The following is a 457,262-nucleotide window of genomic DNA, read 5'->3' on the forward strand; positions in this document are numbered from 1 at the left end:
TCAGTGCGCTCGACCCGCTGATCCGCGCCGAAATGCAGGACCAGTTGCTGGAGCTGCAAAAGACCCTGCACAAGACCATCGTCTTCATCACCCACGACCTTGACGAAGCGGTGCGCATCGGCAACCGCATTGCCATCCTCAAGGACGGCCGCTTGATCCAGGTAGGCACGCCGAAAGAAATCCTCTACCAGCCTGCGGACGAATACGTCGATCGTTTCGTGCAGCGTCGCGTAGCTTCGCTATAAGGACCCGCGTGTATGTCGTTTGCCGAAAAGATCATCATCGCCGACACGCCCGTTCGCTGGCAGGACGTGGTGGCTGTGGCCCGGCATGGCGCGAAGCTTGAGCTGGCCCCATCGGCCTGGGCGCGGATCGAGAACGCCCAGGCGATTGTCCAGCGCATCGTTTCCAGCGGTGACCGCGCCTATGGCGTCAACACCGGCCTTGGCGCCTTGTGCAATGTCTCGTTGCAGGACGAACAGCTCAGCCAGCTGTCGCACAACACCTTGCTCAGCCATGCCTGCGGCGTGGGTACCGCGCTGTCGGACGAGCAGACCCGGGCGATCATGTGCGCGGCGATCATCAACTTCTGCCAGGGCCGTTCCGGCCTTCAGCGCAAGGTGGTCGAGGCGCTGCTGACCTTGCTCAACCAGCACATCACCCCGCAGGTGCCGAAACAGGGGTCGGTGGGGTACCTGACCCACATGGCTCATATCAGCATCAGTTTGCTGGGCGTCGGCCAGGTCAGCTATCGCGGCCAGATCGTGCCGGCGCAGCAAGCCTTGGCCAAGGTCGGCCTGGCGCCGATCAAACTGGGGGCCAAGGATGGCCTATGCCTGGTCAACGGTACCCCTTGCATGACCGGCCTTAGCTGCCTGTCCTTGGACGATGCCACTCGGCTGAGCCAATGGGCGGATGTTATTGGCGCCATGAGTTTCGAGGCCCTGCGCGGCCAGCTCGATGCCTTCGACCCTGAAATCATTGCGCTAAAACCGCACCCTGGCATGCAGCGCGTGGGCAGCAACTTGCGGCGCCTGCTCGAGGGCAGCGAAATCATTGCCAGCAGCCATGGCATCCGCACCCAGGACGCCTTGAGCATTCGCTCGATCCCGCAGGTGCATGGCGCCGCGCGCGATCAACTGGAACACGCGGCGCGGCAGATCGAGACCGAACTCAACTCCACCACCGACAACCCGATGTTGCTGGGTACACCCGAGTCGTACCGGGTGGTTTCCCAGGCCAATCCGCACGGCCAGTCCGTGGCCATGGCGGCCGACCTGCTGGCGATTGCGGTGGCCGAGATCGGGGCGATTGCCGAGCGCCGTCTCGACCGCCTGATCAACCCGTTGGTCAGCGGTTTGCCGGCCTTCCTGGTCAGTCAGCCGGGGGTGAACTCGGGCATGATGATCGTCCAGTACGTGGCCGCTTCACTGTGTGCCGAAAACCGTCAGTTGGCTCAACCGGCCGTCATCGACAACTACGTTACCTCCGGTCTGCAGGAGGATCACCTGAGCATGGGCACCAATGCTGGGCTGAAGCTGCACCGCGCCCTGGAGAACTGCACGCAGATCCTCGCCATCGAGTACCTGTTGGCGGCCCAGGCCTTCGAGTTCCTCAAGGAGCAGCGCTTTGGCGCCGGTACCAGCATTGCCTGGCGGTTGTTGCGCGAGCGGGTCCCGGCCTATGCCCAGGACCGTTGGCTGGCACCGGATATCGCCAGCAGTGCATCGATCCTGAAAGATCCCGGCCTGCTTGGCGTTGCCTTCCCCGAGCTGCTATGAGCGATGGAGGCAGCAGGAGCGGCGCTCAGAAGGCTGGTATGTAATTGAGGGCCTTATCGCCGGGCTCTCAATGCATCTTGTCATTTGCAATGGCTTAGGGCAGGGTCGATGCCAAGGACAACTCTGCCAAAGGAGCCACACCATGTCGAAGATATATCCCGGTATCGATCCCGAGGGGCTGGTCGAGTATTCGGTGGTCTACACAGACCGCTCGCTCAACCACATGTCCCAGTCGTTTCAGGGTGTGATGAAGAACATTTCAACCACCCTGAAACAGGTCTACAACGCCCAGGCGGTTGCGGTGGTCCCGGGCAGTGGCACGTTCGGCATGGAAGCGGTAGCCCGGCAGTTTGCCACCGGGCAGCAATGCCTGGTGCTGCGCAACGGCTGGTTCAGTTATCGCTGGAGCCAGATCCTTGAAATGGGCAATATCCCGGCGGCCACAACGGTGCTCAAAGCCCGGCCAGTTGAGGCGGGGCGCCAGGCTGCCTACGCCCCGGCCCCTCTGGAAGAAGTGTTGGCGGCCATTGAGTCGCAGAAACCGCAGATTGTCTTCGCCCCCCACGTTGAAACGTCATCAGGGATCATCCTGCCCGATGAATACCTGCGGGCCGTGGGCGACGCCGTGCATGCGGTGGGTGGCCTGTTCGTGCTGGACTGCATCGCCTCAGGCGCGATTTGGGTTGATATGGACAAATGTGCAGTCGACCTGCTGATCAGCGCACCACAGAAAGGCTGGAGCGCCTCACCTTGCTGCGCCCTGGTGATGCTCAGCGCGTTGGCCCTCGAGCGCATCGAGTCGACGCAAAGCACCAGCTTCGCCTGCGACTTGAAGAAGTGGCTGCAGATCATGCAGGCCTATGAGCAGGGAGGCCATGCCTACCATGCGACCATGCCCAGCGATGCCCTGGCGCGATTCAACGAAGTGATGAAAGAGACGCAGGCCTACGGTTTCGACAAGGTCTGCGACGAACAACAGGCCCTGGGTGATAGGGTGCGCGCAATGATGACCCGCAAAGGCATCAAGAGTGTGGCCGCAGCAGGCTTTCAGGCCCCTGGCGTGGTGGTGAGCTATACCGATGATGCCGATATCAAGAGTGGCAAGAAGTTTGCCAGCCAAGGCCTGCAGATAGCCGCCGGCGTACCGTTGCAATGCGACGAGCCGGCCGACTTCCAGACCTTCCGCATCGGGCTGTTCGGGCTCGACAAGCTGCACAATCTCGAGCGCACGGTCAGCACCCTTGAGCAGGCGCTGGACGAGGTGATGGTTAAGTAAGCGCACGGTTGGAGAGCCTGCCATGACAGCTGAGGATGCGAGGTCGCGATTCGAAGCCAAGCTTCTTCGTCCGGCAAAGCCCGGTGATGGCAGGTCGTGGGCGTTCGTGGTGCTTCCGAGGGACGCGAGTGAACGGCTTCCTAGGCGGGGAAGGGCGACTGTTGACGGGACGATCAATGGGCATCCTTTTCGGGCAACCCTTGAACCCGATGGGCAGCTGAGCCATTGGTTGAAGGTCGGTAGCGAGTTACTTGATGCGGCAGGTGTGGCTGTTGGAGATATTGTTACCCTCGAACTGATCCCGGTGAAGAAGGAGCCCGAGCCGGATATCCCAGAAGATTTCGAGAAGGCCCTGGCAACCACACCTGAGGCTCAAAGGGTTTGGAACACTACGACGACCCTCGCGCGGGTGGACTGGATCCACTGGATTACTTCAGCGAAGCAACTCAAGACGCGTGAAAAGCGAATTGGGGATGCCTGCGAGATGCTTGCGGCCGGTAAGAGGGCGGTTTGCTGTTTCGACTCGTCTGGTTACTACAGCAAAGCATTTCGGGCGCCTGAGGCGGAAAATTGACCTGTGATGCAGCTCGGGAATATCCAGGGGCGCAACCAGCCCTTTGATGCCTTATATGTGCTGTGAGTCGGACTTTCCCTCTTCTCTGTAGTCCATTTCCGAAACATACTCCCACCGCCTTCCAGCCATTGCAGCAGCCCCATCAGCCATCTAGTCTCGCCAAGTCGCCGCAAATTAGACGACACGGTTTTGACAGACCGTCCCCTGATATACGGATCATGCGCAACGCTCTATGGCGGCTGTGCGTGGGGCACTTCGGTGCGCCGAGTTCCGATATCCTCGGTCTGTCAACCCACGTACCGCTGCCACCCATTTGTTTGACAGCAGAGATGTGGTAGCTCCAGTCAGATATCGGAGCTTTATCATGTTAAAGATCGTCCCCGATCCACCGCTACACGACAAATACACCACCCACACCCTCGAAGACCTTTTGGTCCAGATCTCCGAATACCTCGTCTGCGCCCTGACCGTCCTGCTGCACGCCAAACCCCCAGGCCAGGTTTTGACCCTCGCCGCCATGCACGAAATCGACAGCGCCCGCACCCTGGTGGAAGTGGCGTTGAGCCGCGTGCAATCCCGGCACTGACCTGGGCTCTCACTTGATGTTCACCGATCAGGCCCCGAGCAGTTCGCGGGGCCGCAGGAGGAAAGGTATGGATAAGGAATTGCAAACCCCAAGCATCAGGAAGCTCGCCACCACTGGCGTCGGGCATTTCGGCGAGGCTGGAGAGGAGGGCGGTCAAGACCCGCTGTTCCGTGTTGTTGCTGGCCATTCGATGGACCATGCGGTTGAACAGGCAACCGTGCTGATGTGTGCAGTGCACAAGATCAGTGATCTGGCCTTGGCGGAGACGGATCATCTGCCTACGTTGCTGACTGCCATGCATTACCTCAGCGGCATGGCCAAGGCGCTGACCCAGGATGTGAATCATGGGTTGATGGTGGGACGGAGGGTTGAATAGGCATGATCTGGCCGCTCTGGTTGGCGCATGCCTGGGGAGCGGCCTTGTGTAGCATGGGCTACAAAGGGAATGCCTGTGCTTGGCCTGCATGAGAACCTGGCATTGCCTGCCCCCAACATCTCCCTGAACTATCGTTCGTAGGTCTCACCACCGGTACTGATCTTGTATATGGTTTCCGAATAAGGCAGGCGCGCAATGATGGTAGTAGCATTCACTACTCCAGCCATGGCCGCCCCCCTGCAAAGCAGACTTACGTAACCTTGGATTCGAACGCACATGGCATCAGCACTATCAATGAAATTCGTCTTGTTGAGGCGGAGCATGATGACTGTTCTGCCTTCCGGTACCGCGCCAATTGGCGGTACGGCGAATATCGTAATCTGGGTGTATACGACCAAACACAGCAAAGCCATACCCGCAGCGATTAGAGCCTTCTTCATGAGTGAGAGTCCTGTCTCGGATTCAGTCTATGCGCTTAACGATGCCGAACCGGCCTTCTTTAAAGTCGCTGGCACGGAGTACATTGGGGGCAGCTTGGTCGCAGCCGTAGGTCGAGTAGCTCACAGGTGGGTTACCAAATCGGTCCGAGCTACGGTCCGCGCAACCTGAAAATGAGGCAACGATGTACAACGGCTTGGTAATTGCCTCATTGGGGACTTGGAGCCCCATAGAGAATCTGATACTCGCCTTGTGAGCGAAGTCATTCGCGTCGTCGTGGTAATTACCCAGAAACGTCGCATGGCTACTCCAGCTGACGAATTCAAAACCCATGACGCCGAGTCGTTTGAGTTGTAAGCGTCCGGCGAACCCACCTTCCGAACTCCAGCATTAAGGGCGATGGTGTCCGCGTATTTTTAAGCGGACGCGATCGTAAGCGTCCGGCTAACTCACATTGCATGAATCAGGCAGGCCCCCATTGATGCGGTAGCAGTTGCCCGATCTCACTGGCCCGCTGTGTCGGTAGCCGCGTCAGCACATCTTTGAGATAGGCATATGGGTCATGCCCGTTCATGCGCGCCGACTGGATCAAACTCATGATTGCCGCCGCGCGTTTGCCGCTGCGCAGCGACCCAGCAAACAACCAGTTCGAGCGACCGAGTGCCCATGGCCGTATCTGGTTCTCTACCTGGTTGTTGTCGATGGGCACAGCCCCATCGTCCAGGTAGCGCGTCAGCGCTCCCCAGCGTTTCAGGCTGTAATCGAGGGCTTTGGCCGTGGCTGATCCGTTGGGTACCTGGTCGCGCTGAGCCAACATCCAGTCATGCAGTGTCTTGATGATCGGTACCGCCATTTCTTGACGTATTCGCCAGCGATCTTCGTCGCTCATGTCCCGTGCTTGGCGCTCGATCTCGTACAAACCGCTGATTGAGTGCAGAGCCTGTTCAGCCAGCTGACTTTTGTTCGCTACGTGCAGGTCGAAAAACTTGCGGCGGGCGTGGGCCATGCAGCCGATTTCAGTGATGCCTTGCTCAAATCCAGCCTTGTAGCCAGCGAAGTCATCGCAGACCAGCTTGCCGTTCCAGTCGCCCAGGAAATTGCGCGCATGTTCGCCAGCACGGCTTGGGCTGAAGTCGTAAACCACCGCGTTGAACGCCGAAAACGGCGTCGTGCTGTAAGCCCAGACATAGGCCCGGTGGGTTTTCTTCTCGCCTGGCGCAAACATTTGAACCGGTGTTTCGTCGGCGTGAATCACGCCCTGGTTCAGCACAGCTTCACGCAACGCATCGACCAGCGGCTGGAGTCGCACGCCGGTTTGTCCAACCCACTGCGCCAAGGTCGAGCGAGCAATCGCCAGCCCGGCACGGCCAAAAATCTTCTCCTGCCGATACAGCGGCAAGTGATCGGCAAACTTGGCCACCATCACGTGGGCCAGCAGGCCTGCGGTCGGAATACCTTTGTCGATAACCTGCGCCGGCACCGGCGCCTGGATCAGGGTTTCGCACTGACGGCAGGCCCATTTGCCCCGCACATGTTGCTCGACGGTAAACACGCCCGGCGTGTAATCCAGCTTCTCGCTGACATCTTCACCGATGCGTTGGAGCTGACAGCCACAGGCGCACTGAGTGTTTTCGGGTTCGTGACGAATCACGGTGCGTGGAAACTGCGGCGGCAAGGGCGCACGTTTCGGGGATTGCCGTGGTTCGGCCTGTGGCGCAGCTGGGAGAAGCTGTTTCAGCTCGGCCTCGATAGCTTCAAGGTCGGTGTCGAGCAGGTCATCCAGCAAGCTGCCTTGCGCCGGGCTGATTTGCTCGCTGCGCTTGGCAAACTTGTGGCGTTTGAGCAGGGCGATTTCGAACTTGAACTGTTCGATGAGGATTTCATCGTTCTGAATTTTCTTGCTCATCGCCTCAACCTGGGATTGCAACTGCAACGCCTGTGCCGCCAAGGCACGAAGCTATTCCGGGGTCATCTGGTCGAGGTTGGGCGAGAAAGTCATGCCGCCGATTGTGCCAGAGCAGGCGCGGGACGACGACAAGTAGACCGGCCAAATGGCCGACGTTTACAGCATGCTGATCACACCGCGGGCGCCAACGCGCTGCCACGGCAGGCCCAGTACCAATGCCTGAAGTTGGTCGTTATCGAGTTCGACCTCGCCGCCATGGCGAATGCCGGGCCAGTGGAACTTGCCTTGGTTCAGTCGTCTCGCTGCGAGCCAGACGCCCACGCCGTCGTGCACCAGCACTTTCATTCGGTTGGCCCGGCGATTGGCGAACAGATAAGCGCAGTGCGGCTTCGCCGCACCGAACACCGCGATTACCCGGGCCAATGCCGTCTCGGTGCCGGCGCGCATGTCCATCGGCTCGGTGGCCAGCCAGATGGCATCGATGCGGATCATTGAGCGACAGCCCGAATAAACTGCGCGCAACCCTCAGGATCCGAGGCTGGCCATTTCACCGTGATCACTTGCCCGGCCACGGGTAACTCAATGATCACTGACGGTTCGGCTGACCGTTTAGGTGCGGCTTTTAGCGGGACGAATGCCGGCAGCGAAGCCGCTGCGGGCTGATCTCGATAAAGCGGCATCCATTTGCGGATGACGTTGGCATTGATGCCGTGGCTGATGGCGACACTGGAAACGGTTGCACCAGGTTGCAGGCATTCCTGGACGACTTGGGCTTTGAACGGTTTCGGATAAGAGCTTCGTTGGCGCATGGAAATCCTGGCGATAAGGGCGTTCGGAAGGTGGGTTCGCCGGACGCTTACCGTGCTCGAGCCTATCCTTGCTGCTGGGGCGCCAGAACGAACTGTAACAGTACTCATATTGGGCCTTACACGCCTCAAATGAAGCGTTGAGCTGAAAGCATTGAGTCCTTTGTGGCCCCTGTTAGGGGCTGCAATTTTCCGTGACCGTATGATCCTCTGCAATCCGACTCGCCGCATGCAGCGGGGATGGAGTCCAACAGGTAGGATGGGCAGCACTGCTGGAGGCGGACATGAAAAAGGATTTTGTCAAAATCTACGAAGACAGCCTTATGCCGTGTTGCTCTGCGCGCCGGTGATGTCACTGCTTTTTAACAAACCCATTGAGAGCACAGGCGCTCTGGCGCTAGTGATGTCAGCCATCGCTAGGGCTTGGAACATGACGTATAACAGGCTCGTCGACCGCTTCGTTCAAAGACCTAGGCTCGACTGGAAAATCTGGCACCGCTTCGTTCATGGTCTTGGATTTGAAGCGGGGATCGTGATTTGGTGTTTACCGCTAGCAGCCTGAGTGCTCGACATCACGCTCCTGAAAGCACTGATGGTTGAGTTGGGTTTCTTTGTTTTCATTCTGCCCTACACGATTGTTTACAACTGGGTATTCGATAAAGCGAACGCGCGCTTCTCAAGCAAAAGCCGCTTGGCAGATGCAAACGCAAATTCCTGAACCGTCCTCACCTGGGGAACGCTTCTCGCGGTTTTGGCAAAGCCACCGCCTCACAGGGCGGTGGCTTCATACGTGTTTTTTTAGCGCATGGCCAGTGGAGTGTAATTGCCTGGATGTTCAGCGATCGAATTTTAGCCGGCCCTGACGGAAGAGTTCGCCGTGCAATTCGACGATTTTTTCGGCGGTCTCGTGAAGGCGTTTGACTACTGAAATGAATTGCTCTGGTTTTTCAATTTCCCATTCTGGAGGGACGGTTTGCCTGTCTGGGATGTGGGTAGGATAGGTATAGGTTGAGATTTGATCCAGGTAGTCACCGATCAACTCATGCAGCTGAGTGCGCATCGTTTCCATCTGCGGATCGATAAACTCGTGCTCGACGTCATCCCATTCATAGTAGAAATGCCTGAGCTGGTCGAGCTGGGAGAGACGCCAGGAAAAGCCGGCCATATTTTGTTCATCAATGAAGCTGATGCTGCCCTTGGAGGGTAGTTCGGTTCTGAAACGCTCGAAAAGCGCGGTGTCAACCGATCGTGGCTGAGATCCGGTAGCGTTGCTGGCATCAGCGGCTTGCGCCCGCGCCCCAAGGGATTGGAAGATCGTGTTCAGCGCCACCACAAACGTACTTGCCAGACCTCTTCTGTGAGGCGCTTTCTCTGCTGCGTCGCTTGCGATAGCGTAAGTCGTAATGCGTTTGGATCTGAGGTCGAATGGCAGCTTCTCTGGCCCGCCGAACGTAGTGTTCATCACCATGATAATGCGGTTCCAGCCCAGGGCCTTGATCGCGTACCCGAGTTCGATCAGCACATTGGGATTCGGTGTCGGCCTGGCTGTCGACGGGTCGATGATCGAAACATCGCACACGAACACTGAGGCGGCATCGATCTTTTCGAAAATGGAGTGGCTGATGTCCGGTGAGCCAGCCAGGCCAAGTGTGTCCCGGTCGATGACCGGCTCAACGTCGGTGGTGTCGTCTTTGTGTATGTCTGCGATCGCCGTTTCCAGCGCCTGCTGAATGAAATTTCGATTGGTGTTGCCGGGGCTGTCGGATTGCCAAGAGTAAAATACGCGGTCGTTCATCTCATCACCAAGGTTGTGTTCAGCGCTGCCTCTACCTTCAAGTACCACCTCGCCCAGAGTCGAGATGGCTTGCTCCCTAAAGGCGGTGCGATCGTCGCATGTGTGCCCACCCGGAGGCCAGCGGGTCGGTGTCGACGAAGAAGTCCAGCTGCTCGGGCTACCGTTGGGCGAGCTACTGGGACATCTTGCGAGCGTGAAAAAGCCACCACCCGCGTGGGGGTGGTGGCTTTAAGGTGCTGAAAGCCGTCAGAACATGTAGTGGTCAACTCATCCCGGACACGGTTTTGAGTTTTTCTTCAGCTTTTGCCGGAGCCAGTCCATCGTTGAATTGATGGGGTCGGATCCAGTTGTAGTGGCTCATCAGATACTGGCTAATGTCTCGTTGAGCTTGCTGCCCGGTCAGGTAGCCCGTGGTCGGTATCCATTCCGATTTCAAGCTGCGAAATACTCGCTCCATCGGCGCATTATCCCAGCAGTTGCCTCGGCGGCTCATGCTCTGGCGCATGCGGTAGCGCCACAGTCTCTGGCGGAACTGACGGCTGCCATATTGCGATCCCTGGTCGGAGTGGAACAGCAGCCCTTGAGGCTTTCCGCGTTGTTCGTAAGCCACGTCCAGCGCTTTGACCACGAGGTCTGCGTCCGGCTTTTCTGATAAGGCCCAGCCCACCACTCTGCGTGCATAGAGATCCAGGACAACTGCCAGATAGTGCCATTTGCCCTGCGCCCAAACGTAAGTGATGTCGCCACACCAGACCTGATTTGGCGCTTCGACATCAAATGCTCGGTTCAAGATGTTCGGAATATCTGGCCGCTCCACTGTGGCCTTTTTGTACGCATGTGATCCTGGCTGCTTGCTGACCAACGCCAGTTCACGCATCAGGCTGCGTACCTTGAACCGCCCGATTTGCTCACCCTCTTCTTGCATCATTGCCTTGATGCTACGGCTGCCGGGCGCACTTCGCCCTCGCGTGAACAACTCATTCACTCGACTGCGCAACCGCAGTCGCTCAACGTCCGGAGTTCGCCTTCTATGACGATGTGCGTAGTAACTTGAGCGAGTGACTTCGAACACTTCGCACAAACAATCAACGGGCTCATGGGCGCTGAGCTGGCGGATCAGCGAGTACGCTCGAGATCTTCCGACATCAAGAGCGCGGTAGCCTTTTTTAGTATCGACTTCTCGCGTTCGAGGCGAGTGATTCGAGCTTCCAGCTCTTGGATTTTTTGTTGCTCTGGCGTCAACGCCTTGCTGGTCGGCGTGATGCCGCCTCGTTCCTGTTGAAGCTGATTAACCCAACGGCGCAGGGCCGACTCGACCAAGCCGAGCGAGCGGGCCGCTTCGGCATGACTGTAGCCTTGGTCGAGCACCAGGCAGGCAGCTTCACGCTTCAACTCAGGGGTAAAGGTACGACGTTGCTTGGTCATCAGACACCTCTCTGTGGCGAGCATTCTCGCCTAAATGGGTGTCCGGTTTCATTAGACCACTACACTTTCGCCTCACGCTCATATAGCTCACTTACATCACCCTGCCGGTTAGACCGAAGACACTCCCAACCCCAGTCAGCACATCGCTGCTCCTCTGCCGCCAGAACCAGCTGCCCCTGCGAGAGGTCAGGCTCCGCAGTGTTAATCCTGAAGGGTTTCCCAATCGCGTAGAAGATATCGAACCCATACTTAAAGTTCAGCATGCCCACCATGACGTGGGTGCGCTTGCTCCAGACCAGCGATTTTCCCCTGCCCACCTGCGTCTGAAAAACCATGAAATTAATTCGGGCAGAGGCTTCGATATACTCATCCACGCGCAGCGCCACTTGCTGACGCGCCTCCATGCCCAGAGGAAAGATCCGATCGACGATGATCCTGATTAGGGAGCGCGCTACCCTCATCACGTGCAGATCCATTGCCACCATCAGCAACACGTGATGGAGAGCAAGAACAATTTTATCCGTCGTCGCCATCTTCACTTGGGCAGACTCACGGAGCAGCCAAATCAAGCACGCCAGCGCATCCAGGTTTGCCTTGCGCACAAGCCGCTTGAGCATCACCGGTGTAACTGGCAAACGAGCGCTCTGAATCACAGGAGCGTCGTCCTCTGGCGAGAAAATGACCGTCTGCACGCTGGGCGCAAGACTTCTCAGGTAGCTCTCACCGCGCATTATTTTCTGATCGGAGAGATCCAGGACAGACCACAGCGGGTGGTTCAGGTCTCGTGATGAGCCATGGCACTTCTCCTCCACAACTCTCAGCAAGCCTGGCTGAGGACGGTGCTTGCCGTCCTCATATCGAATCCACTTGTTCCGGTAACTGCTGATCGAATCGTTTTCGTCACGCCTGAACGATTTGGGTTCAAAGAACTGCTCCAGGCTGTATGCCGTTGCCAGCCCGGTTCGCCGGCGTAAGTTTTCAAACCAAAAGCGGATCGACAAGCTTTTCAGCGACTCATGTCCTGTCACCTCATCCACATTCACAAGATTTCTCTTCGGGACGCGAAACTGCTCAACGATTTCATAAATTCCTTTTTTATCAAGCACCTGCGACTCCATTGACTTACTTTTCTACAGTAAAAAAATAGGCCTATCTTACGGCTCGTGCAACCCCTACGGCTCGACTAGGATGTCCCGCAAGCGCTCTAGAGCAAGCATTTCGATGCAAAAGCTTCTATCAGCAAACGTGTCAAACGGGTCGGGATTGCACCCTCATTTTCGTCGGAGAAAAGGCATCCGTGGTTTTCACCAGGAGGGTCGTACCCCTCATGTGAACCATGGAGGCTCAATACGCACAGCATATTGCTGGCGCTTCAGGCGAGATAGGGCGGCACCGGCCCCACTCAGTGAATGGGAGCAATACTGTGGGATCCGCTGAAAAACCAGATCAGGCCAAACATACCTCCAACTTCCTGGAGCCCAGGGGGCTTATCGGGCGTGCATTGACAGCCCTGGCATCTGCAATACTTCGTGCGCAACAAACCCATGACCAGGACTCCTGGAACCAAGGCGCTCGCCATGGTTATCAGCGCGGCTGGAGCAAAGGGGTTGACTCTGGCTTCAAGCAAGGAAGGGAAAAGGGGCTCGCGGAAGGCCATGAAGAAGGTTCTCTTCAAGGCCATAAGCGCGGGCACGAAAAGGGCTTTGAACAAGGCAAGCGAATCATCGAGTTGCGCCCGGGCCGACCCGCGTTGGTCAAAGGCCCGCAAGTTGATCACAACTTGTTTGATGACTGGCGCTTTCCCATCACCGAGCAAATCAAGGAGGAGGTGAAGGCAACGGTTGCCAAGCACCTGAAAGGGCAGATGCCCACCGAAGACCAATGGAAGATGATTTTTTCCAAGGATCCGTCAACCTGTATCGTCGCTGGCGCAGGGAGCGGCAAATCGACAACGATGGTGCTGCGCCTCCTCGTACTGCATCGGTATCTGGGCATTCCCAGAGAAAACATCGCGGTGGTCACCTTCACCTGTGAATCCCGGAAAGACTTCAGACGCAAGCTCGCCGAGGTGTTCGCGCTTTGGAACATTACGCTGACCGATGAGATGACCGGGCGTATCGTTCGAACCTTCCACTCCCGGATTCTCGACTTCCTTAAATGGAGCCAGAACCTGCCGAAGGTCAGCGCTTTTGAGTTTTTCTCCCTCGAAAAACATGCTCAGCAAGAAGATGCCGAAGATGAGGACGACGAGCTCGAAAACGTATTTGATATCCGCCTGACGACCGAACAGCTCGGCCTGATGAATGCTGCTTACCAGCAAACCTACGAGGCCGACGACGAGTTCAGAAGCCTGGTGGCTGAGTTGGTGTATCGAGCATCGCGACTCCCGCCAATGAGCGCCAATTCGCCCGAAGCCAAGCGGCGCGCTGCACGCATGGATGAATGCTCCAAGCGCGATACTGAGCTCACCAACGCCGTCGACCAGCTCTGGCGCAAATCCGGCTTCTGGCCAATGGAGGGCATTGAGCCAGGCCCGTTCCCCATACATCTCAAAGGAAGGGAGTTCTTCGCCAATGGCTACTGCGAAGAGCTCGATGCCTACGTCATTCTGGGTGTCGGCAAAAACGATCGGAAGCTGTCGCTGCCTTCTCAGCCGAAGATGAAGCTGACGGGCGCTACGACGATGAAAAAAACCTTCTTCCAGGTCTATTGCGACAAGGGCCTGATCTTCCTGGATAACTATGCAGATGCCGCGACCACGCTCGACGTACTTCGCGGCTACGTAACCCGATGCCCGACACTTGACTACCAAGTTGAGGGCGAGCTGGGCGAGACGCCCATCATGCAGGCCTTCCACTCGGCTGCCTCATTTTTGGAGAACCTCGGTCTCGACGTGTCGGAAGCTGTCGATCAGATGAGCTTTCCAGATGGCAGTAGCGACGCGCTTTTCTTCAAGGCATTGGCGATCTATTGGCCAGCCTTCAACCTCTACTTGAGTCGCCAGCATCCGCCGATCTTCACGTTCAACAAAATGTTCGAGATGTTTGGCGAGCGAGGGGAGGCTAACCTGCAAGAATTGCCCGATGAAGTGTTCATGCCAATGCTGCATCTTCTGGTCGATGAATTCCAGGACTGTGGCGCGAACACCATCTCTTGGCTTCGAGCCGTTTTCAGGGAGGCTCGTCGTCGGCGCCTGCACGTGTTGACTGATACGGCCAGTTGCCCCGGTTCACTCATGGCGGTCGGTGATGATTGGCAGAGCATCTACGGCTGGCGCGGGAGTTCGCCCAAGTTCTTCAATGATTTCGAGGAGTATTTTCCTTCACCCAGCACCACCCACGTACTCATGAAGGAAAACTACCGCTCTCAGCAGATGGTGATTGATGCGGCTGAAAGCCTCGTCAGGCATCAGTCTGTCGATGATGAGAAACACGGGATCGCCTCACACCCCAAGGTCAAGGACATGACTATCCCCGTTCAGGTCTTGGATCGTGATGACGATCTGCTTGCCCAGTTCGTGGAGTACCACTTTGATCAGGGCCAGTCGATACTGGTTCTCTACCGTAAGAACGACACCAAGACCGATGTACAGAGCAAGCTCAGACCCGTGCTAGCCAAGGCAAGAAGGCTTAAGCGCTCGGCCAGCATCAAGCTGCTGACATACCACGGCTCCAAGGGTTTGGAGGCTGATGCCGTGTTTCTGGTTGGTGACTGCGCTCAGCTTTCAACCTCGCCGTATCGGAACATGGCCTACCGCCAGGCTAACCTGGGCGCTCCCGGAGATCCCAGGCCGTATGACAATGCTCAGGGCGAGGAGACCCTGCGCTTGGCTTATGTGGCCATCACGCGCGCGAAGGCGCACTGCTATTGGTTCGTCGACCCGGCCCAGCCTCCCAAGGGTGGTTTGATCAGCGCACTGGCGCGGGTACCGTTCAAAATGCCGTTCTTTGAAGACCTGAGGCGTCGTAACTGAGAGACCTGAGACAGGTGGCGAGCATAGAAGGAGTACAAATGTACTCTTTTCCGTTCTACGCCCATACCGTATGGTTGAAACAGCGCTGGTCTCAGCCATAGGGTCTGCATCCAATTGGACGGAGAGGGGTAGTGGAATGTACTGGCTAGGGCCATTCGAATACCGCAACAAACAAGCGTTGCTGGACGGCTTAAAGGCATACCTGCGTACCGCGCCTTTGGGACGGGTGAGCCACCCTGTAGCGATCCAGAAGCTTCATTTGTTGCTGGCGCTGCACCCCGACGCTAATCGCAAGATCGGCGCCGGCGTCGACCACTTCTTGATTGCTAGAAATGAGCTATCAGGTCGAGGGTTTCACTTGGTACGCCTGGATGGGACTGACGAAAGTTTCTCCTATGCGAAGAGCATTACCGGCGTCGCACAGTCACCGCATGGCAAAGTGTGTGAGGCACTGAGATTCGCCGTCCGTCCCCAGCTCGATGCGTTCAGGGCGCAGCTGACCTATCCAGTCGACTGCGCCATCAGCGGCGAGCCAATCGTTCATCCCAACGATCTGCATGTGGATCACAAAACGCCATTCTGGAAGCTGCTCGCCCATTTCTGCAAAGACCAGCAGGTCAATCTGTCACTTCTAGAGACGACCGGCAGCGGCATGAAGCTGGCGCTGGTAGATCGCAGCGTCACAGATGCCTTCGTGGCCTATCATCTGAAGCATGCGAAGCTCCAAGCCAGCCGTAAGGCGTCCAACCTGCTCAAAGGCGGCTCGGTTGCCACATCCCGCGACTCGCTCAGCGTTAAGACGCCTCGAACCACCTATTCGTGAGCACTCTAGCCCCAGTAGAACAGCGTCATCGGCGAGAACGTAACCTGCGCTTCCAAGGAAACCGGCATGCAAGGGCTCCGGGCATTGTCTTTCGCGACAGCAAGGCTGCGCCTTATATGAGCAAAGTAATTCTCTGGTAAGCCCTGGTGCTGCAGTTGACGAAACGCTTGGAGCGCCTGTGCATCCCAATCCTCAGGACGGTGCACGTGCCTGAACGTCGGTTCCAGCAAAAGCTCGATCAGCTTCAAGAACACGCTGAAGGTACAGCGAACGCTGGTGAACATCTTGCAAATGAAGTCGATGATCGTCGACGCTGCAGAGTGGAAGATCAAATTCGGCTCTGCGAGGTAGCGCCTAAAGCTGTTGATGCCCAGATTCGCGAAAAGCAATCCTTGATCCATCATCGCGACAAGATCATCAGGGCGGATCGCAATGAAGCTGCGCCGCGCGATGACCATCTTAATGAGTGCACAAGAAGTCTCAACGGGCCTCAGGCCACCCTTTTCCGTGATTGCCGTGAGGAGCATCTGCAAAGTGGCGGATGATATGTCGTGCATTTGAGCGATCTGAAGCAGGCGCCCATCCAGAGAGATCAGGCTAGCCTGATGCTCCTGGCAGAGCGACAGAGTCGCACGACCCTCAGCACTTAGAATTCCGTTGAATCGCTGAAGCAAAAGGTTGGGATCATGTGATCCGTACGCCGGAACAACCGTGCAGTAGTTTGAAATCGCCATGTCGAGGGCGCCCAGGAAACCCTCACTGAGGTCGATCGACGGCTCATCTTCATACGCCTCATCCTCCTGGCCAACCTCCGAGGACTCCAGGCCGCCGCTGTGGAGGAACGAAGATATCTCGATTTTGGCATCTAGTGCCTGGCGCGACACAGCGCTGACATAGACCTTGGGCAAGTGCTCAAGAACGTCCAATAATCCAAGAGTCGCGAGCTCTGCCAGTATCGAGAGATCGACCACCCAGATCCGGTCATCGAGCGAGAAGGGTAGTTTGTCATCCGCGTCGACATCCCCAATCGACACGTCCAGACAAGGAGCATCACTTGGCCAATCGCGAACCATGTCGATGACATCTCGCCCTACCTTTTTCGCCAGCAGGGCTAACGGTACCGGCTTCTGGGCATACAGCTCGTAAAGCGCTGCTGTCCGAGCCTGATAGAGATTGTGTTGCTCTTGAAGAAGCGTGAAATCCATCTCGCCATTGGCATCGAGCGGGAATTTCAACGAAACGAGTGTTTTGCCTGGGACAATGGAATCCGAAAGCAGCGCTTTTGAGAGGTCGAACAAGCGGCGGTGCAGGGTAATGATCCGCCTCACTTCGAACACCTGAAAACTAAAGATGTCGGGCACAGTTATGCTTTCGCCGACGGTTAGCCCCATCAGCGTCTGAGCAAAATCATCCTGAGGCGACAGGAATTCCGCAGCGCCTGGCGGATAAGCACCTGCCTCAAAATCGATCGAGATGTATCGGGTCACTCCCTGCGCGTCGGCAAGCTCTACTGAGGTACCAGGTGCAACGACAACAGGCTCCTGCTGAAAGACCTCGGATCCCTCGCGCAACATCAGCACCATTTTTACGTGCGTCTCAGCTGCCTGCGAATTGCCTGGATTGGTGCGAATCGCAGCGCAAACCCGATTCAATCCACGCTCGATTTGACCGTACCGCAGTTCAATGTTGGCTAAGAGCAGCAAGTCTTCCACGGCTCCTCCGAGGCAGGTCGGCATCGAGGAAATGATCGTTTTCAGATCTGTGACGCCCTCACATGCGACGACCCGAATGAGTTTGATCCATTCGCTGGCGCTCTGCGGAGACAGGGATAGCTGGTGCTCAACAATGGGGCGCATTCGCCCCCAGTCTCCAGCGTTGTTATAGAGGAAAAGTGCCAATTCAAGTGCCTTGGCAGAGTCACGCCAGGCGATGGGCATGGCATCGAGCAGATCTCGGGCCTTCGCATGTCGACTTGTTCGGATGTAGCAGTACAGCAATTCATCGTGCAGCTCCGTGTACATATCGCTCGGCAGCAGCCTTTCAAGCAGCTCAGCGCCAATGTCGAAACGCTCGGCACGCAGCATCACGCGCGCGCCCATCGCGATTTCGTGGGGATCAGTACTTCCCGGAGCAAGCTTTGTCACCTGATCTTCTACAGCCTTCGCCACGACCTCATCGTGTGCATACGCTCTCGCAACAAACTGCAGGTCGACAAGTGATGACGTGCTCCGCACAGATAGTCCTGCTTGCTCTATCTCTTTTTGCACAATGCCCAGTTCACCCTGATCGAGCAATTGATCCCAATGCAGGTGCTGAAGCCTTCTGGACACATGACGAATGACATCAGACTCAGGGCGCTGTGCTGCTTCATCGCGAACCCGCTGCAGCAGATCTGCCCGTGACTGAAGGACGCACGCATGCCCGAAGCGAAGTAGCGAGTCATCTGGCAAGGTACCGATCGACTCCCCGAATCGGGTAATCAAGTCGCTCCACCTGTTCAGGTCGCAGAGTGCTTCGACTTCAAAGCGGATCAAGCCTGCCGTATCGTAGACGCCTTTAAGCTTGGCTTGCTGCAGCAGCTCCAATGCCGCCTCCGCGCGCTCAAGCAGAATCATCCCGTACGCCAGGTGTACGACGATCTCTCCCAACGTTTTGGGGCTCTGGCACGCCCAGAACGTACCGTCACGAATATCAGCACGCGCCATCGCTTCCATCAAAAGCTGCGCATGTTCCGCCTGTAATGCCCTGCAGTTGACCCGAACCGGGTTCAGCGTCACCAATCGCAGCACGAAGCGCAGGTAGCTTTCGAGGATGAAAATTGAGCTGTCCTCCTGCTCTAGCGCAATGAGGCTGATTCGCACAGCGCTCTCGTCGTCGTCGGCGGCCGCATGCGAGCTGGCCACGAGCTGCCAGGCAACCGCCTTACCTGCGAATGCATCAGGGATCTCGTCTTCGCTGATGCGCTCGCCGGCGATGATTCTGGCGTTCGTAAGAGCAATCCACACCGCAAAAGACTCGGGGAATCGAACCATTAGCGCTTGTCCCGCTTCTACAGCGGCCTGTATGTCACCACGGATGATGTGGCTACGTACCGCCGCCACTGCGATGCGATCGTCAGAGTCGCAAAGACTGGCTGCGATATCAAAATCCTTCGCAGCAAGATCATCATCGTCCATATGCCACAGCGATAAGCCGTGAAGCAGGTACCAACGAGCCTTTTGGTGGTCGTCGAAGTACTCCAGCTCAGGCTGCAGCAGATCCAATTGATTCAGGCACTCCTGATAGCGATGCTCCTTTTGCATCTGAGTAATGCGGTCGAGCTGACGAGTTACCAACAAGTTGGTAGAGGTCGCATGAGCGCCGGGGAGGGCCTCAGTCATCGAGGCTCCCTGTGGTGTCACTGGCGAGGCGAAAAACGGTTGTAGTAGCTGCGCCAGAGGCAGCAGATGGCCGTGAGCTTCAGGACTCAAGGGGAGGGCGCTGTTCGGGTGAGCAGAGACGTGGTGGTTCACGCCACCGGGCCTGGCACTCTGTAGATCGTGCAGCGCCCGCATGAGCTCACGCGTTTCCTTGAACTCTGCACCAAGCTCGCCCAAGTGACGCTCAGCGCTTTCCTGGGTGATTTGGCCTGCAGTACTATTGAGCTCCACACAAGCTGCCTGGAGTAACGCCCAAACCTCAGCGCTCTTGCGATTAGGCAAACGTTGACTGATCAGTTGCTTTTGGGTCGCGACCGCCTGGGTATGGTCGGAATCGAGGTCGTGCGACATGAACCTGAGGTGCATGAGGAACTGATGCAGCTCCTCTGAGTCCACTGGCGATCCTTTTTGGAGCTCGACAGCATTTCGTAGCGCTCCATAGGCTTTACGGTTGCTGTCGTTACTAAACCCCTCCTCAAAAACCCGGACGATCCAGTCTGCCGCTGCTTCCGAGGCCATTGCAAAGCGGACGACCTCCACTGCACCTTGCATCTGTGAATGGCACGAGCTGTTGAAGACAATCTGGCACTCATCCAGTCCGCGCTGGAAATCAGGTTTGCTGAAGTCCTCCCAGGCTAAGCCAACGGACTCATTGAACTGGGCGTTATCACCAGGTTTGAGTGACCGCTTCATCTGCAAGCGATGCTTGGCTGTCTGGCCGGTTACCGGGTTCATCAGGTCGATGATGAGGTCATCGGTGTTGTGGCCAAACACCCGCCCCTGGAAGACCATGCGGATGATGTGGAAGCCGGCGGGGGCACCCGGGCACTCCAGGCCCAGGCACATCGATAGCAGGCGAACCGCCTGTACGCGTAACTGGAACGCATCGCCTCTGCCACCTGAGGAGACCGGGCTCGACACGTTCTTACGACGCCCCCTGGCTTCTGTCTTCTGTGTGCTGGCAGCTTCTCTTGCGGGCTGTTTCCTTGGAGCCTTGGCCATACCTGGTTCGCGACAATGAGTGTGGTGGCATTTTAACGGCCAGCGGGCGGATTGCGTAGCTTGGTTGCAGTAATGAAGGGGGAATGTTCACCACGTTTCGTACTGGCGCTTCGTTCACCGAGCAGCAGCCTCATCCACACCTAGGGTTACTGGCGAGCGCGAATCTACATAACAATGATCGCCACGCTGAATGAGGCTATGCGGTCAACCTCACAACCACTCTAGGCCACGTTTGCGTGGTTCCAATCGATCTCGTATAGTCAAATGAGTGGAACTGCCAGGGATAGCTTTTGTTTGATGGGCAGTGAACCGGTTCGTTGCGCAGACTAGGGCGTTCGCAATCTATCGACTACTTAACCTGCATGCGCCACGGGAGGAGCGATGATTTTTGAGGAGCTGATTCGACGTCAGGCCGAGCAGGTGTTTGGCAGCAAAATTAAAGCGCATGTTTGGTTGGCTCGCCCTCGGGGGACGAATTCGGAGGCTTAACTGCGCTGGAGTGTGCTGGCAATGAGGCTGAATATCTGAGGGTGAAGGCTTTGCTCAACCGGATTGATCACGGGTATGGCTGCTGAGGGCAACGATGCTTTTGGCCTGATTGATCCGCTAAGCTCAGAGCCACGCGATGATCCAACCACGAAGTAACGCTTCCCATGTTTGAAAAATACACAGACGAGGCCAGCCGAATTGCCTAATGAGCCAACTATTGAACCTGGCCTTGTTACGCTTTCTCACGACCAGGGCAGGGCTAGAAGCCATGAGTGGGCCCGATTTTGCTTGCGGCATCGGGGAGTTGAAGAAACCTTCGATATTGGCTGTACCCATGTTGGGCTTCCCCAAGTTGATGGGGTTACGGAAATTCGGATTGCGGCCAGTTTCGCTGGCGGCAAGCAAATGCGTTGCACGCTGTTTTTCGTACCTCCGGGCGAGGTCGACCCCCTCCCTGTGACATTTTCCGAGAGCAAGACAATCGCGGATTTAAGGGGAGGGCATTGCTTGCTAGTTCCTGTATCTGATGATGTGGAATGGACTGACAATGTGTGGCCCAAGTCAATTCAAGATCTAGATGGACTCATTAGAGAAAGCAGGTGGCGAACACAAAAACTTGCTTTTCTTTAGATGCGCGGCTATGTCTTGGCTTGCCACTACAAGCTTCACCATCTTCCAACGCTTGAAGATATCTTCGCAGCACATCTAAGGCTTTCGAAGCATTCATGCTTGAGTTTTGCTTTCCCAATGCTGGACTTCTTTTCGCCACGACGTCACTTAAACCTTGGCTTTTAAGGTAGTCATAAAAGAAACGAAGGGCGTTTCGTTCCCGAGCATCACTCAGGCCATGGTTCGATCGCCCCAAAAAGGGCCTCCATTGAGGGTTAACGCAGACTTTATCTGCTACAAGGATGAAGCGTTTGCAATAGCCTTTTGATCGCGACATTTCTTTGGGCGGTTGGCGACAAATGCTAAAAAAGTCCTCTAAATCTGCAGGATCTAGGGATAAAGGTGAAAGCCGGCGTATAAAAAAGCACCAGATCAGCAATTTTTCCAATATTGAAGCGAATTCTTTTATGCGCTGATTTGCGTAGGTATAGCGCTTAAGCGCGATCAGGGCGCGAACGCTGACATAAGCCTCAGGCGCCTGTATGGAGCTATCCAGGCTCGACAGCGCGTGACGAAGTAATGCGCTTTCGTCAGCGCTTACAACAGGTAATCGACTCAGGAGGTCATCTCCCGCAATACGCCATTTAACATAATATACATTATGCGTAGGTTCGAATTGAGCAGTACGCCCAGAGGGAGGCCAGATTCCAGCCTCCACCAAGCCCATCTCCAATTCACTCACTCGAACCTCAATCCTTTCGGCACTCCATACCGGCGGCCGTCATAATCCAGGCTGAACCTTTTCGTCTGCGTGACGCCCTCGATTTCCTGACAGTCATCAGTGCCCTTGGGAATGCTCTGGCTCCCGGTCGATATCTCGGTAACCCGCAATCCGCTGAAACCGTCCTTGCCAGGTGTTCCCATTGCCAGCGTACGTTTGATCTCTCCGAATTCTCCAGCGCAGACACCGTCCCATTCGCCATGACTCTCGCTCACAACCAAATGCCCCATGATCTGCCGCAGTTGCGAACCGTCGTTCACGTACAGGCTCAGGGTTTCACTGCTGAACGGATTGACCCGTGACGAGCCTGTGTGACGAATGCGCACGCCAAATGCTCGTAGCCCTGGTGCCACCTGATAGCGCGCAGTGTCCAGCGTCAGGCCTGAAAACTGCACCGCGTCGGAGACGATCGCCGCCTCCTGGTAATGGTGGGCAATGATCTTGCCGTTGCTGGCATCGGCCACCAGTACATCCAGGCTGTAATCGCCTTGCCCGTATTCATCGACGTTCACCTTCAACGGCAAGGCTGCCAAGACCTGGCTGGTATCTGCCGGATTGACCTTGCAGACTGCAAAGTCGCTGGCGAGCTGCAGTGCTGGGTGCAAGGCCTGGGCCCAGATTTGCAGGTTCTGCGTGCAGTCGCCCCAGGAGATCATGGGGACAAACAACAGAGGTAAAGCGGCGAATCCACGCATGGTCGATTTCTCATTCCATTGAGGGTAAGTGAGCTGGATGCACACTACACATGATCCCTGGTCGTCAGCAAACGTTCGTACGCCCTGCCCGACTTTTTATAACAAAAACACATAACTCAACTAAATGAATATTTAGTTGAGTTATAAAAAACACGGGCGCCTGCCTTGGCCCAGGCAACCGCTTTGCTGCTGTGTTCCACATTTCAGGCGCATATGCGACCCTACATCCATCGTCGTGGCCAGGAAAGCACTCGGCGGTCGGCAAAATCGAGCCATTGGGACGATAACTTGCAGGACTTCCTGGCTTGAAAGCAATTATCAGGGAATAGATATGCCCCCAGCTTACCCAATTGTTCACTTACTTTTTTCAGCCACCATCGCAGATGTTCCTGTAGTCCTACCATTGTCCGGAAAATACCGAGCAAATATGGAAAAAACTACGCAGGCAGAAAAAAGGTCTACGTATTCCCTATCCATCTCATCCATGCCCGAGCCAATGGATATCAAATTGGATGTAGCATCGTTCACGACCCTGTATGGGGAAAATGGTAGTGGCAAGACAGCTATGCTGCTGGCGTTATGCGAAGGCCTCGTTACTCGGAATCGTGAATCACAGATCGGTGTGCTCTGGGAGGACTATCAGGGCCTGTATCTTTACTTGGGTAACTCGCTGCAAAGGCGCTTTGTGCATTGTGAATTCGAGGCTAGCTTTACCGATAATCGTCCTGATTTTCTCGCCGCGTTCTATACGACCTCTCCTTACGAAAGGGCCCGACGGACCCGCTTGAGGGCGCAGGGGGTTTTGGATATCAGCCCCAAGTTCAGTCAGAGCCAGGAGGCAGATCCGATGGCAGCTTTCAGTGCTTACCCTTATCTTGAAGGACGGGAAAAATTCGTTTCGAAGACTCAAGTGGAAATTAGGCTGAAACCAACACCCTTGGTGGACCTGATCAAAAACTACGGAAGATGGGGTAGCAAAACTTACAATGCGCTTGACCCAGAGTTGAAGGTTTATATTCAGGAACTGAGTCGTCAAGGTTCGACTATTACAAAATTCATCCTATCCTTCGTTGTGCTCAATGCTGTAAGAAGCCTGGAAGAGTATGAGCGATATGAGTTGATCGATGCGTTAATTAAATTAATCAAAGAGAATCGACCGTTTTTGGATGACCTGCTTAGCGACGACACTGATCAGTTCGAACAAATGTCGATTCACCCCCTGCTCACACCCCAGCTGCGAAAGGCATGGCTGGCACTGCAATCAACACGCACGCTCTTCGAAGGCCTAAAGAACTGGCGACGTACGGCTCAGTTATCCTATTTGGATGAAAAAATTGGCGGGCAAATTCGCCAGTACGAGGGCCTGCTTTCCGAAGTATCTGCTCTGGGGCTGCTTCAGTTCTCTTTCAAGGGGTTGAGCTCTGGACAGGCCAGTATGATGTTCCTCTACTGCTCAGTGGCCAAGGCTCTTGGTGAGTTCGAACGCAACTCTAATGCGGACCACATGTTGTTGTGCTTGGACGAGGGAGAAATGTTCATGCACCCCAAGTGGCAGCGAGTCTACATTGCTGACCTTTTGGGCTTCATTCGTCAATTCGGCGGTGCAGCCAAACGCACCCACGTATTCATATCCACTCACTCGCTTATTGTTGCTGCAGACACTCCCGCTGAAAGACTATTTGACCTCGAACAGAAACAAATAACCAACGCTTTCGGCCTCACGCCCAAGCAGACCTTGACATCGGTGTTCGATGTAAATGATTTTACTGGAAAGTTTAACCATCAACTGCTGCGAGAACTCTCTGATGTGCTGAACGGCAAGGTAAGGGATAGAGACGCGTTCGTTCATGCTCGGCGTGTAGCAAACGCACTGGCTGATGATGATCTAAAGCGTCATGTGCAACAACAACTGGATATTATTGGTAGGGATACCGATGCTAAAGCTTAAAGTCTCCGCCAAGTATAAGGCTTGCCATCTGGAGCTTCTAGGCAAGCGCTTTGACGATGAAATGGGTGCTTGGAATCCACATGCCGCAAACTTTCCACCCTTAACAAATAAGCTGCACAGATTCCTGCTGTCTCAACGCGAGCAGATATTAATTGGCGCTGTATCTCAACTCCGAGAGGTGGTTCGGCAGATAAATAACATTATGCCGGACTTGCCCCCTTACTTGCAAAGCCGACCAAAGAAAAAGTCACCGCTGTATCGAGACGATATGGAGAGCTTAATCAAGGTGTTTGGTGATGTATTTGACTACGGTAAATTTATCTACAAGAGTGTAGGTTGGAATGCCTACAAACTTGTGGAGAGTCATGGGCTACGCATCTGCCCCTACTGTCACCTTCATCATGTAAACTACCACGGGCAGACCACGAAAAAGCTCAAGACTCTTGAGATGCGTCCACCTCTAGACCACTTTCTGCCTAAGTCCATCTATCCATATCTGGCAGTATCCTTGCACAACCTCGTGCCGTGTTGCCATCAGTGTAATTCTTCAATCAAAGGCGATAATGATCCAGCTTTGAGGGTTCCCCACCCCTTCGATCTTCAGGAAATTTTAGATATGAGTTTCAGCGTCAAGTCTTCAGCGCTCGCCCTCTCGGGCGTCACCGACGAAGAATTGAAGCTAGAAGTCACCGGTAATGGTGCCTGGAGCGAATTCGTCAGTTTCTTTCATTTACAGCCGCGCTATCAATGGTACGCCGACGAGGTGAAAGACATGCTTAAACGAGGGAGAGAATTCAAGGAGTTTGATGGGGTTGTTCAGTCGCTAGTCAGAAGACCAGCATTTATCTTGGGGTTCGAGCCAGATGATGTCCAAAGACGGGCTTTGGGTCTCTGCTTGCGAGAAATAGCAAGTCAGCAGGGCCTTGTTTGAGCTCAGATCAATCGCTGAAAAACCGAATGTGCTCTGTTTCAGTCCCGACTGCAATACCCCATGCATCCTCCGGCCAACCATCTATGCTCACCAAACCCACCCCACGGAGCCTGTTCGAAAATGGACATTCGCCAGAAAACCATCGGGTTCGGTCTTGTCAGCATCCTCGCCGCCCTGTTGCTCGGCGGCAGCGGCCTGCTCGCCGAGCATGACCAGAACCAGGCGTTGCAGCGCAGCGAGGCCAGCATGGCCGCCCTGCGCAACCATATGGAAGGCGACATGATGCACGATGCGCTGCGCGCCGATGTGCTGGCCGCCCTGCTGGTCAAGCCGGGCGATACCGACACCGCCAACCAGGTGCTGGCTGACCTCGACGAACACGCCAAGTGGTTCCGCAGCGTCGTGCAAAGCAACCTGGAACTGCCCCTGGACACTGACCTGCACCAGGCCATCAACGACCTGGGCCCCCTCCTCGACCACTACATCGCCAGCGCCACGTCGATCATCCAGCTGGCATTGCAGTCGCCTGAACAGGCCCAGGCGCAGCTGCCGGCCTTTGTCACAGCTTTCAAGGAGCTGGAGCAGCGCAACAGTACCCTGAGCGACCTGATCGCCGGCAATGCCGACACGAGCCGCGAACAGAGCACCGCCACCCTGCACCAGGGCATCAGCGTGCTGGTGGGCGGGATGATCCTGGCGACCCTGGTGTTGGCGCTGTGTACCTTCCTGCTGCTGCGCTCCATCCTGCGGCCGTTGAGCCAGACCATGGCGGTTGCCGAGCGTATCGCCCAGGGCGACCTCACCACCGCGATCGAGGTCCACGACCGTGACGAAACCGGGCATCTGTTGCGTTCGCTGGCGGACATGCGTGACAGCCTGGGCAACATGATCAAGGCCATCCATGAAGAGAACCTGCTGCTGCGCGAAGTGGCCGATGAACTGGGCCAGGCTTCCAGCAGCCTGGTGCAACGCACCAGCCAGCAGTCCGACAGCGCCGTGAGCATGGCCTCGGCCACCGAGCAGATGATTGCCAACCTGGCGCGGATCGCCGACCACGCCCGCGATGCGCAGGCTATCTCCGGGCAGTCCGAGCGCCTGGCCAGCGACGGTGGCGAGGTCATCCTCAACGTGGTCGGCGGCATGCAGGGGATCGACGAAGCGGTCAACCGCTCCTCTGAAACCATCACCGTGCTGGGACAAAGCTCGGAAGAAATCCACTCGATCATCCAGGTGATCAACACCATCGCCGAGCAGACCAACCTGCTGGCCTTGAACGCGGCAATCGAGGCCGCCCGTGCCGGCGAGGCCGGGCGCGGTTTTGCCGTGGTCGCCGACGAAGTACGTGGCCTGGCCGGGCGCACGGCGCAGTCGACCCGGGAGATCACCGGCATGATCGAACGCATCCGGCAAAGCACGGGCAACGCCGTCGACAGCATGCAGACCGGCGTCACCCGGGTGCGCGCCGGCGTGGAGCTGGCCACCCAGGCCGGCGACTCGATCCAGCAGATTCGTGAAGGCGCCCGCCGCGCCGCGTCGGTGGTCGAAGAAATCTCGCAGACCATCGGCGAGCAGACCCGGGCCAGCCAGGATGTCGCCCATCAGGTAGAACTGATCGCCCGCATGTCGCGGGACAGCACCGACACCACGCGGCAGCTGGCCTCGGCGGCGCAGCGCCTGGACGAGATTGCCCAGGGCATGCAGGCGAGCGTGTCGCGGTTTCGCGTGTGACTGGGCAGGCCCTTGCCGGCGCCCTGCCCTCGCCCGGCGTTACTGGCTCAGCGCCTTGGCCACCGCGTTGACGAACACCGCCTGCTCGTCATACAGCGAACCGGGGCTCTCGGCGTTCTTCCAGGTCGACCACTGCACCACCACCAGGCGCTCCGCCGGATTGATGGCGATGCTCTGGCCGAAGATGCCCAGGGCCCAGAACGTCTGGTCGCTGGTGGCGGTGCGTTTGGGTTCGGCATCGCTGTCCGGGGCCGGGGCGTTGTACCACCACTGGTAGCCGTATTGACCCTTGGGCGCGGCGGCCGTCACTGAGCCCTTGGCCTGGGTCCAGTGGGTGGAACGCGCGATCCAGTCGTCCGGGAGCAGCTTATCGCCCTGCGGCAATTGTCCGCCACTCAGCACGAACTGGCCGAACCGTCCCCAGTCACGCAACGTGGCATTGAAACCGTGGCCGCCCATGTCCACCTTGCCGGGCACCAGCGCATGCCAGACCCCGGCCTGCTGCATGCCGTAGCGGCTCCACACGCGGCTCTGCAGGTACTCGGCGATGGTCATGCCGGTGGCGTTTTCCAGCACCCGGCCCACCAGCCAGGCACCGCCGGTGTTGTACGACCAGACTTCGCCCGGCTTGACCCCGGGCTTGCGCTTGACCGAACGCACCAGGTCGAGCACGCAGTGATAGGGATCGGCGGTAGCCTCGCACTGGGTCATGTGCGAGAAGTCCGAATCCTTCGAGGCATAGTTCTCGTCCCAGACGACGCCCGAGGTGTGCTGCAACAGCTGCTGCAGGGTCACGTCCTGCCACTCGGAACCTTGCAGCTCCGGGACATAGCGGCTGATCCTGTCATCCAGCGAGTGGATCTTGCCTTCCTTGACGGCGATGCCCACCAGCACGCTGACCACCGACTTGGCCACCGAGCGCGATGTCCACAAGGTCTGCGCAGTGTTGCCCTTGCCGTAGTGCTCATAAGCGATCTTGCCATCCTTGAGCACCAGCAGGCCGGTCACGCTCTGGTTGGCCAGGTAGTCCGCCAGGTTGTGGGTCTTGCCGGCCAACTGGTAGTGCACGTCGCTCAGCTTGTGGCTGGCCTGCGGCAAGGGGTATGGCGTGGCGCCGCGCGGGGCGAAGACATCGCCGCCGTACAGCCGATAGGTGTTGCGAAAGCCCACGACCCGGGTGTCCTGGTCCCAGGTGAGCATGTCCTTGGCCGCCGGCAGCACCTTGTCGAAAGGCTGCGGGCAAGGCTCAAGCCCGGGCACGCCGCAGGCCCCCTGGCTGTCGGCCGCCTGCGCCGCACCGGCCAGTGCGGCGAGTGCCAGTGCCAGGATGGAAAGACCGTTGAACGACTTCTTTATTGTTATTGGCCGCATCGGAGGGCTCCTCGAAAAGCGCGGAAATACGCTGCCCCGAGTGTCTGCAACTTGAGCCAACGGGAAAAGCACAATAAATTTGCCTTCACTATTAAAAAAACTAACAACCAAGGAATGCCCATGGCCGAAGATCGCCTGCCCCCGCTCAACGCCGTGCGTGCGTTCGAGGCCGCTGCCCGCCTGGGCAGCTATGTCGCGGCATCCCAGGCGCTGCACGTGACCCAGCCGGCGATCGGCCGGCATGTGAAGAACCTCGAGGACTGGCTGGGTGTACGCTTGCTCGAACGCTCCCCGCGCGGGGTGACCCTTACCCTGCCCGGCGCCCATTACTACAAGGCCGCAGCGCAGGCGCTGCAGATCCTCGCCGACGCCGGTGCGCGCCTGGGGCAACGTGGTGACGAGCGCTGGCTGCGCATCCTCTGTGTGCCAGCGTTCGCCTCACGCTGGTTGACACCGCGCATCGACACCTTGCGCAGCCTGCGCCCGGACCTGAGGATCGCCATCGAACCCAATGCCACGTTCACCAGCGTGGATGCGCGCCAGGCGGACCTGGGCATCGCCTTCGGCCTGCCTGGGGAGCTGAGTGGTGTACGCGAGGTGTTGATCCGCCCGAAGGTGTTCGCGGTCTGCGCGCCGAGCTACCTGGCGCAGTTGCCCGCAGGGCTGAGCGCTGCCGACCTGCCCGCCTTGCGGCTGATCCATGTCGATGACGGCACCTGGTGGAACAGCTGGTTCGCCGCCAATGGCCTGAGGGTGCGGGTCAAGGCCGATACTTCGCATATCAGCAACGATATCGTCCTGAACCTGGCCCAGCGCGGCCACGGCATCGCCCTGGCCACTGAGGTGCTGGTCGGACGTGAACTGCGCGAAGGCAGCCTGGTGCGTTGCGTGGAACAGGCCGTGGCGCTGGAGAGCTATCAGTTGCTGACGCCACCCCAGCCGCCGAGTGCCGATGCGTTGTGGTTCATGGATTGGCTGGGGAGCAGCCTGCGCGAGGAGTATCCGGATGCGCTGGTGGTCGCGCAGAAGCCCTCCCATGCGGGTGATACTTGAAAACTACATTCCCTGCTCAAGCAGTTATACGACACATTGCGGTGCTGGTAATGGCGTGTCCGTGCCGAGGCTATCAACCCAAGCTTTAACGGCTTGGTGGTCAATCACGCAGCCAGCGTCAACATCCGCCAGGGCTTCCGATGTCAACCGCACCCTTTCTTCTTCATGGGCCAAGATAGAGCAGGTTTTGATGGTATTCGCCATTATCGGATCTCCTCAGTGTTCGAACTGAAACTAACCTCCGCTCATCAGTGCCTCCAGTAGTGCTCTGTGCTGCAGGGTCTCCCAGCAGTTTGATGCAAAAACAGTGAATGGTCATTCTGCGTCAACGGGCTGCGTAGCCTTGCACCGGCTACGCCGGTGGTCGCGGGGCATCGGCGCACCTTCGCTCCCACACGGCGTTCGCTAGAAATCCACCGAGGTGGAGAACAACAACGACCGTGGCGTGCCCAGCCCACCAGACAGGCCGCTGCCGTCGCCGCCGTTCCACGAGCCGATCCAGTAGGCCTTGTTGGTCACGTTCTGCACGGTGGCACGCAAGGTGACCGGCTTGTCCGAGATCTTCAGGGTATACCGGGCCCCGAGATCGAAAATCGTGTAGGACGGCAGCGACAGGTTGTTGGCATCGGTGGCGTAGCGCCGGCCGGCATAGTTGGCGTTGCCGGTCAGGGTCAGCCCGGGCATCTCGCGCAGGTCATACTCGACGCCGAGCTTGGCCAGCACCTTGGGCACGCCGGTGGCCTGGTTGCCTTCGTTTTCCTTGCGTATCGATTTGGTCAGCTCGGCCTTGGTGTAGGACGCACCGCCCAGCAGGCGCAGGCCCGGCTCGAGCTCGCCGAAGAACGACCATTCCAGGCCACGGTTGCGCTGTTCGCCGTACACGCCGTAGATCTGCGTCAGCGGATCGGTATAGGCGCTGGGTTTCTTCACCTGGTAGACACTGACCGTGTGCGCGAAGGTGCCCAGGTCGAGCTTGGCGCCCAGTTCGTACTGTTTGGTCTGGTACGGCGCCATGATCGCGCCGGCGTTGCGCGCGTTGTCCGGGGCGATGCCGCCCTGGCTCAGGCCTTCGATGTAGTTGCCGTACAGCGACAGTTCGTCGGTGACCTTGACCAGCAAGGCCGTGGCCGGCGAAACCCGGCTTTCATCGTAGGGCTTGGAAGTACGCTGGTGGTTGCCGTCGTAGTTCGACGCGCGCACGTTCTGGTGGCGTGCACCGACGGTCCACTGCACCTTGTCATCGAGGAACGACATCGTGTCGAGCAAGGCTTCGCTGCTCAGCCGGGCGCGCATGCGCGAGGTGACGTTGCCGTACTCGCCGATCTCCGGGCGCGGGCCATAGTCCAGGTTGTAGTAGTTGGTGAGGATGCGAGTCGGCAGGCGCTTGTCCTTGAAGCTGTTCTCGGAGTCGTAGCGGGTTGCCGCCAGCGACCAGGCGTGGTCGACCGGGCCGGTGGCGAAGCGCCCGCGCAGGCCGACTTCGCCGGACTTCTGCTCGCCGTCGCGGGCCGAGCGGATCGGTGTGGCGGAGATGTCGCCGGCATCATTGAGCAGCATGCCGCTGGTCATCAGCGCGTTGTAGCCCCCTTCCCTATGGCCCCAGCCGGCGAACGCTGTGAGCGAGTCGTTGAGGTCGTACTCGCCGCGCAGCACCACGGTGTCGGTGTCGTTGACGGTGTAGCCCCACTCCGGGGCCAGCGAGTGATCGCCCTTCTTGGCCTTGGGCAGGTGGGTCACGCCGGGGCTGATCGAGGCAATGCCGAAATAGTTGACCCCGTCCATGCGTTCGCGCTGGTGGTAGTAGTCCAGCGACGCCCTCGCCCGCTCGCCGCGCCAGTCCAGGGCCAGGGACGACAGCTGCATGCGGTGCTGCTGGTCGTCCACCGGGGTGTCGCCGTCGCGGTAGACGCCATTGAAGCGCACGCCGAACTGTTTCTGGTCACCGAAGCGGCGGCCGATATCGGCATGCATGCCGGCCAGGCCATCGGACTCGTAGGAGGCGGTCAACCGGGCCAGGGGCTCGTCGCCGGCACGCTTGGGCACGATATTGATGCTGCCGCCGACGCTGCCGTCTGGCGGCATGCCGTTGAGCAGCGCCGACGGGCCCTTGAGCACCTCGATGCGCTCGGCAAGCTCGGTGGAGCCGCGCATGTTCGGCGCCATGCTCGGCAGGCCGTTGAAGGTGATGTCGTTGCCGGTGCTGTACAGACCGCGGATAAAGAACGTCTCGAAGATGCCGCGCTTGCTCGGCACGTAGACCGACGGATCGGTGGCACCGATCACCGAGCCGATGTCCTGGGCCTGGCGGTTCTCGATGTATTCCTTGGTGTAGCTGATGGCGTTGAACGGGGTTTCGCTGAAGTCCTTGTTGCCCATCAGCCCTACCCGGCTGCCCGAGCCGACCTGGCCCCCGGCATACTCCGGTGGCGGGGCGCCGAGGGCGTCACGGGTTTCCTGCACCAGGGTTTCCGGCAGGGTCAGGCCCTCTTCCTTCACATCGGGGGTTTGCTGCTGTGCCGAGGACGTGCTGCGTGGCGGTTGCGCGAAGGCGTTGCCGGCGATGGCGGCCATGCCCAGCAGCACGGCCATGCGCAAGGCCCTGCGGGGCAATTTCGGTGCCTGGGGATGTTGCAGTGGAGGCATGAGGGATTCCTTTCGGGACAGAATGGTAATGTTTCTCATTAGTCATTCCGTACGAGTCGGCGAATCCCTCAACAAAAATTACCGTCACATGGCCACTATCGGTTTCACATCTGTACCGGCCTCATCGCCGGCAAGCCGGCTCCCACAGAAACTGCAGCCATGCGCGATTCCTGTGGGAGCCGGCTTGCCGGCGAATGGGCTGCGTAGCAGCCCCCCTTTCAGGAAGTCAGCCCTGATACCCCTTCACCACCTCGTCCGCCACCCGCTCCAGGCAGGTCACGCTGGCGGTGCACAGGTACCAGGTCTGCGGATCGACGAACACCACATGGCCGTTCTTCCACGCCTTGGTCTGGCGCAGCAGCGGGTTGTCCAGGGTCTCGCGGTCCAGCGCGGCGCGGCGCTCCATCACCGCGGTGCGGTCGATCACGTAGAGGATGTCCGGATCGGCCTGGTGGATGAACTCATTGGAGATCGGCTGACCGTGCAGGCCGGCCTGCATATCGTCGCTGGCCGGCTTGACCCCGAGGGTGTCGAAGATGAAGCCGTAGCGCGAACGCACGCCGTAGGCGGTGAACGCGCCGTTGTTGTGCAGCACCACCAGCGCCTTTTCCGGGCGCCCGTCGGTCACCTTGCGCACCTGGGCCACCTTGGCATCGATGCGCGCGGCGGTTTCCCGGGCCAACTCTTGCTTGCCGAGAATTTGCCCGACAGTCAGCAAGTGCTGCTTGGCGGTGTCGATGACATTGCCCTGGCGGTTGTCCATGTCGATGTCGTAGTGCACCGTCGGGGCGATCTGGCTCAGCTCCTGGTAACTCTGCGCCTGCAGCGGCGAGATCAGGATCAGGTCGGGCTTGAGCGCGTGCAGGCGTTCGAGGTTGGGCTGGATGGTGGTGCCGACGTCCGCCACCTTGGGGTCATCGCGGTACTTGGCCAGGAAGCCCGCGACATAGTCCTTGGCGATACCGACCACCGGCGCGCCGAGCTGGTCAAGGGTGTCCAGCTCGCTCATGTCGAAGGCCACCACGCGTTGCGGCTGGTGTTCGACCAGCGTGGTGCCCAGGGCGTGCTCGACCTTCACCGGGGCGTAGTCGGCACTGGCCGCGCGCGCCTGCTCCGGCGGGGCCTGGTCGCAGCCCGGCAACGCGGCCGCCACGGCGGCGGCCAGGAGTATCTTGCAGATTCCGTTCATACCAGCTCTCTCGATAGTGATGGGTTGAAGTAGTTGCAGACGAAACCCTGCGCGCTCGGCAGGATCTCGAACGCCAGGCCGAACAGCGCGCGCAGGTTGGCCTCGGTGACCACCTCGGCGACCGGCCCGTGGCTGTGTACCGCGCCCTGCTTCATGGCAACGATGTGGTCGGAATAGTTGGCGGCGAAGTTGATGTCGTGCACCACCAGGATCACCGTACGGCCCTGCTCGTCGCAGAGCCTGCGGATCGCCTGCATGATCTGCACCGCGTGTTTCATGTCGAGGTTGTTCAGCGGCTCGTCGAGCAGCAGCAGGTCGGTACGCTGGGCGATGGTCATGGCCAGGAAGGCCATCTGCCGCTGGCCGCCGCTCAGTTCGTCGAGGTAGGCGCGGCGCAGCGCTTGCAGCCCCAGGAAATCCAGGGATTCGTCGATTACCTGATGGTCGTCGGCGGTCAGCAGCCCGCGGCTGTAGGGGAAGCGGCCGAAGGCGACCAGTTCCTCGACGGTCAGGCGCAGGTTGAAGTCCAGTACCTGGCGCAGGGTGGCCACGCGGCGGGCGTAGTCGGCGATGGCGATGCGGCCGATGTCCTGGCCGTCGAGCAGGATGCGCCCGCGGCTGGCCGGCAGCAGCCGGGCCATGCACATCAGCAAGGTGCTCTTGCCTGCGCCGTTGGGGCCGATCAGCGAGGTAACCCGACCGGCCGGGAACTTCAGGCTCACGTCTTCGAGCACGGTCTTGTCGCCATAGGCCTTGTGCAGGTGTTCGAGGGTGATCATGGGGTGCCTCGGGTACGGACCATCAGCGCGAGGAAGTACGCGCCGCACACCAGGTTGACGAGGATGCTCACGCTGGTCCGGTAGTTGAACAGATGCTCGACCAGCAGTTGGGCGAGCAGGAACATGCCGATGGCCACGGCGCAGGCCAGTGGCAGGGTCACCTGGTGCCGGGCGCTGCGTGCCAGGGCGTAGGCGATGTTGGCGACGAACACCCCCATGAACGCGGTCGGCCCCACCAGGCTGGTGGACACCGCCACCAGCACGGCGATCAGCGCCATCTGCAGACGCAGGCAGCGGCCATGGTCCAGGCCCAGGGCAATGGCTTGGTCGCGGCCCAGCGCCAGCACGTCGAGCACCCGCGTGCCGCGCGCCACCAGCACTGCCACTGCCGCCACCAGCAGGCCCGAGTACAGCACCTGGGCCGGCTGGGCGCGGTTGAAGCTGGTGTAGCCCAGGCTCTGCAGAATCGAGAACTCCCCCGGGCTGGTCTTGAGCTGGATGAACTGGGTGAAGGTGCCCAGCACCATGGTCAGCACCAGCCCCAACAGCAACAGGCGGTAGACATCCCCGCGCCCCTCGCGCAGCAGCCAGCGCTGCAGCAGCCACGAGTATCCGAGCATCAACGCCATCGACAGCAGCGCGTTGCCCTGCGCGCCGAGCAGTGCCACGCTGCCGGTGCCCAGCCACAGCACCAGCACCGCCTGGAACAGCAGGTAGATGCCTTCGTAGCCCATGATCGCCGGGGTCAGCACACGGTTGCCAGCCAGGGTCTGGAAGATCACCGAGGACAAGGCGATGCACACCCCGGCCACCACGATCGCGCCCAGGCGCACCAGGCGCTTGGGGATCACGTAGCTGAAGTCCAGGCCCGAGCCCAGCAACAGGAACGCCAGCACCAGGGCCGGCAGCAACAACCAGGCGGCGCGGCGCATCATTTGCACTTCCACAGAATCAGTACCAGGAACAGCACACCGCCGACACTGCCGGCGGTCAGGCCGATGGGCACTTCGTAGGGGTGGATCAGCAGCCGGCCAAGAATGTCGCAGGCCAGCAGCAGCGCCGCGCCGCACATGGCGACGATGGGCAAGGTGCGCTTGAGGTTCTCGCCGTAGCGCAACGCCACCAGGTTCGGCACCACCAGGCCGACGAAGGGGATCGCGCCCACGGTGATTACCGTGGCCGACACCGTTACCGCCACCAGCACCAGGCCGAGGATCGCGGTGGCCGCGTAGTTCAGGCCGAGGCTGGTAGCCATGCCCTCGCCCATGCCCAGCACGGTGAAGCGCTGCGCATATAGATAGGTGAGCACGACGATCGGCAGGATCAGGTAGATGATCTCGTAGTTGCCCTCGATCACCCGCGAGAAGTCGCCCAGCAGCCAGCCCTGCATGCTCTGCAGGATGTTGTGGCGATAGGCATAGAACTCGGCGATGGCGCTGAGCACGCTGCCGTACATCAGGCCGATCACCGGCACCAGCACCAGGTTGGTGAAGCGTATGCGGCGAATGATCGCCACATACGCCAGGCTCGCCAGCAGGCAGAACACCAGGGCAAACAGCATGCGCCCGGTGGCCCCGGCACCCGGCAGCACGGTCAGGGCCACCAGGATGCCCAGCTTGGCCGCGTCGAGTCCGCCGCAAGTGGCCGGCTCGACAAAGCGGTTGCGCACGATCTGCTGCAGGATCACCCCGCAGATCGACAGGCCGACCCCCGTCAGCACCAGCGCCGCCAGGCGTGGCAGGCGGCTGGCGGTGAGGGTCAGCCAGGCATCGTCGGAGGCCGACAGCAAGGCCGACCAGGACATCTGGCTGGCCCCGACCATCAGTGAAACGCCACACAGCAGCAACAACAGTGTTGGCAGCAACAACCGACTCAAGCGGTCACTCCATCGCCTGCGGCCTCACCGATGCGCCAGCCCTTGGCGGCCCGGCGCTGCTCGAGGAAGTGCGCGTACAAGCCACCCTCGGCAGCCAGCTGGGCATGGGCGCCCTGTTCGCGGATACGCCCTTCGTCCAGCACCACGATCTGGTCGGCCATGGCCACCGTCGACAGCTGGTGGGCAATGACGATCAGCGTGCGCTTGCCGCGCAACCGCGCCAGCGCTTCGGCGATGGCCGCCTGGTTCTCGGCGTCCAGCGCCGCGGTGGCCTCGTCGATCAGCAGGATCGGCGCGTCCTTGATCAGCGCGCGGGCAATCGAGATGCGCTGGCGTTCGCCGCCGGACAGGCGCGCACCGCCCTCGCCCACCGGCGTGTGCAAGCCTTCGGGCAGACGTTCGAGGATCTCTTGCACCCCGGCCAGCCGCGCCGCCTCGAGCACTTCGGCCTCGCTGGCGTCGGGTTTGCCCAGGCGGATGTTGTCGGCAATGCTGCCCTGGAACAGGTAGGCGTCCTGGAAGATCTGGCTGATCTGCCCAGCCAGCTGTTCGGCGGACATCTGCCGCACATCCACCCCGCCGACCTTGACCCGGCCCTGGGTGACGTCGAAGAAACGGGCGATCAGGCGCACCAGGGTAGTCTTGCCCGAACCCGATGCGCCGACCAGCGCCGTCATGCTGCCGGGCGCGATGTCCAGGCTGACCTCGCGCAGCACCTCGGGCTGGTCGTCGCCGTAGCGGAATCCGACCTGCTCCAGCTGCACCGAACCGTCGACCGGCGCCTGCGGTGCGGCGGGCTCGGGCAGCGGCTCGACGGCCAGCAGCTCGGCCACCGCCTGCAACTGGCCGCGGGTGCCGCGCAGCACCTCGCTGTAGCCGGCCACATCCAGCAGCGGGTCGATGAAACGGGTCGCCAGCACCAGCGCGACCAGGGTGCCGATCACCGTTGCGTTATCGAAGCCCGCGCCGGCCTGCTCGCCGAGCCACAGCGTGGCGACCACCAGCAACGCGGCGAAGCTGGCCTGCACCGCCCAGACGTTGAGCACCGACGACAACGCTGACAGCTGGATCAGCTTGCGCGCCGCCTGTTGTTGCTGGGCCACGGCCTGCTCCAGGAAGCGCGTTCCGCCCTGCTCGCCATTGAAGGCACGCAGCACCGACTGCGCCTGGGCGAACTCGACCATGCGCTGGCTGGTCTGCGCGGTGTCGCGCTGGTAGCGCTGGTCGGCGCGCTGGCCAAGGCGCATTGTCGCCAGCATCACCAGGGCCAGCAGCGGCAGGCTGACCAGGGCCACCAGGCCCAGGCGCAGGTCGACCAGCAACAGCGCAACGAGGATCACCAATGGCGTCACCACCCCGGTGAACAGCGGCGTGAACACATGGGCCGGCAGTTGCGCGATCTCCATCATGCCCTGGGTGGTGACATGGCTCAGGCGCGCGGTGTTGGCGGCATTGAACCAGCCCACCGGCAGCGTGCCGACATGCTCGCCCAGGCGCTGGCGGCCACCGCGCAGCACGGCAATGCCCACGGCGATGCCGGCCTTCTCCACCCGGCGCCGCAGGTACCAGCACACCACCACGCCCAGGGCCAGCAGTGCCAGCCACTGGCCGGCGGCCTCCAGCTGGTTGCCCAGCAGGTGGCGCAGGATCGGCACCAGGGTGACGATGGTCAGCCCGCACAGCACGCCATACACCAGCGCCAGGCGGATGTAGCGGCGCAGGAACACGGCGTCGTCGCCGAGCAGTCGAACGAAAGTCCCCAACATGATCAGTGCTCCTCCACCTGCGCGGTCGCCCGCGTCTTCGCATAGCCGCCGGCGGCCCACAAGCGGGCATACAGCCCGCGACGGGCCAGCAGTTCGTCGTGATTGCCGCGCTCGGCGACGGTGCCCTGGTCCAGCACCAGGATCTGGTCGGCGTGCATCACCGTGTCCAGGCGATGGGCGATCACCAGCAGCGTGCGCCCCCGGGCGAAGCGCGACAGCGCCTGTTGCAGCTTGACTTCGTTCTCGGCGTCGGCCGCCGCGGTGGCCTCGTCGAGTACCAGCACCGGCGGGTCGAGCAGCACCGCGCGGGCAATGCTCAGCCGTTGCAGCTCGCCGCCGGAGAACTGCACGTCCTCGCCGATCACCGCGTCGTAGCCACGCGGCTGGGCGAGGATGCGCTCGTGGATATTGGCAATCCGCGCCGCCGCCTCGATCTGCTCCTGGCTCGCCGAAGGCCGGCCCAGGGCAATGTTCTCGCGCACACTGGCATGGATCAGGCGCACGTCCTGCAGGACAAAGCCGATGCGCCGGTACAGTTGCGCGCTGTCGATCTGTCGCAGGTCGACCCCGCCCAGGGTGATACGCCCGACACTGGGGTCGAAGAAGCGCAGCAGCAGGCGCGCCAGGGTCGACTTGCCGGCGCCCGAGGCGCCGACTACCGCTGTTACCGTGCCCGGTTCCAGGGTGAACGAGACCTCGCTCAGCACCGGGTTGCGCGGGTCGTAGTGATAGCCCAGGCCCTGCACCTCGATGCGCGCATCGGTCGGCAGCTTGCCGGCGCCCTGGCCGTCGGTCTCCAGCACCGCCGTGTTCAGCAGCGCCTGCACGCGCTGGGCGGCACCGGTGGCGTTGTTCAGGTCGTGGGTGATATAGGCCAGCAACAGCAGCGGCGCACAGATGCCCGGCGCCACCAGGGCGAACGGCAGCACCTGCACCGGGGTGATCCAGCCCAGGCCGACGAACAGCGTGCCGAACGCCAGCACCACGCCCAGTACCGACACCGGCGCGATCATCGCGTTGGCATTGGCCATGGCGCTGACCAGCGGCCGGGTGAAGTCGGTGAAGGCCGCGGCGAAGGCGTCCACCGCCTCGCGGTAGCTGCCATGCGCCTTGCGCTGGCCACCGAAGGCCTTGACCACCGGGATGCCGTTGACGAATTCGACCACCGCCTGGTTGATCCGCCCCATGCCGGCGCCGAAGGCCTGCATGTTGCGGGCGCTGGCCTGGTGGGCACGGGCGAAGAACAGGAAGAACAGCGGGAACGGCAGCATCGACACCAGCGCCATGCGCCAGTCCATGGCGAACAGGTAGACGATCGATGCCAGCACTGCCCCGGCGCTGCGCCCGAGGGTGGTGTAGAAATGCGCGGTGAGGCTGTGCAGGATGCCGATATCGTCCTGCATGGCCTGCTTCACCTCGCCGGAGGCGCGGCTGGTGAACCAGCCCAGCGGCACCCGTGCCAGGCGGCGGATGATTGCCAGGCGCAGCGTGCCGGTGATGTGGTTGTCGGCCAGGTGGGCCACCAGGTCGCCCAGCGAAATCAGGGCCATGCCGACGAACAGGCAGCCCAGACCCAGCACGATCACCGGCCAGGCCTGCGCGACGCCCTGCCCTTCGGCGAACGCCAGCCGGGCGACCTCGGCGATCGCGGCCAGGGGCGCCAGGCTGAGCATGGCGCCCAGCGCGGCGAGCAACCCGGCGACGATCAAGCGCCCGCGAATCGGTGCCAGCACTGCGGCGACCGGCCCCTTGGCGGGCTGCTGCACCGCCACCCCTTGTTCAACACTCATGAATGCTCCTTTTCAGCACGAAGAGCAGGCCGGGCAGCCACTTGGGCGCCCAGCCCGCCAGTCCTTCTCAACCTGTATTCCGCTCGAGGCGGGCAAAACCGCAAAAAACAATGCCCACACTCAGGCGCCACTGCCGATGCGGTAGCGCCTGCAGGTGCGCACGCCGGCGGCGATGTACTTCTCGACCGAGGACACCGATACCCGCAACTCGGCGGCGATGGCGCGATGGGCCATGCCGTCGAGCCGGCACAGCAGCAGGGCCTGGCGGGCCTTGGGCGAATGCCTTTGCAGGGCGCTGTCGATCGCACCCAGGGCCTCGACCACCAGCGCTCGCGCCTCTTCCGACGGCACCCGCGGCTCGGGCTGCAGGCCATGGTCCTCGAGGTAGCGGGTTTCACGTTGGCGGCGGCGGTACAGGTCGATGACCTTGCCGTTGGCGATCTGCGTCAGGTGGCAGCGCGACTGTTCCGCCGTCGGCACCTGGCCCTTGTTCATCAGGTGCAGGTAGATATCGTGGGCCAGGTCCGCCGCGTCCACCGCGTTGCCCAGCTTGCGGCGCAGCAGCTCGCACAACCAGCCGTGATGATCCTGATACAGCTGTTGCAGCTGTTGACGAAGCGCGAACGTTCCGTTGTCCACGGTACCTCTCCCTGAGCGTGGTGCATTCCAGACGGCTTCCTTTGACGTGCGCCAATCTAGATGATAATTATTTGCATCTTTCTCACCATAACGAATCCTCGGGATTCACGCAATGCACCCTGGTGGTGCGAACCCTCTGCGCGGCCACTCACCGCGATCCACGGATGGCAGTGAAGGCCGACGCGGGCCTTGATCGATCGAACAGCAGGAAGCTAACCATGTTGGAACGCAACACCACCCCACCCTCGCCCCAGGCCCTGGATGAACACGAAGAACTCGCCTGGTTCGCCCAGCAGCAGCAACCCGAGCAGCTGCACCGGCAACTGGGCGCCTGGCGTCTTAGCCCCCAGGCCGACCTGTCGCTGCTGGCCCTGGCCGTGCAGGCGGTGGTCGAAGCCACGCCGGGCCTGAACAGCCGCTACCACTTCAGCGACGACGGCGACCTGTACAAGACCCAGGAACCCGGCTGGTACCCGTGCCTGCGTATCGAACGGAGCGCGGCCGAGGGCATGGACGCCTTGCTGCGGGCGCGCCAGGCGGCGCCCTGGGACTCCACCACGCAGCCGCCATTCGAGGCCCTGCTGCTGGCCGGCGATCACCAGGCTGCGCTCGGTCTGCTCTGCCATGCGGTGCTGCGCCAGTCGCCGCAAGCCCTGCTCGAACGCATCCGCGCCGCCTATGACGCCCAGGCCGGCGACCAGCCACTGGTGCTCGAACCGTTGTCGCAGGCGCCTTCGACGGACATCGCGCAACGCATCCTCGACGCGTTCCGCCAGGCATTGGCGGAGCCTGGCATGACCCTCGACGATGACTTTTTCGACATGGGCGGCCACTCGCTGCTGGCCACCCGGATCATCGGGCGCTTGCAGGGCGAGCATGGCATCGAACTGCGCTTCAGCGACTTCTTCGCTTCGCCCAGCGCGTCGGCGCTGGCCAGCCGCGCCAAGCTGAGCCAAGGGCAAGCCAGCCAGGCCAGCGACCAGGCCGGGGATATCCAGCAAGCGCCGATGGCCCTGGCCCAGGCGTCGTTGTGGCGCGCCTGCGCGGCCTTCGACTACGGCACCATCTTCAACCTGCCCTTTGCCCTGGACTTCCACGACCCGGTGGACGAAGCGCTGCTGCAGCAGGCCTTCACTGACCTGCTGGAGCGCCATGCCAGCCTGCGCACCACTTACCATGGCGAGGGCGACGACGCCTGCCAGCGCATCGTGCCGCTGGCCGAGCTGGGCCGTTTCAAGTGGTTCTGGAACAGCGCCGAAAGTGCCGGCGCGAGCCTGGCCGGCGAGGCGAAGCACCGCTTCGACCTGGCCCGCGAACTGCCACTCAGGCTGCGCATGCTGCGTGACCCGCACAGTGGCCACCAGGTTCTGTCGTTCCTGGTCCACCACATGGCCATCGACGAGTGGTCGCTGAACGTGATCATGGCCGAACTGGCCGAGGCCTACCTGGCCCGCGCCCAGGACCGGGCGCCGCAATGGCCCGCGGCGGCGCGCACCTTCCACGAATTCGCCCTGGCCCAGAGTGCCCAGGGCCCGAATCCACGCCACCTGGCGTACTGGACTGGGCTGCTACGCGACGCCACCCGCGGCCTCGCCCTGCCCGCCTGCGATGACGCCACGCTGCTGCCCGCCGACCAGGCGACCACGCGTGCGCGCTGGCTGGAGCTGCGTCCCGAACCTGGCATGCTGGAGCAACTGGGCGCCAGTGCCCGGCTGCATCAGTCATCGCTGTTCAGCGTGATCTACACCGCCATCGCCCTGTCGCTGCACAAGCTCGGCAACCTCTCGGACCTGGTGATTGGCACCTCGGCGTCCGGGCGCACCGACCCTGCGTATTTCGACACCGTCGGCTACTTCACCACCATGGTCGCCCACCGCGTGCAGTTCGCCCCCGAACAGTCGCTGGCCGAGTTGCTGGGCGAGGTGACGCGGATGATCAACGACTCGATGGCTTATGCCGACGTACCCATGGAGACCATCCAGCAGGCGCTGGGCATGACCCCCGCCGAGGGCCTGATGTTCGATGTGTATGTGCAGATCCACGCCAACAACGCCCTCAATGGCGCGCTGCAGGCACCCGATGGCCGGGCTATCCGCTACAAGCAGATTGACCCGGACAAGAGCGAGTCGATGTTCGGCCTGCAGTTCGAGATCATGGAAGATGTGTTCGATGGCCAGCGCTCGCTGCGCCTGGTGATCACCTACCGCAGCGAGCGCTACAGCGGTGCCCAGGTCGAGCGCCTGTGCGCGATGATTTCGGCGGCGTTCGGTGTGTTGGCCGAGGTGGATGGCGGCCGGCGGGCTTTGGCTGCGGTGGTGTTGTAGTTCAAGGTGGGCGGCGCCTGTGAGATCGAGCGCCGCCTGCGATGTGTCCGGCGAAGGAGTTTCAGCGCCTTCAAGATCGAGCGCCGCCCGCGCGGCGCATCGCGGATGAATCCGCTCCTACATTTGTTGCAACGTGGCCACGCCTGATAGGCCATGGTTGTAAGCCTTGTGCGCTCGACGCGATTTTTCGGTGGGCATTGCCGCCGCCCCACTTGTCTCAAGACATGCGCCAAGGCTGGCAACCATGGCCTGACAGGTTCGGTACGTTGCAACAGATGTAGGAGCGGATTCATCCGCGATGCGCCGCGCGGGCGGCGCTCGATTTCATAGGCGCAACATCCCTCCCGGCGAACACCTCGCAGCCCAAACGCCAATCACCCCTCCGGCAACCCATAGCGCTGGAACGACGAGCGCTGCGGCACCCGGTACTGCGCCCGGCCCAGCAACTGGTTGACGATCACTGCATTACGCACCGGCCCCAGCCCCAGGTCCGGCGAACCGACGCCATGCTGGAAGATCTCGGCGTTCTGCACGAACACCCGGCCACTGCCGCCATCGCAACGCTGCGCGGTGAAGTCCTCGCCGACGATGCAGTCGCCGTGCGCGTCGGTGGCCAGCACCGAACCCTTGAGCTGCTCGAACCACTGCGGCCAGGCATGGGCATAGCCGGTCGCCGCGACGATCGCGTCGGCTTCCAGCGTTGCCCGTTGCTCCAGCTGGCTGTGCCGGAAGGTCATGCGCAGCCCCGCCGAGCCCAGGTCCTCGACCGTCTCCACGTCACAGCTGGACAGCAGCGTCAGCCCAGGCTCGCGCCCACCGATGGAGCGTTCGTAGATCAGGTCGTAGATCGCGCCGATGGTCGAGAAGCTGATGCCTTTGTACAACAGGCCCTGCTGGGCGACGATCTCCCGGCGTTTGTCCCGCGCCAGGGTGTGGAAGTAGTTCATGTACGCCGGAGTGAAACACTCCTGGCCGAGCTTGGAGTACTCCATGGGGTGGAAGCCTCCCGAGCGGGTGATCCAGTGGATCGACGCCCCCGCCTCCACCTGCTCCGGGGTCAGCGCGTTGAACAGCGCCAGCACGCACTCCGCGGCGCTCTGTCCGGAGCCGACCACCACCACGCGCCGGCACTGCTCCAGCTCGCCCTGACGCTTGCCGAACTCCGCCGAGTGCAACAGCGGCGCGTGGGTGCGGGTTTGCGCCCAGGCCGGCAACCATGGCCGGGTACCGAGGCCGATGGCCAGGTCGCGACTGCTGTAGCGCCGCTCCAGACCCGGCACCGACACGCTGTCGATGACAAAGCGTTCACTGGCGTTGTCGTAGCGCACGCCCGTGACCTCCTCGCCGAAATGGCAGCCCGGCAATTGGCCCGCCGCCCAGCGGCAATAGTGGTCATACTCGCGCCGGGGCACCTGGAAGTGGTCGTAGTAGTAGAACTGGAACAGGCGGTCGTGCTGGTGCAGGTAATTGAGGTAGCTCAGCGGGTGACACGGGTCGGCCAGGGTCACCAGGTCGGCCAGGAACGGCACCTGCAAGGTGGTGCCGGGCAGCAGCAGGCCCTCGTGCCAGCGGAACTGCGCCTTGCGCTCGAGGAACGCGCAGCTCAGGTGCGGGTGGCGCGACAGCAGCGCGGCCAGGCCCAGGTTGAACGGTCCGATGCCGATGCCGGCGATATCCAGGTGTGCGATGTCCATATGCTCGATGATTTCCCAAGAACGATGATTGGCGCCCCGGGCCAGGCCCAGGGCGATTGATTCAGGCCGGTGGTTTCACACGGGGGCGGTGACGAGCAGGCGCTCGACCTCTTCCACCGTGCGGCACGGCAGCAACTGCGCGGGCGACAGGCGCACCGCGAAGGCTTCGCCCAGGCGCGCTGCCAGCGGTTTGAGGTGCTGCGGCCGCAGGCCCATGGCCAGGAAATCCCTGGCCGGCTGCGTGGCGCCGAGCACCTGCTGGTAGATCGCCAGCACCTGGGCATGACGCTGCGGGTCGCTGGGCACAGCCGCCGGTATTGGCGCCTGCTCCGTGTCACCTTCAAGCAAGGCGCGGGCGAGCCTGCGGTCCGGCTTGCCGTTGGCGGTCAACGGCAAGGCGTCGACCTCGACGAACCGCGTGGGCACATGGGACTGCGGCAGCAGGGCCCGGGCATGCTCGCGCAACGCCACGGCGCCGGGCGGCGCACCGTTGCGCCTTACATACAGCGCGCCGACGCAGGCCTCGCCCTGTTGCGTGTCGCCATAGTCCACTACCAACACCTGCTGCACCGCCGGATGGCGGATCAGCTCGATCTCGATGTCCGGTAGCGACACCCGCACGCCGCGTACCTTCACGTAACCATTGACCCGGCTGTCGAACAGCAGCACGCCGTCCTCGCGGTAGCGGCCACGGTCACCGGTACGGAAGGCACGCACTGGCGCGCCGTGCTCGTCGAGCACATCGACGAAGTCGTTCTGCACCAGCTCGCCGTCCTCCAGGTAGCCCAAGGCCAAGCCCACCCCACTGGTGTGGATACGCCCGGCGACGCCCTGCGGGCAATGCGCGCCGTGCTCGTCCAGCAGCCAGTAGCGGTTGCCCGGCAGTGGCCGACCATAGGGCACCCTGTCGCGGTCCTGTTCACCGATTTCGTGCCAGATGCTCCAGATGGTGGTCTCGGTCGGGCCACCCAGGGACACCAGGCGCGCCTCGGGCAGTTGTTCGCGTAGTTCGGCGATCACCGCCGGCTTGATGTAGTCGCCGCCCTGGGCCAGCAGGCGCAGGCTGCGCAGACCATCACCCTGACGGCAGGCCAGGAGCATTTCGAGGATGGCCGGCACCGAGCACCAGAGGCTCACGCCGTGCTGTCTGACCAACTGGTTCCAGCGCAGCGCATCCTTTTCCTCGCCGGGCTCGGGCAGCACCAGCGCCGCCCCGGCGCACAGGCTGCCGAACACGTCGAACAGCGACATGTCGTGGTGCAGCGGGGTCACCGAGATGAACACATCGTCGCGGCTGACCTGCCACTGCGCCAAGGTGCTGCCGATGACGTTGGCGGTGGCGCGGTTGTTCAGCACCACGCACTTGGGCTTGCCAGTGGTGCCGGAGGTGTACAGGTAGTAGGCCGGCGCGGTGCTCGCCGACAAGGCCGCCAGCCCCGACAGGTCCAGGGCTGCCGGAGGGCTGGCCAGCAGTGGCGCGACGGCGTCGACCACCAGTGCCGGCTGGCAGTTGTCCAGCAGATAGCGCAGGCGCTCCTCGGGCGCCGCCGCGTCGATCGGTACCCAGACCAGCCCGCTCAGCGCGCAGGCCAGGGTCGTCATGGTGTGCTCAGGACCGCGTGGCAGGCAAATGGCGACCACCTGGCCGGGGCGCAGCCCGCGGGCCTGGAATGCCCCGGCAATGCGCTTCACACCCTCCCCCAGTTCGGCATAGCTGATGCGCCGCTCGCCATGCAGCAAGGCGATGCGTCCATTGTCCGGGCCGAACAGGTTGTGGGCGATGCGCCCAAGGAAATCGACCGGCTCGGCCTGCGCCTCGCTGCTGTTCAGGCGGTAGTGGCCAAGGTCGATGAACTGCCGTGCGTGGACTTCGAATGCCGCCTGCCCGGCCAATTGCGCCACCGCCTGGTTCAAGGCCGCGAGCAACCGCCCGACCCAGCGGCCATCGACTGCTTCGCGGGCATAGTCGATCTCGAACGCCAGCCCGCCCTCGGCGGTGTTGCAGAAACGGATGTCCATGGCCACCTGCGGCGTCTGGGTCAAGCCCGCGCTCAGGGACATCGGGCCATCTACCGCGCCCACCGGCCAGGACAGGCCGTTGGTCAGCACCACCGGTAGCGCCGGGCCCGGGCCGTTGCTGTCGTACAGCAGGCGGGCCAGGTCCACGCCGGAGAACGCCAGATGCTGCAAGCCTTCCAGCACATCGGCCTGCAGGCGCTTGGCGCGCTCGGCCAGGCTGGGCAGGCCGCGCTGCCAATCGATGGCGATGAAGCTGGAGCGGTTGGCAAATGCGCCGTCCTGCGGCGGCGCCACCGGGACCGCCACGCACAGGCTGCCTTCATCGAGCCAGTGGCCGAGCACTTCCAGCACCACGGCCATGATCGTCGAGTTCTTGAACAGCCCCTCACGCGCACCGGCGCGGCTCAGTGCCTTGAACGCCTGGGCGGAGATTACCTGGCGCTGGCGGGCGTATCGGGCCACGCCGACCTTGTCCAAGGCTTGGCGCCACGGCAGCCTTGGCGCGCCGTCGATCTCAGAGAGCTTTGCCTTCCAATACTCGGCATCGGCCTTGCGCACCTCGCTCTGCGCTTCGACAACCGCTGTCGGCTCGCTGGCCGTCAGCGGCTGGCAGTGGCCGTCGAACAACTCGACCATCAAGGTAGCGATGGAGCGTCCATCCAGGATCAGTGCATCGAAGCGCACGAACACCACCAACTCGCCTTGTGGCAACTGGAAGGCGGTGACACTCCAGGGCGGCCCGACCAGGTCGAATAGCGCATGGGCATAGTCCTCGCGACGGACCTCGAGCTGCGCCTGAGCCTGCTCGGCCGTCAACCCGTGCAGGTCGATCACGTCCAGGTTGACCTGCACCTGGTCGCTTCTCGACTGGGTCAATGCCTGGGCATCGATGCGAGTACGCAGGCTGTCGTGGCGGCGCACCATGTCCGTGAGGCGGCTGCGCAGCAGCGCCAGGTCCATGCGCCCGCGATACTCGCGGAACTCCTGCATGGCCACGCCGCCCAGCGGCAGATGCTCGCCACGCCCCAGCAGGTAAGCCTGTTGCAGGGCGTTCAGTGGTCGATCCCGGCTCGCCGCGATCGCCAATGGCTGGTGCAGCGCGCCCGTGTCGGCAGCCACCGCCACAGCCAGGGCGATGAAGCGCTCGAACAGGGCCTGGACCCAGTCAGCGGGCAATGCGTCCAGGCGCACGTCCCAATTGATCAGCAGGCCACCGTCGGCCCGCGCCACCTGTGCGTCCAGGGCCACCTGCGGGCCCTGGGAGATCACCCAGTCCATCGGCCCGAACACCCGGCTCACCCGTTCGGAGAACAGCTCGCCGCCAGGCAGGTCCAGCCCTGCGGTAAATACCACCGGTGCCAGTTGCGGCGTACCGTGATGGCGCGACAGGTCGCGCATCAGGTCCACGCCCGGATAGGCGCTGTGCGCCAGGCGCTCCACCAGTTGCCGATGCAGATCCCGGCACAGCGCGGCAAGGCTGGCGACACCCGTGAAGTCGACGTCCACCAGCACCAGGTTGGCGAACTCGCCAACGATGCGTTGCACAGGCTCCAGTAGCGGTTCGCGCCAGAACACCGGGACGTTCAGGCGCAAGCGCCGATCGCCGGTGTGCTCACCCAGCGCGGTGGCGAACAGCCCGAGCATCAACGCCGATGAGGTGATCCGCTGTGCGCGCGCCGCGTGCTGCAAGGCACGATACTGCGCAGGTTCAAGGCGAGCGGCAAAGCGTTCGCTGCGTGCCGGCCCCGCAGGGAGCAAGGGCAGCGAGGGCGCCGGGGCGATCTGCGCCAGGCGTGCTCGCCACCAGGCGCGGTCGCGGCTGCGGGCGGCACGCAGGTCGGCATCGGCACGCACCTGGTCCAGCCAGTCGAAGTAGTTCGGCGTGGTCGGCAGCGCGGTGCCTGGGGTGTCGTACAGCCGGGCCAGGTCTTCCATCAGCACCCGGAAGCTCGACGGGTCCACCGCGATCATGTCGGTGTCCACGTGCAGCCGGCTGGCATTGCCCGGCAGCAGGCTCAGGCCGAAGCGCGCACCCTGGCCAGCACCCAGGTCCAGGCGCTGGTGGCTCCACTGGCGACGTTTCTCCAGCAGGTGCCGCTCCACGGCTGGACCATCCAGATCGCTGAAATCCTCCAGCTCCAGATGGGCGCGCTGTGCTTCGTCGATGGCCTGTAGCCCCTGCTCGTCGATGCGCAGGCTGAGCATCGGATGCGCCCGGTACAGCCCCTCAAGTGCGCCGACAAGGCGCGCCACATCGATGGCCTGGCCATCGAACTCGGCATACAGGTGCGCGCTGACGCCACCCAGTGCCGCATGTGCATCCCGCCCGATCCAACAGGCGGCCTGCATCGAAGTTAACTCTCTCATCGCTTACCCGCGTAGTTGACAAATCCATGTGTTTCGCGTCCTCATATTTACTAACGAGAATGATTATATTTCAAGGTTTTCTTTCTCACCCATCGCCAAGGAGGCAACCCATGAAGACAGGCACCCTGCGTTTGCAAGACAGGGACACCATGCCGCTCAACCAAGAGGATTCGAGCTTTTCATTCACATCCGGCGAGCGCGAGCTGAGCGTCAGCGGCCTGCGCGAACGCATCGACACCGCGGCCCACGGCAGCCATTTGGCCGGTGGTGCACTGCGGCGCAGCATCGACCAGGCCTTCGAACGCGCCCGCCAGGCCGGGCAGGAAAATCCCATCGTGGTCGGCGCGATCCCCTTCGACACCACCCAGGCTTCCAGCCTGTACGTGCCCGAGGCCTATACCTGGCAGGCGCGCGCCGCGGCTCCTGTACAGCCCGGCTCGCTGCCTGCTCTGCTCAGCCAGGCCAACATCCCCGACGAACACGGTTTCAAGCGCGCCGTGCGTCACGCCATCGTCAACTTCCAGCACAGCGATGTGCGCAAGGCCGTGCTCTCGGTGCAGCGCGAACTGCACTTTGCCGAGCCCGTGGACACGGCCCAGGTGCAGGCCAACCTCAAGGCACTGAACCGCGAGGGCTACCACTTCCGCGTGCCCCTGGCCGACGGTTCCACCCTGCTGGGGGTGAGCCCGGAACTGCTGGTGCACAAGCATGGCAGCGCCTTCGTCAGCAATCCTCTGGCCGGCTCCGTGCGACGCATGGCCGACCCCGAGGCCGACCGCGCCAATGCGCAATGGCTGGCGGCGTCGGAGAAGGACCACTACGAGCACCGCCTGGTCACCGAGGACATCGCCCAGCGCGTCGGCGAATTGTGCAGCCGCCTGCAGGTCCCCGAGCGGCCCTCGCTGATCAGCACCGCCGCGTTGTGGCACCTGTCCACGCGCATCGAGGGCGACCTGGCCTCGGCCGATATCGACGCCCTGCAACTGGCCTGCCGCCTGCACCCGACCCCCGCCGTCTGCGGTTACCCCACCGAGCGCGCCCGGCAATTGATCCGCTTCGTCGAGCCCTTCGAGCGTGGCCTGTTCACCGGCATGGTCGGTTGGTGCGACGCCCAGGGCAACGGCGAGTGGGTGGTGACCATCCGCTGCGGCACCTTCAGCGGCCAGCGCGTGCGCCTGTTCGCCGGCGCCGGCATCGTCGAGGCCTCCAGCCCCGACAGCGAATGGAACGAAGTGCAGACCAAGCTCGGCACCATGCTGCGTGCCTGTGGCCTGGACCATTGACCTCAAACCCGCTTTCCGAGATGCCCATGACCATCGAATTCACCCCCTGGCCCGCGGACCGGGCGCAGCGCTATCGCGCCGCCGGCTACTGGAACGACCAGCCACTCAGCCAGTTGCTGATCGCCCGCGCCGCCGTGCAGCCACAAGCCCCGGCGATCCTCTGCGGCGAACGCCGCATCAGCTACGGCGAACTGGACCGCCGTGCCTCCAACCTGGCATCGCGCCTGGCCGCCCACGGCCTGGGCCAGGGCGACACTGCGCTGGTGCAGTTGCCCAACGTCGCCGAGTTCTACATCGTGCTGTTCGCCCTGCTCAAGGCCGGCATCGCCCCGGTCAATGCGCTGTACAGCCACCGCCAGCACGAGCTGGGCGCCTTTGCCCGGCAGATCCAGCCGGCCCTGCTGATCGCTTCGGCGGAGCATGAGGTATTCCGCAATGACGCGTTCCTCGACGACCTGGCCAAGGAAGGCCTGCGCCCGAAGCTGACGCTGATGCTCGATGCCCTCGACGACTGGAGCGCCAGCGCCGATGTGCGCGGCACCCACTACGCACCCAGTCCGTCCGGCGAGGTGGCGTTGTTCCAGCTGTCCGGTGGCAGCACCGGCACCCCCAAACTGATCCCGCGCACCCACAACGACTACGCCTACAGCGTGCGGGCCAGCGCGCAGATCTGCGCCCTCGACAGCGACACGCGCTTCCTCTGCGCGCTGCCGGCGGCGCACAACTACACCCTCAGCTCCCCCGGTGGCCTGGGCGTGCTGCACGCCGGCGGCTGCATCGTCATGGCGGCCAACCCGGAGCCGTTGCACTGCTTCGCCCTGATCGAACGCCATGCCGTGACCATGGCCGCCCTGGTGCCCAGCGCCGTGGCCCTGTGGCTGCAGGCCGCCCCCGGGCACGCCGCCAAACTGCGCAGCCTGCGCCTGTTGCAGGTCGGTGGCGCCAGTTTCGCCGAGGCCTTGGCGCACCAGGTTCCCGAGGTGCTGGGCTGCAAGCTGCAGCAGGTATTCGGCATGGCCGAGGGCCTGGTCAACTACACCCGCCTGGATGACAGCGACGAACAGGTATTCACCACCCAGGGCCGGCCGATCAGCGAGCTGGACGAGGTGCGCATCCTCGACGAGCAGGGCCAACCGGTCGCCGACGGCGAGCCGGGCATGCTCGCCACCCGCGGCCCCTATACCTTCTGCGGCTACTACAAAAGCCCCGAGCACAACGCCCAGGTGTTCGACCAGGACGGTTTCTACCACTCCGGCGACATCGTCCAGCGCAGCGCCGACGGCAACCTGCGGGTCGTCGGGCGGGTCAAGGACCAGATCAACCGCGGCGGCGAGAAGGTCGCCTCGGAGGAGATCGAGAACCTGATCGTCATGCACCCCGACGTGACCCACGCCGCCCTGGTGGCACTGCCCGACGAACTGCTCGGCGAGAAGAGCTGCGCCTTCATCGTCTCGCGCAACCCGCAACTCAAGCCGATCGCCCTGCGCCGCCACCTCATGGGCCTGGGCATCGCCGAATACAAGCTCCCGGACCGGATCCGGCTGATCGACGCCATGCCGCTGACCGCGGTGGGCAAGATCGACAAGAAGCAACTGCGCGCGCTGCTCGCCGTCGCCCCGACCGCCTGACCGTCCAAGGACCCGACATGACCATTCCAACCATCCACGACTATCCCATGCCGCAACCGGCCAGCTACCCGGCCAACAAGACCACCTGGCAACCCGACCCGGCCCGCGCCGTGCTGCTGATCCACGACATGCAGCGCTATTTCCTGCGCTTCTACCAGCCGGACGGCGCCCTGCTCACCGCGCTGGTGGACAACCTGTCGCGGCTGATCCAGTGGGCTCGCGCGCAGGGCATCCCGGTGGTCTACACCGCCCAGCCCCATGAACAGCCGCCCGAGGATCGCGCCCTGCTCAACGCCATGTGGGGCCCGGGGCTGCCCGCGGCCAGCCCCGAACAGCAACCGATCATCGACGCGCTTTCGCCGCAGCCGGGCGATACCGTGCTGACCAAGTGGCGCTACAGCGCCTTCCAGCGCTCCGACCTGCTCGAACGCATGCGCGGCTGGCAGCGAGACCAACTGCTGATCGGCGGCGTGTATGCCCATATCGGCTGCATGATCACCGCCGCCGACGCCTTCATGAACGATATCCAGGCCTTCCTGGTGGGCGACGCGGTGGCCGATTTCTCCGAGGAGGAGCACCGCCTGGCCCTGAAGTACGTGGCCACCCGCTGCGGCCATGTCACCGACACCGCCACCCTGCTGACCCAGCCTGCGGGCGTGACCACCCGTGACTGGCTGCACGGTCGAGTGCGCCAGATGATCGAGGACGACAGCGAGCTCGATCCCCAGGAAAGCCTGATCTTCTACGGCCTCGACTCGCTGCAGGTGATGAAACTGGCCGCCGAGCTCAAGCAGCGCGGCATCGCCGTCAGCTTCGAGGAGCTGGCCAACGCGCCGACCCTGGATGGCTGGTGGTCGCTGGTGCAAGCGCGGGGGGCCGCCTGATGGCCATGGCCCGCTTCACTGGCCGGCGCGTGCTGGTCACCGGTGCCGCCAGCGGCATCGGCCGCTGCGTGGCGCAGCGCTTTGTCGAGGAAGGCGCCGAGGTCATTGGCCTGGATTGCGAGGAGGCCGACGTGCCGTTCCCGCTGATGCATGTCGACCTGACCGACCCGGCCGACGTGCAACGGGTCTGCGACCGGCTCAAGGAACAGGCGCAGTATCTCGATGTGCTGGTCAATGTGGCCGGTGTGCTGCGGCTCGGGCTCAGCGACGAGGTGTCCTGCGAGGACTGGCAGCGTTGCCTCGACGTCAATGCCAGCGCGCCGTTCTACCTGATGCGCCAGTGGACCCCGGTGTTCCGCCGCCAGCGCCGCGGCGCCATCGTCAACGTCGCCTCCAACGCCGCCCATGTGCCGCGCCTGAACATGGCCGCCTACTGCGCCTCCAAGGCCGCGCTGGTCAGCCTCAGCCACTGCGTGGGCCTGGAGCTTGCGCCCTATGGCGTGCGCTGCAACGTGGTCTCGCCGGGCTCGACGCGCACGCCGATGCTGGCCGGCATGCTGGGTGATCCGGCGGCGGAACGGCAGTTGATCGACGGCCTGCCACAGCAGTTCAAGCTCGGCGTGCCCCTGGGCAAGATCGCCACGCCCGACGACATCGCCCATGTGGTGCTGTTCCTCGCTTCCGAGCAGGCCGGCCACGTGACCCTGCAGGACATCGTGGTCGACGGCGGCGCCACCCTGGCCGCCTGAGCCCGACACGGCCACCGACAAGGACTTTCACCCGCAACGCGCCCGGCCCTGGTCGGCCGGGCGCGCTCCATGGAGCTGGACATGACATTCTCACCTGCCGACCACACACGTCTCGAGGCGTTCTGGCGCTACTGCCTCACCCACCAGTACTTCAATGTCGGCTACCCCGAATCCGCCGACTTCGACTACAGCCTGCTGCACCGTTTCATGCGCTTTTCCATCAACAACTGCGGCGACTGGAACGAGTACAGCAACTACCTGCTCAATTCCTTCGACTTCGAGCGCGAGGTGATGCGCTTCTTCGCCGAACTGTTCCACATCCCCTTCGAGGACAGCTGGGGCTACGTCACCAACGGCGGCACCGAAGGCAACATGTTCGGCTGCTACCTGGCCCGCGAGCTGTTCCCCGACGCCACGCTCTACTACTCCCAGGACACCCACTACTCGGTGGCCAAGATCGTCCGCCTGCTGCGCATCAAGGCCCAGGTGGTGGCGTCCCAGGCCAATGGCGAGATGGACTACGACGACCTGATCGCACGGATCGCGGCCGACGGCGAGCGCCACCCGATCATCTTCGCCAACATCGGCACCACCTTGCGCGGCGCCACTGACAACATCGCCGTCATCCAGCAACGCCTGGCCCAGGCCGGCATCCGCCGGGAGGACTACTACCTGCATGCCGATGCGGCACTCAGCGGCATGATCCTGCCCTTCGTCGATGCTCCCGAACCCTACTCGTTCGCCGACGGCATCGACTCGATCTGCGTCTCGGGGCACAAGATGATCGGCTCGCCGATGCCCTGCGGCATCGTCGTGGCGCGGCGCGCCAACGTCGAACGCATCTCGGTGGAGGTCGACTACATCAGCGCCCGCGACCAGACCATCAGCGGCTCGCGCAACGGCCACACGCCACTGATGATGTGGGCCGCCCTGCGCAGCCGCTCCATGGACGACTGGCGTGAACGTATTCAGCGCTGCCTGGACCTGGCCCAGCATGCGGTGGACCGACTGCGGGCGGCGGGGATCGACGCCTGGCGCAATCCCAACTCGATCACCGTGGTGTTCCCCTGCCCCTCGGCCAACGTATGGAAACGCCATTGCCTGGCCACCTCGGGCGACACCGCGCACCTGATCACCACCGCCCACCACCGGGACAGCACGCAGATCGATGCCTTGGTCGACGAGGTGATCGCCGATCTCAAGGCCCGTGGCAAGCCACCGACCAGGCAACCGTTGCAAGGCGCCCTGGTCGACGGGCTGGCCACTCGCACCCAGGTCTACAGCACTGCCGGCCAGCCTCTGCGCGTGCCTGCGCCGGGCCTGGGAAAAGCCGAACCGGTACGCATCATCGCCCTTCCCAAGGGCAGCGATAGCTGAACGCCGAGTCTTCATTACGGGCGTTTGCATGTAAGCCTGTGCCTACAAAGCGCAACCCTTGAAGCTGGCGTGCCGAAAAACCGGGGGCGGGCTGATCCGCCCCTTGGCCTACCCATACGGGCCGCCGCGCAGGCGACCCTCCGTGCGCGTTTGACAGCCCATGGCGTGGCTCTATAGTCCGTTTCCTGGCAACGGGAAGGATTTCTGTTTGCCTCGGACAAGAACCCCGCCATGTACAGGAGTTGCGTAATGGCCATGCTCACGGATGACGCTCCGTTCAAACCCGCCCTGCCGTGCCTTTTGCTCGCCCCCGCCTGCTTCGCCGTCAACCGACGACATCCCCGCCACTGACCGCAGCGCCAAAACCGACACGTGCCCGTGACCTGCCCTGGGCGGTCACTGCCTTCGTTCGCCTTCAATAAAGACAAAAGGTGCGTCATGACTGCGACCCGTTCGCCGCAAACGGCCGTTGCGCCGTTGCCGGAAACCGAAACACTGCGCTATCGCCCAGCCAACCCCACCGATATCGAAGCCCTCGCCGCGCTGTTCCAGCAGGTCTATGGGCAGACCACCCACCCCTGCCAGAGCTCCTCCTACATCCGCTACTCGATGAGCAGCGGGCAACAGCAGTGGTTCGTCGCCGAGGCCGAGGGCAACCTGGCCGGTTGCTGCTGCATCGCCCGCCGCCCGTGGAACCAGTCGTGGGAGGTGTGCCACGGTGTGATTCACCCTGACGCGCGCAGGACCGGCGCCATCTCCAGCCTGGTCCGCCTCGGTTTCGAGACGCACCGGCCAGCGCCCATGGAGCTGGGCTTCTACATTACCCGCAACATCGCCAGCCACGGCGTCATGAAGAAGATCCGCCCCGCCGTGCTGGTGGGCCATGACGGCGGCCCGGACAAGGTCGATGGCCTGCGCGAGTATCACCTGACCGCCATCCACCCCGTACCCCAGGCCGGCTTCGCCCATGTCGCCCCCTGGTACGTGACCACCCGCGCCGCCGACTATATCCGCAGGCTGCTCTACCCCGCCCTGCAGCTTGCCGTTGCCCCCGGCAGCTACCCGGACACCTACCTCAGCGGCCCGACCGGCGCCGAACGCCATGGCCAGCTCAGCTACAGCCACGACCCGCAGGCCGCCGCGCTGATGCTGTCGGGCCAATGCGGCCGTTACGTCTCGACCCATGCCGTGCTGACCGAGCTGGGCGCGCTGCTGCGTCAGTATTCCCAGGCCGAGTACGTCGGCCTGGTGATCCTGGCCGACAAGCTGGAGCTGCTGGCCAGCCTGCGCCGCCTGGGCTTTGCGATCACCGCCTACCTGCCGGCCTGGCACCTGGAGAACGGCAGCCGCTACGACTGCATCCAGCTGGTGTTCCAGGACTTCGCCGTGGCGCCGCGCAGCCACGGTTTCGATGACGACATCGCCCGCTTCGACCTGGCCTACGCGCACCTGGCCAACAACCTCTGCAGCCTTCCCGCGGCCCCGGCTTCCCGGGCCGCCAGCTAATCGATCGGAGTTTCAGCAAGTGACCAAGGACCAATGGCTTAGTGTAAGAAAACAGATCCCCGACGGCGCCCGGGAACCCTGGACCGTGATGTTGTGGGTCGTCGACCTGCTGCTGGTGGTGGTGGCCTGGAACCTCTGGCTCGCCGACTCCACCGCCCTGCAGTTGCTGGGCCTGGCGCTGGCAGGTCTGGCCACCGTGCAGCTCTACCTGATCATGCACGAGGCAACCCACGGCGCCGCCTCGGCCAACCGCCGGTTCAACGACTTCATCGGCCACTGCAACGGCTGGCTGATCGCCCTGCCGTTCCTGGTCCGCCGGCGTTTCCACATGGCCCACCACACCTGGACCGCGCACCCGCTGAACGACCCGGAGAACCGCGGCATGATCGAGCGTTTCTCGGTGATGACCAAGAAGCAGGAGCGCACCCTGGAGTTCGTCTGGAAGCACTGGATCCCGATGATCGCCGCCAACCACTTCCTGCTCAACTGGCGCGCGCCCTTCATCGCCAAGGCCAAGGGCGACAGTTCGCCACGGATCCTCAAGGAGATCCGCTTCGCCCGCCTGTACCTGGCCGGCTACCTGGCGGCGGCCGTGCTGGCCTGGAGCCTGGGGCACCTGCTGGACCTGGTGCTGTTCTACCTGATCACCTGGGTGTTCCTGTTCTTCATGGTCGAGCTGCTCAACCTGCCGCACCACGCCGAGGCCCCGCTGCTCGCCCGCGATGCCGATCGCCTGCAGTTCTGGGAGCAGGACGGCGTGTCCCACGACTGCAAGAGCCTGCCGCTGTGGTCGCGCTTCGTGATCCTCAACTTCAACCTGCACATCGTCCACCATGCCTTCCCCTCGGTGCCTTGGTACCGCCTGGCCAAGGTACAGAAGCTGCTGGGCGAGCATGAGCTCGGCCATGCGCCGTCGCAGACGCATGAATGGGAGTTCGCGGTGAAGAACCGACGCCGGCCGTTGTTGCAGTTGATGGGGCATTTCTTCGATCAGCGGGGTTGAAGTGATCGCCACTCCCTGTGGGAGACATTGCTTTCAAGGTGCTCGACGTTGTAGTTGCAGTGCCTGTGAGACCGAGCGCCGCCCGCGCGGCGCATCGCCGGCAAGCCAGCTCCCACATCTGTTTCGGGCCAGTAATGCCTGCAGCGCCGCGGCTGTACGCCTTGTGGGTACGACGCGGTCTCAGCGTGGGCACCACTGGCGTCCCACTTGTCTCAAGACATGCACCAAGGCGGACAGCAGCAACTTCACAGGACAGACTGGCCCGAAACAGATGTGGGAGCTGGCTTGCCAGCGATGCGCCGCGCGGGCGGCGCTCGATCTTGAGAACGCAAAATAGCCATCGTCTGACACTTGCCCGTCAACACGCGATGAAAAAAGTGCCCCTGTGTTTAGGTGAGAAAATGCCGGTTCGGCACATACCGCAACCCCAGGTTCTCCCGCAACGTACGCCCCTCATACCCGCGCCGGAACAACCCCACCCGCTGCAACTCCGGCACCACCTGCCCGACAAAATCATCCAGCCCGCCTGGCAGATGGGTAAACAGCAGGTTGAAGCCATCCGCCGCCCCTTCCTCGAACCAGCAGGCCATCTCCTCGACGATCTGCCCGGGTGTGCCCACAAGCAACCGATGTCCGCCCGCGCCGAGCCTGGCCAGCAGTTGCCTGGCGGTGGGCCGTTCGCGGCGGATCAGGTCCACCACCAGCTGTTGGCGGCTCCTGTGCCGCTCGGTCAGTGGCAGCGGGTCCGGCAGCACAACCGGGGCATCCGCAGGCAGCCGCTCCAGGTCGATGCCGATATCCAGCAGGAACGACAGGGCCTTGAGCGCCGCCTCCGGATCTACCAGCGCCTGCAGTTGCTCGTGCTTCTCCTGCGCTTCGCTGGCCGTGCGCCCCACCACGGGCGCCAGGCCCGGCAACACCAGCAATGATTGCGGCGGCCGACCGGCCAGGGCCAGGCGCTGGTGGATGTCCGCATAGAATGCCCGGCCTTCGGTCAAGGTCTGCTGGGCGGTGAACACCAGTTCGGCGCTGCGCGCCGCCAACGCTCTTCCGGCTTCAGAGGAGCCGGCCTGGGCGATCACCGGCCAGCCCTGCAATGGCCGTGGCGCATTCAACGGGCCACGCACGCGAAAATGCTCGCCCTGGTGGTCGAGCACCTGCATCCGCGCGGGCTCCAGCCAGGTGCCGGAGGCCTTGTCCAGCGGGAAGGCATCGTCCGCCCAGCTGTCCCAAAGCCCGGTGACCACGTCGAAGAACTCCCCGGCACGGGCATAGCGATCGGCATGGGACACGTGCGCCGCGTGGTTGAAGTTCTCGCCGCCGATCAATCCGGTGACCAGGTTCCAGCCGGCCCGACCAGCGGACAGGTGATCGAGGGACGCGAAGGTGCGGGCGATGTTGTACGGTTCGTTGAAGCTGGTGTTGGCGGTGGCGATCAAGCCAAGGTGGCGGGTCACCACCGCCAGTGCCGGCAGCAGGGTCAGTGGGTCCCAGCGCAGGCTGTAGGCGCTGCTGCGCAGCACCCGTGGATCCAGCTCGCCGACGGCGACGTTATCGTTGAGGAACAGCGCGTCGAAACAGCCGCGCTCGAGGGTCTGGGCGTACTGTCGATAGCGCTCGAAGTTGATCGAGGCATCGGCGTCGGCCTGCGGATGTCGCCAACTGCCAGCGTGGGCGCCGGCGCCGGAGAGAAAAGCCCCCAGTCGCAGGCGGCCGTCACGCCTTGCCATGGCTGGGCTCCTGGGCAGGCACCGGCGCTTTTGTCGTGCGCAGCAGCAGGGTCACCGCGCCCCAGACCAGCAACAGGCTGACGGCGAGGAACACCATCAACGCCTGGTAGCCGTCGAGAAACGCGGCACGCACCCAGCCCTGCAGGACGTCGCTGGCCTGCCCCAGGTGCTCGCCCAGCAGGGCCGCGCCCTGTTCCGGCGCCGCCGCCGCCCTGGCCAGCCAAGCGGTCTGCGCAGGTACGCCCGTGGCGCCGGACAAGGTATCGGCCGCCACCGCCCGGTACAGCCCCACCCCGACCGCGAGGCCAAGCCCACCGCCGACATTGTGCAGGGTCATCAGCGAGCCCATGGCCACCGAACTCACCTGCTGCGGCACGGAGGAGATCCCCAGCACCGTCGAAGGCCCGAGGATGCACGCCCAGCCCAGCCCCATCACCGCGAAGGCGCCGAGCAGGTGCAGCAACGAAGTCTGCTCGCCGAATGCCGCCTGCAGCACGGCGGACAGCACGAACAGCAGCAACCCGGCCTGCACCAGCAATGCCGGGCCCTTGCGGTCCACCAGGCGCCCCACCCACGGCGACAGCAACGCCACGCCGAGGGTGGTCGGCAGCAACAGCAGGCCGCTGGCCTGCACGCTCTCACCACGGATCAACGCCAGGTACAACGGCATCACGAAAAATGCCACGCAATAGAACACCGCCAGGCCGAAGCTGGCGGTGACCGCCGCGACGAAACGGCGGTTGGCGAACAGGCGCAGGTCGATGATCGGCGCGGCGACCCGCAATTCGACCGCGACGAAAGCCAGCAGGGCAAGCAGCGCCACCCCCAGCAGGCCCAAGGTACTGGCCGAGGTCCAGCCCCAGTCCGCGCCCTGGACGATGGCCAGCACCAGGCTCGGCAAACCCAGCAGCAGTAACGCCGCCCCCAGCCAGTCGAGCCGCGCGCCGTCCTCGCCAGTCCGCGACTCGTCCGCCGCCACGGCGATGATCGCCAGGCTGAGCAGCACGAACGGCACGTTGACCAGAAAGATCCATTGCCAGCCAAAGGCGCTGGTAATCAGCCCACCCAACACCGGCCCCGCCGCCAGGCCGATGCCATTGACACCGAACAGCACGCCGAACGCCTTGCCCTGCTCCTCGCTGGCGAAGGTGGCCGCGACGATCGCCCCCGACGCGGTGTACAGCACCGCGCAGGCCAGGCCCTGGGCGATCCGCGCGGCCACCAGCGTATCGATGGTGCTGGCCAGCCCTGCCGCCAGCGAGGCCAGCCCGAAGACCGTGAGCCCGAGGTTGAGTACCCGCCGGCGGCCTTTCAGGTCGGCCAGCCTGCCCACCAGCACCATGCTGCTGGACAACGCCAGGATGAAGCCGTTGATCACCCATTGCAGGCTGCCCACCGAGGCGCCGAGGTCGGCCTGCAACGCCGGCAGCGCGGTGTTGACGATGGTGAAGTCGACGCAGCCGAGAAAACTGGCGATGCTCACACCGAGCAAAGCCCACCATTTGCGTTGCTGTTGCGCAAAAACGCCCATGGAAACTCCTGTTCCGGATTTCAGTGTGAAGGCCATCGTCCGTGTGGCGTGGGGCCTGCGTGGCTAAAGGTCAGATGGCAATGGCGCTGGCGGCCCAGGCCGGATGCACCACCCCTGGCAGGGTGAAGGGAATCGGGATGCCGCGTTTCTTGAACTTCAATGGCAGCCAGTGCACGCGATCTGGCGCGTGAGGCTCAACCAGCAGGCGCCGGGCGGTCGCCATGGCGTCGGTCATCTGCTGCGGGTAGATCACGTAGTCGAACCCCTGCTCGGCCCACTGCGGCAGGATGATCGGCACTTCCTCGAGGATGTACTCGCGGCACTGGGCGGCGGCGCGCTCCAGGTCCGCCTCGGGGTCACGCAAGCGCAGACGCTCGATGAACACGCCGATGGTCGCTTCGATGGCGCCGCGCAGGTCCTCGCTTTCACGATAAAGCTGGTTCACCTGCTGGCGCAGCTCGGCGTAACGGTCCGAGGCCAGCTCCTGGTTCCAGCGGCTGATGCTTACCGGCGCCTCCAATCCGGCCAGGTACTTGCGGTTGCGCGCCAGCCACGCGTCACCATCGCGAATCGACGCCGACAGCGCCTCGCCCGGCGACTTGCCGTGCTTGTTGTGGCGCTGCAAGGTGTCGGCCACCACCACCTTCACCTGGCTGAAGCCGGACTTGTTGATCAGGTGCACGGTGGAGCTGAGTTTCTGCTCCTCGTGGTATTCCTGGCCCACGCTGACCGCCAGCACGCAGCGCTTGCCGGTGAAGTCCAGCTCTTCGCCGCCCTTGTTGAAATAGGCTTTGAGGTTGATCGCTTCCACATTGCTCATGTTGCTTAGCTCCAGTAGGCCAAAGGCTGGTCGTCGCCGAAATAACCGATGAATACGCCGAGGGTGACCCGGGTGCTGGTGGCCGAGGGGCGCACCGCGTGGATCAACCGTGGGTTGAGAAAGATCAGGTCACCCGCCTCGGGCTTGACCACCAGGTCTGGTGGCGGCAGCAGGTGGCGCTCGATACCGTAGGCGCGCTGGCCACGCAGGCGTTCGTACTCGGCCTCGTCGGGGTGCAGGTTCCAGATCTCCAGCTCGCCGCCGTCCTCGGGGATCTGCAGGTAGATGTTGGTCGACAGCTGGGTGAGCAGCCGCGGCTGGTGGTCGGCCGGGGCATTGCGGGCCAGGTCGTCGGTATGCGGCGTGAGGTCGACGTTGTTGCCCTGGAAGCGGGCGATGCCGACGAAGCACTTGCGCCCGTTCACATCCAGCAGCCGCGCCCCTTTGGGCCAGACCTCGTCGAGCAGCAGGCGCAAATGGTCGATGGGCGATGCCAGCGGGCCGAAGGCGCTGCGGATCTTGCGAATATTGGCGATGGCCTGGCCGTGGTACTCGGCGCGGCTGGCCTCGTCCCTGATCTCGATGTAGGCCTTGCCCAGGCGCACGAACTCGGTCTGCTCGCTGAAGGCACCACGCAGTTCGTGATGACTCAGGCGCTCCAGGGCCAGGGCCACGGTATCGGCGGGTGCGAAGCCTTTGATCAGGATGCCCAGTGTGCGGGCGTGAATCACATCGTCTAACTGTGCGGCGGTCAATTCCTCGACCGTGGTAATCGTCAGCATGAACACTCCCTCGCCTATTCCTGAACGGTTTGACTGCACCTGTGAGTGGCGGCTAACCGGCGACTTTCGATGGTCGCCAGGCCATCTTCAACAAGCGGCAAGCACTTGTGAAATATCGTTTTTCTCTAGCCTCAAAACTTTTTTCAAAATATTACTGAACAACTTCAGCCATTATCAGCAATGCGCATGAACATTATAAAAATTACAACTTAAGTTACGCGCCGCGGATAACTTTCACTGAACTTCCGATGCTTCATTGAACTGCTTGTCCAGCTGTTGTTCGGCAACGAAGCCCGGGCCGATCACCCCCTCGTCCTGGTACAGCCGGGCGGTGTCGGCCAAGTCCCTGACCAGCGCGTCGTCCACCGCCACCCTGCGTGGCTGCGAAAAGCGGTTCGAGCGTAGGTGCACCTCCAGCGGCAGCCCGCTCTGGCGGGCCTGGATCACCGAAAACTGCTCGACATGGGCGTTGGCCCAGTCCCAGGCGCGGCCAACCCGGCGCAGGAAATCCCGCAGTTGCGCCGGCTTGTCGCGGATCGCCGCCGGGTTGGCCACCAGCAGCATGTTGCCGGCGAACAGGCCTTCGCCACTGACCAGCACCCGCGTGCCGCCTTCGAGCTGGAGCATGCTGGTGTACGGGTCCCAGGTGGCCCAGGCGTCGGCGCCGCCGTTGGCCAGCAGGCTGCGTGACTCGCCTGGTTGGAGAAACACGAAGGTGGCGTCGCGACCGCTGTGGCCAGTGGCGCGCAACGCTGCCAGCGCCAGGTAATGGCCGATGGATCCGCGGGTGGTGGTGATGCGCCGGCCCGCCAGCGACGCCGCGTCGCTTAGCGCCGACGCTTCGGGCACGACGATCGCCACCGCCGTGGGCGTCACCTGCAGGCGCACCACCCCGACGGTCTTGAGCCCGGCGCCGGCCGCGGTGGCGAACACGAACGGCGCGGTGCCCAGGGTGCCGATATCCACCGCGCCGGCCGCCAGGGCTTCGGCGGTGGGTGCGGCGGCGCCGAAGGCGGCGAACTCCAGGGGGTACGGCACATCGTCGAGCTCGCCGGCGGCCTGCAGCAGCACCTGCAGCGAGTTCTTCTGGCTGGAGACGTGCAGGGTTTCGTCCGCGTGAACGCCCCCCAGTACCAGGCACAGCAATCCCGTCAGCATGTGACGCCCACTGAATAAATGACTCATCAGAACGCCAGGCTCACGCGGCCGTAGTAGTAACCCCCACCCAGCCCATAGGGCGAGAACATCCCGTACTCGTAGGTCCCGGCCCAGGGCACGATGCCGATCTTGTCCGGGTACTTGTCGAACAGGTTGTTGGCCCCCAGCGCCACCGTGATGTTCTGGGTGAGGTCGTAGGCCACGTCGATGTCGGTGATCCACTTGGCGCCGTAGGTGCGGTCGTTGGCCGGGATGTTCGAGCCTTCGGTGTACTCGCCGTAGCGAGTGAGGGTCAGGTTCACCGTCCAATCATCGACTTTGTAGTTGCTGTTGAGGATCCACTTGTCCTTGGGCGTGGCCTTGGTCAGGTCGATCTGCTGCTGGCGGTCGAACAGCACGTACCCTGCGCCGAGGCTCGACAGGCTCGCCGGGGTGTCGGCCAGGTCACGGATGGTGGTCTTGTTGCGGTTGTAGGCCAGGCTCCAGCGCACGGTGCCGTACTCGGCGAGCGGCTGACGGTACTCGGCCACCAGGTCGACGCCCTTGGTGCGGGTGTCCGCGGCGTTGGCGAAGTACTGCCCGGACAAGTCAGGCGACAGGCCGTTGGCCACCAGGATTTGCGACACCGCAGGCCCGGTGAGCACGCCGGTCTGCAGGATGCGGTCGTCGATGTCGATCAGGTAGAAGTCGGCAGTCAGGCGCAGGCGCTCGGTGGGCTCGGCGGTGAAGCCCAGGCTGTAGTTGCGCGATTTCTCCGGTTCCAGGGTCTGGGCGCCGAGGGCGATGGCCTCTGGCGAGCCGGGGCGCATCTGCTTGGTGCGTGCGGTACTGGTGCTGCCGCCGGCGCCAAAGATCGTCACCGAGCTGGTCGAAGAGAACACGTTCTGCGCCAGCGACGGCGCACGGAAACCATTGCTCACCGCCGCGCGCACCGCATAACCCGGGGCGAACTCGTAGCGGGTGGTGAACTTGCCGCTGACGGTCTCGCCGACCTCCTGGTTGTAGCGCTCGTAGCGCAGGGCGAAGGCGCTGTACCACTGCGGGGTGAGGTTGAGGCCAAAGTCGACGTAGGCCGCACCGCTATGGCGGATCATCTGCCCGGCATCCTCCGGCGTGGTGCCGTTGACCGAGAACAGGCCGGGGTCCGGACGCCGTCCGGCCAGCGGGCCGCTGGGGATGACGTAGTCGCCATAGTTGTAGGAATTGGGTTCGCCCTCGGTGAGTTGGTACTTCTCCCAGCGGTACTCGACGCCGAACGAGGTTTCCAGCGGGCTGCTCCAGCCAATGTCCAGGGCCCGGCTGAAGTCCAGGTTGGTGGTCCACTGGTCGAAGATCTCGTCGGTGAGGTGAAAGCGGCGCTGGCTCAGCAACGGGTCGTTGGACAGGTTGAGGTTGTTGTCGGTGTACAGCTTGGCCTTGTCGCGGCCATAGGTGGTCGACAGGTCCCAATCCCACTCGGCGGCCAGGCCCTTGAGACCGGCGAGCAACTGGTAGTCGGTCTCCTCCACTTCGCGGGTGGCCTGGCCGCCCTTCGGATAAGGCGGGTTGGCCAGCCAGTTGGTGGCGGTGATGTCGGTGGGCGCGCGGTGGCCGAGGACCTTCTTGCCGTCGCGGTAGCTGAGGGTGGAGAACGAATACAGCTTCAGTTCCTCGCCCAGGGGCAGTTCCAGGTTGTAGGCGCCGCTGTAGGTGCGGTCGCGGCCCAGGCCGTATTCCTCGCCCCAGCCGTGGCGTTCGCTCAGGCGCGGGTCGGGCTGGCCGTTGGCCAGGGTGGTGAAGTTGCCGCGCACGGCGCCGGCGCGGTCGTAGGGTTCCTGTACCTTGGCGTCGAACGACAGGTTGAGAAAACCACCGTCGCCCAGGCCGAAGCCGGCGTTGGCCGCCTCATGGCCGCTGGTGCCGTCCCCGGCATAGTACTGGCCGACGGAACTGTCGGAGGTGATGCCCTCGGCGTCCTGCTTGAGGATGATGTTGATCACCCCGGCGATGGCGTCGGAGCCGTACTGCGCCGCCGCGCCGTCGCGCAGCACCTCGATGCGCTCGATCGCCGCGGTGGGAATCAGGTCCAGGTCCACCGGTACCGCGGCCGTGCCGACCCGCGCGTTGTTGTTGATCATCGCCGTGTTGTGCCGGCGCTTGCCGTTGACCAGGATCAGCACCTGGTCGCCGCCCAGGCCGCGCATGCTGATGCCGCGCACCAGGAAGGCGGTGCCGCCACCGTTGATGGTCGGCGCGTTGAACGAGGGCAGCAGGCGCGTGAGCATGTCCTTGAGGCCGTTCTGGCCGCTGGTGCGCAGTTGTTCGCCGGAGATCACGTCCACCGGCACCGGGCTGTCGGTCACGGTGCGCTGCTGGCTGCCACGCACGCCGGTCACCACCACGGTGGACAGCGCCGGGTCTTCGGCGGCGATGGCCTCGCCGGCCAGGCTCAGGGCCAGGGCGGTGGCCACGGGGGAAAGCTTGAAGGTCTTGGGCATCTGCGGATATTCCTTGTGGCGGCCATGGCCCGGCCGCCGCTCTCGGGTTCGGGGGCTCAACGGGCCTTGGCGGCGACCGCCTCGACTTCGATCAGGGCGCCGGGCAATACCAGCCCGGCCACCTGCACCGTGGTGCGAGTCGGTTTCAACGGCTGGCGCTCACTGCCGAAGAACTGGCGGAAGCCGCGCTGCAGGCCGTCGAAGTCCATGCGCCCCTGCAGTTGCGGGTCGCCGACCAGGTACACCCGCAGCTGCACCACATCGCCCAGGTCGAGCCCGCGCGGCGCCAGGGCGGCTTCGACCTTGCGCAGCACCGCCACGGTCTGCGCCTCGGTGTCGCCACTGGCGCGCAGCTCATCCTTGGCCGCCTTGGGGTCGGCCGGGTCGGGCAGGATCCCCGAGACGAAGGTCAGCGCCGTGCCCGGCGGCAGGGTCGCCGACTGCAGGATCGGCGAGTTGGGATAGGTCGAGGGGACGCGCTCGATATCGGCGGCCTGGCTGGCCGCGGCGAACAGGACCCCCAACCCCAGAAGGGCGTGCTTGAAAGGCATGGCGAAGCTCCACTGATGTGTAGGCGCCAGCCTCGGAGGTCCGCTACCTGGCAGATGGTTTTCGTTGTGTATTGTTCAGGCGGTCTGCCGGGCCTGCGCGGTGCCCTGGGCACGCTCGCACAGGTTGCGCACCACCCGCCGGGCGGCGCCGGCGGCGGTCTCCTGCCAGATGCCGATGCCGCTGTGGGCCAGCGCGTCGCTGGTCAGGTGCACCCGCCCCTGGGCCTGGTTGAGCAGGTCGTAGTCGGCGTCGGCCAGCGGGTGGCTGATCCACGGGCCGAGGCTGTGGGGTATGCGCCCCCAGTCCACCACCAACGGCTTGCGCAGTTCGTGGCCGTGACCGGGGTGCAGCAGCTCCACGGCCTGGCGCGACAGGGCGATCTGCTCGGCGACCGACTTGTCGGCGAACTGGCGGGCAGTCTCGCCGTTGTTGTAGGCGGCGACGAGAATGCCCTCGGCCTGGTTGAAGCCACCGCTGGGGTACCACAGGCCGGAAGACGCCTGATTGATGAACGACAGGCCGCCGTAGATCTGGTAGTCGGTCTCCCAGAACCGGCGGGACTGCCAGGCCACCTTGTTGGCATGGCCGAATTGCACGGCGGCGATCGCCTGGCGCACCTGGGCGCTGAAGTTGCTGTCGAGCTTGGCCAGCAGCGGCAGCGGCAAGGCGATCACCGCATAGTCGCTGGTGATGCGCTGTGGCTTACCCTGCTGCTGGTAACCGATCTCCACCCGATCGTCGAAATTGCGGATCGAGCCCACCTCGGCCCCCAGGCGCAGAACATCCTGCAGGTGGCGCTGGAAGGCCAGGGGAATACGGTCCATGCCGCCCACCGGCTGGAACATGGTCGGCGAGAACTCCGGGTACTCGTCGATCATCAGTGCCGTGCCCAGGGCCGGGTTGAGCAGGGTACGCAGGGGCAGCGGGTCGTTGCGCAGGGCCTGCTGGTCGCCGGCCCCGGGCCAGACCTTGTAGCCCGAGCGCGCCGAGCCCAGGTACTCGAGTTTCTCCGACAGGTCGCCCCAGGTGCGCAGGAAGCCCAGCAGGTTGCGCCGGTCGTCCAGGCTCAGTTCCTGGTCCAGGGCCTGGCGGTCGACGGCCTTGGCCAGCAGTTCGGCCAGGTGCCCACGGCTGTCGTTGACCGCCTGGCGGATCTGCATCGGCGGCTGGTCGAGGTCGGGACGCACCAGGGCGTTGCGGCTGGTGTTGACCAGCACCTCAAGCTCCACTCCTATCTCGCGGCAATAGCCGAGCATCAGCTGGTGGTGGCTGGGCAGGCGGCCGGGGCCGGCGTTGAGGTAGAAACCCTCGTCGAACGCGACGGTCTGCACGCTGCCATCGGTGAACGCGACCCGATCCCCCCGGCGCACGGTCCAGTTGCGCCCACCTACCCGTTCGCGGGCTTCCAGCAGGGTGACGGCGAAACCGGCCTTGCGCAGCTCGTAGGCCGCCACCAGGCCGCCGATGCCGGCGCCGACCACGGTGACAGTGGCGCCCTGCCCTACACGGGCCAGTGGCAACGCGGCGTAGTTCTCCTGGCTGGCCCGTGCCGACCCCGACGTGCCAAACAGGCCCAGGGCCGCCGTGGCAGCCTGCAGGCCGCCGACCACACCGATACGGGCAATGAGCTGTCGTCTGGTCAATGGCATCGCGGGCACTCTCCCTGGTCCACGGTTATCGCTTTCAGTTATGGCTTGATGTTATCAAGCTACGAAAACGCTCTATGTGGAGCCATCCTAGAGAGCGGGATGGGATAAGAGAAATACATTTTGAGCATATGCAAATATTAAAATGTGTAATGTCTAAAGCTTTGCATACTGCACAAAACGCATAATTATTTTGAAACACCATTGGTCGACGGGCACGTTGAGGCGCCTGTGAGATCGAGCGCCGCCCACGCGGCGCATCGCGGATGAATCCGCTCCTACATTTGTTGCAACGTGGCCATGCCTGATAGGCCATGGTTGTTAGCCTTGTGCGCTCGACGCGATTTTTCGGTGGGCATTGCCGCCGCCCCGCTCGTCTCAAGACATCCACCAAGGCTGGCAACCATGGCCTGACAGGTTCGGTACGTTGCAACAAATGTAGGAGCGGATTCATCCGCGATGCGCCGCGCGGGCGGCGCTCGATCTGATAGACGCTACAAAACCTTATCGTCTAACACCATCCGGCCTCGATACGATTCAACATCCCCCTCACCGATCAGCCTGCGCCTGTTCCATAACGCGCAACAGGTTCCCACCCCAGATATCCACCAGGTCCTGCTCGCTGTACCCCGCCGCCAACAACCGAGCAGTGATCTCCGGCAAATCGCTGACATCGCGCAGCCCCGCCACCCCGCCGCCGCCATCCCAATCCGCGCCGATGCCGACATGCCGTGGCCCGACTACGTCAAGGATGTGCAGCAGATGCGTCATGAAGTCGTCCAGGCTGGTTGCCGGCAGCGGATACCGGGCCTCGACCTCGCGTATGCGCCGGGCCAGGTCCGCCACCTGCGCTGGCGGCAGGCTGGCCGCCAAGCGGAACTCCCGGTACAGCGGTGCCAGGGCCTTGTCCCGGGCGGGATTCGGCGCACGCGGCACCAGGTCGCTGGCGTAGGTGTTGACCTGCACCACCCCGCCCCCGGCAGCAAGCTGGCGCAAACGTTCATCATCGAGATTGCGCGGATGCGGGCCGATGGCCCGGGCGCCGGAATGCGAGGCGATCACCGGGGCACGGGACAACGCCAACACCTGATCGAACACCGCATCGGAGGCATGGGACACATCGATCAGGATCCCCAGGCGGTTGGCTGCCTGCACCAGCTCGCGGCCGGCCGGGCTCAGCCCATGCCAGTGCGGCAAGGCAGTGGCCGAATCGGCGAAATCGTTGTTCTGCGCATGCACCAGGCCCAGACGATGGTAGGTGGCCAGCCGGCCGGGGTCGGCCGCCAGCGGTTCGGCGTTTTCCATGCTGATCAGCACCACCCGCCGCCCTAAGGCGACGATCGCCGGCACCTCCTGCGCCCGCGTGGCCAGGGCGAACGCGTCCGGCCGGGCGGCGACCATGTCGCGGATGCGGGTGATCACCGCCAGGCCATGTTCGCTGGCCTGGGTGCGTCCCTCGGGGGTGAGCGGACCCTGGGGGGTGAAGATGGCGAAGAATCCGCCGTCCAGGCCACCGTCGCGCATGCGCGGCAGGTCGACCTGGGACAGATCGTCGGCATAGCGGTGGCGCTGCCCGATGTCCCAGCCGGGTCGGGCCAGTTGCATGGGCGTGTCCAGGTGGCTGTCGAGCACGATCAGGCGCTCATGCAGGGCGCGGGTCGAGGGCGCGACATCGGCCAGCGCGGTGCTGCAGGCCAGTGCCAGCGGCAACCAGGCGTATCGAGTTGAGCTAGGCATGGAAGTCCTTTTCACCAGGCACGGCCCTGCGGGGGGCCGCATGAATCACTCTGTCCAGCTGAAACTGCGATCCCACAACGGCGCCACGTCCAGGCGCTGGGGCAGTACGCCGGCGGCGTGGAAGGTGTCGGCCACGTCCTGCTGCGACCGCACCGCGGCATCGTCCACCGCCTGCAGCACCCGCGGCCCGCTCTGGGCCTTGTACTGGGCAATGAACACTTCCCGGGGGATGCCCAGCACCTGCTCGCATCGCGCCGCCCACGCCTCGGGGTGGTGCTGCACCCATTGCCAGCTGCGGTATTCGCGGCGCACATAGTCCTCGATCGCCGCGCGCTTGAGCGGATCCTCGATCGCCCGCCGGTTGGCGGCGATCACGTAATTGCCCGACAGGTAGCCCTGCCCGGTGCGCAGCACCCGCGCACCGCTGCGCAGCTCGGCCAGCTGGATGAAGTAGCCAAAGGTCACCCAGACATCCAGGTTGCCGTTCTGGAACGCGGCGAAGCCATCCTGGGGCGTCAGCGCCAGGGGCTGGATGTCCGCCAGGGTCAGGCCCTGATCCTTGAGGCCGCGCAGCAGCAGGTAGTGCGACGACGTGGAGCGGATGTAACCGACCCGCTTGCCCGGCAGCTCGGCCAGCGATTGCATCGTCGACCCCTTGGGCACGATGAAGGCCTGGTTGTTGACATCACCGGTCAGCACGGCGATGAGCCTGACCGGCGCCTGGTTGCGGATACCGAAGATCGGCGGGATCTCGCTCATCGGCGCCAGGTCCAGGGTACCGCTGACCAGCGCCTCGAAACCGAGGTTGCCGCCATTGAACTCGGCGTATTTCACGCCATACGGTGGGCGCTCGATGCCGGCCTGTTCGAAGAAGGTCGGCGCGGCGCCCTTGTAGGTGGCCACGCCCAGAGTCAGCCCTTGCCAGTCGCGGGCAAAGGCGCCGGGCACCGCGCAGGCGAGCCCGCCCAGGGCGCTGTACTGCAGAAAACGACGGCGATTCATGGCGCCTCCTTGCACTCAGTCGAGAAAATCAGGTTCGTCGCGCAGCAGGCGGTCCCAGTACGGCTGGAAGCTGAACCAGCCGCCGAACTCGGTACCGACCTGGCGCGCCGTGTGCTCGGCCACCGCCGCCGGGATCGGCCGTGGCGTGCCGGCGGCCTCGGCCAGTAGCTGCGCGTGGGCGGCGTTGTCCAGGGCGATGAAGCGCCACACCGCCGCTTCCACCGTACGCCCGACGGTCAGCAGCCCATGGTTCTGCAAGATCAGCGCGACCTTGTCCGGCCCCAGCGTGGCGGCGATGCGCGCGCCCTCGCTGGCCTCCAGCACCACCCCGGTGAAGTTGTCGAACAGCGCGTGCTTGCCATGAAAGGCGCAGGCGTCCTGGGTCAGCGGGTCGAGCAGGCGTCCCAGGCTCGACCAGGCCTTGCCGTACAACGAATGGGCATGGGCGGCGGCCACCACGTCCGGGCGCGCCTCGTGCAGCGCCGCGTGGATGGCGAAGGCGGCGAGGTTCAACGCGCCCTGCCCTTCGACGATCTCGCCCCGAGGATTCACCAACAGCAGGTCATTGACGCGGATATGGCCGAAGTACACGCCCACCGGATTGACCCAGAAGTGATCGGGGAACTGGGGGTCGCGCACGGTGATATGGCCGGCGCCGCCCATGTTGAAACCATGCCGGGCAAACAGCCGGAACGAGCCGGCCAGGCGTTGCTTGCGCAGCAGGCGCTCGGCCTCGTGGGTCGGTTGCTGGGGCGGGTCCTGCCAGCGATGCACGGTGTGGCCGTCGCGGGGCAATGAATAGGCGGTGGGTAGGCGGCTCAGCCTGGCGCTCATGCGGTCTCTCCTTGGGCCAGCAGGTTCTCCAGCGGTCGTCCGCTGCGAAAATGTTCGAGGTTGCGCGCCAGCAGCGCGGCGAGGTTGCGGTACACCTGCGGCGTGTTGGCCGAGGTATGGGGGCTCAGCCGGACCTTGGGATGGCCGTACAGCCGGTGCCCGGCCGGCAACGGCTCGGGCTCGGTGACATCGAGGCTGGCCAGGGCCAACTGACCGCTGTCCAGGGCATCGAGCAAGGCGTCCTGGTCCACCAAGGCGCCACGGGCGACATTTATCAGGTGCAGACCAGGCTTGGCGTGAGCGAGGCTACGGCGATCGACGACATGCCGGGTCGACGGGTCGGCCGGTGCCGCCAGTACCAGGTGATCGGCGCAGGCGAACAGTTCCTCGACACTGGCCACGCCCCGTACGCCGGCCACCTCGAACGGCCTGGCCGAGCGCCGCAGGGCGATCACCTCGATGTCCAGGGCCAGGGCCTTGCGCGCCAGGGCCTGGCCGATTCGCCCGAAACCGTAGATCGCCAAGGTGCTACCGGCCAGCGAGGCCAGCGGACGTGGCTGCCATTGCCCGGGCTCGTCGATCCACAGCTGCGGCAGTTGCTTGGCGGCGGCGAACATCGCCGCCAGGGCGAACTCGGCCAGGCTGTCCGCCGTTACCCCGCGAGCACTGGCCACAGGCACCGGCTCGAGCAACCAACCGGGAAAGTAGTCGATGCCGGAGCTGACCAGTTGCACGAAACCGAGCCCGAACGGCCAGCCCGAGGGCGGCGCAACGGCATCACGCAGGCCAGGGTCGGGCGCGGCCAGCAGGACCCGAACATCGTCCGGCAGCCCATGGGGCACGCCCCTGGGCAGCGCCAGGATTTCCACGCCTGGCACGGCGGCGGCCAGCAACGCGTTGAACCGCGCGTCCAGCTGACTGGCGATGCGCACGCCGCTCATGCCTGGCCGCCACGGCTGGGCAAGGCAAACGCCGCGCGGCCGGCGGCGCCGAGCACCGCGTCGTTCTGCGGGGTGTGGATACGGCTGCACAGCACATCGCGGTAATGCCGCTCTAGCGGGTTGCCCCGGGCCAGCGCCGGGTTGCCGATCGCTTCGACGGCCAATTCGACCGCGCTGATGGCCTGGGTGGTGACCAGGTACTTGACCTGGGTGGCCTCGCTCGCCGGGATGCGCCCTTCGGCGGCGGCGTCGAGCAGGACCCGGTTGGACAGCAGCAAGGCGTCGATGCGCCCCACCAGTTCCTGGAAACGCGGCAGGCTCGACAGCGGCGCGCCGAGATTGGCCGGAGTGCGCCCGGCCAGCCAGCCCACCAGCCAGTCGCGGGCGGCACGGGCGACGCCGTCGTAGATGCTCGACAGCAGCACGGCCAGCCACAGCACGCCGTTGTGATCGAGTTCGGACGGGCGTGGCTGGCGCGCCGGGAGGATATCCACGGCGTGCTCGGCGGGCACCAGTACATCATCGAAGATCACGTCGTGGCTGCAAGTGGCACGCATGCCCAGGTGGTCCCAGGTTTCCTCGATGCGGATGCCCGGTGTGTCGCGATGCACCAGCCAGGTGCCGACCCGAGGCTCTTCCTCGTCGCTGCGCGCCCATACTGCCAACCAGGTCAGGCCGGGGATGCCGGTTGAGTAGATCTTGCGCCCGCTGATCCGCCAGCCCTCGGTCACCTGCCGGGCGACGGTGCCCGGCAGCCCGCCCCGGGCCGGGGTGCCCAGCTCCGGCTCCACGCGCAGGGCGTTGACCAGCGCGCCGTCCGCCACCGCCTCGCGGGCCAGGCGCAGGCGCAGGTGCTCGGGCCAGGCCTGGTTCTGTTGCAGGCGCGCGTGCTGCAGGTACTGCATCACCAGCACCAGGGCGGTGGACGGCTCGCCCCGGGCCACGGCGGCGATCACCCGCCGGGCCTGGGCCAGCGTCGCTTCGCTGCCACCCAGGCGGCGCGGCACGGTCAGGGCCAGCAGGCCATGTTCATGCAGGCGCCGCAGGTTGGCGTGGGGGAAGCTGCCTTGGCGATCGTGCTCGGCGGCGCTGGCGGCGAATTCGTCGCTCAGGTGGGCCAGCAAGTCGGCGAAGGCCGGCGAATCGAGGTCGGCCGCCTTGGCGGCGCTATGCAAGTCGAAGCTCATCGGTGGGCGGTCCGTGCGAGGGAATGGGCATGGCTGGGCGCAGGCGCTTCGACGCCGAGCAGGGCCAGCAGGTGTTGGCGCAGCGCCTGGAAGCCACGGCTGGCCACCTCGCGGTGGCGCGGCAGGCGAATCGGGATCTGCTCGGCGATGCGCCCGGCGTCCAGCACCACGACCCGGTCGGCCAGCAGCAGGGCTTCGTCGACGTCGTGAGTGACCAGCAGCACCGATGGCTGGTGGGTGCGCCACAGTTCGAGGATCAACTGGTGCATGCGCATGCGCGTCAAGGCGTCCAGCGCGGCGAACGGCTCGTCGAGCAGCAGCAATTGCGGCTCGCGCACCAGTGCACGGGCCAGGGCCACGCGCTGGGCCTCGCCACCGGACAGGGTGCCCGGCCAGGCCTCGGTGCGGTGCGCCAGGCCCACTTCACGCAGCGCCGCCAGGGCACGCGCTTTTGGCTCGGCGCCCCTCAGGCCCAGGAGAACGTTGCGCCAGGCCCGCTTCCAGGGCATCAGCCGCGGCTCCTGGAACACCGCCGCATGCACGCCGGGCACCTCCAGCGTGCCCGCCTCCACCCGGTCCAGGCCGGCCAGCGCCCGCAGCAAGGTGGTCTTGCCCGAGCCGCTGCGGCCGAGCAAGGCGACGAACTCGCCGGGCGCCAGGTCCAGGTCCAGGCCATCGAGCACCGTGTGGCCCTGGAACCTGCGCGTGAGCCCGCGCACCCGCACCGGCGGGCGCAGGCGTTGCAGTGCGACTTCCATGATCAGTTCCTTATGAAGGTGGGGCGCCAGGCCAGGGCCAGGCGTTCGAACAAGCGCACGAGGGCGTCGATGGACAGGCCCAGCACGCTGTAGACGATCAGGCAGATGACGATGACGTCGGTGCGCATGAAGTCGCGGGCGTCGTTGACCAGATAGCCCAGCCCGGCGCTGGCGTTGATCTGCTCGACCACCACCAGGCCCAGCCAGCTGATGCCGAAGGCGTAGCGCAGGCCGACGAAGAACGCCGGCAGCGCGCCGGGCAGGATCACGTGCCAGACCAGCCCCAGGCGCCCCAGGCCGAACAGCTGCCCGGCCTCCACCAGCTTGGGGTCGACGCCACGGATGCCGGAGAACAGGGTGAGGTACACCGGGAAGGTGGTGCCCAGGGCAATCAGGGCGATCTTGGGCGTTTCGCCCACGCCGAACCAGAGGATGAACAGCGGCACGATGGCCAGGAAAGGCAAGGTGCGCAGCATCTGCACCGGCGAGTCGATGGCGAGTTCGCCACGCCGCGAAAGGCCTGCGAGCAACGCCAGCAGCGTGCCGACGCTGACCCCGATGGCCAGGCCGCTCAGGGCACGCTTGAGGGATACCCACAAATGCCCGGCCAGCTCGCCGCTGACGATCATCTGCCAGAGGGTGTCGCCGATGGCGCTGGGCGCGGCGATGATTCGCGGCGGCAACAGGCCGCTGCGCGAGGCAAGTTCCCACGCCACCAGCAACAGCAACGGGCTGATCAGGCGCAGGCCAATGTTACGCCAACCCTGCCAGCGCAACAGGGTCAGCAGGGCCGTGGCGGGGACAAGTGTGTTGCTTTGCCGGGACATTCCATCTCCTCGCTCAAGGCCGATCCATTGATTGCTGGCCACAGCGGGAGTGTCGATCAAGCCCGCCGGTGCCTGGCTTGATCCTTATGCTATCGATCTTAAAAAGTGCCGTGAAATTCGATCTGCTTCTAACCTAATATACAAAAAGTGCATTTATTGATAGTTGTTATATAAATTATATTTTTAATTTTATGATGCAGGGCTTCTGATCGGGTGATGGCCGACAGGTGTCCGCCGCTACACTTGCAGCGCTCGATTTCATAGGCGCTACAAGGCTATCGCCAGGCACCTCTTCGCCTAAACGCGATCAAAAGCCAAAAAACAACCGCCCAAAACCTCACCCCTGATTCGCCACCCGCTGCGCCACGGTCTCGCCAAACAACGCCACCGGCGCCTGCAGGTTGCCGAGAAACCGCGGATGGATCAGCCACAAGTCAATCACCGGCTTGAAATCACTCACCTGCACGATGTCCAGGCGCTCGCGGTGGCGGCTGTTGTCCAGCAACGGCCGTGGCACCAGGCCAAAGCCCAGGCCATTGGCGATCAAGCCCAGTTGCAACTCGGTCCCGAAGGTTTCCAGGTTGATCCTCAGCGACAGCCCTTCGTCGTTCAACGCCCGCTGCAGACCGGCACGGAAACCACAGCCGTCGGGGTTGAGCACCCAGCCACGCTGGTAGCAGTCGGCAAGCTTGCAACTGCGCTTGCCCACCTCGCCGCGGGCAGCCACCACCACCAGGTCCATGCGCGCCAACGACCGACCGACGATGCCGTCGGGGAACACCTTGCCGGCCGGGAACAGCGCCGCCACCGCGTCCAGCTCGCCGTTCTCCATCTTGCCCAGCAGGTGGCTGCCCCAACCGGTGGCGACCTGGGTCTGCAGGTCGGGATACAGCGCCTTGAGCTGGCTGAGGGCGTCGAGCAGCACCACGTCGCCGATGGTCTGCGGCACCCCCAGGCGCAGGGCGCCGCTGGGCAAGGCGTCGCTGAGCACCAGTTCGCGCAGCGCGTCCATCTCGCGCAGCACCGCCCGGCACTGCTCGTAGACGCGCATGCCCATGGGCGTGGGTTTCAACGGTTTGGTGTTGCGATCCAGCAGGCTGACGCCGAGGGCTTCCTCGAAGTTCTGCACCCGGCGGGTGATGGCCGGCTGGGTCAGGCGCAGCGATTCGGCCGCCTGGCTGATGGACTGGCTGCGGATGACGGCCACGAATGCATCGATATCATCTATCTTCATTCTTAATTCGCATAATAAATATGTGGAAAAATACGCAAAAAGAATAATACCTTTTTCCTCGCCACGGTAGCGCCCCCCGCTGCCTAACCTGACGGACATCGAGGGAACCCATGTCTCAAACGCCCAACCTCGGACGGCTACGCAGCTTCATCGGCGAGCTGGCCGACCTTCTCGCCCAGGCGCCGGACGAGCCGCGCCTGCTCGACCACGGCGCGCGGCTGCTGCGCGACCTGGTCAGTGTCGACGACTGGCTGCCGGACGACTACGCCCGGCCCAGCCCGGAGCGCTACCAGCAGTACCTGCTGCACGCCGACTCCGGCCAGCGGTTCTCCATCGTCAGTTTCGTCTGGGGGCCAGGGCAGGAAACCCCCGTGCACGACCACCGCACCTGGGGGCTGATCGGCATGCTGCGCGGCAGCGAAATCAGCCAGGGCTATGCCCTGGCGCACGGAGCCCCGCAGCCGGAGGGCCCGGCCGAGCGGCTCGCGCCCGGCCAGGTGATCGCGGTGTCGCCGCGCATCGGCGACCTGCACCAGGTGCGCAATGCCCATGCCGACCGTACGTCCATCAGCATCCATGTCTACGGCGCCAACATCGGCGCCGTGCGGCGTGCGGTGTACAGCGCCGAGGGTGAAGAACAACCCTTTATTTCCGGCTATTCCAACAGCCACCTGCCCAACCTCTGGGATCTGTCGAAAGAGAACCGCGCATGAGCCAGGCCACCCGTCGCACCTTCCACGCTATCCGCGCCGCCCTCCTCGCCGGCCAGGAGCTGGCCTTGCTCGATGTCCGCGAGGAAGACCCGTTCGCCCAGGCCCATCCGCTGTTCGCCGCCAATGTGCCGCTGTCGCGGCTGGAGCTGGAGATCTACGCCCGAGTGCCACGGCGCGACACGCCTATCACCGTCTACGACGACGGCGAAGGGCTGGCGTCGACCGCCGCGCAGCGCCTGCTCGCCCTGGGCTACACCGACGTGGCGCTGCTCGACGGTGGCCTCGCCGGTTGGCGAGAAGCAGGTGGCGAGTTGTTCCGCGACGTCAACGTGCCGAGCAAGGCCTTCGGCGAGCTGGTGGAGGCCGAGCGCCATACGCCGTCGCTGGCGGCCGAAGAGGTCAAGGCGCTGCTCGACGCCAACGCCGATGTGGTGGTGCTGGATGCCCGCCGCTTCGACGAGTACCAGACCATGAGCATCCCCGGCGGCATCAGCGTGCCCGGCGCCGAACTGGTGCTGCGCGTGGCGGAGCTGGCCCCCGATCCGAATACGCGGGTGATCGTCAACTGCGCCGGGCGGACCCGCAGCATCATCGGCACCCAGTCGCTGGTCAATGCCGGCATCCCCAACCCGGTGGCGGCCCTGCGCAACGGCACCATCGGCTGGACCCTTGCCGGACAGGGACTGGAACAGGGCCAGTCGCGCCGTTTCCGCGCAGTGACCGCCACCACCCGCGACAGCGCCGCGCAACGCGCCCGCCAGGTGGCCGACCGCGCCGGTGTGGCACGCATCGATCTGGCAGGCCTGCGCCAATGGCAGGCCGAAGCGCAGCGCACCACCTACCTGTTCGATGTGCGCACGCCCGAGGAGTTTGCCCTGGGCCACCTGCCCGGCGCCCGCTCCACGCCCGGTGGCCAACTGGTGCAGGAGACCGACCATGTCGCCAGTGTGCGCGGCGCGCGCCTGGTGCTGGTGGACGACGACGGCGTGCGCGCCAACATGAGCGCATCGTGGCTGGCGCAGATGGGCTGGGCGGTGGCGGTGCTCGATGGGTTGTCACCGGGCGACTTCAAGGAACCCGGTGCCTGGGTCGCGCCCGTGCCGGCGCCACCCCAGGCCGAGACCATCAGCCCCACCCTCCTCGCCAACTGGCTATCAGAACCGGGTACCCAGGTGCTGGACTTCACCACCAGCGCCAACCATGTCAGGCAGCATATTCCCGGTGCGGTATGGGCGCTGCGCAGTCAGCTGAAGGACGTGCTGGCGTCATTGTCCGGAGCACGGCACTTCGTCCTGACCTGCGGCTCGAGCCAACTGGCGCGCTATGCCGCGCCGGAGGTGGCGGCCCTGAGCGGCAAGCCGGTGTTCGTGCTCGAGGGCGGCAACAGCGCCTGGAACGCCGCCGGGCTGCCGACCGAACAAGGCGAGCAGCGCCTGGGCGCGCCACGCATCGATCGTTATCGGCGGCCATACGAGGGTACGGATAACCCGCGCGAAGCGATGCAGGGGTATCTGGATTGGGAGTTCGGGTTGGTGGATCAGTTGGGGCGTGACGGAACCCATGGGTTCTTTGTCATCTGACAATCTGCACGCCCTCTTCGCACAAGAGGGCTTGCCCACTCCTTTCACTCAGCCAAGCCCGCCGAAGCGTCGATAGTAACTCTCGTTGGCATCCGGCAACGGCCCATCCGCCGTCTCCAACGCACTGGCCAGATACTCCTCCGCCCTGCCCTGCACCAGCCGGTACAGGTTGCGGCACAGCTGCCGCGCCGCGCGCCCTTCCCAATCCCCCGGCAACAGCTCGTCCGGCAACTGCGGATCACGCAGCAGCAGGCGGCGGTACTCGTGGATCAGCAGCGTACGCGCCAGGAAGCAGTCCTGCGGACTCGGCGCATCCAGGTCCTTCATCGCCTGCCACAACGGGCGGAACAGACGGATGAACTCGCTATAGTGCTGGCCCAGTTCCTCGATGTTCCAGCTTTCCCGCACCTGGGCGCGCAGGGCCTTGGAGGCCAGCACTTCCTGGGCGTGGGTCTCGAAGACGATGCAGTCGTCCTCGGCATCCTGCTCGCGCAGGGTCGCAGCGAGGTCGGCACGGTCGGTGCGCGGGCAGCCCAGCAGGTTCGCGCCCATGACGCCGAAGCCTTGCCACTCGAGCTCTTCACGCACGGCCTTGCGCTTGGTGGCATCGAGCTGGGCCAGCAGCACCAGGGTCCAGGCGCCGTTCCAGGCCGGCAGGCTGGCGCTGTAGACGCGCTTGAAGGCTTTTTCGAAACGCCGCCGGCCAGTGCCGGTGAGGCTGTAGTAGCTGCGCCGGCCGACCTTTTCGGCGGTCAGCCAGCCTTCCTTGGTCAGGCGGAAGATCGAGGTGCGGATCAGCCGCTCGTTGATGCCCATCGGCTCCAGCAGGTTGATCAGGCTGCCCAGCCAGACCGTGCCGCCATGGGGTTCGATGGCATCGCCGTAGAGGGTGATGATCAGGGAGCTGGCGCGGATCGGCGTCTGCTCCTGGAAACGGGTGATCAGGTGATTCAGGGGGGCAAGGCTGCTCATGGGGGAACGAGGCGCGGCTAAAGCCTCGACTATACCTGCCTGCCGCGACCGCGCAAGGCTCATGCACCGCCCTCGGCCTTGGGCCTGAAGCCGGAGTCGCCCATGCGCGGGCGGTCCTGCTCCGGCGCGGTCAATGGCGGGCATTCCACCAGTGCGCTCAGGCAACGCCGGGCAAGGCTGTGGTATTCGGCGGTACCGCGCTGTTTCCAGGCCAGTTCCTGGTCGCTGAGCGGGCGCTTGGCCAGCGCCGGCGCGCCGACCACCAGGTGTTGCTGTGGGCATTCGAAGCCGGCCTTGACGAAAGCCGTGGCGGCGACGATGCAGCGCGGGGCGATATGCGCGGCGTCCATGACCACCGCGTTCATGCCGACCAGGGCATCCTCGCCGATCCGGCAGCCGTGCAGCACGGCGCCATGGCCGATATGGCCGTTGCGCTCGACCACCGTGTCGCCGCCGGGAAAACCGTGCATCACGCAGGTGTCCTGCAGGTTGGCGCCCTCTTCCAGGATGATTCGCCCGAAATCGCCGCGCAGCGAGGCCAAGGGGCCGATGTAGCAGTTTGCGCCGACCAGCACGTCGCCGATCAGCACGGCGCTGGGGTGTACATAGGCGCTGGGATGGACCACGGGGGTCAGGCCGTCGAGGCGGTAGCAGGGCATGGGTCTGGCTCTCGATATGATTCAGAAGACCTGGCGATCCTGTATCAGATCAAATCACTTAGTCAATGCCTTGCCGGTGTATCGCTTTCTTCACCAAGCTTCAGACCTGTGAAGACTTCATCGCTGGGCAAGCCAGCTCCCTCGGATGATAGTAAGAGCGAGGGTGCGTGGGAGCGGGCTTGCCCCGCGATAGCGTAATTCGCCTCACATCAAGATACGTAATTACAATTTCTATATTGATTTTATGTATCGTATTGAACATATACTGGCCCCAGCACCACGAACAACTCCAAGAAAAGCCGGCCCCAGCCGGCGCCGAACGTGCAGCCCGAGGTACCCCATGCCAAGCAACCTCATCGTGCAGGCCCCGGCGGACGGTGTCCGTTTGATCACCCTGCACCGCCCGCAAGCCCTGAACGCCCTGAACACAGCGCTGCTGGAAGAGCTGGCCGCAGAACTGAATGCCGCCGACCAGGATCCGCAGATCCGTGCCGTGGTCATCACCGGCAGCCGCAAGGCCTTCGCCGCCGGCGCCGATATCAACGAAATGGCCGAGCGCGACCTGGTCGGCATCCTCGACGACCCACGCGTATCCCACTGGCAGCGCATCGCCGGCTTCGGCAAACCCCTGATCGCCGCCGTCAACGGCTTCGCCCTCGGCGGCGGCTGCGAACTGGTGATGTGCGCCGATATCGTCATCGCCGGCAGCGACGCCCGTTTCGGCCAGCCGGAAATCAACCTCGGCATCCTCCCCGGCGCCGGCGGCACCCAGCGCCTGCTGCGCGCCGTGGGCAAGCCGCTGGCCATGCAGATGGTCCTCGGCGGCGAGGCCATCGGCGCCCGCCATGCCCTGCAGGCCGGCCTGGTCAGTGAAGTCACCGAGCCCGAACTCACCGTCGAGCGTGCCCTGCAGGTGGCCGTAGCGATCGCCGCCAAGGCACCGCTGGCGGTGCGCCTGGCCAAGGAGGCGCTGCTCAAGGCCCAGGACATGGACCTGGCGAGCGGCCTGCGCTTCGAGCGCCACGCCTTCACCCTGCTGGCCGGCACCGCCGACCGCAACGAAGGCATCCGCGCCTTCCAGGAAAAACGCCCGGCCCGATTCCAAGGGCTGTAAGCCTTCCACCGACTGACGGAGCGAGCCAGTCATGTCTTTCCAGCACATCCTGTTTTCCATCGGCAACGACGGCGTTGCCCTCCTCTCGCTCAACCGGCCCGAGCAGCTCAACAGCTTCAATACCGCGATGCACCTGGAGGTGCGCGAGGCCTTGAAGCAGGTACGCCACAGCGAACGCGCCCGGGTACTGCTGTTGACCGGCGAAGGCCGTGGCTTCTGCGCAGGCCAGGACCTGGCCGACCGCAATGTCGCGCCCGGCGCCGAGCTGCCCGACCTTGGCCAGTCCATCGAACAGTTCTACAACCCGCTGGTGCGCAGCCTGCGCGACCTGCCGCTGCCGGTGATCTGCGCGGTCAACGGCGTGGCCGCCGGTGCCGGCGCCAACCTGCCACTGGCCTGCGACCTGGTGCTGGCGGCACGCTCGGCGAGCTTCATCCAGGCGTTCTGCAAGATTGGCCTGGTGCCGGACTCCGGCGGCACCTGGCTGCTGCCCAGACTGGTCGGCATGGCCCGGGCCAAGGCGCTGGCCCTGCTGGGCGAACGCCTGAGCGCCGAGCAGGCCGAGCAATGGGGGTTGATCCACCGGGTGGTGGACGATGCCGCGCTGCGCGACGAAGCACTCGGCCTGGCCCGTCACCTGGCGGCCCAGCCCACCTACGGCCTGGCCCTGATCAAGCGTGCCCTCAACCAGAGTTTCGACAACCGCTTCGATGAACAGCTGGAGCTGGAGCGCGACCTCCAGCGCCTGGCCGGGCGCAGCGAGGACTACCGCGAGGGAGTCAGCGCCTTCATGAACAAACGCACACCTGTGTTCAAGGGGCGCTGATCATGGCCGCACTCGACAGCAATTCCATCGTGGCAGTGATCGGCGCGGGCGCCATGGGGGCCGGCATCGCCCAGGTGGCGGCCCAGGCCGGCCATCCCGTGCGTCTCTACGATACGCGCCCCGGCGCCGCCGAGCAGGCGATCGAAGGCATCGATCGCCTGCTCGGCCGGCAGGTGGAAAAAGGCAAGCTTGCGCCTGACAGCCGCAGCGCGATCCGCGACCGGCTGCAACCGGTGGACAGCCTCGACGCCCTGGCCGACGCCCATCTGGTGATCGAAGCCATCGTCGAACAACTGCCCGTCAAACAGGACCTGCTGCGTCGGCTTGAAGCCCTGTGCGCCACGGACTGCATCCTGGCCAGCAACACTTCCTCGCTGTCGATCACCAGCCTCGCCGCCGGGCTCAAGCACCCGGAACGGGTCATTGGTATGCACTTCTTCAACCCGGCGCCCTTGATGGCGCTGGTGGAGGTCGTCTCCGGGCTGGCCACTGCGCCGAGCCTGGCGACCACGCTTTACGACACCGCCCGGGCCTGGGGCAAGCAACCGGTGCATGCCCGCTCGACGCCGGGCTTTATCGTCAACCGCGTGGCCCGACCCTTCTATGCCGAAAGCCTGCGCCTGCTGCAGGAAGGCGCCGCCGACTGCGCCACCCTCGATGCCCTGCTGCGCGACGCCGGGGGCTTTCGCATGGGCGCCTTCGAGCTGACCGACCTGATCGGTCACGACGTCAACTACGCGGTGACCTGCTCGGTGTTCGAAGCCTTCTATGGTGATTTCCGCTTTCAGCCGTCGCTGGTGCAGAAAGAGCTGGTCGATGCCGGGCGTCTCGGGCGCAAGAGCGGCCAGGGCTTTTATAACTACGCCGAGGGTGCCGAACGGCTACAGCCCGCGACATTGACCAGCCAGACGCCTGTCGAACGCTGCACGGTGGAAGGTGACCTGGGTGCCCTGCAGCCCCTGGTCGAGCGCTTGCGCGCCAACGGTGTCGGCGTCACCGAACGCGCCGGCCCCGGCCTGCTCCGTGTGGGAGATGCCACCCTGGCGTTGTCCGATGGCCGCCTGGCCAGCCAGCGCGCCCGCGAGGACGGCTTGCGCAACCTGGTGCAGCTGGACCTGGCCCTGGACTACGCCAGCGCCCCGCGCCTGGCCATCAGCCACGGCGCCGAATGCAGCGCCGTGGCCCTGGACCAGGCCGTCGCCCTGCTTGCCCGGGCCGGCCTGAGCGCCTGCCCAGTGGCGGACCTGCCCGGCCTGGTGGTGCTGCGCACCGTGGCCATGCTCGCCAACGAAGCCGCCGATGCCGTACTGCAAGGCGTCGCCACCCCCGGCGACATCGACCTGGCCATGCGCGCCGGGGTCAACTACCCGCGCGGGCCGCTGGCCTGGGCCGACCAACTGGGCATCGACTACACCCTGAACGTGCTCGACAACCTGCAACGCAGCTACGGCGAGGAACGTTATCGCCCGTCCCTGTTGCTGCGCCGCACCCACGCCGAAGGAGGCCGCCTGCATGGCTGATCAATCCGCACACTCATTGGCCCGCGCCTGCGCCGAGGCCATGTTCGGCCGTGACGCCGCCAGCCAGGGCCTGGGCATCGAACTGCTCGAAGCCGGCCCCGGCAGCGCCCGCCTGGGCATGACCGTGCGCGCCGACATGATCCAGGGCCACGGCACCTGCCATGGCGGCTACCTGTTCGCCCTGGCCGATTCGGCCTTCGCCTTCGCCTGCAACAGCTACGATGAAGCGGCCGTGGCCTTGGGTTGCAGCATCGACTATGTGGCCCCGGCGCGGCTCGGCGACCGCCTGCAGGCCAGCGCCAGCGAACAGAGCCGCAAAGGCCGCACCGGCAACTACGACGTGCGCATCGAGAACCAGCAGGGCGAACTGATCGCCCTGTTCCACGGCAAATCCTACAAAGTGCGCGGCACCGTGCTGTCGCCGGAGACTTCAAATGACTGACGCCAGCCTGCCCCACGCGCTGATCATCGATGCCGTGCGCACCCCCATCGGCCGCTACGGCGGCGCCCTGTCGAGCGTGCGCCCCGACGACCTTGCCGCGGTGCCGATCAAGGCGCTGATGGCGCGCCACCCCGGGCTGGACTGGGCGGCGCTGGACGATGTGATCCTCGGCTGCGCCAACCAGGCCGGCGAAGACAACCGCAACGTCGCGCGCATGGCCGGCCTGCTGGCCGGGCTGCCGATCGAGGTGCCCGGCACCACGATCAACCGCCTGTGCGGCTCGGGCCTGGACGCCATCGGCAACGCCGCCCGCGCCCTGCGCTGCGGCGAAGCCGGGCTGATGCTGGCCGGCGGCGTCGAGTCGATGTCGCGGGCACCCTTCGTCATGGGCAAGTCGGAACAGGCCTTTGGCCGCAGCGCGCAGTTGTTCGACACCACCATCGGCTGGCGCTTCGTCAACCCGTCGATGCAGGCGCAATACGGCATCGATTCGATGCCCGAAACCGCCGAGAACGTCGCCGAGCGCTTCGACATCTCCCGCGAAGACCAGGATGCCTTCGCCCTGCGCAGCCAGCTCAAGGCCGCCGCCGCCCAGGCCAATGGTCGTCTGGCCCAGGAGATCGTCACGGTGGAGATCCCGCAGCGCAAAGGCCCGCCCAAACGCGTCGAGCACGATGAACATCCACGAGGCGACACCACCCTGGAACAACTGGCGCGCCTGGGCACGCCGTTCCGTGAGGGCGGCAGCGTCACCGCCGGCAATGCCTCGGGGGTCAATGACGGCGCCTGCGCCCTGCTGCTGGCCAGCCCACGGGCCGCGCAACGCCACGGCCTCAAGGCCCGTGGCCGGGTGCTCGGCCTGGCGGTGGCGGGCGTCGAACCACGCCTAATGGGCATCGGCCCGGTGCCGGCGACCCACAAGGTACTGGAGCTGACTGGCCTGGCGCTGGCCGACATGGACGTGATCGAGCTCAACGAAGCCTTTGCCGCCCAGGGTCTGGCCGTGCTGCGCGAGCTGGGCCTGACCGACGACGATCCGCGGGTCAACCCCAACGGTGGCGCCATTGCCCTGGGCCACCCGCTGGGCATGAGCGGCGCACGCCTGGTCACCACCGCCTTGCACCAACTGGAGCAGATCGGCGGCCGTTACGCCCTGTGCACCATGTGCATCGGCGTCGGCCAGGGCATCGCCCTGGTGATCGAGCGCCTCTGATCAGCCGCCAGAGACGCCACGCGACGCGGGCAGTATGCTGCCTGCCATGACACTCAGGGCCCCGGCCCACGACAAGAACAACTCGAGTGAAACCATGAATCTCTACCACGATGCCGACCGCGCCCTGCTCGACCCGATGGAAACCGCCAGCCTAGATGCACTGCGCCAGCACCAGCTGGAGCGCCTGCGCTGGAGCCTGAACCACGCCTACGCCAATGTGCCGCTGTACCGCCAGCGCTTCGACGCCTGCGGCGCCCATCCCGACGACCTGAAATCGCTGGAGGACCTGGCCCGCTTCCCCTTCACCGGCAAGAACGACCTGCGCGACAACTACCCCTACGGCATGTTTGCCGTGCCCCAGGACCAGGTGGTGCGCCTGCACGCCTCCAGCGGCACCACCGGCAAGCCGACGGTGGTCGGCTACACCCAGAACGATATCGACACCTGGGCCAACGTGGTGGCGCGCTCGATTCGCGCCGCCGGCGGGCGCCGCGGCGACAAGGTGCATGTCTCCTACGGCTACGGCCTGTTCACCGGCGGCCTGGGCGCGCACTACGGCGCCGAGCGCCTGGGCTGCACGGTGATCCCCATGTCCGGCGGCCAGACCGAGAAGCAGGTGCAGCTGATCCGCGACTTCCAGCCGGACATCATCATGGTCACCCCCTCGTACATGCTCAACCTCGCCGATGAGATCGAGCGCCAGGGTATCGACCCGCACGACCTCAAGTTGCGCCTGGGCATCTTCGGCGCCGAACCCTGGACCGACGAACTGCGCCGCGCCATCGAGCAGCGCCTGGGCATCGACGCCCTGGATATCTACGGGCTGTCGGAAATCATGGGCCCGGGCGTGGCCATGGAGTGCATCGAGACCAAGGACGGCCCGACCATCTGGGAAGACCATTTCTACCCCGAGATCATCGACCCGGTCACAGGCCAGGTGCTGCCGGACGGCCAGCTCGGCGAGCTGGTGTTCACCTCGCTGAGCAAGGAGGCGTTGCCGATGGTGCGCTACCGTACCCGCGACCTCACCCGCCTGCTGCCGGGCACGGCGCGACCGATGCGGCGCATCGGCAAGATCACCGGGCGCAGCGACGACATGCTGATCATACGCGGGGTCAATGTGTTCCCGACGCAGATCGAGGAGCAGGTACTCAAGATAAAACAGCTTTCCGAGCTGTATGAGATTCACCTGTATCGTAATGGCAATCTCGACAGCGTCGAGGTGCATGTTGAACTGCGCAGCGACAGCCAGTACCTCGACGAGGGCCAGCGCAAGCAGGTGGTGGGTGAACTGGCGAAGCAGATCAAGACCTACATCGGCATCAGCACGCAGATCCAGCTGCAGCCGTGCGGCACGCTGAAGCGCTCGGAAGGCAAGGCCTGTCATGTGTATGACAAGCGGCTGGCCAGCTGACAGGTAGCGTTCTGCGAAAGCCCAGGCATCGTCCTGGGCTTTTTACACCTGAGTGGCGGTGGCAGGGTACCAGACGGAAGCCTGGCAGCGCGCTCTAGATAGAGCGCCGCCCGCGCGGCGCATCGCGGATGAATCCGCTCCTACATCTATTGCAACGTGGCCATGCCTGATAGGCCATGGTTGTAAGCCTTGTGCGCTCGACGCAATTTTTTGGTGGGCATTGCCGCCACCCCGCTCGTCCCAAGACAAGCGCCAAGGCTGGCAACCATGGCCTAACAGGTTCGGTACGTTGCAACAAATGTAGGAGCGGATTCATCCGCGATGCGCCGCGCGGGCGGCGCTCGATCTCAAACACTCCTCGACTCCCCGTCGAGCACTGAAAAAGCGATACACAAATCTCATTTGATACATCAAATACTGTTTGATGTTGTGTTTTGTATCGCTTATAAATGACCCACGCCCCAAGCAGCCCATCAGCGGGAGCCCGACCATGTACGCACAGCTCGTAGAAACCGGCGTCAAACGCCTGAAGACCCTGGAAGAGATGTCGCCCGAAGAGCGCGCCTTCCAGGAGAAGATCGACGCCGAGATCAAGATCGAAGCCAAGAACTGGATGCCCGAGGCCTACCGCCAGACGCTCATCCGCCAGATTTCCCAGCACGCCCATTCCGAGATCGTCGGCATGCTCCCGGAAGGCAACTGGGTCACTCGCGCCCCCTCGCTCAAGCGCAAGCTGCAGTTGATGGCCAAGATCCAGGACGAGGCCGGCCACGGCCTGTACCTGTACAGCGCCATGGAAACCCTTGGCGCCGACCGCGACGAAGAGATCGCCAAGCTGCACAGCGGCAAGGCCAAGTACTCGAGCATCTTCAACTACCCGACCCTGAGCTGGGCCGACATGGGCGCGGTGGGCTGGCTGGTGGACGGCGCGGCGATCGTCAACCAGGTGGTGCTGCAGCGCACCTCCTACGGCCCCTACTCCCGCGCCATGATCCGCATCTGCAAGGAAGAAAGCTTCCACCAGCGCCAGGGCTACGAACTGCTGCTGACCATGATGCGCCACGGCACCCAGGCGCAGCAGGACATGGTCCAGGACGCCATCGACCGCCTGTGGTGGCCGGCGCTGATGATGTTCGGCCCCAGCGACGAACATTCGCCCAACAGCGCCCAGTCCATGGCCTGGAAGATCAAGCGCCAGAGCAACGATGAACTGCGCCAGCGCTTCATCGACCAGACCGTGCCACAGCTGGAACTGCTCGGCTGCACCGCTCCCGACCCTGAGCTCAGGTGGAACGCCGAACGCGGCCATTACGACTTCGGCCAGATCCAGTGGGAAGAGTTCTACGAGGTGCTCAAGGGCAACGGCCCATGCAACCAGGAGCGCGTCACCACCCGCCGCAAGGCCATCGAAGACGGCGCCTGGGTACGCGAGGCCGCCGTGGCCTATGCGCGCAAGCAACAGAACAAGAACGCCGCCTGAAGCGGCCATCGATGCGGAGATCGAGCATGTCTGACTGGACCCTCTACGAAGTATTCGTGCGCAGCAAGCACGGCCTGAACCACAAGCACGTCGGCAGCGTGCACGCCGCCGACGCCGCCATGGCCATCGAGAACGCCCGCGAGCTGTACACCCGCCGCAGCGAAGGCGTGAGCCTGTGGGTGGTGCCCTCGGCGCTGATCACCGCCTCTTCGCCCGACGAGAAGGACCCACTGTTCGCCCCGGCGGACGACAAGATCTACCGCCATGCCAGCTTCTACGAGCTGCCCGCCGAAGTCGGACACATGTGAGGCCCGCCATGCACAAGCAAGCACTCATCCAATACCTGCTGCTGCTCGGCGACAGCGCCCTGGTCCAGGGCCAGCGCCTGTGCGAGTGGTGCGGCAAGGCGCCGGCGCTGGAAGAAGAACTGGCGCTGATGAACGTCGGCCTCGACTTGGTGGGCCAAGCGCGTAACTGGCTGGACTACGCCGCCGAACTGCTGGACGACGGCCGCGACGCCGATGCCCTGGCGTTCCGCCGCGACGAGCGCGCCTACCGCAACCTGCTGCTGGTCGAGCAACCCAACGGCGACTACGCCGTCACCATGCTCAAGCAGTTCCTCTACGACGCCTGGCACCACGCCACGCTCGAAGGGCTCACGGCCTCCAGCGATGAACGCATCGCCGGCATCGCCGCCAAGGCCCTGAAAGAAGTCACCTACCACCTGCGCCGCTCCGGCGAGTGGGTGCAGCGCCTGGGCGGCGGTACTGAAGAAAGCCGTCGGCGCATGCTCGAAGCCATCCCGACACTGTGGCGCTTCACGGTCGAATTGAGCGTGGCCAACGACGGCGAAGTCCAGCTGGCCAATGCCGGTATCGGCGCCGACCCGGCGCGGATCGGCCAGCACTGGCTGAACACCGTCACGGCCATCTTCGCCTCGGTCGACCTGCCCCTGCCCAAGGCCGCCAGCCACTTCTACCTGGACGGGCGCAAGGGCCTGCACAGCGAACACCTCGGCCTGCTGCTGGCTGAAATGCAGTTTCTGCCGCGAGCCTACCCCGATGCGACCTGGTGAGCTGATCGCCGGCGACCGCGGCGCCAGGGCCTTGCGCGATGGCGACCTGAGCCGGGCCTGGGCGGTGCTGGCCGAGGTGATGGACCCGGAAGTACCGGTAGTCAGCGTGGTCGACTTGGGTGTCGTGCGCGACCTCGACTGGCGCGCCGGCCACCTGCACCTGGTGGTCACCCCGACCTACTCCGGCTGCCCGGCCACCGAGGTGATCGAGAGTGACATTCGCCAGGCCCTGGAACAGGCCGGCTTCGCGGAGCCGGCGCTGGAGCGTCGTCTCACCCCGGCGTGGAGCACCGACTGGATCAGTGCGCAAGGCCGTGAGCGGCTGCGCGCCTACGGCATCGCCCCACCCGAGGGCAGCGCCAACCTGCGCGGTGCGGCACCCAGCGTGTGTTGCCCGCAGTGCGGCAGCGCCGATACCGAACTGCTCAGCCAGTTCGGCTCCACCGCCTGCAAGGCCCTGTACCGCTGCCGCGCCTGCCTGGAACCGTTCGACTATTTCAAATGCCTTTGAGCCGTGGAGAATGCCATGAGCCAGTTTCACAGCCTGACCATCAAGCAAGTGCGCCAGGAGACCCGCGACGCGGTGTCCATCGCCTTCGACGTGCCCGCGCACCTGCGCGATGAGTTCCGTTTCACCCAGGGCCAGTACCTGGTCATGCGCACCCAGCTCGATGACGAGGAAGTGCGCCGCTCCTATTCGATCTGCAGCGCAGTGCAGGATGGCGAGCTGCGCGTGGCGGTCAAGCGCGTGCCCGGCGGTCGTTTCTCGGCCTTCGCCAACGAAGTGCTCAAGGCCGGCCAGCAGCTCGAAGTGATGCCGCCCTCGGGCAACTTCTTCGTGCCGCTGGAGCCGACGCGCCGGGGCAACTACCTGGGCGTGGCCGCCGGCAGCGGCATCACTCCGCTCCTGTCGCTGGTCGCCACCACGCTGGCCACTGAACCAGACAGCTGCTTCACCTTGCTGTACGGCAACCGCGCCAGCAACAGCGCGCTGTTCCGCGACCGCCTCGAGGACCTGAAGAACCAATACCTCGACCGCCTCAACCTGATCTTCGTGTTTAGCCGCGAGCAACAGGACGTCGACCTGTACAACGGCCGCATCGACGCCGACAAGTGCGGCCAGCTGTTCTCCCGCTGGCTCGACGTGACCTCACTCGATGCCGCCTTCATCTGCGGCCCACAGGCCATGACCGAAACCGTGCGCGATAGCCTGCATGCCAACGGCATGGACAAGGCGCGCATCCACTATGAACTGTTCGCCGCCGCCGGCAGCGAAGCCCGCCGCGAGGCGCGGGAAGCGGCCCGCGAGCTGGATTCGGCGGTCAGCCAGGTGACCGTGATCAGCGATGGCCGCGCCCTGGCCTTCGACCTGCCGCGCAACACCCGCAGCGTGCTCGACGCCGGCAATGCCATCGGCGCCGAGCTGCCGTACTCGTGCAAGGCCGGGGTGTGCTCGACCTGCAAGTGCAAGGTGATCGAGGGCGAGGTGGAGATGGACAGCAACCATGCCCTGGAAGACTACGAAGTGGCCGCCGGGTATGTGCTGTCGTGCCAGACCTACCCGCTGAGCGACAAGGTGGTGCTCGACTTCGATCAGCTCTGACACCGAGGCGCCCTCATCGCCGGCAAGCCGGCTCCCACAAAGATCTCTGTGGGAGCTGGCTTGCCAGCGATGAGGCCCTCAGCAACACCGCAACACCCGCGTGACCTGAAAAACAATTACAACAGCCAGAGAGAACGCTCCCATGACACCCGAACACATCGAAACCATCAGCAACCACCCCGCCTTCGTGCAACTGATCAAGCGCAAGCGCCGCCTCAACGGCAGCCTGACCCTGACCATGTTTGTCGCCTATTACGGCTTCGTCCTGCTGGTGGCCTTCGCCCCCGGCGTGCTGGGCCAGTCCCTCAGCGGCGGGGTGACCAGCGTCGGCATGCTGGTGGGCGTGCTGATGGTGCTGCTGTCCTTCGCCCTCACCGGCATCTACATGCACCGCGCCAACCGCGTCATCGACCCGCTCAACGAAGTGGTCAAGCAGGAGTGCGCGCGATGAACTGGACCGCCATCTCGATGTTCCTGGTGTTCGTCTGCTTCACCTTGCTGGTGACCCGCTGGGCCGCCCTGCGCACCCGCTCGGCCAGCGACTTCTACACCGCCGGCGGCGGCCTCACCGGCATGCAGAACGGCCTGGCGATCGCCGGCGACATGATCAGCGCCGCGTCCTTCCTGGGCATCTCGGCAATGATGTTCATGAACGGCTACGACGGCCTGCTGTATGCCCTGGGCGTGCTGGCCGGCTGGCCGATCATCCTGTTCCTGATCGCCGAACGCCTGCGCAACCTGGGCAAGTACACCTTCGCCGACGTCGTCTCCTACCGCCTGGCCCAGGCTCCGGTGCGTCTGACCTCGGCCTTCGGTACCCTGGCCGTGGCGCTGATGTACCTGGTGGCGCAGATGGTCGGTGCCGGCAAGCTGATCGAGTTGCTGTTCGGCATCAACTACCTGTACGCGGTGATGCTGGTGGGTGCGCTGATGGTGCTGTACGTCACCTTCGGTGGCATGCTCGCCACCACCTGGGTGCAGATCATCAAGGCGGTGATGCTGCTCTCCGGCACCACCTTCATGGCATTCATGGTGCTCAGGCATTTCGGCTTCAGCACCGAGGCGATGTTCGCCAGCGCCGTGGCCGTGCACGCCAAGGGCCAGGCGATCATGGCGCCGGGCGCGCTGCTGTCCAACCCGGTGGATGCCATTTCCCTGGGCCTGGGCATGATGTTCGGCACTGCCGGCCTGCCGCATATCCTCATGCGCTTCTTCACCGTCAGCGACGCCAAGGAAGCGCGCAAGAGCGTGTTCTACGCCACCGGTTTCATCGGCTACTTCTATCTGCTGCTGATCGTCATCGGCTTCGGCGCCATCGTCATGGTCGGTACCGAGCCGTCCTATCGCGACGCCACGGGGGCGATCATCGGCGGCGGCAACATGGTCGCGGTGCACCTGGCCCAGGCGGTGGGCGGCAACCTGTTCCTCGGCTTCATCTCGGCGGTGGCCTTCGCCACCATCCTCGCCGTGGTCGCAGGCCTTGCGCTGTCCGGCGCCTCGGCGGTATCCCACGACCTGTACGCCTGCGTGGTGCGCAAGGGCCAGGCCAGCGAGCAGGAAGAAATGCGCGTATCGCGCCTGGCCACCTTGGGGATCGGCCTGTTCGCGGTGCTGCTGGGGCTGCTGTTCGAGTCGCAGAACATCGCCTTCCTCTCCGGCCTGGTACTGGCGGTGGCCGCCTCGGTCAACTTCCCGGTGCTGCTGCTCTCGATGTTCTGGAAAGGCCTGACCACCCGTGGCGCGGTGGGCGGCAGCCTGGCCGGGCTGGTCTCGGCGATCGTGCTGGTGGTGCTGGGCCCGGCGGTGTGGGTCAACGTGCTGCACAACGAACGGGCGCTGTTCCCCTACAGCAACCCGGCGCTGTTCTCCATGTCGCTGGCCTTCTTCGCGGCCTGGGCCTTCTCGGTTACCGACGGCTCGCAGCGGGCGCGCGAAGAGCGTGGGCGCTACCTGGCCCAGTTCATCCGCTCCATGACCGGTATCGGCGCCGCCGGTGCCAGCAAGCACTGACTTCAAGAACAATAACAATGTCGGGTACAACAACAATGAACCGCACGCACCTCAAGTCAGCCGCCTGGCTGGCCACCCTCGCCCTGCCCTTGCCGGCCATGGCGGACTTTATCGCTGACAGTCACGCCCGCCTCGAACTGCGCAACCACTACATCAACCGCGACTTCCGCCAGGGTAACGCCCCGCAGAGCAAGGCCGAGGAATGGGGCCAGGGCTTCACCGCCCGCTTCGAGTCGGGTTTCACCGAGGGGCCGGTTGGCGTCGGGGTGGACGCCATGGGCCAACTGGGCATCAAGCTCGACTCCAGCCGCGACCGACGCAACACCGGCCTGCTGCCCTACGGGCCGAACAGCCTGGAGCCGGTGGACGACTACAGCGAGCTGGGTCTGACCGCCAAGCTGCGGGTCTCCAAGAGCACCCTGCGCCTGGGCACGTTGCAGCCGATCCTGCCGGTGGTGGTGTACAACGACACCCGCCTGCTGGCCTCGACCTTCCAGGGCGGCCTGCTGACCAGCCAGGAGCTGGACGGCCTGACCTTCAACGGCGGGCGCCTGACCAAGGCCAACCTGCGCGACTCGTCCGGGCGCGATGATATCGGCTACGGCGCCGCCAGCAGCGACCACTTCGACTTCGGCGGCGGCAGCTACGCCATCACCCCGCAGGCCAGCGTCAGCTACTACTACGCCAAGCTCGAGGACATCTACCGCCAGCAATACGTCGGTTTTCTGCATACCCAGCCCTTGGCCGAGGGCGTCAGCCTGCGCAGCGACCTGCGCTACTTCGACAGCCGCGGCGACGGCGCCGAGCGCGCGGGCAACATCGACAACCGCAACTTCAACGCCATGTTCACCCTGGGCGTGAAGGCCCACAAGTTCACCGCCACCTGGCAGCAGATGTCCGGCGACAGCGCCTTCCCGTTCCTCAACGGCGGCGATCCGTACACCGTCAACCTGGTCACCTACAACACCTTCACCCGCGCCGGGCTCGACTCCTGGCAGCTGCGCTACGACTACGACTTCGTGGCCATGGGCATCCCCGGGCTGAGCTTCATGACCCGCTACACCGACGGCCGCCACGCCGAAACCGCCACGGTCAGCAATGGCCGCGAGCGCGAACGCGACACTGACATCACCTACGTGATCCAGAGCGGCCCGCTCAAGGACGTCAGCCTGCGCTGGCGCAACGTCACCTTCCGTTCCGGCAATGGCCTGACCAATGCCGTGGACGAAAACCGCCTGATCATCGGCTACACCCTGGCGCTCTGGTAAGCGCGCCCCTTCAAAGGAGAACAGCATGTCCGCCGCCCCTACCCTGCAAAGCTTCATCGCCGGCCGCTGGATCGGCCAGCACGGCGCCCAGGCCCTGCGCAGCGCTCTCGACGGCCACGTCCTGGCCTACAGCCACGAAGAACGCCCGGACTTCGCCGAGGCCGTGGACTTTGCCCGCGCCCAGGGCCTGAAGCAGCTGCTGGCCATGGATTTCCAGCAGCGCGCCGCCCGGCTCAAGGCCCTGGCGCTGTACCTGGCCGAGCGCAAGGAGCAGCTCTACGCCCTGTCCCATCACAGCGGCGCCACCCGCGCCGACAGCTGGATCGACATCGAAGGCGGCAACGCCACGCTGTTCGCCTATTCGAGCATGGGCCGCCGCGAGCTGCCGTCGGGCAATCTGGTGCATGAAGGCCCGGCGATCCCCCTGGGCAAGCAAGGCCATTTCGCCGGCAGCCATATCCTGGTGCCGCGTGCGGGCGTGGCCGTGCATATCAACGCCTTCAACTTCCCGATCTGGGGGATGCTGGAGAAATTCGCCCCGACCTTCCTGGCCGGCATGCCGTGCATCGTCAAGCCTGCCACGTCCACCAGCTACCTGACCGAGGCCGTGGTACGCCTGATGAACGAATCGGGCCTGTTGCCGGCCGGCAGCCTGCAACTGGTGATCGGCAGCACCGGTGACCTGCTCGAGCGCCTGCAGGGGCAGGACGTAGTGACCTTTACCGGCTCCGCCGACACCGCAGCCAAGCTGCGCGTCACCCCGAACCTGATCCGTAACTCGGTGCCGTTCAACGCTGAGGCCGACTCGCTGAACTGCGCCATCCTTGGCCCGGACGTGAGCCCTGACAGCGAGGAGTTCGAGCTGTACATCAAGGAAGTGGCGCGGGAAATGACCACCAAGGCCGGGCAGAAATGCACGGCGATCCGCCGCGCCATCGTCCCGGCCAGGCACATCGACGCGGTAGCCACTCGTCTGCGCGAACGCCTGCGCAAGGTGGTGGTGGGCGATCCTTCGGTGGAAGGCGTGCGCATGGGGGCGCTGGCCTCCCATGACCAGCAGCGTGATGTCACCGAGCGCGTGCGCCAGTTGCTGGCCACCTGCGAGCAGCTGCTGGGCGCCAGTGACGGTTTCACCCCGGTCGGCGATGGCGTGGCCGAGGGCGCGTTCTTTGCCCCGACCCTGCTGCTGGCCCGCGACCCGCATGCCGAGGGCGGTGCCCATGATATCGAGGCGTTCGGCCCGGTCAGCACGCTGATGGCCTACGACGACCTCGACGAGGCCTTGGCCCTGGCCGCCCGCGGCAAGGGCAGCCTGGTGGCGAGCCTGGTCACCGCCGACCGCGCCGTGGCGGCCAAGGCCATCCCGGTGGCGGCGGCCTGGCACGGGCGGTTGCTGGTACTCGACAGCGAGGCGGCCAAGGAGTCCACCGGGCATGGTTCGCCATTGCCGCAGCTCAAGCACGGCGGCCCCGGTCGTGCCGGCGGCGGCGAGGAGCTGGGCGGCCTGCGCGCGGTCAAGCACTACCTGCAGCGCGCCGCCGTGCAAGGTTCGCCGAGCATGCTGATGGCAGTGACCGGCGAGTACGTGCGCGGCGCCGAGGTGATCGAAACCGAAGTACACCCGTTCCGCCGCCATTTCGACGACCTGCGCATCGGCGAGTCGCTGCTGACCCACCGCCGCACGGTAACCGAGGCCGACCTGGTCAACTTCGGCTGCCTGTCGGGCGATCACTTCTACATGCACTTCGACGAGATCGCCGCCAAACAGTCGCAGTTCGGCAAGCGCATCGCCCACGGCTACTTCGTGCTGTCGGCGGCCGCCGGGTTGTTCGTCAGCCCCGGCGAAGGGCCGGTGCTGGCCAACTACGGGCTGGACACGCTGCGCTTCATCACCCCGGTGGGCATCGGCGACACCATCCAGGCGCGCCTGACCTGCAAGCGCAAGATCGACCAGGGCAAGACCAGCCCGCTGGGGCAGGCACAAGGGGTGGTGGCCTGGGATGTAGAGGTGACCAACCAGCTGGGTGAGCTGGTGGCCAGTTATGACATTCTGACCTTGGTGCTCAAGCGAGCGACTTGAAGTCCCTTTCCGGCGTCATTTGACCGCTGCGGCGGGATCATTTTTTGTTCCCGACCGGAGTGGTTTCTTGCAGAGCATTCACCCATTTGTGCAGAACAGACTACTGTTCCAAAAACGTAAGCTGGTCCAAGGGCGTCACCGTAAAACTGTAAAATTCGTCGACACGCAGATTATTGAGAGGACTCTCCGCAGCCAATCGGGTGAACGCCTGCTTCGTTATCAATAATACATGCTCAACACCCTCATGCCTCTCCGCCTGGGATTGCTTATAGCGCCCAAACACCGCAAGCCCCTTTCTTATCCTTCTCGCCTTATTCCTGTCATTCGATTTCAGCCAAGCGTACATCTCATCTGCAGTATAGTTACACAATTCCTTCATCTCTTCCTCACGCCACCCTCCATGCCGAATGATATTTTCAAGAATGTCATCCAAACTCCAGCGCTTGACTTGCGGTACACATCGCATGGTCGCGATAGCCGTGACCAGTCGTTCATTACCTATATCTCTCCAGCCCTCATAACTGCCTCGTTCAAACTCACTGCGATTCTGTTCAATAAATTTCTCCACCCATCCATCAATATCAACCCCCAACACGGTGAGTAAGCGGATCGCCTTCAAAAATTCGCCAAGATTATCATTGATGAGATAGCCACTTTGCATCAAGCCTTGTAGCAAGGAGATGATTTCATCCGCATCGTCGGAGAAGTAATTTTCATACAGTTGCCACACCCTGTCCCAAGCATCCCTATCCGTTTGACTACTGACTACCAACTCAGCACTCTCTTTGATCGATATTATCTCCGACAACTCCGGAGTACCTCTTTCCAAATAACGGACAATCGGTGCTCGAAATTTTGTATCACGTACCCCACTAGTACTCAGGGCACGATACAGTTCTCTACAACTTTCAGAGTTTTTTTCATCCGCTTGATCCAGCTTGATCGCAGTGAGGGGCACCTTCAGAATCCTTCGCTTCAGATCCTTAAGATCTTGGCTGCCCCCCATAGAAAAATAGGCCCACGTTATCAGTGAGGCATGACGACCGAAATCTGTGACAACTTGCTTTTTACAATCAATAAACGCACCTTGATGCGCATCCAGCATACGTTTGATTTTTTTCAGAATCCGAATATTGCTTAGTTCAAAAGCTTCGCAAACAAAACGCACCTCGTCGAAGCAAAAATCCTCACGCTTGAAAACCAGGCCAAGATTATGCTTGATATCTGGCTCATATAAAAATTCGGTATCTATTACCTTTTCCTTGTTCTCTTCGTATTGCCTTGCATCTTTTTCCGAAAGCGCTCCCTCATTAAAAATTACAAGTATTTTGCATGCGCGCTGCTGATTTAATTCATCAATCAGCCCCATCAGTTCCTTGAGCTCTAATTTTTCTCCTTTACGCTCCAGATCATCGAAACATATCAGGTAGTTTTCAATTCGCGAGTGAGAGAGCGCATTCAGGGCTGCGGAGAGCTTGTTTAGCCCGGGAACAGTCTCATGCTGTTCTCCTTTTGCTCGCCATAGTCCCTCAAGATAATTCGCAAGCTTGCGCGAGCGACTGTGCTCCTCATCCTTGCTTAGAACAGTGGCCAGGTCCTGCTCGCCTGACCAGCTTTCAGCACCATGATAGATCTTACTCCTCACTTGCTCGATAGAATTAAGCCCATATAGGGAAACATAGCTATATTTATCAACCTGTCCACCTCCACCTTGCCTTTTCTTCTTTATATAATCATTCCAGTACCAGGTCTTACCTACCCCCCAACTTCCCTTTAACACCACTACATCGGAGTGCCCATTAAGAAAATTATCCAGATAGGAGTCGAGATGATGCATTACCTAACCCTTGTATTTTGTTCAAGATATGCTTTGCATGTGATTTGACTATTATTTCCCAACTCACGCAATCGTCCTCCCCTGCCGCTCTTCACCAAGCACACAAGCCACCAGGACGATTTTGTTGGCTGGCCGAACAAAGGAAGCCTCACATAATAAAGGCAATATGCCATCTCGCACATCCGCCCTACATCTCGCAACGCCACTCCAGCGCTATAGTCGGCCAAGCGTCCCACCGCCAGCCCCCTTCCTGGCGGCGCGGGCGCGGTACCGAGAACAATGCCAAGGAAGCAACGCGATGATCCTCAAGTCCTTCCCCTTCAAGTCCCTCGTCCTGCTCGCCGGCCTTGCCGCCGTGGCCGGCTGCCAGACCGCCAGCCCCAGCGCCGACACCCTCAAGCAACGCACCGAGGTCACCCTGGGCGTGCCCGTGAGCAAGGTCAGCAACCTGCGCAGCGACTCCAACACCACCTACTTCACCGCCAGCACCAGCAAGGGCCAGTACGACTGCCAGGTGCCCAGCGGCGGCCTGGTGGCCGTGGCCGGCATGGGTATCTACACGCCATCCCCCACCTGCTGGAAAGAAGGCCAGGCGCCGGTATTCCAGTGATGGTCGACGGCGCCGGCCTAGACCACCGGCGCCGCCACGCTCTCACGCAAACCCCGCAGCGCCGCACGCAGCTCCGCCGGGCGCACTGGCTTGGCCAGTACCGCGATACCCCGTGCCTGCAGGGCACCCTGCAGCCTGTCGATATCATGGCCCGTCATGATCAGCGCCGGCACTTCGGCGCCGCGTTGCGCGCGCAACTGGTCGATGCAGTCGATGCCGGTGGCCTGTGGGCCCAGGTCGTAGTCGGCAACGATCACATCGCAGTCACTGGCCAGGCCAAAGGGCGAGCTCTCGGCCTGCACCTCGCACCCCCAGCGTTGCAGCAAGGCACTGGTGGCCTGCAGGACGTTGTGGTCATCCTCCACCAGGCACACCCGCAAACCGGTGAGCATGCCTGCCTGCACGGCCTGGTCGGCAACGGCCCGTGGCACTAGTGCCGGCACCTTGGGCAGCCCTTGCAAGGTCAGCGTGGTGCCATGCCCCTGGCGCGAGCGCAGACTGACCGCCAAACCCATCAGTTGCCCCAGTCGCTTGACGATGGCCAGCCCCAGGCCGACGCCCTCGACGTCCTTGTCACGTGCCTCGCGCACCCGGTAGAACTCTTCGAACACGTGACCCTGGTGCTCCTCGGCAATACCCCGGCCCTGGTCGCAGACGACGATGGCCAGCCCCTCGCCGCGTGGCCGCACGCCGATCAGCAACGGGCGCCCGGCGGCGTACTTGAAGCTGTTGGACAGCACGTTCTGCACCATGGTCGCGAGCATCCCCGGGTCGGCACGTGTCCAGTGGCGGCTGGGCACCAGGCGCATCTCGACCCCGGCCCAGCGCGCCGCCTCGCTGTTCTGGCGCAACAACTCGCGCAGGAAACCGTCCACGGCGAAGCTTTCCCACTTCGGCTGCACCCGGCCGTTGTCCAGGGTGTACAGGTCGAGGATCGAGCGGAACAACTGCGAGACGTTGAGCAGGGAGCGGTCGATGCTGTCCACCAGGCGCCGCTCCTCCTCGCCCAGCCGCGCCTCGCGCAGGCAGGCGGTGAACAGGCCGATGGAGTGGATCGGCTGGCGCAGGTCGTGACTGGCCTGGGCCAGGAAGCGCGACTTCTCGCGGGTCGCCGCCTCGGCCAGGGCCGTGGCCTTGCGCGTGCGCTCGAGCAGCAGGTGGGCATAGAACGGAATCAGGGTGCTGGTGGTCAGCAGCATCGGCAGCAGGAACGGCTGTTCCTGCCAATAGGGGGTCAGTTGCCACACCACAACCAGCGCGGCCAGGGCCAGCACGGTGGCGATGGCCAGGTAGCGCGAGCCGAAGCGCATGCCGTTGCCCAGGTTGATCCAGACCATCACCGCATACAGCGGCAGCGCGGTTTCACCGCCGACCACCAGGCCGAAACTGGTGCCGGTGTAATCGCCCAGCATGCCGACGATGCGCCGCGCCGGGTAGTGCCCGGGCCAACGCTTGATCGCCTGGCGCATGCCGATCGACACCACCACGAACCCCGCGTAGTAGAGCAGCACCGGCAGGTAGGTGGCAGGCGAGCGGCCCGGCAGGAAACCCAGCAACGCCACGTAGGTGATCGCACAGGAGGCGACGATGATGCGCAGGTTGGCCTGGTCCAGCTCGTTGTTCTTCTCGAACTTCATGGGTAACGTCCTTGTGCGCCAGTCGGCATTTGCGGCACGCTGCGTGGGAAAAAACCGCAGGTGACTGCTAAATTAGCATGTGTCGGCTGACAGGGAGTTCCACGACGTGAGTTGCCGCATCATCGTGGCGGATGACCATCCGCTGTTCAGGGAGGCCATGGTCAACACCGTGCGGCGCATCCTGCCTGAGGCGTGCCTGGAGGAAGCCGGCAGCCTGGCCGATGTGCTCAGGCTGGCCAGCATGGGCGAGACGCCCGACACCCTGATCCTCGACCTGCGCTTCCCCGGCCTCACCTGCATTGGCCGCCTCGCCGAACTGCGCCGTCAATTGCAGCGCACCACGCTGATCGTCGTGTCGATGGTCGACGACCCGGAGGTGATCTGCGAAGTCATGGCCGCCGGCGTCGATGGTTTCATCGGCAAGAGCGTCAGCACCGAAGCCATCGGCGCGGCCATCCTCGCCATTCGCGACGGCGAAGTGGTGGTCGACTACGCGCCCAGTGGGTTGCTGCCGCAACTGGATGCCCCCAGCGAGCTGGAACAGCTCACCCACCGCCAGCAGGACGTGCTGCGCCTGATCGCCCAGGGCAAGACCAACAAGGAGATCGCCCGGGCACTGGACATCTCGCCATTCACCGTGCGCATCCATGTGTCGTCGCTGCTCAAGACCCTCAATGTGCCGACCCGCACGGCCGCCGCGGTGAAGTATTCCGGAAACTGAGCGACCGCTGGTCGGTGCACCGTGGCATGCAATCGACCCTTCAAGCGCTTTGCAACCTCCCAATCCATGAGGGTGGCGATGTTCACTCCTGTGTTCGGCCTGCCCGACCGTGGGCCGTTTTTTCACTCTGAGGAGAGGATGACGACATGAGCACGAAACACTGGATGGGCGGTGGCGATGTGCAGAGCGACTGGCCGGAACTCGAGCCAGACCGCCGCAACGATCAGGCCGACGACCCGGATGCCGACCCGAACCTGACCGAGGAAGAGAACCGCCCCGGGGTACCGGCCAGCGATCCGGAGTCAGGCGCCTGAGTGTGCACGGAAGTGTGAGAGCAGGTCACGCTCAATTGAGCAATAGGGCCGCTTTGCGACCCATCGCCGGCAAGCCGGCTCCCACAGATACAGCGCAGACCTTATGAATTGCGCGGTCCCTGTGGGAGCCGGCTTGCCGGCGATAGGCTGCGTAGCAGCCTCAGTGACGCTAACTGACTGACATTCGGCCAGGCTCGCTCTTACGCTGAGGTCTATTACCTACCATGCGTCCCCGCCAGTTCACACCCGCCAGCGCACATCGGTTATCCCATGCCGTTCGGCCATGGGCCGGCTGACTTTCTTGATGCGCTCGCGTCCGAACTTCGGAATGATCCCCAAACCCGCGTCGCAACTCGCCCAATGCCAGGCCTCGGCATTGTCCATGTGTTCCTGGCGGATGATGAAACGCCGTGGCTGACCGTGCAGCAGGTATTCGATGGTAAACAGCTGGGGACTTGGCATTGACGCAGGCCCTCCTCTTCTCCATGGATGACTTTCTGACAGATCACGTCGTTCCATGAAAATTCAAAAAATGTCCGACAATCAGGAAGGGAGGGCCCGCAGTATCACGAACCGCTGGCGCTCCCGTGGCTGTTGCGGCCACCCTTGCGGCCGGCCTCGGAGGCGCGGGCGCGGTCATTGGCGAAGTTGCCGCCAGAGTTGCGGCCACCCTTCTGGCCCGCCCGTGAGGCCCTTTCACGGTCGTTGGCGAAGTTGCCGGGGTTGGTTTCCTTGGTGCCGCCGCGTTGTCCGGTCTGATCCTGGTCACGAGCCATGACGTTTCTCCTTTACGCTGGGTTGGACGTGCCGCGCGAAGATGCCGTGCACTTAATTACGAACAGGGGCGCAGGCCAACGGCTCATTTGTTGTACCGGGGTTCTGACCGACGGCACTTATCCGTCTGGCCATCGCCTTGACCGACTACGGGGCCAGCGCCGCCACGCCTCAGGCATGGACGCTCCACTGCACGGCATCGGCCTCGATCGGCAGTTCGTCCACGGCGTGGATCATCCCGCTGTCGAGCGCTTCCTGGGGCCCCAGGATCCGCGGATAGGCCATCAGGTAGCGCGTCACATCAAGTCGCTCGCTAGCACCCTCGGTGCGCTCGGCGACAATCTGCGCATACAGGCGCAGGTCATAGTCCAGGCTCATGGCGTACTCGGCCATCCGTGCATGGTCCACCGAGCCGTGCAGGGTCCAGTGGAATGGGTGGAACAGGAACTTGCTGAAGGCGCAGGCGGTACGGTGGCTGCCGGCCAGGAACAGGATGTTCCCCATCGATTCGACCGTGCCCAGGTTGTGGGTGTGCACCGGCACCGGCAGTGAGCGCAGGAAGTTATACAGGGTGAAACCGTAGCTGCATTCGCCGCCCATGGTGGCGATGTTGATCTGCAGCACCTCGGCGCCCTGCTGCAACGCCTTGGAACAGGTGTTGATAAGGTTGCCGCAAGTCGCGGAATTGATCGGGCCGGTGTAGTGGATGATGTGTCTGGCCATGCCGTCCTCCAGGGTCAGTCAGGGGTGTCCTTGGCCGGTGCATCGTTGCCCGGCGCCGCTTGGTCGTGCTCGCCCAGTTGCTGGTACTGCTTGCGCAGCGCATGCAGTTCGGCCGGCCCCATGTCCTCGAGGTCGAGCAGGGCCTTGTGCGCCCGCTGGGTGGTGCGCAGCAGTTCGTCGATCTTGATGTGCAGTTCGTCGTTGTCGCGGTTCTGGGTGTTCTGGATCAGGAACACCATGAGGAAGGTGATGATGGTGGTCGAGGTGTTGATCACCAGCTGCCAGGTATCGTTGAAATCGAACAGCGGTCCGCTCACGCCCCATACGATGATCAGCAGCAATGCCACGGCGAAAGTCACTGGACGTCCGCTGCGGTTGGCCAGCCATTGGGCGAAACGATCGAATTTCATGGCTAGCGCTCCTTCAGGCCGGCTGCCGGGGTTCTCCCGGGAGGCCCTCGATGTCAGGGTCGTCCGGGAGCACCTCGGGTTCTTCGTCGTCTGCCTCGGTCGGTGCTGGCGGCGCCTGCACGTCCCCCGGTTCTGTCTCGCTGTTCATCGGCGTTGCCTCCATTGGCTGCTTCCCTCTGTGGTGGAGGGCCGCAGGGCAGGCAAAGTTCCGGGTTTTGCGCCACTGGCCACTCGTCATTCCTGCTGAACCCTGACGCCGCGATGCCGGTCGCTAGTCAAGAGTGCACGAACGAAAGGGAGCCCTCGTGAGCGAGATCCGCATTGGTATTTCCGGTTGGCGCCATGACCCATGGCGCAAGGATGATGAGCTGGTGACCGAACCCGGCGTCGAGCCGCAGGAGTCACTATGAATGGCACCCTGCCCGCCCCCGATTGCATCATCGACAAGGTGACCGCCGTGCACCGTCTGACGGTGCTGACCCTCAACGTGCACAAGGGCTTCACCCTGTTCAACCGCCGTTTCATCCTGCCCGAGCTGCGCGAGGCGGTGCGCGCCACCGGCGCCGACCTGGTGTTTCTGCAGGAGGTGCACGGCAGCCATCGGCGCCATGCCGAGCGCCATCCGACCTGGCCGCAGACCCCGCAGTACGAGTTCCTCGCCGACAGCATGTGGCCGCAGTTCGCCTACGGGCGCAATGCGGTCTATCCCCATGGCGACCATGGCAACGCGCTGCTGTCCAAGTTCCCGATCCGCGCCTACGACAACCTCGATGTGTCGATCCATGGCAACGAGGAACGCGGCCTGTTGCACTGCCAGCTCGAAGTGCCCGGCCATGAGCATGTGCATGCGATCTGTGTGCACCTGGGCCTGCGCGAGGAGCACCGCCAGCGTCAGGTCGACCTGTTGCTGGCCTTGCTCGAGCGCCTGCCGCCGGACGAGCCGGTCATCGTCGCCGGTGACTTCAACGACTGGCGCCTGAAGGCCGATGCGCGGCTGTCGGTATCACTGAGCGAAGCCTTCGGCACGCCGGCGCGCAGTTTTCCCGCGCGCCTGCCGCTGCTGCGCCTGGACCGCATCTACCTGCGCAATGCCCAGGCGTGCGAGGCACGGGTGTTGTCCAGGTACCCATGGTCGCACCTCTCCGACCATGCTCCGCTGGTAGCGCAGGTGACGCTATGAAGCAGGCCTGGAGCAACGGCAACCACGTCGAACTGCTGATCAATGGCGAGCAGTACTACCCGCGCGTGTTCGAGGCGATAGCCCAGGCACAACAGGAGATCCTCCTGGAAACCTTCATCATCTACGACGACAAGGTCGGCCAGCCGCTGCGCCTGGCGCTGATCGACGCGGCGCGGCGTGGCGTGCGGGTGGAGGTGGCGGTTGACGGCTACGGCACCGCCGACCTGCCTGACGAGTTCATTGCCTCGATGACCGAGGCCGGGGTGCGCTTTCATGCATTCGACCCGCAACCGCGCCTGGCCGGCATGCGCACCAACCTGTTTCGGCGCCTGCACCGCAAGATCCTGGTGATCGACGGCCAGCGCGCGTTCATTGGCGGTATCAACTACAGTGCCGACCATCTCGGCGACTTCGGCCCGCAGGCCAAGCAGGACTATGCCGTGGAAGTCACAGGCCCGGTGCTGGCCCAGGTGCACGCCTCCAGCTGCCGCATGCTCGCCCCCGTGCTGGGTGACCCAAGCGCGGTGGTGCCGGGCGGTGACGCCGCAGGTTCGGCCAGCGCCGTGCTGGTAGAGCGCGACAACCGCCGCCATCGCACCGATATCGAGGCGTGCTACCTGCAAGTCTTCCGTGAAGCACGACAACGCATCGTCGTCGCCAACGCCTATTTCTTCCCCGGCTACCGCTTGCTGCGCGAGTTGCGCAATGCTGCCCGGCGTGGCGTTGAGGTGACCCTGATCCTCCAGGGGCAACCGGACATGCGTTGGGTACGCGCGTTGTCGCGCCTGCTCTACAACTACCTGTTGCGCGACAATGTGCAGATCCATGAGTACTGCCAGCGCCCGTTGCACGGCAAGGTGGCCTTGGTGGACGACGAGTGGTCCACCGTGGGCTCAAGCAACCTCGACCCGCTGAGCCTGTCGTTCAACCTCGAAGCCAACCTGATGATCCGCGACCGCGCCTTCAACGATGACCTGTACCGCCACCTGAGCGAACTGACCACCGCGCACTGCAAGCGCGTGACCCTGGAACGCATGGTGCGTGGTTACTGGTGGCGCGCGCCGTTGATCTTCCTGGGCTTCCACATCACCCGCTACTTCCCGCGCATCGCCGGCTGGTTCCCCGCGCACCGGCAGCGCCTGCGGTCGCTGCAGGCGGACAACGAAGTGCCGGCGGACTTCAACGGGGGCAAGACCTGATGGCCAAGCCACGCTGGAAGACCTGGGGCATGCGCCTGCTCACCCTGTTGTTTCTGGTGCTGATCCCGGTGCTGCTGTTCACCCTGGCGCGCAATCTGGACTGGAACGAAGTGCGCCAGTCGCTGCTGGCCTACCGGCCCTCGACCTTGGCCCTGGGGCTGTTGCTGGCCCTGTGCAGCTACCTGGTGTTCGCCAGCTACGACCTGCTCGCCCGCGCCTACACAGGGCACCGCTTGCCGGCCCGCCAGGTGCTGCCGGTGGCGTTCGTCTGCTATGCGTTCAACCTCAACTTCACCACCTGGGTTGGCGGCGTGGCCCTGCGCTACCGCCTGTACAGCCGGCTGGGGCTGGACACCGCGACCATCACCCGCATCCTCACCCTGGGGCTGTTGACCAACTGGATGGGCTATCTGCTGCTGGCCGGCACGGTGTTCGCCCTGGGCCTGGTCAAGCTGCCGGCAAGCTGGGCGGTGGGCGCTGGCGGCCTGCGCCTGATCGGCGTGCTGATGGTGGCGGTCGCGGCCGGCTACCTGCTCGCCTGTGCCTTCGCCAAGCGACGCACCTGGCACCTGCGCGGGCATGAAGTGACCCTGCCGAGCCTGCGCCTGGCGCTGTGCCAGGTGGCATTGGGCGCGAGCAACTGGGCCTTGATGGCGGCGCTGATCCACCTGCTGCTGCCGCCGGAGCTGTTCTATCCGTCGGTACTGGGGGTGTTGCTGATCAGCTGCGTGGCGGGGGTGGTGGCGCATATTCCAGCCGGGCTGGGGGTGCTGGAGGCGGTGTTCCTTGCCCTGCTGCACGGGCAACTGGGCCAGGGCACGCTGGTGGCCGCATTGCTGGGGTATCGGACTCTGTACTACCTGATCCCGCTGTTGCTGGCGGTGATCACCTACCTGATTCTGGAAAAGCGCGCCAAGGCCCTGCGCCGACAGACCGGGCCAGCCCTGGACAAGCGCTGAGGGCCGCAGCGGCCCGGGAGGTTCGTCATGCGGTTCATTCTGTGTGTGGCATTGCTGGGCAGCCTGCTCAGCGGGCAGGTGCTGGCCGAGGGGTGCGACGTGGTCACTCGCTCGTCCAGCGAAGCGGTCAAGCCGGTGCAGCAGCATACCTGCTACAGCTACGGCAACATGCCTGCCGAGGCGATTGCCTGGTCGTGCAGCAACGAGAGCAAGGAGATGCTCAACAGCCAGAAACGCAAGGTCGAGCGTTGCGCTGATGGCAGCGTGGGCAGCTGCATCGCCCCGCTGACCCAGGAGACCCTGGCCAATCCTGATGCCGCGGGGCGCGGCGAGCCCTCGACCCGGCCGGCTGTGCCCAAGGATGCGCGGATCATCACCTACTACTACGACACCCCGAGCCTGGGGCAGGCGCGCAGTGATTGCGAACGCAGCAATGGGATCTGGCAGACGCATTGACGCGAACGCGTGGGGTCGTTGCCGTTGCCGTTGCCGTTGCCGTTGCCGATCAGGAGTCTACCCCCGAAGCCCGCTAGCGACAGCTGCGCCAGTGCAGGCGCCGCCCGTAACTTCGCGACTTCAGGAGGCCGAACGTAGGCCTTGCGGAGGGAGGTGACGGGCATGGATGCCCGTCAAGCGCTGCGCCCCAGGATGGGGCGTTCAGCGCGGTCCTCCCGGGAGCAAGGCCGGAGTGAGGGAACCCGGAGCGAAGCGGAGGGCCGGATGAATGGAGCGCCACGGCTTTGCTTACTTTGGCCACGACCAAAGTAAGCCGCCGTAAGGGCGGAAAGGTGACTGTGCGTCGACATCGTAAATGAATGCACTTACAACTATAAAAACCGATGCTGATTGACTTTGACTTTGACTTTGACTTTGACTTTGACTTTGACTTTGACTTTGACTTTGACTTTGACTTTGACTTTGACTTTGACTTTGACTTTGACTTTGACTTTGACTTTGACTTTGACTTTGACTTTGACTTTGACTTTGACTTTGACTTTGACTTACACAGCGTGCGTCTCGAAAGTTATATGCGCATTCATTTTCGACGGTGACGCATAATCACCTTTCCGCCCTTACGGCGGGTCCCTTTTTGAAGCATCAAAAAGGAACCAAAAAATGCTCGCTCCATTCATCCGGCCCCTACGCTTCGCTCCGGGGTCCCCTCACTCCGGCCTTGCTCCCGGGAGGACCGCGCTGAACGCCCCATCCTGGGGCGCAGCGCTTGACGGGCATCCATGCCCGTCACCTCCCTCCGCAAGACCTGCGTTCGGCCTCCTGAAGTCGCAATTTGTGTCGCCTGAACTATCACGCACTTAGAAGCAAAAGCAAAAGCAGAGCAAGAGCAGAACGTTTTAGTGTGGGTGAAGGTATGTAATTTTAGTGGGCAGCAGCCCTATCGTCGAATTAATTGGCGACAGGGCTGCTGTATAAAGAAATATCAAGGCGAAATAGGATCACTCGCCGGAAAAGTCTCATCCAACGCGTTATCGACATTACTCTCTTTCGGCTGACTCACCTCCCCACATTTGCAATCCCCCATGCGACAGGGCTCACCCTCACGATGCCCCGTCGCACACGCTTCGCAGCAGTAAGCCTTGCCGTCCTGGACCACGGCATTGGCATCCACGGTGCAGGAACAGTGGTTGCAGGAACAACGTTGCTCGTTCATCAGCGTTCTCTCCGCTCGTCTTCAGGGGTGACCTCGTCGGTCCACGGCTCGCCGTCCAACGGCGCCGAGCGGGCCAGTTCGGCCTCGTCCAGGCCGATGCCGCCACCAATCTCGTGGGCCTCGACATGACGCAGGCTCTGGTCCGCCGGACCGCCCGCCATGCCCGGCTCATACGGATCGCGAGCACCAGTCTCGTCCAGCAGCGTGTCAGGGCTCAGGTCATCGAGGGTGACATTGTCCTCGTGCAGGCTGTCACTCAGCGCCTCGCCACCGGTCATGCCACTTTCGGCAACGCGTCTCGGTGGATACTCCTCCTCCACCTCCCGCGCCGGTCGCTCGTCGCCAATACGGCCCCGGCGCTCATCGCGGCGTTCGCTGAAATCAAGCTCATGGACACTGCCCATGCGGTCTTGCGTGTCGTCGATCTCGACCGTCGGCTTGGGGTCTTCGGGAATGGGCATGATCGCTCTCCGATTTGTGGGCTCATTCGGTCGACTGCCCCTGCCAGCCAATGATTCAGAGTTTCTGCAGATAGCGCCTGCCGACGCTTTTTTTGAACTCCGCCCAGCCCCCTCGCCTCCGAAACTAGAGACCCCGCGAACCGTTTCGGAGCCCGCCATGGCCAAGCCCCTGCAGGAGTACCAGCGCAAGCGCGACTTCAACGCCACGCCCGAACCTGCCGGCAAACGCGGCCGCACGGGCAAGGCCCATGCCTTGCAGTTCTGCATCCAGAAACACGACGCCAGCCACTTGCACTACGACTTTCGCCTGGAGCTCGATGGCACCTTGAAAAGCTGGGCCATTCCCAAGGGCCCCTCGCTCGACCCCAAGGTCCGCCGCCTGGCCGTGCATGTTGAGGATCACCCGCTGGACTACGCCGATTTCGAAGGCAATATCCCCGAAGGCCACTACGGCGCCGGTGACGTGATCGTCTGGGATCGTGGTATCTGGGAGCCTGAGGGCGACCCGCGCGAGGCCTACGCCAAGGGCAAGCTGCGCTTTCGCCTGCAGGGCGAGAAGCTGTCAGGTATCTGGAACCTCTTCCGCACCCACCTGGCCGGCAAGAAGGAGCAGTGGATGCTGGTCAAGTCCCACGATGGCCAGGCCCGCAGCGAAACCGACTACCGCATCGTCGAAGCCTTGCCGGACAGCGTGCTTAGCGACCGTACCCTGCTGCCGCGCCAGCCTGCAAAAACAGCCGCTGCCAACAAACGCAAGGCCAAGGCCAGCCCCGTCGCCCTGCCGGACAGGCTCCAGCCGCAACTCGCCACCCTGGTCGATTCACCGCCTGGTGGTCACTGGCACTACGAGGTGAAGTTCGACGGCTACCGCATCCTCGCCCGCATCGAAGGCGAGGATGTGCGGCTGTTCACCCGTAATGGCCACGACTGGAGCGCGAAGATGCCGCGTCAGGTCGAGGCCTTGAAAGCGCTGGGGCTCGATTCGGCGTGGCTTGATGGCGAGATGGTGGTGGTCGACGACCAGGGTGTGGCCGACTTCCAGGCCTTGCAGAACGCCTTCGACACCGAGCACGACGAACACATCACCTATTACCTGTTCGACCTGCCCTACCTGGGTGGAGAGGATCTGCGCCAGCTACCGCTGCAGGCGCGACGTGCCACCCTGGCCCGGCTGCTGGAAAACACGCCCTCGGACCTCCTCAAGTTCTCCGCCGACTTCACCGAACCGGTCGACTCGCTGCTCGACAGCGCCTGCCGCCTGAAGCTTGAAGGCCTGATCGGCAAGCGCGCCGACAGCCCCTACGTAGGCCGGCGCAGCAGTGACTGGATCAAGCTCAAGTGCAAGCAGCGCCAGGAGTTCGTGATCGTCGGATACACAGACCCTAAAGGCAGCCGCAACGCCTTCGGCGCCCTGCTGCTGGCCCTGCACGACACCGACAGCGGCCAGCTGCGCTATGCCGGCAAGGTCGGCACCGGATTCAGCGCCACCACGCTGGACAGCCTGCATGCGCGCCTCAAGCCCCTGGAAGTCGACAAGCCGGCCTTGCCCAAGCCGCCCCGCAGCGCTGAGGCCCGTGGCGTGCACTGGCTCAAGCCGCAATTGCTGGTCGAAGTTGCCTACGCCCAGATGACCCGCGAAGGCATCGTCCGTCACTCGGTGTTCCACGGCCTGCGCGACGACAAACCCGCCACCGCCATCGACCTGGAGCGTGCCATGCCCGCCAAGCGCGCCGCGCAGCCACCCGCCGAGACTCTCGGCAGCCTGCGCCTGACCCACCCCGACCGCGTGGTCGACGCCAGCACCGGCACCACCAAGCGCCAGGTCGCCGAGTACTACGCCCAGATCGCCGACTGGTTGCTGCCGCAACTCAAAGACCGCCCCGTGGCGCTGGTACGCGCACCGGACGGACTGGGTGGCGAACTGTTCTTCCAGAAGAACGCCGGCCAGCTGCACATCCCCGCGGTGCACAGCTACAGCAAGGCGCAGGCTGGCCAGGCGGCGATGGTGCTCAACCGCGCCGACAGCCTGTTGGGCGCGGTGCAGATGAACATGCTCGAACTGCACACCTGGAATGCCACCGACAAGAATTTCGACAAGCCCGACCGCTTCGTCCTCGACCTCGACCCCGATCCGGCACTGCCCTGGAAAGCCATGCTCGAAGCGACCCAGCTGACCCTCACCCTGCTCGATGAGCTGGGCCTGAAGGTGTTCCTCAAGACCAGCGGTGGCAAAGGCATGCACCTGGTGGTGCCGCTAACCCGCCGCGCCGGTTGGGATGAAGTGAAGGACTTCAGCCATGCCCTCGTCGAGCATATGGCGGGCCTGTTCCCGGAGCGGCTGAGCGCCGTCTCCGGGCCCCGCAACCGGGTTGGGCGGATCTTCATCGACTACCTGCGCAACGGCAGGGGCGCCACCACGGTCGCGGCGTATTCGCTGCGGGCCCGCGAGGGGCTGCCGGTGTCGGTGCCGATCTGGCGCGAAGAGCTGACCCAGCTCAAGGGCGCCAACCAGTGGCACATCGGCAACCTGCAGGCGCGGCTGGCCGAGGTGGACGACCCATGGGCGGACATGGCCAAGACCCGGCAGTCCATCACCGTACGCATGCGCAAACAGCTGGGCATCGACTGAGGCCAAAGGGGGAACGTATTCATGAGCATCGTCCAGGACTTCGACCTGACCAACCTCGACCGCCTGCTGCGCCGCTTCGGCGCCCGCCCGCAGGCCATCGACCTCGACACCTTGCTGCCGGAGCTGCTGCAGGCCATGCAGGCCGACCACCTCGACCTGTTGCCCCTGCCCGGCCAGGGCCAGACCCTCAAGCGCTGGCAGACGCTCGCGCGGGTCGCCGGTTGCGACCTGACCCTGGCCAAGCTCTATGAAGGCCACACCGATGCCTTGGCTATCCTCGCCGAATGCGGCGCCGCCCATCATGCCCAGGACGGGATCTGGGGGGTGTGGGCCGCCGAGCCGCCGGACGCCCGTGCCCGTATCGTCGAGCGGCACAACGGGCAGGTACGCCTGCAGGGGCGCAAGGCCTGGTGCTCGGGTGCGCTGCAGATCGACCGGGCGCTGATCACTGCCTGGGAAAATGACCAGCCGCAACTGGTGGCCATCGAGTTGTCGCACCCCAGCCAGCGCATCCAGGCCGACCAGTGGCAGGCGGTGGGCATGGCCACCACCACCAGCGTCAGTATCGAATTCGACGACACGCCTGGGCTGGCCATCGGCCTGCCCGGCCAGTATCTGGCACGTCCTGGGTTCTGGCACGGCGGCGCTGGCATCGCCGCGTGCTGGTATGGCGCGGCCGAGGCCCTGGCCGACTACCTGCGCGAGCATTGCCGCATGCCTCGTCCCGATCCGCACGCCGATGCCCATCTGGGGGCGGTGGATGCCGCCTTGTACGGCGCCCGCGCCGCCCTTCGCGAATGCGCCGCCTGGATCGACCTGCAGCCCCATGCCGACGCCAGCTTCGAAGTGCGCCGCGCCCGCGCCCAGGTCGAACAGGCCGTCGAGCAGGTGATCCGCCATGTCGGCAGGGCGCTGGGTGCCACGCCCTTCTGCCGCAGCAGCCATTTCGCCCGGCTCAGCGCCGACCTGCCGGTCTACCTGCGCCAGAGCCATGCCGAACGCGACCTGGCCGAACTCGGCAGGCAGGTGACCGGCATGCCGGCGGGAGCCTGGCAGCTATGAGCGAGAACCGTATCCAGGCGGCTGCCGGCACCCCTTGGCGCGACTGGCAGCAATCCGCGCATCTGGCCCGCGCCAAGTGGCTCACGCCCGAACAGCTCTGTCCGCCCGGCCGCCGCCTGGTGTTGCTGGCCCCTCACCCGGACGATGAAATCCTCATGGCCGGCGGACTGCTGGCCGGTTTCCACGGACGCGAGCAGGACCTGCTGCTGATTTCCGCCACCAACGGCGAAGGCAGCCATCCCCATTCCGCCCACTGGACCGAGCACCGTCTGCGCCACCAGCGCCCCCAGGAAAGCCGGCACGCCCTGCAACAGTTGGATCTGGACCTCAACCGCCTGGACTGGCGGCGCCTGAACCTCAAGGACGGCGCCCTGCCCCGCGACCAAGCGTTCCTGGCCAATTACCTGGAGCAACTGCTCGAACCGGACGACCTGCTGCTGACCACCTGGCGCGGTGACGGCCATTGCGATCACGAAGCGGCTGGCCGCGCCGCTGCCCAGGCGGCCCAGGCGCGCCGGGTGCAACTGGCCGAGGCGCCGGTGTGGGCGTGGCATTGGGCCATGCCCGATGATCCGCGCCTGCCCTGGCCCCAGGCCCATCGGGTACAGCTCGACGACACCCGCCTGGCGCGCAAACGCCAGGCCCTGGCCGCCCACGCCAGCCAGTTGCAGCCAGACGGCGAGCATCCTCCGGTGCTGCCCGTCACCTTGCAGACCTGCCTGTTGCAGCCTTTCGAACTGGTCTTCCTGTAATGGAGTCGCCATGAGCCTCGACGCGCAGTATTTCGCCGACCTGTATGCCGGCAACGACGATCCATGGGCCTTTCGCACCCGCTGGTACGAACGCCGCAAGCGCGACCTGGCGATGGCCAGCCTGCCCAGCCAGTGCTACGGCCGGGTGTTCGAACCGGCCTGCGCCAACGGCGAGCTGAGTGTGCTGCTGGCCGAGCGCTGCGCCAGCCTGCTGTGCCAGGACATCGACGCCACCGCCGTGGGGCTGGCCCGGCAACGTCTGGCGGGAGTCGACCATGCCCGCGTCGAGCAGGGGCACCTGCCGGGCGATTGGCCGGGCGGGCAGTTCGACCTGATCGTGCTCAGCGAGATCGGCTACTACCTCGACCCCACCGACTGGTTGCAGGTGATCGAACAGTCCGTGGCCTGCCTGGCCGGCGACGGCGGGTTACTGGCCTGCCACTGGCGCCATCCGATTGCCGGCTGCCCGCAGGACGGCGGCCAAGTGCACGCCCTGCTGGCCAGGCACCTGCCACTGTATCCGCAGTTGCGCCATGAAGAGGCGGACTTCCTGCTCGAGTACTGGTCGTGCCAGCCCCGGGTGGTCGACCTGGACGAGACCTGCCCATGATCGCGGTGATCATTCCCGCCCATAACGAGGCCCGACGCCTCGGACACTGCCTGAAGGCCGTGGGGGTGGCAGCTGCGCGGGCCGAAGCCGCAGGCCTGGAGGTTGAGGTGCTGGTGGTGCTCGATCGCTGTACCGATGCCAGCGCGCGCATCGCCAGGCGCCATGGCGTGCACACGCTGGAGCTGGAAGCCGGCAATGTCGGCATTGCCCGCCGCCTGGGGGCGGCCTGGATGATCGAGCGCGGCGCCCAATGGCTGGCATTTACCGACGCCGACAGCCGCGTGCCTGGCCACTGGCTGCTGTCGCAGCTGCAATGGCATGCCGACGCGGTGTGCGGCACGGTGCATATCGAGCGCTGGCAACCCTGGCAGGGTGTGGCCTTGCGTCAGCTGTACCACAGCCGCTACCAGGCAACGGAAGGCCATCGGCATATCCACGGCGCCAACCTTGGGGTTTGCGCCAAGGCCTATGCCAAGGTCGGCGGTTTCCAGCCGCTGCCGGCCCACGAGGATGTGCAACTGGTGCTGGCGTTGGAGGCCATCGGCGCGCAGATCGTCTGGACCGCCAGGCACAGCGTGGCCACCAGCAGCCGTCGAGACAGCCGGGCGCGGCAGGGATTCGGCGATTACCTCAGGGGATTGGAAGGCCAGATCCTGTAGGCCGGCGCTCGGATCACGACGCCTTGCGCGGGCGCTTGGCCGCAGGCTTCTTCGCCTTGCTCTTGCCACCCAGGCTGCGCTTGAGCAGCTCGGTGAGGTCGATGATGTCCGCGCCCTTCTCCGCCGTGGCGCCCTCGCCTTTTTCCACGGTCTCGATCCTGCCCTTGCTGGCCTTCTCCTCGACCAGGTCGAGGATGGTTTGGCGGAACGCGTCGTGGTAGTCATCGGGCTTCCACGGCCCGCTCATGTCCTCGACCAGGCGCTTGGCCATGTCCAGCTCGCGCTTGTCGACCTTGCTGTCGGTCACGCTCTTGTCCAGCTCCAAGGTCTCCAGCCCACGCACTTCCTCCGGCCAGCGCAAGGTGATCATCACCAGCGCTTCATCGAGCGGGCGCAGCAGCGCTAAGTGCTGCCGGGTGTGCAGCACCACCGTGGCCAGGGCCACCTTGCCGGTGCTGGCCAGGGTTTCGCGCAGCAAGGCGTAGACCTTACCGCCCCGGCGGTCCGGGCTCAGGTAATACGGCGTGTCGAACTGTTGCAGGGGGATTTCCCCGGCTTCGACGAACGAAAAAATATCGATGGTCTGGGTCGCCTCGGGCCGGGCCTTGCGGATTTCCTCCTCGCTGATCACCACGTAGCGGCCCTTCTCGTACTCCACGCCCTTGACGATGTTTTCCTTGTCGATTTCCTTGCCGGTGACCTTGTTCACCCGCTTGTAGCCGACCGGCTCCATGCTGCGCTTGTCCAGCCAGTCGAAATCCACCCGCTCGCTGCGCACGGCGGTGTTGAGGGACACCGGGATGTGCACCAGCCCGAAACTGATCGCGCCTTTCCAGATAGCCCTGGCCATGGCTGGCTCCTATGCATTCGAGGACAGGCCGGGCTGGCTGTAGCGCAACGCGCCACAGCGTTCGCAGCACTGGCATTGCAGCCCGGCGATTTCACGGATCAACTGGCTGCGCCATTGGCAGCCACGCAGCAGGCAGACGAGTTTCATCAGCCACCTCCCTGGCCCACATCGACGGGGCGCTTACAAGGACTGACTGCGCGGCGCGCGGAAGGTTTATTCGGCTTTGCCCTACGGCAGCGAATTGCCCCCGGTGGGCCACCGCGTTGACCCGGATGCCGCGCTCGATCATCTGCTTGGCCAAGGCCTTGGTGAATGCGACAATGGCGGCCATGGTGGTGGCGTAGTCAAGCAGCGTGGCGAGAAACCATGGTTTGCATCATTTGCATTAACACCGACGAAAGGTAGGTATTACCGCGGGTTAATACTCTGGTCATTTGCTGAGCGCACAAAGTCTTGCACCGAATTTCTAATACTTTCCAAGTATTCATCAAGGTATCGTTCTAAAAACTCGGGAGAGATGTTTTTCGCTATTCTCATACTAGATGCATTCAACTGCCCTCTGCTTTCATCGCTCAAAACTACACCTCTGGCTTCAGTACTAAGAACTGCCGCGCCGTTTATTATTAGTGCCATGCTCTTATGCTGCTCCTGTTCCGCTAAAAGCTGCTGTACTTGGTGATCCGGTTCAACTGGGACGATTCGAAAACGGTTGGGCACAGCAGGTTGTTCAGCAAGTGGAGCAGCCTGCGCAATAGCCCGTGCTGGTTGTCCCCCAGGTGGAGCAGGCTGTTGAATAGCCCGTGTTGGTTGTCCCTCAGGTCTCCGCCGACGGGTAGCGCGCCCCCGACCGCGCCCACTTTTTCCAGTGGGGTCACTTAAATTCACTGGATCACCTAAACAATAGGCATAGCAATTGATTCCCCCAGATGAAAACGGACTCTGCGTATCGGCGGAGATAAATCGCATCAAAACTGGATTGTAAATCCGATGGCCGCGACCCAGCAGATAACCTCCCAGATCAACTTCTCGCACCTCGCCATTGAATCGTATTCCTGGCCGGGAATTGGCCCCTACCGAGTCAAAGCCAAACGCGGTATAGCTGATGCCGGACCCGCTGGTTATCAGCGCAGTTCCGATACAGGTTCGCATCTGGTCCGTCATCAACAGCATTGGGTCTCTCCCCTGAGCAAACATACTGATCGTCCGACACCTGTGTAGGGACGGGCTCGCATAGGCAAGAGCTTCAGCATTTGCAACATCACTGACAACTGGCAAATTTGTTAGGGCCCTCTCACGACGATTACCCAAACGACCCATTGGCAGAGGCCTCGCGCACAACCTGGCTCGCCACCCACTGCATAGCCTTACGCCTTTCGCTGACCAGCTCGTTCGCCTGCGCCAACCAATTACGCTGCCGATCTGCACTGGTGCCCTCGCGCAGGATGCGCCAGGCCTGCATGAAGGCGCGCTCGGCGTCGGCGCTGTCGGCCGGACACTGCCCTTGCAGTTGCGCCAGCCAACCCTCGGCGCCCACCGGCTGCTGCTCGACCAGGCCAATGAAGGTCCCCAGGCGCCCATGGCGCATCGCACGCCAGTAGTTCTCTTGAGTGATCCAGCGCATCTCGCGGCTGGTCGGCTTACTGTCATGCCTTGCCATGGCCTGTTCCACGAGATGTCGGAACAAGCCGGCGATGGCCAAGGCATCCTCCAGTCGCGGACAGCCGTCGCAGATGCGCAGCTCGACGGTCGGAAAGCGCCGCGAAGGTCTGATCGCCCACCAGAAGTCGCCGTCCTCGGCCAACGTGCCGGTGCGTTGCAACAGCGCCCGATAACGCTCGTAGGCGCTCCAGTCCGGCAGCGGTTCCGGCAGGCCCATGTGCGGCCATTCCCCGCACACCACGCGGCGATAGCTCATGTAGCCGGTGTCCTGGCCGCCCCAGTAGGGCGACGAAGTGCTGAGCGACAACAGCAAGGGCAGCCAGTACAGCACCCGATTGATCACCTGCATGCGATCCAGGCCCGGCGGCACCCCGACATGCACGTGCAGGCCGTTCAACAGGCTGCGCCGGGCCACCAGCCGGTAGTCGTCGAACAACTGGCGAAAGTGCGGGGTTGCGCGTGGATGCTGGCGCAGCCACTGGGCGCTAGGGTGGCTTGCCGCGCAGTACAGGCCCGCTCCCTCGCCGGCCAGCGCCTGGCTCAGGCGCTGGCGTTGCTCGGTAAGGAAAGCGCGGGCCTGGTGCAGCGTGTAGAACACCGGCGAGGCCAGCTCGATCTGGCTGCGGAACATCTCTTCGGCGAAACACGCCCCCAGCACCTCACGACACAGACGGGTCTGTGCCGTCGACGGCGCGGACAGCACCCGGCCACTGTCCAGCGCCACCAGCAGGTACTCCTCCTCGATGCCGAACGTGCAGGGCCGCCCCATGCGCTCATCCGCCGCGGCGGGTGACGGTCAGGGCCACGGCGGCAATGCGCTCGACCTGTTCATAGCCGGGCTCTAGCAACTGCTCGCCGAACACATCCGGATCCAGCTCCCGGTAGTGCCAGCTCAAGTCAGGGCCGGCCAGGCGCAGGCGGACCGCTTCGAGCAACGCATCGCGCCCTTCGACGATCGCCACCCCGGTGTACAGCAGCAATGTGCCGCCCGGTGTCAGGCGCTCACAGGCCTGCTCGACGATACGCAGCGACAGATCGGCGCCGAGCGCCCCGCCGCCGTGGCGGTAGACGCGCTGGCTGGCATCGAGCATATAGGGCGGGTTGGCGACGATCAGGTCGAAGGTGCCGGTGATGCCCGTGAGCAGGTCGCTGGGCTCGACCGACACATTGGCCAGCCCGGCCAGGGCGGCGTTGACGGCGGTGTAGCGCAGCGCCAGCGGATTGATGTCCAGCGCGCTGACCTGCGCATGGCGTGCGGCCCGGGCAATCAGCAAAGCGCCGATACCGCTGCCGCAGCCGATATCGACGGCGTGCTGCACGCGCCGGGGGCTGCGCCGCAGGTGATCCTCGATCAACTGGGCGAAGCGGTAGCTGTCCGGCCCGAAGAACACCGCGTCGCTGCTGTCCGTCGGCCAGGCCGAATGCACCAGCAACAGGTTATCCAAGCTCGACCAGCGCACCCGGCTGCGCCATAGCTCGCCGTGCGCCTCCAGCACGCCGGCCGTGCCCAGTTGTTCCAGCTCGTCGGCACTGATCAGCGAAGCCGGGAACGGCCTGCTCCAGCCGAATACATCGCGCAGCGTGCACGCGCGCCGGGCCTGAGGTCGGGCATTGACCCGCGCCTGGGTCGCCGGGGTGACGCAGGTGAAACGGTAGCCGTCGGCGTGCAGCCTGCGGCCCAGTTGCAACAAAGCCTCGTCGGCACGGATTTGCTTCTGGTCGAGTTGCATCACCGCGGCCCTCCCTGGCACAGCCCGGTGGCAGCGATGTAGTCGCGTGTGGCACGCAGGCCCGCGGGTTCGGCGTGCCGGTTACCGGCCATGGCCTCGATCAGCGTGGCGATCTCCGAGGCTTGGGCCCGGCCGGGCGCCTCCGCCTGCAAGGCCAATGCCTGCTCCCACTGCCCTGGCGGCACACGCCGAGGCCCGGCCCCTTGCCAGCTACCGGCGATCCAGTCATGCCACAGCTGTTTCTCGTAGGCGCTGAACACGCCGAACATTGCCGCGCCGGGGCCGTCGATCAGTGACCAGAAGCGGCTCTGCATCGGGTCGCTGTCACGCTTGATCCAGCCCTGGGCTTGCAGGGCCTCCAGGAACCCGGCCATCGCCCCCGGCTCGGCAAGCCACTGGTTGATGGTCCGCCCTTGCAGGCGGCAGCGATCGGAGTGCATGAACTGGCCGAACACGCGCTTGCGCTCCAGCGCGGCGAGCAGTTCGCCCTGCAGGTCGAAGCTGGCGATCAGCGAAGGTGTGTCGAGACCCAGGTCGTTGAGCCGGTAGCCGTGCCTGACATGCCCATAGAAATCTTCATCGCCCGCTGGCGCCAACATCCGCAGGCTCTCCAGCGAACGCCGGGCATGGCCGCTGGCGGCATTGTCGATGGTCACGTGCAACTGGAAGTAATGGGCGTCGATACCCAGCTCGGCCAGCTCATGGGTGGTGATCAGCAGGTGCAGCGGTGGCTGCTCATATCCCAGGTTGTAGCCGATCACCTCGGGCAGGAAGCGCTCGCAGTGCTGGCCGAGGGCCAATTGCACGGCGCCTTGCACGAAGCGCGAAGGCTCCAGTGGCAGCCCTTGCAGGCACCCCAGGCGGCTGAGCAGGCGCTGGTAGATCAGCACATGGTTGCAGCGTGGGTCGCCGTCACCCAGTTCTTCGAGAAAGGTGCGGATCAACCCGTGGTAACGCGGGTCGCGCCAGTGCCGCAGGGTACCGTGCAACCAGGCACCGTCGACCGCCTTGGTCGGCGCGACCTGCTGCAGGAACCACAAGGCCTGGGCGCGGGTGGCGAAGTAGCGCCGGGGCGCTCCTTCGCGCCGCTGCCGCAGGTAATGCGCATGGTCGTGGGCGACCTGGGCGGCATGGTGTTCGGCCCATTGGGGCAGCAGGCTCGGGTCTTCCGGCAGGTCGTCTTGGCGGTCACGAACACGGCGCAGTTGTGTTTCCAGCCAGTCCTCGGCAGTGGCATCGCGTCCCGCCAGCAACGCCCGATAGCGCTGCGCTACCTCATCAGTCATGTCGTGCCTGGCTTGCGAACGCACGCCGTCACGGATCATCGCCACCATGCCGGTCACCTCGCGTTATGGATTCTGGGGCTTGGTTTCGGGGGACGGGTTGCTGGTCGGTGGATTGGGTTGCTGCATCTGCAGGGAGGGCTTGCTCGGGTCGGCGTCTTTGGCCGGATGGTCATTGTCGCGGTCGAAGCAGCCGGCCAGCAGGCCCAGGCTACCCAACAGGCAGATCAGAGGTGCGATATGCATGGGAACCTCCTGGTGGGGTGTGCGCGGTGCCAGGCGAACCCGGCACCGCGTGCCCTCACTTACGAGCGGCCGCCCTTGTGGCCGGACTCGCTCTGGCGATTGCCGCCGCCGGAGCTCTGCCCGCCCTTGCGACCGGCTTCGGACGCTTTTTCGCGGTCATTGGCGAAATTGCCTGGGTTCTTCGTTCCACCCTGGCTGCCGGTCTTGTTGGCGTCCTGCTTGTTGGTGTCCTGGCGACCGGTCATGTTGCTGTCTTTGTTGGCCATGGTTGCAAAAACCTCGTGTGGCTAAGGGTTGCACGGCGAGGTGCCGTACATGGATTGGGAGTACGGCGATAAAGAGGGATTCGGATTATTCCGAGCGGATCGGACCGGTGGCGCTAAACAAGCGGCGACGGTGTATTTGGGGCGCAAGCGGTTGCCTGGTGGGCAGACTTTGCGTTGACCCACGGCGGAGATCTGGCATACTTCGCCAACCTGCCGGTCGGTAGGTTACTATTTTGCTTGCACGGACTTTCGCTCATGCCCGCTTCACATTTGCGCTTCGCCGCCTCCCTCGCCCTGATCGGCGCCCTTGGCCCGTCTGCCATCGACATGTACCTGGCCAGCCTGCCGGAGATGGCCCGCGACTTCGCCACCGGCTATACCCAGGTTCAGCTGACGCTGACGGTGTTCCTGCTGGCCATGGGCGCCGGGCAACTGCTGTTCGGGCCACTGGTGGATGCCTTGGGTCGGCGTCGCCCGCTGCTCGCCGGCCTGCTGGTGTTCTGTATCGCCTCCCTGGCCGCTGCGGGCGCACCGTCGCTGGACACGCTGCTGCTGGCGCGCCTGGTGCAGGGCCTGGCCAGCGCGCTGACGCTGGTGGTGATCATGAGCATGGTCCGCGACAGCGCCGATGGCGCACGGGCGGCGCAGATCTTCGCCCTGCTGATGACCATCGAGGGCCTGGCGCCGATCCTCGCCCCGGCCCTGGGCGGAGTGATCGACGCGGCCTATGGCTGGCGGGCGATCATGCTGGTGCTGGCCGGCCTCGGCCTGCTGACCCTGGTCAATTCGGCCATGACCCTCGGTGAGACCCTGCCGCCGGCGCATCGGGTGCGCCTGGCACCGGCCAGGGTATGGCGTACCTACGCCCGCATCGCCGCCGACGGCGCGTTCCTGCGCCCGGCCCTGGCCCTGTCGGCGGTGTTCTTCTTCCTGTTCGCCTACATCGCCGGCTCGGCTTATGTGTACCAACAGCACTTCGGCCTCTCCAGCACGCACTTCGGCCTGCTGTTCGGCGGCTGCGGCGTTGCCATCCTGCTTGGCGCGGCGCTGTCCGGCTATTGCGTCAGCCGGCACGGCGTGGCCCAGGTGGCCTGGTGGGGGGCGCTGTGCATGGGTGCCGGCGCAGCACTGGCGGTGATTGCCGGCCTGTCTGGCGCAGGCCTGCCGCTGCTGCTGGCGGGCGTGGTACTGGCGCTGTTCGGCCTGGGGGTTTGCGAGGCCACCCTGATGGCCCTGGCGATGTCATCGCAGCAGCGCGACGTCGGCTCGACGGCGGCCCTGCTCGGCGCGCTGCAACTGGTGATCTCGTCCAGCGCCACGCCCCTGGCCGGGCACCTGGCCACCCTGGGCCCGCTGGCCTGGGCCTGGTTGCTGGCGGCGGCGGCCGTGGTCATCGTCGGTTTGACCCGCGCCGCCATGGCAAAGACAATCAGCGCCTCGTCCTGCAGCGTCAACCCGGAGTGACCGCCTTGAAAGCCCTGACCCCATCCGCCGCGCGCATCTGCGAGCATGCCGTGGAGCATTTCGCCGAGCACGGCTACGACGGCTCGTCGCTGAGCGAGATCGCCGCCCTGGCGGGCATGCGCAAGGCCTCGCTGTACGCCCACTTCGCCAACAAGGACGCGTTGTTCGTCTGCGCCTTCGAACGGGCCCTGGCCGACGAGACCGCCTACGTCGAGGCGGGCTTCGGCCATGAAGCGGCGGGCCGCGAGGCGCCGGGGCACTGGCATCCGCTGCACCTGGCCGAGCGCTACGCGGCGTCGGCCAACCTGCGCTTCGTGCTGCGCAGTGCCTTCCTGCCGCCGGCGCCGGTCCGCTCGATCGTCACCAGCGGCTTCGAGGCGTACCTGGAGCGGATCCGCCTGGGCTTCTGCCAGGCCCTGCTCGACCGACATGCCTGGGCCCGCGGTGATGGCAACAAGCTGGAGCTGTATGGCGATGCCTACCTGGGGATCATCGACAGCCTGCATGTGGAGCTGCTGTACGCGCCCCCGGCGGTGTATGCGCGGCGGGCAGCGTCGTTGCTGAAGATTCTCGATGATTCGCTGTATCTGGCTGGGCTGTAGCAGGCCCCTGTATCCGACCCAAGGGCCAGACCTTTCAGGGTGTTCGACGACAGAGTTGCAGCGCTCTCGAGACCGAGCGCCGCCCGCGCGGCGCATCGCGGATGAATCCGCTCCTACATTTGTTGCAACGTACCGAACCTGTCGGGTCATGGTTGCCAGCCTTGGCGCAGGGCTTGAGACAGGTGGGGCGGCAACAATGCCCACCGAAAAATCGCGTCAAGCACACAAGGCTAACAACCATGGCCTATCAGGCATGGTCACGTTGCAACAGATGTAGGAGCGGATTCATCCGCGATGCGCCGCGCGGGCGGCGCTCGATCTGATAGGCGCTACGAGATTTGCGGCGGCCCTCCTTCTCGCGGGGCCCGCGCTCACACTATCAGGGCCTGACCTTCTTCAGTTCGTTCAACAACCCCATCAACTGCTCCAGCTTGTCCGCGCCGAACTGGCGTTGGATCTCCTGGTAGTTGCGCTCCATCTCCTCGCTCATCGCCAGGAACGCCTGCTGCCCGCGCACGGTCAGGCTGATGAAGATCCGCCGCTGGTCTTCCGGCGACTTGCGCCGCGCCACCAGGCCGTCGCGCTCCAGGCGCTTGAGCACGCCGCTCATGCTCGGTTTGAGGATGCACGCCTGGTCGGCCAGCTGGTGGCTTTCCAGCTCGCCCTGCTGGCGCAGGATACGGATCACCCGCCATTGCTGCTCGGTCAGGTCGTGGGCATTCAGGGCCGGGCGGAAGAACGCCATGGTCGCTTCGCGGGCCTGCAGCAGGGTCAAGGTCAGGGAGGGTCTTGGTTGGGTCATCAGGATCAAGGGCTGTTTTATTAAGATATTAATAAAGTGAAATACATTTTCACCCGGGCTGTCCAGCCCTGTGAAAAGTACCAGCGCTCCTGGCAATCACCCATTCCCGCGATACCTTCTCCATAGCACGATCTGCCGACAGCCAGCCGCCCGGAGCCCGTCGCCGCATGTCAACGCAACCCCGCCTGGCGCTGGCGATACTCACCCGGTGTCATCTGCGCATGGCGCTGGAAGAAGCGGCTGAAGTACGCCGGGTCCTTGAACCCCAGGCGGTAGCAGATCTCGTTGGCCGAGCCGCCGGTGTACAGCAGCAAGCGCCGCGCCTCCTGCATCAGCCGCTCGAACACCAGGCGCTTGGACGGCAGGTCGGCCATGCGCCGGCATACGTCGTTCAGGCGCGCCTCGGTCACGCCCAGGGCCGCCGCGTAGGCCGGCAGGGTCCAGTGGTCGAGGTAGTGGCGCTCGATCAGTTCGTTGAAACGGTGAAACAGCTGCAGGTCCTCGTGCCGCGCGGGCGTCGCCTCCAGCGAATTGGCGCACAGGCGCAGCAGGCTGATCATCACCAGGCGCGCCAGGTCCTGCACCGCGGTGCCCTGCCCGGCCTGGCCATGGCCCAGTTCGCCGCCCAGCAGGTCGAACAATTGCTCCAGGCGCCGCACCTCTTCGGCCGCCGCTCCCTGCAGATGACCGAGCGCGACACACGCCGGCTGCAGGCGCGGCGCAAGCGCCAGCCCTGGCTCGGCCTGCAGCAGCTGCCAGACCAGTTGCTGGCGCACGGTCAGCACATGGCCGTCGGCATCGGGCTCGGTGACGAAGGCATGGGGAATGGTCGGCGGGGTCAGGAAGAACATCGGCCCCGACTCGTGGTAACGCTGCTCGTCCAGATACACCCGCACGCTGCCGGTCTTCACGTAGTGCACCTGGAAGAAGCGGTCGTGGCGGTGCACCGGCATGTTGCGGCCGAAGAAGCCGGCCAGGTTGCCCAGCCGGTCGTAATGCACCTCGCTGTCGCTGTAGCGCTGGTCGTAGACCTGACCGATGTTGATGTTGGGGATCGGCTGTCGTTCTTTCATTGTTGTTCTCGCAGCGGTGAAACGCGCCGGGGGAATCATCCTAGCACTACCGGCCAGCGGCGAATGCCTTGACGATCGTTAACATATTAAATATAACGTTAACACATTAACAAAAACACCACGAAGCGCCCCCGGTCGCTTCGTCCACCGCAGGAGAAATGCATGAGCCGTGCCTTGCACGAGGTCGCCAGCGGCAGCCTGTTCGGCGTCGCCCTGAACTACCAGGGCCTGCTGCAACAGCATCTGGCGTCCTTCCACGAAGCGCCGTACCAGCAGCCGCCGGTCAAACCGGTGCTGTTCATCAAGACGCCCAATACCCGCAACGGGCACGCCCGGCCGGTAACCTACCCCTCGGCAGTCGAACGCCTGCAAGCGGGCCCTGCCCTGGGCGTGGTCATCGGCAAGGACGCCAGCCGCGTCAGCCTGGACCACGCGTTGGAGCACGTGGCGGGCTACACCATCGTCAACGAGTTCAGCCTGCCCGAAGACAGCTACTACCGCCCGGCGGTCAAGGCCAAGTGCCGCGACGGCTTCTGCCCGCTCGGCCCGCAGCTGGTGCCGACCGCGCAGGTCGGCAACCCCGACGCGCTGGGCATTCGCCTGTGGGTCAACGGTGAGCTGCGCCAGCAGAACAACACCGCCAACTGCGTGCGCGGCGTGGCCCGGCTGATCGCCGAGATCAGCGAGTTCATGACTCTGCATGCCGGCGACGTGCTGATCACCGGTACCCCGGAAGGCCGCGTCGATGTACTGCCTGGTGATCGGGTGACGGTCGAGATCGACGGCCTCGGCCAGCTGACCAACCCCATCGTCGCCGAACAAGGACTCGTCCCATGAAGCACGCCCGTATCCAGTTCGACGGCCAGGTCCACGCGGTCACCGTCGAAAACGACCAGCGACTGCGCCTGGCCGATGGTCGCCTGGTAGACGCCGACCAGGTCACCTGGCTGCCACCGGCTACCGGCAGTATGTTCGCCCTGGGCCTGAACTACGCCGATCATGCCGCCGAGCTGGCCTTCACCCCGCCCACCGAGCCGCTGGCCTTCGTCAAGTCGCCCGGCACCTACACCGGGCACAACCAGGTCAGCTGGCGCCCGGACAACGTCAAGTACATGCACTATGAGTGCGAATTGGTGGCGGTGATCGGCAAGCCGGCGCGCAACGTCAAGCGCGAGGACGCCCTCGACTACCTGGCCGGCTACACGGTGTGCAACGACTACGCCATCCGCGACTACCTGGAGAACTACTACCGCCCCAACCTGCGGGTGAAGAACCGTGACGCCACCACCCCGGTGGGCCCGTGGATAGTCGACACCGCCGATGTGCCGGATCCGTCGAACCTGACCCTGCGCACCTGGATCAACGGCGAGCTGAAACAGCAAGGCACCACGGCCGACATGATCTTCGACATCCCCTACTTGATCGAATACTTCTCCAGCTTCATGACCCTGCAACCCGGCGACATGATCGCCACCGGCACTCCGGAAGGCCTGGCCAACGTGGTCCCGGGCGACGAGGTGGTGGTGGAAGTGGAAGGCGTCGGCCGCCTGGTCAACCGGATCGTCAGCGAAGCCGAGTTCTTCGCCCGCAACGCACAAGAGGCAACAGCATGATCAAGCACTGGATCGATGGCCGCGAAGTCGAGAGCCGCGACACCTTCGTCAACTACAACCCGGCCACCGGCGAGGCCATCGGCGAAGTCGCCAGCGGTGGCGCCGAGGAAGTCGCCCTGGCCGTGGCCGCGGCCAAGCAAGCCTTCCCGAAATGGGCCAATACACCGGCCAAGGAACGCGCGCGCCTGATGCGCCGCCTGGGTGAGCTGATCGAGCAGAACGTGCCGCAGCTGGCCGAGCTGGAAACCCTGGACACCGGCCTGCCGATCCACCAGACGCGCAACGTGCTGATTCCCCGCGCCTCGCACAATTTCGACTTCTTCGCCGAGGTGTGCACGCGCATGGACGGCCACAGCTACCCGGTGGACGACCAGATGCTCAACTACACGCTCTACCAGCCGGTGGGCGTATGCGCGCTGGTGTCGCCGTGGAACGTGCCGTTCATGACCGCCACCTGGAAGACCGCGCCGTGCCTGGCCCTGGGCAATACCGCGGTGCTGAAGATGAGCGAGCTGTCGCCGCTGACCGCCAATGAGCTGGGGCGCCTGGCGGTCGAGGCCGGCATCCCCAATGGCGTACTCAATGTCATCCAGGGCTACGGCGCCACAGCCGGCGATGCCCTGGTGCGTCACCCGGACGTGCGCGCCATCTCCTTCACTGGCGGCACCGCCACCGGCAGGAGGATCATGCAGACGGCCGGCCTGAAGAAGTACTCCATGGAACTGGGCGGCAAGTCGCCGGTACTGATCTTCGAGGACGCCGACCTCGAGCGTGCGCTGGATGCCGCCTTGTTCACCATCTTCTCGCTCAACGGCGAGCGCTGCACCGCCGGCAGCCGCATCTTCATCCAGGAGAGCGTGTACCCGCAGTTCGTCGCCGAGTTCGCCGCCCGCGCCAAGCGCCTGATCGTCGGTGACCCGACTGACCCGAAGACCCAGGTCGGCTCGATGATCACCCAGCAGCACTACGACAAGGTCACCGGCTACATCCGCATCGGCCTGGAAGAAGGCGCGCGCCTGGTGGCCGGCGGCCTGGAGCGCCCGGCCGGATTGCCGGCGCACCTGGCCAAGGGGCAGTTCATCCAGCCGACGGTGTTCGCCGATGTGAACAACAAGATGCGCATCGCCCAGGAAGAGATCTTCGGCCCGGTGGTGTGCCTGATCCCGTTCAAGGACGAGGCAGAGGCGCTGCAACTGGCCAACGACACCGAGTACGGCCTGGCTTCGTACATCTGGACCCAGGACATCGGCAAGGCCCATCGCCTGGCCCGTGGCATCGAGGCCGGGATGGTGTTCATCAACAGCCAGAACGTGCGCGACCTGCGCCAACCGTTCGGCGGCGTCAAGGGCTCGGGCACCGGCCGCGAAGGCGGGCAATACAGCTTCGAGGTCTTCGCCGAGATCAAGAACGTGTGTATATCCATGGGTAGCCATCACATTCCGCGCTGGGGGGTGTAACGCGGGGCTGCTGAGCAGCCCATCGCCGGCAAGCCGGCTCCCACAGGGATCACCGCACACTGTGGGAGCCGGCTTGCCGGCGAAACGAGGGCGAAGCCCTCGCCATGGATACATAACAACAACCCGTTACCGGAGACTCCCATGGGCACACTCGCTCTCGCCGCCAAGATCACCCACGTGCCGTCGATGTACCTGTCCGAACTGCCCGGCCCGCGCCAGGGCTTTCGCCAGGCGGCCATCGACGGCCACCTCGAGATTGGCCGGCGCTGCCGCGAACTGGGCGTCGACACCCTCGTGGTGTTCGACACCCACTGGCTGGTCAACGCCAACTACCACATCAACTGCGCCGCGCACTTCGAAGGCCTGTACACCAGCAACGAACTGCCGCACTTCATCGCCAACATGAACTACGGTTTCCCCGGCAACCCCGAGCTGGGGAGAATCCTCGCGCAAGAATGCAATCGCCTGGGCGTGGAGACCATGGCCCACGACGCCACCACGCTGGCGCCTGAATACGGCACCCTGGTGCCGATGCGCTACATGAACACCGACCAGCACTTCAAGGTGATCTCGGTCTCGGCGCTGTGCACCTCGCACTACCTCAACGACAGCGCCCGTCTGGGCTGGGCCATGCGCAAAGCGGTCGAGGAACACTACGACGGCAGCGTGGCGTTCCTGGCCAGCGGCTCACTGTCCCACCGTTTCGCCCAGAACGGCCAGGCCCCGGAGTTTGCCACCAAGGTATGGAGCCCGTTCCTGGAAACCCTCGACCACCGCGTGGTACGCATGTGGCAGGAGGGCGACTGGGCCGATTTCTGCGCGATGCTGCCCGAGTACGCGGTCAAGGGCCATGGCGAAGGCTTCATGCACGACACCGCCATGTTGCTCGGCGCCCTGGGTTGGTCGCAGTACGACGGCAAGGCCGAGGTGGTGACGCCGTACTTCGGTTCTTCCGGTACTGGCCAGATCAACGCGATCTTCCCGGTCACCCCGCAGGACGGCAGCGCGATCCCCGCCGCCCAGGCCTCGAGCCCGGCCGGGGTCACTTCCACAAGCCGCCTGTAAGGAGCACCACCATGCCCCATCTGGTCCTGCTCTACAGCCCGGATATCGAAGTCGACGCCGATATGCCCGGCCTGTGCCGCGCCCTGGCCGACTGCATGCTCGCCCAGCGCGACGAACACCATCGCCAGGTGTTCCCCACCGGCGGCACCCGTGTACTGGCCTACCCCGCCGCCCATGCGGCGATCGCCGATGGCCGTGGCGATTACGGTTTCGTCTACGCCAACCTGCGCATGGGCAGCGGGCGCAGCGCCGCAGTGCACCAGCAGGTCGGCGACGCGCTGCTGGCGGTGTTGCGCCGGCACCTGGATACGCTGCTGGAACGTCGCCCGGTGGGCGTGACCCTGCAAATCGACGAAAGCCAGGCCCAGGTGTACGACGCCAAGCACAGCAGCCTGCACCCTCTGTTCACCCGCCAGCCCTGAGGTCTCCATGCTCGACGCCCGCATCATCCAGCAAGCCGCCGCCCGCCTCGACCAGGCCGAACGCACCCGCGAACAGGTCGGCCAGTTTTCCCTGGAACACCCCTCGATCAGCATCGAGGACGCCTACGCCATCCAGCGTGCCTGGGTGGCGCAAAAGATCGAGGACGGCCGCAAGCTGGTCGGTCACAAGATCGGCCTGACCTCCCGGGCCATGCAGGTCTCGTCGAACATCACCGAGCCGGACTACGGCGCGCTGCTCGACGACATGCTGTTCGACGAAGGCAGCGACATTCCCTTCGAGCGTTTCATCGTGCCGCGGGTCGAAGTGGAACTGGCGTTCATCCTCGGTAAGCCGCTCAAGGGGCCGAACGTGACCCTGTTCGACGTGCTCGACGCCACCGAGTGGGTGATCCCGGCGCTGGAAATCATCGATGCGCGCATCCAGCAGGTCGACCCGCTCAGCGGCGCCACCCGCAAGGTGTTCGACACCATCTCCGACAACGCCGCCAACGCTGGCGTGGTGATGGGCGGGCGCGCCGTGCGCCCGGGCGATATCGACCTGCGCAAGGTCCCGGCGGTGCTGTACCGCAACGGCGTGATCGAAGAGTCCGGGGTGTCGGCCGCGGTGCTCAATCACCCGGCCAAAGGGGTGGCCTGGCTGGCCAACAAGCTGGCGGCGCACGACGTGGGCCTCGAAGCCGGTCAGGTCATTCTCGGCGGCTCGTTTACCCGCCCGGTGGCAGCCCGTCGCGGCGACACCTTCCATGTCGACTACGATCAACTCGGCTCTATCGCCTGCCGTTTCGTCTGAGGACCCGCCATGGATATGCCCATCAACAGCTTCAAGCAACGCCTGCGCAGCGGCCAGGCGCAGATCGGCCTGTGGCTTGGCCTGGCCGACCCGTATTGCGCGGAGCTGGCGGCCAACGCCGGCTTCGACTGGCTGCTGCTCGACGGCGAGCACGCGCCCAACGACCTGCGCAGCCTGCTCGGCCAGTTGCAAGCCGTGGCCCCCTACCCGGCCCAGCCCATCGTGCGCCCGGTGATCGGTGATACCGCGCTGATCAAACAGTTGCTCGATATCGGCGCGCAGACCCTACTGGTACCCATGGTCGAAAGCGCCGAGCAGGCGCGCCAGCTGGTGCGGGCGATGCGCTACCCGCCCCACGGCGTGCGCGGAGTCGGCAGCGCTTTGGCACGGGCCTCGCGTTGGAACAGCATCCCCGACTACCTGGACCAGGCCGACGACCAGATGTGCCTGCTGGTGCAGGTGGAGAACTGCGAAGGCCTGGCCAACCTCGATGCGATCTGCGCCGTCGAAGGGGTCGATGGCGTGTTCATCGGCCCCGCCGACCTCAGCGCCGCCATGGGCCAGCGGGGCAATCCTGGGCATCCCGAGGTGCAGGCGGCCATCGAGGACGCCATCGTGCGCATCACACGCGCCGGCAAGGCGGCGGGCATCCTCAGCGCCGACGCGACGCTGGCGCGACGCTATATCGAACTGGGCGCGACGTTCGTCGCGGTCGGCGTCGACACCACGGTGCTGATGCGCGGCTTGCAGGGGTTGGCGGGCACTTTCAAGGAAGGGACCGCCGCCGTTGCCCAGTGCGGTGTCTACTAGCCTGGCCTTGTAGCGCGTAAGCTCGATGTTGGGGCGATCCGGTGCCAGCAAGCACTACTGGCCCGCCCGGCAGCACCATGCTAGCCTCCGCGCGCCCCGCCCTGCGGGGTCGCGACAACGTCGAATCAAGGAGTCAGGCAATGGACCTGCAGTTTCTGGGCACCTCTTCCGGGGTGCCCACCAAGGCCCGCAACGTCAGTGCGACCGCGGTCATCGAAGCCACGGGTAACGGGTGGTACCTGGTCGATTGCGGCGAAGGCACCCAGCACCAGCTGCTGCGCAGCCCGCTGTCGGTGCGCGACCTGCGCGCCATCTTCATCACCCATGTGCACGGCGACCACTGCTTCGGCCTGCCGGGGCTGCTGGCCAGCGCCGGCATGTCAGGGCGCAAGGAGCCACTGGTGCTGGTGCTGCCGGCAGACCTGCACCCATGGGTCCGGCAGAGCCTGGCGGTCAGCGACACCTACCTGCCCTTCGAATTGCAGATGCAGGCGCTGGAGACCTTCACAGGCTTGAACCACGGCAATATCCAGGTCGGCGTGGTCGAGCTGTCGCACCGGGTACCCTCCTACGGCTTCGTGTTCGAGGAGCGCGACCCGCAACCTCACCTGGACACCGAGCGCCTGCGCGCCGACGGCATCCCGGCCGGGCCGCTGTGGGGGCAGATCGCCCGTGGTCGGACAGTCGAGCACGAAGGTCGCCAGATCGACCCGCAGGCCTACCTGCAGCCGACGCGCCCGGCGCAACGCATCATCGTCTGCGGCGACAACGACCGTCCTGAACTGTTGAGCGAACTGGCCGCCAACGTCGACGTGCTGGTCCACGAAGCCACCTTCACCCAACCGGTGGTCGAACGCACCCAGGCCAGCTTCGGTCACAGCACCGCCGCTGCGGTGGCGCGCTTTGCCGAGATGGCGGCGGTGAAGAACCTGGTGCTGACGCACTTCAGCGCCCGCTACCAGTCAGGCGGTGGGCGCGGCGGTTCCATCGAGGAGGTACGCGAAGAGGCGCTGGCGCACTACAAGGGGCACCTGACCCTGGCCCGGGACCTGGCGCGCTATCGGATTGGCCGTGATGGGGTGCTGGTCGAGGTGGAGTAACGCTCCCACGACAGACCGCCCAACGCCGGTGATACTTGGACTTCAATGCGCCGGATGCTGCTCCACACTGGCCGCCAGGCAGTAGCGATCGCGCCCCTGCCGCTTGGCCTGGTAGAGCGCCGCGTCCGCCGCCGCCATCAGGTTCTCCGGGGTCACCGTCTCTAGCCTCGGTGCGCAAACGGCGATCCCGGCACTGGCCGTGACATGTCCGAGCGGGCTGCCGCCATGCTCGATGGCGTGCTTGCGCAGCGACTGCAGGATCTCCAGGACGATCTGGCTGGCGCCTTGGGCATCAGTATCAGGCAGCAACAGGGTGAACTCCTCACCGCCATAGCGCACCGCCAAGTCCCCCGGACGCTTGAGCGCGTGCTGCAACAGTTCGCCGAGACGCCGCAGGCACTGGTCGCCCGCCGGATGGCCGTAGCGGTCGTTATAGGCCTTGAAATAGTCCAGATCGAGCATCACCAAGGCCAACGGCCGACCCTGGCGCCGCGCCCGACGGATCTCAGGTTCGAGCACAGCGTCCAACCGACGGCGGTTGCCCAGCCCGGTCAGGCTGTCGGTCAGGGCCAGGGCCTTGAGGGTCTGGTGGGCCTGGTGCAGCGCGCGCTCGATGGCGATGCGCGCGCGCAACTGGCGCAGGACAATCCAACCGAAGCCGGCCAGGCCGACCAGCAGCAGAACCAGCACGACCACCGACTTGAGCATGTCATGCCGCCAAGGCTCGACGATCGACTCGCGGGACAAGCCTGCCTGTACCACCAACGGGTAGCTCGACAGTGCGCGGAACGCGTACAGGCGGGTTGTGCCGTCTACCACTGCCACTGCTTCGGCCACCCCTTCGCTGGCGTAAGGCAGGTAGTAGCGGAAGATATCGCTGCCGGCCAGGCTGCGGCCGATGACCTGTTCGACGAAAGGGCGGCGCACAAGGATGGTGCCATCCCGCTTGGCCAGCACCAGGGCGCCACGCTCGTCGATCTTGAAGTCGCCGTAGTAGCGCACGAACCAGTCGACCTTGATGGTGCCCAACAGCACGCCGGCGAAACCGCCATCGGGCAGTTCCAGGCGTCGCGAGATGGGAATGATCAGGTCGCCCGTGGAACGGCTGCGCACCACCGAGCCGATGCGCACCTGGCGATCGGTGTGGGTGCGGTGATAGATGAAATAATCGCGGTCGGCGTTGTTGGCGCCCGGCGGCACGGCGTCCTTGTCGGTGACGATCCAGCTGCCATCGGCGCCATAGACAAACAGGCCGTGCAATTGCGGCATGATCTGCACCTGCTGCTTGAGCAGGGCATGCAGGCGCGGGTGATCGATACGGGCGAAGCCATCGCCCTCCAGGCGCTCGGCCAGGACCGCGGTAATCGCATCCACCTGGCGGATGGCGTCCTCGGCGTGCTGGGCGGTAGCCCGGGCCAGATTGGTGACCGCATTCTCGGCATCGTGGAACGCCTGCCGGTACTCACGCCAGATCCGCCAGCCCTCGACCAGCACGAACGCCAGCATCACCACCGCCATGAAACCCAGCACCAGGCGGAACAACGACACGGCGCGGCCCTCGCCGGTCACCGCGAAGACGCCGTCATCAGTCTGTTTTCCGGCTGCTGCCATCGAAGTCCCTTGTCGTCACGCACTGGCCGCTCATCACTATAGTTCAGCCACGCAACTGTCCATCTGCTGCCGGGCCCGTTCAACCAAGCTCCGCCACGATCATCTCCATCAGCACCCGCACCCGCCTCGGTTGCAACCGGGTCGGCGGATAGACGATCTGCAACGCCACCTGCCCGGCGCTGAAGTCGCCCAGCACCTCCACCAGCCGGCCACTGCCCAGGTCATCCCGCACATCACGCAACGACTTCAGGCACAGGCCATGCCCGGCCAGGGCCCAGCGTCGCACCTGCTCACCGTTGTTGGCGACCCGTCGCCCGCCCACGCTGACCGGATACGCCGCCGCACCCACACGAAACGGCCAGACCCGTTCGGTATGGATGCCGAAGCGCATGACGATGCAGTCGTGCCGCGCCAGGTCGTCCGGGTGCAGCGGTGTGCCGTACCGACGCAGGTAATCGGGCGTGGCGCATACCACCCGACGGTTGTCGCCCAGCGGTCGGGCGCGCAGAGAGCTGTCGGCCAATGTGCCGTAGCGGATGGCGAAGTCAATGCCCTGCCCTACCAGGTCGATGTAGCCATCGGTCAGATCCAGGTCGATCGATACTTCGGGGTGCGCCTCGAGGAATCGGTCGAGCAGCGGCGCGATGCAGTGCTGGCCGAGGTCCACCGGGGCGCTCAGGCGCACCAGCCCGGAGATCTTCTGCTGGCCGTGGCGCAGTTGGCTGTCCAGCTCGTCGGCCTCGGCCAGCAGGCGCCGGGCGCCGTCGGCCAGCAGGCGACCGGCCTCGGTCAGGCTGAGCGAGCGGGTGCTGCGGGTCAGCAGCGTCACCCCGTAATGCGCCTCCAGCGCCGTCAGGCGCTCGGATACCGTGGCCGGTGACAGCCCGCGCTCACGGCCCGCCGCCGACAGGCTGCCTTTTTCGATGATGGTCAGGAACAACGCCAGGTTATCCAGCATGCTTTTCGACTTTTCCGAAATATGATTTTAGATCTCGCCTGATTATTGGCGATTTCCTCGCTAATTACACTGCCCGGCATCGACACCCGTACAGGAGCAACCCGATGACCAGCAGAAGAGATTTCATGAAAGGCACCCTCGCCGGTGGTATCGCCGTCGCGGCAGGCGCGGTACTGGCGAAAGAGCCGGGCAGCAGCACCGGGACGCCGCCCGATATCGGCGATGGCAAAGGGTTCTGGCCCGATGGCGCGCAACTGGTGATTTCCGTGTCGTTGCAATTCGAGTCCGGTGGCCAGCCGGAACACGCCGAAAGCCCCTTCCCGCCTCTGGATTCACGCTACCCCGACACCATCGCCCCCAGCTGGTACCGCTACGGCCCGCTGGAAGGCGTGCCGCGCCTGCTCGCGCTGTTCGACCGGCACGGCATCAAGGTCACTTCACACATGGTCGGCAAGGCTGTGGAGGCTTACCCGGAGCTGGCGGCCGAGGTGGTCAGGCGCGGCCACGAAGCCGCCGGCCACGGCCTGCACTGGGCGCCGCAGTACAGCCTGACACCGGCAGAGGAGCGTCGCCAGTATGAGCAGGCCAGCGCCATCATCGAGCGCGTCACCGGCCAACGCCCGGTGGGTTTCAACGCGTTCTGGATGCGTCACTCCCGCGAGACCCTGAACATCCTCCAGGACCTCGGCTTTCTCTACCACATCGACGACCTGGCCCGCGACGAACCCTCGATCACCCCGGTGCGCGGCAAGCCGTTCGCCGTGGTGCCCTACACCCTGCGCAACAACGACATCGGCCGCATCGCCGGCTCCACGGCGATGACCGGCGCCGCGCTGTTGCAGGAGCTCAAGGACGAGTTCGACGTGCTCTATGCCGAAGGCCGCCAGCGGCGCCGGCTGATGTCGCTGTCGGCGCATGACCGCATCGGCGGCACGCCTACCGTGGTACACGCGCTGGATCAGTTCTTCGCCTATGCCCGCGGCCATGCCGGCGTGGCGTACATGCGCAAGGACGAGATTGCCCGCTGGGCCCTGGCCCAGGCCGATACGCCGGTCAATCCGCCACGTGTGTTCGACTGACCGACTGGGGCGCTTCACGCCCTTTCGCCGGCAAGCCGGCTCCCACACCGACCGCGCAAATGTCACGCCATGCACTGTACCTGTGGGAGCTGGCTTGCCGGCGATGAGGCCAGTCCTGACCACCCTGGATCAAGGCCAGCCCGTGTGTTCAGCGCCCAACCAACCCCGCCTGGCGCATGAATGCAAGGTTGTCCTCCAGATGCCAGTCCTCGGCGATCCGGCCATCGACAATACGGTAGATATCCATGGCGATGAAATCGATGGCCTGGCCCTGCCCCTGGTGCTCGCCCAGCTTGCCGCTGAAGTGCCCGGTGAAACGCAGCGCCGCGGTGACTCGGTCGCCAGCGACGATCATCTGCAGCACTTCGCAGCGCAGGTCCGGCACCGCTGCGCGGAATGCTCTGGAAGCGCTCAATGGCCCTTCCACGCCTTGTGGCCGTCCCGGTGGCAGGGTGTTGTCGCGAAAGTCGCTGGCCAACGCGGCACGGGCCATGGCCTCGTCCCCGCTGTTCCAGAAGGTGTCGTAGCGGCGGGCGGCGAGGATCTGCTGCTCCAGCTGGGCCTTAGGCAGGCTCTGGTCCACAACCAGGGTGGCCGGAGTCACCAGCTCGCCGGCATTGCCCGGATTGGCCGCCGCGCTCAGCAGCAGCAGGGTGATCCAGCGGCCAGCACGCAGCGCCGAAGCCTTGGGTTCGGTGTTCATCTCAGTTTCCTTCAGTGCATTCAACGGGAGGGTATGGCGCGGCCGCGAACCATGGATAAAAGCCTAACCAGTCCCGCCCAGGCGCTCAAGAAGGCACTTTTCACTCACCTGATTACCTTGGAGTAACCCATGGCCCATTACCGCGAATGCCCCGCCTACGACGTATTCGCCCCGAACTGCCCGGCCCGCCTGGTGCTCGACCGCCTCGCCGACAAGTGGGTGCTGCTGCTCATCGACCGCCTCAGCGCCGGCGAGCGGGTGCGTTTCAACCAGCTGCGCCGGGATATCGCCGGCGTCTCGCAGAAGGTGCTGTCGCAAACCCTGAAGCGGCTCGAACGCGACGGCCTGGTGGAGCGCCAGGTGTATCCGACCGTGCCACCCACCGTCGAATACGCCCTCACCGAGCTGGGCGCGACACTGGGCGGTACGGTGGAGCGCCTGGCGCAGTGGGCGGAGTCGAACATGCCGGCGATTCTTCTGGCGCGCCAGCTGTACGACCAATGCGGCGAATGATTCAGCCCTCTTTTTCGACATCCCTCGGGGGCATCGGCGGACCACATGGCCCCGCAGATCGCTACTGCTGCTGGTACTGACTCAGGTACTTGTCCAACACCGCCTTGTCCCCCGCCCCTTCACCGGCCACCTGCCACAGCCGCCGCTCGATGCCCTGGGCCAGCAGGTGACCCACCGCGGCTTCGATGGCCGACAGCACGCACAGTTGCGCCGGTTCGTTGGTGGTGTAGCCGACCTCGGCCTCGAGCAGCTTCTTGAACTCGATGAACTTGAACACCCCGGCGTTCTGCCCGACCGAGTAGATGGTCTTGCTGGTCATCACGTTGGCCAGCACCTGCCCGGTGCGTACGTCCACCGCCCGCAGGTTGACCGTGACCTGGTCGACCCGGTACTCGCGGGACAGGCCGATGCCCAGGTAGCGGGCGCCCTCGCCGCCGCTGCGCACGTTGGTGTCGTAGGCGATGATGCCGCCTTCGAGCATCAGGTTGGCCGCCTGCAACGGTGGCAGTTCGCCCTGGATGTTCTCGGCAACGTCGGGCTTCTTCTGCGAGGCGCGGATAATCTTGCGCTCGGTCAGCAGGTTCTGCAGGCCTTCGCGCTCCAGCACCACGAACCAGCCGCTGGCGTTGAGGGCGTCCATCAGCATGCTCGCCGCCCCCTGGGTGACGCTGGTGGAGAACGAGCTGGCCGGGGTTGGCTTGTACTGCCCGGTCTGGTCGCGGAAGCCGTACACCACCGCCATCAGCCGACCGCGTGGCCGCGGCATGTTGACCAGGTCGTAGTAGGTCGAGGCCCGCGGCGTCAGCGTCGGGGTCTCGGGGTCTTGTTCGGCCGGCATCGGCTCGCGCAGGCCGCAGCCTTGCAGGCCAGCCAGGGCGGTGAGGATCAGCAGTGTGCTCAGCAGGCGTTTCATGGCGTTCTCTCCCCAGTAAAAGACCCGTCCCTCTCAGGGGTTCAGGCCGCTGACCTCGATGATCGAGACTTCCCCGGTGGCCCGGTCGGTGACCTTGATGCTCAGCGCCCCGGAATCGTCGATCACGTCGATCAGGAAGGCGTCGGTGGACATGCTGCCGGTGTTGCCGTTGCTGATGTTGTCCAGCAACTGCCCGAGCAGGCGCGACTCGAGCTGGTTGCTGAAGCGCTCCAGGGCCGAGGTGCCGGCGAATGCCGAACTGCGGTCCTTGAGGTCGGGGTCGTCGTAGTCGTTCTGCGCCTGGGCGTTGTTCAGCAGCCAGGCGCCATTGATCGGGTTGCCGCCGAAGGACGGGTTGACCGGGGTGTACACCAGCTCCGTGGCCAGGGCCTGGCCACCGAGGCCGGCTGCCAGCAGGCAGGCGGCGATGCGTCGTGCAAGGTGGTTGCTCATAGCTCGTCCCTCTCCAGATCGGTTGTGTCCTGCAGCAGCCGTTGCAATTTGCGCTGGATGATCTGCTGGCGGACCAGGTCGGCGGCCGCGATGGCCTCGTCGTTGAGTTGCGTGGTGTTGGGCGGCAGGAAGCGCCGGTACAGCACCTCGCGTTCGTATTCCACCGTCACCAGGCTGCCCCAGCGGGCATCCGGGCGTTCGCGCACCACCAGGTTGAAATCCAGCCGGCTGGTGGCGCGCAGCCGGTCGCTGAAGGCGTGATAGAAGTCGTGGCCGATGTGCGAGATGGTGTTGTCGACGATGAAGCCCATCATCTCGTCCTCGGCCCCGGCCTGCGCCTGGCCATGCAACAGGGCCAGGCACAGGCACACCCACGCGGCCAGGCGTTTCATGGCGCCTCTCCCAGGCCGGCATGTGGACGAGCGCCAGCGGCGCTTTCGGCGAAGGCCTGTTCGGCGACGAACTGCCAGTCGCTGTAGTGCTCCAGCCCCTCGAAGGCACTCCACTGGGCGTCGAAACCGCTGCGTTTGTGCGGCGCGGCGTCGGAGCGGCTGTACACCCCGGTGATGCGGCCATCGACCGCGCGCAGCAGGCCCCATTCCTCGCCGCCGCCGACAGGGTCCGGGTAGAGCCGGCGCAGGTGGCGCTGCGGCGACGGGAAACGGTTGTCTTCCACCAGCTCCGCAAGGTCCTGCGGGTACTGGGCCAGGCCCGGCGAGGCGCGGTAGTAGCTGCGCAGGGCCTGGGCGTACTGGCCGCCCACCCACAGCAGCTGGCGCTCGTGCTCGCGCTGCAGGCTGGTGGCCCACAGGGTGCCGGTGGCCGCCAGGGCCACGCTGCTGACGGCGATCAGCAACAGCACGCCCAGATAGGTGAAGCCGGCTTCACCATTCGGCATAGAGGCTGCCATCGCGTGCCCTCCCGGTTGCTCCGCTCTTGATGTCGGCCACCGCGCCGGCCACGCCCTCGGGCGGCGGCACCAGCTGCCAGGCATCGCGCCGCTCGGTGATCGGATCGACTGGGGTATTGCGCAGGTAGCGCTGCTCCACCAGCTGGTCGATCGAATCGGGGTAGTGCCCGGTGTCGCCGTAGTAGTGATCCAGCGCCTCGCGCAGCACCGCCAGGCTCTGGCGCAGGGTGGCCTCGCGGGAGGCCTCCAGGCTGTTGAAGTAGCGCGGCATGGCGATGGTCATCAGGGTGGCGATGATCGCCATCACCACCAGCAGTTCGATGAGGGTGAAGCCTCGGCTCGCTTTCATCGCCGTCACCATTGCCCGTAGGGCACGTTGTTCAGGCCCTTGCCGCTGGCCTTGGAATACACGTCGAACACGTCCTCGCCTTCGCGTGGGCTGTCGGCCGCGCTGTCGTAGGCGCGCAGGCCCCAGCCACCCTGGTCGTCATCCTTGGCGGCGCGCAGCGGGTCGTGGGGGATGCGCCGCAGGAAGTAGAACTTCGCGCCCTTGGCGCTGCGCACATCGCGCACGCCGTCCACCAGCACCTGCAGGCTCGGCGGATAACCGCTGGCGTTCAGGCGCTTCTCGATGTAGCCGGCGTCGAAGGCGCGCTTGTAGGCGTCGATGGCGTCGCGGATCTGGTACAGCGCCTCGCGCAGCTGCTGCTCCTTGCCCCGGCGCACCACGGTCTCGGTCAGGGGCGCGGCCATGCTGGCGAGCAAGCCGAGCAGCGCCAGGGTCAGCACCACCTCGATCAGGCTGAAACCCTGCTGGCGGCGTGTCATGGCCGTGGCCTCGCGGCGGCAGGCACCACGGCCATCTGCCCCTCGACCAGCGGTGCGGCGGCCGGCTCGTCAGCCGGGGCGTCGGCGGGCAGCGCGCTGGCCGGCGCCGGTTGCGCCAGCTGACGCACCTGCAGGGCCGATTCGGTGCCGGTGGCAAACTCCATGTCCGACGGGCTCTGGTACGGCAGGTTGCGCACGATGCGCGGGGTGATCGCCAGCACCAGTTCGGACTTGCTCATGTCGTCCTTGTTGCTGCCGAACAGCCGGCCCAGGCCGGGAATGTCGCCCAGCCCCGGGATCTTGTTGCCGCTGGCGTTGTGATCGTTGCGCACCAGGCCGGCCAGCACCTGGGTCTCGCCATCGTGCAGGCGCAGGCTGGTCTGGGCGTTGCGGGTATCGACCTGGACCGGGATGGTGCCCTGGCGGGTGGCCTCCAGGGGCGTTGCGTTGCTCACTTCCAGGGCCACCTTGATCGCCACCTCGTTGTTCAGGTGCACGGTGGGCTGCACTTCGAGCTTGAGGCCGACATCCAGGTAGGTGACGCTTTCGGTGATCACCGGGCCTTGGGTCGAGGGCACCGAGGTGGCGCTGATGATCGGCACCCGCTGGCCGATGTGGATGCGCGCCTGCTCGCGGTTGCTGACCCGGATCACGGGGCTTGCCAGGGTGTTGATGTCCTTGTCCTGGGCATTGATCTTGGCCTGCGGCGCCGGCGAGATGCTGATGCGGCTGGAGTCGATGCCGCGCAGCTGGTCGAGCACGCTGACCGACTTGCCGTCGCTGGTCAGCACGCCGAAGGTGTTGGGCCATTGCAGGCCGAGGTCGAGGATGCGCGAGGTGGCCACTTCCATCACTTCCACTTCCAGCACCACCTCGGGGTTGGACTGGTCCTGGGACTGCAGCAGCTTCTCGGCCATGCGCACGGCGTCGGGGGTGTCGCGCATGGTCAGGGTGTTGAGGCGTTCGTCGACGAACACGTCGCGGGTCTTGAGCATGGTCTTGACCATGTTCAACGCGGTGTTGGCGTCGATGCTGGTCAGGTAGAAGGTGCGCATGACCAGTTCCTGGTAGTCCTTGGTCTTCTGCGGCGAGTCCGGGTAGAGCAGCAAGGTGTTGTCGTTGACGATCTTCTGGCGCAGCTGGTTCTGCTCCAGCAGCAGGGCCACGGCGTCCTCGATGCGCACCTCGCGCACGAAGATGGTGGCCTTCATGTCCGGGCGCAGGTCCTTGTCGAAGATGAAGTTGATCCCGGCGACCTGGGCCAGCACCTCGAAGATGGTCTTCAGGTCGGCATCGCGAAACTCCAGGGTGACCGGGCGCTCCAGCTTGCTGCGCAGTTGCGGGTACGGCGTGGCGGTACGGGCCTGGACGTTCTCGATGTCGCTGCGCAGCATCTGGCCCTTCTGGTTCTGCGGGTCAAGGCGCAGCACCTCGCGCATGTAGCGCTCGGCGCCGAACAGGTCGCCCTGGCGTAGCGCCGCCTGGCCAAGGGCGACACGGTCGTCGAGGGTGCGGATCAGCTCCAGCTGGCGGATGCCCTCCTGGGCACGGCGGTTGTTCGCCTCGATGGTCAGCACCCGGCCGTAGCCCATGCGGGCGCCGGCGAAGTCATGGCGCACGCGGTCGCTGTCGGCCTGGGTCAGCAGCGCCTCGACCGCGGCCTGGCGGCCGTGGGCCAGGGCGATGTTCAGCTCGGTGTCGCGCGGATCTTCGCGCAGGGCTTCCTCCAGGCGAGCGATGCCGGCCTCGTACTGGCCTTCCTTGATCAGTTCCTGGCTGTCCTTGCGCGCGGCGCTCGAGCCGCATCCGGCGATGGCCACGCACAGGGCCAGGAGCACGAACGGCGCAGGCTTGCACAACTTCGACGGTTTCATGGTGCGCTCCCGACAGACAGGGTCTGTGGCTGATGCAGTGGCAGGTAGACCAGGCTCAGCTCGGTGGCCGAGACGCGGTCCAGACGGTAGGTGTCGTCGATCACATCGCCCTGGCGCACGACGTAGAGCTTCTCGCCGCTCTGCAGGAAGATCTGCAGGTCGTCGCGCTCACCCATGCGACCGATGAAACGAAACGGCAGCATCGGGGCGGCAGGTACCGCGGGCTCCGGGGCGGTGACCACGGGTTGTTCGGTGACGGTGGCCAGGGCCGGGGGTGGGGTCCATTGCTGGACCGGGAACAGGTCTCTCGAGGGCGGCGCCGCCCCGATCGCCGGTGAGTCGGCTGCCACTGGGTTGCTGGACGCTTCCGGCGCTGTGGGAGCCGGCTTGCCGGCGATCGGGGCCGCCTCGTCCTCAACACCAAACCAGTGCTCCGGCGCCCACGCCAGCGCCGCGCTCAACCCCAGGAAACCGGCCCACATCACCGCACGCTGAGTGTTCATCACGACCTCGACAGGTAAAGGGTCATGCGCACACGACCGGTCAGTTCCCGGTCACCGATCCGCTTGCGTTGCAGCTCCAGGTCCTCCAGCACCAGCGTCGGCAACTGGCCGAGCAGCGCCTTGAGGAAGCCACGGATCTGCGGGTAGCTGCCGCGCACCGGCAGGACGATCTGGTAGCGCGCCAGCTGGGTCTTCGGGTCCACGCCCAGGGCGTACTCGCCACGGGCCAGGCTGATGCGCTCGGCACTGGCCAGGTGGTACAGGCGCTCGATCAGCTCGCTGGCCTGGGGCTGGCCGGGCAATTGTTGGCGCAGGTCGTCCAGCGCCTGCTGCTCGGGCTTGGCCTGCACCTTGAGCTCGCCACGCGCCAGGCGCTGCACCTGGGCACTGGCATCGGCCTCGCTGGCACGCAGTTCGCGCACTGCCTGCCACTGGGGCAGCACCCCGGCCAGGGCGACCGCCAGGGCCAGGCCGCCGACCAGCACCGCGGCCAGCCCTGCCCTGCCCAGGCGCCGCAGCGCTTCATGGACGATCAGGCTACGGACGCGCATGGCCGGTCTCCCAAGTGGCGGTGAGGTTGAAGCGCACCGGGTGCTCGACCTGCCCGGCCACCACCTCGTGGTTGAGCAGAGACACGTCCGACAGCTCGGCGCTGCGCTCCAGGCGCTGGTGGTACTGCAGCATGGCCTCGAGGTTGCGCGCCTCGGCACTGATGCGTACCTGGCCCTTGCGGGCATCGGGGGTCAGGCTGAGCAGCGCCACGTCTTCCTGCGGCATCGCCTCGAGCATGGCGAACAGCTGCTGCCATGGCCGCTGCAACTGCTGCGAGACGCTGCGCATCTGCGCCAGGCGCTCGGCCTGCTCGCGGATCACCGCGCTGCTCTGCACCGCGGCGGTCGCCGGGCGCCGGCCGAGCTTGAGTTCGAGTTGGTGCACGCGGCCTTCCAGGTGCACCTGCTCGCTCACCAGTTGCTGCTGGGCCAGCACCAGCACGGCCAGCACGGCGCCGCCGAGGGCGAGCAACGACCAGGCCAGAGGGCTGCTGTGGCGGGGTTGGAATTCCAGGTCGAGGCGGCGCATGTCAGGCCACCGCTCGCCACATGGCGCACAACGGATCGGATTCGGCGCTGGCGGCGCACAGCTGTACCGCGGCCAGTTGCGAGGCCGCCGTGCGTCCCGGGGCGTGCAGGTACACCCGAGGCAGCTGCTCGCCATACAGTTCGCAGGTACGCTCGATCAGCGCCTGCAGCGCCTGGTCGTTATCGGCGCAGCCCTGGGCCAGCACCTGCTGCCAGGCACCGCCTGAAGCCAGCAGCAGCACGCTGCGGCGCGGCTCGGCCAGCACGAAGAGGAAGTCGCCTTGAGTCAGTTGCGCCGAGCAGCGGTTGTAGGCGGCCATCAGGTACGGCTGCACCGAGCGCAGGCTCAGGCGGCTTTCCCGCCCCAGGGCCTGCAGGCCCTGGAGCAGTGCCTCGGGCAGCGCCGTGGCGATGCGCGCGGCGCCGGCCGGCTCCGGCGAAAGCACGATGCGCCAGTCGTCCAGAGGCTGGCCGTAAAGGTTCTCGAAGCAGGCGCGGGCGTAGGCATCGAGTTCGCGCGGAGTACCGATGGCATCGCTCCAGGGCACCAGGCAGAAGCGGCTGTAGCGGGCCGAGAGCAGCACGCGCAGCTGCGCGCCGCGTGCCGGATGCTCACCCAGCAGCCCGGCCAGGGCCTGCAGTGCCGGGGCCCAGGCCGGCTGGGCGGCGTCGCAGGCAAACGCCCGGCTGCCCAGCCATTGATGCTGCCAGCCGTGCCAATGGCCCAGGCCGACACCCTCGGCGCCCAGCACCGCGCAATACCGATCAGGCGATAAATGTGACACGGTTGATCTCCTCGAGTGTGGTACGGCCATCGCGGACCAGGTCCACGGCCGAGGCGCGCAGCAGGCGCAGGCCGCGTTGGCAGGCCAGCTGCTTGATCTGCGAGAGCGGGCGACGTTCGACGATCATCTGCCGCAGGTCGTCGTCCAGGTGCAGCAGTTCGGCAATCGCGCTGCGCCCGCGGTAGCCGCTGCCACGGCACTGGCCGCAGCCCTGGGCACGCACGAAGCGCCAGCCGGCCACCGCGTCACGGGCCAGGCCCGAGGCGGCCAGCAAGTCGTCATCCGGCTCGCAGGCCTGCGCGCAGTGCGGGCAGGCCAGGCGCACCAGGCGCTGGGCCAACACGGCATTGAGCGCCGAGACGAAGCTGTAGGGGTCGACCTGCATCTGGCTGAAGCGGCCGATCACGTCGAATACGTTGTTGGCGTGGATGGTGGTGAACACCAGGTGCCCGGTGAGCGCCGACTGCACGGCGATCTGCGCGGTGTCCGGGTCGCGGATCTCGCCAACCAGGATCTTGTCCGGGTCGTGGCGCAGGATCGAGCGCAGGCCACGGGCGAAGGTCAGGCCCTTCTTCTCGTTGACCGGGATCTGCAGCACGCCGGGCAGCTGGTACTCGACCGGATCCTCGATGGTGATGATCTTGTCCATGCCGTGGTTGATCTCGCTGAGCATGGCGTAGAGGGTGGTGGTCTTGCCGCTGCCGGTGGGGCCGGTGACCAGGATCATGCCGTAGGGTTCGGCGGCCAGCCGGCGCAGGGCCTGCAAGGTGTGCGCCTCGAAGCCCAGGGCCTGCAGCTGCACGCCGCTGACCTGGTCGGACAGGTCCTGCTTGTCCAGCACCCGCAGCACGGCATCCTCGCCGAAGATGCTCGGCATGATCGAAACGCGGAAATCGATCTGCCGCTCGCCGATGGCCACCTTGAAGCGACCGTCCTGGGGCACGCGTTTCTCGCCGATATCCAGCTCGGCCATCACCTTGATCCGGGAGATCACCTGTTCGGCGAAGGCGCTGCCGCTGGCCTTGCCGGCACCGTTGAGCACGCCGTCGATGCGGTACTTGATGGTCAGGCCCTGGCCGGTCATGCCTAGGTGGATGTCGCTGGCGTGCAGCTTGAGGGCGTCGTACAGGGTGGAGTTGACCAGCTTGACCACGCGGCTCTGGTCTTCGCTGATGCTGGTCAGCGACAGGCGCTGCAGCGGGTCGGCCTCGTTGCCGGGTTCAGCCTCGTGGCCGAGGGCATCGACGGCGTGGAAGCTTTCCTCGTGGCGGGCCAGGAACGCGGCGAGGTCGGCGGCGTGGGCCAGGTACAGCGGCGCGCCCTGCAGGCAGTCGTCGATCCAGGCCAGGCGGGCGCTGTCGAAGGGGTCGGCGAATACACCGACCCGCTCGCCGTTGTGCTCGACCAGGGCGAATTCGTGTTTCAGGCACTGCGCCAGGCTGACCCGGTCGAAGGCCGGGGCGCAGGCGAACAGGGCCTGGGTGGCGAGCACCGGGTAATGCAGGGTGGTGGCCAGGCGCTGGGTGAAGGTGGCCGGGGTGTCGCTGGACAGGTGTTCCAGGCAGGCCAGAAGGCGCTCTTGACCGGCTTGCTGGCGGGCCTGGGCCAGGAGGTCGCGGGGGTATGGAAGATAAACGGGCGCCTGTTCCGGATTGCCGGCGACGAGGCCTTTACTGCTTGCATCGAATGCCTGGGACATGGCCTGCGACTCCGCTCAGGGGCGGCGCCGCGGGCTTGGGGGCCTTGGGCGCCGCTATTCCCCGGTGAGCAGTTGTTCGTCGTCAGGTTCGGTGGGCTTGCCGCCATTGCGTCGGCGGTCGGCCAGGACCCAGCTGCCATCGTACAACTGCAAGGGGAACGACTCGTTCCTGTTCTGGCGTCGTTCGACGTACCCTTCGGCCGGCTGGTCGGTGCTTCTGCGCTGGCGCTCGATGCCCATCAGGTCGAAGACGGCGCGGGCCAGTTCCATCAGCGGGAACGGCTTGAACAGGACATGGGTCACGCCCAGTTCGGCGGCCCGCTCACGGACCTCGGCGGTCGGGTGGGCGGTGATCAGCACGAAATGGCATTGCCTGTTCCTGCGCACGGTCTCCAGGACCTGAAACCCCTCCATGTCGGGCAAGCGGTAATCCAGCACGATCACGTCCGGTGCCTGTCTCTCGGCCTCTTCGATACCCGTGGCACCGTCATGGGCGAGATGGACCTCCAGGCCTTGCGCTTGCAGATAAGCTTGCAGGTTCTGCGCAAGGGTCTGTTCGTCATCGACTACCAATACTCTGTTCACCAAGGTCCACTCCCATGAACTGCCCGGTTTCCCGGTCTGCGAAGTGCGGCCTTGTAGAGGCTTGAGCAGGCTTCGTGCCAGGCATGAAAAATCAGTGCTTACCGCTTTCAAGTCGTTGATATCGTTGAAGCTTGTCTGTCACCTCAGCGCTTGCGGGCTGGTCGTTCCCCATATCCGGGGAAGATGATGGCACATTGCCCTGAAGCGTTTCCCCAACTATGGGGGAACGCCCTGCCCGCCCTTCAGTCGGCGCGCTCCACTGTAGCGGAATCACGCAAACGTTGGCGTACGGCTTGCCGGGCCTGGCCCTGGAGTTGCGCGACGAGCGCGTCCCTGGCCAGGCGCAGGCCGTGTTCTGGTAGGACAGAAGTATTATCACTTTGGTTCTGCATTCCTTGCAGTCTTTGCCAGTTGGCCTGATGGAAGGCTGCAACTTCGGCGCTGCTGGGTTCTTCGACCGCGCTCAGCCGGGCGAAAACCTGCTGGGCGGCCATCTCATGTCGAGTGTAGTCAGCGAAGCCTGCCCGATCGAAGCCGGCTTGCGCCAGGCGCTGCTCGAACACCGCAGGGCTGCCGAAGGCCGCCTCGACCTCGCCGACCCGCGCCGTCACCTGCGCATCGCTGATGTCTATGCCCTGGCGCTGGGCCTCCTGCCAGAGCAGTTCCTTGTCGATCAGTTCATCCAGGGCCTGCGCGCGCAGGCGCTGGTAAAGGTTTGGGTTGCGGATGCTCGCCACCGCCCGCCCCTGGGCCTGGAGGTATTCGCTGAAGTAGCGCTCCAGGCGCAGCACCCCGATCTCCACGCCATTGACCCGCGCCGCCGGGGTGTCGGCGTGGCTGGCCAGGGCGAGCAGCGACAACAGGCAGGCAATCAGGGTGCGCATGGTGATCTTCTCCTGAATCTCAAGGGCTATCCGGCACCGCTCGATACGGTGCCACTTCAGTGAAACCAGGGCCCGGCAGGCTTACCTCCACCACATGGGCACCTGTCATGCCCTGGCGGCGTCCGGGGCCGAAACCCAGCAACGGCGTGAGGCCGGTATCGATGTCATGCAACTGCTCCAGGGCGACCAACAGCTGCTCACGGCTGGCGTCGCGCCCGATCTGCTTCAAGGCTTCGACCAACAATTGCCAGGCGCACAGGGTACTGACCTGCAACGACGCCTGGCGTGGCTCCAGCCCCTGGCGCAACTGCACCCCGGCAAGGGTCGCCCGGCCTTGCGCGGTCCAGTCGCCGGGTACGAAGGGATAGGCCAGCAGCACCCGCCGCGACCATGATGGTGGCAATCCCGGCACGGCGCCGGCCACTTGGCCCGAGGCGGCGAACAGGTAGGGGTTGCGCCCGCTCGCCTGCAGGCTCGACGCCAGCGCGGTGAATGCCTGGGCGTGGCCGAGGAAGAGGATGCCCTCGCCGTCCGGGGCCTGGCCCATGAACGCCAGGGGCGGCGCGGTAGCGAACCCCAGTTGACGCAAACGCTGCTGCAGCACCTGCGCCGCATCGGCCTGCTCTGCGCCGGCATACACCACCCGCAAGGCCGCGGGCGCCAGGCCAAGGGCATCACGGGCATGCAGCGCCACGCTGAGCAATTGCCCCGGCACGCCCGGCAAGGGATCGAACACCTGCGCGTTGCCACCGCTACGTGGCGTGGCACCGATCAGCGGCAGGCCGGCCCGCTCCAGCTGGCGGCTGTCGAGCAGTGGCGCCAGGGGCGCGACCAGGGCGAACACCCGTTCTCGTTGCATCAGCGTGTCCAGTGCCTGCGCGGTGCTGGCCGGGTCCTGCCCTGGGTCCAGCGCGACCAGCTGCAGGCGTCGCCCATGGATGCCCCCCTGCTGGTTCAACTGCGCGACGCCATCCTCCAGCACTGCCCGCACCGTCCGCCCGGCCTCGGCCAGCGGGCCCTGCTCGGGCAGCAAGGTGCCCAGGCGCAAGGTGCCCTCCTCCACGCCAGGGTCGCGGTCCTCACCCAGGCGCTTGAGGTAGGCGGTGAGATTGCGTTGGTCGGCCAGGCTCAGGTCGAAGCGTGGCATCGCCGGGTCGAGGCGATTGCCGGCGGGGTCGGTGCCGCTGCGGATGACCCGCGCCAGGCTGGCATCGGTGTAGGCCGGGTAGCGCCGGTTGTTGGCCTCGCGGTTGCCAGGGCCAAGGGCCAGGCGCTGCCAGTCCAGGCTCGGCGGGCGCACTCCGCCTTCGCTGCGGCCGCGCCCGTCGTTGCCATGGCAACCGGCGCAGGGCAGCACGCTCGCCGGCACACTCATGTCCCCGGGGCCGACCCGGGCCAGCAACTGGGCGTCGCTGCTGGAGACGCCTTCACGGTAGAGGCGTTTGCCGGCGAGTTCCTGTTCGCTCAGTTGCACTGCCCCGCACAGGCACCACCACAACATGAGCAGGCCCCACTTGGCAGCGGCGGTCATGATGTCACCGCCCTGCCAACGGCTGTGCCAGCAGTTGCATGCGCTGGGCGATCGCTGCAGGCGGCGCGTCCGGGCGAATCTTGCTCCAGCGCTTGCCCGCCACGTCACCGGCAATCAACTGCGTCGAGTGCTGCTCGGGGCTGGGCAGGAACTGGCCCAACCGCCCCAGCACCAAGTCGACACTGGCCTTGTCGCCGGTCAGGAACAGCCAGTTCGGCCCATCCACCCCCTGCTTCTGCGCAAACGCCTTGAGCACCTCTGGCGTATCGTTCAGAGGGTCGCTGCTCAGCGACACGAACGTCACCTGCGCCGCCAGTGCCGGCCCCATGGCCTCGCGCACCTCGCGCAATTTGCGGGTGATCAGCGGGCAGGCATCGTTGCAGTGGGTGAAGATCACGTTGAGCATCACCACCTTGTCCTTGAGCACATCGCTGTAAAAGCGCAGCTCGCGGCCGTCCTGGTCCTTGAGCACGGTGTCGGTGAACCAGGTCTGCGCATCGCGGGTGCCGCCGCCGCTGGTCATGGTCTGCGGCGCCGGTTGTGGCGTCGGCGCGTGGCCCTCGTGGGCGAACGCCACCGAGGCGAGGATCCACAGGCAGGCGCCCAGCACCAGCCAGTCGAGGCTGCGCATGCTGGCATGGCGGGAGGTGTGGACGCTCATGGTTGTACCTCCTGGCCGGCGATGGCGGTGCTCTTGGCATGCACCCGGCGCGCGCTCAGGCGGTTGACCTCGCCGATCAGCACATTGGGGTCGGTGAAGCCGTAGAAACGCGTCCAGTGCCCGCTGCGCCCGTCACCCACCAGGATCAACGGCGGGTGTTCGCTGAGGTTGGCGCTGAAGCTGCCGAGCCCCTTGAGCGTTTCACTGATGGCATAGGGTGAACCGGTCAGCCAGCTCCACCCCGGCCCGTGCTGGAATGCCCGGGCATAGCCGGCCAGGCGCCTGGAGTCGTCACGCTGTGGATCGACGCTGATCGACACCAGGCGGATCTCTTCGCCCACTCGCCCGCCCAGTTGCTGCTGGACCTTGCTCATGATCGACGACACCACCGGGCACACCGTGGTGCAGCTGGTGTAGATGAAACCCATGACCACCAGGTGATCGCCCACCAGGTCCTTTTCCAGGCGCACTGGCATGCCATCCTGGTCGAGCAGCGCCACATCGGCGAAGCGCACGCTGGTTTTCTCCTGGTGAGCGGCCGGCGGTTGCTCGGGCGTGCCGCCGTGATCGTGGCCGGCGTGGGCCAACGCCAGGTTACTGGCCAGCAGCAGGCTCAGGCCCAGCAGTTTTCCACCATGCAGACGGTTCATCGCACACTCCTGGGTTCCCCTTGGGAAGCGGTGGGCGCCTCGGCGGCCGGCAGGACGCGCAGGCTGGTGTAGTTTTCTTCGGTAAAGGCCCGCCCGAGGCTCGGCGACTGCACGTGCAGGTACCAGGCGCCGGCCTCGGCCAGTTCCAGCGGCGCCTGGTAGAGCCCCTCGCCCACTTCGACCAGCGCCACGTTGCGCGGCAGCGACGAAGGCGCCAGGAAGTAGCGCAGGCTCAGGTCGCCAAGCCCCAGGCGCGGCTTGCCGTCCTCGCCGACAATACGCACCTGGGCCAGGTAGGGGGTGTGCTGCAGCAGCGGCTGGTCGGTGCCGATGAACTCGGCGTGGGCACGCTTGGGCACGCCGGACTGCGGCAACGCCGCGACCTCGGTGCTGAAGCAGTGGATGATCTGCGGCTGGTTGAGCAGGAACGCCACGTCGAAGGTGCCGGCGGCCGGCAGCTTGACCGTCGAGCCATACACACCGGGCGCCAGCTCGCGCAGGCTACGGTCGATGACCAGCGCGGCGCGAGCCTGGTGGCCGCGGTTGTTGTAGCCCGACATCGGCGCGTTCATGCCCTCGGCATAGAAGTAGGTGGTGTTGTCCACCGGGTTGACCACGAACACCGCATTGTCGTCGCGGGAAATGCTCACCCCCTGGGCCAACGGCAGGTCGCCGGCCTGGCGCGGCGCCGCCGGGCCAGCCTCGAAGCCCTGGACAATCGGCTCGCGCCCCTGCCCGAGGCTTGCCAGGTTGATCATGCTCACCTTCGGCGAAGCCAGCCCACGCACATAGGCGTAGGCCTTGGTGAAGGTCAGCTGGTACGGCTCGGCGGCCACCGGGATGCGATGGAGCAACTGGTCGGTACTGGCATCGATCACCAGCGCCTGGTTCTCCAGGGTGTTGAGCACCACGCCGTAACGACCATCCTGGCTGAAGCGCATCGGCCCCAGGCCCTGCTCGGCCTTGACCGTGTGGCGCAGGGTGTGGCTGCGGGCGTCGATCACCCGCACCGTGCCCTCCTGGCCATCGACCACGTACACCGCCTGCGACAGCGGCGAATAGGCCACCGACAACGGGTGCGGGCCGACCTCGAGGGTCTTCACCAGGCGCATCTGCGCGGTGTCGATGACGCTCAGGGTGCCGCCGTCGCGGTTGCTGACGAAGGCGAAGCGCGAGTCGGCGCTGAAGGCGATCTCGTGGTGGCCGGAGCCGGTGGCGAACGACTTGAGCGTGGTGCGGCTGGGCACATCGATCACCGTCACCCCACCCTTGGCCGGGTCATGGCTGTTGTTGCCCACCCACAGCAGGCGCTGGTCCGGTTGCAGCGCCACCCGCAGCGGCTGCTCGCCGGCCTCGAGGGTGGCCACGCGGGTAAACGTCTCGGTGTCGATCAATGCCACCTGGTTACGCTCGGGCATGGACACGAACACTTGCTTGTCATCGCCGGTGGCCACCCAGTCCATGGGCCGCCCCGGAAGGTCGATGCGCGCCAGCGTGCTGGTGACCCCACCCACCGACACGGTCGGGTCGATCACCGTCAGGCTGGCATCCTTGTTCAGCACCAGCAGGAAGTAGCTGTTCAGGTCGAGCAAAGGGCGTGCGCCGATGCTGCTCTTGAGAAACAGCGCGACGCGCGCCTTGCAGCTGCTGTCGCGGTCACCGACCGGCGCCGACTGCGCCGGGTCGAGCCAGGCGCCCGGGGCCATGCCCGACAACGGCTGGCCACTGCTCTGGTCGCTGACCTTGAAGCGGATATTGGCAAAGTCGCCCTCGCGCAGTTCACCGCCGGCCAGGGGCCGAGCCTCGAACTCCACGGTGACGCCGTCGCGGCTGAGGGTGTGCAGGGCCTGGGGATCGGCGGCCTCCTGCAGCAGTTCGCGGGGGTCGCACCAGAGCTTTTCGTAGGCCACACCGAGGCCGATCAGCGCGGTGCCCAGCAGCAAGCCCAGGTAGGCAGGGCGAAGCTTGCGGTTCATGCCGGCACGCATGGGGTAGCGCCTTCGAGGGGAATGATCATGCTGCACCTCCACAGGACTCACGGGTTCTGTGGAGGTTGGAAGCAAGCGTTATGCCATTAAACAAATGCTTTTAAATCAATTGGTTGGCAAAACAACCCGAGAACAATGGGGAGGAGGCCCCAATACCGGGGGCTGCCAAGCCTGCACTTTACGAAAGATGCTTGCGCAGGAATGGCACCATCTGCGCCATCGCCTGGGCGACGGGCTCGGGCTTGTCGTACAGGTCGTAGTGCGACCAGCCTTCGGCCACGAACATCTGCTTGTCGGTCGAGGCCGCCCGACCATAGATTTCCCAGCCATCGCGGTAGGCACCGAAACCGCCCGGCTTGTCGCCCATGACCACCAGCAGCGGTTGGGTCAGCAGCACCTCGGCATGCAGGAACGCGTCCCAGCCGAACGCCGCGCTGTTGAAGGAAAACAGGCCGCTGGTGGCACCGTTGGGCTGCTGGCCGCGCGGCGTCCTGTAGTACTCGGTCGCTTCCAGCACATCGATATCGGTGATGCCTGCCTTGCGCCCTTCCTCGACCGATGCTGGCAGGTAATTGATCACCTGCCGGGCACCACCACGTGCTTCGGCGGTGCGTTGGGCGGCCATGGCCTGCAGGGCAGAGAGCGGATCGAACTGGCTGAAACCTTCGCGAACCAGACGTCCGAAGTTGACCCCGGTGATCGACACCAGCGCCTTGATCCGATGGTCGGTGATGGCCGCATGCACGGTGTAGGCGCCACCACCGCAGATGCCGATGGCACCGATGCGCGCCGGATCGACATAGTGCAGTGTCGCCAGGTAATCGATGGCGAAGCGGATATCCGAAACGCGGATCGATGGGTCTTCCATGAAGCGCGGCTCGCCACCACTCGCGCCCTGGAAGCTGGCATCGAAGGCCAGCACCACGAAGCCCTCCCTGGCCAGGGCTGCGCCATAGACATTGCCCGACGTCTGCTCCTTGCAACTGCCGATGGGGTGGGTGCTGACAATGGCCGGGTATTGCCCGGCAGGATCGAAACCGGCGGGCAAGTACAGGTTGGCGGCAGTGTCCCAACCCAGGTTGCGGTAAGTGATGTGCTTGATCGTGATATCGCTCATGTGTTCCTTCCCTATTGCCGTGTACGCGGCGAGAAATGACGTGAAGGGTGAACAGATCGCCCCTCGTGGCAGCCAGTATAGGAAGGTCAGGCTTCTGCTCATTTGCCTGATCCGGCACCGCGCTTGCCCATTCCCACACTCGATCTGGCGCTGCGGGCGCGCCTACTGTCCAGTACACGAACAGTATGTATAGAGCTCGGCATGATGAGCTTAATCTTGGCATTAGTGAGCATCCACAGTACGTACTACGTAGCACTATTTTGCAGCACAACGACAGTTCTCCAGCGGTAGTATCGATCCCGATCAGTATCTGGATACCGCCCTCAGGCCGGAGGCCGGAATCCTGGATGTGATCCGCAACTACCCGTCGCCTGAACACCCGACTGGGCCATCGGAAAGGAATCTTTCGGCTCGAACTGACACAATTATTTTCACTGTATTGATTTATGAAATATTACGTGTCATTTTCAGACGGTACCCAAGCCATGGTTCCTTTCAAGCCATGGCCGGTAACGTCCCCCCACCGGAGTCAACAACATGAATAAAACCGGACTTCTCGGCGCTCTGGCGCTCTGTGCCTGCAGCCTGCTGGCCCAGGCCGACGATGCCAGCCTGCGCATCGGCATCGAGGCCGCCTACCCGCCCTTCTCCTACCGCACCCCAGAAGGTGAGCTCGCCGGCTTTGACTACGACATCGGCAACGCGCTGTGTGCGCAGATGCAGGTCAAGTGTCAGTGGGTGATCCAGGAGTTCGACGGCATGATTCCGTCGCTGAAGGTACGCAAGATAGACGCCGTACTATCGTCGATGTCGATCACCGAGGATCGCTTGAAATCGGTCGATTTCACCGACAAGTACTACCACACCCCTGGCAAGTTCGCGATGAAGGCCGGCAGCCGCCTGGACACCCCGGCGGTGGACCTCAAGGGCCGCAAAGTGGGCGTGCAGCGCGCCTCGACCTACGACCGCTTCGCCACCGAACAACTGGAACCGGCGGGCGTCGAGATCGTGCGCTACGCCTCGCAGAACGAAGCCTTCCTCGACCTGGTTTCCGGGCGCCTGGACGCCACCCTCGCCGATATCGTCAACACCGAGGAGAGCTTCATCAAGACCCCGGCGGGCCAAGGCTTCGCCCTGGTCGGCCCGGACATCAGCGACCCGCACTATTTTGGCCGCGGCGCCGGGATTGCGGTGCGCAAGGGCGACAGCGCCAACCTCGCGCGGCTCAACGCCGCCATCGCCGCGATCCGCGCCAACGGCACCTACCAGCAGGTGCAGCGCAAGTACTTCCCGTTCGACATCTACGGCCAGTAACGCCGGCCGACGAGGGTTTTCATCATGCTTCATGGCTATGGATCGAGCATTCTCGATGGCGCCTGGCTGAGCGTCAGCCTGGCACTGCTGGCGATGGCATTGGCCATCGGCCTGGGCCTGTTCGGTGCGGCCTGCCGCTTGTCACCGTTGCGATGGCTGACGGCACTGGGCGAGGTCTACGCCACGGTGGTACGCGGCATCCCCGACCTGGTGCTGATCCTGCTGGTGTTCTATGGCGGCCAGGACCTGGTCAATCGCCTGGCCCTGGCGCTGGGCTACCAACAGTACATCGACATCAACCCGTTCGTTGCCGGGGTATGCACCATGGGCTTCATCTTCGGCGCCTACCTCTCGGAGACCTTTCGCGGCGCCTTCCTGGCGATCCCCAAGGGCCAGGCCGAGGCTGGCGCCGCCTACGGCATGAGCGGCCTGCAAGTGTTCTGGCGGATCAGCCTGCCGCAGATGGTGCGCCTGGCGCTGCCGGGCTTTACCAACAACTGGCTGGTGCTGACCAAGTCCACCGCGCTGATCTCGGTGATCGGCCTGCAGGACATGATGTTCAAGGCCAAGAACGCCGCCGACGCCACCCACCAGCCGTTCACCTTCTTCCTCGCCGTGGCCGCGCTGTACCTGCTGCTGACCAGCGTGTCGCTGCTGCTGTTGCGCGGCGTGGAACAACGTTACTCGGTCGGCTTCAAAGCCGCCGAACTCTAGGGGAGCTGCCCGATGACGCTCGACTATCAATTGATCTGGCAGAACCTGCCGCTGTACCTGAACGGCGTTGCCCTGACCCTCAAGGTGCTGCTGATTTCGCTGGCCTGCGGCCTGGCGCTGGCGATCCCCCTGGCGCTGATGCGCGTCTCGCGCACCTGCCTGCTGCGCTACCCCGCCTGGCTCTACACCTACGTGATCCGCGGCACGCCGATGCTGGTGCAGCTGTTCCTGGTGTACTACGGCCTGGCCCAGTTCGAGGCCGTGCGCCAGAGCCCGCTGTGGCCGTACCTGTCCAGCGCGACGTTCTGCACCTGCCTTGCCTTCGCCATCAACACCAGCGCCTACAGCGCCGAGCTGCTGGCCGGGAGCCTGCGCTCGACGCCCCGGGGCGAGGTCGAGGCCGCCCGTGCCATGGGCATGTCACGCCTGACGCTGTACCGGCGCATCCTGCTGCCTTCGGCCTTGCGCCGCGCCCTGCCGCAGTACAGCAACGAGGTGCTGATGATGCTGCAGACCACCAGCCTGGCGTCGATCGTCACCCTGGTGGACATCACCGGCGCGGCGAAGACCTTCAACGCACGCTACTACCTGCCTTTCGAGGCCTTCATCACCGCCGGGCTGATCTACCTGGCCCTGACGTTCATGCTGGTACGCCTGTTCAAGCTGGCCGAGCGCCACTGGCTGGCCTACCTGGCCCCGCGCAAGCACTAAGGAGCTTTCATGCAGCACATTGACCATACCCTGCCCTGGAGCGCCTGCGGCACCGAGCGTTCGCTGCGCGTGCTGCGCTTTGGCAGCGGCCCGCGCAAGGCCTATATCCAGGCTTCGCTGCACGCCGATGAACTGCCCGGGATGCGCGTGGCCATCGAACTCAAGCGCCGGTTGCTGGAGCTCGAGGCGCAGGGCCGGCTGGACGCGGTGATCGAACTGGTGCCCCTGGCCAACCCGATCGGTATCGGCCAGATGTTCCAGGCCACCCACCAGGGCCGCTTCGAGTTCAACAGCGGCAAGAATTTCAATCGCGATTTTCCGGCGCTGACCGAAGCGCTGGCCGCGCATCTGGAAGGCCGCCTGGGCGGCGATGGCCAGGCCAACGTCACGACCATCCGCCAGGCCATGCTCGAACTCCTTGACGAACTGCCCGCGCCACACTCGGAGCTCGATGGCCTGCGCCGCCTGCTGCTTCGCCACGCCTGCGACGCCGACCTGGTGCTGGACCTGCACTGCGATTTCGAATCGGTGATGCTGCTGTACGCCATGCCGCAGCACTGGGCGCAGTTGCGTCCGCTGGCGGCTCGCCTTGGCGCGCAAGCGGCGCTGCTGGCCGAAGGCGCCGGTGGCGATGCCTTCGACGAAGCCTGCGCCGCGCCCTGGCTGCACCTGCGCGAGTACTTCCCCGAGGCCGAGATCCCCCTGGCCTGCGTGGCGACCACCATCGAGTTGCGCGGCATGGCCGACACCGAACGCGAGCAATGCCAGGCCAGCGCCGAGCAGATCCTCGGCTACCTCGCCGACCAGGGCATGATCCGCGGCCCGTGGCCGGCCGCTCCGGAAAACTGCTGCCAACCCACGCCCTTCGCCGGCGCGCAATACGCCTACGCCGAGCACCCGGGCGTGGTCAGCTACCTGCAGCCACTGGGCGCGCAGGTGCGCGTGGGCGATCCGCTGTTCGAAGTGCTCGACCCGCTCAGCGACCGCCACAGCGTGGTCAGGGCCACCACCGACGGCATCCTCTACGCCCGTGAACGCCTGCGCTTCGCCCAGCCCGGCCTGTGGCTGGCCAAGGTCGCCGGCAACACCTCCATCCGCCAAGGTCGCCTGCTCAGCGACTGAACCCTGCGAGTACCGTCTGATGAACAAACTGCATATCCACGAGTTGCACAAAAGCTACGGCAACCACCAGGTACTCAAGGGCGTTTCGTTGCAGGCCGATGCCGGCGACGTGATCAGCATCATCGGCTCCAGCGGGTCGGGCAAGAGCACCTTCCTGCGCTGCATCAACCTGCTCGAGCAACCCAACGCCGGGCAGATCCTGGTCAACGGCGAACAGCTCAAGCTGCGCGAGTGCCCCCGCGGCGGGCTGCGGGCGGCGGACCCACGCCAGTTGCAGCGCCTGCGGGCGCGATTGAGCATGGTCTTCCAGCACTTCAACCTGTGGGCGCACATGAGCACCCTGGACAACGTCATGGAAGCCCCGGTGCACGTGCTCGGCATGAACCGCAAGGAGGCCCGCGAGAAGGCCGAGCACTACCTGGCCAAGGTCGGCGTCAGCCACCGCCGCGACGCCTACCCGGCGCACATGTCCGGAGGCGAGCAGCAGCGCGTGGCCATTGCCCGGGCCCTGGCCATGGAGCCCGAGGTGATGCTGTTCGACGAACCGACTTCGGCGCTCGACCCGGAACTGGTCGGCGATGTGCTCAAGGTCATGCAGGACCTGGCCCAGGAGGGCCGGACCATGGTCGTGGTCACTCACGAAATGGGCTTTGCCCGCGAGGTGTCCAACCAGCTGCTGTTCCTCCACCAGGGCCTGGCCGAGGAACGCGGCGACCCACGCGAGGTGCTGGCGCGGCCGCAGTCCGAGCGCCTGCGCCAGTTCCTCGCCGGTAGCCTGAAGTAACCCCGAGGCGCTCTGCGGAGCGCCTTCGGATACACTAGTGCGGTGTTTCACAAATGACGACCATAACTCGCGGCGCTTTTTGCAAAACACCACACTAGCGGCAATTCACAGGGAGCTTCGCGCCGGATGTCGAGCCATACCAAGAACACCACCGTCTACGCCGCGCCGGTCATGCGCAAGCTGTCGGAGAGCCTGGCCGAACTGCCACCGTCGCTGCGCAAGGTCGCCGAGTACATCCTGCGCCACCCGCTGAAGGCCGCGACCCTGACCATCGAGGACATGGCCCAGGCCACCGCGACCTCGCCGGCGGCGGTCAATCGCCTGGCCAAGGCCCTGGATCTGGGCGGTTACAGCGGCATGAAGGCCGAGCTGGTGAGCACCCTGCAACAGATGGTCTCGCCGGTGGACAAGCTGCGTAACGAACTTGCCCTGCGCCCAGCCGGCGACTTTGGCCTGCACGAACAGATCCAGTGCGCCAGCAGCAACCTGGCGACCACCGCCAGCAACAACCAGGCCGACACCTTCGAGGCGTTCGTCGGCTGCCTGCTCGAGGCGCGCAAGGTGTATGTGCTGGGCTTCGGCAACAGCGTCTACCTGGCCGGGCTGGCCGCCTCGACCCTGGTGCCGTACTGCAGGGACACCTGCGCCATCAGCATGGAGGGTGGCAACGAGAATGCCGCCTACCGCCTGGCGGCGATCACCGAGCAGGACGTGCTGCTGGCCATCGCCCTGCCCCGCTATTCGCAGGACACCCTGCAGCTGTCGCGGTTCGCCCAGGAACGCAACGCCACGGTACTGGCGATCACCGATTCACCCGCCTCGCCGCTGGCGCCCATGGCCCACCATGTGCTGTACGCACCCGCCGATCATCCGGTGCTGACCAGCTCCAACATGGCGGTGCTCGCGTTGATCGAGGGGCTGGTGGCCGGGGTCATGGCACGCAACAAGGAGGCGGTGAAACTGGCCACGGAGCTGACCGAAAGCGTGATGTCGTATCTGCATGTGCCAGGCGGCAAGACGCTGAAACCATAGTCGCCTAGAAGTCCACCTTGCCGCGCCCCGCCTTGATCGAACCGCGCCTGGATTTCGTGTCGAGGCGTCGGGTCTTCGAGCCAAGAGTCGGCTTGGTCGGCCTGCGCTTCTTCTCGACCTTGACGGCGCCGATGATCAGCTCGGCCAGGCGCGCCAGGGCGTCCGCGCGGTTCTGTTCCTGGGTGCGGTACTGCTGGGCCTTGATGATCAGCACGCCGTCGGCGGTGATCCGGCTGTCACGCAATGCCAGCAGCCGTTCCTTATAGAATGCCGGCAGTGAGGATGCCTGAATGTCGAAGCGCAAGTGCACGGCGCTGGAGACCTTGTTGACGTTCTGGCCGCCGGCGCCCTGCGCGCGAATGTAGCTCAGCTCGATCTCGGCATCCGGCAGATGAACGTTGTTGGAGATGGTCAGCATGGTGTCTCTCTTGTGATAGCCCGACCATTATCACATCTCCTTGCATTCACTGCCGCGCCATGTGCCGCCGGTACTGCCTGGCACGGGCCGCGTCGCTCAGTTGCTGGCGCAGCAGCGCCCACCAGGGCGCCACCTGCGGATCGGGCGCCTTGGCTTCGCTCAGCCTGCGCAGCTGGAACTTGACCATCGCCATGTTGCCCAGCGAGGCCAGCGCCTTGTTCTTCCAGGTGATCGGGCGCAGTTCCGGCACCGCCTCTTCCCCCGCCTGCCAGTCACGGGGCAAGGCCGGCGCGATGGCCAGCGCGGTGCCGATACCGACCATCTCGACGCCGCTGTGCACCACCTGCTCGGCGACCGGTCGGCGGCGGATGCCGCCAGTGACCATCACCGGCATCTTCGCCACCGTGCGGATGTCCCGGGCGAATTCGAGGAAGTACGCCTCCCGCGCCAGCGTGCGGCCATCCCGGGCCTGGCCCTGCATCGCCGGGGCTTCGTAGCTGCCACCGGACAGCTCCACCAGATCGACCGCCAGCTCATTGAGCAGGACCACCACCTGTCGCGCATCGTCTGCGCTGAAGCCGCCACGCTGGAAGTCCGCCGAGTTGAGCTTGACGGCCACGGCAAAGCCGGGCGACACCACTGCACGCACCGCCTTGACCACCTCCAGCAGCAGTCGCGCACGATTTTCCAAGGTGCCGCCCCACTGGTCGGTGCGCTGGTTGCTCAGGGGCGAAAGGAACTGGCTGAGCAGGTAGCCATGGGCCGCGTGGATTTCCACCCCACTGAAGCCCGCCTGCTCCCCAAGCCGCGCGGTGTTGGCGAAGCGGCGGATCACATCCTCGATCACTTCGTGGGTCATCGCCCGCGGGGTGGAGAAATGCCTGGACATGCTGCCCAGATCCAGCGCCACGGCCGACGGGCCCCAGGTTTCCTGCCCCAGGCTCGCGGGCATCTGCCGGCCGGGGTGGTTGATCTGCAACCAGAACTGCGCGCCCTTCGAGCGGCCGATGGCGGCCCACTGGCGAAAACGCTCCAGGTGCAGGTCATCCTCCAGCACCACGCCGCCGGGGCCGGTCATGGCGCGGTTGTCGACCATGACGTTGCCGCTGATGAGCAGGCCGGCGCCACCCTGCGCCCAAGCCTTGTACAAGCGCATCAGCCGGTCGGAGGGCGCGTGGGCGGCATCGGCCATGTTTTCTTCCATGGCAGCCTTGGCGATACGGTTGGGGATGACCGCGCCATTGGGCAGGGTCAGGGGGGAGAACACGTCCATCGGCGTTACCTCAACAAAGTTCGTGCCGCAGACGTTAGCTTTAAAGTCGACTTTAAGGTCAAGCCCTGAACCGGCCAAAAATTCGGCATTGACTCTCAAGTTGGGTTGAACGTTAGGGTGATTACGCAGCCCCGACATCATCCACCCTGGAGATACAGCACCGTGAAACTCGGAACCGTCACCGCCCTGGCCGGCGCCCTGCTGATGCCCGTCACCCACGCCGCCAACGGCCTCCCTGAGCATGCCGCCACCACGCAGATCGACATCGCCGGGCACCCGGTGCCCGTGCTCAAGGGTGGGCTGTACGACCGTTACCGCTCCAATCCGCCGCTGGCGGTGATCCAGGCCGAGGCGCCGGATATCGACCTGAGCTGGTTCAAGGGCCTGGAGAAGACCCGGGTCGACATGGGTTTCGAGTCGTACTCACCGAACTTCTACTACCGCAACAGCCGTGTCACCGTCGTCTACACCGCCGATCTCGAACGCCTGCGGGCACTGATGCCCGCCGCGGTGCTGGAGCAGGTGCAGCCCCTGCAGGTATGGCCTGGGCGCGGCCTGGTGGCGTTCACCGCCTACACCTACGACTACTGCGACAACGACAGCTACAACGAGGTTGCCCTGTCGATCATTACCAACAAGCCCGGCAAGGCCAACCTCGGGCCCTTCTCGCTGGTCGGGCAGTCGATGGCCAAGGATTTCTGGGGCTATGTGCTCAAGCTGCCGGTCAACACCGAGCTGGCACGGGTGCGCGGCGTGGTGGGCTACAACCTGCCCAAGTGGCTGACCGGGATCGACCGGCGCGAGGACGCCCAGGCGGTGACCTACGATATCGTCGATGCGCGGTCCGGCAAGGTGGACGTGGTGTTCAGGGCCAGGAAGCTCGACGGGTTGTCCCACGAGCCAGGCCTTGTGACCAACAGCTTCACCAACCTCGATCATCAGGGCCGCCTGGCCTTCGGCTACGCCACCTCGCGGCAGGTCAGCCATGCCTCGAGCATGCAGGCTGATTCAGCGGAACTGGTGCTGGGTGATGGCGAGCTGTCGCGCTATATCCGTGAGCTGCAGCTGGGACGGATGGTCAAGTACGAGTACGTGCCCGAGTTCCAGAGTGCGCTGTATGCGCCCAAACCATTGGCGGCGCTTGATTGAAACGACGCAGGCACCCTGTGGCAGCGGCGCTGCTACAGGTCCGCTCCCCGCCGCGCCTTTTCCTGGGCCATTTCCTCACGCAGCCGCTCCAGCACCCGCTGCGAATTGTCCACGCACTGCATGCCTTCGGGCTTGCTCTCGATGCCCTCGATCACCAGCAGCAGCTGCGCCTTGTTGCGTGCCAGGCGCTCCTGCAGGCGCTCGATCTCCTCGACCTTGCGCCTGAGCCCGCCCAGCAGTTCATCGTGCTGCCAGCCCTTGGCCTTGGCCGGCAGCAACCGGCGGATCTCCTCCAGCGAGAACCCGGCAGCCTGGGCGTTGGTGATCATTTCCAGCACCCATACGGCATCGGCGTCGTAGTCGCGGTAGCCATTGGCCTTGCGCTCGACCGAGCTGATCAGCCCGCTGGCCTCGTAGAAGCGGATACGCGACGGGGCCAGGCCCGTGAGTTTGGCCAGCTCTCCTATTCTCATGCGCCACCTTTGCAATTGCATTGACCTTGAAGTGCACTTTAATCCTAGAGTTGTCCGGTGGCCAGTGAACCCTCACTTGCCCGACTTCGCCGCAAAGCTCGTTCCACACCCTAGAATCAGGAGACGCGAAATGGCATACGTCACAACCCCGGAAGGACTCGAGATCTTCTACAAGGACTGGGGCCCGCGGGACGCCCAGGTGATCTTCTTCCACCACGGCTGGCCGCTCAGCGCCGACGACTGGGACGCGCAACTGCTGTTCTTCGTCGCCGAAGGCTACCGCGTGGTCGCCCATGACCGCCGTGGCCATGGCCGTTCGAGCCAGGTCTGGGATGGCCACGACATGGACCACTACGCCGACGACGTGGCGGCGGTGGTCAAGCACCTGGGGGTCGAGGGGGCGATCCATGTCGGGCACTCCACCGGCGGTGGCGAAGTGATCCACTACATGGCCCGCCATCCCGAGGACAAGGTGCCCAAGGCGGCCATCATCGCCGCCGTGCCGCCGCTGATGGTCCAGACCGCCAGAAACCCCGGCGGGCTGCCCAAGTCAGTGTTCGACGACCTGCAGGCCCAGCTCAAGGCCAACCGCGCGCAGTTCTACCACGATATACCGGCGGGACCGTTCTACGGTTACAACCGTCCCGGCGCCAAGGCAGATCAGGGCGTGATCCTCAACTGGTGGCGTCAGGGGATGATGGGCGGCGCCCAAGCACATTACGACGGCATCGTCGCGTTCTCCCAGACCGACTTCACCGAGTCGCTGAAGAAGGTGACGGTCCCGGTGCTGGTCATGCATGGCGACGACGACCAGATCGTGCCCTACGACAATTCGGGGCCACTGTCGGCCAAGTTGCTGCCCAATGGCACGCTGAAGACCTACAAGGGCTACCCCCATGGCATGCCCACCACCCACGCTGACGTGATCAACCAGGACCTGCTGGCGTTTTTTCGTAGCTGATAAAGGGTGACGCCTGGTCGGCGTCACATTTGGCGCCGGCCCATTACCCCACTGACAGGAACAATGAACCTGGCGCGCCTGCCGACGCTCTGAGCTGATAACCCCCAGGCCAAGGTGAGCCATGGAGCTGATCGTCGCGCGCCCCGAAGGGCTTTATTGCCCACCCGGTGATTTCTACATCGACCCCTGGCGGCCGGTCGACCGGGCGGTGATCACCCACGCCCACGGCGACCATGCCCGGCGCGGCAATCGCCACTACCTCGCCGCGACGCCCGGCGCCGGGATACTGCGCGCCCGCCTGGGCGAGGACATCGACCTGCAGACCCTGCCCTACGGCACGCCGCTGGAGCACCACGGCGTGACCCTGAGCTTTCACCCCGCCGGCCATGTGCTCGGCTCGGCCCAGGTGCGCCTGGCATACCGCGGCGAGGTGTGGGTCGCCTCCGGCGACTACAAGGTCGAGCCGGACGGCACCTGCGAAGCCTTCGAACCGGTGCGCTGCCACACCTTCATCAGCGAATCGACCTTCGGCCTGCCGATCTACCGTTGGCAAGCCCAGGCCTGCATCTTCTCCGGCATCGACGCCTGGTGGCGCGCCAATGCCGCCGCCGGGCGTCCGAGCGTGCTGCTCGCCTACGCCTTCGGCAAGGCCCAGCGGATTCTCCACGGCATCGACGCCAGCATCGGCCCGCTGCTGGTGCACGGCGCGGTGGAGCCGCTGAACCAGGTCTACCGCGCCGCCGGTGTGCGCCTGCCGGAAACCCTGCCCGCAACGGCGACCAGCAAGGGCGACCCATTGCTGCGCCAAGCGCTAGTCCTCGCCCCGCCCTCGGCGGGGGGCAGCACCTGGATGCGCCGCTTCGGCGACTACAGCGATGCCTTCGCCAGCGGCTGGATGCTGCTGCGCGGGGCGCGGCGTCGGCGCGGCGTCGATCGCGGCTTCGTGCTCTCCGATCACGCCGACTGGCCCGGCCTGCTCTGGGCCATCGAGCAGAGCGGCGCCGAGCGGGTGATGGTCACTCACGGCCAGGTCAACGTGCTGGTTCGCTACCTGACCGAACGCGGCCTGGATGCCCGAGCCTTCCAGACCGAATACGGCTAGGAAGACGACAGCCTGGAGCCGACCAACTGATGAGAGCCTTCGCCGAACTCTACGCCCGGCTCGATGCCACCACCTCGAGCAATGCCAAGCTTGCCGCGCTGCAAGAGTATCTGGCCGCCGCACCACCTGCCGATGCCGCCTGGGCGGTGTACTTCCTCGCCGGCGGACGCCCCCGCCAGGTGGTGCCGACCCGTGTGCTGCGCGACCTGGCGATCCGCCTGTGCGGCCTGCCCGAGTGGTTGTTCGAGGAGAGCTACCAGGCCGTCGGCGATTTCGCCGAAACCCTTTCGCTGTTGCTGCCAGAGTCCACCCAGGTCGCGGATGAAAGCCTGCAGTGGTGGCTGGAGCAACTGCTGCCGTTGCGCGGCCTGCCCCCCGAGGAACTGGCGCCGCGCTTGCAGGCGCTGTGGACGCGGCTCGACCGGCAAAGCCTGATGGTCAGCCTCAAGCTGCTCACCGGTGGATTTCGCGTCGGTGTCTCGAAGCTGCTGGTGACCCGCGCCCTGGCCGCGTTGGCCGGGGTCGACGCCAAGCGCGTGGCGCAGCGCATGGTCGGCTACACCGACCTTGCGCACCAGCCGACGCCCCAGCGCTATCTGGCGTTGATCGCCCAGGAGTCGGCCGAGGAACATGCCCAGCGCGGCGGCCAGCCCTACCCGTTCTTCCTGGCGCATCCGCTACAGGAGCCGCCCGAGCGTTTCGACGCGGTGCTCGGCCCGCCCCAGGAGTGGCTGGTGGAATGGAAGTGGGACGGCATCCGCGCCCAGCTGGTGAAACGCGATGGGCGTGCCTGGCTGTGGTCGCGGGGCGAGGAACTGATCACCGAGCGTTTTCCCGAGATTGCGCAACTCGCCGCTGCTCTGCCCGACGGCACCGTTCTCGATGGCGAGCTGGTGATCTGGAAGGCGCCACCCGACAGCGGCGAACAGGCATTTGGCGTCCAGCCGTTCGCCCTGCTGCAGCAACGCATCGGGCGCAAGACCTTGGGCAAGAAACTGCTGGACGAGTTGCCGGCGGCGCTGCTGGCCTACGACCTGCTGGAGTGGCAAGGCGAAGACTGGCGCAGCCGCAGCCAGAACCAGCGTCGAGAACAGCTCGAGACGCTGGTCGATAGCATCGGCGATGCGCACCTGCGCCTGTCGCCGCGCGTGACCGGCGACGACTGGCAGGCGCTCGCCCGCCAGCGCGAGGCCTCGCGCCAGCTGGGTGTCGAGGGCATGATGCTCAAGCGCCGTGACTCGCTGTACGGCGTGGGCCGTACCCGTGACCTGGGCCTGTGGTGGAAATGGAAGATCGATCCGTTCAGCATCGATGCGGTGTTGATCTATGCCCAGCGCGGCCATGGCCGGCGTGCCAGCCTGTACAGCGACTACACCTTCGCGGTGTGGGACGACAGTGCCCCGGGCGAGCGGGTGCTGGTGCCCTTCGCCAAGGCCTACTCCGGCCTCACCGACGAAGAGATGCGCAAGGTCGACGCCATCGTGCGCAGGACCACGGTGGACAAGTTCGGCCCGGTACGCAGCGTCACCCCGACCCTGGTGTTCGAACTGGGCTTCGAAGGTATCGCCCTGTCCAAGCGCCACAAGAGCGGCATCGCGGTGCGTTTCCCACGCATGCTGCGCTGGCGCACCGACAAGACCATCGAGCAGGCCGACACGCTGGCCACCTTGCAGGGGCTGCTGTGACGGTCAAGCGCCGCCAGCCTTCCAGCCGCTGGTTCGCCGAGCGCGGCTGGAAGCCGTTCACCTTCCAGAAGGCCGTCTGGCAAGCCGTGGCCGACGGCGAATCGGGGCTGCTGCACGCCGCCACCGGCGCCGGCAAGACCTATGCGGTGTGGTTCGCTGCGCTGGATCGTTTCGCCGGGCAGTGTGCTTCCCTGCCCACGTCAGCAGGTCGCGGCAAGCCTGCCATGGCGCCGCTGACCGTGCTGTGGATCACCCCCATGCGCGCCCTGGCCACCGACACGGCCAGGGCGCTGCAGGCCCCTCTGGATGACCTGGGGATCGCCTGGAGCATCGGCCTGCGCACCGGTGACACCGGCAGCGCCGAACGCGCCCGCCAGGCACGGCGCCTGCCCAGCGCCCTGGTCACCACACCGGAAAGCCTGACCCTGCTGCTGACCCAGGCCAATGCACGCGAGGCGTTCGCCGGCCTGCGCATGCTGGTGGTGGACGAATGGCACGAGTTGCTCGGCAACAAACGGGGCGTGCAGTTGCAACTGGCCCTCGCCCGCCTGCGCTGCTGGCAGCCGTCGCTTATGGTCTGGGCGCTTTCGGCCACGCTGGGCAACCTGGAGCATGCCCGGCAAGTGCTGATGCCGGCGGGCCGCCTGGTGCAGGGGCATGACGCCAAGGACCTGCGCATCGACACCTTGCTGCCGGCCGCCATCGAACGCTTCCCCTGGGCCGGCCATCTGGGCCTGCGCATGCTCGGGCAAGTCGTCGAACAACTGGAGGGCAGCGCCACCACGCTGGTGTTCACCAATACCCGCTCGCAGGCGGAGACCTGGTACCAGGCTCTGCTGCAGGCGCGGCCCGACTGGGCCGGGCTGCTGGCACTGCACCATGGCTCGCTGTCACGTGAGGTGCGCGACTGGGTGGAGCTGGCCTTGAAGAAAGGCCAGCTGAAGGCAGTGGTGTGCACTTCAAGCCTGGACCTGGGCGTGGACTTCCTGCCCGTGGAGCGTGTACTGCAGGTCGGTTCGGCCAAGGGGGTGGCGCGCCTGATGCAGCGCGCCGGGCGCTCCGGCCACGCCCCGGGCCGGCCCTCGCGTGCCACGCTGGTACCGACCCACAGCCTGGAGCTGCTGGAGGCGGCGGCGGCACGCAGGGCGGTGGCGCAAGGCAAGGTCGAGGCGCTCCAGGCCCCCGAGCGGCCACTGGATGTGCTGGTCCAGCACCTGGTGAGCATGGCCCTCGGCGATGGCTTTGATGCCCAGGACATGCTCGCCGAAGTGCGCAGTGCCTGGTCGTACCGCGAGCTGAGCGAGACGCAATGGGCATGGGCCCTGGCGTTCATCCGCCACGGCGGCCTCTCGCTCACGGCCTATCCCGATTTCCGCCGCGCCGAGCCGGACGCCGAAGGCCGCTGGCGGGTGCCCGACGTACGCCTGGCACGCCGTCACCGCATGAGCATCGGCACCCTGGTCAGCGATGCCAGCCTGACCGTGAAGTTCTGGGCCCGCGGCGGCAGCGGATCGCTGGGCAGCGTCGAGGAAGGCTTCATCGCCCGCCTGCGCCCAGGCGACCACTTCCTGTTCGCTGGCCGCACCCTGGAGCTTGTGGAAGTGCGTGACATGACCGTCTACGTGCGCCGCGCCAGCGACCGCAAGGCCGCGATCCCGCGCTGGAACGGCGGGCGCATGCCGCTCTCGGGCGAACTGGCCGAAGCAATGCTGGCCGAACTGGACGCGGCGGACCAGAGGGTCTACCAGGGCCCGGAAATGCGCCTGCTGCGCCCGTTGCTGGAGGTGCAGAAAGCCTGGTCGGCGCTGCCTGGCAAAAACATCCTGCTGGCCGAGACCCTGAAGTCCCGTGAGGGTTGGCACCTGTTTCTCTACCCCTTCGCCGGGCGCTCGGTGCACCTGGGCCTGGCCAGCTTGCTGGCCTGGCGCCTGGCGCGGGATACGCCGCTGAGTTTCTCCATCGCGGTCAACGACTACGGCCTGGAACTGCTGTGCGCCAGCGCCATCGACTACGCCGGTGCCCTGACCCCGGCGCTGTTCGACAGCCAAGACCTGCTGCCCGAGGTACTTGCCAGCCTCAATGCCGGCGAGTTGGCGCGTCGGCGCTTTCGCGAGATCGCCCGGATCGCCGGACTGGTGTTCACCGGCTACCCCGGCGCGCCGAAGAGCACGCGCCAGTTGCAGGCTTCCAGCGGGCTGTACTTCGATGTGTTCAGGCAGCACGACCCGGACAACCTGCTGCTGACCCAGGCCCGCCAGGAGGTGCTGAACCAGGAACTGGATGTGCAACGCCTGCGCCAGACCCTGCAGCGCTTGCAGCCTCTGCCGCTGCAACTGCGGAGCATCAGGCGCGCCACACCGTTCGCCTTTCCGCTGATGGTCGAGCGCTTTCGCGAGAGCCTCAGCTCGGAAAAACTCGCCGACCGGATCCGGCGCATGGTCAGCGACCTGGAGCAGGCCGCAGGTGCCGGGGCACAGGAGCCTGCGCCGTTGACCACGCTGATGGTCGAGGATGACACGCGCGAACCTGGCCGCGCGCGCAAGGCCAGGCGCAGCAAGGACGGCCGGCCACGCCCGGCCAGACAGCGGTCCTGAGGCCATGGCCAGCACCCTTCCTTCGCACATCACCGTACAGGTGGCCGGCACCGAACTCTGCCTGCTGGCGGAAAAAGCCCTGTGGTGGCCAGCGCGGCGGACCCTGCTGATCGCCGACCTTCATCTGGGCAAGGCCGCCGGCTACCGGGCACTGGGCCAGCCGGTGCCCAGTGGCACCACCGCCTGCAACCTGCAACGCCTGGATGCCCTGCTGCAGCACTTTGCCTGCCAGCACCTGGTATTTCTCGGCGACTTCCTGCACAGCGCCAAAGGCAGGACCCCGCAAACCCTGGCGGCCCTTGCCGAGTGGCGCACCCGCCATGCGACGCTGCCCATCACCCTGGTGCGTGGCAACCATGACCGGCATGCCGGTGATCCGCCGGCCGGGCTGGGCATCGAGGTGGTGGCCGAGCCGCTGCCGCTCGGCCCGTTCGCCCTGCACCACGAGCCCTGCACGCACCCGCAGCGGCATGTACTGGCGGGCCATGTGCATCCGGCGTACCGCCTGCGCGGCCGTGGCCGCCAACAGGTGCGCCTGCCCTGTTTCCTGGTCGGCGAGCACCTGACGTTGTTGCCGTCGTTCGGCAGCTTCACCGGCGCGATGACGCTGCAGCCGGGAACGGGTCAGCGGGTTTATGTCATCGGTGATGGAGGGATCTGGGAAGTGCCCGAACAATTGAAGTGATACGAACAATTAACCGCGTGCAAATTTAAATATATTTACACATTCGATACAGCTGCTTACACCTGCTCATAGCCCATTAAAATTGTTTCACCAAAAACCTGCATAACTGCGCCAACAGTTAATTGAAATAACCATCGCCCCGCCAGACAATGACTCGCCGCCCTGCTCTTCGCCGCTATCTGCCTGCGGGGTTCAGGGCCATGAATTCCATACAACGCGCTTGCCGACGTGATATCGGCTCGCGCCATGTTTATCAAAAACCCAATAGCTCCGGACTTGAATTAGTCGCACGAGCAAACTTTTCACGTAACTTTCACACCCATTCCAAAGAATGAAGCACTGGCAAACTACTTGCCGAGGAAACCTATGAACACCCCCGCCATTCATACGCCCACCCTCCCGAGTCCAGCCCAGGAGCGTATTCTGCTGACCGGTGCCACAGGTTTTCTCGGTGGCGCCGTCGCCGCCCAGATGATCGCCGAAGGGCTTGCCAAGGCCCTGTGCTTCCTCGTTCGCGCCGATAACCCGGCGCAGGGCCTGCAACGCCTGCGCGACAACCTCCGCCAGCATGGTGTCGACGACAGCCAGAGCCAGGCCCTGAGCGAAGCGCAGATCCTCTGCGGCGACTTCCTCGACACCGCCTGGCTGGCTCGCGAGACCCCGCGCCTGATGCAGGTCGACCGGGTGATCAACTGCGCCGCCGTGGCCTCGTTCTCGAAGAACCCCAATATCTGGCCGGTAAACGTCGAGGGCACCTACGCCTTTGCCCAGGTGCTGAGCCGCTCCAGCCGCCTCAAGCGTTTCCTCCACGTCGGCACCGCCATGTGCTGCGGCCCGCAGCGCGAATCGCCGATCAGCGAATCGTGGGAGTTCCCCGAGGCCGCGCAGCAACTGGTGGACTACACCGCCTCGAAGGCAGAGATCGAACGGCGCATGCGTGAAGAGCTGCCCAGCCTGCCGCTGGTGGTGGCGCGGCCATCCATCGTGGTCGGCCACCGCAGCCTCGGCTGCCAGGCCTCGGGCAGCATCTTCTGGGTGTTCCGCATGGGCTTCGCCCTGGAAAGCTTCACCTGCGGCCTGGACGAGCAGATCGACGTGATCCCGGTGGACTATTGCGCCGAGGCGCTGATCGGCCTGGCGCTCAAGCCACGCCTGGGTCATGACCTCTACCATATCTCCGCCGGCCATCATTCGGCCTGCACCTTCGCCGAGATCGACCAGGCCTTCGCCTTGGCCAATGGCGCGGAGCCGGTGGGCGAGCGCTATCGCAAGGTCGAGGCGGACGACCTCAAATCGCTCGCCAGCCATTTCGAAACCCGTATCGGCCCGGCCAACCCGCGGCTGGTGCTGCGCGCACTGCGCCTGTACAGCGGCTTTGCCGACCTCAACTACCTGTTCGACAACAGCCGTCTGCTGGAAGAAGGCATTGCCGTGCCGCCACGCTTCACCGACTACCTGGACGTCTGCGTGAAGTCGTCCAGCGGTGTAAGTATCGCCACGCAGATGCAGTGGGATTTCAAATAATAAGCGTCACTGGGGCTGCTACGCAGCCCATCGCCGGCAAGCCGGCTCCCACAGGGACCGCGCAATTAGTGAGGCCTGCGCTGTATTTGTGGGAGCCGGCTTGCCGGCGATGGGCCGCAAAGTGGGCCTGACTGGCATTAGCCACAGAGGTTGATTTACTTAACATATTCATGAGGCGCATGATCACCACTTCTCCTGTGGAGGTCATGCTGCCGCCGTGTGCCTACGGTGTTGGACGCGATGGACAACTTGGCAGCCTGAAGCAAAACCCTGGCAGTCCCAGGCAAGACACCTACCTGTCGTTAGGTGCTCAATACCTGTAACCGCCAGCGCTTGTGCAAGCCGTGCTGTCCAATAATTCCAACTGTCCAGGCTGCGCCATGATCAACATCGAAACGCCGACGTACTACACCGCCACCAAGAAGTACAACCTCAGCTTCCCCACCCTGGAAAGCGACATCGAAGCCGATGTCGTGGTGATCGGCGGCGGTTTCTCGGGCATCAACACCGCCCTGGAACTGGCCGAGCAAGGTATCACCAATGTCGTCGTGCTCGAGGCTCGCTACCTGGGCTTCGGCGGCACCGGGCGCAACGGCGGGCAGATCATGGCCGGCATCGGCCACGACCTGGAAAAGATCAAGAGCAGCGTGGGCGATCAAGGCCTGCGCGAGATCTTCGAGATCAGCGAGCTGGGCGCCGGCATCATCAAGGCGCGCATCGCCCGCTACCAGATCGACGCCGACTTCTGCCACGGCTACGGCTACATGGGCTTCAACGCCCGCCAGGAAAAGACCCTGCGCGCCTGGGAGAAGGACTTCAAGGCCATCAACGGCAAGGACGAGATCCGCTTTCTCGGCGGCTCGGAGGTCAGGCAGATCATCGGCTCCGACGCCTACAGCAGCGCCCTGCTGCACATGGGCGGCGGCCACGTGCATTCGCTGAACCTGCTGCTTGGCGAGGCCCAGGCCCTGGTCGGCCACGGTGCGCGGATCTTCGAGCACAGCCCGGCGCTGGAGGTGCACTACGGCGAGCGCATCACCGTGCGCACCGGGCGCGGCTCGGTCAAGGCCAGCAAGCTGCTGTGGGCCTGCGACAGCTTCCTCAACAAGCTCGAACCCGAACTGCATGCGCGCACCGTCAACACCTATGCCTTCCAGCTGATGACCGAGCCACTATCGGACGAGCTCATCCAGCGCATCAGCCCGATCCGCGGCGCCTACAGCGATATCCGCCCGGTGATCGACTACTACCGCGTCACCCGCGAGAACCGCCTGCTGTTCGGTGCCGCCACGCCGTTCGTGGAGCACATCCCCAAGGACCTCAAGGCCTGGAACCGCAACCTGATGCTGAAGATCTTCCCCTACCTCAAGGACGTGCGCATCGACCTGGCCTGGGGCGGGCCGATGGCCACCAGCGCCAACCTGTTCCCGCAGATCGGCACCCTCAGCAACCGCCCCAACGCCTTCTACGTGCAGGGCTACTCGGGCTTCGGCGTCACCCCCAGCCACATCATCTGCAAGATCCTCGCCGAAGGCATGAGCGAAGGCTCGGCCCGCTACGACCTGATCAGTTCGGTCAAGCACGCGCGCATCCTCGGCAAGGACCATATCCGCCCACTGCTGCTGACCGCCGGCAAGACCGTGCATCAGCTGTCGGGCTTCTTCAACGGCCGCCGTTGATTCCTTTTGAACAAGACCAGGAGAACCACCATGACCCTCACCGCCGTCCGCCAGGGTGTGCAGCTGTCCGAACTCGACGCCTGGGGCACCGTTGCCGACCTTGGCTCGACCATCCTCGAAGGCGAGGTCAAGTGCTACGGCAAGATGACCCACGGCGCCCCGACCGACCCGGTCAGCAGCGCCTATTTCGGCACCACCCAGGGCAAGTTCCGCATGGTCTATCCGTTCAGCGAGCAGGCGGTGATCGTGACCGGCGAGATTCAGCTGACCGATGAATCCACCGGGCAGGTGACGCGCTACAAAGCGGGTGATGCCTGGTTCGTGACCAAGGGCACGTCGGTGCTGTGGGAGGTGGTGAGCGAGACCTTTGTGAAGCATTACCTTGCGCTAGCCTGATTACATCCTCGCGACCGCTTCGCCGGCAAGCTGGCTTCCACAGGAGACGCATAACCTGTGGGAGCCGGCTTGCCGGCGATGCTTTTAGCGCCCTGCCGTCAACGCCATCGCCCTGAAATCCTTCGGCGACTGCTCGAACTGCTTCTTGAACGCTCGGCTGAAATGCGCCGAGTCGGTGAAGCCCCACTTGTAGGCGATCGAGGTGATCGACTCGCGCTTGAGGAACGGGTTGGACAGATCATCGGCGCTGCGCTTGAGCCGCGAGCGCTGGATGTAGCGGCACACGCTGTCACCCTCCTCCTCGAACAACCGGTACAGGTGGCGCACCGAAATGCTCAGGCGCTCGGCCAGGTTCGCCGGGGTCAACCCGGGCTGGCCCAGCGACTCGTCGATGACCTTCTGCACATAGCCGCGCAGGCTGACACCGCCGAGCCCGGCCAGCGAGCCGGGGTTGTCATCACCGTGCTCGAAGCCCGGCTCCAGCAGGGCGATGAACGCGGCCTGCAACGCCTCACCCTGGGTTGCCCCGGCCTCGTCGCCTTCACGGCACAGCTGGTCCATAAGCAGATGCAGCATGCGCCCGCAGGCGTTGGTCGAGGAGATCTTGCCGAAGGTCGTGCCCTGCTTCGCAAGATGTTTGCGCACCTGCTCGCGGGACAGTGACAGCGAAACATGCTCGATCAGGCCAAAAGGGGTGATCTCGCACGGCCCCACCGAGTCCATCAGCAGCAGCTCGCCCGGCGACAGTTGGATGCTCACGCCCTCCTGGGTGATCTGTGAATAGCCCATGCGCTGGCTGACCAGGAAGCAATGCTGGTCGTCGTCGCGGTCGGGGTTGTCGCCCAGGCGGCGGATATTGCCGGCATTGGTGCGCAGATTGGCCAGGGCCAGGCCGGCGCGGTTGTAGGTCGATATTTCGCCGATGAACAGCGAGCGGTTGAAGGCAAGTTCGGTCTGGAACTGGCCGCAGACTTTCTGCATGGCCGTCGTCCAGCGCTCCAGGCCGTCCTGGGCCGGGCTTGCGCTGTGCACTGAAGCGGGCTGGGGCATGGGCATGGCGACCTCCACAGCAACGGTTGTTGTTATGGAGCAATTGTTAACATGTTATCAATGAACGTACAACTGTCATCTCTTGTAGGAGCGGCTTCAGCCGCGATGCAGGTGTCGCGGTGCCTGGCACCCGCTTTGCGGGTGATCGCGGCTAAAGCCGCTCCTACAGAGAGGAGTTGGATTCAGAGATCACGCAGGGCGTACGCCAACCCGTCGAACGCCAGCCAGAGATGGTGGCGCTGTTCAGTTGTGAGGGGGATGTAGCGACGCAAGGCGGGCATCCGGTTGACCACTTCGCTAGCACCCATGTGCTCCAGGGTCACCTGCCACTGACCGTTACTGCAGTCGATGGCCAGGCGCTTGAAGTCCAAGGGCATCAGGGCGGCCTGCACTGCAGCCAGGCGAGCTTTGAGCGCCTCGAACAATAGCGGGTCACCGCCGCGCAGGCGGCAACCCAGCCCGCTGCGCCGCAACATGCCGGTGTGGTGTAGTTCGGCGCGCAGCGTGCCCTGGCCACTGGCTGGCACGCGCAGGATGAACTCGCACATCACCAGGTGCATCAGCAGGTGGCTTTCGGTGCGCTCACGCACCTCGATACGCGGACCATCCTCGCGGTAGGTAAAGGATGCTGCGGATTGCAAATCCGCCAATCCGAGGTTGCGCTCCAGACGCGCCAGGGTCGCCCCGGGCCGATACCCGGCCGGAGCACATGGCCCGGTCAGGCGCTCAAGCCAGCTTGCCGACATGGCGCACCTGCTCGCTATGAGGCTGACCGGGCTCGGCGGCGAACTCCTTCTCCAGCACATCCTCGACCCTGGCCGGCCGGAACGGGTTGACCTTCTGCACGCACAACGTCCAGAACAGCGCGTAGACGGCGGTGGCGCCAAGCATCACGGCGAACGGCACATAGACATCGGCCGGGTTCATGCCCGGCGGGGTGATGAACCACATGCCCAGCAGGATGCCGATGCTGGAGACGATCTGCGGCAGCGGGAACAGCGGCGAGCGATAGGCCCGCGGCAGGTCCGGGCGACGGATGCGCAGGATCACCACCGACAGGGTCACCAGCAGGTACGCGGTGCTCCATGCACATACCGCCGCCAGCACCAGGTGCAGGATGTTGTCGGTGTTGCCACCCAGGTACCAGGCATGCAGACAGGGGATCAGCGCCACCACCAGGATGCACAGCAGCGGGGTCTTGAAGCGCGGGTGCAGATAGGTGAACACCTTGGGCAATGCCCCATCCACCGCCATGCCGTAGAGAATCCGCGGCACCCCGGCCATCAGCGTGTTGATGGTGGCGGCGCCGGCGAAGAGGAAGCCGATGCCCAGCCACACCGGGCCGATATCGCCCATCACCTGCTCGGCGAAACGCGGGATGGCCATGGGGGTGTCCAGCAGGTGCACGCCGCTGGCGGCATCGAGCACCACGTTTTCCACCTGCCGCTTCATCGCCGCGCCGTAGATGAACATGCAACTGGCCACGCCGAACAACCCCAGCGCCATGGCCTTGGGCATCACCCAGGCCGAACGGCGCAATTCCGGAGCCAAGGGAGTGACGAACTCGCAACCGACGAACATGAACATGGCCATGCCCACCAGCGACAGGATGGTCATCAGGTCGGTGCCGACCAGCGACACGCCGAACGGCCCTTCCAGCTCGACGGCGGGCGCTGCGATCAGGCCGAGCACGCCGAACACCATCAGCGTGGTCCACATGCCGAAGGTCAGTACCACCTCGGCGCGGCCGAAGGCGCTCACGCCAAAGGCGTTGAGCACGCCGAACACCAGCACGAAGCCCACCCCCAGCAGCCAGGAGCCGCCGGCCGATTCGGCCAGGGTATTGAGGTGCTCGAAGTTCACCAGGGCCATGACCCCGGAGAGGATGGTCTCGGCGGTGCCAGCGAACACATGCACGATCAGGTACGCCGACAGGGTGCCGGTGATGGCGAAGAAGCGGCCCAGGCCGCAGTTGATGTAGTCGTAGACGGAGCCGGTGGTGGGCAGGATCGCCGCCGCCTCGGCGAAGGTGGTCGATTGCGCCAGCATCATCACTGCGGCGATCAGCATGGCCACGGCGAAGGCGCTGCCGCCGATACCGAAGCCCATGGTCGCGGTGAGGATTACCGGGCTGGCCATGATCAGGCCGACGGTGCTGGCCAGCGCGGTGGGGAAGCCGACGCTGCCGCGGTTCAAGTGCTCGGTGAGCTTATTATTGGTTGTCATGGGTGGGCCCTGGGTGGACGAGAGAAAGATGACCGCTTACCCGGCGCGCCGCAAGTGCTGGCGTGCGCCGGGTCTGCCCCGTCACTTTGCGGCCTTAACCCAGGCAGGTCTTGCCACTGCCTGCCGCTGACCTTGATCCGTGTTGCCAGGTGCCAGGCGATAGCCTTGCAGCGCTCTTGAGATCGAGCGCCGCCCGCGCGGCGCATCGCGGATGAATCCGCTCCTACATCTGTTGCAACGTGGCCATGCCTGATAGGCCATGGTTGTAAGCCTTGTGCGCTCGACGCGATTTTTCGGGGGCAAGGCTGGCAACCATGGTCTGACAGGTTCGGTACGTTGCAAAAAATGTAGGAGCGGATTCATCCGCGATGCGCCGCGCGGGCGGCGCTCGATCCGACAGACGCCGCAATACTTGCGTCAAACACCTTGAAAGGCATGCGGCAGGACCCTGGAATAGGCGCCTTGGTGATAGAGCAGCGGCGCCCCCCCGAGGTCGTCGAAGGCTAGCACCCGGCCAATGAGAATCCAGTGATCACCGCCATCGATCTGCTGGAACTTTTCGCAGCGAAAACGCGCCGAGCAACCTGGCAACAAGGGCGCGCCGCCCTCGCCGGTCTCGTGCTCGATACCGGCGAAGCGGTCTTCGCTGGGGCGGGCGAAGGTGTTGGACAGGTCGACCTGGTCGGCCGCCAGCACATTCACGGCAAAGTGCCCGGCAGCCTCGAACACCGCATGGCTGCTGGAGCGCTTGTCGATGCTCCAGAGCACCAGCGGCGGCTCGAGAGACACCGAGTTGAAGCTGTTGGCGGTGACCCCGACCTTGCGCCCCGAGGGGTCGCTGGCGGTGATCACGGTTACACCGGTGGCGAAGTTGCCCAGGGCGCGGCGAAAGGCACGGCTATCGAAGGGAATGGACATGCAAGGCTCCATCATGGTTGTTGGACTGGGCTGGGTCGCACCCACAGTGCTCCAGCCATGTTCATCGGTTGCAGCTCAGGTCATCGCCGGATCCGGCTCCAGCCCCATCAGCTCGCGGCCAAGGATCTGCGCGCAGACGTCATAGTCGGTATAGGCATGCGCCCCGGTCATGTGCGCATCGCGGAACAACCGCTGCAGCTCGTTACCCTCAAACCAGGCGCCACCACCGGCCGCCTCCATCAGCCGATCCACGGCCTGGATGCACAGCTTGACCGCGTAGCCCTGGTTGGTGCGCCAGTAGGCCAGCTCCGTGCGCGTCGGGTACTGACGGCGGGCGCTGTACTCGGCGATCTGCTCCCAGCTTTTTTCCAGCAGCGCCCGCGCCGCAGCCACCTGGTGGGTGGACTCGGCCAGGCGCATCAGCGCCGGGGTGGCCGCGCCGACGGCGGCGCCGGTATAGGCGCGCACTCGATTGCGGGTCTTGTTCCTGAAGACCTCGAGCATGCGCTCGGCGATGCCCAGGCTGACCGTGGAGAAGCCGCTGGCGAAGTACGGTCGGTACGGGTTGAAGTAGATCGCACTGTCCGGGTACAGCCCAAAGCCCGCCGACTGACCCTCCATCATGTCCCGGGCCTTCTGGATGCGGTGTTCGGGCACGAAGGCGCGCTCGACGATCAGCGTGCGGCTGCCACTGGCGCGCATGCCGGCGGCAAACCAGTCGTCGCGGATCTGGTAGTCGCTGCGCGGCAGCACGGCGAAGCAGTAGTCCTGGCCGCCTTCAGGGTTGCTCCGGCGAAAGCCCATGATCGCCCACTCGGCGTGGTCGCAGCCGCTGCTCCAGCCCATCTCGCCACTGAACAGCACGCCGCCCTCGGCTTCCTCGGTACGCCCGAACGGGGCGATGCTGCTACTGGCGGTGGCGTCCGGATCGTTGCCCCAGATCTCGTCCTGCAGGCGTGCCGGGAACATCGCCAGCTGGTGGCTGTGGGTGCACAGCAGGCTCATTGCCCAGGCAGTGCTGGCACAGGCGCCGGCCAGCACGGCGATGCATTCGGCGAACTGCGGCAGGCTGATTTCCAGGCCGCCGTAATGTCTGGGCAGGAATGCCTTGTGCAGGCCGATGGCCTTGAGCGCGGCGATGTTTTCGGCGGGCACGCTGCGCTCGCGCTCGGCCTGGTCGGCGCGGGCGGCAATGGCCGGCAACAGGGGCTTGAGGTCTTCGAGCAGGGAGTTTGGCTTTTTCATGGTCTGGCTCATTGTTATTGGACCCTGGCGAACGGTGCCTGGAAGCGGGCGTTCGCTGATGAATGCCGGGTCAGTATGGGAGCCGTGGGCAGGCCGGAAAATGCAACTTCCGCACCTCGGATTGCACTTTTCATGGGCCTGGCAGGCTAGGTCATGGTGGCTGGCATGGGCAGACAAGAACGCCGGTTTGCCGCGCTCTAACCTGCGCAAATCGGGCCGCTGTGGCCCATCCGGAGCCCTGTCATGAGCGATATCCCCCTCCTCCCCAGCGTCAGCGCCTTCCTCGCCCGTGACCACGGCCTGTACATCCACGGCGCAACGGTGCCCAGCCAATCCAGCGCCCGCATCACCGTGCACAACCCGGCCAACGGCGAAGCCATCGCCCAGGTCGCCGACGCCAACCTGGCCGATGTCGAGCGCGCCGTCGAGTCGTCCCGTCAGGGATTTGCCAGCTGGTCGCGCACCAGCCCTGCCGCGCGCGCTGCGGTGCTGTTGCGCCTGGCCGACCTGCTGGAGGCCAACCGCGAGGAGTTGGCGCAACTGGAGACCCTGCAATCGGGCAAGCTGATCGGCATCGCCCGCGCCTTCGAGGTGGAACAGGCCGCGCACTTCCTGCGCTATTACGCCGGCTGGGCGACCAAGATCACCGGCCAGACCATCACCCCGTCGCTGCCCTCCTTCGCCGGCGAGCGCTACAGCGCCTTTACCCTGCGCGAGCCGGTGGGTGTGGTGGTGGGCATCGTGCCGTGGAACTTCGCCACCATGATCGCCCTGTGGAAACTGGCCTCGGCCCTGACCACCGGCTGCAGCATCGTGCTCAAGCCCAGCGAGTTCACACCGCTGACCCTGCTGCGCATCGCCGAACTGGCCAGCGAGGCCGGCCTGCCTCCGGGCGCCCTCAACGTGCTGACCGGCGGTGGCCAGGTGGGCAAGGCGCTGGTCGAGCACCCCGGCACCGACAAGGTGTCGTTCACCGGTTCGGTGCCCACCGGCATCGCCGTCGGCCAGGCGGCCATGGGCGCCAGGCTGACCCGGGCGACCCTGGAGCTGGGCGGCAAGAACGCCGTGGCGTTCCTGCCCGATGTCGCCGTCGACAAGGCGGTGGACGGCATCATCGAGGCCGGTTTCCTGCATTCCGGACAGATCTGCGCCGCCGGCGAGCGCTTCTACGTGCATCGCTCACGCCTTGACCCGTTGCTCGACGCGCTGTCCCAACGCCTGAGCCAGCTGAAGATCGGCTCGCCCCTGGATGAAACCACCCAGTTCGGCCCTGTAGCCAACAAACCGCACCAGCAGAAGCTCGGCGAGCTGTTCGCCACCGCCCGCGCCGAAGGTAACCGCATCGTCCATGGCGGCCGCCTCGGCGAAGGCCCGGGCTGCTTCGTCGAGCCCACTGTCATTCTCGCCAACAGCGCGGGCGACACCCTGCTCAACCAGGAAACCTTCGGCCCGGTGGCGACCTTCCTGCCCTATGACCACGAGGACGAACTGATCCACCTGATGAACGCCTCGCCCTACGGCCTGAGCGCGAGCCTGTGGACCAACGACCTGGGCAAGGCCATGCGCCTGATCCCGGAAATCCAGGCCGGCACCCTGTGGGTCAACATGCACACCCTGCTCGACCCGGCGGTGCCGTTCGGCGGCATCAAGGCGTCCGGCACCGGCCGCGAGTTCGGCTCAGCCTTCATCGACGACTTCACCGAACTGAAGTCGGTGATGATCCGCTACTGACCATGACCAGCGCTAATCACGACCTGGGCCACTCGCATAAATGGCGGGCGGCATCCCAACACAGGAGTCAACGACATGCCGAAGCAAACCGACTGGATCACCGTGGGCGCCCTCGCCGAAGGCTTCGCACCCGAGGCCTTCATCCTGCCGCAACTGGCCGACCTGTCCGGGCGGTCGCTCACCCTGCACTTCGCCAATGGCTGGATCATCGAGCACCGCTTCGACAGCGAGCGCCTGCACTGGCACGCGGCGGACGGCCACAGCAGCGGCAGCGCGGGGTATCGGGCCACCTCCGTGCGCCACGGTATCTACCTGGTCGACTTCATCAAGCACGAGGCCGGCCAGGCCTGGTCGGTGTCGCTGGTGCTCGACACCCTGGCGCAGGCCTTCACCGCCGTGCTCGGCCGCCTGCCCGACCAGGCCCGCACCCAGCGCGGCCTGTACGCCCTGGCCCTGGCCGGCGAAGCACTGACCGGCGTCGAAGCCAGCTTCCTGCACGGCAGCGTCGACCGCCCCTGGCAGGCCGGCGCCTGCCCCCATGCGCCGACCACCGAGCTGGTCGGCCTGCGTAACCACTACCGCTACAGCCCCACCGAGGAGTACGAGCACATCTACCTCAACGCCAACTACTACAGCTGGCAGTGCCTCAAGGGTGTCGAACAGGGGCTGTGCGACACCGACCGGGCGTACTACTACAAAATCGCCGAGCAGCTGTACCTGTTCGTCTGGTGCGAGAAGATCGTGCCCACCCTGGGCCTGGTGATGATCGACCTGGCGCGGCACCGCAGCGACGGCAAGATCTTCGGCTACCAGGGCGGCGGCTTCGATGCGCTGGCCAACTTCCCGGTATCGTCCCACTGCCGGGTGCTCAACCGCACGGAGCATGCGCAGTGAGCCGCAGCGTGCTGGTCACCGGGGCCGGCAGCGGCATCGGTGAAGCCAGCGTTCTGCGCCTGGCCCGCCAGGGCTGGCAGGTGGCACTGGTGGGCCGCCGCCGTGAGGCACTGGAACGCGTCGCGCAGCAGTGCGATGGCCTGGTGCTGGCCGGCGATGCCGCGGACAGTGGCAACTGGGTGGGGTTCATCGAGCAGGTACGCGCGCGCTTCGGCGGCCTCGATGCGGTGATCGCCTGCGCCGGCGGCCATGGCCTGGGCGCGGCCGAGCAGACCAGCGACAGCGCCTGGCGCGAGGCTCTGCGCAGCAACCTCGACAGCGCCTTCCACACTGCCCGGGCATGCCTGCCGTTGCTGCGCGAGCGGCGTGGCAGCCTGGTGCTGCTGGGCTCCATCGCCGCGCTGGCGGCCGGGCCCGAGGTGTGCGGCTACACCACCGCCAAGCATGCGCTGGTCGGCCTGACCCGCTCGCTGGCCCGCGACTACGGACCGTTCGGCGTGCGGGTCAACTGCGTCTGCCCGGGCTGGGTGCGCACGCCCATGGCGGATAAGGAGATGCAGGCGTTGATGGACCACCACCAGGAGGACCTTGATGCCGCCTACCGCCGGGTCACCGCCGACGTACCGCTGCGCCGCCCGGCCAGCAGTGATGAAATAGCCGCCGTGTGCCAGTTCCTGGTCGGCGCCGAGGCCAGCATCGTCACCGGGGCGGTGATCGCCGCCGACGGCGGGTCGACCGTGGTCGACCTGCCGACCCTGGCCTTTACCCACCTGGAGCCGTCGGCATGAACGCGCGCTACGACTTCGAGGGTCGCACCGTACTGGTCACCGGCGCGGCGGGCGGGATCGGCCAGGCCATCGTCGAGGGTTTCGCCCGGGGCGGTGCCCAGGTGATGGCCGTGGATCTCGATTCGCCAGCACTTGAACACCTGATGGAGGCACAACGGGTCCTGGGTCACGACGTGCGGGGGGAAACGCTGGACCTGGCCGACCCCGTTGCGATCGACACCTTGCTAGCCAAGCTGGAACGCCTGGATGTGCTGGTGCACAACGCCGCGTACTTCCCGCTCACCACGTTCGCCGAGATCGACCCGGCGCTGCTGCAACGGACCCTGGCGGTGAACCTGGGGGCGTTGTTCTGGCTCACCCAAGGTGCCTTGCCGCTGTTCCGCCGCCAGGGTGGCGGATGCGTGCTGGCTACCTCCTCGGTGACCGGCCCGCGGGTGGCCTATCCGGGCCTGAGCCATTACGCCGCGTCCAAGGCCGGGGTCAACGGCTTCATCCGCAACGCCGCACTGGAACTGGCGCAGTTCAATGTACGGGTCAACGGCGTGGAACCGGGGATGGTGCGCACCCCGGCCATGGGCAACCTCGGCGATACCGGGCTGAACGCCCGGATCGCCGCGGGCGTGCCCTTGGGGCGACTGGGGGAACCCGCCGATATCGCTGCCGCGATGCTGTTCCTGGCCTCCGACGCCGCCCGCTACATCACCGGCCAGACCCTTGTGGTCGACGGCGGCGCCACCCTGCCGGAGACCGCCGCGAGCCTGTGATGGCGGCGACATGCAAGAACGCTGGCAGCCACGGGCAAGACCACCGCCAGCGTTCCACGCGCTAATAGCCCGTCGCCTTTCGACACTGCCTCCACAACAACGCGGCACTCAAGACCGCACACAAAAAACGAGGATCGATCCATGCGTCTCACTCCACGTCGCACCGCAATGGCCACGGCACTGACCCTGCTGGTCCATGGCCAGGCCAGCCCGGCCTACGAGCTGTACACCGACGACGACAGCCACCTGAACGCCGATCTGCTCGCGGTCTGGGGCATGTTCAACAGCCGCCACAACTACGATGGCACCCCCGGCGGCTCGACCTGGCGCGAAGGTTTCATCAAGTACGGCCTGAGCGGCGACCAGGGCCTGGCCGGCAACGGCAGCCTGTATGGCGCCCTCAACTGGGTCAGCTCAGGCGCCTGGGGCGACGGCGACGCCGGCGGCAACCAGGACGGCTCCGAACGCACCACCAAGATCGAGGATGCCTACCTGGGCTGGCGCTCGGGCGACCTGTTCCCGTTGCTGGGCAAGGATGGCGTGGACCTGTCCGGCGGCCGCCAGGTGATCCGCCTGGGCAGCGGCTTCCTGATCAACGACGACGGCCCCAACCTGGGCAAGGGCCCGGCCGACGGCCAGCTCAACCGTGGTGGCGGCTTCTATCTGGGCGCGCGCCACGCCTTCGACCGCACCGCAGTGCTGCGCCTGGGCGGCCAGGAGGGGCTGCATGGCAGTGTGCTGTGGCTCAAGTCCGACAACCGCGCCCAGGCCGAAACTGAGCTGGCGGCCGGCACCCTGGACTACACCCATGACCTGGGTACCCTGGGCTTGACCTATATCCACGGCATCGACGTGACCGACCAGTGGGCCAGCGAGTTCCAGAAGGCCCGCGAAGGCATGGATGTATACAGCGTGCGGGGTGAAGGCAGTGCGGGCCTGGCGAACACCCGGCTGGCCTTCGAATATGCCTGGCAGGACAAGCGCGGCGGGCATGAGACGGCCTGGTACGGCGAAGCGGCCTACACCTTCGCCGACACCCCTTGGGCGCCGCAGCTGACCTACCGCTACACCCGCTACTCCGCAGGCTGGGACCTGCTGTTCACAGGGCTTTCCAGCGGCTATGGCACCTGGATCCAGGGCGAGGTCGCCGGCAACTACGCCGGGCCGTTCAACACCAACAGCGGCATCCACCATGTCGGCCTGAAGGCCACGCCACGGGACAATCTGACCCTCGGCGCGCTGTTCTTCGACTTCGACACGGTGCGTAGCCGCGACACCTTGAACCTCGATGCGCAGGAGCTGGACCTGTATGTGGAATGGGCGGTCAACGAGCACCTGATCGTCACCCCGCTGCTGGGGCTGTTCAAGCCGCGCAAGGATGAAAGCAACGGCGGCAACCAGGTGGGCAGCGGGACCAACGTCTACAGCCAGCTGACGGTGGCGGTGCCGTTCTGAAGGGCAGCCCTTTCGAGGTGTACAACGTTGGTGTTGCAGCGCCTATCAGATCCAGCGCCGCCCGCGCGGCGCATCGCGGATGAATCCGCTCCTACATTCGTTGCAACGTACCGAACCTGTCAGGCCATGGTTGCCTGCCTTGGCGCAGGGCTTGAGGCAGGTGGGGCGGCTGCAATGCCCGCCGAAAAATCGCGTCGAGCGCACAAGGCTGACAACCATGGCCTATCAGGCATGGCCACGTTGCAACAGATGTAGGAGCGGATTCATCCGCGATGCGCCGCGTGGGCGGCGCTCGGTCGCATAGGCGCTGCAGGGTTTGCGGCGGACACCTGGTCGCACCCCAGGATCCATCAGCCCAGCAACAGACGCAGGTCTGCGCCCTGCTCACCCAACGGCGGGCACCAGTAATAGCCGCCGCTCAACGGCCGGCTGAAGCGGTACAGGCCATCGACCACGCCATCCTCCAGCCCGCTCATGCGCCGCAGTTGCACCTCGAAGGCGTCCAGCGAGAAGCCCAGGGCGACGAACGCCAGGCCCGCGCCGCGCTCATCGGTCCAGGCCACCGAGCGTCGCACCACGAACGCCTCGGGCGCGAAGCTCTCCTGGGCAGTGCGCTTGACGTGGGCCGACTCGGGCGCGTCGTCGAGCTCTTCGTTGTCGCTCAGGCGGCGACCGATGATGTTGTCCTGCTCGGCCTGGGGCAGCGACTTGAAGTAGCCCAGGTCGTGCTTCCACAGCTGGAAGGCGGCGAAGCTCGAACCCGACAGGCCGGGGATGTCGCCCGGCACGATGGCGGCGGCAACGGCGTCTGCGTCCACCGGGTTCTCGGTACCATCTTCGTAGCCGGTCAGGTCATGGCCGCCGCGGTGCAGGAAGCCGTCGACGCTGTCGACCAGGCGCAGGGCCGGCGCCAGCGCCTGCTGCAAGGCCTGGGCGCGCAGGAACAGTTCGCCGCGCTCGGCACCGCGCAGCCACAACCACAGGGCGTGCTGGGTCGCCGGGTTCTCCACCACCGCGTCCAGTTGCGGGAAACTGCGCAGGCCCGGCACCTCGCGGCCCAGGGCCTTGGCCAGCGGCGCGCCGACGGCCAGGATCAGGCTGTGGCCATCGACCTGCGGCAACAGCTGGTCCAGCGCGGCGGGCAACGCCTCCAGCGAATCGAGGGCAAAGAACAGGTGACGGGCGTGGGCCGGCACCGGGGTGGCAAGCAGACCTTGCTGGAACGGCATGACGGGCTAATCCTCGGCAAAAGCGCGAATGCTACTGCCACAGGCCCGGCATCGCAACGCGACATGGCGTCATCAGGCCAGTAACAAACGGTTACCAAGATCGTCCAGATACGATTAGCTATCATTGCGCACCCACCTACACTCCTCGGGATCCTTCGCCCGAGAGACCGCCCATGACCGCCTCCCCCTTGCTCACCGCCCTCCTGCCGCTGGCCCTGGGCATCATCATGCTCGGCCTGGGCCTGTCGCTGACCCTCGCCGACTTCGCCCGGGTGGTGAAGTACCCCAAGCCGGTGGTGATCGGCCTGGCCTGCCAGATCCTGCTGCTGCCACTGGTGTGCTTCCTGATCGCCAACGGCTTTGGCCTCGAGTCGGCATTGGCGGTGGGCCTGATGCTGCTGGCCGCCTCGCCCGGCGGCACCACGGCCAACCTGTTCAGCCACCTGGCCCACGGCGACGTGGCGCTGAACATCACCCTCACCGCGGTCAACTCGCTGATCGCCATCCTCACCATGCCGCTGCTGGTGAACCTGTCGCTGATGTGGTTCATGGCATCGGACCAGGCCATCCCCCTGCAATTTGCCAAGGTCATGCAGGTGTTCGCCATCGTCCTGCTGCCGGTGGCGCTGGGCATGCTGGTCCGTCACTGGGCGCCGCGCTTCGCCGCGCGCATGCAGAAGCCGATGAAGATCGTCGCGGCGCTGTTCCTGGCTTTCACCATCGTCCTGGCCCTGGCCAAGGACTGGCAGACCGTGGTCGAGTACGCGCCGATCGTCGGTGGCGCGGCGTTGCTGTTCAACCTGCTCAGCCTTGGCGTGGGTTACTGGGTGCCACGCCTGTTGAACATCCCGAAACGCCAGGCGATCGCCATCGGCATGGAGATCGGCATCCACAACGGCACCCTGGCCATCGCGCTGGCCCTGAGCCCGTCGCTGCTGAACAACGCGACCATGGCGGTGCCGGCGGCGATCTACAGCCTGATCATGTTCTTCACCGCGGCAGGGTTCGGCTGGTGGGTCAGCCGCGGGCAAGCACTGGAGAACGTGGCAGAGCAGCCATCGTGATTGGGGCGCTGGCCATCTGGCCTTCTGCAACTGTAAGGCGGCGTGCTTTCCGTTTTATGCACTGTCGCCACGTAGCTCGTCGCGTCTGCCTGACAGCGGCTGGCCGTCAGCCGGGCCACCAGGTGCACCGGCCTGGGTGGCGGCAGGCACGGAAGTGGCCGTCACCTGGTCGGGCACGGACGGTGTTGGGCGCAGCCAGTCATATACCCAATAGACGGGAGCAAGAGGCCCGTACTTGATTGCCATCTTGCCGGTTTGCTTGGCTACAGCCCACCGGTTTGACCAAGTCGGGTTTTTGAGCAGCTTTACAAACAGTTTTGCAAAGGTGGTGGCATCCTCGACCAGCGCCAGTTTTTTGCGTACGGATTTCTTTACTAACTGCCATCTAGTCGCAGTCGCGGCACGCCTTCTAAAAGGCACATGCCCCGAAGGGTCGACGCTGTTGATCGGGTCACCCGCACAGTAAGCATAGGCGTTCAAGCCACCCTCACCAAACGGGCTCAAGCCGTCTGGCGACGTGAAGCGCAGCAGTACTGGACTGTATGCCCGATAGCCATTACCCAGCAGATAGTTGCCGGACAACTTCTCTGGGACCTCGCCATTGAAGCGCAGGAACGGACTGACCGGCCGAGCCCCGGAATCATGGCCGTGCACGGTATAGGCCAGCACCGACTGGCCTGTTTCACCTTGGGCGCGCAGCACCGAGCCATGGGCATCCGTGTACAGCAATCGAGTCGAGTGGGGCACGGCCTGTCCTCTGCCGGAAAGCCACAGCGTCCTGCTTCTTGCGACCCACCACAACTGACAAATTTGCCAGGTGGGCTCCGCACGCTAGCTGACAGTCGACGCTGCGCCGACCTTAGGAACTCTCGCGCACCATCAGCTCGAACCCCAGGTCCTGCTGACCGGTAGCCACCCGCTTGCCATCGAGCAACGCCAGCAGCGCCTGAGCAGCACCACGCCCGACCGCCGCGCGCGGGGTGCGGATCGAGGTCAGGCGCGGGACCATGTGCGCCGAGGCCGGCAGGTCGTTGAAACCGACCATCGCCACCCGGCGCGGCACTTCGATGCCTTCACGCAGGGCCTGCAGCACCGCGCCCTGGGCCAGGTCGTCGTTGCAGAAGAAGATGCCGTCGACATCCGGCGCCTTGGCCAGCAGGCGGCTGAACAGCGTGCCACCCAGACCGATGGACGAGGGTTGCGGGTCGAGCACTTCAAGCTCGGGGGCTTGCAGACCGGCCTCGGCGAGGGCCTGACGGAAGCCTTCGGCGCGCTGCATCACCCGAGGGTCGAGCTGCGCGGCGATGAACCCCAGGCGTCGGCGACCACGCTCGATCAGGTGCCGCGCCGCAGCGCGCCCGGCCGAGTGCTGGGAGAACCCTACCGACAAGGCATCGCCCTCGCCACCCAGCTCCATCATGTGCACGCACGGCACCCGGCTCGCGGCCAGCATCTGCCGCGAGGCCTCGCTGCGCTCGAAGCCGGTGAGCAGCACGCCGCACGGCTGGTAGGCCAGGTAGTTGCGGATCAGGTTCTCTTCTTCGGCGACATCGTAGTGATAGTTGCCAATGAGCACTTCCAGGCCACGGGGGCGCATCACCTCGTGAATGGCCTCGAGGGTGTCGATGAACAGCTGGTTGGACAACGAGGGGATCAACACCACCACCGACTGGCTGCGCGCCGACGCCAGGGCACGGGCGGCCGGGTTGGCGACATAGCCTAGGCTCGACGCCGCGGCCATGACCTTCTGCGCAAGCTCGGGCGCGACCGTGCTGACGCCCCGCAGGGCCCGGGAAGCGGTGATGGGGGAAACCCCGGAAAGCCTGGCGACTTCCGCCAGGGTGGGACGACCAGTGGTACGCGAGCCAGTACGGGACATGAGTATTGTAATTTTACTGCTTGCAGGAATGGGGAACGGTCACTAAGGTAGCGCTGTCTCTGGATGCAGGCAATGCAATCTTGGTAGCAGGCATGCGTTCAGCGTCCATACTGCCAAAGACAAGATCAATAACACCCGGGAGGGTGGCGCATGGTTTTCGGCTCGTCCCGACCGAGACAGCGCTATCTCAACCAGCAGGAGGTACAGATGAACCCTTCCCTGTCCGCGATCGTGGTCATGGGCGTGGCCGGCTGCGGTAAAAGCAGCGTCGGCGCCGCCATCGCCACCCGCAGCGGCGGCCGCCTGATCGAAGGCGATGCCTTCCACCCCGCCGCCAACATCGCCAAGATGAGCGCCGGCATTCCCCTGAACGACGATGACCGTGCCGGTTGGCTGGTGCGCCTGGGCGAGGAGCTGCAGGCCACCCTCGCTGCGGGTGAGCGCCCGATCCTCACCTGCTCGGCCCTCAAGCGCCGCTATCGGGATACCCTGCGCCTGGCCGTGCCCGAACTGTGCTTCGTGTTTCTCGAGCTGACCCCGCAGGAAGCCGAGAAGCGCGTCCTGGCGCGCCCCGGTCACTTCATGCCGGCCAGCCTGATCGACAGCCAGTTCGCAGCGCTCGAGCCGCCGCACGTAGAGCCCCTGACCCTGGCCCTGGACGCCACCCGCCCGCTGCCCACGCTGGCCGAGGACGTGCACCAGTGGCTAAAGCCTTGCGGTGAGCAGGCGCTGGCGCGGACTGCCTGACCCGGCGGTTTTTCCGGCTCACCAAAGACAGCGCTGTCTCCATGCCTTCGCAGGCGCAATGACGCAAGACACGCGATACCAAAACAACAACGAAAAGACCGAGGTTCACGAACCATGTTCGGACTGGCTACCGATACCTTCCTGCTGCTTGACGCGCTGGTCACCATCGTCGGGCTCATCCTGCTGATCACCCATTTCAAGGTCCACCCCTTCGTCGCCCTTACCATAGCCGCGGGCTTTCTCGGCCTGACCTCCGGCATGCCGGTGGCCAAGGTGATGAAGTCGTTCCAGGACGGCTTCGGCGGCGTGCTCGGCTTCGTCGGCATCGTCCTGGCCCTGGGCACCATGCTCGGCAAGCTGATGGCCGACTCCGGCGGCGCCGACCAGATCGCCCAGACCCTGATCCGCGCCTTCGGCAAGCAGAAGGTGCACTGGGCAATGATGTTCGCCGCCTTCCTGGTGGGCATCCCGCTGTTCTTCGAGATCGGCTTCGTACTGCTGATCCCGCTGGTGTTCATCGTCGCCCGCCGCTCCGGCGTGTCGCTGGTGAAGATCGGCATCCCGCTGCTGGCGGGCCTGTCGGTGGTGCACGGCCTGGTGCCGCCGCACCCGGGGCCGTTGCTGGCGATCGGCATCTTCCACGCCGACATCGGCAAGACCATCTTCTATGGCCTGCTGGTGGCCCTGCCCACGGCGGTGATTGCCGGCCCTCTGTTCGGTAATTTCATCTCGCGCTACATCCCGGGCAACCCGTCCCAGGAACTGATGGACCAGATCGCCCGCGAGTCGAACCAGCAGAACCTGCCCAGCTTCAGCGTGACCCTGATCACCGTGCTGCTGCCGGTGGTGCTGATGCTGCTCAAGACCTTCGCCGACGTGGTACTGCCGGCCGAGCACATCGTGCGCCAGTGGATGGACCTGATCGGCCACCCGATCACCGCCCTGCTCGCCGCCCTGCTGCTGGCCTTCTACACCTTCGGCTCGGCCCGTGGCTTCAACCGCCAGCAGATCATGAAGATGCTCGACCAGAGCCTGGCTCCCACCGCCGCCATCGTGCTGATCGTCGGCGCCGGCGGCGGCTTCAAGCAGATGCTGGTGGACACCGGCGTGGGCAACGTGATCGGGCAGATGGCGGTGCAGGCCGAGATCTCGCCGATCATGCTGGCCTGGCTGGTGGCGGCGGTGATCCGCATCGCCACCGGCTCGGCCACGGTGGCCACCATCACCGGCGCCGGCATCGTCGCCCCGGTGATCGACCTGGTGCCGGGGGTCAACCGCGAACTGCTGGTGCTGGCCACCGGCGCCGGCTCGCTGATACTGTCCCACGTCAACGACGCAGGTTTCTGGCTGGTCAAGCAGTATTTCAACATGACCGTGGCCGAGACCTTCAAGACCTGGAGCATGATGGAGACCATCCTCTCGGTGGTCGGCATCATCTTCATCATGCTGCTGTCGATGGTGGTGTGACCGTTGGTCGCCGTGATGGCACCTTGCTGATGGGGTCATGGCCCATATGAGAACGAGGCCCTGCGCAGGCAGGGCCGACTTCTTGTCATCGCAAAGGAGCTTGCCCACATGAAACGTTCCTTCCTGCTTGCCGCCCTGCTCGCCTCGCCCCTGGCCTTCGCCGCCGGTACCGGCGCCACCTACCCTGACGACCCGCACAACCCGGCGCCCAAGCCAGGCGTGGACAGCACCCTCAACCCAATCGAAAAGCCCATGCCGCGGGATACCGACCCGCGGATCAAGGGCAATGACCCGGACAGCCCGCCAGCCGAACAGAACAATGATCGCGACCTGCCGGGGATGGGGGACAGCGGCTCGGAGGGGATGGGGCGTGAAGGCGCAGGCTCAGGCAACGGCGGCAAGCCATAAGCTTTGTGAAAGCAGGCGTTACTCAGCACAGTAGGAAAATCCAGCCGGCTCCCACAAGGACCGCGCAATTGCTGAATTCTGCGCTACCTGTGGGAGCCGGCTTGCCGGCGATGGGCTGCATGGCAGCCCCAAAGACGCAAAGCTGACAGGCAATCAGCCCGCCCACTCACCACTGCCGCTTGTCCGGCCGGGTCAACCCAAGCTTCTCGATCTTGTAGCGCAGCATGTCCCTCGACAACCCCAACAGCCGTGCCGACTTGGTGACGTTCCAGTCGGTGCGGTCGAGGGTGCGGCAGACCATGTCGCGCTCCATGTCCGGCAGGCTGGCGGCTGCCGGTGGTTCATGGCGTGGCGCCTCGAATGCCAGCACCTGCGCCGGCTGCGCCAGCGGCTCGTCGACCAGGGTCATGCACAGGTTCAGCTGATGGGCACCGATCACCTCGCTGGGCGCCAGCAACACTGTCTGCTCGAGCATGTTGCGCAATTCGCGCACGTTGCCCGGCCAGCTGTAACCCAGCATCAGCGCCTCGGCCTCGGCCGAAAAGCGCAGGTTGGGCTTGCCGTAGCGCCGCCCGTGGTGGGCCAGGAAGTGCCGGGCCAGGCGCAGGATGTCCTGGCCACGGGCAAACAGGCGCGGCACCTTGAGGGCAATGATGCGCAGGCGGAAGAACAGGTCGCGGCGGAACTTGCCCTGCTGGACCATCTGCTCCAGGTTGCAGTTGGTGGCGCTGATCACCCGCAGGTCGACCTTGCGCTCCTTGACCGCGCCGATACGGCGAATGGTGCGGTCCTCCAGCAGCTTGAGCAGCTTGGCCTGCAGCACCAGGTCCATCTCGCCGATCTCGTCGAGGAACAGGGTGCCGCCGTCGGCCGCCTCGACCAGGCCCACGCGACGCTCCTTGGCATCGGTGAAGGCGCCTTTCTCGTGGCCGAACAGCTCGGCCTCCAGCAGGTTGGCGGGAATCGAGGCGCAGTTGAACTCGATGAACGGCCCCTTGGCCCGGCTGCCGTCGAAATGCAGGGCGCGCGCCACCAATTCCTTGCCGGTACCGGTCTCGCCTTCGACCAGCACCGGCGGCAGATCGCCGCTGGCCATGCGCCGCTCGGCATCGAGCAGCTGCTGCAAGGTGTGCTTGAGTTCGAGCATGGCCGGCGACTCGCCGATCAAGGCCTGCAACCCTGACTTCTGCGCCTCGCGCTCCTGGTAGAACGACAGCGTGCGCTCCATGCGCTCGGCGGCCAGGGCCTTGTCCAGCATCAGCTTGAGCTCGGCCAGCACCACCGGCTTGGTGAGGTAGTGGAACGCGCCTTCCTTCATGGCCAGCACGGCGTCCTCGACGTTGCCGTAGCCGGTCATCATGATCACCTTGAGCTCCGGCGCCTGCGCCACCAGCGTGCGCAACAGGTCGTGGCCGCTCATGCCGGGCAGCGAATTGTCGGTCAGCACGGCGTCGGGCCGGGCGCGCTTGATCTGCTCCAGCGCCAGTTCCGCGCTGTGGCACACCGTGACCTCGAACCCTTTGAGGTTCAGGTAGGTGCGAATGTTGTCGGCAAGGATTTCATCATCCTCGACCACCAGGATGCTGTGCTCCATGGTCCCCTCCCGCTGCAATATTGAAAGTCAGGCTGACGCGGGTTCCTTCCTCTTCGCGGCTGGTCAGTTCGACCGCGCCGCCAAAGCGTTCCATGATCCTTTTGACCAGTGCCAGGCCAACACCCAAGCCGCCTTGCTTGGTGGTGAAGAACGGCTTGAACACCATGCGCCGCTGCTGCTCGCTCATGCCCTTGCCGGTATCGCTGAGCTGCAGTTGCGCCTGCTGCCCCTCCAGCTGGCGCACCTCGGCGCGCAGCTCGCCACCTTGGGGCATGGCCTCCAGGGCGTTAGCAAACAGGCTGTTGAGGATCTGCGTCAGTTGCAACGGCTGGCTGGCCACCCATTGCGTCGCTGGCCCGTCGAAGGCGAAGCGCACGTTGTTGCGCTCGATCTGCGGGGCGAAGGCCTGCCGCGCATCCTCGACGGCCGCCACCAGGTCGACCGACTCGGCTTCGTCGCTGGTCGGGCGCAGCGACACCAGCAGGTCGCGAACCCAGCGCGACATGCGGTCGACCTGGGTGATGATGTCGCCGATGTTCTTCTGCGCCGCCGGGCTGGCGATGTCCTGGGCCAGTTCTGCGCTGGAGCGGATATTGGCCAGCGGGTTGCGCAGGCTGTGGGCCACCGCCGAGGACATCTCGCCCAGGGCCACATAGGTCTCGCTGGCCACCAGGCGGTCTTGCTGGTGACGCAGCAGGCTGGCGGCGCGGCGCACGATCCAGAACAGGCCGAAGTAGATCAGCGCCCCTCCGACCAGGGTGGAGGCCCAGATCAGCACATAACCGCGCTGGATGCGCCGCACCAGGTCATGCGGCTCCTTGTAGATCTCGACCATCGCCAGCACCTGCTCGCCCTGGCTGTCGAACAGCGGGATGTAGTTCTCGATGAACAGGTGCCGGGGCTCGCGCTGGAACTTCTGTTCCTCGCGTTCCTCGTCGGCCTTGTGATAGCTGGCTGACACCGACTTGCGCGAGCGGAAGGCGTGTTCCAGATCGTCATCTTCATCGATGCGCTTGCCGATCAGGTGCGGGTTGGTCGACCACACTACCGTGCGGTCGCGGGCATAGACATTGGCCAGCAAGGTGTCGGGCAAGTGTTCGACGTGGTCGAGGAACTCCACCCGGGTCGACTCGGCCAGTTGAGGGGTGAACTGCAGGTGCTGCTGGTCGAGGCGCGGATCGAGCAACTCGCCCATGGTGATGCCCGGCGGCAGCTGCGAGTGCCGCACCTCGGCCTGGGCCATGGCCTGGATGAACTGGGCGGTGAGCATGGCGTCACGCTCGACGCTGTCCTGCACCACGAAACGCGTCGACACATAGCCCAACCCACCGGCCACTGAGGCGATGATCAGCAGGCTGACCAGCGAGAACCAGCGCAGCAGGTTGAACTCGTGCAGCGGCGTGGCCAACCCGCTGACGGGAGGCGCGGCCTTGTCGGGGGCACCGTTTTCGAGCGTCTGCATCGCATCGTTCCCACCTGGGGCCGATGAGGTTCACCGGCATGCGGCTCTGCTACCGGTGGTAGCAAAGTGATTCCATTGGACCTTTGCTGAAGATGTCAGCGCAGGCTTGCGAGAGGTCTAGCAAAAAGCCAGCCAGCAATACAAATTTAAAATTTTTCTTTATAAATCATTATGTTGTTGATCTTTATTAATCTTATTTGTTGGATAAATCCCCACTTTTGGGTAACGGTTACCCAGTTCAGATAATTTCCTTATATATCAGCTCATTAGGCTAAAAACCTATACCTTAAGGTTAAGTTGATGCCACCCGAAAATTCAGCAGTACCCGGGTCCCTGCCCCCTCACGGCTGCTCAACCGCACCGAGCCGCCGAAGCGCTCCATGATCCTCTTCACCAGCATCAGCCCCACGCCCACGCCGCCTTGCTTGGTAGTGAAGAATGGCCGGAAGGCCATGCGCTGCTGTTGCTCGTTCATGCCCTTGCCTGTATCCGAGAGCCGCAGGCTCAGATTGCGCCGATCATTGCGCACCACCTCAACACGCAGCTCGCCACCGGCCTCCATCGACTCCAGGGCGTTGGCGATCAGGCTGCTGAAGATCTGCCCGAGCAGCGCCGGCTGGCCCAGCACCTGCACGCTTGGCAGCTCAGGCAGCAGCAACCGCACGCCGCCGCGCTCCAGCGCCTGGGCAAACGCCTGCAAGCTGTCGCGCAGGCTCTGGGCCACGTCCACCGCCACGGCTTCATCGCCAAGCGGACGCAGCGATTGCAGCAGCTCGCGCACCCACTGCGACATGCGGTCGACCTGGCTGATGATGTCGCTGATGTTCTTCTGCGCCGGGCCATCATCGAAGGCCTGGGCCAGCTCGGCGCTGGAGCGGATGCTGGCCAGCGGGTTGCGCAGGCTGTGGGCCACCGCCGACGACACCTCGCCCAGGGCCACGAAGGTCTCGTTACCGATCAGCCGCTTCTGCTGCACCGCCATCAGCCGGGCGGCGCGGCGCATGATGCCGTACAGGCCGACATACACAAGGCCCGCACCCACGGCGATGGCCAGCCAGATCAGCAGCAGGCCGTGCTCGATACGTACGATCAGGTCGTGGGGCTCCTTGTAGATCTCGACCATCGCCGTGACGTTTTCGCCGTCGGCGTCGAACAAGGGGATGTAGTTCTCGATGAACAGTTGCTCGGGCGGGGTGACGAACTTCTGCTCGCTGCGCGCCTGCTCGAAGTCGTGGTAGCTGGCCGATACGCGCATCTTGTACTCGAAGGCCCGGTCGAGGTCGTCATCCGATTCGATGAGTTTGCCGATCAGTGCCGGGTTGCTCGACCAGATCACCGTGCGGTCGGGGGCGTAGATATTGGCCAGGAGCATGTCCGGCAGGTGCGCAATATGGTCGAGGAACTCGCCACGGGCCCGGCGCCGGGCCTCGGGATCGACATCAGGCAAGGCATGGTCGGTGCGTGGGTCGAGCAGTTCGCCCATGGTGCGCACGTTGGGAATAGCTACATGGCGCACTTCGGCGTCGGCGATGGAGGTGATGAACTGGGCGGTGAGCAAGGCATCGCGCTCGACGCTCTCGTCGATGATGAAGCGGCTGGAGATCAGGCCCAGGCCAACCCCCACCGAGAGGATGATCGCCAGGCTGACCCAGGCGTACCAGCGCAGCAGGTCGAACGGCTTGCGCGCCGGGACGGCTTCGGTCGGCAGCAGTGTGTCGTGACGGGGGGCGAGGTCCATGGCGGGCTCCGCGGCTGGGCACCTCTAGAGGTTATAGCCCAAAGTTGGGGAAAGCATGAGCTATCGGTGGTTGGCGATGGTTTTGCAGCGCCTACGAGATCGAGCGCCGCCCGCGCGGCGCATCGCGGATGAATCCGCTCCTACATTTGTTGCAACGTACCGAACCTGTAAGGCCCTGGTTGCCAGCCTTGGCGCAGGTCTTGAGACAGGTGGGGCGGCAGCAATGCCCACCGAAAAACCGCGTCGTGCAAACAAGGCTAACAACCATGGCCTATCAGGCATGGCCACGTTGCAACAAATGTAGGAGCGGATTCATCCGCGATGCGCCGCGCGGGCGGCGCTCGATTTTGCAGGCGCTGTAAAACCTGCGTCGAACACCTCGTCCCTCAAAGCGGCGCATCCCCATCCAGCCCGCGCAGCAGACGGTAGTCACGCAATACATTAGGCACGTAGCGCTGGGTCTCGGCGAACGGCGGCACCACCCGCCCACGGCTGAGAACCGCCTCAGGCCCCGCGTTGTAGGCCGCCACGGCCAACGTGATGTCGTTGTCGAACAGCGTGAGCATGCGCTTGAGGTAGCGCGCCCCACCCTGCACGTTGGCCTGTGGATCGAGTACATCCTTGACGCCCATTTCCTTCGCCGTGTCCGGCATCAGTTGCATCAGCCCCGCCGCGCCCTTGGCCGAGCGAGCCTTGGGGTTGTAGCCGGACTCGGCCTTGATCAGCGCATGCAGCAACGCCTGCGGTACACCGTGGGCCAGGGCGGCGGCCGCCACCAGGTCGGCGTAGGGTCGCCCGGTGATCAGTTGCGCATTGACCGGCCCGCCCGCTGTCGGGCGTTCGCTGATGACCCGGTCGTAATGCCGGCCTGGCCGGTGCACGTTGGACAGCACGAAGCCGCCCTTGCCATCGCTCGAGACATAGATGTCGGCCTGGGCGGCGAATGCCATCAGCCCCGCCACCAGCCCCAGGATCAGTCCTCGCATGTCGTTCGCCTCCCGCCGCAAATAACCCAAGCGTGACCCCCGATGTGGGGGAGATGCCCCGTTAACCCAGGCTTTGCGACTACGACGCAAGCCGCGTGCCGCCTGCTGCGGCCCATGGCGCAAGGGCCCGGAGCAGACGTGCACGGCTGTTGCATGGCAGGGGTAAATGCACCGGAGGGTTTCACCATGCAACGCAGCATCCGTACCCAACGCGGCTTCACCCTGCTCGAACTGTTGGTGGTGCTGGTGGTGCTGGGCCTGTTGGCCGGCATCGTCGCGCCCAAGTACTTCAGCCAGCTGGGCCGCTCCGAGGCCAAGGTGGCCCGGGCGCAGATCGAGGGGCTGGGCAAGGCCCTGGACCTCTATCGCCTGGAGGTCGGCCACTACCCCAGCAGCGAGCAGGGCCTGCAGGCCCTGGTAGTCGCGCCAGGTGGCGAAGCGCGCTGGTCGGGCCCCTACCTGCAGAAGGCAGTGCCACAGGACCCTTGGGGCCGCCCCTACATCTACAAGCAGCCCGGCGAGAACGGCGGCGAGTACGACCTGCTGTCGATGGGCAAGGACGGCCAACCCGGTGGTGACGGCGAAAACGCCGAAATCACCAGCTGGCAATGAGGAACCCGGCCATGCGCTATCAGCTCAAGGCCCTGGGCAGCCAGGGCGTGGTGCAATTGCAGGTGGAGGCCGAGGACAGCGACCAGGCCCGACGCCAGGCCGAGGACCAGGGGCTGCGCGTGCTCAGCGTGCGCAGCCAGGGCCTGGCCCTGCGACGACGCGTGGCGGCGTTCGACCTGATGCTGTTCAGCCAGGAGCTGACCACCTTGCTCGGCGCCGGCCTGCCGCTGATCGACGCCCTCGAGAGCCTGGCCGAGAAAGCCCCGGGCGGCGCCACGCGCAAGACCCTGGAGCAACTGGTGCGCCAACTCTATGAGGGGCGCTCGCTGTCCCAGGCCCTGGCCCTGCAGCCGCGGGTGTTCCCCACCCTGTACGTGGCCCTGGTGCAGTCCAGCGAACGCACCGGCGCATTGGGCGACGCCCTCACCCGCTACATCAGCTATCGCCAGCGGCTGGATCTGGTCCGCCAGAAGCTGGTCGGTGCCTCGGTCTACCCGCTGCTGCTGTTGCTGGTGGGCGGCGGCGTGGTGCTGTTCCTGCTGGGGTACGTGGTGCCCCGCTTCAGCCTGGTGTTCGAGGGCATGGGCACCGAACTGCCGTGGCTGTCGCGGGTGCTGATGCAAATCGGTCTGTTCCTGCATGCCCAGCAACTGCCCCTGGGGCTGGGCACGCTTGTCGGCGTCGGCACCCTGGTCGCCCTGCGCCGCCACCCGGCCATGCGCCGTGGCGCCGGTCGCCTGCTGCGCCGACTGCCCGCGCTGCACCAGCGCCTGATGATGTATGAGCTGGCGCGCTTCTATCGTTCGCTGGGGATTCTGCTGCAAGGGGGTATCCCCATCCTCACCGCGCTGGGCATGGCCCGCGGCCTGCTGGGCAGCACCGCGGCCGAGGGCCTGGAGCAGGCCAGTCAACGAGTCGCCGAGGGCCTGCCGTTGTCCGATGCGCTGCAGGCCGGCCAACTGGTGACCCCCGTCTCGCTGCGTCTGCTGCGTGCCGGCGAACAATCGGGCAACCTGGGTGAGATGCTCGAGCGTTGCGCCGACTTCCACGACCAGGAAATCGGCCGCTGGGTAGAGTGGTTCGTGAAATTGTTCGAGCCGCTGTTGATGACCTTTATCGGCCTGCTGATCGGGCTGATCGTGATCCTGATGTACATGCCGATCTTCGAGCTGGCATCGAGCATCCACTGATGCTCGCAGGCAAATGCAGTGATCAGTAGTCGAACCGCTCCACCGCCCTGCGCCGTTCGTTGTCGTCCCGTCGGTCATACCCGGCCGTGGTCTGGATATTGGCGTGGTGCGCCAGCTTCTGCGCGATCGACAGGTCGTGCTCCTCGATCACCCGGGTGATGAATGCCCGGCGAAAATCATGGGGCATGATCTTCGCCCCCACCTGCGCCCCACGCTGGCGGGCGATGTAGTAGATGGCGTGCTTGGTGATGCGCGCGCGGGTGATGTGGCTGCCACGGCGGATGCGGTTGAACAGGAAGCTGTCGTCACGCTCGCCGGCCGGCAGGTGCTGGCGACGCAGGTCGAGCCAGGCCTGCAGCTTGTCGAAGGCCCAGGCCGGGGCATACTTGACCAACTGCCGGTTGCCCTTGGCCAGCACTTGCACGCTGCGCTCCTGGAAATCCACCTGGTCCAGGTTCACATCGACCGATTCCGATTTGCGCATCCCGGTGCCGTAGAGCAACGCCAGGATGGCTGCGTCTCGCACACCCTGTGGGCGCGGGTCGGCGGCGCACACGTCCATCAGCTCGCGGATCAGGCTGCGCCGCAGGTTGCGTCCCGGTGGCAGGCGGCTACCGGCAGCTGGCTTGACCTCGCGGATCATCAGCAACTGTTCGTGGTCGATCAAACCCTGGCGCCAGGCCTCGTTCATCACTCCACGCACGGCATTGACGTACAACGACGATGTGTTGGGCGCATAACCATCGGCACGCAGCGCCGCGACCAGGGCGATCACATGGCCGGGCTCGAGGCGGTGCCAGGGCACCTCGGCGATATCACAGTCGGCAAACCCCAGGCGGTCGGCGGCGTCCTGCAGGATGTAGCGCATGGTCAGCTGGCTGGACGGGGCCAGGCGGGCGAGGTACTGCAGCAGCGGATTGCGCAGGAGGTCGGTCACAACGGGGATCCTGTAGCAAAGCCGCCCTGGCGTATAGAGGCAAAGCGGCGCAAAACGAGTCATTTAAACCATGATCAAGGTCAAAATGACCAGAAACAAATAAAGTCATAATGACACAAAGCAGTGCCATCACCTTGATATTCAAGGCTTTTGAACGCTGGCATGGTTCGTGATGGTACCCCATTCAACCGTTTCGATCGAACCAAGGTCCTCGCCATGCTCGTCCAGCCGATCACCGCCCGCCCCCGCCAGGCCCTCTGGGCCCTGGGTTTTCGACCCTTCTTCCTCGGCGGTAGCCTGTTCGCCCTGGTTGCCCTGCTGCTGTGGGCCGGCGTGCTGGTCGGCGCTTACACGCTCGAACCGGCCGGCGGCATGCTTGCCTGGCACCGCCACGAAATGCTGTTTGGCTTCGCTGTGGCTATCGTTGCCGGCTTCCTGCTCACGGCGGTGCAGAACTGGAGTGGCATCCCGGGTCTCAGTGGCCGACCACTGCAGGGGCTGTTCCTGCTCTGGCTGCTGGGTCGGGCAAGCTGGTTCCTGCCCTTGCCCGCCTGGCTACTGGTGCTGATTGAGGGCGCGTTCCTGCCCCTGGTGGCGCTGGCCCTGGCGCGGCCGATCATCCAGCGTCGGCTGCGCAACAACTACCCCATCATCGGCCTGGTATTGCTCATCGCGGCTTGCCAGTGGCTGACCCTTACAGGCTGGCTGCGCGACGACCCGCTGTGGCAACGGCGAGGCGTGCTGGCCGGGCTGTGGCTGGTGGCGGCGATGATGAGCGTGATCGGCGGCCGGGTCATTCCGTTCTTCACCCGCCGCGGCCTGGGCAACATGAGCCCGGCACCGGCCCGGCCCTGGCTGGACCGCGCCTGCCTGCTGGGCAGCGTGGCGCTGCCACTGACCTATGTGCTGGGGCTCAACGATGCATCACACCCCCTGATGGCCGTGCTGTTCGCCGCCCTGGCGGTGCTGCATGGTGTCCGCCTGGCGCTGTGGCACGACCGTGGTCTGTGGCATGTGCCGCTGCTGTGGTCGCTGCACCTGGCCTATGCCTGGCTGATTCCCGCCTGCCTGGGGTTGGCGCTGTGGCATGCCGGGGTGCCGATCAACCCTAGCCTGGCCGCCCATGCGCTGACGGTCGGCGCCATGACCGGGCTGATCGTGGCGATGATGGCGCGGGTCAGCCTGGGGCATACCGGACGCCCTCTTCAGGTACCCCGCAGCATGAGTTGGGCATTCGCGCTGATCCAGCTGGCGGCACTGGCCCGCGTGATCGTGGCGCCGTTCACGCCGCTGGGGCTGGGGTTGTCGGTATTGTTCGGCAGCGCGGCGCTGCTGCTGTTCCTCTGGCACTACCTGCCGATCCTGCTGCGTGCGCGGGTGGACGGCATGCCGGGCTAGCGGGCTTGCCCCGCGACAGGGCCGCATCTGGTCTACAGTTGAAGCCACGTTCAACCGCCAAGGGACCGCATGGCCTTCCACCACCTCACCCGCACTCACCCACGCCTGAGTATCGCCACCCTGGCCGGCCTGCTCGGCGGCTGGCTGATCCCCGCCGGCGATACCGTGCAGCATATCCTCGTCGGCTGGAACATCGGCGTCTGGCTTTACCTGGCCCTGGTCCTGTGGCTGAGCCTGCGGGCCAATGCCGAGCGGGTACGCAAGGTCGCCCGCATCGAAGATGAAAACGCCGGCCTGGTGCTGATCACCGTGTGCGTCTCGGCCATCGCCAGCCTGGCGGCGGTCACCCTGCAACTGGTGTCCAGCCGCGGCCTGGAAGGCAGTGCCCTGGCCTTGCACTACCTGTACACCGGGCTGACGGTGGCTGGCTCCTGGTTGCTGATAGGCTGCATCTTCAGCCTGCACTATGCCCGACTGTTCTACACCGGTGACCGCCATGAGCCCCCGCTGCGCTTTGCCGATGGCGAGCGCAACCCGGACTACTGGGACTTTCACTACTTCTCGTTCACCATCAATGTCGCCGTGCAGACCTCCGACATCGGCGTCGGCGGGCGGGCCATGCGTCGGGTGGTGCTGGCCCACTCACTGGTAGGCTTCATGTTCAATACGGCGATCCTGGGCTTCACCATCAATATCGCGGCCGGGCTGCTCGGCCAGGGCGCGTGAGGCACAGTTGCGGATGCGCTGGCATACCTGTGCCAGCACCTGCGCCTCGAGCACCAATCCCAGCCGCACATGCCCCGCCGCGCTGGGCCCGAACCCATCACCCGGCAACAGTGCCACGCCCTCTTCGTTCAACAGACGCTGGGCAAACGCCTGGGCGCTGAGCCCGGTGCCACGTATATCGAGCATCACGAACATGCCCCCGGCTGGCTGATGCGCATGGACTCCGGGGCAATCCTCAAGCGAGGTACACACCCGGTCGCGCCGCGCCCGGTACACCTCACGCATCCGCCCTACCTCATCTTCAGCCTGATCCAGAGCCACGCAGGCCGCCTGCATGACGAACTCCGGCAGGCCGAACAGCATGCTCATCACCAGGTTGCCGAGGTGTCGGGCGAACTCCGGCGGCCCGATCACCCAGCCGACGCGCCAGCCACTCATGGCGTGGGACTTGGACAGGCTGCCGATCGACACACAGCGCTCGGCCATACCCGGCAGGCCCAGCGGATTCGCTGCCTCGCCGTCGTACAGCAGTGACTGGTAGACATCGTCGCAGATCAGCCACAGGTCGTATTCCTGGCACAACCGCGCCAGACACTTCAGATCGGCCTGGCCGATTGCCGCACCCGTGGGGTTGTGCGGGCTATTGATCAGCAGCCCGCGAGTGCGCGGCGTGATCGCCCGGGCCACGGCCGCTGGGTCCAGGCGGAACCCCTGCTCCGGCCGCACCGGCACCTGCACGGCGCGCGCGCCGCAGGCACCGAATACCGTGTGATAGGTGACATACATGGGCTCGGCGACGATCACCTCGTCATCGGCCTCGAACAGGCACTGGCAGGTCGCGAACAGCCCACACTGGGCCCCGGCGGTCACCACTACCCGCTCGGGGTCGACGGCCAGCTGGCTGTGGCGCGCCACGGCCTGGCGCAGGGCGAGGCTGCCGCGCACATCGCTGTAATGGGTTTCGCCCCGACGCAGGCTGGCAATAGCGGCCTCGACCACTGGGGCTGGCGTGTCGAAGTCTGGATCGCCCACCGACAGCAGGAAGATCTCGCGCCCCAGGCGGCGCTGTTCGAGGGCCTGATAGTGGATGTCCCAAGCCGCGACTGCGTGACCGGCGATGCGTTGGGTGAGCGTGGAATACCGCATGACTGTCTCCCTGTCTGCCGGCCGGCACCGCTGGTCCGAAAAGCGCTGACGGTAAACATAGCAGAGCGCTGCTGGCTGCCAGGCCCCGGCCCACGGGGAAAACGTTTGCCTGCCCCCTGCGCGCCCACCGTTCATCGTGACAGGACTGTGACCGCCGTCATGCATTAGTACATCTGCCATATTTTCCAGCGAATACTGCCATGGCAGGTGCTAAGGTTAGAGTCCTGACGGCCAGGACGGCCTAGGCTGTTACCGCTTTGCAATCACCACGTTCACGAACAAGGAGGCTGGCATGAACAAGATGACGTTCCCCAACGCCTGCCAGGTGATGCGCTGGCATTTTCATCCGCTGGGTTTCGAGGCCAGCATGGATGCCCCGCGCAGCATGGTCGCCCGGCTGTTCGACCGGGCCACCGGCGAAACCCTGCTGGCCATTGCCGGCATCCCCTGCGCAACCATCATGCACGCCGCCGATGTCGAGCGGATCATCGAGGCCGTGGAGGCCGAGATGGAGACCTTCGACCTGCTTGTCAGCCCACTGCGCAGCGCTGTCTAGCCTTCCTGGGCCTGACGCGCCTTGAGCGCCTGCAATCCTTTCATGAACTGCTCGGGCGGTACCGGCTGGCCGAGCAGATAACCCTGCAGCGAATCGCACCCCAGGCGGGTGAGAAAGTCCTGCTGGCCGTCGGTTTCCACGCCTTCGGCGACAATGCGCAAGCCCAGTGCCTGCCCCAGGGCGACGATGGCCGAGACGATCGCCGCGTCATCACTGTCCTGTTCCAGATCGCGCACGAAGCCGCGGTCGATCTTCAGCTCGTTGGCCGGCAGGCGCTTGAGGTACATCAGGCTGGAGTAGCCAGTGCCGAAATCGTCGATGGACAGGTCCACGCCCATGTCCGACAGGCGCTGCAGCACGTGCAGGCTGGCGTCGGCATCGCGCATGGCGGTGGTTTCGGTGATTTCCAGGGTCAGGCGATTGGGCGGCAGGCCGTTCTCATCCAGTGCGCGGGCCACGCTGTCGACCAGCCCGGTATGGCAGAACTGGATGGCCGACAGGTTGACCGCGATCCGCCACTCTTCATTGCCCTGGTCCAGCCACTGGCGCATCTGCCGGCAGGCCTCACCCAGCACCCACTCGCCGATCGGGATGATCAGCCCGGTCTTTTCCGCAAGGCCGATAAAACGGTCCGGCAGCATCAGCCCATGTTGCGGGTGCTCCCAGCGCAGCAAGGCCTCGGCACCGATGGGCAGGCGCTGCACGGCGTCGAACTTGGGCTGGTAGTGCAAGCGGAACTGGCCATGCTCCAGGGCCGTACGCAGGTCCTGCAACAGTTGCAGCTGTTGGCGCGCGTTACTGTTCATCGACGCATCGAAGAAGCTGTAGCCGTTCTTGCCGGCGCTCTTGGCGTGGTACATGGCGGCATCGGCGTTGCGCAGCAGTTCGTGCTGGTCCAGGCCATTGCCGGGATATAGCACGATGCCCAGGCTCGCCGACAGCTGCAGGTCGTGCTCGGCCACACGGAACGGCTTGGCCATCAGGTTGACCTGCTTGGCCGCGACGTTCATGGCGTCGTCCGGCTCGTCCAGCTCCACCAGCAGCACGAATTCGTCGCCGCCGATGCGCGCCAGGGTGTCCTGGCTGTGCAGGTGGCCGCGCAGGCGCGCCGCCACTGCCTTGAGCAACAGGTCGCCGACATGGTGGCCGAAGGCATCGTTGACGGGCTTGAAGCCGTCCAGGTCGATGAACATCAGCGCGAAGCAGCCGCCCTGCTCCGCCACGCGGCCGACAGCCTGGTCGATACGGTCGGCCAGCAGCGTGCGGTTGGGCAGCCCGGTCAGGGTGTCGTGCAGGGCCAGCTGGGTCAGTTCCTGGTTGGCCAGGGTCAGCGAGCGCGCCAGTTCCGCCGTGCGCGCCTCCAGCCGAGCATCGAGCACCGAAGTCAGCAAGGCCACCGCCAGCACCGCCAGGGTGGTGATCAACACCAGGTAATCCAGGCCGTCGCCCGCGAGCCCCGTGGCCAGTGCGCCGCAGAAGCTGCCCGCCGGGAAGTTGGCCGCCGCCATGCCGGTGTAGTGCATGCCGACGATGGCGATCCCCATCACCACCGCCGCCACGCCACGGATCTGCCGCACATACGGCGTGTGCTGGCGCAGACGGAAAGCTATCCATAGCGCCGCCGCCGAAGCCCCCACCGCGATGGCAAGGGAGGCGCCGAACAGCGTCGGGTCGTAGTCGATGCCCGGTTGCATGCGCAGCGCGGCCATGCCCATGTAGTGCATGCAGGCAATGCCGGTGCCCATGATCAAGGCACCGAAGGCCAATTGCAGCCAAGGTAGCTTCGGCTGGCTCACCAGCCACAGGGCGAAACCCGACGAAGCCACCGCGATCAGCAGCGACAGACCTGTCAGTGCGGTGTCGTAACCCAGCTCGATGGGCAGGCTGAACGCCAGCATGCCGATGAAGTGCATCGACCAGATGCCGATGCCCATGGCCAATGCCCCGCCGCCCATCCACAGGTACACCGCCCGGCCCTTGGCCGTGGCGATGCGCCCGGTCAGGTCCAGGGCCGTGTAAGAGGCAAGAATGGCCACGCACAGCGAGATCAACACCAGCGAGGAGGAGTAGCTACCGATCAGCATTCGCACTTCCAGGAACGAACCGGGGAGGCCCGGGAAAAGCCGATGATTGTACTCAAGCTTTGCTGAAACGCACGGGGTTTTCGCGCTTCTCGATGGATCCAAAAGTCGCTCGCAAGCCCCGCAGTGAAGGGGTTAGAGCCTTTGCGCGAGTAACTGAAGGCATAATGCCACTTGTCGTTTGCTTCTGCTCATGGCGTTGATCGCGGGCAAACCCATCGATCTGGCATCCCTGATCACGAGAAACACCAAGCCAAGCGAAGCGACTCCGGCTAAGCTCAACACACCACCACGCCGTTCCCGGAGCCTGCAATGGCCACCCTGCCCCGGCATGCAGTGCCGCTCGCCCTGCTCGCCATCACCCTGTCCTTCTCGACCGGTTGTTCGAACAAGCACGCCAGCACCCGCTACGCCGCCCAAGGCTCCAACTGCTATGCCAAGGCACTGCCCAGCAGCGGCGAAGGTGGCCTGGCATTCGGTCCGACACTGGCCATGGCGAGCAGGAAGTCGCTGGACAGTTGCATGCGCTACGCCGGCAGGTCCGGGGGCACGCCGCGGACCTGCCAGGTCGTCGTGGCCAAGTGCAAGAGCTGAAGCTGAACTAGCCCAGTGCTTCCTCGATCAACGCAGCAACCTCCCGTGCCCGCGAAGCCAGCGACGCATGGCTGGCATCCAGGGTGATGACCTTGCGCGCCTGCAAGCGCGCCGACATCATCTGCTGGTTGGCCGGGGCGATCATGTGGTCCTGGCTGGAAATCTGGTACCAGGCGGGCTTGTGTTTCCAGGCCGGATCGCTGATGGTGTCGCCAAAGGTGCTCGCCAGCGGCGCCTTCTGCGTCACCGCCATGACCCATGCCTCATCCGCCGACAGATCCTGGCAAAAGCTTTCGTGGAACTTGTCGGCCTTGATCCATAGATAGCCATCGCTGTCCGGCGCAAGGTTCGCTGCCGCGACAGGCGGATGCTGCTGCGTCAGCCCTCCAGGGCTTTCGCCTGCGTCGGGGGCAAAGGCCGCGATAAAGACCAGCCCCTTCACGTTCGCGGCGTTGCCGGCCTCGGTGATTACCGCCCCACCGTAAGAGTGTCCTACCAGCAGCACCTCGCCTGGCACCTGCGCCACCATCTTGCGGGTGCGCTCGGCATCGTCAGCCAAGGAGGTCAGTGGCAGCTCCACGGCGCGCACGTCTTTGATGCCCTTGCGCGCCAGTTCGACAATTACCTTTCCCCAGTGGGCGGCCCCGCCCCAAAAACCGTGTACAAGCACGACAGTAGGCTTGCTCATGAGAATACCTTCGCGAGAAAACAAGGGTGTGGTTTCGCCCCAACAGCATAGGCGCAGGTAGATGCGGCCTTAGATCAAAGGGATCGGGCGAGGCGTGGGCTAATGCCGCGAACGATTCACTTGCCGGCCTGCTGACGCTGCCAGCGCTCCAGGTTTTCGGCCACCAGTTGTTCGGGCAAGGGCCCTGCCACCAGCTCCCGCATCTTGCGCGCCAGCTGTTCGCGCAGTGCCGGCTGGTTGCAACCCGACTTGTGCGATAGCGCCAGGTACAGCCCTTCGCTGGACACCGGCGGCTCAAGTACCTCCAGCTCCTTTTCCTTGCCCAGCGTGCGCGCCAGGGCCATGCCGGGGTACTGTTCGAAGATCACGTAGTCGCTGCGCTTGAGCAGCAGCTTCTGGAAGGCCTGGGTAACGCTGGGCACCGCTTCGAGGTCGAGCTGCGCCCGGGCGTAGTCGTCGAACGCCTGGCCATGGCTGTTGTTGACCAGCGTCCCGCCACGTCGCCCTTTCAGGTCGGACCAGTCGCTGTAGGCGAAGCCTTCACCCTTGCGCACCCAGACCACGCTGGAATTGAACAGGAAGGGCGGGCTGATGAAGTCGGTCAGCAGTTCGCGCGCCTGGGTGCGAAAGTAGCCGGCGAGCATGTCGATGCGCCCGCTGCTCACTTCCTCCTGCGCCCTGGACCACGGCCCGACATACACCACATCCACCACCAGGCCGAGGTCCTTGGCCACCTGCTTCAGCAGGTCGGCATTGGCGCCGATCAGTTGCGCGGGGTTATGCGGGTCGCGCCAGAGATAAGGTGGGTACTCCGGGTTGCCGGTGGCGGTGAGGTGCTGGCAGTTGTCCGCGGCAGAACCGTGCAGTGGGACCACGGCCAGCAGGCACGACAACCACACAGACAGGCCCAGACAACGTCCGCTCATGGCGTTCCTCGTGCAATGGATTACGCCACCGATAACGTGGCCTTACACAGTTTGCACGAGAAATGGCCGAACGCCACGTGCCATGTGGCGATCTGTGATGCGGTGCAGCGTCACGGGCAAAGACGCCAACAGCAGGTCACTGCTCGGCCAACTCCGTGCGAGCGTCCCAGCCACCGCCAAGTGCCGCGATCAACTGCACGCTCGCCACCAGCCGCCCCTGCAACAGCGTCAACACGCTGCGTTCGCTGCTCAGCGCCGTGGTCTGCACGTTCACCACGTCCAGGTAACCGATCAACCCGGCCTTGTACTGGTTCTCGGTCAAGCGCAACGACTCCCGCGCCGCCTCGAGCGCTTCCTGCCGGACAACGGCTTCGTCGCCGTACACCTTGAGCTGCACCAGGTAGTTCTCCACCTCCTTGAACCCATCGAGCACCGTCTGCCGGTACTGCGCCACGGTCTGGTCGTACACCGCCACCGTGCGGTCGACCTCGGCGCTGCGCTTGCCGGCATCGAACAGCGTCAACGCCAACTGCGGGCCGACAGACCAATAGCGGTTGGGCAGCTCGATCCAGTTGTTGAAACTGCTGCTGGAATACCCGCCATTCATGCTCAGGGACAGGTCGGGGAAGTACGCCGCACGGGAAACGCCGATATTAGAGTTGGCCGCCATGACCTTGCGCTCGGCCGAGGCGATATCGGGCCTGCGCTCGAGCAACTGCGAAGGCAGCGACACCGGCACCGGTGGCAACGCCGGAATGTCGCGGCTCGCGGCCAGGGCGAAGTCGGCCGGCGCCTTGCCCATCAGCACGGCAATGGCGTTCTCGTACTGCGCGCGTTGCCAGGCCAGGTCGATCAGGTCGGCCTGGGTGCTCTTGAGCTGGGTACGCGCCTGGGCCACGGCATCCGGCCCGGCAACCCCGGCGCGGTACTGGTTCTCGTTCATCTGCAACGAGCGCTCATAGGCCGCTACCGTGGCCTCGAGCAGGCGTTTCTGCGCGTCGATCACCCGCAGTTGCAGGTAGTTCTGCACCAGCTCCGACTGCTGGCTCAGGCGAATGGCCGCCATATCGGCGAGGCTGGCCTCGGCACTGGCCTCGTTGGCGTTCATGGCCTCACGCAGCTTGCCCCACAGGTCGATCTCCCAGCTCACGCCGAGTTGCGCGTTGTAGGTGTTGCGGATGCCGCTGCTGTTGTTCGACAGGCTCGAGCTGGAGCTCCCGGTGCCCTGGGCCGAACGGTTCTTGCCAGCGGTGAGGTTCAACGAGGGGAACAGCGCGGCGCGGCTGCTGCGTACCAGCGCCTGGGCCTGGCGGTACTGCGCCTCGTACTGCGCCACTGTCTGGTTGCTGCGGTTGAGCTCTTCCACCAGGGCGTCGAGCTGCTTGTCGCCATACAGCTCCCACCATGCCCCGCGGGCGATGGCATCGGACGGGTTGGCCTGGGTCCAGCCCTCGGCCTGCTTGAACTGCGCCGGGGTGCTGATCTCCGGGCGGTGATAGTCCGGGCTCAAGGTACAGGCGCTGAGCATGGCCACGCACAACCCGGCGCTGACCAGGCGCGAGCCGCGCCCTTGGGTCAGCAGCCTGAGGGCACGATGGATTCGGGTGTGGGCAAAGTTCATAGCGGGGTATCCAGGGCAGCGTCGGTGCGCACGCCGCGCCAGCGGTTGAACCGGTGGCGCAGGCGATCGAGGTACAGGTAGACCACAGGCGTGGTGTAGAGGGTGAGGATCTGGCTGAAGACCAGGCCGCCGATGATGGTCAGGCCCAGCGGCTGGCGCATCTCGGCGCCCTCGGCGCGGCTGAGCAGCAGCGGCAGTGCGCCGAGGATCGCGGCCAGGGTGGTCATCAGGATCGGTCGCAGGCGCAGCAGGCAGGCACGGCGGATCGACTCCTCCGGCGACAGGCCTTCATGGCGCTCCAACTGCAGGGCCAGGTCGATCATCAGGATCGCGTTCTTCTTCACCACGCCGATCAGCAGGAACAGCCCGAGCAGCGAGATCAGGCTGAACTCGCCACCGGTCAGGTACAACGCCAGCAAGGCGCCGACCCCGGCCGAGGGCAATGTGGAGAGGATCGTCAGCGGGTGGATGTAGCTCTCGTAGAGAATGCCCAGCACCAGGTACACCAGCACCAGGGCGCCGAGGATCATGAACGGCTGGCCTTCGGCGGTCTTGGTGAAGGCGTCGGCATCGCCACCGAGCTTGGCGATCACCGATTCGGGCAGGCCAAGCTTGGCCACCGCCCGCTCCAGCGCGGCCAGGGCCTGGTCGGGGCTGTAGCCTTCGGCGACATCGAACGAGATGTCCTCGGAGGCGAACTGCCCTTCGTGGCTGACGCGGTCGTTGGCCAGGCTGTTCTCGTAGCGGGCGAAGGTGGACAGCGGCACCCGGGCGCCGTCGGCGGTGATCACCTGCACCTGCTCCAGGGTACTCGGGTCCCAGGCGTATTTCGGGTTGATCTCCAGCACCACCTGGTACTGGTTGAGGCTGTCGTAGATGGTCGAGATCTGCCGCTGGCTGTAGGCGTTGTTGAGCACCGCGGTGACCATGTCCATGTCGATGCCCAGGCGCTTGGCCTGGTCACGGTCGACCACCAGGGTCACCTGCTGGGTGCCGGCGCCGTCGTGGGCGTCGATGGCGGTCAGCTCGGGCAGTTTGCGCAGCTCGGCGGTGACCTTGGGGAACCACTCGCGCAGAGCAGCCAGGTCGCCGCTCTGCAGGGTGTAGAGGTACTGCGAGGTGGTCTGGTCGCGGCCGCCGCCACCGAGTTGCAGGTCCTGGTCGGCCATCAGGTACAGGCGCCCGCCGGGGATCTTCGGCAGGTCCTTGCGCAGGCGATCGATGACCTTCTGCGCATTTTCCTTGCGCTCGGCGATCGGTTTCAGGCGCACCAGCACGAAGGCGTTGTTGGTACCGCTGTTGCCGCCGATGAAGCCGGCGACGCTCTCCACCGCCGGGTCCGCGAGCAGGGCGCGACGGTAGATCTCCATCTTCGGCTGCATCACCGTGAACGACAGGCCGTCGTCGCCACGGATGAAGCCTTGCAGCTGGCCGGTGTCCTGTTGCGGCATCAGGGTCTTGGGCACCACCACGTACAACGCGATGTTAAGCACGATGGTGGCCAGCAGGCTGAGCAGGGTCAGGCGCCTGTGGCGCAGCGCCCAGCCCAGGCTCTTGTCGTAGCCAGCGACCATGCGCTGGTGGATGCGGTCGCTCCAGCGTTGCAGGCGGGTCTGCTGCTGCGGGCCATGGACCTTGAGCCAGCGCGAGCAAAGCATCGGCGTCAGGGTCAGCGATACCACCAGCGAGACGATGATCGCCGCCGCCAGGGTGATCGAGAACTCCTTGAACAACCCGCGCACGATACCGCCCATGAACAGGATGGAGACGAACACCGCCACCAGCGAGACGTTCATCGACAGCAGGGTGAAACCGACCTCCTGCGCGCCCTTGTACGCGGCCCGCATCGGGCTCTCGCCCTTCTCGATATGCCGGGAGATGTTCTCCAGCACCACGATGGCATCGTCCACCACCAGGCCGGTGGCGAGGATCAGCGCCATCAGCGACAGGTTGTTCAGCGAGAATCCGCACAGGTACATCACCGCGAAGGTGCCCACCAGCGACACCGGCACCGCCAGGCTGGGGATCAGCGAAGCGCGGAAGTTGCCGAGGAACAGGTACACCACCAGGATCACCAGCACCACCGCGATCAGCAAGGTGTGCTCGGCCTCCTTGAGGGTGGCCTTGATCACCGGCGAGCGGTCCATGGCCACGTTGAGCTTGACGCTGGCCGGCAGCAGCGACTGCAACGCCGGGAGCTCGGCCTTGATCTGCTCGACGGTCTGGATGATGTTGGCGTTGGTCTGGCGGTTGACCACCAGCAGCACAGCACTCTCGTCGTTGAAGAAGCCGCTGTTGTAGCGGTTCTCGACGCCATCGCTGACCTTGGCCACATCCGACAGGCGCAGGATCGAGCCGTTCTGCTGGCGGATCACGATGGGCTTGTAGTCCTCGGCCTGCTCGAGCTGATCGTTGGCGCGCACCTGCCAGTTGCGTTCGCTGTCCTCGACGAAGCCCATCGGCCGGCGCTGGTTGGCGTTGGCCACGGCAGTGCGCACATCGTCCAGGGACAGCCCGTACTGGTTGAGCAACTGCGGCTCGAGCTCGATGCGCACCGCCGGCAGCGAACTGCCACCGATCTGCACTTCCCCTACCCCGCTGACCTGCGACAGGCTCTGGGACAGGATGGTGTCGGCCAGGTCGTACAGCTTGCCCTTGGACAGCACCTGCGAAGTCAGCGACAGCACCATGATCGGCGCCTGGGACGGGTTGATCTTCTTGTAGGTGGGCATGCTGCGCATGCCGCTGGGCAGCAGGTTGCGGGTGGCGTTGATGGCCGCCTGCACCTCGCGTGCCGCGCCATCGATGTCGCGGCCCAACTCGAAGCCGATGATCACCCGGGTCGAGCCCTGGTTGGAACTGCTGGTCAGCGTGGTGACGCCGGCAATGGCGCCGAGCTTGCGCTCCAGCGGCGTGGCCACGGTGGACGCCATGACCTCGGGGCTGGCCCCGGGCAGGCTGGCCTGCACCACGATCACCGGGAAATCCATCTGCGGCAGCGGCGACACCGGCAACAGGCCGAAACTCACCCCACCCAGCAGCATGATCGCCAGGCTCAGCAGCATGGTGGCCACCGGCCGGCGAATGAACGGTCCGGACAGGTTCATGCTTCGGCCTGCCGCGCATCGTCAAGCGGGCGCCAGCGACGCGCAAGCCGGTCGAAGTACAGGTAGATGACCGGCGTGGTGAACAGGGTCAGCACCTGACTCACCAGCAGGCCGCCGACCATCACCAGGCCCAGCGGCTGGCGCAGCTCGGCGCCGGAACCGGTGGCGAGCATCAGCGGCACCGCGCCGAACAGCGCGGCCAGGGTGGTCATCAGGATCGGCCGGAAACGCAGCAGCGCAGCCTGGTAGATCGCATCACTCGGGCTCATGCCCTGATGACGCTCGGCCTCGAGGGCGAAGTCGATCATCATGATCGCGTTCTTCTTGACGATGCCGATCAGCAGGATGATGCCGATAATGGCGATCATGCCCAGGTCGTTGCCGCTCAGCAGCAACGCCAGCAAGGCCCCCACCGCCGCCGAGGGCAGCGTGGAAAGGATGGTCACCGGGTGGACGTAGCTCTCGTAGAGCACCCCGAGCACGATGTACATGGTCACCACGGCGGCGAGGATCAGCAGCAAGGTACTCGAAAGCGAAGCCTGGAACGCCTCGGCGGCGCCCTGGAAGCGGGTCTGCACGCCGATCGGCATGCCGATGTCCTGCTGCACCTGCTCGATCACCTTGACCGCCTCGCCCAGAGAAGCGCCATGGGCCAGGTTGAACGACATCATCACCGCCGGGAACTGGCCGATGTGCGAGATGGCCAGCTGGGCCTGGCGCTGCTCGATGCGCGCCAGGGCCGACAGGCGCACCTGGCCGCCGTCGGCGGCCTTGACGTGGACCGCCTCCAGGGCCTGCGGGCCGAGGCTGGCCGCGGTCTGCGACTGCAGCACCACGCGGTACTGGCTGGCCTGGGTGTAGATGGTCGAGATCTGCCGCTGGCCGAAGGCGTCGTACAGGGCGTTGGTGATCTGCGCCACGGTGATGCCGAGGCGGCTGGCCATGTCGCGGTCGATCACCAGGTACACCTGCAGGCCCTTGTCCTGCAGGTCGCTGGCCACGTCCTGCAGCTCCGGGCGGTCCTTCAGTGCCTGCACCAGCTTGCCGCTCCACTCGGCGAGCATGTCGGCATCCGGCGAACTGAGGCTGAACTGGTACTGGGTGCGGCTGACCCGATCCTCGATGCTCAGGTCCTGCACCGGCTGCATGAACAGGCGGATGCCGACCAGCTTGTCGAGCTGCGGCTGCAACCGGCTGATCACCTCGGCTGCCGTCACGTCGCGCTCACCATGGGGCTTGAGGTTGATCAGCAGGCGGCCGCTGTTGAGGGTGGCGTTGTCACCATCCACACCGATGTAGGAAGACAGGCTCTGCACCGCCGGGTCCTGCAGGATCACCTCGGTCAGGGCCTGCTGGCGTTGACTCATGGCGGCGAACGAAGTCGACTGCGGTGCCTCGGAAATACCCTGGATCACCCCGGTGTCCTGGGCCGGGAAGAAGCCCTTGGGCACCATCAGGTAGAGCACCACGGTCAACGCCAAGGTGGCCACGGCCACCAGCAGCGTCAACGGCTGGCGCTTGAGCACCCAGGTCAACGCCGTGCCGTAGTGCTTGATCAGCCAGTCGATCCAGGCGCCGCTGGCACGGTAGAAGCGGCCCTGCTCCTCTTCCTTGGGCTCGCGCTTGAGCAGCCGGGCGCACATCATCGGCGTCAAGGTCAGCGACACCACCAGGGAAATCAGGATGGCCACCGCCAGGGTGATGGCGAACTCGCGGAACAGCCGCCCGACCACGTCGGCCATGAACAGCAGCGGGATCAGTACCGCGATCAGCGAGAAGGTCAGCGAGATCAGGGTGAAACCGATCTGTTTCGCGCCCTTGAGCGCGGCCTGCAGCGGCGTCTCACCCTCTTCTATGTGCCGGGAGATGTTCTCCAGCATGACGATGGCATCGTCCACCACGAAGCCGGTGGCGATGGTCAGGGCCATCAGCGTGAGGTTGTTGACCGAGAAGCCGGCCAGGTACATCACCCCGAAGGTGCCGATCAGCGACAGCGGCACGGCGATCGACGGGATGATCGTGGCCGAGACCCGGCGCAGGAACAGGAAGGTCACCATCACCACCAGGGCAATGGCGAACAGCAACTCGTGCTGCACGTCGCGCACGGCGGCGCGGATGGTCTGGGTGCGGTCGGTGAGGACGCTGACATCCAGGCCCGCCGGCAGGTTGTCGGTGATCGACGGCAGCAGCTCCTTGATCCGGTCGACCACCTCGATGACGTTGGCGCCGGGCTGGCGCTGGATGTTCAGCAGCACTGCCTCGTTCTGGTTGGCCCAGGCGGCCAGGCGCTCGTTCTCGGCGCCGTCGACGATCTCGGCGACGTCCTTCAGGCGCAGCGGCGCGCCATTGTTGTACTTGAGGATGAGGTTGGCGTACTCGGCCGGCGAACGCAGCTGGTCGTTGGCGTCGAGCATCGACACCCGGGTCGGGCCATCGAAGTTGCCCTTGGGCTGGTTGACGTTGGAAGCGCCGATCAGGGTGCGCACGTCGTCCAGGTTGAGGCCGTTGGCCGCCAGGGCGTCGACGTTGACCTTGATCCGCACCGCCTGGCGCTGGCCGCCGGCGATGCTGACCATGCCGACGCCGCTGATCTGGGCGATTTTCTGCGCCACGCGGGTGTCGACCAGGTCGTTGAGCTTGGGCAGCGGCATGGTCTTGGACGAGATGGCCAGGGTCAGCACCGGCGTGTCGGCCGGGTTGACCTTGTTGTACACCGGTGGCGCCGGCAGGTCGCTGGGCAACAGGTTGCTGGCGGCGTTGATCGCGGCCTGTACCTGCTGCTCGGCGACATCCATGTTCATGTCGAGGTTGAAGCGCAGGGTCAGCACCGAGGCGCCGCCGGAGCTGGTCGAGGCCATCTGCTCGAGGCCCGGCATCTGGCCGAACTGGCGTTCCAGTGGCGCGGTGACTGCGCTGGTCATCACCTGGGGGCTAGCGCCGGGGTACAGGGTCATGACGCGGATGGTCGGGTAGTCGACCTGGGGCAAGGCCGCCACCGGCAGCAGCTTGTAGGCGATCAGTCCGGCCAGGACGATGGCCAGCATGCTCAGCGTGGTGGCGACCGGTCGCAGGATGAACAGGCGCGAGAGGTTCATGCGCCCGCCTTGGAGCCTGGTTCACCGGTCTGCGCCGAATCTTTGGCGCCCTGCCCCTGCAGGTGCTGGCCGGGGGTGGTCGGCACTTGCGAACTGTCTTCGACCACCTCCACCTTGGAGCCTTCGCGCAAGCGGTCGGTACCTTCCAGCACGAGGCGGTCACCGGCGGCCAGGCCCTCGAGGATCACGCTGTTCTCGCCATCGCTGGCACCGACCTTGAGCGGGCGGATGTTGATCGTGCTCTCGGCGTTGACCACATAGGCGAAGGTGCCGTCATTGCCGAACTGGATGGCCGCGGCCGGGGCCAGTACCACGTGCTTCAGGGTGTCGGCCAGCAGGCGCACATTGACGAACTGGTTGGGGAACAGCGCATGGTCGGTGTTCTGGAAGGTGCCCTTGAACTTCAGGGTACCGGTGGCGGTGTCGATCTGGTTGTCGAGGCTGCCGAGCACGCCAGTGGACTGCAGCTTCTGATCGCCACGGTCCCAGGCCTCGACCGGCAGGCTGGCGCCGCTGCGGTAGCGGGCGAGCACGGTGTCGAGCTGGGTTTCCGGCAATGTGAAGGCGACGCTGATCGGCTCGGTCTGGGTGATGATCACCAGCGCCGTGGTGTCGTTGGCGGCAACCAGGTTGCCCAGGTCCAGCTGGCGCAGGCCCAGGCGACCACTGATCGGCGCACGGATCTGGGTGAACTCCAGGTTCAGGCGGGCATCGTTGACCTGCGCCTGGTTGGTCTTGACCAGCCCCTGGAATTGCCCGACCTGTGCCTCGGCGGTGTCCAGCGTCTGCTTGGCGATGCTGTCTTCGGCATACAGGCCTTTATAACGGGCCAGGTCGACCTGGGCGTTCTTCAGTTGCGCCTGGTTCTGCGCCAGGGTGCCTTCGGCCTGCTGCAGGGCGATGCGGTAGCTGCGCGGGTCGATCTCGGCGAGCAGGTCGCCGGCCTTGACCTGCTGGCCTTCCTTGAAGTGAATCTTGACCAGTTCGCCGGCCACCCGGCTGCGCACATTGACCGTGTTGGTCGCGGTCACGGTGCCAAGGGCCTTGTAGTACAGCGGGAAGTCACCCACCCGCGCCGGCTCGACGCGCACCGGCACCGCTTCGGTGGAGGCGCCGAAACCCGGCCGCCCGCCCATGCCTTTGCCCGGGCGATGCCCGCCACCCTCTGTATGGGCGGTCGTTGCGGGCCACAGCCACCAGGCCAGCAGGGCCACCAGCAGCAGGATCAGCAGGCCGAACAGCCAGCGACGAGGGGAACGGGAATTGGAGGCTTGCATGGGTCGAACGAACCTTGTTCAGAGAATGACGGCGTGGAGAGCGTGAACGATAAGCACTGGCATCGTTTTAGCAAAGGGGCTTTACCAGTGCTTTACCTTCGGCTGACGTTGGCAAAGGCGTGAACTTTAAATGAAAACGGCCTGGAACAGGGTCCAGGCCGTAACAGGGTGTAACCCACCAGTGGGAGCGGGCTTGCCCCGCGATGGCGTCGCATCAGGCTAAGGCGTCTGCCTTCAACGCGCAATCGCGGGGCAAGCCCGCTCCCACGCCGCCCAAACGGGGGCGCGGTGTTACTTCAAGACAGCCAGCGCCGCCTCGTAGTTCGGCTCATCGGCGATTTCGCCCACCAGCTCGCTGTGCAGCACCTTGTCGTTTTCGTCCAGCACCACCACGGCGCGGGCGGCCAGGCCGGCCAGCGGGCCATCGGCGATGGCCACGCCGTAGTTTTCCAGGAACTCGCGGCCACGCAGGGTCGACAGGTTCTTCACGTTCTCCAGGCCTTCAGCGCCGCAGAAGCGCGCCTGGGCGAACGGCAGGTCGGCGGAGATGCACAGCACCACGGTGTTGGCCACGTCATTGGCCTGGGCGTTGAACTTGCGCACCGAGGTGGCGCAGGTCGGGGTGTCGACGCTTGGGAAGATGTTCAGCACCTTGCGCTTGCCGGCAAAGTCGGCAAGCGACTTGTTCGACAGATCGCCAGCGACCAGGGAGAAGGCAGGTGCTGCGGCGCCTTGCTTCGGCAGTTCACCGCTGACCTGAACCGGGTTGCCTTTGAGAGTCACTTGAGCCATGGCGGAAATCCTTATGCGGGGGTTTGAAAAGGACCCAGAGTTAAGCATGAAGCAGCGCAAGTGCCTATGGGCAAAGATGAAATTGTCCTACGTTCGGGCAATTCCTGTAGACAAACGCCCGGGTGACTGGCGTCGACCCGGGCGCTTTTCCTACATGGCGAGCATTCAGGCCAACAGGCCGTACACCACCGAGGTCAAGGCCACCAGGCCGACCACCACCACGAACACGTTGGACAGCGCACCACTGTACTTGCGCATCGACGGCACGCGGCGGATGGCGTACATCGGCATCAGGAACAGCAGCACGGCGATGATCGGGCCGCCGAGTGACTCGATCATGCCCAGGATGCTCGGGTTGAGGGTGGCGACGATCCAGCACACCACCAGCATCAGCGCGGCAACGATGCGGTCCAGGGCCTTGGCGCCCGGACGCATGCCGGTCTTGACGATCATGCCCTTGAGGCCTTCGCTGGCACCGATGTAGTGGCCCAGGAACGACTTGGCGATGGCGATGAAGGCGATCAGCGGCGCGGCGAAGGCGATGGCCGGCTGCTCGAAGTGGTTGGCCAGGTAGGACAGGATCGACAGGTTCTGCGCCTTGGCTTCAGCCAACTGGCCGCTGCTCAGGGTCAGCACGCAGCTGAACACGAAGAACAGCACCATCAGCACCATCAGCAGGTGGGCGCGGCGCAGGATCTGGCCGCTGCGCTCGTCGGCGTGCTCTGCGTAGCGGCGCTTCTGATCAACGGCAAAGGCCGAGATGATCGGCGAGTGGTTGAACGAGAACACCATCACCGGGATGGCCAGCCACACGGTGTGCAGGAAGGCCGAGCCAGACGGCACCTGAGTGGCGGTGTCGAGGATACCGCCGGTCCAGTGCGGCACCAGGTACAGGGCCAGCAACGCCAGGGCGACGATGAACGGATACACCAGCAGGCTCATGACCTTGACCGTGGCCTGTTCGCCGCAGCGCACGATGGCCAGCAGGCCGAGGATCAGCACGAACGACAGGATCGCCCGCGGCGGCGGCGTGATATGCAGCTGGTGCTCCATGAAGCTGCTGACGGTGTTGGTCAGCGCCACGCTGTAGATCAGCAGGATCGGGAAGATGGCGAAGAAGTACAGGACGGTGATCAGCGCGCCGGCGGTGATGCCGAAATGCTCCTCGACCACGTCGGTGATATCGCCGCCCTTGCTGCCCGAGAGCACGAAACGGGTCAGCCCGCGGTGGGCGAAGTAGGTCATGGGGAAGGCCAGCAAGGCCAGGACCAGCAGCGGCCAGAAACCGCCAAGGCCGGCGTTGATGGGCAGGAACAGAGTTCCGGCGCCGATGGCCGTGCCGAACAGGCCCAGCATCCAGGTGGTGTCTTGACGCGACCAGCTGCCAAGGGTGGCGGGGGTCGATTCTACAAAGCGTTGTTCAACGCTTGGGGCCTGCTCATTCATTCCGGGTGACGCTCCACTCGCAAGACTGCAACAGGCTGAGAATGGCGAAATAGACGATTCGCCCAACTCAACCGGGGAAGAGGGGCGCGATTGTGCATGCAAAGGTTGCACTTGGGGAAGCCCCGCCCGAGGGACGGTTGCACTTGTCTGTACAAGAAAGCGGGGGTTCGGGTTGCAAAAACTATCGCGGGGCAAGTCGCATCGGCGCACCGATGCGACTTGCCCCGCGATAAAGCCAGTTCGGCCAGCGCCGATGTCAGCCCTTCTGCACGGCGGCAAATGCCTCGGCAACCTGGCGCAGGTTGGCCGGACGCAGCCCGGACATGCACACCCGGCCGCTGTCGATCAGGTACACGCCGAATTCGTCACGCAGACGTCGCACCTGTTCGACGCTGAAGCCGGTATAGCTGAACATGCCGCGCTGGCGCAGGAAGAACTGGAAGTCCTGGCCTGGCAGCAGCTCGCCGAGCAGGTCGACCAGGCCCTGGCGCATGTCGAGGATACGCTTGCGCATTACCTCCACCTCTGCGGCCCATTGCGCGTTGAGCGCAGCGTCACCCAGCACGCCGGCCACCAGCTGGGCGCCGAAAGCGGGCGGGCTGGAGTAGTTGCGGCGCACGGTGGCCTTGAGCTGGCCAAGCACGCTGGAAGCGGTGGCGGCATCATCACAGACCACCGACAGGCCCCCTACCCGCTCGCCGTACAGCGAGAAGATCTTCGAGAACGAGTTGCTGACCAGGCAAGGCACGCCGGCACGGGCCATTTCGCGGATCGCATAGGCGTCTTCGACCAGGCCTTCGCCGAAGCCCTGGTAGGCGATATCGAGGAACGGGATCAACTGGCGCGCCTTGACCACCTCGACCACCTGCTGCCACTGCTGCTGGTCCAGGTCGACGCCGGTGGGGTTGTGGCAGCACGGATGCAGCAGGACCACGCTGTTCTGCGGCAAGGCCTGCAGGCTGGCCAGCATGCCTGCGAAGTCAACGCCGCGGGTGTCCGGGTCGAAGTACGGGTAAGTGTGCACCTTGAAGCCCGCGCCTTCGAAGATTGCCCGGTGGTTGTCCCAGGTCGGGTTGCTCACCCACACCTCGGAGCCTGGGAAGTAACGCTTGAGGAAGTCGGCACCGACTTTCAGGGCGCCCGAGCCGCCGACGGTCTGCACGGTGGCCACGCGGCCAGCGGCGACGGCCGGGTGCTCGGCACCGAACAGCAGCGCCTGGATCGCCTGGCGGTAGGCGGCCAGGCCTTCCATCGGCAGGTACAGCGAGGCTTCATGGGGCTGGCCGGCCAGGCGTTTCTCCACCTCGGCCACCGCCGCCAGCTGCGGCACCACACCGGCTTCGTCGTAGTACAGGCCGATACTCAGGTTGACCTTGGCGGCCCGCGGGTCGGCCTTGAAGGTTTCCATCAACGAGAGGATCGGGTCGCCGGCATAGGCATCGACATGTTTGAACACAGCGTGCAGCTCCTTGGAAATCAGGACAGTTCAGGAAAGGCTCAGGCGAGGATACCCGCAGAGCGCCACGAGGAACATCACCGTTGTGCAAGGAAACCCTGCAGGTTTGCAAGACCGAACCCGCAGCCCACGGATTTTGCCAAGCGCCGCCGCCCGACGGCTCGATACCAACCCTGGATCGCACCCTGATCGTTGCAATTGCCACCTGCCTGCCCCAAGCTCTGCCGTACCGCCACCCCGGACCGCGAGATGCCCAGACGTCGCCCTCTCCTGATCGCCCTGTTGCTGTTGTTAGTGCTGCCCGCGTCGATCGGTTACCTGTGGCGTGACCGCCAGCCCGCACCGCCCAGCCTGCCGCCCCACAGCTACGCCAAGGCCTTGCGCCAGGCACACGATGGCCTGCCGGGTGCCGCGCGGGTGCTGTACCAGCAGTTGCAGCGTGACGACCTGCCACCCATCCGCCGCGCCGCGCTGCATGCCGAACTACCCAATTACCCCTCGCCACAGGCGTTGAAACTGGCCAGCCAGGACCTCGAGCACGCCGACCCATTGGTACGCCGCGCCGCCATCACCAGCATCCGCCGGCTGCTGCCGGCCGCCCAGCGCAGCCTGGTGCTGGGCCCATTGCTGGAAGATGACGAGCAAAGCGTGCGCTTCGCCGCGGTGGACGCTCTGCTGGGTCTCGACCCCGACGCCATCGGCCTGTACTTCGGCCCCTTGCAGGATGCCCTGGAGCAGTACGAGCAGACCCTGGAGCAACAGCCCGACGACGCCGCCGCCCAGCTGCACCTGGCCCGACTATACATGCATGAACAAGCCTACGACGCAGCCTCCAGGGCCCTGCGCCGCAGCCTGGCCGTGGCCCCTGAAGGCCTGGACGCGTTGGCCACCCAGGTCCGCCTGCTGGAGCAACAGGGCCAGCACGACGCCTCCCGCGAGGTGCTCGCGAAAGCCCTGGCGCTACGCCCGGACTCCGCGTTCCTGCAATACGAACTGGGCCTGTGGCTGACCCGCCATGAGCAGCAGGAATACGCCCTGCTCGCCCTCTCGCGGGCTGTCGAGCTGGAACCGGAAAACAACGATTATCGCTATACCCTGGCCATTACCCTGCACCAGCTGGAACAGCTCGATGCCGCGCAAAAGCAGTTGGAGACCGTGCTCAACCGCCAACCGGCCAATCGCCGGGTGCGGGTACTGCTGATCGAGTACTGGAAGGAAACCGGCCAATTGCAGAATGTCCAGGTCCTGCTCGCCGAGCTGGAGCGGCAGAACCCGGACGACCCATTCCTGCAGCAAGGGCTGTGAACCCCCGCCTCAGGCCTGCAGCATGCGCTGTATCTGCACCACCAGCATCTGCAGCGAGAACGGCTTGAACATCAAGGCCGTGCCCGGCTCGTCGAGCAGGGCCTGCTCCACCGGATCGGTGGTGAAGCCGGTGATGAACAGGATCTTCTGCTCGGGCTCGATCATGCGCAGCGCCTTGGCCACCTGGCGGCCGCTGAAGCCCCCCGGCAGGCCGATATCGGTGATCACCAGATCAAACGGCCCTGCATGCCGGAACTGCCCCAGCGCGCTGTTGGCATCGGGCACGTCACACACCTCGAAGCCGCAATCGAGCAGCGCCTCCTTCATCAGGCCACGCAGGTTTTCTTCATCATCGACCAGCAACAAGCGTTCACCCTGGACCTGTCGCGGCAGTACATCCCGAGCAGGACTCTCCGGCAACGTCCCCTGGTAGCGCGGGAACATCATCACGACCCGCGTGCCTTGGTCGATCGTCGACTCGATCCATATCTGACCGCCCGACTGCTGCACGAAGCCATGCACCATGGGCAGCCCCAGGCCCGCCCCCTGCCCCAGCGGCTTGGTGGTGAAGAACGGTTCAAATACCCGTGCCAGGTCCTCGCGACTCATGCCATGGCCATCGTCCTCGACCTGCAGGGTGACATAGTCCCCCGGCGGCAAGGCTGCCACGCCCTCGCTGGGCTGCGCCAGCCGTTCGTTGGCGGTGCGGATCGTCAACGTACCCTTGCCCAGGCAGGCATCGCGGGCGTTGCTGCACAGATGCAAAAGGGCGTTGCGCAACGTATCCGGGTCAACCTGCAATGGCCAGGGCGCCACATCCAGCTGCATGTTCAGGCTTATCTCGGCGCCCAGGGTCTGGCGCAGCATCGGCTCCGCGTCCTGCAGCAGGTAGTTGATGTTCAGTGGGTTGGGCGACAAGGGTTGGCTACGGGCAAAGGCCAGCAGGTTCTGGGTCAGGCCGATGGCTCGCTGGGCGCATTCCCGGGCCATCCGCACATACTCTTCCACGCGTTCCATCCGCCCTTGGGCGAAGCGTCGTTCAAGCAATTCCAGGCTGCTGCCGACGCCGGACAGTACGTTGTTCATTTCGTGCGCCAGCCCGCCCGCCACCTTTACAACGCCCTCCATGCGCTGGCTGTCGCGCACCGCCGCCTCGGCCAGGCGCTGGACCGCATTGCGGTCCTCGGTGATGTCCCTCCCCACCAGTGTCGGCAATGCCTGGTTGGCGCTGCCAGTCCAGCGGAACCAGCGGTAATGGCCATCACTATGGCGAACCCGCCCCTCGAAGGGCGGCGCGGCGCGGCCCTGTACAAGCGCCATCAGCGCCAGCTGCGCTTCGGTACGGTCCGCTGGGTGGAACAGCTCGGGCAGGGCCACTTGCAACTGCGTTGCCTCACCCCAGCCCAGAAGGCGGTGCCAGGCAGGGTTGGCTGTGCGCACGCGTAGATCGGCCTCGAGCATCAGCATTACATCGGGCGACAACTGCCAGGTATGTTCTGGATCGGCCAGGTACTGCGTCAGGCGCGCTTCGAAGGACTGCGCCAGCTCGCGCCATTCGTGACTGGCCCCGACACTGGCAGTAGTCTCGATCAGCGCGTGGAGGAACCCGGCAATCGCCCCCTGGTCGTCGCGGATGGGTGAGAAGCAGCCAGTGACCCACGCCGTCGCCGCGATACCCTCTCGATGCACCGGCAATGGGGCATCCTCGATCAGGCTACCCTGCCCCTGCAACACCTTGAATACGGTTGCCCCCATGCTCTCCCAGGATTGCTCCCAGAGCGCGTCGAAAGCACACCCCTGGTGGTCGACAGCACCGCCCAGCAGGGCCTGGTAGGCGTCGTTGTGTATGACCGTCAGGGCCGCCCCCCAGACCAACGCACAGGGAAACGGTGACATCAAGACCATGTCGACGGCGATGCGCAGGGTGGGCGGCCAGGAGGTCAACGCCCCCAACGGCGTTGCGCTCCAGTCGAAGCCGGCGATGGGCATGCCCACCTCGGCCAAGGAAGATGACGGCGGTGCCAGATGAATGACCTGGATCTCTGCCCCCCGTGTGTCCAGGTCAGTGGCCAATATCTTCGTTCCACAGCTCTGGGTTGGCTTCGATGAACTGGCGCATCAACGCCTTGCAGGTTTCATCGTCATGCACCTCAAGGCGCACGCCGCGGTCGCCGAGCAGCTGCTCTTCGCCCATGAAGGTGACGTTCTCGCCGATGATCACGTGCTTGATGCCGTACAGCAGGATTGCGCCACTGCACATGGCGCAGGGCGACAAGGTGGTATAGAGGGTGGCCTGCTGGTAAACCCAGGCCGGCTGCCGGCCGGCATTCTCCAGGGCATCCATCTCGCCATGCAGGATGGCACTGCCCTGCTGCACGCGGCGATTGTGGCCACGGCCGATGATCCTGCCCTCGTGCACCAGTACCGAGCCGATCGGAATGCCGCCTTCCTCGAGCCCCTTGCGGGCCTCGTCGATGGCGGCCTGCATAAATCTGGAAGTGTCCTGGTCCATGGCGTCTCCCGGTAGTGCGCCGACTTTTGCAGCAGCCTAGCACAGCGCCCGTGCCCATGGCGCATTGCGTGGCGGGGGCTATGCTCAAATGGCTTTTGATCTTGCTGGCCAAACGTTTTCCCATGGATTCGACGGGCATGCGCACATGAACAAGAAGCTCCTGGTCGTGCTGACCAATACCGCCAAGTATCCCGATATCAAGCGCGCCACAGGATTGTGGCTGGGCGAGGCCGTGCACTTTGTCGACACAGTGCAAAAAGCGGGTTTTACCGTCGACTATGTCAGCCCGGCGGGCGGCTATGTACCGATCGACCCCCACAGCCTGCAGATGGCGCCAGACCTGGACTGGCAATGGTACAACGACAAGGCGTTCATGAACCGCCTTGGCGCCACCTTGAGCCCCGGCCAGGTCAAGGCCGACCAGTACAGCGCGATCTACTACACCGGTGGCCACGGCGTGATGTGGGACTTCCCCGACAACCAGCCATTGCAGGAATTGGCACGGCGTATCCATGAGCGCGGCGGCGCGGTCGCCGCGGTGTGCCATGGGGTAGTGGGCCTGCTCAATATCAAGCTCAGCGACAACAGCTTGCTGCTCAAGGGGCGCAGGGTCACCGGCTTTTCCAATACCGAGGAAAAACTGGTTGAGCTGGACAAGGTGGTGCCGTTCCTCACCGAGAACGAACTTGGCGCTCGCGGTGGGGAGTACAGCAAGGCGGACGACCCGTGGGCGGCGTATGTGGTGGAGGACGGCAGCTTGATTACTGGACAGAATCCGGCCTCCAGCGCCAAGGTCGCCGAAGCAGTGATCGGCTACCTGCGCAGGCAGCAGTAAGGGTTCGCCACAACGCAGCGCGGGGCAAGCCCGCTCCCGCGACCTTCCGGCGTGGGAGCGGGCTTGCCCCGCGAGTGTGTGCTCGACCGATTACTCGGTGCTCAACACACCACGACGCACCTGGTCACGCTCGATCGACTCGAACAGCGCCTTGAAGTTGCCTTCGCCGAAGCCGTCGTCACCCTTGCGCTGGATGAACTCGAAGAACACTGGACCCAGCAGGGTCTCCGAGAAGATCTGCAGCAGCAGGCGCTTGTCGCCGGCCTCGGAGGCACCGTCCAGCAGGATGCCGCGGGCCTGCAGCTGGTCGACCGGCTCGCCATGCCCTGGCAGGCGCTCCTCGAGCATTTCGTAGTAGGTCTGCGGCGGCGCGGTCATGAAGCGCATGCCGAAGCCCTTGAGCGCATCCCAGGTCTTGAGCAGGTCGTCGGTGAGGAAGGCCACGTGCTGGATGCCCTCGCCATTGAACTGCATCAGGAACTCTTCGATCTGCCCCGCCCCTTTGGACGACTCCTCGTTGAGCGGGATGCGGATCATGCCGTCTGGCGCGGTCATGGCCTTGGAGGTCAGGCCGGTGTACTCGCCCTTGATATCGAAGTAACGGATCTCGCGGAAGTTGAACAGCTTCTCGTAGAAGCCGGCCCAGTAGGCCATGCGCCCGCGATAGACGTTGTGGGTGAGGTGGTCGATGATCTTCAGGCCCGCGCCGACCGGATTGCGGTCCACGCCTTCGATGAACTTGAAGTCGATGTCGTAGATCGAGCTGCCTTCTTCATAACGGTCGATCAGGTACAGCGGCGCGCCACCGATACCCTTGATCGCCGGCAGGCGCAGCTCCATCGGGCCGGTCTCGATTTCCACCGGCTGGGCACCCAGTTCCAGGGCGCGGGCATAGGCCTCATGGGCGTTGCGCACGCGGAAGGCCATGCCGCACACCGAAGGACCATGCTCGGCGGCGAAGTAAGAGGCGGCGCTCTTGGGTTCGTTGTTCAGGATCAGGTTGATGCCGCCCTGACGATACAGGTGCACATTCTTGGAGCGGTGGGTAGCCACCTTGGTGAAACCGAGAATCTGGAATACCGGCTCCAGCACGCCGGGAGTCGGCGAGGCGAGCTCGATGAATTCGAAGCCTTCCAGGCCCATCGGGTTTTCGAAGATATCTGCCATGTTCTTTTCCTCATCTGCAGCGAAAAACGGTTGATTACAGGCTTTCGATGTGGAGATGGCGTGGTGGTGAACACGGGATCCCGCGCACGCTGCGGGCCAGGAAGTCACCAATGATCAGCTTGAACCCATGGTATGTCATATGGACCCATTCTCGGCGGGCTTGATTCCCCGGGAGGCGGAGAACCTTATTGTTGTATTCGTAACCCGATTCTACAGTGCGTAAATTTGTTTGTCGCGCTTTAGTTCGCAGGTTGTTCCGACAAACGGCTATTCTCTGCATCACCTACCGCCTCGCAGAAGGTCCACCCGCGCATGCCCTTGAACACCAAACGCCCTGCCCGCTGGAGCTGGCGCGCGCTGCTGCCCTGGCTGATCGGTGTCTTGCCGCTGCTGTGCGGGCTGGTGGTGATGCGCTGGCAGATCGACCAGGAGCTGGACGCCGACAGTCGCGTCACGGCTCGCGAAGTAGTGGTCCATATAGAAGCGGTACTCGACAGCCTGTCCAGCACGGCCCACCACCTGCTGCCCAAGGCCGGCCGGCCCTGCGAACAGGCGCAATTGGCATTGCGCATAGAAGTCACGCGCAATGCCTTCGTGCGTTCCACCAACCTGTTCGATCGTGACACCCTGTATTGCACCTCGTTGTTTGGTGATTTCGACGAGCCGGTCGACGCCAGCAACTATACCGACGGTCAGTTGTGGCTGATGGACGGCAACTCCGTCACACCAGGCCAACCGCTGCTGGCCTACCGCGCCAGCCAGGGCGACAAGGGGGCGATCGCCACGGTCGATGGCCGCCACCTGCTCACGGCCCTGCGCCTGATCGGTAAGGACGGCCAGTTGCAAGTGCAGGTCGGCAACCACTGGATGGGCGCCGACGGCCGGGTGCGGGCCGGCACGCCGCCGGTTGCGGCCAGCGCGCCGGTGACGTTCTCTTCCACGCACTACCCGTTCAGCGTGCACGGCGGTTTTGGCCCCGACAAGCCCGGCGAGCTGATGCGCTCACGCTATCCTGCGCTGTTGAGCCTGCTGCTGGTGCTGGGAGCGGTGGCCGGGGGCGCCTGTCGCTGGCAGATCCGCCGTGCCAGTTCGCCCCGTGCCGAACTGGCCAGGGCATTGGAGGCCGGCGAGTTCCTGCCGTACTTCCAACCGGTGGTGCGCAAGGGTGATTACCAATGGGCCGGCGTCGAAGTACTGATGCGCTGGCAGCACCCCCGCGAAGGCCTGGTGCGCCCCGACCTGTTCATCCCCTACGCCGAGCACAGCGGCCAGATCGTCGCCATGACCCGCGGCATGATGCTGCGCACGGCCCAGGCCCTGGCGCCGCACGCGGCGTTGCTCGAGGACGGTTTTCACATCGGCATCAACATTACCGCCGACCACTGCCGCGACCTGGGCCTGCTCGATGACTGCCAGACCTTCCTCCAGCACTTCCCGCCCGGGCGGGTGGTACTGACCCTGGAGTTGACCGAGCGCAAGCTGATCGAACCGACTCCGGTAACCCTTGACCTGTTCGAGAAATTGCACGCCATGGGCGTGATGATCGCCCTGGACGACTTCGGCACCGGCCAATCCAGCCTCAACTATCTGCGCCAGTTCAACGTCGACTACCTGAAGATCGACCAGAGCTTCGTCGCCATGATCGGCGGTGACGCCCTGTCCCAGCACATTCTCGACACCATCATCGAACTGTCGGCCAAGCTGGCCCTGGGCATCGTCGCCGAAGGCGTGGAGACCGAGGTGCAGCGCGACTACCTCGCGCGCCATGGCGTGGACTTCCAGCAGGGTTACCTGTTCGCCCGCCCCATGCCCGCCAGCGAACTGCTGCTGGCCCTGGCCGCCCGCCCGGGCAGCTCGCAGTTGCCGCAAGACGGTGCCCCTGAGATCATGCGCGGCTGAATCACCCGCTCACTTCCCGTTTTCCGAGGCATTCGTGTCAAAAGGCATTGTTTCGTCGGTCATGGCGTCCTGTCTGTTCGCTGTGATGTACTTCTATACCTCCTTCCTCAAGCCCCTGGACGGCGAGGAAATCTTCGGCTGGCGGACCCTGCTGACCCTGCCCTGCCTGACGTTGTTCATGCTGGCATCCAGGGACTGGAAGCGGGTCGGCGAGCTGCTCGGGCGGGTGCGCCGCACGCCGCTGCTGTTGCTCGGCATGGTCGGCACCTCGTGGTTGATGGGCGTGCAGTTGTGGCTGTTCCTCTGGGCGCCGCTGCACGGGCGCAGCCTGGAGGTATCGATGGGCTACTTCCTGTTGCCGCTGGCCATGGTGCTGACCGGGCGCGTGGTCTATGGCGAGCGCCTGTCGCGCCTGCAGAAGGTCGCGGTGAGCTTTGCCGCGCTGGGGGTTGGCCACGAACTGTACCAGCACGGCAGCTTTGCCTGGGAAACCGTGGTGGTGATGATCGGCTACCCGATCTACTTCGTCCTGCGCCGGCGTTGCCGCACCGACCACCTGGGCGGCCTGTGGTGCGACATGTGCCTGTTACTGCCCTGGGCCCTGTACTTCGTCATCCAGGGCCCGCTGTCGGCAAACGACCTGGTCGAGCATCCAGGCCTGTACGGCCTGATCCCACTGCTCGGGGCGATCAGCGCCTGCGCCCTGATCGCCTACGTGCTGGCCAGCCGCCTGCTGCCGTTCAGCCTGTTCGGCCTGCTCAGCTACGTCGAGCCGGTGCTGCTGGTGGGCGTGGCCCTGCTACTGGGCGAGACCATCGGCCCCGACCAGTGGCTGACCTACCTGCCGATCTGGGCCGCCGTGCTGGTGCTGGTGCTCGAAGGCTTCAAGCACCTGCTGCGCCAGCGTCGGCGTTCGGTGTAAGGCGTACCTGGCGGACCCGGCGCTCCTCCACCGCCACCACGGTCATGGTCCAGCCATTCCAGGCCAGGTGATCGCCCACCACCGGCAAGCGGTCCAGCAGGCTCATCACCAGGCCCGCCAGGGTCTGGTAATCCTCGGTGGCACGGGCGGCAAAGCCGGTGCGCGCCTGGACCTGGGCCAGGTTCAAGGCACCGCTGACGACGAAACCACCCGCCTCCTCGACCACGCCAGGCCCCTCCACCTCGCTTGCGTCCGGCAGCTCGCCGGCAATCGACTCGAGAATGTCGGTCATGGTCAGCACACCGGTGAAGTCACCGAACTCGTTGACCACGAAGGCGATGTGCGTCGACTGCCCGCGCATCTGCTCCAGGGCGTTGAGGATGCTGAAGCTCTCCAGCAGGTTCAGCGGCGCACGGGCCAGGGCTTCCAGGTCGGGCTGGCTGCCGGACAGCAGCTCCTTGAGCAGCTCCTTCTTGTGCACGAAGCCCAGCGGTTCTTCGATGCGACCTTCACGGATCAGCGGCAGGCGCGAGTACGGCGAGTTGACCAGCGCCTGGGTGATGGTTTCGGCCGGCTGCGACAGGTCGATGGCATCGACCTTGGCCCGCGCCGTCATCACCGTGCGGATCGGCCGCTCGGCCAGGTTCAGCACACCGCTGATCATCACCCGCTCACGGCGATCGAACACCACCTGTTCTTCGCCACCCTCGACCAGGTCGGCGATTTCCTCGCCCACCTCGTCAGCCTCCACCCGGCGCCCGCCCATCAGGCGCAGCACGGCATGGGCGGTACGCTCACGCAGCGGCCGGTGCTGCTGCACACTGCGCTTGCGGCGGGCACGGGCCAGCTGGTTGAACAGCTCGATCAGCAGCGAGAAGCCGATGGCCGCGTACAGGTAGCCTTTGGGGATATGGAAGCCCAGGCCTTCGGCAGTAAGGCTGAAGCCGATCATCATCAGGAAGCCCAGACACAGCATGATCACTGTCGGGTGGGCGTTGACGAAACGGGTCAACGGCTTGCTGGCGACGATCATGATGCCGATGGAGAAGATCACCGCGATCATCATCACCGACAAATGCTCGACCATGCCCACGGCCGTGATCACCGCATCCAGCGAGAACACCGCATCCAGCACGACGATCTGCGCCACGATCGGCCAGAACGCGGCATGACGGGTCACGCCGCCGCTCTGGGCGACATGGCCCTCGAGGCGTTCGTGCAGCTCCATGGTGGCCTTGAACAACAGGAACACACCACCGAACAGCATGATCAGGTCACGGCCGGAGAAGGTCTTGCCGAACACCTCGATCAGCGGCGCGGTAAGGGTCACCATCCACGAGATGCTGGCCAGCAGGCCAAGGCGCATGATCAACGCCAGCGACAGGCCGATCACCCGGGCGCGGTCGCGCTGGTGCGGCGGCAGCTTGTCGGCAAGGATGGCGATGAACACCAGGTTGTCGATACCCAGCACCAGCTCGAGGACGATAAGCGTCAACAGGCCCAGCCAGGCCGTGGGGTCGGCTAGCCATTCCATTAGCGGGTACTCACAGGGGATGCGTCACGAGGACGGGGGAAGGAAGGCCGGGAAGGCCAGGGACTGGGGGGCTCCGCGAAGGTGCTCATAGGGACCTTGATAACAATTAGGGACGACGATCCTACAATCGAAGCAGAATTTTCTGATAGCGCAAAACTATTACAAAAGCTGTACCGAATTGATCCAGCAACCACTGACCCCTAACGCAAGGAAACTACATGATTCAACGCTTGCGCGCGCAAATACCGAAGGCTACATCGCCGATGTAGATAGCCTGCGACTGTCGACGCTCGCTATCCAACCGCGCCTGCAATGTGTCGATCCCCACCTGCCGCGCCGTGGCCACGCCATGGGCGATGATCCGCGGCAGGCAAGCGCGGATGATCTCGCCCAGCGGATAGGCGTTGTCGGGCGTCTGCACCAGGCATTCGGCACGCAGGTCCTCGACCATCAGCCCCGCCTCGCTGAACACACGGTGCAGGTTGAAGCCGATCTGCAAGTCCGCCCCCTCATGGGCAAGCATGCGCCGCAACCATTGCTGGGCCTTGTGGTGCAACGGGAATGACGCCTGGCTGGCCGGGGCCAGGCTGCCATCGTGCTCCTGGAAGATCATCAGCCCGCCAGGCAGCAGGGGCCGCGCCAATGCGCGCAACGCCTTGACCGGGTCCGCCTGGTACATCAGTACCCGTCGCCCGACGATGGCGTCGAACAACCCCAGGGTCGCGGGCAACGCACACAGTTCGGCAGCCACGAACTCAGGCACCGCCGCCCCTTTGCGGCTGTCACGCTGGCGCGCGATCTCCAGGGCGCCGGCCGCCCGGTCGATACCCACCACCGCGCCGTCGTCGCCTACCAGGCCGGCCAGCAGCCAACTCACCTCGCCACTGCCGCAACCGACATCGAGCACGCGCATGCCGGGGCCGATACCCGCGTCAACCAGCAGGCGCGTGGTGAAATCCGCTTTCGCAAGTGCCATGCCATGCTCCTTCCCAGAGGCGCCAGTGTGCAGAGCAAAGGGGCACGCGCACAAGACTGGCCTATGCTACAGCCACACTAGACCCCGAGCATTACCATGGTTACCGACCTATTGCTGGACAGCTGGCAGCACAACGCCCAGGCCTGGATCGAAGCCGTACGCTCCGGCGCCATCGAGTCCCGCCGCCAGGTCACCGACCAGGCGATACTCCTGGCCGTGCTCGGCCGCCAGCCCGGTCGGGTGCTGGATCTGGGCTGCGGCGAGGGTTGGCTGCTCCGTGCCCTGGCCGCAAGGGGCATCGACGCGGTCGGGGTGGATGGCGATGCGACCCTGGTCGCCGCCGCACGCGAAGCGGGTTCGGCGCAGGTCCACCTGGCCAGCTATGAACAAGTGATCGCAGGCGTGCCGGGCATCGGCCACGATCATGAGCTGATCTGCGCCAACTTCGCCCTGCTGCAGCAAGACATCATTCCCCTGCTCACCACCATGCGGGATCTGCTGCGGCCCGACGGCACGCTGCTGATCCAGACCCTGCACCCCTGGACGGCAGCCGCCGGCAACTACCAGGATGGCTGGCGCGAGGAGTCATTCGTCGGGTTCGCCGGCGACTGGCGCCCGATGCCATGGTACTTCCGCACCCTCGGCAGCTGGCTGAAGGCACTGGAGCTGGCGGGCTTCAACCTGGTCGAACTGCAGGAGCCACAACATCCGCAGAGCCAGGTGCCGCAATCCCTGCTGCTGGTCGCTAGCAAAACGGCCTGACCCCTGCGGCCTCTCGTCGCAGCCTTTTCCCTCTTGGCAAATCCTGTGCAGGCCGTAAAATCCCGCCTCCTTTTCGCCCGTCGCCCCAACCGGTGGCAAGCCCCCGCAAAGACCGCGTCCGTGCCTCACACATCGCGCATGTGCCACAGGCTCAACCGCCCCGCCCGGCCTTCACCCAACAGGCCCCGCGGTTGACTCTTGCCAAGCTCGCATCCCGCCCAGGCCGCACTGTACGTCGCCGTCCGGCACGTGCAGCCGAAAAGGTGCTTCTGAGCGCTTTTCAACCTTGAGGTAACTATGTCTGTGCGTTTGCTGGCGATGGCGCTGGCCCCCCTGCTAGGCCTGTTCATCATTGCCCTGGGCAATGGCGTGCTGTCTTCCCTGACCACCCTGCGCTTGGGCGCCGCCGGCGAATCGGCGACCATGATCGGCGTGGTGTCCTCGGCCTACTTCATCGGCCTGACCCTGGGCGCGATCTTCAACGACCGGCTGATCCTGCGCATCGGTCATATCCGTGCCTACAGCAGCTTCGCCGCCTTGATCGGCGCGACCATCCTGCTGCAAGGCCTGTTCTACGACACCACCTGGTGGTTCGTGCTGCGGCTGGTCAACGGCTGGGCGGCGGTCGGCGTGTTCCTGGTGATCGAGAGCTGGCTGCTGCTGGCCGGTGACGCAAAGATCCGTGGGCGTCTGCTGGCGCTGTACATGATCGCCTTCTACGGTGCCGGGGTGATCGCCCAGGCCGCCTTGGGCGAGGTCACTGGCTGGGGCGAGACCGCGCCTTTCATGGTCGCCGGCATGCTCGCCACGCTGTCGGTGCTGCCGATCGTGATCCTGCCCCGGGTATCGCCACTGCTGGATCAGGTCGAGCCGCTCAAGCCGCGGCAACTGCTGGGCGTGGCGCCGACCGGGCTGGTCGGCTGCTTCGGCTCGGGGGTCGCCATCGCCGGTATCTATGCCTTGCTGCCGCTGTACCTGCAACGCATCGGCCTGGACGTCGGCGAGACCGGCGACATGATGGCCTGGGTGATCCTCGGCGCCATGCTGCTGCAGTATCCGGTCGGGCGCTGGTCCGACCGCAAGGATCGCCAGGACGTGCTGATCGCCCTGGCCGCCCTGTGTACCGTGCTGTCGGTATTGATCGTGCTGCTGCCAGCCGACACCGTGTTGCTGCCGGCACTGCTGTTCCTGCTCGGCGGCGGCGTGTTCGCGCTGTACCCGGTGGCCGTCAGCAGCGCCGCCGACCGCGCCCCGGCCGACGCGCTGGTGCCGATGATCCAGGGGCTGCTGCTGATCAACTCGCTGGGTTCGGCCATGGCCCCACTGGCCATTTCGCCGATGATGACCGCCTACGGCGAAGTCGGGCTATTCTGGGCCTTCGCCGTGATCAACCTGGCCATGGTCGGGTTCTTCCTGTGGCGTCGCGGCAAGCGCCCGGCACCGGAGCACCCGGCGCCGTTCGCGCCGACCGCGACCTTCTCGCCAACCGGCGCGGAACTACGGGTGACCGAAGACCTGATGCACGCGGCGCAGGAGCACCCGACGCTGGAGGCGATGGATGCCATGCCGGGCCAACAGGCGCCTCGTCCTGACGCCCACTGACGCCTGACGCCAAGGACCGCCCGTCGCTTGACGGGCACCTTGGCGCTGTCGTGATAGCCCAACCATGACAGTCATCCGACAGGAGATTCATCATGGTCAATCCACGCCCCCTCGCCTTGCTGCTGGCCCTGATGCTGGGCAGCACCGCCCCCCTCGTCCTCGCGGCCACCGACATGAACGGGAGCGGCACGCACAAAGAGCACACTTCCGAGCAAGGCAAGACCGCTGGTGAAGGCAGCAGCGTAAACAGCCCCGGTGGCAAGGATAACGACAGCAGTGACACCGGTACCGACTCTGACGCCGCCGACGGTGCCGCTGGCGGCTCCAACAGTACCGGAGAAGCCACCGGCAGCGGCGCCGGGGCTTCTGGTGGCAGCGCCGAGGATCAGGACAGCCGGTGACCCGCGAAGCGCACGGCCTTCACCGCCAGTATCGGGGCTCGTCCACCACGCGCTGGTGCTCGGCAAACAACAACGGCAGCTGCTCCTTGAGAAAGTCCAACCAGGTACGCACCTTGGCGTCCAGGTAATGCCGTGATGGATAGATCGCATAGATCTCGCGCTGGCGCAGCCGATGCGGCGCCAGCAACCGGCACAGGCGCCCCTCCTGCATCGCCTGGCTCGCCGAGTAGTACGGCAGCAGGCCGACCCCCATGCCCAGCTCGGTGGCCTTGAGCATGGCGTCCGCGACGTTGGTGAGGAAGGTGTCCTGGGGCACGATCACGCAATTATCGGGGTGGCCTTCGAACGACCAGTCCTCCTCGAACAGCGGGTCGACGGTGCGCAGGCAGACGTGCCCGTGCAAGTCCTCGGGGCGCTCGGGTACGCCGTGACGGGCAAGGTAATCCGGGGAGGCGCACAGGATGCTGTGGATGCTGCCCAGCGGGATGGCGATCAGTTGTGAGTCCGGCAGGCCCTGGCCGATGGTGATCACCACGTCGTGCCCCTCGGCCAGCGGGTCGGGGTTGCGCTGCGACAGGGTCAGTTCCATCACCACTTCCGGGCAGGTCGCGTTGTAGCGCGCCACCAGCGGCATCATCAACAGCCCCAGGCCATGGGTGCAGTGAAAGCGCAGGCGGCCACGGGGTGTGAGGTGGGCGCCGCGCGCCTCGTCCACCGCCTCTTCGGTGAGCAGCATGATCTGCCGGGTGCGCTCGAGAAAGCGCTCACCCGCCTCGCTCATGCGCAGGCGCCGGGTGGTGCGATGCAGCAGGCGGGTCTGCAGCTGGTTCTCGAGCTCGGCGACGATCCGCGACACCTGCGCGGCGGAAATATCCAGGGCCTGGGCCGCCCCGGCGAAACTGCCGCACTCCACTACCCGGGCGAAGGTTCGCATCGCATGCAGCATGTCCATGGGCAGGCACTCTCATTCATACATGAAAGGCAGGAATCTATCACGGGATAGCCCATTTATTGTGAAACACAAATGAATGGATCATTAGCTATCCGCAATAAATGAGGTACCTGTCATGAAACGTTCGATTGCCCTGCTCGCCCTCAGCGCCACCCTCGCCTCGTTCGGCGCCTTCGCCGACAACAGCCCCAGCACCTACGAATACGGCATGCCGCTGGACATCGCCAAGGTCATTTCGATCACTCCGGCCAGCAACGACGCCGATTGCCAGGTCGGCACCGCACACATGGTCTACGTCGACCACCAGGGCCAGACCCGCGAAGTGGACTACCGCCAGATGGGCAACTGCTCGCAGCTGTAACCCCGTGGCAAAAATACCAGCCATCTTGCTGAAAGTGCATTTGCCCGCCTGACACGGCGCCGCATGATCTGCCGGGACAACAACAAGAACGTCCCGGACCATGAATACGATCGATACCTCCACGGCCCCGTCCGTGCGCGCCTGCGACGCAACTCACGCCCGCATCACCTGGCGGCTGATGCCGCTGTTGCTGGTGTGCTACCTGTTCGCCCACCTGGACCGCATCAACATCGGCTTCGCCAAGATGCAGATGAGCGCCGACCTGGGCTTTTCCGACACTGTCTACGGCCTGGGCGCCGGCCTGTTCTTCATCGCCTATGCACTGTTCGGCGTGCCCAGCAACCTGGCCCTGGAACGGGTCGGTCCGCGGCGCTGGATCGCCACCCTGATGGTGATCTGGGGGCTGTTATCGACCGGCATGATGTGGGTACAGGACGCCGCCGGGTTCTATGCCTTGCGCTTCCTGCTGGGAGTGGCCGAGGCCGGTTTCTTCCCCGGCATCCTCGTGGTGCTCAATCGCTGGTATCCGGCCCGGCGCCGTGCCCAGATCACGGCGTTGTTCGCCATCGCCGTGCCCTTGGCCGGAGTGGTCGGCGGGCCGTTGTCCGGCGGCATCCTGCAGGCGTTTCACGATCAGGGCGGCATGAGGGGCTGGCAGTGGATGTTCCTGATCGAGGGGCTGCCGGTGGTGCTGCTCGGGCTGGTGGTGCTCAAGGCCCTGCCGGACAGTTTCGAGCAGGTGGCTTGGCTCACCGCCGATCAGAAGCATGCAATGCGCGAGGAAATGGCCCGCGAGGAACGGCACAAGCCGATCGACTCGATGCGCGGGCTGCTGGGCGACGCCCATGTCTGGTTGCTGGTGGCGATCTATTTCGCGGTGATGCTGGCAGTCAACACCTTGGCCTTCTGGATGCCCAGCCTGATCCACGGCGCCGGCATCGGCAGCGATGGCCAGGTCGGCCTGCTCAGCGCCATCCCTTATCTGGCCGGTTGTCTGTTCATGCTCGGCTGCGGACGCTCGTCCGACCGTCACCGCGAACGCCGCTGGCACCTGTGCGGGCCGTTACTGATGGCCTCCGCCGGCATCGCCCTGGCCGGATGGGCACCGGACGACGCTTGGCTGGTGATGAGCGGGCTGGTGGTCGCGGGCATGGGCGCCAGCGCCGCGCTGCCGATGTTCTGGCAACTGCCGCCGGCCTTCCTGGCGGGCAGCACCCAGGCCGCCGGCATCGCCATGATCAGCTCGTTCGGCAGTATCGCCTCGTTCGCCGCGCCTTATCTGATCGGCTGGATGCGCGACAGCACCGCCAGCCCGGGCCTGGCCTTGCAGGTACTGGCCGTGGCTATCGTGCTGGGCGCCGTGCTGGTGCTGAAGGTGCCAGCCAACGTGGTCAACCCAAGGTGAGGCGCCTCACGCCAGCAACTCGGTAATCCACTGCGTCTGGCGGGTGATATCGCGCACCTTGTCCTCGGGCACTGGCTGGCGCGCCCGGGCGAAGTTGGCCAGGGTCTGGTGTTTCTGGCGCAGCATGCGTTGCCACTTGAACAGGAACGCCGGGCTGCGCGCCTGCATCAGCAGCGGGCCGAAGTACAGCTGCTCGGCGGTATAACTGACGGAATCGGCACGTTCGGCGACAATGATTTCGTAGTCGAAACGGTTTTCCCGCAACACTTCCTCGCAGACGATCCGATAGTCGTTGTCCATCAGCCACTGGCGCAGCACCTGTTCACCGCCGTTGGGTTGCAAGACCAACCGCTCATGGCCGCCCAGGTGCTGCTTGCCGGCCTCGAGGATGTCGCGAATGGTTTCGCCACCCATGCCGCAGATACTGACTGCGGTGATGCCATCATTTGGCTCGATGGCTGCCAGGCCACTGGCATGGCGCACGGTGATGCGGTCTTCCAGGCCATTGTCGCGCACGGTGCGCTGTGCGGCCTGGTACGGCGTCAGCGCCACTTCGCCGGCCACGGCCGCGACAATCGCGCCCCGACGCGCCAGCGCCACCGGCAGGTAGCCATGGTCCGAGCCAATGTCGGCCAGTCGCGCACCCGCCGGCACATGGGCTGCCACGCGCTCCAGGCGCATGGACAATGTGTGTTCGTTCAACGCAAGCCTCTTTTCACGACCAGGGCCCGGCGCCTGTGGCCGGGTCGGGGCGCGATTCTGCCGGTCCCGGCCAGGTATTTCAAATGCCCGCGACCGACCGCCCTGCCTCGACCATCCCTGCCCGCTCGCGTAGGCTTGGCGGTTTCCTTCCGTTGCAAGGCGAAACCCCATGGCACACAGCGACATCATCTACACCCCCGACCCGGACGCCGACTCGATCTCCTCGGACGTTGCCGAATACAACGGCATCCTGGTCAGCACCCAGATCCCCGTGCAGGCCGACGGCAGCCTCGAGCTGGGCGACATCACCACCCAGTGCGAATGCACCCTGCAGGCTTTGAAAGTTGCCCTGGAGCGCGCAGGCAGCTCGATGGACCGGGTGTTGCACCTGACCATCTACCTGACTGACATGGCCGACCGTGCCGCGTTCAACGAGGTATACCAGCGGTTCTTCAAAAAACCGTGGCCGGTGCGGGCTGCGGTGGGTGTGGCTTCCCTGGCGTTCGAGGGGATGCGGGTGGAAGTGACGGCGATGGCGGCCAAGGGCTGATCAGCCTCCTCCGCGATTAACGGCCACACGGCACTCCGAGGGTGCCGTGTGGCCGTTTCACCGCTACAATGCCCGCCTTACCGTGACAGCCCGAACCTATAACGACATGTCCCTTCCAAAGCACCACCTGGAACTGCTCAGCCCTGCCCGCGACGTGAGCATCGCCCGCGAGGCGATCCTGCACGGCGCCGACGCCATCTACATCGGCGGCCCAAGCTTCGGCGCGCGCCACAACGCCTGCAACGAGGTCAGCGAAATCGCCGAACTGGTCGAGTTCGCCCGGCGCTACCATGCCCGCGTGTTCACCACCATCAACACCATCCTCCACGACAACGAGCTGGAGCCTGCGCGCAAGCTGATCCACCAGCTGTACGATGCCGGTGTCGATGCGCTGATCGTGCAGGACCTGGGGGTGATGGAGCTGGATATCCCGCCGATCGAGCTGCATGCCAGCACCCAGACCGATATCCGCACCCTGGAGCGGGCCAGGTTCCTCGACCAGGCCGGCTTCTCCCAGCTGGTGCTGGCCCGCGAGCTGAACCTGCAGCAGATCCGCAGCATCGCCGCCGAGACCGACGCCGCCATCGAGTTCTTCATCCATGGCGCGCTATGCGTGGCCTTCTCCGGCCAGTGCAACATCTCCCACGCCCAGACCGGGCGCAGTGCCAACCGTGGCGACTGCTCCCAGGCCTGCCGCCTGCCGTACACCCTCAAGGACGACCAGGGCCGCGTGGTAGCCTTCGAGAAGCACCTGCTGTCGATGAAGGACAACAACCAGACCGCCAACCTGCGCGACCTGGTCGATGCCGGCGTGCGCTCGTTCAAGATCGAAGGCCGTTACAAGGACATGGGCTATGTGAAGAACATCACCGCCCACTACCGCAAGGAGCTCGACGCCATCCTCGAGGACCGCCCCGAGCTGGCTCGCGCCTCCAGTGGCCGCACCGAACACTTCTTCGTGCCGGATCCGGACAAGACCTTCCACCGCGGCAGCACCGACTACTTCGTCAGCGACCGCAAGATCGACATCGGCGCCTTCGACTCCCCAACCTTCACTGGCCTGCCAGTGGGCGTGGTCGAGAAAGTCGGCAAGCGCGACATGCTGGTGACTACCGATGTACCGCTGACCAACGGCGACGGCCTCAACGTGCTGGTCAAGCGTGAAGTCGTGGGTTTCCGAGCCAACATCGCCGAGCTGAAAAGCGAATCCGAGGAGGACGGCCAGAAGCGCTACCGCTACCGCGTCGAGCCAAACGAGATGCCTGAGGGCCTGTACAAGCTACGCCCCAACCATCCGCTGTCGCGCAACCTCGACCACAACTGGCAACAGGCGCTGCTACGTACGTCGTCCGAGCGCCGGGTGGCTGTCGAATGGCATGCCGTGCTGCGTGAGCAGCGCCTGATGCTGACCCTCAGCAGCGAGGAAGGCGTCAGCGTGCAGGTCGCGTTGGACGGCCCGTTCGGTGCCGCCAACAAGCCGGAACAGGCGCTCGAGCAACTGCACGACCTGCTCGGCCAGTTGGGTACCACGATGTACCACGCCGACGCTATCGAACTCGATGCGCCCCAAGCGTTCTTCATTCCCAACTCGCAGCTCAAGGCCCTGCGTCGCGAGGCCATCGAGGCACTGACCGAAGCGCGGATCAAGGCCCACCCGCGTGGCGGGCGCAAGGCCGAGACCACGCCACCGCCGGTGTACCCCGAGTCGCACCTGTCATTCCTGGCCAACGTCTACAACCAGAAGGCCCGCGACTTCTACCATCGCCATGGTGTGCAACTCATCGATGCGGCGTACGAGGCCCATGAAGAACACGGCGAGGTGCCGGTGATGATCACCAAGCACTGCCTGCGTTTCTCCTTCAACCTGTGCCCCAAGCAGGCCAAGGGTGTGACCGGCGTGCGCACCAAGGTTGCGCCGATGCAGCTGATCCAGGGCGATGAAGTGCTCACCCTGAAGTTCGACTGCAAACCCTGCGAGATGCATGTGATCGGCAAGATGAAGAGCCATATCATCGACCTGCCGACCCCAGGCAGCGCGGTGGCCCAGGTGGTCGGGCACATCAGCCCGGAAGACCTGCTCAAGACCATCCCGCGCGCACCGCATTGAGGCATGACCCGTCGTCGCTCCAGCGGACTTCAGCGGCGGCGGGTCTAGACTGAACAGGGGGCTGCCACACGTGGAGGTGTGAGATGAGCCAGTTCAAGCGATTGTTGGTCATGCTCGGCCCGCAGATGCGCCATACGCCTGCCCTGCAGCGCGCCGCAGCGTTGGCCGAGTCCAGCGGGGCACTGCTGGACCTCAATGTCTTCGTCGACGATGTCGATACCTTCGGCCTGATGAGCGACAGCCGCGAGCGCGAACGCCTGCTCGAGGACAACCGCCAATGGCTGGCCGACGAGGCCGAGCAACTGCGCAATGCCGGCCTGGATGTCTCTACCGAACTGCTGCTGACCCGAGATTCGCTGGGCAGCGTGCTGGAGCAGATCGAACGGCTGGGCTGCGACCTGCTGGTCAAGGACGTGCAGCACGAACCCATCCTCAAGCGCCTGCTGGTCACCCCGCTGGACTGGCAACTGCTCAAGGACAGCCCGGTGGCGGTGCACCTGGTCAGCGACATCCGCCTGCCCCTGCCCCGACAGATCGCCGCCGCAGTCGACCTCAACAGCCATGGCGCCGGCGAGCACCTGGACGACGCGGTGATCCGCAGCGCCCACGCCCTGGCCCTGCAGTGCAACGCCGAACTTCACCTGTTGCATGTGTGCGATGCGGCCAGGACCCATATCGCCGACTTCGGCGCCGGCACCGTGACCATGCCCGGCTTCGATACCAGCGTGCGCACGGCCCAGCGTACGGCGTTCAACCGCCTGGGCGACCACTACCAGATCGACCTCGAACGCCGCCACTTCCTCGAAGGGCCGGCGGTCAAGGCGATCACCCAATACATCGCCGCGCACCGGGTAGATGTGATCGTCATGGGCAATCACCGACACGATGCGTTGCAGGCGTTTCTCGGCGGCACCACAGCGCATGTGCTGGAGCATCCGCTGTGTAATGTGCTGGCGATCAAGGCGGTGCGCTGAATGCCATCGAGGGGCAAGCCCACTCCCGCAGTGCGGGAGCAGACCTGCCCCTCGATCGGTAGCTTGCGTGGACTCAGAACGCTTTGCTGTAGAACAGCGAGTACGACTCGATCCCGTCGTTAGGCTGCTTCAGCCCGGCATTGGAGTAGTGCATGGCGCGAATGCCGATCTTCTGCTCCGCAGGCAGCTTCAGGCCGAAACCGATCCGGTCCTCGAAGTTCACCGACGAGCCCAGGCGCTGGTCGCCCACGTCGGTCTTGGAGAACGCCGCCAGGCCGATACCCGCCTCGATGAACGGGGTGTAGGTAAAGCCACTGAATTCATAGACGAACACCGGGCTGATCGACAGCGAGTGGGCCCCACTGGCCTCGCCACCTTCCCAGTAGGTGTAGGCCGCATCCCAGTATCCGGTCAGATGGCCGGTGCCGCTCTCAAGCCATTTCTTGTCCCAGTCGAAGGACAGGCCGATGCGGTAGGTCATGTCGCCTTGGCCAGTAGCACCCACGGCAGCGGACACCTGCGCGGCCTGGGCCAGGTTGGCGCCGGCGAACGCCAGCACGGCCGCGGCCAACGTTGTGGCGAGACGGGTTTTCATCAATGACTTTCTCCTGATGGTCTTCACGGGCAGGGCCGCGAGATGCGCGTTCCTGCGTCAATGGAGGCTACGCCCCTCGTTCTTCCTGCATTGGCAACCCAGATTGTGCAAGGGTTACAAGCGGTAATACTTCTTTGATTATTGTCAGAATGTACTGATAGTGGAAAGTGATTTGCCACTATTGGTTAAGGACACTGCGCTCCATCCAAGGGTTCAGTTGTATTGCGCGTCTTCGTGCTCGCCGATAAGACTACTGCGCCTATCAGATCGAGCGCCGCCCACGCGGCGCATCGCGGATGAATCCGCTCCTACATTTGTTGCAACGTGGCCATGTCTGATAGGCCATGGTTGTAACTCTTGTGTGCTTGACGCGATTTCTCGGTGGGCATTGCCGGCGCCCCACCTGTCTTGCGCCCTGCGCCAAGGCTGGCAACCATGGCCTGACAGATTCGGCACGTTGCAACAAATGTAGGAGCGGATTCATCCGCGATGCGCCGCGCGGGCGGCGCTCGATCTCACAGGCGCTGCAAAACCACAGGCGGACCCTTGGCGGCCCTCACTCGGTCGATCGCCTCGCACCCAAGAGACTTTTACCGGACTGGCCCTCAGCGCCAGTTGAGATCAACCCGCGCCGGCACCTTGCCGTCCACCGTCACCTGCTGCTGCACCGTTTGGCCCTCGGCATTGCCGACGACGCGGTAGTGCCCGGGGGGCAACTGCACGAAGATCAACGGGCCGACGTCCTGCAACGTCAGTACCGACTGGCCCTGGGCCGACTGGATATCCACCGCGGCACCACTCTGGAACTTGCCTTCGGCACCGGTCGAGAGGGTGATGTGCAGGTCGTAGCCGGGTGTACGGCGCAGGGCATCGGCTTCATCCTGGCCGATACCGCCCTGCAGGTAGCGGATGCCGTTCTGTTCCTGGGGCTGCAATTGCACGCCCTGCGGATCGATGGGGGTATTCAGGTCGGTGGCCGCCGCGAGGCTCCAAGGCATGGCCAATGCCAGCAACAGCGCGGCGCAAAAACCGTAATGATGAGTGTGCATGATGCATTCCTCCCTGGGAGGGATGGTCTACACAGTTTGGAGGGTTTTCCGGGGCTCGGGTTCGCCTGTCGACGCACCGTTAGTCCGCGTGGCGCTGCCCTTCAAGCCGAGGGCAGTTCACGACGCTCTTCCAGCAACTTGATGAACATGCTCAAGCTGCGCGACACCGTGCCCCGCCGCCACACCAGCCAGGTCTTCAGGTAGCGGAAGTCCTCGGCCATCGGCCAGGCGCTGACCGTGCTGCACCCCGGCATGTTGTCGAGCATGCTGCGCGGCATCATCGCCAGGCCTGCGCCTGCGCTGACGCAGGCGAGCATGCCGTGGTACGACTCCATCTCGTGGATCTTGCCCGGCACCGCCTGGTCATGGACGAACCAGCTTTCGAAATGGTGGCGGTATGAGCAGTTGGCGCGAAAAGCGTAGATGCTCGAGCCGTTGACATCGCGGGCACGGGTCACGGGCGGGTGGTTGAGCGGTGCGATGACCATCATCTCTTCCTCGAACACCGGCATGCCTTCCAGCGTCGGGTGCAGTACCGGTCCATCGACGAAAGCCGCCACCAGGCGCCCGGACAACACCCCTTCGAGCATGGTCCCCGACGGCCCGGTGGACAGGTCCAGGTCGACCTTCGGGTAGCGCTGGTTGTAAGCCGCCAACAAGGCCGGGATGCGCACCGCGGCGGTGCTTTCCAGCGAACCCAGGGCAAAAGTGCCCTGCGGGTCCTCCCCCGCCACGGTCAGCCGCGCCTCGTGTACCAGGTCGAGGATGCGCCGGGTGTACTCGAGGAAGTTCCAGCCGGCCGGCGACAGGCGCAGGCGGCTCTTCTCGCGGATGAACAGCTCGACGCCCAGGTCCTCCTCCAGCTGCTTGATGCGGGTGGTCAGGTTCGACGGCACCCGATGGATCTGCTGGGCGGCGGCGCTGATGCTGCCGTGCTCGGCCACGGCCTTGAACATCTCGAGTTGCACCAGGTCCACGGTCATTCTCCAAACGTGAATGTTTCGCTCATTATTATTCAGTTTTCATTAACGCGCGCCACCACTAGTCTGCGCTCACCCCATCAGAACAATGAGAGTCCTGCCATGAGCGAGATCAGCAGCCTGACCCACGCCATCTCCGTCGACCCCTACAGCGGCGAACAGATCGGCCATTACGCCTTCGACACCGACGCCGCACTGGACGCGGCGCTGCAACGCGCCAAGGCAGGCTACAGCCAGTGGCGCCAAGTGTCGCTGGGTCAGCGCAGCGAGTACCTGGTCGCGCTCGGGCAGGCCCTGCAGGCCAACGCCGAGGCCTTTGCGCAGATGATTGCCCGCGAGATCGGCAAGCCGATCAGCCAGGCTCGTGGTGAAGTCAGCAAGTGTGTCGGCCTGTGCCAGTGGTACGCCGAACACGGCCCGGCCATGCTGGCGCCGGAGCCGACCCAGATCGAAAAGGCCCGTATCGAATACCGCCCGCTCGGCCCGATCCTCGCCGTGATGCCGTGGAACTTCCCGGTCTGGCAAGTGCTGCGCGGCGCGGTGCCGGCGCTGCTGGCGGGAAACACCTACGTGCTCAAGCACGCGCCCAACGTGATGGGCAGCGCCTACCTGCTGGCCGACCTGTTCAAACGCGCCGGCCTGCCTGAGGGCGTGTTCGAGGTGCTCAATGTCACCCCGGACGGCGTCACCCGCGCCATCAACGACCCGCGCATCGCCGCCATCACCTTGACCGGCAGCGTGCGCGCCGGCATGGCCATCGGTGCGCAAGCCGGCGCCGCGCTGAAGAAGTGCGTGCTCGAGCTGGGCGGCTCCGATCCGTTCATCGTACTGGCCGATGCCGACCTCGATGCCGCGGTGAAGGCCGCCGTGATCGGCCGCTACCAGAACACCGGCCAGGTCTGCGCTGCCGCCAAACGCCTGATTGTCGAAGAAAGCATTGTCGAGGCGTTCACCCACAAATTCGTCGAGGCCACCCGTGCGCTGACCGTCGGCAATCCGCTGGACGACGCCACCTACATCGGCCCGATGGCCCGCTACGACCTGCGCGATGAACTCGACGGGCAGGTCCAGGCGACCCTCGCCGAAGGCGCCACCCTGCTGCTGGGGGGTAAGAAGGTCGAAGGCGTGGCCAACTTCTACGAGCCGACCGTATTCGCCAACGTCACCCCGGACATGACCGCGTTCAAACAGGAGCTGTTCGGCCCGGTGGCGGCGATCATCAGCGCCCGCGACGCCGACCACGCCGTGGCGCTGGCCAACGACAGCGAATTCGGCCTGGCCGCGACCATCTACACCGCCGACTATGCCTTGGCCGAGCGCATGACCGCCGCGCTGGACACCGGCGGCGTGTTCATCAACGGTTACTGCGCATCCGACCCCCGTGTGGCGTTCGGTGGCGTGAAGAAAAGTGGCTTTGGCCGTGAGTTGTCGCACTTCGGCGTGCGCGAGTTCACCAACGCCCAGACGGTGTGGCTGGATCGCAACTGATCCTCGTGTCCTGACACCCTGTTGCGGGAGTGGCTTCAGCCGCTCCCGCACATGACATTGTCGCCAGGCCATGCGCAACTGGGTCGCAAATCTGCCCGATCCTGTATCTTGAATCCCCTCCCCGAGCACGAATAATCGAGCACCTCCCCAGCGAACCGGAGGTACCGATGAGCCTGCAACCCGACACCCGTCGCCTGACCGTCCCTGAACTGGCCGCCATGAAGGGCCGGCAGAAGATCGTCGCCCTCACCGCCTACAGCACGCCGATCGCTCGCTTGATCGACCCCTTGGTGGACTTCATCCTGGTGGGTGACTCGACCGCGATGGTCGCCTACGGCCGGCGCTCGACCCTGGCCATGCGCCTGGACGAAACCATCAGCCACACCCGCGCGGTGGTCGACTGTACCCAGCACGCCTGCGTGATCGCCGACATGCCGTTCGGCAGTTACCAGGAGTCGCCCGAACAGGCACTGCGCAGCTGCGCCAGGGTGCTGGCCGAAACCGGCTGCGACGCGGTGAAGCTGGAAAGCAACCGCGCACTGGCCGCCACGGTGGCGTTCCTGGTCGAGCGGGGTATTCCGGTGATGGCCCACGTCGGCCTGATGCCTCAGTTCGTCAATGTCCTGGGCGGTTACAAGGCACAGGGGCTCACCGAGGAAAGCGCCGCGACCATCCATGCCGATGCCCTTGCCAACCTGGCCGCCGGCGCTTTCAGCCTGCTGCTCGAGGGTGTGGCCGAGCCGCTGGCCCGACGCATCAGCGAAGAAAGCCGGCAGCCATGCATCGGCATCGGCGCCTCCCCGGCCTGCGACGGCCAGATCCTGGTCAGCGAGGACCTGCTCGGGCTGAGCGGGCCGCGCAAGGCAAAGTTCGTCAAGCAGTACGCCGACGTGTCGGCAGTCATCCGCGTGGCCTGCGCCCGCTATGCCAACGAAGTGCGTCAGGGTGAATTCCCTGAACGCGAACATTGCTACGGCAGCTGAGGCGCCTGGCGGATGGTCCGGGCCAGCTTGACCAGCGCAGCTTCGATGTCCAACTGCCAATCGACGGTAAAGCTCAGGCGCAGATGATCGCGCCAGTATCCGGCCTGGCTGAACAACGCCCCCGGCACGATCACCACGCCCTGATCCAGCAATTGCTCGCACACGGCCTGCATGTCCACAGGGCGCACCGCCTGCAACCAGAACGTGGCGCCCGCCACGGGCATCGTCAGGCGCAGGCAGTCGGCGGCATGGCGCTCAAGCAACTGCGCCATGCGCTGCCGGCTGCGTGCCAGATGCCGAATCAGCTGGCCCTGGTGCCGAGCCAGGCGTCCGGAGCTCAACAAACGGGCAACGGCCTGTTGCCGATAGCTCGGCAGGCGAAAGCCCTGGGCGAGAAAGGCTTGAGCCAGGCTCGGCGTCGCGCCACGGCACAACAGGTAGCCGAACGGCGCCTCTGCGCCGATGCACTTGTCGAAGCCGGCCAGCACCAGCAAGCGCTCTGGGTCGGCATGGTCACGGTAGCGCTGGCCCGTCGCAGCCTCACACAGCGCACCATAACTGTCGTTTTCGATCAGCCATGCCTGGTGCTCGGCCAACAGGGCACACAGGTGCTGTTTATCCTGGATCGGCATCACGCCGCCCTGGGGTATGTTGACGGTCGAGGACAGTACCGCCGCCCTGATCGGCTTTTCGCTGAATAGTCGCGTCAGTGCCTGCAGATCGAAACGACCGTCCGTGCCGAGCGGCGCCTCGACGATCTGCATCCCCGCCGCCTGCAGCAGCCGCAGGACCAGCCAGGAGCAAGGCGACTCGACCAGCACCCAGGCGCCCCGTGGCAGCAGTGTGCGCAGCGCAAGCTCGAACACGCTGCGCCAATCGGCGCCGACGAACACCTGGTCGGCCTGCCAGTGATCATCCACACCTCGGCTGTAGCAGCGGGCCAGGGCCTCGCGCAGCGCCGGCTCGCCAAAAGGTGCGAATGGTGGTGCGTCGGCACGGGGCAACTGGCGCAGCAACTCGCGCTCGACACTCAGCAACGGTCCCTCCAGGGACGCCAGCATGGTCGGCGAGTCGCTGCTCAGGGCCAGCATGCCCGGTTGCCGGGCGCTGGCATACAGACGGTCGATCAGGCTGAGCGCAGGCGGCAGCCGCGACGAGGCTGCCCCGGCCACGCTGAAGTAACCGACCTTGGGCCGTGCCTGGATCCGCCCCTGGGCTTCGAGCAGGGCGAATGCCTGTTTGCTGGAAGACAGCGAGACGTTCAAGTGCCGGGCGACATCGCGCAGCGAGGGCAACCGATGCGCCAGCTCCGGTGCGCGGGCATCGAGCCAGGCGCTCAGGTAGCGGTGGACTTTCTGGTAGGTGAAACGGGGCGTCTGCGCGGTGTCCATACCGGTCTCCCAAAAGCGGCCGAAGGCACCCTAGCAAAGTTTTCCGCACTGTCCTAGCTTGCCCGCCGCCGCTTGAGCGTCTCGCTCGGCAGTTCGCGAAACAGCTGCCGATAACTCTCGGAAAACCGCCCCAGGTGCCAGAACGACCAGCGCATCGCCACCTCGGCCACGGTTGCGTCTCCCACCAGCAAGTCCCGCCGCGCACCGTTCAGGCGACGCAGGCGCAACCAATGCGCCGGTGGCAGGTTGGTGAACCCCTTGAAGGCTTGTTGCAACTGGCGCACGGAAACCCCGGCGACCTTGGCCAGCTGCAGTAGGTTGAGGGTTTCGTCAGGGCAGTCGGCGGCCCACTCGCTGACCCGACGCATGATCGCCCGCTCCTCGTCGCGCCGCCCCAGCGCATCCCCCTGCAGATGCTGCCCGGCGTTGTCGAGGATGAACAGGCAGTCTTCCAGCAACTGCTCGCGCAACGCCCCGCCCTCCAGCGGGCAATCAGCCTGGCCCAGCTGGGTGAGCGTGGCGCTCAGCCAGTTGCCGAACAAGGCGTTCTGCTGGCAGGTCAACGGCACCATGAACAAGCCGCGCAGGCGTTCCAGGTCGAGGCCATGGCTGGCCAGGAACGGCTGCTCGAACACCACCGCCACCTCCTGGTAGTTCTCCGGTGTGATCCAGATATTGCGGCTGTCTTCATTGAGCAGGTAGAGGCTGTTTTCGCTGCGGTCGAAGCAGAACGCCAAGGCGCCGCTGGGGGCGCGGAAGAACTGCTCGACCCTGGTATTCAGGCGCTCCTCATACACCTCCACGCCATCGAGGCCAAGCCAGCGCAACTGACCGTTGAAATGCCCCGGGGACATCTGCCGGTATTGCTGCTGCCAGCCGGGGGTGGCGCGGGTCTGTTCGGTCACATCGGTGGTGCGGTAATCCTGGACCTGCAAGGCGGTTGGCGTTGTCACGCGCTGTCCTAGTTGCACTCTTTTGGTGCATTGATTGCCGAAAAAAGTGGATAGATCGCCCTGGGGCGCAGCGACCAAGATAGTCCTCAGCGTCACCTGTGGGAAGTGCCCCTCGGCACTGAACGCCTTGCGTCCCACCACAACTACCCAACCAAGAGGTTTGTATGAACGCCCCCTTCGATCAGCTGTCCACCTGGCTGAAAGAACACCGGATCACCGAAGTCGAATGCGTGATCAGCGACCTGACCGGCATCGCCCGCGGCAAGATCGCCCCGACCGCCAAGTTCCTCCACGAGCGCGGCATGCGTCTGCCCGAAAGCGTGCTGCTGCAGACCGTCACCGGCGACTATGTCGATGACGACATCTACTACAGCCTGCTCGACGCCGCCGACATCGACATGGTCTGCCGCCCCGACCCCACGGCGGTGTACCAGATCCCCTGGGCCATCGAACCGACCGCGATCGTCATCCACGACACCTTCGACAAGCAGGGCAACCCCATCGAGCTGTCGCCGCGCAACGTGCTGAAGAAAGTGCTCAAGCTGTATGCCGACAAGGGCTGGCAGCCGATCGTCGCGCCGGAGATGGAGTTCTACCTGACCCAACGCTGCGAGGACCCAGACCTGCCGCTGCAAGTGCCGCTGGGCCGCTCGGGCCGCGCCGAAAGTGGCCGTCAGTCGTTTTCCATCGATGCCGCCAACGAATTCGACCCGCTGTTCGAGGACGTCTACGACTGGTGCGAAATCCAGGGCCTGGACCTCGACACGCTGATCCATGAAGACGGCCCGGCGCAGATGGAGATCAACTTCCGCCACGGCGACGCCCTGGACCTGGCCGACCAGATCACCGTGTTCAAGCGCACGATGCGCGAGGCGGCGCTCAAGCACAACGTCACCGCGACCTTCATGGCCAAGCCGATCACCGACGAGCCGGGCAGCGCCATGCACCTGCACCAGAGCGTGGTCGACATCGCCACCGGCAAGCCGATCTTCGCCAATGACGACGGCAGCATGAGCGAGCTGTTCCTGCACCATATCGGTGGCCTGCAGAAGTACATCCCCAAGCTGCTGCCGATGTTCGCGCCGAACGTCAACTCGTTCCGCCGCTTCCTGCCCGACACCTCGGCACCGGTGAACGTCGAATGGGGTGAGGAAAACCGTACCGCCGGCCTGCGCGTGCCAACCTCGAGCCCCGAAGCGATGCGCGTGGAGAACCGCCTGCCAGGCGCCGACGCCAACCCCTACCTGGCCATCGCCGCGAGCCTGTTGTGCGGTTACATCGGCATGGTCGAGAAACTCGAGCCCAGCGCCCCGGTACAGGGCCGCGCCTATGAGCGGCGCAACCTGCGCCTGCCGATCACCATCGAGGACGCGTTGCAGCACATGGAAGACTGCGAAAAGGTGCAGCAGTACCTCGGGCAGCAGTTCGTCCAGGGCTATGTCGCGGTAAAGCGCGCCGAGCACGAGAACTTCAAGCGCGTGATCAGCTCGTGGGAGCGCGAGTTCCTGCTGCTCAGCGTGTGACCCGCTTTGGGGGTGCTATGCACCCCTTTCGCTGGCAAGCCAGCTCCCACAACAGCAGCACAACTCCTGTGGGAGCCGGCTTGCCGGCGAAAGGGCTGCACAGCAGCCCCTACACCACCGAACTCCAAGAACAAGACCAACGAGGTGTCGACATGCGTCATCCGCAAGCTTTGATCCCCGCAACCTTCGCCCTGCTGTTCGGCGCTGCCGTCCAGGCCCAGCCGACGGTGAGCGTATACAACTGGACCGACTATATCGGTGACACCACCCTGGCCGACTTCCAGGCCAGCAGCGGGATCAAGGTGGTCTATGACGTGTTCGACTCCAACGAAACCCTGGAGGGCAAGCTGCTGGCCGGGCGCACCGGCTACGACGTGGTCGTGCCCTCCAACCATTTCCTCGCGCGCCAGGCCCAGGCCGGCGCGTTCCTGCCGCTGGACCGCAGCAAACTGCCGAACTGGCGGCACCTGGACCCGAAACTGCTCAAGCAATTGGAGCAGAACGACCCGGGCAACCAGTACGCCGTACCGTACCTCTGGGGCACCAACGGCATCGGCTACAACGTCGACAAGGTCAAGGCGGTGCTGGGCATCGACAGGATCGACTCCTGGGCCGTGCTGTTCGAAGCGGAGAACCTGAAGAAGCTCAAGCAGTGCGGCGTGGCGTTCATGGACTCGCCCGACGAGCTCTACCCCGCCATGCTCAACTACCTGGGCATGAACCCGCGCAGCGAGAAGGCCGATGACTACAAGAAGGCCGAGGCTCGCCTGCTGGAACTGCGCCCGTACATTACCTACTTCCATTCCTCCAAGTACGTATCGGACCTGGCCAATGGCGATGTCTGCATCGCCTTCGGCTACTCCGGCGACGTACTGCAGGCCGCCCACCGCGCCGAAGAGGCCGGCAACGGCGTCAAGGTCGCCTACAGCATTCCCAAGGAAGGCAGCAACCTGTGGTTCGACCTGCTGGCCATTCCCAAGGACGCCAAGAACCCCGAGCAGGCCCTGGCCTTCATCAACTACCTGCTCGACCCCAAGGTGATCGCCAAGGTCAGTGCCACGGTCGGCTATGCCAACGCCAACCCCGACGCCAAGGCCGACATGGACCCGGCGCTGGTCGACAATCCCGAGATCTACCCGCCCCAGGAGGTGCTGGACAAACTGTATGTCTCGACCATGCAGAGCCCGCCGATCCTGCGGCAGATGACCCGCTCCTGGAGCAAGATCAAGTCCAACCGCTGAGCCGAGCACACCCATGCCCCACATGACTGAACACACTGCCTCCTACTACGCCGCCTCGGCCCGCCAGGCGGCGACCTACCCCGCGCTCGACCAGGACCTGCAGGCCGATGTCTGCGTGGTCGGCGGTGGCCTGACCGGGGTCAACGCGGCCCTGGAGCTGGCCGAACGCGGCCTCTCGGTGATCCTGCTGGAGGCCCGCCGCATCGGTTGGGGCGCCAGCGGGCGCAATGGCGGGCAACTGATCCGCGGCATCGGCCATGACGTCTCGGGCTTTGCCCGGCACGTCGGCCAGGACGGCGTGCGTTACCTCAAGCAGGCCGGGATCGACTCGGTGGCGCTGGTCGCCCGCCGTATCGCGCAATATGGCATCGACTGCGACCTGCGCTGGGGGTTCTGCGAGCTGGCCAACACCCCTGCCCAGTTCGCCGCGTTCGAGGACGAGCAACGCGACCTCGCCGAACTGGGCTACCCGCACGAGACCCGCCTGGTCAGCCCCGAGCGCATGCACGAGATCGTCGCCAGCGACCTGTACGCCGGCGGCCTTGTCGACATGGGCTCGGGCCATCTGCACCCGCTCGACCTGGTTCAGGGCGAAGCCCGCGCCGCCCACGGCCTGGGGGTACGCATCTTCGAGCAAAGCCCGGTACTGCGCATCGAACATGGCAGTACGGTGACCCTGCACACTGCCCGCGGCAAGGTGCGCGCGCAGAGCCTGGTACTCGGCTGCAACGCCCACCTCGACGAACTGGAGCCGCGCCTGAACGGCAAGGTGCTGCCGGCCGGCAGCTACGTGGTGGCGACCGAGCCACTGCCCGAAGGCCTGGCGCGCACGCTGATCCCGCAGAACATGGCGCTGTGCGACCAGAAAGTGGGCCTGGACTACTACCGCCTGACCGCCGACAACCGCCTGCTGTTCGGTGGCGCCTGCCACTATTCCGGCCGCGACCCCAAGGACATCGGCGCCTACATGCGGCCCAAGGTGCTCAAGGTGTTCCCGCAACTGGCCGAGGTGCGTCTGGACTACCAGTGGGGCGGCATGATCGGCATCACCGCCAACCGCTTCCCCCAGGTCGGCCGGCTCAGCCAGCACCCCAACGTGTTCTATGCCCAGGGCTACTCCGGGCATGGCCTGAACGTCACCCACTGGACCGCGAAACTGCTCGCCGAGGCCATCGCCACCGAGCAAAGCCATGGCTTCGATGTGTTCCGCGCGGTGCCGCACCTGACCTTCCCAGGCGGCAAGGCACTGCGCTCGCCGCTGCTGGCACTGGGGATGCTGTGGTACCGCTTGCGCGAGGCACTGGGCTGACGGCCCACCTTCAAAGGATGGCCTGCAGCCCCTTGTCGGCAATGATGTTCAGCAGCTTCAAGGCCGGCCCGGCCGGGCGTGTTTCGCCCTGCTCCCATTTGCGCACTGTCGATGCGCTGGTGTGCAGGTGCAGGGCGAACACCGGTTGGCTGAAGTTAAGGGCTTCACGCAGGTGGCGGATGTCCTGGGCAGTGAACGCTCGCACCGGAGCCGGGCAGATCGCCTCGAAGTCCCTCAGCGTGACCTTGCCGACAGCACCGGCCTGCTCCAGGGCCGACAGGTCGGCACGCAATGACTCAATGAGTTTGCTGGTCACAGTGGACCTCCATCAATACCCCACAGCCCAATGCCTTGGCCAGGGCGTGGGGTGATAATTCCAGAAATACCTTGCCGGTGAACTGCAGGGCCTTTTGCTCGGCCGGCGTGACATTGGCCAGGTCGCTTTTGGCGAATCCATGCAGGAACACATATCGATCGCCAATACGAGCCGACAGGAGCGTGCGATAACCACCCCGCTTGCCACTGCAAAGGCCAGCGATGCGCTTCTTGAACAATAAACCGCCAAGACTCGCGTCAACCAACCCACTCTGCATTTCTGCAACTGCCCGGCAGAGCAGGTGGTCCGGCACGCACTCCCTGGCTTGCCAGCGGGCAAACTCCCTACGCTTGTAGACATCCATGATCAACACTCGAAACATACCCGTAAAGGGCATACTTTTCCACTATCAGTGACGAATGGATAGTCAGCTCAATCAGGTTGATCAGTAGGAAACGGCAACCGTCGACACACGAACGCTGGCCTTCGGCCCACCACCTGCTAGCGTTGTTCTGGCCCCTTCCCTCATGGACCTCGTCATCATGAAGCACCTGCCTCGCACCACCCTGCTGTGCGCTGCTTTGTTGGCCCTGGTTGCCTGCTCCAGCAACCGTGTCGATCCCAAGGACTATTCCGGGTTTCTCAAGGACTACAGCCGCCTGAAGCCGGCCGAAAGCGTCTCCGGCGCGCCGGTGATGCGCTGGATCGACCCGGACGTGAAGGCCAGCCAGTACACCAAGGTGTTCATCGAACCGAGCCAGTTCTACCCCAAGCCGCAGCCGACCAACGTGATCTCGGCGCAGACCCTGCAAGAGATCACCCGCTACTTCAACGAAGCGATGCGCCGCGAGCTGGGCAGCGTGCTGACCCTGGTCAAGGAGCCCGGCCCGAATACCATCGTGGTGCGCCCGGCGATCACCGCGGTCTCTACCAGCACCGAAGGCCTCAAGCCCTATGAAGTGATCCCCATCGCCCTGGTCGCCGCGGCGGTCAATACCGCCGCCGGTGGCCGCGACCAGGCCGTGGACATTGCCGTGGAGGCCGCTTTCCTCGATGGTGCCAGCCAGAACGTGCTGGCCCAGGTGGTACGCAAGGGCAGTGGCAAGGACCTGGAGAACGACACCACGCAGCTGACCCTGAACGACGTCAAGCCGGTGCTCGATGGCTGGGCCAGCGACATGCGCCGCAGCTTCGTAGCCCTGCAGCAGAAAGCCAAGTAAGTGACCAATTGGTCAATGCGCGACCGCTCGTCGGACATGCTGTAAAAATGCCATCACTGCCTGGCCGGCCTGCTTAACTCAAGCGGGCTGCCAGGCAGGCGGCACCGCGTATCAGGGATGGCTGCACAAGCCGGCTGCCAACAGCCGCTCGCGCCGGGCAAGCCTGTTCTCCCCGCCCGGTCTCCCACCTCCTCCGCCGCTTCGCCCGCCTGCGCCAGTCGTGGTTATCGGTATGTCATTCATCGAATGCAATGGAGGCAATCATGTCTGAATCGCTGCTCGCACCGTCGGAAGGTCTTTTCCCGGTGTCCTACCTCATTGGTACCAACGCGCCAGGTGCCCCGCGCCTGCAGCTCGACCTGCTGGTCTACACGCCAGACCGCAGCGTCAACGGCCACGCGCTGATCACCCAGACCACCAACCCACCGCTGGAGCTGGCGCTGGATGTCTGGGGCACCTACAGCTACCTCACCGTGCAGCCGCCAAGTGAAGGCAAGATCCTGCTGACGGTACGTGGCAACCATGGCGGACCACACGCCAACTCGCCGGAACAGTTCGAGCTGCGTGCGCTGCTCGACCAGGACTGGCAGAAAGGCACGGCCAGCTACCGCTACTACAACGGCCAGCGTTGGATCGAGGTGGACAACGTACCTGTCGTACTGGAGCTCAAGCGCATCCAGACGTTGGCGAACGTCGACCTGACGACCGAACTGCACAACGCCACCGTGGAGGCAGTGATCGCCACCGGTGATGTCGCGCAACTCAAGCATCTGACCAGCGGCGCCGTGGGTAAAGCCCTGGACCAGGTCCTCGCCTCGACCAAAAGCCCGGCCGCCAAGGCCGCCAAGAAAGCCTGAGCAGACAAGGAGAATCAGCATGTCCTTCGGACTTTTTCATACCCGCCTGAACGTCAGCAACGGGCTGCTCGGCGCACCGATCCTGACCCTCGACCTGCTGGTGAATACCGTGCAGAAGAAGGTCACCGGCAGGGCTTCCATCATCCAGACCACGCATCCGGTTCAGGTATTCCACGCCAAGGTGTGGGGCGGCTACAGCGAGCTGCCGTTCGCGCCTGCGGGTAGCCCATCGATTGTCCTGCACCTGGATGGCAGCCCAAGCGGCCCGCTCAGCCAGATTGCCCAGACCTTCCACCTGCAGGGTCTGCTCGACCAGGGCTGGAATGCCGGCACTGCCAGCTACCGCTACTTCATCAACGGCCATTGGGTCGACCAGCATGGCCGCGTGCGCAAGGCGCCGGACATCACCCACCAGGATCAACCGCAACCAGCGGAGCGCCTGAAGGCCGCGATCAGGCACCTGGAAAGCGTCTGACCTGAACGGTCCGCGGGGCAAGTCCTCCCCCACGCTTTCACGTGGGAGCGGGCTTGCCCCGCGTCTCAGGTCAGGCCATGAAGCTGTAGGCGATCGCCGACAGCGTGATCAAGCCGATCAGTACCACGAACACATTCGACAGCTTGCCCGAATACTGGCGCAACGCCGGTACCTTCTGTACCGCGTACATCGGCATCAGGAACAGCAGGCAGGCGATCACCGGCCCACCGAGGCTCTCGATCAGCCCGAGAATGCTCGGGTTCAGGGTCGCCACCGCCCAGCAGGTCACCAGCATGAACAACGCGGTGGCGCGCTCCAGGCGCTTGGCAGGCCAGGTCTTGCCGCGCCCGCGCAGGCTCTTGACGATCATGCCCTGGAAGCCTTCGCTGGCACCGATGTAGTGGCCGAGGAAAGACTTGGTGATTGCCACCAGCGCGATCAGTGGCGCGACGAAGGCGATCACCGGGGTCTGGAAGTGGTTGGCCAGGTACGACAGGATCGAGATGTTCTGCGCCTTGGCCGCGGCCAGGTCCGCCGGGCTCAGGGCCAGCACGCAGCTGAAGCAGAAGAACATTACCGTCAGCACCATCATCACATGGGCCGTGGCCAGGGTCCGGCCACTCTTGCGGTCGGCATCATTGCCATAGCGGTGCTTCTGGTCGACGGCGAAGGCCGAGATGATCGGCGAATGGTTGAACGAGAACACCATCACCGGAATCGCCAGCCACAAGGTCAGCAACAGCTTCGAGGCGCTGATGCCCTCGTTGGCCTGGGCGAAGAAGGCGCCGTTCCAGTTGGGGATCAGGCTCAGAGCCAGCAGCAGCAAGGAGGCGACGAAGGGATACACCAGCACGCTCATGGCCTTGACGATGATCTGCTGGCCGCAGCGCACCACGATCATCAACCCGCAGATCAGCAGCAATGCCAACAGCGCTCGGGGCGGCGCGCCGATGTGCAGCTGGTGCTCGAAGAAGCTGGTCAGGGTATTGGTCAATGCCACGCTGTAGACCAGCAGGATCGGGAAGATGGCGAAGAAGTACAGCAAGGTGATGAGCTTGCCGGCGCCCACGCCGAAATGCTCCTCCACCACCTCGGTGATGTCCTCGTTGCCACCTTTGCGCCCGGACAGCACGAAGCGCGTCAGGGCGCGGTGGGCGAAGAAGGTCATGGGGAAGGCCAGCAGCGCCAGGATCAGCAGCGGCCAGAAGCCTCCGACCCCGGCATTGATCGGCAGGAACAGGGTGCCGGCGCCAATCGCCGTGCCATACAGGCCCAGGGCCCAGGTAGTGTCGTGGCGGTTCCAGGTGGTCGAGCCACTGGCCGAAGCCGGGGCAGCCGAATCCGCACGAACGCTCGTGGTGCTTTGTACATCAGTCATGGGTATCGCCTTGTAGTTGTTTTTGTCGCAGGTACAGCGGGTGTTGCAGGTTCAATCAGGTTTGTGCGGCACGTCGTGGGAGCACGCCCGCTCCCACGCAGTCAGAGCTTTTTTCAGCACTCGACGAACGCGACGGCCAGGCCGCCGCGGGAGGTTTCCTTGTAGTTGGCGTGCATGTCCGCGCCGGTATCGCGCATGGTGCGGATCACCCGGTCGAGGGAGATGAAGTGCTCGCCGTCGCCACGCAAGGCCATCTGCACGGCGTTGATGGCCTTCACCGCGGCAATCGCATTGCGCTCGATGCACGGGATCTGCACCAGGCCCCCTACCGGGTCGCAGGTCAGTCCGAGGTTGTGCTCCAGAGCGATCTCGGCGGCGTTTTCCAACTGCGGTGGGGTCGCGCCAAGTACCTCGGCAAGCCCAGCGGCAGCCATCGAGCAGGCCGAGCCCACTTCACCCTGGCAACCGACTTCGGCGCCGGAAATCGAAGCGTTCTTCTTGCACAGGATGCCCACTGCGGCAGCGGCCAGGAGAAACGCCACCACATCGTCGTCACAGGCGCCGGGGTTGAACTTCATGTAGTAGTGCAGCACCGCCGGGATAATTCCCGCCGCGCCGTTGGTGGGCGCGGTGACCATGCGCCCGCCGGCGGCGTTCTCTTCGTTGACCGCCAGCGCGAACAGGTTGACCCACTCCATGGCGCTGAGGGTCGAGCCGATCACGTTCGGCTTGCCGACCTCCTGCAGGCTGCGGTGCAGGCGCGCCGCCCGGCGCTTGACCTTGAGCCCGCCCGGCAGGATGCCTTCGTTGCGCAGGCCGTTGTCGACGCACTCGCCCATCGCCGCCCAGATCTTCAGCAAGCCTTCGCGGACCTCGCTTTCCGGGCGCCAGGCGCACTCGTTGGCCAGCATCAGCTGGCTGACGCTGAGGTTGTGGGCCTTGCACAGGGCCAGCAGTTCGGCACCGCTGGAAAACTCGTAAGGCAGCTCGACCAGGCCTTCGTCGCTCGAAGGCGCATCGATCTCAGCTTGTTCGACGATGAAGCCGCCGCCCACCGAATAGTAGGTCTGGCTGAACTGGCTGCCCTGCCCGTCGAAGCTTTCCAGGGTCATCGCATTGGGATGGTAGGCCAGGCTCTCGTCCAGCAGGCGCATGTCGCGGCTGTACTGGAACTCGATCGGATGACTGCCGTCGAGCATCAGGCATTGCTCCTGCATCAGCTGGTCGATACGCGGCTCGATGCTGTGCGGGTCGATCCGGTCCGGCCACTGGCCCATCAGCCCCAACAGGCAGGCACGGTCGGTAGCGTGCCCGACCCCGGTGGCCGACAGCGAGCCATAAAGGCGGACTTCGACCCGGCGAACCTTGGCCAGCAAGCCGCGCTCGCGCAGGGCCTGGGCAAAGGTCGCCGCGGCGCGCATGGGGCCGACGGTGTGGGAACTGGACGGGCCGATGCCAATCTTGAAAAGGTCGAAAACACTGATAGCCATGCTAATGCCTGACCGTGGCGGCGATCTGCGACACCCCACGGCTCTCCGGAAAATTTGAGCGGTATTGCCAAGTTGCGCGATACTGCCGCGCTCAGGCCAGCTTGACCAACGAAACTTCCTACACAAGCATTTAGCAGGACTAAACAATGAAAGGGCCACTCAATGGCCAGGTGTTCGTCTGGCTGCACGTGTTTTCCTGTGCAGCGCGACACCTGTCGTTCACCCGCTGCGCCGAAGAGCTGCACATCACTCCCGGAGCGGTCAGCCAGCAGATGCGCCAGCTCGAGGAACGCCTGGGCTTTCGCCTGTTCCTGCGCCGTGCTCGCGGCGTCGAGTTGTCCGCCGAAGGCCAGCGCCTGGCGCAGACCGTGGCCGAAGCCTACGGCAGCATCGAAGCCGAGCTGTTGCGCCTGGACGCCGGCGAGATCCGCGGCACCTTGCGCCTGCGTTCAATCCCCTCGTTCCTGGCCAAGTGGCTGACCCCGCGCCTGCCGCGCTTCCAGCAACGCTATCCGGACATCGAGCTGCGCCTGGTGGCCGAGGACAGCAACCAGGCGCTGCACCCGGAAGACTTCGACCTGGCCATCGACCTCAACGATGGCAGCTATCCGGGGATGCTCTCCACGCCCCTGCTCGACGAGCAGATCTTCCCGGTGTGCTCACCTGCCCTGCTGCGTGGTCGTCCGCCCCTGCACGGGCCAGCAGGCCTGGCCCACTACCCGCTGCTGCATGACATCACCGCCTGGCGCGGCAGCTCGGAATACGCCGAATGGGAGTTCTACCTCGACGGCATCGGCGCCAGTGGGCTGGACGTGCGCCGTGGGCACACGTTCAACCGCAACCACCTGACCATCGAGGCCGCCATCGCTGGTGTCGGCGTGGCCATCGCCCGGCGCACCCTGCTCAACGACGAACTGGAACGCGGCGCGCTGATCGTGCCGTTCGGGGTACCGATCGCCAACCACAAGCGTTATGTGCTGCTGTATCCACCGGGCGGGCTGAGCCAGCCTGGGGCGCGGGCGGTGCATGACTGGCTGGTGGAAGAGGCGCAGAGCTTTCGCGCCATGCACCCATTGGCACTGCCAGCGACTTAAGATCAATACCTCTTTAAATGCTAATGATTAGCATTGAGGATTTACCTTTCTGATTCGGAATCCCTAGTGAATGCCTTCACTTACTTGCGAATCGAAAGGAATCCAGCATGTCGCAACAACGTGTCAGCCCGGCGCAGCAGCCGGCTGTGCCCCACTTCGACCTCAATCGCACTTTCACCGCCGTGCACATGGCTTTGCTGCTCGGCCTGGGCGGCGTGTCCATGGGGGTGACTGCGGCGCAGACCGAGGAAGTGGAAAAGCCCCGCCACGGCCAGCCCACCGGCAGCCTGGAGCTGTCCGAAACCATGGTCGAAGGCAGCCGCGACACCCCCAGTGCATTGCCGCCGGTCTACGCCGGTGGCCAGGTAGCCTCGGGTGGCCGGGTCGGGCTGCTGGGCAACAAGGACTTCATGGAGACGCCGTTCAGCACCATCAGCTACACCGAGAAATACATCGAGGACACCCAGGCCCAGACCATCACCGATGTCATCGCCGCCACCGACCCGTCGGTGTTCAGCAACGGCCTCAAGGGCACCTACAGCGAGAACTACTCGATCCGCGGCTTCAACTCCAACATCAGCGACGTGAGCATCGGCGGCCTGTACGGCATGGCGCCCTACTACCGGATCTCGCCGGAGATGTTCGAGCGCATCGAGGTGCTCAAGGGCCCGTCCGCCCTGCTCAACGGCATGCCGCCTGGCGGTTCGGTGGCCGGCAGCATCAACCTGGTGCCCAAGCGCGCGGGCGCCGAACCGCTGACGCGGATCACCGGCACCTACATGTCGGACGCACAGTTCGGTGGGCATCTGGACGTCGGCCGTCGCTTCGGCGAGGAGCAACAGTTCGGCGTGCGCTTCAACAGCGTCTACCGCGACGGCGACACCGCCACCGACCACCAGCGCATGAAGGCCGAGCTCAATGCCCTGGGCCTGGACTGGCGTGGCGAGCGCGCGCGCCTGTCCGCCGACCTGTACGAGAGCGAGGACCGTGTCAGAGGCCAGAACCGCGGTATCGGTCTGGCCGAGGGCGTGCCCGTGCCCAGGCCGCCAAAGTCCGAGACCTTGCTCAACCCGGACTGGGGCTTCGTCCAGACCCGCGACAAGGGTGTGATCGTGCGCGGCGAGTACGACCTAAACGACAACCTCATGGCCTATGCCGCGGCAGGCACCAGCAAGACCGACTATGCCTACAGTGGCACCATGCTCGCCGAGGTGTTCAACACCGCGGGAGACATGGAGACGCGCATGGGCCAGTTGAAGATCGACCTGAAGAAGACCTCGGGCGAAGCCGGCCTGCGCGGCCATTTCGACACCTTCGGCGTGGGTCATCAGTGGTCGCTCAACGCCACGCACTATTCGGATAAGCAACGCGACTATGGTCGGCGTGACATCCCGGGCGCCGAGTGGATCAACAATATCTACCACCCGGTCTGGGGTCCCGAGGCCGCCAGGAGCTACCCCCCCATCTCCCACACCGAATCGCGCCTGAGCAGCTACGGCCTGGCCGACACCCTGTCGTTCCTCGACGAGCGCCTGCAGCTCACCTTGGGCGTGCGTCGCCAGCAGGTGCTGACCGACAGCTTCGACGTCAGCAACGGCGCGCACACCACGCGATACAACGAGAGCGCCACGACCCCAGCGGCGGCAGTGCTGGTCAAGGTCACCGACGAGGTGTCGCTGTACGCCAACTACATCGAGGGCCTGAGCAAGGGCGCCATCGCGCCGTTCAACACGGCCAATCGCGGCGAGGTCTTCGCCCCCTACAAGTCCAAGCAGAAGGAAGTCGGCGTCAAGCTCGACCTCGGCGACTTCGCCCACACCCTGAGCCTGTACCAGATCGAACGCCCCAGCAGCTTCACCGACCCGGTAACCAGAGTGTTCTCCTTCGGCGGCGAACAGCGCAACCGCGGGCTCGAGTGGAGCTTCTTCGGTACACCGATGCCGGATGTGCGCCTGATGGGCGGCGTGGCTCGGCTTGACCCGAAGGTGACCAAGGCTGCAAGCGGTTCGGATGAAGGCAAGACCGCCACCGGCCAGCCGAAACTGCAGGGCAAGCTGGGCGTGGAGTGGGACACCCCACTGCTCGATGGCCTGACCCTCACCGCCAACGCCAACGCCGTGTCGAAACAGTACATCAGCAGCGACAACAGCCAGTCGATTCCCGGCTACACCATCTACGACGTCGGTGCCCGCTACCGGCTGCAGGTGGCCGACCACCCGGTAACCTTGCGTGGCACGGTGGAGAACGTGACCAACAAGGCCTACTGGGGCATGCCGCTGCTCACCAGCCTGGGCCTGGGTGCGCCACGCACCGTGCAGGTGTCCGCCAGCATCGACTTCTGATCCTAGTCAGCCTTGCCTACCGGCATCGGTTGCCCCGCCAGGACACTGGCGGGGGTGACCACCTGGCCCAGGTCGATGTGACGGAAATCCGGCTTTGCCCCCAGCCGCGCATTGAAACGCACGTTGAAGGTGAACGGATCGTCCGTCGGCATGTCCAGCGACCGCCCGTAGAGCGCGCTGACCGCCTTGTCGTCGTAGCCCATCAGCTTGAGCATTGTGGGGAACAGGTTGTAGTGGCTGGAGGCGTTACGGTTCACCGCCAGGTTGCCTTCCCAATCCAGTGTCCTGAGGCCCTGCCCCTGGATCACTACCAGCGGCACCAGGCCCTCCTCCGGCACCGGGTCGCTGTCGCAATGAGTGTTCAGCCCTGGGTTGCCACGCTCATGCAGGTCCTGGCCATGGTCGGAGGTGTACAGCACCACGGCCTGGCTGAGGTCGGCCTCGGCGAACAGGCGGCGGAAGAACTCACCGACACTCCACAGCACGGTGTTCTGGTAGGCATTGCGGTACAGCACCCAGTCCTGCGGGCGGCCATCGAAACCGTCGCGGGTGCCAGTGTCAGCGATATCGACGTAGTGGCCGCGGGGCAACGCGGGCTGGTACTTGAGGAAGTCGTCCGGATATTTGTCGTGCACCGGGAAGTGGGCGCCGACCTTGTTCACCACGATCAGGTGCGGCTTGCCATCCTTGAGCAGCGCCACCAGCCGCTCCAGCGCCGCCATGTCGCGCTGCACCACGGGGGTGTCGTCGAACTGGATGAACTGGTCGATATCGCGTTTCTCGGTTTCGGTCATCAGGTTCTGCAAATTGCCGCCAGTGCGCTGCCCGTCGATGTAGACCGTCTCCAGGCCCGCGCGCTTGGCGTACTGCCAGATCGACGGCTGGGTCGAGTTGATGCGCAGGTAGTCGGCGCGGGTACCGCCATAGCGCAGGGTGACATTGGTGTCGGCGCTGCAGTTGGCAATGGACGCGGCGTAGCCGAAATTGACGATCTGCACGCCGGGCTGGGCCTGGGCCAGATGGCTGGTGACCCCGGCCGGGGTGTTCAGGTCCAGGTAGTTGCCCGAGATGCTCTCGTCGATCAGCAGCACGATGTCCCGCGCCATCGCCGGCCCCGACTGGGCAAGGGTCACAGGCTGACGTGGCCCGACATGGTCGTGCAAGGTCTCGTAGGTGAACAGGCTCAGGTAGGCCAGCGGCGTGTACATCACCGGCAGCCCACGAGCACCCTCGCCGGCACGCACGAACAGGATCGCGACCAGCGCCAGCAACCCCAGCAGCGGTGCCAACGGTGGCAAAAGGCGCGGCAACTTCGGCGTCGGCCCCGGACGCAGGCCAATGCCCAGCAGCAACAGCAGCGCCCGTACCGCAGCGAGGGTTATGGCGTAGTGATATTGCTGCAGCGCCTCCTGGACGAAAGCGCCGGCGTAGACCATGGACACGAAGGCGCTATAGGTCAGGTATGAATCGGTGATGCGGTTATAAGCGTCGAGAAAGATCGCGCTGACCGTGAACATCAGGGCCAGCGCCCAGCGCAGCCACCCCGGGCGCGTGAACGTCGCCAGCACAAGCGTCGCCGCCAATACCGCAAACACGCCCAGGTAAAGTATGAGCGGCACGCCAATACCCAAGGCTTCTATGCGCTCACGGTAATAGCCATGAAAACTGGCCAGGTAGACCAGCAGCAGCAAAAGCTTGACCCATCCGCGCATGTTTCGGCCACTCCGGTCATGGAATTCTTCCCAAACCGTAGCAGCTCTGAAACAAACCACAACGCAAAAAAGTCAAATTTCCGACGACATACCGACACCAGAATCTGGCACCTATCGCAAGTTGTTGTTGATTATCCCTATCGTCTACAACCCGCTTATTCCGCTGCATTGAACCGTTCATCGGCTCGTCGAACGGCCAATTGCCACTAGCTATGTTCGCTAACACACGGATTGGCAACGGGTTGGTGGCAGATGGCCCGTTTGCTTGGAGTCTGTAAATGCGACGAAACATGCCATTGCTTTGACGCAATTCCACCGGGCTGAGCTATACCCAATTCACACCACTGTTTCATCTCCCTTACTCATCCATTCGAGGCACCGCGCATGGACGTGAGCGTTTTTGGCACCGGTTATGTCGGACTGGTACAGGCAGCAGCACTGGCGGACGTAGGTCACCGGGTACTGTGCGTGGATGTCGATACCCACAAGATCAACCAGTTACGTCAGGGCGTGCCGCCGATCAGCGAGCCGGGCCTGTCGGACTTGCTCGAGGACAACATCAAGGAAGGTCGCCTGCTGTTCAGCACCCAGGCCAGTGATGCCGTCAGCCATGCCGAGCTGATCTTCATCGCCGTCGGCACGCCACCCGACGAGGACGGTTCGGCCGACCTGACCCATGTGCTCAACGTCACCCGGCAGATCGCCGCGCTGATGGAAACCGACCACACCCTGATCATCAAGTCCACCGTGCCGGTGGGCACCGCCGACAAGGTCATGGCGCTGGCCCGCGACGAGTTGCAGCGCCTGGGCAAGGGCCAGCTGCACGTGCGCGTGGTGTCCAACCCCGAGTTTCTCAAGGAAGGCAGCGCCCTGGCCGACTGCATGCGCCCGGACCGCATCATCGTCGGCACCCTCGACGAAGTCGCCCATGACCAGCTGGCCGAACTGTACGCGCCGTTCTGCCGCAACCACGAAAAACTGATGTTCATGGATAACCGCAGCGCCGAACTGACCAAGTACGCCGCCAACGCCATGCTCGCCACCCGCATCAGCTTCATGAACGAGCTGGCCAATCTCAGCGAACACCTGGGCGCCGATATCGAGGCGGTACGCCGCGGCATCGGCTCCGACCCGCGCATCGGCTACCACTTCATCTACCCCGGTTGCGGATTCGGCGGCTCGTGCTTCCCCAAGGACATCAAGGCCCTGCTGCACACCGCCGCGCACAGTGGCATGCCGCTGCGCCTGCTGCAGAGTGTCAGCGAGGTCAACGACCAACAGCGGCGCATCCTCTTCGCCAAGCTCAAGCAGCGCCTCGGCGGCCTGGCGGGCAAATCCATCGCCCTGTGGGGCCTGGCTTTCAAGCCCAACACCGACGACATGCGCGAGGCGCCCAGCCGCTACCTGATGGAAGCGCTGTGGGCCGAGGGCGCCACGGTGCGCGCCTATGACCCCGAAGCCATGGACGAATGCCGGCGCCTGTACGGTTACCGCGACGACCTGCAGCTGTGCGCCACCCGCGACGACACCCTGCAGGACGCCGATGCCCTGGTGATCTGCACCGAGTGGAAGAATTTCCGCGTGGTCGACTTCTCGATGCTGGCCAGCAAGCTGCGTGAGCGGGTGATCATCGATGGTCGCAACCTGTACAACCCCGAGCAGGTGGCCGCCCACGGTCTGCACTACAGCGGCATCGGCCTGCGTCAGGTTCGTCCGCAGGCGGATGCGCCATGAAAGTGCTGGTCACCGGCGCGGCCGGTTTCATCGGTGCCCACACCTGCCGCCAGCTGTTGCTCGAAGGGCACCAGGTGGTGGGGCTGGACAATTTCAACGACTACTACGAGCCGTCGCTCAAGCATGCCCGCGTGCACTGGGTACGGCAGACGGTGGGCGATTTCCCGCTGCACTGCCTGGACCTGGGCGACCGCGACGGCATGACACGGCTGTTCGCCAGCGAACGCCCGGAAGTGGTCGTGCACCTGGCGGCCCAGGCTGGTGTGCGCTACTCGCTGCAGAACCCGCAGGCCTACCTGGACAGCAACCTGGCCGGTTTCCTCAACGTGCTCGAAGGCTGCCGCCGGCACCCGGTCCACCACCTGCTGTACGCCTCGTCCAGCTCGGTGTACGGCGCCAATCAGCAAACGCCGTATCGGGTCGAAGACGCCGTGGACCACCCGCTGTCGCTGTATGCCGCCACCAAGAAGGCCAACGAGGCCATGGCCCACAGCTACAGCCACCTGTACGGCATTCCCTGCAGCGGCCTGCGCTTCTTCACCGTGTACGGCCCCTGGGGCCGCCCGGACATGTCGCCGATGCAGTTCGCCAGGGCGATCAGCGAAGGGCGGCCGATCCAGCTGTTCAACCATGGCCGCCACCAGCGCGACTTCACCTATATCGACGACATCGTCGAGAGCCTGGTACGGCTGATCCCCCTGCCCCCGGTCGCCAACCCGCAGTGGGATGCGTTCGCCGCGGATCCGGCCAGCAGCCACGCGCCGTGGCGGCTGTACAACATCGGCGGGCAGCGTCCGGTGGAGCTGCTCGACTACCTGGCGCTGCTGGAGAAACACCTGCAGCGCAACGCGGTGATCGAACTGCTGCCACTGCAACCAGGCGATGTCCTGGCCACCTGCGCCGATGCCAGCGCCCTGGCCAGGGTCACCGGATTCACCCCACAGATAGGCCTCGATGAGGGGCTCAGGCGCTTCGTCGCCTGGTTCAAGAGCTACTACTCGCCCGCCGCCAGCGAAGCGGCGCCCACGGGCGAGCAGCCAGATCAACGGAGGGCGGTATGACAGGACAACCCAAGAGCGCGCAACTGCAGGCGCTGTACCAGGATAAACGCATGGATCCGGCGCACCGGCAGCGCATCGATGCCGCCATCCACATGCAGGGCCGCGGCTGGATCACCGGCCGCGTCGGTGGTCGCCCCTGGACCCTTTCGCGCACCAACCGCGTGCTGTCGTGCCTGGCGGCGCTGACCCTGCTGCTGCTGCTGTCGCCGCTGTTCCTGGTGCTGGCGCTGCTGATCAAGCAGTCCAGTCCGGGCCCGGTGTTCTTCGTGCAGAAACGCACCGGCTACCGCGGCCGCGCCTTCGGCATGTTCAAGTTCCGCACCATGGTGGCCAACGCCGAGGCGTTGAAGGATTCGGTGCGCCACCTGAACAAGCATGGCGCCGACGCCATCGACTTCAAGATCGACAAGGACCCGCGCATCACCTCGGTCGGCGGCTGGTTGCGCAGAAGCAGCCTGGACGAGCTGCCCAACCTGATCAACGTGGTCACCGGCGACATGCGCCTGGTCGGCCCGCGCCCCACTTCGTTCAACGCCTACCGCTACCACGACAACCACCTGGCGCGGCTGTCGATCTACCCAGGCATGACCGGCCTGTGGCAGATCTCCGGGCGCAGCAACATCGACTTCGACCAACGTGTGGAGCTGGACCTGAGTTACATCAACGAACAGAGCCTGATGCTGGACCTGAAGATCCTGCTCAAGACCCCGTTCAAAGTCTTCACTGGCCACGGAGCAAGCTGAGATGGACGGTTCATCCTCGAGAAGCCTGACGATCGCTACCCCAAGCGAGACCAACCTGACCGCCACCGTGCTCGACCTCGACCAGCGCACCCTGCTGCTGACCGCGGCCAACACCGGCAGTGGCACCAGCACCAGCGCCCTGGCCTTCGCCAGCCAGCTGGCCCTCATGAGTGCCGGCAATGTGCTGCTGATCGATGCCAGCCTGGCACCTGGCGGCCTCAGCCAGCAACTGGGCCTGACCAAACTGCGCGGCTACAGCGACCTGCTGTTCAACCAGGACACCCCGCCGCTGGCCCAGGACTGCATCGTGCGCCTGTCCGACCAGCCGTTCGACGTGCTGCCGGTGGGCACCCGGAAACGCGGACGCGACCGTCTCGACCCCGAGCAGTTGCGCGTGCTGCTGCACCAGTTGAGCAATCAATACCGCTTCGTGGTGATTGACGGCGAGGCGATCTACGCCAGCGCCGACAGCCTGGTGATCGGCACCCTGGTCGACGGCGTGATCCTGGTGGTGTGCGCCGAGGAGACCCGCTGGGAGGTGGCCCAGGCCGCCAGCCAGCGCCTGACCCAGGCCGGCGCGCGACTGATCGGCAGCGTGTTCAACAAGCGCAAGTACTACATGCCCAAGTGGCTGTACGAAAATCTCTGAGAGGCCGCACAGGATGAACGCCATGAGATATCCCTCGATTGCCCTGTGCGTACTGGCCCTGGCCGGCTGCGCCAGCCAGGAAAACCGCGAGATGCCGGTGCAGATCCTCACCGCGCCCCCCGCCGAAAGCCAGGCCACCGAAGTCGCCCGCCGCGAGCAGGTGCTGCGCCCGCAGGACGTGCTGGAAGTGATCTTCCACGTCAGCAACCGTTCGGCCGGGGCCTACCGCATCCAGTCCGGTGACACCCTGGACCTGAACTTCATGGCCGCCAGCGGCCTGAACGGCAACCAGTTGGTGCAGCCCGACGGCACCATCACCCTGCCCAGCACCAATGCCGCGGTGCGCGTCGAGGGCATGACCCCGGGCGAAGCCGAGAGCGCCATCCGTCAGGCCTACCAGGACAAGCGGGTGTTCAAGCCCAACCGTGACCAGGTCACCGTGCGGGTGATGAGCCCGATGACCGACGAGGTCAACCTGAAGAACGCCCTCAGCCACCCCGGCACCGGCATGAGCCGCGACATCACCGTGGGCAACGACGGCCGCGCCACCTTCCCGGAAATCGGCTCGGTACCGCTGCAAGGCATGACCGTCAACCAGCTGCGCGACTACCTCAACGAGCGCTACGCCACGTTGCCAGGGCGCATGAGCGTGGACGTGCTGCTCAAGTCCACCGCCGCCAACGAGATCTACGTGCTCGGCGAAGTCGGCCAGCCCGGCGCCTTCCAGATCCGCCGGCCGGTGTCGGTGCTCGAGGCGCTGACTCTGGCCCGCGGCCCGACCCTCAAGGCCAAGCTCGGTTCGGTGGTGATCATGCGTCGCGAGGGTAACACCGTGCATGCGGTCAACTACGACGTCGACCAGGCGCTCTCCGGCGGCAGCCAGAAGCTCGCCTACCTGCAGCCCGAAGACATGCTCTACGTGCCCAAGACCAAGCTGGCCAGCGCCGCCGAGCTGTCCCGGCAACTGGCCGACGTGGTGCTGTTCCAGGGCTTCGGCTTCAGCTTCAGCTACCGCGTCGACAATAAAGAAAGCGACGACTGACCGGGGGACGGACCATGACCACGCAACCGAAAGAAAACTACGTACATGAGTTCTTCCGCATCTTCTTCGCCAACCGCCAGTTGGTGAAACGGGTGTTCCTGGTGTTCGCGGTGATCGCCGTGCTGTTGCCGCTGGTGCTCAAGCAGAGCTATGACATCACCGCCGAAGTCATCGTGCAGTCCAAGAAGCTCTCGCAGAGCGACACCACCTCGGCGCTCAGCCAACAGGCCGACCAGTTCATCCCGCCGTCGCTGGCCGACATGGAGACCGAGAGCAACATCCTGCGCTCGCCAACCCTGATCCGCCAGACCATCGGCGAGCTGCGCAAGGAAGGCCACTATCCGGACGAGCCCGGCCTGCTGCGGCGCACCGTGCTCGACCCGCTGCGTCACGCGGTGATCGAACCTCTGCACCGGCTGTTCGGCAACAGCGTGGCGGACGATCGCGACACCCAGCTCGACACCCTCACCGACCAGGCGGTCAAGGACCTCAAGGTCGAGACCCTGCCCGGCTCCAACGTGATCTCCATCACCTACAGCGCCAATGACGCGAAGCTGGGCACGCTGTTCGTCAGCCGACTGCTGGAGAACTTCCTGGCCAACCGCCAGGACCTGCAGTCCAACGAACTGCCCGAGGCCTTCTACGAGCAGAAGAAGCTGCACTACCAGGCCCGCCTGGGCGACCTGGAAAGCCAGCGCCTGGGCCTGCTGACCGCCATCGGCTCGTCGGATCCCAAGGAAGAGATCACCTTCCGCCTCAATGCCATCAACACCGAAGAGCAGGCGCTCAACCTGCAACGTGACCGCCAGCTGCAGAACCAGAAGTGGCTGGACTACCTGCAAAGCAGCCTGGCCGCGGCCAACAAGGCGAAGATGGCCGACTACGCCTTCCCCTACACCTTCACCACCACGGTCGACAACGTCGCCTTCGAGGACCGCGAGATCAAGCAGCTCGGCGAGCAGCTGACCACCCAGCTGGCCCGCTACAACGGTGACGCCACGGTGTTCCAGCCAGGCTCCGACCAGATGGTGATGGCCCGCCAGCAGATCGCCCAGTTGCGCGCGCAGTTCCTCAAGATCGTCGAGAACCGCATCCGTGAACGCCAGCAGGACCTGGCCGTGACCCAGCAGGTGATCGAGCAGAAGACCCAGCGCATCGCCGACTACAGCAAGCGTATCCTCCAGTTGCGCGAGACCCAGAGCAAGACCCGCCAGCTGGACACCGAGATCGATGCCCTGCACAAGGCCTTCTCCACCTACGCCCAGCGCTACGAGGAAAGCCGTGGCCAGGGCCTGCTCGATGGCAGCCAGTCCAACGCGCGCATCCTCAGCGCCCCCTACGAGCCCACCGCGGCGAGCTTCCCGAAACCCGGCCTGATCATTCCGTTCGGCCTGGTCACCGGCCTGCTGCTGGCGATTGCCGTGGTCTACGTCAGGGAGTTCTTCGACCACCGCTTCAAGCATCCGGCGCAGATCAGCCACGAACTGGGCCTGCCCGTGTTGCTGGTGATCAACGACCAGACCCCGGCGCTGCCCAACCCGCACAAGAGCTGGTCGCTGCCACGCCTGTGGCACTGGGTGCGCAATTGAACGCCGCGCTGCACGCCGGCCGGCCGATCCTGCACCTGCTGAGCAGCGGCGGGTTCTACGGCGCCGAGCGCATGCTCCTGGACCATTGCCAGGCGACCCCTGGGCGGCATCGGGTGCTGTTTCTCGATGCCCCGGCCGAACTGGTGACGCGCTTTCGCGAGGCGGGTGTCGAGTGCGACACCTGCCGGGGCCTGGGGGCGGTGCTCAAGGCGCTTGGCGCGCAGCGCGGCGAGCGTCCGCTGGTCAACAGTCATAACTTCAAGGGGCAGCTGTTCGGCTGGATCGGCGCCAGCCTGTTGCGCCTGCCGATGGTCAGCACCCAGCATGGATTTACCCCGCGCAGCCGCAAGCAGCGTTTCTACACCTGGCTGAGCCTGCAGCTGTGCCGCACGCCGACGGTGGACACGGTGGTGTGCGTGGCCGAGAGCATTGCCCGTATCCATCGCAATGCCGGGGTGCCAGCGGCCAAGCTGCAGGTGATTCCCAACGGGCTGCCCGAGATCAGTGAAGCGCAGGCAAAGGATGGCATGGGAGCGGCACAGCCAGGCGGCGCCCCCTGGCTCGCCGCCTACGTCGGCCGGCTCTCCAGCGAAAAAGGCCCCGACCTGTTCCTCGACACGCTGATCCCGGTGTGCCAGCGCCAACCGCGGGTCCACGCCGTGATGCTTGGCGAAGGCCCTGAACGCGAAGCCCTGCAACAGCGCATCGACGCTGCCGGTCTGGGCGAGCGCATCACCCTGCCGGGCTTCCAGCGCGACATGCGCGGCTGGATGAAACGCCTGGATGCCCTGGTCATCAGCTCGCGCACCGAAGGCACGCCGATGATCCTGCTCGAAGCCATGCAGGATGGTGTGCCGGTGGTGGCCTTCGGTGTCGGCGGCATCCCCGACGTGATCGAGCACGGCCACAACGGCCTGCTCGCCCGCCCCTTGGCCACGACCGAGCTGGGCGAGCATCTCGAAGCGCTGCTGCAAGACCCCGAGCAGGCCGGCGAACTGGTCGCCCGGGCGCGCCAGACTCAACGTCAACGCTACCACCTGCCGACCCTGGCACAACGCTGGGCCCAGGTGTACCGGGGCACGGCCGAGGAGGTTGTCGCATGATCATTCCCCTGTCGCTGGTGGCCCTGGTGGCCTTGCTGAGCCTGGGTCTGCTGGCCAGCCCCTACCCGTTCCTGGCGCCCGGCGGCGTGATCGGCCTGGCCGGCGTGCTGGTGCTGTACCGCAAACCGGCCTGGGGCCTGTTGGTGATCGCCACCCTGGTGCCGCTGGAGGGGCTGCTCAAGGACGGCCTGGTGTCCGGCGCCAAGCTGGTGGGCATCGGCCTGGTGCTGATCCTCAGCCTGCAACTGGCAGTGCGCCAACTCCCCGGCGAACGCCTGCGCAGCAATCAATGGCGCCTGCTGCTGCCGTTCATGGCCCTGTATCTGCTGAGCCTGTGGGCCAGCGATGACCTGGCCCTGTCGGGCGGGCACCTGCGTGAGCTGCTGGTGGGCCTGGTGGTATTCGTCATTACCTTGCTGGTCGGTCGCGACCTCAACCTGCCGCTGCTGGCGCGGCTGATCACCGTCAGCGTGTGCGTTACCTGCCTGTTCGCGATCTTCTCCACCAAGTACCAGGAGCAGGGCCGCGCCTCGGCCATGCTCGACCCCAACGCCTTCGCCCTGCTGATCACCATCGCCATGCCCCTGGGGCTGTGGCTGGCGATCAAGGCGCGGCAGATCCCGGTCAAGCTGTTCTGGGCCGGTTGCTGCCTGTTGCTGCTGGTGGGCATGACCAAGACCGAGTCGCGCTCGGGGCTGGTGGTGCTGCTCATCAGCCTGGGCATCGTGCTGCACAACTACCGCGAACAGCTGACGCGCATCCGCCCGCGCCACCTGGGCTTCGCCATGCTCGGCCTGGCCATCGTCCTGCCCCTGGGCATCGCCTTGATGCCCGCCGGCTACGCCGAGCGCATCCAGTCGCTGATGCTGCTCAAGTCCGGGGTCAACGCGCACCAGGACGAGTCGCTGGGACGGCGCGCCTCCTACCTGGTGGTGGGCAAGGAGATGATCAGCCACAGCCCGCTGCTCGGCACCGGGCCCGGCACCTTCCCGCTGCATTACGCCGACACCGGCTTCTCCAAGGCCTTCGCCCCGGTCAACAGCAAGACCACCGACCTCTACCGCCGCGCCCACAACACCTACCTGGAACTGTTCAGCGAGGTCGGCGTGCCGGCGGGCCTGCTGTTCGTCGGCATGATCGTGCTGGCCATGCGCAATTTCTGGCGGGCGCGCGCCGCCTTCCGCGCGGCCGGCGACCCGGACCGCGCCGACCTGATGACCCACCTGACCATGAGCATGCTCGCCATCGGCCTGTTCCTGATGTTCCTCAGCGCGCCGAGCCACAAGTACCTGTGGCTGATGCTGGCGCTGTCCAGCGTGCTGCTCGGCCAGGCGCGTGAGCAGCAGCCGGTGGAGGTGGCCCGATGAGCCGGGTGAGTATCGTCATCCCGATGTTCAACGAAGCCCGCCATATCGGCCGCACCCTCGACGCCGCCCGGCGCTCGGCCAGCGCGGCGGGGCTGGCCTGCGAGCTGATCGTGGTGGACAACGGTTCCAGCGACGACGGCCCGGCGCTCGCCCGCGCCCACGGCGCCCAGGTGCTGAGCGTGCCGGGCGTGGCCATCGGCGCCCTGCGCAATGCCGGCGTGAACGCCAGCCAAGGCGACTGGCTGGCCTTCCTCGATGCCGACATCGAAGTCCCGGAACATTGGCTGGACCTGTTGCTGGACCTGCAGCGCCGTGGCGAAGGCGATGTCTTCGCGCTGGACTGCGACACACCGCGCCACGCGCCGTGGTTCGCCCAGGCCTGGCAACGGCGCACCCTGCGCACCGGCCAGACGGTGCAGGACTGCACCTGGCTGCCCACCCCCAACCTGTTGATGCGGCGCAGCTGGTTCGAGCAGGTCGGCGGCTTCGACGAGCGCCTGCGCACCGGCGAGGACAAGGACTTCACCCTGCGCCTGCATGAAGCCGGCGCGCGCCTTCGCGTGCTGCGCGAACCTGCGGTGCTGCACTGGGGCTATGAAGCCAACTGGCGCGAATGGCTGGGCAAGGAGATGTGGCGCCAGGGCAGCCACCTGCAATTGCTGCGTAGCCATGGCGTGAGCCTGCGCCTGCTGCGCTTCCCGATGCTCTCGGTGGGCGCCTGGGTGCTGGACGCCATGGCCCTGTCGGCGCTGCTCGACGGTTTCCCGCATGTCGCCCTGTTCTTCCTGCTGGTCAGCGCCCTGCCCGCGCTGCTCCTGAGCCTGCGCCAGAGCCGCAGGCACCGCGACCCGCTGCTCACGCTGCAGCTCTGGGGCCTGCACTGGCTGCGCCTGCACCTGGCCGGCGCGGCGTTCATCCTCAGCCTGTTCAACCGCACCGCAAGGAGGCCCGCCCGTGGCTGAGTTCATTTTCTGGCTATGCCTGCTGCTGCCGCTGTATGCCTGGGTCGGCTATCCCCTGCTGCTGACCCTGGCCGCGCCGTTCTTTGCCCGTCGCACGCATTCACCATTGTCGCCGCAGCGGGTGAGCGTGGTGATCGCCGCGCACAACGAAGAGCGGCATATCGAGGCCAAGCTTGCCAGCGTGCTCGGCCAGGACTACGCAGCCGCCGAGCTGCAGGTGGTGGTGGCCAGCGACGGCTCCAGCGACCGCACCGTGGCCCTGGCCCGCAGCCTGGGCGACCCACGGGTGCAGGTACTGGACCTGCCACGCCTGGGCAAGGCCGGTGCGTTGAACAGTGCCGTGCAAGTGTGCACGGGCGACCTGCTGGTGTTCACCGACGCCGACAACCAGTGGTCGACCGACACCCTCGGCCTGCTGCTGGCGCCTTTCGCGGACGCCAATGTCGGCGGCAGCGCCGGGCATATGATCATCCCCGATCCGGGCAAGGGCCTGAGCATCGGCGACAGCCTGTACCGCCACTATGAAGCCTGGGTGCGCAAGGTGGAGAACCGCACCGGCTGCATGGTCTCGGCCGACGGCGCCCTGCTGGCCCTGCGCCGAGCGCTGTACCAGCCTATTCCGAAACAGGTCAACGACGACTTCTTCATCAGCACCTGCGCACCGGCCGCCGGCCTGCGCATCGTCTATGTGCCCGAGGCGGTGGTGCTCGACCAGGGCGTGGACGAGGCCGACAAGCAGTTCCGCCGCCGCCAGCGCGTCACCGTCGGCGGCCTGCTGAGCCTGGCCGCACGCCGTGAGCTGCTCAACCCAGCGCGCCACGGCCTGTACGCCATCGCCCTGATCAGCCACAAGCTGATCCGCCGCCTGGCCCCGGTACTGCTGCTGCCGCTGCTGCTGGCCAACCTGTGGCTGGCCGCCGAGCCCGGTTTCTACCGCCTGACCCTGGCCCTGCAACTGCTCGGCTACGCCGCCGCCATCGCCGGCCTGCTCGACGCCCGTCGGCGCTTGCCCCGCCCGTTCCGCCTGGCCGCCTTCGTGCTGGTCACCCTCGCCGGCATGAGCGTGGGCCTGTGGCAATTCCTGCGCGGGCACAGCTACAGCCAATGGAACCCCGACCAGAATCGATGAGCGACGGACATGCCGATCAAGACCCATATCAAGCAGGCCAGCGGCTGGTTCTATTTCAACTCGCCACGCGGACGCGCCGAGCTGCGTGGCGCCGGGGTGATCCTCATGCTGCACCGGGTGCTGGCCGATGACGCCAGCGCCGCGCTGCCCCACCGCAACGAACTGTGCGTTGGCCCCCGGGCCTTCGAAGGCTTGCTGCGCTGGCTGCCCCGGCATTTTGACTGCGTCAGCCTCATGGACCTGCTGCAGAGCCACGAGGAACCTCGCGGCGACAGCCGCCCCAAGGTGGCGCTGACCTTCGACGACGGCTGGCGCGACAACGCCGTCAACGCCTTTCCCCTGCTGCAGCGCCACCAGGTGCCGGCGAGCATCTTCCTGTCCACCGACTACATCGGCAGCCGCCAGCGCTTCTGGTGGGAAAGCGTCGGCGAGACCTTGTGGGGCAGCCATGGCGAGGAGGCACGGCGGCAACTGATCGAACGCCTGCGCAAACTCGGCCGGCCGCTGCCGGCAGCCTACTTCATGCACGACCACAGCAAAGCCCGCAGCCTGGTGCTGGCGCGCTACCTGCAGACCCTGAAGAGCCTCAGCCCTCAGGCCCTGCACGTACTGACCGATGCCTGCCCGACGGAATCGCTGCCCCAGGCCATGGACTGGCAGCAGGTGCGCGCCCTGGAGGACTCCGGCCTGGTGCGCTTCGGCCCGCATGGCGCCAGCCATGCCCTGCTGCCCTACCTGGACGACCATCGCCTCAAGGAAGAACTGACCCGCAGCCATGCGGCACTCAACGAAGGCTGCCGCGCACCGCTGCCGGTGTACTGCTACCCCAACGGCGACCACGACGAACGCGTGCGCGCCCAGGTCGCCGCACATCGCTACCCCTACGCCCTGAGCACGCGCCCGGGCATCTGCCAGGGCCATGACGACCCGCTGGCCCTGCCGCGCATCGGCGTCAGCCAGCGCAATGCCAGCCGGCCCTCGCTGCTGGCCTGGCGCATCAGTCGCGGAGACCGCTGATGAACCGCAACAGCTACCTGCGCCACCTGGCGCTGAGCATGGGCACCAAGCTGGCGATGATCGCCCTGCGCCTGCTGCGCAACGTGCTGCTGGCGCGCATCCTCGGGCCCAGCGAGCGCGGCCTGTTCGCCCTGCTCAGCACCCTGCCCGACCTGATCAGCGCCGCCACCAGCGGCGGCCTCAACAGCGCGGTCGGCTACCAGGCGGCCAAGCAGCGCGACATGGGCCTGCTGCTGACCCAGGTGCTGGTCTACGGTTGCCTGCTGGCCGGCGTGCTGACCCTGGCCTGCGTGTTCCTGGTGCGCGAGTTCGGCGCCGACCTTGAGGTCACTGTGCAACTGGGCCTGCTGGCCTGGCTGTTGCTGCTGGCGGTGCCGATGACCGTGCTCAAGAGCGGCCTGCTGACCCTGCACAACGCCAGCGGCGGCGTCGGCGCCTTCAACGCCCTGCGCCTGACCGAATCGCTGGCGCCGCTGCTGCTGTTCCTCGGGTTGTTCTGGATGTGGCGCGACGAAGCGCTGGAGGCGGCGCTGATCAGTTGGCTGTGCGGCATCGCCCTGGTCCTGGCGCTCGGCCTGTGGTGGCTGCGCCGCCAGCACCCGCTGGCCCTGCGCTGGGACCGTGGCGGCCAGCGCGAGCTGCTCAGCTACAGCGCCAAGAGCCACCCCGACCTGTTGTTCCAGCAGTTGATCCTGCGCTCGGACTACCTGTTCATCGGCGCGCTGCTCGGCAGCACCGCCCTGGGCCACTACGCCATGGCCAGCGCCGCCGCCGAACTGCTGCTGATCGTCCCCGAGGCGGTGACCACGCCGCTGATGAAGCGCCTGCTGCAGCAGGATGCCGGCATGGAACGCATCACCCCCCTGGCCCTGCGCCTGACCGCCACGGTGATGCTCGGCGCCTGCCTGGGCATGGCGCTGATCGGCCACTGGCTGATCGTCACCTTGTTCGGCGCCGAGTATGCCCCGGCCTATCCGGCCCTGCTGGCGTTGCTGCCGGGCCTGCTGGGGCTGTGCTACGCCAGCATCCTGCGCCTGGACCTGCTGGGCAAGAACCGCCCCGGCACGGTGTCGCTGATGATGGGCGCCGGTGCTGCGCTGAACCTGGTGCTCAACATCTTGCTCATTCCGGCCTGGGGTATCGTCGGCGCGGCCGCGGCCTCGTCCATCGCCTACCTGGCGGTCACCGTGGCCATGCTGGTGCTGTACTGCCGCCTGAGCGGCGTGCCGCTGGGTCAGACCCTGGTCATCCTGCCCGCCGACCTGGCGCCGCTGCGCCAGATACTGCAACGGCGGGCGGCATGAAGGCGGCCTTGCTGTGCGGTGCGCTCCTGACGCAGAGCGCGCTCGCCGCGCCTGTGCAATGGGGCGATATCCGCGACGGCAGCCTGTACCTGCTCCCCGACCGCGCCGATGAACTGCGTATCCAGTGGCAACCCGCCTGGCAGGCCGATGCCAACGCTGAGCACCTGTACCTGCTGGACGGCAACGGCCGCCTGGCCGGCGAAAGGCGGATCGAAGCCACGCAGGTGCGCGGCGAGCAACGCTGGCCGTTGGCAGCGGGCGGCGGCGCCTATCGCCTGGAGGTGCCCGGCTACAGTTTCCGCGACTATCGCGTCCAGCACGGCGACAGCACCCGTGCGCTGTTCGCCCCGGCCAAGGTGCACTTCAGCGCTGAAGTGGGGCCAGGCGTTACCCTGTATTTCCGGGTCAAGGCCGGCGAGCAGGCGGTGTTGGCCGGCAAGCACCACGGCGGCGTGCATGGCCTGTTCGCCGAACGCCTGAGCGATGGCCGGCGTATCCAGCTGCCGCTAAAACCTTATCGCGCCTACTGGCGCTTCGATCAACAGGCGCTGCCTGCCAGCAGCCGTGACGAAACCTGGCGCCTTGGCCTGCAGGGCAGCGGCAAGGCGGCGTTCTGGCTCGACGGCAGCGCCAACCTGTTCGCCCAGCGCGCCGCAGACCTCGGCGAGCTGCCGCAACTGCCGGGCCAGGTAACCCTGGCCCTGGGTGACAAGGTGCTCGGCCCGACCCCACGGCTGGGCGTTGCCCTGCCCTACGTGCTGCCACCGGCCTCGAGCTTCGCCGCGCTGGACGCCCTGCGCCCCCAGGCCGCCGGCTTCTACAGTTTCGTCGATGTACTGCAACGCCAGCCGGACTTCGAGAACGCCTGGCGCAAGCTCTATCAGGAGCGTTTCGGCATTCTCCAGGACATCACCCTGCTGGCCGGCAGCGCCCGGGTCGCCGACCTCAGGAGCGACCGCACCAGCACCGATGGGTTGAGCGCCTGGCTCGAGGCGACCAAGGCACTCGGCGGCAAGGGCACCCACTACCTGGCCTTCGCCGACGAGCCGAATCTCAACTACCGCGACTACGCCAGCTACCGCGATTTCTTCCAGGCCATGGCCAAACGCGTACGCGACTACCCAGGTGCCCGCGAGGCTGGCGTGCGCATCGCCATGCCGGCCTCCTCGCGCCTGCTCGGCGGGCCCTTCACCGACGACGGCAAGCAGCGCCGCGGCATCGACTGGGCACGGCGCCTGCTGGCCGAGCAAGGCGCGCAGATCGATGCCCTGGCCTGGCACGAATGGATGGTCCGCGACCTGCTCGCCACCCGCAGCTACCGCGACAGCGTGCGCCAGGCCGCCGCGCTGGTGGGCCTGGATGGTCAGGGCCGGCCGCGCAAGGCGCTGCTGCTGGACCAGACCAACCTGTCCAGTGGCTCGAGCCTCAGCCCCTACGAACAGAACACCCACTACGCCGGCCTGTGGTGGACCTCGGTGGTGATCAACGCCGCCAGTGACGGCCTGCTCGACATGCTCAACTGGTTCCACGTCGCCGACGAGCCCGAATGGCCCAAGGGCATGCTGCGCGATGCCGACGGCCAGCGCTACGAACTCAAGCCGGTGGGCTTGGCCCAGCAGTTCATCCAGCGCCACTGGCTGGACCAGGTGCTGGCCCTGGACAACGACGCCTTCGAGGTCGATGCCCTGGCCATGGCCCGCCAGCACCAGCGCAGCCTGCTGGGGGTGAACAAGGCCGAGCGCCTGCAGCAGGTGGCGCTGACGCTCGGCGGCTGCCCCACCGGCCAGCTCGAACTGTTCGGCCCCGACAACCAGAGCCGCCGCGCCAGCTTCAGTTGCACGGATGGCCAGATCCACTTTCAACTGCCAGGGCAGACCGTATTCGCCCTGACCTGGAGCGCGTCATGAGACGCACCTCGATCAGCCATGCCCAGGAGGCACCATGACTGCATTCACCAAGATCCAGGACCGCATCAAGCGCAAGGGACTGCGTGACACCCTCGGTAGTGCCTGGCGGCACTACGTCTTCTATCATTGGGAACTGTTGTGGATGGAGCGCGACCTGGTCAGCCCGGTGCCGCCGCACCGGCTCAAGCCCTATGGCGCCCTGCGGGTCGAGCACATCACCGTGCACAACGTGCGTGCCTTCGCCCGCCACTTCGGCGACCGGGTCGAGACCATGCGCGAGCTGGCCGCCGAGGGCCATACCGGGCTGATGTTCCTCGACGACGATAACGACGCCGTGGCATTCATCTGGGGCAGCAGCCGCCATTACCACGACCGTCACTACTACGGTTGCTGGTTCCCGGTCGGGCCGGGGGAGTTCTTCGAGTTCGGCGGCGAGCTGATCCGCAAATACTGGGGTACCGAGCTGTCGGTGGACCTGCAGCTGGAACTGTGGAAGGCCATGGCCGCCCAGGGCTGCACCAAGGTGGTGGACGTGTGCGAGCAGCACAATATTCCGGCGCTCAAGCTGCATCTGCGCATGGGTTATCAGGAACAAGGACGGATCATGAACGTGTACTGCCTGTTCGGCCGCTGGAAGTTCTTCCGCGAAAGCCGCTACACCACCTCGCGCCTCGAGCCATTGCGCAAGCCCGAGGCCCCGGCCTCCTCGGCCACGGCAGGTTGAGCCCATGGGCCTGCAACTGAAATGGTGCGCGTCGCTGCGCGCCGGCGACTTCCCCGCCGCCGACTACGAGGCGCTGCGCAGGCGCCTGCCCGGCAGCACGCCGTTCAACCACCTCGGCTGGCTGCGCGCCGCCGAGTCTGCCCTGCTGCCGGGCCAGCGGCTGCAGGTCCTGCTCGGCTACCAGGACGAGCGTCTGTGCCTGTGCCTGCCGCTGATCCGCGCCCGCGAACCCTTCGGCCCGCTGTTCGCCCCGGTGGTGCGTCACCTGGGATACCCGCTGAGCGACCGTATCGCCCTGCTCATCGACCTGCCGGCGCTGTATGCCGACCAGGTCCTGCAGGCCATACGCAAGCGGCTACCGCATGCCTTGCTGCAATTGAGCGAGGTTCCGGACAACGCCGAGCACGATGGCTGGCTGCGCCAGTGGGCCGGCGCCAGTTCCACCTGGCAGCAGCGCCTGACCTGCCGGGTGCCGGTGCACCGCATCAACGAGCAGGACCGCCAGGAAGTCAGCGGCGACCCGCGCTACAAGCTGCGCCGCGCGCGCAAACGCATCAAGGCCTGCGGTGCCAGCGTGCGCCGGGTCGTCGCCACCCCCGAGAACATGGGTGAACTGCTCGACGCTATAAGCGCCGTCGAAGCGACCAGCTGGAAAGGCGACGACGAGGTCGGCATCTTCTCCGGCCCCCAGCGGCGCCCATGGATGTACCAGGCCTTCACCGCCCTGGCCGGCGAAGGCCTGGTGTGCCTGGTGCTGCTGGAACTGGATGGGCGCTGCATCAGCTACCGTCTGGGCCTGTTGGAGCGCGGCCGAATCTTCGACTACAACCTCGCCTTCGTCCCCGAACACCGTGACCTGGGCAGCGGCCGCGTGCTGCTCGAGGAATGGATTCACTGGGGCCTGGACGAAGACTGGAAGTGGGTCGACGCCTCGCGGGTCAGCCTGGACAACTCCAGCCACCAGTTGCACGAGCGCATGACCGGCCAGGTTGAACAGTGGCGCCTGAGCAGCTACAGCTGGCGCCCCGACGGCTTGCTGCTGGGGCTGGCGCTACGCTGCTGGCACTGGCTCAAGCCACGCCTGCGCAGGCGTTCGCCGCGCCAGGAAGCCGATATTGTCGCCCCCACCCCGCCACAGGAGCGCCCGGATGCCATCCCAGGTCATAGTCAACGCTGACGATTTCGGCCTCAGCGCCCACACCAACGCGGTCATCCTGCACGCCTTCCAGGCCGGGCTGATCAGCTCGGCCACGGCCATGGCCAACATGCCAGCCTTCGCCACCGCCTGCATGCTGGCCCAGCAACCGGCGCTCAAGGGACGGGTGGGGTTGCACTTCAACCTCACCTATGGCCGCCCGCTGAGCCAGGCGATTCTCGCCGAGCCGCGCTTCTGCACGCCCCATGGCGAGTTCGACCTGCGCCTAAAACAACGCACCCTGCGCCTGTCGCGGCGCGAGCGGGCCGCCGTGGAAGCGGAACTGGAGGCCCAGTGGAAACACTGCCTGGATCACGGCCTGATGCCCAGCCACCTGGACTCGCACCAGCACGTGCACAACATCTGGCCGGTGGGCGTCATCGTCGCCCGCTTCGCCCGCGCCCAGGGGGTGCCGGTCCGCCTGGCGCGCAATGTGGGGCACAACATCGGGCCGGCCAAGCGCGTGTTCAAGAGCCTGCTCAACCGGCGCCTGCGCCAGCTCGCCGGGAGCACCGCCGACTTCGTCTGCACCCCGGCCGACCTCAAGGCCGGATTGGCCCCCGCGCACGGCGTGCTGGAGGTAGTGGCCCATCCCAGCGCGCTGGGCGGGCACGACTTCGGCGATGCCTACCTGGCCAGCGGCGAATCGCTGCTGGCGTTGGTCGAGCAGCGCCTGGGGCAAGTGCCGCGGGTGGGGTATGCGAGCCTGGGGATGCAGGAGGAGATGAGTTGATGGCCGCTGAGTGTTCGACGTTAGAAGTGCTGCGCCTGTGAAACCGAGCGCCGCCCACGCGGCGCATCGCGGATAAATCCGCTCCTACATCTGTTGCAACGTGGCCATGCCTGATAGGCCATGGTTGTTAGCCTTGTGCGCTTGACGCGATTTTTCGGCGGGCAAGGCTGGCAACCATGGCCTGACAGGTTCGGTACGTTGCAACAAATGTAGGAGCGGATTTATCCGCGATGCGCCGCGCGGGCGGCGCTCGATCTGATAGGCGCCAAACCTGTATCGACGGACACCCTATCACTAACGCCCCGGCGGCCGATGCCGGCGCTCGTGGTTCTCGGCCAGCCAACCGCGCAACGCCTCGGCCGGCATCGGCCGCCCGAGCAGGAACCCCTGCCCCTGGTCGCAACCGGCGTGGCGCAGGAAATCGTACTGCTCCTGGGTCTCGATGCCTTCGGCGGTGATGCGAAACCCCAGGGCATGCCCCAGATCGATGATCGCCCTGGCGATGGCCACCGCGTCGTCGTCTGCGGGCAGGTCCTTGATGAAGGCCCGGTCGATCTTCAGGTGGTCGATCGGCAGCGCGCGCAGGTAGGCCAGTGACGAATAGCCAGTACCGAAGTCGTCCACCGCCGTGGCCACGCCCATGGCCTGCAATTGCGCCAGCACCGCGCAGGCCTGCTGCTGGCTTTCCATCAGCAGGCTCTCGGTGATTTCCACCTCCAGCAGGTTGGCCGGCAGGCCATGGCGCTCCAGCGCCGAGGCGAGGCTGGTCACGTAGTCGCTGCGCTCGATCTGCAAGGCCGCGACGTTGATCGCCAGCGGTCCGGGCAGGCCATCACTGGCCCGCCATTCGGCCAACTGGGCGCAGGCCAGTTCCAGCACCCGCTCGCCGAGCGGGATGATCAACCCGGTGCGTTCGGCCAGGGGGATGAACTCCCCCGGCGAGATCAGGCCATGTTCCGGGTCGCGCCAGCGCAGCAGCGCCTCGACGCCCTCCAGCTGCCCGCTGAACAGATCAACCTTGGGCTGGTACCACAGCTCGAACTCATTGTGCTCCAGCGCCCGGCGCAGGTTGCGCTCCAGCTCCAGGCGCTGCTGCAGGCGCTCGGTCATGTCCGGGTGATAAGGCCGCCAGGCGTCGCGGCCGGCCTCCTTGGCGGCGTACATGGCGGTGTCGGCATGGCGCAACAGGCTGTCGGCATCCTCGCCATGCTGCGGGCACCAGGCCAGGCCGATGCTGCCGGTGACCAGGGCGGCGTTGCCATTGAGGTCGAATGGCCGCTGCAGGCAGCGCAGCAAGGCGCGGACCTGCTGGTTCACCTGCCCCTGGGCGCCCTGCAGCATGAACACGAACTCGTCGCCGCCCAGCCGGCAGAGCCGGTCCTGGCTGTCGAGTTCCTGCAGGAAGCGCGCGGTCGCCTGCTGCAGCAACAGGTCGCCCATCGGATGCCCCAGGCTGTCATTGACCTGCTTGAAACCGTCGATGTCGAGCATCAGCACCGCCAGGCCATGGCCCTGCAGGATGGCAGTGCTCAGTTGCTGCTGGAACAGGATGCGGTTGGGCAGCCCGGTGATGGTGTCGTAGTGGGCCAGGCGTTCGAGCTGGGCCTGGTAGCGCTGCAGCTCGCGATTGCGTTGCTCGAGCAGGCGCTGCTTGCGATTGAGCTGCGCGACGAACAGGCTGAACACACCCGTGCAGCTCAAGGCGAACAGGAACAGCGGCGAGCCGAACAGGTCCAGCCCCGACCAGCCACCCCGTGGCGCGGCGACCAGTTGCCAGAGGCCGCCCGGCACCTCCACCGTCATCTTCACCTGCGGTTCGTCGAACAGCCGAGGATCACCCCAGATCAGCGCGCCTTCGGCGCCCTTGCCATCGCCCCCGCGCACGGCCAGCTCGAACTCGGTGTCCGGGCGCAGCCCCGCCGTGAGCAGCAATCGATCGATATCGGCAACGATCGACACATTGCCCCAGTAAAAGCGCACGCCGCGCTTGCCGGTGACGAACACCGGTCGTCGGTAGATCAACCCCCGCCCACCCTGATACAGCTGCAGCGGGCCGGCCAGCACCGGCTGGGCCTGTTCGCGGGCCGAGCGCAGCATGGGAAACTGTTCCGGCAACTGGCGGTAATCCAGCCCGATCAGGCGCTCGTTGCCGGGCAACGGGTAGACATCACTGATCACATCATCCGGCGCCAGCGCGATATGGCGCATGTACGGCACCGACTGCAAGGCATCGCGGGCCATGCCATGGAAATGCGCGGGGCTGATGCCGCCGTCGGCACTGATCAGCTGGGCGATGCCTTCGGCCTCGCCGAACGCCGCGCCCAGCTGCGCCTCCAGCGCACCACGCATCCCCGCCAGGTGGGCTGCCAGGTTGCCCAGTTGCTCACTGCGCTCGCGCTGCGCGTCGAGGTGACCCAGGGCGACCGAAAGGCCGATGCCCACCAGGGCAAGGCCGACCGGCAACAGACGGTTGAGCGTGTGCCGCAAGGTGCCGGAAGGCACGTGCGCAGGTTCAGGAGAATGCTGGGGAATGGTCATAGGCAGGCGATGGCAGTCGATTTAGCAGTTATCGGCGTGGCGCGACCAATATTGAGGCCTGTTTTCCCAGCTCGCGGGCCGGGATGCATATGCACCACCGTCGATGCCAGCGCAGCTGCTCTGATGCGGGCTTTGCGAGGAGCCAGACATGACATCGGATACCCCCAACCCGCACCAACATATCCTTGAGCGCCGCCTGCCGGCCTGGGCGCGGGAAGCCACGGCCGAACACTGGCAGCGGCTGCACGAAGGCATCATGCCGTCCCAGGGCCTACCCGACAGCGAGGCGGCCTGGTTCGCCAATGCCGCGCCCCACCTGCGCGAAGCAGTCAAGGCCAGCCAGGCTCGCCTGATGCGCAGCCAACGCACGCTGGCCAGGCACCTGCGCGGCCTGAAGAACATCAACGAGTTCGCCGAACCCCTGCTCGCCGAGCGCCTGCGCAGGCAACACGGCCTGAGCACGCCGCTGCGCAGCACGTCGCTGATTGTGGTCAAGCGGTTCTATACCTTCCAGGTCTACACCATCCATCACGAACACCGTAGCCTGCTGCAGGCCGCCCTGCAGAATTTCGCTGAAAACGTCACCTTCGATCGCGACAGCGCGCTCGCCCTGGAGGGCGACTGGCAGGTGAACGAAGGCCTGGTCACCGGCAAGACCACGCTCGGCGACAGCGAGACCGCAGTCGATATCGAGCTGCCCAGCGAGCAGATTCGGATCAAGCCACTGGCCCTGTCACCAATGGAGTTTGCCAACACCTGCCGTGATCTGGATATTGGCCAGCGTTACCAGGGCCATCTCGATGACCTGTTCTCTCCCCCGCTGGTTCGCCCGGCGGCGATCCACGTCCATCAGGCGAATCTGCGCCTGGCGACAGATTTGGCCAGGCTACGCAACCGACTGACCGGCAAGGGCTGGGATGCGCTGCAAGGATTGCTGGACGATGGGAAGGCGCTGGCCTGCAGCCAGTTGAGCCTGTTCGGTATCACCCTGCACGAGGCGACCCTGATCGATACCGCCACAGCGGGCGTGCTGCTCTATCTGCCAGGGCAGGCCGACAGCCTGCGCGCCTTCGACAACCTCGCAGCCTTGCAGCGGCAACTGCACATCGACTTGCAACAGGCACCTTTTCACCAAGGTTTCATGGACTATGTGCCCCGCGAGCTGCAAGGCCAGTTTGCCAGCCGATTACGGCAGAACGCCGAGGGCGACCTGCACCTGCGCAGCGTGCCGATCCGCGCCAACCTTTACGATTTTCTCCATGATGACCACGTGGCCCGGCTCAAGCACGAAGCCCTGCAACTGGCAGTGCCCACCGCGCTGGCCAACGAGCACGCACGCAAGGCGCGCAAGCTGCTCTGGGAAAACGCCGGCCTCGACATGCTGATGATCGCCGGGATGTTCGTCCCCGCGCTGGGCACGATCATGACCGCAGTGGTGGCCTACCAACTGCTGGATGAAGCCTATCAAGGCTATGAGGCCTGGGTAGTCGGTGACCGCGAGCAAGCTTTCGACCACCTAAAGGCGGTAGCCCTCAACCTGGCCGTGATCGGCGGCCTGCACTTGACGGGCAAGGCGCTGAGTCGACTGGCAACCAGCCCGCTGATGGAGGCCCTCGATCCCGTCACCCTTGCCGACGGCAGCCAGCGGCTGTGGCGGCCCGCCCCCTCCCCCGGTTCGAGCAACACCGCGCGCCCTGCGGCACTGCGCGATATGCTCGAGCAACAGCACATCCCCACGCGCAGTGAAAACGCCCAGCAAGCCGCGCTGGAGAACCTGCACATACCCAAGCTGGCCAACGTGCACAGCGAGCGATTGATCGTCGATGCCATGAGCCGACTGCCAGGCTGGCCAGCAGAGCTGCGTCTGGAACTGCGCTATGCGTCCCCCCGAGGGCCTCTGCTGCTTGCCGCAGGTGCAGAGAATGCCAGCCGCATCTGCACCGTGCTCAAGTCGGCCGAAGGTTACGAAGCCTACCTTGAGGAACGACCCGCGGCCCCGCCACAAGACCACGACCTGTGCCGAGCGGTCCTGCAGGCACTGTCCAGCGGCGACCGCGAGGCCCTCGACCTGACAACCACCGGTGCCGAACAATTGCGTCAACGTATCCACGACCTGACTGTCTCGGAACGCACCCTGGCCAGAAGCCTGCTGGATACATCCGCGCCAGGCTGGGGCAAACTCGGCCGGCTGCGCGGCGGCATGGAGGAACCCGCGCCTCCCGCCCTGCACATCGATATCGGCGCATTCGCGCAGGGCTATCGCCAGCTCTACCCTGAAGTCGCCGACTTCCAGATCAACGCCCAGTTGACCCAGTGGCTCGATGCCGACCTGGATCCGGCACGGCAACTTGAGGATCTGGAACAGCAGTTGCTGGCGTTCCGCAACCAGATGCGCGCCTGGGCTGGCAATGACCCATTGCGCCATGCCGCCGCCCGACGGTTGGTCAGCAACTGGCAGCGGATCTCGGAGTACTCGGAGGAGGAAGGGCTTGGCATTCACCTGATCAGCCTGACCGACCTGGAACTGACCAACGAAGACCTGGCCACCTTGGCACTGCCAGACCGCTTCACCCATATCGAACGAGTCGACCTAGGCGCAAACCCCGGCTTGAGCCAATTGCACGTTGGAATGGCTTGATATGCAGGGTAACAATCTGGTCTGGAACGACGCGAATCAAGCGGCCCTGGACCGTCTCGACGCGCTTCGCATGCTGGACCTGTCGCGCAACCCGCTGGCCCGCAGTCCCGACCTCAACCGCCTGGGCGAACTGGATGTGCTCAACCTCAACAGTTGCGAACTCGTCGATTGGCCCAGCGGTATTCGTAGCGACGAAGACTGGCGACCTGTCGTCTTCGACCTGCGTGACAACCGCTTCGCCAGCTTGCCGCAGGACCTGCATCTATCGCGGGTGGCGGCCCAGAACCTGTGGCTGGAAAGCGCGGACCTCAGCGAGCGGGTCAGCCAGCAGATCCAGGCCTATTACGTTCAGCACGGCATCGACTTGCTGGTTGCCGATGTCGATTACGAGGATCTGCTGGAGGATACCGATGCCGACGACCGGGCCATCTGGAACGCGCTGCCGCTGCAATACCGTCGCGAGCTGCGTGACCTGCAGGATCTGCCAGACTACGATCATGCCCGGTTGTGGCAACGGCTGCGCACCTTTGCAGATCCGCGAGCCAGGGATTATGCCCTGACGATCGGCGCAATGAGGCTGCTGGAGGCCGAGGCGTTCCCGCCACCGTTCGAGGAATGATCGGCAACGACGGCGCCGGGCTGGCAATTTTCCGGAGGTCGGCGCATGCTCGCAAGCTGAAGCGTTTCATCATCCGGATTTGAGAGGTGCAGTAACCATGGACCGTCTGCTCGACTCGCTGTTTCCCGCCCTCGAGGACATCCCCGAAGCCTGGCGCCTCGGCTCGCCCCTGGAGCAACGCGACTATCTGGTCAACGGTGAGCTGCGGCACTGGGACGGCCCGCTGGCCACCGTGCGCAGCCCGGTGTGGCTCAAGGAAGGCGACAGTGAGCGCCAGGTCATCCTCGGCAGTGCTCCCCTGCTCGACGCCGACACCGCGCTCACCGCGCTCGACGCGGCCGTGGCCGCCTACGACAAAGGCCGCGGCGCCTGGCCGAACATGCGCGTGGCCGAGCGTATCGGGCATGTCGAAACCTTCCTGGCGCGCATGCGCGAGCAACGCACGGCGGTGGTCAAGCTGCTGATGTGGGAGATCGGCAAGAACCTCAAGGATTCGGAGAAGGAGTTCGACCGCACCTGCGACTACATCGTCGACACCATCGAGGCGCTCAAGGACCTCGACCGTCGCTCCAGCCGCTTCGAGCTCGAACAGGGCACCCTTGGCCAGATCCGCCGCGCACCGCTGGGCGTGGCGCTGTGCATGGGCCCGTACAATTACCCGCTCAACGAAACCTTCACCACGCTGATCCCGGCGCTGATCATGGGCAACACCGTGGTGTTCAAGCCCGCCAAGTTCGGCGTGCTGCTGATCCGCCCATTGCTCGAAGCCTTCCGTGACAGCTTCCCGCCCGGGGTGATCAACGTCATCTACGGGCGCGGCCGCGAGACCGTCAGCGCGCTGATGGCCAGCGGCAAGGTCGACGTGTTCGCCTTCATCGGCACCCACAAGGCCGCCAGCGACCTGAAGAAGCTCCACCCACGCCCGCACCGCCTGCGCGCGGCGCTGGGCCTGGACGCCAAGAACCCCGGCATCGTCCTGCCCCAGCTCGACCTCGACAACGCCGTCGAAGAGGCCGTCACCGGCGCCCTGTCGTTCAACGGCCAGCGTTGCACCGCGTTGAAGATCCTGTTCGTCCACGAGGACGTGGTCGAGGCATTCCTCGACAAGTTCCAGCGCAAGCTCGCCGCGCTCAAGCCCGGCATGCCCTGGGAGCCCGGCGTGGCGCTGACGCCGCTGCCAGAACCCGGCAAGCTCGACTACCTCGACGGCCTGGTGGCCGATGCCATCGCCAAGGGCGCCCGGGTGCTCAACGAGGGCGGTGGGCAGAGCCGCGGCTCGTTCTTCTACCCTGCGCTGCTCTACCCGGTCAGCCAGGACATGCGCGTCTATCACGAGGAACAGTTCGGCCCGCTGGTGCCAGTGGTGCCCTATCGCGACCTGCAGAGCGTGATCGACTACGTGCTCGATTCCGACTACGGCCAGCAGCTGAGCCTGTTCGGCAACGACCCGCAGACCATCGGCGCGCTGGTCGATACCTTCGCCAACCAGGTCGGCCGGATCAACCTCAACGCCCAGTGCCAGCGTGGGCCGGATACCTACCCGTTCAATGGCCGCAAGAACAGCGCCGAAGGGACCTTGTCGGTGCATGACGCATTGCGCGTGTTCTCCATTCGCACCTTGGTCGCGACCAAGTTCCAGCAAGCGAACAAGGAGTTGATCAGCGAGATCATCCGCAACCGGCAGTCGAGCTTCCTGACCACCGACTACATCTTCTGAACAATTCGCCTGATCAGGGCTGCTGCGCAGCCCATCGCCGCGATTCGTCGCCACGACAAGCCGGCTCCCACACCGACCGCGCCGCCCCTCAAGCCAAGCGCCATCCCTGTGGGAGCCGGCTTGCCGGCGATGGGGCGCAACGCGGCCCGTTGTTTTTATAGAGAATCGATATAAAGCAAGTGTCGATTTTCCAGGCTCATGAGCGACTCTAATCACCAAGGTGTTGCAACCCACCCCACGTGAAAGGAGATTACGCAAATGGCAGCCAAGCCCATCCCCGAAGGCCAGCGCAGCCTGACCCCCTACCTCGGCATCAAGGACGCCGCCAAGGCCATCGAGTTCTACAAGAAGGCCTTTGGCGCCGTCGAGGTGTTCCGCCTCGAAGACCCCCAAGGCCGTGTCGGCCATGCCGAACTGAAAATCGGCGATTCCTCGCTGATGCTCGGCGACCCCTGCGACATGCCAAACACCCTCAAGCCCAGCCAGACCATCGAACACCCGGCCGTCGGCCTGCACCTGTATGTCGTGGACTGCGACAAGATCTACGCCCAGGCAATCGCTGCTGGCGCCAAGCCGATGAGCGAGGTGAAGGACCAATTTTATGGCGACCGTAGCGGCACGCTGAAAGATCCGTTCAACAACATGTGGTTCATCTCCACCCACAAGGAAGACCTCAGCCCCGAGGAAATCCGCGCCCGCGCCGCGAAAATGTTCGACGCCAGCTGAGCGGCAAGCTTCCAGCCACAAGCTTCAAGTTGAAAGCCGCCGCGCTTTGCCTGAAGCTTGAGGCTTGTAGCTTGGAGCTGCCCCTCAATGCGAATCATCGAAAAATCCGGCGCCCTGGTGCGCAGCCTGACCCCGGCAGAGGACGAACTGCTGGAGGGCTTCGCCCGTGGCACCCTCACCGGCCCGCGCCTGTTGCAGGCCAACCAATGGCTGATGAAGATACGCAGCGCCAACCAATGGCTGGCCTGCGACTGCCGCAAGGATGCCCTGCCGGTGCTCAACGTCTCGTTGAACGGCAGCACCGGCACCCTGTTCCTGCGCAACAATCCCGACACCCCCGAGCACACCCCCGGCTGCCCGTTCAGCAAGGATGAGCGCGAGGCCGGCGAACGCGCCGATGAAAACGCCGCCCCGGCCGCCTGGCTGGCGCCGGATGCGCCACTGCGCCTGCTCGGCGACTATCGCCGCGCCAGTGACGGCGAGGCACCTGCAACGCCACGCGAGCCCGGCGAGCGCCGCGAGCAACAGCGCCTGCTGTCACTGCTGCTGACCTGGATCGAGGCCAGCGGCCTGAACGTCTACGCCACCCACCTGAAAAAGGACCTCACCGCGCAGTTCGCCGACCTGCGCACTGTCGCCAACCGCTACCCGCTGCTGGAGCGGGTGCCCGCCAGCAACTACCTGGAAACCCGCCTGGACATGAAGCACATGATGATGCTCAAGGCGCGCCTGCGCGAGGCCACGGTGTTCGGCAACCACCGTCGGCACGGCCTGCTGCTCGACTGCGTGGACCAGGTCAAGGGGCGCAAGCTGTTCAACAACCGCAGCGAGGACGGCTTCGACTTCCAGGGCCACCACCAGTACTGGGGCGGCAACCGCGCCAGCGGGCCACTGCTGGCCCTGGCGCTGTATTCTCCGGCCACCGCCGGCAGCCATTTCTACGAACTGATCCACGTCGCCAGCGTGCCGGTGCTGTCACGCGGTCACCTGTTCCCGGTGTACCGCGATGAAGAGCGCGAGCCGCTCAAGGCACTGGTGTCGCTGATCGACTGGATGGCGAGCAAGGGCGTGAAGGTGTTGATGCGCCGCCCGGTGATCGGCGGCCAGGTGATGGATGAACTGGTGCTGACCTCGGACCAGGACCGGGTGCTGTCGGTGTCGCTGCTGGAGCAGCCGATCGGACCGGAACCGGATGCCGAGAACTTCAAGCGCTATGCCGACTTCAAGAGCCTGGATACCTTCCGCAAGTATGTGGCCGGGTTCTTCATGCGTGAACGCTGATTTATAGATTCTCAGGAGCTTTGCGGTGTTCAGTTGTAGGTATGGGGTGTCTGTTAGACCGAGCGCCGCCCGCGCGGCGCATCGCGGATGAATCCGCTCCTACATCTGTTGCAACGTGGCCATGCCTGATAGGCCATGGTTGTAAGCCTCGTCCGCTCGACGCAATGTTTCGGTGGGCATTGCCGCCGCCCCCACCTATCTCAAGCCCTGCGCCAAGGCTGGCAACCATGGCCTGACAGGTTCGGCACGTTGCAGCAAATGTAGGAGCGGATTCATCCGCGATGCGCCGCGCGGGCGGCGCTCGGTTCCACAGACGCACATCCCCTATCGGTGATCACCTAAAGGCTAGAACGCCGCCTTGAAGATCGCCTCGATCTCCACCTGGCTGGCCACCCGCGGATTGGTCAGCCCGCAGGCATCCTTCAACGCATTGGCCGCCAGCACCGGCACATCCTCGACCTTGGCCCCCAGTTCCGCCAACCCACTCGGGATGCCGATGGCCGCCGCCAGGTGCTCGATGGCCGAGATCGCAGCGCCGGCCCCCTGCTCGGCGTCCAGCGCGCAGACCTTCACCCCCATGGCCTTGGCCACATCACGCAGGCGCGCGGCGCTGACCTTGGCATTGAAGCGCTGCACATGGGGCAGCAGCACCGCGTTGCACACGCCATGGGGCAAGTCGTAGTAGCCACCCAACTGGTGGGCCATGGCATGCACATAGCCCAGCGAGGCATTGTTGAACGCCATGCCCGCGAGGAACTGGGCGTAGGCCATGTTCTCCCGCGCCACCAGGTCACCACCGTCGACGACCGCCTGGCGCAGGTTGGCACTGACAAGACTGATGGCCTTGAGCGCGCAGGCATCGGTGATCGGCGTGGCGGCGGTGGACACATAGGCCTCGATGGCGTGGGTCAAGGCATCCATGCCCGTGGCGGCGGTGAGCCCCTTGGGCATGCCAACCATCAGCGCCGGATCGTTCACCGACAAGATCGGCGTGACGTTGCGGTCGACGATGGCCATTTTCACGTGGCGCGCCTCGTCGGTGATGATGCAGAAGCGGGTCATCTCGCTGGCGGTGCCCGCCGTGGTGTTGATCGCGATCAGCGGCAGCTGCGGCTTGCTCGAGCGGTCCACGCCCTCGTAGTCGCTGATATGCCCGCCGTTGGTGGCGCACAGCGCGATGCCCTTGGCGCAGTCGTGGGGCGAGCCACCGCCCAGGGAGACCACGCAGTCGCAGCCCTCGCGACGCAGCATCGCCAGGCCCGCCTCGACGTTGGCGATGCTCGGGTTGGGCTTGGCGCCGTCGAACACCCGCGAATCGATGTCGCGCATGGCCAGCATGCCGGCGATGCGCTCGGCCACACCGGCCTTGGCCAGCCCGACGTCGGTGACGATCAGCGCCTTGCGCAGGCCATAGCCGGCAATCGCCGCCATCGCCTCTTCCAGGCAGTCGATGCCCATGATGTTTACGGCGGGGATGAAGAACGTGCTGCTCATGGCCGGGGTCCTCTCATGCTGACGGTAGGTTTTCAGCATCCGCCGGAATGGGCAGGTGGGCATTGATCCAGCGCAAGCCGGCCTACCCCATGAACAACCGATACGCCGGGTTCTCCGTCTCGTCCCAGTACTGGTACCCCATCTCGTCCAGTGCCCGTGGCAGCCCGGCCAGCTCGTCCTCGGGCACTTCCAGCCCGGCGAACACCCGCGCCTGTGCCGCGCCATGGTTGCGGTAGTGGAACAGGCTGATGTTCCAGCGCTTGCCCAGGCGTTCGAGGAAGCCCAGCAATGCCCCCGGGCGCTCGGGGAACTCGAAGCGCAGCACGCGCTCGCCCGCGCCGGGTGCCGCGTGGCCGCCGACGGTGTGGCGCACATGCAGCTTGGCCAGTTCGTTGTCGGTCAGGTCGAGCACCTGGTAGCCCTGTTCGCCCAGGCTGGCCAGCAACTGTTGCCGTGGGTCCTGCTGCGGGTGGGTCTGCACGCCGACGAACAGGCGTGCCTCCTTGCCTGGGTAGTAGCGATAGTTGAACTCGGTGATCTGGCGCTTGCCCAGGGCCAGGCAGAATGCGCGGAAACTGCCGGGGCGCTCGGGGATGGTCACGGCGATGATCGCCTCGCGCTGCTCGCCCAGCTCGGCGCGCTCGGCCACGTGGCGCAGGCGGTCGAAGTTGACGTTGGCGCCGGAGTCGATGGCCACCAGGGTCTGCCCTTGCAACCCTTCGCGGGCCACGTAGCGCTTGATGCCGGCTACTGCCAAGGCCCCGGAAGGCTCGGTGATCGAGCGGGTGTCGTCGTAGATGTCCTTGATTGCGGCGCACAGTTCGTCGCTGCCGACCGTCACCACCTCGTCGACGAAGTGGCGACACAGCTCGAAGCAGTGCGCCCCCACCTGCGCCACCGCCACCCCGTCGGCAAAGGTACCGACCTGCGGCAGGATCACGCGCTCGCCCGCGGCCATTGCGGCCTGCAGGCAGTTGGAGTCTTGTGGCTCGACGCCGATCACCTTGACCTCCGGGCGCAGGTACTTGACGTAGGCGGCGATCCCGGCGACCAGGCCACCGCCGCCGACGGGGACGAAGATCGCATGCAGCGGGCCTGGGTGCTGGCGCAGGATCTCCATGGCCACGGTCCCCTGCCCGGCAATGACATCGGGGTCGTCGAAAGGCGGTACGAAGGTGGCGCCGTCGCGATCGGCCAGTTGCAGGGCGTGGGCCAATGCGTGCGGGAAGCTCTCGCCGTGCAGCACCACATGGCCGCCCCGTGAGCGCACGCCTTCGACCTTGAGCGAAGGTGTGGTGGTCGGCATGACGATGGTGGCCTTGATGCCCAGATGCGACGCGGCCAGGGCCACACCCTGGGCATGGTTGCCGGCCGAAGCGGTGATCACGCCGCGGGCGCGCTGTTCGGGGGGCAGGCGTGACAGACGGGTGTAGGCGCCGCGGATCTTGAAGGAGAACGTCGGTTGCAGGTCTTCGCGCTTGAGCAGGACCTGGTTGCCCAGGCTGGCCGACAGGGCCGGCGCTGCTTGCAAGGGGGTTTCGATGGCCAGGTCGTACACCGGGGCCGAGAGAATCCGGCGCACTTGCTCGGACAGCAGTTGCCGGGGGGTTGCCGGGGTGCGAAGGGTGGCGCTGAAGCTGGTCATCGATGACTCCTGGTTTTTTGTCGTGCCCAGGAGTCAGAGAGAAGAAACCCGCCTCCAGGGCGGGTTCAGTGCATGTGTGCGCTAGCCCGCCAATCTGATAATGGCGGTAATAATGCTGAGGGCGCTGTACTGCGGGAATAGGTTCATGGGCTGGGAAACTAGCGTGTGGCGCAAGAAAAAGTCAAGGCTTGCGCTACCGCCCTTGTCGACACTCACGAAGTCCCTGCCCAGTCGCAGATGAAATCCAACCGCAGATACGACGAAAAACTGCACAATTGATAGTCATTCGCCATTAACTCGTTCTCGGAACCCCCCGCCCGGGGGTAGAATGCCGCAAAACCGGGAGCCGCGATGAACCACGACCGCCACATTCCAAGCGAAGACGATGCAATCACCGATGCCGCCGCGCATTGGTGCATGCGCCTGCACGCCGACGATTGCACGGCGGCCGAGCGCGAGGCGTTCGGCCAGTGGTTGGCGGCCGACCCGCGGCATGCCGAGGAATACCAGGCGATGCTGGAGATCTGGGACACCGCCGACCTGCTGCCGCGCAGCGCCCAGGTGGTCCCGCTGCCCGTGCGCCGCCCGGTGGCGACACGCCACTGGCGCCCGTTCGCCTCGGCCGCGGCCATCGCCCTGCTCGCCCTGCCGCTGGCCGGCTGGGTCGGCTGGGAACAGGGTTGGCTGCCCAACAGCTACCAGCATTTCGAAGCCAGCGACCACCTGCGGCAGGTGCGCCTGAGCGACGGCAGCAGCGTCGAGCTGAATCTCAACAGCGAGCTGCGCTTCCTGAACTTCAAGGATGAGCGCCGGGTCACCCTGATCAAGGGCGAAGCGTTCTTCAAGGTCACCCACGACAGCAGCCACCCGTTCATCGTCCACGCCGCCAACGGCCAGACCCGGGTCACCGGGACCCAGTTCAACGTGTGGAAATACGAAGACCAGGTCAAAGTGACGCTGGTGGAAGGTTCGGTGCTGGTCAGCAGCGGTGGCAACGCCGGCGGCTATCGCCTTGGCCCGGGCATGCAGGCCAGCTACCACAAGGGCGATTTCGAACCCGAGCTGAACCAGAGCGACGACTACGCCAACAGCCTGGCCTGGCGCAGTGGCAGGCTGGTGCTGGACAACCTCAGCCTCGGCCAGGCATTGCCGGTGATCAATCGCTACCTGGACAAGCCGCTGATGCTGGCCGACGACAGCACCGCGAGCATTCGCATCAGTGGCATCTACAGCACCCGCGAGGTCGAACGCCTGGTCGACACGCTGCCCAAGGTGCTGCCGGTGTACCTGACCCGCAGCAAGGACGGCAGTACCGTACTCAACCGCATCGTGCCGGCGCCGACCCGCGGCTGATCAGAGGCCGCCTGTGCTCCCCTGGGGCGCGTGGGAGCGATGCGTCATATGGCACCGGCTTCGCCGGTGATCGCGGGGCTAGCCCGCTCCCACGCTGGCCCCTCGGAATCAGAGCGTCATCGCCGCAAACCAGCCAAACGCCAGCAGCGGCAGGTTGTAGTGCAGGAACGTCGGCACCACGGTGTCCCAGATATGGTGGTGCTGGCCATCCACGTTCAGCCCGGAGGTCGGCCCCAGGGTCGAGTCCGAAGCCGGCGAACCGGCATCACCCAGGGCACCCGCAGTACCGACGATGCACACGGTGGCCAGCGGATCGAAGCCCAGCTGCACGCACAGCGGCACGAAGATCGCCGCCAGGATCGGCACGGTGGAGAACGACGAGCCGATGCCCATGGTCACCAGCAGCCCCACCAGCAGCATCAGCAAGGCACCAATGCCCTTGCTGTGGTCGATCCACTGCGCCGAGGTCTCCACCAGGCTTTTCACCTCGCCGGTGGCTTTCATCACTTCGGCGAAGCCGGAGGCGGCGATCATGATGAAGCCGATCATCGCCATCATCTTCATGCCTTCGGTGAACAGGTCGTCGGTGTCCTTCCAGCGCACGATGCCCGACAGCGAGAAGATCAGGAAGCCGACCATCGCGCCGATGATCATCGAGTCCAGCCACAGCTGAATGATGAATGCCGCGGCGATCGCCACCCCGGCCACCAGCAGGGTCACCGGGTTGTACTGCACGCTGACCTGCTCGACCTGCTCGATCCGCGCCAGGTCGTAGTCACGCTTCTTGCGGTAGCTGAAGAACACCGCCAGCAACAAGCCGGCGAGCATGCCTGCGGCGGGAATGGCCATGGCGTGGGTGACATTGACCCCGCTCACGTCGACGCCGGCGCGGGCGACATTGGCCAGCAGGATCTCGTTGAGGAAGATGTTGCCGAAACCGACCGGCAGGAACATGTACGGGGTGATCAGGCCAAAGGTGATCACGCAGGCGATCAGCCGGCGGTCGATGCGCAGGCGGGTCAACACGTACAGCAGCGGCGGCACCAGCAACGGGATGAAGGCGATGTGGATCGGCAGGATGTTCTGCGACGACACCGCCACCACCAGCATCAGGCCGATCAGCAGCCACTTGACCTTGCCACCGTCGGCATGGCCTTGGCGATCGATCATCGCCAGCGCCCGATCCGCCAGGGCATGGGCCAGGCCCGACTTGGCGATGGCCACCGCAAAGGCGCCGAGCAACGCATACGACAACGCCACCGTGGCACCGCCACCCAGGCCACCATTGAAGGCCTTGAGCGTGCCCTCGATACCCAGCCCACCGACCAGGCCTCCGGCCAGGGCGCCGATGATCAGGGCGATGACCACATGCACGCGGGACAGGCTCAGGATCAGCATGAGCCCGACCGCGGCAATCACTGCATTCATGGTGTGCAAACCTCGTTACGACAGACAAAAAGCGGGTATTCCGGCGACAGACTGCGCGCAGGCAGTGGCCGGACCAGGGGATGTTGTTATGAAGGGCGCACACTCTGAAGCACAGACCGACAGAAGTCAAAAGCGTCTGCGCCGCGGCCCTTTGTAGGAAATAGACGAAAGTCGCAGGATTTAATTGAACGTTTGAATAAAGAAAAATCCGAGCACGCCGACACAGTCGGCAGCATCAAACCTATTACAAGGGATTTTCCCCATGCCTTTGCTGCGACAACTCTCCATCCAATGGAAGATCACCCTGCTGGCGGGCCTGTGCCTGGCGGCCATCGTCACCCTCCTCGTCGGCCTTTCGCTGTACCGCATGGACCACAGTTCGGACCTGGTCAAAGCCAGCAGCATGCGCATGCTCTCCGACTCGGCGCAGTCGCGCATCGAGTCCCAGGGCGAGGTCCAGGCCCTGAACATCCGCCGTCAGTTCATGGACGCCTACCAGTACGGCGCCGGTTTCGCCCGTCAGGTATTGTTCCTGCGCGAACAGGCCGAGAAACGCTTCCTCGACGCCTACGACCTGCGCCAGGACATGACCGCCCAGGTGCGTGCCGCACTGCAGGCCAACCCCGACCTGCTCGGCCTGTCGCTGGTGTTCGAACCGGGCGCGCTGGATGGCAAGGACAAGCTGTTCGCCGGCCAGAGCGAACTGGGCAGCAACGAGACCGGGCGCTTCGCCCTGTACTGGTCGCAGCCGCGGGTCGGCCAGCTGACCTCGATGGCGCTGCCCGAACACGACATGGCCAACACCGAGATCGGCCCCAGTGGCCAGCCGGCCAACACCTGGTGGGTGTGCCCGCGCAGCACCGGCACAGTGTGCGTGGTCGAGCCGTACTTCTATGACATCGACGGTCAGCGGGTGCTGATGACCAGCATCGTCTTCCCGCTCAAGGCCGGCGACAAGGTCATCGCCACCCTGTCCATCGACATCAACCTCAATAGCCTGCAGGCGTTGAGCCAGACCGCCAGCCGCAGCCTCTACGAGGGCCAGACCACGGTCGGCATTCTCAGCCCCGTGGGCCTGCTGGCCGGCTACAGCGCCGATGCCGGCAAGCTGGCCCAGCGCTTCGACCAGGTCGACCGGACCCAGGGCGCGGAACTGGTGCGCAAGCTCGCCGATGGCAAACTGCAGATCCTCCACGATCAGCAGCGCCTGAAAGTGCTGGCTGCGTTCGAGCCGATCCCCGGCGGCAAGCCCTGGGGCGTGCTGCTGGACGTGCCGGAAAGTGCCCTGACCGGGCCGGCCGAGGCGCTCAAGGTAGAACTCGACGCCCTCAACACCAGCGGCACCCTGCTTGAACTGGGCCTGGGCCTGGCCGCCGCCATCGCCGGCCTGCTGCTGGTGTGGCTGATGGCCCGCGGCGTGACCCGGCCGATCCTTGGCGTGGCCGCCATGCTCAAGGACATCGCCAGTGGCGAAGGCGACCTGACCCGCCGCCTGCAATACGACAAGCAGGACGAGCTGGGCGAGCTGGCCGGCTGGTTCAACCGCTTCCTCGACAAGCTGCAGCCGACCATCGCCGAGGTCAAGCGCTCGGTCCAGGCCGCCCGCGGCACCGCCGACCAGTCCGCGGCCATCGCCGCCGAAACCAGCGCCGGCATGGAGCAGCAATACCGCCAGGTCGACCAGGTGGCCACCGCCTCCCACGAGATGAGCGCCACCGCCCAGGATGTCGCCCGCAGCGCGGCCCAGGCCGCCCAGGCCGCGCGTGAAGCCGACCAGGCCACCCGCGAAGGCCTGGCGGTAATCGACCGCACCACCACCAGCATCGACACCCTGGCCGCCGACATGAGCGGCGCCATGGCCCAGGTCGAGGGCCTGGCGCGCAACAGCGAGAAGATCGGTTCGGTGCTCGAGGTAATCCGCTCGATCGCCGAGCAGACCAACCTGCTGGCGCTCAACGCCGCGATCGAAGCGGCCCGCGCCGGCGAGGCTGGCCGCGGTTTCGCCGTGGTCGCGGACGAAGTGCGCAACCTGGCGCGCCGCACCCAGGAGTCTGTGGAGGAAACCCGCCAGGTGATCGAGGCCCTGCAGGCCGGCACCCAGGAAGTGGTCGGCGCCATGGACAGCAGCCATCGCCAGGCCCAGGGCGGCGTTGAACAGGTCGGCCAGGCCGTTACCGCGCTGCAGCGCATCGGCCAGGCGGTGACCGTGATCACCGACATGAACCTGCAGATCGCCAGCGCCGCCGAGGAACAGAGCGCGGTGGCCGAGGAGATCAACAGCAACGTCGCCACCATCCGTGACGTGACCGAGTCGCTGAGCGGCCAGGCCAACGAATCGGCGCGGGTCAGCCAGTCGCTCAACAGCCTGGCCAACCAGCAGCAGGGGTTGATGGATCAGTTCCGCGTTTAAGCCTTTAGAGTTGCAGCGCCTGTCAGACCGAGCGCCGCCCGCGCGGCGCATCGCGGATGAATCCGCTCCTACATTTGTTGCAACGTGGCCATGCCTGATAGGCCATGGTTGTTAGCCTTGTGCGCTCGACGCGATGTTTCGGCGGGCATTGCTGCCGCCCCACCTGTCTCAAGCCCTGCGCCAAGGCTGGCAACCATGGCCTGACAGGTTCGGTACGTTGCAACAAATGTAGGAGCGGATTCATCCGCGATGCGCCGCGCGGGCGGCGCTCGATTTGATAGGCGCTACAAAGCTATCGCCAGACACCCCGCAGCCCATCACCCATAGCTGAAAACCCTCGTCGTCTACACTTTTGCCGGAAACCACGGACCGGCACCGACGAGGCCCCGATGAAGAAAGTTCCTACCCTGCTGGCCAGCCTGCTCCTTGCCTTCGGCCTGGCCAGCACCGACTCCGCCGCTGCGGCCGAGCAACCCATCCACTTCGGCGCCATCGGCTGGGAAAGCGGCGCACTCACCACCGAGATCCTGCGCCTGATCGTCGAACGTGGCTACGGCTACCCCACCGACACCCTGCCCGGCAGCACCGTGAGCATGGAAGTGGCCCTGGCGCGCAACGACCTGCAAGTGATCGCCGAGGAATGGGCCGGGCGCAGCCCCGCCTGGGTCAAGGCCGAGCAGGCCGGCCAGGTGTTCGCCCTGGGCGACACGGTAAAGAACGCGGAGGAAGGCTGGTGGGTACCGGCCTACGTCATCAAGGGCGACCCGGCACGCCACCTCGAACCGCTGGCGCCGGACTTGCGCAGCGTCGACGACCTCAAGCGCTACCCCCAGGTATTCGACGACCCCGAGGCGCCCGGCAAGGGCCGCTTCCTCAACAGCCCCAGCGGCTGGACTTCCGAGACTGTCAACAGCCAGAAGCTCAAGGCCTATGGCCTGGACGGGCTGTACAACAACTTCCGCAGCGGCACCGGCGCTGCCCTCGACGCCGAGATCGCCGCCAAGATCAAGCTCGGCAGGCCCGTGCTGTTCTACTACTGGAGCCCTACTCCGCTGATGGGCCGCTACAACCTGGTACGCCTCGAAGAACCCCCGTTCGATGCAGCCGCCTGGGCCACCCTCACAGATCCCGCCAATCCCGCTCCCAAAGGCAGCCGTTCGTTGCCAGCCAAGCTCTCGATCGGGGTGTCGAAAGCGTTTCGTGACGCCCACCCGGAACTGGTCGCCGTGTTCGAGAAAGTCGACCTGCCCATCGACACCCTGAACAAGGCACTCGCCCACATGAGCGAAACCCGGCAGAAACCCCGCGACGCAGCGATCGCCTTCCTGCGTGACAACCCTGCGGTGTGGAAGTCCTGGCTGCCCGCCGAAAACGCCGCCAAGGTCGAGGCCGGCCTGTGAGTGGTGGTTTTCCCGAAGCCCTGCAATTTTCTTTCGCCGCTTGGGTCAATCGCCTGGTCGACTGGCTGGTCCTGCACTATGGCGACCATCTGCGCACCGTCTCCGACCAGTTGCTGCAACTGCTGCTAGGCCTGGAAAACCTGCTGCGGCTGCTGCCGTGGTGGCTGCTGCTGGTGCTGGTCGGCCTGCTGGCCTGGCATGCCAGCCGCAGTCTGGCCCGGGCGTTGATGCTGCCACTGCTGCTGGCGCTGATCGGCATGCTCGGGCTGTGGGACAAACTGCTGCAGACCCTCGCCCTGGTGCTGGTCAGCACCGGCCTGTGCGTGCTGATCGGGGTGCCGCTGGGCATCCTGCTGGCCACCCGCCCGCTGGCCCGGCGCCTGATCCTGCCGGTGCTCGACGTGATGCAGACCCTGCCGGCCTTCGTCTACCTGATTCCGGTGCTGATGCTGTTCGGCCTGGGCAAGGTGCCGGCGGTGTTCGCCACGCTGATCTACGCCCTGCCGCCGCTGGTGCGCCTGACCGAACTGGGCCTGGCGCAGATCGATCCGTCGCTGCTGCAGGCCGCCCATGGCCTGGGCGCCAGCCGCTGGCAACGGCTGCGGCGCATCGCCCTGCCGCTGGCCCTGCCAAGCATCATGGCCGGGCTCAACCAGTCGGTGATGATGGCCCTGTCGATGGTGGTGGTAGCCTCGATGATCGGCGCCCGCGGGCTGGGCGAGGACGTGCTGGCCGGGATCCAGACCCTGAACGTTGGCCAGGGCGTCGAGGCGGGCCTGGCGATCGTCGCGCTGGCGATGGTGATCGACCGCATCAGCCAGGCATACGGACGCCCCGGGCGTTGAGGCGCGCATTCGCGTATCGTACCCAGGCCCTTGCGCCTTAGCCTGCCACGTCACGAACCGGAGCCTCGCGTGTCCCTCAAAGCCCTGCGCACCCTGGTCACTATCGCCCGCCATGGCACCTTCGCCCGCGCCGCCGACCTGCTGAGCCTGACCCCTTCGGCGGTGAGCCTGCACATCAAGACCCTGGAAGACGAGCTGCAGGTCGCCCTGTTCGACCGCAGCCGCCGCCAGGTGATGCTGACCGAGGCCGGGCAGCTGGCGGTGGCCCGCGCCGAAGGCATCCTGGCTGCCTACGACGAATTGGCCGACACCCTGGCCAGCGGCCCGAGCCTGCGCGGTCGCCTGCGTATCGGCGCGATCCACACCGTGCTCGCCCGGCGTCTGCCCAGGGCACTGGTGTGGATCAAGGCGCACCACCCCGAGCTGCATGTCAGCGTGGTGTCGGGCATGTCTGCGGAACTCGCCCGGCGGGTCGAAGATGGCGAGCTGGACGCGGCGATCACCACCGAACCGGTCAGCCCCTACCCGCAAAGCCTGCAGTACACGCCGCTGTTCGAGGACCGCTTCTGGGCCATCGCCAGCCCGGATCTGGCGGGCCAGAGCTTGCCGGCGCTGCTCGCCAGCCAGCCGTTCCTGCGCTTCGACAAACGCGCCTGGGCCGGCCGCCAGATCGAACAGGAACTGCGCCGTCAGCGCCTGCAGGTCAACGAGCAGATGGAGCTGGACAGCCAGGAAGCCCTGGCGCGCATGGCGGCCATGGGGCTCGGGGTGGCGGTGATCCCCATGAGCGACGACGACCTCGAACGGCTGCCAGCCGCCACCGTGCTGCCGTTCGGTGAACCGCAACTGACCCGGCGCATGGTGCTGCTGGAACATGAAAAGAGCCAGCGGCGACACCTGAGTGCGGTGTTGAAGACCGCGATCGAGGCTTGAACGCCGACGAAAGCGCTGCGCAGCAGCCCTGGACAATGCATTTTTTCTCAACAGTAACTCAAGAAAACACCGTTTTTTCTGCTCACTCAACTCCGCTAGTCTGTGCCCGTACCCGGCCACGGACCACCCGCCATGCTCCACCTGCTGCTCACCACCCTCGTCCCGATCATCCTGCTCATCGCCCTGGGCACCTGGCTGCGGGTCCGTGGCTTTCTCGCCGAGACCTTCTGGCCCGGCGCCGAACGCCTGAGCTATTACGTGCTGCTGCCGTCGTTGTTCCTGCACGGCCTGGCCACCGCCAACCTCGACGGCGTGCCAGTGCTGGGCATGGTCGGTGTGCTGATGCTCGCGACCCTGCTCGGCGCCCTGCTGCTGGTGCTCTACCAGGGCGTCGCCAGCCATGACGGCGGCGACTTCACCTCGGTGTTCCAGGGTGGCGTGCGCTTCAACAACTACATCGGCGCCACCCTGGCCGCCGGCCTCTACGGCACTGCCGGCATCGCCCTCGCGGCGGTGGCCAACGCCGCCATCGTGCCGCTGGTCAACCTGCTCTGCGTACTGGTGTTCGCCCGCTTCAGCGCACGCCACAGCTCACCGACCACAGTGCTCAAGGCGATCTTCGCCAACCCGTTGATCATCGGCTGCGCGGCGGGCCTGTTGCTGCGGGTAACCGGCCTCGGCCTGCCGGCCGGTCTGGAACCCACGGTCAAGGCCCTGGGCCAGGCGGCGCTGCCGCTGGGCCTGCTGTGCGTCGGCGCGGCGCTCGGCGGGGCGCGGCTGGGGCAGCAGGTCAGGCCGGTGCTGGCCGCGTCGCTGTTCAAGTTCCTGGTCATGCCGGTGACCACCTGGGGCCTGTGCCGGTTGCTCGGGCTGGGCGGCCAGGCCGCAGTGGTGGCGGTGCTGTTCCAGGCCCTGCCCACCGCGTCGTCGTCCTATGTGATGGCCCGGCAGATGGGCGGCAACGCCCCGTTGATGGCCACCATCATCGCCCTGCAGACCATCGCCGCCGCCGCGACCCTGCCCCTGGTGCTGAGCCTGACACTGAATTGAAACCGAACGGCTAGACTGTGGACAGCCCTCTCGCGGAGTCTCGATCATGCGCCTTGCGTGGATGCTGTTCGGTCTGTCCCTGACCCTGCTTGCAGGCCCCCTCCCCGCTGCCGAAAGCCAGCAGGCCGCCGTTGCCGAAGACAAGGCGCAGGTGCTCGAGGAGAAGGTGGTCGAGGATGCCCCACCGCCCAAAAAACAGGAAACCCTGACCCCCGGCGAAGTCCAGGCCGTCGATCCGGTGGGCCAGGCGCCGATGGACGACAGCATCACCTGCCTGGCCCGCACCATCTACTGGGAAGCCAAGGGCGCCGACGCCGAGGACATGAGCGCGGTGGCCAGCGTGGTGCTCAATCGCCTCGGCCACGAAGGCTTTCCCGACAGCATCTGCGGCGTGGTCAAGCAGGGGGTAGAGAGCAAGAGCTGCCAGTTTTCCTGGTGGTGCGACGGGCGCCCCGACCAGGTGGAGGAAGAGCAGCGCTACGCCGTGGCCAAGGAAATCGCCCGCAAGGCACTCAACCAGCAGCTCAAGGACCCCACCGGCGGCGCCCTGTATTTCCATGACCGCAGCGTCCGCCCCGACTGGGCCAAGGCCTATCGCAAGACGGCCCAGACCACGCATTTCCTGTTCTACAAACCGAACCAGGCCCTGGCCCGCTAGACATTAGAACCCGACCGTCGCCGATACCAGCCAGGTCCGCGGCGTCGACAAGGTCAGGCCAGTGGCGGTGCCTTCCGGCACGTTGGCTGAAGCCCAGTAAGCCTTGTCGAGCACATTTTCCACGCTGGCGCGCAAGGTGACCGCCTTGCCGCCCAGTTTCAGCGCATAGCGCGCGCCCAGGTCATAGCGCTGCCAGGCATCGATCTTCTGCTGGTTGGCCGCATCCAGGTATTGGTTGCCGGTGTGGATCACCCGAGCGCTGAGCGTCAGCCCGGCCACCGCCGGCAGGTCCCACTCCACGCCCAGGTTGGCGTTGACGATCGGCGCGCCGATGGCCCGGTTGCCATCGTTGCGCCCGTCGGCGGTGCGAGTCTGTTCGGCGTCCAGCAGCATCGCCCCGCCAAGCAGGCGCACGCCGGCCAGGGGTTCGCCGAACAGGTTCAGTTCCAGCCCTTGGTTGCGTTGCTCGCCATCGGCCCGCAGGTTGTTCTGCGCATCGGTGTAGTAGGCCGGCTTGTCGATACGGAACAGGCTGAGGGTGGTGCTGAAGCTGCCGGCGTCGTACTTGGCGCCCACCTCCACCTGCTTGCTGCGATAGGGCGCGAACACCTTGCCGGCGTTGTTCGCCGTCTCCGGCGCCACCTGGCCCTGGGTGAGCCCCTCCATGTAGTTCAGATACAGCGACAACTGCTCGCTGCTGCGCCACACCAGCCCCAGGGCCGGCGAGGTGGCATGTTCGTCGTAGCGCTGGTCGGGCTCGCCAGGCTCGGAACTGTCGACCTCGACCCGCTGCAGCCGGGCGCCGAGGGTGAGCAGCACGCGGTCTTCGGCCAGGCTCAGGGTGTCGGCCAGGGCCAGGCTGGAGAGCAGCGTCTTGGTGTGGGTCGGGTTGTCCAGCGCCGTCGGCGTGCCGGGCGCAGCCAGGGCCACCGGGTCGAACAGGTTGCTCACCCCTGCGGCATAGCGCGCGCCGCTGTTGTCGAAGGTCATGTCGAAGCGATTGAGGCTGATGTTCAGGGTATGGCCGACCGCGCCGGTATCGAACCAGCCCCGCGCCCCGACAGTACCGGTGATCACTTCCTCCTCGCGCTGGAACGCCCGAGGGCTGACGCTGAAGCGCCCGGCATCATTGGTGACCTGCACCGCGTGGCGCAGGAAGTCGTAGTCGCCCTTGCGCGCACCCAGCGCGCCATGGACCATCCAGTTATCGCTGACATCGTATTCGCCGCGCACCGCGCCGAAAGTGTCCTCGGCCCGCGAGTAGCTCCAAGGTTGGGCGAAGTTGTGGTGGATGGCCTTGGCGTGCGGCACCTTGACCCCAGGATTCAGGCCGACCCGCTCCATCGGTGCGTCGACATCGCGCTGCTGATGGCCGACATCCAGCGACATCCGCAAGCGCTCGCCGCGCACATCGAAACCCAGCACCGAAGCCTCGCGTTCCAGGCGCTGGTGGTCCCATTCTGTGTCGCCGGCCTGGCGCACCGCGTTCAGGCGCAGGCCGAAACGCTGCCCTTCGCCGAAACGCCGGCCAATGTCCACATGCCCTCCCCCTTGACCAGCCGAGGCGTACAACGCGGTGAACTCGGTCAGCGGCGTCTCGCCCGCGCGCTTGGGTTCGATGTTGACCCCACCGCCAACGCTGCCATTGGGTGCCAGCCCGCCCAGCAAGGCACCGGGCCCCTTGAGAATATCGACGCGTTCGACCATTTCCATGTCGATGGAGTAGGTCGGCAGCACTCCATACAGGCCACCGTAGGCGACATCGCTGTTGTACAGGCTGAAGCCGCGCACCGAGAACTGCTCGAAGCGCCCGGCGGACGGATTGGTGGTGCGTACCGACGGGTCGTTGGCCACGGCATCGGCCAGGGTCCGGGCCTGCTGGTTCTGCAACAGCTCGCTGGTATAGGAGGTGATACTGAAGGGCGTGTCCATGTAGTCACGCTCGCCCAGCAGGCCTTGGCTGCCACGCCGCGACACCTGGCCACCGGCGTAGGTGTCGCTGGCCGAGCCGATGCCCTGGCCATTGATGGTGGTGCTGGGCAGCTCATGGGCGCTGTCGCCCGGCGCCATCTGCCGCACCAGGGTGTAGCTGCCCTGCCCGGCCGGCACCAGTTGCAGGCCCGAGCCCCGCAGCAATGCCGTGAAGCCCTCTTCGACAGCGTACTCGCCGGCAAGCCCATTGCTGCCATGCCCGGCCACCAGCGCCGGGTCGAGCGACAGGCTGACCCCGGCCTGGCCGGCAAAGCGGGTCAGCGCGGCGGCCAGGCTGCCAGCCGGGACCTGGTAACTGCGCCGTGGCGCATCATCGGCCCAGGCCATCCCTGGCAAACCCAGGGCGAGCAACAGCACAGGCGTGGACAAGGGGCGAATCAGAGGGTTCAGGGACATCCGCAATGCTCTTGTTGGAGGGTGATGCCCTGAATGACCGGTGAGCGGGGAAAAAGGGACAGCCGTCAGGCAGTATTTTCACGCGGTGTCAGCGACACCCAGTAACGGGTGCGGTAATGCACCGCCAGCGGCAGGCTCGCAGCCAGCAATGCAAGGATGCGGTCAGTATCGTCAAGCTGGAAGGTGCCGGTCACCGCCAGGCGCTCGAGTGCCGGCTCCCAGCGCAGCAGGCCCGGGCGATAGCGCCGAAGCTCACGCAGCAACTCGCCCAGCGGCTGGTTGTCGGCCAGCAGCAAGCCCTGCTGCCAGCCTGGCAACTGCGCATCGAACGCCTGTGCGGCACCGATGCCGGTGGCACCGAGCAGCGCACGCTGTCCGGCAGCGAGCCGCGCGCCTGGGCCGGACAACGGTTGCAGGTCGACCTGGCCACGGTTGACCGAAACGGCACAATCCCGCTCGCCCAGGCGCACGCAGAAGCTCGCTCCCCAGGCGCGCAACACGCCCTGCCGGGTCTGCACCAGCAGCGCCCCGACACTGTCCGCGGCTATCTCGCCTGCGACCAGTTGCACCTGTTGGCGACCGCCGCTGAAATCGAGGTTCACCGCGCTGGCCGTGTTCAACTGCAGGCGGCTGCCATCAGGTAACGTCAGGCCGCGACGCTCGCCGGTGGCGGTGCGCAGGTCGGCGCGCCAGCTGTCCACCGGCAATTGCCGGTAACCCAGCCACCCCAGTGGAGCGAGGGTTCCCAGGGCAAGTGCCTGCCCCAACAGGCGACGGCGGTGCGGATCGGGGCGGTCGAGGCAAGCCGCCGCCAACGGTGCCGGCACCTCGCTGAAGCGTCGGCGCAGCGCCTCGGCCTTCTGCCACAGCGCCTCATGGGCAGCGCTGCGCTCACGCCAGCGCCCCAGGTCGTCACGCTGCTCGGCGCTCAGCCCACCGGCATCCTGCAAGGCCAGCCATTGCGCCGCCTCGCGGGCCAGTCGCCGCGCGGCATCATCGGTGCGCGCGCTCACAGATCCACCAACAGGCAATGCTCGTAGGCCCTGACCATGTAGCGCTTGACCGTGCGCTCACTGACCCGCAGGCGGGCGGCGATACTGGCGTAGTCCAGGCCCTCCAGCTGCGACCAGAGAAACGCCTGGCGCACCGGGCGGGGCAGTCCATCGAGCAGTTCATCGAGGGCCTGCAGGGTTTCCAGCAGCAACCAACGCTGCTCCGGGGACGCTGCCTGCGCTTCGGGCAACTGGCGCAGATCCTCGAGATAGGCCTGTTCCAGGGAACGTCGTTGATAGTGATTGACCAGCAGCCGACGGCCGACGGTGAGCAGGTACGCCCTGGGTTCGCGCAAGCTGGGCAGGGTCCGGGCCTGCTGCGCGGCCAGCACGCGCAGGAAGGTGTCCTGGGTCAGGTCGGCAGCCGCCCAGGTGTCGCCCAGGCGCCGTTGGAGCCAGCCCTGCAGCCAGCCGCGATGTGCTTGATAGAGAGCGCTTAGCGAGGGTTCGGGTGCCGCAGTGGACTCGGTCATCAATGGCACGCTGATGCGGGTGTAAATGAGACTGATTCTAATTGACTTCAGTACATTGGCCAATAGCATCGGCCCTGACAGGGCATGCGATTGTGTTCTCGCAGATCAGCTCCATTTCACGGGATTTCTCACCCCGCGCTACATGAATCGAACTCAAATGGGGGCTGGCAGCTACCAGATGGAGTTCGAGCGGTCCCGGCCGGGCATGCGCTTGATCCAACGTCACCGACAAATGTGGCGGCAACCCGCAGCGTCTTCTCGACAATGCTGCTTTGGAAGTACAGTGAAGCGCCTTCGGGAGAGCTCGCCGGCTCATTCCCATAGGCAATCTGGGTCAAACTTGCAGATGCCAGCAACGCGGCCAGTACAACCTTTTTCATACAGTGTCCTTTCAGTGATTCCTGATTTCGTTTGCGCAGGCAAAGCGCTTTCTCCTGCAGCCCGACAGACTCTATCCGTCATCCATGCCAGGCAGCGTTAGGAAAAGACCGCTTCGCCGCTTAAAAGCGCGCCTTTGACTTGTAGGAAGTCGTGCTTGAGGACGTATTGGCGCCACGGGACAGGGCCGGCAGCCGTGAGGCGAAGCACTGCGCGGGCTGTGCTCGGCCTCATGGTTACCGCACCTCTACCGCCCGACCCCCAGCATCCCGCGCTCGACGATGAAATCGATCACTGCCTGCAGCCCCTCGCCCTTCTTCAGGTTGCTGAACGTCCACGGCCGCTCCGGGCGCATGCGCCGGGTGTCACGTTCCATCACCTCCAGCGACGCCCCCACATAGGGCGCGAGGTCGGTCTTGTTGATCACCAGGAAATCCGACTTGGTGATGCCCGGCCCGCCCTTGCGCGGGATCTTCTCGCCCTCGGCGACATCGATCACATAGATGGTGAGGTCGGCCAGCTCCGGGCTGAAGGTGGCGCTGAGGTTGTCACCGCCGCTCTCGACGAAGATCACCTCGAGGTTGCCGAACTGGCGCGCCAGCGCCTCGACGGCGGCCAGGTTCATCGAGGCGTCCTCGCGGATCGCCGTGTGCGGGCAGCCGCCGGTCTCGACGCCGACGATACGCTCAGGCTCCAAAGCCCCCGCTTCGGTGAGAATGCGCTGGTCTTCCTTGGTATAGATGTCGTTGGTCACCACGGCGATCTGGTACTGATCACGCATGGCCTTGCACAGGGCTTCGAGCAGCGCGGTCTTGCCGGAGCCGACCGGGCCACCGACGCCGACACGCAGGGGTTGCTGGTAGTTTTGCATCGTGGCAGTCCTCAGGAACGGAACAAACGGGTGTATTGGGTTTCATGGCGCGACGAAGCGATGGCCAGCAGCGGCAGGCCGCCGCCGAGCTGTTCGTCGTTCAGGGCCAGGGCATGATCGAGCACGCCGGGCAGTTCCTCGCCCAGGTCGCGCAGCAGGGTCTGGGCGGCCTGCTGGCCGAACGGCACCAGTTTCACCCCCGCCATCACCGCGCCTTCGAGCCAGGCGAAGCCATGGCCCAGGGCGAGCTGGCGCAGCGGGATCGACCAGTGCGCCCCGAGCCAGGCCATGCCGCCCAGCTGGCTGAGCTCGAGGCTGGCGCGCCAGGCTGGCTCCTGCCCCAATTGCCAGCCATCGAGCAGACGCGCCAGGGCGCTGCCGCGCTGGCGTTCTTCCAGGCGCAGTTCGGCGGTCTCGCGGTTGGCCAAAAGAAACTGGCTCCAGTGCGCGAAGGCGTCGGCATCGTCGGCCTGGCAGGCCTTGTACAGGCGCGCCAGCAATGGCCAGTCGAGGTGGCCGAGGGTGTCGTGCAACTGCTCGCGCTGCCAGGCGGCGAAGCCTTTGGCATCCTTCACCCAACCGGCTTCCACGGCCCATTCCAGGCCTTGCGAGTAGGTGAAGCCGCCCACCGGCAAACCCGGGCTGGCCAACTGCAGCAAGCGCAGCAGCGCCAGATCAGTGTGCATCAGCCGGCCAGCACCAGCGCAGCGCCCGCCAGCAGGCCACCGCCGAAAGCCTTCTGCAGGCCGGCATGGCGCCGCAGCAGGCAACCGACGCCGAAGCCCGCCGCCAGCAGCAGGCCGCTGACCGTGACGAAACCGGCACTGAACTGCCAGAACGCGCTGGGGGTGGCTTCCACGCCATGGGCCCAACCGTGGAACAGGGCGAACACCGGCATGATCAGCGACAGCAGCAACTGACGGCTCGGCAGCAGCATGGCGGCGGCGGCCACCAGCAGCGAGCCGAGGATCATCTGCTCCATGCCGAGCACATCGCCGAACAGATGGCCGCACACCGCGCCGCCGAACATCGCCGCCAAGGTCGCCAATGGCAAGGTCAGGTTGCGTCGCGTGAGGGCGGCGAGTACGCCGGTGCCAAGCAGCATCAGCAAGTGATCGAGGCCGGTCAGCGGGTGCAGCAGGCCATCCTGCAACGGGTTGCTGTCGTGGCCGGGATGGGCGAAGGCCGGCAAGGCCACCATCAGCAGTACCAGGGCGAAGGTCTTTTTCATTGTGGGCTCCAGGGAGAGGTCAGGAATGGGCTGGCAGGCGCACGAACGGGTGGTCGTGGCCGTGGGAATGGCTGTGGGGGGCGCTCTGGTAGGCACCGGCCTCGGGCTCGAACGGCGCCTGTTCGGCAACCACCTCCAGCCCCAGGCCACGCAGCATGTCGTCGAGCACATGGTCGTGCTGGAAGCGCAACAGGCCCGGTTCGATCTGCAGCGGCACATGGCGGTTGCCCAGGTGGTAGGCGGCGCGGGCCAGCAGGTGCGGGTCGGCGCAGCGCACGGTCGAGACAGCCTCGGGCGCGGCGAGCACGCGAATGACCTGTTGGCCATCGGCATCGGCCAGCAGTTCGCCGCCGCGCAGCAGATGGCCGCGCTCGAGCATCAGCCCGGCCTCGCGGCCGTCGTCGAGGGTGACGCGCAGACGGCTCTTGATGCGGCTGTCGACATTCAGGGTGACGCTGCCGGTGATGGCTTCGGCTGCAGTGACTCGCCGTGTGAGGACAATCATGTTCGCTCCTTCAGAACAGGAAATAACGCTGCGCCAGCGGCAATTCGTGCGCCGGCTCGCACACCAGCAGCTCGCCGTCGGCGCGTACCTGGTAGGTCTGCGCGTCGACTTCGATCAGCGGTTGCAGGGAGTTGTGGAGCATGTCGGCCTTGCGTACCCGCCGACAGCCATGGGCCACACCGATCAGGCTCTGCAGTTTCAGCTCCTCGGGCAGGCCACGATCCAGGGCGGCCTGGGGCAGGAAGGTCATGCGCGTGGCATGCCGCGCCGCGCCCAGTGCGCCGAACATCGGCCGGTAGTGCACCGGTTGCGGGGTCGGAATCGAGCCATTGATATCGCCCATCGGCGCCGTGGCGATCATCCCGCCCTTGAGCACCAGCGCTGGCTTGACCGCGAAGAACGCCGGCGCCCACAGCACCAGGTCGGCCAGCTTGCCCACCTCCACCGAGCCGACCTCGTGGGCGATACCGTGGGTCAGCGCCGGGTTGATGGTGTACTTGGCGATGTAGCGCTTGACCCGGAAGTTGTCGCTGTAGCTGCTGTCCGGGGCCAACGGGCCACGGCGCAGCTTCATCTGGTGCGCCACCTGCCAGGTGCGCAGCACCACCTCGCCGACCCGGCCCATGGCCTGGGAGTCGGACGAGGTCATGGCGAAGGCGCCCATGTCGTGGAGGATGTCCTCGGCGGCGATGGTCTCGCGGCGGATACGCGACTCGGCGAAGGCGACGTCCTCGGCGATGCTCGGATCCAGGTGATGGCAGACCATGAGCATGTCCAGGTGCTCGTCCACCGTATTCACGGTGTAGGGCAGCGTCGGGTTGGTCGAGGACGGCAGCACGTTGGCCTGGCCCGCCGCGCGGATGATGTCCGGCGCGTGTCCACCGCCCGCCCCTTCGGTGTGGAAGGTGTGGATGGTACGCTCGCCGATGGCGGCCAGGGTGTCCTCGATGCAGCCCGACTCGTTGAGGGTGTCGGTATGGATCGCCACCTGGATGTCCATCTCCTCGGCCACGCCCAGGCAGCAATCGATGGCGGCCGGCGTCGAGCCCCAGTCCTCGTGCAGCTTGAGGCCCACGGCGCCAGCGGCGATCTGCTCGCGCAGGGCTTCGGGCCGCGAGGCATTGCCCTTGCCCAGCAGGCCGATGTTGATCGGCAGGCAGTCGGCGGCCTGGAGCATGCGCGCCAGGTACCAGGGCCCGGGGGTGCAGGTGGTGGCGTTGGTGCCGGTGGCCGGGCCGGTGCCGCCGCCGATGAAGGTGGTCACGCCGCTGGTCAGCGCCTCTTCCACCTGCTGCGGGCAGATGAAGTGGATATGCGAGTCGATGCCGCCGGCGGTGACGATCTTGCCTTCGGCGGCGATCACCTCGGTGCCCGGCCCCACCGGTACCGTGACGCCGGGCTGTACATCGGGGTTGCCGGCCTTGCCGATGGCGGCGATACGGCCATGCTTGACGCCGATATCGGCCTTGACGATGCCCCAGTGGTCGATGATCAGCGCATTGGTCAGCACCAGGTCCATGGCCTCGGCCGCAAGCATCTGGCCTTGCCCCATGCCGTCGCGGATCACCTTGCCGCCGCCGAACTTGACCTCCTCGCCGTAGATCGTGAAGTCCTTCTCCACCTCCACCCACAGCGCGGTGTCGGCCAGGCGCACGCGGTCACCGACGGTAGGCCCGAACATGTCGGCGTAGGCCTGGCGGGAAATGCGGCTCATACCCTGCCCTCCAGCGCGCCCATCACCTTGCCCTGAAAGCCGTACACCTCGCGCTTGCCGGCGTAGGCCACCAATTGCACGGTGCGCGCCTGCCCCGGCTCGAAGCGCACCGCGGTGCCGGCCGGAATGTCCAGGCGAAAGCCCCGGGTCGGCTCGCGCTCGAACACCAGGGCGTCATTGACTTCGTAGAAGTGATAGTGCGAGCCCACCTGTACCGGGCGATCACCATGGTTGGCCACGCTGACGCTGACGCTCTGGCGGCCGACATTGAGCTCGATGTCGCCTGCGGCGACCTGGACTTCTCCGGGGATCATGCCGGGCTCCTCAAACGATGGGTTCATGCACGGTCACCAGCTTGGTACCGTCGGGGAAGGTCGCCTCGACCTGGACGTCGTGCAGCATTTCCGGCACACCCGCCATCACCTGCTCGCGCGCCAGCACCTCACGGCCCAGGCTCATCAGCTCGGCCACCGTGCGGCCATCGCGGGCGCCTTCGAGCACCGCGGCGCTGATCAACGCCACCGCCTCCGGGTAGTTCAGTTTCAGGCCACGGGCCAGGCGCCGCTCGGCCAGCAAGGCGGCGGTGAACAGCAGCAGTTTGTCTTTCTCTCGCGGGGTCAGCTCCATGGCGGCTCTCTCAGGTGGCCCAGATGCGCGGCGGGCACGGCGCCAGGCCAAGCACGGCCGGGCGCAGCAGGTGCCAGAGGCGCTGCAGGTTGCGTTGCAGGTGTTGGTTGTCGTGGTCGAGCAGGCGGATCACCAGCAGTGGGCCGAGCAGCGTCGCGCCGGCTGGGGTGTCGAGTTCGTCGAGGATCTGGCGCACCCGCTCCAGCACCGCCGAGTCGGCGGGTACTGCGCAGAAGGTGGCGAGCAACGGATGCCCGGCGACCTTGTCCAGCAGCCCGCCCTCGATGCGCAGGCGCTCGTGCAGGCCCGGCTCGCCGGGCAGTTCGATGCGCAGGCGGCTGTCCAGTGCGCCCTCCTCGAAGCGCTCGTTCATCACCGGACGGCCCAGGCACAGCGTCTCCCAGGCCAGCAGGCGCGCGCCGGGCTCAAGGCTGAAACGGCTGTCGAGGCAGGCGCGGGCGCCGTTGAAAAAGATACTGTCCTGCGGCAGCCATTCCAGGGTGCTGCCGGCGGCGAGCTGAAAGCGCTGGGCGAGCCGCGCGGTGGGGCCGATGCTGCGGTAGAACTTGCTCGCGCCGGGCATGGTCAGCAAGGCATGGCTGCCGGGCTCGAGGTGGACATCAAGTTCGAGGCGGTCGCCGGCGACGATGCCCCCTGGCGGGTGCAGCACATAGACATGGCATGGCGCACCCTCCGGATAGAACGGCCGCTGCACCAAAAGAGGTCCGACATGACGCCGCGCACCAAGGCGGGTCACACCCTCGCGCTGGACGAAGCGCAACTGCAGGTGGGCACTCCAGCCCGGGTCTGCCTGCGGTGGGTCGATCTGCTGCGCCAACGACATCCTCAAACCCCTGAAATCCATGGCCTCACGGCCGGATGAGGGCCCTGCGCCGGGCGCTTGCAGGCGCGCCGGGCTGACCACTCGATCAATATTCGCTGGAGGGATATAGCAGGGAGCGGGCCAACTGCGCAGATGAACGATGATGAAACTTTCGGACCGTCAGTCATGCCGCAAGGCTGCGGGCCAGAGCGGCTGCGTCCGAACGCGCAATTCAAGTGCCTGTCGGCGTGGCGAAGTAGGCTAAAGTGGCCACCCTGCCCCTTTTCGAGCCAAGGACGCCCCCATGCAATTCGCCCCCGCCATTCCGATCCTGCGGATCTTCTCGGTCGACAAGGCCCGGGAGTTCTATCTTGATTTCCTGGGTTTCCAGCTCGACTGGGAACACCGCTTCGCCCCGGACCTGCCGCTGTACATGCAGATCCACCGCGACGGCTTGATCCTGCACCTGTCCGAGCACCACGGCGACGCCACACCGGGCTCGGCGGTGTTCGCTCGGGTCGAGGACCTCAAGGCGCTGGAGCGCGAACTGCTGGCCAAGCGCTACGGCTACGCCCGCCCGCAGGCCGAGGCGGTCGACTGGGGCCTGGAAATGCAGGTGGCCGACCCGTTCGGCAACCGCCTGCGCTTCTGCCAGCAGATCGACAACGTCTGATGGCCAGCGGCAAGCGCACCCTGGCGCGCCTGGAGCGGGAGATGGTCGCTTGCCTGACCGAAGCCTGCGCCACTGCTCAGGGCGAGATCGTCGGTTTCGCCTGGCTCACCCACCAGGTGGACCTCGACGACTTCCCCGCCAGCCTGCGCATCACCTGGGTGTTCACCGACGACACCGACAAGGCCCGCGCGCTGGCCGGCGCCGACAAGGCACGGATGATCGCGCTGACGGCCCAGGCACTGAGCGATGCAGGCATCGCGCTGGACCACGTGGCCTGGCACGTGCGCTTCGACAGCGAGGAGGCATGCTGGCGCGATCATGGCGGGGACTGGAACCGGCGCTTGCGCTGAGGCCGACCCTCGCCCGGGTCAAAATCACAGAAAAATCCCACAGCCAACTCGGAAGCACGGATCTTCGTTCAACTGCAAAAACCTTTCACTGTCAGGCCCTGGGAAACACGCCCCGGCAACGAAAGGGAAGTCACAGTGCAATTCGAGAAAACCTATCAAGTCATCGCCAACCGCGGCATCGTGCTTGATGTTTACAGCTGGTTGGCGACTTATCACACCGGCGACAGGATGGTGTGTGCTGAGGCAACCCACTGCGCAGGTACCTGGCCGCAGCGCTCCAGCCATTCCCTGATTATCCAGGCACACCCATGAATGCCTTCATCGCCGCGGCGCTGCTCACCCTTGCAGCAGCCGTGCTCCACCACAACCTTCGCGCTGCAACGGTACGCAAATGGGCCGGGCTGTCTCTGTTTGTCGCAGGCGTGCTGGTTTGGCGGTTCCTTCCTCAGGGCCTGTACCTGGGCGTGGAGTCGTTTATGTGGGTGACATTTCTGCTCTGCACAGGCTCAGGCCTGTTCGTTCATCGTAATCGTCATCGCGACAGCGACTGACCCGAACGAACACGCCCGGCGGATTGTGTGACTGGCCGTTCCCGATCCGCGCCGGATGTATTAAGGTGGCGGGGTGCGCATATAAAAGCAGCCCGCCGTGTTCGGGCAAGAGCAATGAGGGTGTCATGAGTAACGAAAGCATTAACTGGGACAAGCTGGGTTTCGACTACATCAAGACCGACAAACGTTACCTGTCCGTATGGCGTAACGGCGAGTGGGACAAGGGCACCCTGACCGAAGACAACGTGCTGCACATCAGTGAAGGCTCCACAGCCCTGCACTATGGCCAGCAGTGCTTCGAAGGCCTGAAGGCCTACCGCTGCAAGGATGGCTCGATCAACCTGTTCCGCCCGGACCAGAATGCCGCGCGCATGCAGCGCAGCTGCGACCGCCTGCTGATGCCACGGGTATCGACCGAACAGTTCATCGAAGCCTGCAAGCAGGTGGTCAAGGCCAACGAAAAGTTCGTTCCGCCGCACGGCAAGGGCGCCCTGTACCTGCGTCCGTTCGTGATCGGCACCGGTGACAACATCGGCGTGCGCACCGCTCCCGAGTTCATCTTCTCGGTCTTCGCCATCCCGGTCGGCTCGTACTTCAAGGGCGGCATGACCCCGCACAAATTCCTCATCTCCGACTTCGACCGTGCCGCCCCGCAAGGCACCGGCGCGGCCAAGGTTGGCGGCAACTACGCGGCCAGCCTGCAGCCGGGCTATGAAGCGAAGAAAGCCGGCTTCGCCGACTGCATCTACCTCGACCCGCTGACCCACAAGAAAATCGAGGAAGTCGGCTCGGCCAACTTCTTCGGCATCACCGCCAACAACGAATTCGTCACGCCGAAGTCGGTCTCGGTACTGCCAGGCATCACCCGCCTGTCGCTGATGGAGCTGGCCGAATCGCGCCTGGGCCTGAAAGTCATCGAAGGCGACGTGGAAATCGACAAGCTCGACCGCTTCGTCGAAGCCGGCGCCTGCGGTACTGCCGCGGTGATCACGCCGATCGGCGGCATCCAGTACAACGGCAAGCTGCACGTATTCCACAGCGAAACCGAAGTCGGCCCTGTGACGCAGAAGCTGTACGCCGAGCTGACCGGCATCCAGAGCGGTGACGTCGAGGCACCAGCGGGCTGGATCGTCAAGGTCGTCTAAGCCTGTGCCGTCATGAGAAAGGGGCGTGCCAGCAATGGCACGCCCCTTTTCTTTGCCGATACGCCATCGCCCAGTCAGCCACGGCGGTGTTGCGTAGATGAATTTTTCTTAAATCGCCGGTTGTCTATTCTTTGGCACAATCAAGTCTCCACTCGCCGCCCAGGAACCAGCATGCCACGCGTACTGACCATCGAAGACGACGCTGTCACCGCCCAGGAAATCGTCGCCGAACTGTCCAGCCACGGTCTGGAAGTCGACTGGGCCGACAATGGCCGTGAAGGCCTGGCCAAGGCCATCGCCGGCGGCTACGACCTGATCACCCTGGACCGCATGCTGCCCGAGGTCGACGGCCTGACCATCGTCACCACCCTGCGCAACCTGAAGATCGCCACGCCGATCCTGATGATCAGCGCGCTGTCGGACGTCGACGAGCGTGTGCGCGGCCTGCGCGCCGGCGGTGACGACTACCTGACCAAACCGTTCGCCTCCGACGAAATGGCCGCCCGGGTCGAGGTGCTGCTGCGCCGCAACAGCGTGCCGATGACCCAGACCCGTCTGCAGGTCGCCGATCTCGAGCTGGATTTGATCAGCCACGAAGCCCGCCGCGGCGAACAGGCGCTGAACCTGCTGCCCACCGAATACAAGCTGCTCGAGTACCTGATGCGCCACTCCGGCCAAGTGATCACCCGGATGATGATCTTCGAGGAGGTCTGGGGCTACCACTTCGACCCTGGCACCAACCTGATCGACGTGCACATCGGCCGCCTGCGCAAGAAGATCGACTCGCCCGGCCAGAACCCGCTGATTCGCACCGTGCGGGGCTCCGGCTATGCCATTGCCGAACCCGTCTAAGGGCTGGAGCTCATCCACCAGCCGTCTGCTGGCGCTGTACAGTTTCCTGTTCGTGGCCTGGAGCAGCATCCTCATGGGGGTGCTGTACTTCGAGGTCACCAGCTACCTGAACAAGCTCACCCGCCACTCGATGCTGCAACGCCAGCACCTGTTCGCCCACATGAGCGGCAAGCAGCTGGACGACGCATTGGTGGCAAGCCAGGCCTTCGAGGAACGCAGCTTCGACGCCTACGGCCTGTTCGACGCCCAGCTCAACCCGATCGGCGGGCGCATCCGGGCGATACCCTCGGAGCTGGGCCTGGACGGCAAGGTCCACGAGCTCAAGCGCTGCCTGGACGCCGACGATCCGCACCTGCCCCGCGACAGCTGCGATGCCGTGGCGATCAAGGTGCAGGACGGTCGCTGGCTGGTGCTGGTGCGCGACAATGGCTCGCTGTTCGTGGTGACGAGGATCATCCTCGACGCCCTGCTCTGGGGTATCTCGCTGACCTTGATCCCCGGCTTCGCCGGCTGGTACCTGCTGCGGCGCAGGCCACTCAAGCGCATCCGCGCGATCCAGGCCCAGGCCGAACTGATCGTCGCCGGCGACCTCACCCACCGCCTGCCCCTGTCGGCCCGGCGCGATGAGCTGGACATGCTCGCCGCCATCGTCAACGCCATGCTCGACCGCATCGAGCGGCTGATGCACGAGGTCAAGGGCGTCTGTGACAACATCGCCCACGACCTGCGCACGCCGCTGACACGCCTGCGTGCCCAGCTCTACCGCATCCGCCAGCAAAGCGGCAGCGACTCCGCCGAAGGCGCGGCGCTGGACCAGGCGATCGGCGAGACCGACACGCTGATGGCACGCTTTCGCGGCCTGCTGCGCATCAGCGAGCTGGAAGACCGCCAGCGCCGCGCTGGCTTCGTCCGGCTCGACCCGCAGGCATTGCTGGTGGAGCTACATGACTTCTACCTGCCGCTGGCCGAGGATGGCGGCATTCGCCTGCACCTGGAGCAGCCTGCACAGCTGGCGGCGCTGCATGGCGACCGGGAGTTGCTGTTCGAGGCACTGGCCAACCTGGTGGGCAACGCGATCAAGTTCACCCCCGAGGGCGGACAGGTGCGTATCGTCGCCAGCGAGGACGAGGCCGGCGTACATATTGCAGTCGAGGACAGTGGGCCGGGGATTCCGGCGGATGAGCGCGAGGCAGTGTTGAAGCGCTTCTACCGCAGCGAGGAAGGCCATCGTCATGCGGGGTTCGGGCTGGGGCTGTCGATCGTCGCGGCGATCGTCGACCTGCATGGGTTCGGCTTGGAGGTGGGGGCCAGCGAACTGGGTGGGGCGAGATTGGTGCTGCACTGCCCATTGGTTGGGGCTGTTCAATAAAGAGGGGGGCCGCTTTGCGGCCCTTTCGCCGGCAAGCCGGCTCCCACAGGGACGGCGCATGGCCTGAGTGTGGGAGCCGGCTTGTCGTGGCGATGAACCGCGGCGAAAGGGCTGCGCAGCAGCCCCTCTGGCGCCGATCAGTCAGCCAGGCGCCAGGTAGTGGTGCCCTTGCTGTCCTCCAGCACCACGCCCATGGCGGCCAGCTGGTCGCGGATGCGGTCGGATTCGGCCCAGTTCTTGTCGCTGCGCGCCTGCAGACGCGCCTGGATCAGCGCCTCCACTTCAGCGGCATCGACCTTGCCCTCGGCGCCGGCGCGCAGGAAGTCATCGGCTTCCAGCTGCAGCACACCCAGCACATCCCCCAACTCGCGCAGACGACCCGCCAGGCCGGCGGCGGCCTCGGGGTCGCTGTCACGCAGGCGGTTGATCTCGCGCACCAGGTCGAACAGCACGGCGCAGGCCTCAGGCGTGCCGAAGTCGTCGTTCATCGCCACGGTGAAGCGCTCGACGAACGCCTCGCCACCCTGGGCAGCCACGCGCGGCAGGCCACGCAGCGCATGGTAGAAGCGCTCGAGCGCGCCCTTGGCGTCGCGCAAGCTGTCCTCGGAGTAGTTGATCGCGCTGCGATAGTGGCTGGCCACCAGCAGGTAACGCACCACTTCCGGGTGGTACTTCTCGAGCACGTCGCGGATGGTGAAGAAGTTGTTCAAGGACTTGGACATCTTCTCGCCGTTGATGCGGATCATGCCGCAATGCATCCAGGCGTTGGCGTACGGCTTGCCGGTTGCCGCCTCGCTCTGGGCGATCTCGTTCTCGTGGTGCGGGAACTCCAGGTCGCTGCCGCCACCGTGGATGTCGAAGCTCTCGCCCAGGCAGCGAGTGGACATCACCGAGCATTCGATGTGCCAGCCCGGACGGCCCGGGCCCCACGGCGAATCCCAATAGGGCTCGCCGGGCTTGACGCCCTTCCACAGCACGAAGTCGAGCGGGTCCTGCTTGGCCTCGTCGACTTCGATGCGCGCGCCGATGCGCAGGTCTTCGATCTTCTTGCGCGACAGCTTGCCGTAGCCGACGAACTTGCCGACCCGGTAGTACACGTCGCCATTACCCGGCGCGTAGGCGTAGCCCTTGTCGATCAGGGTCTGGATCATCGCGTGCATGCCGGGGATATGGTCGGTGGCCCGCGGCTCCAGGTCCGGTTTGAGGATGCTCAGGCGGCGCTCGTCCTCGTGCATCGCGTCGATCATGCGGGCGGTCAGCGCGTCGAACGGCTCACCGTTCTCCTTCGCCCGGTTGATGATCTTGTCTTCGATGTCGGTGATGTTGCGCACATAGGTCAGCTCATAGCCGCTCTTGCGCAGCCAGCGGGTGACCAGGTCGAAGGCCACCATGCTGCGGCCGTGGCCCAGGTGGCAGTAGTCGTACACGGTCATGCCGCACACGTACATGCGCACCTTGTTGCCGTCCAGCGGCTTGAAAACTTCCTTGGTCTTGCTCAGCGTGTTGTAGATGGTAAGCACGAAGGTTCCTCAGCTGCCCCACGAATCGCGCAGGGTCACGGTGCGGTTGAACACCGGGCGACCCGGCTGGGAGTCTTTCAGGTCGGCGCAGAAGTAGCCTTCGCGCTCGAACTGGAAGCGGTCTTCCGGTTGGGCCTGGCCCAGGGAAGGTTCCGCGCGACAACCACTGAGCACCTGCAGCGAATCGGGATTGATGTTGTCGAGGAACGTGCCGCCGTCTTCGGTCTTCTCCGGGTTGGCCGAGCGGAACAGGCGGTCGTACAGGCGCACTTCGCACTCGATGCTGCCCTCGGCCGGCACCCAGTGGATCACGCCCTTGACCTTGCGGCCTTCGGGGTTCTTGCCCAGGGTGTCCGGGTCGTACGAGCAGCGCAGCTCGACGATGTTGCCGTCAGCGTCCTTGATCGCCTCGTCGGCGCGGATCACGTAGCTGCCGCGCAGGCGCACTTCACCGGCCGGCTCCAGGCGCTTGTAGCCCTTGGGCGGCTCTTCCATGAAGTCGTCGCGGTCGATGTACAGCTCGCGGGCGAACGGCAGCACGCGCACGCCCATGTCTTCCTTCGGATGGCGCGGCAGTTCGAGCTGCTCGACCTGGCCCTCGGGGTAGTTGGTGATGACCACCTTCAGCGGGCGCAGCACGCACATGGCGCGCGGCGCGGTACGGTCGAGGTCGTCACGGATGCTGAACTCGAGCATCGCCATGTCGACCACGCCGTCGGAACGGTTGGTGCCGATCATCTCGCAGAAGTTGCGGATCGAGGCCGGGGTGTAGCCGCGGCGGCGGTAGCCCGACAGGGTCGACATGCGCGGATCGTCCCAGGCCTCGACGTGGCCTTCGTCCATCAGTTGCTTGAGCTTGCGCTTGGAGGTGATGGTGTAGTTCAGGTTCAGGCGGCTGAACTCGTACTGGCGCGGGTGCGCCGGCACCGGCAGCTTGTCGAGGAACCAGTCGTACAGCGGACGGTGGCTTTCGAACTCCAGGGTGCAGATCGAGTGGGTGATGCCTTCGATGGCGTCCGACTGACCGTGGGTGAAGTCATAGTTGGGGTAGATGCACCACTTGTCACCGGTCTGGTGGTGATGGGCATGGCGGATGCGGTACAGGATCGGGTCGCGCAGGTTCATGTTCGGCGAGGCCATGTCGATCTTGGCACGCAGCACGCGTTCGCCGTCCTTGAACTCGCCGGCCTTCATGCGGGCGAACAGGTCCAGGTTGTCCTCGACGCTGCGCTCGCGGAACGGGCTGTTCTTGCCTGGCTCGGTCAGGCTGCCGCGGTACTCCTTGGCCTGCTCGGGGGTCAGGTCGCAGACGTAGGCGTTGCCCGACTTGATCAGCTCCACGGCCCAGGCGTGCAACTGGTCGAAGTAGTCCGAGGCGTAGCGCACCGGGCCTGCCCATTCGAAGCCCAGCCACTTGACGTCACGCTGGATGGAGTCGATGTACTCCTGGTCTTCCTTGGCCGGGTTGGTGTCGTCGAAACGCAGGTGGCAGACGCCGCCGAATTCCTTGGCCAGGCCGAAGTTGACGCAGATCGACTTGGCGTGGCCGATGTGCAGGTAGCCGTTGGGCTCCGGCGGGAAACGGGTGACGATGCTCTGGTGCTTGCCCGCGTCCAGGTCAGCCTGGACGATCGGCCGCAGGAAGTTCACAGGGACGGCGGGGGCGCCTTTGGCAGCGGCGTTTGGCGCGTTGTCGGCAGTGGGCTTGCTCATAGTGTCCTTGAATGCAGGTAGCCGGCCGGGTAGGCCGATTGAATCAAAGGGCCTATCATAGCCGAAGCAGTCAAGCTGCTGACAGCCGGAGCACCGACAAAGTGGCGCGTTTTGTCGCCGCAGCGGTCTACAATCCGGCACAATGGCGCCCCAGTGGCGTGTGCCGTGGCTGCCTGATCCTGCGTCAGGTTGTCCGAGCGCAGCGCGCACCCTATTTCCCGAATGCCTTGAAAGAGCGAATTTCAGCATGTCCAAAGTCAAACTGAGCACCAACCACGGCGATATCGTCCTGCAACTGAACGCCGAGAAAGCCCCGCTGACCACCGAGAACTTCGTTCAGTACGTCAAGGAAGGCCACTACGACGGCACCGTGTTCCACCGCGTGATCAAGGGCTTCATGATCCAGGGTGGCGGTTTCGAGGCTGGCATGAGCCAGAAGAAAACCCGCGCCAGCATCCAGAACGAAGCCGACAACGGCCTGAAGAACACCAAGTACAGCATCGCCATGGCCCGTACCATGGAGCCGCACTCGGCCTCCGCGCAGTTCTTCATCAACGCCTCCGACAACGACTTCCTCAACCACAGCGGCAAGAACGTCCAGGGCTGGGGCTACGCGGTGTTCGGTGAAGTGATCGAAGGCCAGGAAATCGTCGACGCCATCGAAAAAGTCGCCACCGGCTCCAAGGCCGGCCACCAGGACGTGCCGAAGGACGACGTGATCATCGAGAAAGCCGAGATCATTGAGTGATACTGCTGATCTCCGATCTGCACCTGCAAGAAGAACGCCCGGACATTACCCGGGCGTTTCTTGATCTGCTCGACGGCCGCGCCCGCCACGCCAAGGCGCTGTACATCCTCGGCGATTTCTTCGAGGCCTGGATCGGCGACGATGCCATGACGCCCTTCCAGCAGTCGATCTGCCAGGCCCTGCGCCGGTTGAGCGACAGCGGCACGGCGATCTATCTGATGCACGGCAACCGCGATTTTCTTATCGGCCAGGCGTTCTGCGACGCCGCCGGTTGCACCCTGCTCGCCGACCCCAGCGTGGTCGAGCTCGGTGGCGAGGCGGTGCTGCTGATGCATGGCGACACCCTGTGCACCCGTGACGTGGCCTACATGAAGCTGCGCCGCTACCTGCGCAACCCGCTGACCCTGTGGATCCTGCGGCACCTGCCGCTGGGCACGCGGCACAAGCTGGCGCGCAAGCTGCGCAGCGAAAGCAGCGCGCAGACACGCATGAAGAGCACCGAGATCGTCGATGTCACCCCCGAGGAAGTGCCCAAGGTGATGGCCGCCCACGGCGTGCGCACCCTGGTCCACGGCCACACCCATCGACCGGCGCTGCACAAGCTGGTGGTCGACGGCCAGCCGGCACGGCGCATCGTGTTGGGCGACTGGGATCGGCGTGGCTGGGCATTGCAGGTGGATGAACAGGGTTTCCAGCTGGCCCCGTTCGACTTCTCCTGAAACAGCGCGGGGCAAGCCCGCTCCCACGATTCTCGTAGGAGCGGGCTTGCCCCGCGCTGCCATCAACGGTGCTATTTGGCGCTGACCACCTGCCCCTTGTCCCGCTCGCTGATCACATACTGCCGATACTGCGGATCAGCCTTGATCTGCGCCTCGGTGAACGGTATCGGCGCCAGTTGCTTGGCCGCGAAGGCTCGTGTCTGGTCGGCGGCATGCGCCGACGCCCGCTCGCTCGACAGCGAGAACGCCAGCAACCCTTGGGCCTGCGGCCCCTGCTCGGTGAAGCTGACCACCTGCAGATAGCTCGAACCACTGACCACCAGGCGCTTGCCCGGCCCCACCGGCACACTGACCATCGCGTTGTAGACGCCCAACGCCTGCGGCCCGCCGGGTACCGGCGTGCCATCGGCGGCCTGCTGGATCTGCCCCCACCGCTGGTCGGCGGCGATACCGGCCTTGCTCACCTGCGCAAGCGAGCCCAGCGCCGCCTCGTGCAGCAGCTTGCGCACCGCGGCCTGCTCCACCGCCAGGCCACGAGGCGTGTGCAGCGGGTCGGCCGGGTCGAACGGCACGCGCCAGCTTTGCGGATGCTCGGCCAACGCGCCGGCGATGTTGATGAAATGAACCAGGCCGATACCGCTGTCCTGATCGGCCTTGCCGGTCCACGCCTGCAGGCTGGCACACACCGACTGAATGTCCGCCTCCACGCCCTTGCACCATTGCAACAGGTCCGGCATCAGCAGGCTGGCCTGGTACACCTCGTCATCGAACACCATGTGCTGCAGCTCGGCGCTGCCCAGCTTGCCCTTGCCTTGCAGGCGCTGCAGGGCAAAGCGGCTGCGAAGGCCCAGGGGCTGGTCGGCACGGCTGACCAAGGGCGAGAAGCCGGTCAACGGCTGGGCCGGGTTGGCCATCCACGCCGAATCGTTGGCGTGCTGTACATAATCGCGCCGCTCCAGGCTCGGCAGCAGGTTGGCCGGAAAGATCCCCGGTTGGGCCGCCTGCGCATCCACCTTCCACTGGCAGGCACTGCGCGAGCCGTCGAGCACCACCAGCGGGCCCGACGCGCCCGGGTTGCTGCACTGCTCCAGCATCCCCTGGTCGACATAGGGCACCACCGACTGATTGAGGTACAAGGCCTGGCCAGCAGCGTCCACTGCCAAGGTGTTGACCCAGGGAATGCCCTGCAGCTCGCCCACCGACGCCTTCAGCGCCTGCAGGCTGTCGGCACGGTTGATCCGGTACCACTGCTGCAACACCCGGGTATTGTCCAGGTTTGCATCGCGCAGGCTGTAGGCGGCGTGATTGTCCCAATCCAGACGGCCGGGCCATTGCACCACAGGGCCGAACTTCGACAGGTGAATCGTGCGTTCGACCTGGCTGAGCGTACCGTCCTCACCCTTCACCGTGACCTTCAGCAGCTTGCGCTCCAGCGGCAGCGACTGGCCGTCATACAGGTAGCGGGTGGCGTCCTTGGGGTCCAGTTGCAGGCGGTAGAGGGTGAAGTGCTTGGAGGTGTCGACCGTGTGGGTCCAGGCCAGGTGCCGGTTGAAACCGATATTGACCACCGGCAGGCCCGGCAACGCCGCCCCCATCACATCCACTTGCCCGGGGATGGTCAACTGCATCTGGTAAAAGCGCATCCCGCCAATCCACGGGAAGTGCGGGTTGGCCAGCAGCAGCCCGCGACCATTGGCCGAACGCTCGGCGCCCACGGCCACGGCATTGCTGCCACGCTCGGCGGCGAACTGCGCCTGCCGCGCCAGGGCCACGCTGTAGTCGACCACCGGGCGCTGCGCTGCCAGCTTGGGTGGCGTGGCGGCAACCACGGCCTCGACGAATTGCCCCACACCGCCTTCGGCCAGCAAGCGCCGCGTCAGCTTGACCAAATCGCGGCTGGTGATCGGCCGGAGCCACTCCCCTGCCCCGCACTCGGCTGGCAGACCCTCGGCCCGTCGTTCACCCAGGGCACGGTTGTAGCCGTTGGCGTAACCATCAAGCAGGTCGCGCACCGCCACCGGCTGCGCCTTGAGGAAGCTTTCTACTACCGCAGGCTCATTGAGCCAGGTAAAGAACAGGTCACTGGAGAGGTTGTCACGCTGTTCGACCGTCTTGCCATCGGCACCGAAATAACGGGAGCGCTCGCCATTGACGGTCATTACTTCGCCAGCCAGCAGGCACAGGTTGTCCTGGGCATAGGCGTAGCCGATGCCGTAGCCCAGGCCGCGTTCGTCCTTGGCCAGGATATGCGGCACGCCAAAACTGGTGCGACGGATCTGCGCGGAGGCCTCGCCATCGACCTCGCGCGCCTGCAGGGTCAGGCTGGAAGCGACCAGGGCGGCGGCAAGGCCCAGGCGAAACAGGGGAAGAGGGATCACAGGCACTCCTCGTGCTTATCGGGGTCATCCCGAACAGACGAATGGCCAGATGAAAATTTTACGTTCGACGCGGTGCTGCAACGTTCTCAACAGAACGTGTCAGATTTTTTTCACCGGGGGTTGCAGTTTTGTCGAGCTCAAACGTCTTTAGATGTGAGGCACCCATGATTTCGGGACAGTCCACGAAAAGGAGCATTCACATGTACAACCCGCAACAATCGCTAGCGGCGCAGCCTGCACCCAACCAGGCCGCCGCCCCCCAGGAGGAACGCGTGGGCAACGAACAGATCCGCGAGCTGCTGCGCGCCTACGGCCTGCGCACCAGCCTGATCCGCCTGAAGGTCATCGATGCCCTGCACACCGCCGGCCGCAATGGCCGCAGCATTGGTGTGCGTGGCGTGCATGCGCAACTCGAGCAGCTGGATATCCCGCTGTCGTTCCTGAGCGTGCGCGAGGTGCTCAAGCGCCTGTGCAGCGAAGGCGTGATCAACCTGGGCAGCGACAAATGCTACAGCCTGAACCCTCAGGCCCGGGCCGTGCTCGAGCAACCCGCCTCGCGCTGAGCGCATGGCCGGCAAGGATATGCCGGCCCGCCTGCTTCAGGGTTTCACCTTGCGCCGCAGGATCCCGTTGATCACCACCACGACCACCGCAATGGCGATGGCGACGTACTGGAATGTCTGCTCGCTGATAGTGCCCTGCTTCTGCAGGTAACTTAGGCCAAGCATGATCCCCAGGACCACCAGGATGATCAGGATCGAATATTTCAGGCGCTGCACGTGTGTCATCGGAGGTTCCTTACGACATCGGGGACATGAGGCTCCAGCGGAGCCGACGCCATGATACCTCGGCCGCTTTCCCCTCGCTGCAGTTCCTGCCGACTCCCAACGCGGTAATCCCCCTTTCCTGCCCCTGCCCCACGGTAGTGTCTAGATGCGCCCGTAGATGCATGTCTAGGTAAGCTACCCAATAAGCCATCATGGAACCCTTTCTCTAGATGGTTTGGGGCCTGCAGCGCAGGGGTGAAGGCATTTCCTACCTCAAGGCGTCCAGTTGCCCGCAAACAACAGACAAGGACGACTACAAGCCCCGGTCCGCTTCGCGCCTAGCGACCCTTTCCGTCGCTGTTCGAAAATCTGGCCACGCCACGCGGACCTCCCCGTGGCAACCCACGCCGCAGCCCATCGGGACCTCGGCGCCGGCCAAACTCAATGACGGAAGGAACCATTTCGTGGAAATGCCAGACCTGAGCAACATCGACCTCACCCAACTGCCTCAGTCGCTGCAGGCACTGATCGAATGCATCGGTCTGGACAGCGCCTACCGGCTGACCCATACCTTTGGCGGACGCCCCAAGTACATCCCCAAGCATCGCCAACGCACCAAACTGGCCGATGTGCTGCCGCCCGAGGCGCTCGATGCGCTGATCCAGCGCTTCGCCGGCCTTGCCCTGGAGATCCCCAAGTCCGACCACTTCCAGCGCCAGCTGCGCAACCAGCAAATCCAGCGGGAGAGCGCCAGCGGGCTGTCACGCAGCCTGCTCGCCGACAAGTATGGATTGAGCCTGCGACAGATTGGCAACATCCGCAGACAGGCATAGCAACGGCGACCTCGAACTAGCTTTCGCCGTCCTCGAGTGGTGTGCTCCACAGCACCAGCTCGAGCGCCGCGGCAATCTGGATACGGTGGTCGGCAAATGGAATGGGCAGCAGGTCCTGGGCGCGCTCCAGGCGCCGCAGCAACGTATTGCGATGCGTACCCAGTACTTCGGCGGTCTGGGTGATATTGCAGCCATGGGCCAGGAATGCGCGCAACGAATGCTGCAGCACCATCGGCTCCGAGGCCAGGCGCCCCAAGGTACTCAAGACAAACTGCCTGGCCGCTCGGGCGTCCTGTGTCATCAACGACACCATCCTCACCTGATCGATACTGGCCACAGGCGGCGCGCCCGCCAGGCGCCCCATCAGCCGCTGGGTGGTCAAAGCTTCCAGGTGGGAGCGACGGAAACCGTTGAGCCCCGCCGCCGGGGCGCCCAGTGCCGCACGAACGCCTGGGTACTGACGAACCATGTCTTGCAGCGCATTGAGGTCCAGAGGCCTTGTCGCAGCACTCCAGCCCCATAAGGTCGCAGGCCCGGCGAACACCACCAGCGGCGCCCCCGCCCCCGTGAGGCTTGCCAGCGCGCGCGCCATGTCCTCCAGCGGACGAATGTGCGCTTCGGGCGTCTCGCTCCACACCAGAAAGGCCTGGTGCTTCTGCGCAAGGCTGTAGCCCAGGCGTCTGGCGAACTGCTCGGCATCGACATCGCGGCCATCGAGCAGGCGACTGACCAGGCTGCGTTTGTCCACGTGATCGTCATGGGCCTGGGCGTGCTTTTCTTCCAGGATGATCCGGGTGATCACACGCATGTTGCTGTCGATGAATTCCGAGATCGAGCGCGAGGACACATCGAGGAATTCCTCGAGCACCACAGGATCTTGCGTCAGGCCGAACGCCATCTTCATCCACAGTTCCCAGGCAGTGTTCTGCGTCGACCTTGCGACGTTCATCAACATTTCGGACAGCCCCCGGTGCGCGAGCTCCCTCGCCGTATCCACCATATCGGCCGACACATAGGGCTCCACCGGCTCTCCCGGGCGCTGCATGTTGGCGTTGGCCCAGTGCAGTAGCTCTGCCCTGTTGGCGCGCCTAAACGCAGCCAGGATGACCGGGTCTTCCAGCAACTTCGCATCTTGCGCTGAAGTGAAAAGCGCCTGGTTCAGCCGCTCGACCCACTCCGGCGGCAGCGCCTGAGCACGCTCGGCGCCCTTGCGAATGAGCTCACGCACGGCTTCCGAGGGGCGTGGCCAGGGGGAGAAAGTACCGGTCATATGGGTGCCTATTGCGCAGAACTCCGTGGAAAATGCGGTTGCTCATACCTGCGGGTCGCCCCGGATTGCTCCTGTTCAGCATGCCCTTGGCAACCGCGCAACAGCCAGTTCATGTTCTGCCGTGCAACGCCATGAGCAACCGTCACTCCTGACGGGGCACGACACCGCGACGTGAAAACAGGATAGGCGCCCCTTCGGCATCGAGCAGCACCGCCGTCAGCGACAAACCATCAGCCGACTGCTTTTCCTGGAAATGGCGCCCGCCATCGTCGCTCAGCATCATCAGCCCATCCAGCCCGACCACCAGCACCCGGGTACCCGCTACCGCCATGGCGGTGACGGAACCTTTGCCGTGGGTGGGCAACCTGCGCAAGTCCTTCCCCTCCTTGGCACCCTGCAGCAACGTGCCTCGCTGGCCACCGAGCAACAGGCTGCCGTCGTTCAGCACAGCCCCGGACCACAAGGTGCCTGTGTAGCCGGTATCCAGGTAACCCCAGCTTTTGCCATGGTCCCCGGAGTGCAACAGCTGCCCATGCTCGGCGGTGGCGTACAACGTGCCGTGGCTGTCGGCAAACAGCCCCATCAGGTTGAGGTCGGCCTTCCTGGCACCTGGTGGCGGCGGCAACGATTGCTCGGTCCAGGTCTTGCCACCATCCTCGGTGGTCAGCAGCAACGACCACAGCCCCACGGCAACGCCCTGTTGGGCATTGAAGAAGTGCACGGCGAACAGCGGCCGATCTTCGTCGCTGGACAAGCGCTGGATCTGCCACGACTCGCCACCGTCGGTGGTGGCCAGGATCGCGCCCCAGTGGCCGACCGCCCAACCGTGCTCGGCGTCGACGAACGATACACCTGTCAGTTGGGTCGACACCGGTACCGAACGCGCCTGGCGAAAGCGCTTGCCCTGATCGTCTGACAACAACACCACGCCGTGATCACCCACCGCGACCACCCGCTGACCGGCCCACACGGCATCCAGCATGGTCGCTTGCGTGGCATTGCTCGCCTGCACGGCAGGCACTGCCTGCAAGGGCTCGGCCCGGGCAGACAGCAACGGCAATGTCGCGGCGAGCACCGCCGCGATCAATGAACCCCTGAATCGCATGTTTCTCTCCTCAGTGCAGCAGCGCGCCGATCATGCGCACGGGGCGCTTGCGCGGGAATACCCGCTCCAGCCAGACCGCGAATGCCGGCAGTACGGTCATGGCCATGACCATGTTGACGATGAACATGAAGGCCAGCAGCTTGCCCATGTCCGCCTGGAACTTCAGGTCGGAAAAGGCCCAGGTGGCGACGCCCACCGCCAGGGTGATCGCGGTGAAGATGGTGGCCACGCCCACTTCGAGCAACGCGTGCTCGACCGCCTTGGTGATCGACTGCCCATGGGCCAGGTGCAACTGCAGGCGGTTGTAGATGTAGAAGGCGTAGTCGACGCCGATGCCCACGGCCAGCACCATCACCGGCAAGGTGGCGATGGTCAGGCCGATCTGCAGCTCCTTCATGAACCAGTAGCCAATGAACGTACCGATGGTCAACGGCAGGCAGCACACCAGCACCGCGCGCAGGTCGCGGTAGACCGCGAACACCAGCAAAGCAATCGCGGCATAGACATACAGGAGCATGGGCGTCTCGCTCTTCTCCACCTCCTCGTTGATCGCCGCCAGGACACCGGCGTTACCCGAGGCGAGGCGGATCGACAGCCCCGGTTGCGGATACTCGCTACGGAACGCCTTGACCGCCGCCACCACCCGGTTGATCGTCGTGGCCTTGTGATCGGCCAGGTACAGGTGCACGGCAGACATGCTGCAGTCGGTGCGCACCAGGCCGGGCGTGCGCGCCACCTCGGTGGCCAGCGCCGCGTAGTTCATCGGGTCGATGGGCACCACGGCCATCTTCGGGTTGCCTTCGTTGTAACCCTCGTTGAACTGGCGCAGGTTGCTGGAGAACGACGCCACCGACAGCACCCCGGGCACGCCCTGCATGGCCCAGACGAAACGGTCCTGGTACTGGCCCGCCGCGACATCCTCGCACGCCGCCGGCACGCCATCGCCAACCTCCCCCGGCCTGGCTTCGAACACCACGCTGAGCCAGTCCAGGCCGATGTCATAGTTGTTGGCGATGGACACGGCATCGCGGTTGAAGCGCGAGTCCTCGCGCAACTCCGGGGCCCCGGCCTGCAACGAACCGACGACACGGTCATGGCTTTGCCAGATCGCCACCAGAAAGATCACCAGCGCCACGCCCAGTACCCACTGCGCGTTGCGCCACTCGGCCAGCCGCGACAGGCCACGCAACCAGCGGCTACGGCGCTGCCGGGACACCTCCTGGGCCGCCGCGTACCTGTCGTCGACCCGCAGCATGGACGCCAGCAAGGGCAGCATCAGCAGGTTGGTGATGATCTTGTAGGCCACCCCGAGCGATGCGGTGATCGCCAGTTCCCGCACCATCGGGATCGGGATCAGCAGCAACGTCACGAAAGACACCAGTGCGGTTACCAGCGCCAGCGTTCCCGGGATCAGCAACCCGGAGAAGCTCGAACGTGCCGCCGCTTCGGCACTCTTGCCGATGGCGATCTCGCGGACGATGAAGTTGATCTGCTGCACGCCATGGGAAACCCCGATGGCGAACACCAGAAACGGCACCAGCACCGCCAGCGGGTCGAGCCCATAGCCGAGCAGACGCAAGCTGCCGAATTGCCAGACCAGCGAGGCCAGCGAACAGACCAGCGCCAGCAGGGTGAAGCGCAGCGAATGGCAATACCAGTACACCGCCGCCGCAGTCAGCAGCAGCGCCAGCAAGCAGAACTCCAGCACCGCCGAAGCGCCGTCGGCGATGTCGCCGATCTGCTTGGCGAAGCCGATGATCTGCACTTCGAAATCGCCATCTTCGAACTGCTGGCGTAGCTCTTTTTCCAGGCGGTGATTGAACGCGACATAGTCCAGGTGCGTCCCGTCGGCCTCGTACTCGTTGAGCTCCGCGGTGATCATCGCGCTGCTCTGGTCACGCGACACCAGGGTGCCGATGAAGCCCCCTTGCGCGGTGGAGTTGGCGATCGAGGCGATGACCTGGTCGTTCAGGTGCTCGGGCGAAACCGTGCCCGGCACCAGCGGATCGGCGCGAAAGCCTTCTTCGGTAATCTCGTTGACGAAGGCATTGGGCGTCCACAACGAGCGCACGCTGCTGCGCGAGATCCCCGGCAGGAAGCTGATCGCCTGGGTCACGTCATACAGCCGCTTCAGCCCGGGGGCGCTCCAGATATCGCCCTTGCGCGCCTTGACCACGATGGTCAGGCGGTTAGCGCCCATCAGGTCGTTGCGGTACGTTTCGAAGGTCTGGATGTATTCATGGCCGACCGGCAACTGCTTTTCGAAGCCGGCGTCCATGCGCAACTGCACCGCGAACCAGGCCATGATCAGGGTGAACACGGCCAGGCCCGCCAGCACCAGCCGACGATGTCCAAACAAGACCCGCTCGACGCGTGACAACACGCCACGCGCCTGGACCTCTGTCAGTTTTACAGAACCGTTCACAGGAGGCCTCACAAGGTACGGGAGATCGCGATGCCGACATAGTCGCGGTCACGATACAGCTGGTCGTAAGGGGTATCGCCGCCCATGAACTTGGCGTAGTTCAGGGACACCTGCCAACTGGCCGGGTTGCGCACGAAGTTCAGGTAGAAGTTCATGCTGCTCGCGTCCTTGGTGAAGGTGGCCGTGAGGTTCGGCGTGCGCCCGCTCAGCGAGCGTGCGTAGAACACTCCCGGGGTGACCTGCCAGCCCGGCAGCAAGGTGCCGTCGTAGGTTATGCTGAAGTCCAGATTGATGCCCGACGAGGTCTTGTCGCCACGGGACTTCGGCGCGGTCGCAGGGTCCAGCTGCCAGGCATTGAGGCCGGCGGCGAGCGGCTCGCCGTTGACCTGGTCATGCAGCCCCGGGTACTTGATGACCACAAGCTCCGTGAGCAAGGTACCGGTGCTGGCGCCAGTGAAATCCAGCAGCGTCGGCGAGTTGGACGGCGTGAAGCTGTAAAGGCCGGTCAGGTGCCACTGGAACTTCTTCTCGTCCTTCCAGCATTTGCCGCCATTGCTCGAACACAGGTCGACGACCGGGTTGAGCATCACCGAATCCTTTGGCCGGTAGGACAGCTCGGTACCGACGGCCCAGTCGCCGATCGGCATGTTGGCGCTGACGCCATACATCATCCGGTCTTCCTGGTAGCGCCAGGAGGGTGCGGCGGCAAAGGTGTCCGGGTCGAGAATATCCACGCGCAACGACGGCGTCTTGTCGTGGTAGCGCATCACGTAGAAGCCATAGTTGACGTCGCTGTCCTCCGGTTGCCAGCGCAGCGAAAGGCCCCACTGGCCGCTGTCCCGGGCTTTGTTCTCGGAGAACCCGTACTCGCCCCTGCCCTCGCCGAGCGCGTTGGTGGTGGACCAGTAGCTGCCCACCGGCGGCAGCTCGCTCTTGTTCCAGCGGAATTGATAGTAGGCCTCGACGTTGACCCCCGAGCCCAGGCCGGAGGCGACACTGAGCATCGGCGCCGGCAGCACGGCCTCCTTGAGCTGCACCCCCGGACGGGCCAGGGCTTGATAGTCGTAGGCGTTGGTATTGTTGATACCCCCAGCCACGAACAGGCTCTCGCCCCAGTTGATCACCTGGTTACCCAGGCGCGCCCGGACCCGCTGCCCGCCCACGTCGAAGCCTTTGCTCACCCACAGATCGAGCAGGCGAGCCTTGAAGGCGAGATCGTCGCGAGCATCTTTGCCAAGGCCGCTGCTGCCGATGCTTTCAGGGGTGTTGAACGAGCGCGTGCCGGTGGTATCGGTGGCCGCAAAGTCGCGGATCCAGGTACCGCGCGCCATGAAGGTGACGTCCTCGGGCATCTTCAGCAACAGCTCGTGGGTACCCTTGAGATAGTTGGTGAACATGTCGCCGCGGTCGTAGTTCAGGTCGCCCTGATCCGCCACGCCCGAACTCTGCGCCAGGCAGCCGGACGGCACATTGTGCCCGGTGGCACCCTGGTTGATCAGGTTGCAGCCGCGCGATTCCGTACGTACGCCCATGCCGGCGGTGATGGTGGAGTCGAACGAACCATTGAGGGTTTCGGTTTCGAAGGTAAACCCCATTGCCAGAGGGGTGGTGCACACGATGACAAGGCCTGATGCTTTGCTAATTATTCTTTTCATGCTGGCTCTCGATCTGACGTCGTTCTTTAGCGTTCGCTGATGGCTCGCAGGTTATCGGAGGTGAAGAAGTCGCGTTTCAGGCGTGGGCTGCTGCCGTCCTCGGTGAGCCAGCGGATATCGTTCTTGCCAACACCGACCGACGTCATGTCGAACAGGTAGCGGCCATCGACCAGGTTGTACTGGACCTGGGCCTGCACATCGCAGGTACCGGTCTCGTAGACGGGGATCGAGAAACCTTCACGCACCTTCCAGATCTGCCCTTGCTTGTCGTAATCGACGGCCAACAGTGGGTTCCAGCTGTCCTCGTCGATGTAGAACATGCGTTTTGGCGCCTGGTGGCGCATGCCCTGGCGGACATTGGCTTCGACCACCCAGACCCGATGCAGCTCGTAGCGACGCGCCTGCGGCGCGATCGAATCGTTGCCGGCGAACGCCTCCACCTTGGCGGCGGTGTCATAGGCACCGAAGGCGTTGTACGGCACCAGCAGCTCCTGCTTGCCAACCAGTTTCCAGTCAAAGCGATCCATGGTGCCGAAGAAGACGTTCGCCTCATCCACGGTGTACTGGTTGTCCAGCCCGATCTGCGGCGCGTCGTAGGAGTACGACGGCATGCGCCGTACGCGACGTTGGCCGGGGAAGTAGTAGAAGGTCGTGGCCTGCTCGCCGGCCACGGCCGTCTGCACCGCGGACTGGCCAGCCAGGGCGGCAGGCTCCAGGTAATTGAAGAAGGTGGCGTTTTCCAGACGGCCGACGGAGGAGAACAGGTTGTCGCCCTTCTTGCCCCAGGGGGTGAAGAAGAAGGTGTCGGTGGACTGGCGCAGCCACTCCCCGCCTTTGCGCGGCGAGATGCCCGAAATGCTTTTCGGGATTTCGACGCCCACGCCGCGGTAACGCATCTTCATGTTCCACATCACCTCGGCGCCATTGCTCGGCATCGGGAACGGGGCACCCGGCAAATGCGCTTCCTCGAGGGCGACCCCGGTGGCGTCGAGCTTGGCGAAGCCCACGTTCTTGCGCGTGTTCTCAGCCACGAAGGCCGGTACATCGCAGGTCCGACGGGTCGGGTAGACCTCCATGCGGTAGCCCGGAATCTTCTTGAACAGTTCCAGCTGGGCGGGAGCAAGCTTGCTCGCGTACTGCGCCACATTGCTCGCATCGATGCTGTACAGGGGCTTGTCGCCCTTGAACTTCCAGTGCTCCCCGCGTACCTGGCCGTAGTTCCAGCCCGTCCCTTGCGGCCCCGGGGCGTTCCAGGCCGGAATATCGCCGTTTGAGCTGGCGGCGACTTCACCACCCAGCGGCGTCAGCTTCGAGCCCAGCGCCTCGGCCCCCTGGGGCGCGGCCTGCACCGAACAGATCGCGGTCGACGCCGCCAGGGTAACCAGCAGCTGCCTGAAAATACGCCGGGCGGACAGTTCACCTTCCAGCCGTGCAGTGACTTCTTTCATGGGGGGATCCTCAAACAAATGGCTTTGACCGGCTGTTCGATCTTCCGGGTGGGAAAATCGGTGCCTGACGTATCTCGGTCACCCGACATGATCACTTGACCATGTCATGTGATCAACACGCAAACCATATGCCAAAACGCCTTACAGGCGGTTTACATCAGATAAATCAGCTAGTTGGAATTGTTTATCGCTTTATAGGTGCCCAGCGTCTGCACTCTGATGGGAAGTAAGGAAACATGTGTTACTAAAAGATGCTTGTTCTTGGTGCGCCGTATAAAAACTTCGCCCCTGACGAAGCTGACACTACCGGACCGCTCTATACTTTCCGCTTATCCAGCCTCATTCTTGACGCGAATAGGTCACCCATAAAAAAACCGCCCCGAGGGGCGGCAAAGAAGCAGGCCTTCGGCCCGCCATGGAGTAGATACCAGATATAACATGCTGAAAAAGGATGAAGCGCGTAGATACTGTTGCGTCAATGCGAGTGCAGCATGCCCTGCGCACAAACTTTTCGGGAGCGCTGAAGTGCACCATAGGCATAGAACAACTGCGCCATCGAATAGGACCAGGTCACGAAGGCACAGGTCATGAATATCATCTTCGTGTCATCCCCCGGGATCGGGAAGAAGTCGTACCTTAGTGCAATCGTCAAGCCCGCTGCCGCCCCCAGGAATGTGGCCAACGCGTGCAAAATCTCGCCCGCACGCGCCAGTCGCCACGTGAAGTAGAGCAGGTACACCGTGGCGATCGACCACATCAGCACATAGAAATAAGGGAGCCATGGCTTGAACGCCGACGAGAGAAAGTAAATAGCCGCGGCAATGAAAGACAGCAAAAACAATATGAAATCTTTCGCCGGTGTCGGCTTGTAATTATGCGTCACGGCCATCAACCCGAGCGTTACAATAATCGGCACGCCGACACCACGGGAAAACGCGTCGAGAAAAATGGCAATATTGTAGTTGGTCTGCCAGCCGGTGGCGATGAACGTCGTGAAGTTCGTTGCGGATATACCCACGATCAGAAACTCGACACCGAGCAAATAATTTTTTTGCCTGATGAATGCCGCGCCATAACCTAAACCACATATCACCAGCAGCACGCACGCGACCAGCGCGAACACATCTATTAGTTCCACGATAACAGCCTCTTCAATAGGGTCGCGGCGTTATCCCGCAGCCCGTTGCACAGGACAGCGACATCAACTGCAATCAGCCTTTGCTGGCATTGTGTTTACGCACTTTTCTATCGGTCCAATCATCCAGTAACTTGGCCGCCGCGAACGCGGAATGGATAGCGCACCATTGCAAGGGCTCAGGCAGCATGGACGGCGTCTTGTGCTGCATGGCCGTCAGCAGTTCTGGTGTCTTGCCGTTGATTTGCGCGGCAAACAGCGACCCGACATATGACTGGGTGCCCAGCCCGTGGCCCGAGCAGCCGGTGGTGTAGAGAATGTTCTGCTTTTCGCCCATGGCACCGATCACCGGCAGGAAGTCATACGCACCGCTGACATAGCCACTCCAGCAATGCTGGATGCCCAGCCCGTGCATGGCTGGATGGCGTTCGCGCAGTACCTGCGCCAGTGCCGCATAGGCGCCTTGGTCCGGGATATTGGGCGTCTTCGAACCGTACGCATAACCCAGCTTCTTGACAGTCAACACCATGGTGCCGTGTGCCGTCAGACGATGGCTTTCCATGGTGTAATGCGGCGTGATGATGCCTTCGCGCCCCTGCCAGCCCACGGCAGCGAGCTGCTGCGGCGAGAGCGGTTGCGTTTCGATCGCCGACACCCGAATCGCCGCGACCTTGTTGCGCAACACCCCCAACTGCGGGGTATAGGCATTGGTGGCCAATACCATCACCGGCGCGGTCGCGCTGCCGTGGGCAGTCTTGCAGGTAATGACCGGCCCTTCGCTGAAGGAGAGCAACGGCGTGCGCTCATAGAGTTTCACGCCGGCCTCGATGGCCGCGCGGCGCAGGCCGGCGACATATTTCCCCGGGTTAAGGGTGCCGCCACACTGCTCGGCCGCGAACAGAAAGGCCGGCGGAATTCCCCGCGCCCGCATCTCGGCGCCGTCCACGAAGCGGGACACGGCCCCCAGCTTTTGCCCCAGCGCCATGTTTTCCCGCAAGCGCTTTTCCTGGCTGGCATGAACACCTGCGCGCAGCACGCCGGAGGGGTTGTAATCACAGTCGATGCCCAGCGCCTTCATTCGGCCTTCCACGTAGGGCACAGCCTCGTCATAGAACCTGACGAACTGCGTTGCCTGCTCGACCCCCAAACGCTTGACGAACATGTCGTACTCGATACCCATGCTGCCCAGCAGGTAACCAGCATTGCGGCCACTGGCGCCGAAGCCGGCGAACTCCTGCTCCAGCAGGATCACCTGCGCGCCCAGCGCCCTCAGCTCCAGCGCGGTCGACAGCCCGGCAAAACCGGCGCCGACCACGATGACATCGGCCTTCACGTGCCCTTCAAGCGACGGCTGCAGATCGGCGGGGCGCTCCACCCATCCACCCAGGCTGCGAAACTTCAACGGTGCAGCGTCACCAGGGGCTGCTTTGTTCACTGCATTCATCTACATGACTCCCAGAATACCGGCCATTGCTTGCATCCGAAGCGGCCCAGGACTGTTCGGAACTGTCAGAACCCTTTTCCAGGCTCGGAGAATGCCGGCATGTTCAGGAGCTCTTGCGGGTCGCGCATCTGGCCATCGATTTCCACCCAGCCGAGCAACGTGGAGCTGGCGCTCCAGCCCAGCAGACGTTGCATTTCTGCCGGGAGCTGGCGAACGCGCTCGATGGGAATGGACAGGAAGTGGTTCTCTTCCAGACGCAGGAAGGCCAGGTCATAAGCCATGGTCAGGCCGGTGCGCGGGGCTGCGGACGTATTGGCGCCACCGCCGTGGTAAACCGAGCCCATCCACAGCAATGCGGAACCTGCCGGCATTTGCGCGGCGACGGTTTCTTCCTGGGTCGGCATGCGCTCGTCATCCCACAGATGGCTACCAGGGATGACACGGGTCGCACCGTTCTCTTCGGTGAAATCGGAAATCGCCAGCATCATTTGCAGCCGCGCCTCACGCCCGTACTGGGGGTGGCGCCACAACGAAGTGGCATCATCACGGTGCAGGGGTTGCAGGCCTTGGCCCGGGCCGATCTGAATGGCCTGGGTGATGCTCAGCTGGATATCGGGCGCCATCTCGATGCGGTCACTGCCTACCCAGACGTGGGTGGGGGTTTGCAGGATCTGCCTGGCCACGCCGAGGAACAGCGGGTTCATCGCTACTTCGACAGCCGTGTCGCTGCGCCCGATGATCCGCGCGACACGCCGGGTCTGGGTGCCCGCGAAATAGGGGTCGACGCCGCAAGGGGTGACATTCAGGTAGCTGTCCAGTTCGTCGCGCAGGGCGTTCAGCGTGGCCGGCGAGACCAGGTCGGAAATGATGACCCCACCGTCACGCCGAATGATCTCCACCACCTGCTCGACCGATGCATCGCTGCCGAGCGTCGAGAGCGTTCGTGTATCCATCTGCTTTGTACCTGTCTGGTTTTGTCATTGTTCTGATCCAGCGAAGCTGGGCAACGTGGCTCAACTCGCCAGTGCCGACCAGGCCATCCCCTTCCCTGCAGTACTTGCGCAGTGCGGTGGTGCCTGGGTGTGAAAATCATCATTACCGAACATGGTCAATTGATCAAGTCGTTTGATTTAACTATTTTTCATGCTGTTTCATGTTCCTTGGCGCAGGAGTGCTTCGACGCATGGATCGAGGCCCCTCCTTGCGATAGCATTCGTCACCGTCGACGCCGGACCAAGAGGCCGGCGACAACATCGAAAAGGAGAACGCTCTATGGCTCGAATTGGCGCAGAAGAGCGCAGGCAGGATTTCATCGAGGCCACCGTGAAGGTGATCGCGGAACATGGGGTGGCCAACGCCACGACGCGGCGTATCGCAGCGGCGGCTGACTCTCCGCTGGCTTCGTTGCACTATGTCTTCCACACCAAGGACGAGTTGTTCTATGCCGTCTACGAGTCCTTGATCAACCTGCCGCAGCAATCGCTGCAGCACGTGCCGGCGGGTGCCACGGCAGCTGAATCGGTGGGCGAAATGCTGCGCCAGCTGGTCAACTGGTTCACCGCCCACCCGGAAATGGCCACCACACAGTTCGAACTGTTTTGCTGGAACCTGCGCAACAACCCCGAAATGGCGACAAAGATCTATGCCGTGTCCATCGACGCGGCCCAGCAGGCCATCGCCAAAGTCACCGGTTCGGCGCTGGACCAGGCCGCAGTGGCCACCGTCAGCCGCTTGCTGATCAACCTGTTCGACGGCCTGATGCTGGCCTGGTCCGCCCACGGCGACCGTGTGCGCCTCGAAAGCGAAACCGAGACCGCCTGCCAGGCGGTCAAGCTGCTGGTGGCCAGTTACTGAGACGCCTTTTGGATTGCCGGGCTGCGCCACCGCACGGCAATCCGCATTTCCCAGGTGGGCGCACCTCGCCCACTCCTCCCCGCCGCCCTGAGCTTGTCCGTCAACCGCTGTACTGACCGGCGAATCGTGAAGGTGCAAATCATCTCAAAACGATGGCGAGCCGGTGCATTTTGCACCTTGCTCCGCACAATCGGCCGCCCTATTCTGGTCAAATGATCAAGTCAAAAGATCAGTCTCTATAACACTACAATAGGAGGCGACATGTCCTCGCACACTGCTCTTCCGGTTGAGCCGCTCGACATTTTGATCATGGGAGCCGGTGTGTCTGGCATCGGCGCGGCGGCCTACCTGCGACGTCATCAACCGGACAAGACCTTCGCGATTCTCGAGTCCCGCGAACGCATGGGTGGCACCTGGGATTTGTTCCGTTACCCCGGCATCCGCTCCGACTCGGACCTCTACACCTTCGGTTTCGACTTCAAGCCCTGGACCAAGGCGAAATCCCTTGCCGATGCCGCGGATATTCTCGAGTACCTGCGCGAAGCCATCGACGAGTACCAGCTGGAGCCGTTCATCCAGTACCAGCAGAAAGTCGTCTCGGCCAACTGGCAAAGCGACAGGGGCCTGTGGGCAGTGCGCATCGAGGAGGGCCAGACGGCTCAGGTGCGTACACTCGAATGCCGCTGGCTGTTCAGTGCAGGTGGCTATTATCGCTATGACCAGGGCTTCACCCCCCGCTTCGAGGGCACCGAGCAGTTCAAAGGACAGATCGTTCACCCGCAACACTGGCCGGAGAACCTCGACTATGCGGGTAAGCGCGTGGTCGTCATCGGCAGTGGCGCGACCGCGGTGACGCTGATTCCGGCCATGGCAGACAAGGTCGCCAGCATCACCATGCTGCAGCGCACGCCGTCCTACATCATCAATCAGCCGGCCAATGACGGGGTTGCCGCGTTCCTGCGCAAGGTGCTGCCGGCGCAAACCGCCTACTCCCTGACGCGCTACAAGAACGCCAAGATCACCCTGGCGTTCTGGGGCTTCTGCCAGCGCTTCCCCAAGCTTTCGAAAAAACTGCTGCTGTGGCTGACCCGCAAGGAGTTGCCGAAGGACTACCCGGTCGACGTGCACTTCAATCCACCCTACAACCCGTGGGACCAGCGTCTGTGTTCGGTGCCCGAGGGCGACCTGTTCAAAGCCATCGGTGCCGGCAAGGCCGACATCGTCACCGACCATATCGAGCGCTTCACCGAGTCCGGCGTATTGCTCAAATCGGGCAGGACGCTGGAGGCCGACATCATCATCACGGCCACCGGTCTCAACGTACAAATGTTCGGTGGCATCACCCTGCACAAGGACGGCAAGCCGGTGGTGCTCAGCGAGACCCTGTCCTACAAAGGCATGATGCTCTCCGGCGTGCCCAACTTCGCTTTCGCGGTGGGCTACACCAACTCGTCCTGGACCTTGAAGGTCTGCCTGCTGTGCGACCACTTCTGCCGCCTGCTCGGTTTCATGGCGCGCGAAGGCTACAACGTCTGCGAGCCGAAGGCGCCGGCCGGGATCGAAACCCGGCCTCTGCTGGATTTTGGTGCCGGCTATGTGCAGCGCGCGCTCGACAGCATGCCGCGCCAGGGGCCGTGTGAACCCTGGGTGATGTCGATGGACTACTTCCGCGATATCAAACTGCTGCGCCGCGGCACAGTGGCGGAAAAGTGCCTCAGTTTCAGCAGCGTACCGAACGTGCCGGTGCATGCCGGCGTCGAACTGCAACAGCCAGGTAGCCGCCGATGAGCCGTGATCACTTCTGCGAGCTACCGGGCAAAGGCAAGCTCTGCTACCGCAGCTACGGTGTCGAGGGTGCCCCGGCGGTCCTGCTCATCGTCGGCCTCGGGCTGCAGCTGACCTACTGGCCGCAAGCGCTCATCGCCGGGCTGGTCGCACAAGGGTTGCGGGTCATCACGCTGGACAACCGTGACTCGGGCAGATCGTTCTTTACCGACGTGGCGCCCCCGACGACGCTGCAACAGTTCCTGCGCAAGCGCACCGCAGGCTATGACCTGGGCGACATGGCCAACGACGTCATCGGCTTGATGGACGACTTGCAGCTGCAAGCGGCGCATGTCGTGGGAATGTCGATGGGCGGCATGATCGCCCAGACCCTCGCCGCGCGTTACCCGCAGCGGGTCAGGACCCTCACGTCGATCTTTTCCACCACAGGTTCGCTGCGCGTCGGCCAGCCTGCGCTCAAGGCCCTTCTGCAACTGCTGCGCCGCCCGCCGCGCAGCGAGAAGGAAAGCGTTCGCGACTACGTGGACATCATGCGCCTGATCGGCTCGACCCTCGAGTGGAACGAGCCTGCCTTGCGTGATTATGCCCAGCTGGCCTGGGAGCGAGGTGGTGGCGAGGCCAGCAACCTCGGTACCGCCAGGCAGATCGGCGCGATCATCAACTCCGCCGACCGCACCGAGGAGTTGCAGCGGATTCGTTGCCGCACCCTGGTCATCCATGGGGAAAAGGACCTCATGGTCGCCACCAGCGGCGGCTACGCCACGGCGGCGGCGATCCGTGGTTCCAACCTGGTGTTGCTGCCCGGGATGGGGCATGACTTTCCGGCGTGCCTGTCCACCACGCTGCTGTCCCTGCTGACGGGGCACCTGCGTTAACAACAATTTTCTTTAGGGGCGTGCAGCTTGGCCGCCCCTCTTTTTATTCCACTGGAGACCTTTAGCAGCACGTTGCAATACAACCCAAAACAACAACATACCGGCTTGCGCCAAAGCGCCAGGCCACACATCACACGCCTGAGCGGCCGACCGCGACCAGGCGCGGGTGCTCCTCCACTGCCCTTTCGACAATGACAACAATTGAGCAAGAGGTACGTATGGAATTCAAGTTCTTACTCCCCAGCAAGATCGTGATGGAACCTGGCCTGCGCGAGCGCACCGGCGAACATCTCCAGGGCCTCGGCCTGGCACGGGTGCTGATCGTGACCGATGCCGGAGTCAAGGCCGCCGGCCTGCTGGACAGCGTCTATGCCAGCCTGGACAAGGCAGGTATCGCCTACGAGGAAGTCGCGGACATCAAGGCCAACCCGCGCAGCGAAGACATCAACCGCACCGCGCAGCAGTATCGTGGCAACGGCATCGACGGTCTGCTGGCGGTGGGCGGCGGCAGCGCGATGGACGCGGCCAAGGCCATCAGCCTGCTGCTCACCCACGAGGGTCGGATCGAGGACTACGAAGGGTCGTTCACCCTCACCCACGCCATACCGCCGATCGTCGCCATCCCGACCACCGCAGGCACCGGCAGCGAAGTGACCTGCTTCTCGGTGATCACCGACACCGCCCGTCATTTCAAGATGAACGTGCTGGATTATCGCATTGGCCCGGTACTGGCACTGCTCGACTCGCACATCACCGACACACTGCCCGCGTCGATCGCCGCCGCCACCGGCATGGATGCCCTGACCCATGCCATCGAGGCCTACACCTGCCGCGTGGCGAACCCGATCAGCGACGGCCTGGCGCTGCATGCCATCCGCCTGATCAGCCAGCACCTCAAGGCGGCGGTGCAGGAGCCGGACAATCAGCAGGCCCGGGAGCAGATGCTGGTGGCCAGCCTGATCGCCGGCATGGCATTCGGCAACGCCGACGTCGGCAGCGTGCACTGCATCTCCGAAGCGATCGGCGGCATGTACGACACGCCGCACGGCGTCGGCAACGCGATCTTCCTGCCCTTCGTCTTCGGCCACAACCGCGATGCCGACATCCTCCGCCACGCCCAGGTGGCCTACGCGCTGGGGATCGACCCGACGCTGGCGCCGGTGGACGCCGCCGAGGCCGCCGTGGGCCATCTGTTCCAGATGAGCAAGGACCTGGGCATTCCCTGCTTCGCCGAGGTCAGGGGCGTGCGCGAGGAAGACTTCCAGGCCATCGCCGAAAAATCCAAGCTGAACTTCTCGGACGCCAGCAATGCCAAGGCGATGTCCGTCGAGGCCTATCACGACATCATCACCACCGCTTACCACTTCGTCGCGTAGGAGGGCTGTGGCATGAGTCATTCAACCTCCAGCGCCTCGTTGCGGCGCACCTTGGGGCCGTTCTCGGTGCTGCTGTTCGGCCTGGCGTTCCTGGCCCCGCTAATCGTCTTCGGCACCTACGGCGTGATCACCCAGGCCAGCGGCAACACCACGGCGATGGCCTACCTGATCGCGGCGACCGGCGTGGTGTTCACGGCGTTGAGCTACGGGCGGCTGGTCAGGGTATTCCCGGTAGCCGGCTCGGCCTACACCTATACCCGCAAGATGCTCAATGCCAATCTCGGGTTCATGGTGGGCTGGGCTGCGCTGCTCGATTACTTCTTCATCCCGATGCTGATCTGGCTGCTCGGCGCCAGCTACCTCAACATGGCCTTTGCAGACGTTCCGCAGTGGGTGTGGATCAGCGGCTTCATCGTCACCACTTCAGTGCTCAATGTCCTCGGCATCCAGGTCGCCAACCGCTTCAACGTGCTGTTGATGGTCGCGCAACTGGCTATCATCGTCGTGTTCCTTGGCCTGTGCGTGCACTACATCGTGGCGGCCAACGGCCCTGGCGGGCTGCTGTCGGCCAAGCCGTTCTTCAACCAGGACGTGCCCTTCGCCACCAGCATGGCCGGCGCCGCCATCGCCGCCTACTCGTTCCTGGGCTTCGACGCGCTGTCCACGCTGAGCGAGGAAACCCGCGACCCGGGCCGAACGCTGCCACGCGCCATCCTGCTGGTCGCGTTGATCGGCGGTTCGGTCTACGTCGGTTCCTCGTACTTCATGTACCTGGCCCATCCCTCCCCCAGCTTCGAGCTGGTGGACGGGGCCGCCTTCGAGATCGCCCGGATGATCGGCGGTGACGTGTTCTTCGCCGTGGTGCTGGCGGGGATCATCATTGCCCACTTCGCCGCCGGCATGTCGTTCCAGGCCAGCGTGGGGCGGCTGCTCTACGCCCTCGGCCGGGACAACCAGCTGCCGCGCAAGGTGTTCGGTGTCCTGCATCCGCGCTTCAAGACCCCGGCCTTCAACATCCTGCTCTGCGGCGTTTTCGGCACGGCCGGTTTTGCCTTGACGATCGCCACCGCGACGTCGCTGGTCAACTTCGGCGCGTTTGTCGCCTTCACCGCTGTCAACCTGTGTGCATTGCGGCTCACCTTCGATGCCCGCGTCAAGGATGGCGCCGGCCTGCTGCGCGGCGTGCTGTTCCCGCTCATCGGCCTGGTCACGGCCGGGTGGATGCTGATCAGCCTGGATAAAGACGCGCTGATCATGGGCAGTTGCTGGCTCGGCCTGGGGCTGGTCTACCTGGCCTGCCGCACCAGCTTCTTCCGCAGCCCCGTCCCTGAGGCATTGGTATAGCGACCCCGTTTCAATCGAATGCTCTGACGACAATCACAAGGCCGGCCTTTGGCCGCGCCGTTAAATGGCGAGAATCGACATGCAAAGCAAACTTCTGATCAATGGTGCCCTGGTAGCCGGCGAAGGCGACGAACTGGCCGTGTACAACCCCTCCCTGGGCAGCGTCCTGGTGCAAACCACCGAGGCCAGTCAAGCCCAGGTAGAGGCCGCGGTGCAAAGTGCCGATGCGGCCTTCGAAGCCTGGTCGCAAACCCCGCCCAAGGACCGCGCGGCCCTGCTGCTCAAGCTCGCCGACAGCATCGATGCCCAGGCAGCGGTGTTCGCGCGCCTGGAAGCCGACAACTGCGGCAAGCCCTACACCGCCGTGCTGCAGGACGAGCTGCCGGCAGTGTCGGACGTGTTCCGCTTCTTCGCCGGCGCCGTGCGCTGCCTGCAAGGTTCGGCCGGGGGCGAGTACATCCCGGGGCACACCTCGATGATTCGTCGCGATGCGGTCGGCGTGGTCGCCTCCATCGCACCGTGGAACTACCCCTTGCTGATGGCGGCCTGGAAACTCGGCCCGGCCTTGGCCGGTGGCAACACCGTGGTGCTGAAACCCTCGGAACACACGCCGATGACCACCTTGAAACTGGGTGAACTGCTGGCCGAGATCTTCCCTGCCGGCGTGGTCAACATCGTCCATGGTCGGGGGGCCACGGTTGGTGAGCCGCTGACCAGCCACGCCAAAGTGCGCATGGTGTCGCTGACCGGTTCCGTGCGCACCGGCAGCCGGATCATCGAGGGCACCGCCGACAGCGTCAAACGCATGCACATGGAATTGGGCGGCAAGGCCCCCGTGCTGATCTTCGACGATGCCGATATCGACGCGGCCGTCGAAGGCATTCGTGCCTTTGGCTTCTACAACGCAGGCCAGGACTGTACCGCCGCGTGCCGCCTGTATGTGCAGAAGTCGGTCTACCCCGAGTTCGTGCGCAAGCTCGGCGAGGCCGTGGCCAGCATCAAGTGCGGGCTGCAGGATGACCCCTCGACCGAGATGGGGCCGCTGATCACCGAAGAGCACCTGGGCCGCGTCGAAGGCTTCGTCAAGCGTGCCCGGGAAGTGCCTCATATCGAAGTCGTCACCGGTGGCAAGCGCGCCGCAGGTAGCGGGTTCTTCTTCGAACCGACGGTCCTGGCCGGTGCCCGCCAGGACGACGAGGTGGTCTGCCGGGAGATCTTCGGCCCGGTGGTGACGGTCTCGTCGTTCGAGGACGAAGCCCAGGCGCTGGCCTGGGCCAATGACTCCGACTACGGCCTGGCCTCTTCGGTGTGGACCGCCGATGTCGGCCGCGCCCATCGCCTGGCCGCGCGCCTGCAATACGGCTGCACCTGGGTCAATACCCATTTCATGCTGGTGAGCGAGATGCCTCATGGCGGCGTGAAGCTGTCCGGCTATGGCAAGGACCTGTCCATGTATGGCCTGGAAGACTACACCGTGGTGCGCCACGTGATGTTCAAGCACTGATAGCGCCAAGCAAACGTTGCCCGATCACTTCAAGAGGTTATGCATGAACAACATCGAGACATTCGAACGGCTCGAGTCCAACGTGCGGATGTATTGCCGCGACCTGCCGCTGGTCTTCGATACCGCCCAGGGCAGCAAGATCCGCGGCGAGGATGGCCGCGAGTACCTGGACTTCTTCGCCGGCGCCGGTGCCCTGAACTACGGCCACAACGACCCGCGCATGCGCGATGCGCTGATCGCGTACCTGTCGGCCAACGGCGTGACCCATGCCCTGGACCTGCACACCACCACCAAGCGCCAGTTCCTCGAGGCGCTGGAACGCGACTTGCTCAAGCCGCGCGGCTGGGACTACAAGGTGCAGTTCACCGGCCCGACCGGCGCCGATGCCGTCGAGGCGGCATTGAAGCTGGCGCGCAAAGCGACCGGGCGGAGCAAGATCGTGTCGTTCTATGGTGCCTACCACGGCATGACGGCCGGTGCGCTGGCCGTTACCGGCAACCGCACCCGGCGCGGCCCGGGGCTGTCCACCGACGTGGTATTCGTGCCCTACGAAGACAGCCCTTACGGCGAGTTCGACAGCATCGGCTTCCTCGAGCGCCTGGCCAATGACCAAGGCAGCGGCTCGGAATTGCCGGCGGCGGTGATCGTCGAATCCGTGCAGATCCAGGCTGGCGTGTACGTGGCCTCAAACCAATGGTTGCAGCGCCTGCGCCAGTGGACCCGGGCGCACGGGGTATTGCTGATCTGCGACGAGATCCAGGCTGGCTGCGGCCGCACCGGTGACTTCTTCGGCTTCGAGCGCTCCGGGGTGGTCCCTGACCTGATCACCTGCGCCAAATCAATCGGTGGCTATGGCCTGCCCATGGCCATCGTGTTGATCGGCGCCGGGCTGGATGTCTGGGAGCCGGGCGATCATATCGGCACCTTCCGCGGCAACCAGTTGGCGTTCCTCACCGCCCAGATCGCCCTCGGCTATTGGCGCGACGAGCAGTTCCTGAAGTTGCTGGCCGCCAACTGCGCGGCCATGGAACGCGCGGTCGCCGGCTACGCCGAGATTCCAGGGGTCGCCTCCGCGCGCTGTCGCGGCATGATCGCCGGCATCGATTTCGGTCGCGGCAACGTGGCCTTGGCCAAGGATGCCCAGCAGCGCGTGCTGCAGGCGGGCGTGCTGGTCGACCGCTGCGGGCCGAACGGCGAAATCATCAAGCTGATGCCACCGGTGAACACCCCGACCGAGCAGCTCGAACAGGGCCTCAAGGCGTTCGGCGAAGCGGTCGCGGCAGCGCTTGGCCAATAACCGCAGGATCCTGCCGTGCGCTCCATGACGATCCATGGGGCGCCGGCAACCTGCTCATTCGCGGGCAATCTGTGCCTGCGACAGGAACATGAACCAATGAACACGCTTACTGCAACCGCGCGCAACGATCTGGCAGCACTCATTCACCCCAACACCAACCTGGCCCAGCATCAGGAAATCGGGCCATTGGTCATCACCGCAGGTGACGGTGTGCGGGTCTTCGACGAACAGGGCAATGCCTATATCGAAGCCATGTCGGGCCTGTGGAGCGTTGCACTGGGCTTCAGCGAACAGCGCCTGGTCGACGCCGCCGTCGAGCAGCTCAGGCAACTGCCCTACTACCACAGCTTCAGCCACAAGACCAACGCCCCGGCCGCGGCGCTCGCCGCCAAGCTGGCGGAGCTTGCGCCCGGCGATCTGAACCATGTGTTCTTCACCAACTCAGGGTCCGAGGCCAACGACTCGGTGGTGAAGATGGTCTGGTACGTGAACAACGCACTGGGCAAGCCCGCCAAGAAGAAGTTCATCTCGCGCCAGCAGGCCTATCACGGCGCCACCGTGGCCTGCGCAAGCTTGAGCGGCATCCCGTCGATGCACCGTGATTTCGATCTGCCGACCATCCCGGTGCATCACCTGACCTGCCCGAACTTCTATCGATTCGCCCGGCCCGGCGAGACCGAGGAAGCCTTTTCGGCGCGCCTGGCGGACGAGCTGGAGCATTACATCCTCGACGAGGGCCCGGAAACCATCGCGGCGTTCATCGGCGAACCGGTGATGGCCGCAGGCGGCGTGGTTCCTCCTCCCCAAGGCTATTGGGCGGCGATCCAGGCGGTGTGCAGACGCTACGATATCCTCGTGGTGATCGACGAGATCATCACCGGCTTCGGCAGGCTCGGGACGATGTTCGGCGCCGAGCTGTACGGGATCCAGCCCGATATCATGGTGCTGTCCAAGCAGCTCACCTCGTCCTATCAGCCCCTGGCCGCCGTGCTGGTGTCCGATGCCATCCATGACGTCCTGCTCAGCCAGAGCCAGCGTTTGGGAGCGTTCGCCCATGGCCTGACCTGCACGGGCCATCCCGTCGCCACTGCGGTGGCGCTGGAAAACATCCGCATCATCGAAGAGCGCGACCTGGTGGGCCAGGTCCAGCGCCTGGCCCCTGAATTCCAGCGCCGTCTGCGCGCATTCGCCGACCATCCGCTGGTGGGCGATGTGCGCGGTGTCGGGCTGGTGGGCGCCATCGAACTGGTGGCGAACAAGGCCACCGGGCAACCGTTCGCCCAGCCCGGTACCCTGGGTAGCTATGTGTTCAAACAGGCGCACAAGCACGGACTGATCATTCGCGCCATCTACGACACGATCGCCTTCTGTCCGCCGTTGATCTGCACCCAAGCCGATATCAAGGCGATCTTCGGCGCCTTCGAACGCACGCTGGCCGACGCGACTGACTGGGCCCGCGTACAGAACCTGTTGTAGGCGAAACACCGCACCCGCGTCCTGGACACCTAAAACAAAAATCATGAGGGTTGGAATGTGAGCACACAAAATGACCAGCGCTTCGACTTCGATGTATCAGTAGTCGGGCTCGGCGCCATGGGCACAATCATGGCCCATGCATTTCTCAAGCAAGGCAAACGCGTGGCGGTGTGGAACCGATCGCCTGGCAAAGCGGCGGCGCTGGTCGCCGCTGGTGCTCAGCTGTGCGACTCGGCTCACGCCGCGCTCAGCGCAAGCCCGGTCACGGTCTTCGTGCTGCTGGACGACCAGGCGACCCATGGCGTGCTTGGCATGCCGGGGGTGATGGCTGCGCTCGCAGGTCGCACAGTGGTCGATTACACCACCAACGGCCGCGACGAGGGCCTGGCGCTCCAGGCGCTGGTCAACGCCGCTGGCGGCCTGTACGTCAAAGGGATGATCGTGGCCTACCCGCGCAACGTCGGTCATCGCCAGAGCCACACCCTGCATACCGGCGATCGTGAGGGTTTCGAGCAGCATCGGGCGCTGCTCGAAGCGCTGGCCGGTCAAACGATGTTCCTGCCATGGGACGAAGCACTGGCCTTTGCCACTGTGCTCCACGCTCAGGCATTCGCCACGATGGTGGCGTTCTTCGAGGCCGTGGGCGCGAGCGAGCGCTTCGGCCTGCCGGTGGCGGAGACGGCCAGGCTGCTGCTCGACACATCACGGTTCTTCATCAGCGATGCGCTCGAGGAAGCGGTACGCCGACTCGAAGCGCAGGACTTCGCAGGCGATCAGGCCAGGCTCGATGTGCATGCCGGCGCCTTCGCCCACATCGCCCAGGCGCTGCACGCGCAAGGGGCCTGGACGCCGGTCTTCGACGCCGTATGCGGGGTCGTGCAACGGGCTGAATCCATGGGCTACGGCGATCAGGACATCGTGGCGGCCACCCAGGTGTTCGCAGCGGCCAACCCTCCCGAAACGACCGCACAAAGGACTATTTAATGGCGCGCTTTATCAGGCTTTAGCCAACGCCACGGACCAGACTCGACGGTAATTACAAAAACAAAGCTGGAGGTTCCCATGCGTATCTTTGCCTTACTAGTTGCCAGCGTGACACTTGCCCTGTTCCTGACGGCGGTCTACGCCCCGCGGTCTGCCATGGCCAATCGATCGGGTGCGCACGCGGCGCACCCGATCGCGAGCATCGGCGATATCTTCCGGGGTTACTAGGGCAATGGCGTTGTTGGCGCCGGTCAACGCGCTCCAAGGGCCATCCCTTTCAAGGTCTTTGAGTGCGAGGGCTATTGACCGTGGCAGGGCCTCCAAGTGTCCGCCGCAAGTTTTGCAGCGCCTGGCAGATCGAGCGCCGCCCGCGCGGCGCATCGCTGGCAAGCCAGCTCCCACATTTATTTCGGGCCAGTTATGCCTGCGCCGCCGCGGCTTTACGCCTTGTTGGTTCGACGCGGTTTCAGTGCGGGCACTGCTGGCGCCCCACCTGTCTCAAGGCAGGCACCAGGGCGGACAGCGATGAACTCAGAGGATTGATTGGCCCGAAACAGATGTGGGAGCTGGCTTGCCAGCGATGCGCCGCGCGGGCGGCGCTCGATCTGCCAGGCGCTGCAAAATTTGCGGCGGACACCTGGTGTGCCCTATCACACAGGACACAGGGCTGCGCAAGCAGCGATGACTCGAATACCAGGGCTCACCCTTCCGGCCGGTCACTGGCTGCAGCGGCCGCCTGGCGAGCCCATTCGCGCAGGACGAATTTCTGGATCTTGCCGGTGGCCGTCTTCGGCAACGCCACCAACGACACATGCCGCGGCGCCTTGAAGTGCGCCAGGCGCTCGCGACACCAGCGGATCAGCTCTTCGCCGGTGATATCTCCCTGGGCCTCGGCACACAGGGTGACGAAGGCATGCGGGGTTTCGCCCCAGCGCGAATCGGGCCGCGCCACCACGGCAGCCTCGAGCACCTCGGGATGCTGGTAGAGCACCTCCTCGATCTCCAGCGAACTGATGTTCTCGCCGCCGGAAATGATGATGTCCTTGGCCCGGTCCTTGATCTCCACATAGCCATCGGGATGCAGCACGGCGAGGTCGCCCGTGTGCAGCCAGCCGCCAGCCAGGGCGCTGCGGGTGGCTTCGGGGTTATGCAGGTAGCCTTTCATCACCGTGTTGCCGCGCACCACCAGCTCGCCCAGGGTCGCCCCGTCGGCGGGCACCGGCTGGCCGCTATCGGTATCCAGCACCGTGGCTTCCTCGAGCATCGGATGGGCCACGCCCTGGCGGCTCATGAACCGCGCGCGAGCTTCCAGCGGCAGCTCGTCGACGCCTGGTTGCCATAGGCACAAAGTACTGGGGCCATAGCTTTCGGTCATGCCATAGGCGTGGGTGATGCTGAAGCCACGCGCCTCCATGGCGGCAATCACCGCGCTGGGCGGTGCGGCGCCGCCGGTGATCACCGACACCGCCTGGGACGGCGCGGCGCCTGCCGGAGCATGGATCAGCATCGACATCACCACCGGCGCGGCGCTCAGGTGGGTCACGCCATGCGCGGCGATGGCGGCGTGAATCGCCTCGGGCTGCACCTTGCGCAGGCACACATGGCTGCCGCCTGACAGGGTCACCGCCCAGGTATGGCTCCAGCCGTTGCAGTGGAACATCGGCAGGGTCCACAGGTAGACGCTGCGCGGGCCGAGCTGGAAGATCAGCGCTCCGGCGCAGGCATTGAGGTAGGCGCCGCGGTGATGCAGCACCACGCCCTTGGGATCGCCGGTGGTGCCGGATGTGTAGTTGATGGCGATCGACTGCCATTCGTTGTGCGGCGCGCTCAACGGCCGGTTGCCATCGCCCTGGGCCAGGAAGCTTTCGTAGTCCAGGTCCGGCGCCAGGTCGGCGCCCTCGGCCTGGGCATCATCGATGCCCACCAGCAGCGGCGGCGTGTCCAGCATCGCCAGCGCCTGGTGGACCACCGCGCCGAATTCGCGATCGCACAACAGTACCCTGGCCGCGCAATGGCGCAGGATGAACGCGATGCTGCGCGCCTCCAGGCGGATATTGATGCACACCAGCACGGCACCCGCGCCGGGCACGCCATAGTGCGCCTCGAGCATCTCGGGGATGTTCGGCGCCAGGATCGCCACGCGCTCGCCCGGCTGCACGCCGACCCGCTCCAGGGCGCTGGCCAGGGCCCGGCTGCGCTGGTGCAACTGCTGGTAGGTGTAGCGGCGGTCGCCGTACACCACCGCGTCGCGCTGCGGATAGACCTGCGCGGCGCGCTTGAGGAACGACAGTGGCGACAGCGGCACATGGTTGGCCGCATTCGGGGCCAGTTCGTGTTCCAGGCTCGGGTTTATCATGACGGGTCCCTCGTCCATGGGCAGTTCAACGGTTGCACGCACATAACTACCTCTGTTTCTTGTTGTTCTTGACCGGCACGGCCGGTGCCATTCATCGCGGGGTTTGCAAGGCTGGGCGGTGTGTCTACAGGCTGCCGCACAGGTGGCCGCCATCGACCACGATCTCGCTGCCGCTCATGCCGCGGCCGGCGTCACTGGCGAGCAGCAGCAAGGCGCCGTCCAGATCCGCCGGCTGGCTGAAGCGCCGGCTCGGAATACGCGCGCGCAATTTCTGCCCCGCGTCGCTGGCCAGGAACGCCTCGTTCAGGTCGGTCATCACGTACCCCGGCGCCAGGGCGTTCACGCGGATGCCATGGCGCGCCAGCTCCAGAGCCATGGCGCGGGTCAGGTGCGCCAGGCCGGCCTTGGCCGCCAGATAAGGGGCGACAGCGCCGGCCACCCGGCTGGCGAGGATCGAGGTGACGTTGATCAGGCTGCCGCCCTGCCCTGCGGCGACCATGCGCCGCGCGCTTTCCTGGGCCACCGTCCAGGCGCCCTTGAGGTTGGTGTCGAGCACGCGGTCCCAACTGCCATCGTCGCAGTCGAGCAGCGCCTGGCTGTCGCTCACCCCGGCATTGTTGACCAGCACATCCAGCGGGCCGGCGGCATCGAGCACCCGGCAGACATCGTCGCGGCTGGTCACATCGAGGGCAAAGGCGCGGGCATGGCCGCCGCTAGCCTGGATGGTCTCGACCAGGGCCTGCAACGGCGCCTCGCGCCGGGCGGTGACCAGCACCTCGGCGCCGGCGGCCGCCAGGGTCTGGGCAAAGTGCCGGCCCAGGCCACTGGAGGCCCCGGTCACCAGGGCGCGACGGCCGTCGAGAGAGAACAGTCGAGCAAGCTGCGGCTGCATCAGTGACCTCCCGGACGCTGGTCGAGAAGCTTCTTCGCCAGGCTCATGCGGTGCACTTCGCTCGGACCGTCATAGATGCGGAACGGCCGGATATCGCGGAAGATCCGCTCCACCACCGTGTCCCCGGTCACCCCGCGCCCTCCCAGCACCTGCATCGAGCGATCGACCACCCGCCACAGCGCCTCGGAGCTGATCACCTTGGCCATGCTCGAGTCGACATTGCCCCGCTCGCCCTGGTCGAGCACCCAGGCGCAGTGCCATACCGCCAGGCGCACCACATGCAGGTCCATCTGGTTGTCGGCGAGCATAAAGCCGACGCCCTGGTGCTCGCCCAGAGATTTGCCGAAGGCGTCGCGGGTGCGCGCATGGTCGCAGGCGATGTCGTGGGCACGACGCGCGGCGCCGAGCCAGCGCATGCAGTGGGTCAGCCGTGCCGGCGCCAGACGCACCTGGGCATAGCGGAAGCCCTTGCCGATCTCGCCGAGCACATCGCTTGCCGGGATCCGCAGGTTGTCGAAACGCAGTTGCCCATGGCCACCGGTGAAGCAGCTGTCCAGCGAGTCCAGCTGCCGCTCGTGGACGATGCCCTCACGCCGCATGTCGCTCAGGAACATGGTCGCCGTGCCGTCTTCCATGCGCGCCATGATGATCGCGAAATCGGCGCCGTCAGCCCCGGTGATCAACCACTTGCGGCCGTTGATCAGGTAATCGTCGCCATCGCGGGTGGCGGTGGTGCGCAGCATCGACGGATCCGAGCCCGAGCCCGGCGCAGGCTCGGTCATGGCGAAGCACGAGCGCGCCCGGCCCTGGACCAGCGGGCGCAACCAGCGGTCCTTCTGCGCCTCGGTGGCGACCACGTCCATCAGGTGGATATTGCCTTCGTCGGGTGCGTGGATGTTCAGCGCCACCGGCCCCAAGGGCGAATAGCCGGCCTCTTCGAAGACGATCGCCTTGGCCACATGGCTCAGGCCCATGCCGCCCATCTCGGGGCTGGCATGCGGGGTCAGCAGCCCGGCGATGCGGGCCTTTTCCAGCAGGTCCTGGCGCAAGTCGTCGCTGGGGCCGTGGCGGTCCTGGCGCGGGTCTTTCTCAAACGGAATCACGTGATTGGCGATGAAGTCTCGCGTTTTCGCCTGCAAGGCCAGCAGGTCGTCCGACAGGGTGAAGTTCATGGTTGTCCTTCTATGCGTTTTCAGTCTTGGAAATCGGGCAGTGGCTACCGGCGTTCACGGCATGGCCTTGGGGTTGCTGATCGCCAGGCGGGCAAGCGTCGTCTGGCGTAGCGCCTCGACCAGGGTGCGACGGGCCTGCGGCGCGTCGTGGCGACCTTCGCGGATGGCCTGGGCCAGCTGCTGTCGGGTGCCGGCCAGGGTCGCTGGCGGCGCCTCGAGCAAGGCGCCCAGACGTGCGTGCTCCTGGGCGTCCAGCTCGCCTTGCAGGCGGCTTTCACGCACAGCGATGGCCATGGCGTTGGCGATCATCAGCGCCGGGTAGCGCAGCTCGCCGGACAGCGCGGGCAACACCTGCTCCAGCAAGGTCTGGCGGGCGATGTCGAGCAGTTGCGCGGCATTGGGTTGGGTCATGGCGCCTCGGCTCCGGTCATGTTCAGGATGTCGAGCTCCAGCTCCGGCAGCAGGCGCGCGGTCAGAGCCAGTTCGAGGGACGGTTCTTCGCCGGACAGGTGGCGTTGCCCTTGTTGCAGGGCGATCACCGCCCAGCGCAGAGTGGCCATGACCTGCCAGTAGTGCAGTTGGCTGGGTTCGATGGCCAGGGTGGACACTTCGTGATAACCGCGCAGGAAGTCTGCGAGCAGGCCGATGCCGCCCGCTTCCAGGTCGGGGCGGGTGAAGCGCCAGCAACGGGCGCTGAACCAGCCGAGGTCCTCGCAGGGGTCGCCCCAGCCACTGAATTCCCAATCGAGCACCGCCTCCAGCCCCTGTTCGCTGGCCAGGTAGTTGCCGGTGCGGTAGTCGCGGTGCAGCAGGCACAGGGCCTGACTGCGCGGCACATGCAGCTCGCACCAGCGCAGGCCCCACTCCAGGGCCGGGTAGGCCTGGTCGAGGGTGTCGAGGTAGCGCCGGTAGGCCCTGAGGGTGGCCAGGGCGGGTGAGCCCTGGGGTATCGGCAAAAAATCCAGCGCCGCGCACGGGGGGCGCACCTGATGCAGGCGCGCCAGGTTGGCGCCCAACTGCGCCGCCAGCCCGCCCTGCCCTTGCGCACCGGCCTGGGCGCTGAGCAGGCGCCCGGCGGCGATGCCCGGCACGTACTCCATGAGGAAGAACACCCGCCCATGCACCCGCGTGTCACGGCATAGCCAGAGCGGTCGCGGTACCTTGACCCCGGCCTGGTAGACCACCTGCAGCACGGCGAACTCCTGTTCGCGGCCGAGGCTGGCCGGCAGCGCCGACAGTGCGTCACTGCGCAGGACCCAGCGCCGGTTACCGGCCCAGGGACCACCCTCGATCAACAGGTCGAGCCGCCAGTTTTCCTGGATGGCACCACCGCTCAAGCGCTTGCGCGCGGTGATGAGCACCCGCTCGGCGGCGGCGCATTCGCGAATGAAGTCGACCAGCTGCTGGTCGTTGCCGCTGGCCGCGATCGGATCGCTGGCCAGGGACGTCGTGGAGGAACTGCTCATGGGTCGATGGGCCCTGCCTTCGCTGTTGAATTGGCAACAGGGCCAGAGCAAAGCCTGGGCCAAGTGTCGACCATCCACCTGCGAGCCCCGTGAAGCCTGGGTTTGGGCAGGTCCTGGCAGTGCCCGGCTGGACAATCTTCATTTCACTTGTGCAAGGCATTCATTCACTATTGAAACATTGCAACCATGAACAGGGCCCGCCATGCACTCCCCCGCCTCCAAGGTCGTCGTGCTGATCAGCCACCTGCAACGCCCTCGGCAGCGCAGCCGTCTCGCCCAGGTCGTGAGCGGACTCACGGCGGATTACCCCGACACCCGTATCGAGGTGCTCGACACCTCGGTAGCCGAAGCGCTGCAGACTGCCCGTGAGCTGGAGCAGCGCGGCGAAGTCGATGTGTTCGTCTGCGCAGGGGCCACCGCCGCCTACCTGCGCAAGCACCTGGCCCGGCCAGTATTGGCAATGCGCGTCGGCGGCGGCGACTTGCTGCGCGCCCTGGGGCAGGCCAAGGCCCACGGCACGCAAGTGGCCGTGCTCAGCTACGACCACATCAACCAGGACCTGCAGGCATTGGCAGCGCTGTTCACCGTACGGGTGCACCAGGCCGCCTATACCTCGCTGGAGCAAGCCCGCCAGGCCGTCGATCACGCCGCCCGGCTGGGCTGTGGCAGCATCATCGGCTCGTCTACTGTGGTGGAGCTGGCCGAACAGGCCGGCCTGCAGGGCGTGCTGTCGCTGAGCGAGGACACCGTGCGCAAGGCGCTCGAAGAGGCCCTGGGCATCCTCGACAGCCAGCGCATCGAAATCGCCAAGCGCCGCCACCTCGATGCCGTGCTGCAACATATTCCCAGCGGAGTCGCGGCCGTCGACAACCAAGGCCTGGTGCAGTCGCTCAACCCGGCCCTGGCACAGTTGCTGGGGTTGCCGGCCAGCGCGGCGCTCGGCCGCCCGTTGCAGGCCCTGTGCCCCGAGCTGGACCTGCAACAGGCCTTGCAGGATGGCACGGGCGAGGACAACCGCGTCATCCGCCTGGGCGCGCAAGCCGTGGTCAGCAACCTGCTGCCGATCCTCGAGAACGGCGAGCGCACCGGCCTGGTGCTGACCTGCCAGGACATCAGCGCGGTGCAGCGGGCCGACCAGCGCATCCGCGCCAGCCGTCGCCCCGGCGCCTTCACCGCGCGCTACCGGCTGGAACAACTGAGCGGCAACAGCAGGGCCAACCGCGAGATGCTGCAGCTGGCCGAGCGCTTCGCCGCCAGCCACTCGACCATCCTGATCACCGGCGAGAGCGGCACCGGCAAGGAACTGCTGGCCCAGGGCATCCACAATGCAAGCCCGCGCCGGCAAGGCCCTTTCGTCGCCATCAACTGCGCGGCATTTCCCGAAACACTGCTGGAGAGTGAACTGTTCGGCTACGAGGAAGGCGCCTTCAGCGGTTCGCGCAAGGGCGGCAAGCCCGGGCTGTTCGAGGCCGCGCACCGCGGCACGCTGTTCCTCGATGAGATCGGTGACATGCCGGTGTCGTTGCAGACCCGCCTGCTGCGGGTGCTGCAGGAGCGCGAAGTGCTGCGTCTGGGCAGCACCGAACCGATCGCCATCGACGTGCGGATCATCGCCGCGACCCACCAGGACCTGGGCACGGCCATCGACCAGGGCAGGTTCCGCACCGACTTGTACTACCGGCTGAATATCCTGCGGCTGCAGACCACGCCCCTGCGCGAGCGCCCCGAGGATATTGCCCTGATCTGCCGGAGCATCGGCCAGCGCCTGCTGGTCCAGGGGCAGCCACCAGGCGCCGCACAGGTGGTGACGGCGCTGCTGCCCTACCTGGTGCGCCATGCCTGGCCGGGTAATGTCCGCGAACTGGAGAACGTGATCGAGCGAGCGATGCTGTCGGCCCGCGAACTGCTGCGCGACGAGGGGCTGGACGAGCAGTACCTGGCGCGGGTGCTACCCGAGCTGTGCCAGGGCCAGTTGCCATCCCGGCGCGCCAAGGCGCCGCAAGCGTCCGACCTGCAAACGGTGGGCAAGGCCGCGCAACTGCGCCATGTGCAAGAAACCCTGGACAGTTGCCAGGGCGACCTCGACGAAGCCGCGCGCCGCCTCGGCATCAGCCGCACCACCTTGTGGCGGCGCCTGCGGGCTGCGCGTTAAGCCTTGCCATCCGCCACCGGCCAGCGCTGGCCGGGGCGGATGAGGGACAGATCAGAAATCGCGCTTGTAGAAGATATCCAGCGAGCTGGCCAGGCCGCTGGCGGCTTCCAGGTAGACCTTCTTGCTGAGCTTGTAGCGCAAGGCGATGGTGTTGGCCGGCTCGAACACGCCCACGCCATAGCGCAGGCTCAGGCGCTCGGTGAGGTTGCCGCTGGCCACCACGCTGGTCTTGTTGCCCGTGCCCTGGGTGTCGAGCTGGAAGTCGTCGATGCCCAGGTTCGAGGCCAGGCCTCCGGTCAGGCCGGCGCTACCCATCAAGCCCAGCCCCAGCGCCGCCTCGGCAAGCATGTTGTTGTCCTCGCCGGAGCTGTTCAGCGGCCGGCCCAGCACCAGGTAGGACAACGCCTGCTCCTGGCTCATCGCCGGCTCCGAGAACACCTTGGTGGTCGGCTGCTCGGCGCTGCCGCTCAGGCGAATGCCGGCGATCACGTCGTCGACCTTGCGGATCGCCTCGATATCCAGGTACGGCTGGTCGATGGGCCCGGCGAACAGCAGCCGCGCGCGGCGAATGGTCAGACTCTGCCCATACTGCCGATAGCGTCCGTCGGCCAGGCTCAGTTCGCCACGGGTGTCGAGGTTGTCGCCGATATGCACGTGCCCCAGCAGGTTGGCGGTCAGGCCGAAGCCCTTGAACGACAGTTTTTCGCTGCCGACATCGACATCGATGTCCATCGCCACCGCCATCGGCGGCTTGCCCTGTTCGGTCTGGTGGCCGACGATCACCGTGTCGTCCGAGACCTTGACCGTCGACGGCGGCAGCTCGCGCACGGTGATCTTGCCCTTGGGCACCTGCACCTTGCCGGTCACCGCCAGTTTGTCGTCCAGCAGGCGAATGCTCAGGTCGGGCGCCACTTCCAGCGCCGCGTAGGGCTCGACGCTGACCGGCAGTTGCTGGCCTTGCAGGCGCAGGTCCATGCCCAGTGCCTGGCCCCAGGTCATATGCCCGGTCAGCTGCCCACGCCCTGCCGCGCCACTGCGCCAGTTGCCATTCAGTTGCACCTGTTCACCGGCGATCAGCGCCTGCAGCGACAGGTCCTCCAGGCTCACCGGCAACTCCGCGCCGCTGACCTCGCCACCGCTCAAGGCCAGGTTGCCATTGACCTGGGGCGCAATCAGGCTGCCGGACAGACGCCCGCTGCCGTTGAGCTGGCCGGCCAGGCGCTCGACCATCGGCAGGAACGGCCGGATGACCGACAGCTCAAGCCCGGCCAGGCGGAAATCACCGGACAACGGCTTGTTGCGGCCCAGCGGATCAAGGCGGGTGTTCACATTCAGCTCACCCAGGCGCTCGCCCCGGAAGTCCAGGCGGGTGTCGACCCGGCGTGGCGCCAGGGTGCTGTCCAGGCGCAGCACCTGATAGGGGAAGTCGACCCAGCGGTCCTTGTCGCGTACCCGCAAGGTGCCGCCGCCGGCATCGACACGGATGCTGCCCTTGGGGCCACTGGCCGGGATGTCGAGGTTGATGTCGGCGTTGAGCAGGCCCTGCCAGGCGAAGTCCTTGGGCAGCCACTGCGCCAGGCTGTCCAGCGGGAACTGCTTGAGGTGGTAGCGCAGGCGCGGCTCCGGCGCCAGGCGCTGGTCCTCGCCGCACAGGCTGGCCTGGCCGGAACGCCAGCAATGGGCGCCGAAATCGAGCTGGCCGCTGGCCAGGCGCTGCAGGCGCGCCGGGGCCTGCAACTGCCAGTCCTGGCCGCCGGCCTGGATGCGCCCGCTGGCCAGGCGACCGCGCCAGTCGCCCTTGGCCAGGGCGCCATCCAGCGCCAGGTCGAGCTTGAGTTGCGGGCCGTCGAGGGCCAGGGTGGCGGCCTGCTGGCGAAGATCGCCCTTGCCTTGCACATCAAGGCTGCCCAGGGCGGTATCACCTACACGGATACCGCCGGCCTTGAGCGTCACCTGGCCGCGCTGGGCATTGTCCAGCCGGGCATCCAGGTCCAGTCGCTGCACACGGTTGTCGGCCTGGCCCAGCTGTTGCCCCTGCAGGGTCAGGGTGCCTTGCGGCGCGGCCAGGGTGCCGGCCAGGTCCAGGCGCCCCTTGGCCTGCCCTTGCAGCTGCGGCCAGAGCTGGCCCAGGCGCGGCAGGTCGAGGTCGACACGCCCGGCCAGGCGCTGCTGCACGCTGGCGCTGCCATTGATGCGGTTGTCGCCCAGCTGCACCGCCAGGCTGCCAAGGGTCCAACGCTCGCCCGCGCCTTCGGCGTCGACCTTGACCAGCGCCGGCTGGCCGCGCAGGCGCCCTTTGAGGTCCAACTGAGCCTTGAGCGTCAGTTGCTCGTGCTTCAATTCGCCCTGGCTGCGCAGCGGGCCGGCCAGGGTGCCGGGCAGCTCCGCCAGCCAGTAGGCCGGGTCCAGGGCCGACAGTTGCAGGTCGACATCCCAGGCCAGGGTGTCGGCAAAACGCAGGGCGACACTGCCGGCAGCCTTGCCCTGCCCGGCGCTGAGCAGCAACTGCGGCAGGCGTACCTGGCCGAGGTCGCCGTCGAACGGGCTGGCCAGGCTGAAGGCGCCGGCCGGGCCATCCAGGTCGCCGTTGAACACCCCCTTGTAGCTGCCGTCGCGGTACTGCACCTGGGCGTTGAAGCGCTTGAGCGTGACCTGGGGCGCCGTCTCCAGCGGGTACAGGCGCAACCAGGGGAAGTCCAGCCAGTCGAGGCTGGCATCGGCGCTCAGGCCCTGCTGCCAGTCGGCGCTGGCCTGCAGCTTGAGGCGCTGCTGGTCGCTGGCGTTCAGGTCCAGGGCGTCGAGCCGGGCGCCCTTGGCATCGACCTTGCCGGCCAGCACCAGGCCGATCGGCCCTTGTTCGGCGGGCAGCGTGGCCGAGCCGGACAGTTGATAACCCTTGAGCAAGTCACCCTGGGCATCGAGCCGCAGCTGGTCGAGTTGCAGGGTGTCGGGCAGCTCGGCGGCCGGTTTGAAGCTGTCCGCGCGAATGCTCAGGTGGGCCGGCAGGTGCTCGGCCAGGGCCTGCAGCTCGCCGCTCAGCCGTGCGTCCAGGTAGCCACTGCTGGTGGCGTCGATGGCAAGGGACTTCTGCAACTCGCCCTTGGCGCTCAAGGCCAGTTGCCAGGGCTTGCCATCGACCGCCGGCAGTTGCAGCGTACCTTGCAGCTGCAGCGGCCAGTCGCCCTGGGGCACCAGGTCGCCCTGCACGTCCAGGCGCAGGTCGTCGCGGCGCAGTTGCAGGCTGTCCACGCGCAGGCCGCTCGCGATCCAGTGCGCGGCCAGGCTAAGGTCGCCCAGCAGGTCGCTGCCATCCAGGCGCAGCTGGCCCAGCTTGACCTCGCCCAGCTCGATGGCCAACGGCAGATTCAGCGCCGGCAGTTGCAGCGGGCCGCTATCGGGCTTGTCATCGCCCGGGGCGAAGGCCATGTCGATACGCTCGGCCTGCAGGCGCTCGACGCACAAGGTGGCGCGCAGCAGGCAGGTTGGCGACCAGTCCAGTTGCGGGGCCTGCACCTCGACACGGTCTTCGCCCGCCGTCCAGCGCAGTTGGCTGGCCTGCCAACTGCCGCCGAGGCGTCCGGAGAAATCGCTGACTTGCAGCCCCGGCACCAGGCCCAGTACCCAGCGGCTGCCGCCCTGGGTACCCAGCACCAGGCTCAGTGCCAGGACGATCAGCAACAGCAGGCCCAGCAGTGCCAGCAGGATGGGTTTGACTACACGCGTCACAGCTCAGGCCCCATGGAGAAGTGCAAACGAAAACCACCGTCGTCATCCAGGGCGCGGGCCAGGTCCAGGCGCAGCGGCCCCACCGGCGACACCCAGCGCACGCCGATGCCGACGCCGGTCTTGAGGCTGGGCAGTTCCAGCGAGTTGAACGAATTGCCCTGGTCGATGAAGGTCGCCAGGCGCCATTTCTCGGCAACCGAGTACTGGTACTCGGCGCTGCCGGCCACCAGGTAGCGCCCACCGATGCGGTCGCCCTGGTTGTTCTTCGGCGACAGCGACTGGTAGTCGTAGCCGCGCACGCTCTGGTCGCCACCGGCAAAGAAGCGCAGTGACGGCGGGATGTTCTGCTGGTAGCCATTGGTGGCACTGCCGCCGAACTGCACGCGGCCAAGGAAGCGATGGTTCTGGCCCAGGGTGGTCAGGCCCTTGAGCAGCACGTTGCCGTGGATCAGGTTGGTGTCCGAGCCCAGGCCTTCCTTGGCCGCCTGCAGGTCGAACTGCAGGCGGTAGCCATTGTGCGGGTCGATGCGGTTGTCGCTGCGCAGGTAGGAGAAGCTGACGCCCGGCATCAGCAGGTTGCTCAGCCCCGAGTCGTCGCCCAGGCGATACTCCTCGCGCTGGTACTTGAGCGAGATCACCCGCTGCCAGCCGCTGGGCAGCTTGCTGTGCCACTCCGGGCCGACCGTCAGCAGCTTGCTCAAGGTATCGGTGCCGGCGATCTCCTCGTTCTGGTAGCCGCCGGCGAAGCGCAGCTTGTCGGTGAGCGGCGGGTCCAGCGGGATGTCGTACCACAAGCCGACGTTCTGCCGGGGCGCAGACAGCTCGGTTTCCCAGCCGTAGCTGTGCCCTTGCGGGTTGACCCAGTGGCGGGTCCAGTTGGCCTTGCCGCGCGGGCCGACGTCGGTGGAGAAACCCAGGCCCAGGCCAAGGGTGCGTGGCTTGCGGGTGTCGAGGTGGACGTCCACCGGGATGTCCTCGCCCACTGCGGCGGTGGGCGCGGCGTCCACGCGCACGCTGTCGAAGTAGCCGCTGGACTGCAGGTCATTGTTGAGTTCGGCGATCAGTTCCGAGTCGTACGGGGTACCGGGCTTGAACCCCACCATGCGCTGCAGCAAGTCGTTGTCCAGCGGCGCATCGCCACCGAAGCTCACCGCGCCAAGGCGGTAGCGCGGGCCGCTCTGGTAGACCAGTTCGATGTCGGCCACACCGGCCTGCGGATCAACCGCCAGGCGCTGGCGCTCGAAGCGCCCGGCGAAGAAGCCGTAGCGCGAGGCCTGGTTCTGGATCAGCCGCTTGGCGTCCTCGTAGGTGCCATGGTTGAGCTGCTCGCCCGGGCGCAGCGCCTTGCTGTCAGGAATGCGGAACACCCTGAGCTCGCTGGCCGGCCCTTCGATACGCACGGTCACGTTGCGCAGGCGAATCGGTTCGCCGGGCTCGACCTGGATGATCAGTTGCGGTGGTTTGTCTTTTTCGGCCGGCGCCTTGACCTCGGTCTCGACCCGCGCCTGGTAATAGCCCAGGGCCTGGGCCGCCTTGCGCGCCTGCTCCTCGGCGCCCCGGCTGAAGCGCAGCAAGGCCTCTTCGTCGCGATCGCCCAGGCTGCCGATATACCCTTCGATATTGGACTTGAGCGCCTTGTTGGCGGGTTTGACCCGCACCAGCAATTCGCTCTGCGCCCATGCCATGGAGCTGGCGGCCAGCAACAGCAGGCCCCAGCCAAGTCTTCCTGAATACGTCATGCGCGGCATGCTACCAGAGCGCAACGGCCAAGGGGCTTTCAGAAAACGCCTGTCACAGGTTCGCTACCCTCGACGAGCGCGGGTTGGGGTGGAAGAACACCCGCTCACGGATCGGCCCTACGGCGATCTCGCCGATCTCTTCATAACCCTGGCGCTGGTAGAACGCCAGGTAGTGCGCATTGCCGGTGTCCAGCACCACGCCGTCAGTACCGGCGTCTTCCGCGCACCAGTCATGCACGGCCTGTAGCAGTTGCTCGCCGTAGTGCCGGCCCTGGAACTGCGGGTGCACGCCCAACAGCGGCAGCACATGCACCTTGTCCCCCGGCAGGCACCCGGCCAGCGCGGCCTGGTAATCCAGGTAGCGGCGGGTGCAGCGCAGGCCGGTACCGAGGATCATGCGCAAACGCCAGGCCCAGCTGTCGGCCACGCCAAGCCGGCGCAACGGCGGCACGATCAGCGCCAGGCCGATCAGCCGATCCTCCAGCAACAGGCCGATCGCCGGCAATTGCAGATAAAAGTGCTGGCGCACCCACTCGCGCACCATCACCCGCAGGCGGCGCTCGTACCCGGGGCGCTGGGCCTCGAACAGCCAGGCGAAGGTCGGTTCGTGGCGGTAGGCATGGTAGAGCAGCGAACGCGCCTCGCGGGCGTAGCCGGCGTCGAGCAGGCAGATCCGGGCCGGGGCGGCGATGTCGTCGGGCATTGCGGGCAGTCCTCCTGGAATGGGCGTACAGGGCCTTGGAACCAGATTCCGGCGCTGGGTTCACCTCCTCCAGCACGTTAGCAGCGCCCGCAGCGCGGCGCCATGCTGGCCGTGGCCGGCGATGTCGGCTAGCATCCGTGGCTTTTACCAGGATCGTCTTGCCATGAAGATCGTCTCGTTCAACATCAACGGCCTGCGCGCCCGCCCGCACCAGCTGGCGGCGCTGATCGACAAACACCAGCCGGACGTGATCGGCCTGCAGGAAACCAAGGTCAGCGACGATCAGTTCCCGTTGGCCGACGTCGAGGCACTCGGCTACCACGTGCACTACCACGGCCAGAAGGGCCACTATGGCGTCGCCCTGCTCTCGCGGGAAAAACCGCTGTCGCTGTCCAAGGGCTTCGCCAGTGACGAGGAGGACGCCCAGCGTCGCTTCATCTGGGGCACCTTCGCCGATGCCGACGGCACGCCGATCACCATCATGAACGGCTACTTCCCCCAAGGCGAAAGCCGCGACCACCCCACCAAGTTCCCAGCCAAGCAGCGCTTCTACAGCGACCTGCAGGCCCTGCTCGAAGGGCAGTTCAAGAACGACCAGCCTGTGGTGGTGATGGGCGACCTGAACATCTCGCCCCAGGACTGCGACATCGGCATCGGCCCGGACAACGCCAAGCGCTGGCTGAAGACCGGCAAGTGCAGCTTCCTGCCCGAAGAGCGCGAGTGGATGGAGCGTCTCAAGGGCTGGGGCCTGGTCGACAGCTTCCGCCACCTGTACCCGGACGTGGCCGACCGCTTCAGCTGGTTCGACTACCGCAGCCGCGGTTTCGAGGACGAGCCCAAGCGCGGCCTGCGCATCGACCTGATCATGGCCTCCCATGGGCTGCTGCCGCGGGTCAGGGCCGCCGGGGTCGACTATGAACTGCGCGGGATGGAAAAGCCTTCGGATCATGCGCCGATCTGGCTTGAGTTGAGCTGAGTTCAGTCGCTAGCGCTTGACTACAGCCTTCAGCGCTCTCGAGATCGAGCGCCGCCCGCGCGGCGCATCGCGGATGAATCCGCTCCTACATTTGTTGCAACGTACCGAACCTGTCAGGCAATGGTTGCCAGCCTTGGCGCAGGGTTTGAGACAGGTGGGGCGGCAGCAATGCCCGCCGAAACATCGCGTCGAGCGCACAAGGCTAACAACCATGGCCTATCAGGCATGGCCACGTTGCAACAAATGTAGGAGCGGATTCATCCGCGATGCGCCGCGCGGGCGGCGCTCGATCTCATAGGCGCCACACCTCTCCCGCCAAACAGTTGTTACAAAACCACCCCTAAACATCGCCTCGTTCAGTTCGTCCAACAGCACGAACTCCCGCTGTCTGCCCAGCAACCCTGAACAAGGCTTCCCCATGACCGCACCCCTGAACCGCCTCACCCTGGCCGCCCTGCTGGTCGCCTGCAGCCTGCCGGCCCTGGCCGCGGCGCCCGCGCACAAACCTGGCAGCGTGTTCCGCGACTGCGCCAAGACCTGCCCGGAAATGGTGGTGCTGCCCGCCGGCAGCTTCATGATGGGCACCCCGGATGACGAAAAGGGCCGCCAGGACGATGAAGGCCCGTTGCACCAGGTCACGTTCAAGAAAGCCTTTGCCGTCAGCCAGTACCAGATCACCAATGGGGAGTGGAAGGCCTACCTCAAGGCCACCGGCTACAAGGTGCCCAACGGCGATACCCGCCCAGGCCGTGAGTGCATCGCCGGCGTGCCGCGCTACCAGCAAGGCGACCGCCAGCCCGCCGTGTGCCTGAACTTCCACGAAGCCGAGGCCTATGCCAACTGGCTGTCGAAGAAGACCGGCAAGGTCTACAAGGTGCTCAGCGAATCCCAGCGCGAGTACGCCGTGCGCGGCGGCAGCACCGGGCCGTTCCCCTTCCCGCTCGATGACAACGACGAGCAGAAGTACCAGATCTCCAAGCACGCCAATACCTACGGTCCTACCGACGGTTTCTCCTTCACCTCGCCGGTCGGCAGCTTCCCGCCCAACGCTTTCGGCGTCTACGACGGCCACGGCAATGTCTACGAATGGACCCGCGACTGCTACGTCGACAGCTACGCCACCGCCCCCACTGACGGCAGCCCACAGACCAACAGCAGCGAATGCGAGGATCGCCGGGTGATCCGCGGCAACGACTACACCGAGGCGCCGATCTTCTCGCGCTCGGGCAACCGCAACGAGCGCAGCTCCACCCTGCGCGGCGACTGGATCGGTTTCCGCGTCGCCCGCGAGCTGTAAGCCCTGCCCCGCCCCGGCGCCCTCGGCGCCGGGCGACTAAATCCGCGCAAAACCCTCTCGTCTACCAAGATCAGGACCTGCTCCTGCCCGGCGCCAACGAATACTCACGAGATGCCCCCATGACGCTCAAGACACCCAGCCTCGCCCAGGAAACCCTGCGCATACTCAAGCCGTTCTGGATGCTGGTCGCGCTTTCGGCGGCCCTTGGCGTGGTCAGCGGCCTGAGCGTCACCGCCCTGCTGGCCACCATCAACAGCGCGATGAATGCCTCCGGCGGGCCGGACACCCATACCGCCCTGCTGTTCGGCGGCCTGTGCGTGCTGACCCTGGCCTGCTCCACCGGTTCGAACCTGCTCACCAACTATGTGGGCCAGAAGGTGGTGGCGCGGCTGCGCCGCGAATTGTCCGCCAAGGTGCTGGTGGCGCCGATCGCGCAACTGGAGCGCTACCGTGCCCACCGCCTGATCCCGGTGCTGCTCAACGATGTCAGCACCATCAGCGCCTTCGCCCTGTCCGTGGCACCCATGGTCATCGCCTTCACCGTCACCTTGGGCTGCCTCGCCTACCTGGCGCTGCTGTCCTGGCAGATCCTGCTGATCACCGCCCTGACCGTGGTGATCGGCACTGGCGCGCAGTTCCTCGCCCACCGCTTCGGCATGAAGAACATCCTCACCGCCCGCAACGGCGAGGACGAGCTGCAGAAGCACTACCAGGCTCTCTCCGGCGGCGCCAAGGAGCTGCGTATCCAGCGCAAGCGCCGCCAGCACATGCATGACCAACTGATCCACGGCGCTACCGAGCGCATCTGCAAGGCCAACATCCGCGCGGCGAACATCTTTGTCAGCGCCGAGACCTTCGGTTCGATGCTGTTCTTCGCCGTCATCGGCGTGGCCATCGCCTTCCAGGCGCTGTGGCCGAGCACCGACCGCACCGTGCTTGGTGGTTTCGTGCTGGTGATGCTGTACATGAAGGGGCCGCTGGAGCAGTTGATCACCAACCTGCCGAGCATCAGCCGCGCGCAGATCGCCCTGCGCCGCATCGCCGAGCTGTCGGCGCGCTTCTCGTCTCCCGAGCCGCACCTGCTGGTGAGCGACCGCGCCCCGGCCGTGTCCAGCGTCGAGTCCATCGAGCTGCGCCAGCTGCGCTATGACTACCCACAGGTCGAGGGCAGCCAGCCGTTCCACCTGGGGCCGGTGAACCTGAGCATCCGCCAGGGCGACATCGTCTTCATCGTCGGCGAGAACGGCTGCGGCAAGACCACCCTGATCAAGCTGCTGCTGGGCCTGTACAGCCCGCAACAGGGCGAAGTGCGGCTCAATGGCGAAACGGTCACCCCGCAGCGCCTGGACGACTACCGCCAGCTGTTCACCACCATCTTTGCCGACTACTACCTGTTCGACGAACCGCTGCCCGGCCAGGCCGAGTTGCCGCCCGAGGCCGGCAAGTATCTGGAACGCCTGGATATCGCCCACAAGGTGAGCATCCGCGACGGCAGCTTCACCACCACCGACCTGTCCACCGGCCAGCGCAAGCGCCTGGCGCTGATCAATGCCTGGCTCGACCAGCGCCCGGTGCTGGTGTTCGACGAATGGGCCGCCGACCAGGACCCGGCCTTCCGCCGCGTGTTCTACACCGAGCTGCTGCCGGAACTGAAACAGCAGGGCAAGACCATCATCGTCATCTCCCACGACGACCGCTACTTCCCGGTGGCCGACCAACTGGTGCGCATGCACGGCGGCCAGATCGTCGTCGAGCGCAACCAGGAACCCGCCCTGCCCGCCTGACCCCGCCTCACGGGCGGTGGATCCTCGCCACCGCCCGCACTTTGTAAATTCCCCGCCGCATCGCTCGTTCCCCTATTGCCGCACGCTGAATCAACCCTGCCCACAGGGAAGTCGCAGGTCAGGCCTCTGCCAACCGAAAATATTTTTCCGGTTTTGGCATGCGCATGCGTCCTACTCGCAACGGAATAATTTTCATTTACTTTGCGTACCTTGAGCCAGAGCATAAAAATGCCAATACCAGCCAACACACTGACCCCTTTGAGCAAGGCGCTGATGCTGCGCCGGATGCTGCGTTCCTCGCCGGCCATGGCCACCCTCGGCCTCGCCCTGTCCCTGCCGCTCGCAGCGCAGGTGCAGGCCCAGGAGCAGGATTTCGACATCCCGGCACAATCGCTGAGCAGCGCGCTGCAAGAACTGGGTCGCCAGGGCAACCTGCAGGTGCTGTTCAGCCCCGAGACCGTACAGGGCCTGCGCAGCAGCCCGGTCAAGGGTCGTTTCTCGCCAACCCAGGCAGCTGGGGAGCTGCTGAAGAACAGCGGGATTCGCTACAGCGTGCAGGACAACACCCTGATCATCAGCGGCGCGGCTGAATCCGGTTCGGCCATGACCCTGGACGCCACCACCATCAATGGCCAGGTGCTGGGTGCCACCACCGAGGGCAGCAACTCCTACACCACCGGCGCGGTGACCATCGGCAAGACCGCGCAATCGCTGCGTGAGACCCCACAGTCGGTCACCGTGGTCACTCGCAAGCTGATGGACGACAAGAACCTGGTTTCGCTGGATCAGGTGATGGCCCAGACCACCGGTATCACCCGCGCCAACCGCGGCTACGGCAACCACCACTTCAGCTCCCGTGGCTTTGACCTCACCGATGAAAGCTACATGGTCGACGGCGTGCCCGGTCAAGCCTACGCCTACACCGGCTGGATGACCCCGGACATGGCGATCTTCGACCGCGTCGAAGTGCTGCGCGGCGCCTCTGGCCTGCTGGTGGGCGCGGGCAACCCGGGCGGCGCAGTGAACCTGGTGCGCAAGCGCCCGACCGCCGACCCGCGTTTCTCCGTCATCACCCGCGCCGGCTCCTGGGACAACTACCGCCTGGACCTGGATGCCAGCGGCCGCCTCAACCCCCAGGGTACCCTGCGCGGACGCATGGTCGCCTCCTATGAAGACCGTGGCTACTTCACCGACGTCACCAAGTCCAAGCGGCCGCTGCTGTACGGCATCGTCGAAGCCGACCTCAACGATGCCACCACCGTCGCTGTCGGCCTGCGCCGCCAGACCTCGCGCATCGACGGCTACAGTGTGCTGGGTATCCCCAACAACCCCGACGGCAGCAACCCGCACCTGAAGCGCTCGACCTACCTCGGGCAGGACTGGACCAAGTTGCAGACCAACATGGACGAGGTGTTCGCCGACCTCACCCATCGATTCAACGACAACTGGACCGGCAAGCTGGCGCTGTCTCACTCCGAAGGCGGCTACAACCGTAGCGCCATCGAGTGGGGCGCGCGCGAGACGCTGGAGTACAACGCCCCAGGTGGTCCGACGGTCAACACCGTCAGCTACCACAAGTTCGATGTGACCTCCAATGCCGTCGACGGCCACCTGGACGGCACGTTCGAGGCCTTTGGCCTGACCCACCAGCTGACGCTCGGTGCCAACTGGTCCAAGCGCAAGATGAACGACAAGGACAACACCATAGCGCTGCCCAGCCCTATCCCGCTCAATGTCTTTGATCCCGACCATAGCAATATCCCGGAATTGCAGCGCAATGGCTGGAAGTCCATGGATGACACCATCGACACCCGCTACGGCACCTACCTGAGCGCCCGCCTGCACGCGACCGAAGACCTGAGCTTCGTCCTCGGTGGTCGCCTGAGCTGGTACAAGAACGAAGCCTGGAACGGCCCGAAGGTGACGACCAGCCGGCAGGACGAGGAATTCACACCCTTCGTCGGTGCGATCTACGACCTGAACGACCAGTGGTCCTGGTACGCCAGCTACGCCGACATCTTCCTGCCGCAGTCCAACTACCGCACCGTCAGCGGCAGCGTGCTCGACCCGTCGGTCGGTTCGAACTACGAGACCGGGATCAAGGGTGAGCTGTTCGACAAACGCTTGAACGTGTCCTTCGCCGTGTTCTACATCGAGCAGGAAGACGTGGCCCAGCAAGATGCGGCCAACCGTGGCAAGTGCCCGACCGATCCGGCCGGCCGCTGCTGGGTCAATGGCGACGGCATCAACCGCAGCAAGGGCTTCGAGGCCGAGGCCACTGGCGAACTGCTGCCGGGCCTGCAGGTGGCGGCTGGCTACACCTACAACACCACCAGCTCCTCCGAAGGTGGCCCGATCTCGGCGCAGACCCCGAAACACATGGTGCGCGTGAACACCAACTACACCTTCCCGGGCGAGTGGAACCGCCTGAGCGTCGGTGGTGGCGTTTCGGCGCAGAACTCCTACGTCGATGCCTACAACGAGGCGTACAACAGCGGCCGGGCGATCTTCGACGCGCGTGCCGCCTACAAGCTCGACGAACACTGGACCGTGGGCGTGGACGTCGAGAACCTGTTCGACCGCAAGTACTTCGACTCGATGGGCTACTGGACCCGCGGCACCACCTACGGTACTCCGCGTAGCTACATGTTCACCCTGCGCGGCGACTTCTAAACCCCGCACGGCAACAACCGGCGCCCCCTCTCGAGGGGGCGCTGTGTTTTCAGCGACATCCAACGCCCTGTTGTCTTTCCCCCCGCCCCACCGCACACTCGACCCCGCCAGCCAGGAAGCGGAGTCCGCAGTGCCCACGCCACGCCAATTCAGCAAGAAGACCAGCACCAGCAACATGCTGCGGCTCAAGTCCGGCGACGCCGGCAACCAGCGCCCCTATCGCGTCGACTTCGTCCTGCTCGAGCACTTCTCCATGGCCAGCTTCACCGTGGCGATGGACGTGCTGGTCACCGCCAACCTGCTGCGCGCCGATAGCTTCACCTCCACCCCGCTGTCACTGGGCGGTGATCGCGTGCTCAGCGACCTGGGCCTGGAACTGATCGCCAGCCCGCTCGATCCCCGTAGCCTGCAGGACCTCGACCTGTTGGTGGTGTGCGGCGGCCTGCGCACGCCATTGAAGTACCCCGACCTCGACCGCCTGCTGGGCGACTGCGCCAGCCACGGCATGACCCTCGGCGGGCTGTGGAACGGCGCCTGGTTCCTCGGCCGCGCCGGGGTGCTCGACGACTACGGCTGCAGCGTGCACCCCGAGCAGCGCGCCAGCCTGGCCGAGATCAGCCCGCAGACGCGCATCACCCCGGCCAGCTTCACCCTGGACCGCGACCGCCTGAGCGCCGCCAGCCCCAATGGCGCCATGGAGCTGATGCTCGGCCTGGTACGGCGCCTGTACGGCGATGCCCTGGCCGAAGGCGTGGAAGAGATCCTGTCGTTCTCCGGCGCACGCTATCGCCAGGTCGGGCCCGGGGCGAAGAAGTCCATGAGCCTGCACCTGCGTACCATCGTCGAGCTGATGGAAAACAACCTCGAGGAAACCCTGAGCCTCGACCAGCTGGCCGCCTACTCCGGGCGCTCGCGCCGGCAGATCGACCGCTTGTTCCAGGCCCAGCTGGGCACCTCGCCCAGGCGCTACTACATGGAGCTGCGCATCACCAAGAGCCGGCGGCTGTTGCAGTATTCGGACCTGTCGGTGATGGAGGTGGCGGTGGCCTGCGGCTTTGTCTCGGTATCGCATTTCAGCAAGTGCTATGCGGCGTACTTCGGCTATCCGCCGTCGCGGGAGCAGCGGCTCGGCGAATGATGTTGCCTGGGCGGGCCCCGCGATAGGGCCGGAACGAACAACGGATCAGCCCTGCTCATCGAGCAATGCCTGGATCACCCGCTCCTGCCCCGCATAATCGCCTTCGCCAAAGTGCACATGGCGCACCTGCCCCTTGCGGTCGACGAAGTAGTGCGCCGGCCAGAACTGGTTGCCCCAGGCGTTCCAGATCCGGTAGCCGTTATCCACCGCCACCGGATAGGCAATGCCCAACTGCTGCACCTGCGCCCGCACACTGCCGATGTCATGCTCGTAGTCGTACTCCGGCGTATGCACCCCGACCACCACCAGCCCCTGCTCGCCGTAGCGCCGCGCCCAGTCGTTGACATGCGGCAGGCTGCGCCGGCAGTTGATGCAGTCATAAGTCCAGAAATCCACCAGCACCACCTTGCCCTTTAGGGCCGGGCCGTCCAGCGGCGGCGAGTTGAGCCACTGCTCGGCGCCGGCCAGCGAAGGCATGGGGCCATAACTGTCGCGGGCCAGCAGGTGGCCGGCCAGGCCCAGCCCGAGCAGGGCCAGGGCCACGCCGCCGGCCTTGAGCAGGCGGCGCTTGCCGCGCGCCTCAGTTGTCATGGCAGCCACTGGTGGCGTAGGAACGGTACTCGACGCTCTGCGGCTTGCCCTGGGAGTCGAGGTAGTCCATGCGGGTGTTGACCACGCCGCAGGTGTTGCTGCGGTCATCCTTCACCGACAGCACCTTCTTCACATCCAGCTTGTCGCCGTAGCGGTACTGCATCACGCTGGCATCGTTGAGCGAGGTGCTGCTGGCCTGGGCGGTGATGGCGCCGAGGCCGAGGACGGCGAACAGGGCGGCACTGGCGAGAGTCTTGATAGTCATGGTGGTTCTCCTGATGCGAGGTCTTGGCATTGGGGAGGCGTCGCTCCCCGGTAGAGCCATTTCACCCCCGCCAGGTATCCCGCTTGTGTCCGCCCAGGCTGTGACGTGCTTCCTCCTGTATCCACGGCAGTGCCAGATACACTGCAATACAAAGCGTGGCAGGCAAGCCCGGATTCGCTCGGTACACTGCGCCCAACCCTCACCTACAAGGACACCCCGATGGAGCATGTCGATCACATCCTGGTCGTCGACGACGACCGCGAAATCCGCGAACTGGTCGGCAACTACCTGAAGAAGAACGGCCTGCGCACCAGCATCGTCGCCGATGGCCGGCAGATGCGCGCCTTCCTGGAAAACAACACGGTCGACCTGATCGTCCTCGACATCATGATGCCCGGCGACGACGGCCTGCTGCTGTGCCGCGAACTGCGCGCCGGCAAGCACCGCAACACGCCGGTGCTGATGCTGACCGCGCGCAACGACGAGACCGACCGCATCATCGGCCTGGAAATGGGCGCCGACGACTACCTGACCAAGCCGTTCTCCGCCCGCGAGCTGCTGGCACGGATCAACGCCGTGCTGCGCCGCACGCGCATGCTGCCGCCCAACCTGACCATCAGCGAAAGCGGGCGCCTGATCGCCTTCGGCCCCTGGCGCCTGGACACCACCGCGCGCCACCTGCTCGATAGCGAGGGCACCCTGGTGGCGCTGTCCGGCGCCGAGTACCGCCTGCTGCGGGTATTCCTCGACCACCCGCAGCGGGTGCTCAGCCGTGAACAGCTGCTCAACCTCACCCAGGGCCGCGAGGCGGACATCTTCGACCGCTCCATCGACCTGCTGGTCAGCCGCCTGCGCCAGCGCCTGGGCGACGACGCCCGCGAACCCACCTGCATCAAGACCGTGCGCAGCGAAGGCTATGTGTTCTCGCTGCCGGTGCAGCTGCTGGAGTCGCCGGCATGAAGTGGCCGCGCACCCTGGCCTCGCGCCTGGCGCTGATCTTCTTCACAGGATTGGTGCTGGCCTACGGCCTGTCATTCAGCCTGCAGGCGTACGAACGGTATGTCAGCAGCCGCTCGATGATGCTCAGCAACCTCGAGCTGGACGTCTCGACCTCGGTCGCCATCCTCGACCGCCTGCCCGCCGCCGAGCGCCCGGCCTGGCTGTCGCGCCTGGAGCGGCGCACCTATCGCTACCGACTGGACGAGGGGCTGTCCGGCGAAGCCATGCCCAGCGAGAACCCGCCGATGGCCGCCGACTCGATCGTCAAGGCCATCGGCGACCGCTACCGCCTGACCTTCCAGGAAATCCCCGGCCCCAATGCGCATTTCCAGGCCCACCTGCGCCTGGCCGACGGCGCGCCGCTGACCATCGACGTCACCCCGGCCCCGGTACCGGTGGCCACCTGGCTGCCAGTGGTGCTGCTGATCCAGCTGGCGGTGCTGCTGGCCTGCACCTGGCTCGCCGTGCGCCTGGCCATCGGCCCGCTGACCCGGCTGGTCCAGGCCGTGGACGACCTTGACCCGAACAGCCCCGGCCCATTGCTCGACGAAAGCGGCCCACGCGAGGTGCGCTACGCCGCCGTGGCCTTCAATGCGTTGCAGGCGCGCATCGCTGCCTACCTCAAGGAACGCATGCAATTGCTGGCCGCCATCTCCCACGACCTGCAGACGCCGATCACGCGCATGAAGCTGCGCGTCGAGCAGATGGACGACGGGCTGGAGAAGGACAAGCTGTGGCACGACCTCGACGCCATGGAGCACCTGGTGCGCGAGGGCGTGGCCTATGCCCGCAGCATGGACAGCGGCACCGAGGCGCCGTGCCGGGTCAACCTCGACGCGTTCCTCGACAGCCTGGTGTTCGACTACCAGGACAGCGGCGCCCAGGTGAATCGCAGCGGCAGCGCCCAGGCCACCCTGGAAACCCGCCCCCACGCCTTGCGCCGGGTGCTGGTGAACCTGGTGGACAATGCGCTGAAGTTTTCTGGTGCCGCGCAGCTGGAAGTCGGCTGCGAGAACGGCGTGACGCTGATCCGCGTGCTCGACGATGGCCCCGGGATCCCCGAGGCGGAGCTCGACGACGTGCTCAAGCCGTTCTACCGGGTCGAAAGCTCGCGCAACCGCAGCACCGGCGGCACCGGGCTGGGGCTGGCCATCGCCCAGCAGCTGACCCAGGCCATGGGCGGCAGCCTGACCTTGCGCAACCGCGCCGAAGGCGGGCTGTGCGCGCAGGTCGAGTTGCGTTGAAGTAAAGGGCAAGCCCGCTGCTCAAGCCTGTGGCAGCAGGCTTGCCCTTTGACGCGGCCAGCAAAGGCGACAACAAAGCAAGATCGTTCAAGCCACCCTCTGACCTGTCTGGCATGCTTGTCTGCCCTGTCGATTCGTTGCCGCTTCCATGCCCAGCCCACCCCTCGCCCGCCAAGCGTTCCTCCACGGCGCCATCGCCATCCTGCCGCTGTCCGTGGCCGTTGCCCCCTGGGGCCTGCTCGCAGGCAGCATGGCCATCGAAGCCAACCTCAGCGCCTGGCAAGGCCAGGGCCTGTCGGCCATCGTCTTCGCTGGCGCCGCGCAACTGGTGGCCATCGGCATGCTCAAAGGTGGCGCCAACCTGTTCTCGATCCTGCTCACCACCCTGCTGCTGACCTCCCAGCACCTGCTCTACGGGCTGTCGATGCGCCCGGTGCTGTCGGGGCTGCCGACCCGCTGGCGGTTGGGCCTGGGCTTCCTGCTCACCGATGAGTTCTTCGCCCTCACCAGCCACCACGACCAGCAACAGTTCAACCGCTGGTACGCCCTGGGCGTGGGCCTGACCTTCTATGTGGCGTGGAACCTGTTCACCCTGGCCGGCATCGTTCTCGGCCAGAACATCCCGCACCTGGACCAGCTGGGCCTGGACTTCTCCATCGTCGCCACCTTCGTCGCACTGATCGCGCCACTGGTGCGCAACCTGCCGACCGTGGTGTGCGTGGCGGTGTCGCTGTTCTGCTCGGTGCTGTTCAGTTACTGGCACTGGGAGACCGCCCTGGTCGCCGCCGGCCTGCTGGGCATGGCCGCCGGTTTCGTCTGCCAGAAGTTCTCCGGAGGCCGCCCATGATCTGGCTGCTGATCTTCGCCATGGGCGCGGTGGTGTTCCTCAACCGCTACGCCTTCCTCGAACCGCGCCTGCCCCTGCGCCTGAGCTCCAATGCGCGGCAGTTCCTCGGCTTTGCCGTGCCCGGCATGCTCACCGCGATCTGCGGGCCGATCATCTTCCTGCCCGAGCACCAGCTCGACCTGAGCCCGCTGAACCCCTACCTGCTCGGTTCGCTGGTGGCCATCGCCCTGGTGCTGTTGACCCGCAGCGTATTGCTGAGCATGCTGGCGAGCATGCTGATCTTCTTCCTCCTGCGCAGCTGGCTGGCATGAGCACGCCCCTGCGCGAACAGGCCCACCTGTGGCAGGCGCCCGCCCTGGGCGATGTCGAGATGCTGCACGCCCGCTATATCCAGCAGCGCTTCGCCCCGCATGTGCACGAAGGCTATGTGTTCACCGTGATCGAGTCCGGCGCCCAGCGCTTCTGGCACCGAGGCAGCGAGCACCTGGCGCCGGTGGGCAGCATGGTGCTGATCAACCCCGACGAGCTGCACACCGGCGCTACCGCCCACGAGGCCGGCTGGCGCTACCGTGGCTTCTACCCCGAGCACGAACGGGTCACCGGCGTGCTCGACGAACTGGAGCTGGGCCGCCATGGCCTGCCCCGGTTCAAGGACAGCGTGATCCAGGACCCGGCCCTGGCCGCCACGTTCAGCCACCTGCACCGGCTTTCGGAGTCCTGCGCCAGCGCCCTGGAGCAACAGACCGCCTGGCGCCAGGCGGTGCTGGCCCTGGTGCAGCGCCATGGCCATTGCGCCGAGCCCGTCGCCCCCGGCAACGAACCGCTGGCCGTGGCCCGCGCCCGCGAGCTGCTGGAGAGCCAGCTGGCCGATCCGCCGTCGCTGGAAGCCTTGGCGGCCGCGGTGAACCTATCGCCGTTCCACTTCGCCCGGGTATTCCGCCAGGCCACCGGCCTGCCGCCCCATGCCTGGCTCAAGCAGCGCCGCCTGAGCCGAGCACGGGAGCTGCTCAGAAGTGGCCTACCGGCACTAGAGGTGGCCCTGATACTTGGATTTGCCGACCAGAGTCATCTGAGCCGGCAGTTCAAGCAGGCCTACGGCGTCACGCCGGGGGCTTATAGACAGGCCTGTATTGGCTTTTAGGCTCTGTACGAAAAGTCTTGAGACGCAGATCAGGCAAGGCGAAAACAGCCGAGGAACGCCCGGGATCGCGCCCGACTGTACTGGAGTACATGAGCATTCCGAGGCTGTTTTCAACGCAGCCTAAACAAGTATCAAGGCTTTTCGTACAGAGCCTAGTCCCAGCCACTCACAACCCACTGTAACCCTTGATCTACATGATCGAGTGCCCCATTTTCGCCTTGTCGTGCAGAAGACCTGATTGAGCTCACCCCTACGCTGACTTGCTGGTAATTGAAGCCGTCCTGCGTGTACAGCATCCCTTGCCTCTGCAACACCACTGTAGTAGTCAGCCCCAGTTGCCTGAGCGGCCAGACATCACGGTTGAAGACGAATACCTGCTGCGAATAACCAATCACGCCTCGCTGGGTGATGTTGTGCGCCTGCTGTATTACCGAAGGCTCGCCGGTACGGCTTGGAGCTGCTGAGTGGCATGAGATGAAATGAATGTCATGGTTGTTTATGTCGAACCCGGCACCGGCAAGATCTCCCACGACTTGCTCGCCATTCAGTAGCCCGCGACGTGAACGAATCAGCCCTGGCCTGCCATGGGCATGGACCGTAATGGCCTGCTCATTTGCGTGGACGGGATGGGGCGCCATGAAAGCGGTAAAGTCCACATTGTCTCGCACCCGCCCGACATACACCCCAAACTTCGGAAAGATCCCTTCGTGCCCTGACGGATCACTACCGTTCACTGGGTCATCGGCCACGTAAGCATATGCATTGATTCCGCCCGCCCCGAAGGGGCTGAAGCTGTCGGGACTGAAGAATCTCATCAGGGTCGGCTGGTAGGCACGATAGCCATTACCCAGCACGTACAGACCAGTAACCGGCTGATCCAGCTCGCCGTTGAATGCTGACAATACACCCCCCTTTGCTTGCCGGTGATGGTAGCCATACACCCCATGGGCGCGCAGCTCAGGTGATTGGGTGCCGCCTGCCTGGAGGACAGACCTCTTGGCATCCGTCATCAGCCATTTAACTTCACGAGCCCGACTGTCAACCTGATCACTCATGGCATCCTCTTGTTGAGCCCACGCTCCGACAATGGAAGATGCAATTATTCGTGCGGCCAAAACCGCCACGCAACTGACATAAATATCAGTGTCAGAACAGACGCTTGGCCCAAGCGACTGGAAGGCAAAAACCGGTCAACGCGCGGCCGGGCAGACCACTGCTACACTCAAGGGGCTGAACGGAGGAACCCGCCATGTCCGAACGAGAAATCACCACGCTCCTGTCGCTGATGAGCCAGCGTCAGGCCTGCCTGAGCAGCGCCTGCAAGGAGATCGCCGACTGGATCGACCGCCAGGGCGACGTGCCCGCCGCCGGCAAGATCCGCGCCAGCCTCAAGGCACTCGAGGCCGAAGACGCCCAGGTGCGCAAGACGCTGACCTCGCTGAACATCGAACGGCCGCTGCCACGCTTTCGTAGCTGACCGCTGAAAACCATCGCGGGGGAGCAGGCTCGTCGGAGCACCGCATCGCCCGCGATGGGTGCTGCATCAGTGGTTCATGTGCATATGGTCGTGACCAGCGCCGGCCTCGGCGTTGAGCGCACGCACCGGAGCCTGCACCTGCAGGGTTTCCTTCGCGCCCTTGGCATCCTCGATGGTCAGGGTCAGCGGTACCTGCTCACCCTCCTTCACCTGCTGGTTCAGGCCCATCAGCATCACGTGGAAGCCGTTCGGGTCCAGCTTCACCGCCTTGCCGGCCGGCAACTCGACCGCCTTCACTTCACGCATGCCCATCACGTCGCCGTTCATGGTCATTTCGTGCACCTGCACGGTCTTGGCCACGGGCGAGGCGACGCTGACCAGCTTGCTGTCGCTGCTGGCGGTCAGGGTCATGAAAGCCCCGGTGGCGTGCTGGTGCGGCACGCTGGCGCGTACCCAGGCGTCGCTCACGGTGGTCTGGGCCAGGGCCGGCAGGGCCAGGCTCATCAGTGCCAGGGCGGCCAGGCCGCGCTTGATCGGTTGCATCGACATTCAGCAGATCTCCATCAGGGTGACCAGGTCTTCGGCGCATTCCTGGGCGTTCAGGGAATGGCCCAGGCTCAGGCGCAGGGTGCCACGGGTATCGTAGACGTAGCTGGTGGACGAGTGAGAGATGGTGTAGGTATCGCCGGCCGGGACCTTCTCGTAGAACACCTTGAATTCACGGGCCACCGCGTCGATTTCCTCGGGGGTGCCGGTCAGGGCGACGATCGACGGGTCGAAGGCCTTGACGTAGGCATCGAGCACCTCGGGGGTGTCGCGCTCCGGGTCCAGGGTGATGAACACCGGCTGGAACAGGTCGCGGTCACGGCCACGCAGGATCTTGCGGATCTGCGCCACCCGCGCCATGGCGGTCGGGCAAACGGCCGGGCACTGGGTGAAGCCGAAGAAGATCATCGGCATCGAGCCGTAGAAACTCGACAAGGTGCGCTCGTTGCCTTGCGGGTCCTTGAGCTTGAACTTGCGCCCGAGGATCTCGTTGCTCATGTTCTTGCCGTACTTGAAGTCCAGGCCCCGGGCCGGGCTGCAGCCCGCCAGCAGGCCAAGCCCCAGTACGCCCATCCCGGCGACAACCGCGCGCCGGGTCAACAGATCATTCATGGAACCATCCTTTACAGGGAAGGTGCCGACCCCTGGGATGGGCCGGCCAGAAAACCGGGGCATTCTGTCACGCCACCCCCGCACCATCTACCCGACATCCGGCTGATCGGGCTGCAGCCCTTTGTTTACGGGGCGCGACCGGTTGTCGCAGGGGTTGAATTGGTAACAGTTTATTGCTACATGCCGATTCAGTTCTGCAACCGGTCCATGCGCCTGGCAATCGTGGGGCAGCCGTTGATGTCGACGGCCTTCTGCCAGAACTCCCGACGCAACGGGCTGCGGCGATCAGCGGCAAAGCCGAGCAGCCGGTAGAGTTCGGCCTGGTAGGACGGCGCGTCCCCCCATTGCAACTGGATATCTTTCGGGTCCTGCTTGGCACACTCCAGGGTCACCGACGGCTGCGGATAGTAGCCAGTGAACTGGGAAAAATCGGCAAGCGCCTTGCTCAAAGCTGGCGCGTAGGCAGGCCCATCGACATAGCCAATGCATTGGTTGGCGATACGCAAAGCGGCTGGCGCGAAGCCTTGCTCCAGGCTCTTGACCAACAGCGTGCATTGGTCCGGGTCGTCGGGCACAGGCGCATCCGGCTGATAGGCGAACCGGTAGAGCGCCATTCGATACTGGGCCACGGCATGGCCTGCATCGACTGCGCGCTGCAACTGTTGCAGCGCCGGGCTCCATTCACCGCGCAATTGGCTCAGGCGGGGCTCCAGGTCCTGGGCGGCGGTGCCTTCGGCCAACTGTTGGATCATCCGCATCAGCTGTGGCTCGACCGCATCGAGACTGGCCACGGCCTGGCGGTAGTCGGCCTCGCTGTTGCCTGGGGGCTGGTAGGCCCCCAGGACGTGGGTCGAGAGCATCAGGGCAAACAGCGTGATACAGGAGCGGTTCATACCGAGCGTCCTTGTTCAGTCGAATGAAAGTAACCCAACGCAGCGCGGGGCAAGCCCGCTCCCACACCTGGGCAGCAGCTGCATCCAGGCGTGGGAGCGGGCTTGCCCCGCGATGGCGTCACCACTGGCGATCAGTAGTACGCGTTTTCCTTCTGGCTGTGGTCGGTCACGTCACGCACGCCCTTGAGCTCGGGAATACGCTCGAGCAGGGTGCGCTCGATGCCTTCCTTCAGGGTCACGTCGGCCTGGCCGCAGCCCTGGCAACCACCGCCGAACTGCAGCACGGCGATGCCGTCGTCGACCACGTCCACCAGGCTCACGGCGCCGCCGTGGCTGGCCAGGCCCGGGTTGATCTCGGTCTGCAGGTAGTAGTTGATGCGCTCGTTGATCGGGCTGTCTTCGTTGACCATCGGCACCTTGGCGTTCGGCGCCTTGATGGTCAGCTGGCCGCCCATGCGGTCGGTGGCGTAGTCGACCAGCGCGTCCTCCAGGAACGGCACGCTGACCGCATCGAGGTAGGCGGTGAAGCTCTTCAGGCCCACCGGCTGGTCGTCGGGCTTTTCCTCGCCCGGCTTGCAGTAGGCAATGCAGGTCTCGGCGTAGGTAGTGCCCGGCTGGGTGATGAAAATACGGATGCCGATGCCAGGCGTGTTCTGCTTGGAGAGCAGATCGGCCAGGTAATCATGGGCGGCGTCGGTAATGGTTATAGCGCTCATGGAAGTTCCTCACAGACTTGCCGGCAGTGTACGCCAACCCGGCCGGGTAACAAAGTCCTAGCATTTGACTCGGGATAGCGCCAGCGCCGGTTCCCGCGCCGCACCGGCGGCCAACCAGCCCTTGAGCCGCCAATACAGGCCACGTTCCAGCCATTGGTAGCTTAGCCACGACATTAGTCCGATTGACGGCACGCACAAGGCAAACACCAGGTAAGGGTTCAGGCGCAACCGCTCGCTGATGAACAGGCCGGCGTACAGCACCAGCACATGCACCAGGTACACCGAGTAGGAACAGTCGCCGAGGGCCTTGAGCACCTGGTTGCCCTTGAAGTACGGCTCCAGGGCAATGAACGCCAGCACCACCAGCGCGCTCGGCAGGCCCCAGTGCAACAGGCGCTGCGAAGCGTCGAGGTGATAGAGCGCGAACCCTGCCAGGCCGAGCAGCCCCAGCGGCAACCACAGGCCTTCGCGGATCAGCCCGCGGCGATAGAGCACGCCCAGGCCGATGCCCAGCAGGAACTCGTAGACGATGTCGTTGTTGTAGAAGCGGCTGAGCACACCCAGGCGCCCCAGCACTTCGCTCACCAGCAGCAATGCCGCCGTCACCAGCAACAGGTGATGACGCTGGCGTACCAGGAAGGCCAGGCCGAACAGCAGGTAGAAGAACATCTCGAAGTTCAGCGTCCAGCCGACGTTGAGCGTTGGATACAGCCCATAGCCACCGGGGTTTTCCGCCGGGATGAACAACAGCGACAGCAGCAGGTGCTGCCATTCGAACACCTGGTGCGGCATCCAGCGGCTGGCCGCCAGCATCAGCGCGGCCATGAGCAGGGTGTAGAACCAATAGGCGGGCACGATGCGCAAGGCACGGTTGAGCAGGAACTGCCCGGGGGCGATGACCTTGTCGCGGGTCGACAGGTAGATCACCAGGCCACTGATGACGAAGAAGATGTCCACCCCCACCGCGCCGCGATCAGCGAGCAGTTGGCCGATGGGGCCGGTGGCGTGGAAGTCGAAGAAGATCTGCCGGAAGTGGTGGCAGACCACCAGCCAGGCGGCGAATGCCCGGAGAGCCTGAAGCGAATACAGCATGAAGTACCCTGTGATCGGCGGTGCATTGAGGCCCGGCAAGCCGGCTCCCACAGGGTTCGCGCACTTCTGTGGGAGCCGGCTTGCCGGCGATGGGCTGCAGAGCAGCCCAGGGCCTACCTACCGATTCCGACCGCAGGATGCCGGGAAAGTCCCGGCCAACCGATCAGAGGTTCTCGTAGCGGTTCATGTCCAGCACCCCGGCCTCCACCGGCTGGGTCTCCTTGATGTAGCTGTTCAGGTCATGGAAGTAGCGCCAGAACTCAGGATGGCTGCGGCGCACGCCCCAGCGCATGACGATACGCTCGAACTTGTCGGTGTCGTCACGCGCCGCCTCCATGTCCTCGACAAACTCGGGCACATCGGCCGTCGGGATGTTGAAGATGAAGTTGGGGTAGCTGCTGAGCACGCCCGGATACAAGGTCAGGGTGTCCAGCCCCGGCTGGTAGCGGTAGGCCTCGCCAAGCAGGAACGCCACGTTGCTGTGCGCGCGGTTGCGCAGCAGGCTGTAGACCTGGCGCTGGCCGCCCTGCCCTTCGATGCGCAGCATGCTCGCCTCGGGCAGTTGGCCGATCACCTTGAGCCCCGCCGCCGGGCGCGACACCAGGCGGCTCAGCGATTGCTCGGCGTCACGGAACTCCGCGGACAGGCCGGGCCGCGAGCAATAGGCGCCCTGGCAGCGGTTGATCGGGTCCGGCGCGGCGTTCAGGCTGCCGGTGCGTTGCAGCAGCTTGAGGCCGAAGTCGCGCTTGGGATCGTGCTTGTCCAGTTTCAGCGCGCTCGGAGTGCTGGTGTCGATGTCCTCGTAGTCCATCCACATCTTCACCTTGCCGCTGTTCTGGTACCAGTCGCCAAGGATCTCGCCGCGCTTGCCCGCAGGCATCAGGCGCAGGAAGTTGACCTCGGCGCCATTGCGGATCAGGTCGAAGTACAGCCGCGTCTGCAACTGGTGCGAGACGTTGCCGAACACGTCGAAGTTCACCGCCAGCTGGTAGTAGGTGCGCTCGAACAGCGGGTAGTCGAACAGCCACATGGTCAGCGGCACGTCACCGATCAGGCCCTTGGTCACCGAGGCGCTGTCGAAATGGCGGAAGATGCTCAGCAACGCGTTGTCGTTGCCCGCCCACAGCGTCGACCAGCTTGGCGCCGGCTGTTCGGCATAGGCTTCACGGCGCAGGGCTTCGTACTCGTTGCGCTTGTCACGGTAGGCGTGCCACAGGCTCAGTACGCTGCCCACGTCGTCGATCTGCCCCGGCATGGCCAACAGCGGTGTGGCCTCGCCCCGGTACTGGGCATCGGTGATGTACAGGTCGTGGGCCGGCTCCTGGAACAGCGCCCAGAAGTTGTCGCGGATCACGTCGGTGGCGATCTGCCCGCGACACACCGGGCCACGGATGAAGGTACGGACGAAGTACTCGGCGTTGTCCAGCATGAACTGGTAACGGGCCACCGCCGGGATCGCCTCGAAGGTCTCGAACGGGTTGGACCGGTGCCGCGGCCCATAGCCCGGCAGTGCGCTGGCATGCCAGTCGCCGCTGTAGAACAGCTGCTTGACCCGCTTGAGCTTCTGCGGCCCCATCGGGTAGGTGATGTGGGTCTTGTGCACGATCACGCCCTGCACCGGGATCAACCGATAGTAGAAGTCGGTGCCCGGCGGGTCGTTGGGGCGGCGGGTGGCGATCAGGTCCACCGGCTGGCCGCTCGGGGTGCGCGAGCGCACCCACTGGAAGAAGTGACCCTGTTCGCCGCCGACGAAATGGATGTGCGCCAGGAACAGGTGCTCGTACAGCCAACGGCCGACCAGCGCCTCGGTGGAGCCTGGGCGATTGAGCAGTTCTTCCCAGTCGGCGATCTGCTTCGCCTCTGCCGCGCTGGGCTGGATCGGGGTCTTTTCCACCGGCGCGCCAGCGGCCAGCCAGCGCTGCAGGGTCTGGTACTCCTGGTCGGTCAGCCCGGTGACCGCCAGCGGCATGCCCTCCTTGGGATGGGCGCCGGCATAGGCATCGAATTCGTGGGGCAACGGGCACATGTTGTTGCGGTTGAGCCCCAGCACGATCTCTTCGGGCAGCTTGGCGTTGGGCGTGAGCGGGGTCTTGTGACCCAGTTCGAGCATGCGCGCCATCAGCGCCGCCTGGCTGCCCTGCTTGTCCAGCACCGAATAGAAGCCCTGCTTGCGCCAGCCCGCTTCGTCGCGGGCATCGTAGAACAGCCGCGTGGTGGGCACCGCCTGGCTGCGCTCGCCCTGGTAGACCGGCACCTTCGAGGCACCGCGCTCGGCGCCCTCGGCGCTGCCCAGGTTGAGCTGGCAGGCAGCGTCGTTGCAGGCGTGGCAGGCCACGCACTTCTCGGTGAAGATCGGTTGGATATCCCGGATGTATGAGATCGTCGGGCTCGATTGGGGGGCCTGCCCGAACGCCGCGCCACTGATGAGCAAAGCGAAGGCGCTGGCAAGTATGCGATACAGCATGTGCCGAATGTCCTGGTTCTTGAAAGCCATCACGATGTGCCTGGCGGGTCCTGAGGTGTTGGGGGCGTCGCGCTAACATGAGGGAAATTCATGCGAATGGGCGATACGCCTAAAATCCGTGCAGCTTTGTTATTATTCGGCACCTTCTGTTATTTGCCCGACCAGGTAGTCCTATGTCCGACCGCAGCGCTCGTTTACAAGCACTCCAGAACGCACTCAAAGAGCGCATCCTGATCCTCGACGGCGGCATGGGTACTATGATCCAGAGTTACCGCCTCGAGGAACACGACTATCGTGGCACGCGCTTTGCCGATTGGCCAAGCGATGTCAAAGGCAACAACGATCTTTTGCTGCTCAGCCGCCCCGATGTGATCGCCGCGATCGAGAAAGCCTACCTGGACGCCGGCGCCGACATCCTCGAGACCAACACCTTCAACGCCACGCAGATTTCCCAGGCCGACTACGGCATGGAAGCGCTGGTCTACGAGCTCAACGTCGAAGGCGCGCGCATCGCCCGCCAGGTGGCCGACGCCAAGACCCTGGAGACCCCGGACAAGCCTCGCTTCGTCGCCGGCGTGCTCGGCCCTACCAGTCGCACCTGCTCGATCTCCCCGGACGTCAACGACCCTGGCTACCGCAACGTCACCTTCGACGAGCTGGTGGAAAACTACATCGAGGCCACCCGTGGCCTGATCGAGGGCGGCGCCGACCTGATCCTGATCGAGACCATCTTCGACACCCTCAACGCCAAGGCGGCGATCTTCGCCGTGCAGCAGGTGTTCGAGGACGACGGCATCGAACTGCCGATCATGATCTCCGGCACCATCACCGACGCCTCCGGCCGCACCCTGTCGGGCCAGACCACCGAAGCGTTCTGGAACTCGGTTCGCCACGCCAACCCGATTTCCGTGGGCCTTAACTGCGCCCTCGGCGCCAAGGACCTGCGCCCGTACCTGGAAGAGCTGTCGACCAAGGCCGGCACCCACGTCTCCGCGCACCCCAACGCCGGCCTGCCCAACGCCTTCGGCGAATACGACGAGACCCCGGCCGAGATGGCCGCGGTGGTCGAGGAATTTGCCGCCAGCGGTTTCCTCAACATCATCGGCGGCTGCTGCGGCACCACCCCGCCGCACATCCAGGCCATCGCCGAAGCCGTGGCCAAGTACAAGCCACGGGCGATCCCGGACATCCCCAAGGCCTGCCGCCTGTCGGGCCTCGAGCCGTTCACCATCGATCGCCAGTCGCTGTTCGTCAACGTCGGCGAGCGTACCAACATCACCGGTTCCGCCAAGTTCGCCCGGCTGATCCGCGAGGAAAACTACACCGAGGCGCTGGAAGTCGCCCTGCAGCAGGTCGAGGCCGGCGCCCAGGTGATCGACATCAACATGGACGAAGGGATGCTCGACTCCCAGGCCGCCATGGTCCGCTTCCTCAACCTGATCGCCGGCGAGCCGGACATCTCCCGGGTGCCGATCATGATCGACTCCTCCAAGTGGGAGGTGATCGAGGCGGGCCTGAAGTGCATCCAGGGCAAGGGCATCGTCAACTCGATCTCCATGAAGGAAGGCGTCGAGCAGTTCAAGCACCACGCCCGCCTGTGCAAGCGCTACGGCGCCGCCGTGGTGGTGATGGCCTTCGACGAGGTCGGCCAGGCCGACACCGCCGCGCGCAAGCGCGAGATCTGCCAGCGCAGCTACGACATCCTGGTCAACGAAGTCGGCTTCCCGCCGGAAGACATCATCTTCGACCCGAACATCTTCGCCGTCGCCACCGGCATCGAGGAGCACAACAACTACGCCGTCGACTTCATCGAGGCCTGCGCCTACATCCGCGACCACCTGCCCTATGCCCTGACCTCGGGCGGGGTGTCCAACGTGTCGTTCTCGTTCCGCGGCAACAACCCGGTGCGCGAGGCGATCCACTCGGTGTTCCTCTACCACGCGATCAAGAACGGCCTGACCATGGGTATCGTCAACGCCGGCCAGCTGGAGATCTACGACGAGATCCCCGCCGCCCTGCGCGAAAAGGTCGAGGACGTGGTGCTCAACCGTACCGCGCATGGCACCGACGCCCTGCTGGCCATCGCCGATGACTACAAGGGCGGCGGCGCCACCAAGGAAGTCGAGAACGAAGAATGGCGCTCGATGCCGGTCGACAAGCGCCTCGAGCATGCGCTGGTCAAGGGCATCACCGCCTACATCGTCGAAGACACCGAAGAGTGCCGCCAGCAGTCGGCGCGCCCCATCGAAGTCATCGAAGGCCCGCTGATGAGCGGCATGAACGTGGTCGGCGACCTGTTCGGCGCCGGCAAGATGTTCCTGCCCCAGGTGGTGAAGTCCGCCCGCGTGATGAAACAGGCCGTGGCCCACCTGATCCCGTTCATCGAAGCCGAGAAAGGCGACAAGCCCGAGGCCAAGGGCAAGATCCTCATGGCCACGGTCAAGGGCGACGTGCACGACATCGGCAAGAACATCGTCGGCGTGGTGCTCGGTTGCAACGGCTACGACATCGTCGACATGGGCGTGATGGTCCCGGCCGAGAAGATCCTGCAGACCGCCCGCGAGCAGAAGTGCGACATCATCGGCCTGTCCGGGCTGATCACCCCGTCGCTGGACGAGATGGTCCATGTCGCCCGCGAGATGCAGCGCCAGGACTTCCACCTGCCGCTGATGATCGGCGGCGCGACCACCTCCAAGGCGCACACGGCGGTGAAGATCGAACCCAAGTACTCGAACGATGCGGTGATCTACGTCACCGACGCCTCGCGCGCGGTGGGCGTGGCCACGCAGCTGCTGTCCAAGGAACTCAAGAGCGGTTTCGTCGAGAAGACCCGCCAGGAGTACGTCGAGGTGCGTGAGCGCACCGCCAACCGCAGCGCCCGCACCGAGCGCCTGAGCTACGCCCAGGCCATCGCCGCCAAGCCGCAGTACGACTGGGCCGCCTACCAGGCCGCGGTGCCCGCCTTCACCGGCGTCAAGGTGCTGGAGAACATCGACCTGCGCACCCTGGCCGAGTACATCGACTGGACGCCGTTCTTCATCTCCTGGGACCTGGCCGGCAAGTTCCCGCGCATCCTCACCGACGAAGTGGTCGGCGAGGCCGCCACGGCGCTGTACAAGGATGCCCGCGAGATGCTCGACAAGCTGATCGACGAGCAACTGATCAGCGCCCGCGCGGTGTTCGGCTTCTGGCCGGCCAACCAGGTGGCCGATGACGATATCGAGGTGTACGGCGACGCCGGCGAGACCCTGGCCACCCTGCACCACCTGCGCCAGCAGACCATCAAGCCCGATGGCAAGCCGAACTGGTCGCTGGCCGACTTCGTCGCGCCCAAGGCCTGCGGCGTGACCGACTATGTCGGCGGTTTCATCACCACTGCCGGCATCGGCGCCGAGGAAGTGGCCAAGGCCTACCAGGACAAGGGAGACGACTATAGCTCGATCATGGTCAAGGCCCTGGCCGACCGCCTGGCCGAGGCTTGCGCCGAGTGGCTGCACGAACAGGTGCGCAAGGAGCACTGGGGCTATGCCAAGGACGAGCACCTGGACAACGAGGCGCTGATCAAGGAGCAGTACAGCGGCATCCGCCCGGCGCCTGGCTACCCGGCCTGTCCGGACCACACCGAGAAGGAAACCCTGTTCCGCCTGCTCGACGGCACCGCGATCGGCGAGACCGGCCCCAGCGGCGTGTTCCTCACCGAGCACTTCGCCATGTTCCCGGCGGCGGCGGTCAGCGGTTGGTACTTCGCCCACCCGCAGGCGCAGTACTTCGCCGTGGGCAAGGTCGACAAGGACCAGATCGAGCAGTACAGCGCGCGCAAGGGCCAGGACATTGCCGTGAGCGAGCGCTGGCTGGCGCCGAACCTCGGCTACGACGCCTGACCCCGCCGGGGCTGCCTTGCCGGCGATGGGCCGCAGGGCGGCCCCGCGTTCCCCCGACACATGCACAAGGACCCCAGCATGTCTCCCCGAATCCTGGTGATCGGCGCCTACGGCAACTTCGGCCGTATCATCTGCCGCCACCTGAACCAGATGCCCGCCGTGCAACTGGTGATCGCCGGCCGCAATGCCGACAGCCTCTCGCAACTGGCCGCACGGTTGAATGGCAGCGAAAGCTGGTGCGGCGATGCGATGGCCCCCGCCTTTGCCGATGCCCTGCGCGCGCTGCGCATCGACTGGGTGATCCACACCGGCGGCCCGTTCCAGGGCCAGCCCTACCGCGTGGCCGAGGCCTGCATCGAAGCCGGCGCGCACTACTGCGACCTGTCCGACTGCCGGCTGTTCGTCAATGGCATCGCCCAACTCGACGAACGCGCCCGCCAGGCCCAGGTCACCCTGCTCAGTGGCTGCAGTTCGGTGCCGAGCCTGTCGTCGGCGATTCTCGACGAGCAACGTCATCACTTCAGCCGTATCGACCGCATCGAGCACGGCATTTCTTCCTCGGCGAAAATGCCCGGCCTGTCCACCATCGAAGGCGTGCTGGCCTATGCCGGCAGGCCGATCCGCCAGTGGCGCGACGGCCGCCCGTACAGCGTGGACGGCTGGCTCGGCCTGCAGCTGCGCCATCTGCCCGGGCTGGGCTGGCGCCTGCTGAACAACGTCGACGTGCCGGACATGGACATCTTCGCCGCACGCTACGGCGCCCGTGACCTGGCGTTCAAGGCCGGATCCGGGCTGATGCTCGGCGGCCTGGCCAATGCGGCACTGGCGTTGCTGGTCAAGTACGGCCTGGTGCGCGACCCGCTGCCCTGGGCGCGGCGCCTGCATCGGCTGGGCAGCCGTTTCGAACGCTGGGGCGATGGCAAGAGCGCGATGTACCTCGACGTTCGCGGCCTGGACCTGCAAGGCCAGCCACTGCGCCTGCAGGCCCAGGTCAGCGCCAGCGACGACAAGGGCCCGGAGATCCCCAGCTGTGCGGCAGTGGCGCTGATGGCCAGGGTCGTCGAAGGCTACCGGCCTGAACCGGGCGCCCGCCCCTGCGTCGGCGAGATCAGCGTCGAACAGTACCTGGCGGCCATCGGCGAGCCGGACAAGGTGCGCTACAGCGTCAGTTTCCAGCACGGACGGGGCTGAGATGAGCTACCTGCTGCTCAAGTACCTGCACATCATCGCCGCAGTGTTTCTCTTCGGCTTCGGCATGGGCTCGTACCTGTACCTGATCGCCGCCAACCGCAGCCGCGATCCACGGGTGATCGCTGCGGTGGCCAGGATGGTGGTGCGCTTCGATGCCTGGATCACCACGCCGGCGGGCGTGCTGCAGTTGCTGACCGGCTACGCCATGGTCAGCATGACCGGCATGCCCTGGTCCGCCGACTGGCTACGGGCCGCGCTGCTGATCTTCTTCGCGGTCGGCGCCCTATGGCTGCCTGTGCTGCTGTTGCAGACGCGCATGCAGCGCCTCGCCGCCCAGGCAGCCGACAACGGTACGGCGCTGGGCGAGGCCTACCAACAGCTGTACCGTCCCTGGCTGTGGATGGGGGTCGCAGGGTTTGCCGGTATGTTCCTGATCGTGCTGGTGATGGTCACCAAACAGGCGCCGTGGCAGTGGCTTTGACACACAAAGAAAATATTTCTACAGATACGCAACCAACGAGTAGAAGTTTTTTCTGGAAACCCCACACGTTGGCAAAATTGGAAAACATTCATATCGCCATTTCCCTAGCATGAGTCCATGGATGCCGACAGGCGGCGTCCACGCACGGACCCGCCCTTGATCATGCCCAGCACCCCGCTCTACTTCGATTACGCCGCCACCACACCGGTCGATGACCAGGTCATCGCCGCCATGCTCACCTGCCTGGGCCGTGAGGCGAACTTCGGCAACCCTGCCTCCAGCGGCCATTTCCACGGCCAGGCGGCCCGCGAAGCCGTCGAGCATGCCCGCCACCAGGTGGCCGTGCAGGTTGGCGCGCAGCCCGACGAGCTGGTCTGGACCTCCGGCGCCACCGAATCCAACAACCTCGCGCTCAAGGGCATCGCCCAAGGTTGCGCGCAGCCGGGGCATGTGATCACCAGCCAGATCGAGCACAAGGCCATCCTCGACACCGCCGCCGAGCTGGAGCGCCTGGGCTGGGCAGTGACCCGCCTGGCCCCGGATGCCCAAGGGTTGATCCAGCCGGAAGCGGTCCAGGCCGCGCTGCGCCCGGACACCCGCCTGGTGTCGCTGATGGCGGTGAATAACGAACTGGGCACGGTGACCGACTTTGCCGCTATCGGTGCAATCGTCCGCGAACACGGTGCGCTTTTGCACGTGGATGCGGCGCAGGCAGTGGGCAAGGTTCGGATCGACCTGGCGCAGCAGGCGGTCGACCTGATGTCGTTCTCGGCGCACAAGGTCTATGGCCCCAAGGGCATCGGTGCCCTCTACGTCGGCCCCCGCGCGCGCCCGGCAATGCGTGCGCAGATGCACGGCGGCGGCCATGAGCGCGGCCTGCGCTCTGGCACCCTGGCCACCCACCAGATCGTCGGCATGGGCAGCGCCTTCGCCCTGGCCGGCCAGCCCGGCGCGGCGGAGTATCAACGCCTGGAGCAACTCGCCCGGCGCTTGCGCGACGGCCTGCTGGCAATGCCGGGGGTGACGCTCAATGGCTGCGCGGAGCAACGCATTCCCCACACCCTCAACCTGTGCATCGATGCCAAGGGCTTCAACAGCCTGGCCCTGGCGGGCGAGCTGGCGCTGTCGAGCACTTCGGCGTGCAACTCGGCGAGCAATGCGGCGTCCCACGTGCTGCTGGCCCTCGGCCTCGACGAGCGCCAGGCGCGCAACAGCGTGCGCCTGAGCGTCGGGCGCTACACCAGCGAAGCGGACGTGGACACGGCGCTGGCGGTGTTTGGCCGGGTGATCGGCGCGGCGGCAGTAGCGCTCTGGTAAGGCACGCCGCCGGCACAGGCTTCAAAAATCCAGGGTCCCCGAGAACTTCACCAGCCTCGGGTCGCCCTGGGTCAAATACCCCCCATTGGCCGACGCCCAGTAGTTCTTGTCCGTCAGGTTCTCCACGTTGACCCGCAGGGTCACCGCCTTTTCCTGCACCTTGAAACGATAGCGCGCGCCAACGTCGAAACGGTTCCAGGTCGGCAGGCTCAGGGTGTTGGCCGGGTTGGCGTACTGCCCGCCGGTGCGCAGCATGCGCGCATTGAGCGCCACGCCTTCCAGCCCCGGCACATCCCAATCGACACTGGCATTGAGCTGGAAGGTCGGCACGCCTACCGCGTGGTTGCCATCGGCCGTGCCGCCCTGGGTGTTCTTCAGCTCGGTGTCCATGCGCGTGCCACCGGCCATCAACCGCAGCCCCGGCAGCGGCTCACCGAAAACACTGAGCTCAAGCCCCTTGTTGACCTGTTCGCCATCCTGGACGAACACATTGCCGTCGACGAAGCCATCGGTGGGCCGCTCGATGCGGAACACCGCCAGGTTGGCGCCGAAGGTCTGGTAATCGAGCTTGACCCCCGCCTCCACCTGCTTGGTCTTGGCCGGCGGGAACACCTCGCCGACGTTGATCACCTGCCCCGACGCCGTGGCGCCCTGGGCCAGGCCCTCGATGCGGTTGGCATACAGCGAGACCGATGGATTGAGCTTGTAGACGATGCCGTACACCGGCGTGGTGACCGCCTCGTCATAGAAGGCGTTGCGTCCCAGGTCCGGGCCCGGCCCGTCGTAGGCATAGCCCTCCACGCGCAATTGCTGGCGCCGCACGCCCACGGTGAGCAGCAGGGTGTCATCGAACAGGCCCACGGTGTCGGACAGCGCGATGCTGCGGTTGCGGGTCTTGCCGGTCACGCCGGGGTCGTCCAGCTTGCCGCCGACGAAGGTCGGCGTGGTCGGTTTGGGCAACGGGTCGGTGCGGTAGATATTGGTGGCCTGCGAGTTGTAGAAGACGAAGGCGTTCTCCTGCTGGGTCCAGATGCTCGCCGCGCCGATGTTCAGCTGATGGCTGACGGGCCCTGTCTGGAAGCGGCCATTGATGCCGCCCATGAAGGTGGTGTTGTCCTCGTTGTGGGGGATCTTCGAGCCGCCGATGGTGGCGTCGCCGCTGGCCGCGTCGGTGAGGATCGGCGTGCCGTAGAAGCCGTTCTCGTGGGTATGCTTGACGCCCCCGGCCAGGTAGCCGCTCCAGTTGTCGTTGAAGTCGTAGTCGCCGCGGAGCATGCCGAAGGTGTCCTCGGTCTCGGTCCAGGCCCAGTCCTGGCCGTAGTTGTGGTCGGCGTCCGGCGCATGGGGGATATCGGTCAGGCCGGCGCCCAGGCGCACTGAGTTGCGCATATGGTTGACCCGCTGCTTCTGGTAGCCGAAATCACCCGACACCCGGAGGTTGTCGCCACGGTAGTCGAGCCCGGCGACGAACAGCTTGCTGCGCTGGTCCTGGTCGTCGACCGCCGTCTCGCCCTCGCGCTGCGAGAGGTTCAGGCGCACGCCGAAGCGATTGTCCGCGCCGAAGCGCTGGCCAATGTCCAGGTGCTCGCCGATGCGCCCGTCACTGCTGATGTCCTGGGTGTAGCGGCGGGTCGGCGTATCGCCGGCGCGCTTGGGTTGCAGGTTGACGTTGCCGCCCAGGCCCGTGCCGGTCGGGCTTGCGCCGTTGAGAAAGGCATTGGGCCCCTTGAACACCTCGACCCGCTCCACCGCATCGGTGGAAATCATCTGCCGCGGCAGCACGCCGTACAGGCCGTTGAACGCCACGTCGTCGCCATTGAGCGGCAGGCCACGGATGACGAAAACCTGGGACTGGTTGCCAAAGCCGAACGACTGGCGCACCGACGGGTCGTTGAGCAGCACATCGCCGATGTCCTCGGCCTGCTGCTCCTCGATCAGCTGCGCGGTGTAGCTGGTCATGGTGAACGGCACGTCCATCATGTCCTGGTTGCCCAGCACGCCCATCTGCCCGCCACGGGCCACCTGGCCGCCGGCATAGGGTTCGGGCAGTTCACCGGCAGGCGCCTTGAGCGCCTCGGCGTTGATGGCGGTGGCATCCAGCTCGATGGCGCCATCTGCGCCATGGGCGCTGACGGCAACGGAACAGCACAGCGCAAGGAGGGTCGATTGATACGGGCAGGCACGTGTCATGGAGGGCTCCCGGGGAAGATCAGGGCCGTCCTGGCGTATGAGAAACTTGAGGTGACTGAGTAGTGTTTCTAGCCGATAGTGCGAATTATTACCAAACAACCGCACTTTTTTGCCGACCAGCGGTCTACCCCCTCTTTTGCCGACTGCAAGCGATTGCCAAGGCTTGGTTTTCATAGCGCACAGGGCCGGGCCAAAAGCCTTGCGCTTGTGTAGGATGGGCAGCGCAGATCCAGACGCTGCCAGTTACAGGGAGATCCACATGCGCGTCCCATCCGTTGCCTGCCTCGGCCTGACGCTGGGCCTGCTTGCCGCCACCGGCAGCCAGGCGCACGCCGGCGAAGAAGCGCAACTGATCGATACGATCAACGTCTACCGCAGCCAGGCCCAGCGCTGCGGCGGCGAGGCTTCGCTGGAGCTGCCGCCGCTCAACAGCGACACCCGCCTGGCGCTGTCGCCGGAGGGCACCCGCGACCTGCAGCAGGCCATGACCCGCGCCGCCTACCCGATGGTCAACGTGCAGGCCATCAGCCTGTCCGGCCCACGGGATGCCAAGGCGGCGATGAAAGCCATCGAGGAGAGCTTCTGCCAGGTAGTGCTCGACCCGCAGTTCGTCGATATCGGTGTCAGCCAGGAAGATCGCGACTGGCGCATCGTCCTGGCCCGCCCGCTGCTCAGCGGGCGCCTGGGCGACTGGCAGGCCGAAGGGCAGAAGCTGCTGCAGGAGATCAACGCCGCGCGCAACCTGCCGCGCCAGTGCGGCGGCCAGCCCTACCCCGCTGCCCCGGCGCTGGCCTGGAGCGCGACCCTGGCCGGCGTCGCCGCCAACCACACCCGGGCCATGGCCAACCAGAACTTCTTCGACCATATCGACCGCGATGGCCGCACTCCGGGCGACCGCGCGGAGCTGGCCGGCTACCTGTACCGGCAGATCGGCGAGAACATCGCCGCCGGGCGCGATACCGCGCGCAAGGTGGTCGATGGCTGGCTGGCCAGCCCCGGGCACTGCGCCACGCTGATGAACGCGGACTTCCGTGAACTGGGGGCGGCGTATGCGGTGGACCCGAAGAGCGACGCGGGGATCTACTGGACGGGGTTGTTCGGTACGCCACAGTAGAGCGCTTCAGGCGGGCTATTGCCCTGCAGGAACAACTTACTTGTATTGGGGCCGCGCTGCGGCCCATCGCTGGCAAGCCAGCTCCCACAGAAACAGCGCAAGGCTTGAGGTCTTCGCGGCCCCGCGATCTCATGACCTGCGCAGCGCCAGCGCCGTACAACCGAAGCGCCGCCGCACCCACTTGCCCAGGTAACTGGCATCGCCCATGCCCACTTCATCGGCGATCTGCGCCAGGCTGTGGCTGGAGTTGAGCAACCGCCAGCGCGCCTGCTGCAGGCGCAGCTCCTGCCACCAGGCCTTGGCGCTCATGCCATGGCAGGCCTGGAACTGGCGGTCGAGCTGGCGCCGGCTGATCCCCAGCTCCGCCGCCAGCGCCTCCACCGGCAGCCGCGCCGCCAGGTGATGGCGCATCAGCGCCATGGCCCGTTGCACCTGGCGCCCCTCCCCGGCGCCGGCCTCCAGCGAGCGCAAGGCGTGGCGACTGTCGCGGCTTTCATCCACCAGCATGTCGGCCAGGCCCTTGAGCGCCCGGGCGCGACCGCTGGCACGGGCAATCAGCTCTACCGCCAGATCGATGGCCGCCGTGCCGCCGGCGCAGGTGATACGGCTGCCGTCGAAGCAATACAACTGACCGGTCAGCAACCGCACACGGGGAAACGCCACGCGAAACTCCGCCTCATGACGCCAGTGCACCACCACCTGATGACCGTCCAACAGGCCACAGGCCGCCAGCAGGAAAGCCGCATTGTCGACGCAGACCAGCTTCACCCCCGCCTTGGCCGCCTGTTTCAGCAAGGCCCGGTAGCGCGGCGCCAAGGCCGCCGTGGCGCTGGCATTGCGCCCGCCGAACAGCACCAGATGGTCGTAGGCGCTCCAGTCGACCTGCGCAGGCGTCGCCTCCACCTGCAGCATGGCCCCGCTGCTGGAAGGCACAGGCGCCAGGTCCAGGCCGATCACGGTCCAGCGGCAGTAGCGCTGGCGGCTGTAGTCCTCGTCGTCGGCGGAAAAGCGCAGCTTGTCGAGGAAGGCGCCAAAGGGCAGCAAGGCGAATTCCGGCAGCGGCAGGATCAGCAGACGCAGGTCGGGTGTCATGGCAATGTCCGAATATGACCTTTATTTGTCCAAATACTACCCTGTATTCCCGCAACCCTGCCCTACACTGGCGCCCTCACCACCGACAAGGCATACCCATGGCACTCGACACCTGGCTCATCTACCTGCTCGCCAGCATCGGCCTGTCACTGACCCCAGGCCCCAACAGCCTGCTGGCCCTGACCCATGGCGCGCTGTACGGCGCCCGGCGCACGCTGTTCACCATCTGCGGCGGGGTGTTCGGTTTCAGCGCCCTGATCGCCCTGACCATGTTCGGCCTGAGCGCCCTGCTGCAGGCCTCGGCCTCGGTGCTGACGGTGCTCAAGTGGGTGGGCGGGGCCTATCTGGTGTGGCTGGGGATCCAGCTGTGGCGCACCCCGGCGCTGCATCTCGAGTTGCCCCGCGGCAGTACCGCGCTGAGCAATGCCGGGCTGTTCCGCCAGGGCTGCCTGTCGGCGCTGGCCAACCCCAAGGTGCTGTTGTTCTATGGCGCGTTCCTGCCGCAATTCATCGACCCGCAGCGCGGCCTGCTGCTGCAGTTCGTGGTGATGGCGGCGACCTTCGCCAGTGTCGAGTGCCTGGTGGAGTACCTGCTTGCGCGCCTGGCATTTCGCATCCGGCCATGGTTGGCCAAGGGTGGCCGGGGGTTCAACCGCGCTTGTGGCGGCCTGTTTGCGCTGATCGGCGTGGCCCTGCCGCTGGGACGATAAACACCCGGGATCAGCGCCGGGAAACGATCAGGAACATCACCAGCGCCACCGCCGGCAATCCCGCCCCCAACAGCGCCACCCCGTGCCAGCCGAACTGCGCATACACCCCGCTGGCCAGCGCCGAACCCACGGCGCCGCCAAGGAAGATGCTGGTCATGTACAGGGCATTCAAGCGGCCACGGCTGGCCGGATCCAGCGCGTACACCTCGCGCTGGCCGATGACCAGGTTCATCTGCACGGCAAAATCCAGCAGCACCCCGGTCAGCCCCAGGCCGATCACGCTCATGCCCGCGGCACTCAGGCCGCCGAGCAACGCCAGCGGCGCCAGGCTCATCGCCAGCAACGAAGCGCGCCGTCCATGCCCGGCATCGGCCAACCGCCCGGCCAACGGTGCCGCTACCGCGCCCACCGCCCCGACCAGGGCGAACAGCGCGATCTGGCTCTGCGACAAGCCATGCTCACCGGCCAGCGCCAGCGGCACCGCCGTCCAGTACAGACTGAACGCTGCGAACATCAGCGCCTGGTACAACGCCCGCTGGCGCAACGCCGGATAGCGGCGCAACAGCACCAGCAAAGAGGCCATCAACCCGGCATAGCTGGCCTTGTGCTCGGGGACTCGGCGCGGCAGGGTCGACGCCAGCAGCAGGATGATCGCCAGCATCAACCCCGCGGCACCGACAAACACCGCACGCCAGCCGAAATGATCCGCCACCAGGCTTGCCAGTGGACGCGCCAGGAGGATCCCCAGCAGCAACCCACCCATGATGTTGCCGACCACCCTGCCACGCTCGCGCTCCGGCGCCAGATGCGCCGCCAGCGGTATCAGCATCTGCACCGCCACCGAACTGAAGCCGATCAACAGTGCGTACAGCAGGAACACCTCGCCCTGCCCATGGCCGCTGGTGCCGGCCAGCAACAGGCTGCCGGCGGCCAGCACCGCCGTGGCGACCATCAGCCGGCGGTTCTCCAGCAGGTCGGCCAGCGGCACCAGGAACAACAGGCCCAGGGCGTAGCCGATCTGGGTCAGGGACACGATCAGGCCGGCCCGCTCGGTGGAGAGGCCAACGTCCGGGGCGATCAGGCCGACGATGGGTTGGGCATAGTAGATGTTGGCGACGATGGCGCCGCAGCAGAAGGCCAGTAACGTCACCAGGGCCCGGCTCAGGCCTGGGACCGCTGGCTGGGCAACGGCGAGGGAGGGATTCATTCGAGGGTGCCTCGGCTTGCGAAAGGATGTGCGCGAAGGGTGACGGACATTCGCCCCGGCGAGAATCCATCGCCCGCGCAACAGGCCTTTGCGCGGCACGCAACGCCTCAGTCCGCCAGCAGCCCCTCACAGAAGGCGACGAATGCCATCACCCGTCGCGAACCACGGTGATTGGGCAAGTACAAGGCGTTGATGCTGGCGCTGGCATTGCCCGGACTCACCGTCCAGTCGGCGAACAGCCGTTGCAGGCGCCCGGCCTCGACATCCTCGCGCACCAGCCAGTCGGCCAGCAACGCCACCCCGCTGCCAGCGATCGCCGCCTCGCGCAGCAGGTCGGCATTGGCGCTGCGCAGCGGGCCGCTGATATCCAGTTCCAGGCATTGCTCGCCCTGGGTCAGGCGCCAGGGCCGCGCCGACTGGCCGTAACGAAAACGCAGGCAGGCGTGATCGGCCAGTTGCCGCGGTTCGCCGAGCGGCGGGTGCTGGCGCAGGTACGCCGGGCTTGCCACCAGCCAACGCTCGAAGCGGCCCAGCGGCCGGCACACCAGTTCATCGCCGGGCGCCGGTTCGCCCAGGCGGATGGTCAGATCGTAGCGCCCGTCGAGCAGGTCGTCGAAGCGGTCGCTGAGGTCGATGTCCAGCTCCAGGGCGGGGTGACGGGCGAGAAACGCCCCCAGGTGCGGGGCAATCACTCGCCGGCCGAACTCCACGGGCAGACACAGGCGCAGCACCCCCACCGGCTCCTCGCCCCGGTCGGCGACGCTGGCGTCGGCTTCGGCCAACGCCTCGAGGATCTCGCGGGCGCGCTGGTAGTAGCTGGCGCCGGCCTCGGTCAGGCTGACCTGGCGGGTGGAGCGGTTGAGCAGGCTGGCCCCGAGCGCCTGTTCGAGGGCATCGACCTGGCGGGTCACCGAAGACGTCGCCACCCCCAGCCTGCGCGCGGCGGCGGAAAAGCCCCCGGTCTCGGCGGTGGCCATGAACACCTTGATCGCCAGCAGCTTGTCCATCGTGGTTTTCCGTGGGGCAAAAGCCGAAACCTTCCTACAATTGCCCCTCTGCAATCAACCTCTCGCGAGCCGTCCCATGCCAGACAACCTGTTCACCGCCCTGCCGCCGCTGGCCCCCGAGGCCGATGAGCAATTCACCGACCTGCTGCGCCGCCCGGGCCTGCGCATCGAACGCATCGTCTCCAGCGGCCAGGCCAGCCCTGAGGGGTTCTGGTACGACCAGGCCGAAGGCGAATGGGTGCTGGTGCTCAGCGGCAGCGCCGGGCTGCGCCTGGAGCACGAGGCGCACACCCGCGTGCTGCGTGCAGGCGACCACCTGGACATCCCGCCCCGCTGCCGCCACCGCGTGGAGTGGACCGAGCCCGGCGTGGCCACGGTGTGGCTGGCGGTGTTCTATCAGGGCTGAACCAGTGCCGCGGTGAGCGGCTTTGCCTGCAGGCGATAGAAACGCCACGGCAGCAGCACCGCCGACACGGCCAGGCCACAGGCGAAGCCCACCCACACACCCACCGGGCCCAGCGCGGAATGGAAGGCCAGCCAGTAGCTCATCGGCAGCGCCAGCAACCAGTAGCTGACCAAGGTCACCCCCACCGGCCAGCGGTAGTCCTGCAGGCCACGCAAGGCGCCCAGCGCGGTGGATTGCAGGCCGTCGGCCACCTGCATCGCCGCGACCACCACGAACATCGGCACGGCGATGGCGATTACCTGCGGGTCGTCGCTCATGGCCTCGGCGATGCGCCGCCCGAACAGCGCCAGCAGCACGGTTGCCACCAGCATCCAGGCGGTGACGCTGGCGAAGGTGGCGCTGCCGATGGCGCAGATGCGCGCCGTCTCGCCGCGGCCCTGGGCCTGGCTGATGCGAATGCTCACCGCTGCGGCCATGCCCAGCGGCAGCATGTATAGCAGCGCGCCGATCGACTGCACCACCTGGTTGGCGGCCAGTGCGGCATTGCCCAGCCAGCCGAGCATCCACGCCGCGATCACCACCGCGCCGGCCTCGGCCAGGTAGCCCAGCCCCAGTGGCCAGCCCTCGCCAAGCAGCGTGCGCCAGGACAAGCGCGGCCCCTGTGGCGCCTGGCGATAGCGCGCCAACGACGGCGCCATCCGCCAATAGGCCAGGGCCAGCACCACCGCCAGCGACTCGGCGATCACCCCGGCGATGCCCGCACCCAGCAACCCCAGCGCCGGCAAGCCGAAATGCCCATGGATCAGGCCATAGCTCAGCGGCAGGTTGAACAGCACCGCGCTCATCACCAGCAGTACGGCCACCCAGGGCCGGCCGATGGCCTCCAGCACGTCCTTGAACACCACCGCCAGGCAGTACGGAATCAGGAACACCGCCATGGCCTGCCAGTACGGCGTCAGCAGGGCCACGTCCGGCAGCGGCACGCCCAGCCATTGCACCAGCGGCAACGTGGCCAGCATGGCCAGGCAACCGAGGATGCCGACCAGCAACCCATAGCCGAGGCCGCCACGCAGCGTGCGCGCCACTTCGCCCGGATCATCGGCGCCGAAGGCGTGGCCGACGCGCACGCTGAGGGTGGCGAGCATGCCGTACAGCCCGGCATGGAAAATCAGCCCGGCACTGCTGGTCAGCGCGACACAGGCCAGCACCAGCGTGCCCAGCGAAGCCAGCAGCACGGTGTCGGTCAGGCTGATCAGCTCGGCCGCCGACAGGCCCAGCACCAGCGGCAGCGCCAGGCGCAGCAGGCCCGGCAGCTCGCCCAGCCAGGCAGTGGGTTTACGCGAAACGGGGGCAGACACGGTGACAATCTCCAATTGACATACGCCGCGTATGCTAATGCCATTTATTGACATACGCAACGTATGCTAATTTGCGCGCATCGCCTTTTTTCATCGGAGCCTCAATGCCCACCCCTCGCCGCAGCCGCGCCGCCATGAGCGCGGACACCACCGAAAGGCTGATCGCCGTTGCCCGCCGCCAGTTCGCCGAAAAAGGCTTTGCCGCCGTGGTGATGGACGAACTGTGCGCTGAAGCCGACCTCACCCGCGGCGCCCTGCACCACCACTTCGGCGGCAAGGCCGGGCTGTTCACCGCGGTGGTGCAGCACCTGCTCGACGAGATCAACCAGGCCATCGATGCCCGCTACGCCACCCACGCCGATCCGTGGGAGGGCTATATCGACACCTGCCTGTACTACTACGACCTGCTGCATGAACCAGCGCTGCGGCGCATCCTGTTGCAGGATGCGCCCGGCGTGCTCGGCCCGCGCCTGCGCGAGATGGAAGAGGCCAGCTACATCGGCCCCATGGCCCAGGGCTTGGTCGAGCTGCAGCAGGCCGGCAGGTTGCGCGCCTTCGATGCCGTGGCCATGGCCCACCTGCTCAACGGCGCCATGGGCGACAGCGGTATCTGGGTGATCGCCCAGGACGATCCGCAGGCGGCCGCCGAGCGCGTGAAAGGGGCGTTGCGCTGCCTGATGGAAGGGTTGCAGGCCTGAGTTCATTTTGGCGCGTGGCTGCGAGGGAGCGGCTGATGAATCGGCTGCTCGACCTGCGACAATCGGTCCCGATTTAAAATGTACTAACTTGTTAATTAGCTTGCTAAGGGATTAAACTGCCGGTATTCCACCTGCGAGATCCCTGGCATGAAAGACTCACCCCGCGCCACTGGCGCCTCAACCTTCATCCTGGTCGGCCTGGGCGTTGTCATCGCCCTGCTCGGCCTGCTTCTGGCCGCCGGCGGCGTCAAGCTGGCCGGCCTGGGCGGTTCCTGGTACTTCCTGACCGGCGGCCTGGCCATGGCCCTCGCCGGCCTGCTCATCGCCCGAGGCAAGCCCGCCGGCGCCTGGCTGTACGCCCTGTTCCTCGCCGGCACCGCGATCTGGGCCGTGGCCGACAGCGGCCTGGTGTTCTGGCCGCTGTTCTCGCGCCTGTTCATGTTCGCCGCCATCGGCCTGGTGGTGGCGCTGGTTTACCCGCAACTGGTGCGCCGCAAGGCGCGCGGTGCCTATGGCATCGCCGGCGTGCTGGCCGTGGCCCTGGCCATCGCCGCCGGCAACATGTTCGTTGCCCACCCCAGCGTCGCCCCCACCGGCAACGGCCCGGGCCTGACCCCGGTCGAGCCCGGCCAGCAGCAGAAGGACTGGGCCCACTACGGCAACACCGAAGGCGGCAGCCGTTTCGCCGCCCTGGACCAGATCAACCGTGGCAACGTCGACAAGCTCAAGGTCGCCTGGACCTACCACACCGGCGATGTCGCCCTCAGCGACGGCAATGGCGCCGAAGACCAGCTCACCCCGCTGCAGGTCGGCGACAAGGTGTTCATCTGCACCCCGCACAACAACCTGATCGCGCTGGACGCCGACACCGGCAAGCAGCTGTGGAAGAACGCCATCAACGCCCAGTCCAAGGTCTGGCAGCGTTGCCGTGGCATGGCCTACTTCGACGCCACCACGCCGATCGCCCAACCGAGCCAGCCGAACAGTTCACCGGTCACCCTGGCCAGCGTGCCGGCCGGCGCCAACTGCCAGCGCCGCTTGCTGACCAACACCATCGATGGCCGCCTGATCGCCGTCGATGCCGACACCGGCGCGTTCTGCCAGGGCTTCGGCGACAACGGCCAGGTCGACCTCAAGGCCGGCCTGGGCGATGTCCCGGATTCCTACTACCAGCTGTCCTCGGCACCGCTGATGGCCGGTACCACCGTGGTGGTCGGCGGGCGCGTGGCCGACAACGTGCAGACCGACATGCCCGGCGGCGTCATCCGTGGCTTCGACGTGATCAGCGGGGCCCAGCGCTGGGCCTTCGACCCTGGCAACCCGCAGGACCGCGCCGCCCCCCAGGGCGACGGCACCTACGTGCGCAGCACCCCGAACAGCTGGGCGCCGATGTCCTACGATCCGGCGATGAACACCGTGTTCCTGCCGATGGGCTCCTCGTCCACCGATATCTACGGCGTGGAGCGCAACAGGCTCGACCACACCTACGGCGCCTCGGTGCTGGCCCTGGACGCCACCACCGGCAACCAGAAGTGGGTCTACCAGACCGTGCACAACGACCTCTGGGACTTCGACCTGCCGATGCAGCCGAGCCTGATCGACTTCACCAAGGATGACGGCAGCAGCGTGCCGGCCGTGGTGATCGGCACCAAGGCCGGGCAGATCTACGTGCTCGACCGCGCCACCGGCAAGCCACTGACGCAAGTCGATGAAGTGCCGGTCAAGCCAAGCAACATCCCCAACGAGCCGTACTCGCCGACCCAGCCGAAGTCGGTAGGCATGCCGCAGATCGGCGCGCAGACCCTGACCGAGTCGGACATGTGGGGCGCCACGCCCTATGACCAGCTGCTGTGCCGCATCGATTTCAAGAAGATGCGCTACGACGGCCTCTACACCGCGCCCGGCACCGACCTGTCGCTGAGCTTCCCGGGCTCGCTGGGCGGGATGAACTGGGGCAGCATTTCCACCGACCCGGTACATGGTTTCATCTTCGTCAACGACATGCGCCTGGGCCTGTGGATCCAGATGATCCCGTCGCAGAACAAGGGTGATGCCGCCGCCGGTGGCGAAGCACTGAACACCGGTATGGGCGCGGTGCCGCTCAAGGGCACCCCGTATGCGGTGAACAAGAACCGCTTCCTGTCGGTGGCCGGCATCCCGTGCCAGGCGCCGCCGTTCGGCACCCTGACCGCCATCGACATGAAGACCCGCCAGGTCGCCTGGCAGGTGCCGGTCGGCACCGTCGAGGACACCGGCCCCCTGGGCATCCGCATGCACCTGCCGATCAAGATCGGCCTGCCGACCCTCGGCGGCACCCTGTCCACCCAGGGCGGCCTGGTGTTCATCGCCGGCACCCAGGACTTCTACCTGCGCGCCTACGACAGCAGCAACGGCAGCGAGATCTGGAAAGCCCGCCTGCCGGTCGGCAGCCAGGGCGGCCCGATGACCTATGTGTCGCCCAGGACCGGCAAGCAGTACGTGGTGATCACCGCCGGCGGGGCGCGCCAGTCGACCGACCGCGGTGACTATGTGATGGCGTACGCACTGCCATAAATCGCGTCGCCTGTATCGCCGGCAAGCCGGCTCCCACAGGGTCCGCGCACTCACTGTGGGAGCCGGCTTGCCGGCGATGAGGCCCTTTCAGACCACCCGAGACTTTGCAATGTCATCCGTTTCACGCCTCACCCCCACCCTGCTCCTTGCCCTTGCCAGCACCACTGCATTCGCCGCCGACAACACCCTGACCGGTGACTGGGGCGGCCTGCGCCACCAGCTCGCGGCAGACGGCATCACCTTCACCGGCGACTACAGCGGCGAGACCGCCTACAACGCCCACGGCGGCCTGCACCGTTCGGCCCGCTACTCGCAGAACCTCAAGCTGGGCGCGCAGTTCGACCTGTCGAAGCTGTACGGCCTGGACAACGGCGGCAAGGTCCAGCTGACCATCAACGACCGCCGCGGCAACAGCGCCTCGGAGGACCTGGTGGGCAACCGCCTGCCGATCCAGGAAAACTACGGCGGTCTCTACACCCGCCTCACCGAACTGAGCTACGAGCGCAACCTGTCGCCTGCGCTGAACCTCAAGCTCGGCTACATGGCCATGGGCAACGACCTCGGCGGGCTGGACAGCGGCATCCTGTGCAACTTCATGAACGCCGGCTTCTGCGGCCACCCGCTGAACATGTCCGGCGGTAGTGGCTGGACCAACTACCCCAACGCACACCTAGGTGCGCGGCTCAAGTACGACCTGGCGCCGGACTGGCAACTGCGCGTGGCGGCGTTCAACGTCGACCCCGAGAGCAACGGCAATTCCAGCCGTGCCTGGCACCTGGGGCCCAAGCACAGCACCGGCACCGTGCTCCCGCTGGAGCTGGTGTACAAGCTGCGTGGCGAGCTGCCGGGCGAGTACAAGGTCGGTTACTACTACGACAGCTCGAACGTGAAACGCATCGGCAGCAGCGAGGAAGTCGCCGGTCGCGGTGGCCATTACCTGCTGGTCGACCAGGCCGTGTGGAACGACCCGGCATTGCCAGGGCGCAGCCTGCACGCCTTCGGCCAGTACTCGGCCTCGAGCAAGGCCGCCTCGCCATTCACCAGGTGGTACGGTGCCGGCGTGGTGCTGTACCAACCGTTCGTGGGCCGGCCTCGGGACACCGTGGCGCTGGGTTACGGGCGCGCAGTGCCGAACCCGCGCAGCCGCGACGTGCTCGAGGCTGCCGCATTCAATGCCGGCCAGCCATTCCCCGACATCGACAGCGCCGAGCAACTGATCGAGCTGAGCTACGGCTACCAGGCCACGCCGTGGCTGAACCTGCGCCCGGACGTGCAGTACATCGTCGAGCCGGGGGCGTTTTCCGGGAAGGACATCGACAACGCGCTGGTGCTCGGCTTGCAGGTCAAGGCGACATTCTGAGCAGCGGGGCCGCCCTGCGGCCCTTTCGCCGGCAAGCCGGCTCCCACACCGACCGCGCAAACCTCAAGCATGAGGGCTGCGCAGCAGGCCCCTACCTGCCCAGCTTTTTCCTCTGCAGCAACCACATATTTACTAATTTCCCCGCCTGCCACCCTGTCTCAGTATCTGCGCACTAAAACAACAAAGAGCGGGGAACTGTCATGAGTGCAAGTGCGTCCGTGCCTGCCAGCGTGCAGCACGATCAAGCCGGCTTTCGCCGGGTCCTGGGGCTGGGATCGCTGCTGGCGGTAGCCGTCGGCCTGGTTGTGTCGCAAGGGGTGATGGTGATGATGCTGCAGGGGGTCGGCGCCGCCGGCCTGGGCTTCATCGTGCCCCTGGGGCTGGCCTACCTGCTGGCCCTGAGCTATGCGTTCTCGTTCTCGGAGCTGGCCCTGCTGGTGCCGCGCGCCGGCAGCCTGTCGAGCTACACCGAGGTGGCGCTGGGGCACTTCCCGGCCATCCTCGCGACCTTCTCCGGCTATGTAGTGGTGGCCATGTTCGCGCTGTCGGCCGAGCTGCTGCTGCTCGACCTGATCGTCGGCAAGGTCTACCCCGGGGTATTCCCGCAGTATTCGGTGGCCTTTGGCGTGCTCGCCCTGTTTACCGGCCTCAACCTCATGGGTATCGACATCTTCGCCAAGCTGCAGAGCGCCATGGCCGTGGTCATGGTCATCGTGCTGCTGATCCTCGGGGTTGCCGCGATCAGCGAAGGACATGCCGAGGGTGTCACCACCACCCTGCTGCAGGGCGACTGGAACCCCATGGGCGCCGGGGTGCTGGCCCTGACCGCCATGGCCGTGTGGGGCTTCGTCGGCGCCGAGTTCGTCTGCTCGCTGGTGGAAGAAACCCGCAAGCCCGAGCGCAACATCCCGCGCTCGATGATCATCGGCCTGACCGTGATCTTCGCCACCATCGGCCTGTACGGTCTGGGCGCGCTGTTTTTGGTACCCCGCGAGGCGCTGGGCAACGATGCCCTGCCCCATTACCTGTTCGCCACCACGGTGTTCGGCAAGACCGGCGAAGTGTTCCTGGTGATCGCCGCGGTCACCGCCACCTGCAGCACCCTCAACACCTCGCTGGCGGCCATCCCGCGCATGCTCTACGGCATGGCTTGCAATGGCCAGGCGTTCCCCCAGTTCAAGCAGCTCAGCCCACGCGCCCGCACACCCTGGGTCGCGGTGCTGTTCGTGGCGGCTATCACCGGGCTGCCGATCCTGCTGATGGGCCAGGACGCGGCGGCGATCAACCTGTTGCTGCTGTCTGCCGCGCTGGCCTGGCTGCTGGCCTACATCATCGTGCACCTGGACGTGATCGCCCTGCGCCGTCGCTACCCGCACCTGGCGCGACCGTTCCGCACACCGTTCTATCCGTTGCCGCAGCTGTTCGGCATCGGCGGCATGCTGTATGCGATCTGGAACGCATCGCCCAGCCCCGAGATGAGCCTGAAGATCTACGGCACCGCCGGGCTGGTGCTGGCGGTGGTTTCACTGATCGCGGTGGTGTGGATCAAAGCGGTGATGAAGAAGCCGTTGTTCAGGCCCGAGCCCTTGCGGCACTGACCGACCATCAAGCCGATGCGCCGCGCCTGGCCCGATAACTGCCCGGGCTCTGTCCGGTCCACTTCTTGAACGCCCGGTGAAACGCGCTGGGCTCCTGGAAGCCGGTGTGCTCGGCGATCTCGGCGATGCTCAGGTGGCCTTCGCGCAGCAGCTCGAAGGCCATTGCCCGGCGCACCTCGTCCTTGATCTGCTGATAGGAGCGCCCTTCGCGCTCCAGCTGGCGGCGAAAGCTGCTGGCGCTGAGCTTCTGCCGGGCGGCCATGGCGTCGAGCGTCGGCCACTGCCCGTAATGCAGGGCGCGCAAATGCCGATAGACCTCCGCCACCCGGCCATTCTGGTTGCGAAAGCGGATCACCAGCCCCTGCGGCGCACTGCGCAGGAAGCCCTTCAGCGCCGTCAGGTCCTGCACCACCGGCAGGCGCAGCCAGGCGCTGTCGAACTCCACCTCGGTGCGCCCGCTGCCCAGGCGCAGGTCCGGCCCCCAGAGCAACGCGTCATCCTCCTGCGCCGGACGCGCCAGGGCCAGCTCGGTACGGTCGATGGCGATGCGCCGGCCGGCCAGCCAGCACAGCAGGCCGATCACCAGCACCAGGTAGGTTTCCTCGGCGTAGACCCGGGTCAGCGGATCGGCGATGGTCGACTGCACGCTGATCACGGTGCGCGCGCCACGCACCGTGACATGGCCGTTCAGGTCGCGCAGGAACAGGGCGAAACTGCCCAGGCACTGGCGCAGCGCCTTGCCCAGGGTCGGCTCCTGGATCAACCCGCGGCAGATCAGGGCGAAGCTGCCCAGGGGCATGCCGTGGCTGTCGAGCTGGAAGAACTCATCGTGCAGCTCGTCGATCAATGCCAGCCACAGCTGGGCGAAGGCCTTGGCCGGCACCCGGGCCAATGGCTCGGCCAGCACCTGCGGGTCGATGCCCACTGCCCGCAGATGGGCGTCGCGCGCCTGGGGCCGGTCACGCAGGGCGTGGACCATGGCATTGAGGAAGTACACCGCGACCGTGTCGCTATCGCGCATGGCAGAAGTCCGCTGTCTATGCTGAGTGGCAAAAAATGCCAGGTTGTCTGAACAGATCCGGCATAGGCCGCCCGCAGGCCTTTGCCTAGACTCGATCCACCCCCGCAGGGTGTGGGCGCCATTCTCGCAGAGCCTCCCGCGCCCCGCCACGCCTTCGAATACGGAGCCCCCATGAGCAGCACAGAAATCTTCGTCGTCAGTGCGGTACGTTCGGCCATCGGCAGCTTCGGCGGTTCGCTCAAGGACCTGCCGCTGGCCGACCTCGCCACCCAGGTCACCCGCGCCGCCATCGAGCGTTCGGGCGTGGCCGCCGAGCAAATCGGCCACGTGGTGATGGGCAACGTGATCCCCACCGAACCACGCGATGCCTACCTGGGCCGGGTTGCGGCAATGAACGCCGGCATTCCCAAGGAAACCCCGGCGTTCAGCGTCAACCGCCTGTGTGGCTCGGGCCTGCAGGCCATCGTCTCGGCTGCCCAGGGCCTGCTGCTGGGTGACAGCGACATCGCCCTGGCCGCCGGCGCCGAAGCCATGAGCCGCGGCCCCTACCTGCTGCCGCAGGCGCGCTGGGGTGCACGCATGGGCGACCTGCAAGGCATCGACTACATGGTCGGCATTCTTCAGGACCCGTTCGAGCACTTCCACATGGGCATCACCGCCGAGAACGTCGCGGCGGCCCATGGCATCAGCCGCGAGATGCAGGATGAGGTCGCCCTGACCAGCCAGCACCGCGCCGCCCGCGCCATCGCCGAAGGTCGCTTCGACGGCCAGATCGTGCCGATCGAGATCAAGACCCGCAAAGGCAGCGTGCAATTCGCCGTGGACGAGAACGTGCGCACCGACGCCAGCGCCGAACAGCTGGCCGGCATGAAGCCGGTGTTCAAGAAGGACGGCACGGTCACCGCCGGCAACGCCAGCAGCATCAACGACGGCGCCGCCGGCCTGGTCCTGGCCACCGGCGACGCCGTGCGCCGCCAGGGCCTCAAGCCGCTGGCGCGGATCGTCGCCTACGCCCACGCCGGCGTGGAACCGGCGCTGATGGGCCTGGGCCCGATCCCGGCGACGCAGAAGGTGCTGGAGAAGGCCGGGCTGAAGGTCAGCGACCTGGACGTGATCGAGTCCAACGAAGCCTTCGCCTCCCAGGCCTGTGCCGTGGCCCGCGCCCTGGGCTTCGACCCGGAAAAGGTCAACCCCAACGGCTCGGGCATTTCCCTCGGCCACCCGGTCGGCGCCACCGGCGCGATCATCGCCACCAAGGCCATCCATGAACTGCACCGCGTCCAGGGCCGCTACGCCCTGGCCACCATGTGCATCGGCGGCGGTCAAGGCATCGCCATCGTCTTCGAACGCGTTTGACAGGAGTCAGCAGCATGAACATCGAACAGATCGCCGTGATCGGCGCAGGCACCATGGGCAACGGCATCGCCCAAGTGTGCGCGCTGGCCGGCTACCAGGTCCTGCTGGTGGACGTTTCCGACGCCGCGCTGGAGCGTGGCGTGGCGACCCTGGGCAAGAACCTCGAGCGCCAGGTCGGCAAGGGCACCATCGACGCCGACAAGGCCAGCGCGGCCAAGGCGCGCATCCGCACCAGCACCGACTACGCCCAACTGGCCAGCGCGCAGCTGGTGATCGAGGCGGCCACCGAAAACCTCGCCCTCAAGCAGCGCATCCTGCAGCAGGTGGCGGCCAACGTCGGCGCCGAGTGCCTGATTGCCACCAACACCTCGTCGCTGTCGGTAACCCAGCTGGCGGCCAGCATCGAGCAGCCGCAGCGCTTCATCGGCGTGCACTTCTTCAACCCGGTACCGATGATGGCGCTGGTCGAGATCATCCGTGGCCTGCAGACCAGCGACGCGACCTATGCCCAGGCATTGCTGGTGACAGAGCGGCTCGGCAAGACCCCGATCACCGCCGGCAACCGCCCGGGCTTCGTGGTCAACCGCATCCTGGTGCCGATGATCAACGAAGCAATCTTCGTGTTCCAGGAAGGCCTGGCCAGCGCCGAAGACATCGACACCGGCATGCGCCTGGGCTGCAACCAGCCGATCGGCCCGCTGGCCCTGGCCGACCTGGTGGGCCTGGACACGCTGCTGGCGATCATGGAGGCCTTCCACGAAGGCTTCAACGACAGCAAGTACCGCCCCGCGCCGCTGCTCAAGGAGATGGTTGCCGCCGGCTACCTGGGGCGCAAGAGCGGCCGCGGCTTCTTCACCTACTAGAGGAACCGCGCCATGGCCCCGGTCACTGCGGCGCTGCGCTGCGCCAATTTCGAGGAGCGGCGCGACCGGGCCATGGCCCTGTTCGCCGAAAAAGGCTTCGGCCAGGTCAGCATGCGTGAGCTGGCGGCGCACGTGGGCTTGACCGCAGGCTCGCTGTACCACCACTTCCCCAGCAAGCAGGACCTTCTGTACGACCTTATCGAGGAGTTGTACGAGGAGCTGCAGGCCACCCTCGACCAAGGCCGCCGGGCGCGGGCCCAGGGCAAGCCGGCGCTGGCCTGCCTGATCGCCGCGCACTGGCAGTTACATGGCGAGCGGCCGTTGCAGTTTCGCCTGGCCGAGCGGGATTTCTGCTGCCTGAGCGAGGACCAGCAGGCACGCCTTGCGGGTTTGCGCGAACGCTACGAAACCGGGCTGCTGCGCCTGATTGCGCCGCAGGCGCGGTTGGCCGGGGAAACCCTGGCAGCCACCGGGCATGTGCTGGCAACGCTGCTTAACCAGTTGCCCGGAATGTTGCGCGGCAAGGGCCTGGGTGAAGCCGAGGGGGTCGGGTTGATGGAAGGTCTGGTGGTGGGCGCCATGGAAAGGACGCTTGGATAGTGTTGTGATCACCCGGGCGACCGCTTCCCAAGCCGCCTACAGACTGACCCCCAACGCCCGGCGCAGTTGCTCGCCACGGGTATCGTCCGCCGCGCTGACCAGGGCAAAGTTGTAATCGCCATGGGACCAGTAGCGAGCCTCCAGCTGGCCGTCGGTGCGCTGGCCGGTAGGCATGCGCTCGAAATGCTCGCCCGGTGAGCGCAGGAACAGGCTGATGCGCTGCCCCTGGCGATCCTCGAACACCAGCAACGCCGCTGGCCCCGCCTCGTTGCTCAACAGCCGCGCCCCCACTGGCTGGAAGCCATAGCCCGCCAGGTCCGGCAGGCGGCCGACGCGGTTGAAGTGAGTGCCCAGCCAGGCCTGCAGGCGTGCCGGGTCGCGAGCCTCGATGTCCAGCGTGCTGGCCTCGGCGAACAGCCTGTGGGCCTGCACCGCGTCGGCCATGGGCAGCATGCCGGCGAACAGCGTTACCTGGCGCGCCTGCCAGCCGCCAAGCCCGCCCAGGCCTACCGCCAGCATCAGCACCGCCGCTGCTGCCAGGCGACGCTGCCGGCGCTGGCGCAGGCGGCGACGCAGCGGCGCCAGGTCAAGGTGCGGATCGCTCGGCCGCTCGCCAAAGCCGGCCAGGGCCGCCCGCAGGCGCCGGGCATCGGCACGCCAGGCCTCGATGCGCACGGCCTCCTGCGGATTGGCGGCCAGCCAGGCCTCCACCTCGGCCCGGCGCGCCGGCTCCAGGCGCTCGTCGACATAGGCGTGCAACTCGTGCTCGGTGGGGATCAGGCGTGTCATTTGAGTCTCCGCAGGGCCGGGGGCGTAGGGCTGCCCTCGGTCAGTTCACGCAGGGCGGCACGGGCACGCGACAGGCGCGACATCACGGTGCCGATGGGGATGCCAAGCGTCTCGGCCGCCTCCTTGTAGCTCAAGCCTTCGACACTGACCAGCAACAGCAATGCCCGCTGCTCGGGCGACAAGCGGGCGAAGGCCTGCAGGTCGGCCTGGGCCAGCACGATGCTCTCGATCTCGCCACCCGCTGGCTCCTCGGCCTGGCCCCGGCCGAACCAGGCCAGCCAGCGCGCGTGCAGGCGCTCGCGGCGCTTGCCGTCGAGGAACAGCCGGTAAAGGATGGTGAACAGCCAAGGGCGCAGGCTGTCGGCATCACGCTGCTGGCCGCGACGACTCAGGGCGCGCTCGACCGTGGCCTGGACCAGGTCGTCGGCGGTACCGGGCTCGCGGGTCAGCCACAGGGCGAAGCGGCGCAGGCGCTGCAGCAGCTCGCGCCATTGTTGGTCGTCCAGGTCATGCATGGTCGGGTTCCGGGGCCCTGCGGGCTGTCAGTGTACAAGGCAGACGCGCGGGCACGGAATCTATTCCCCCGCCGGGAATAAATCGTTTGCCCCTGCGTCGTACCGGTTCATTCCACCTGACCGGACCGTTCCCATGACTACTCCCTTGCACGGCCCCGCCAAGGCCCTGCGCCTGGCCGCCATCGCTGCCACGCTGGCCGCCCTGGGCGCGGGCTTCGCCTACGCCGCCGGCTGGATCGGCGCGCCAAGGCTGACCCCGCAACGCATCATCGACACCTTCGAAGCCCAGGCCGGCCACCACCCCGGCTACCGGAAGAACCATGCCAAGGGCCTGTGTGTCAGCGGTTACTTCCAGGCCAGCGGCCAGGCCGCCTCGCTGTCCAGCGCCCGGGTGTTCAGCCAGCAGAAAGTGCCGGTGATCGGCCGCTTCGCCATCGGCGGCGCCAATCCATTCGCGCCGGACACCGCCATACCGGTGCGCAGCCTGGCGGTGCAGTTGACCAGCGACGACGGCCAGGTCTGGCGCACCGGCATGAACAACCCGCCGGTGCTGGCCGTAAGCACGGTCGAAGGCTTCTATGAACAGGTCCTGGCCGGCGCCCCCGACCCAGCCACCGGCAAACCCGACCCTGCCAGGCTGCAAGCCTTCTTCGCCGCCCACCCGGAGAGCGCGGCGTTTCGCCAATGGGCGGCCAGCTACAAGCCCAGCGACAGTTTCGCCAGCACCGCCTACAACAGCATCAACGCCTTCCGCCTGATCGATGCCAACGGCCAGGCGCACCCGGTGCGCTGGGCACTGGAGCCGCAGGCTGCTTACGCCGCCTTGCCTGCCCAGGTCGACGACAAGCAGTTCCTGCAGCACGACCTGCAGCAACGCCTGGCCCAGGGCCCGCTGCGCTGGACCCTGCGCCTGACCCTGGCCGAGCCCGGCGACCCGGTGGACGACCCTGCCCGGCCCTGGCCCGCCGAACGCCGCAGCCTCGATGCCGGCACCCTGGTCCTGGAGCAGGTCGACGGCCCCGAGCAAGGCGCCTGCCGCGACCTGAACTTCGACCCGCTGATCCTGCCCCACGGCATCGAACCCTCCGCCGACCCGATCCTCGCCGCCCGCTCGGCCGCCTATTCGGTGTCGTTCAACCGCCGCAGCCACGAGTCGCTGACCGAAGGAGCCCGCCCATGAGCGCCACTGCCTTTCACCCCCTGGCCCGGCTGCTGCACTGGCTGATGGCCGTGCTGATCCTGGCCATGCTGTTCATCGGCGTGAGCATGGTCGCCGACCTGTCGCCCCGCCACCCTTGGCTGGTCGAGCTGCACAAGGCCACCGGCCTGGCCCTGCTGGTGCTGGTGGTCCTGCGCATCGTCCTGCGCCTGAGCCTGGCGCACCCGCCGCTGCCTCGCGACCTGCCTCCCCTGCAGCGCCTGGCCGCCGGCGCCTCGCACCTGCTGCTGTATGGGCTGATGCTGGCCATGCCGCTGCTCGGCTGGGCAATGCTCTCGGCAGGCGGCTACCCCCGCCCGCTGCAACTGCCCGCCATCGCCCCCCACGACCTGCAGCTCTACGCCGTGCTGCGTCAGGCCCATGGCTGGGCCGGCTACCTGCTGTTCGCCACGGTGCTCGCGCACCTGGGCGCGGCCTTGGTGCATGGCCTGGTGCGTCGCGACGGCGTCTTGCGTAGCATGTGGCCAGGCCCGTTGCGTCGCGGTGAGTGAGCACCGCCAGGGCTCGACAAATGTAAATAATAATTACTAACATCGGCGCTCATTTCGTCGAACTGCCCTGGACTGCCTTATGAACGTTGCAAAGGACCCTGCCACGCTTGCCCCGGTGAGCAGCCCGCCCAGCACCCTGGACCTGCGCCCGCTGATGCTGGCCAACATGGCCTGCACCATGTCGATGATGGCTTTCGTCGCCCTGATCGGCCCGATCGCCCGCTTGCTGGGCATGGCCACCTGGCAGGCCGGCGCGGCGGTGACCGTGGCCGGCGTGGTCTGGGTGCTGCTGGCCCGGCCCTGGGGGCGCCTGGCCGATCGGCTTGGCCGGCGCCGGGTACTGCTGCTGGGCAGCGGCGGCTTCACCCTGGCCTATTGGGTGCTGTGCCTGTTCATCGACGGCGCGTTGCGCTGGCTGCCGGGCGCGACCCTGGCCTTCTTCGGCCTGATGCTGGCGCGGGGCATGATCGGCGCCTTCTATGCCGCGCTGCCGGTGGGCGGCAACGCGCTGATCGCCGATCACGTCGAGCCGCAACGCCGGGCGCGGGCCATGGCCTCGCTGGGTGCGGCCAACGCGGTCGGCCTGGTGCTGGGCCCGGCCCTGGCCGCACTGCTGTCGCGCTACAGCCTGAGCATGCCGTTCTATGTGCTGTCGCTGCTGCCGGCCACGGCGTTCGTCGTGCTGCTGTTCAAGCTCAAGCCGCAGCCGTTGGCCCAGGCCCATGCGCCCAACCCGGTGCGACTGTCCGACCCGCGCCTGCGCAGGCCTTTGCTGGTGGCCTTCAGCGCCATGTTGAGCATCACCGTGTCGCAGATCGCCGTCGGTTTCTTCGCCCTCGACCGCCTGCAGCTCGAAGCCGGCGCCGCCGCCCAGGCCGCGGGCATCGCCTTGACCAGCGTGGGCGTGGCACTGATGCTGGCCCAGGTGTTCCTGCGCCAGTTGGAATGGCCACCTCTGAAGATGATCAAGGTCGGCGCCTGCGTATCCGGGCTTGGTTTCGCCGCCGCGGCCCTGGCCACCAGCGCGCCGTGGCTTTGGGGTGCGTTCTTCGTCGCCGCGTTCGGCATGGGCTTCGTGTTCCCGGCCTTCTCGGCCCTGGCGGCCAATGCCATGCACGCCAGCGAACAGGGCGCGACGGCTGGTTCGATCGGCGCCGCCCAAGGCATGGGCGCGGTAATCGGACCGCTGGCCGGCGCCCTGGTCTATGCCCTCGATCCGCGCCTGCCGTTCCTGGCCGTGGGCGCCCTGCTGCTGCTGGTCGGGCTGTGGCCGGCAGCGTCTGACCAGCGCCACTGATGCGCACAGCGCGCAAGCGTGCAGAGTGTGTTTTAATGCCTCGCCCATTATTTTTGACACCTCTGCAAACAAGGCGGCTATGGACACGGGGACACGACTCAAACTGGTGCGTGAACGCAACAACCTCTCCCAACGGGAGCTGGCCCGCCGCAGCGGCCTGACCAACTCGACCATCTCGCAGATCGAGCAGAACCGGGTCAGCCCTTCGGTCAGCTCCCTGAAGAAACTGCTCGAAGGGATCCCCATGTCCCTGGCCGAGTTCTTCAGTTTCGATGAGCCGGTGCGCGAGGAACGCTATGTGTTCCGTGGCGGCGAACAGCCCGACCTGGGCCGCAACGGCCTGCGCATGCTGCTGGTCGGCGCCAGCGTCGAAGGTCGGCAGATGCGCATGCTGCGTGAGCTATACGCACCGGGCGCCGACTCCGGCGAGCCGATCGTGCATGCCGAAGGCGAGGAATGCGGCCTGGTCACCCGTGGCACCCTGGAACTGTGGGTCGATGGCCAGGTGAGCATTCTCAATGCCGGCGACGGCTACTACATCCCCACCACCCTGCCCCACAGCTTCAAGAACATCGGCCCCGACGAGGCCGAGATCATCAGCGCCAACACCCCGGCGAACTTCTGACCTGCCATGCCCAGCGTCGCCAGCCGCGAGGCCTACCAGTGCCTGCGTGACGCCGCCCTTGGCGTCCGCCCGCTGGTGACGGTCGCCCGCCTGGGCGGCGGGCAAGTCGAGGTGCTGGTCGAAGGCTGGCGCCTGACCTTGGTGCTGGACAGCGAAGGATTGGCCCACTGCAGCCACTGCCAGTGCCCGGATGGACGGCTGGGCTCACTGGACGATTGGCACCGCTACGGCACCAATCCGGTCGATCACCTGAGCCTTTGGGAACGCAGGCAGATAGAGCGACTGCTTCCAGTCATGCCTGCCTGACCAAGGCCTGCTCGACGAAATCCAGGCGGTCCTGGCCGAAGAACATCTGCCCGTCGACAAAGAACGTCGGCGCCCCGAACAAGCCGCGCTCGACCGCTTCCTCGGTGGCTTTGCGCAAGGCGTCCTTGACCTCGGGCCGGGCGGCCAGCTCATGGAACATCTCGGCCTCGAAGCCACCAGCAGCCAGGGTTTCATCCAGTACCGCGGGATCTGCCAGATTGCGCCCGTGCACGAACAGCCCTTCGAACAACACCTTCAACAGCCCCTCGAAACGCTCTTCGGCAAACAACTGGATGCCGATCAGCCCGCGCATCAGGTTCAGGGTGTTGACCGGGAACCCCGGCGGCAGGGTCAGCGGCACGCCATAGCGATCGGCATAGCGCTTGAGGTCGATGCGCATATAGCGCCCCTTGGCCGGCACCATTACCGGCGAGGCATTGCCGGTGGCCTGGAACACCCCACCCAATAGAATCGGCTTGTACACCAACCGCGCCCCATGACGCGCGCACAGGGCGGGTAGCTGGGTGGACGCCAGGTAGGTGGCAGGGCTGCCCAGGTCCAGGAAGAACTCGACGGTCTTGCTCATGATTCAATCCTTGTATGAGGGTGGGATTTACCAGCGCTCCATCCACGGGCGCAGGTCCAGCTCGAAGGTCCAGGCATCACGCGGTTGCGCATGCAGGAACCAGTAACTGTCGGCGATATGCGCAGGATCGAGGATGCCGTCCTGGTCCTTGAGCGCGTAGCGTTCAGGGAAGCTGTCGCGGATGAAGGCGGTGTCGATGGCACCATCGACCACCACATGGCCGACATGGATGTTTCGCGGCCCCAGTTCCCGCGCCATGCTCTGGGCCAGGGCGCGCAGGCCATGCTTGGCGCCGGCGAAGGCGGCGAAACCGGCCGCGCCGCGGGTGCCAGCGGTGGCACCGGTAAAGAGGATGGTGCCTCGCTCTCGGGTGACCATGCGCCGGGCGACCGCCTGGGCGGTTAGAAAGCCGGCGAAGCAGGCCATTTCCCAGATCTTGAAGTACTTGCGCGGGGTTTCCTCGAGGATGCTGCACGGCACATTGGCGCCGATGTTGAAGACGAACGCCTCGATCGGGCCGATATCGCGCTCGATGGTCTCCACCAGCTCGGCGACCTCCTCTTCCTTGCGCGCATCCGAGCCAAAGCCATGGGCCTGGCCGCCCTCGGCGCGAATCTCGGCGAGCAGCGGCTGCAGCTTCTGCGCCTCGCGCCGGGTCACGCAGGCGATGTAGCCCTCGCGGGCGAAACGCTTGGCAATCTCGCCGCCGGTGGCATCACCTGCCCCGATCACCAGCACGACTTTTTGTTGTTCTGCCATGGACCGCTCCATTGATGAATGATCGTTTAGTAAACGAACGCTATGCTACGATCTGCTCATCGTCAAGCCCACACCACGAGGTTGCGCGCATGCGCTATGCCACCGATCACAAGCAACAGACCCGCGAAAAACTGCTGTCCAGCAGCGGCGCCCTGGCCAAGCGCGGCGGTTTCGCCGCCACTGGCGTGGCCGGGCTGATGAAGGCCATCGGCCTGACCGGCGGCGCCTTCTACAACCACTTCCCGTCCAAGGATGACCTGTTCAGCGAGATCGTCCGCCGCGAACTGGCCAACAGCCCGCTGGCGCGCCTGGTCGAACGTGGCACCGATCGTGCGCGGCTCAAGCGCCTGCTCGACCAGTACCTGAGCCTGGCGCACCTGCACAATGCCGAAGGTGGATGCCCGCTGCCGCCACTGGGGGTGGAGATCGCCCGCGCCGAACGGCCGGTGCGCGAACAGGCCGAACACTGGCTGCTGGAGTTGCACCAGGCCTGGAGCGAAACCCTGGATGACCCCGACCTGGCCTGGGCCTTGCTCAGCCAGTGTGTCGGCGCGCTGGTGGTGGGGCGCATGCTGGCCAGTGAACCGGTGCAGACACAGGTGCTGGACGCCAGCCGCAAGCTGGTCGAGCAGGTCTTCGATGAGGTTCGCTAGCACGCTGCTGGGGTTGCTGATGACCCTGCCCGCCTTCGCCCAGGACAGCTGCCCGACCGGGCAGTACCAGGTCTGCCTGGTGGTGTGCTTCTGCGCGCCCATCGACCCCAACCAAGGAGGCCAAGTGCTGCAGGATGTCGAGCGCATGGCCACCGGCAGCCTGGTGTTCGCCCTGCGCCAGGCCCGCGACGAAGCCACCGCCAATGGCACGCAGCCGATTCCCCTGCATATCCGTGCCCAGCTCGAACCCTGGTACGACTTCGCCGTGCTCGACGCGGCACGTTACCGGGTCGGCAACGAACAGCAGATCAGCGCCGCCAACGCACTACTGCAGAACCCGGACGTCAACGCCGTGACCCTGATCGACACGGTCATCTTCCGCCGCCCCGGCGATGCCGAGGACAACGTGGCGTTGTGGGCCCATGAGCTCAAGCACGTGCAGCAGTATCAGGAGCTGGGCGTCGAGGGCTTCGCCCAGCAGTACACCCGTGACTACCAGGCGCTGGAGGGCCCCGCCTACGAGATCGAGGCCAAGGTGACCAAGGCGTTGCGTGAAAAGGCCGCTGGCGGGCCGCGCTGACTGCGCAATCCTGATGGGTGCCCATGCGTCATGATTGATGATGGCACCCGACATATCATTGCCCGTGATAATAACCTTCGCTCCATTTGATTCGTGCGTCACGCGCAAGACACTCAAACTCCGCCCACTACTAATATCTCGGCGGAGTTCTCCATGGATCACTCACTCAAACCCTTGCGCTTCCCCCTCGCTGCCCTGGCAGTGGTGGTGCTCAGCGCTTGCGGTCGCACCCCCGACGCCGTGCAGGCTCCCGCCGCGCCCAAAGTCAGCGTAGCCAAGGTGATCGAACAGCCGATCAACGAATGGGACGAGTTCACCGGCCGCCTCGAAGCACCGGAAACCGTCGAGGTACGCCCACGGGTGTCCGGCCAGGTCGACCTGGTGGCCTTCACCGAAGGCGCCCAGGTGAAGAAAGGCGACCTGCTGTTCCAGATCGACCCGCGCCCGTTCCAGGCCGAAGTCCGCCGCCTCGAAGCCCAGCTGCAACAAGCCAAGGCCACCGCCATCCGCAGCGCCAACGAAGCCCGCCGTGGCGAGCGCCTGCGTGACAGCAACGCCATCTCCGCGGAACTGGCCGAGTCGCGCACCAGCGCCGCCGCCGAAGCCCGCGCCGGGGTCGACGCGATCCAGGCCCAGCTCGACCTGGCCCGCCTGAACCTGAGCTTCACCCGCGTCACCGCGCCGATCAGCGGCCGGGTCAGCCGCGCCCAGTTCACCGCCGGCAACATCGTCACGGCCGACGTCACCCCGCTGACCAGCGTGGTCTCCACCGACAAGGTCTACGCCTACTTCGACGCCGACGAGCGCGTGTACCTCAAGTACAGCCAGCTGGCCCGCGACGGCCAGCGCGGCCAGAGCACCCCGGTGTACCTGGGCCTGACCAACGAGACCGGCAACCCGCACCTGGGCCAGATGAACTTCGTCGACAACCAGGTCAACCCGCGCACCGGCACCATCCGTGGCCGCGCCGTGTTCGACAACCGCGACGGCCAGTTCACCCCCGGCCTGTACGCGCGCCTGAAGCTGGTCGGCAGCGCCCAGTACGACGCCGTGCTGATCAACGACGAAGCGGTCGGCACCGACCTTGGCAAGAAGTTCGTGCTGGTCATGGACAAGGACAACAAGGCCGCCTACCGCGCCGTGGAACTGGGGCCCAAGCTCGAAGGCCTACGCATCGTGCGCAGCGGCCTGGGCAAGGACGACCGCATCGTGGTCAAGGGCCTGCAGCGCGTGCGCCCTGGCTCGCCGGTCACCCCGGAGGAAACGCCGATGGCCAGCGAGCAGACTCTCGCCGCCCTCGCCCAGCAGCGTCAGGCCCTGGAAGCCAGCAACCCGGCACCGAAGGTTGCCGGCGCCAATGTCAAAGTCGCCAGCGCCCAAGCGCCGCGCGGTTAAGGGACAACACCGATGAACTTTTCGAAATTCTTCATTACCCGGCCGATCTTCGCCGCGGTACTGTCGCTGGTGCTGCTGATCGCGGGTTCGATCTCGCTGTTCCAGCTGCCGATCAGCGAATACCCCGAAGTGGTGCCGCCCACAGTGGTGGTGCGCGCCAACTTCCCCGGCGCCAACCCCAAGGTGATCGGCGAGACCGTCGCCGCGCCGCTTGAGCAAGCCATCACCGGTGTCGAGAACATGCTGTACATGTCCTCGCAATCCACCGCCGACGGCAAGCTGACCCTGACCATCACCTTCGCCCTGGGCACCGACCTGGACAACGCCCAGGTGCAGGTGCAGAACCGCGTGACCCGCACCCAGCCCAAGCTGCCGGAAGAAGTGACCCGTATCGGTATCACCGTCGACAAGGCCTCGCCCGACCTGACCATGGTCGTGCACCTGACCTCGCCGGACAACCGCTACGACATGCTCTACCTGTCCAACTACGCCATCCTCAACATCAAGGATGAGCTGGCGCGCCTGGGCGGCGTGGGTGACGTGCAGCTGTTCGGCATGGGCGACTACTCGCTGCGCGTGTGGCTCGATCCGAACAAGACCGCCTCGCGCAACCTGACCGCCAGCGACGTGGTGGCCGCCATTCGCGAGCAGAACCGCCAGGTCGCCGCCGGCCAGCTCGGCGCCCCGCCCGCCCCCGGTTCGACTAGCTTCCAGCTGTCGATCAACACCCAGGGCCGCCTGGTCAACGAGGAAGAGTTCGAGAACATCATCATCCGTGCCGGCGCCAACGGCGAGATCACCCGCCTGAAGGACATCGCCCGGGTCGAACTCGGCTCCAGCCAGTACGCCTTGCGCTCGCTGCTGAACAACCAGCCGGCCGTGGCCATCCCGATCTTCCAGCGCCCGGGCTCCAACGCCATCGAGATCTCCGACGAAGTACGGGCGAAGATGGCCGAGCTGAAGAAGGACTTCCCCGAAGGCATGGACTACAGCATCGTCTATGACCCGACGGTGTTCGTCCGCGGCTCCATCGAGGCGGTGGTGCACACCCTGTTCGAAGCGCTGGTCCTGGTGGTGCTGGTCGTCATCCTGTTCCTGCAGACCTGGCGCGCCTCGATCATCCCGCTGCTGGCCGTGCCGGTGTCGCTGATCGGTACCTTCGCGGTGATGCACCTGTTCGGTTTCTCGCTCAACGCGCTATCGCTGTTCGGCCTGGTGCTGGCCATCGGTATCGTGGTGGACGACGCCATCGTCGTGGTGGAGAACGTCGAACGCAACATCGGGCTGGGCCTGAAACCGCTCGAGGCCACGCAGAAGGCCATGAGCGAAGTAACCGGGCCGATCATCGCCACGGCACTGGTGCTGTGCGCCGTGTTCGTGCCGGCGGCGTTCATCTCGGGCCTTACCGGTCAGTTCTACAAACAGTTCGCCCTGACCATCGCCATCTCCACCGTGATCTCGGCGTTCAACTCGCTGACCCTGTCGCCGGCCCTGGCCGCCGTGCTGCTCAAGGACCACCACGCGCCCAAGGACCGCTTCTCGCGGTTCCTGGAAAAACTGCTGGGCAGCTGGCTGTTCGCCCCGTTCAACCGCTTCTTCGACCGCGCCAGCCATGGCTACGTCGGTGGCGTGCGCCGGGTCATCCGTTCCAGCGGTATCGCCCTGTTCGTGTATGCCGGCCTGATGGGCCTGACCTACCTGGGCTTCTCGTCCACCCCGACCGGCTTCGTGCCGTCCCAGGACAAGCAGTACCTGGTGGCCTTCGCCCAGTTGCCTGACGCCGCCAGCCTCGACCGCACCGAGGCGGTGATCAAGAAGATGAGCGAGATCGCCCTCAAGCAGCCAGGCGTGGCCGACTCGGTGGCCTTCCCGGGACTGTCGATCAACGGTTTCACCAACAGCCCGAACAGCGGCATCGTGTTCACCCCGCTCAAGCCGTTCGACGAGCGCAAGGACCCGAGCCAGTCGGCGGCAGCCATCGCCGCCGCGCTGAACGCCCAGTTCGCAGATATCCAGGACGCCTACATCGCGATCTTCCCGCCTCCGCCGGTACAAGGCCTGGGCACCATCGGCGGCTTCCGCCTGCAGATCGAGGACCGCGGCAACCTGGGCTATGAAGCGCTGTACAAGGAAACCCAGAACATCATCGCCAAGAGCCACAACGTGCCGGAACTGGCGGGCCTGTTCACCAGCTACCAGGTCAACGTGCCGCAGGTCGATGCCGCCATCGACCGGGAAAAGGCCAAGACCCATGGCGTGGCGATCAACGACATCTTCGACACCCTGCAGGTCTACCTGGGCTCGCTGTACACCAACGACTTCAACCGCTTTGGCCGTACCTACCAAGTCAACGTCCAGGCCGAGCAGCAGTTCCGCCTCGACGCCGAACAGATCGGTCAGCTGAAGGTGCGCAACAACCTGGGCGAGATGATCCCGCTGGCGACCTTCCTCAAGGTCAGCGACACCTCGGGGCCTGACCGCGTGATGCACTACAACGGCTTCATCACCGCCGAGATCAACGGTGCCGCAGCCCCCGGCTACAGCTCCGGCCAGGCCGAGGCTGCGATCGAGAAGCTGCTCAAGGAGGAACTGCCCAACGGCATGACCTTCGAGTGGACCGACCTGACCTACCAGCAGATCCTCTCGGGCAATACCGCGCTGTTCGTGTTCCCGCTGTGCGTGCTGCTGGCCTTCCTGGTGCTGGCCGCCCAGTACGAAAGCTGGAGCCTGCCGCTGGCGGTGATCCTGATCGTGCCGATGACCCTGCTGTCGGCCATCACCGGGGTGATCATCTCCGGTGGCGACAACAACATCTTCACCCAGATCGGCCTGATCGTACTGGTGGGCCTGGCGTGCAAGAACGCGATCCTGATCGTCGAGTTCGCCAAGGATGAACAGGCCAAGGGCCTCGACCCGCTGGCTGCGGTACTGGAAGCCTGCCGTCTGCGTCTGCGGCCGATCCTGATGACCTCGATCGCCTTCATCATGGGTGTGGTGCCGCTGGTGTTCTCCTCCGGCGCCGGTGCCGAGATGCGTCACGCCATGGGTGTGGCGGTGTTCTCGGGGATGATCGGGGTGACCGTGTTCGGCCTGTTCCTGACCCCGGTGTTCTTCTTCCTGATCCGCCGTTTCGTCGAGCGTCGCCAGGCCCGCAAGGCCGAGCACGCCGTGGCACTGGAGAACCATGCATGAAGTTGCTCAAACCCCTGACCCCGAGCCTGCTGGCACTGGCCCTGGCGGCCTGCGCGGTGGGCCCGGACTACCAGGCCCCGCTGACCGAACCGGCCAAGCTGGACGCCGGCCTTGAAGCCAAAGCCTATGACCGCAGCCGCTTCGAGAGCGTGTGGTGGAAACAGTTCGACGACCCGGTGCTGAACCAGCTGGTGCAGGCATCGCTGGACGGCAACCGCGACCTGCGCGTGGCCTTCGCCCGCCTGAAAGCGGCGCGGTCGATTCGCGAGGACGTGTCCAACGACCAGATCCCCGTGGTCACCAGCCGCGCCAGCAGCGACCTGGGCAAGGGCCAGGTCCCTGGCCAGACCGAGCGCCGGGTCAATAGCGAACGCTATGACCTGGGCCTGGACATGGCCTGGGAGCTTGACCTGTTCGGCCGCATCCAGCGCCAGATCGAGGCCAGCGAAGCCCAGGAAGCGGCGGCAGAGGCCGACCTGCAGCAACTGCAGGTCAGCCTGATCGCCGAGCTGGTCGACGCCTACGGTCAATTGCGCGGCGCGCAACTGCGCGAGCAGATCGCCGTGGCCAACCTGAAGACCCAACAGCAGTCGCGGGACATCACCGTGACCCTGCGCGACACCGGGGTCGGCAACGAGCTCGACGTGGTCCGCGCCGACGCCCGCCTGGCGGGTGTCGAAGCCACCGTGCCGCAATTGCAGGCCGAACAGGTACGGGCGAAGAACCGCATCGCCACCCTGCTCGGCCAGCGCCCGGACGCCATGACCATGGACCTGTCGCCCAAGGCCCTGCCGGCCATCGCCAAGGCCTTGCCGGTGGGCGACCCCGGCGAGCTGCTGCGCCGCCGCCCGGACATCCGCAGCGCCGAGCGCCAGCTGGCTGCGGCCACGGCCAACGTCGGCGTGGCCACCGCCGACCTGTTCCCGCGGGTCAGCCTCAGTGGTTTCCTCGGCTTCACCGCCGCCCGCGGTTCGCAGATCGGTTCCTCGGCGGCCAACGCCTGGGCGCTGGGCCCGAGCATCACCTGGGCAGCGTTCGACCTGGGCAGCGTGCGCGCCCGCCTGCGCGGCGCAAAGGCCGATGCCGAAGGGGCGCTGGCCAACTACGAACAGCAAGTGCTGCTGGCCCTGGAAGAGTCCTCCAACGCCTTCAGCGACTACGGCAAGCGCCAGCAGCGCCTGCTGGCGCTGATGCGCCAGAGCGACGCCAGCCGCAAGGCGGCGGACCTGGCCTCGGTGCGCTACCGCGAAGGCACGGTGGACTACCTGGTGCTGCTCGACGCCGAGCGCGAGCGCCTGAGCGCCGAAGACGCCCAGGCCCAGGGCGAGGTCGAGCTGTACAGCGGCATCGTCGCGATCTACAAGGCGCTTGGCGGCGGCTGGCAACCCGAAGTGGTGGCCAGCTCGCGCTGACCGCCCCCTGATGTGAAGACTCCTTTGGTTGGTTCCTCCCCCAACCGTTTGCCCCGAAGGCCTTGGTCTTCGGGGCTTTTTTATGCGCCGCTGGCGGGGCACGCGCCCTGTGGGACATGCTCCCTGGCCCGGGCAATCGCCGCCTGTATCGCCCCTCGTGCCTGGGGGCTGTTCTTCCAGCAACTGCTGCCCACCAACCCGGCAGCCTCGGTGACGATCTGCAAGGCATCGGCTTCGGCCAGCCGTGCCAACGAGCCATACCCCAGTTGTTCAAGGCGCTGCACCACGGTCGGGCCCACGCCCTTGACCGCCAGCAGCACCGCCCGCTCATCCGCACTGAACGCCATCTTCACCTCCCTGTAACGTCGTGGCTTTGCAAATGCGGCGAATGATGGCATATATCGAAGTCCACCTGCCCACCCCCACCAGGAGAATCCCCATGCTCGGCGTGACCGACTACGGCGCTTTCGTGATCGCGTTCCTCATCCTCCTGGCGATCCCCGGGCCCGGCAACTTCGCCCTAATCACCGCCACCGGCAAGGGCGGCATCAAGGGCGGGCTGGCCGCCACCTTCGGAGTGATCCTCGGCGACCAGGTGCTGATGTGGCTGGCGGTGGCCGGCGTGGCCACCTTGCTGGCCACCTACCCCACCGCCTTCCACGTGGTGCAGTGGGCCGGCGCCGCCTACCTGGCCTGGCTCGGCCTGCGCATGGTGCTGAGCAAGCCCGGCGGCGCCCCGCGCGAGAGCCGCATGGCCAGCGGCCGCTACCTGCGCCAAACCATGATGATCACCCTGCTCAACCCCAAGGCGATCATGTTCTACATGGCATTCTTCCCGCTGTTCATCGATCCGGTGCGCCACCAGGGCGTGGTCACCTTCGCCTTCATGGCGCTGACCGTGGCCGGGCTTACCTTGCTCTACGGCCTGATCGCGGTGTTCCTTACCCACCGACTGGCCGAGCGCATGCGCGCCAGCCCGCGCATCGCCAACCTGCTCGAACGCCTTGCCGGCGCTTGCCTGGTCGGCTTCGGCATCAAGCTGGCGGCGTTGCGCTGAGGCTCAGGCGTCGCGCAGCAGGTCGTGGGCGTCGAGCAGGCGGAAGGCCACTTGCGGGTTGCGCTCGAGGCCCCGGCGGATCGCCGCGGGGATGGCTTGGCGCGTCTTGCGGCACAGGCCCAACTGCGCCTCCAGCTCGATGACGATACCGCGCATGGTGCGCACTTCGTTGAAGCCTGGGGCGATGTGCACGCGGATGCCGAGCTGCTCGTAGAGGCGTGATTGCAGGCGCTGCAGGTCTTCAAGATCCCTGAGGTTCTCCAGGCGCTCGACCAGGCGCTTTTCCTCCTCGCGGGTGAGCAGCAGGATGCGCCGCTCGGGGCCGTCGGCCAGGCGTTCGCGGCCGCAATCGCAGGCGCCCGGCGGGCATGGGTGGCGCAAGGGAGGCAGGTTGGTCATGGGGGCAAGGATAGTCGCTACTCGACAACAGCAGGAAGTGGCCGTGACGCGATTGCGGCCTGTCCTGACTATCCTCCCGCCAGCAGGCTCCGGTCGAACATGAACGCCCCGCTCCCCTGCGGGGTATGCCGGTACAGTTGCTGTGGCCGTCCCAACCTGGGCTGGTTCTTCTCTCCGGTGTCTTGCACCCAACCTTCGCTCCGCATGCGCTCCAGGCGTTTGCGCAGCGAGGTGTTGTTCACCGGTTGCCCCAGGCACGCCTGAACTGCTGCCAGGGCTTCCAGCACGGTGAACCGCTCGGGTGCCAGATACAACGGCAGGTTGGTGTACACGGTCTTGGCCGCCAGCCGCTCATACGCGCGCTCGACCAGCAGGCGATGGTCGAACGGCAATGGTGGCTCATTGTCCAGGACGCCTTGCAGATCGAAAAAGGCAATCTGCGGATCCGCCACCACGACCGCAGGATCGAGCAACGCCAGATAGTAGGTGCTCAAGGTCCACCCCCGAGGATCGCGGGTCCCATTGCCCTCGGTGCCGACCTGCTCCAGGTGGCGTGGGTACACCTTGGCCTTTTCCGCAAGGGCCCGGCAGGCGGCAGCATCCAGGTTGTTGTCCGCAGTACTGCCATTGACGATGACGCCCGGCAAGGCCCACTGGCCCTTGTAGGGCATGCGTTGGCGCTGGTGCAGCAAGACCTGCAGGCGCTGGCTTTCAGGCGTCAGGCGCAGGGCGACGATATCCACGCTGGCCAGGACTTCTGCGCTGCTCAAGATGGCACTCCATTTTCAAATACGTAAATATTACACCAGGTCAATTAAGTTGGTCAAGCATAAAATTTTATGGAGGATATGGCTTGACATACATAATTCACCAGATGAAATATATAGCCACCCAAGCGAGAGGAGGCCTCCAAATGAACATTGCCAGCTTCGACGTCGATGCGCAGAACGGCTTCACCCCCAATGCCCCGCATGAGCTGCCCGTTCCCGACGGCCACCTGATCGCCCCCGCGCTCAACGCCATGGCCCGACGCGCCTCACTGCGTCTGGGCAGCAAGGACGCCCACCCGGCAAACGCCGCCTGGGTGGTCGCCGAATCCGCAAAGATGCTGCAACCCCTGCCCCTGGCCAACGCCGACCTGACCTGGGTCAGCCACTGCGTCCCCGGCACGCCCGGCTTCGAACTGCTCCCCGGCCTGCCCGCCCCCATCGACTACGACTACTTCGTCTGGAAAGGCGTCGAACCCGACCTGCACCCCTACGGCGCCTGCTACCACGACCTGGCGGAACGCCGCTCCACCGGTGTCATCGAGTTCCTCAAGGTGCAACAGGTACAGGCGATCATCGTTGGCGGCCTGGCGCTGGACTACTGCGTGCGCACCACCGCCCTGCAACTGCGCCGCGCCGGTTTCGAGGTGTTGTTGTACCTGCCGGCCTGCCGCGCACTGAGCGCTGAGGGCGCACAGGCTGCCTGCACTGCAATGGCCAATGCCGGCATCCACTTGTGCGGCGACGAACAGGCCCTCGACGCCCAGCTCACCGCCCTCAAGAAGGCTCGCCCATGAGCGACAGCGTTTTCGGCCCACGGATCATCCAGAACCTGCTGGACACCGACTTCTACAAGATCACCATGATGCAGGCGGTGCTGCACAACTACCCCAACGCCGAGGTGGAATGGGAGTTCCGCTGCCGCAACAACGAGGACCTGGCGCCCTACCTCGCCGAGATCCGCTACCAGGTCGAGCAGTTGGCCGATGTGTCGATCACCCACGACCAGTTGGCCTACCTGGAGAAGATCCCGTTCATCAAGCCGGACTTCATTCGCTTCCTCAGCCTGTTCCGCTTCAACCTGCGTTATGTGCAGGTGGGCCTGGACGACGCCGGGCAGTTGGCGATCCGCCTGCGCGGCCCCTGGTTGCACGTGATCCTGTTCGAGATCCCGCTGCTGGCGATCATCAGTGAAGTGCGCAACCGCTATCGCTACCGCGAGGTGGTGATCGAACAGGTCGGCGAGCGCCTCTACCAGAAACTCGACTGGCTCAAGACCGAGGACAGCAGCGACGAGCTGGCCGGCCTGCAACTGGCCGACTTCGGAACCCGCCGGCGTTTCTCCTACCGGGTGCAGGAAGAGGTGGTGCACATCCTCAAACGTGACTTCCCCGGGCGCTTCGTCGGCACCAGCAACGTGCACCTGGCCCGCGAGTACCAGGTCAAGCCCATCGGAACCATGGCCCACGAATGGTTCATGGCCCACCAGCAGCTCGGCCCGCGCCTGGTGGACAGCCAAGCCGCCGCCCTCGAGTGCTGGGTGCGCGAGTACCGCGGCCAGCTGGGCATCGCCCTGACCGATTGCATCGGCATGGACGCGTTCATGAAGGACTTCGACCTGTACTTCGCCAAGCTCTTCGATGGTCTGCGCCATGACTCGGGCGAGCCGCTGGCCTGGGCCGAGAAAGCCATCGCCCACTATGAACGGCTGGGTATGGACCCGAAGGGCAAGACCCTGATTTTCTCCGACGGGCTGGACTTCGAGAAGATGCTGACCCTCTACCGCGCCCTGCACGGGCGGATCAACGTCAGCTTCGGTATCGGCACCAACCTGACCTGCGACATCCCCGGCGTCACGCCGATGAACATCGTGATCAAGATGACCGCCTGCAACGGCGCACCAGTGGCGAAGATTTCCGACAGCCCGGGCAAGACCCAGTGCCGGGACGAGAACTTCGTGGCGTACCTGCGGCATGTGTTCAACCGCTGAAAAGTAGCTCCCTTCGCTTTCATCCCACCAGCAACAAGGAACTGCAGCATGCTCCCCCGCAAACCTGTAATGCGTTACCTGACCAGAAGCAAATTCGAGTACCTGCTTGAAGACAAAGGCATCTATGTAAGCGCCGCCTGCGATCAGTCGGACCCGCACGAAGGCGACTACGACTACCGCTACCTTTCCAGGCACCTGCGCAATGAAGCTAATTGCGAGGAGGAACTGATGGAAAAAGTCGACGACATGATGCTTGGTAGGATGAAAGCCGGGCGAGAAACCACTTACCTGAGCTGCTGGTATTGCTCCGATGAGGAATCACCCGCGATGTGGAAAGAGTATGGCGCAGACGGTGTCATCATCTTCAGTACCGACCTGGCGCTGAATTTCGCACTGCCCAAACCGTTGAACCAAACCACCGAATTTTATGAGTTGACTTACAGTGACCAGCTCAAGCTGCAGGCCAACCAACAACCGTTCCGCTTCAAGAATGGGCGATACGAGCATGAGAAAGAATTCCGTGTGGAGTTCAACCTGCTCGCTTATTCGGTCCTGACCGGCTTCGAGCCACGTAACGAAGTAAGGGTAGGCGGAGTTCTCTCTCACGAGTGCGACGAGATCACCTCGTGCATGTCACCAGAGGCGCGGGCTAAGAGTCATCACGTCATTCGCCGCAAAGGCAAGGGTTATGTCCTCGCCTACCCGCTCGCCAAGATCATCCACGAGGTGCGCGTGCATCCCAATGCATCGGATGAGGAGCTCGAGGAAGTACGCGCATCCTTGAAAGCGTGTGGCATCGATTGCACCGTCAGGCACTCCTCACTCCGCGGGCTTCTCGTTGAGCAAGAACCGGCCTGATGTACAACGCAGACAAACGCGAGGGGAATGGCACGCTTCGAGGGCAGAGCTCATCGACACACAGCAATGATTTTCCACTGCCCCTCGTTGCCACGCACATTTGCTTGTATGGTGTTGTCAAAGAAGGATGTTTTACCCGCACAGGAAAGACCAGATGCCCCAACGCAATGTCATCAACGCCTCCGTCAGCCCCAAGGGCAGCCTGGAGACGCTGTCGCAACGTGAAGTCCAGCAACTGAGCGAAGTCGGTACCGGCAGCCTCTACACCCTGTTCCGCCAGTGCGCCCTGGCCATCCTCAACACCGGCGCCCATGTCGATAATGCCAAGACCATCCTCGAGGCCTACAAGGACTTTGAGGTACGCATCCACCAGCAGGACCGCGGCGTGCGCCTGGAACTGCTCAACGCCCCGGCCGACGCCTTCGTCGATGGCGAGATGATCGCCAGTACCCGCGAGATGCTGTTCAGCGCCCTGCGCGACATCGTCTACACCGAGAGCGAACTGGCCAGCCAGCGCATCGACCTGGAAAGCTCGCAAGGCATCACCGACTACGTCTTCCACCTGCTGCGCAACGCCCGCACCCTGCGCCCCGGTGTCGAGCCGAAGATGGTGGTGTGCTGGGGCGGCCACTCGATCAGCACCGAGGAATACCAGTACACCAAGAAGGTCGGCCACGAGCTGGGCCTGCGCAAGCTGGACGTCTGCACCGGCTGCGGCCCGGGCGTGATGAAAGGGCCGATGAAGGGCGCCACCATCGCCCATGCCAAGCAGCGCATGCACGGCAGCCGCTACCTGGGCCTGACCGAGCCGGGCATCATCGCCGCCGAGGCGCCCAACCCGATCGTCAACGAGCTGGTGATCCTGCCGGACATCGAGAAGCGTCTTGAAGCCTTCGTGCGTGTCGGCCACGGCATCATCATCTTCCCGGGCGGCGCCGGTACCGCCGAGGAGTTCCTCTACCTGCTCGGCATCCTCATGCACCCGGACAACCAGGGCCTGCCGTTCCCGGTAGTGCTCACCGGGCCGCGCAGCGCCGAGCCGTTCCTGCTGCAGTTGCATGCCTTCGTCGGCGCCACCCTCGGCGAGGCGGCGCAGCGCCACTACCAGATCATCATCGACGACCCGGCCGAAGTGGCCCGGCAGATGGTCGAGGGGCTCAAGGCAGTCAAGCAGTTCCGCCGCGAGCGCAACGACGCCTTCCATTTCAACTGGCTGCTGAAGATCGACGAAGGCTTCCAGCGCCCGTTCGACCCGACCCACGAGAACATGGCCAACCTGGCCCTGCGCCGCGACCTGCCGCCCCATGAGCTGGCGGCCAATCTGCGCCGGGCGTTTTCGGGGGTGGTTGCCGGCAACGTCAAGGACAAGGGCATCCGCTTGATCGAAGAACACGGGCCTTACCAGATCCGTGGCGATGCGGCGATTCTCGACCCACTCGGGCGCCTGTTGCAGGCGTTCGTCGACCAGCACCGCATGAAGTTGCCCGGTGGGGCGGCGTATGTGCCGTGCTATGAAGTAGTGGCCTGAGGGCACTGGGGGCCGCTTTGCGGCCCTTTCGCCGGCGAACTGGCGCCCACAGCAGCCAATAAGTCCTGGTTTTTCGCAATATTTTGCAGATATTTCCTGCGCCAGGTGGTGAACCTGCCTACAAAAAAACGGTCTTTCGCTGACGGTCAATCCACCCGACCGGATCGCCGGCCCAGTCATCGGGCCTTCATTCGTCCTGTTTCAGCGAAGACCAGCATGCCAGACATCCAGCCCGCTTCCCCTGCCCTCACCGCCCTGCGCGGTGGCCTGATTGCCGCCCTGATCGCCCTCGCCGCCCCGGCCCATGCCGAAGAGCCGGCCACTGATGCGCGTTGGGTCAGTGACAGCCTGGCCACTTACGTACGCAGCGGCCCTACCGATGGCCATCGCATCGTCGGCACGCTCAAGTCCGGGCAGAAGGTCACTTTGGTCACCAGCCAAGGCAACTACAGCCAGGTACGCGGGCAGAGCGGCGACCTGGTGTGGATCCTCACCAGCGACCTGCAGGCGATGCCCGGCCAGAACGAGCGCCTGCCGCAGCTCGACGCCCAGGTGGCCGAACTGTCCGGCCAGCTCAAGACCATCGACGACAGCTGGAAGAACCGCGTGCAGGGCATGCAGGAGACCCTCGACTCGCGCAAGGCGCTGATCGACGAGCTGGAAACCCGCAACAAGGCACTCAACGAGCAGCTCGAGCAGAGCCAGTCGAGCCTGCGCGACACCCAGGCGCGCCTGGGGGACGAGAACAAGCAGGTGATGATGCGCTACATGGTGTATGGCGGCAGCATCGCCGGCGCCGGGCTGCTGGCGGGGCTGATCCTGCCGGCGCTGACCCGTGGGCGCAAACGCAACGATCGCTGGTTCTGACCAGCATGGCCGCTACATTTTCAAGAAAATGCTGAAACTGTTCCTGTGATTACGATGTTTTTGCGATAAATCTTGCAGGCTAAGGTTGCCCTACCTACCACTCAGGGACCCTGATGCCATGAAAGCCATCGTATTCACCCAACACGGCCTGCCACTGACCGACCCGGCCTCGCTCTACGACAGCGACCTGCCCGCGCCTGTACCCGGCCCACGCGATCTGCTGGTGGAGGTCCGCGCCATCGCGGTCAACCCGGTCGACACCAAGGTCCGCGCCGGCAGCGGCAGCACCGGCCAACCCAAGGTGCTGGGCTGGGACGCGGTCGGCGTGGTGCGCGCCATCGGCGAACAGGTGACCCTGTTCCAGCCCGGCGACGAGGTCTTCTATGCCGGCGCCATCGACCGCCCCGGTAGCTACAGCGAACTGCACCTGGTCGATGAGCGCATCGTCGGCCACAAGCCGCGCAGCCTGGACAATGCCAGCGCCGCCGCCCTGCCGCTGACCTCGATCACCGCCTGGGAGCTGCTGTTCGACCGCCTGGGCGTGCACGAAGGCGGCGGCGAAGGGCAAAGCCTGCTGATCGTCGGCGCCGGCGGTGGCGTGGGTTCGATCCTCACCCAACTGGCGCGCAAGCTCACCAACCTCACCGTGATCGGCACCGCCTCGCGCCCTGAAACCCAGGCCTGGGTAAGCCAACTCGGCGCCCACCAGGTGATCGATCACAACCAGCCGCTTGTGCCCCAGCTGGACGCCGTGGGTATTGGCCAGGTGGACCTGGTGATCAGCCTGACCCACACCGACCGCCACTTCGCGCAGTTGGTCGAGGTGCTGCGCCCACAAGGCCGCCTGGCACTGATCGACGACCCTGCCAGCCTCGATGTGGTGCCGCTCAAGCGCAAGTCGCTATCGTTGCACTGGGAGCTGATGTTCACCCGTTCGCTGTACCAGACCGCCGACATGATCAAGCAGCACGAACTGCTGGAGCGAATCGCCGGGCTGGTCGATGAAGGCGTGATCAAGACCACGCTGGGCGAGCACTTCGGCGCGATCAACGCGACCAACCTGCGCCGCGCCCACGAGTTGATCGAAAGCGGCAAGGCAAAGGGCAAGGTTGTACTGGAAGGTTTCTAGATTTCCGAGGGGCCAGGCAGCGGCGCTACGCCGCTCCTGCAGATTACTCAGCTAACCCAACTCGGCAAACTTCTCCCCCAGGTAGCTCCGCAACCGCTGGATCGCCGGCGACACCGCCTGACGGTGCACGCATACCAGTTGCAGCGGCGCCGCCTGGCCGCATTCCGATGGGAGCAGCTCCACCAGCCGCCCGGCCCGCACATCGGCCAGCACATCCAGCCGCGACTTGTAGACGATCCCCAGCCCCGCCACCGCCCAGCGGCGGACCACATCGGCATCGTCACTGGTGCGGTCGCCCGAAACGCTCACCGTCCTGACCCCATCCGGCAGGTGAAAGCCCCAACGCTCGTGGGTCTGTTCGCCCATCACATAGCGCAGGCAATTGTGCCCGGTCAGCTCCTCCGGGGTCCGCGGCGTGCCATGGCGGGCGATGTAGCTCGGCGCGGCGCATAGCGTGCGGCGGTTGTCCGGGGCCAAGGGCAGCGCCACCAGTCCCGAATCGGCCAACTGGCCGTAGCGGATACTGGCATCCAGGCGATCCCCCACCATGTCCGCCACCTGATCGCTCAGGCGCAGTTGCAGGCTGATGCCCGGGTGCTGCAACTGGAACTCGTCGAGCCAGGGCAGCAGCACATTGCGCCCCAAGTCCGAGGGCATCGACAGACGCAGCACCCCGCCGATCTCTTCGCGCCCTTGCTCCAGGGCCATTTCGCCCTCCACCAGTGCCTCGAGCACCTGGCGCGCATGGGGCAGGTAGCGTTGGCCTTCATCCGACAGACGCAGGCGCCGGGTCGAACGCACCAGCAGGCGGAACCCCAGGCTGCGCTCCAGGCGTTGCACCGCGCCGCTGGCCAGGGCCGGCGAGATGTCCAGCTGGCGCGCCGCCGCGGAGAAACTGCCGGTTGCCACGGTACTGACGAACACCTGCAGGTCGTCCATGCGCACGAGTTTCTTCATGCCGGCACCTCGTTGTCCAGGCGCCGCGCATCGCGGCGCACGGCCTGCGGCGGGATGCCGAAGCCGCGCAGGAACGCCTCGCGCAGATGCCGACGATCGCGAAAACCGGTCTCGCGAGCTACCACATCAAGGCTGTGGCGGCTCTGCTCGATCAGCAGCCGCGCCGCCTCAAGGCGCAGGCGCTCGATGGCCTTGGCCGGCGATTCACCGGTCTCGGCGCTGAACACGCGACTGAACTGACGCGGGCTCAGGTGTGCCACCTCGGCCAGCGTTTCGACGGTCAGGGGCTGCCCGAGGTGCCCGCGCACATGCTCCAGCGCCGCCTGGATACGGTCCGAGCGTGGCGCCATGGCCAACAGCTGTGAATGTTGCGATTGCCCGCCCGAACGGCGCTGGTGCATCACCAGGCGATGGGCCACGCCCCGGGCGATCTCGGCGCCCAGGTCCTGCTCGACCATGCCCAGGGCCATGTCGATGCAGGCGGTCATGCCGGCCGAGGTCCACAGGTTGCCATCGGCGATCAAGATGCGGTCTTCCTCCAGCTGGATGCGCGGGAACATCTCGCGGAACTCACGGGCAAAGGCCCAGTGGGTGGTGGCGCGACGCCCGTCGAGCAGGCCGGCCTGCGCCAGTATGAAAGCCCCGGTGCAGATACCTGCCGTGCGCCGGGCCTGGCCGCCGAGGCGCCGCACCAGCGCGACCGACTCGGGTGTAGGCGGTAACTCGACCGGCGACAAGGTGCCCGCCACCAGCCAGGTATCGGCATGGCTCGGCGAGCCTACCGCCTGGGTGTCGAGCACCAGGCCCAGCGAGGAACGCAGCGGGCCGCCAGCGACGCTGAAGTTGCCCAAGGCGTAGACCGGCCGCCCGGCCAGCAGGTTGGCGAACTCGAACACCGACTGCGAGGCCAGCGCCATCACCTGGAAACCTTCGCACAACAGATAACCGACCCGATGCATGGGTACACTCCGGAGCATGTCTCGAATACGTACTATATGCGTCATTTGCGCCAACGGCAAAGCCTAGCATCATGGCCTCACCCCAACCCACGGAGTCACAACCATGAGCTCGAAAGGCACCGCACTCATCACTGGCGCATCCACCGGCATCGGTGCTGTGTACGCCGAACAGCTGGCCCGCCGTGGCCACGACCTGATCCTGGTGGCGCGCAACCGCGAACGCCTCAACGCGCAGGCTGAGCGCCTCACCACCCTGACCGGCCGCAGCGTCGAGGTACTGCCGGCGGACCTGGCCGATGCCCGGGACCTGGCATCCATCGAAGCGCGCCTGCGCGAGGACGCCAGCATCGACCTGCTGGTCAACAATGCCGGGGTCGGCACCCACACCCCGCTGCTGGACAGCGACGTGGAGCAGATGAGCCGGATGATCGCCCTCAACGTCACTGCCCTCACCCGCCTGACCTACGCGGCGGTACCCGGCTTGGTCGCCCGCGGGCGCGGCGCGGTGATCAACATCTCGTCGGTGGTGAGCCTGGCGCCCGAACTGCTGAATGGCGTGTATGGCGCGAGCAAGGCCTATGTCACCGCCTTCAGCCAGTCGCTGCACAAGGAGCTGGCCGGCAGCGGCGTGCAGGTCCAGGCCGTGCTGCCTGGCGCCACCGCCACGGACTTCTGGGCCATCGGCGGGCTGCCGGTGGAAAACCTCGACCCGGCTATCGTGATGACGGCGCAGGACCTGGTCGAGGCGGCGCTGCAGGACTTCGATGAACAGCGGTTGATCTCGATCCCGTCACTGCATGAGTTCGAGCGCTACGAGGCTTTGGAGGCGGCGCGTCAGCGCCTGGTCGGACAACTGTCCAATCAGCGCCTGGCGCCGCGTTACCAAGAAAAGTGATGGGTTGGGTCAGCAGGATACGATGAGGTTCAAGTATTTAATAGCTCGTGCTTGTGATAAAGCGCCGCTGATACGGCGCATCGCTCACCATTGATCAAAACAGGAAAGCCTCCAGAAAATCGCACTAGCTAAAGGTATCGCGAAGACGTGTGCCAAGATCACTAAGGACATGGAGGATGTTATTAGCCGGGCCTGGACCATAGGCTTTACGAAGTTCCTTGCGTTCATTTACAGCATTTTCATACAGCAATATGCGTTGGTCATCATTATGGAAAAGTTCGCGCAGCGCAAGCCTTCGCGCTTCAAGTTTAGGCTCTTGCACAAGAAGCCTATAGTCGAGATGATACTTCATCGATGTCAGGTGATCATCTGCACCAACGGCCCACACGCGCGAATTTTCGAAGTCTGGCTCCTGCCCAGGCATACCCAGCAAATCAGCGCTGTATTCTTTTAACTTTTTGACTTTACCGTAATGTCTGACAACGTCCTTCTTGAACTCTTTGGTTGCTCGAAAAAGCTTGGGGTCCAGTGACAACCATTCCTCACGCAAAACGGGAAGGATCTTCTGTGCTTTCGGGGCACCACGAACATGCCCTGTACGATCCACATAGTTGATAGGATCCCCTTTACAATACCCATATGCGCCCACCCCCCCGTCTCCAAACGGGCTTAGTTTGTCAGGGGACTGGAATCGCATCAGTACTGGGTTATATGCCCGATATCCATTACCCAGCAGATACACACCCCTGTGTTCACAGAGCTGCCCGGTGAAACCCTGCATCATCGCCGCAGGACTCGCGCCATACGGGGTGTAGGTTACTGCCTGGCATGCACGATGCCAGCGATGCAGCACCGACATCTGCAAGTCAGTCGTAATCAATGCCTGAGTGTTACTTGAGCCAATGTTGTTCATGACAACCTGTCCGATGAGTTCATCCTCAAATCGACTATGTACACGCTGGATACACTGCACAACTGGCAAAATTGCCAGGTGGCTTTCTCCACACCGCGCCTTGTAACCAGAGGTCTACGCTTACCCGTTCATGACAACGACCTTCATCATGGACCGAGGCCCCCCATGCGACTGCTACTTCCCGCGCTCACCTTCGCCCTTGCCTGCGCCACCGCCCAGGCCGCCGACCCTACGCCCCAGGACCTGCTCCAGCAGGCCCAGGCCGAACAGCCGCACTACCTGGAAACCCTCAAGACCCTGGTGTCGGTGGATACCGGCACCGGTACCGAAGCGGGCCTGAAACAGGTCGGCGCCGAGCTGGTGAAACGCCTTGAGGCCCTCGGCGCCAAGGTCACCACCCAACCGGCCACGCCGTCGGTGGGCGACAACATCGTCGGCACCTTCAAGGGCACCGGCGACAAGGACTTCCTGCTGATGGTCCACTACGACACGGTGTTCGGCCCCGGTACCGTGGCCAAGCGTCCGTTCCGTATCGAAGGCGAGCGCGCCTATGGCCCTGGCGTGGCCGATGCCAAGGGCGGCGTGGCGATGATCCTGCATGCGCTGAAGCTGCTGCAGGACCAACAGTACAAGGGCTATCGCACCCTCACCGTGCTGTTCAACCCGGATGAGGAAATGGGCTCGGCAGGCTCCAGGCAGCTTATCGCCGAGCTGGCGCGCAAGCATGACTTCGTCTTTTCCTACGAGCCACCGGACAAGGACGCGGTGACTGTCGCCACGAACGGCATCAACCGCCTGAAACTCACGGTGAACGGCCGCGCCTCCCACGCCGGCTCCGCGCCCGAGGCCGGGCGCAACGCGCTGATCGAGCTGGCGCACCAGTTGCTGCAATTGAATGCCCTCGGCGACAAGGACAAAGGCACCACCGTCAACTGGACCCTGGCCAAGGCCGGAGAGAAGGCCAACATCATCCCTGCCCTGGCCAGCGCCGAGGCCGACATGCGTTATTCCGACCTGAGCGAGACCGAGCGGGTGCAGGAGGATGCCTTGCAGATCATCAAGAAGCAGTTGGTCGCCGATACCCAGGTCGAGCTGGTCATGGAAAAAGGCCGTCCGCCTCTGGCGAAGAACGACGCCTCCACACAGCTTGCACAAACTGCGCGGCAGCTCTACAGCAAGATCGACCGGCAACTGCAGCCCATCGCCATGCGCTTCGGCACCGACGCCGGCTATGCCTACGTGCCCGACAGCGACAAGCCCGCGGTGCTGGAGACCCTGGGTGTGGTCGGTGCCGGCCTGCATGGCGACGACGAGTACATGGAGATCGCCAGCGTGGCGCCGCGCCTGTACCTGACGGTGGCGATGATCAGGCAACTGGCGCAATAGGCCACTGCGCAGGAGCGCCCATGAACATCCTCTACGACGAACGTGTCGACGGCCCGCTGCCGCTCGTGGACAAGCCGGCGCTGCTGGCCGCCCTGCACGAGGCCCTGCCCGACCTGGACATCCTGCACCGCAGCGAAGACCTCAAGCCCTATGAATGCGACGGTCTCTCGGCCTACCGCACCCTGCCCCTGCTGGTGGCACTGCCCGAGCGGCTGGAGCAGGTGCAGGCGCTGCTACGGCTCTGCCATCAGCGCGGCGTGCCGGTGGTAGCACGGGGCGCCGGCACCGGCCTGTCGGGCGGCGCGTTGCCGCTGAACCAGGGCATCCTGCTGGTGATGGCGCGCTTCAACCGCATCCTCGAAGTCAACCCGCAGGGCCGCTTCGCCAGGGTCCAGCCTGGCGTGCGCAACCTGGCGATTTCCCAGGCGGCGGCGCCCCATGGTTTGTACTACGCGCCAGACCCTTCCTCGCAGATCGCCTGTTCGATCGGCGGCAATGTCGCCGAGAACGCTGGCGGCGTGCACTGCCTGAAGTACGGGCTGACCGTGCACAACCTGCTCAAGGTGGAGATCCTCACCGTCGAGGGCGAGCGCCTGACCCTCGGCAGCGACGCCCTGGACAGCCCCGGCTTCGACCTGCTGGCGCTGTTCACCGGCTCCGAGGGTATGCTCGGCATCGTCACCGAGGTCACCGTCAAGCTGCTGCCCAGGCCACAGGTAGCGCGGGTGCTGCTGGCCAGCTTCGCCAGCGTCGAGGACGCCGGGCGCGCGGTGGCCGATATCATCGCCGCCGGGATCATCCCGGCAGGCCTTGAGATGATGGACAACCTGGCGATCCGCGCCGCCGAGGCCTTCATCCACGCCGGCTACCCGGTGGACGCGGCGGCGATCCTGCTGTGCGAACTGGACGGCGTCGAGGCCGATGTGCACGACGACTGCGCCCGTGTCGATGCCGTGTTGCGCCAGGCCGGTGCCCGCGAGGTGCGCCTGGCCTGCGACGAAGCCGAGCGCGTGCGCTTCTGGGCCGGGCGCAAGAACGCATTCCCGGCGGTGGGGCGCATTTCGCCGGACTACTACTGCATGGACGGCACCATCCCGCGGCGCGAGCTGCCGCGCGTGCTCGCTGGCATCAGCCAACTGTCCGAGACATACGGCCTGCGGGTCGCCAACGTGTTCCATGCCGGCGACGGCAACATGCACCCGCTGATCCTGTTCGACGCCAACCTGCCCGGCGAGCTGGAACGCGCCGAAGCCCTCGGTGGCCGGATCCTCGAGCTGTGCGTGGCGGTGGGCGGCAGCATCACCGGCGAGCACGGCGTGGGCCGGGAGAAGATCAACCAGATGTGCGCCCAATTCAACAGCGACGAGATCACCCTGTTCCACGCGGTCAAGGCCGCCTTCGACCCACGAGGCTTGCTCAACCCCGGCAAGAACATCCCCACCCTGCAGCGCTGCGCCGAGTTCGGCGCGCTGCATGTACACCATGGGCAGTTGCCCTTCCCTGACCTGGAGCGTTTCTGATGGGCACGGATCTCAGCCAGCAGCTGCTGGAGCAGGTCAGCCAGGCGTTGCGCCAAAGCACCGCGCTGCGCATCCAGGGCGGCAACAGCAAGGCCATGCTCGGCCGTGCGGTGGCCGGCGAGCTGGTCGACACCCGTGGGCACCGCGGTATCGTCAGCTACGACCCCACCGAACTGGTGCTCACCGCCCGCGCCGGCACACCGCTGCGCGAGATCGAGGCGACGCTGCGCGAGGCCGGGCAGATGCTGCCTTGCGAGCCGCCGCACCTGGGGCCCGAGGCGACGCTGGGCGGCATGGTCGCCGCCGGGCTTTCGGGGCCGCGCCGGCCCTGGGCAGGCGCGGTGCGCGACTATGTACTGGGCACCCGCCTGATCACCGGCCACGGCAAGCACCTGCGCTTTGGCGGCGAGGTGATGAAGAATGTCGCCGGCTTCGACGTATCGCGGCTGATGGCGGGCAGCTTCGGTTGCCTGGGGCTGCTCACCGAGGTTTCGTTGAAGGTGCTGCCCAGGCCGCGCCAGTGCCTGGGCCTGCGCCTGGAAATGGATGCCCGCCAGGCACTGGCCAGGTTGGCCGAATGGGGCCAGCAGCCATTGCCGATCAGCGCCGCCAGCCACGACGGCGAGGCGCTGCACCTGCGCCTGGAGGGCGGCGAAGGCTCGGTGCGCTCGGCCCGCGAGCGCCTGGGCGGCGAGGTATTCGACCCGCGCTACTGGAGCGACCTGCGCGAGCAACGCCTGGCGTTCTTCAGCGCGCCGGCCACGCTGTGGCGGCTGTCCCTGCCCATCACCTGCGGCGTGCTCGACCTGCCCGGACAGCAACTGATCGACTGGGGCGGCGCCCAGCGCTGGCTCAAGTCCGAGGCGCCGGCGGCCACCCTGCGCGCCTTGGTCGCCGAGGCCGGCGGCCATGCCACCGCCTACGCCCCCGGCGACGACAGCAGTGCGCCGCTGGACCCGATGACGCTGCGCTACCACCAGGCGCTGAAGCGTCAACTCGACCCCCAGGGCATCTTCAACCCTGGCCGCCTGTACACACACTTGTGAGGCCGCGGCATGCAAACCCGACTGAGTGATTCCGCCCGCCACCTGACCCGCGCCGATGAGGCCGAGCGCATCCTGCGGTCTTGCGTGCACTGCGGCTTCTGCACCGCCACCTGCCCAACTTACCAGCTGCTCGGCGACGAGCTGGACGGCCCACGTGGGCGCATCTACCTGATCAAGCAGGTGCTCGAAGGCGAACCGGTCAGCGCCAGCACCCAGATGCACCTGGACCGTTGCCTGAGCTGTCGCAATTGCGAGACCAGTTGCCCCTCCGGCGTGCAGTACCACAACCTGCTCGACATCGGCCGCGCCGTGGTCGACCGCCAAGTGCCGCGGCCGTTGGCCCAGCGCCTGCTGCGCAGTGGCTTGCGTGCGGTAGTGCCGAGGCCGGCGCTGTTCAAGGCCTTGCTGCACAGCGGCCTTGCCCTGCGCCCCCTACTCCCGGCCAACCTCAAGGCCAAGCTGCCGCCGCGGATCGCCGCCGCCGGCCAGCGCCCGTCAGCACGGCACGCTCGTCGCGTGTTGCTGCTTGAAGGTTGCGTACAGCAGGCGCTCTCCCCCAATACCAACGCCGCCACCGCACGCCTGCTCGACCGCCTCGGCATCAGTGTCGAACCGATAGCCGAGGCCAGTTGCTGCGGCGCCGTGGACTATCACCTGGATGCCCAGGCGCGCGGCCTGGAGCGTGCCCGACGCAACATCGACGCCTGGTGGCCGGCCATCGAAGCCGGCGCCGAAGCCATCGTGCAGACCGCCAGCGGCTGCGGCGCATTCGTGCGCGACTATGGCCACCTGCTCGAAGGCGACCCGCGTTACGCCGCCAAGGCCGCCAGGGTCAGCGCGCTGTCCCGGGACCTGGTGCAGGTGCTGCAGGCCGAGCCGCTCGAACACCTGGGGCTGTGCGCCGAGCAGCGCCTGGCCTTCCACTGCCCGTGTACCCTGCAGCACGCCCTCAAGCTCGGCGGCGCGGTGGAAGGCCTGCTGACGCGCCTGGGCTTTCATCTCACCCCGGTGCCCGATGGCCACCTGTGCTGCGGCTCGGCCGGCACCTACTCGCTGACCCAGCCGACGCTGGCGCGGCAACTGCGCGATGAGCGTATCCATGCCCTGGAGAGCGGCAGCCCACAGGTCATCGCCACGGCCAACATCGGTTGCCAGGTGCACCTTGCAAACGCCGGGCGAACACCAGTGCGGCACTGGGTCGAGATCGTCGAGGCGGCGCTCGATGCCAAGCGCACTGCAACGCTGTAGCCCGTCTGACTGGGCATGAACGGCATCGGCAACAGGTGCTGGAGCTGACGCGGATCAAAGCGATGTTCAACCTCCTGCCTGTATTTTCGGAACCCTCCTACCGAAAGCAAGGACGCTTCTTGATTGTTGCCACATCCGCAGCGAAACATCATCCGACCTGGAGACGTTACGGCCGCCCCGGCGCGGCCAACCCCATCCAGACGAGGCCATGCCATGCCCACACACGACCGCCCTACCCGCGAACTGCGCCATACCCTGCGCCAGTTGCTGGCCCATGAAGTCAGCAACCCCGATGACAACCCGCACCTGTCCGGTGTGCGTTTCTTCTGCGCCACCGACGAGCACACCCGCCAACTGATCGAGCGCGTCGAGCTGCTCGCCAGCGAGGCCTTCTTCGACGCCAAGGGCCGCGCCATCCCCGCCCGCATGCGCGAGGCTACGGTGGATGGCGTATGCATCAAGCAGAAACGCAAGGCCTGCGACGACGAAACGGTGATCCGCATCGCGCTGCCCGCAAAAGGCTACATCACCATCAGTACCGCCCGCCTGTGAACACCTGCTGCCTGCAGGCGCGGGCCTGGCTCACGCCTGCGGCCCTTGCGGCTTTGCCGATAAACCCCGAAGCTTCTACATCCCTGCGCTTCGGACCCTTCCCACGATGGAACTGCACATCCGCCTCGATGGCCGCAAAGGCCTTGCCGAGCAGCTCTACCGGCAACTGCGCGCCGGCATCGACAGCGGCCACCTCGCCGCCGGCACGCAGCTGCCGCCCACCCGCCTGCTGGCCGAACAGCTGGGGGTCTCGCGCAAGACCGTGGCCGAAGCCTATTCACGCCTGACCTACGACAACCTGCTCAGCGGCGTGGTTGGCCGCGGCACCTTCATCACCCCACGCCACACCTTGCGCCAGGGCGACAGCGAGCACATCCCGCTGGCCGCCGCCGACACCCTCGAAGGCTGGCGCCAGCGCGCCACGGTACTGGCCCAGCGGGCGCTGGACGCGCCTTCGCGCTATGACTTCATCGGCGGCGCCTCGAGCAAGTCGCAGTTTCCCTACGATCAATGGCGCAGTTGCATGAACTACGCCCTGCGCCGCAGCCAGCGGCACCCCGACCGGCAGTTTTCCGCCCAGGGCCTGCCCGAACTGCGCGAGGCCATCACCCATCACATCGCCTTCACCCGCGGCATCCAGTGCGCGCCCAGCGATGTGCTGGTATGCAACGGCGCCCAGCAGGCCCTGGATCTGATCGCCCGGGTGCTGGTCGAGCCCGGCTGCAAGGTGGCCATGGAAGACCCCGGCTACCCACCGGCCCGGCAGTTGTTCCAGGCGTTGGGTGCGCGCCTGCAGTCAGTGCCGGTGGACGACCAGGGATTGTGCGTGGAGCAGATCGAGGATGGCACCCGGCTGATCTACGTGACCCCCTCGCACCAGTTCCCGCTGGGCATGCCCATGGCCGCGCCACGGCGCGAGGCGCTGCTGGCGCGGGCCGCCGAACTTGGCGCGCTGATCATCGAGGATGACTACGACTGCGAGTTCCGCTACCAGGGGCCGGCCGCCGAGGCCCTGCAACGCATGGACCGGCATGGCCTGGTGGCGTATGTCGGGACGTTCTCCAAGACCCTGCTGTCCGAACTGCGCCTGGGCTATGCGGTGCTGCCGCCCGCCGTGCTGCAGGCCGCCTGCGTGGCCAAGCACCTGAGCGACTGGCACAGCCCGACCCTGCAGCAATGGGCGCTGGCGCGGTTCCTCGCCGAAGGCCACCTGAACAAGCACATCCGCCGTTGCCACGAGGTCTACAGCGCACGCCGCGAGCGGATCCTGGCGCGGCTGGGCGGCGACCTGGCGCCGTGGTTCGACGCGATACCGACCAGCGCCGGCTTCCACCTGAGCGCACTGGCCAAGCCGGGGGTGGATGTCGAGTTGCTGATCAGCCTGGCGCGCAAGGTGGAGGTGGGTCTCTATTCCCTGGCGCCGTTCTTCAGCGAAGCCCCGGTCCGGCCGGGGCTGCTGCTGGGCTTCGGCGCCATCGAGCTGCTGGATATCGACCCAGCGCTGGACCGCGTCGCCGACACCCTGCAGCGCCTCAGTTGACCAGCGCTTCAGTAGACTGCTGGCCACGCGCAATCGCCCTGGCGTAGCCCTTCGGCGCGAAGCACGCGGTCACCAGCAACATCGCCAGCACGGTGCAGGCCAGCAGGGTCCAGGAGGCCTGGAAGTCGCCGCCGACATCGCGCAGCCAGCCAGTGATGTACGGCACGATGCCGGTGACGATGAAGCCCACGCCCTGGACGAATGCCGCCAGGCTGCCGGCTTCGCCGGGGCTGCGCAGGTGCTCCAGGGTCAGCGTCAGGCTGAGGCTGAAACAGGCCCCCAGGCCCAGGCCGATCATCGCCACCCACAGGCCCATGGCGCTGGCCGGCGCCAGCAGCAGGCCGAGGAAGCCCCCGAGCTGGATCAGCAAGGCCAGCCACAGGCCGGGCCGGCGATCGACCAGGCGCCGCAGCAGCAATGGCAGGCCCAGGGCACCGCAGACCTGGAAGATGGTCATCAGGCCGACCAGCTCGCCGCCCCCCTGCGCCGTGCCGCCGTGTTCCAGGTGATAGGCCGGCAGCCACGCCACCATGCTGGTATAGCCGCCATTGATCAGCCCGAAGTACAAGGCCAGAAGCCAGGCCCTGCGGTTGCCGAACCAGTGCCCGCCACTGCCGGCGGCCAGGCTTGGCGTGTGCTGGCGCGGACGCAGCAGTACCCAGGCGGCCATTGCCAGCAGCGCCGGCAGCGCCCAGAGGCCCAGGCCGAACTGCCAATGGCCGAAGTGTGCGGCAATCCCAGGGCCGAGCACCGCGGCCAAACCACCACCGCTCATCAACGCCGCCGAATACAGGCCCATGCTCGCCGCCAGGCGGCTGGGGAACCAGCGGTTGACCAGCCCCGGCATCATGCCCTGCACCACGGCAACGCCCAAGCCGGCAACCACGGCGCTGGCGATCAACGCCCAGGCGCTGTCCAGCTGCAGGCGCCACAGGCAAGCCAGGGCAATGGCCGCAAGCCCCGCGAGCATGCCGCCATGCTCACTCAGCCAGCGGCGCAGCCAGGGTTGCAACAACGGGATCAGGCCCATGCACAGCACCGGCAACGCGGTCAGCAACGCCGCCTGCTGGTAACCCAGGCCGGTGCCCTGGCGCATGGGTTCGAGCAAAGGGCCGATGCTGGTTAGGATCGGCCGCAGGTTCAGCGCCAGCAGCACCACCAGCAACAGGTTCAGCGCGCCCCTCATCCTTGGCTGGCCTGCTGCCATTCACGGTAAAGGCCGCTCTCCCCCGTGGGTTTCAGCGGGCGCAAGGGCAGGCTCTGCTGCTGCGGCGGACGGGCCATCTGCGCGTACACCGCGGCGGTGGACAGGCCATAGGGCTCGCCTTCGTCGTTGTCGTAGGCGAACCAGGCTCGCTCGATGCCACACAGGTGCATGGCTGCCAGGCACATCGGGCACGGGTGGCCGCTGGCATAGATTTCGGCGCCCTCCAGGCGTGGCCGGCCAAGGACCTGGGCGGCCTGGCGGATGGCCTGCATCTCGGCGTGGCTGGTCGGGTCCTGGGTGCTGTGGATCTCGTTGACGGCGCGGGCGATCACTTGCCCCTGGTAGACCAGCACGGCGCCGAACGGGCGGCCGCCGGCCTGGATATTGGCGCGGGCCAGCTCGAGGGCCTCGCGCATGTAGCGATCTGCGGACATGAAACGGTTCTCCGGTATTGACCCGGCCATTATCCCGGCTGCGACGCGCCGACAGAAATGAAGAGATTGGATGCCTGTCAGTGGCCATCCAAATGCGCGATTGGCCTCCTGGCAAAGCGCGGGATTGGCTATTCGGCACGACGCGGCCGGGCGCTAAGGTAGTGCCACTTGCCACCTGTACATCTTTGGAGCCTCACCATGCATGACCGTATCGAATGGGCCAAGCACTCGCCGGAAGCCTACAAGGCCATGATCGGCCTCGAACAGGCGCTGGTCGCCTCGGGCCTGGAACACTCGCTGCTGGAGCTGATCCGCCTGCGCGCCTCGCAGGTCAATGGCTGCGCCTACTGCGTCAACATGCACGCCAACGATGCGCGCAAGGCCGGTGAAACCGAGGCGCGCCTGCAGACCCTGAGCGTCTGGCGCGAGACCCGCTACTTCACCCCACGCGAACGTGCCGCCCTGGCCTGGGTCGAGAGCCTGACCCGCCTCCCGGAGCGCGGCGCGCCGCAAGACGAGTACCAGGCGTTGCTCGAGCACTTCAGCGCCAAGGAAATCGCCAACCTGACCCTGGCCATTGCCACCATCAATGCCTGGAACCGCTTCGGCGTGGGCTTTGCGATGGTGCCGGCGTAACCGTCAACAGGGTCCCCGCCCCGGCTGGGGCGGGCGTGCACCGCGACCCATCATGCCTGCGTCAGGTACTCGACCAACCGCCGCAGCATCGCATCGCAGCCAAGCAATTGCTCGACACTGACGAACTCATCGGGCTTGTGCCCCTGCTCCATGCTCCCCGGCCCGCAAACCACGGTGGGAATCCCCGCCTGGTCGAACAACCCGCCCTCGGTGCCGAACGCCACCGTGCCGAAGTCGTCCGAGCCACTGAGCAACGCCACCAGTTGCGCGGCCTCGCTGGCGGCAGGCGTGGCCAGCCCCGGGTAGGCGCTCAACGGCCGCAAGCGAATCGCGCTGGCCGCATTGACGGCGCGCATGCGTGGCAGCAGCTCTGCCTCGGCGTAGGTCTGCAGCCGGTCCGCTACCACCTGGGCCTCGAAGCCCGGCAAGGCGCGTACTTCGAAATCGAACTCGCATTCCTCGGGGACGATGTTCAGCGCCCTCCCGCCCTTGATCACCCCGGTCTGCACCGTGGAGAACGGTGGGTCGAAACGCCCGTCGTGATGCTCGGGATGCGCCAGCTCATCACCGATCTCGCCCAGTTTGCCGATCAACCGCGCCGCGTACTCGATGGCATTGACGCCATAGGGGGCATAGGCCGAATGGCAGGCGGCACCGTGCACCTCGCAGCGCATGGCCAGCTTGCCCTTGTGCCCGAGCACCGGCTTGAGCTCGGTGGGCTCGCCGATCAGGCACAGGCGCGGTTTGTGCGGGCGCCGCGCCAACGCCGCCAACATCGAACGCACGCCCAGGCAGCCGACTTCCTCGTCGTAGGAGAACGCCAGGTGCACCGGCATCTTCAGGGGTTGGGCGAGAAACGCCGGTACCGCCGCCAGCACCGAGGCGATGAAGCCCTTCATGTCGGCCGTGCCGCGGCCATACAGGCGCCCGTCGCGCTCGCTCAGGCGAAACGGCTCGACGCTCCAGGCCTGGCCGTCGACCGGCACCACATCGGTGTGCCCGGACAGCACCACGCCGCCCCGATCAAGCGGGCCTATCGTGGCGAACAGGTTGGCCTTGGTGCCTTCGTCGTTGTGGAACAGTTCGCTGTGAACGCCAAACCCGGCTAGATAATCGCGAATGAAGGCGATCAGCTCCAGGTTGGAATCTCGGCTCACGGTGGCGAAACCGACCAGCCGCTCCAGCAGCGCGCGGCTGCTGGCCTCACTCATCACCGGGCACTCCGTAGCTGGGCGCGGCGGTCGGGTTCAGGGCGCGGGTCACATAGTCCTGCATCTGCGGACGATAGGCTTGCCACAGGGTGTCCAGTTCAGCGATCGGGTCCTGCTCTGTCCAGTCCACCCGCAGGTCCACCAGCGGCCAGGTCAGCTCGCCAGCGATCTTCAGCGCCGCCGAATGCACCGGCCCCGCCTCGCCCCCGGCCGCCATCGCCGCGTGCATGGCCGCCAGCAGGCGGTCGGCCAGGTGGCCGCCGGCCTGCTCGAATGCCGTGACCATGGCCGCGATCACCGCCTGCGACGACAGCAGGTTGCCGGCCGCCGCGCATTGCTCACCGGCCACCGCATTGTGCGTGCCCAGCGCTTCCTTGCCGGTGAACAGCGCCACCTGCCCGTGGCTGTCGATCACCGTGACCTGGCGGTACTCGCTCCAGCCATTGGCACTCAGCACCCGGTCCAGCGCCGCGGCAGGCGGCAGCTGGCCTTGCTCCAGGGCATCGAGGATCTGAGGGCCGAGGGCCGGCAGGGTGATGTTCTGCGTGGCCACGGCACCGACCCCGGCGCGCACCCACGGGCAACGGGCGCCGACGGCGATGCTCGATGAACTGATGGCGATGCCGACCTGGCCGGTTTCCTGGCAGCGGCCGATGATGGAGAAGGTCATGGTGCAGCTCCTGTGGTGAGTTACCGGCATTCTCGGCGGGCCAAGGCAGCGGCGAAACCAACATTTTCCTCGGCACAGGGCAGGAAAAAACTATGGCGATGCGGCGCGCAGCGGTGCCCATCCACCCTTCGCCAATTTATCGGCAAGCCCCAGCTAAATACTATTTTCGCGATTGCCCCCCCATCCCTAGTCTGGCCCCAGGCAAAGGCGGTCCCCACCGACCTGAACAAGAACGCCGCTGAAGAAGGGCTGGGACATGACACTGAACAACATCGAAATCGACACCCTCGTAGTCGGCGCCGGCCAGGCCGGCGTGGCCATGAGCGAACACCTGAGCAAGCTCGGCGTGCCGCACCTCGTGCTGGAGCGCAAGCGCATCGCCGAGGCCTGGCGCTCGGGCCGCTGGGATTCGCTGGTGGCCAACGGGCCGGCCTGGCACGACCGCTTCCCGGGCCTTGAATTCGACCTCGACGCCGACGCCTTCGCCGGCAAGGACCAGGTCGCCGACTACTTCGAGCAGTACGTGCGCAAGTACAACCTGCCGGTGCGCACCGGTGTCGAGGTCAGGCAGGTGGTACGCAACGCCGACCGCCCGGGCTTCACCATCGAAACCAACCAGGGCGTGATCCGCGCCAACCGCGTGGTGGCCGCCACCGGCCCGTTCCAGCGCCCGGTGATCCCGGCCATCGCGCCAAAGGACGACGGCCTGCACCAGATCCACTCCGCCGCCTACTACAACCCCGAGCAACTGCCTGAAGGCGCGGTGCTGGTGGTGGGCGCCGGCTCCTCCGGCGTGCAGATCGCCGAGGAGCTGATGCGCGCCGGGCGCCAGGTGTACCTGTCGGTGGGCGCCCACGACCGCCCGCCACGCAGCTACCGCAACCGTGACTTCTGCTGGTGGCTCGGCGTGCTCGGCGAATGGGATGCCGAGATCGCCAAGCCCGGCCGCGAGCACGTGACCATCGCCGTGTCCGGTGCCCGTGGCGGCCATACCGTGGACTTCCGCGCCCTCGCCCACCAGGGCATGACCCTGGTCGGCCTGACCCAGTCGTTCGAGGGCGGCGTGGCGCGCTTCCAGGACAACCTGGCCGAGAACATCAACCGTGGCGACGAGAACTACCTGGCCCTGCTGGACGCCGCCGACGCCTATGTCGAACGCAACGGCCTGGACCTGCCGCCAGAGCCCGAAGCGCGCAAGCGCCTGCCCGACCCGGCCTGCGTCAGCAACCCGCTGCGCGAGCTGGACCTGGCCCAGGCCAATGTCACCACCATCATCTGGGCCACCGGCTACGGCGTGGATTTCAGCTGGCTGCAGGTGGACGCCTTCGACGCCAACGGCAGGCCGCAGCACCAGCGTGGCGTGTCGAAGGAACCAGGCGTGTACTTCCTCGGCCTACCCTGGCTGTCACGCCGTGGCTCGTCGTTCATCTGGGGCGTGTGGCACGACGCCAAGCACGTCGCCGGCCACATCGCCACCCAGCGCACCTACCTGGCCTACCGCGACCGCGAACAGCGCACGGCGGATGAGCAGCAACCCTCGATCAGCAACGTCAGCACCTTCGGAGCCCACTGATGCCTACCCACACTCGCATTCGCATGTTCAACACCAAGGCCACCTACCCCAACCAGACCCTGGACAACGACCTGTGCCAGGCGGTGCGCGCCGGCAACACCATCTACGTGCGCGGGCAGGTCGGCACCGATTTCGAAGGCCGCCTGGTCGGCCTGGGCGACCCGCAGGCGCAGGCCGAACAGGCGATGAAGAACGTCAAGCAGTTGCTTGAAGAGGCAGGCTCGGACCTGTCGCATATCGTCAAGACCACCACCTACATCACCGATCCGCGCTTCCGCGAACCGGTGTACAAGGAAGTGGGCAAGTGGCTCAAGGGCGTGTTCCCGATTTCCACCGGGTTGGTGGTGGCAGGATTGGCGCAGGCCGAGTGGCTGATGGAGATCGATGTGATCGCGGTGGTGCCGGATCAGCTGTGATCTTCTGAAAAAGCAATCGCCGGCAAGCCGGCTCCCACAGGGATAGCACAGATCCTGTGGGAGCCGGCTTGCCGGCGATTGGAGTCAACGCTTTGTCATTGTCGGACGCCGCGCTCGGTACCTCCCATCTGCCCAAACCGCCCGGCCTGGAAATCATCGAACGATTCGGCGATCTCGGCCTGGCTGTTCATCACGAACGGGCCATACCCGACGATAGGCTCGTCGATCGGCTCGCCGCTGAGCAGCAGCACGCTGACGTCATCCAGCGCCTCGAGGCGCACACCGTCGCCGTCGCGTTCCAGCAATACCAGGCTGGCCGCACCGGCTTCGCGCTCATCGTTGACCCGCAGCGTGCCGCGCAGCACCACCAGCGCGGCATTGCGCCCGGCAGCCACCGGCAGTTGCAGCGTGGCACCGGCCTTCAGGCGCAGGTCCCAGACGTCCATCTCGGTAAAGGTGCGCGCCGGCCCCTGACGGTCAAGGTAACGCCCGGCGATCACCCGCAGGCTGCCCGCCTCGCCTTCCAGCGTCACCACGGGAATGTCGTTGGCCAACAGCGTCTGGTAGCCGGCGGCGGCGCGCTTGTCCCTGGCCGGCAGGTTGACCCACAGCTGCACCATCTCCAGCGTGCCGCCGCTACGGGCAAAGGCCGGGGAATGGAACTCCTCGTGGATGATGCCGCCCGCAGCGGTCATCCATTGCACGTCGCCCGGGCCGATCAGACCGCCCGCGCCGGTGGAGTCGCGGTGCTCCAGTTCGCCCTGGTAGACGATGGTGACGGTCTCGAAACCGCGGTGCGGGTGCTGGCCGACGCCACGCCGGGCAGTGGTCGGGGCGAAGTCATGCGGACCGGCATAATCCAGCAGCAGGAACGGGCTGATATGCCGCGCCAGATGGTCGTAGGTGAACAGGCTGCGCACCGGGAAGCCGTCGCCCACCCAGTGGGCGTTGGGGCTGCGGTGGATACCCTGGATCTTTTTCATGAGAAGCCTCCTGTTGATGGGTTACACCTTACAGATGAGGCCAATACGGCGGTAGATAGCTGAAATGGCATGGATCGTTCCATCAGTGGAACAACCAAACGCATCGCGGGGCAAACCCGCTGCCACGCCTGAACGAAGCAGGCAGTGGCAGCAGGCTTGCCCCGCGATGCGTATCAGCGTCGATCAGGCGATCGCTGCGTCCACCAGCACTTGGGCTTCGGCCACCAGGCGCTTGAGGTGCGCCTCGTCGATGAAGCTTTCGGCGTAGATCTTGTAGATATCCTCGGTACCGGACGGCCGCGCGGCGAACCAGCCGTTCGCGGTCATCACCTTCAGGCCGCCGATGGCCTGGTTGTTACCCGGCGCATGGCTGAGGATCTGCTGGATCGGCTCGCCGGCAAGCTCGGTGGACTTGACCTGCTCCGGCGCCAGCTTGCTCAGCAGCGCCTTCTGCCGTGCGTCGGCCTTGGCCTCGACGCGGGTGGCGTACGGCTTGCCCAGCTTGGCGGTCAGGTCGGCATAGATCTGGCTCGGGTTGCGCCCGGTGCGGGCGGTCATCTCGGCCGCCAGCAGCGCCGGAATCAGGCCGTCCTTGTCGGTGGCCCAGACCGAGCCGTCCTTGCGCAGGAACGAGGCGCCGGCGCTCTCTTCGCCACCGAAGCCCAGCGAACCGTCGAACAGGCCCTGGGCGAAGAACTTGAAGCCCACCGGCACTTCATACAGCTCGCGGCCCAGGCCCGCGGTGACGCGGTCGATCAGGCCGCTGGAAACCACGGTCTTGCCCACGGCGGCATCACTGCGCCATTGCGGGCGGTTGCGGTACAGGTAGTCGATGGCCACGGCCAGGTAGTTGTTCGGCTGCAGCAGGCCGTCGGCGGTGACGATGCCGTGGCGGTCGTGGTCCGGGTCGCAGGCGAAGGCCACGTCGAACCGCTCGCGCAGGCCGATCAGGCCCTGCATGGCGTAAGGCGAGGACGGGTCCATGCGGATCTGCCCGTCCCAGTCGACGGTCATGAAACGGAAGGTCGGATCGACCTCGGTGTTCACCACTTCCAGGTTCAGCTGGTAGTGCTCGGCGATGGCCGACCAGTAGCGCACGCCGGCCCCACCCAATGGGTCGACGCCCAGGCGCAGGTTGGCGCTGCGGATCACGTCGAAGTCGATGACGTTTTCCAGGTCGGCGACATAGCTGCTCACGTAGTCGTGGCGCTGGGTGGTCGGCGCCGCCAGCGCCTGCTGGTAGTCCATGCGCTTGACGCCAGCCAGGTTCGCCGCCAGCAGCTCGTTGGCCTTGGCCTCGATCCACTTGGTCACGTCGCTGTCGGCCGGGCCGCCGTTGGGCGGGTTGTACTTGAAGCCACCGCTCTGCGGTGGGTTGTGCGACGGGGTGATGACGATGCCGTCGGCCAGGCCCTGCTGGCGGCCACGGTTGTAGCAGAGAATGGCATGGGACACCGCCGGGGTCGGCGTGTACTCGTCGTCCTTGCTCAACATCACCTGTACGCCACTGGCGGCCAGCACTTCCAGGGCGCTGGCGGCGGCCGGGGCGGACAACGCGTGGGTGTCGGCACCGATGAACAACGGGCCGTCGATGCCTTTCTCCTGGCGATACAGGCAGATGGCCTGGGTGATCGCCAGCACGTGGTATTCGTTGAAGCTCAGTTCGAACGAAGTGCCGCGGTGGCCCGAGGTGCCGAAGGCCACGCGCTGGGCCGCCACCGCGGCGTCGGGACGGCCGGTGTAGTAAGCGGTCAACAGGCGGGGGATATCGACCAGCACGCTGGCCGGAGCCGGCTTGCCTGCCAAAGGACTGAGCGTCATGCGGAACCTCGAAATCAACGGATGTTGGTGTTGGAACGCGCAGTGTACTGGGAGTTTCAGCGCCAGGCGATGGCGGCGTTCACGCCAGTTGCCACCAGCCGGGGAACATCTGCCGCACCCGCGGTTCGGCAAAGCGCTCGTCGATCAGTACCAGCACGCCGCGGTCGTGGTCGCCGCGGATCACCCGGCCGGCGGCCTGGATCACCTTGCGCACCCCCGGATAGAGATACGCATAGTCGAAACCGGCGCCGAACTGCCGGCCCAGGCGCTGTTTGAACTGCTCGTTGACCGGATTGACCTGGGGCAGGCCGAGTGTGGCGACGAAGGCGCCGATCAGGCGAGTGCCCGGCAGGTCGACGCCCTCGCCGAAGGCGCCACCGAGCACGGCGAAGCCCACTCCTTGCCCGTGCTCCACGAAACGCGCCAGGAAGGCCTCGCGGCAGGCCTCGTCCATGCCGGGGGACTGACACCAGATGGGTAGCGCCGGGTAGCGTTCGGCCAGCAGCCGCGCCACCTGCTCGAGGTACTCGAAGCTGCTGAAGAAGGCCAGGTAGTTGCCCGGCTGGCCGGCAAACTGGGCGGCAATCAGTTCGACGATCGGCGCCAGTGAGGCCTGGCGCTGCTGGTAGCGGGTGGATACTTCGCTGACGATACGCACCTGCAACTGCTCGGCGCGAAACGGCGCGGCGACCTCCAGCCAGGCAGTGTCGGCCGGCATGCCCAGCAGGTCGCTGTAGAAGTGCCGGGGATTGAGCGTGGCGGAAAACAGCGTGACGCTGCGCGCCGCGCTCATGCGGGGGCCCAGCAGCCGGGCAGGCACCACGTTGCGCAGGCACAACGTGGCCAGGCGCCGCCCACGCGGGCCGTTGCGCGGGCTGATATCGAACAGGAAGTGCTCGTCGAACAACTCGGCGATACGGCTGAACTGCAAGGCCTGGAAGTAGAATTCCAGCACCTTGGGCTCGACCTCGGCGGGCGCCTGGTTCATGCGTTCCTGGATCAGCCCGATGCATTGCTGCAGGGCACGCAGGAAAGCGTCGGGCAACTGTTCGCTGGCCTGGTAGGGCGCGACCTGCGCCTTGTACAACGCATTCCATTGTCGATTCAGCCGGTCGAGGGCGCTGCCCAGCCCGGCCGGCTTGCCCTGGCGCAGCGCCAGCAACTGGCCCTGGTCGAGGCTGGCGCTGTACATCTGCCGCCCGCGCTCGACCAGGTTGTGCGCCTCGTCCACCAACACCGCCGTGCGCCACTGGTTGGCCTGGGCCAGGCCGAACAGCAGCGCATGGGCGTCGAAGTAGTAGTTGTAGTCGGCCACCAGCAGGTCGACCCAGCGCGCCATCTCCTGCCCCAGGTAATAGGGGCAGACCTGATGCGCCAGGGCCACCTCGCGCAGGCTGGCGCGGTCGAGCAGCGGCACCTGCGCGGCCGCTTCACGGGCGGCGGGCAGGCGGTCGTAGAAGCCCCGCGCCAAGGGGCAGGACTCGCCATGGCAGGCGTTTTGCGGAAACTCGCAAGCCTTGTCGCGGGCGATCAGCTCCAGGCTGCGCAGGGCCGGTTGCGGCGACGCCTGTGTAATCTGGCGCAGCGCATCGAGGGCCAGGGCCCGGCCCGGGGTCTTGGCCGTGAGGAAGTAGAGCTTGTCCAAGTGCTGCGGCACCACGGCCTTGAGCAGCGGAAACAGGGTACCGAGGGTCTTGCCGATGCCGGTGCTGGCCTGGGCCATCAGGCAACGGCCGGTGCTCACCGCCTTGTACAGGGTCTCGGCCAGTTGCCGCTGGCCTTGACGGAACGCAGGGTAAGGAAAGCTCAGGGCCTGCAGGCCCCGGTCACGTTCAACCAGGCGTCGCTCCTGCGCCTGCGCCCAGGCCAGGAAGCGCTGGCATTGGGCCTCGAAAAAGCGCCTGAGGTCGTCGGCGCCGTAATGCTCGTTGATCACGGTCTGGCCGTCGCTGTCGACGTCCAGGTACACCAGCGCCACGTCGATCGCCGGCAACTGCCGCGCCTGGCACAGCAGCCAGGCGTAGACCTTGGCCTGGGCCCAGTGCAGTTGGCGATGATTGTCGGGCTGGCGGGCGAGGTCGCCGCGATGGGTCTTGATCTCTTCCAGCCGGTTGCGTACCGGGTCGTAGCCATCGGCACGGCCGCGCACCCTCAGGCCTTGGTATTCGCCCTCCAGCGCCACCTCCGACTCATAGCCGGCGCCGCGCTTGGCCACCACCCGGCGGTGCCCGGCAATGCCTTCCTGGGCACTGGGCGACGGCGTGAAGCGCAGGTCGAGGTCGCCGACCTTGGCGCTGAATTCGCACAGGGCGCGCACGGCCACGGTGTAGCTCATGCCGGCGTGGCCTGCCAGCGCACATGGCAGACCGCCACCGGCAGCCCGTGGGTATGGCAGAACTCGAGCCAGCGCAGCTGGTTGTCCTGCAAACGGTCGCCCGGTCCCTTGACCTCGACCATGCGATAGCCGCCCTGCCCCGGCCAGAACTGGATAAGGTCGGGCATGCCGGCGCGGTTGGCGCGGATGTCCTGCAGCAAACGCAGGAAGCAGGCTTTCAAATGCTCGGGCGGCAAGTGCTCGAGTGCCTGTTCGAGCAGTGGCTCGTCGAGCATCTGCCAGAACACGAACGGCGACTGCAGGCCTTGCTTGGCCGCATGGCAATCGCGAATGGCCTGACGGTAGCTGCCGTCGTCCAGGCGCCGCAGGCAGGTGTCGAACAGTGCGCCGC

At 65.4% G+C, this 457,262-nt stretch carries 405 protein-coding genes and 7 pseudogenes (2 of these 412 only partly in view); 219 read left to right on the top strand and 193 right to left on the bottom strand.

The window, feature by feature from the left end; genetic code table 11:
- From CCOS191_RS13130 to CCOS191_RS13155, 6 genes are all read left to right on the top strand, one after another.
- On the top strand, positions 1–245 hold the 3' end of the coding sequence (locus CCOS191_RS13130) for a quaternary amine ABC transporter ATP-binding protein (protein WP_052752609.1). Its footprint begins 589 nt before the window's first position; the window shows 245 of its 834 coding nt (coding positions 590–834); its start codon lies beyond the left edge, outside the window; the stop codon is at positions 243–245.
- Positions 246–257: 12 nt separating this feature from the next.
- Complete coding sequence (gene hutH / locus CCOS191_RS13135) at positions 258–1,781, top strand: histidine ammonia-lyase (protein ID WP_046855585.1); 1,524 nt, start codon at positions 258–260, stop codon at positions 1,779–1,781.
- 142 nt (positions 1,782–1,923) lie between these two features.
- Positions 1,924–3,057 carry an aminotransferase class V-fold PLP-dependent enzyme gene (locus CCOS191_RS13140; protein WP_046855586.1) on the top strand — a complete coding sequence of 378 codons (1,134 nt, stop codon included), beginning with the start codon at positions 1,924–1,926 and terminating at the stop codon, positions 3,055–3,057.
- Positions 3,058–3,079: 22 nt separating this feature from the next.
- Positions 3,080–3,631 (top strand): YdeI/OmpD-associated family protein, encoded by a 552-nt coding sequence (locus CCOS191_RS13145; protein WP_046855587.1) that lies wholly within the window; start codon positions 3,080–3,082, stop codon positions 3,629–3,631.
- A 364-nt stretch (positions 3,632–3,995) separates the two neighbouring features.
- Positions 3,996–4,217 (top strand): hypothetical protein, encoded by a 222-nt coding sequence (locus CCOS191_RS13150; RefSeq protein WP_046855588.1) that lies wholly within the window; start codon positions 3,996–3,998, stop codon positions 4,215–4,217.
- 67 nt (positions 4,218–4,284) lie between these two features.
- Positions 4,285–4,593, top strand: coding sequence for a DUF3077 domain-containing protein (locus CCOS191_RS13155; RefSeq protein ID WP_046855589.1), 309 nt, complete (start codon positions 4,285–4,287; stop codon positions 4,591–4,593).
- A gap of 128 nt (positions 4,594–4,721) precedes the next feature.
- On the opposite strand, the gene CCOS191_RS13160 is transcribed toward CCOS191_RS13155, so the two are convergent.
- The 4 genes from CCOS191_RS13160 to tnpA all read right to left on the bottom strand — a co-directional run bounded on the left by CCOS191_RS13160 (position 4,722) and on the right by tnpA (position 7,746).
- A complete protein-coding gene (locus CCOS191_RS13160) occupies positions 4,722–5,033 on the bottom strand; it encodes a hypothetical protein (protein WP_046855590.1) in 312 nt (103 codons plus the stop codon).
- 461 nt (positions 5,034–5,494) lie between these two features.
- Complete coding sequence (gene tnpC / locus CCOS191_RS13170; RefSeq protein ID WP_231867494.1) at positions 5,495–6,979, bottom strand: IS66 family transposase; 1,485 nt, start codon at positions 6,977–6,979, stop codon at positions 5,495–5,497.
- 114 nt (positions 6,980–7,093) lie between these two features.
- Complete coding sequence (gene tnpB, locus CCOS191_RS28435) at positions 7,094–7,429, bottom strand: IS66 family insertion sequence element accessory protein TnpB (RefSeq protein WP_046855593.1); 336 nt, start codon at positions 7,427–7,429, stop codon at positions 7,094–7,096.
- Positions 7,426–7,746: an IS66-like element accessory protein TnpA gene (tnpA, locus tag CCOS191_RS28215; RefSeq protein ID WP_172670892.1), complete on the bottom strand. Its 321-nt coding sequence runs from the start codon at positions 7,744–7,746 to the stop codon at positions 7,426–7,428. The genes tnpB and tnpA overlap by 4 nt, the downstream gene beginning before the upstream one ends.
- Positions 7,747–8,071: 325 nt before the next feature.
- On the opposite strand from tnpA, the pseudogene CCOS191_RS27400 reads away from it, so the two are divergent.
- Positions 8,072–8,461 (top strand): annotated as a pseudogene (locus CCOS191_RS27400) (PACE efflux transporter).
- 117 nt (positions 8,462–8,578) lie between these two features.
- Here CCOS191_RS27400 and CCOS191_RS13180 read toward each other — a convergent pair.
- The 3 genes from CCOS191_RS13180 to CCOS191_RS13195 form a co-directional block, all read right to left on the bottom strand.
- A complete protein-coding gene (locus CCOS191_RS13180) occupies positions 8,579–9,538 on the bottom strand; it encodes a hypothetical protein (RefSeq protein WP_046855594.1) in 960 nt (319 codons plus the stop codon).
- A gap of 262 nt (positions 9,539–9,800) precedes the next feature.
- Positions 9,801–10,963 (bottom strand): IS3 family transposase gene (locus CCOS191_RS27405; protein WP_156177569.1). Its coding sequence is split into 2 segments (ribosomal slippage): positions 9,801–10,708 and positions 10,708–10,963, totalling 1,164 coding nucleotides; the frame shifts between segments, so codons are not numbered across the junction.
- A 59-nt stretch (positions 10,964–11,022) separates the two neighbouring features.
- Complete coding sequence (locus tag CCOS191_RS13195) at positions 11,023–12,069, bottom strand: hypothetical protein (RefSeq protein ID WP_156177571.1); 1,047 nt, start codon at positions 12,067–12,069, stop codon at positions 11,023–11,025.
- A gap of 317 nt (positions 12,070–12,386) precedes the next feature.
- On the opposite strand from CCOS191_RS13195, the gene CCOS191_RS13200 reads away from it, so the two are divergent.
- Both CCOS191_RS13200 and CCOS191_RS13205 read left to right on the top strand, forming a co-directional pair.
- Complete coding sequence (locus CCOS191_RS13200; RefSeq protein ID WP_172670893.1) at positions 12,387–14,936, top strand: UvrD-helicase domain-containing protein; 2,550 nt, start codon at positions 12,387–12,389, stop codon at positions 14,934–14,936.
- A gap of 136 nt (positions 14,937–15,072) precedes the next feature.
- Positions 15,073–15,759 (top strand): DCL family protein, encoded by a 687-nt coding sequence (locus CCOS191_RS13205; protein ID WP_046855595.1) that lies wholly within the window; start codon positions 15,073–15,075, stop codon positions 15,757–15,759.
- A gap of 5 nt (positions 15,760–15,764) precedes the next feature.
- On the opposite strand, the gene CCOS191_RS13210 is transcribed toward CCOS191_RS13205, so the two are convergent.
- The 3 genes from CCOS191_RS13210 to CCOS191_RS13215 form a co-directional block, all read right to left on the bottom strand.
- Positions 15,765–20,180 (bottom strand): tetratricopeptide repeat protein, encoded by a 4,416-nt coding sequence (locus CCOS191_RS13210; RefSeq protein WP_156177573.1) that lies wholly within the window; start codon positions 20,178–20,180, stop codon positions 15,765–15,767.
- 1,075 nt (positions 20,181–21,255) lie between these two features.
- Entirely contained in the window at positions 21,256–22,020 is a 765-nt protein-coding gene (locus CCOS191_RS27945; protein ID WP_156177575.1) for a hypothetical protein, read from the bottom strand.
- Positions 22,017–22,754: a hypothetical protein gene (locus tag CCOS191_RS13215; protein WP_052752613.1), complete on the bottom strand. Its 738-nt coding sequence runs from the start codon at positions 22,752–22,754 to the stop codon at positions 22,017–22,019. Before CCOS191_RS13215 ends, CCOS191_RS27945 begins: the two co-directional genes overlap by 4 nt.
- Before the next feature lie 331 nt (positions 22,755–23,085).
- On the opposite strand from CCOS191_RS13215, the gene CCOS191_RS13220 reads away from it, so the two are divergent.
- The 4 genes and pseudogenes from CCOS191_RS13220 (at position 23,086) to CCOS191_RS28740 (ending at position 27,361) form a co-directional block, all read left to right on the top strand.
- Positions 23,086–24,702, top strand: a complete 1,617-nt coding sequence (locus CCOS191_RS13220) for an ATP-binding protein (RefSeq protein ID WP_156177577.1) — start codon at positions 23,086–23,088, stop codon at positions 24,700–24,702.
- Positions 24,689–25,633 (top strand): hypothetical protein, encoded by a 945-nt coding sequence (locus CCOS191_RS27950; RefSeq protein WP_156177579.1) that lies wholly within the window; start codon positions 24,689–24,691, stop codon positions 25,631–25,633. Before CCOS191_RS13220 ends, CCOS191_RS27950 begins: the two co-directional genes overlap by 14 nt.
- A 687-nt stretch (positions 25,634–26,320) precedes the next feature.
- A pseudogene (locus tag CCOS191_RS28735) lies at positions 26,321–26,500 on the top strand (HAMP domain-containing protein); the annotation flags it as partial.
- Positions 26,501–26,635: 135 nt separating this feature from the next.
- Entirely contained in the window at positions 26,636–27,361 is a 726-nt protein-coding gene (locus tag CCOS191_RS28740) for a methyl-accepting chemotaxis protein (protein ID WP_442963672.1), read from the top strand.
- A gap of 39 nt (positions 27,362–27,400) precedes the next feature.
- Here CCOS191_RS28740 and CCOS191_RS13235 read toward each other — a convergent pair whose 3' ends face one another.
- Complete coding sequence (locus tag CCOS191_RS13235; RefSeq protein WP_082120418.1) at positions 27,401–28,732, bottom strand: serine hydrolase domain-containing protein; 1,332 nt, start codon at positions 28,730–28,732, stop codon at positions 27,401–27,403.
- Between the two features lie 120 nt (positions 28,733–28,852).
- Between CCOS191_RS13235 and CCOS191_RS13240 the strand changes: the two genes are divergently transcribed.
- Complete coding sequence (locus CCOS191_RS13240; RefSeq protein WP_046855600.1) at positions 28,853–29,785, top strand: LysR substrate-binding domain-containing protein; 933 nt, start codon at positions 28,853–28,855, stop codon at positions 29,783–29,785.
- Positions 29,786–29,809: 24 nt separating this feature from the next.
- Here the strand turns inward: CCOS191_RS13240 and CCOS191_RS27415 are convergent, their stop codons facing one another.
- The 9 genes from CCOS191_RS27415 to CCOS191_RS13280 form a co-directional block, all read right to left on the bottom strand.
- Entirely contained in the window at positions 29,810–29,989 is a 180-nt protein-coding gene (locus CCOS191_RS27415) for a hypothetical protein (protein ID WP_082120419.1), read from the bottom strand.
- Positions 29,990–30,190: 201 nt separating this feature from the next.
- Positions 30,191–32,428 (bottom strand): TonB-dependent receptor, encoded by a 2,238-nt coding sequence (locus CCOS191_RS13245; protein ID WP_046855601.1) that lies wholly within the window; start codon positions 32,426–32,428, stop codon positions 30,191–30,193.
- Between the two features lie 226 nt (positions 32,429–32,654).
- Positions 32,655–33,617, bottom strand: a complete 963-nt coding sequence (locus CCOS191_RS13250; protein ID WP_046855602.1) for a siderophore ABC transporter substrate-binding protein — start codon at positions 33,615–33,617, stop codon at positions 32,655–32,657.
- Positions 33,614–34,396: an iron ABC transporter ATP-binding protein gene (locus CCOS191_RS13255; protein WP_046855603.1), complete on the bottom strand. Its 783-nt coding sequence runs from the start codon at positions 34,394–34,396 to the stop codon at positions 33,614–33,616. Before CCOS191_RS13255 ends, CCOS191_RS13250 begins: the two co-directional genes overlap by 4 nt.
- A complete protein-coding gene (locus tag CCOS191_RS13260) occupies positions 34,393–35,328 on the bottom strand; it encodes an iron chelate uptake ABC transporter family permease subunit (RefSeq protein ID WP_031315945.1) in 936 nt (311 codons plus the stop codon). The genes CCOS191_RS13255 and CCOS191_RS13260 overlap by 4 nt, the downstream gene beginning before the upstream one ends.
- Positions 35,328–36,272 (bottom strand): ABC transporter permease, encoded by a 945-nt coding sequence (locus CCOS191_RS13265; RefSeq protein ID WP_046855604.1) that lies wholly within the window; start codon positions 36,270–36,272, stop codon positions 35,328–35,330. The genes CCOS191_RS13260 and CCOS191_RS13265 overlap by 1 nt, the downstream gene beginning before the upstream one ends.
- Positions 36,269–38,038 (bottom strand): ABC transporter ATP-binding protein, encoded by a 1,770-nt coding sequence (locus CCOS191_RS13270; protein WP_046855605.1) that lies wholly within the window; start codon positions 38,036–38,038, stop codon positions 36,269–36,271. The genes CCOS191_RS13265 and CCOS191_RS13270 overlap by 4 nt, the downstream gene beginning before the upstream one ends.
- 2 nt (positions 38,039–38,040) lie before the next feature.
- Positions 38,041–39,828 (bottom strand): ABC transporter ATP-binding protein, encoded by a 1,788-nt coding sequence (locus CCOS191_RS13275; RefSeq protein ID WP_046855606.1) that lies wholly within the window; start codon positions 39,826–39,828, stop codon positions 38,041–38,043.
- Positions 39,829–39,948: 120 nt separating this feature from the next.
- Positions 39,949–40,467 (bottom strand): sigma-70 family RNA polymerase sigma factor, encoded by a 519-nt coding sequence (locus tag CCOS191_RS13280; RefSeq protein ID WP_046855607.1) that lies wholly within the window; start codon positions 40,465–40,467, stop codon positions 39,949–39,951.
- 218 nt (positions 40,468–40,685) lie between these two features.
- Here CCOS191_RS13280 and CCOS191_RS13285 point away from each other — a divergent pair, with 218 nt between their 5' ends.
- Entirely contained in the window at positions 40,686–42,791 is a 2,106-nt protein-coding gene (locus tag CCOS191_RS13285) for a condensation domain-containing protein (RefSeq protein WP_046855608.1), read from the top strand.
- A 374-nt stretch (positions 42,792–43,165) separates the two neighbouring features.
- Here the strand turns inward: CCOS191_RS13285 and basC are convergent, their stop codons facing one another.
- Together basC and CCOS191_RS13295 are read right to left on the bottom strand one after the other, a co-directional pair.
- Positions 43,166–44,485 (bottom strand): putative histamine N-monooxygenase, encoded by a 1,320-nt coding sequence (gene basC, locus CCOS191_RS13290; RefSeq protein WP_046855609.1) that lies wholly within the window; start codon positions 44,483–44,485, stop codon positions 43,166–43,168.
- Between the two features lie 75 nt (positions 44,486–44,560).
- Positions 44,561–48,853, bottom strand: a complete 4,293-nt coding sequence (locus tag CCOS191_RS13295; protein WP_231867430.1) for an amino acid adenylation domain-containing protein — start codon at positions 48,851–48,853, stop codon at positions 44,561–44,563.
- A 128-nt stretch (positions 48,854–48,981) separates the two neighbouring features.
- Here CCOS191_RS13295 and CCOS191_RS13300 point away from each other — a divergent pair, with 128 nt between their 5' ends.
- The 7 genes from CCOS191_RS13300 (at position 48,982) to CCOS191_RS13330 (ending at position 57,301) form a co-directional block, all read left to right on the top strand.
- Entirely contained in the window at positions 48,982–50,154 is a 1,173-nt protein-coding gene (locus CCOS191_RS13300; RefSeq protein WP_046855611.1) for an isochorismate synthase, read from the top strand.
- A 26-nt stretch (positions 50,155–50,180) separates the two neighbouring features.
- Positions 50,181–51,782 (top strand): (2,3-dihydroxybenzoyl)adenylate synthase, encoded by a 1,602-nt coding sequence (locus tag CCOS191_RS13305; RefSeq protein WP_046855612.1) that lies wholly within the window; start codon positions 50,181–50,183, stop codon positions 51,780–51,782.
- A 17-nt stretch (positions 51,783–51,799) separates the two neighbouring features.
- Complete coding sequence (locus CCOS191_RS13310) at positions 51,800–52,666, top strand: isochorismatase (protein WP_023632374.1); 867 nt, start codon at positions 51,800–51,802, stop codon at positions 52,664–52,666.
- Entirely contained in the window at positions 52,633–53,415 is a 783-nt protein-coding gene (gene dhbA / locus CCOS191_RS13315) for a 2,3-dihydro-2,3-dihydroxybenzoate dehydrogenase (RefSeq protein ID WP_442963645.1), read from the top strand. The genes CCOS191_RS13310 and dhbA overlap by 34 nt, the downstream gene beginning before the upstream one ends.
- Positions 53,416–53,496: 81 nt before the next feature.
- Positions 53,497–54,792 (top strand): histidine decarboxylase, encoded by a 1,296-nt coding sequence (locus tag CCOS191_RS13320; RefSeq protein WP_082120420.1) that lies wholly within the window; start codon positions 53,497–53,499, stop codon positions 54,790–54,792.
- A 438-nt stretch (positions 54,793–55,230) separates the two neighbouring features.
- Complete coding sequence (locus CCOS191_RS13325; protein WP_046855613.1) at positions 55,231–56,298, top strand: GNAT family N-acetyltransferase; 1,068 nt, start codon at positions 55,231–55,233, stop codon at positions 56,296–56,298.
- Between the two features lie 19 nt (positions 56,299–56,317).
- Positions 56,318–57,301, top strand: a complete 984-nt coding sequence (locus tag CCOS191_RS13330; protein WP_046855614.1) for a fatty acid desaturase family protein — start codon at positions 56,318–56,320, stop codon at positions 57,299–57,301.
- A gap of 389 nt (positions 57,302–57,690) precedes the next feature.
- Here CCOS191_RS13330 and CCOS191_RS13335 read toward each other — a convergent pair whose 3' ends face one another.
- From CCOS191_RS13335 to CCOS191_RS13410, 16 genes are all read right to left on the bottom strand, one after another.
- Entirely contained in the window at positions 57,691–59,031 is a 1,341-nt protein-coding gene (locus CCOS191_RS13335; RefSeq protein WP_046855615.1) for an LLM class flavin-dependent oxidoreductase, read from the bottom strand.
- Positions 59,018–60,562 (bottom strand): MFS transporter, encoded by a 1,545-nt coding sequence (locus tag CCOS191_RS13340; RefSeq protein ID WP_046855616.1) that lies wholly within the window; start codon positions 60,560–60,562, stop codon positions 59,018–59,020. The genes CCOS191_RS13335 and CCOS191_RS13340 overlap by 14 nt, the downstream gene beginning before the upstream one ends.
- A 70-nt stretch (positions 60,563–60,632) precedes the next feature.
- Entirely contained in the window at positions 60,633–61,382 is a 750-nt protein-coding gene (locus tag CCOS191_RS13345) for a tRNA-dependent cyclodipeptide synthase (protein ID WP_046855617.1), read from the bottom strand.
- Positions 61,383–61,387: 5 nt separating this feature from the next.
- Complete coding sequence (locus CCOS191_RS13350) at positions 61,388–62,164, bottom strand: 2OG-Fe(II) oxygenase (RefSeq protein ID WP_046857791.1); 777 nt, start codon at positions 62,162–62,164, stop codon at positions 61,388–61,390.
- Between the two features lie 234 nt (positions 62,165–62,398).
- Positions 62,399–63,349: an aliphatic sulfonate ABC transporter substrate-binding protein gene (locus CCOS191_RS13355; protein WP_231867431.1), complete on the bottom strand. Its 951-nt coding sequence runs from the start codon at positions 63,347–63,349 to the stop codon at positions 62,399–62,401.
- The gene (locus CCOS191_RS13360; RefSeq protein WP_046855619.1) at positions 63,349–65,799 is read right to left on the bottom strand and encodes a TonB-dependent receptor plug domain-containing protein; all 2,451 of its coding nucleotides are present in this window, start codon (positions 65,797–65,799) and stop codon (positions 63,349–63,351) included. Before CCOS191_RS13360 ends, CCOS191_RS13355 begins: the two co-directional genes overlap by 1 nt.
- A 56-nt stretch (positions 65,800–65,855) precedes the next feature.
- Positions 65,856–66,350, bottom strand: coding sequence for a RidA family protein (locus tag CCOS191_RS13365; RefSeq protein ID WP_046855620.1), 495 nt, complete (start codon positions 66,348–66,350; stop codon positions 65,856–65,858).
- 75 nt (positions 66,351–66,425) lie between these two features.
- Positions 66,426–68,000 (bottom strand): flavin monoamine oxidase family protein, encoded by a 1,575-nt coding sequence (locus tag CCOS191_RS13370; RefSeq protein ID WP_046855621.1) that lies wholly within the window; start codon positions 67,998–68,000, stop codon positions 66,426–66,428.
- Positions 68,001–68,546: 546 nt separating this feature from the next.
- A complete protein-coding gene (locus tag CCOS191_RS13375; RefSeq protein ID WP_046855622.1) occupies positions 68,547–69,734 on the bottom strand; it encodes a dipeptidase in 1,188 nt (395 codons plus the stop codon).
- A 45-nt stretch (positions 69,735–69,779) separates the two neighbouring features.
- Positions 69,780–70,736, bottom strand: coding sequence for an ABC transporter substrate-binding protein (locus CCOS191_RS13380; RefSeq protein ID WP_046855623.1), 957 nt, complete (start codon positions 70,734–70,736; stop codon positions 69,780–69,782).
- A 15-nt stretch (positions 70,737–70,751) separates the two neighbouring features.
- Positions 70,752–71,570 carry a class II aldolase/adducin family protein gene (locus CCOS191_RS13385; protein WP_052752614.1) on the bottom strand — a complete coding sequence of 273 codons (819 nt, stop codon included), beginning with the start codon at positions 71,568–71,570 and terminating at the stop codon, positions 70,752–70,754.
- Complete coding sequence (locus CCOS191_RS13390; RefSeq protein WP_046855624.1) at positions 71,567–72,511, bottom strand: NAD(P)-dependent oxidoreductase; 945 nt, start codon at positions 72,509–72,511, stop codon at positions 71,567–71,569. The genes CCOS191_RS13385 and CCOS191_RS13390 overlap by 4 nt, the downstream gene beginning before the upstream one ends.
- Positions 72,508–73,698 carry an acyl-CoA dehydrogenase family protein gene (locus tag CCOS191_RS13395; protein WP_046855625.1) on the bottom strand — a complete coding sequence of 397 codons (1,191 nt, stop codon included), beginning with the start codon at positions 73,696–73,698 and terminating at the stop codon, positions 72,508–72,510. The genes CCOS191_RS13390 and CCOS191_RS13395 overlap by 4 nt, the downstream gene beginning before the upstream one ends.
- Complete coding sequence (locus CCOS191_RS13400; RefSeq protein WP_046855626.1) at positions 73,695–74,456, bottom strand: ABC transporter ATP-binding protein; 762 nt, start codon at positions 74,454–74,456, stop codon at positions 73,695–73,697. The genes CCOS191_RS13395 and CCOS191_RS13400 overlap by 4 nt, the downstream gene beginning before the upstream one ends.
- A 2-nt stretch (positions 74,457–74,458) precedes the next feature.
- Positions 74,459–75,283 carry an ABC transporter permease gene (locus CCOS191_RS13405; RefSeq protein WP_046855627.1) on the bottom strand — a complete coding sequence of 275 codons (825 nt, stop codon included), beginning with the start codon at positions 75,281–75,283 and terminating at the stop codon, positions 74,459–74,461.
- Between the two features lie 337 nt (positions 75,284–75,620).
- On the bottom strand, positions 75,621–76,517 hold the full coding sequence (locus tag CCOS191_RS13410) for a LysR family transcriptional regulator (protein WP_046855628.1): 897 nt from the start codon (positions 76,515–76,517) through the stop codon (positions 75,621–75,623).
- Between the two features lie 110 nt (positions 76,518–76,627).
- Here CCOS191_RS13410 and CCOS191_RS13415 point away from each other — a divergent pair, with 110 nt between their 5' ends.
- Positions 76,628–77,230 (top strand): cysteine dioxygenase, encoded by a 603-nt coding sequence (locus CCOS191_RS13415; protein WP_046855629.1) that lies wholly within the window; start codon positions 76,628–76,630, stop codon positions 77,228–77,230.
- Positions 77,227–78,810: a rhodanese-related sulfurtransferase gene (locus CCOS191_RS13420; RefSeq protein WP_046855630.1), complete on the top strand. Its 1,584-nt coding sequence runs from the start codon at positions 77,227–77,229 to the stop codon at positions 78,808–78,810. Before CCOS191_RS13415 ends, CCOS191_RS13420 begins: the two co-directional genes overlap by 4 nt.
- 48 nt (positions 78,811–78,858) lie before the next feature.
- Here CCOS191_RS13420 and paaX read toward each other — a convergent pair whose 3' ends face one another.
- Both paaX and paaY read right to left on the bottom strand, forming a co-directional pair.
- The gene (paaX, locus tag CCOS191_RS13425; RefSeq protein ID WP_102682033.1) at positions 78,859–79,782 is read right to left on the bottom strand and encodes a phenylacetic acid degradation operon negative regulatory protein PaaX; all 924 of its coding nucleotides are present in this window, start codon (positions 79,780–79,782) and stop codon (positions 78,859–78,861) included.
- Between the two features lie 59 nt (positions 79,783–79,841).
- Positions 79,842–80,441, bottom strand: a complete 600-nt coding sequence (gene paaY / locus CCOS191_RS13430; protein WP_046855632.1) for a phenylacetic acid degradation protein PaaY — start codon at positions 80,439–80,441, stop codon at positions 79,842–79,844.
- A gap of 340 nt (positions 80,442–80,781) precedes the next feature.
- Here paaY and paaF point away from each other — a divergent pair, with 340 nt between their 5' ends.
- The 15 genes and pseudogenes from paaF to paaZ all read left to right on the top strand — a co-directional run bounded on the left by paaF (position 80,782) and on the right by paaZ (position 96,486).
- Positions 80,782–81,555, top strand: a complete 774-nt coding sequence (paaF, locus tag CCOS191_RS13435) for a 2,3-dehydroadipyl-CoA hydratase PaaF (protein ID WP_046855633.1) — start codon at positions 80,782–80,784, stop codon at positions 81,553–81,555.
- Between the two features lie 31 nt (positions 81,556–81,586).
- Positions 81,587–82,381, top strand: coding sequence for a 2-(1,2-epoxy-1,2-dihydrophenyl)acetyl-CoA isomerase PaaG (gene paaG / locus CCOS191_RS13440; protein WP_046855634.1), 795 nt, complete (start codon positions 81,587–81,589; stop codon positions 82,379–82,381).
- Between the two features lie 2 nt (positions 82,382–82,383).
- A complete protein-coding gene (gene paaH, locus CCOS191_RS13445) occupies positions 82,384–83,901 on the top strand; it encodes a 3-hydroxyacyl-CoA dehydrogenase PaaH (protein ID WP_046855635.1) in 1,518 nt (505 codons plus the stop codon).
- The gene (gene paaI / locus CCOS191_RS13450) at positions 83,894–84,343 is read left to right on the top strand and encodes a hydroxyphenylacetyl-CoA thioesterase PaaI (RefSeq protein WP_046855636.1); all 450 of its coding nucleotides are present in this window, start codon (positions 83,894–83,896) and stop codon (positions 84,341–84,343) included. The genes paaH and paaI overlap by 8 nt, the downstream gene beginning before the upstream one ends.
- Complete coding sequence (pcaF, locus tag CCOS191_RS13455; RefSeq protein WP_046855637.1) at positions 84,336–85,556, top strand: 3-oxoadipyl-CoA thiolase; 1,221 nt, start codon at positions 84,336–84,338, stop codon at positions 85,554–85,556. The genes paaI and pcaF overlap by 8 nt, the downstream gene beginning before the upstream one ends.
- Before the next feature lie 94 nt (positions 85,557–85,650).
- On the top strand, positions 85,651–86,970 hold the full coding sequence (paaK, locus tag CCOS191_RS13460) for a phenylacetate--CoA ligase PaaK (protein WP_038707537.1): 1,320 nt from the start codon (positions 85,651–85,653) through the stop codon (positions 86,968–86,970).
- Between the two features lie 490 nt (positions 86,971–87,460).
- Positions 87,461–88,450 carry a 1,2-phenylacetyl-CoA epoxidase subunit PaaA gene (gene paaA / locus CCOS191_RS13465; RefSeq protein ID WP_046855638.1) on the top strand — a complete coding sequence of 330 codons (990 nt, stop codon included), beginning with the start codon at positions 87,461–87,463 and terminating at the stop codon, positions 88,448–88,450.
- 26 nt (positions 88,451–88,476) lie between these two features.
- A complete protein-coding gene (paaB, locus tag CCOS191_RS13470) occupies positions 88,477–88,758 on the top strand; it encodes a 1,2-phenylacetyl-CoA epoxidase subunit PaaB (protein ID WP_046855639.1) in 282 nt (93 codons plus the stop codon).
- 8 nt (positions 88,759–88,766) lie between these two features.
- Positions 88,767–89,525: a 1,2-phenylacetyl-CoA epoxidase subunit PaaC gene (gene paaC / locus CCOS191_RS13475; protein ID WP_046855640.1), complete on the top strand. Its 759-nt coding sequence runs from the start codon at positions 88,767–88,769 to the stop codon at positions 89,523–89,525.
- Positions 89,512–90,036: a 1,2-phenylacetyl-CoA epoxidase subunit PaaD gene (gene paaD, locus CCOS191_RS13480; RefSeq protein WP_038706123.1), complete on the top strand. Its 525-nt coding sequence runs from the start codon at positions 89,512–89,514 to the stop codon at positions 90,034–90,036. The genes paaC and paaD overlap by 14 nt, the downstream gene beginning before the upstream one ends.
- 15 nt (positions 90,037–90,051) lie before the next feature.
- The gene (paaE, locus tag CCOS191_RS13485) at positions 90,052–91,128 is read left to right on the top strand and encodes a 1,2-phenylacetyl-CoA epoxidase subunit PaaE (RefSeq protein ID WP_046855641.1); all 1,077 of its coding nucleotides are present in this window, start codon (positions 90,052–90,054) and stop codon (positions 91,126–91,128) included.
- 142 nt (positions 91,129–91,270) lie between these two features.
- Positions 91,271–91,579: a DUF485 domain-containing protein gene (locus CCOS191_RS13490; protein WP_023631978.1), complete on the top strand. Its 309-nt coding sequence runs from the start codon at positions 91,271–91,273 to the stop codon at positions 91,577–91,579.
- Positions 91,570–93,138: pseudogene (locus CCOS191_RS13495) on the top strand (cation acetate symporter); the annotation flags it as partial. The gene CCOS191_RS13490 and the pseudogene CCOS191_RS13495, both read left to right, overlap by 10 nt.
- Before the next feature lie 35 nt (positions 93,139–93,173).
- The gene (locus CCOS191_RS13500; RefSeq protein WP_046855643.1) at positions 93,174–94,406 is read left to right on the top strand and encodes an OprD family porin; all 1,233 of its coding nucleotides are present in this window, start codon (positions 93,174–93,176) and stop codon (positions 94,404–94,406) included.
- A gap of 25 nt (positions 94,407–94,431) precedes the next feature.
- Positions 94,432–96,486, top strand: coding sequence for a phenylacetic acid degradation bifunctional protein PaaZ (gene paaZ, locus CCOS191_RS13505; protein WP_046855644.1), 2,055 nt, complete (start codon positions 94,432–94,434; stop codon positions 96,484–96,486).
- A 100-nt stretch (positions 96,487–96,586) separates the two neighbouring features.
- Here paaZ and CCOS191_RS13510 read toward each other — a convergent pair whose 3' ends face one another.
- Positions 96,587–98,323, bottom strand: coding sequence for a hypothetical protein (locus CCOS191_RS13510; protein ID WP_156177582.1), 1,737 nt, complete (start codon positions 98,321–98,323; stop codon positions 96,587–96,589).
- 298 nt (positions 98,324–98,621) lie between these two features.
- On the opposite strand from CCOS191_RS13510, the gene CCOS191_RS13515 reads away from it, so the two are divergent.
- Entirely contained in the window at positions 98,622–98,933 is a 312-nt protein-coding gene (locus tag CCOS191_RS13515; RefSeq protein ID WP_046855646.1) for a hypothetical protein, read from the top strand.
- 17 nt (positions 98,934–98,950) lie between these two features.
- Here the strand turns inward: CCOS191_RS13515 and CCOS191_RS13520 are convergent, their stop codons facing one another.
- Entirely contained in the window at positions 98,951–100,570 is a 1,620-nt protein-coding gene (locus CCOS191_RS13520; protein WP_046855647.1) for an ATP-binding response regulator, read from the bottom strand.
- Positions 100,571–100,676: 106 nt separating this feature from the next.
- Here CCOS191_RS13520 and CCOS191_RS13525 point away from each other — a divergent pair, with 106 nt between their 5' ends.
- Both CCOS191_RS13525 and CCOS191_RS27955 read left to right on the top strand, forming a co-directional pair.
- Positions 100,677–101,291, top strand: coding sequence for a LuxR C-terminal-related transcriptional regulator (locus CCOS191_RS13525; RefSeq protein ID WP_046855648.1), 615 nt, complete (start codon positions 100,677–100,679; stop codon positions 101,289–101,291).
- A gap of 146 nt (positions 101,292–101,437) precedes the next feature.
- A complete protein-coding gene (locus CCOS191_RS27955; protein ID WP_156177584.1) occupies positions 101,438–101,605 on the top strand; it encodes a hypothetical protein in 168 nt (55 codons plus the stop codon).
- Positions 101,606–101,845: 240 nt separating this feature from the next.
- Here CCOS191_RS27955 and CCOS191_RS13530 read toward each other — a convergent pair whose 3' ends face one another.
- The 4 genes from CCOS191_RS13530 to CCOS191_RS13545 all read right to left on the bottom strand — a co-directional run bounded on the left by CCOS191_RS13530 (position 101,846) and on the right by CCOS191_RS13545 (position 103,512).
- On the bottom strand, positions 101,846–102,067 hold the full coding sequence (locus CCOS191_RS13530) for a DUF6555 family protein (RefSeq protein WP_046855649.1): 222 nt from the start codon (positions 102,065–102,067) through the stop codon (positions 101,846–101,848).
- Between the two features lie 104 nt (positions 102,068–102,171).
- Positions 102,172–102,381, bottom strand: coding sequence for a general stress protein (locus tag CCOS191_RS13535; RefSeq protein ID WP_046855650.1), 210 nt, complete (start codon positions 102,379–102,381; stop codon positions 102,172–102,174).
- Between the two features lie 169 nt (positions 102,382–102,550).
- Complete coding sequence (locus CCOS191_RS13540; protein WP_046855651.1) at positions 102,551–103,102, bottom strand: ATP-dependent Clp protease proteolytic subunit; 552 nt, start codon at positions 103,100–103,102, stop codon at positions 102,551–102,553.
- Positions 103,103–103,116: 14 nt separating this feature from the next.
- Positions 103,117–103,512: a low affinity iron permease family protein gene (locus tag CCOS191_RS13545; protein ID WP_046855652.1), complete on the bottom strand. Its 396-nt coding sequence runs from the start codon at positions 103,510–103,512 to the stop codon at positions 103,117–103,119.
- A 406-nt stretch (positions 103,513–103,918) separates the two neighbouring features.
- Here CCOS191_RS13545 and CCOS191_RS13550 point away from each other — a divergent pair, with 406 nt between their 5' ends.
- The 5 genes from CCOS191_RS13550 to CCOS191_RS13570 all read left to right on the top strand — a co-directional run bounded on the left by CCOS191_RS13550 (position 103,919) and on the right by CCOS191_RS13570 (position 107,902).
- Positions 103,919–104,692, top strand: a complete 774-nt coding sequence (locus tag CCOS191_RS13550; RefSeq protein ID WP_046855653.1) for an endonuclease/exonuclease/phosphatase family protein — start codon at positions 103,919–103,921, stop codon at positions 104,690–104,692.
- A complete protein-coding gene (gene clsB / locus CCOS191_RS13555) occupies positions 104,689–105,891 on the top strand; it encodes a cardiolipin synthase ClsB (protein WP_046855654.1) in 1,203 nt (400 codons plus the stop codon). Before CCOS191_RS13550 ends, clsB begins: the two co-directional genes overlap by 4 nt.
- A complete protein-coding gene (locus CCOS191_RS13560; protein WP_046855655.1) occupies positions 105,891–106,850 on the top strand; it encodes a lysylphosphatidylglycerol synthase domain-containing protein in 960 nt (319 codons plus the stop codon). The genes clsB and CCOS191_RS13560 overlap by 1 nt, the downstream gene beginning before the upstream one ends.
- Positions 106,851–106,877: 27 nt before the next feature.
- Positions 106,878–107,306 (top strand): hypothetical protein, encoded by a 429-nt coding sequence (locus CCOS191_RS13565; protein WP_046855656.1) that lies wholly within the window; start codon positions 106,878–106,880, stop codon positions 107,304–107,306.
- A 383-nt stretch (positions 107,307–107,689) separates the two neighbouring features.
- Positions 107,690–107,902, top strand: coding sequence for a hypothetical protein (locus tag CCOS191_RS13570; RefSeq protein WP_046855657.1), 213 nt, complete (start codon positions 107,690–107,692; stop codon positions 107,900–107,902).
- Positions 107,903–108,288: 386 nt separating this feature from the next.
- On the opposite strand, the gene CCOS191_RS27420 is transcribed toward CCOS191_RS13570, so the two are convergent.
- On the bottom strand, positions 108,289–108,519 hold the full coding sequence (locus tag CCOS191_RS27420) for a metallothionein (protein WP_082120421.1): 231 nt from the start codon (positions 108,517–108,519) through the stop codon (positions 108,289–108,291).
- On the bottom strand, positions 108,519–108,980 hold the full coding sequence (locus CCOS191_RS13575; protein WP_046855658.1) for a hypothetical protein: 462 nt from the start codon (positions 108,978–108,980) through the stop codon (positions 108,519–108,521). Before CCOS191_RS13575 ends, CCOS191_RS27420 begins: the two co-directional genes overlap by 1 nt.
- A 157-nt stretch (positions 108,981–109,137) precedes the next feature.
- Here CCOS191_RS13575 and ligD point away from each other — a divergent pair, with 157 nt between their 5' ends.
- The 5 genes from ligD to CCOS191_RS13600 are packed head-to-tail and all read left to right on the top strand — an operon-like array spanning position 109,138 to position 114,692.
- Positions 109,138–111,609: a DNA ligase D gene (ligD, locus tag CCOS191_RS13580; protein WP_046855659.1), complete on the top strand. Its 2,472-nt coding sequence runs from the start codon at positions 109,138–109,140 to the stop codon at positions 111,607–111,609.
- A gap of 21 nt (positions 111,610–111,630) precedes the next feature.
- The gene (locus CCOS191_RS13585; protein WP_046855660.1) at positions 111,631–112,671 is read left to right on the top strand and encodes an acyl-CoA dehydrogenase; all 1,041 of its coding nucleotides are present in this window, start codon (positions 111,631–111,633) and stop codon (positions 112,669–112,671) included.
- Entirely contained in the window at positions 112,668–113,423 is a 756-nt protein-coding gene (locus tag CCOS191_RS13590; protein ID WP_046855661.1) for a PIG-L deacetylase family protein, read from the top strand. Before CCOS191_RS13585 ends, CCOS191_RS13590 begins: the two co-directional genes overlap by 4 nt.
- A 10-nt stretch (positions 113,424–113,433) precedes the next feature.
- Positions 113,434–114,033, top strand: coding sequence for a class I SAM-dependent methyltransferase (locus CCOS191_RS13595; RefSeq protein ID WP_046855662.1), 600 nt, complete (start codon positions 113,434–113,436; stop codon positions 114,031–114,033).
- Positions 114,030–114,692, top strand: coding sequence for a glycosyltransferase (locus tag CCOS191_RS13600; protein WP_046855663.1), 663 nt, complete (start codon positions 114,030–114,032; stop codon positions 114,690–114,692). Before CCOS191_RS13595 ends, CCOS191_RS13600 begins: the two co-directional genes overlap by 4 nt.
- 13 nt (positions 114,693–114,705) lie before the next feature.
- Here CCOS191_RS13600 and ku read toward each other — a convergent pair whose 3' ends face one another.
- The 9 genes and pseudogenes from ku to CCOS191_RS28745 form a co-directional block, all read right to left on the bottom strand.
- Positions 114,706–115,542: a non-homologous end joining protein Ku gene (ku, locus tag CCOS191_RS13605; protein ID WP_046855664.1), complete on the bottom strand. Its 837-nt coding sequence runs from the start codon at positions 115,540–115,542 to the stop codon at positions 114,706–114,708.
- A gap of 9 nt (positions 115,543–115,551) precedes the next feature.
- Positions 115,552–115,689 (bottom strand): PSPA7_2676 family Cys-rich small protein, encoded by a 138-nt coding sequence (locus CCOS191_RS28220; protein ID WP_172670894.1) that lies wholly within the window; start codon positions 115,687–115,689, stop codon positions 115,552–115,554.
- A gap of 106 nt (positions 115,690–115,795) precedes the next feature.
- A pseudogene (locus tag CCOS191_RS28440) lies at positions 115,796–115,900 on the bottom strand (NAD(P)-dependent dehydrogenase); the annotation flags it as partial.
- 50 nt (positions 115,901–115,950) lie between these two features.
- Positions 115,951–116,712: an RHS repeat-associated core domain-containing protein gene (locus CCOS191_RS27430; protein ID WP_231867432.1), complete on the bottom strand. Its 762-nt coding sequence runs from the start codon at positions 116,710–116,712 to the stop codon at positions 115,951–115,953.
- 130 nt (positions 116,713–116,842) lie between these two features.
- A complete protein-coding gene (locus tag CCOS191_RS13615; RefSeq protein WP_046855666.1) occupies positions 116,843–117,970 on the bottom strand; it encodes a carboxylate-amine ligase in 1,128 nt (375 codons plus the stop codon).
- Positions 117,971–117,974: 4 nt separating this feature from the next.
- Positions 117,975–118,931: a methyltransferase gene (locus CCOS191_RS13620; RefSeq protein ID WP_046855667.1), complete on the bottom strand. Its 957-nt coding sequence runs from the start codon at positions 118,929–118,931 to the stop codon at positions 117,975–117,977.
- Complete coding sequence (locus CCOS191_RS13625) at positions 118,931–120,265, bottom strand: iron-containing redox enzyme family protein (RefSeq protein ID WP_046855668.1); 1,335 nt, start codon at positions 120,263–120,265, stop codon at positions 118,931–118,933. Before CCOS191_RS13625 ends, CCOS191_RS13620 begins: the two co-directional genes overlap by 1 nt.
- Positions 120,266–120,280: 15 nt before the next feature.
- Positions 120,281–120,460, bottom strand: a complete 180-nt coding sequence (locus CCOS191_RS13630; RefSeq protein WP_046855669.1) for a hypothetical protein — start codon at positions 120,458–120,460, stop codon at positions 120,281–120,283.
- Positions 120,461–120,519: 59 nt separating this feature from the next.
- Positions 120,520–120,642, bottom strand: a pseudogene (locus CCOS191_RS28745) (general stress protein); the annotation flags it as partial.
- Positions 120,643–120,981: 339 nt separating this feature from the next.
- Here CCOS191_RS28745 and CCOS191_RS13640 point away from each other — a divergent pair.
- Entirely contained in the window at positions 120,982–122,190 is a 1,209-nt protein-coding gene (locus tag CCOS191_RS13640; RefSeq protein WP_046855671.1) for a multidrug effflux MFS transporter, read from the top strand.
- A gap of 5 nt (positions 122,191–122,195) precedes the next feature.
- A complete protein-coding gene (locus CCOS191_RS13645) occupies positions 122,196–122,792 on the top strand; it encodes a TetR/AcrR family transcriptional regulator (RefSeq protein WP_046855672.1) in 597 nt (198 codons plus the stop codon).
- Positions 122,793–123,171: 379 nt separating this feature from the next.
- Here the strand turns inward: CCOS191_RS13645 and hpaR are convergent, their stop codons facing one another.
- Both hpaR and hpaA read right to left on the bottom strand, forming a co-directional pair.
- Entirely contained in the window at positions 123,172–123,594 is a 423-nt protein-coding gene (gene hpaR / locus CCOS191_RS13650; RefSeq protein WP_023632900.1) for a homoprotocatechuate degradation operon regulator HpaR, read from the bottom strand.
- Positions 123,595–123,764: 170 nt separating this feature from the next.
- Positions 123,765–124,667, bottom strand: coding sequence for a 4-hydroxyphenylacetate catabolism regulatory protein HpaA (hpaA, locus tag CCOS191_RS13655; RefSeq protein ID WP_046855673.1), 903 nt, complete (start codon positions 124,665–124,667; stop codon positions 123,765–123,767).
- A gap of 162 nt (positions 124,668–124,829) precedes the next feature.
- Between hpaA and CCOS191_RS13660 the strand changes: the two genes are divergently transcribed.
- The 8 genes from CCOS191_RS13660 to CCOS191_RS13695 all read left to right on the top strand — a co-directional run bounded on the left by CCOS191_RS13660 (position 124,830) and on the right by CCOS191_RS13695 (position 131,945).
- Entirely contained in the window at positions 124,830–125,504 is a 675-nt protein-coding gene (locus CCOS191_RS13660) for a fumarylacetoacetate hydrolase family protein (protein ID WP_046855674.1), read from the top strand.
- Positions 125,501–126,280, top strand: coding sequence for a fumarylacetoacetate hydrolase family protein (locus CCOS191_RS13665; RefSeq protein ID WP_046855675.1), 780 nt, complete (start codon positions 125,501–125,503; stop codon positions 126,278–126,280). Before CCOS191_RS13660 ends, CCOS191_RS13665 begins: the two co-directional genes overlap by 4 nt.
- Positions 126,277–127,737 (top strand): 5-carboxymethyl-2-hydroxymuconate semialdehyde dehydrogenase, encoded by a 1,461-nt coding sequence (gene hpaE, locus CCOS191_RS13670; RefSeq protein WP_046855676.1) that lies wholly within the window; start codon positions 126,277–126,279, stop codon positions 127,735–127,737. Before CCOS191_RS13665 ends, hpaE begins: the two co-directional genes overlap by 4 nt.
- A 141-nt stretch (positions 127,738–127,878) precedes the next feature.
- Complete coding sequence (gene hpaD / locus CCOS191_RS13675; RefSeq protein ID WP_046855677.1) at positions 127,879–128,802, top strand: 3,4-dihydroxyphenylacetate 2,3-dioxygenase; 924 nt, start codon at positions 127,879–127,881, stop codon at positions 128,800–128,802.
- Positions 128,803–128,813: 11 nt separating this feature from the next.
- Positions 128,814–129,224 (top strand): 5-carboxymethyl-2-hydroxymuconate Delta-isomerase, encoded by a 411-nt coding sequence (locus tag CCOS191_RS13680; RefSeq protein WP_046855678.1) that lies wholly within the window; start codon positions 128,814–128,816, stop codon positions 129,222–129,224.
- 7 nt (positions 129,225–129,231) lie between these two features.
- Complete coding sequence (gene hpaH / locus CCOS191_RS13685) at positions 129,232–130,035, top strand: 2-oxo-hept-4-ene-1,7-dioate hydratase (RefSeq protein ID WP_046855679.1); 804 nt, start codon at positions 129,232–129,234, stop codon at positions 130,033–130,035.
- 9 nt (positions 130,036–130,044) lie between these two features.
- A complete protein-coding gene (gene hpaI / locus CCOS191_RS13690) occupies positions 130,045–130,845 on the top strand; it encodes a 4-hydroxy-2-oxoheptanedioate aldolase (RefSeq protein ID WP_046855680.1) in 801 nt (266 codons plus the stop codon).
- 140 nt (positions 130,846–130,985) lie between these two features.
- On the top strand, positions 130,986–131,945 hold the full coding sequence (locus tag CCOS191_RS13695) for a ribonuclease Z (RefSeq protein WP_046855681.1): 960 nt from the start codon (positions 130,986–130,988) through the stop codon (positions 131,943–131,945).
- A 42-nt stretch (positions 131,946–131,987) separates the two neighbouring features.
- Here the strand turns inward: CCOS191_RS13695 and CCOS191_RS13700 are convergent, their stop codons facing one another.
- Together CCOS191_RS13700 and CCOS191_RS13705 are read right to left on the bottom strand one after the other, a co-directional pair.
- The gene (locus CCOS191_RS13700; protein ID WP_046855682.1) at positions 131,988–133,556 is read right to left on the bottom strand and encodes a sensor domain-containing diguanylate cyclase; all 1,569 of its coding nucleotides are present in this window, start codon (positions 133,554–133,556) and stop codon (positions 131,988–131,990) included.
- A 79-nt stretch (positions 133,557–133,635) separates the two neighbouring features.
- Entirely contained in the window at positions 133,636–134,514 is an 879-nt protein-coding gene (locus tag CCOS191_RS13705; protein ID WP_046855683.1) for a LysR family transcriptional regulator, read from the bottom strand.
- 104 nt (positions 134,515–134,618) lie between these two features.
- On the opposite strand from CCOS191_RS13705, the gene CCOS191_RS13710 reads away from it, so the two are divergent.
- The gene (locus CCOS191_RS13710) at positions 134,619–135,593 is read left to right on the top strand and encodes a polysaccharide deacetylase family protein (RefSeq protein ID WP_046855684.1); all 975 of its coding nucleotides are present in this window, start codon (positions 134,619–134,621) and stop codon (positions 135,591–135,593) included.
- A 148-nt stretch (positions 135,594–135,741) separates the two neighbouring features.
- On the opposite strand, the gene CCOS191_RS13715 is transcribed toward CCOS191_RS13710, so the two are convergent.
- Entirely contained in the window at positions 135,742–136,296 is a 555-nt protein-coding gene (locus CCOS191_RS13715; RefSeq protein ID WP_046855685.1) for an ester cyclase, read from the bottom strand.
- A 129-nt stretch (positions 136,297–136,425) separates the two neighbouring features.
- Here CCOS191_RS13715 and CCOS191_RS13720 point away from each other — a divergent pair, with 129 nt between their 5' ends.
- The gene (locus CCOS191_RS13720; protein ID WP_046855686.1) at positions 136,426–136,809 is read left to right on the top strand and encodes a winged helix-turn-helix transcriptional regulator; all 384 of its coding nucleotides are present in this window, start codon (positions 136,426–136,428) and stop codon (positions 136,807–136,809) included.
- A gap of 61 nt (positions 136,810–136,870) precedes the next feature.
- Here the strand turns inward: CCOS191_RS13720 and CCOS191_RS13725 are convergent, their stop codons facing one another.
- The 19 genes from CCOS191_RS13725 to CCOS191_RS13815 form a co-directional block, all read right to left on the bottom strand.
- On the bottom strand, positions 136,871–137,722 hold the full coding sequence (locus tag CCOS191_RS13725; RefSeq protein WP_046855687.1) for a CsgG/HfaB family protein: 852 nt from the start codon (positions 137,720–137,722) through the stop codon (positions 136,871–136,873).
- A 33-nt stretch (positions 137,723–137,755) separates the two neighbouring features.
- Positions 137,756–138,175, bottom strand: a complete 420-nt coding sequence (locus CCOS191_RS13730) for a curli assembly protein CsgF (RefSeq protein ID WP_023632251.1) — start codon at positions 138,173–138,175, stop codon at positions 137,756–137,758.
- Positions 138,172–138,567 carry a curli production assembly/transport protein CsgE gene (csgE, locus tag CCOS191_RS13735; RefSeq protein ID WP_038706102.1) on the bottom strand — a complete coding sequence of 132 codons (396 nt, stop codon included), beginning with the start codon at positions 138,565–138,567 and terminating at the stop codon, positions 138,172–138,174. The genes CCOS191_RS13730 and csgE overlap by 4 nt, the downstream gene beginning before the upstream one ends.
- Positions 138,564–139,085: a type II secretion system protein gene (locus CCOS191_RS13740; protein WP_046855688.1), complete on the bottom strand. Its 522-nt coding sequence runs from the start codon at positions 139,083–139,085 to the stop codon at positions 138,564–138,566. The genes csgE and CCOS191_RS13740 overlap by 4 nt, the downstream gene beginning before the upstream one ends.
- Entirely contained in the window at positions 139,060–139,434 is a 375-nt protein-coding gene (locus tag CCOS191_RS13745; protein WP_038706100.1) for a type II secretion system protein, read from the bottom strand. The genes CCOS191_RS13740 and CCOS191_RS13745 overlap by 26 nt, the downstream gene beginning before the upstream one ends.
- A 5-nt stretch (positions 139,435–139,439) precedes the next feature.
- Complete coding sequence (locus tag CCOS191_RS13750; protein ID WP_046855689.1) at positions 139,440–139,913, bottom strand: type II secretion system protein; 474 nt, start codon at positions 139,911–139,913, stop codon at positions 139,440–139,442.
- On the bottom strand, positions 139,910–141,787 hold the full coding sequence (locus CCOS191_RS13755) for a secretin N-terminal domain-containing protein (protein WP_046855690.1): 1,878 nt from the start codon (positions 141,785–141,787) through the stop codon (positions 139,910–139,912). Before CCOS191_RS13755 ends, CCOS191_RS13750 begins: the two co-directional genes overlap by 4 nt.
- Positions 141,784–142,290 carry a hypothetical protein gene (locus CCOS191_RS13760; protein WP_046855691.1) on the bottom strand — a complete coding sequence of 169 codons (507 nt, stop codon included), beginning with the start codon at positions 142,288–142,290 and terminating at the stop codon, positions 141,784–141,786. Before CCOS191_RS13760 ends, CCOS191_RS13755 begins: the two co-directional genes overlap by 4 nt.
- Positions 142,290–142,841, bottom strand: coding sequence for a type 4a pilus biogenesis protein PilO (pilO, locus tag CCOS191_RS13765; RefSeq protein ID WP_046855692.1), 552 nt, complete (start codon positions 142,839–142,841; stop codon positions 142,290–142,292). Before pilO ends, CCOS191_RS13760 begins: the two co-directional genes overlap by 1 nt.
- Positions 142,828–143,370 carry a pilus assembly protein gene (locus CCOS191_RS13770; protein WP_046855693.1) on the bottom strand — a complete coding sequence of 181 codons (543 nt, stop codon included), beginning with the start codon at positions 143,368–143,370 and terminating at the stop codon, positions 142,828–142,830. The genes pilO and CCOS191_RS13770 overlap by 14 nt, the downstream gene beginning before the upstream one ends.
- A gap of 1 nt (position 143,371) precedes the next feature.
- Positions 143,372–144,154: a hypothetical protein gene (locus CCOS191_RS13775; protein ID WP_046855694.1), complete on the bottom strand. Its 783-nt coding sequence runs from the start codon at positions 144,152–144,154 to the stop codon at positions 143,372–143,374.
- Entirely contained in the window at positions 144,135–145,853 is a 1,719-nt protein-coding gene (locus tag CCOS191_RS13780) for a GspE/PulE family protein (protein ID WP_046855695.1), read from the bottom strand. The genes CCOS191_RS13775 and CCOS191_RS13780 overlap by 20 nt, the downstream gene beginning before the upstream one ends.
- Positions 145,854–145,907: 54 nt before the next feature.
- Entirely contained in the window at positions 145,908–146,441 is a 534-nt protein-coding gene (locus tag CCOS191_RS13785) for a response regulator (RefSeq protein WP_023631301.1), read from the bottom strand.
- Between the two features lie 239 nt (positions 146,442–146,680).
- Positions 146,681–147,322, bottom strand: a complete 642-nt coding sequence (locus CCOS191_RS13790) for a SurA N-terminal domain-containing protein (RefSeq protein ID WP_046855696.1) — start codon at positions 147,320–147,322, stop codon at positions 146,681–146,683.
- Between the two features lie 19 nt (positions 147,323–147,341).
- Complete coding sequence (locus CCOS191_RS13795; protein WP_231867514.1) at positions 147,342–148,823, bottom strand: cytochrome c/ABC transporter substrate-binding protein; 1,482 nt, start codon at positions 148,821–148,823, stop codon at positions 147,342–147,344.
- A gap of 34 nt (positions 148,824–148,857) precedes the next feature.
- Positions 148,858–149,514: an SCO family protein gene (locus CCOS191_RS13800; protein WP_046855698.1), complete on the bottom strand. Its 657-nt coding sequence runs from the start codon at positions 149,512–149,514 to the stop codon at positions 148,858–148,860.
- Positions 149,511–150,164: an SCO family protein gene (locus tag CCOS191_RS13805; RefSeq protein ID WP_046855699.1), complete on the bottom strand. Its 654-nt coding sequence runs from the start codon at positions 150,162–150,164 to the stop codon at positions 149,511–149,513. The genes CCOS191_RS13800 and CCOS191_RS13805 overlap by 4 nt, the downstream gene beginning before the upstream one ends.
- Positions 150,161–152,140, bottom strand: coding sequence for a cytochrome D1 domain-containing protein (locus tag CCOS191_RS13810; RefSeq protein WP_046857793.1), 1,980 nt, complete (start codon positions 152,138–152,140; stop codon positions 150,161–150,163). Before CCOS191_RS13810 ends, CCOS191_RS13805 begins: the two co-directional genes overlap by 4 nt.
- Positions 152,141–152,330: 190 nt before the next feature.
- A complete protein-coding gene (locus tag CCOS191_RS13815; protein ID WP_046855700.1) occupies positions 152,331–153,269 on the bottom strand; it encodes an alpha/beta hydrolase in 939 nt (312 codons plus the stop codon).
- Positions 153,270–153,806: 537 nt separating this feature from the next.
- Between CCOS191_RS13815 and CCOS191_RS13820 the strand changes: the two genes are divergently transcribed.
- From CCOS191_RS13820 to CCOS191_RS13845, 6 genes are all read left to right on the top strand, one after another.
- On the top strand, positions 153,807–154,583 hold the full coding sequence (locus tag CCOS191_RS13820) for an ABC transporter substrate-binding protein (protein ID WP_046855701.1): 777 nt from the start codon (positions 153,807–153,809) through the stop codon (positions 154,581–154,583).
- A 24-nt stretch (positions 154,584–154,607) separates the two neighbouring features.
- Positions 154,608–155,297 (top strand): ABC transporter permease, encoded by a 690-nt coding sequence (locus CCOS191_RS13825; RefSeq protein ID WP_046855702.1) that lies wholly within the window; start codon positions 154,608–154,610, stop codon positions 155,295–155,297.
- A 12-nt stretch (positions 155,298–155,309) separates the two neighbouring features.
- On the top strand, positions 155,310–156,008 hold the full coding sequence (locus CCOS191_RS13830) for an ABC transporter permease (RefSeq protein WP_038706090.1): 699 nt from the start codon (positions 155,310–155,312) through the stop codon (positions 156,006–156,008).
- Positions 156,009–156,017: 9 nt separating this feature from the next.
- Positions 156,018–157,130: a succinylglutamate desuccinylase/aspartoacylase family protein gene (locus tag CCOS191_RS13835; RefSeq protein WP_046855703.1), complete on the top strand. Its 1,113-nt coding sequence runs from the start codon at positions 156,018–156,020 to the stop codon at positions 157,128–157,130.
- Positions 157,131–157,149: 19 nt separating this feature from the next.
- Positions 157,150–157,914, top strand: a complete 765-nt coding sequence (locus CCOS191_RS13840) for an ABC transporter ATP-binding protein (protein WP_046855704.1) — start codon at positions 157,150–157,152, stop codon at positions 157,912–157,914.
- Positions 157,915–158,040: 126 nt separating this feature from the next.
- On the top strand, positions 158,041–158,946 hold the full coding sequence (locus tag CCOS191_RS13845) for a MurR/RpiR family transcriptional regulator (RefSeq protein WP_046855705.1): 906 nt from the start codon (positions 158,041–158,043) through the stop codon (positions 158,944–158,946).
- Positions 158,947–158,950: 4 nt separating this feature from the next.
- On the opposite strand, the gene arfB is transcribed toward CCOS191_RS13845, so the two are convergent.
- Together arfB and CCOS191_RS13855 are read right to left on the bottom strand one after the other, a co-directional pair.
- Positions 158,951–159,364 carry an alternative ribosome rescue aminoacyl-tRNA hydrolase ArfB gene (gene arfB, locus CCOS191_RS13850; protein ID WP_046855706.1) on the bottom strand — a complete coding sequence of 138 codons (414 nt, stop codon included), beginning with the start codon at positions 159,362–159,364 and terminating at the stop codon, positions 158,951–158,953.
- 46 nt (positions 159,365–159,410) lie between these two features.
- On the bottom strand, positions 159,411–160,637 hold the full coding sequence (locus tag CCOS191_RS13855; RefSeq protein WP_046855707.1) for an NADH:flavin oxidoreductase/NADH oxidase family protein: 1,227 nt from the start codon (positions 160,635–160,637) through the stop codon (positions 159,411–159,413).
- Between the two features lie 204 nt (positions 160,638–160,841).
- On the opposite strand from CCOS191_RS13855, the gene CCOS191_RS13860 reads away from it, so the two are divergent.
- On the top strand, positions 160,842–161,786 hold the full coding sequence (locus CCOS191_RS13860; protein WP_046857794.1) for a hypothetical protein: 945 nt from the start codon (positions 160,842–160,844) through the stop codon (positions 161,784–161,786).
- Between the two features lie 32 nt (positions 161,787–161,818).
- On the opposite strand, the gene CCOS191_RS13865 is transcribed toward CCOS191_RS13860, so the two are convergent.
- A complete protein-coding gene (locus CCOS191_RS13865) occupies positions 161,819–162,259 on the bottom strand; it encodes a MerR family transcriptional regulator (RefSeq protein ID WP_046855708.1) in 441 nt (146 codons plus the stop codon).
- A gap of 130 nt (positions 162,260–162,389) precedes the next feature.
- On the opposite strand from CCOS191_RS13865, the gene CCOS191_RS13870 reads away from it, so the two are divergent.
- From CCOS191_RS13870 to CCOS191_RS13905, 8 genes are all read left to right on the top strand, one after another.
- Complete coding sequence (locus tag CCOS191_RS13870; protein ID WP_046855709.1) at positions 162,390–163,220, top strand: alpha/beta fold hydrolase; 831 nt, start codon at positions 162,390–162,392, stop codon at positions 163,218–163,220.
- Between the two features lie 121 nt (positions 163,221–163,341).
- Positions 163,342–164,322, top strand: coding sequence for a ligase-associated DNA damage response exonuclease (locus CCOS191_RS13875; RefSeq protein ID WP_046855710.1), 981 nt, complete (start codon positions 163,342–163,344; stop codon positions 164,320–164,322).
- Positions 164,323–164,351: 29 nt separating this feature from the next.
- The gene (locus tag CCOS191_RS13880) at positions 164,352–166,007 is read left to right on the top strand and encodes an ATP-dependent DNA ligase (protein WP_046855711.1); all 1,656 of its coding nucleotides are present in this window, start codon (positions 164,352–164,354) and stop codon (positions 166,005–166,007) included.
- Positions 166,004–168,601, top strand: a complete 2,598-nt coding sequence (locus CCOS191_RS13885; protein ID WP_046855712.1) for a ligase-associated DNA damage response DEXH box helicase — start codon at positions 166,004–166,006, stop codon at positions 168,599–168,601. Before CCOS191_RS13880 ends, CCOS191_RS13885 begins: the two co-directional genes overlap by 4 nt.
- Before the next feature lie 4 nt (positions 168,602–168,605).
- Complete coding sequence (gene pdeM / locus CCOS191_RS13890; RefSeq protein ID WP_046855713.1) at positions 168,606–169,286, top strand: ligase-associated DNA damage response endonuclease PdeM; 681 nt, start codon at positions 168,606–168,608, stop codon at positions 169,284–169,286.
- Between the two features lie 366 nt (positions 169,287–169,652).
- Positions 169,653–170,810: a cationic peptide resistance protein CprA gene (gene cprA, locus CCOS191_RS13895; RefSeq protein ID WP_046855714.1), complete on the top strand. Its 1,158-nt coding sequence runs from the start codon at positions 169,653–169,655 to the stop codon at positions 170,808–170,810.
- 380 nt (positions 170,811–171,190) lie between these two features.
- Positions 171,191–172,489, top strand: a complete 1,299-nt coding sequence (locus CCOS191_RS13900) for an NAD(P)/FAD-dependent oxidoreductase (RefSeq protein WP_046855715.1) — start codon at positions 171,191–171,193, stop codon at positions 172,487–172,489.
- 30 nt (positions 172,490–172,519) lie between these two features.
- Positions 172,520–172,885 carry a cupin domain-containing protein gene (locus CCOS191_RS13905; RefSeq protein WP_046855716.1) on the top strand — a complete coding sequence of 122 codons (366 nt, stop codon included), beginning with the start codon at positions 172,520–172,522 and terminating at the stop codon, positions 172,883–172,885.
- An 84-nt stretch (positions 172,886–172,969) separates the two neighbouring features.
- Here the strand turns inward: CCOS191_RS13905 and feaR are convergent, their stop codons facing one another.
- The 5 genes and pseudogenes from feaR to CCOS191_RS13930 form a co-directional block, all read right to left on the bottom strand.
- The gene (gene feaR / locus CCOS191_RS13910; RefSeq protein ID WP_082120519.1) at positions 172,970–173,935 is read right to left on the bottom strand and encodes a transcriptional regulator FeaR; all 966 of its coding nucleotides are present in this window, start codon (positions 173,933–173,935) and stop codon (positions 172,970–172,972) included.
- A 182-nt stretch (positions 173,936–174,117) separates the two neighbouring features.
- Positions 174,118–174,681, bottom strand: a complete 564-nt coding sequence (locus tag CCOS191_RS13915; RefSeq protein ID WP_046855717.1) for a DUF3156 family protein — start codon at positions 174,679–174,681, stop codon at positions 174,118–174,120.
- The gene (locus CCOS191_RS13920; protein ID WP_023631204.1) at positions 174,662–176,161 is read right to left on the bottom strand and encodes an APC family permease; all 1,500 of its coding nucleotides are present in this window, start codon (positions 176,159–176,161) and stop codon (positions 174,662–174,664) included. Before CCOS191_RS13920 ends, CCOS191_RS13915 begins: the two co-directional genes overlap by 20 nt.
- A gap of 435 nt (positions 176,162–176,596) precedes the next feature.
- Positions 176,597–177,079, bottom strand: a pseudogene (locus tag CCOS191_RS13925) (flavin reductase family protein); the annotation flags it as partial.
- A 75-nt stretch (positions 177,080–177,154) separates the two neighbouring features.
- Positions 177,155–178,324, bottom strand: coding sequence for a p-hydroxyphenylacetate 3-hydroxylase oxygenase component (locus tag CCOS191_RS13930; RefSeq protein ID WP_046855719.1), 1,170 nt, complete (start codon positions 178,322–178,324; stop codon positions 177,155–177,157).
- A gap of 243 nt (positions 178,325–178,567) precedes the next feature.
- Here CCOS191_RS13930 and CCOS191_RS13935 point away from each other — a divergent pair, with 243 nt between their 5' ends.
- From CCOS191_RS13935 to CCOS191_RS13955, 5 genes are all read left to right on the top strand, one after another.
- A complete protein-coding gene (locus tag CCOS191_RS13935; RefSeq protein ID WP_046855720.1) occupies positions 178,568–180,055 on the top strand; it encodes an aldehyde dehydrogenase family protein in 1,488 nt (495 codons plus the stop codon).
- A gap of 75 nt (positions 180,056–180,130) precedes the next feature.
- On the top strand, positions 180,131–180,949 hold the full coding sequence (locus CCOS191_RS13940; protein WP_046855721.1) for a molybdenum cofactor biosynthesis F family protein: 819 nt from the start codon (positions 180,131–180,133) through the stop codon (positions 180,947–180,949).
- Positions 180,946–181,737, top strand: a complete 792-nt coding sequence (locus tag CCOS191_RS13945; protein WP_231867434.1) for an SDR family NAD(P)-dependent oxidoreductase — start codon at positions 180,946–180,948, stop codon at positions 181,735–181,737. The genes CCOS191_RS13940 and CCOS191_RS13945 overlap by 4 nt, the downstream gene beginning before the upstream one ends.
- Positions 181,734–182,501: an SDR family oxidoreductase gene (locus CCOS191_RS13950; protein WP_046855722.1), complete on the top strand. Its 768-nt coding sequence runs from the start codon at positions 181,734–181,736 to the stop codon at positions 182,499–182,501. The genes CCOS191_RS13945 and CCOS191_RS13950 overlap by 4 nt, the downstream gene beginning before the upstream one ends.
- A 168-nt stretch (positions 182,502–182,669) precedes the next feature.
- Positions 182,670–183,956, top strand: coding sequence for a hypothetical protein (locus tag CCOS191_RS13955; RefSeq protein ID WP_046855723.1), 1,287 nt, complete (start codon positions 182,670–182,672; stop codon positions 183,954–183,956).
- A 350-nt stretch (positions 183,957–184,306) separates the two neighbouring features.
- Here CCOS191_RS13955 and CCOS191_RS13960 read toward each other — a convergent pair whose 3' ends face one another.
- Positions 184,307–185,185: a Dyp-type peroxidase gene (locus tag CCOS191_RS13960; protein WP_046855724.1), complete on the bottom strand. Its 879-nt coding sequence runs from the start codon at positions 185,183–185,185 to the stop codon at positions 184,307–184,309.
- Positions 185,186–185,358: 173 nt separating this feature from the next.
- Between CCOS191_RS13960 and CCOS191_RS13965 the strand changes: the two genes are divergently transcribed.
- Complete coding sequence (locus tag CCOS191_RS13965) at positions 185,359–186,249, top strand: bile acid:sodium symporter family protein (RefSeq protein ID WP_046855725.1); 891 nt, start codon at positions 185,359–185,361, stop codon at positions 186,247–186,249.
- A gap of 54 nt (positions 186,250–186,303) precedes the next feature.
- Here the strand turns inward: CCOS191_RS13965 and CCOS191_RS27435 are convergent, their stop codons facing one another.
- Together CCOS191_RS27435 and CCOS191_RS13970 are read right to left on the bottom strand one after the other, a co-directional pair.
- Positions 186,304–186,996 (bottom strand): RHS repeat-associated core domain-containing protein, encoded by a 693-nt coding sequence (locus CCOS191_RS27435; RefSeq protein WP_231867435.1) that lies wholly within the window; start codon positions 186,994–186,996, stop codon positions 186,304–186,306.
- A gap of 112 nt (positions 186,997–187,108) precedes the next feature.
- Positions 187,109–188,128 carry a LacI family DNA-binding transcriptional regulator gene (locus CCOS191_RS13970; RefSeq protein WP_046855726.1) on the bottom strand — a complete coding sequence of 340 codons (1,020 nt, stop codon included), beginning with the start codon at positions 188,126–188,128 and terminating at the stop codon, positions 187,109–187,111.
- A 207-nt stretch (positions 188,129–188,335) separates the two neighbouring features.
- On the opposite strand from CCOS191_RS13970, the gene CCOS191_RS13975 reads away from it, so the two are divergent.
- The 3 genes from CCOS191_RS13975 (at position 188,336) to CCOS191_RS13985 (ending at position 190,750) form a co-directional block, all read left to right on the top strand.
- Positions 188,336–188,875, top strand: coding sequence for a gluconokinase (locus tag CCOS191_RS13975; protein ID WP_046855727.1), 540 nt, complete (start codon positions 188,336–188,338; stop codon positions 188,873–188,875).
- Between the two features lie 114 nt (positions 188,876–188,989).
- Complete coding sequence (locus CCOS191_RS13980) at positions 188,990–190,342, top strand: GntP family permease (protein WP_038706074.1); 1,353 nt, start codon at positions 188,990–188,992, stop codon at positions 190,340–190,342.
- 108 nt (positions 190,343–190,450) lie between these two features.
- The gene (locus CCOS191_RS13985; protein WP_046855728.1) at positions 190,451–190,750 is read left to right on the top strand and encodes a hypothetical protein; all 300 of its coding nucleotides are present in this window, start codon (positions 190,451–190,453) and stop codon (positions 190,748–190,750) included.
- Between the two features lie 166 nt (positions 190,751–190,916).
- On the opposite strand, the gene CCOS191_RS13990 is transcribed toward CCOS191_RS13985, so the two are convergent.
- The 4 genes from CCOS191_RS13990 to CCOS191_RS14005 all read right to left on the bottom strand — a co-directional run bounded on the left by CCOS191_RS13990 (position 190,917) and on the right by CCOS191_RS14005 (position 196,530).
- The gene (locus tag CCOS191_RS13990) at positions 190,917–192,344 is read right to left on the bottom strand and encodes a sigma-54-dependent transcriptional regulator (RefSeq protein WP_046855729.1); all 1,428 of its coding nucleotides are present in this window, start codon (positions 192,342–192,344) and stop codon (positions 190,917–190,919) included.
- Positions 192,313–193,806 carry a sensor histidine kinase gene (locus CCOS191_RS13995; RefSeq protein ID WP_046855730.1) on the bottom strand — a complete coding sequence of 498 codons (1,494 nt, stop codon included), beginning with the start codon at positions 193,804–193,806 and terminating at the stop codon, positions 192,313–192,315. Before CCOS191_RS13995 ends, CCOS191_RS13990 begins: the two co-directional genes overlap by 32 nt.
- A 292-nt stretch (positions 193,807–194,098) precedes the next feature.
- Positions 194,099–195,544, bottom strand: coding sequence for a sensor histidine kinase (locus CCOS191_RS14000; protein ID WP_046855731.1), 1,446 nt, complete (start codon positions 195,542–195,544; stop codon positions 194,099–194,101).
- Between the two features lie 386 nt (positions 195,545–195,930).
- Positions 195,931–196,530, bottom strand: coding sequence for a lytic transglycosylase domain-containing protein (locus CCOS191_RS14005; RefSeq protein ID WP_046855732.1), 600 nt, complete (start codon positions 196,528–196,530; stop codon positions 195,931–195,933).
- 186 nt (positions 196,531–196,716) lie between these two features.
- Between CCOS191_RS14005 and gspG the strand changes: the two genes are divergently transcribed.
- Complete coding sequence (gspG, locus tag CCOS191_RS14010; RefSeq protein ID WP_038706070.1) at positions 196,717–197,142, top strand: type II secretion system major pseudopilin GspG; 426 nt, start codon at positions 196,717–196,719, stop codon at positions 197,140–197,142.
- Between the two features lie 11 nt (positions 197,143–197,153).
- The gene (locus CCOS191_RS14015) at positions 197,154–198,332 is read left to right on the top strand and encodes a type II secretion system F family protein (protein ID WP_046855733.1); all 1,179 of its coding nucleotides are present in this window, start codon (positions 197,154–197,156) and stop codon (positions 198,330–198,332) included.
- A gap of 22 nt (positions 198,333–198,354) precedes the next feature.
- Here CCOS191_RS14015 and CCOS191_RS14020 read toward each other — a convergent pair whose 3' ends face one another.
- Positions 198,355–199,269, bottom strand: coding sequence for a site-specific integrase (locus CCOS191_RS14020; RefSeq protein WP_046855734.1), 915 nt, complete (start codon positions 199,267–199,269; stop codon positions 198,355–198,357).
- Between the two features lie 216 nt (positions 199,270–199,485).
- Here CCOS191_RS14020 and CCOS191_RS14025 point away from each other — a divergent pair, with 216 nt between their 5' ends.
- Both CCOS191_RS14025 and CCOS191_RS14030 read left to right on the top strand, forming a co-directional pair.
- On the top strand, positions 199,486–200,667 hold the full coding sequence (locus CCOS191_RS14025) for an NnrS family protein (RefSeq protein ID WP_046857797.1): 1,182 nt from the start codon (positions 199,486–199,488) through the stop codon (positions 200,665–200,667).
- A gap of 69 nt (positions 200,668–200,736) precedes the next feature.
- Positions 200,737–201,393: a DUF1345 domain-containing protein gene (locus tag CCOS191_RS14030; RefSeq protein ID WP_046855735.1), complete on the top strand. Its 657-nt coding sequence runs from the start codon at positions 200,737–200,739 to the stop codon at positions 201,391–201,393.
- On the opposite strand, the gene CCOS191_RS14035 is transcribed toward CCOS191_RS14030, so the two are convergent.
- Positions 201,310–202,539, bottom strand: coding sequence for a pyridoxal phosphate-dependent aminotransferase (locus CCOS191_RS14035; protein WP_046855736.1), 1,230 nt, complete (start codon positions 202,537–202,539; stop codon positions 201,310–201,312). The genes CCOS191_RS14030 and CCOS191_RS14035 overlap by 84 nt on opposite strands.
- A 292-nt stretch (positions 202,540–202,831) precedes the next feature.
- Between CCOS191_RS14035 and CCOS191_RS14040 the strand changes: the two genes are divergently transcribed.
- The gene (locus CCOS191_RS14040; protein WP_046855737.1) at positions 202,832–203,095 is read left to right on the top strand and encodes a DUF1652 domain-containing protein; all 264 of its coding nucleotides are present in this window, start codon (positions 202,832–202,834) and stop codon (positions 203,093–203,095) included.
- On the opposite strand, the gene CCOS191_RS14045 is transcribed toward CCOS191_RS14040, so the two are convergent.
- Positions 203,092–205,179: a putative bifunctional diguanylate cyclase/phosphodiesterase gene (locus CCOS191_RS14045; protein ID WP_046855738.1), complete on the bottom strand. Its 2,088-nt coding sequence runs from the start codon at positions 205,177–205,179 to the stop codon at positions 203,092–203,094. The two genes, CCOS191_RS14040 and CCOS191_RS14045, sit on opposite strands and share 4 nt — an antisense overlap.
- A 309-nt stretch (positions 205,180–205,488) precedes the next feature.
- Here CCOS191_RS14045 and CCOS191_RS14050 point away from each other — a divergent pair, with 309 nt between their 5' ends.
- Positions 205,489–205,770: a hypothetical protein gene (locus tag CCOS191_RS14050; protein WP_046855739.1), complete on the top strand. Its 282-nt coding sequence runs from the start codon at positions 205,489–205,491 to the stop codon at positions 205,768–205,770.
- A 7-nt stretch (positions 205,771–205,777) separates the two neighbouring features.
- On the opposite strand, the gene CCOS191_RS14055 is transcribed toward CCOS191_RS14050, so the two are convergent.
- From CCOS191_RS14055 to CCOS191_RS14095, 9 genes are all read right to left on the bottom strand, one after another.
- Positions 205,778–206,458, bottom strand: coding sequence for an alpha/beta hydrolase (locus CCOS191_RS14055; RefSeq protein ID WP_046855740.1), 681 nt, complete (start codon positions 206,456–206,458; stop codon positions 205,778–205,780).
- A 116-nt stretch (positions 206,459–206,574) separates the two neighbouring features.
- A complete protein-coding gene (locus tag CCOS191_RS14060) occupies positions 206,575–207,384 on the bottom strand; it encodes a substrate-binding periplasmic protein (protein ID WP_046855741.1) in 810 nt (269 codons plus the stop codon).
- Between the two features lie 136 nt (positions 207,385–207,520).
- On the bottom strand, positions 207,521–209,005 hold the full coding sequence (locus CCOS191_RS14065) for an efflux transporter outer membrane subunit (RefSeq protein ID WP_046855742.1): 1,485 nt from the start codon (positions 209,003–209,005) through the stop codon (positions 207,521–207,523).
- On the bottom strand, positions 209,002–212,112 hold the full coding sequence (locus CCOS191_RS14070) for a multidrug efflux RND transporter permease subunit (RefSeq protein ID WP_046855743.1): 3,111 nt from the start codon (positions 212,110–212,112) through the stop codon (positions 209,002–209,004). Before CCOS191_RS14070 ends, CCOS191_RS14065 begins: the two co-directional genes overlap by 4 nt.
- Positions 212,109–215,207, bottom strand: coding sequence for an MdtB/MuxB family multidrug efflux RND transporter permease subunit (locus CCOS191_RS14075; protein WP_046855744.1), 3,099 nt, complete (start codon positions 215,205–215,207; stop codon positions 212,109–212,111). The genes CCOS191_RS14070 and CCOS191_RS14075 overlap by 4 nt, the downstream gene beginning before the upstream one ends.
- Entirely contained in the window at positions 215,204–216,484 is a 1,281-nt protein-coding gene (locus CCOS191_RS14080) for an MdtA/MuxA family multidrug efflux RND transporter periplasmic adaptor subunit (protein ID WP_046855745.1), read from the bottom strand. Before CCOS191_RS14080 ends, CCOS191_RS14075 begins: the two co-directional genes overlap by 4 nt.
- Before the next feature lie 291 nt (positions 216,485–216,775).
- Positions 216,776–217,276 carry a thiol peroxidase gene (tpx, locus tag CCOS191_RS14085; protein WP_028692156.1) on the bottom strand — a complete coding sequence of 167 codons (501 nt, stop codon included), beginning with the start codon at positions 217,274–217,276 and terminating at the stop codon, positions 216,776–216,778.
- Between the two features lie 165 nt (positions 217,277–217,441).
- Complete coding sequence (locus CCOS191_RS14090) at positions 217,442–218,722, bottom strand: serine/threonine transporter (protein ID WP_046855746.1); 1,281 nt, start codon at positions 218,720–218,722, stop codon at positions 217,442–217,444.
- 256 nt (positions 218,723–218,978) lie between these two features.
- Positions 218,979–220,178 (bottom strand): amino acid aminotransferase, encoded by a 1,200-nt coding sequence (locus CCOS191_RS14095; RefSeq protein ID WP_046855747.1) that lies wholly within the window; start codon positions 220,176–220,178, stop codon positions 218,979–218,981.
- A 249-nt stretch (positions 220,179–220,427) separates the two neighbouring features.
- Between CCOS191_RS14095 and CCOS191_RS14100 the strand changes: the two genes are divergently transcribed.
- Complete coding sequence (locus CCOS191_RS14100) at positions 220,428–221,483, top strand: tetratricopeptide repeat protein (RefSeq protein WP_046855748.1); 1,056 nt, start codon at positions 220,428–220,430, stop codon at positions 221,481–221,483.
- Between the two features lie 9 nt (positions 221,484–221,492).
- Here CCOS191_RS14100 and CCOS191_RS14105 read toward each other — a convergent pair whose 3' ends face one another.
- Both CCOS191_RS14105 and CCOS191_RS14110 read right to left on the bottom strand, forming a co-directional pair.
- Positions 221,493–223,472: a hybrid sensor histidine kinase/response regulator gene (locus CCOS191_RS14105; RefSeq protein WP_082120520.1), complete on the bottom strand. Its 1,980-nt coding sequence runs from the start codon at positions 223,470–223,472 to the stop codon at positions 221,493–221,495.
- 73 nt (positions 223,473–223,545) lie between these two features.
- Positions 223,546–223,995 carry a nucleoside deaminase gene (locus CCOS191_RS14110; protein ID WP_156177588.1) on the bottom strand — a complete coding sequence of 150 codons (450 nt, stop codon included), beginning with the start codon at positions 223,993–223,995 and terminating at the stop codon, positions 223,546–223,548.
- Positions 223,996–224,140: 145 nt separating this feature from the next.
- Here CCOS191_RS14110 and CCOS191_RS14115 point away from each other — a divergent pair, with 145 nt between their 5' ends.
- Positions 224,141–224,830, top strand: a complete 690-nt coding sequence (locus tag CCOS191_RS14115; RefSeq protein WP_046855751.1) for a type 1 glutamine amidotransferase domain-containing protein — start codon at positions 224,141–224,143, stop codon at positions 224,828–224,830.
- A 90-nt stretch (positions 224,831–224,920) separates the two neighbouring features.
- Here the strand turns inward: CCOS191_RS14115 and hppD are convergent, their stop codons facing one another.
- Positions 224,921–225,997, bottom strand: coding sequence for a 4-hydroxyphenylpyruvate dioxygenase (hppD, locus tag CCOS191_RS14120; RefSeq protein WP_023629687.1), 1,077 nt, complete (start codon positions 225,995–225,997; stop codon positions 224,921–224,923).
- Positions 225,998–226,309: 312 nt separating this feature from the next.
- On the opposite strand from hppD, the gene CCOS191_RS14125 reads away from it, so the two are divergent.
- Positions 226,310–227,896 (top strand): EAL domain-containing protein, encoded by a 1,587-nt coding sequence (locus CCOS191_RS14125; RefSeq protein ID WP_046855752.1) that lies wholly within the window; start codon positions 226,310–226,312, stop codon positions 227,894–227,896.
- A gap of 34 nt (positions 227,897–227,930) precedes the next feature.
- Complete coding sequence (rarD, locus tag CCOS191_RS14130) at positions 227,931–228,818, top strand: EamA family transporter RarD (RefSeq protein WP_046855753.1); 888 nt, start codon at positions 227,931–227,933, stop codon at positions 228,816–228,818.
- Here the strand turns inward: rarD and CCOS191_RS14135 are convergent.
- Positions 228,781–230,352 (bottom strand): TerC family protein, encoded by a 1,572-nt coding sequence (locus CCOS191_RS14135; protein ID WP_046855754.1) that lies wholly within the window; start codon positions 230,350–230,352, stop codon positions 228,781–228,783. The two genes, rarD and CCOS191_RS14135, sit on opposite strands and share 38 nt — an antisense overlap.
- Before the next feature lie 223 nt (positions 230,353–230,575).
- A complete protein-coding gene (locus CCOS191_RS14140) occupies positions 230,576–231,328 on the bottom strand; it encodes a methyltransferase domain-containing protein (protein WP_046855755.1) in 753 nt (250 codons plus the stop codon).
- 96 nt (positions 231,329–231,424) lie between these two features.
- Between CCOS191_RS14140 and CCOS191_RS14145 the strand changes: the two genes are divergently transcribed.
- The 3 genes from CCOS191_RS14145 (at position 231,425) to CCOS191_RS14155 (ending at position 234,093) form a co-directional block, all read left to right on the top strand.
- Positions 231,425–232,090, top strand: coding sequence for a class I SAM-dependent methyltransferase (locus CCOS191_RS14145; protein ID WP_046855756.1), 666 nt, complete (start codon positions 231,425–231,427; stop codon positions 232,088–232,090).
- A 297-nt stretch (positions 232,091–232,387) separates the two neighbouring features.
- Complete coding sequence (locus CCOS191_RS14150; protein WP_046855757.1) at positions 232,388–233,692, top strand: MFS transporter; 1,305 nt, start codon at positions 232,388–232,390, stop codon at positions 233,690–233,692.
- Between the two features lie 92 nt (positions 233,693–233,784).
- Positions 233,785–234,093: a hypothetical protein gene (locus CCOS191_RS14155; RefSeq protein WP_046855758.1), complete on the top strand. Its 309-nt coding sequence runs from the start codon at positions 233,785–233,787 to the stop codon at positions 234,091–234,093.
- Between the two features lie 19 nt (positions 234,094–234,112).
- Here CCOS191_RS14155 and CCOS191_RS14160 read toward each other — a convergent pair whose 3' ends face one another.
- Positions 234,113–235,045, bottom strand: a complete 933-nt coding sequence (locus CCOS191_RS14160; protein ID WP_046855759.1) for a LysR family transcriptional regulator — start codon at positions 235,043–235,045, stop codon at positions 234,113–234,115.
- A gap of 115 nt (positions 235,046–235,160) precedes the next feature.
- Here CCOS191_RS14160 and CCOS191_RS14165 point away from each other — a divergent pair, with 115 nt between their 5' ends.
- Positions 235,161–235,406: a DUF2790 domain-containing protein gene (locus CCOS191_RS14165; protein WP_046855760.1), complete on the top strand. Its 246-nt coding sequence runs from the start codon at positions 235,161–235,163 to the stop codon at positions 235,404–235,406.
- A 100-nt stretch (positions 235,407–235,506) separates the two neighbouring features.
- A complete protein-coding gene (locus CCOS191_RS14170; RefSeq protein WP_046855761.1) occupies positions 235,507–236,811 on the top strand; it encodes an MFS transporter in 1,305 nt (434 codons plus the stop codon).
- Positions 236,812–236,817: 6 nt separating this feature from the next.
- On the opposite strand, the gene CCOS191_RS14175 is transcribed toward CCOS191_RS14170, so the two are convergent.
- On the bottom strand, positions 236,818–237,513 hold the full coding sequence (locus tag CCOS191_RS14175; RefSeq protein WP_046855762.1) for a tRNA (adenine(22)-N(1))-methyltransferase: 696 nt from the start codon (positions 237,511–237,513) through the stop codon (positions 236,818–236,820).
- 169 nt (positions 237,514–237,682) lie between these two features.
- Here CCOS191_RS14175 and CCOS191_RS14180 point away from each other — a divergent pair, with 169 nt between their 5' ends.
- The 3 genes from CCOS191_RS14180 (at position 237,683) to CCOS191_RS14190 (ending at position 241,144) form a co-directional block, all read left to right on the top strand.
- Entirely contained in the window at positions 237,683–238,063 is a 381-nt protein-coding gene (locus CCOS191_RS14180; protein ID WP_046855763.1) for a RidA family protein, read from the top strand.
- Positions 238,064–238,169: 106 nt separating this feature from the next.
- Complete coding sequence (locus CCOS191_RS14185; RefSeq protein ID WP_046855764.1) at positions 238,170–240,170, top strand: peptidase U32 family protein; 2,001 nt, start codon at positions 238,170–238,172, stop codon at positions 240,168–240,170.
- 83 nt (positions 240,171–240,253) lie between these two features.
- Positions 240,254–241,144: a universal stress protein gene (locus tag CCOS191_RS14190; protein WP_046855765.1), complete on the top strand. Its 891-nt coding sequence runs from the start codon at positions 240,254–240,256 to the stop codon at positions 241,142–241,144.
- Positions 241,145–241,217: 73 nt separating this feature from the next.
- On the opposite strand, the gene CCOS191_RS14195 is transcribed toward CCOS191_RS14190, so the two are convergent.
- The 3 genes from CCOS191_RS14195 to ptrR form a co-directional block, all read right to left on the bottom strand.
- Entirely contained in the window at positions 241,218–241,739 is a 522-nt protein-coding gene (locus tag CCOS191_RS14195) for an acyloxyacyl hydrolase (RefSeq protein ID WP_046855766.1), read from the bottom strand.
- Between the two features lie 605 nt (positions 241,740–242,344).
- The gene (locus CCOS191_RS14200; protein ID WP_046855767.1) at positions 242,345–242,788 is read right to left on the bottom strand and encodes a hypothetical protein; all 444 of its coding nucleotides are present in this window, start codon (positions 242,786–242,788) and stop codon (positions 242,345–242,347) included.
- Between the two features lie 101 nt (positions 242,789–242,889).
- Positions 242,890–243,765 carry a putrescine utilization regulator PtrR gene (ptrR, locus tag CCOS191_RS14205; RefSeq protein WP_081941333.1) on the bottom strand — a complete coding sequence of 292 codons (876 nt, stop codon included), beginning with the start codon at positions 243,763–243,765 and terminating at the stop codon, positions 242,890–242,892.
- Between the two features lie 105 nt (positions 243,766–243,870).
- Here ptrR and CCOS191_RS14210 point away from each other — a divergent pair, with 105 nt between their 5' ends.
- Together CCOS191_RS14210 and panB are read left to right on the top strand one after the other, a co-directional pair.
- Positions 243,871–245,256 carry an aldehyde dehydrogenase family protein gene (locus CCOS191_RS14210; RefSeq protein ID WP_046855768.1) on the top strand — a complete coding sequence of 462 codons (1,386 nt, stop codon included), beginning with the start codon at positions 243,871–243,873 and terminating at the stop codon, positions 245,254–245,256.
- Positions 245,257–245,423: 167 nt separating this feature from the next.
- Positions 245,424–246,239 carry a 3-methyl-2-oxobutanoate hydroxymethyltransferase gene (gene panB / locus CCOS191_RS14215; RefSeq protein WP_046855769.1) on the top strand — a complete coding sequence of 272 codons (816 nt, stop codon included), beginning with the start codon at positions 245,424–245,426 and terminating at the stop codon, positions 246,237–246,239.
- On the opposite strand, the gene CCOS191_RS14220 is transcribed toward panB, so the two are convergent.
- Positions 246,227–247,630: an aminotransferase-like domain-containing protein gene (locus CCOS191_RS14220; RefSeq protein ID WP_046855770.1), complete on the bottom strand. Its 1,404-nt coding sequence runs from the start codon at positions 247,628–247,630 to the stop codon at positions 246,227–246,229. The two genes, panB and CCOS191_RS14220, sit on opposite strands and share 13 nt — an antisense overlap.
- Before the next feature lie 53 nt (positions 247,631–247,683).
- Positions 247,684–248,583 carry a helix-turn-helix domain-containing protein gene (locus CCOS191_RS14225; RefSeq protein ID WP_046855771.1) on the bottom strand — a complete coding sequence of 300 codons (900 nt, stop codon included), beginning with the start codon at positions 248,581–248,583 and terminating at the stop codon, positions 247,684–247,686.
- Between the two features lie 164 nt (positions 248,584–248,747).
- Here CCOS191_RS14225 and CCOS191_RS14230 point away from each other — a divergent pair, with 164 nt between their 5' ends.
- The 3 genes from CCOS191_RS14230 to CCOS191_RS14240 all read left to right on the top strand — a co-directional run bounded on the left by CCOS191_RS14230 (position 248,748) and on the right by CCOS191_RS14240 (position 252,656).
- Positions 248,748–250,106, top strand: a complete 1,359-nt coding sequence (locus CCOS191_RS14230) for a glutamine synthetase family protein (protein ID WP_028689491.1) — start codon at positions 248,748–248,750, stop codon at positions 250,104–250,106.
- 152 nt (positions 250,107–250,258) lie between these two features.
- Entirely contained in the window at positions 250,259–251,347 is a 1,089-nt protein-coding gene (locus tag CCOS191_RS14235; protein WP_046855772.1) for a polyamine ABC transporter substrate-binding protein, read from the top strand.
- 13 nt (positions 251,348–251,360) lie between these two features.
- Positions 251,361–252,656: an NAD(P)/FAD-dependent oxidoreductase gene (locus CCOS191_RS14240; RefSeq protein WP_046855773.1), complete on the top strand. Its 1,296-nt coding sequence runs from the start codon at positions 251,361–251,363 to the stop codon at positions 252,654–252,656.
- A 10-nt stretch (positions 252,657–252,666) separates the two neighbouring features.
- Here CCOS191_RS14240 and CCOS191_RS14245 read toward each other — a convergent pair whose 3' ends face one another.
- Both CCOS191_RS14245 and CCOS191_RS14250 read right to left on the bottom strand, forming a co-directional pair.
- The gene (locus CCOS191_RS14245) at positions 252,667–252,972 is read right to left on the bottom strand and encodes a helix-turn-helix domain-containing protein (protein ID WP_046855774.1); all 306 of its coding nucleotides are present in this window, start codon (positions 252,970–252,972) and stop codon (positions 252,667–252,669) included.
- The gene (locus tag CCOS191_RS14250) at positions 252,953–253,336 is read right to left on the bottom strand and encodes a type II toxin-antitoxin system RelE/ParE family toxin (protein ID WP_046857798.1); all 384 of its coding nucleotides are present in this window, start codon (positions 253,334–253,336) and stop codon (positions 252,953–252,955) included. The genes CCOS191_RS14245 and CCOS191_RS14250 overlap by 20 nt, the downstream gene beginning before the upstream one ends.
- Positions 253,337–253,514: 178 nt before the next feature.
- Here CCOS191_RS14250 and CCOS191_RS14255 point away from each other — a divergent pair, with 178 nt between their 5' ends.
- The 3 genes from CCOS191_RS14255 to CCOS191_RS14265 all read left to right on the top strand — a co-directional run bounded on the left by CCOS191_RS14255 (position 253,515) and on the right by CCOS191_RS14265 (position 255,524).
- Positions 253,515–254,192, top strand: a complete 678-nt coding sequence (locus tag CCOS191_RS14255; protein ID WP_046857799.1) for a DUF3313 domain-containing protein — start codon at positions 253,515–253,517, stop codon at positions 254,190–254,192.
- A 263-nt stretch (positions 254,193–254,455) separates the two neighbouring features.
- On the top strand, positions 254,456–255,049 hold the full coding sequence (locus CCOS191_RS14260; RefSeq protein WP_046855775.1) for a DUF1842 domain-containing protein: 594 nt from the start codon (positions 254,456–254,458) through the stop codon (positions 255,047–255,049).
- Between the two features lie 19 nt (positions 255,050–255,068).
- A complete protein-coding gene (locus tag CCOS191_RS14265) occupies positions 255,069–255,524 on the top strand; it encodes a DUF1842 domain-containing protein (RefSeq protein WP_052752615.1) in 456 nt (151 codons plus the stop codon).
- Positions 255,525–255,594: 70 nt separating this feature from the next.
- Here the strand turns inward: CCOS191_RS14265 and CCOS191_RS14270 are convergent, their stop codons facing one another.
- Entirely contained in the window at positions 255,595–256,902 is a 1,308-nt protein-coding gene (locus tag CCOS191_RS14270) for a serine/threonine transporter (protein WP_046855776.1), read from the bottom strand.
- A 113-nt stretch (positions 256,903–257,015) separates the two neighbouring features.
- Positions 257,016–258,392 carry an L-serine ammonia-lyase gene (locus CCOS191_RS14275; RefSeq protein WP_046855777.1) on the bottom strand — a complete coding sequence of 459 codons (1,377 nt, stop codon included), beginning with the start codon at positions 258,390–258,392 and terminating at the stop codon, positions 257,016–257,018.
- 146 nt (positions 258,393–258,538) lie between these two features.
- On the opposite strand from CCOS191_RS14275, the gene CCOS191_RS14280 reads away from it, so the two are divergent.
- Positions 258,539–259,486: a LysR substrate-binding domain-containing protein gene (locus CCOS191_RS14280; RefSeq protein ID WP_046855778.1), complete on the top strand. Its 948-nt coding sequence runs from the start codon at positions 258,539–258,541 to the stop codon at positions 259,484–259,486.
- Between the two features lie 107 nt (positions 259,487–259,593).
- Positions 259,594–261,828 (top strand): TonB-dependent receptor, encoded by a 2,235-nt coding sequence (locus CCOS191_RS14285; RefSeq protein WP_231867436.1) that lies wholly within the window; start codon positions 259,594–259,596, stop codon positions 261,826–261,828.
- Between the two features lie 2 nt (positions 261,829–261,830).
- Here the strand turns inward: CCOS191_RS14285 and CCOS191_RS14290 are convergent, their stop codons facing one another.
- Entirely contained in the window at positions 261,831–263,540 is a 1,710-nt protein-coding gene (locus CCOS191_RS14290) for a sulfatase-like hydrolase/transferase (RefSeq protein ID WP_046855779.1), read from the bottom strand.
- Positions 263,541–263,924: 384 nt separating this feature from the next.
- On the opposite strand from CCOS191_RS14290, the gene CCOS191_RS14295 reads away from it, so the two are divergent.
- From CCOS191_RS14295 to CCOS191_RS14370, 16 genes are read left to right on the top strand one after another with little or no spacing between them, the layout of a single operon-like run.
- A complete protein-coding gene (locus tag CCOS191_RS14295; RefSeq protein WP_046855780.1) occupies positions 263,925–265,274 on the top strand; it encodes a UDP-glucose dehydrogenase family protein in 1,350 nt (449 codons plus the stop codon).
- Positions 265,271–266,335, top strand: coding sequence for an NAD-dependent epimerase (locus CCOS191_RS14300; RefSeq protein ID WP_046855781.1), 1,065 nt, complete (start codon positions 265,271–265,273; stop codon positions 266,333–266,335). The genes CCOS191_RS14295 and CCOS191_RS14300 overlap by 4 nt, the downstream gene beginning before the upstream one ends.
- Entirely contained in the window at positions 266,332–267,078 is a 747-nt protein-coding gene (locus tag CCOS191_RS14305) for a sugar transferase (RefSeq protein ID WP_046855782.1), read from the top strand. Before CCOS191_RS14300 ends, CCOS191_RS14305 begins: the two co-directional genes overlap by 4 nt.
- 1 nt (position 267,079) lies before the next feature.
- Positions 267,080–267,727 (top strand): CpsD/CapB family tyrosine-protein kinase, encoded by a 648-nt coding sequence (locus CCOS191_RS14310; protein ID WP_046855783.1) that lies wholly within the window; start codon positions 267,080–267,082, stop codon positions 267,725–267,727.
- Positions 267,728–267,749: 22 nt separating this feature from the next.
- Positions 267,750–268,769, top strand: a complete 1,020-nt coding sequence (locus CCOS191_RS14315; RefSeq protein WP_046855784.1) for a polysaccharide biosynthesis/export family protein — start codon at positions 267,750–267,752, stop codon at positions 268,767–268,769.
- A 14-nt stretch (positions 268,770–268,783) separates the two neighbouring features.
- Positions 268,784–270,358: a GumC family protein gene (locus CCOS191_RS14320; protein ID WP_046855785.1), complete on the top strand. Its 1,575-nt coding sequence runs from the start codon at positions 268,784–268,786 to the stop codon at positions 270,356–270,358.
- Entirely contained in the window at positions 270,355–271,461 is a 1,107-nt protein-coding gene (locus tag CCOS191_RS14325; RefSeq protein WP_046857802.1) for a glycosyltransferase family 4 protein, read from the top strand. The genes CCOS191_RS14320 and CCOS191_RS14325 overlap by 4 nt, the downstream gene beginning before the upstream one ends.
- Positions 271,458–272,828 carry an O-antigen ligase family protein gene (locus tag CCOS191_RS14330; RefSeq protein ID WP_046855786.1) on the top strand — a complete coding sequence of 457 codons (1,371 nt, stop codon included), beginning with the start codon at positions 271,458–271,460 and terminating at the stop codon, positions 272,826–272,828. Before CCOS191_RS14325 ends, CCOS191_RS14330 begins: the two co-directional genes overlap by 4 nt.
- Positions 272,825–273,790, top strand: a complete 966-nt coding sequence (locus CCOS191_RS14335; RefSeq protein ID WP_046855787.1) for a glycosyltransferase — start codon at positions 272,825–272,827, stop codon at positions 273,788–273,790. The genes CCOS191_RS14330 and CCOS191_RS14335 overlap by 4 nt, the downstream gene beginning before the upstream one ends.
- Complete coding sequence (locus CCOS191_RS14340; protein ID WP_046855788.1) at positions 273,783–274,919, top strand: glycosyltransferase; 1,137 nt, start codon at positions 273,783–273,785, stop codon at positions 274,917–274,919. Before CCOS191_RS14335 ends, CCOS191_RS14340 begins: the two co-directional genes overlap by 8 nt.
- 9 nt (positions 274,920–274,928) lie before the next feature.
- Positions 274,929–275,936 carry a polysaccharide deacetylase family protein gene (locus CCOS191_RS14345; protein WP_046855789.1) on the top strand — a complete coding sequence of 336 codons (1,008 nt, stop codon included), beginning with the start codon at positions 274,929–274,931 and terminating at the stop codon, positions 275,934–275,936.
- Entirely contained in the window at positions 275,936–277,240 is a 1,305-nt protein-coding gene (locus CCOS191_RS14350; protein WP_046855790.1) for an oligosaccharide flippase family protein, read from the top strand. Before CCOS191_RS14345 ends, CCOS191_RS14350 begins: the two co-directional genes overlap by 1 nt.
- Positions 277,237–279,147, top strand: a complete 1,911-nt coding sequence (locus tag CCOS191_RS14355; protein WP_046855791.1) for a hypothetical protein — start codon at positions 277,237–277,239, stop codon at positions 279,145–279,147. Before CCOS191_RS14350 ends, CCOS191_RS14355 begins: the two co-directional genes overlap by 4 nt.
- 34 nt (positions 279,148–279,181) lie before the next feature.
- Positions 279,182–279,871 carry a GNAT family N-acetyltransferase gene (locus CCOS191_RS14360; protein ID WP_046855792.1) on the top strand — a complete coding sequence of 230 codons (690 nt, stop codon included), beginning with the start codon at positions 279,182–279,184 and terminating at the stop codon, positions 279,869–279,871.
- Positions 279,872–279,875: 4 nt separating this feature from the next.
- Positions 279,876–281,048, top strand: coding sequence for a GNAT family N-acetyltransferase (locus tag CCOS191_RS14365; RefSeq protein WP_046855793.1), 1,173 nt, complete (start codon positions 279,876–279,878; stop codon positions 281,046–281,048).
- Positions 281,020–281,799, top strand: a complete 780-nt coding sequence (locus CCOS191_RS14370) for a ChbG/HpnK family deacetylase (protein ID WP_046857803.1) — start codon at positions 281,020–281,022, stop codon at positions 281,797–281,799. Before CCOS191_RS14365 ends, CCOS191_RS14370 begins: the two co-directional genes overlap by 29 nt.
- 294 nt (positions 281,800–282,093) lie before the next feature.
- Here the strand turns inward: CCOS191_RS14370 and CCOS191_RS14375 are convergent, their stop codons facing one another.
- Complete coding sequence (locus CCOS191_RS14375; RefSeq protein ID WP_046855794.1) at positions 282,094–284,337, bottom strand: putative bifunctional diguanylate cyclase/phosphodiesterase; 2,244 nt, start codon at positions 284,335–284,337, stop codon at positions 282,094–282,096.
- Between the two features lie 148 nt (positions 284,338–284,485).
- On the opposite strand from CCOS191_RS14375, the gene CCOS191_RS14380 reads away from it, so the two are divergent.
- The 5 genes from CCOS191_RS14380 to CCOS191_RS14400 all read left to right on the top strand — a co-directional run bounded on the left by CCOS191_RS14380 (position 284,486) and on the right by CCOS191_RS14400 (position 291,318).
- Entirely contained in the window at positions 284,486–286,975 is a 2,490-nt protein-coding gene (locus CCOS191_RS14380; protein WP_046855795.1) for a dermonecrotic toxin domain-containing protein, read from the top strand.
- Between the two features lies 1 nt (position 286,976).
- The gene (locus CCOS191_RS14385) at positions 286,977–287,594 is read left to right on the top strand and encodes a hypothetical protein (protein WP_046855796.1); all 618 of its coding nucleotides are present in this window, start codon (positions 286,977–286,979) and stop codon (positions 287,592–287,594) included.
- A 97-nt stretch (positions 287,595–287,691) separates the two neighbouring features.
- Positions 287,692–289,311 (top strand): NADP-dependent glyceraldehyde-3-phosphate dehydrogenase, encoded by a 1,620-nt coding sequence (locus CCOS191_RS14390; protein ID WP_046855797.1) that lies wholly within the window; start codon positions 287,692–287,694, stop codon positions 289,309–289,311.
- Between the two features lie 258 nt (positions 289,312–289,569).
- Positions 289,570–290,037, top strand: a complete 468-nt coding sequence (locus CCOS191_RS14395; RefSeq protein ID WP_046855798.1) for a VOC family protein — start codon at positions 289,570–289,572, stop codon at positions 290,035–290,037.
- Positions 290,038–290,124: 87 nt separating this feature from the next.
- Positions 290,125–291,318, top strand: a complete 1,194-nt coding sequence (locus CCOS191_RS14400; protein WP_046855799.1) for a hypothetical protein — start codon at positions 290,125–290,127, stop codon at positions 291,316–291,318.
- Positions 291,319–291,663: 345 nt separating this feature from the next.
- Here CCOS191_RS14400 and yiaY read toward each other — a convergent pair whose 3' ends face one another.
- Both yiaY and ilvA read right to left on the bottom strand, forming a co-directional pair.
- Positions 291,664–292,812: an L-threonine dehydrogenase gene (gene yiaY, locus CCOS191_RS14405; protein WP_046855800.1), complete on the bottom strand. Its 1,149-nt coding sequence runs from the start codon at positions 292,810–292,812 to the stop codon at positions 291,664–291,666.
- Positions 292,813–292,894: 82 nt separating this feature from the next.
- The gene (gene ilvA, locus CCOS191_RS14410) at positions 292,895–294,457 is read right to left on the bottom strand and encodes a threonine ammonia-lyase, biosynthetic (RefSeq protein WP_046855801.1); all 1,563 of its coding nucleotides are present in this window, start codon (positions 294,455–294,457) and stop codon (positions 292,895–292,897) included.
- 351 nt (positions 294,458–294,808) lie between these two features.
- Between ilvA and CCOS191_RS14420 the strand changes: the two genes are divergently transcribed.
- Positions 294,809–295,810 (top strand): FecR family protein, encoded by a 1,002-nt coding sequence (locus CCOS191_RS14420; RefSeq protein WP_046855803.1) that lies wholly within the window; start codon positions 294,809–294,811, stop codon positions 295,808–295,810.
- Positions 295,811–295,918: 108 nt separating this feature from the next.
- Here CCOS191_RS14420 and CCOS191_RS14425 read toward each other — a convergent pair whose 3' ends face one another.
- Positions 295,919–297,238 carry a Na+/H+ antiporter family protein gene (locus tag CCOS191_RS14425; RefSeq protein WP_023630663.1) on the bottom strand — a complete coding sequence of 440 codons (1,320 nt, stop codon included), beginning with the start codon at positions 297,236–297,238 and terminating at the stop codon, positions 295,919–295,921.
- A 586-nt stretch (positions 297,239–297,824) separates the two neighbouring features.
- On the opposite strand from CCOS191_RS14425, the pseudogene CCOS191_RS28750 reads away from it, so the two are divergent.
- The 7 genes and pseudogenes from CCOS191_RS28750 to CCOS191_RS14455 all read left to right on the top strand — a co-directional run.
- A pseudogene (locus CCOS191_RS28750) lies at positions 297,825–298,790 on the top strand (HAMP domain-containing protein); the annotation flags it as partial.
- A gap of 102 nt (positions 298,791–298,892) precedes the next feature.
- Positions 298,893–299,648, top strand: a complete 756-nt coding sequence (locus CCOS191_RS28755) for a methyl-accepting chemotaxis protein (protein WP_371041468.1) — start codon at positions 298,893–298,895, stop codon at positions 299,646–299,648.
- 389 nt (positions 299,649–300,037) lie between these two features.
- Positions 300,038–301,048, top strand: coding sequence for an ABC transporter substrate-binding protein (locus CCOS191_RS14435; RefSeq protein WP_046855805.1), 1,011 nt, complete (start codon positions 300,038–300,040; stop codon positions 301,046–301,048).
- On the top strand, positions 301,045–301,893 hold the full coding sequence (locus tag CCOS191_RS14440; protein ID WP_046855806.1) for an ABC transporter permease: 849 nt from the start codon (positions 301,045–301,047) through the stop codon (positions 301,891–301,893). Before CCOS191_RS14435 ends, CCOS191_RS14440 begins: the two co-directional genes overlap by 4 nt.
- Positions 301,894–301,962: 69 nt before the next feature.
- A complete protein-coding gene (locus CCOS191_RS14445; protein WP_046855807.1) occupies positions 301,963–302,826 on the top strand; it encodes a LysR family transcriptional regulator in 864 nt (287 codons plus the stop codon).
- 132 nt (positions 302,827–302,958) lie between these two features.
- Positions 302,959–303,876 carry an AEC family transporter gene (locus CCOS191_RS14450; protein WP_046855808.1) on the top strand — a complete coding sequence of 306 codons (918 nt, stop codon included), beginning with the start codon at positions 302,959–302,961 and terminating at the stop codon, positions 303,874–303,876.
- A gap of 46 nt (positions 303,877–303,922) precedes the next feature.
- Positions 303,923–304,534, top strand: a complete 612-nt coding sequence (locus CCOS191_RS14455) for a cell wall hydrolase (RefSeq protein ID WP_046855809.1) — start codon at positions 303,923–303,925, stop codon at positions 304,532–304,534.
- Positions 304,535–304,537: 3 nt separating this feature from the next.
- Here CCOS191_RS14455 and CCOS191_RS14460 read toward each other — a convergent pair whose 3' ends face one another.
- The 11 genes from CCOS191_RS14460 to CCOS191_RS14510 form a co-directional block, all read right to left on the bottom strand.
- Entirely contained in the window at positions 304,538–306,922 is a 2,385-nt protein-coding gene (locus CCOS191_RS14460; protein WP_046855810.1) for a TonB-dependent receptor, read from the bottom strand.
- A 65-nt stretch (positions 306,923–306,987) separates the two neighbouring features.
- A complete protein-coding gene (locus CCOS191_RS14465) occupies positions 306,988–307,935 on the bottom strand; it encodes a FecR domain-containing protein (RefSeq protein WP_046855811.1) in 948 nt (315 codons plus the stop codon).
- The gene (locus tag CCOS191_RS14470; RefSeq protein ID WP_046855812.1) at positions 307,932–308,447 is read right to left on the bottom strand and encodes a sigma-70 family RNA polymerase sigma factor; all 516 of its coding nucleotides are present in this window, start codon (positions 308,445–308,447) and stop codon (positions 307,932–307,934) included. Before CCOS191_RS14470 ends, CCOS191_RS14465 begins: the two co-directional genes overlap by 4 nt.
- A gap of 625 nt (positions 308,448–309,072) precedes the next feature.
- Positions 309,073–309,696 (bottom strand): urease accessory protein UreG, encoded by a 624-nt coding sequence (gene ureG, locus CCOS191_RS14475; RefSeq protein WP_046855813.1) that lies wholly within the window; start codon positions 309,694–309,696, stop codon positions 309,073–309,075.
- An 11-nt stretch (positions 309,697–309,707) separates the two neighbouring features.
- Entirely contained in the window at positions 309,708–310,382 is a 675-nt protein-coding gene (locus CCOS191_RS14480; RefSeq protein ID WP_046855814.1) for an urease accessory protein UreF, read from the bottom strand.
- Positions 310,382–310,927 (bottom strand): HupE/UreJ family protein, encoded by a 546-nt coding sequence (locus tag CCOS191_RS14485; RefSeq protein ID WP_046855815.1) that lies wholly within the window; start codon positions 310,925–310,927, stop codon positions 310,382–310,384. Before CCOS191_RS14485 ends, CCOS191_RS14480 begins: the two co-directional genes overlap by 1 nt.
- A gap of 19 nt (positions 310,928–310,946) precedes the next feature.
- A complete protein-coding gene (ureE, locus tag CCOS191_RS14490; protein WP_046855816.1) occupies positions 310,947–311,432 on the bottom strand; it encodes an urease accessory protein UreE in 486 nt (161 codons plus the stop codon).
- A 10-nt stretch (positions 311,433–311,442) separates the two neighbouring features.
- Complete coding sequence (gene ureC, locus CCOS191_RS14495; RefSeq protein WP_046855817.1) at positions 311,443–313,146, bottom strand: urease subunit alpha; 1,704 nt, start codon at positions 313,144–313,146, stop codon at positions 311,443–311,445.
- A complete protein-coding gene (locus tag CCOS191_RS14500; protein WP_046855818.1) occupies positions 313,143–313,460 on the bottom strand; it encodes an urease subunit beta in 318 nt (105 codons plus the stop codon). Before CCOS191_RS14500 ends, ureC begins: the two co-directional genes overlap by 4 nt.
- A 10-nt stretch (positions 313,461–313,470) precedes the next feature.
- Positions 313,471–313,773: an urease subunit gamma gene (locus CCOS191_RS14505; protein WP_046855819.1), complete on the bottom strand. Its 303-nt coding sequence runs from the start codon at positions 313,771–313,773 to the stop codon at positions 313,471–313,473.
- 10 nt (positions 313,774–313,783) lie between these two features.
- Positions 313,784–314,617, bottom strand: coding sequence for an urease accessory protein UreD (locus tag CCOS191_RS14510; RefSeq protein WP_046855820.1), 834 nt, complete (start codon positions 314,615–314,617; stop codon positions 313,784–313,786).
- 283 nt (positions 314,618–314,900) lie between these two features.
- On the opposite strand from CCOS191_RS14510, the gene CCOS191_RS14515 reads away from it, so the two are divergent.
- The 7 genes from CCOS191_RS14515 to CCOS191_RS14540 all read left to right on the top strand — a co-directional run bounded on the left by CCOS191_RS14515 (position 314,901) and on the right by CCOS191_RS14540 (position 319,536).
- Positions 314,901–315,269: a glyoxalase superfamily protein gene (locus CCOS191_RS14515; RefSeq protein ID WP_046855821.1), complete on the top strand. Its 369-nt coding sequence runs from the start codon at positions 314,901–314,903 to the stop codon at positions 315,267–315,269.
- Positions 315,266–315,619 carry a hypothetical protein gene (locus CCOS191_RS14520; protein ID WP_046855822.1) on the top strand — a complete coding sequence of 118 codons (354 nt, stop codon included), beginning with the start codon at positions 315,266–315,268 and terminating at the stop codon, positions 315,617–315,619. Before CCOS191_RS14515 ends, CCOS191_RS14520 begins: the two co-directional genes overlap by 4 nt.
- Before the next feature lie 135 nt (positions 315,620–315,754).
- On the top strand, positions 315,755–315,931 hold the full coding sequence (locus tag CCOS191_RS27965; RefSeq protein ID WP_156177591.1) for a hypothetical protein: 177 nt from the start codon (positions 315,755–315,757) through the stop codon (positions 315,929–315,931).
- On the top strand, positions 315,928–316,170 hold the full coding sequence (locus CCOS191_RS14525; protein ID WP_046855823.1) for a hypothetical protein: 243 nt from the start codon (positions 315,928–315,930) through the stop codon (positions 316,168–316,170). The genes CCOS191_RS27965 and CCOS191_RS14525 overlap by 4 nt, the downstream gene beginning before the upstream one ends.
- Before the next feature lie 125 nt (positions 316,171–316,295).
- Positions 316,296–317,315: a branched-chain amino acid aminotransferase gene (locus CCOS191_RS14530; RefSeq protein ID WP_038706002.1), complete on the top strand. Its 1,020-nt coding sequence runs from the start codon at positions 316,296–316,298 to the stop codon at positions 317,313–317,315.
- A 171-nt stretch (positions 317,316–317,486) separates the two neighbouring features.
- Positions 317,487–318,167: a response regulator transcription factor gene (locus CCOS191_RS14535; protein ID WP_038706001.1), complete on the top strand. Its 681-nt coding sequence runs from the start codon at positions 317,487–317,489 to the stop codon at positions 318,165–318,167.
- Positions 318,145–319,536 carry a sensor histidine kinase gene (locus CCOS191_RS14540; protein ID WP_046855824.1) on the top strand — a complete coding sequence of 464 codons (1,392 nt, stop codon included), beginning with the start codon at positions 318,145–318,147 and terminating at the stop codon, positions 319,534–319,536. The genes CCOS191_RS14535 and CCOS191_RS14540 overlap by 23 nt, the downstream gene beginning before the upstream one ends.
- Positions 319,537–319,673: 137 nt before the next feature.
- Here CCOS191_RS14540 and cysS read toward each other — a convergent pair whose 3' ends face one another.
- Both cysS and CCOS191_RS14550 read right to left on the bottom strand, forming a co-directional pair.
- Positions 319,674–321,056 (bottom strand): cysteine--tRNA ligase, encoded by a 1,383-nt coding sequence (gene cysS / locus CCOS191_RS14545; RefSeq protein WP_046855825.1) that lies wholly within the window; start codon positions 321,054–321,056, stop codon positions 319,674–319,676.
- A 9-nt stretch (positions 321,057–321,065) separates the two neighbouring features.
- The gene (locus tag CCOS191_RS14550) at positions 321,066–322,769 is read right to left on the bottom strand and encodes a glutamine--tRNA ligase/YqeY domain fusion protein (RefSeq protein ID WP_046855826.1); all 1,704 of its coding nucleotides are present in this window, start codon (positions 322,767–322,769) and stop codon (positions 321,066–321,068) included.
- A gap of 247 nt (positions 322,770–323,016) precedes the next feature.
- Between CCOS191_RS14550 and CCOS191_RS14555 the strand changes: the two genes are divergently transcribed.
- Positions 323,017–323,517, top strand: coding sequence for a peptidylprolyl isomerase (locus tag CCOS191_RS14555; protein ID WP_023630093.1), 501 nt, complete (start codon positions 323,017–323,019; stop codon positions 323,515–323,517).
- Positions 323,514–324,236, top strand: coding sequence for a UDP-2,3-diacylglucosamine diphosphatase (locus CCOS191_RS14560; protein ID WP_046855827.1), 723 nt, complete (start codon positions 323,514–323,516; stop codon positions 324,234–324,236). Before CCOS191_RS14555 ends, CCOS191_RS14560 begins: the two co-directional genes overlap by 4 nt.
- 71 nt (positions 324,237–324,307) lie before the next feature.
- Here the strand turns inward: CCOS191_RS14560 and pvdQ are convergent, their stop codons facing one another.
- Positions 324,308–326,614 carry a bifunctional acylase PvdQ gene (gene pvdQ, locus CCOS191_RS14565; RefSeq protein WP_046855828.1) on the bottom strand — a complete coding sequence of 769 codons (2,307 nt, stop codon included), beginning with the start codon at positions 326,612–326,614 and terminating at the stop codon, positions 324,308–324,310.
- Between the two features lie 200 nt (positions 326,615–326,814).
- Between pvdQ and CCOS191_RS14570 the strand changes: the two genes are divergently transcribed.
- Entirely contained in the window at positions 326,815–327,177 is a 363-nt protein-coding gene (locus tag CCOS191_RS14570; protein ID WP_046855829.1) for a fe2+ zn2+ uptake regulation protein, read from the top strand.
- A 36-nt stretch (positions 327,178–327,213) separates the two neighbouring features.
- Here the strand turns inward: CCOS191_RS14570 and CCOS191_RS14575 are convergent, their stop codons facing one another.
- Positions 327,214–327,402: a hypothetical protein gene (locus CCOS191_RS14575; RefSeq protein ID WP_023632313.1), complete on the bottom strand. Its 189-nt coding sequence runs from the start codon at positions 327,400–327,402 to the stop codon at positions 327,214–327,216.
- A gap of 443 nt (positions 327,403–327,845) precedes the next feature.
- Between CCOS191_RS14575 and CCOS191_RS14585 the strand changes: the two genes are divergently transcribed.
- Positions 327,846–328,214, top strand: coding sequence for a Mor transcription activator family protein (locus tag CCOS191_RS14585; RefSeq protein ID WP_046855831.1), 369 nt, complete (start codon positions 327,846–327,848; stop codon positions 328,212–328,214).
- Positions 328,215–328,230: 16 nt separating this feature from the next.
- On the opposite strand, the gene CCOS191_RS14590 is transcribed toward CCOS191_RS14585, so the two are convergent.
- The 8 genes from CCOS191_RS14590 to CCOS191_RS14625 form a co-directional block, all read right to left on the bottom strand.
- On the bottom strand, positions 328,231–329,484 hold the full coding sequence (locus tag CCOS191_RS14590; RefSeq protein WP_046855832.1) for a PucR family transcriptional regulator: 1,254 nt from the start codon (positions 329,482–329,484) through the stop codon (positions 328,231–328,233).
- Between the two features lie 142 nt (positions 329,485–329,626).
- The gene (locus CCOS191_RS14595; protein ID WP_046855833.1) at positions 329,627–330,589 is read right to left on the bottom strand and encodes a WD40/YVTN/BNR-like repeat-containing protein; all 963 of its coding nucleotides are present in this window, start codon (positions 330,587–330,589) and stop codon (positions 329,627–329,629) included.
- A gap of 10 nt (positions 330,590–330,599) precedes the next feature.
- On the bottom strand, positions 330,600–333,014 hold the full coding sequence (locus CCOS191_RS14600; protein WP_046855834.1) for an efflux RND transporter permease subunit: 2,415 nt from the start codon (positions 333,012–333,014) through the stop codon (positions 330,600–330,602).
- Between the two features lie 8 nt (positions 333,015–333,022).
- Positions 333,023–334,669: a DUF1302 domain-containing protein gene (locus tag CCOS191_RS14605; RefSeq protein WP_046855835.1), complete on the bottom strand. Its 1,647-nt coding sequence runs from the start codon at positions 334,667–334,669 to the stop codon at positions 333,023–333,025.
- A gap of 26 nt (positions 334,670–334,695) precedes the next feature.
- Entirely contained in the window at positions 334,696–336,117 is a 1,422-nt protein-coding gene (locus CCOS191_RS14610; RefSeq protein WP_046855836.1) for a DUF1329 domain-containing protein, read from the bottom strand.
- Between the two features lie 475 nt (positions 336,118–336,592).
- Positions 336,593–337,255, bottom strand: coding sequence for a hypothetical protein (locus CCOS191_RS14615; RefSeq protein ID WP_231867437.1), 663 nt, complete (start codon positions 337,253–337,255; stop codon positions 336,593–336,595).
- Between the two features lie 73 nt (positions 337,256–337,328).
- Positions 337,329–338,696, bottom strand: a complete 1,368-nt coding sequence (locus tag CCOS191_RS14620) for an NAD(P)/FAD-dependent oxidoreductase (protein ID WP_046855837.1) — start codon at positions 338,694–338,696, stop codon at positions 337,329–337,331.
- A gap of 65 nt (positions 338,697–338,761) precedes the next feature.
- Positions 338,762–339,649, bottom strand: a complete 888-nt coding sequence (locus tag CCOS191_RS14625; RefSeq protein ID WP_046855838.1) for a phytanoyl-CoA dioxygenase family protein — start codon at positions 339,647–339,649, stop codon at positions 338,762–338,764.
- Positions 339,650–339,968: 319 nt separating this feature from the next.
- On the opposite strand from CCOS191_RS14625, the gene CCOS191_RS14630 reads away from it, so the two are divergent.
- From CCOS191_RS14630 to CCOS191_RS14675, 10 genes are all read left to right on the top strand, one after another.
- Positions 339,969–340,550: a TetR/AcrR family transcriptional regulator gene (locus tag CCOS191_RS14630; protein ID WP_046855839.1), complete on the top strand. Its 582-nt coding sequence runs from the start codon at positions 339,969–339,971 to the stop codon at positions 340,548–340,550.
- 261 nt (positions 340,551–340,811) lie between these two features.
- A complete protein-coding gene (locus CCOS191_RS14635) occupies positions 340,812–342,338 on the top strand; it encodes a flavin-containing monooxygenase (protein WP_046855840.1) in 1,527 nt (508 codons plus the stop codon).
- Complete coding sequence (locus CCOS191_RS14640) at positions 342,335–343,210, top strand: alpha/beta fold hydrolase (RefSeq protein WP_046855841.1); 876 nt, start codon at positions 342,335–342,337, stop codon at positions 343,208–343,210. The genes CCOS191_RS14635 and CCOS191_RS14640 overlap by 4 nt, the downstream gene beginning before the upstream one ends.
- Positions 343,211–343,428: 218 nt before the next feature.
- Positions 343,429–344,586 carry an iron-containing alcohol dehydrogenase gene (locus CCOS191_RS14645; RefSeq protein WP_046855842.1) on the top strand — a complete coding sequence of 386 codons (1,158 nt, stop codon included), beginning with the start codon at positions 343,429–343,431 and terminating at the stop codon, positions 344,584–344,586.
- A gap of 12 nt (positions 344,587–344,598) precedes the next feature.
- Positions 344,599–345,930 carry an APC family permease gene (locus CCOS191_RS14650; protein WP_046855843.1) on the top strand — a complete coding sequence of 444 codons (1,332 nt, stop codon included), beginning with the start codon at positions 344,599–344,601 and terminating at the stop codon, positions 345,928–345,930.
- A gap of 79 nt (positions 345,931–346,009) precedes the next feature.
- A complete protein-coding gene (locus CCOS191_RS14655) occupies positions 346,010–347,434 on the top strand; it encodes a gamma-aminobutyraldehyde dehydrogenase (protein ID WP_046855844.1) in 1,425 nt (474 codons plus the stop codon).
- A gap of 43 nt (positions 347,435–347,477) precedes the next feature.
- The gene (locus CCOS191_RS14660) at positions 347,478–348,731 is read left to right on the top strand and encodes an aspartate aminotransferase family protein (protein ID WP_046855845.1); all 1,254 of its coding nucleotides are present in this window, start codon (positions 347,478–347,480) and stop codon (positions 348,729–348,731) included.
- Positions 348,732–348,827: 96 nt separating this feature from the next.
- The gene (locus tag CCOS191_RS14665; RefSeq protein ID WP_046855846.1) at positions 348,828–350,207 is read left to right on the top strand and encodes an aspartate aminotransferase family protein; all 1,380 of its coding nucleotides are present in this window, start codon (positions 348,828–348,830) and stop codon (positions 350,205–350,207) included.
- A gap of 117 nt (positions 350,208–350,324) precedes the next feature.
- The gene (locus CCOS191_RS14670) at positions 350,325–351,191 is read left to right on the top strand and encodes an NAD(P)-dependent oxidoreductase (RefSeq protein ID WP_046857805.1); all 867 of its coding nucleotides are present in this window, start codon (positions 350,325–350,327) and stop codon (positions 351,189–351,191) included.
- Positions 351,192–351,269: 78 nt separating this feature from the next.
- On the top strand, positions 351,270–351,419 hold the full coding sequence (locus CCOS191_RS14675; protein WP_046855847.1) for a hypothetical protein: 150 nt from the start codon (positions 351,270–351,272) through the stop codon (positions 351,417–351,419).
- 472 nt (positions 351,420–351,891) lie between these two features.
- On the opposite strand, the gene CCOS191_RS14680 is transcribed toward CCOS191_RS14675, so the two are convergent.
- From CCOS191_RS14680 to CCOS191_RS14700, 5 genes are all read right to left on the bottom strand, one after another.
- Positions 351,892–353,547, bottom strand: a complete 1,656-nt coding sequence (locus CCOS191_RS14680; RefSeq protein ID WP_046855848.1) for a long-chain-fatty-acid--CoA ligase — start codon at positions 353,545–353,547, stop codon at positions 351,892–351,894.
- A gap of 124 nt (positions 353,548–353,671) precedes the next feature.
- Entirely contained in the window at positions 353,672–354,439 is a 768-nt protein-coding gene (locus CCOS191_RS14685; RefSeq protein ID WP_046855849.1) for an SDR family NAD(P)-dependent oxidoreductase, read from the bottom strand.
- Complete coding sequence (locus CCOS191_RS14690; protein ID WP_046855850.1) at positions 354,439–355,611, bottom strand: acyl-CoA dehydrogenase family protein; 1,173 nt, start codon at positions 355,609–355,611, stop codon at positions 354,439–354,441. Before CCOS191_RS14690 ends, CCOS191_RS14685 begins: the two co-directional genes overlap by 1 nt.
- A gap of 54 nt (positions 355,612–355,665) precedes the next feature.
- The gene (locus tag CCOS191_RS14695) at positions 355,666–356,022 is read right to left on the bottom strand and encodes a DUF6285 domain-containing protein (RefSeq protein ID WP_046855851.1); all 357 of its coding nucleotides are present in this window, start codon (positions 356,020–356,022) and stop codon (positions 355,666–355,668) included.
- Entirely contained in the window at positions 356,019–357,077 is a 1,059-nt protein-coding gene (locus CCOS191_RS14700; protein WP_046855852.1) for a phosphotransferase family protein, read from the bottom strand. The genes CCOS191_RS14695 and CCOS191_RS14700 overlap by 4 nt, the downstream gene beginning before the upstream one ends.
- A 202-nt stretch (positions 357,078–357,279) precedes the next feature.
- On the opposite strand from CCOS191_RS14700, the gene prpR reads away from it, so the two are divergent.
- Entirely contained in the window at positions 357,280–359,229 is a 1,950-nt protein-coding gene (prpR, locus tag CCOS191_RS14705) for a propionate catabolism operon regulatory protein PrpR (protein WP_046855853.1), read from the top strand.
- Between the two features lie 51 nt (positions 359,230–359,280).
- Here the strand turns inward: prpR and CCOS191_RS14710 are convergent, their stop codons facing one another.
- From CCOS191_RS14710 to CCOS191_RS14720, 3 genes are read right to left on the bottom strand one after another with little or no spacing between them, the layout of a single operon-like run.
- Positions 359,281–362,955 carry a translocation/assembly module TamB domain-containing protein gene (locus tag CCOS191_RS14710; RefSeq protein ID WP_046855854.1) on the bottom strand — a complete coding sequence of 1,225 codons (3,675 nt, stop codon included), beginning with the start codon at positions 362,953–362,955 and terminating at the stop codon, positions 359,281–359,283.
- Positions 362,952–364,694, bottom strand: a complete 1,743-nt coding sequence (locus tag CCOS191_RS14715; protein ID WP_046855855.1) for an autotransporter assembly complex protein TamA — start codon at positions 364,692–364,694, stop codon at positions 362,952–362,954. The genes CCOS191_RS14710 and CCOS191_RS14715 overlap by 4 nt, the downstream gene beginning before the upstream one ends.
- A 52-nt stretch (positions 364,695–364,746) precedes the next feature.
- Positions 364,747–365,397, bottom strand: coding sequence for a GNAT family N-acetyltransferase (locus CCOS191_RS14720; RefSeq protein ID WP_046855856.1), 651 nt, complete (start codon positions 365,395–365,397; stop codon positions 364,747–364,749).
- Positions 365,398–365,560: 163 nt separating this feature from the next.
- On the opposite strand from CCOS191_RS14720, the gene xthA reads away from it, so the two are divergent.
- The 5 genes from xthA (at position 365,561) to CCOS191_RS14745 (ending at position 373,265) form a co-directional block, all read left to right on the top strand.
- Entirely contained in the window at positions 365,561–366,373 is an 813-nt protein-coding gene (xthA, locus tag CCOS191_RS14725) for an exodeoxyribonuclease III (protein WP_023631818.1), read from the top strand.
- 418 nt (positions 366,374–366,791) lie between these two features.
- Positions 366,792–367,670: a formylglycine-generating enzyme family protein gene (locus CCOS191_RS14730; RefSeq protein WP_046855857.1), complete on the top strand. Its 879-nt coding sequence runs from the start codon at positions 366,792–366,794 to the stop codon at positions 367,668–367,670.
- A 119-nt stretch (positions 367,671–367,789) separates the two neighbouring features.
- A complete protein-coding gene (locus tag CCOS191_RS14735) occupies positions 367,790–369,454 on the top strand; it encodes a cyclic peptide export ABC transporter (protein WP_046855858.1) in 1,665 nt (554 codons plus the stop codon).
- A 228-nt stretch (positions 369,455–369,682) separates the two neighbouring features.
- Positions 369,683–372,127 carry a TonB-dependent siderophore receptor gene (locus CCOS191_RS14740; protein ID WP_046855859.1) on the top strand — a complete coding sequence of 815 codons (2,445 nt, stop codon included), beginning with the start codon at positions 369,683–369,685 and terminating at the stop codon, positions 372,125–372,127.
- 130 nt (positions 372,128–372,257) lie between these two features.
- The gene (locus tag CCOS191_RS14745; RefSeq protein WP_046855860.1) at positions 372,258–373,265 is read left to right on the top strand and encodes a GlxA family transcriptional regulator; all 1,008 of its coding nucleotides are present in this window, start codon (positions 372,258–372,260) and stop codon (positions 373,263–373,265) included.
- A gap of 45 nt (positions 373,266–373,310) precedes the next feature.
- Here CCOS191_RS14745 and CCOS191_RS14750 read toward each other — a convergent pair whose 3' ends face one another.
- Together CCOS191_RS14750 and CCOS191_RS14755 are read right to left on the bottom strand one after the other, a co-directional pair.
- A complete protein-coding gene (locus tag CCOS191_RS14750) occupies positions 373,311–373,856 on the bottom strand; it encodes a thioredoxin family protein (protein WP_172670895.1) in 546 nt (181 codons plus the stop codon).
- Positions 373,846–374,121 (bottom strand): DUF2790 domain-containing protein, encoded by a 276-nt coding sequence (locus tag CCOS191_RS14755; RefSeq protein WP_046855861.1) that lies wholly within the window; start codon positions 374,119–374,121, stop codon positions 373,846–373,848. The genes CCOS191_RS14750 and CCOS191_RS14755 overlap by 11 nt, the downstream gene beginning before the upstream one ends.
- A gap of 219 nt (positions 374,122–374,340) precedes the next feature.
- On the opposite strand from CCOS191_RS14755, the gene CCOS191_RS14760 reads away from it, so the two are divergent.
- The 5 genes from CCOS191_RS14760 to CCOS191_RS14780 all read left to right on the top strand — a co-directional run bounded on the left by CCOS191_RS14760 (position 374,341) and on the right by CCOS191_RS14780 (position 378,352).
- Positions 374,341–375,081 carry a response regulator gene (locus tag CCOS191_RS14760; protein WP_046855862.1) on the top strand — a complete coding sequence of 247 codons (741 nt, stop codon included), beginning with the start codon at positions 374,341–374,343 and terminating at the stop codon, positions 375,079–375,081.
- Positions 375,078–376,364, top strand: a complete 1,287-nt coding sequence (locus CCOS191_RS14765) for a sensor histidine kinase (RefSeq protein ID WP_046855863.1) — start codon at positions 375,078–375,080, stop codon at positions 376,362–376,364. Before CCOS191_RS14760 ends, CCOS191_RS14765 begins: the two co-directional genes overlap by 4 nt.
- Positions 376,365–376,512: 148 nt before the next feature.
- Entirely contained in the window at positions 376,513–377,211 is a 699-nt protein-coding gene (locus tag CCOS191_RS14770) for an AzlC family ABC transporter permease (protein WP_046855864.1), read from the top strand.
- Positions 377,208–377,522, top strand: a complete 315-nt coding sequence (locus tag CCOS191_RS14775) for an AzlD domain-containing protein (protein WP_023632701.1) — start codon at positions 377,208–377,210, stop codon at positions 377,520–377,522. The genes CCOS191_RS14770 and CCOS191_RS14775 overlap by 4 nt, the downstream gene beginning before the upstream one ends.
- Positions 377,519–378,352, top strand: coding sequence for an AraC family transcriptional regulator (locus CCOS191_RS14780; RefSeq protein WP_046855865.1), 834 nt, complete (start codon positions 377,519–377,521; stop codon positions 378,350–378,352). Before CCOS191_RS14775 ends, CCOS191_RS14780 begins: the two co-directional genes overlap by 4 nt.
- Before the next feature lie 152 nt (positions 378,353–378,504).
- Here CCOS191_RS14780 and CCOS191_RS26840 read toward each other — a convergent pair whose 3' ends face one another.
- Positions 378,505–379,407, bottom strand: coding sequence for an RHS repeat-associated core domain-containing protein (locus CCOS191_RS26840; protein WP_052752616.1), 903 nt, complete (start codon positions 379,405–379,407; stop codon positions 378,505–378,507).
- A gap of 194 nt (positions 379,408–379,601) precedes the next feature.
- Between CCOS191_RS26840 and CCOS191_RS14790 the strand changes: the two genes are divergently transcribed.
- Positions 379,602–379,829, top strand: coding sequence for a hypothetical protein (locus CCOS191_RS14790; protein ID WP_023630605.1), 228 nt, complete (start codon positions 379,602–379,604; stop codon positions 379,827–379,829).
- Positions 379,830–379,895: 66 nt separating this feature from the next.
- Here the strand turns inward: CCOS191_RS14790 and CCOS191_RS14795 are convergent, their stop codons facing one another.
- The 6 genes from CCOS191_RS14795 to CCOS191_RS14820 all read right to left on the bottom strand — a co-directional run bounded on the left by CCOS191_RS14795 (position 379,896) and on the right by CCOS191_RS14820 (position 386,152).
- Entirely contained in the window at positions 379,896–380,378 is a 483-nt protein-coding gene (locus CCOS191_RS14795; protein WP_038705971.1) for a copper chaperone PCu(A)C, read from the bottom strand.
- Positions 380,379–380,987 (bottom strand): SCO family protein, encoded by a 609-nt coding sequence (locus tag CCOS191_RS14800; protein ID WP_031315095.1) that lies wholly within the window; start codon positions 380,985–380,987, stop codon positions 380,379–380,381. It lies immediately after the preceding gene.
- A 188-nt stretch (positions 380,988–381,175) separates the two neighbouring features.
- Complete coding sequence (locus CCOS191_RS14805; protein ID WP_052752617.1) at positions 381,176–381,880, bottom strand: hypothetical protein; 705 nt, start codon at positions 381,878–381,880, stop codon at positions 381,176–381,178.
- Positions 381,881–382,011: 131 nt separating this feature from the next.
- On the bottom strand, positions 382,012–382,596 hold the full coding sequence (nfuA, locus tag CCOS191_RS14810) for a Fe-S biogenesis protein NfuA (protein WP_023630602.1): 585 nt from the start codon (positions 382,594–382,596) through the stop codon (positions 382,012–382,014).
- A gap of 57 nt (positions 382,597–382,653) precedes the next feature.
- Positions 382,654–383,688, bottom strand: a complete 1,035-nt coding sequence (locus CCOS191_RS14815) for an acyltransferase family protein (protein WP_046855866.1) — start codon at positions 383,686–383,688, stop codon at positions 382,654–382,656.
- A gap of 163 nt (positions 383,689–383,851) precedes the next feature.
- Positions 383,852–386,152 carry a fatty acid cis/trans isomerase gene (locus tag CCOS191_RS14820; RefSeq protein WP_046857809.1) on the bottom strand — a complete coding sequence of 767 codons (2,301 nt, stop codon included), beginning with the start codon at positions 386,150–386,152 and terminating at the stop codon, positions 383,852–383,854.
- Between the two features lie 173 nt (positions 386,153–386,325).
- Between CCOS191_RS14820 and metH the strand changes: the two genes are divergently transcribed.
- From metH to CCOS191_RS14840, 4 genes are all read left to right on the top strand, one after another.
- The gene (gene metH, locus CCOS191_RS14825) at positions 386,326–390,033 is read left to right on the top strand and encodes a methionine synthase (RefSeq protein ID WP_046855867.1); all 3,708 of its coding nucleotides are present in this window, start codon (positions 386,326–386,328) and stop codon (positions 390,031–390,033) included.
- A 78-nt stretch (positions 390,034–390,111) separates the two neighbouring features.
- Positions 390,112–391,224: a saccharopine dehydrogenase family protein gene (locus CCOS191_RS14830; RefSeq protein WP_046855868.1), complete on the top strand. Its 1,113-nt coding sequence runs from the start codon at positions 390,112–390,114 to the stop codon at positions 391,222–391,224.
- 1 nt (position 391,225) lies between these two features.
- Entirely contained in the window at positions 391,226–391,705 is a 480-nt protein-coding gene (locus CCOS191_RS14835) for a DUF2269 family protein (protein WP_046855869.1), read from the top strand.
- A 162-nt stretch (positions 391,706–391,867) separates the two neighbouring features.
- A complete protein-coding gene (locus CCOS191_RS14840) occupies positions 391,868–393,022 on the top strand; it encodes a cysteine desulfurase family protein (RefSeq protein ID WP_046857810.1) in 1,155 nt (384 codons plus the stop codon).
- 21 nt (positions 393,023–393,043) lie between these two features.
- Here CCOS191_RS14840 and CCOS191_RS14845 read toward each other — a convergent pair whose 3' ends face one another.
- Positions 393,044–395,212 carry a TonB-dependent receptor gene (locus tag CCOS191_RS14845; RefSeq protein ID WP_046855870.1) on the bottom strand — a complete coding sequence of 723 codons (2,169 nt, stop codon included), beginning with the start codon at positions 395,210–395,212 and terminating at the stop codon, positions 393,044–393,046.
- Positions 395,213–395,471: 259 nt separating this feature from the next.
- Between CCOS191_RS14845 and CCOS191_RS14850 the strand changes: the two genes are divergently transcribed.
- Positions 395,472–396,326 carry a CAP domain-containing protein gene (locus CCOS191_RS14850; RefSeq protein ID WP_046855871.1) on the top strand — a complete coding sequence of 285 codons (855 nt, stop codon included), beginning with the start codon at positions 395,472–395,474 and terminating at the stop codon, positions 396,324–396,326.
- Between the two features lie 129 nt (positions 396,327–396,455).
- Here CCOS191_RS14850 and CCOS191_RS14855 read toward each other — a convergent pair whose 3' ends face one another.
- On the bottom strand, positions 396,456–397,418 hold the full coding sequence (locus CCOS191_RS14855) for a GlxA family transcriptional regulator (protein ID WP_046855872.1): 963 nt from the start codon (positions 397,416–397,418) through the stop codon (positions 396,456–396,458).
- Positions 397,419–397,516: 98 nt separating this feature from the next.
- On the opposite strand from CCOS191_RS14855, the gene CCOS191_RS14860 reads away from it, so the two are divergent.
- Positions 397,517–398,128, top strand: a complete 612-nt coding sequence (locus CCOS191_RS14860) for a LysE family translocator (protein ID WP_046855873.1) — start codon at positions 397,517–397,519, stop codon at positions 398,126–398,128.
- Between the two features lie 10 nt (positions 398,129–398,138).
- Here CCOS191_RS14860 and CCOS191_RS14865 read toward each other — a convergent pair whose 3' ends face one another.
- Positions 398,139–399,335, bottom strand: coding sequence for an MFS transporter (locus CCOS191_RS14865; protein ID WP_046855874.1), 1,197 nt, complete (start codon positions 399,333–399,335; stop codon positions 398,139–398,141).
- A 107-nt stretch (positions 399,336–399,442) separates the two neighbouring features.
- A complete protein-coding gene (locus CCOS191_RS14870) occupies positions 399,443–400,342 on the bottom strand; it encodes a LysR family transcriptional regulator (RefSeq protein ID WP_046855875.1) in 900 nt (299 codons plus the stop codon).
- A gap of 76 nt (positions 400,343–400,418) precedes the next feature.
- Between CCOS191_RS14870 and CCOS191_RS14875 the strand changes: the two genes are divergently transcribed.
- Entirely contained in the window at positions 400,419–400,748 is a 330-nt protein-coding gene (locus CCOS191_RS14875) for a cupin domain-containing protein (protein WP_046855876.1), read from the top strand.
- On the opposite strand, the gene CCOS191_RS14880 is transcribed toward CCOS191_RS14875, so the two are convergent.
- A complete protein-coding gene (locus tag CCOS191_RS14880) occupies positions 400,739–402,106 on the bottom strand; it encodes an MATE family efflux transporter (protein WP_046855877.1) in 1,368 nt (455 codons plus the stop codon). The genes CCOS191_RS14875 and CCOS191_RS14880 overlap by 10 nt on opposite strands.
- A 104-nt stretch (positions 402,107–402,210) precedes the next feature.
- On the opposite strand from CCOS191_RS14880, the gene CCOS191_RS14885 reads away from it, so the two are divergent.
- The 4 genes from CCOS191_RS14885 (at position 402,211) to CCOS191_RS14900 (ending at position 408,315) form a co-directional block, all read left to right on the top strand.
- Positions 402,211–402,804, top strand: coding sequence for a TetR/AcrR family transcriptional regulator (locus tag CCOS191_RS14885; RefSeq protein WP_046855878.1), 594 nt, complete (start codon positions 402,211–402,213; stop codon positions 402,802–402,804).
- Positions 402,805–402,951: 147 nt separating this feature from the next.
- Positions 402,952–405,357 (top strand): glucose/quinate/shikimate family membrane-bound PQQ-dependent dehydrogenase, encoded by a 2,406-nt coding sequence (locus CCOS191_RS14890; RefSeq protein WP_046855879.1) that lies wholly within the window; start codon positions 402,952–402,954, stop codon positions 405,355–405,357.
- A 109-nt stretch (positions 405,358–405,466) separates the two neighbouring features.
- On the top strand, positions 405,467–406,717 hold the full coding sequence (locus CCOS191_RS14895; protein ID WP_046855880.1) for a carbohydrate porin: 1,251 nt from the start codon (positions 405,467–405,469) through the stop codon (positions 406,715–406,717).
- Positions 406,718–406,917: 200 nt separating this feature from the next.
- Positions 406,918–408,315: an APC family permease gene (locus tag CCOS191_RS14900; RefSeq protein ID WP_046855881.1), complete on the top strand. Its 1,398-nt coding sequence runs from the start codon at positions 406,918–406,920 to the stop codon at positions 408,313–408,315.
- Between the two features lie 7 nt (positions 408,316–408,322).
- On the opposite strand, the gene CCOS191_RS14905 is transcribed toward CCOS191_RS14900, so the two are convergent.
- Positions 408,323–409,336 (bottom strand): AraC family transcriptional regulator, encoded by a 1,014-nt coding sequence (locus CCOS191_RS14905; RefSeq protein ID WP_046855882.1) that lies wholly within the window; start codon positions 409,334–409,336, stop codon positions 408,323–408,325.
- Positions 409,337–409,507: 171 nt separating this feature from the next.
- Between CCOS191_RS14905 and CCOS191_RS14910 the strand changes: the two genes are divergently transcribed.
- The 3 genes from CCOS191_RS14910 to CCOS191_RS14920 are packed head-to-tail and all read left to right on the top strand — an operon-like array spanning position 409,508 to position 412,155.
- The gene (locus CCOS191_RS14910) at positions 409,508–410,692 is read left to right on the top strand and encodes an acetyl-CoA C-acyltransferase family protein (protein WP_046855883.1); all 1,185 of its coding nucleotides are present in this window, start codon (positions 409,508–409,510) and stop codon (positions 410,690–410,692) included.
- 14 nt (positions 410,693–410,706) lie between these two features.
- Positions 410,707–411,555, top strand: coding sequence for a 3-hydroxybutyryl-CoA dehydrogenase (locus CCOS191_RS14915; RefSeq protein ID WP_046855884.1), 849 nt, complete (start codon positions 410,707–410,709; stop codon positions 411,553–411,555).
- A gap of 12 nt (positions 411,556–411,567) precedes the next feature.
- The gene (locus tag CCOS191_RS14920; protein ID WP_046855885.1) at positions 411,568–412,155 is read left to right on the top strand and encodes a TetR/AcrR family transcriptional regulator; all 588 of its coding nucleotides are present in this window, start codon (positions 411,568–411,570) and stop codon (positions 412,153–412,155) included.
- 36 nt (positions 412,156–412,191) lie between these two features.
- Here the strand turns inward: CCOS191_RS14920 and CCOS191_RS14925 are convergent, their stop codons facing one another.
- Together CCOS191_RS14925 and CCOS191_RS14930 are read right to left on the bottom strand one after the other, a co-directional pair.
- Positions 412,192–412,944, bottom strand: coding sequence for an anti-sigma factor family protein (locus tag CCOS191_RS14925; protein ID WP_046855886.1), 753 nt, complete (start codon positions 412,942–412,944; stop codon positions 412,192–412,194).
- Positions 412,941–413,459 carry a sigma-70 family RNA polymerase sigma factor gene (locus CCOS191_RS14930; RefSeq protein WP_046855887.1) on the bottom strand — a complete coding sequence of 173 codons (519 nt, stop codon included), beginning with the start codon at positions 413,457–413,459 and terminating at the stop codon, positions 412,941–412,943. Before CCOS191_RS14930 ends, CCOS191_RS14925 begins: the two co-directional genes overlap by 4 nt.
- 133 nt (positions 413,460–413,592) lie before the next feature.
- Here CCOS191_RS14930 and CCOS191_RS14935 point away from each other — a divergent pair, with 133 nt between their 5' ends.
- The 5 genes from CCOS191_RS14935 to CCOS191_RS14955 all read left to right on the top strand — a co-directional run bounded on the left by CCOS191_RS14935 (position 413,593) and on the right by CCOS191_RS14955 (position 417,397).
- Positions 413,593–414,639 carry a catalase family peroxidase gene (locus tag CCOS191_RS14935; protein ID WP_046855888.1) on the top strand — a complete coding sequence of 349 codons (1,047 nt, stop codon included), beginning with the start codon at positions 413,593–413,595 and terminating at the stop codon, positions 414,637–414,639.
- On the top strand, positions 414,636–415,169 hold the full coding sequence (locus tag CCOS191_RS14940; protein ID WP_046855889.1) for a cytochrome b: 534 nt from the start codon (positions 414,636–414,638) through the stop codon (positions 415,167–415,169). Before CCOS191_RS14935 ends, CCOS191_RS14940 begins: the two co-directional genes overlap by 4 nt.
- Positions 415,170–415,248: 79 nt before the next feature.
- Entirely contained in the window at positions 415,249–416,466 is a 1,218-nt protein-coding gene (locus CCOS191_RS14945; RefSeq protein ID WP_038705951.1) for an MFS transporter, read from the top strand.
- Between the two features lie 79 nt (positions 416,467–416,545).
- Positions 416,546–417,091: a cupin domain-containing protein gene (locus CCOS191_RS14950; protein ID WP_023631327.1), complete on the top strand. Its 546-nt coding sequence runs from the start codon at positions 416,546–416,548 to the stop codon at positions 417,089–417,091.
- Positions 417,092–417,097: 6 nt separating this feature from the next.
- Positions 417,098–417,397: a DUF7693 family protein gene (locus tag CCOS191_RS14955; RefSeq protein ID WP_046855890.1), complete on the top strand. Its 300-nt coding sequence runs from the start codon at positions 417,098–417,100 to the stop codon at positions 417,395–417,397.
- On the opposite strand, the gene CCOS191_RS14960 is transcribed toward CCOS191_RS14955, so the two are convergent.
- Together CCOS191_RS14960 and CCOS191_RS14965 are read right to left on the bottom strand one after the other, a co-directional pair.
- Entirely contained in the window at positions 417,384–417,983 is a 600-nt protein-coding gene (locus tag CCOS191_RS14960) for a 2-hydroxychromene-2-carboxylate isomerase (protein WP_046855891.1), read from the bottom strand. The genes CCOS191_RS14955 and CCOS191_RS14960 overlap by 14 nt on opposite strands.
- 27 nt (positions 417,984–418,010) lie before the next feature.
- Positions 418,011–418,742, bottom strand: coding sequence for an SDR family oxidoreductase (locus CCOS191_RS14965; RefSeq protein WP_046855892.1), 732 nt, complete (start codon positions 418,740–418,742; stop codon positions 418,011–418,013).
- Between the two features lie 89 nt (positions 418,743–418,831).
- Between CCOS191_RS14965 and CCOS191_RS14970 the strand changes: the two genes are divergently transcribed.
- The 5 genes from CCOS191_RS14970 to CCOS191_RS14990 all read left to right on the top strand — a co-directional run bounded on the left by CCOS191_RS14970 (position 418,832) and on the right by CCOS191_RS14990 (position 425,974).
- Positions 418,832–419,395, top strand: a complete 564-nt coding sequence (locus CCOS191_RS14970; RefSeq protein ID WP_046855893.1) for a TetR/AcrR family transcriptional regulator — start codon at positions 418,832–418,834, stop codon at positions 419,393–419,395.
- A complete protein-coding gene (locus CCOS191_RS14975) occupies positions 419,382–419,975 on the top strand; it encodes an eCIS core domain-containing protein (protein ID WP_046855894.1) in 594 nt (197 codons plus the stop codon). The genes CCOS191_RS14970 and CCOS191_RS14975 overlap by 14 nt, the downstream gene beginning before the upstream one ends.
- A gap of 153 nt (positions 419,976–420,128) precedes the next feature.
- Positions 420,129–421,370, top strand: a complete 1,242-nt coding sequence (gene mexE, locus CCOS191_RS14980) for a multidrug efflux RND transporter periplasmic adaptor subunit MexE (protein ID WP_038705949.1) — start codon at positions 420,129–420,131, stop codon at positions 421,368–421,370.
- Positions 421,371–421,382: 12 nt separating this feature from the next.
- Positions 421,383–424,562, top strand: a complete 3,180-nt coding sequence (locus CCOS191_RS14985) for an efflux RND transporter permease subunit (RefSeq protein ID WP_038705948.1) — start codon at positions 421,383–421,385, stop codon at positions 424,560–424,562.
- Positions 424,559–425,974, top strand: coding sequence for an efflux transporter outer membrane subunit (locus tag CCOS191_RS14990; RefSeq protein WP_046855895.1), 1,416 nt, complete (start codon positions 424,559–424,561; stop codon positions 425,972–425,974). The genes CCOS191_RS14985 and CCOS191_RS14990 overlap by 4 nt, the downstream gene beginning before the upstream one ends.
- Before the next feature lie 80 nt (positions 425,975–426,054).
- Here CCOS191_RS14990 and CCOS191_RS14995 read toward each other — a convergent pair whose 3' ends face one another.
- Entirely contained in the window at positions 426,055–426,321 is a 267-nt protein-coding gene (locus tag CCOS191_RS14995; RefSeq protein WP_046855896.1) for a Pathogenicity locus, read from the bottom strand.
- Between the two features lie 92 nt (positions 426,322–426,413).
- On the opposite strand from CCOS191_RS14995, the gene CCOS191_RS15000 reads away from it, so the two are divergent.
- Positions 426,414–427,031 (top strand): LysE family transporter, encoded by a 618-nt coding sequence (locus CCOS191_RS15000; RefSeq protein ID WP_046855897.1) that lies wholly within the window; start codon positions 426,414–426,416, stop codon positions 427,029–427,031.
- Positions 427,032–427,034: 3 nt separating this feature from the next.
- Here the strand turns inward: CCOS191_RS15000 and CCOS191_RS15005 are convergent, their stop codons facing one another.
- A complete protein-coding gene (locus CCOS191_RS15005; RefSeq protein ID WP_046855898.1) occupies positions 427,035–427,430 on the bottom strand; it encodes a hypothetical protein in 396 nt (131 codons plus the stop codon).
- A 68-nt stretch (positions 427,431–427,498) separates the two neighbouring features.
- The gene (locus CCOS191_RS15010; protein ID WP_046855899.1) at positions 427,499–428,200 is read right to left on the bottom strand and encodes an NUDIX hydrolase; all 702 of its coding nucleotides are present in this window, start codon (positions 428,198–428,200) and stop codon (positions 427,499–427,501) included.
- Positions 428,201–428,343: 143 nt separating this feature from the next.
- Between CCOS191_RS15010 and CCOS191_RS15015 the strand changes: the two genes are divergently transcribed.
- From CCOS191_RS15015 to CCOS191_RS15040, 6 genes are all read left to right on the top strand, one after another.
- Positions 428,344–428,994, top strand: coding sequence for a nicotinamidase (locus tag CCOS191_RS15015; RefSeq protein WP_046855900.1), 651 nt, complete (start codon positions 428,344–428,346; stop codon positions 428,992–428,994).
- Positions 428,991–430,187: a nicotinate phosphoribosyltransferase gene (gene pncB / locus CCOS191_RS15020; protein WP_046855901.1), complete on the top strand. Its 1,197-nt coding sequence runs from the start codon at positions 428,991–428,993 to the stop codon at positions 430,185–430,187. The genes CCOS191_RS15015 and pncB overlap by 4 nt, the downstream gene beginning before the upstream one ends.
- Positions 430,188–430,235: 48 nt before the next feature.
- A complete protein-coding gene (locus CCOS191_RS15025; RefSeq protein WP_046855902.1) occupies positions 430,236–431,045 on the top strand; it encodes a hypothetical protein in 810 nt (269 codons plus the stop codon).
- A 154-nt stretch (positions 431,046–431,199) separates the two neighbouring features.
- Positions 431,200–432,573, top strand: coding sequence for a nucleotide 5'-monophosphate nucleosidase PpnN (ppnN, locus tag CCOS191_RS15030; RefSeq protein WP_046855903.1), 1,374 nt, complete (start codon positions 431,200–431,202; stop codon positions 432,571–432,573).
- A 216-nt stretch (positions 432,574–432,789) separates the two neighbouring features.
- Positions 432,790–433,440, top strand: a complete 651-nt coding sequence (locus CCOS191_RS15035; RefSeq protein ID WP_046855904.1) for a TIGR04211 family SH3 domain-containing protein — start codon at positions 432,790–432,792, stop codon at positions 433,438–433,440.
- Between the two features lie 118 nt (positions 433,441–433,558).
- Positions 433,559–434,569, top strand: a complete 1,011-nt coding sequence (locus CCOS191_RS15040) for a zinc-binding alcohol dehydrogenase family protein (RefSeq protein ID WP_046855905.1) — start codon at positions 433,559–433,561, stop codon at positions 434,567–434,569.
- 51 nt (positions 434,570–434,620) lie between these two features.
- On the opposite strand, the gene CCOS191_RS15045 is transcribed toward CCOS191_RS15040, so the two are convergent.
- Together CCOS191_RS15045 and CCOS191_RS15050 are read right to left on the bottom strand one after the other, a co-directional pair.
- Positions 434,621–435,526, bottom strand: a complete 906-nt coding sequence (locus tag CCOS191_RS15045) for a LysR family transcriptional regulator (protein ID WP_046855906.1) — start codon at positions 435,524–435,526, stop codon at positions 434,621–434,623.
- A complete protein-coding gene (locus CCOS191_RS15050; RefSeq protein ID WP_046855907.1) occupies positions 435,523–436,485 on the bottom strand; it encodes a GlxA family transcriptional regulator in 963 nt (320 codons plus the stop codon). Before CCOS191_RS15050 ends, CCOS191_RS15045 begins: the two co-directional genes overlap by 4 nt.
- 103 nt (positions 436,486–436,588) lie before the next feature.
- On the opposite strand from CCOS191_RS15050, the gene CCOS191_RS15055 reads away from it, so the two are divergent.
- Positions 436,589–437,380, top strand: a complete 792-nt coding sequence (locus tag CCOS191_RS15055) for an SDR family NAD(P)-dependent oxidoreductase (protein ID WP_046855908.1) — start codon at positions 436,589–436,591, stop codon at positions 437,378–437,380.
- 124 nt (positions 437,381–437,504) lie between these two features.
- Here CCOS191_RS15055 and CCOS191_RS27440 read toward each other — a convergent pair whose 3' ends face one another.
- Positions 437,505–438,293, bottom strand: a complete 789-nt coding sequence (locus CCOS191_RS27440; protein ID WP_082120429.1) for an RHS repeat-associated core domain-containing protein — start codon at positions 438,291–438,293, stop codon at positions 437,505–437,507.
- Positions 438,294–438,458: 165 nt separating this feature from the next.
- On the opposite strand from CCOS191_RS27440, the gene CCOS191_RS15065 reads away from it, so the two are divergent.
- The 6 genes from CCOS191_RS15065 to pdxR all read left to right on the top strand — a co-directional run bounded on the left by CCOS191_RS15065 (position 438,459) and on the right by pdxR (position 445,585).
- A complete protein-coding gene (locus CCOS191_RS15065; protein ID WP_046855910.1) occupies positions 438,459–439,679 on the top strand; it encodes a M20/M25/M40 family metallo-hydrolase in 1,221 nt (406 codons plus the stop codon).
- 20 nt (positions 439,680–439,699) lie between these two features.
- Positions 439,700–441,199 (top strand): glycolate oxidase subunit GlcD, encoded by a 1,500-nt coding sequence (gene glcD / locus CCOS191_RS15070; RefSeq protein WP_046855911.1) that lies wholly within the window; start codon positions 439,700–439,702, stop codon positions 441,197–441,199.
- Positions 441,199–442,245: a glycolate oxidase subunit GlcE gene (glcE, locus tag CCOS191_RS15075; protein ID WP_046855912.1), complete on the top strand. Its 1,047-nt coding sequence runs from the start codon at positions 441,199–441,201 to the stop codon at positions 442,243–442,245. Before glcD ends, glcE begins: the two co-directional genes overlap by 1 nt.
- A 9-nt stretch (positions 442,246–442,254) precedes the next feature.
- Entirely contained in the window at positions 442,255–443,493 is a 1,239-nt protein-coding gene (glcF, locus tag CCOS191_RS15080; RefSeq protein WP_046855913.1) for a glycolate oxidase subunit GlcF, read from the top strand.
- A gap of 213 nt (positions 443,494–443,706) precedes the next feature.
- The gene (locus tag CCOS191_RS15085) at positions 443,707–444,045 is read left to right on the top strand and encodes a hypothetical protein (protein WP_046855914.1); all 339 of its coding nucleotides are present in this window, start codon (positions 443,707–443,709) and stop codon (positions 444,043–444,045) included.
- A 106-nt stretch (positions 444,046–444,151) separates the two neighbouring features.
- Positions 444,152–445,585 (top strand): MocR-like pyridoxine biosynthesis transcription factor PdxR, encoded by a 1,434-nt coding sequence (gene pdxR / locus CCOS191_RS15090; protein WP_046855915.1) that lies wholly within the window; start codon positions 444,152–444,154, stop codon positions 445,583–445,585.
- Here the strand turns inward: pdxR and CCOS191_RS15095 are convergent.
- Complete coding sequence (locus CCOS191_RS15095; RefSeq protein WP_046855916.1) at positions 445,578–446,771, bottom strand: cyanate transporter; 1,194 nt, start codon at positions 446,769–446,771, stop codon at positions 445,578–445,580. The two genes, pdxR and CCOS191_RS15095, sit on opposite strands and share 8 nt — an antisense overlap.
- Positions 446,768–447,226: a nucleoside deaminase gene (locus CCOS191_RS15100; RefSeq protein WP_046855917.1), complete on the bottom strand. Its 459-nt coding sequence runs from the start codon at positions 447,224–447,226 to the stop codon at positions 446,768–446,770. The genes CCOS191_RS15095 and CCOS191_RS15100 overlap by 4 nt, the downstream gene beginning before the upstream one ends.
- 198 nt (positions 447,227–447,424) lie before the next feature.
- Here CCOS191_RS15100 and CCOS191_RS15105 point away from each other — a divergent pair, with 198 nt between their 5' ends.
- Complete coding sequence (locus tag CCOS191_RS15105) at positions 447,425–447,862, top strand: carboxymuconolactone decarboxylase family protein (RefSeq protein ID WP_038705936.1); 438 nt, start codon at positions 447,425–447,427, stop codon at positions 447,860–447,862.
- 50 nt (positions 447,863–447,912) lie between these two features.
- Here CCOS191_RS15105 and argE read toward each other — a convergent pair whose 3' ends face one another.
- On the bottom strand, positions 447,913–449,073 hold the full coding sequence (argE, locus tag CCOS191_RS15110; RefSeq protein ID WP_046855918.1) for an acetylornithine deacetylase: 1,161 nt from the start codon (positions 449,071–449,073) through the stop codon (positions 447,913–447,915).
- Positions 449,066–449,743, bottom strand: a complete 678-nt coding sequence (locus tag CCOS191_RS15115; RefSeq protein WP_046855919.1) for a DUF1028 domain-containing protein — start codon at positions 449,741–449,743, stop codon at positions 449,066–449,068. Before CCOS191_RS15115 ends, argE begins: the two co-directional genes overlap by 8 nt.
- Positions 449,744–449,999: 256 nt before the next feature.
- On the opposite strand from CCOS191_RS15115, the gene CCOS191_RS15120 reads away from it, so the two are divergent.
- Positions 450,000–451,316 carry a flavin-containing monooxygenase gene (locus tag CCOS191_RS15120; RefSeq protein WP_046855920.1) on the top strand — a complete coding sequence of 439 codons (1,317 nt, stop codon included), beginning with the start codon at positions 450,000–450,002 and terminating at the stop codon, positions 451,314–451,316.
- Positions 451,316–451,732 (top strand): RidA family protein, encoded by a 417-nt coding sequence (locus CCOS191_RS15125; RefSeq protein WP_023632135.1) that lies wholly within the window; start codon positions 451,316–451,318, stop codon positions 451,730–451,732. Before CCOS191_RS15120 ends, CCOS191_RS15125 begins: the two co-directional genes overlap by 1 nt.
- Positions 451,733–451,827: 95 nt before the next feature.
- Here the strand turns inward: CCOS191_RS15125 and CCOS191_RS15130 are convergent, their stop codons facing one another.
- From CCOS191_RS15130 to CCOS191_RS15145, 4 genes are all read right to left on the bottom strand, one after another.
- Positions 451,828–452,715, bottom strand: a complete 888-nt coding sequence (locus CCOS191_RS15130; protein ID WP_046855921.1) for a pirin family protein — start codon at positions 452,713–452,715, stop codon at positions 451,828–451,830.
- Between the two features lie 183 nt (positions 452,716–452,898).
- Positions 452,899–454,536: a phosphoglucomutase (alpha-D-glucose-1,6-bisphosphate-dependent) gene (gene pgm, locus CCOS191_RS15135; protein ID WP_046855922.1), complete on the bottom strand. Its 1,638-nt coding sequence runs from the start codon at positions 454,534–454,536 to the stop codon at positions 452,899–452,901.
- A 79-nt stretch (positions 454,537–454,615) separates the two neighbouring features.
- Positions 454,616–456,871 (bottom strand): ATP-dependent DNA helicase, encoded by a 2,256-nt coding sequence (locus CCOS191_RS15140; protein WP_046855923.1) that lies wholly within the window; start codon positions 456,869–456,871, stop codon positions 454,616–454,618.
- Positions 456,868–457,262, bottom strand: the end of a protein-coding gene (locus tag CCOS191_RS15145; RefSeq protein WP_046855924.1) for a VRR-NUC domain-containing protein. The gene runs 1,258 nt beyond the window's last position; only the last 395 of its 1,653 coding nucleotides appear in the window; the start codon falls outside the window, past its right edge — the gene reads right to left on this strand; its stop codon occupies positions 456,868–456,870. The genes CCOS191_RS15140 and CCOS191_RS15145 overlap by 4 nt, the downstream gene beginning before the upstream one ends.

Source organism: Pseudomonas sp. CCOS 191 (genome assembly GCF_001007005.1).
Taxonomy (GTDB): Bacteria; Pseudomonadota; Gammaproteobacteria; order Pseudomonadales; family Pseudomonadaceae; genus Aquipseudomonas; species Aquipseudomonas soli.

Excerpts from the sequence above, each read along its gene's own strand:
- CCOS191_RS13660 (WP_046855674.1), top strand. The coding sequence starts at position 124,830 with ATGAGCCGTGCCTTGCACGAGGTCGCCAGCGGCAGCCTGTTCGGCGTC.
- CCOS191_RS13980 (WP_038706074.1), top strand. The coding sequence starts at position 188,990 with ATGTTCGGACTGGCTACCGATACCTTCCTGCTGCTTGACGCGCTGGTC.
- CCOS191_RS14220 (WP_046855770.1), bottom strand. The coding sequence starts at position 247,630 with ATGGACACCGCGCAGACGCCCCGTTTCACCTACCAGAAAGTCCACCGC.
- CCOS191_RS14965 (WP_046855892.1), bottom strand. The coding sequence starts at position 418,742 with ATGGCAGAACAACAAAAAGTCGTGCTGGTGATCGGGGCAGGTGATGCC.
- CCOS191_RS14320 (WP_046855785.1), top strand. The coding sequence starts at position 268,784 with ATGACCACGCAACCGAAAGAAAACTACGTACATGAGTTCTTCCGCATC.
- CCOS191_RS13840 (WP_046855704.1), top strand. The coding sequence starts at position 157,150 with ATGAACAAACTGCATATCCACGAGTTGCACAAAAGCTACGGCAACCAC.
- CCOS191_RS14300 (WP_046855781.1), top strand. The coding sequence starts at position 265,271 with ATGAAAGTGCTGGTCACCGGCGCGGCCGGTTTCATCGGTGCCCACACC.
- CCOS191_RS14375 (WP_046855794.1), bottom strand. The coding sequence starts at position 284,337 with ATGACCATTCCCCAGCATTCTCCTGAACCTGCGCACGTGCCTTCCGGC.
- CCOS191_RS14945 (WP_038705951.1), top strand. The coding sequence starts at position 415,249 with ATGAACGTTGCAAAGGACCCTGCCACGCTTGCCCCGGTGAGCAGCCCG.
- CCOS191_RS13325 (WP_046855613.1), top strand. The coding sequence starts at position 55,231 with ATGACTGCGACCCGTTCGCCGCAAACGGCCGTTGCGCCGTTGCCGGAA.
- CCOS191_RS14800 (WP_031315095.1), bottom strand. The coding sequence starts at position 380,987 with ATGAATGATCTGTTGACCCGGCGCGCGGTTGTCGCCGGGATGGGCGTA.
- CCOS191_RS14970 (WP_046855893.1), top strand. The coding sequence starts at position 418,832 with ATGCGCTATGCCACCGATCACAAGCAACAGACCCGCGAAAAACTGCTG.
- CCOS191_RS15065 (WP_046855910.1), top strand. The coding sequence starts at position 438,459 with ATGCGACTGCTACTTCCCGCGCTCACCTTCGCCCTTGCCTGCGCCACC.
- CCOS191_RS13715 (WP_046855685.1), bottom strand. The coding sequence starts at position 136,296 with ATGAACACCGAACCCAAGGCTTCGGCGCTGCGTGCTGGCCGCTGGATC.
- CCOS191_RS14960 (WP_046855891.1), bottom strand. The coding sequence starts at position 417,983 with ATGAGCAAGACCGTCGAGTTCTTCCTGGACCTGGGCAGCCCTGCCACC.
- CCOS191_RS14865 (WP_046855874.1), bottom strand. The coding sequence starts at position 399,335 with ATGAATCCCTCCCTCGCCGTTGCCCAGCCAGCGGTCCCAGGCCTGAGC.
- CCOS191_RS14060 (WP_046855741.1), bottom strand. The coding sequence starts at position 207,384 with ATGAGCGGACGTTGTCTGGGCCTGTCTGTGTGGTTGTCGTGCCTGCTG.
- tpx (WP_028692156.1), bottom strand. The coding sequence starts at position 217,276 with ATGGCTCAAGTGACTCTCAAAGGCAACCCGGTTCAGGTCAGCGGTGAA.
- CCOS191_RS13365 (WP_046855620.1), bottom strand. The coding sequence starts at position 66,350 with ATGCCTTTCAAGCACGCCCTTCTGGGGTTGGGGGTCCTGTTCGCCGCG.
- CCOS191_RS13760 (WP_046855691.1), bottom strand. The coding sequence starts at position 142,290 with ATGAACACTCAGCGTGCGGTGATGTGGGCCGGTTTCCTGGGGTTGAGC.
- CCOS191_RS14935 (WP_046855888.1), top strand. The coding sequence starts at position 413,593 with ATGACTACTCCCTTGCACGGCCCCGCCAAGGCCCTGCGCCTGGCCGCC.
- CCOS191_RS14840 (WP_046857810.1), top strand. The coding sequence starts at position 391,868 with ATGCCCAGCACCCCGCTCTACTTCGATTACGCCGCCACCACACCGGTC.
- CCOS191_RS14655 (WP_046855844.1), top strand. The coding sequence starts at position 346,010 with ATGCAAAGCAAACTTCTGATCAATGGTGCCCTGGTAGCCGGCGAAGGC.
- CCOS191_RS14610 (WP_046855836.1), bottom strand. The coding sequence starts at position 336,117 with ATGAAAGAAGTCACTGCACGGCTGGAAGGTGAACTGTCCGCCCGGCGT.
- CCOS191_RS14505 (WP_046855819.1), bottom strand. The coding sequence starts at position 313,773 with ATGGAGCTGACCCCGCGAGAGAAAGACAAACTGCTGCTGTTCACCGCC.
- CCOS191_RS14845 (WP_046855870.1), bottom strand. The coding sequence starts at position 395,212 with ATGACACGTGCCTGCCCGTATCAATCGACCCTCCTTGCGCTGTGCTGT.
- CCOS191_RS15035 (WP_046855904.1), top strand. The coding sequence starts at position 432,790 with ATGCCAGACATCCAGCCCGCTTCCCCTGCCCTCACCGCCCTGCGCGGT.
- CCOS191_RS14830 (WP_046855868.1), top strand. The coding sequence starts at position 390,112 with ATGTCTCCCCGAATCCTGGTGATCGGCGCCTACGGCAACTTCGGCCGT.
- CCOS191_RS13935 (WP_046855720.1), top strand. The coding sequence starts at position 178,568 with ATGAGCGATATCCCCCTCCTCCCCAGCGTCAGCGCCTTCCTCGCCCGT.
- CCOS191_RS13415 (WP_046855629.1), top strand. The coding sequence starts at position 76,628 with ATGTCTCAAACGCCCAACCTCGGACGGCTACGCAGCTTCATCGGCGAG.
- CCOS191_RS13380 (WP_046855623.1), bottom strand. The coding sequence starts at position 70,736 with ATGAATCGCCGTCGTTTTCTGCAGTACAGCGCCCTGGGCGGGCTCGCC.
- CCOS191_RS13795 (WP_231867514.1), bottom strand. The coding sequence starts at position 148,823 with ATGTTGTGGTGGTGCCTGTGCGGGGCAGTGCAACTGAGCGAACAGGAA.
- CCOS191_RS13700 (WP_046855682.1), bottom strand. The coding sequence starts at position 133,556 with ATGGCAGCAGCCGGAAAACAGACTGATGACGGCGTCTTCGCGGTGACC.
- CCOS191_RS13730 (WP_023632251.1), bottom strand. The coding sequence starts at position 138,175 with ATGAGCAACCACCTTGCACGACGCATCGCCGCCTGCCTGCTGGCAGCC.
- CCOS191_RS14065 (WP_046855742.1), bottom strand. The coding sequence starts at position 209,005 with ATGAACTTTGCCCACACCCGAATCCATCGTGCCCTCAGGCTGCTGACC.
- CCOS191_RS14100 (WP_046855748.1), top strand. The coding sequence starts at position 220,428 with ATGCCCAGACGTCGCCCTCTCCTGATCGCCCTGTTGCTGTTGTTAGTG.
- CCOS191_RS14625 (WP_046855838.1), bottom strand. The coding sequence starts at position 339,649 with ATGGATACACGAACGCTCTCGACGCTCGGCAGCGATGCATCGGTCGAG.
- CCOS191_RS27440 (WP_082120429.1), bottom strand. The coding sequence starts at position 438,293 with ATGAACAACATTGGCTCAAGTAACACTCAGGCATTGATTACGACTGAC.
- CCOS191_RS13255 (WP_046855603.1), bottom strand. The coding sequence starts at position 34,396 with ATGATCACCCTCGAACACCTGCACAAGGCCTATGGCGACAAGACCGTG.
- CCOS191_RS14330 (WP_046855786.1), top strand. The coding sequence starts at position 271,458 with ATGATCATTCCCCTGTCGCTGGTGGCCCTGGTGGCCTTGCTGAGCCTG.
- CCOS191_RS13865 (WP_046855708.1), bottom strand. The coding sequence starts at position 162,259 with ATGAGAATAGGAGAGCTGGCCAAACTCACGGGCCTGGCCCCGTCGCGT.
- paaI (WP_046855636.1), top strand. The coding sequence starts at position 83,894 with ATGGCTGATCAATCCGCACACTCATTGGCCCGCGCCTGCGCCGAGGCC.
- CCOS191_RS14170 (WP_046855761.1), top strand. The coding sequence starts at position 235,507 with ATGAATACGATCGATACCTCCACGGCCCCGTCCGTGCGCGCCTGCGAC.
- pdeM (WP_046855713.1), top strand. The coding sequence starts at position 168,606 with ATGGCCAGCACCCTTCCTTCGCACATCACCGTACAGGTGGCCGGCACC.
- ligD (WP_046855659.1), top strand. The coding sequence starts at position 109,138 with ATGGCCAAGCCCCTGCAGGAGTACCAGCGCAAGCGCGACTTCAACGCC.
- CCOS191_RS14015 (WP_046855733.1), top strand. The coding sequence starts at position 197,154 with ATGCGCTATCAGCTCAAGGCCCTGGGCAGCCAGGGCGTGGTGCAATTG.
- CCOS191_RS14145 (WP_046855756.1), top strand. The coding sequence starts at position 231,425 with ATGGTTACCGACCTATTGCTGGACAGCTGGCAGCACAACGCCCAGGCC.
- CCOS191_RS14590 (WP_046855832.1), bottom strand. The coding sequence starts at position 329,484 with ATGACCGGTACTTTCTCCCCCTGGCCACGCCCCTCGGAAGCCGTGCGT.
- CCOS191_RS13800 (WP_046855698.1), bottom strand. The coding sequence starts at position 149,514 with ATGAGCGTCCACACCTCCCGCCATGCCAGCATGCGCAGCCTCGACTGG.
- CCOS191_RS14075 (WP_046855744.1), bottom strand. The coding sequence starts at position 215,207 with ATGAACCTCTCGCGCCTGTTCATCCTGCGACCGGTCGCCACCACGCTG.
- CCOS191_RS13395 (WP_046855625.1), bottom strand. The coding sequence starts at position 73,698 with ATGAGCTTCGACTTGCATAGCGCCGCCAAGGCGGCCGACCTCGATTCG.
- CCOS191_RS14905 (WP_046855882.1), bottom strand. The coding sequence starts at position 409,336 with ATGCGCGATAGCGACACGGTCGCGGTGTACTTCCTCAATGCCATGGTC.
- CCOS191_RS14240 (WP_046855773.1), top strand. The coding sequence starts at position 251,361 with ATGCCCCACATGACTGAACACACTGCCTCCTACTACGCCGCCTCGGCC.
- CCOS191_RS15055 (WP_046855908.1), top strand. The coding sequence starts at position 436,589 with ATGAGCTCGAAAGGCACCGCACTCATCACTGGCGCATCCACCGGCATC.
- CCOS191_RS13545 (WP_046855652.1), bottom strand. The coding sequence starts at position 103,512 with ATGAAATTCGATCGTTTCGCCCAATGGCTGGCCAACCGCAGCGGACGT.
- CCOS191_RS13305 (WP_046855612.1), top strand. The coding sequence starts at position 50,181 with ATGACCATCGAATTCACCCCCTGGCCCGCGGACCGGGCGCAGCGCTAT.
- CCOS191_RS13950 (WP_046855722.1), top strand. The coding sequence starts at position 181,734 with ATGAACGCGCGCTACGACTTCGAGGGTCGCACCGTACTGGTCACCGGC.
- CCOS191_RS14940 (WP_046855889.1), top strand. The coding sequence starts at position 414,636 with ATGAGCGCCACTGCCTTTCACCCCCTGGCCCGGCTGCTGCACTGGCTG.
- CCOS191_RS14620 (WP_046855837.1), bottom strand. The coding sequence starts at position 338,696 with ATGAATGCAGTGAACAAAGCAGCCCCTGGTGACGCTGCACCGTTGAAG.
- CCOS191_RS13530 (WP_046855649.1), bottom strand. The coding sequence starts at position 102,067 with ATGCCAAGTCCCCAGCTGTTTACCATCGAATACCTGCTGCACGGTCAG.
- CCOS191_RS14875 (WP_046855876.1), top strand. The coding sequence starts at position 400,419 with ATGCCAGACAACCTGTTCACCGCCCTGCCGCCGCTGGCCCCCGAGGCC.
- CCOS191_RS14190 (WP_046855765.1), top strand. The coding sequence starts at position 240,254 with ATGAGCCAGTTCAAGCGATTGTTGGTCATGCTCGGCCCGCAGATGCGC.
- CCOS191_RS13780 (WP_046855695.1), bottom strand. The coding sequence starts at position 145,853 with ATGTCCCAGGCATTCGATGCAAGCAGTAAAGGCCTCGTCGCCGGCAAT.
- CCOS191_RS13355 (WP_231867431.1), bottom strand. The coding sequence starts at position 63,349 with ATGAGTCATTTATTCAGTGGGCGTCACATGCTGACGGGATTGCTGTGC.
- CCOS191_RS14270 (WP_046855776.1), bottom strand. The coding sequence starts at position 256,902 with ATGACTGATGTACAAAGCACCACGAGCGTTCGTGCGGATTCGGCTGCC.
- CCOS191_RS13540 (WP_046855651.1), bottom strand. The coding sequence starts at position 103,102 with ATGGCCAGACACATCATCCACTACACCGGCCCGATCAATTCCGCGACT.
- CCOS191_RS13155 (WP_046855589.1), top strand. The coding sequence starts at position 4,285 with ATGGATAAGGAATTGCAAACCCCAAGCATCAGGAAGCTCGCCACCACT.
- CCOS191_RS14635 (WP_046855840.1), top strand. The coding sequence starts at position 340,812 with ATGTCCTCGCACACTGCTCTTCCGGTTGAGCCGCTCGACATTTTGATC.
- CCOS191_RS13725 (WP_046855687.1), bottom strand. The coding sequence starts at position 137,722 with ATGAAACGCCTGCTGAGCACACTGCTGATCCTCACCGCCCTGGCTGGC.
- CCOS191_RS13535 (WP_046855650.1), bottom strand. The coding sequence starts at position 102,381 with ATGGCTCGTGACCAGGATCAGACCGGACAACGCGGCGGCACCAAGGAA.
- CCOS191_RS14650 (WP_046855843.1), top strand. The coding sequence starts at position 344,599 with ATGAGTCATTCAACCTCCAGCGCCTCGTTGCGGCGCACCTTGGGGCCG.
- CCOS191_RS15040 (WP_046855905.1), top strand. The coding sequence starts at position 433,559 with ATGAAAGCCATCGTATTCACCCAACACGGCCTGCCACTGACCGACCCG.
- CCOS191_RS14370 (WP_046857803.1), top strand. The coding sequence starts at position 281,020 with ATGCCATCCCAGGTCATAGTCAACGCTGACGATTTCGGCCTCAGCGCC.
- arfB (WP_046855706.1), bottom strand. The coding sequence starts at position 159,364 with ATGCTGACCATCTCCAACAACGTTCATCTGCCGGATGCCGAGATCGAG.
- CCOS191_RS13500 (WP_046855643.1), top strand. The coding sequence starts at position 93,174 with ATGAACCGCACGCACCTCAAGTCAGCCGCCTGGCTGGCCACCCTCGCC.
- CCOS191_RS14135 (WP_046855754.1), bottom strand. The coding sequence starts at position 230,352 with ATGGAATGGCTAGCCGACCCCACGGCCTGGCTGGGCCTGTTGACGCTT.
- CCOS191_RS13210 (WP_156177573.1), bottom strand. The coding sequence starts at position 20,180 with ATGGCCAAGGCTCCAAGGAAACAGCCCGCAAGAGAAGCTGCCAGCACA.
- CCOS191_RS13740 (WP_046855688.1), bottom strand. The coding sequence starts at position 139,085 with ATGGCAGCCTCTATGCCGAATGGTGAAGCCGGCTTCACCTATCTGGGC.
- CCOS191_RS14110 (WP_156177588.1), bottom strand. The coding sequence starts at position 223,995 with ATGGACCAGGACACTTCCAGATTTATGCAGGCCGCCATCGACGAGGCC.
- CCOS191_RS14255 (WP_046857799.1), top strand. The coding sequence starts at position 253,515 with ATGAAGCACCTGCCTCGCACCACCCTGCTGTGCGCTGCTTTGTTGGCC.
- clsB (WP_046855654.1), top strand. The coding sequence starts at position 104,689 with ATGAAGCAGGCCTGGAGCAACGGCAACCACGTCGAACTGCTGATCAAT.
- CCOS191_RS13940 (WP_046855721.1), top strand. The coding sequence starts at position 180,131 with ATGCCGAAGCAAACCGACTGGATCACCGTGGGCGCCCTCGCCGAAGGC.
- CCOS191_RS13620 (WP_046855667.1), bottom strand. The coding sequence starts at position 118,931 with ATGCAACTCGACCAGAAGCAAATCCGTGCCGACGAGGCTTTGTTGCAA.
- CCOS191_RS14260 (WP_046855775.1), top strand. The coding sequence starts at position 254,456 with ATGTCTGAATCGCTGCTCGCACCGTCGGAAGGTCTTTTCCCGGTGTCC.
- CCOS191_RS15100 (WP_046855917.1), bottom strand. The coding sequence starts at position 447,226 with ATGTCCGCAGATCGCTACATGCGCGAGGCCCTCGAGCTGGCCCGCGCC.
- paaX (WP_102682033.1), bottom strand. The coding sequence starts at position 79,782 with ATGAGCAGCCTTGCCCCCCTGAATCACCTGATCACCCGTTTCCAGGAG.
- CCOS191_RS13390 (WP_046855624.1), bottom strand. The coding sequence starts at position 72,511 with ATGAGCGGCGTGCGCATCGCCAGTCAGCTGGACGCGCGGTTCAACGCG.
- CCOS191_RS14730 (WP_046855857.1), top strand. The coding sequence starts at position 366,792 with ATGACCGCACCCCTGAACCGCCTCACCCTGGCCGCCCTGCTGGTCGCC.
- paaF (WP_046855633.1), top strand. The coding sequence starts at position 80,782 with ATGCCAAGCAACCTCATCGTGCAGGCCCCGGCGGACGGTGTCCGTTTG.
- CCOS191_RS14000 (WP_046855731.1), bottom strand. The coding sequence starts at position 195,544 with ATGGACCTCGCCCCCCGTCACGACACACTGCTGCCGACCGAAGCCGTC.
- CCOS191_RS14645 (WP_046855842.1), top strand. The coding sequence starts at position 343,429 with ATGGAATTCAAGTTCTTACTCCCCAGCAAGATCGTGATGGAACCTGGC.
- CCOS191_RS13420 (WP_046855630.1), top strand. The coding sequence starts at position 77,227 with ATGAGCCAGGCCACCCGTCGCACCTTCCACGCTATCCGCGCCGCCCTC.
- cprA (WP_046855714.1), top strand. The coding sequence starts at position 169,653 with ATGAACACCCCCGCCATTCATACGCCCACCCTCCCGAGTCCAGCCCAG.
- hpaA (WP_046855673.1), bottom strand. The coding sequence starts at position 124,667 with ATGAAAGAACGACAGCCGATCCCCAACATCAACATCGGTCAGGTCTAC.
- pncB (WP_046855901.1), top strand. The coding sequence starts at position 428,991 with ATGAGCGACAGCGTTTTCGGCCCACGGATCATCCAGAACCTGCTGGAC.
- CCOS191_RS13710 (WP_046855684.1), top strand. The coding sequence starts at position 134,619 with ATGACCAGCAGAAGAGATTTCATGAAAGGCACCCTCGCCGGTGGTATC.
- CCOS191_RS13990 (WP_046855729.1), bottom strand. The coding sequence starts at position 192,344 with ATGGAGCACAGCATCCTGGTGGTCGAGGATGATGAAATCCTTGCCGAC.
- CCOS191_RS13560 (WP_046855655.1), top strand. The coding sequence starts at position 105,891 with ATGGCCAAGCCACGCTGGAAGACCTGGGGCATGCGCCTGCTCACCCTG.
- paaH (WP_046855635.1), top strand. The coding sequence starts at position 82,384 with ATGGCCGCACTCGACAGCAATTCCATCGTGGCAGTGATCGGCGCGGGC.
- mexE (WP_038705949.1), top strand. The coding sequence starts at position 420,129 with ATGGATCACTCACTCAAACCCTTGCGCTTCCCCCTCGCTGCCCTGGCA.
- CCOS191_RS15140 (WP_046855923.1), bottom strand. The coding sequence starts at position 456,871 with ATGAGCTACACCGTGGCCGTGCGCGCCCTGTGCGAATTCAGCGCCAAG.
- CCOS191_RS13985 (WP_046855728.1), top strand. The coding sequence starts at position 190,451 with ATGAAACGTTCCTTCCTGCTTGCCGCCCTGCTCGCCTCGCCCCTGGCC.
- ureE (WP_046855816.1), bottom strand. The coding sequence starts at position 311,432 with ATGATTGTCCTCACACGGCGAGTCACTGCAGCCGAAGCCATCACCGGC.
- CCOS191_RS13955 (WP_046855723.1), top strand. The coding sequence starts at position 182,670 with ATGGCCACGGCACTGACCCTGCTGGTCCATGGCCAGGCCAGCCCGGCC.
- CCOS191_RS13860 (WP_046857794.1), top strand. The coding sequence starts at position 160,842 with ATGCCCGTCACCCACGCCGCCAACGGCCTCCCTGAGCATGCCGCCACC.
- ku (WP_046855664.1), bottom strand. The coding sequence starts at position 115,542 with ATGGCCAGGGCTATCTGGAAAGGCGCGATCAGTTTCGGGCTGGTGCAC.
- CCOS191_RS13565 (WP_046855656.1), top strand. The coding sequence starts at position 106,878 with ATGCGGTTCATTCTGTGTGTGGCATTGCTGGGCAGCCTGCTCAGCGGG.
- hpaH (WP_046855679.1), top strand. The coding sequence starts at position 129,232 with ATGCTCGACGCCCGCATCATCCAGCAAGCCGCCGCCCGCCTCGACCAG.
- CCOS191_RS13830 (WP_038706090.1), top strand. The coding sequence starts at position 155,310 with ATGACGCTCGACTATCAATTGATCTGGCAGAACCTGCCGCTGTACCTG.
- CCOS191_RS13745 (WP_038706100.1), bottom strand. The coding sequence starts at position 139,434 with ATGAAAGCGAGCCGAGGCTTCACCCTCATCGAACTGCTGGTGGTGATG.
- CCOS191_RS15015 (WP_046855900.1), top strand. The coding sequence starts at position 428,344 with ATGAACATTGCCAGCTTCGACGTCGATGCGCAGAACGGCTTCACCCCC.
- gspG (WP_038706070.1), top strand. The coding sequence starts at position 196,717 with ATGCAACGCAGCATCCGTACCCAACGCGGCTTCACCCTGCTCGAACTG.
- CCOS191_RS14165 (WP_046855760.1), top strand. The coding sequence starts at position 235,161 with ATGAAACGTTCGATTGCCCTGCTCGCCCTCAGCGCCACCCTCGCCTCG.
- CCOS191_RS14750 (WP_172670895.1), bottom strand. The coding sequence starts at position 373,856 with ATGACAACTGAGGCGCGCGGCAAGCGCCGCCTGCTCAAGGCCGGCGGC.
- CCOS191_RS14090 (WP_046855746.1), bottom strand. The coding sequence starts at position 218,722 with ATGAATGAGCAGGCCCCAAGCGTTGAACAACGCTTTGTAGAATCGACC.
- argE (WP_046855918.1), bottom strand. The coding sequence starts at position 449,073 with ATGAGTGAGGCCAGCAGCCGCGCGCTGCTGGAGCGGCTGGTCGGTTTC.
- CCOS191_RS14210 (WP_046855768.1), top strand. The coding sequence starts at position 243,871 with ATGAGCGAGATCAGCAGCCTGACCCACGCCATCTCCGTCGACCCCTAC.
- CCOS191_RS14680 (WP_046855848.1), bottom strand. The coding sequence starts at position 353,547 with ATGATAAACCCGAGCCTGGAACACGAACTGGCCCCGAATGCGGCCAAC.
- CCOS191_RS14180 (WP_046855763.1), top strand. The coding sequence starts at position 237,683 with ATGGCACACAGCGACATCATCTACACCCCCGACCCGGACGCCGACTCG.
- CCOS191_RS13520 (WP_046855647.1), bottom strand. The coding sequence starts at position 100,570 with ATGAAGTTCGAGAAGAACAACGAGCTGGACCAGGCCAACCTGCGCATC.
- CCOS191_RS14605 (WP_046855835.1), bottom strand. The coding sequence starts at position 334,669 with ATGAAAAGAATAATTAGCAAAGCATCAGGCCTTGTCATCGTGTGCACC.
- tnpA (WP_172670892.1), bottom strand. The coding sequence starts at position 7,746 with ATGCGCCAACGAAGCTCTTATCCGAAACCGTTCAAAGCCCAAGTCGTC.
- paaK (WP_038707537.1), top strand. The coding sequence starts at position 85,651 with ATGAATCTCTACCACGATGCCGACCGCGCCCTGCTCGACCCGATGGAA.
- CCOS191_RS13360 (WP_046855619.1), bottom strand. The coding sequence starts at position 65,799 with ATGCCCAAGACCTTCAAGCTTTCCCCCGTGGCCACCGCCCTGGCCCTG.
- CCOS191_RS14720 (WP_046855856.1), bottom strand. The coding sequence starts at position 365,397 with ATGCCCGACGACATCGCCGCCCCGGCCCGGATCTGCCTGCTCGACGCC.
- CCOS191_RS15000 (WP_046855897.1), top strand. The coding sequence starts at position 426,414 with ATGCTCGGCGTGACCGACTACGGCGCTTTCGTGATCGCGTTCCTCATC.
- CCOS191_RS13965 (WP_046855725.1), top strand. The coding sequence starts at position 185,359 with ATGACCGCCTCCCCCTTGCTCACCGCCCTCCTGCCGCTGGCCCTGGGC.
- CCOS191_RS15005 (WP_046855898.1), bottom strand. The coding sequence starts at position 427,430 with ATGACCAACCTGCCTCCCTTGCGCCACCCATGCCCGCCGGGCGCCTGC.
- CCOS191_RS13755 (WP_046855690.1), bottom strand. The coding sequence starts at position 141,787 with ATGAAACCGTCGAAGTTGTGCAAGCCTGCGCCGTTCGTGCTCCTGGCC.
- prpR (WP_046855853.1), top strand. The coding sequence starts at position 357,280 with ATGCACTCCCCCGCCTCCAAGGTCGTCGTGCTGATCAGCCACCTGCAA.
- CCOS191_RS14030 (WP_046855735.1), top strand. The coding sequence starts at position 200,737 with ATGGCCTTCCACCACCTCACCCGCACTCACCCACGCCTGAGTATCGCC.
- CCOS191_RS14535 (WP_038706001.1), top strand. The coding sequence starts at position 317,487 with ATGCCACGCGTACTGACCATCGAAGACGACGCTGTCACCGCCCAGGAA.
- CCOS191_RS27430 (WP_231867432.1), bottom strand. The coding sequence starts at position 116,712 with ATGCTGTTGATGACGGACCAGATGCGAACCTGTATCGGAACTGCGCTG.
- CCOS191_RS14105 (WP_082120520.1), bottom strand. The coding sequence starts at position 223,472 with ATGCCCATCGCCGGCTTCGACTGGAGCGCAACGCCGTTGGGGGCGTTG.
- CCOS191_RS14290 (WP_046855779.1), bottom strand. The coding sequence starts at position 263,540 with ATGCGCGGATGGGTCAAGCTTTTGCTGCTGCTGGTCTACCTGGCCAGT.
- CCOS191_RS14195 (WP_046855766.1), bottom strand. The coding sequence starts at position 241,739 with ATGAAAACCCGTCTCGCCACAACGTTGGCCGCGGCCGTGCTGGCGTTC.
- nfuA (WP_023630602.1), bottom strand. The coding sequence starts at position 382,596 with ATGAGCGCTATAACCATTACCGACGCCGCCCATGATTACCTGGCCGAT.
- basC (WP_046855609.1), bottom strand. The coding sequence starts at position 44,485 with ATGGACATCGCACACCTGGATATCGCCGGCATCGGCATCGGACCGTTC.
- CCOS191_RS13915 (WP_046855717.1), bottom strand. The coding sequence starts at position 174,681 with ATGTCGGCAAGCTGGCTTGAGCGCCTGACCGGGCCATGTGCTCCGGCC.
- CCOS191_RS13920 (WP_023631204.1), bottom strand. The coding sequence starts at position 176,161 with ATGACAACCAATAATAAGCTCACCGAGCACTTGAACCGCGGCAGCGTC.
- CCOS191_RS13550 (WP_046855653.1), top strand. The coding sequence starts at position 103,919 with ATGAATGGCACCCTGCCCGCCCCCGATTGCATCATCGACAAGGTGACC.
- CCOS191_RS15085 (WP_046855914.1), top strand. The coding sequence starts at position 443,707 with ATGCCCACACACGACCGCCCTACCCGCGAACTGCGCCATACCCTGCGC.
- CCOS191_RS14125 (WP_046855752.1), top strand. The coding sequence starts at position 226,310 with ATGCCCTTGAACACCAAACGCCCTGCCCGCTGGAGCTGGCGCGCGCTG.
- CCOS191_RS13270 (WP_046855605.1), bottom strand. The coding sequence starts at position 38,038 with ATGTTGGGGACTTTCGTTCGACTGCTCGGCGACGACGCCGTGTTCCTG.
- CCOS191_RS14420 (WP_046855803.1), top strand. The coding sequence starts at position 294,809 with ATGAACCACGACCGCCACATTCCAAGCGAAGACGATGCAATCACCGAT.
- CCOS191_RS14540 (WP_046855824.1), top strand. The coding sequence starts at position 318,145 with ATGCCATTGCCGAACCCGTCTAAGGGCTGGAGCTCATCCACCAGCCGT.
- CCOS191_RS15095 (WP_046855916.1), bottom strand. The coding sequence starts at position 446,771 with ATGAGGGGCGCGCTGAACCTGTTGCTGGTGGTGCTGCTGGCGCTGAAC.
- CCOS191_RS14150 (WP_046855757.1), top strand. The coding sequence starts at position 232,388 with ATGTCTGTGCGTTTGCTGGCGATGGCGCTGGCCCCCCTGCTAGGCCTG.
- CCOS191_RS13930 (WP_046855719.1), bottom strand. The coding sequence starts at position 178,324 with ATGAAAAAGCCAAACTCCCTGCTCGAAGACCTCAAGCCCCTGTTGCCG.
- CCOS191_RS13370 (WP_046855621.1), bottom strand. The coding sequence starts at position 68,000 with ATGCCATTGACCAGACGACAGCTCATTGCCCGTATCGGTGTGGTCGGC.
- CCOS191_RS13345 (WP_046855617.1), bottom strand. The coding sequence starts at position 61,382 with ATGAGCAATGTGGAAGCGATCAACCTCAAAGCCTATTTCAACAAGGGC.
- paaZ (WP_046855644.1), top strand. The coding sequence starts at position 94,432 with ATGTCCGCCGCCCCTACCCTGCAAAGCTTCATCGCCGGCCGCTGGATC.
- CCOS191_RS26840 (WP_052752616.1), bottom strand. The coding sequence starts at position 379,407 with ATGAGTGATCAGGTTGACAGTCGGGCTCGTGAAGTTAAATGGCTGATG.
- CCOS191_RS15125 (WP_023632135.1), top strand. The coding sequence starts at position 451,316 with ATGCCTACCCACACTCGCATTCGCATGTTCAACACCAAGGCCACCTAC.
- CCOS191_RS14525 (WP_046855823.1), top strand. The coding sequence starts at position 315,928 with ATGAATGCCTTCATCGCCGCGGCGCTGCTCACCCTTGCAGCAGCCGTG.
- paaE (WP_046855641.1), top strand. The coding sequence starts at position 90,052 with ATGAGCCAGTTTCACAGCCTGACCATCAAGCAAGTGCGCCAGGAGACC.
- CCOS191_RS14050 (WP_046855739.1), top strand. The coding sequence starts at position 205,489 with ATGGCCACCCTGCCCCGGCATGCAGTGCCGCTCGCCCTGCTCGCCATC.
- CCOS191_RS14780 (WP_046855865.1), top strand. The coding sequence starts at position 377,519 with ATGAGCACGCCCCTGCGCGAACAGGCCCACCTGTGGCAGGCGCCCGCC.
- CCOS191_RS13845 (WP_046855705.1), top strand. The coding sequence starts at position 158,041 with ATGTCGAGCCATACCAAGAACACCACCGTCTACGCCGCGCCGGTCATG.
- CCOS191_RS14080 (WP_046855745.1), bottom strand. The coding sequence starts at position 216,484 with ATGCAAGCCTCCAATTCCCGTTCCCCTCGTCGCTGGCTGTTCGGCCTG.
- CCOS191_RS14040 (WP_046855737.1), top strand. The coding sequence starts at position 202,832 with ATGAACAAGATGACGTTCCCCAACGCCTGCCAGGTGATGCGCTGGCAT.
- CCOS191_RS13665 (WP_046855675.1), top strand. The coding sequence starts at position 125,501 with ATGAAGCACGCCCGTATCCAGTTCGACGGCCAGGTCCACGCGGTCACC.
- CCOS191_RS14740 (WP_046855859.1), top strand. The coding sequence starts at position 369,683 with ATGCCAATACCAGCCAACACACTGACCCCTTTGAGCAAGGCGCTGATG.
- CCOS191_RS14575 (WP_023632313.1), bottom strand. The coding sequence starts at position 327,402 with ATGACACACGTGCAGCGCCTGAAATATTCGATCCTGATCATCCTGGTG.
- CCOS191_RS27950 (WP_156177579.1), top strand. The coding sequence starts at position 24,689 with ATGCTAAAGCTTAAAGTCTCCGCCAAGTATAAGGCTTGCCATCTGGAG.
- CCOS191_RS14345 (WP_046855789.1), top strand. The coding sequence starts at position 274,929 with ATGCCGATCAAGACCCATATCAAGCAGGCCAGCGGCTGGTTCTATTTC.
- CCOS191_RS13680 (WP_046855678.1), top strand. The coding sequence starts at position 128,814 with ATGCCCCATCTGGTCCTGCTCTACAGCCCGGATATCGAAGTCGACGCC.
- CCOS191_RS14975 (WP_046855894.1), top strand. The coding sequence starts at position 419,382 with ATGAGGTTCGCTAGCACGCTGCTGGGGTTGCTGATGACCCTGCCCGCC.
- CCOS191_RS14630 (WP_046855839.1), top strand. The coding sequence starts at position 339,969 with ATGGCTCGAATTGGCGCAGAAGAGCGCAGGCAGGATTTCATCGAGGCC.
- CCOS191_RS14140 (WP_046855755.1), bottom strand. The coding sequence starts at position 231,328 with ATGGCACTTGCGAAAGCGGATTTCACCACGCGCCTGCTGGTTGACGCG.
- CCOS191_RS14695 (WP_046855851.1), bottom strand. The coding sequence starts at position 356,022 with ATGACCCAACCCAATGCCGCGCAACTGCTCGACATCGCCCGCCAGACC.
- CCOS191_RS13900 (WP_046855715.1), top strand. The coding sequence starts at position 171,191 with ATGATCAACATCGAAACGCCGACGTACTACACCGCCACCAAGAAGTAC.
- CCOS191_RS14910 (WP_046855883.1), top strand. The coding sequence starts at position 409,508 with ATGAGCAGCACAGAAATCTTCGTCGTCAGTGCGGTACGTTCGGCCATC.
- CCOS191_RS13595 (WP_046855662.1), top strand. The coding sequence starts at position 113,434 with ATGAGCCTCGACGCGCAGTATTTCGCCGACCTGTATGCCGGCAACGAC.
- CCOS191_RS14310 (WP_046855783.1), top strand. The coding sequence starts at position 267,080 with ATGGACGGTTCATCCTCGAGAAGCCTGACGATCGCTACCCCAAGCGAG.
- CCOS191_RS14295 (WP_046855780.1), top strand. The coding sequence starts at position 263,925 with ATGGACGTGAGCGTTTTTGGCACCGGTTATGTCGGACTGGTACAGGCA.
- CCOS191_RS14355 (WP_046855791.1), top strand. The coding sequence starts at position 277,237 with ATGAAGGCGGCCTTGCTGTGCGGTGCGCTCCTGACGCAGAGCGCGCTC.
- CCOS191_RS13385 (WP_052752614.1), bottom strand. The coding sequence starts at position 71,570 with ATGAGCGCCAGGCTGAGCCGCCTACCCACCGCCTATTCATTGCCCCGC.
- CCOS191_RS13875 (WP_046855710.1), top strand. The coding sequence starts at position 163,342 with ATGGAGCTGATCGTCGCGCGCCCCGAAGGGCTTTATTGCCCACCCGGT.
- CCOS191_RS13275 (WP_046855606.1), bottom strand. The coding sequence starts at position 39,828 with ATGAGTGTTGAACAAGGGGTGGCGGTGCAGCAGCCCGCCAAGGGGCCG.
- CCOS191_RS13140 (WP_046855586.1), top strand. The coding sequence starts at position 1,924 with ATGTCGAAGATATATCCCGGTATCGATCCCGAGGGGCTGGTCGAGTAT.
- paaG (WP_046855634.1), top strand. The coding sequence starts at position 81,587 with ATGTCTTTCCAGCACATCCTGTTTTCCATCGGCAACGACGGCGTTGCC.
- CCOS191_RS14790 (WP_023630605.1), top strand. The coding sequence starts at position 379,602 with ATGTCCGAACGAGAAATCACCACGCTCCTGTCGCTGATGAGCCAGCGT.
- CCOS191_RS13515 (WP_046855646.1), top strand. The coding sequence starts at position 98,622 with ATGATCCTCAAGTCCTTCCCCTTCAAGTCCCTCGTCCTGCTCGCCGGC.
- CCOS191_RS13250 (WP_046855602.1), bottom strand. The coding sequence starts at position 33,617 with ATGAACGGAATCTGCAAGATACTCCTGGCCGCCGCCGTGGCGGCCGCG.
- CCOS191_RS13300 (WP_046855611.1), top strand. The coding sequence starts at position 48,982 with ATGAAGACAGGCACCCTGCGTTTGCAAGACAGGGACACCATGCCGCTC.
- ilvA (WP_046855801.1), bottom strand. The coding sequence starts at position 294,457 with ATGACCAGCTTCAGCGCCACCCTTCGCACCCCGGCAACCCCCCGGCAA.
- CCOS191_RS14315 (WP_046855784.1), top strand. The coding sequence starts at position 267,750 with ATGAGATATCCCTCGATTGCCCTGTGCGTACTGGCCCTGGCCGGCTGC.
- CCOS191_RS14515 (WP_046855821.1), top strand. The coding sequence starts at position 314,901 with ATGCAATTCGCCCCCGCCATTCCGATCCTGCGGATCTTCTCGGTCGAC.
- paaB (WP_046855639.1), top strand. The coding sequence starts at position 88,477 with ATGTCTGACTGGACCCTCTACGAAGTATTCGTGCGCAGCAAGCACGGC.
- CCOS191_RS15105 (WP_038705936.1), top strand. The coding sequence starts at position 447,425 with ATGCATGACCGTATCGAATGGGCCAAGCACTCGCCGGAAGCCTACAAG.
- CCOS191_RS13835 (WP_046855703.1), top strand. The coding sequence starts at position 156,018 with ATGCAGCACATTGACCATACCCTGCCCTGGAGCGCCTGCGGCACCGAG.
- CCOS191_RS14735 (WP_046855858.1), top strand. The coding sequence starts at position 367,790 with ATGACGCTCAAGACACCCAGCCTCGCCCAGGAAACCCTGCGCATACTC.
- CCOS191_RS13790 (WP_046855696.1), bottom strand. The coding sequence starts at position 147,322 with ATGCGCACCCTGATTGCCTGCCTGTTGTCGCTGCTCGCCCTGGCCAGC.
- CCOS191_RS13245 (WP_046855601.1), bottom strand. The coding sequence starts at position 32,428 with ATGCCTCCACTGCAACATCCCCAGGCACCGAAATTGCCCCGCAGGGCC.
- CCOS191_RS13295 (WP_231867430.1), bottom strand. The coding sequence starts at position 48,853 with ATGCAGGCCGCCTGTTGGATCGGGCGGGATGCACATGCGGCACTGGGT.
- CCOS191_RS14640 (WP_046855841.1), top strand. The coding sequence starts at position 342,335 with ATGAGCCGTGATCACTTCTGCGAGCTACCGGGCAAAGGCAAGCTCTGC.
- CCOS191_RS14450 (WP_046855808.1), top strand. The coding sequence starts at position 302,959 with ATGCTCCACCTGCTGCTCACCACCCTCGTCCCGATCATCCTGCTCATC.
- CCOS191_RS14765 (WP_046855863.1), top strand. The coding sequence starts at position 375,078 with ATGAAGTGGCCGCGCACCCTGGCCTCGCGCCTGGCGCTGATCTTCTTC.
- CCOS191_RS14070 (WP_046855743.1), bottom strand. The coding sequence starts at position 212,112 with ATGAACCTGTCCGGACCGTTCATTCGCCGGCCGGTGGCCACCATGCTG.
- CCOS191_RS14670 (WP_046857805.1), top strand. The coding sequence starts at position 350,325 with ATGGGCACAATCATGGCCCATGCATTTCTCAAGCAAGGCAAACGCGTG.
- CCOS191_RS14755 (WP_046855861.1), bottom strand. The coding sequence starts at position 374,121 with ATGACTATCAAGACTCTCGCCAGTGCCGCCCTGTTCGCCGTCCTCGGC.
- feaR (WP_082120519.1), bottom strand. The coding sequence starts at position 173,935 with ATGCCCCAGCCCGCTTCAGTGCACAGCGCAAGCCCGGCCCAGGACGGC.
- hpaR (WP_023632900.1), bottom strand. The coding sequence starts at position 123,594 with ATGACCCAACCAAGACCCTCCCTGACCTTGACCCTGCTGCAGGCCCGC.
- CCOS191_RS14955 (WP_046855890.1), top strand. The coding sequence starts at position 417,098 with ATGCCCAGCGTCGCCAGCCGCGAGGCCTACCAGTGCCTGCGTGACGCC.
- yiaY (WP_046855800.1), bottom strand. The coding sequence starts at position 292,812 with ATGAGCAGCACGTTCTTCATCCCCGCCGTAAACATCATGGGCATCGAC.
- CCOS191_RS14995 (WP_046855896.1), bottom strand. The coding sequence starts at position 426,321 with ATGGCGTTCAGTGCGGATGAGCGGGCGGTGCTGCTGGCGGTCAAGGGC.
- CCOS191_RS13510 (WP_156177582.1), bottom strand. The coding sequence starts at position 98,323 with ATGCATCATCTCGACTCCTATCTGGATAATTTTCTTAATGGGCACTCC.
- CCOS191_RS14850 (WP_046855871.1), top strand. The coding sequence starts at position 395,472 with ATGCGCGTCCCATCCGTTGCCTGCCTCGGCCTGACGCTGGGCCTGCTT.
- CCOS191_RS14805 (WP_052752617.1), bottom strand. The coding sequence starts at position 381,880 with ATGAACCGCTCCTGTATCACGCTGTTTGCCCTGATGCTCTCGACCCAC.
- hpaI (WP_046855680.1), top strand. The coding sequence starts at position 130,045 with ATGGATATGCCCATCAACAGCTTCAAGCAACGCCTGCGCAGCGGCCAG.
- CCOS191_RS14820 (WP_046857809.1), bottom strand. The coding sequence starts at position 386,152 with ATGCTGTATCGCATACTTGCCAGCGCCTTCGCTTTGCTCATCAGTGGC.
- CCOS191_RS14365 (WP_046855793.1), top strand. The coding sequence starts at position 279,876 with ATGGGCCTGCAACTGAAATGGTGCGCGTCGCTGCGCGCCGGCGACTTC.
- CCOS191_RS13805 (WP_046855699.1), bottom strand. The coding sequence starts at position 150,164 with ATGAACCGTCTGCATGGTGGAAAACTGCTGGGCCTGAGCCTGCTGCTG.
- CCOS191_RS13905 (WP_046855716.1), top strand. The coding sequence starts at position 172,520 with ATGACCCTCACCGCCGTCCGCCAGGGTGTGCAGCTGTCCGAACTCGAC.
- ureC (WP_046855817.1), bottom strand. The coding sequence starts at position 313,146 with ATGAGCCGCATTTCCCGCCAGGCCTACGCCGACATGTTCGGGCCTACC.
- CCOS191_RS14115 (WP_046855751.1), top strand. The coding sequence starts at position 224,141 with ATGAACAAGAAGCTCCTGGTCGTGCTGACCAATACCGCCAAGTATCCC.
- CCOS191_RS14890 (WP_046855879.1), top strand. The coding sequence starts at position 402,952 with ATGAAAGACTCACCCCGCGCCACTGGCGCCTCAACCTTCATCCTGGTC.
- glcE (WP_046855912.1), top strand. The coding sequence starts at position 441,199 with ATGGGCACGGATCTCAGCCAGCAGCTGCTGGAGCAGGTCAGCCAGGCG.
- CCOS191_RS14660 (WP_046855845.1), top strand. The coding sequence starts at position 347,478 with ATGAACAACATCGAGACATTCGAACGGCTCGAGTCCAACGTGCGGATG.
- CCOS191_RS14230 (WP_028689491.1), top strand. The coding sequence starts at position 248,748 with ATGAACGCCCCCTTCGATCAGCTGTCCACCTGGCTGAAAGAACACCGG.
- CCOS191_RS13490 (WP_023631978.1), top strand. The coding sequence starts at position 91,271 with ATGACACCCGAACACATCGAAACCATCAGCAACCACCCCGCCTTCGTG.
- CCOS191_RS14275 (WP_046855777.1), bottom strand. The coding sequence starts at position 258,392 with ATGGCTATCAGTGTTTTCGACCTTTTCAAGATTGGCATCGGCCCGTCC.
- CCOS191_RS13770 (WP_046855693.1), bottom strand. The coding sequence starts at position 143,370 with ATGCGCCGCCTCGACCTGGAATTCCAACCCCGCCACAGCAGCCCTCTG.
- CCOS191_RS15115 (WP_046855919.1), bottom strand. The coding sequence starts at position 449,743 with ATGACCTTCTCCATCATCGGCCGCTGCCAGGAAACCGGCCAGGTCGGC.
- CCOS191_RS13285 (WP_046855608.1), top strand. The coding sequence starts at position 40,686 with ATGTTGGAACGCAACACCACCCCACCCTCGCCCCAGGCCCTGGATGAA.
- CCOS191_RS13975 (WP_046855727.1), top strand. The coding sequence starts at position 188,336 with ATGAACCCTTCCCTGTCCGCGATCGTGGTCATGGGCGTGGCCGGCTGC.
- CCOS191_RS13350 (WP_046857791.1), bottom strand. The coding sequence starts at position 62,164 with ATGCTGACGATTACCACGGTCGAGGAATTGACCGCCGCACAGTTAGAC.
- csgE (WP_038706102.1), bottom strand. The coding sequence starts at position 138,567 with ATGAAACGCCTGGCCGCGTGGGTGTGCCTGTGCCTGGCCCTGTTGCAT.
- CCOS191_RS15025 (WP_046855902.1), top strand. The coding sequence starts at position 430,236 with ATGCTCCCCCGCAAACCTGTAATGCGTTACCTGACCAGAAGCAAATTC.
- CCOS191_RS14305 (WP_046855782.1), top strand. The coding sequence starts at position 266,332 with ATGACAGGACAACCCAAGAGCGCGCAACTGCAGGCGCTGTACCAGGAT.
- CCOS191_RS13750 (WP_046855689.1), bottom strand. The coding sequence starts at position 139,913 with ATGACACGCCGCCAGCAGGGTTTCAGCCTGATCGAGGTGGTGCTGACC.
- CCOS191_RS14570 (WP_046855829.1), top strand. The coding sequence starts at position 326,815 with ATGTACAACCCGCAACAATCGCTAGCGGCGCAGCCTGCACCCAACCAG.
- CCOS191_RS13575 (WP_046855658.1), bottom strand. The coding sequence starts at position 108,980 with ATGCCCATTCCCGAAGACCCCAAGCCGACGGTCGAGATCGACGACACG.
- paaY (WP_046855632.1), bottom strand. The coding sequence starts at position 80,441 with ATGCCCTGCTACCGCCTCGACGGCCTGACCCCCGTGGTCCATCCCAGC.
- CCOS191_RS13825 (WP_046855702.1), top strand. The coding sequence starts at position 154,608 with ATGCTTCATGGCTATGGATCGAGCATTCTCGATGGCGCCTGGCTGAGC.
- CCOS191_RS13810 (WP_046857793.1), bottom strand. The coding sequence starts at position 152,140 with ATGAACCGCAAGCTTCGCCCTGCCTACCTGGGCTTGCTGCTGGGCACC.
- CCOS191_RS13870 (WP_046855709.1), top strand. The coding sequence starts at position 162,390 with ATGGCATACGTCACAACCCCGGAAGGACTCGAGATCTTCTACAAGGAC.
- CCOS191_RS14920 (WP_046855885.1), top strand. The coding sequence starts at position 411,568 with ATGGCCCCGGTCACTGCGGCGCTGCGCTGCGCCAATTTCGAGGAGCGG.
- CCOS191_RS14700 (WP_046855852.1), bottom strand. The coding sequence starts at position 357,077 with ATGAGCAGTTCCTCCACGACGTCCCTGGCCAGCGATCCGATCGCGGCC.
- CCOS191_RS14360 (WP_046855792.1), top strand. The coding sequence starts at position 279,182 with ATGACTGCATTCACCAAGATCCAGGACCGCATCAAGCGCAAGGGACTG.
- CCOS191_RS13590 (WP_046855661.1), top strand. The coding sequence starts at position 112,668 with ATGAGCGAGAACCGTATCCAGGCGGCTGCCGGCACCCCTTGGCGCGAC.
- hutH (WP_046855585.1), top strand. The coding sequence starts at position 258 with ATGTCGTTTGCCGAAAAGATCATCATCGCCGACACGCCCGTTCGCTGG.
- CCOS191_RS13260 (WP_031315945.1), bottom strand. The coding sequence starts at position 35,328 with ATGCGCCGCGCCGCCTGGTTGTTGCTGCCGGCCCTGGTGCTGGCGTTC.
- tnpB (WP_046855593.1), bottom strand. The coding sequence starts at position 7,429 with ATGATCCGCATCGATGCCATCTGGCTGGCCACCGAGCCGATGGACATG.
- CCOS191_RS14390 (WP_046855797.1), top strand. The coding sequence starts at position 287,692 with ATGGACCGTCTGCTCGACTCGCTGTTTCCCGCCCTCGAGGACATCCCC.
- CCOS191_RS14595 (WP_046855833.1), bottom strand. The coding sequence starts at position 330,589 with ATGCGATTCAGGGGTTCATTGATCGCGGCGGTGCTCGCCGCGACATTG.
- CCOS191_RS14480 (WP_046855814.1), bottom strand. The coding sequence starts at position 310,382 with ATGCACACTGATCTGGCGCTGCTGCGCTTGCTGCAGTTGGCCAGCCCG.
- CCOS191_RS13585 (WP_046855660.1), top strand. The coding sequence starts at position 111,631 with ATGAGCATCGTCCAGGACTTCGACCTGACCAACCTCGACCGCCTGCTG.
- hpaD (WP_046855677.1), top strand. The coding sequence starts at position 127,879 with ATGGGCACACTCGCTCTCGCCGCCAAGATCACCCACGTGCCGTCGATG.
- CCOS191_RS14775 (WP_023632701.1), top strand. The coding sequence starts at position 377,208 with ATGATCTGGCTGCTGATCTTCGCCATGGGCGCGGTGGTGTTCCTCAAC.
- CCOS191_RS14665 (WP_046855846.1), top strand. The coding sequence starts at position 348,828 with ATGAACACGCTTACTGCAACCGCGCGCAACGATCTGGCAGCACTCATT.
- CCOS191_RS14350 (WP_046855790.1), top strand. The coding sequence starts at position 275,936 with ATGAACCGCAACAGCTACCTGCGCCACCTGGCGCTGAGCATGGGCACC.
- CCOS191_RS13410 (WP_046855628.1), bottom strand. The coding sequence starts at position 76,517 with ATGAAGATAGATGATATCGATGCATTCGTGGCCGTCATCCGCAGCCAG.
- CCOS191_RS14900 (WP_046855881.1), top strand. The coding sequence starts at position 406,918 with ATGAGTGCAAGTGCGTCCGTGCCTGCCAGCGTGCAGCACGATCAAGCC.
- CCOS191_RS13640 (WP_046855671.1), top strand. The coding sequence starts at position 120,982 with ATGCCCGCTTCACATTTGCGCTTCGCCGCCTCCCTCGCCCTGATCGGC.
- CCOS191_RS13705 (WP_046855683.1), bottom strand. The coding sequence starts at position 134,514 with ATGCTGGATAACCTGGCGTTGTTCCTGACCATCATCGAAAAAGGCAGC.
- CCOS191_RS14685 (WP_046855849.1), bottom strand. The coding sequence starts at position 354,439 with ATGCAGCCGCAGCTTGCTCGACTGTTCTCTCTCGACGGCCGTCGCGCC.
- CCOS191_RS13570 (WP_046855657.1), top strand. The coding sequence starts at position 107,690 with ATGCTGATTGACTTTGACTTTGACTTTGACTTTGACTTTGACTTTGAC.
- CCOS191_RS14185 (WP_046855764.1), top strand. The coding sequence starts at position 238,170 with ATGTCCCTTCCAAAGCACCACCTGGAACTGCTCAGCCCTGCCCGCGAC.
- CCOS191_RS13310 (WP_023632374.1), top strand. The coding sequence starts at position 51,800 with ATGACCATTCCAACCATCCACGACTATCCCATGCCGCAACCGGCCAGC.
- CCOS191_RS28220 (WP_172670894.1), bottom strand. The coding sequence starts at position 115,689 with ATGAAACTCGTCTGCCTGCTGCGTGGCTGCCAATGGCGCAGCCAGTTG.
- CCOS191_RS14485 (WP_046855815.1), bottom strand. The coding sequence starts at position 310,927 with ATGAAAAAGACCTTCGCCCTGGTACTGCTGATGGTGGCCTTGCCGGCC.
- CCOS191_RS14885 (WP_046855878.1), top strand. The coding sequence starts at position 402,211 with ATGCCCACCCCTCGCCGCAGCCGCGCCGCCATGAGCGCGGACACCACC.
- CCOS191_RS14200 (WP_046855767.1), bottom strand. The coding sequence starts at position 242,788 with ATGCACACTCATCATTACGGTTTTTGCGCCGCGCTGTTGCTGGCATTG.
- CCOS191_RS14715 (WP_046855855.1), bottom strand. The coding sequence starts at position 364,694 with ATGACGTATTCAGGAAGACTTGGCTGGGGCCTGCTGTTGCTGGCCGCC.
- CCOS191_RS13145 (WP_046855587.1), top strand. The coding sequence starts at position 3,080 with ATGACAGCTGAGGATGCGAGGTCGCGATTCGAAGCCAAGCTTCTTCGT.
- CCOS191_RS28755 (WP_371041468.1), top strand. The coding sequence starts at position 298,893 with ATGGAGCAGCAATACCGCCAGGTCGACCAGGTGGCCACCGCCTCCCAC.
- CCOS191_RS14985 (WP_038705948.1), top strand. The coding sequence starts at position 421,383 with ATGAACTTTTCGAAATTCTTCATTACCCGGCCGATCTTCGCCGCGGTA.
- CCOS191_RS13160 (WP_046855590.1), bottom strand. The coding sequence starts at position 5,033 with ATGAAGAAGGCTCTAATCGCTGCGGGTATGGCTTTGCTGTGTTTGGTC.
- CCOS191_RS14470 (WP_046855812.1), bottom strand. The coding sequence starts at position 308,447 with ATGACCGAGTCCACTGCGGCACCCGAACCCTCGCTAAGCGCTCTCTAT.
- CCOS191_RS14500 (WP_046855818.1), bottom strand. The coding sequence starts at position 313,460 with ATGATCCCCGGAGAAGTCCAGGTCGCCGCAGGCGACATCGAGCTCAAT.
- CCOS191_RS13615 (WP_046855666.1), bottom strand. The coding sequence starts at position 117,970 with ATGGGGCGGCCCTGCACGTTCGGCATCGAGGAGGAGTACCTGCTGGTG.
- CCOS191_RS13205 (WP_046855595.1), top strand. The coding sequence starts at position 15,073 with ATGTACTGGCTAGGGCCATTCGAATACCGCAACAAACAAGCGTTGCTG.
- CCOS191_RS13630 (WP_046855669.1), bottom strand. The coding sequence starts at position 120,460 with ATGCATATCGCACCTCTGATCTGCCTGTTGGGTAGCCTGGGCCTGCTG.
- CCOS191_RS13235 (WP_082120418.1), bottom strand. The coding sequence starts at position 28,732 with ATGCGGCCAATAACAATAAAGAAGTCGTTCAACGGTCTTTCCATCCTG.
- CCOS191_RS13820 (WP_046855701.1), top strand. The coding sequence starts at position 153,807 with ATGAATAAAACCGGACTTCTCGGCGCTCTGGCGCTCTGTGCCTGCAGC.
- CCOS191_RS14435 (WP_046855805.1), top strand. The coding sequence starts at position 300,038 with ATGAAGAAAGTTCCTACCCTGCTGGCCAGCCTGCTCCTTGCCTTCGGC.
- CCOS191_RS13340 (WP_046855616.1), bottom strand. The coding sequence starts at position 60,562 with ATGGGCGTTTTTGCGCAACAGCAACGCAAATGGTGGGCTTTGCTCGGT.
- CCOS191_RS14380 (WP_046855795.1), top strand. The coding sequence starts at position 284,486 with ATGACATCGGATACCCCCAACCCGCACCAACATATCCTTGAGCGCCGC.
- CCOS191_RS14265 (WP_052752615.1), top strand. The coding sequence starts at position 255,069 with ATGTCCTTCGGACTTTTTCATACCCGCCTGAACGTCAGCAACGGGCTG.
- pgm (WP_046855922.1), bottom strand. The coding sequence starts at position 454,536 with ATGACGCTCAGTCCTTTGGCAGGCAAGCCGGCTCCGGCCAGCGTGCTG.
- panB (WP_046855769.1), top strand. The coding sequence starts at position 245,424 with ATGAGCCTGCAACCCGACACCCGTCGCCTGACCGTCCCTGAACTGGCC.
- CCOS191_RS14460 (WP_046855810.1), bottom strand. The coding sequence starts at position 306,922 with ATGTCCCTGAACCCTCTGATTCGCCCCTTGTCCACGCCTGTGCTGTTG.
- CCOS191_RS13215 (WP_052752613.1), bottom strand. The coding sequence starts at position 22,754 with ATGCGTGGATTCGCCGCTTTACCTCTGTTGTTTGTCCCCATGATCTCC.
- CCOS191_RS14795 (WP_038705971.1), bottom strand. The coding sequence starts at position 380,378 with ATGTCGATGCAACCGATCAAGCGCGGCCTGGCCGCCCTGGCACTGATG.
- CCOS191_RS13335 (WP_046855615.1), bottom strand. The coding sequence starts at position 59,031 with ATGGCAAGGCGTGACGGCCGCCTGCGACTGGGGGCTTTTCTCTCCGGC.
- CCOS191_RS27420 (WP_082120421.1), bottom strand. The coding sequence starts at position 108,519 with ATGAACGAGCAACGTTGTTCCTGCAACCACTGTTCCTGCACCGTGGAT.
- pilO (WP_046855692.1), bottom strand. The coding sequence starts at position 142,841 with ATGCGCGTCCGTAGCCTGATCGTCCATGAAGCGCTGCGGCGCCTGGGC.
- CCOS191_RS14280 (WP_046855778.1), top strand. The coding sequence starts at position 258,539 with ATGAAAGGGCCACTCAATGGCCAGGTGTTCGTCTGGCTGCACGTGTTT.
- glcF (WP_046855913.1), top strand. The coding sequence starts at position 442,255 with ATGCAAACCCGACTGAGTGATTCCGCCCGCCACCTGACCCGCGCCGAT.
- metH (WP_046855867.1), top strand. The coding sequence starts at position 386,326 with ATGTCCGACCGCAGCGCTCGTTTACAAGCACTCCAGAACGCACTCAAA.
- ppnN (WP_046855903.1), top strand. The coding sequence starts at position 431,200 with ATGCCCCAACGCAATGTCATCAACGCCTCCGTCAGCCCCAAGGGCAGC.
- ureG (WP_046855813.1), bottom strand. The coding sequence starts at position 309,696 with ATGCAAAACTACCAGCAACCCCTGCGTGTCGGCGTCGGTGGCCCGGTC.
- CCOS191_RS13625 (WP_046855668.1), bottom strand. The coding sequence starts at position 120,265 with ATGGTGGCGATGATCCGTGACGGCGTGCGTTCGCAAGCCAGGCACGAC.
- CCOS191_RS14395 (WP_046855798.1), top strand. The coding sequence starts at position 289,570 with ATGGCAGCCAAGCCCATCCCCGAAGGCCAGCGCAGCCTGACCCCCTAC.
- CCOS191_RS15120 (WP_046855920.1), top strand. The coding sequence starts at position 450,000 with ATGACACTGAACAACATCGAAATCGACACCCTCGTAGTCGGCGCCGGC.
- CCOS191_RS27415 (WP_082120419.1), bottom strand. The coding sequence starts at position 29,989 with ATGGCGAATACCATCAAAACCTGCTCTATCTTGGCCCATGAAGAAGAA.
- CCOS191_RS14235 (WP_046855772.1), top strand. The coding sequence starts at position 250,259 with ATGCGTCATCCGCAAGCTTTGATCCCCGCAACCTTCGCCCTGCTGTTC.
- CCOS191_RS14855 (WP_046855872.1), bottom strand. The coding sequence starts at position 397,418 with ATGACACCCGACCTGCGTCTGCTGATCCTGCCGCTGCCGGAATTCGCC.
- CCOS191_RS14455 (WP_046855809.1), top strand. The coding sequence starts at position 303,923 with ATGCGCCTTGCGTGGATGCTGTTCGGTCTGTCCCTGACCCTGCTTGCA.
- CCOS191_RS14690 (WP_046855850.1), bottom strand. The coding sequence starts at position 355,611 with ATGAACTTCACCCTGTCGGACGACCTGCTGGCCTTGCAGGCGAAAACG.
- CCOS191_RS15050 (WP_046855907.1), bottom strand. The coding sequence starts at position 436,485 with ATGCATCGGGTCGGTTATCTGTTGTGCGAAGGTTTCCAGGTGATGGCG.
- pdxR (WP_046855915.1), top strand. The coding sequence starts at position 444,152 with ATGGAACTGCACATCCGCCTCGATGGCCGCAAAGGCCTTGCCGAGCAG.
- CCOS191_RS14930 (WP_046855887.1), bottom strand. The coding sequence starts at position 413,459 with ATGCATGACCTGGACGACCAACAATGGCGCGAGCTGCTGCAGCGCCTG.
- glcD (WP_046855911.1), top strand. The coding sequence starts at position 439,700 with ATGAACATCCTCTACGACGAACGTGTCGACGGCCCGCTGCCGCTCGTG.
- CCOS191_RS14155 (WP_046855758.1), top strand. The coding sequence starts at position 233,785 with ATGGTCAATCCACGCCCCCTCGCCTTGCTGCTGGCCCTGATGCTGGGC.
- paaD (WP_038706123.1), top strand. The coding sequence starts at position 89,512 with ATGCGACCTGGTGAGCTGATCGCCGGCGACCGCGGCGCCAGGGCCTTG.
- CCOS191_RS13600 (WP_046855663.1), top strand. The coding sequence starts at position 114,030 with ATGATCGCGGTGATCATTCCCGCCCATAACGAGGCCCGACGCCTCGGA.
- CCOS191_RS14915 (WP_046855884.1), top strand. The coding sequence starts at position 410,707 with ATGAACATCGAACAGATCGCCGTGATCGGCGCAGGCACCATGGGCAAC.
- CCOS191_RS14400 (WP_046855799.1), top strand. The coding sequence starts at position 290,125 with ATGCGAATCATCGAAAAATCCGGCGCCCTGGTGCGCAGCCTGACCCCG.
- CCOS191_RS13220 (WP_156177577.1), top strand. The coding sequence starts at position 23,086 with ATGCCCCCAGCTTACCCAATTGTTCACTTACTTTTTTCAGCCACCATC.
- CCOS191_RS13880 (WP_046855711.1), top strand. The coding sequence starts at position 164,352 with ATGAGAGCCTTCGCCGAACTCTACGCCCGGCTCGATGCCACCACCTCG.
- CCOS191_RS13995 (WP_046855730.1), bottom strand. The coding sequence starts at position 193,806 with ATGCAGACGCTCGAAAACGGTGCCCCCGACAAGGCCGCGCCTCCCGTC.
- CCOS191_RS13150 (WP_046855588.1), top strand. The coding sequence starts at position 3,996 with ATGTTAAAGATCGTCCCCGATCCACCGCTACACGACAAATACACCACC.
- CCOS191_RS14035 (WP_046855736.1), bottom strand. The coding sequence starts at position 202,539 with ATGCGGTATTCCACGCTCACCCAACGCATCGCCGGTCACGCAGTCGCG.
- CCOS191_RS14160 (WP_046855759.1), bottom strand. The coding sequence starts at position 235,045 with ATGGACATGCTGCATGCGATGCGAACCTTCGCCCGGGTAGTGGAGTGC.
- CCOS191_RS14385 (WP_046855796.1), top strand. The coding sequence starts at position 286,977 with ATGCAGGGTAACAATCTGGTCTGGAACGACGCGAATCAAGCGGCCCTG.
- CCOS191_RS14675 (WP_046855847.1), top strand. The coding sequence starts at position 351,270 with ATGCGTATCTTTGCCTTACTAGTTGCCAGCGTGACACTTGCCCTGTTC.
- CCOS191_RS13180 (WP_046855594.1), bottom strand. The coding sequence starts at position 9,538 with ATGAACGACCGCGTATTTTACTCTTGGCAATCCGACAGCCCCGGCAAC.
- CCOS191_RS13720 (WP_046855686.1), top strand. The coding sequence starts at position 136,426 with ATGGCCCATTACCGCGAATGCCCCGCCTACGACGTATTCGCCCCGAAC.
- CCOS191_RS14285 (WP_231867436.1), top strand. The coding sequence starts at position 259,594 with ATGTCGCAACAACGTGTCAGCCCGGCGCAGCAGCCGGCTGTGCCCCAC.
- CCOS191_RS14550 (WP_046855826.1), bottom strand. The coding sequence starts at position 322,769 with ATGAGCAAGCCCACTGCCGACAACGCGCCAAACGCCGCTGCCAAAGGC.
- CCOS191_RS14335 (WP_046855787.1), top strand. The coding sequence starts at position 272,825 with ATGAGCCGGGTGAGTATCGTCATCCCGATGTTCAACGAAGCCCGCCAT.
- CCOS191_RS14425 (WP_023630663.1), bottom strand. The coding sequence starts at position 297,238 with ATGAATGCAGTGATTGCCGCGGTCGGGCTCATGCTGATCCTGAGCCTG.
- paaA (WP_046855638.1), top strand. The coding sequence starts at position 87,461 with ATGTACGCACAGCTCGTAGAAACCGGCGTCAAACGCCTGAAGACCCTG.
- CCOS191_RS14860 (WP_046855873.1), top strand. The coding sequence starts at position 397,517 with ATGGCACTCGACACCTGGCTCATCTACCTGCTCGCCAGCATCGGCCTG.
- CCOS191_RS13320 (WP_082120420.1), top strand. The coding sequence starts at position 53,497 with ATGACATTCTCACCTGCCGACCACACACGTCTCGAGGCGTTCTGGCGC.
- CCOS191_RS14815 (WP_046855866.1), bottom strand. The coding sequence starts at position 383,688 with ATGCTGTATTCGCTTCAGGCTCTCCGGGCATTCGCCGCCTGGCTGGTG.
- CCOS191_RS14760 (WP_046855862.1), top strand. The coding sequence starts at position 374,341 with ATGGAGCATGTCGATCACATCCTGGTCGTCGACGACGACCGCGAAATC.
- CCOS191_RS13695 (WP_046855681.1), top strand. The coding sequence starts at position 130,986 with ATGGACCTGCAGTTTCTGGGCACCTCTTCCGGGGTGCCCACCAAGGCC.
- paaC (WP_046855640.1), top strand. The coding sequence starts at position 88,767 with ATGCACAAGCAAGCACTCATCCAATACCTGCTGCTGCTCGGCGACAGC.
- CCOS191_RS14870 (WP_046855875.1), bottom strand. The coding sequence starts at position 400,342 with ATGGACAAGCTGCTGGCGATCAAGGTGTTCATGGCCACCGCCGAGACC.
- CCOS191_RS13855 (WP_046855707.1), bottom strand. The coding sequence starts at position 160,637 with ATGGACGTGTTCTCCCCCCTGACCCTGCCCAATGGCGCGGTCATCCCC.
- CCOS191_RS13405 (WP_046855627.1), bottom strand. The coding sequence starts at position 75,283 with ATGTCCCGGCAAAGCAACACACTTGTCCCCGCCACGGCCCTGCTGACC.
- CCOS191_RS14530 (WP_038706002.1), top strand. The coding sequence starts at position 316,296 with ATGAGTAACGAAAGCATTAACTGGGACAAGCTGGGTTTCGACTACATC.
- CCOS191_RS14025 (WP_046857797.1), top strand. The coding sequence starts at position 199,486 with ATGCTCGTCCAGCCGATCACCGCCCGCCCCCGCCAGGCCCTCTGGGCC.
- CCOS191_RS14555 (WP_023630093.1), top strand. The coding sequence starts at position 323,017 with ATGTCCAAAGTCAAACTGAGCACCAACCACGGCGATATCGTCCTGCAA.
- CCOS191_RS15045 (WP_046855906.1), bottom strand. The coding sequence starts at position 435,526 with ATGAAGAAACTCGTGCGCATGGACGACCTGCAGGTGTTCGTCAGTACC.
- CCOS191_RS14005 (WP_046855732.1), bottom strand. The coding sequence starts at position 196,530 with ATGCGAGGACTGATCCTGGGGCTGGTGGCGGGGCTGATGGCATTCGCC.
- CCOS191_RS13960 (WP_046855724.1), bottom strand. The coding sequence starts at position 185,185 with ATGCCGTTCCAGCAAGGTCTGCTTGCCACCCCGGTGCCGGCCCACGCC.
- CCOS191_RS14990 (WP_046855895.1), top strand. The coding sequence starts at position 424,559 with ATGAAGTTGCTCAAACCCCTGACCCCGAGCCTGCTGGCACTGGCCCTG.
- hppD (WP_023629687.1), bottom strand. The coding sequence starts at position 225,997 with ATGGCAGATATCTTCGAAAACCCGATGGGCCTGGAAGGCTTCGAATTC.
- CCOS191_RS14895 (WP_046855880.1), top strand. The coding sequence starts at position 405,467 with ATGTCATCCGTTTCACGCCTCACCCCCACCCTGCTCCTTGCCCTTGCC.
- CCOS191_RS27955 (WP_156177584.1), top strand. The coding sequence starts at position 101,438 with ATGAGCACGAAACACTGGATGGGCGGTGGCGATGTGCAGAGCGACTGG.
- CCOS191_RS13375 (WP_046855622.1), bottom strand. The coding sequence starts at position 69,734 with ATGCCTAGCTCAACTCGATACGCCTGGTTGCCGCTGGCACTGGCCTGC.
- CCOS191_RS15130 (WP_046855921.1), bottom strand. The coding sequence starts at position 452,715 with ATGAAAAAGATCCAGGGTATCCACCGCAGCCCCAACGCCCACTGGGTG.
- xthA (WP_023631818.1), top strand. The coding sequence starts at position 365,561 with ATGAAGATCGTCTCGTTCAACATCAACGGCCTGCGCGCCCGCCCGCAC.
- CCOS191_RS13815 (WP_046855700.1), bottom strand. The coding sequence starts at position 153,269 with ATGAGCGATATCACGATCAAGCACATCACTTACCGCAACCTGGGTTGG.
- CCOS191_RS13970 (WP_046855726.1), bottom strand. The coding sequence starts at position 188,128 with ATGTCCCGTACTGGCTCGCGTACCACTGGTCGTCCCACCCTGGCGGAA.
- CCOS191_RS14055 (WP_046855740.1), bottom strand. The coding sequence starts at position 206,458 with ATGAGCAAGCCTACTGTCGTGCTTGTACACGGTTTTTGGGGCGGGGCC.
- CCOS191_RS14250 (WP_046857798.1), bottom strand. The coding sequence starts at position 253,336 with ATGGATGTCTACAAGCGTAGGGAGTTTGCCCGCTGGCAAGCCAGGGAG.
- CCOS191_RS14770 (WP_046855864.1), top strand. The coding sequence starts at position 376,513 with ATGCCCAGCCCACCCCTCGCCCGCCAAGCGTTCCTCCACGGCGCCATC.
- CCOS191_RS28740 (WP_442963672.1), top strand. The coding sequence starts at position 26,636 with ATGGCCTCGGCCACCGAGCAGATGATTGCCAACCTGGCGCGGATCGCC.
- CCOS191_RS14950 (WP_023631327.1), top strand. The coding sequence starts at position 416,546 with ATGGACACGGGGACACGACTCAAACTGGTGCGTGAACGCAACAACCTC.
- CCOS191_RS14835 (WP_046855869.1), top strand. The coding sequence starts at position 391,226 with ATGAGCTACCTGCTGCTCAAGTACCTGCACATCATCGCCGCAGTGTTT.
- CCOS191_RS14925 (WP_046855886.1), bottom strand. The coding sequence starts at position 412,944 with ATGACACGCCTGATCCCCACCGAGCACGAGTTGCACGCCTATGTCGAC.
- CCOS191_RS14045 (WP_046855738.1), bottom strand. The coding sequence starts at position 205,179 with ATGCTGATCGGTAGCTACTCCTCCTCGCTGGTGTTGATCTCGCTGTGC.
- pcaF (WP_046855637.1), top strand. The coding sequence starts at position 84,336 with ATGACTGACGCCAGCCTGCCCCACGCGCTGATCATCGATGCCGTGCGC.
- CCOS191_RS14510 (WP_046855820.1), bottom strand. The coding sequence starts at position 314,617 with ATGTCGTTGGCGCAGCAGATCGACCCACCGCAGGCAGACCCGGGCTGG.
- hpaE (WP_046855676.1), top strand. The coding sequence starts at position 126,277 with ATGATCAAGCACTGGATCGATGGCCGCGAAGTCGAGAGCCGCGACACC.
- CCOS191_RS13400 (WP_046855626.1), bottom strand. The coding sequence starts at position 74,456 with ATGGAAGTCGCACTGCAACGCCTGCGCCCGCCGGTGCGGGTGCGCGGG.
- CCOS191_RS13240 (WP_046855600.1), top strand. The coding sequence starts at position 28,853 with ATGGCCGAAGATCGCCTGCCCCCGCTCAACGCCGTGCGTGCGTTCGAG.